The 444,978-nt window shown below is 61.9% G+C and carries 450 protein-coding genes, 4 tRNA genes, 1 other RNA gene, 4 pseudogenes, 1 riboswitch and 1 other annotated feature (2 of these 461 running past the window's edge); of the genes and pseudogenes, 258 read left to right on the forward strand and 201 right to left on the reverse strand.

Features of this window, described 5'->3' with window-relative positions:
- The 16 genes from NITMOv2_RS02430 to secA form a co-directional block, all read right to left on the reverse strand.
- Positions 1 to 332, reverse strand: partial view of a YihY/virulence factor BrkB family protein gene (locus tag NITMOv2_RS02430; protein ID WP_053378378.1) — the beginning only. Its footprint begins 523 nt before the window's first position; the window shows 332 of its 855 coding nt (coding positions 1-332); the start codon lies at positions 330 to 332; its stop codon lies beyond the left edge, outside the window.
- 63 nt (positions 333 to 395) lie between these two features.
- Positions 396 to 1,868: an NADH-quinone oxidoreductase subunit N gene (locus tag NITMOv2_RS02435; protein ID WP_053378379.1), complete on the reverse strand. Its 1,473-nt coding sequence runs from the start codon at positions 1,866 to 1,868 to the stop codon at positions 396 to 398.
- Positions 1,865 to 3,415, reverse strand: coding sequence for an NADH-quinone oxidoreductase subunit M (locus NITMOv2_RS02440; protein WP_053378380.1), 1,551 nt, complete (start codon positions 3,413 to 3,415; stop codon positions 1,865 to 1,867). The genes NITMOv2_RS02435 and NITMOv2_RS02440 overlap by 4 nt, the downstream gene beginning before the upstream one ends.
- An 83-nt stretch (positions 3,416 to 3,498) precedes the next feature.
- Positions 3,499 to 5,391: an NADH-quinone oxidoreductase subunit L gene (gene nuoL / locus NITMOv2_RS02445; protein WP_053378381.1), complete on the reverse strand. Its 1,893-nt coding sequence runs from the start codon at positions 5,389 to 5,391 to the stop codon at positions 3,499 to 3,501.
- Positions 5,392 to 5,482: 91 nt separating this feature from the next.
- Positions 5,483 to 5,788 carry an NADH-quinone oxidoreductase subunit NuoK gene (gene nuoK / locus NITMOv2_RS02450; protein ID WP_053378382.1) on the reverse strand — a complete coding sequence of 102 codons (306 nt, stop codon included), beginning with the start codon at positions 5,786 to 5,788 and terminating at the stop codon, positions 5,483 to 5,485.
- An 82-nt stretch (positions 5,789 to 5,870) separates the two neighbouring features.
- Positions 5,871 to 6,386 (reverse strand): NADH-quinone oxidoreductase subunit J, encoded by a 516-nt coding sequence (locus NITMOv2_RS02455; RefSeq protein ID WP_053378383.1) that lies wholly within the window; start codon positions 6,384 to 6,386, stop codon positions 5,871 to 5,873.
- Positions 6,387 to 6,422: 36 nt separating this feature from the next.
- Entirely contained in the window at positions 6,423 to 6,971 is a 549-nt protein-coding gene (nuoI, locus tag NITMOv2_RS02460; RefSeq protein ID WP_238590440.1) for an NADH-quinone oxidoreductase subunit NuoI, read from the reverse strand.
- A 31-nt stretch (positions 6,972 to 7,002) separates the two neighbouring features.
- A complete protein-coding gene (gene nuoH, locus NITMOv2_RS02465) occupies positions 7,003 to 8,079 on the reverse strand; it encodes an NADH-quinone oxidoreductase subunit NuoH (protein ID WP_083447694.1) in 1,077 nt (358 codons plus the stop codon).
- Between the two features lie 43 nt (positions 8,080 to 8,122).
- Positions 8,123 to 10,786, reverse strand: coding sequence for an NADH-quinone oxidoreductase subunit NuoG (gene nuoG / locus NITMOv2_RS02470; protein ID WP_053378385.1), 2,664 nt, complete (start codon positions 10,784 to 10,786; stop codon positions 8,123 to 8,125).
- Positions 10,787 to 10,808: 22 nt separating this feature from the next.
- A complete protein-coding gene (gene nuoF / locus NITMOv2_RS02475) occupies positions 10,809 to 12,116 on the reverse strand; it encodes an NADH-quinone oxidoreductase subunit NuoF (RefSeq protein WP_053378386.1) in 1,308 nt (435 codons plus the stop codon).
- Positions 12,117 to 12,160: 44 nt separating this feature from the next.
- A complete protein-coding gene (gene nuoE / locus NITMOv2_RS02480; RefSeq protein ID WP_238590441.1) occupies positions 12,161 to 12,754 on the reverse strand; it encodes an NADH-quinone oxidoreductase subunit NuoE in 594 nt (197 codons plus the stop codon).
- Positions 12,755 to 12,832: 78 nt separating this feature from the next.
- Entirely contained in the window at positions 12,833 to 14,584 is a 1,752-nt protein-coding gene (gene nuoD / locus NITMOv2_RS02485) for an NADH dehydrogenase (quinone) subunit D (protein ID WP_083447695.1), read from the reverse strand.
- A 72-nt stretch (positions 14,585 to 14,656) separates the two neighbouring features.
- The gene (locus NITMOv2_RS02490) at positions 14,657 to 15,136 is read right to left on the reverse strand and encodes an NADH-quinone oxidoreductase subunit B (RefSeq protein ID WP_053378388.1); all 480 of its coding nucleotides are present in this window, start codon (positions 15,134 to 15,136) and stop codon (positions 14,657 to 14,659) included.
- A 137-nt stretch (positions 15,137 to 15,273) separates the two neighbouring features.
- Positions 15,274 to 15,645 (reverse strand): NADH-quinone oxidoreductase subunit A, encoded by a 372-nt coding sequence (locus tag NITMOv2_RS02495; RefSeq protein WP_053378389.1) that lies wholly within the window; start codon positions 15,643 to 15,645, stop codon positions 15,274 to 15,276.
- A gap of 77 nt (positions 15,646 to 15,722) precedes the next feature.
- A complete protein-coding gene (locus NITMOv2_RS02500) occupies positions 15,723 to 16,892 on the reverse strand; it encodes a class I SAM-dependent methyltransferase (protein WP_053378390.1) in 1,170 nt (389 codons plus the stop codon).
- Between the two features lie 546 nt (positions 16,893 to 17,438).
- Positions 17,439 to 20,162: a preprotein translocase subunit SecA gene (gene secA / locus NITMOv2_RS02505; protein WP_053378391.1), complete on the reverse strand. Its 2,724-nt coding sequence runs from the start codon at positions 20,160 to 20,162 to the stop codon at positions 17,439 to 17,441.
- Between the two features lie 172 nt (positions 20,163 to 20,334).
- Here secA and NITMOv2_RS02510 point away from each other — a divergent pair, with 172 nt between their 5' ends.
- The 7 genes from NITMOv2_RS02510 to NITMOv2_RS02540 all read left to right on the forward strand — a co-directional run bounded on the left by NITMOv2_RS02510 (position 20,335) and on the right by NITMOv2_RS02540 (position 27,571).
- Positions 20,335 to 20,646, forward strand: a complete 312-nt coding sequence (locus tag NITMOv2_RS02510; RefSeq protein WP_053378392.1) for a hypothetical protein — start codon at positions 20,335 to 20,337, stop codon at positions 20,644 to 20,646.
- 115 nt (positions 20,647 to 20,761) lie between these two features.
- A complete protein-coding gene (locus NITMOv2_RS02515) occupies positions 20,762 to 21,850 on the forward strand; it encodes an energy transducer TonB (RefSeq protein WP_053378393.1) in 1,089 nt (362 codons plus the stop codon).
- A gap of 7 nt (positions 21,851 to 21,857) precedes the next feature.
- A complete protein-coding gene (locus NITMOv2_RS02520; RefSeq protein ID WP_053378394.1) occupies positions 21,858 to 23,135 on the forward strand; it encodes a sialidase family protein in 1,278 nt (425 codons plus the stop codon).
- A complete protein-coding gene (locus tag NITMOv2_RS02525; RefSeq protein WP_053378395.1) occupies positions 23,125 to 23,685 on the forward strand; it encodes a TlpA family protein disulfide reductase in 561 nt (186 codons plus the stop codon). The genes NITMOv2_RS02520 and NITMOv2_RS02525 overlap by 11 nt, the downstream gene beginning before the upstream one ends.
- Entirely contained in the window at positions 23,682 to 23,990 is a 309-nt protein-coding gene (locus NITMOv2_RS02530) for a hypothetical protein (RefSeq protein ID WP_053378396.1), read from the forward strand. Before NITMOv2_RS02525 ends, NITMOv2_RS02530 begins: the two co-directional genes overlap by 4 nt.
- A 99-nt stretch (positions 23,991 to 24,089) precedes the next feature.
- Positions 24,090 to 26,408: a TonB-dependent receptor family protein gene (locus tag NITMOv2_RS02535; protein ID WP_083447697.1), complete on the forward strand. Its 2,319-nt coding sequence runs from the start codon at positions 24,090 to 24,092 to the stop codon at positions 26,406 to 26,408.
- Positions 26,409 to 26,509: 101 nt separating this feature from the next.
- Entirely contained in the window at positions 26,510 to 27,571 is a 1,062-nt protein-coding gene (locus NITMOv2_RS02540) for a tetratricopeptide repeat protein (protein WP_053378398.1), read from the forward strand.
- Between the two features lie 88 nt (positions 27,572 to 27,659).
- Here the strand turns inward: NITMOv2_RS02540 and NITMOv2_RS02545 are convergent, their stop codons facing one another.
- Positions 27,660 to 28,190, reverse strand: a complete 531-nt coding sequence (locus NITMOv2_RS02545; RefSeq protein ID WP_053378399.1) for a Slp family lipoprotein — start codon at positions 28,188 to 28,190, stop codon at positions 27,660 to 27,662.
- Between the two features lie 82 nt (positions 28,191 to 28,272).
- Here NITMOv2_RS02545 and NITMOv2_RS02550 point away from each other — a divergent pair, with 82 nt between their 5' ends.
- Together NITMOv2_RS02550 and NITMOv2_RS02555 are read left to right on the forward strand one after the other, a co-directional pair.
- Complete coding sequence (locus NITMOv2_RS02550; RefSeq protein WP_053378400.1) at positions 28,273 to 28,926, forward strand: DsbA family protein; 654 nt, start codon at positions 28,273 to 28,275, stop codon at positions 28,924 to 28,926.
- 110 nt (positions 28,927 to 29,036) lie between these two features.
- Complete coding sequence (locus NITMOv2_RS02555) at positions 29,037 to 30,446, forward strand: Do family serine endopeptidase (RefSeq protein ID WP_145976142.1); 1,410 nt, start codon at positions 29,037 to 29,039, stop codon at positions 30,444 to 30,446.
- Positions 30,447 to 30,539: 93 nt separating this feature from the next.
- Here NITMOv2_RS02555 and NITMOv2_RS02560 read toward each other — a convergent pair whose 3' ends face one another.
- The 6 genes from NITMOv2_RS02560 to NITMOv2_RS02585 are packed head-to-tail and all read right to left on the reverse strand — an operon-like array spanning position 30,540 to position 37,228.
- On the reverse strand, positions 30,540 to 31,955 hold the full coding sequence (locus NITMOv2_RS02560) for an esterase/lipase family protein (RefSeq protein WP_145976143.1): 1,416 nt from the start codon (positions 31,953 to 31,955) through the stop codon (positions 30,540 to 30,542).
- A gap of 51 nt (positions 31,956 to 32,006) precedes the next feature.
- Positions 32,007 to 33,131, reverse strand: coding sequence for a HupE/UreJ family protein (locus NITMOv2_RS02565; protein WP_053378403.1), 1,125 nt, complete (start codon positions 33,129 to 33,131; stop codon positions 32,007 to 32,009).
- Entirely contained in the window at positions 33,128 to 34,306 is a 1,179-nt protein-coding gene (locus NITMOv2_RS02570; protein ID WP_053378404.1) for a tetratricopeptide repeat protein, read from the reverse strand. The genes NITMOv2_RS02565 and NITMOv2_RS02570 overlap by 4 nt, the downstream gene beginning before the upstream one ends.
- Before the next feature lie 12 nt (positions 34,307 to 34,318).
- Positions 34,319 to 35,428 carry a TonB family protein gene (locus tag NITMOv2_RS02575; RefSeq protein WP_053378405.1) on the reverse strand — a complete coding sequence of 370 codons (1,110 nt, stop codon included), beginning with the start codon at positions 35,426 to 35,428 and terminating at the stop codon, positions 34,319 to 34,321.
- Between the two features lie 57 nt (positions 35,429 to 35,485).
- Entirely contained in the window at positions 35,486 to 35,728 is a 243-nt protein-coding gene (locus tag NITMOv2_RS02580) for a hypothetical protein (protein ID WP_053378406.1), read from the reverse strand.
- A 9-nt stretch (positions 35,729 to 35,737) separates the two neighbouring features.
- Complete coding sequence (locus NITMOv2_RS02585; RefSeq protein ID WP_053378407.1) at positions 35,738 to 37,228, reverse strand: DUF4331 domain-containing protein; 1,491 nt, start codon at positions 37,226 to 37,228, stop codon at positions 35,738 to 35,740.
- Between the two features lie 401 nt (positions 37,229 to 37,629).
- Between NITMOv2_RS02585 and nikR the strand changes: the two genes are divergently transcribed.
- The 3 genes from nikR (at position 37,630) to NITMOv2_RS02600 (ending at position 40,907) form a co-directional block, all read left to right on the forward strand.
- Positions 37,630 to 38,046: a nickel-responsive transcriptional regulator NikR gene (gene nikR, locus NITMOv2_RS02590; protein ID WP_053378408.1), complete on the forward strand. Its 417-nt coding sequence runs from the start codon at positions 37,630 to 37,632 to the stop codon at positions 38,044 to 38,046.
- 1 nt (position 38,047) lies between these two features.
- The gene (locus tag NITMOv2_RS02595) at positions 38,048 to 40,105 is read left to right on the forward strand and encodes a TonB-dependent receptor (protein WP_053378409.1); all 2,058 of its coding nucleotides are present in this window, start codon (positions 38,048 to 38,050) and stop codon (positions 40,103 to 40,105) included.
- 241 nt (positions 40,106 to 40,346) lie between these two features.
- Entirely contained in the window at positions 40,347 to 40,907 is a 561-nt protein-coding gene (locus NITMOv2_RS02600; protein ID WP_238590442.1) for a DNA-3-methyladenine glycosylase, read from the forward strand.
- A 67-nt stretch (positions 40,908 to 40,974) separates the two neighbouring features.
- On the opposite strand, the gene NITMOv2_RS02605 is transcribed toward NITMOv2_RS02600, so the two are convergent.
- The 8 genes from NITMOv2_RS02605 to NITMOv2_RS02640 form a co-directional block, all read right to left on the reverse strand.
- On the reverse strand, positions 40,975 to 41,343 hold the full coding sequence (locus NITMOv2_RS02605; protein ID WP_053378411.1) for a hypothetical protein: 369 nt from the start codon (positions 41,341 to 41,343) through the stop codon (positions 40,975 to 40,977).
- Positions 41,344 to 41,529: 186 nt separating this feature from the next.
- Positions 41,530 to 43,350 (reverse strand): ATP-binding protein, encoded by a 1,821-nt coding sequence (locus tag NITMOv2_RS02610; RefSeq protein WP_187299347.1) that lies wholly within the window; start codon positions 43,348 to 43,350, stop codon positions 41,530 to 41,532.
- Between the two features lie 59 nt (positions 43,351 to 43,409).
- Positions 43,410 to 43,859 carry a phage holin family protein gene (locus tag NITMOv2_RS02615; RefSeq protein WP_202967300.1) on the reverse strand — a complete coding sequence of 150 codons (450 nt, stop codon included), beginning with the start codon at positions 43,857 to 43,859 and terminating at the stop codon, positions 43,410 to 43,412.
- Between the two features lie 17 nt (positions 43,860 to 43,876).
- Positions 43,877 to 44,209, reverse strand: coding sequence for a DUF5666 domain-containing protein (locus NITMOv2_RS02620; RefSeq protein WP_053378413.1), 333 nt, complete (start codon positions 44,207 to 44,209; stop codon positions 43,877 to 43,879).
- A 28-nt stretch (positions 44,210 to 44,237) separates the two neighbouring features.
- A complete protein-coding gene (locus NITMOv2_RS02625; RefSeq protein WP_053378414.1) occupies positions 44,238 to 44,858 on the reverse strand; it encodes a c-type cytochrome in 621 nt (206 codons plus the stop codon).
- 41 nt (positions 44,859 to 44,899) lie between these two features.
- Positions 44,900 to 45,709, reverse strand: coding sequence for a carotenoid biosynthesis protein (locus tag NITMOv2_RS02630; RefSeq protein WP_053378415.1), 810 nt, complete (start codon positions 45,707 to 45,709; stop codon positions 44,900 to 44,902).
- 87 nt (positions 45,710 to 45,796) lie between these two features.
- Positions 45,797 to 46,780 (reverse strand): hopanoid-associated sugar epimerase, encoded by a 984-nt coding sequence (gene hpnA / locus NITMOv2_RS02635; RefSeq protein WP_053378416.1) that lies wholly within the window; start codon positions 46,778 to 46,780, stop codon positions 45,797 to 45,799.
- A gap of 105 nt (positions 46,781 to 46,885) precedes the next feature.
- Positions 46,886 to 47,779 carry a polyprenyl synthetase family protein gene (locus tag NITMOv2_RS02640; protein WP_053378417.1) on the reverse strand — a complete coding sequence of 298 codons (894 nt, stop codon included), beginning with the start codon at positions 47,777 to 47,779 and terminating at the stop codon, positions 46,886 to 46,888.
- A gap of 60 nt (positions 47,780 to 47,839) precedes the next feature.
- Here NITMOv2_RS02640 and NITMOv2_RS02645 point away from each other — a divergent pair, with 60 nt between their 5' ends.
- The gene (locus NITMOv2_RS02645; protein WP_145976145.1) at positions 47,840 to 48,145 is read left to right on the forward strand and encodes a hypothetical protein; all 306 of its coding nucleotides are present in this window, start codon (positions 47,840 to 47,842) and stop codon (positions 48,143 to 48,145) included.
- A gap of 228 nt (positions 48,146 to 48,373) precedes the next feature.
- On the opposite strand, the gene NITMOv2_RS02650 is transcribed toward NITMOv2_RS02645, so the two are convergent.
- Together NITMOv2_RS02650 and NITMOv2_RS02655 are read right to left on the reverse strand one after the other, a co-directional pair.
- Positions 48,374 to 48,766: a HEPN domain-containing protein gene (locus NITMOv2_RS02650; RefSeq protein ID WP_053378419.1), complete on the reverse strand. Its 393-nt coding sequence runs from the start codon at positions 48,764 to 48,766 to the stop codon at positions 48,374 to 48,376.
- On the reverse strand, positions 48,763 to 49,092 hold the full coding sequence (locus NITMOv2_RS02655; protein ID WP_053378420.1) for a nucleotidyltransferase domain-containing protein: 330 nt from the start codon (positions 49,090 to 49,092) through the stop codon (positions 48,763 to 48,765). Before NITMOv2_RS02655 ends, NITMOv2_RS02650 begins: the two co-directional genes overlap by 4 nt.
- A 160-nt stretch (positions 49,093 to 49,252) precedes the next feature.
- On the opposite strand from NITMOv2_RS02655, the gene NITMOv2_RS02660 reads away from it, so the two are divergent.
- From NITMOv2_RS02660 to NITMOv2_RS02700, 9 genes are all read left to right on the forward strand, one after another.
- Positions 49,253 to 49,543, forward strand: coding sequence for a hypothetical protein (locus NITMOv2_RS02660; RefSeq protein WP_145976146.1), 291 nt, complete (start codon positions 49,253 to 49,255; stop codon positions 49,541 to 49,543).
- A complete protein-coding gene (locus NITMOv2_RS02665) occupies positions 49,540 to 49,875 on the forward strand; it encodes a hypothetical protein (RefSeq protein ID WP_053378422.1) in 336 nt (111 codons plus the stop codon). Before NITMOv2_RS02660 ends, NITMOv2_RS02665 begins: the two co-directional genes overlap by 4 nt.
- 18 nt (positions 49,876 to 49,893) lie before the next feature.
- Complete coding sequence (locus tag NITMOv2_RS02670; protein ID WP_053378423.1) at positions 49,894 to 50,265, forward strand: hypothetical protein; 372 nt, start codon at positions 49,894 to 49,896, stop codon at positions 50,263 to 50,265.
- 9 nt (positions 50,266 to 50,274) lie between these two features.
- Positions 50,275 to 50,901, forward strand: a complete 627-nt coding sequence (locus NITMOv2_RS02675) for a hypothetical protein (protein WP_053378424.1) — start codon at positions 50,275 to 50,277, stop codon at positions 50,899 to 50,901.
- A 96-nt stretch (positions 50,902 to 50,997) separates the two neighbouring features.
- Positions 50,998 to 51,636 (forward strand): YajG family lipoprotein, encoded by a 639-nt coding sequence (locus NITMOv2_RS02680; RefSeq protein ID WP_053378425.1) that lies wholly within the window; start codon positions 50,998 to 51,000, stop codon positions 51,634 to 51,636.
- Between the two features lie 120 nt (positions 51,637 to 51,756).
- Positions 51,757 to 52,818 (forward strand): hypothetical protein, encoded by a 1,062-nt coding sequence (locus NITMOv2_RS02685; RefSeq protein ID WP_053378426.1) that lies wholly within the window; start codon positions 51,757 to 51,759, stop codon positions 52,816 to 52,818.
- A gap of 59 nt (positions 52,819 to 52,877) precedes the next feature.
- Positions 52,878 to 53,987: a DUF2914 domain-containing protein gene (locus NITMOv2_RS02690; RefSeq protein ID WP_053378427.1), complete on the forward strand. Its 1,110-nt coding sequence runs from the start codon at positions 52,878 to 52,880 to the stop codon at positions 53,985 to 53,987.
- A gap of 101 nt (positions 53,988 to 54,088) precedes the next feature.
- Complete coding sequence (locus tag NITMOv2_RS02695) at positions 54,089 to 54,451, forward strand: DUF1499 domain-containing protein (RefSeq protein WP_053378428.1); 363 nt, start codon at positions 54,089 to 54,091, stop codon at positions 54,449 to 54,451.
- Positions 54,452 to 54,516: 65 nt separating this feature from the next.
- Positions 54,517 to 55,227: an FAD-binding oxidoreductase gene (locus NITMOv2_RS02700; protein WP_053378429.1), complete on the forward strand. Its 711-nt coding sequence runs from the start codon at positions 54,517 to 54,519 to the stop codon at positions 55,225 to 55,227.
- Positions 55,228 to 55,231: 4 nt separating this feature from the next.
- On the opposite strand, the gene NITMOv2_RS24170 is transcribed toward NITMOv2_RS02700, so the two are convergent.
- Positions 55,232 to 55,411 carry a hypothetical protein gene (locus NITMOv2_RS24170; protein WP_202967301.1) on the reverse strand — a complete coding sequence of 60 codons (180 nt, stop codon included), beginning with the start codon at positions 55,409 to 55,411 and terminating at the stop codon, positions 55,232 to 55,234.
- Between the two features lie 286 nt (positions 55,412 to 55,697).
- Here NITMOv2_RS24170 and speD point away from each other — a divergent pair.
- The 3 genes and pseudogenes from speD to NITMOv2_RS02720 all read left to right on the forward strand — a co-directional run.
- Positions 55,698 to 56,042, forward strand: a pseudogene (speD, locus tag NITMOv2_RS24175) (S-adenosylmethionine decarboxylase); the annotation flags it as partial.
- Positions 56,043 to 56,088: 46 nt separating this feature from the next.
- A complete protein-coding gene (locus NITMOv2_RS02715) occupies positions 56,089 to 56,454 on the forward strand; it encodes an SCP2 sterol-binding domain-containing protein (protein ID WP_083447700.1) in 366 nt (121 codons plus the stop codon).
- A gap of 411 nt (positions 56,455 to 56,865) precedes the next feature.
- A complete protein-coding gene (locus NITMOv2_RS02720; RefSeq protein WP_053378433.1) occupies positions 56,866 to 58,125 on the forward strand; it encodes a vanadium-dependent haloperoxidase in 1,260 nt (419 codons plus the stop codon).
- Between the two features lie 6 nt (positions 58,126 to 58,131).
- Here NITMOv2_RS02720 and NITMOv2_RS02725 read toward each other — a convergent pair whose 3' ends face one another.
- From NITMOv2_RS02725 to NITMOv2_RS02755, 7 genes are all read right to left on the reverse strand, one after another.
- Positions 58,132 to 61,320, reverse strand: coding sequence for an efflux RND transporter permease subunit (locus NITMOv2_RS02725; RefSeq protein ID WP_083447701.1), 3,189 nt, complete (start codon positions 61,318 to 61,320; stop codon positions 58,132 to 58,134).
- A gap of 77 nt (positions 61,321 to 61,397) precedes the next feature.
- Positions 61,398 to 62,585, reverse strand: coding sequence for an efflux RND transporter periplasmic adaptor subunit (locus NITMOv2_RS02730; protein ID WP_053378434.1), 1,188 nt, complete (start codon positions 62,583 to 62,585; stop codon positions 61,398 to 61,400).
- Positions 62,582 to 63,265, reverse strand: a complete 684-nt coding sequence (locus NITMOv2_RS02735) for a TetR/AcrR family transcriptional regulator (RefSeq protein ID WP_238590443.1) — start codon at positions 63,263 to 63,265, stop codon at positions 62,582 to 62,584. Before NITMOv2_RS02735 ends, NITMOv2_RS02730 begins: the two co-directional genes overlap by 4 nt.
- Positions 63,266 to 63,419: 154 nt before the next feature.
- Positions 63,420 to 63,797, reverse strand: coding sequence for a PilZ domain-containing protein (locus NITMOv2_RS02740; RefSeq protein WP_053378436.1), 378 nt, complete (start codon positions 63,795 to 63,797; stop codon positions 63,420 to 63,422).
- A 346-nt stretch (positions 63,798 to 64,143) separates the two neighbouring features.
- Positions 64,144 to 65,823, reverse strand: coding sequence for an isocitrate lyase/phosphoenolpyruvate mutase family protein (locus NITMOv2_RS02745; protein ID WP_053378437.1), 1,680 nt, complete (start codon positions 65,821 to 65,823; stop codon positions 64,144 to 64,146).
- Positions 65,824 to 65,905: 82 nt separating this feature from the next.
- Complete coding sequence (locus NITMOv2_RS02750; protein ID WP_053378438.1) at positions 65,906 to 66,394, reverse strand: hypothetical protein; 489 nt, start codon at positions 66,392 to 66,394, stop codon at positions 65,906 to 65,908.
- Positions 66,395 to 66,434: 40 nt separating this feature from the next.
- Positions 66,435 to 66,959 (reverse strand): hypothetical protein, encoded by a 525-nt coding sequence (locus tag NITMOv2_RS02755; protein WP_053378439.1) that lies wholly within the window; start codon positions 66,957 to 66,959, stop codon positions 66,435 to 66,437.
- 171 nt (positions 66,960 to 67,130) lie between these two features.
- Between NITMOv2_RS02755 and NITMOv2_RS02760 the strand changes: the two genes are divergently transcribed.
- The 7 genes from NITMOv2_RS02760 (at position 67,131) to NITMOv2_RS02790 (ending at position 73,233) form a co-directional block, all read left to right on the forward strand.
- Positions 67,131 to 67,628, forward strand: coding sequence for a thiamine pyrophosphate-binding protein (locus tag NITMOv2_RS02760; protein ID WP_053378440.1), 498 nt, complete (start codon positions 67,131 to 67,133; stop codon positions 67,626 to 67,628).
- On the forward strand, positions 67,625 to 68,203 hold the full coding sequence (locus NITMOv2_RS02765; RefSeq protein WP_053378441.1) for a thiamine pyrophosphate-dependent enzyme: 579 nt from the start codon (positions 67,625 to 67,627) through the stop codon (positions 68,201 to 68,203). The genes NITMOv2_RS02760 and NITMOv2_RS02765 overlap by 4 nt, the downstream gene beginning before the upstream one ends.
- An 84-nt stretch (positions 68,204 to 68,287) precedes the next feature.
- The gene (locus tag NITMOv2_RS02770; protein WP_053378442.1) at positions 68,288 to 69,370 is read left to right on the forward strand and encodes a pyridoxal-phosphate-dependent aminotransferase family protein; all 1,083 of its coding nucleotides are present in this window, start codon (positions 68,288 to 68,290) and stop codon (positions 69,368 to 69,370) included.
- Positions 69,367 to 70,086: a phosphocholine cytidylyltransferase family protein gene (locus NITMOv2_RS02775; protein ID WP_053378443.1), complete on the forward strand. Its 720-nt coding sequence runs from the start codon at positions 69,367 to 69,369 to the stop codon at positions 70,084 to 70,086. Before NITMOv2_RS02770 ends, NITMOv2_RS02775 begins: the two co-directional genes overlap by 4 nt.
- 43 nt (positions 70,087 to 70,129) lie before the next feature.
- The gene (locus NITMOv2_RS02780) at positions 70,130 to 71,566 is read left to right on the forward strand and encodes a CDP-alcohol phosphatidyltransferase family protein (protein WP_053378444.1); all 1,437 of its coding nucleotides are present in this window, start codon (positions 70,130 to 70,132) and stop codon (positions 71,564 to 71,566) included.
- A gap of 18 nt (positions 71,567 to 71,584) precedes the next feature.
- On the forward strand, positions 71,585 to 72,613 hold the full coding sequence (locus NITMOv2_RS02785) for a lysylphosphatidylglycerol synthase transmembrane domain-containing protein (RefSeq protein WP_053378445.1): 1,029 nt from the start codon (positions 71,585 to 71,587) through the stop codon (positions 72,611 to 72,613).
- A 179-nt stretch (positions 72,614 to 72,792) separates the two neighbouring features.
- Positions 72,793 to 73,233 (forward strand): Hsp20/alpha crystallin family protein, encoded by a 441-nt coding sequence (locus NITMOv2_RS02790; RefSeq protein ID WP_053378446.1) that lies wholly within the window; start codon positions 72,793 to 72,795, stop codon positions 73,231 to 73,233.
- 362 nt (positions 73,234 to 73,595) lie between these two features.
- Here NITMOv2_RS02790 and NITMOv2_RS02795 read toward each other — a convergent pair whose 3' ends face one another.
- Complete coding sequence (locus NITMOv2_RS02795) at positions 73,596 to 74,159, reverse strand: PilZ domain-containing protein (protein WP_053378447.1); 564 nt, start codon at positions 74,157 to 74,159, stop codon at positions 73,596 to 73,598.
- Between the two features lie 170 nt (positions 74,160 to 74,329).
- On the reverse strand, positions 74,330 to 74,596 hold the full coding sequence (locus NITMOv2_RS02800) for a hypothetical protein (protein ID WP_238590444.1): 267 nt from the start codon (positions 74,594 to 74,596) through the stop codon (positions 74,330 to 74,332).
- A gap of 83 nt (positions 74,597 to 74,679) precedes the next feature.
- Here NITMOv2_RS02800 and NITMOv2_RS02805 point away from each other — a divergent pair, with 83 nt between their 5' ends.
- Genes NITMOv2_RS02805 through NITMOv2_RS02815 form a run of 3 tightly spaced genes read left to right on the forward strand, consistent with a single transcriptional unit; the run spans position 74,680 to position 78,275 of the window.
- Positions 74,680 to 76,689, forward strand: a complete 2,010-nt coding sequence (locus tag NITMOv2_RS02805) for a carbon starvation CstA family protein (RefSeq protein ID WP_053378449.1) — start codon at positions 74,680 to 74,682, stop codon at positions 76,687 to 76,689.
- Between the two features lie 51 nt (positions 76,690 to 76,740).
- Entirely contained in the window at positions 76,741 to 77,238 is a 498-nt protein-coding gene (locus NITMOv2_RS02810) for a YajQ family cyclic di-GMP-binding protein (protein WP_053381963.1), read from the forward strand.
- Between the two features lie 20 nt (positions 77,239 to 77,258).
- Positions 77,259 to 78,275 carry a WD40/YVTN/BNR-like repeat-containing protein gene (locus tag NITMOv2_RS02815; protein WP_053378450.1) on the forward strand — a complete coding sequence of 339 codons (1,017 nt, stop codon included), beginning with the start codon at positions 77,259 to 77,261 and terminating at the stop codon, positions 78,273 to 78,275.
- A gap of 5 nt (positions 78,276 to 78,280) precedes the next feature.
- On the opposite strand, the gene NITMOv2_RS02820 is transcribed toward NITMOv2_RS02815, so the two are convergent.
- The gene (locus tag NITMOv2_RS02820) at positions 78,281 to 79,357 is read right to left on the reverse strand and encodes a hypothetical protein (protein WP_145976148.1); all 1,077 of its coding nucleotides are present in this window, start codon (positions 79,355 to 79,357) and stop codon (positions 78,281 to 78,283) included.
- 309 nt (positions 79,358 to 79,666) lie between these two features.
- Here NITMOv2_RS02820 and rsmH point away from each other — a divergent pair, with 309 nt between their 5' ends.
- The 21 genes from rsmH to NITMOv2_RS02925 all read left to right on the forward strand — a co-directional run bounded on the left by rsmH (position 79,667) and on the right by NITMOv2_RS02925 (position 101,858).
- Entirely contained in the window at positions 79,667 to 80,605 is a 939-nt protein-coding gene (rsmH, locus tag NITMOv2_RS02825) for a 16S rRNA (cytosine(1402)-N(4))-methyltransferase RsmH (RefSeq protein ID WP_274519497.1), read from the forward strand.
- Positions 80,602 to 80,934 (forward strand): cell division protein FtsL, encoded by a 333-nt coding sequence (gene ftsL / locus NITMOv2_RS02830; protein WP_053378453.1) that lies wholly within the window; start codon positions 80,602 to 80,604, stop codon positions 80,932 to 80,934. The genes rsmH and ftsL overlap by 4 nt, the downstream gene beginning before the upstream one ends.
- Positions 80,934 to 82,652, forward strand: coding sequence for a peptidoglycan D,D-transpeptidase FtsI family protein (locus tag NITMOv2_RS02835; protein ID WP_053378454.1), 1,719 nt, complete (start codon positions 80,934 to 80,936; stop codon positions 82,650 to 82,652). Before ftsL ends, NITMOv2_RS02835 begins: the two co-directional genes overlap by 1 nt.
- Before the next feature lie 15 nt (positions 82,653 to 82,667).
- On the forward strand, positions 82,668 to 84,170 hold the full coding sequence (locus NITMOv2_RS02840; protein ID WP_053378455.1) for a UDP-N-acetylmuramoyl-L-alanyl-D-glutamate--2,6-diaminopimelate ligase: 1,503 nt from the start codon (positions 82,668 to 82,670) through the stop codon (positions 84,168 to 84,170).
- A 49-nt stretch (positions 84,171 to 84,219) separates the two neighbouring features.
- A complete protein-coding gene (locus NITMOv2_RS02845) occupies positions 84,220 to 85,665 on the forward strand; it encodes a UDP-N-acetylmuramoyl-tripeptide--D-alanyl-D-alanine ligase (RefSeq protein WP_053378456.1) in 1,446 nt (481 codons plus the stop codon).
- A 49-nt stretch (positions 85,666 to 85,714) separates the two neighbouring features.
- The gene (gene mraY, locus NITMOv2_RS02850; RefSeq protein ID WP_053378457.1) at positions 85,715 to 86,791 is read left to right on the forward strand and encodes a phospho-N-acetylmuramoyl-pentapeptide-transferase; all 1,077 of its coding nucleotides are present in this window, start codon (positions 85,715 to 85,717) and stop codon (positions 86,789 to 86,791) included.
- A gap of 3 nt (positions 86,792 to 86,794) precedes the next feature.
- Positions 86,795 to 88,201 carry a UDP-N-acetylmuramoyl-L-alanine--D-glutamate ligase gene (gene murD, locus NITMOv2_RS02855; RefSeq protein WP_053378458.1) on the forward strand — a complete coding sequence of 469 codons (1,407 nt, stop codon included), beginning with the start codon at positions 86,795 to 86,797 and terminating at the stop codon, positions 88,199 to 88,201.
- A 103-nt stretch (positions 88,202 to 88,304) separates the two neighbouring features.
- Positions 88,305 to 89,510, forward strand: a complete 1,206-nt coding sequence (gene ftsW, locus NITMOv2_RS02860) for a putative lipid II flippase FtsW (RefSeq protein WP_053378459.1) — start codon at positions 88,305 to 88,307, stop codon at positions 89,508 to 89,510.
- Positions 89,507 to 90,634, forward strand: a complete 1,128-nt coding sequence (murG, locus tag NITMOv2_RS02865) for an undecaprenyldiphospho-muramoylpentapeptide beta-N-acetylglucosaminyltransferase (protein ID WP_053378460.1) — start codon at positions 89,507 to 89,509, stop codon at positions 90,632 to 90,634. Before ftsW ends, murG begins: the two co-directional genes overlap by 4 nt.
- A 70-nt stretch (positions 90,635 to 90,704) precedes the next feature.
- Positions 90,705 to 92,096 (forward strand): UDP-N-acetylmuramate--L-alanine ligase, encoded by a 1,392-nt coding sequence (gene murC / locus NITMOv2_RS02870; protein ID WP_053378461.1) that lies wholly within the window; start codon positions 90,705 to 90,707, stop codon positions 92,094 to 92,096.
- Between the two features lie 2 nt (positions 92,097 to 92,098).
- Complete coding sequence (gene murB / locus NITMOv2_RS02875; protein ID WP_053378462.1) at positions 92,099 to 93,043, forward strand: UDP-N-acetylmuramate dehydrogenase; 945 nt, start codon at positions 92,099 to 92,101, stop codon at positions 93,041 to 93,043.
- A gap of 98 nt (positions 93,044 to 93,141) precedes the next feature.
- A complete protein-coding gene (locus NITMOv2_RS02880) occupies positions 93,142 to 94,122 on the forward strand; it encodes a D-alanine--D-alanine ligase family protein (protein WP_053378463.1) in 981 nt (326 codons plus the stop codon).
- On the forward strand, positions 94,122 to 94,991 hold the full coding sequence (locus NITMOv2_RS02885) for a cell division protein FtsQ/DivIB (RefSeq protein ID WP_053378464.1): 870 nt from the start codon (positions 94,122 to 94,124) through the stop codon (positions 94,989 to 94,991). The genes NITMOv2_RS02880 and NITMOv2_RS02885 overlap by 1 nt, the downstream gene beginning before the upstream one ends.
- Positions 94,988 to 96,229 (forward strand): cell division protein FtsA, encoded by a 1,242-nt coding sequence (gene ftsA / locus NITMOv2_RS02890; RefSeq protein WP_145976149.1) that lies wholly within the window; start codon positions 94,988 to 94,990, stop codon positions 96,227 to 96,229. Before NITMOv2_RS02885 ends, ftsA begins: the two co-directional genes overlap by 4 nt.
- Positions 96,230 to 96,286: 57 nt before the next feature.
- Complete coding sequence (ftsZ, locus tag NITMOv2_RS02895) at positions 96,287 to 97,486, forward strand: cell division protein FtsZ (protein WP_053378465.1); 1,200 nt, start codon at positions 96,287 to 96,289, stop codon at positions 97,484 to 97,486.
- 14 nt (positions 97,487 to 97,500) lie between these two features.
- Positions 97,501 to 98,244 carry a peptidoglycan editing factor PgeF gene (pgeF, locus tag NITMOv2_RS02900; protein ID WP_053378466.1) on the forward strand — a complete coding sequence of 248 codons (744 nt, stop codon included), beginning with the start codon at positions 97,501 to 97,503 and terminating at the stop codon, positions 98,242 to 98,244.
- A 66-nt stretch (positions 98,245 to 98,310) separates the two neighbouring features.
- On the forward strand, positions 98,311 to 99,030 hold the full coding sequence (locus NITMOv2_RS02905) for a YggS family pyridoxal phosphate-dependent enzyme (protein WP_202967303.1): 720 nt from the start codon (positions 98,311 to 98,313) through the stop codon (positions 99,028 to 99,030).
- The gene (proC, locus tag NITMOv2_RS02910; protein ID WP_053378467.1) at positions 99,023 to 99,841 is read left to right on the forward strand and encodes a pyrroline-5-carboxylate reductase; all 819 of its coding nucleotides are present in this window, start codon (positions 99,023 to 99,025) and stop codon (positions 99,839 to 99,841) included. The genes NITMOv2_RS02905 and proC overlap by 8 nt, the downstream gene beginning before the upstream one ends.
- A complete protein-coding gene (locus tag NITMOv2_RS02915) occupies positions 99,841 to 100,137 on the forward strand; it encodes a YggT family protein (protein ID WP_053378468.1) in 297 nt (98 codons plus the stop codon). Before proC ends, NITMOv2_RS02915 begins: the two co-directional genes overlap by 1 nt.
- 9 nt (positions 100,138 to 100,146) lie before the next feature.
- A complete protein-coding gene (locus tag NITMOv2_RS02920) occupies positions 100,147 to 100,671 on the forward strand; it encodes a DivIVA domain-containing protein (RefSeq protein ID WP_053378469.1) in 525 nt (174 codons plus the stop codon).
- A gap of 35 nt (positions 100,672 to 100,706) precedes the next feature.
- Positions 100,707 to 101,858 (forward strand): serine hydrolase domain-containing protein, encoded by a 1,152-nt coding sequence (locus NITMOv2_RS02925; protein ID WP_053378470.1) that lies wholly within the window; start codon positions 100,707 to 100,709, stop codon positions 101,856 to 101,858.
- Here the strand turns inward: NITMOv2_RS02925 and NITMOv2_RS02930 are convergent.
- Complete coding sequence (locus NITMOv2_RS02930; protein WP_145976150.1) at positions 101,840 to 102,157, reverse strand: hypothetical protein; 318 nt, start codon at positions 102,155 to 102,157, stop codon at positions 101,840 to 101,842. The two genes, NITMOv2_RS02925 and NITMOv2_RS02930, sit on opposite strands and share 19 nt — an antisense overlap.
- Before the next feature lie 135 nt (positions 102,158 to 102,292).
- On the opposite strand from NITMOv2_RS02930, the gene NITMOv2_RS02935 reads away from it, so the two are divergent.
- The 9 genes from NITMOv2_RS02935 to ychF all read left to right on the forward strand — a co-directional run bounded on the left by NITMOv2_RS02935 (position 102,293) and on the right by ychF (position 111,953).
- Entirely contained in the window at positions 102,293 to 102,835 is a 543-nt protein-coding gene (locus NITMOv2_RS02935; protein WP_053378472.1) for a CDP-alcohol phosphatidyltransferase family protein, read from the forward strand.
- A gap of 133 nt (positions 102,836 to 102,968) precedes the next feature.
- Positions 102,969 to 104,183, forward strand: coding sequence for a type II secretion system F family protein (locus NITMOv2_RS02940; RefSeq protein WP_053378473.1), 1,215 nt, complete (start codon positions 102,969 to 102,971; stop codon positions 104,181 to 104,183).
- Positions 104,184 to 104,267: 84 nt separating this feature from the next.
- Positions 104,268 to 105,962 (forward strand): ATP-binding protein, encoded by a 1,695-nt coding sequence (locus NITMOv2_RS02945; RefSeq protein ID WP_053378474.1) that lies wholly within the window; start codon positions 104,268 to 104,270, stop codon positions 105,960 to 105,962.
- Positions 105,947 to 107,332: a sigma-54-dependent transcriptional regulator gene (locus tag NITMOv2_RS02950; RefSeq protein WP_083447704.1), complete on the forward strand. Its 1,386-nt coding sequence runs from the start codon at positions 105,947 to 105,949 to the stop codon at positions 107,330 to 107,332. The genes NITMOv2_RS02945 and NITMOv2_RS02950 overlap by 16 nt, the downstream gene beginning before the upstream one ends.
- Positions 107,325 to 108,236, forward strand: coding sequence for a 4-(cytidine 5'-diphospho)-2-C-methyl-D-erythritol kinase (ispE, locus tag NITMOv2_RS02955; RefSeq protein WP_053378475.1), 912 nt, complete (start codon positions 107,325 to 107,327; stop codon positions 108,234 to 108,236). The genes NITMOv2_RS02950 and ispE overlap by 8 nt, the downstream gene beginning before the upstream one ends.
- A 186-nt stretch (positions 108,237 to 108,422) precedes the next feature.
- Complete coding sequence (locus NITMOv2_RS02960) at positions 108,423 to 109,364, forward strand: ribose-phosphate diphosphokinase (protein ID WP_053378476.1); 942 nt, start codon at positions 108,423 to 108,425, stop codon at positions 109,362 to 109,364.
- Positions 109,365 to 109,415: 51 nt separating this feature from the next.
- Positions 109,416 to 110,198: a 50S ribosomal protein L25 gene (locus NITMOv2_RS02965; RefSeq protein ID WP_053378477.1), complete on the forward strand. Its 783-nt coding sequence runs from the start codon at positions 109,416 to 109,418 to the stop codon at positions 110,196 to 110,198.
- A gap of 2 nt (positions 110,199 to 110,200) precedes the next feature.
- On the forward strand, positions 110,201 to 110,782 hold the full coding sequence (gene pth / locus NITMOv2_RS02970) for an aminoacyl-tRNA hydrolase (protein ID WP_053378478.1): 582 nt from the start codon (positions 110,201 to 110,203) through the stop codon (positions 110,780 to 110,782).
- Positions 110,783 to 110,861: 79 nt separating this feature from the next.
- A complete protein-coding gene (gene ychF, locus NITMOv2_RS02975; RefSeq protein ID WP_053378479.1) occupies positions 110,862 to 111,953 on the forward strand; it encodes a redox-regulated ATPase YchF in 1,092 nt (363 codons plus the stop codon).
- Here the strand turns inward: ychF and NITMOv2_RS02980 are convergent.
- From NITMOv2_RS02980 to NITMOv2_RS23695, 4 genes are read right to left on the reverse strand one after another with little or no spacing between them, the layout of a single operon-like run.
- Positions 111,950 to 112,522, reverse strand: coding sequence for a cysteine hydrolase family protein (locus NITMOv2_RS02980; protein ID WP_053378480.1), 573 nt, complete (start codon positions 112,520 to 112,522; stop codon positions 111,950 to 111,952). The genes ychF and NITMOv2_RS02980 overlap by 4 nt on opposite strands.
- A gap of 4 nt (positions 112,523 to 112,526) precedes the next feature.
- On the reverse strand, positions 112,527 to 113,168 hold the full coding sequence (locus NITMOv2_RS02985; protein WP_053378481.1) for a UdgX family uracil-DNA binding protein: 642 nt from the start codon (positions 113,166 to 113,168) through the stop codon (positions 112,527 to 112,529).
- Positions 113,120 to 116,209 (reverse strand): DNA polymerase III subunit alpha, encoded by a 3,090-nt coding sequence (locus NITMOv2_RS02990; protein ID WP_083447705.1) that lies wholly within the window; start codon positions 116,207 to 116,209, stop codon positions 113,120 to 113,122. Before NITMOv2_RS02990 ends, NITMOv2_RS02985 begins: the two co-directional genes overlap by 49 nt.
- Entirely contained in the window at positions 116,206 to 116,691 is a 486-nt protein-coding gene (locus tag NITMOv2_RS23695; RefSeq protein ID WP_187299349.1) for a DinB/UmuC family translesion DNA polymerase, read from the reverse strand. Before NITMOv2_RS23695 ends, NITMOv2_RS02990 begins: the two co-directional genes overlap by 4 nt.
- Positions 116,692 to 116,727: 36 nt before the next feature.
- On the opposite strand from NITMOv2_RS23695, the gene NITMOv2_RS23700 reads away from it, so the two are divergent.
- Positions 116,728 to 116,805, forward strand: a tRNA-OTHER gene (locus NITMOv2_RS23700).
- Positions 116,806 to 116,937: 132 nt separating this feature from the next.
- On the opposite strand, the pseudogene NITMOv2_RS24860 reads toward NITMOv2_RS23700, so the two are convergent.
- Positions 116,938 to 117,387, reverse strand: a pseudogene (locus NITMOv2_RS24860) (Y-family DNA polymerase); the annotation flags it as partial.
- Positions 117,388 to 117,564: 177 nt separating this feature from the next.
- On the opposite strand from NITMOv2_RS24860, the gene NITMOv2_RS03000 reads away from it, so the two are divergent.
- The 16 genes from NITMOv2_RS03000 to NITMOv2_RS03070 all read left to right on the forward strand — a co-directional run bounded on the left by NITMOv2_RS03000 (position 117,565) and on the right by NITMOv2_RS03070 (position 128,078).
- A complete protein-coding gene (locus NITMOv2_RS03000) occupies positions 117,565 to 117,855 on the forward strand; it encodes a hypothetical protein (protein ID WP_053378483.1) in 291 nt (96 codons plus the stop codon).
- Positions 117,856 to 118,002: 147 nt separating this feature from the next.
- The gene (gene rpsF / locus NITMOv2_RS03005) at positions 118,003 to 118,350 is read left to right on the forward strand and encodes a 30S ribosomal protein S6 (protein WP_053378484.1); all 348 of its coding nucleotides are present in this window, start codon (positions 118,003 to 118,005) and stop codon (positions 118,348 to 118,350) included.
- Positions 118,337 to 118,747, forward strand: a complete 411-nt coding sequence (locus tag NITMOv2_RS03010; RefSeq protein WP_053378485.1) for a single-stranded DNA-binding protein — start codon at positions 118,337 to 118,339, stop codon at positions 118,745 to 118,747. The genes rpsF and NITMOv2_RS03010 overlap by 14 nt, the downstream gene beginning before the upstream one ends.
- A gap of 21 nt (positions 118,748 to 118,768) precedes the next feature.
- On the forward strand, positions 118,769 to 119,011 hold the full coding sequence (gene rpsR / locus NITMOv2_RS03015; protein ID WP_053378486.1) for a 30S ribosomal protein S18: 243 nt from the start codon (positions 118,769 to 118,771) through the stop codon (positions 119,009 to 119,011).
- Positions 119,012 to 119,015: 4 nt separating this feature from the next.
- Positions 119,016 to 119,654, forward strand: coding sequence for a YceD family protein (locus NITMOv2_RS03020; protein ID WP_053378487.1), 639 nt, complete (start codon positions 119,016 to 119,018; stop codon positions 119,652 to 119,654).
- Between the two features lie 45 nt (positions 119,655 to 119,699).
- Positions 119,700 to 119,885, forward strand: coding sequence for a 50S ribosomal protein L32 (rpmF, locus tag NITMOv2_RS03025; RefSeq protein WP_053378488.1), 186 nt, complete (start codon positions 119,700 to 119,702; stop codon positions 119,883 to 119,885).
- A 202-nt stretch (positions 119,886 to 120,087) separates the two neighbouring features.
- The gene (gene plsX / locus NITMOv2_RS03030; RefSeq protein WP_053378489.1) at positions 120,088 to 121,107 is read left to right on the forward strand and encodes a phosphate acyltransferase PlsX; all 1,020 of its coding nucleotides are present in this window, start codon (positions 120,088 to 120,090) and stop codon (positions 121,105 to 121,107) included.
- The gene (locus NITMOv2_RS03035) at positions 121,104 to 122,078 is read left to right on the forward strand and encodes a beta-ketoacyl-ACP synthase III (RefSeq protein WP_053378490.1); all 975 of its coding nucleotides are present in this window, start codon (positions 121,104 to 121,106) and stop codon (positions 122,076 to 122,078) included. Before plsX ends, NITMOv2_RS03035 begins: the two co-directional genes overlap by 4 nt.
- Positions 122,079 to 122,214: 136 nt before the next feature.
- Positions 122,215 to 123,165: an ACP S-malonyltransferase gene (gene fabD, locus NITMOv2_RS03040; protein WP_053378491.1), complete on the forward strand. Its 951-nt coding sequence runs from the start codon at positions 122,215 to 122,217 to the stop codon at positions 123,163 to 123,165.
- Between the two features lie 76 nt (positions 123,166 to 123,241).
- Positions 123,242 to 123,985, forward strand: a complete 744-nt coding sequence (gene fabG / locus NITMOv2_RS03045) for a 3-oxoacyl-[acyl-carrier-protein] reductase (RefSeq protein ID WP_053378492.1) — start codon at positions 123,242 to 123,244, stop codon at positions 123,983 to 123,985.
- Between the two features lie 86 nt (positions 123,986 to 124,071).
- Entirely contained in the window at positions 124,072 to 124,305 is a 234-nt protein-coding gene (acpP, locus tag NITMOv2_RS03050; RefSeq protein ID WP_053378493.1) for an acyl carrier protein, read from the forward strand.
- Positions 124,306 to 124,320: 15 nt separating this feature from the next.
- Positions 124,321 to 125,571 (forward strand): beta-ketoacyl-ACP synthase II, encoded by a 1,251-nt coding sequence (gene fabF, locus NITMOv2_RS03055; protein WP_053378494.1) that lies wholly within the window; start codon positions 124,321 to 124,323, stop codon positions 125,569 to 125,571.
- Positions 125,564 to 126,289 (forward strand): ribonuclease III, encoded by a 726-nt coding sequence (rnc, locus tag NITMOv2_RS03060; protein ID WP_238590447.1) that lies wholly within the window; start codon positions 125,564 to 125,566, stop codon positions 126,287 to 126,289. The genes fabF and rnc overlap by 8 nt, the downstream gene beginning before the upstream one ends.
- A 35-nt stretch (positions 126,290 to 126,324) precedes the next feature.
- Positions 126,325 to 126,918, forward strand: a complete 594-nt coding sequence (locus NITMOv2_RS03065; RefSeq protein ID WP_083448322.1) for a peptidylprolyl isomerase — start codon at positions 126,325 to 126,327, stop codon at positions 126,916 to 126,918.
- A gap of 285 nt (positions 126,919 to 127,203) precedes the next feature.
- Positions 127,204 to 127,614 carry a hypothetical protein gene (locus tag NITMOv2_RS23230; protein ID WP_145976151.1) on the forward strand — a complete coding sequence of 137 codons (411 nt, stop codon included), beginning with the start codon at positions 127,204 to 127,206 and terminating at the stop codon, positions 127,612 to 127,614.
- Positions 127,615 to 127,730: 116 nt separating this feature from the next.
- A complete protein-coding gene (locus tag NITMOv2_RS03070; protein WP_187299350.1) occupies positions 127,731 to 128,078 on the forward strand; it encodes a PilZ domain-containing protein in 348 nt (115 codons plus the stop codon).
- A 15-nt stretch (positions 128,079 to 128,093) separates the two neighbouring features.
- Here the strand turns inward: NITMOv2_RS03070 and NITMOv2_RS03075 are convergent, their stop codons facing one another.
- Together NITMOv2_RS03075 and NITMOv2_RS03080 are read right to left on the reverse strand one after the other, a co-directional pair.
- Positions 128,094 to 128,792 carry a hypothetical protein gene (locus tag NITMOv2_RS03075; RefSeq protein WP_053378497.1) on the reverse strand — a complete coding sequence of 233 codons (699 nt, stop codon included), beginning with the start codon at positions 128,790 to 128,792 and terminating at the stop codon, positions 128,094 to 128,096.
- Positions 128,789 to 129,802, reverse strand: a complete 1,014-nt coding sequence (locus NITMOv2_RS03080; RefSeq protein ID WP_145976152.1) for an NHL repeat-containing protein — start codon at positions 129,800 to 129,802, stop codon at positions 128,789 to 128,791. The genes NITMOv2_RS03075 and NITMOv2_RS03080 overlap by 4 nt, the downstream gene beginning before the upstream one ends.
- 289 nt (positions 129,803 to 130,091) lie before the next feature.
- Between NITMOv2_RS03080 and folD the strand changes: the two genes are divergently transcribed.
- Genes folD through panB form a run of 3 tightly spaced genes read left to right on the forward strand, consistent with a single transcriptional unit; the run spans position 130,092 to position 132,638 of the window.
- Positions 130,092 to 130,952: a bifunctional methylenetetrahydrofolate dehydrogenase/methenyltetrahydrofolate cyclohydrolase FolD gene (folD, locus tag NITMOv2_RS03085; protein ID WP_053378499.1), complete on the forward strand. Its 861-nt coding sequence runs from the start codon at positions 130,092 to 130,094 to the stop codon at positions 130,950 to 130,952.
- A 10-nt stretch (positions 130,953 to 130,962) separates the two neighbouring features.
- Positions 130,963 to 131,853 carry a methylenetetrahydrofolate reductase gene (locus NITMOv2_RS03090; protein WP_053378500.1) on the forward strand — a complete coding sequence of 297 codons (891 nt, stop codon included), beginning with the start codon at positions 130,963 to 130,965 and terminating at the stop codon, positions 131,851 to 131,853.
- The gene (gene panB / locus NITMOv2_RS03095; protein ID WP_053378501.1) at positions 131,853 to 132,638 is read left to right on the forward strand and encodes a 3-methyl-2-oxobutanoate hydroxymethyltransferase; all 786 of its coding nucleotides are present in this window, start codon (positions 131,853 to 131,855) and stop codon (positions 132,636 to 132,638) included. The genes NITMOv2_RS03090 and panB overlap by 1 nt, the downstream gene beginning before the upstream one ends.
- Here the strand turns inward: panB and NITMOv2_RS03100 are convergent.
- The 6 genes from NITMOv2_RS03100 to NITMOv2_RS03130 form a co-directional block, all read right to left on the reverse strand.
- Complete coding sequence (locus tag NITMOv2_RS03100; RefSeq protein ID WP_053378502.1) at positions 132,632 to 133,441, reverse strand: symmetrical bis(5'-nucleosyl)-tetraphosphatase; 810 nt, start codon at positions 133,439 to 133,441, stop codon at positions 132,632 to 132,634. The two genes, panB and NITMOv2_RS03100, sit on opposite strands and share 7 nt — an antisense overlap.
- A 58-nt stretch (positions 133,442 to 133,499) precedes the next feature.
- Positions 133,500 to 134,576: a putative bifunctional diguanylate cyclase/phosphodiesterase gene (locus NITMOv2_RS03105; RefSeq protein ID WP_053378503.1), complete on the reverse strand. Its 1,077-nt coding sequence runs from the start codon at positions 134,574 to 134,576 to the stop codon at positions 133,500 to 133,502.
- Positions 134,567 to 135,649 carry a response regulator gene (locus NITMOv2_RS03110; RefSeq protein ID WP_053378504.1) on the reverse strand — a complete coding sequence of 361 codons (1,083 nt, stop codon included), beginning with the start codon at positions 135,647 to 135,649 and terminating at the stop codon, positions 134,567 to 134,569. Before NITMOv2_RS03110 ends, NITMOv2_RS03105 begins: the two co-directional genes overlap by 10 nt.
- Before the next feature lie 5 nt (positions 135,650 to 135,654).
- Positions 135,655 to 136,197 carry an Hpt domain-containing protein gene (locus tag NITMOv2_RS03115; protein ID WP_053378505.1) on the reverse strand — a complete coding sequence of 181 codons (543 nt, stop codon included), beginning with the start codon at positions 136,195 to 136,197 and terminating at the stop codon, positions 135,655 to 135,657.
- Positions 136,198 to 136,545: 348 nt separating this feature from the next.
- Entirely contained in the window at positions 136,546 to 136,962 is a 417-nt protein-coding gene (gene queF / locus NITMOv2_RS03125; protein ID WP_202967304.1) for a preQ(1) synthase, read from the reverse strand.
- Between the two features lie 19 nt (positions 136,963 to 136,981).
- Positions 136,982 to 137,230 carry a methylenetetrahydrofolate reductase C-terminal domain-containing protein gene (locus NITMOv2_RS03130; protein WP_053378507.1) on the reverse strand — a complete coding sequence of 83 codons (249 nt, stop codon included), beginning with the start codon at positions 137,228 to 137,230 and terminating at the stop codon, positions 136,982 to 136,984.
- A gap of 371 nt (positions 137,231 to 137,601) precedes the next feature.
- On the opposite strand from NITMOv2_RS03130, the gene NITMOv2_RS03135 reads away from it, so the two are divergent.
- The 5 genes from NITMOv2_RS03135 to NITMOv2_RS03155 all read left to right on the forward strand — a co-directional run bounded on the left by NITMOv2_RS03135 (position 137,602) and on the right by NITMOv2_RS03155 (position 141,751).
- Positions 137,602 to 138,501: a thiamine pyrophosphate-dependent enzyme gene (locus NITMOv2_RS03135; RefSeq protein WP_053378508.1), complete on the forward strand. Its 900-nt coding sequence runs from the start codon at positions 137,602 to 137,604 to the stop codon at positions 138,499 to 138,501.
- Between the two features lie 24 nt (positions 138,502 to 138,525).
- Positions 138,526 to 139,245 carry a 2-oxoacid:acceptor oxidoreductase family protein gene (locus NITMOv2_RS03140; protein WP_053378509.1) on the forward strand — a complete coding sequence of 240 codons (720 nt, stop codon included), beginning with the start codon at positions 138,526 to 138,528 and terminating at the stop codon, positions 139,243 to 139,245.
- Positions 139,246 to 139,266: 21 nt separating this feature from the next.
- Complete coding sequence (locus NITMOv2_RS03145) at positions 139,267 to 139,590, forward strand: pyruvate ferredoxin oxidoreductase (protein ID WP_202967305.1); 324 nt, start codon at positions 139,267 to 139,269, stop codon at positions 139,588 to 139,590.
- Between the two features lie 18 nt (positions 139,591 to 139,608).
- Entirely contained in the window at positions 139,609 to 140,379 is a 771-nt protein-coding gene (locus tag NITMOv2_RS03150; RefSeq protein ID WP_083447707.1) for a carbon monoxide dehydrogenase beta subunit family protein, read from the forward strand.
- A gap of 166 nt (positions 140,380 to 140,545) precedes the next feature.
- Entirely contained in the window at positions 140,546 to 141,751 is a 1,206-nt protein-coding gene (locus NITMOv2_RS03155) for a transketolase C-terminal domain-containing protein (RefSeq protein WP_420799887.1), read from the forward strand.
- A 141-nt stretch (positions 141,752 to 141,892) separates the two neighbouring features.
- Here NITMOv2_RS03155 and NITMOv2_RS03160 read toward each other — a convergent pair whose 3' ends face one another.
- Positions 141,893 to 142,141: a hypothetical protein gene (locus NITMOv2_RS03160; protein WP_053378511.1), complete on the reverse strand. Its 249-nt coding sequence runs from the start codon at positions 142,139 to 142,141 to the stop codon at positions 141,893 to 141,895.
- Between the two features lie 37 nt (positions 142,142 to 142,178).
- Between NITMOv2_RS03160 and NITMOv2_RS03165 the strand changes: the two genes are divergently transcribed.
- The gene (locus NITMOv2_RS03165) at positions 142,179 to 143,366 is read left to right on the forward strand and encodes a small ribosomal subunit Rsm22 family protein (RefSeq protein ID WP_053378512.1); all 1,188 of its coding nucleotides are present in this window, start codon (positions 142,179 to 142,181) and stop codon (positions 143,364 to 143,366) included.
- A gap of 10 nt (positions 143,367 to 143,376) precedes the next feature.
- Here the strand turns inward: NITMOv2_RS03165 and NITMOv2_RS23750 are convergent, their stop codons facing one another.
- Both NITMOv2_RS23750 and NITMOv2_RS03175 read right to left on the reverse strand, forming a co-directional pair.
- Positions 143,377 to 143,550, reverse strand: a complete 174-nt coding sequence (locus NITMOv2_RS23750; protein WP_187299351.1) for a hypothetical protein — start codon at positions 143,548 to 143,550, stop codon at positions 143,377 to 143,379.
- 37 nt (positions 143,551 to 143,587) lie between these two features.
- A complete protein-coding gene (locus NITMOv2_RS03175; RefSeq protein WP_238590448.1) occupies positions 143,588 to 144,004 on the reverse strand; it encodes a hypothetical protein in 417 nt (138 codons plus the stop codon).
- Positions 144,005 to 144,074: 70 nt separating this feature from the next.
- On the opposite strand from NITMOv2_RS03175, the gene NITMOv2_RS03180 reads away from it, so the two are divergent.
- The 11 genes from NITMOv2_RS03180 (at position 144,075) to NITMOv2_RS03230 (ending at position 159,991) form a co-directional block, all read left to right on the forward strand.
- A complete protein-coding gene (locus NITMOv2_RS03180) occupies positions 144,075 to 144,533 on the forward strand; it encodes a dual specificity protein phosphatase family protein (protein ID WP_053378514.1) in 459 nt (152 codons plus the stop codon).
- Between the two features lie 99 nt (positions 144,534 to 144,632).
- The gene (gene mutM / locus NITMOv2_RS03185) at positions 144,633 to 145,472 is read left to right on the forward strand and encodes a bifunctional DNA-formamidopyrimidine glycosylase/DNA-(apurinic or apyrimidinic site) lyase (protein ID WP_187299352.1); all 840 of its coding nucleotides are present in this window, start codon (positions 144,633 to 144,635) and stop codon (positions 145,470 to 145,472) included.
- 205 nt (positions 145,473 to 145,677) lie between these two features.
- Positions 145,678 to 146,874, forward strand: a complete 1,197-nt coding sequence (locus NITMOv2_RS03190) for an ATP citrate lyase citrate-binding domain-containing protein (RefSeq protein WP_053378516.1) — start codon at positions 145,678 to 145,680, stop codon at positions 146,872 to 146,874.
- A gap of 91 nt (positions 146,875 to 146,965) precedes the next feature.
- Positions 146,966 to 148,786, forward strand: coding sequence for a citrate/2-methylcitrate synthase (locus tag NITMOv2_RS03195; protein ID WP_053378517.1), 1,821 nt, complete (start codon positions 146,966 to 146,968; stop codon positions 148,784 to 148,786).
- A gap of 51 nt (positions 148,787 to 148,837) precedes the next feature.
- A complete protein-coding gene (locus NITMOv2_RS03200; protein WP_053378518.1) occupies positions 148,838 to 151,084 on the forward strand; it encodes an aconitate hydratase in 2,247 nt (748 codons plus the stop codon).
- Between the two features lie 30 nt (positions 151,085 to 151,114).
- Entirely contained in the window at positions 151,115 to 153,346 is a 2,232-nt protein-coding gene (locus NITMOv2_RS03205; RefSeq protein ID WP_053378519.1) for an NADP-dependent isocitrate dehydrogenase, read from the forward strand.
- A gap of 79 nt (positions 153,347 to 153,425) precedes the next feature.
- Positions 153,426 to 154,139 carry a 2Fe-2S iron-sulfur cluster-binding protein gene (locus NITMOv2_RS03210; RefSeq protein WP_053378520.1) on the forward strand — a complete coding sequence of 238 codons (714 nt, stop codon included), beginning with the start codon at positions 153,426 to 153,428 and terminating at the stop codon, positions 154,137 to 154,139.
- An 83-nt stretch (positions 154,140 to 154,222) separates the two neighbouring features.
- A complete protein-coding gene (locus NITMOv2_RS03215; RefSeq protein ID WP_053378521.1) occupies positions 154,223 to 155,806 on the forward strand; it encodes an FAD-dependent oxidoreductase in 1,584 nt (527 codons plus the stop codon).
- A gap of 39 nt (positions 155,807 to 155,845) precedes the next feature.
- On the forward strand, positions 155,846 to 157,024 hold the full coding sequence (gene sucC, locus NITMOv2_RS03220) for an ADP-forming succinate--CoA ligase subunit beta (protein ID WP_053378522.1): 1,179 nt from the start codon (positions 155,846 to 155,848) through the stop codon (positions 157,022 to 157,024).
- A 191-nt stretch (positions 157,025 to 157,215) separates the two neighbouring features.
- A complete protein-coding gene (gene sucD / locus NITMOv2_RS03225; protein WP_053378523.1) occupies positions 157,216 to 158,088 on the forward strand; it encodes a succinate--CoA ligase subunit alpha in 873 nt (290 codons plus the stop codon).
- Between the two features lie 268 nt (positions 158,089 to 158,356).
- The gene (locus NITMOv2_RS03230; protein ID WP_053378524.1) at positions 158,357 to 159,991 is read left to right on the forward strand and encodes a B12-binding domain-containing radical SAM protein; all 1,635 of its coding nucleotides are present in this window, start codon (positions 158,357 to 158,359) and stop codon (positions 159,989 to 159,991) included.
- A gap of 28 nt (positions 159,992 to 160,019) precedes the next feature.
- On the opposite strand, the gene NITMOv2_RS03235 is transcribed toward NITMOv2_RS03230, so the two are convergent.
- From NITMOv2_RS03235 to metK, 6 genes are all read right to left on the reverse strand, one after another.
- Positions 160,020 to 160,742 carry a DUF72 domain-containing protein gene (locus NITMOv2_RS03235; RefSeq protein WP_053378525.1) on the reverse strand — a complete coding sequence of 241 codons (723 nt, stop codon included), beginning with the start codon at positions 160,740 to 160,742 and terminating at the stop codon, positions 160,020 to 160,022.
- Positions 160,743 to 160,771: 29 nt separating this feature from the next.
- Positions 160,772 to 161,737 (reverse strand): VIT1/CCC1 transporter family protein, encoded by a 966-nt coding sequence (locus NITMOv2_RS03240; protein ID WP_053378526.1) that lies wholly within the window; start codon positions 161,735 to 161,737, stop codon positions 160,772 to 160,774.
- Positions 161,738 to 161,814: 77 nt separating this feature from the next.
- Complete coding sequence (locus NITMOv2_RS24590; RefSeq protein WP_274519498.1) at positions 161,815 to 161,940, reverse strand: hypothetical protein; 126 nt, start codon at positions 161,938 to 161,940, stop codon at positions 161,815 to 161,817.
- 87 nt (positions 161,941 to 162,027) lie between these two features.
- Positions 162,028 to 163,236, reverse strand: coding sequence for a PrnB family protein (locus tag NITMOv2_RS03245; RefSeq protein ID WP_202967306.1), 1,209 nt, complete (start codon positions 163,234 to 163,236; stop codon positions 162,028 to 162,030).
- A gap of 128 nt (positions 163,237 to 163,364) precedes the next feature.
- Positions 163,365 to 164,621, reverse strand: coding sequence for an adenosylhomocysteinase (gene ahcY, locus NITMOv2_RS03250; RefSeq protein WP_053378527.1), 1,257 nt, complete (start codon positions 164,619 to 164,621; stop codon positions 163,365 to 163,367).
- Positions 164,622 to 164,725: 104 nt separating this feature from the next.
- Positions 164,726 to 165,874: a methionine adenosyltransferase gene (gene metK, locus NITMOv2_RS03255; RefSeq protein WP_053378528.1), complete on the reverse strand. Its 1,149-nt coding sequence runs from the start codon at positions 165,872 to 165,874 to the stop codon at positions 164,726 to 164,728.
- A 304-nt stretch (positions 165,875 to 166,178) separates the two neighbouring features.
- Here metK and resB point away from each other — a divergent pair, with 304 nt between their 5' ends.
- The 5 genes from resB (at position 166,179) to NITMOv2_RS03280 (ending at position 170,580) form a co-directional block, all read left to right on the forward strand.
- Complete coding sequence (gene resB / locus NITMOv2_RS03260; RefSeq protein WP_053378529.1) at positions 166,179 to 167,615, forward strand: cytochrome c biogenesis protein ResB; 1,437 nt, start codon at positions 166,179 to 166,181, stop codon at positions 167,613 to 167,615.
- 80 nt (positions 167,616 to 167,695) lie between these two features.
- Positions 167,696 to 168,610, forward strand: a complete 915-nt coding sequence (gene ccsB / locus NITMOv2_RS03265; RefSeq protein WP_053378530.1) for a c-type cytochrome biogenesis protein CcsB — start codon at positions 167,696 to 167,698, stop codon at positions 168,608 to 168,610.
- Between the two features lie 31 nt (positions 168,611 to 168,641).
- Positions 168,642 to 169,277, forward strand: coding sequence for a redoxin domain-containing protein (locus tag NITMOv2_RS03270; RefSeq protein ID WP_053378531.1), 636 nt, complete (start codon positions 168,642 to 168,644; stop codon positions 169,275 to 169,277).
- Complete coding sequence (locus NITMOv2_RS03275; protein WP_053378532.1) at positions 169,274 to 169,831, forward strand: peroxiredoxin family protein; 558 nt, start codon at positions 169,274 to 169,276, stop codon at positions 169,829 to 169,831. Before NITMOv2_RS03270 ends, NITMOv2_RS03275 begins: the two co-directional genes overlap by 4 nt.
- A gap of 2 nt (positions 169,832 to 169,833) precedes the next feature.
- Positions 169,834 to 170,580, forward strand: a complete 747-nt coding sequence (locus tag NITMOv2_RS03280; protein ID WP_053378533.1) for a cytochrome c biogenesis CcdA family protein — start codon at positions 169,834 to 169,836, stop codon at positions 170,578 to 170,580.
- A gap of 151 nt (positions 170,581 to 170,731) precedes the next feature.
- Here the strand turns inward: NITMOv2_RS03280 and NITMOv2_RS03285 are convergent, their stop codons facing one another.
- Positions 170,732 to 171,634: an outer membrane protein assembly factor BamD gene (locus tag NITMOv2_RS03285; RefSeq protein WP_053378534.1), complete on the reverse strand. Its 903-nt coding sequence runs from the start codon at positions 171,632 to 171,634 to the stop codon at positions 170,732 to 170,734.
- A 140-nt stretch (positions 171,635 to 171,774) separates the two neighbouring features.
- Between NITMOv2_RS03285 and NITMOv2_RS03290 the strand changes: the two genes are divergently transcribed.
- The 3 genes from NITMOv2_RS03290 (at position 171,775) to NITMOv2_RS03300 (ending at position 174,573) form a co-directional block, all read left to right on the forward strand.
- Entirely contained in the window at positions 171,775 to 172,767 is a 993-nt protein-coding gene (locus NITMOv2_RS03290) for a 3-oxoacyl-ACP synthase III family protein (protein WP_053378535.1), read from the forward strand.
- A gap of 76 nt (positions 172,768 to 172,843) precedes the next feature.
- Entirely contained in the window at positions 172,844 to 173,461 is a 618-nt protein-coding gene (locus NITMOv2_RS03295; RefSeq protein ID WP_053378536.1) for a DUF47 domain-containing protein, read from the forward strand.
- A 119-nt stretch (positions 173,462 to 173,580) separates the two neighbouring features.
- Positions 173,581 to 174,573, forward strand: coding sequence for an inorganic phosphate transporter (locus NITMOv2_RS03300; RefSeq protein ID WP_053378537.1), 993 nt, complete (start codon positions 173,581 to 173,583; stop codon positions 174,571 to 174,573).
- Here the strand turns inward: NITMOv2_RS03300 and pnpS are convergent.
- Together pnpS and NITMOv2_RS03310 are read right to left on the reverse strand one after the other, a co-directional pair.
- Entirely contained in the window at positions 174,546 to 176,402 is a 1,857-nt protein-coding gene (pnpS, locus tag NITMOv2_RS03305) for a two-component system histidine kinase PnpS (RefSeq protein WP_053378538.1), read from the reverse strand. The genes NITMOv2_RS03300 and pnpS overlap by 28 nt on opposite strands.
- Before the next feature lie 82 nt (positions 176,403 to 176,484).
- Entirely contained in the window at positions 176,485 to 177,195 is a 711-nt protein-coding gene (locus NITMOv2_RS03310) for a response regulator transcription factor (RefSeq protein WP_053378539.1), read from the reverse strand.
- A gap of 174 nt (positions 177,196 to 177,369) precedes the next feature.
- Between NITMOv2_RS03310 and ispH the strand changes: the two genes are divergently transcribed.
- The 26 genes from ispH to NITMOv2_RS03440 all read left to right on the forward strand — a co-directional run bounded on the left by ispH (position 177,370) and on the right by NITMOv2_RS03440 (position 206,919).
- Positions 177,370 to 178,311: a 4-hydroxy-3-methylbut-2-enyl diphosphate reductase gene (gene ispH / locus NITMOv2_RS03315; protein WP_083447710.1), complete on the forward strand. Its 942-nt coding sequence runs from the start codon at positions 177,370 to 177,372 to the stop codon at positions 178,309 to 178,311.
- A 142-nt stretch (positions 178,312 to 178,453) separates the two neighbouring features.
- On the forward strand, positions 178,454 to 182,140 hold the full coding sequence (smc, locus tag NITMOv2_RS03320; protein ID WP_053378541.1) for a chromosome segregation protein SMC: 3,687 nt from the start codon (positions 178,454 to 178,456) through the stop codon (positions 182,138 to 182,140).
- A gap of 235 nt (positions 182,141 to 182,375) precedes the next feature.
- Positions 182,376 to 184,553: a squalene--hopene cyclase gene (gene shc, locus NITMOv2_RS03325; RefSeq protein WP_053378542.1), complete on the forward strand. Its 2,178-nt coding sequence runs from the start codon at positions 182,376 to 182,378 to the stop codon at positions 184,551 to 184,553.
- A gap of 44 nt (positions 184,554 to 184,597) precedes the next feature.
- Entirely contained in the window at positions 184,598 to 185,389 is a 792-nt protein-coding gene (locus NITMOv2_RS03330; protein ID WP_053378543.1) for a 5'-methylthioadenosine/S-adenosylhomocysteine nucleosidase family protein, read from the forward strand.
- Entirely contained in the window at positions 185,386 to 186,156 is a 771-nt protein-coding gene (locus NITMOv2_RS03335; RefSeq protein ID WP_083447711.1) for an MlaE family ABC transporter permease, read from the forward strand. Before NITMOv2_RS03330 ends, NITMOv2_RS03335 begins: the two co-directional genes overlap by 4 nt.
- Positions 186,157 to 186,158: 2 nt before the next feature.
- Positions 186,159 to 186,917 carry an ABC transporter ATP-binding protein gene (locus NITMOv2_RS03340; RefSeq protein WP_053378544.1) on the forward strand — a complete coding sequence of 253 codons (759 nt, stop codon included), beginning with the start codon at positions 186,159 to 186,161 and terminating at the stop codon, positions 186,915 to 186,917.
- A 10-nt stretch (positions 186,918 to 186,927) separates the two neighbouring features.
- Positions 186,928 to 187,371 carry an outer membrane lipid asymmetry maintenance protein MlaD gene (gene mlaD / locus NITMOv2_RS03345; protein WP_053378545.1) on the forward strand — a complete coding sequence of 148 codons (444 nt, stop codon included), beginning with the start codon at positions 186,928 to 186,930 and terminating at the stop codon, positions 187,369 to 187,371.
- A 17-nt stretch (positions 187,372 to 187,388) separates the two neighbouring features.
- On the forward strand, positions 187,389 to 188,045 hold the full coding sequence (locus NITMOv2_RS03350) for an MlaC/ttg2D family ABC transporter substrate-binding protein (protein WP_238590449.1): 657 nt from the start codon (positions 187,389 to 187,391) through the stop codon (positions 188,043 to 188,045).
- 21 nt (positions 188,046 to 188,066) lie between these two features.
- A complete protein-coding gene (locus NITMOv2_RS03355) occupies positions 188,067 to 189,269 on the forward strand; it encodes a BamA/TamA family outer membrane protein (protein WP_053378546.1) in 1,203 nt (400 codons plus the stop codon).
- 187 nt (positions 189,270 to 189,456) lie between these two features.
- A complete protein-coding gene (gene dxs / locus NITMOv2_RS03360) occupies positions 189,457 to 191,403 on the forward strand; it encodes a 1-deoxy-D-xylulose-5-phosphate synthase (RefSeq protein ID WP_053378547.1) in 1,947 nt (648 codons plus the stop codon).
- Positions 191,404 to 191,490: 87 nt separating this feature from the next.
- A complete protein-coding gene (gene ispG / locus NITMOv2_RS03365; RefSeq protein ID WP_053378548.1) occupies positions 191,491 to 192,675 on the forward strand; it encodes a flavodoxin-dependent (E)-4-hydroxy-3-methylbut-2-enyl-diphosphate synthase in 1,185 nt (394 codons plus the stop codon).
- Between the two features lie 84 nt (positions 192,676 to 192,759).
- Positions 192,760 to 192,834 (forward strand) — tRNA-Cys (locus NITMOv2_RS03370).
- 333 nt (positions 192,835 to 193,167) lie between these two features.
- Entirely contained in the window at positions 193,168 to 194,184 is a 1,017-nt protein-coding gene (gene hpnH, locus NITMOv2_RS03375) for an adenosyl-hopene transferase HpnH (protein WP_053378549.1), read from the forward strand.
- Positions 194,185 to 194,188: 4 nt separating this feature from the next.
- Positions 194,189 to 194,584 (forward strand): hypothetical protein, encoded by a 396-nt coding sequence (locus tag NITMOv2_RS03380; protein WP_053378550.1) that lies wholly within the window; start codon positions 194,189 to 194,191, stop codon positions 194,582 to 194,584.
- Between the two features lie 263 nt (positions 194,585 to 194,847).
- On the forward strand, positions 194,848 to 195,372 hold the full coding sequence (locus NITMOv2_RS03385; RefSeq protein WP_053378551.1) for a carboxypeptidase-like regulatory domain-containing protein: 525 nt from the start codon (positions 194,848 to 194,850) through the stop codon (positions 195,370 to 195,372).
- Between the two features lie 227 nt (positions 195,373 to 195,599).
- Positions 195,600 to 196,148 (forward strand): c-type cytochrome, encoded by a 549-nt coding sequence (locus NITMOv2_RS03390; RefSeq protein ID WP_053378552.1) that lies wholly within the window; start codon positions 195,600 to 195,602, stop codon positions 196,146 to 196,148.
- A 36-nt stretch (positions 196,149 to 196,184) separates the two neighbouring features.
- Positions 196,185 to 197,888: a cytochrome ubiquinol oxidase subunit I gene (locus NITMOv2_RS03395; protein WP_053378553.1), complete on the forward strand. Its 1,704-nt coding sequence runs from the start codon at positions 196,185 to 196,187 to the stop codon at positions 197,886 to 197,888.
- A 27-nt stretch (positions 197,889 to 197,915) separates the two neighbouring features.
- Positions 197,916 to 198,722, forward strand: coding sequence for a c-type cytochrome (locus NITMOv2_RS03400; protein WP_053378554.1), 807 nt, complete (start codon positions 197,916 to 197,918; stop codon positions 198,720 to 198,722).
- Positions 198,723 to 198,724: 2 nt separating this feature from the next.
- Positions 198,725 to 199,657: a QcrA and Rieske domain-containing protein gene (locus NITMOv2_RS03405; RefSeq protein ID WP_053378555.1), complete on the forward strand. Its 933-nt coding sequence runs from the start codon at positions 198,725 to 198,727 to the stop codon at positions 199,655 to 199,657.
- A gap of 5 nt (positions 199,658 to 199,662) precedes the next feature.
- Positions 199,663 to 200,775 carry a cytochrome b gene (locus NITMOv2_RS03410; RefSeq protein WP_083448324.1) on the forward strand — a complete coding sequence of 371 codons (1,113 nt, stop codon included), beginning with the start codon at positions 199,663 to 199,665 and terminating at the stop codon, positions 200,773 to 200,775.
- 22 nt (positions 200,776 to 200,797) lie between these two features.
- On the forward strand, positions 200,798 to 201,769 hold the full coding sequence (locus NITMOv2_RS23755) for a hypothetical protein (RefSeq protein ID WP_053378557.1): 972 nt from the start codon (positions 200,798 to 200,800) through the stop codon (positions 201,767 to 201,769).
- A gap of 26 nt (positions 201,770 to 201,795) precedes the next feature.
- A complete protein-coding gene (locus tag NITMOv2_RS03420; RefSeq protein WP_238590450.1) occupies positions 201,796 to 203,631 on the forward strand; it encodes a cytochrome ubiquinol oxidase subunit I in 1,836 nt (611 codons plus the stop codon).
- A 66-nt stretch (positions 203,632 to 203,697) separates the two neighbouring features.
- Entirely contained in the window at positions 203,698 to 204,321 is a 624-nt protein-coding gene (locus tag NITMOv2_RS03425; RefSeq protein WP_053378559.1) for a c-type cytochrome, read from the forward strand.
- 9 nt (positions 204,322 to 204,330) lie between these two features.
- On the forward strand, positions 204,331 to 205,050 hold the full coding sequence (locus tag NITMOv2_RS03430; protein WP_053378560.1) for a c-type cytochrome: 720 nt from the start codon (positions 204,331 to 204,333) through the stop codon (positions 205,048 to 205,050).
- Between the two features lie 31 nt (positions 205,051 to 205,081).
- Entirely contained in the window at positions 205,082 to 205,921 is an 840-nt protein-coding gene (locus NITMOv2_RS03435; protein WP_053378561.1) for an ethylbenzene dehydrogenase-related protein, read from the forward strand.
- Positions 205,918 to 206,919: a c-type cytochrome gene (locus NITMOv2_RS03440; protein WP_053378562.1), complete on the forward strand. Its 1,002-nt coding sequence runs from the start codon at positions 205,918 to 205,920 to the stop codon at positions 206,917 to 206,919. The genes NITMOv2_RS03435 and NITMOv2_RS03440 overlap by 4 nt, the downstream gene beginning before the upstream one ends.
- A gap of 37 nt (positions 206,920 to 206,956) precedes the next feature.
- On the opposite strand, the gene ubiA is transcribed toward NITMOv2_RS03440, so the two are convergent.
- Positions 206,957 to 207,853 carry a 4-hydroxybenzoate octaprenyltransferase gene (ubiA, locus tag NITMOv2_RS03445; protein WP_053378563.1) on the reverse strand — a complete coding sequence of 299 codons (897 nt, stop codon included), beginning with the start codon at positions 207,851 to 207,853 and terminating at the stop codon, positions 206,957 to 206,959.
- 81 nt (positions 207,854 to 207,934) lie between these two features.
- Between ubiA and NITMOv2_RS03450 the strand changes: the two genes are divergently transcribed.
- The 3 genes from NITMOv2_RS03450 (at position 207,935) to NITMOv2_RS03460 (ending at position 214,347) form a co-directional block, all read left to right on the forward strand.
- Positions 207,935 to 209,965: a caspase family protein gene (locus tag NITMOv2_RS03450; protein WP_145976153.1), complete on the forward strand. Its 2,031-nt coding sequence runs from the start codon at positions 207,935 to 207,937 to the stop codon at positions 209,963 to 209,965.
- A gap of 115 nt (positions 209,966 to 210,080) precedes the next feature.
- Positions 210,081 to 210,156: transfer RNA gene (locus tag NITMOv2_RS03455), tRNA-Thr, on the forward strand.
- A gap of 126 nt (positions 210,157 to 210,282) precedes the next feature.
- Positions 210,283 to 214,347: a DEAD/DEAH box helicase gene (locus tag NITMOv2_RS03460; RefSeq protein WP_202967307.1), complete on the forward strand. Its 4,065-nt coding sequence runs from the start codon at positions 210,283 to 210,285 to the stop codon at positions 214,345 to 214,347.
- Positions 214,348 to 214,529: 182 nt separating this feature from the next.
- Here NITMOv2_RS03460 and NITMOv2_RS03465 read toward each other — a convergent pair whose 3' ends face one another.
- Positions 214,530 to 216,998 carry a P-loop NTPase gene (locus NITMOv2_RS03465; protein WP_145976154.1) on the reverse strand — a complete coding sequence of 823 codons (2,469 nt, stop codon included), beginning with the start codon at positions 216,996 to 216,998 and terminating at the stop codon, positions 214,530 to 214,532.
- A gap of 421 nt (positions 216,999 to 217,419) precedes the next feature.
- On the opposite strand from NITMOv2_RS03465, the pseudogene NITMOv2_RS22405 reads away from it, so the two are divergent.
- A pseudogene (locus NITMOv2_RS22405) lies at positions 217,420 to 217,668 on the forward strand (helix-turn-helix domain-containing protein); the annotation flags it as partial.
- Between the two features lie 111 nt (positions 217,669 to 217,779).
- Here the strand turns inward: NITMOv2_RS22405 and NITMOv2_RS24865 are convergent.
- From NITMOv2_RS24865 to NITMOv2_RS03480, 4 genes are all read right to left on the reverse strand, one after another.
- Positions 217,780 to 217,932 (reverse strand): helix-turn-helix transcriptional regulator, encoded by a 153-nt coding sequence (locus NITMOv2_RS24865; protein ID WP_420799888.1) that lies wholly within the window; start codon positions 217,930 to 217,932, stop codon positions 217,780 to 217,782.
- A 37-nt stretch (positions 217,933 to 217,969) separates the two neighbouring features.
- The gene (gene nadS, locus NITMOv2_RS03470; RefSeq protein WP_053378567.1) at positions 217,970 to 218,281 is read right to left on the reverse strand and encodes a NadS family protein; all 312 of its coding nucleotides are present in this window, start codon (positions 218,279 to 218,281) and stop codon (positions 217,970 to 217,972) included.
- A gap of 501 nt (positions 218,282 to 218,782) precedes the next feature.
- Positions 218,783 to 219,163 carry a response regulator gene (locus NITMOv2_RS03475; RefSeq protein WP_053378568.1) on the reverse strand — a complete coding sequence of 127 codons (381 nt, stop codon included), beginning with the start codon at positions 219,161 to 219,163 and terminating at the stop codon, positions 218,783 to 218,785.
- 5 nt (positions 219,164 to 219,168) lie between these two features.
- The gene (locus NITMOv2_RS03480; RefSeq protein ID WP_053378569.1) at positions 219,169 to 219,537 is read right to left on the reverse strand and encodes a PilZ domain-containing protein; all 369 of its coding nucleotides are present in this window, start codon (positions 219,535 to 219,537) and stop codon (positions 219,169 to 219,171) included.
- 186 nt (positions 219,538 to 219,723) lie between these two features.
- Between NITMOv2_RS03480 and NITMOv2_RS03485 the strand changes: the two genes are divergently transcribed.
- On the forward strand, positions 219,724 to 220,083 hold the full coding sequence (locus NITMOv2_RS03485) for a hypothetical protein (protein ID WP_053378570.1): 360 nt from the start codon (positions 219,724 to 219,726) through the stop codon (positions 220,081 to 220,083).
- On the forward strand, positions 220,080 to 220,424 hold the full coding sequence (locus NITMOv2_RS03490) for a response regulator (protein ID WP_238590451.1): 345 nt from the start codon (positions 220,080 to 220,082) through the stop codon (positions 220,422 to 220,424). Before NITMOv2_RS03485 ends, NITMOv2_RS03490 begins: the two co-directional genes overlap by 4 nt.
- 215 nt (positions 220,425 to 220,639) lie before the next feature.
- On the opposite strand, the gene NITMOv2_RS03495 is transcribed toward NITMOv2_RS03490, so the two are convergent.
- The 6 genes from NITMOv2_RS03495 to NITMOv2_RS03520 all read right to left on the reverse strand — a co-directional run bounded on the left by NITMOv2_RS03495 (position 220,640) and on the right by NITMOv2_RS03520 (position 224,785).
- Positions 220,640 to 220,939 carry a HigA family addiction module antitoxin gene (locus NITMOv2_RS03495; RefSeq protein WP_053378571.1) on the reverse strand — a complete coding sequence of 100 codons (300 nt, stop codon included), beginning with the start codon at positions 220,937 to 220,939 and terminating at the stop codon, positions 220,640 to 220,642.
- Positions 220,940 to 220,950: 11 nt separating this feature from the next.
- Positions 220,951 to 221,241, reverse strand: coding sequence for a type II toxin-antitoxin system RelE/ParE family toxin (locus NITMOv2_RS03500; protein ID WP_202967308.1), 291 nt, complete (start codon positions 221,239 to 221,241; stop codon positions 220,951 to 220,953).
- A gap of 44 nt (positions 221,242 to 221,285) precedes the next feature.
- Positions 221,286 to 222,659 (reverse strand): hypothetical protein, encoded by a 1,374-nt coding sequence (locus NITMOv2_RS03505; protein WP_053378572.1) that lies wholly within the window; start codon positions 222,657 to 222,659, stop codon positions 221,286 to 221,288.
- 176 nt (positions 222,660 to 222,835) lie between these two features.
- Positions 222,836 to 223,738, reverse strand: coding sequence for a hypothetical protein (locus NITMOv2_RS03510; protein ID WP_145976156.1), 903 nt, complete (start codon positions 223,736 to 223,738; stop codon positions 222,836 to 222,838).
- 162 nt (positions 223,739 to 223,900) lie between these two features.
- A complete protein-coding gene (locus NITMOv2_RS03515) occupies positions 223,901 to 224,203 on the reverse strand; it encodes an RNA recognition motif domain-containing protein (protein WP_053378574.1) in 303 nt (100 codons plus the stop codon).
- Positions 224,204 to 224,488: 285 nt separating this feature from the next.
- Entirely contained in the window at positions 224,489 to 224,785 is a 297-nt protein-coding gene (locus tag NITMOv2_RS03520) for a hypothetical protein (RefSeq protein WP_053378575.1), read from the reverse strand.
- Between the two features lie 324 nt (positions 224,786 to 225,109).
- Between NITMOv2_RS03520 and NITMOv2_RS03530 the strand changes: the two genes are divergently transcribed.
- From NITMOv2_RS03530 to NITMOv2_RS03540, 3 genes are all read left to right on the forward strand, one after another.
- Complete coding sequence (locus tag NITMOv2_RS03530) at positions 225,110 to 225,418, forward strand: hypothetical protein (protein WP_053378577.1); 309 nt, start codon at positions 225,110 to 225,112, stop codon at positions 225,416 to 225,418.
- Between the two features lie 555 nt (positions 225,419 to 225,973).
- Positions 225,974 to 226,369, forward strand: coding sequence for a hypothetical protein (locus tag NITMOv2_RS03535; RefSeq protein ID WP_053378578.1), 396 nt, complete (start codon positions 225,974 to 225,976; stop codon positions 226,367 to 226,369).
- 136 nt (positions 226,370 to 226,505) lie between these two features.
- Positions 226,506 to 227,468, forward strand: a complete 963-nt coding sequence (locus NITMOv2_RS03540) for a Kelch repeat-containing protein (RefSeq protein WP_053378579.1) — start codon at positions 226,506 to 226,508, stop codon at positions 227,466 to 227,468.
- A gap of 31 nt (positions 227,469 to 227,499) precedes the next feature.
- Here the strand turns inward: NITMOv2_RS03540 and NITMOv2_RS03545 are convergent, their stop codons facing one another.
- Entirely contained in the window at positions 227,500 to 227,775 is a 276-nt protein-coding gene (locus NITMOv2_RS03545; protein WP_145976157.1) for a hypothetical protein, read from the reverse strand.
- A 462-nt stretch (positions 227,776 to 228,237) separates the two neighbouring features.
- Between NITMOv2_RS03545 and NITMOv2_RS03550 the strand changes: the two genes are divergently transcribed.
- Together NITMOv2_RS03550 and NITMOv2_RS03555 are read left to right on the forward strand one after the other, a co-directional pair.
- Positions 228,238 to 228,462 (forward strand): hypothetical protein, encoded by a 225-nt coding sequence (locus tag NITMOv2_RS03550; RefSeq protein ID WP_053378581.1) that lies wholly within the window; start codon positions 228,238 to 228,240, stop codon positions 228,460 to 228,462.
- A gap of 158 nt (positions 228,463 to 228,620) precedes the next feature.
- Entirely contained in the window at positions 228,621 to 228,845 is a 225-nt protein-coding gene (locus NITMOv2_RS03555; protein WP_053378582.1) for a hypothetical protein, read from the forward strand.
- 44 nt (positions 228,846 to 228,889) lie between these two features.
- Here the strand turns inward: NITMOv2_RS03555 and NITMOv2_RS03560 are convergent, their stop codons facing one another.
- The 6 genes from NITMOv2_RS03560 to NITMOv2_RS23760 are packed head-to-tail and all read right to left on the reverse strand — an operon-like array spanning position 228,890 to position 233,213.
- On the reverse strand, positions 228,890 to 230,044 hold the full coding sequence (locus NITMOv2_RS03560; protein ID WP_053378583.1) for a PQQ-dependent sugar dehydrogenase: 1,155 nt from the start codon (positions 230,042 to 230,044) through the stop codon (positions 228,890 to 228,892).
- Positions 230,045 to 230,064: 20 nt separating this feature from the next.
- Entirely contained in the window at positions 230,065 to 231,147 is a 1,083-nt protein-coding gene (gene pqqE / locus NITMOv2_RS03565; RefSeq protein WP_053378584.1) for a pyrroloquinoline quinone biosynthesis protein PqqE, read from the reverse strand.
- Complete coding sequence (pqqD, locus tag NITMOv2_RS03570; protein WP_053378585.1) at positions 231,144 to 231,443, reverse strand: pyrroloquinoline quinone biosynthesis peptide chaperone PqqD; 300 nt, start codon at positions 231,441 to 231,443, stop codon at positions 231,144 to 231,146. The genes pqqE and pqqD overlap by 4 nt, the downstream gene beginning before the upstream one ends.
- Positions 231,364 to 232,137: a pyrroloquinoline-quinone synthase PqqC gene (pqqC, locus tag NITMOv2_RS03575; protein ID WP_083447716.1), complete on the reverse strand. Its 774-nt coding sequence runs from the start codon at positions 232,135 to 232,137 to the stop codon at positions 231,364 to 231,366. The genes pqqD and pqqC overlap by 80 nt, the downstream gene beginning before the upstream one ends.
- Complete coding sequence (gene pqqB / locus NITMOv2_RS03580) at positions 232,134 to 233,051, reverse strand: pyrroloquinoline quinone biosynthesis protein PqqB (RefSeq protein ID WP_053378586.1); 918 nt, start codon at positions 233,049 to 233,051, stop codon at positions 232,134 to 232,136. Before pqqB ends, pqqC begins: the two co-directional genes overlap by 4 nt.
- Positions 233,052 to 233,054: 3 nt before the next feature.
- Positions 233,055 to 233,213: a hypothetical protein gene (locus NITMOv2_RS23760; RefSeq protein WP_187299353.1), complete on the reverse strand. Its 159-nt coding sequence runs from the start codon at positions 233,211 to 233,213 to the stop codon at positions 233,055 to 233,057.
- 406 nt (positions 233,214 to 233,619) lie between these two features.
- Here NITMOv2_RS23760 and NITMOv2_RS03585 point away from each other — a divergent pair, with 406 nt between their 5' ends.
- A complete protein-coding gene (locus tag NITMOv2_RS03585; RefSeq protein WP_053378587.1) occupies positions 233,620 to 234,120 on the forward strand; it encodes a thermonuclease family protein in 501 nt (166 codons plus the stop codon).
- 99 nt (positions 234,121 to 234,219) lie between these two features.
- On the opposite strand, the gene NITMOv2_RS03590 is transcribed toward NITMOv2_RS03585, so the two are convergent.
- The gene (locus NITMOv2_RS03590) at positions 234,220 to 234,993 is read right to left on the reverse strand and encodes an OmpA family protein (RefSeq protein ID WP_053378588.1); all 774 of its coding nucleotides are present in this window, start codon (positions 234,991 to 234,993) and stop codon (positions 234,220 to 234,222) included.
- An 850-nt stretch (positions 234,994 to 235,843) separates the two neighbouring features.
- Here NITMOv2_RS03590 and NITMOv2_RS23235 point away from each other — a divergent pair.
- From NITMOv2_RS23235 to NITMOv2_RS03610, 4 genes are all read left to right on the forward strand, one after another.
- On the forward strand, positions 235,844 to 236,125 hold the full coding sequence (locus tag NITMOv2_RS23235) for a hypothetical protein (protein ID WP_145976158.1): 282 nt from the start codon (positions 235,844 to 235,846) through the stop codon (positions 236,123 to 236,125).
- Between the two features lie 31 nt (positions 236,126 to 236,156).
- Positions 236,157 to 237,653 carry an AAA family ATPase gene (locus tag NITMOv2_RS03600; protein ID WP_053378590.1) on the forward strand — a complete coding sequence of 499 codons (1,497 nt, stop codon included), beginning with the start codon at positions 236,157 to 236,159 and terminating at the stop codon, positions 237,651 to 237,653.
- A 30-nt stretch (positions 237,654 to 237,683) separates the two neighbouring features.
- Positions 237,684 to 238,064 (forward strand): hypothetical protein, encoded by a 381-nt coding sequence (locus NITMOv2_RS03605; RefSeq protein ID WP_053378591.1) that lies wholly within the window; start codon positions 237,684 to 237,686, stop codon positions 238,062 to 238,064.
- 244 nt (positions 238,065 to 238,308) lie between these two features.
- The gene (locus tag NITMOv2_RS03610) at positions 238,309 to 239,721 is read left to right on the forward strand and encodes a HEPN domain-containing protein (protein ID WP_053378592.1); all 1,413 of its coding nucleotides are present in this window, start codon (positions 238,309 to 238,311) and stop codon (positions 239,719 to 239,721) included.
- Positions 239,722 to 240,324: 603 nt separating this feature from the next.
- On the opposite strand, the gene istB is transcribed toward NITMOv2_RS03610, so the two are convergent.
- Both istB and istA read right to left on the reverse strand, forming a co-directional pair.
- On the reverse strand, positions 240,325 to 241,089 hold the full coding sequence (istB, locus tag NITMOv2_RS03620) for an IS21-like element helper ATPase IstB (protein ID WP_053378012.1): 765 nt from the start codon (positions 241,087 to 241,089) through the stop codon (positions 240,325 to 240,327).
- Positions 241,089 to 242,627, reverse strand: a complete 1,539-nt coding sequence (istA, locus tag NITMOv2_RS03625) for an IS21 family transposase (RefSeq protein WP_145976116.1) — start codon at positions 242,625 to 242,627, stop codon at positions 241,089 to 241,091. The genes istB and istA overlap by 1 nt, the downstream gene beginning before the upstream one ends.
- Positions 242,628 to 243,185: 558 nt before the next feature.
- Here istA and NITMOv2_RS03630 point away from each other — a divergent pair.
- The 5 genes from NITMOv2_RS03630 (at position 243,186) to NITMOv2_RS03650 (ending at position 246,263) form a co-directional block, all read left to right on the forward strand.
- Positions 243,186 to 244,169 (forward strand): hypothetical protein, encoded by a 984-nt coding sequence (locus tag NITMOv2_RS03630; RefSeq protein WP_053378594.1) that lies wholly within the window; start codon positions 243,186 to 243,188, stop codon positions 244,167 to 244,169.
- Between the two features lie 395 nt (positions 244,170 to 244,564).
- Positions 244,565 to 244,864: a helix-turn-helix domain-containing protein gene (locus NITMOv2_RS24180; protein WP_202967309.1), complete on the forward strand. Its 300-nt coding sequence runs from the start codon at positions 244,565 to 244,567 to the stop codon at positions 244,862 to 244,864.
- 170 nt (positions 244,865 to 245,034) lie between these two features.
- Positions 245,035 to 245,277 (forward strand): CopG family ribbon-helix-helix protein, encoded by a 243-nt coding sequence (locus NITMOv2_RS03640; protein ID WP_053378595.1) that lies wholly within the window; start codon positions 245,035 to 245,037, stop codon positions 245,275 to 245,277.
- Positions 245,262 to 245,600: a type II toxin-antitoxin system PemK/MazF family toxin gene (locus NITMOv2_RS03645; protein WP_053378596.1), complete on the forward strand. Its 339-nt coding sequence runs from the start codon at positions 245,262 to 245,264 to the stop codon at positions 245,598 to 245,600. Before NITMOv2_RS03640 ends, NITMOv2_RS03645 begins: the two co-directional genes overlap by 16 nt.
- Before the next feature lie 111 nt (positions 245,601 to 245,711).
- Positions 245,712 to 246,263 (forward strand): GNAT family N-acetyltransferase, encoded by a 552-nt coding sequence (locus NITMOv2_RS03650; RefSeq protein WP_053378597.1) that lies wholly within the window; start codon positions 245,712 to 245,714, stop codon positions 246,261 to 246,263.
- 59 nt (positions 246,264 to 246,322) lie between these two features.
- Here NITMOv2_RS03650 and NITMOv2_RS03655 read toward each other — a convergent pair whose 3' ends face one another.
- From NITMOv2_RS03655 to NITMOv2_RS03670, 4 genes are all read right to left on the reverse strand, one after another.
- Positions 246,323 to 248,863, reverse strand: a complete 2,541-nt coding sequence (locus NITMOv2_RS03655; RefSeq protein ID WP_053378598.1) for a sigma 54-interacting transcriptional regulator — start codon at positions 248,861 to 248,863, stop codon at positions 246,323 to 246,325.
- Positions 248,864 to 248,947: 84 nt separating this feature from the next.
- Complete coding sequence (locus NITMOv2_RS03660) at positions 248,948 to 250,186, reverse strand: tetratricopeptide repeat protein (protein WP_053378599.1); 1,239 nt, start codon at positions 250,184 to 250,186, stop codon at positions 248,948 to 248,950.
- A 77-nt stretch (positions 250,187 to 250,263) separates the two neighbouring features.
- Positions 250,264 to 250,692: an HIT family protein gene (locus NITMOv2_RS03665; protein WP_187299354.1), complete on the reverse strand. Its 429-nt coding sequence runs from the start codon at positions 250,690 to 250,692 to the stop codon at positions 250,264 to 250,266.
- Positions 250,689 to 251,327 carry a hypothetical protein gene (locus tag NITMOv2_RS03670; protein WP_145976159.1) on the reverse strand — a complete coding sequence of 213 codons (639 nt, stop codon included), beginning with the start codon at positions 251,325 to 251,327 and terminating at the stop codon, positions 250,689 to 250,691. The genes NITMOv2_RS03665 and NITMOv2_RS03670 overlap by 4 nt, the downstream gene beginning before the upstream one ends.
- Positions 251,328 to 251,487: 160 nt before the next feature.
- On the opposite strand from NITMOv2_RS03670, the gene NITMOv2_RS03675 reads away from it, so the two are divergent.
- The 10 genes from NITMOv2_RS03675 (at position 251,488) to NITMOv2_RS03720 (ending at position 261,201) form a co-directional block, all read left to right on the forward strand.
- On the forward strand, positions 251,488 to 252,363 hold the full coding sequence (locus tag NITMOv2_RS03675) for an HD-GYP domain-containing protein (protein WP_053378602.1): 876 nt from the start codon (positions 251,488 to 251,490) through the stop codon (positions 252,361 to 252,363).
- Complete coding sequence (locus NITMOv2_RS03680; protein ID WP_053378603.1) at positions 252,363 to 252,785, forward strand: secondary thiamine-phosphate synthase enzyme YjbQ; 423 nt, start codon at positions 252,363 to 252,365, stop codon at positions 252,783 to 252,785. The genes NITMOv2_RS03675 and NITMOv2_RS03680 overlap by 1 nt, the downstream gene beginning before the upstream one ends.
- 4 nt (positions 252,786 to 252,789) lie before the next feature.
- A complete protein-coding gene (locus tag NITMOv2_RS03685) occupies positions 252,790 to 253,896 on the forward strand; it encodes a S1C family serine protease (protein WP_053378604.1) in 1,107 nt (368 codons plus the stop codon).
- A gap of 112 nt (positions 253,897 to 254,008) precedes the next feature.
- Positions 254,009 to 255,757 (forward strand): AAA family ATPase, encoded by a 1,749-nt coding sequence (locus NITMOv2_RS03690; protein ID WP_053378605.1) that lies wholly within the window; start codon positions 254,009 to 254,011, stop codon positions 255,755 to 255,757.
- A 7-nt stretch (positions 255,758 to 255,764) separates the two neighbouring features.
- A complete protein-coding gene (locus tag NITMOv2_RS03695) occupies positions 255,765 to 257,285 on the forward strand; it encodes a proteasome accessory factor PafA2 family protein (protein ID WP_053378606.1) in 1,521 nt (506 codons plus the stop codon).
- 2 nt (positions 257,286 to 257,287) lie between these two features.
- Positions 257,288 to 257,482: a ubiquitin-like protein UBact gene (locus tag NITMOv2_RS03700; RefSeq protein WP_053378607.1), complete on the forward strand. Its 195-nt coding sequence runs from the start codon at positions 257,288 to 257,290 to the stop codon at positions 257,480 to 257,482.
- A gap of 90 nt (positions 257,483 to 257,572) precedes the next feature.
- Positions 257,573 to 258,346 carry a proteasome subunit alpha gene (locus tag NITMOv2_RS03705; protein ID WP_053378608.1) on the forward strand — a complete coding sequence of 258 codons (774 nt, stop codon included), beginning with the start codon at positions 257,573 to 257,575 and terminating at the stop codon, positions 258,344 to 258,346.
- Positions 258,339 to 259,157: a hypothetical protein gene (locus NITMOv2_RS03710; protein WP_053378609.1), complete on the forward strand. Its 819-nt coding sequence runs from the start codon at positions 258,339 to 258,341 to the stop codon at positions 259,155 to 259,157. Before NITMOv2_RS03705 ends, NITMOv2_RS03710 begins: the two co-directional genes overlap by 8 nt.
- A complete protein-coding gene (locus tag NITMOv2_RS03715) occupies positions 259,147 to 260,643 on the forward strand; it encodes a proteasome accessory factor PafA2 family protein (protein ID WP_238590452.1) in 1,497 nt (498 codons plus the stop codon). Before NITMOv2_RS03710 ends, NITMOv2_RS03715 begins: the two co-directional genes overlap by 11 nt.
- Positions 260,644 to 260,742: 99 nt before the next feature.
- Positions 260,743 to 261,201: a hypothetical protein gene (locus tag NITMOv2_RS03720; RefSeq protein WP_145976160.1), complete on the forward strand. Its 459-nt coding sequence runs from the start codon at positions 260,743 to 260,745 to the stop codon at positions 261,199 to 261,201.
- A gap of 40 nt (positions 261,202 to 261,241) precedes the next feature.
- On the opposite strand, the gene NITMOv2_RS03725 is transcribed toward NITMOv2_RS03720, so the two are convergent.
- Positions 261,242 to 262,219, reverse strand: a complete 978-nt coding sequence (locus tag NITMOv2_RS03725; protein ID WP_053378612.1) for a YheT family hydrolase — start codon at positions 262,217 to 262,219, stop codon at positions 261,242 to 261,244.
- 266 nt (positions 262,220 to 262,485) lie between these two features.
- Between NITMOv2_RS03725 and NITMOv2_RS03730 the strand changes: the two genes are divergently transcribed.
- A complete protein-coding gene (locus tag NITMOv2_RS03730; RefSeq protein ID WP_053378613.1) occupies positions 262,486 to 262,695 on the forward strand; it encodes an SPW repeat protein in 210 nt (69 codons plus the stop codon).
- A 522-nt stretch (positions 262,696 to 263,217) separates the two neighbouring features.
- Here the strand turns inward: NITMOv2_RS03730 and NITMOv2_RS03735 are convergent.
- The 9 genes from NITMOv2_RS03735 to NITMOv2_RS03775 all read right to left on the reverse strand — a co-directional run bounded on the left by NITMOv2_RS03735 (position 263,218) and on the right by NITMOv2_RS03775 (position 269,789).
- Positions 263,218 to 263,487, reverse strand: coding sequence for a hypothetical protein (locus NITMOv2_RS03735; protein WP_053378614.1), 270 nt, complete (start codon positions 263,485 to 263,487; stop codon positions 263,218 to 263,220).
- A 76-nt stretch (positions 263,488 to 263,563) separates the two neighbouring features.
- The gene (locus NITMOv2_RS03740) at positions 263,564 to 263,842 is read right to left on the reverse strand and encodes a hypothetical protein (RefSeq protein WP_053378615.1); all 279 of its coding nucleotides are present in this window, start codon (positions 263,840 to 263,842) and stop codon (positions 263,564 to 263,566) included.
- Positions 263,843 to 263,862: 20 nt separating this feature from the next.
- On the reverse strand, positions 263,863 to 264,570 hold the full coding sequence (locus NITMOv2_RS03745) for a 2-oxoacid:acceptor oxidoreductase family protein (protein ID WP_053378616.1): 708 nt from the start codon (positions 264,568 to 264,570) through the stop codon (positions 263,863 to 263,865).
- A gap of 16 nt (positions 264,571 to 264,586) precedes the next feature.
- Positions 264,587 to 265,495: a thiamine pyrophosphate-dependent enzyme gene (locus NITMOv2_RS03750; RefSeq protein WP_053378617.1), complete on the reverse strand. Its 909-nt coding sequence runs from the start codon at positions 265,493 to 265,495 to the stop codon at positions 264,587 to 264,589.
- A gap of 55 nt (positions 265,496 to 265,550) precedes the next feature.
- On the reverse strand, positions 265,551 to 266,762 hold the full coding sequence (locus tag NITMOv2_RS03755; RefSeq protein ID WP_053378618.1) for a transketolase C-terminal domain-containing protein: 1,212 nt from the start codon (positions 266,760 to 266,762) through the stop codon (positions 265,551 to 265,553).
- A 39-nt stretch (positions 266,763 to 266,801) separates the two neighbouring features.
- Positions 266,802 to 267,434, reverse strand: a complete 633-nt coding sequence (locus NITMOv2_RS03760) for a carbon monoxide dehydrogenase beta subunit family protein (RefSeq protein WP_053378619.1) — start codon at positions 267,432 to 267,434, stop codon at positions 266,802 to 266,804.
- A gap of 318 nt (positions 267,435 to 267,752) precedes the next feature.
- Positions 267,753 to 269,000, reverse strand: a complete 1,248-nt coding sequence (locus NITMOv2_RS03765) for a tetratricopeptide repeat protein (RefSeq protein WP_053378620.1) — start codon at positions 268,998 to 269,000, stop codon at positions 267,753 to 267,755.
- A gap of 80 nt (positions 269,001 to 269,080) precedes the next feature.
- Positions 269,081 to 269,359: a YciI family protein gene (locus NITMOv2_RS03770; RefSeq protein ID WP_053378621.1), complete on the reverse strand. Its 279-nt coding sequence runs from the start codon at positions 269,357 to 269,359 to the stop codon at positions 269,081 to 269,083.
- Positions 269,360 to 269,387: 28 nt separating this feature from the next.
- Entirely contained in the window at positions 269,388 to 269,789 is a 402-nt protein-coding gene (locus NITMOv2_RS03775; protein WP_053378622.1) for a DUF2203 domain-containing protein, read from the reverse strand.
- A gap of 488 nt (positions 269,790 to 270,277) precedes the next feature.
- Between NITMOv2_RS03775 and rho the strand changes: the two genes are divergently transcribed.
- The 12 genes from rho (at position 270,278) to NITMOv2_RS03825 (ending at position 280,619) form a co-directional block, all read left to right on the forward strand.
- Positions 270,278 to 271,525: a transcription termination factor Rho gene (gene rho, locus NITMOv2_RS03780; RefSeq protein ID WP_053378623.1), complete on the forward strand. Its 1,248-nt coding sequence runs from the start codon at positions 270,278 to 270,280 to the stop codon at positions 271,523 to 271,525.
- A gap of 89 nt (positions 271,526 to 271,614) precedes the next feature.
- Positions 271,615 to 271,821, forward strand: a complete 207-nt coding sequence (rpmE, locus tag NITMOv2_RS03785) for a 50S ribosomal protein L31 (RefSeq protein ID WP_053378624.1) — start codon at positions 271,615 to 271,617, stop codon at positions 271,819 to 271,821.
- Between the two features lie 94 nt (positions 271,822 to 271,915).
- On the forward strand, positions 271,916 to 272,995 hold the full coding sequence (prfA, locus tag NITMOv2_RS03790; protein WP_202967310.1) for a peptide chain release factor 1: 1,080 nt from the start codon (positions 271,916 to 271,918) through the stop codon (positions 272,993 to 272,995).
- A gap of 3 nt (positions 272,996 to 272,998) precedes the next feature.
- Entirely contained in the window at positions 272,999 to 273,886 is an 888-nt protein-coding gene (prmC, locus tag NITMOv2_RS03795; RefSeq protein ID WP_053378625.1) for a peptide chain release factor N(5)-glutamine methyltransferase, read from the forward strand.
- Positions 273,887 to 273,891: 5 nt separating this feature from the next.
- Positions 273,892 to 275,175 (forward strand): UDP-N-acetylglucosamine 1-carboxyvinyltransferase, encoded by a 1,284-nt coding sequence (murA, locus tag NITMOv2_RS03800; RefSeq protein WP_053378626.1) that lies wholly within the window; start codon positions 273,892 to 273,894, stop codon positions 275,173 to 275,175.
- An 8-nt stretch (positions 275,176 to 275,183) separates the two neighbouring features.
- Positions 275,184 to 275,882, forward strand: a complete 699-nt coding sequence (hisG, locus tag NITMOv2_RS03805) for an ATP phosphoribosyltransferase (protein WP_083447722.1) — start codon at positions 275,184 to 275,186, stop codon at positions 275,880 to 275,882.
- On the forward strand, positions 275,879 to 277,162 hold the full coding sequence (gene hisD, locus NITMOv2_RS03810) for a histidinol dehydrogenase (RefSeq protein ID WP_053378627.1): 1,284 nt from the start codon (positions 275,879 to 275,881) through the stop codon (positions 277,160 to 277,162). Before hisG ends, hisD begins: the two co-directional genes overlap by 4 nt.
- Complete coding sequence (gene hisB / locus NITMOv2_RS03815) at positions 277,159 to 277,764, forward strand: imidazoleglycerol-phosphate dehydratase HisB (protein ID WP_053378628.1); 606 nt, start codon at positions 277,159 to 277,161, stop codon at positions 277,762 to 277,764. The genes hisD and hisB overlap by 4 nt, the downstream gene beginning before the upstream one ends.
- A 359-nt stretch (positions 277,765 to 278,123) precedes the next feature.
- Entirely contained in the window at positions 278,124 to 278,297 is a 174-nt protein-coding gene (locus NITMOv2_RS24345) for a DUF4160 domain-containing protein (RefSeq protein WP_238590520.1), read from the forward strand.
- Positions 278,257 to 278,565: a DUF2442 domain-containing protein gene (locus NITMOv2_RS22420; protein WP_083447723.1), complete on the forward strand. Its 309-nt coding sequence runs from the start codon at positions 278,257 to 278,259 to the stop codon at positions 278,563 to 278,565. Before NITMOv2_RS24345 ends, NITMOv2_RS22420 begins: the two co-directional genes overlap by 41 nt.
- A gap of 241 nt (positions 278,566 to 278,806) precedes the next feature.
- Positions 278,807 to 279,412 carry a hypothetical protein gene (locus tag NITMOv2_RS03820; protein ID WP_053378629.1) on the forward strand — a complete coding sequence of 202 codons (606 nt, stop codon included), beginning with the start codon at positions 278,807 to 278,809 and terminating at the stop codon, positions 279,410 to 279,412.
- A 19-nt stretch (positions 279,413 to 279,431) separates the two neighbouring features.
- Positions 279,432 to 280,619 (forward strand): hypothetical protein, encoded by a 1,188-nt coding sequence (locus tag NITMOv2_RS03825; protein ID WP_145976161.1) that lies wholly within the window; start codon positions 279,432 to 279,434, stop codon positions 280,617 to 280,619.
- Positions 280,620 to 280,741: 122 nt separating this feature from the next.
- Here NITMOv2_RS03825 and NITMOv2_RS03830 read toward each other — a convergent pair whose 3' ends face one another.
- From NITMOv2_RS03830 to NITMOv2_RS03850, 6 genes and pseudogenes are all read right to left on the reverse strand, one after another.
- Positions 280,742 to 281,248: a hypothetical protein gene (locus tag NITMOv2_RS03830; protein ID WP_145976162.1), complete on the reverse strand. Its 507-nt coding sequence runs from the start codon at positions 281,246 to 281,248 to the stop codon at positions 280,742 to 280,744.
- 260 nt (positions 281,249 to 281,508) lie between these two features.
- Complete coding sequence (locus NITMOv2_RS23245; RefSeq protein ID WP_145976163.1) at positions 281,509 to 281,862, reverse strand: hypothetical protein; 354 nt, start codon at positions 281,860 to 281,862, stop codon at positions 281,509 to 281,511.
- A gap of 12 nt (positions 281,863 to 281,874) precedes the next feature.
- Positions 281,875 to 282,299 (reverse strand): annotated as a pseudogene (hepT, locus tag NITMOv2_RS24350) (type VII toxin-antitoxin system HepT family RNase toxin).
- Positions 282,292 to 282,687 (reverse strand): type VII toxin-antitoxin system MntA family adenylyltransferase antitoxin, encoded by a 396-nt coding sequence (mntA, locus tag NITMOv2_RS03840; RefSeq protein ID WP_053378632.1) that lies wholly within the window; start codon positions 282,685 to 282,687, stop codon positions 282,292 to 282,294. Before mntA ends, hepT begins: the two are co-directional and overlap by 8 nt.
- A gap of 104 nt (positions 282,688 to 282,791) precedes the next feature.
- A complete protein-coding gene (locus NITMOv2_RS03845) occupies positions 282,792 to 283,202 on the reverse strand; it encodes a nucleotidyltransferase (RefSeq protein WP_053378633.1) in 411 nt (136 codons plus the stop codon).
- A 122-nt stretch (positions 283,203 to 283,324) separates the two neighbouring features.
- Positions 283,325 to 283,540 (reverse strand): hypothetical protein, encoded by a 216-nt coding sequence (locus tag NITMOv2_RS03850; RefSeq protein ID WP_053378634.1) that lies wholly within the window; start codon positions 283,538 to 283,540, stop codon positions 283,325 to 283,327.
- A gap of 167 nt (positions 283,541 to 283,707) precedes the next feature.
- On the opposite strand from NITMOv2_RS03850, the gene hisH reads away from it, so the two are divergent.
- The 11 genes from hisH to NITMOv2_RS03905 all read left to right on the forward strand — a co-directional run bounded on the left by hisH (position 283,708) and on the right by NITMOv2_RS03905 (position 293,467).
- Positions 283,708 to 284,316, forward strand: a complete 609-nt coding sequence (gene hisH / locus NITMOv2_RS03855) for an imidazole glycerol phosphate synthase subunit HisH (protein ID WP_053378635.1) — start codon at positions 283,708 to 283,710, stop codon at positions 284,314 to 284,316.
- Complete coding sequence (locus NITMOv2_RS03860; RefSeq protein WP_053378636.1) at positions 284,313 to 285,047, forward strand: hypothetical protein; 735 nt, start codon at positions 284,313 to 284,315, stop codon at positions 285,045 to 285,047. Before hisH ends, NITMOv2_RS03860 begins: the two co-directional genes overlap by 4 nt.
- A 1-nt stretch (position 285,048) precedes the next feature.
- Positions 285,049 to 285,771: a 1-(5-phosphoribosyl)-5-[(5-phosphoribosylamino)methylideneamino]imidazole-4-carboxamide isomerase gene (gene hisA / locus NITMOv2_RS03865; RefSeq protein WP_053378637.1), complete on the forward strand. Its 723-nt coding sequence runs from the start codon at positions 285,049 to 285,051 to the stop codon at positions 285,769 to 285,771.
- A 52-nt stretch (positions 285,772 to 285,823) separates the two neighbouring features.
- Entirely contained in the window at positions 285,824 to 286,606 is a 783-nt protein-coding gene (hisF, locus tag NITMOv2_RS03870) for an imidazole glycerol phosphate synthase subunit HisF (protein ID WP_053378638.1), read from the forward strand.
- Between the two features lie 4 nt (positions 286,607 to 286,610).
- Positions 286,611 to 287,303, forward strand: a complete 693-nt coding sequence (gene hisIE, locus NITMOv2_RS03875) for a bifunctional phosphoribosyl-AMP cyclohydrolase/phosphoribosyl-ATP diphosphatase HisIE (protein ID WP_083447724.1) — start codon at positions 286,611 to 286,613, stop codon at positions 287,301 to 287,303.
- Positions 287,300 to 287,644, forward strand: a complete 345-nt coding sequence (locus tag NITMOv2_RS03880; protein ID WP_053378639.1) for a histidine triad nucleotide-binding protein — start codon at positions 287,300 to 287,302, stop codon at positions 287,642 to 287,644. The genes hisIE and NITMOv2_RS03880 overlap by 4 nt, the downstream gene beginning before the upstream one ends.
- Before the next feature lie 146 nt (positions 287,645 to 287,790).
- A complete protein-coding gene (gene dnaG / locus NITMOv2_RS03885) occupies positions 287,791 to 289,611 on the forward strand; it encodes a DNA primase (RefSeq protein WP_053378640.1) in 1,821 nt (606 codons plus the stop codon).
- Between the two features lie 2 nt (positions 289,612 to 289,613).
- Positions 289,614 to 291,431 (forward strand): RNA polymerase sigma factor RpoD, encoded by a 1,818-nt coding sequence (gene rpoD / locus NITMOv2_RS03890; RefSeq protein ID WP_053378641.1) that lies wholly within the window; start codon positions 289,614 to 289,616, stop codon positions 291,429 to 291,431.
- A gap of 69 nt (positions 291,432 to 291,500) precedes the next feature.
- Positions 291,501 to 291,577, forward strand: a tRNA-Ile gene (locus NITMOv2_RS03895).
- 89 nt (positions 291,578 to 291,666) lie between these two features.
- Positions 291,667 to 292,401, forward strand: a complete 735-nt coding sequence (locus tag NITMOv2_RS24595) for a zinc ribbon domain-containing protein (RefSeq protein WP_420799889.1) — start codon at positions 291,667 to 291,669, stop codon at positions 292,399 to 292,401.
- Between the two features lie 13 nt (positions 292,402 to 292,414).
- Complete coding sequence (locus NITMOv2_RS03905; RefSeq protein ID WP_083447726.1) at positions 292,415 to 293,467, forward strand: cytochrome-c peroxidase; 1,053 nt, start codon at positions 292,415 to 292,417, stop codon at positions 293,465 to 293,467.
- Positions 293,468 to 293,485: 18 nt separating this feature from the next.
- Here the strand turns inward: NITMOv2_RS03905 and rnhC are convergent, their stop codons facing one another.
- Positions 293,486 to 294,139: a ribonuclease HIII gene (gene rnhC / locus NITMOv2_RS03910; RefSeq protein ID WP_238590454.1), complete on the reverse strand. Its 654-nt coding sequence runs from the start codon at positions 294,137 to 294,139 to the stop codon at positions 293,486 to 293,488.
- 101 nt (positions 294,140 to 294,240) lie between these two features.
- Between rnhC and NITMOv2_RS03915 the strand changes: the two genes are divergently transcribed.
- The 15 genes from NITMOv2_RS03915 (at position 294,241) to queA (ending at position 308,948) form a co-directional block, all read left to right on the forward strand.
- Positions 294,241 to 295,110 carry a M48 family metallopeptidase gene (locus tag NITMOv2_RS03915; protein ID WP_053378643.1) on the forward strand — a complete coding sequence of 290 codons (870 nt, stop codon included), beginning with the start codon at positions 294,241 to 294,243 and terminating at the stop codon, positions 295,108 to 295,110.
- A gap of 55 nt (positions 295,111 to 295,165) precedes the next feature.
- An RNA gene (rnpB, locus tag NITMOv2_RS22310) (RNase P RNA component class A) lies at positions 295,166 to 295,586 on the forward strand.
- A 187-nt stretch (positions 295,587 to 295,773) separates the two neighbouring features.
- On the forward strand, positions 295,774 to 297,549 hold the full coding sequence (ilvB, locus tag NITMOv2_RS03920) for a biosynthetic-type acetolactate synthase large subunit (RefSeq protein ID WP_053378644.1): 1,776 nt from the start codon (positions 295,774 to 295,776) through the stop codon (positions 297,547 to 297,549).
- Between the two features lie 99 nt (positions 297,550 to 297,648).
- On the forward strand, positions 297,649 to 298,167 hold the full coding sequence (gene ilvN, locus NITMOv2_RS03925; RefSeq protein WP_053378645.1) for an acetolactate synthase small subunit: 519 nt from the start codon (positions 297,649 to 297,651) through the stop codon (positions 298,165 to 298,167).
- Between the two features lie 60 nt (positions 298,168 to 298,227).
- Positions 298,228 to 299,241: a ketol-acid reductoisomerase gene (gene ilvC, locus NITMOv2_RS03930; RefSeq protein ID WP_053378646.1), complete on the forward strand. Its 1,014-nt coding sequence runs from the start codon at positions 298,228 to 298,230 to the stop codon at positions 299,239 to 299,241.
- Positions 299,242 to 299,253: 12 nt separating this feature from the next.
- Complete coding sequence (locus NITMOv2_RS03935) at positions 299,254 to 299,904, forward strand: phosphatidylserine decarboxylase family protein (RefSeq protein WP_053378647.1); 651 nt, start codon at positions 299,254 to 299,256, stop codon at positions 299,902 to 299,904.
- On the forward strand, positions 299,901 to 300,707 hold the full coding sequence (pssA, locus tag NITMOv2_RS03940) for a CDP-diacylglycerol--serine O-phosphatidyltransferase (RefSeq protein WP_053378648.1): 807 nt from the start codon (positions 299,901 to 299,903) through the stop codon (positions 300,705 to 300,707). Before NITMOv2_RS03935 ends, pssA begins: the two co-directional genes overlap by 4 nt.
- Positions 300,707 to 300,942: a binding site (T-box leader), on the forward strand. It overlaps the preceding gene by 1 nt.
- Positions 300,943 to 301,114: 172 nt before the next feature.
- Positions 301,115 to 302,659, forward strand: a complete 1,545-nt coding sequence (locus NITMOv2_RS03945; protein ID WP_053378649.1) for a 2-isopropylmalate synthase — start codon at positions 301,115 to 301,117, stop codon at positions 302,657 to 302,659.
- Between the two features lie 46 nt (positions 302,660 to 302,705).
- The gene (locus tag NITMOv2_RS03950; protein WP_053378650.1) at positions 302,706 to 303,068 is read left to right on the forward strand and encodes a cupin domain-containing protein; all 363 of its coding nucleotides are present in this window, start codon (positions 302,706 to 302,708) and stop codon (positions 303,066 to 303,068) included.
- A gap of 21 nt (positions 303,069 to 303,089) precedes the next feature.
- Positions 303,090 to 304,163, forward strand: a complete 1,074-nt coding sequence (gene leuB / locus NITMOv2_RS03955; RefSeq protein ID WP_053378651.1) for a 3-isopropylmalate dehydrogenase — start codon at positions 303,090 to 303,092, stop codon at positions 304,161 to 304,163.
- 17 nt (positions 304,164 to 304,180) lie between these two features.
- Entirely contained in the window at positions 304,181 to 305,383 is a 1,203-nt protein-coding gene (locus tag NITMOv2_RS23765) for an NHL domain-containing protein (RefSeq protein ID WP_187299356.1), read from the forward strand.
- Between the two features lie 11 nt (positions 305,384 to 305,394).
- On the forward strand, positions 305,395 to 306,420 hold the full coding sequence (locus NITMOv2_RS03965; RefSeq protein ID WP_053378653.1) for an aspartate-semialdehyde dehydrogenase: 1,026 nt from the start codon (positions 305,395 to 305,397) through the stop codon (positions 306,418 to 306,420).
- 37 nt (positions 306,421 to 306,457) lie between these two features.
- Positions 306,458 to 306,712 carry a DUF2905 domain-containing protein gene (locus tag NITMOv2_RS03970; RefSeq protein WP_053378654.1) on the forward strand — a complete coding sequence of 85 codons (255 nt, stop codon included), beginning with the start codon at positions 306,458 to 306,460 and terminating at the stop codon, positions 306,710 to 306,712.
- Entirely contained in the window at positions 306,709 to 307,929 is a 1,221-nt protein-coding gene (locus NITMOv2_RS03975; RefSeq protein ID WP_053378655.1) for a SpoIID/LytB domain-containing protein, read from the forward strand. The genes NITMOv2_RS03970 and NITMOv2_RS03975 overlap by 4 nt, the downstream gene beginning before the upstream one ends.
- Positions 307,929 to 308,948, forward strand: coding sequence for a tRNA preQ1(34) S-adenosylmethionine ribosyltransferase-isomerase QueA (queA, locus tag NITMOv2_RS03980; RefSeq protein WP_053378656.1), 1,020 nt, complete (start codon positions 307,929 to 307,931; stop codon positions 308,946 to 308,948). Before NITMOv2_RS03975 ends, queA begins: the two co-directional genes overlap by 1 nt.
- A gap of 3 nt (positions 308,949 to 308,951) precedes the next feature.
- On the opposite strand, the gene NITMOv2_RS03985 is transcribed toward queA, so the two are convergent.
- Positions 308,952 to 309,650 carry a SurA N-terminal domain-containing protein gene (locus NITMOv2_RS03985; protein ID WP_053378657.1) on the reverse strand — a complete coding sequence of 233 codons (699 nt, stop codon included), beginning with the start codon at positions 309,648 to 309,650 and terminating at the stop codon, positions 308,952 to 308,954.
- Between the two features lie 243 nt (positions 309,651 to 309,893).
- Between NITMOv2_RS03985 and NITMOv2_RS03990 the strand changes: the two genes are divergently transcribed.
- The 11 genes from NITMOv2_RS03990 (at position 309,894) to bfr (NITMOv2_RS04040) (ending at position 322,290) form a co-directional block, all read left to right on the forward strand.
- Complete coding sequence (locus tag NITMOv2_RS03990; RefSeq protein WP_083447728.1) at positions 309,894 to 310,352, forward strand: RDD family protein; 459 nt, start codon at positions 309,894 to 309,896, stop codon at positions 310,350 to 310,352.
- A 58-nt stretch (positions 310,353 to 310,410) separates the two neighbouring features.
- On the forward strand, positions 310,411 to 311,460 hold the full coding sequence (locus NITMOv2_RS03995; protein WP_053378659.1) for a rod shape-determining protein: 1,050 nt from the start codon (positions 310,411 to 310,413) through the stop codon (positions 311,458 to 311,460).
- Positions 311,461 to 311,472: 12 nt separating this feature from the next.
- Positions 311,473 to 312,351, forward strand: coding sequence for a rod shape-determining protein MreC (gene mreC / locus NITMOv2_RS04000; RefSeq protein ID WP_053378660.1), 879 nt, complete (start codon positions 311,473 to 311,475; stop codon positions 312,349 to 312,351).
- Positions 312,348 to 312,848, forward strand: coding sequence for a hypothetical protein (locus NITMOv2_RS04005; RefSeq protein ID WP_053378661.1), 501 nt, complete (start codon positions 312,348 to 312,350; stop codon positions 312,846 to 312,848). The genes mreC and NITMOv2_RS04005 overlap by 4 nt, the downstream gene beginning before the upstream one ends.
- A 10-nt stretch (positions 312,849 to 312,858) precedes the next feature.
- Positions 312,859 to 314,727 (forward strand): penicillin-binding protein 2, encoded by a 1,869-nt coding sequence (mrdA, locus tag NITMOv2_RS04010; RefSeq protein ID WP_053378662.1) that lies wholly within the window; start codon positions 312,859 to 312,861, stop codon positions 314,725 to 314,727.
- The gene (rodA, locus tag NITMOv2_RS04015; RefSeq protein ID WP_053378663.1) at positions 314,724 to 315,845 is read left to right on the forward strand and encodes a rod shape-determining protein RodA; all 1,122 of its coding nucleotides are present in this window, start codon (positions 314,724 to 314,726) and stop codon (positions 315,843 to 315,845) included. Before mrdA ends, rodA begins: the two co-directional genes overlap by 4 nt.
- Before the next feature lie 151 nt (positions 315,846 to 315,996).
- Positions 315,997 to 317,505, forward strand: a complete 1,509-nt coding sequence (locus tag NITMOv2_RS04020; protein WP_053378664.1) for an Rne/Rng family ribonuclease — start codon at positions 315,997 to 315,999, stop codon at positions 317,503 to 317,505.
- A gap of 60 nt (positions 317,506 to 317,565) precedes the next feature.
- A complete protein-coding gene (gene dprA / locus NITMOv2_RS04025) occupies positions 317,566 to 318,684 on the forward strand; it encodes a DNA-processing protein DprA (protein ID WP_053378665.1) in 1,119 nt (372 codons plus the stop codon).
- A gap of 83 nt (positions 318,685 to 318,767) precedes the next feature.
- Positions 318,768 to 321,110 (forward strand): type I DNA topoisomerase, encoded by a 2,343-nt coding sequence (gene topA, locus NITMOv2_RS04030; RefSeq protein WP_053378666.1) that lies wholly within the window; start codon positions 318,768 to 318,770, stop codon positions 321,108 to 321,110.
- Between the two features lie 227 nt (positions 321,111 to 321,337).
- Positions 321,338 to 321,814, forward strand: coding sequence for a bacterioferritin (gene bfr / locus NITMOv2_RS04035; protein ID WP_053378667.1), 477 nt, complete (start codon positions 321,338 to 321,340; stop codon positions 321,812 to 321,814).
- Positions 321,815 to 321,819: 5 nt separating this feature from the next.
- Positions 321,820 to 322,290, forward strand: coding sequence for a bacterioferritin (gene bfr / locus NITMOv2_RS04040; protein ID WP_053378668.1), 471 nt, complete (start codon positions 321,820 to 321,822; stop codon positions 322,288 to 322,290).
- Between the two features lie 93 nt (positions 322,291 to 322,383).
- Here bfr (NITMOv2_RS04040) and NITMOv2_RS04045 read toward each other — a convergent pair whose 3' ends face one another.
- The 13 genes from NITMOv2_RS04045 to NITMOv2_RS04105 form a co-directional block, all read right to left on the reverse strand.
- The gene (locus NITMOv2_RS04045) at positions 322,384 to 322,686 is read right to left on the reverse strand and encodes a hypothetical protein (RefSeq protein WP_145976165.1); all 303 of its coding nucleotides are present in this window, start codon (positions 322,684 to 322,686) and stop codon (positions 322,384 to 322,386) included.
- Positions 322,687 to 322,732: 46 nt separating this feature from the next.
- A complete protein-coding gene (locus tag NITMOv2_RS04050; protein WP_053378670.1) occupies positions 322,733 to 323,119 on the reverse strand; it encodes a hypothetical protein in 387 nt (128 codons plus the stop codon).
- Between the two features lie 236 nt (positions 323,120 to 323,355).
- Entirely contained in the window at positions 323,356 to 323,520 is a 165-nt protein-coding gene (locus NITMOv2_RS23770) for a hypothetical protein (RefSeq protein WP_187299357.1), read from the reverse strand.
- Between the two features lie 196 nt (positions 323,521 to 323,716).
- Positions 323,717 to 324,031: a hypothetical protein gene (locus tag NITMOv2_RS04060; RefSeq protein WP_053378672.1), complete on the reverse strand. Its 315-nt coding sequence runs from the start codon at positions 324,029 to 324,031 to the stop codon at positions 323,717 to 323,719.
- A 180-nt stretch (positions 324,032 to 324,211) separates the two neighbouring features.
- Positions 324,212 to 327,316, reverse strand: coding sequence for an efflux RND transporter permease subunit (locus NITMOv2_RS04065; RefSeq protein ID WP_053378673.1), 3,105 nt, complete (start codon positions 327,314 to 327,316; stop codon positions 324,212 to 324,214).
- Positions 327,313 to 328,386 carry an efflux RND transporter periplasmic adaptor subunit gene (locus NITMOv2_RS04070; RefSeq protein WP_053378674.1) on the reverse strand — a complete coding sequence of 358 codons (1,074 nt, stop codon included), beginning with the start codon at positions 328,384 to 328,386 and terminating at the stop codon, positions 327,313 to 327,315. The genes NITMOv2_RS04065 and NITMOv2_RS04070 overlap by 4 nt, the downstream gene beginning before the upstream one ends.
- 17 nt (positions 328,387 to 328,403) lie before the next feature.
- Positions 328,404 to 329,633, reverse strand: a complete 1,230-nt coding sequence (locus NITMOv2_RS04075; RefSeq protein WP_053378675.1) for a PepSY-associated TM helix domain-containing protein — start codon at positions 329,631 to 329,633, stop codon at positions 328,404 to 328,406.
- A 165-nt stretch (positions 329,634 to 329,798) separates the two neighbouring features.
- Positions 329,799 to 332,276, reverse strand: coding sequence for a TonB-dependent siderophore receptor (locus tag NITMOv2_RS04080; protein ID WP_053378676.1), 2,478 nt, complete (start codon positions 332,274 to 332,276; stop codon positions 329,799 to 329,801).
- A 171-nt stretch (positions 332,277 to 332,447) separates the two neighbouring features.
- Entirely contained in the window at positions 332,448 to 333,422 is a 975-nt protein-coding gene (locus NITMOv2_RS04085) for a FecR family protein (protein ID WP_187299358.1), read from the reverse strand.
- Positions 333,423 to 333,470: 48 nt separating this feature from the next.
- A complete protein-coding gene (locus NITMOv2_RS04090) occupies positions 333,471 to 334,028 on the reverse strand; it encodes an RNA polymerase sigma factor (RefSeq protein ID WP_053378678.1) in 558 nt (185 codons plus the stop codon).
- A 261-nt stretch (positions 334,029 to 334,289) separates the two neighbouring features.
- A complete protein-coding gene (locus NITMOv2_RS04095) occupies positions 334,290 to 336,767 on the reverse strand; it encodes a TonB-dependent receptor (protein WP_053378679.1) in 2,478 nt (825 codons plus the stop codon).
- 134 nt (positions 336,768 to 336,901) lie between these two features.
- Positions 336,902 to 337,888, reverse strand: coding sequence for a FecR family protein (locus NITMOv2_RS04100; RefSeq protein WP_187299359.1), 987 nt, complete (start codon positions 337,886 to 337,888; stop codon positions 336,902 to 336,904).
- Positions 337,889 to 337,937: 49 nt separating this feature from the next.
- Positions 337,938 to 338,486, reverse strand: coding sequence for an RNA polymerase sigma factor (locus NITMOv2_RS04105; protein ID WP_053378681.1), 549 nt, complete (start codon positions 338,484 to 338,486; stop codon positions 337,938 to 337,940).
- A gap of 184 nt (positions 338,487 to 338,670) precedes the next feature.
- Here NITMOv2_RS04105 and NITMOv2_RS04110 point away from each other — a divergent pair, with 184 nt between their 5' ends.
- The gene (locus NITMOv2_RS04110; RefSeq protein WP_053378682.1) at positions 338,671 to 339,309 is read left to right on the forward strand and encodes a DUF4136 domain-containing protein; all 639 of its coding nucleotides are present in this window, start codon (positions 338,671 to 338,673) and stop codon (positions 339,307 to 339,309) included.
- 11 nt (positions 339,310 to 339,320) lie between these two features.
- Here NITMOv2_RS04110 and NITMOv2_RS24600 read toward each other — a convergent pair whose 3' ends face one another.
- From NITMOv2_RS24600 to NITMOv2_RS04120, 4 genes are read right to left on the reverse strand one after another with little or no spacing between them, the layout of a single operon-like run.
- Positions 339,321 to 339,452 carry a hypothetical protein gene (locus NITMOv2_RS24600; protein WP_274519499.1) on the reverse strand — a complete coding sequence of 44 codons (132 nt, stop codon included), beginning with the start codon at positions 339,450 to 339,452 and terminating at the stop codon, positions 339,321 to 339,323.
- A gap of 23 nt (positions 339,453 to 339,475) precedes the next feature.
- Positions 339,476 to 339,640 carry a hypothetical protein gene (locus NITMOv2_RS23775; protein ID WP_187299360.1) on the reverse strand — a complete coding sequence of 55 codons (165 nt, stop codon included), beginning with the start codon at positions 339,638 to 339,640 and terminating at the stop codon, positions 339,476 to 339,478.
- A 10-nt stretch (positions 339,641 to 339,650) separates the two neighbouring features.
- The gene (locus tag NITMOv2_RS04115) at positions 339,651 to 339,869 is read right to left on the reverse strand and encodes a hypothetical protein (protein WP_053378683.1); all 219 of its coding nucleotides are present in this window, start codon (positions 339,867 to 339,869) and stop codon (positions 339,651 to 339,653) included.
- Between the two features lie 42 nt (positions 339,870 to 339,911).
- On the reverse strand, positions 339,912 to 340,409 hold the full coding sequence (locus NITMOv2_RS04120; protein WP_053378684.1) for a hypothetical protein: 498 nt from the start codon (positions 340,407 to 340,409) through the stop codon (positions 339,912 to 339,914).
- Positions 340,410 to 340,864: 455 nt separating this feature from the next.
- Here NITMOv2_RS04120 and NITMOv2_RS04125 point away from each other — a divergent pair, with 455 nt between their 5' ends.
- Together NITMOv2_RS04125 and NITMOv2_RS04130 are read left to right on the forward strand one after the other, a co-directional pair.
- On the forward strand, positions 340,865 to 341,092 hold the full coding sequence (locus NITMOv2_RS04125) for an AbrB/MazE/SpoVT family DNA-binding domain-containing protein (protein WP_053378685.1): 228 nt from the start codon (positions 340,865 to 340,867) through the stop codon (positions 341,090 to 341,092).
- Positions 341,093 to 341,094: 2 nt separating this feature from the next.
- Entirely contained in the window at positions 341,095 to 341,523 is a 429-nt protein-coding gene (locus tag NITMOv2_RS04130; RefSeq protein ID WP_053378686.1) for a type II toxin-antitoxin system death-on-curing family toxin, read from the forward strand.
- On the opposite strand, the gene NITMOv2_RS04135 is transcribed toward NITMOv2_RS04130, so the two are convergent.
- The 17 genes from NITMOv2_RS04135 to NITMOv2_RS04210 all read right to left on the reverse strand — a co-directional run bounded on the left by NITMOv2_RS04135 (position 341,495) and on the right by NITMOv2_RS04210 (position 358,444).
- Positions 341,495 to 342,262, reverse strand: coding sequence for a ZIP family metal transporter (locus tag NITMOv2_RS04135; RefSeq protein ID WP_053378687.1), 768 nt, complete (start codon positions 342,260 to 342,262; stop codon positions 341,495 to 341,497). The two genes, NITMOv2_RS04130 and NITMOv2_RS04135, sit on opposite strands and share 29 nt — an antisense overlap.
- A gap of 102 nt (positions 342,263 to 342,364) precedes the next feature.
- Positions 342,365 to 344,821, reverse strand: coding sequence for a TonB-dependent siderophore receptor (locus NITMOv2_RS04140; protein ID WP_053378688.1), 2,457 nt, complete (start codon positions 344,819 to 344,821; stop codon positions 342,365 to 342,367).
- An 82-nt stretch (positions 344,822 to 344,903) separates the two neighbouring features.
- Positions 344,904 to 345,887 carry a FecR family protein gene (locus tag NITMOv2_RS04145; RefSeq protein ID WP_053378689.1) on the reverse strand — a complete coding sequence of 328 codons (984 nt, stop codon included), beginning with the start codon at positions 345,885 to 345,887 and terminating at the stop codon, positions 344,904 to 344,906.
- A 26-nt stretch (positions 345,888 to 345,913) separates the two neighbouring features.
- On the reverse strand, positions 345,914 to 346,429 hold the full coding sequence (locus NITMOv2_RS04150; protein ID WP_053378690.1) for an RNA polymerase sigma factor: 516 nt from the start codon (positions 346,427 to 346,429) through the stop codon (positions 345,914 to 345,916).
- A gap of 98 nt (positions 346,430 to 346,527) precedes the next feature.
- A complete protein-coding gene (locus tag NITMOv2_RS04155; protein WP_053378691.1) occupies positions 346,528 to 347,430 on the reverse strand; it encodes an energy transducer TonB in 903 nt (300 codons plus the stop codon).
- A complete protein-coding gene (locus NITMOv2_RS04160; protein ID WP_053378692.1) occupies positions 347,427 to 347,966 on the reverse strand; it encodes a helix-turn-helix domain-containing protein in 540 nt (179 codons plus the stop codon). The genes NITMOv2_RS04155 and NITMOv2_RS04160 overlap by 4 nt, the downstream gene beginning before the upstream one ends.
- A 143-nt stretch (positions 347,967 to 348,109) precedes the next feature.
- Positions 348,110 to 348,796, reverse strand: a complete 687-nt coding sequence (locus NITMOv2_RS04165; protein ID WP_053378693.1) for an HD-GYP domain-containing protein — start codon at positions 348,794 to 348,796, stop codon at positions 348,110 to 348,112.
- 94 nt (positions 348,797 to 348,890) lie between these two features.
- On the reverse strand, positions 348,891 to 349,070 hold the full coding sequence (locus NITMOv2_RS22425; protein ID WP_083447731.1) for a hypothetical protein: 180 nt from the start codon (positions 349,068 to 349,070) through the stop codon (positions 348,891 to 348,893).
- A gap of 54 nt (positions 349,071 to 349,124) precedes the next feature.
- Entirely contained in the window at positions 349,125 to 351,557 is a 2,433-nt protein-coding gene (locus NITMOv2_RS04170; RefSeq protein WP_083447732.1) for a TonB-dependent receptor family protein, read from the reverse strand.
- Positions 351,558 to 351,758: 201 nt separating this feature from the next.
- Positions 351,759 to 352,208 (reverse strand): hypothetical protein, encoded by a 450-nt coding sequence (locus NITMOv2_RS04175; protein ID WP_053378695.1) that lies wholly within the window; start codon positions 352,206 to 352,208, stop codon positions 351,759 to 351,761.
- A gap of 23 nt (positions 352,209 to 352,231) precedes the next feature.
- Positions 352,232 to 353,266, reverse strand: a complete 1,035-nt coding sequence (locus NITMOv2_RS24605) for an energy transducer TonB (RefSeq protein ID WP_053378696.1) — start codon at positions 353,264 to 353,266, stop codon at positions 352,232 to 352,234.
- A complete protein-coding gene (locus NITMOv2_RS04185; protein WP_053378697.1) occupies positions 353,263 to 353,637 on the reverse strand; it encodes an ExbD/TolR family protein in 375 nt (124 codons plus the stop codon). Before NITMOv2_RS04185 ends, NITMOv2_RS24605 begins: the two co-directional genes overlap by 4 nt.
- Positions 353,627 to 354,052: a TonB-system energizer ExbB gene (exbB, locus tag NITMOv2_RS04190; protein ID WP_053378698.1), complete on the reverse strand. Its 426-nt coding sequence runs from the start codon at positions 354,050 to 354,052 to the stop codon at positions 353,627 to 353,629. The genes NITMOv2_RS04185 and exbB overlap by 11 nt, the downstream gene beginning before the upstream one ends.
- Before the next feature lie 114 nt (positions 354,053 to 354,166).
- Positions 354,167 to 355,291, reverse strand: a complete 1,125-nt coding sequence (locus NITMOv2_RS04195; RefSeq protein WP_238590456.1) for an ABC transporter ATP-binding protein — start codon at positions 355,289 to 355,291, stop codon at positions 354,167 to 354,169.
- Between the two features lie 5 nt (positions 355,292 to 355,296).
- Positions 355,297 to 356,880 carry an ABC transporter permease gene (locus NITMOv2_RS04200; protein WP_053378699.1) on the reverse strand — a complete coding sequence of 528 codons (1,584 nt, stop codon included), beginning with the start codon at positions 356,878 to 356,880 and terminating at the stop codon, positions 355,297 to 355,299.
- A 15-nt stretch (positions 356,881 to 356,895) separates the two neighbouring features.
- Positions 356,896 to 357,945 carry an extracellular solute-binding protein gene (locus NITMOv2_RS04205; RefSeq protein ID WP_238590457.1) on the reverse strand — a complete coding sequence of 350 codons (1,050 nt, stop codon included), beginning with the start codon at positions 357,943 to 357,945 and terminating at the stop codon, positions 356,896 to 356,898.
- Between the two features lie 67 nt (positions 357,946 to 358,012).
- Positions 358,013 to 358,444: a Fur family transcriptional regulator gene (locus tag NITMOv2_RS04210; RefSeq protein WP_053378700.1), complete on the reverse strand. Its 432-nt coding sequence runs from the start codon at positions 358,442 to 358,444 to the stop codon at positions 358,013 to 358,015.
- Between the two features lie 147 nt (positions 358,445 to 358,591).
- Between NITMOv2_RS04210 and NITMOv2_RS04215 the strand changes: the two genes are divergently transcribed.
- On the forward strand, positions 358,592 to 359,188 hold the full coding sequence (locus tag NITMOv2_RS04215) for a Panacea domain-containing protein (RefSeq protein WP_053378701.1): 597 nt from the start codon (positions 358,592 to 358,594) through the stop codon (positions 359,186 to 359,188).
- Here NITMOv2_RS04215 and NITMOv2_RS04220 read toward each other — a convergent pair.
- Positions 359,176 to 360,708, reverse strand: a complete 1,533-nt coding sequence (locus NITMOv2_RS04220) for a carboxypeptidase M32 (RefSeq protein ID WP_053378702.1) — start codon at positions 360,706 to 360,708, stop codon at positions 359,176 to 359,178. The genes NITMOv2_RS04215 and NITMOv2_RS04220 overlap by 13 nt on opposite strands.
- Positions 360,709 to 360,778: 70 nt before the next feature.
- Here NITMOv2_RS04220 and NITMOv2_RS04225 point away from each other — a divergent pair, with 70 nt between their 5' ends.
- Positions 360,779 to 361,420, forward strand: a complete 642-nt coding sequence (locus NITMOv2_RS04225) for an O-methyltransferase (RefSeq protein ID WP_238590458.1) — start codon at positions 360,779 to 360,781, stop codon at positions 361,418 to 361,420.
- Positions 361,421 to 361,490: 70 nt separating this feature from the next.
- On the opposite strand, the gene NITMOv2_RS04230 is transcribed toward NITMOv2_RS04225, so the two are convergent.
- Positions 361,491 to 361,880: a hypothetical protein gene (locus NITMOv2_RS04230; RefSeq protein WP_053378704.1), complete on the reverse strand. Its 390-nt coding sequence runs from the start codon at positions 361,878 to 361,880 to the stop codon at positions 361,491 to 361,493.
- A 121-nt stretch (positions 361,881 to 362,001) separates the two neighbouring features.
- On the opposite strand from NITMOv2_RS04230, the gene NITMOv2_RS04235 reads away from it, so the two are divergent.
- Both NITMOv2_RS04235 and NITMOv2_RS04240 read left to right on the forward strand, forming a co-directional pair.
- Complete coding sequence (locus NITMOv2_RS04235; protein ID WP_238590459.1) at positions 362,002 to 362,907, forward strand: DMT family transporter; 906 nt, start codon at positions 362,002 to 362,004, stop codon at positions 362,905 to 362,907.
- A gap of 63 nt (positions 362,908 to 362,970) precedes the next feature.
- Positions 362,971 to 363,363 (forward strand): nuclear transport factor 2 family protein, encoded by a 393-nt coding sequence (locus tag NITMOv2_RS04240; protein WP_053378705.1) that lies wholly within the window; start codon positions 362,971 to 362,973, stop codon positions 363,361 to 363,363.
- Positions 363,364 to 363,834: 471 nt separating this feature from the next.
- On the opposite strand, the gene NITMOv2_RS04245 is transcribed toward NITMOv2_RS04240, so the two are convergent.
- The 3 genes from NITMOv2_RS04245 to NITMOv2_RS04255 form a co-directional block, all read right to left on the reverse strand.
- On the reverse strand, positions 363,835 to 364,125 hold the full coding sequence (locus NITMOv2_RS04245) for an addiction module antidote protein (RefSeq protein WP_053378706.1): 291 nt from the start codon (positions 364,123 to 364,125) through the stop codon (positions 363,835 to 363,837).
- Positions 364,125 to 364,454: a type II toxin-antitoxin system RelE/ParE family toxin gene (locus NITMOv2_RS04250; RefSeq protein WP_053381983.1), complete on the reverse strand. Its 330-nt coding sequence runs from the start codon at positions 364,452 to 364,454 to the stop codon at positions 364,125 to 364,127. Before NITMOv2_RS04250 ends, NITMOv2_RS04245 begins: the two co-directional genes overlap by 1 nt.
- Positions 364,455 to 364,571: 117 nt before the next feature.
- Positions 364,572 to 364,808 (reverse strand): hypothetical protein, encoded by a 237-nt coding sequence (locus tag NITMOv2_RS04255; protein WP_053378707.1) that lies wholly within the window; start codon positions 364,806 to 364,808, stop codon positions 364,572 to 364,574.
- A gap of 110 nt (positions 364,809 to 364,918) precedes the next feature.
- Between NITMOv2_RS04255 and NITMOv2_RS04260 the strand changes: the two genes are divergently transcribed.
- From NITMOv2_RS04260 to NITMOv2_RS04270, 3 genes are all read left to right on the forward strand, one after another.
- Positions 364,919 to 366,394 carry an alkaline phosphatase D family protein gene (locus tag NITMOv2_RS04260; RefSeq protein ID WP_053378708.1) on the forward strand — a complete coding sequence of 492 codons (1,476 nt, stop codon included), beginning with the start codon at positions 364,919 to 364,921 and terminating at the stop codon, positions 366,392 to 366,394.
- Between the two features lie 128 nt (positions 366,395 to 366,522).
- Positions 366,523 to 366,777, forward strand: coding sequence for a CBU_0592 family membrane protein (locus NITMOv2_RS04265; RefSeq protein ID WP_053378709.1), 255 nt, complete (start codon positions 366,523 to 366,525; stop codon positions 366,775 to 366,777).
- A gap of 36 nt (positions 366,778 to 366,813) precedes the next feature.
- Positions 366,814 to 367,296: a hypothetical protein gene (locus NITMOv2_RS04270; protein ID WP_053378710.1), complete on the forward strand. Its 483-nt coding sequence runs from the start codon at positions 366,814 to 366,816 to the stop codon at positions 367,294 to 367,296.
- A 210-nt stretch (positions 367,297 to 367,506) separates the two neighbouring features.
- Here NITMOv2_RS04270 and NITMOv2_RS04275 read toward each other — a convergent pair whose 3' ends face one another.
- The 3 genes from NITMOv2_RS04275 to NITMOv2_RS04285 form a co-directional block, all read right to left on the reverse strand.
- Positions 367,507 to 368,067, reverse strand: a complete 561-nt coding sequence (locus NITMOv2_RS04275; protein ID WP_053378711.1) for a dihydrofolate reductase family protein — start codon at positions 368,065 to 368,067, stop codon at positions 367,507 to 367,509.
- 55 nt (positions 368,068 to 368,122) lie between these two features.
- Positions 368,123 to 368,794, reverse strand: coding sequence for an outer membrane protein (locus NITMOv2_RS04280; protein WP_053378712.1), 672 nt, complete (start codon positions 368,792 to 368,794; stop codon positions 368,123 to 368,125).
- Positions 368,795 to 369,033: 239 nt separating this feature from the next.
- Positions 369,034 to 369,666, reverse strand: coding sequence for a hypothetical protein (locus tag NITMOv2_RS04285; protein ID WP_053378713.1), 633 nt, complete (start codon positions 369,664 to 369,666; stop codon positions 369,034 to 369,036).
- 120 nt (positions 369,667 to 369,786) lie between these two features.
- Here NITMOv2_RS04285 and NITMOv2_RS24870 point away from each other — a divergent pair, with 120 nt between their 5' ends.
- The 3 genes from NITMOv2_RS24870 to NITMOv2_RS04295 are packed head-to-tail and all read left to right on the forward strand — an operon-like array spanning position 369,787 to position 370,632.
- Complete coding sequence (locus tag NITMOv2_RS24870) at positions 369,787 to 370,077, forward strand: BrnT family toxin (RefSeq protein ID WP_083448330.1); 291 nt, start codon at positions 369,787 to 369,789, stop codon at positions 370,075 to 370,077.
- A complete protein-coding gene (locus NITMOv2_RS23255) occupies positions 369,995 to 370,288 on the forward strand; it encodes a BrnA antitoxin family protein (protein ID WP_053378714.1) in 294 nt (97 codons plus the stop codon). Before NITMOv2_RS24870 ends, NITMOv2_RS23255 begins: the two co-directional genes overlap by 83 nt.
- A 41-nt stretch (positions 370,289 to 370,329) precedes the next feature.
- On the forward strand, positions 370,330 to 370,632 hold the full coding sequence (locus NITMOv2_RS04295; protein ID WP_053378715.1) for a helix-turn-helix domain-containing protein: 303 nt from the start codon (positions 370,330 to 370,332) through the stop codon (positions 370,630 to 370,632).
- Here NITMOv2_RS04295 and NITMOv2_RS22440 read toward each other — a convergent pair.
- Positions 370,614 to 371,192: a GIY-YIG nuclease family protein gene (locus tag NITMOv2_RS22440; RefSeq protein ID WP_083448331.1), complete on the reverse strand. Its 579-nt coding sequence runs from the start codon at positions 371,190 to 371,192 to the stop codon at positions 370,614 to 370,616. The two genes, NITMOv2_RS04295 and NITMOv2_RS22440, sit on opposite strands and share 19 nt — an antisense overlap.
- Before the next feature lie 164 nt (positions 371,193 to 371,356).
- Here NITMOv2_RS22440 and NITMOv2_RS04300 point away from each other — a divergent pair, with 164 nt between their 5' ends.
- Positions 371,357 to 371,812, forward strand: coding sequence for a methyltransferase family protein (locus tag NITMOv2_RS04300; protein ID WP_053378716.1), 456 nt, complete (start codon positions 371,357 to 371,359; stop codon positions 371,810 to 371,812).
- 66 nt (positions 371,813 to 371,878) lie between these two features.
- On the opposite strand, the gene NITMOv2_RS04305 is transcribed toward NITMOv2_RS04300, so the two are convergent.
- Positions 371,879 to 372,304 carry a type II toxin-antitoxin system VapC family toxin gene (locus tag NITMOv2_RS04305; protein WP_053378717.1) on the reverse strand — a complete coding sequence of 142 codons (426 nt, stop codon included), beginning with the start codon at positions 372,302 to 372,304 and terminating at the stop codon, positions 371,879 to 371,881.
- Entirely contained in the window at positions 372,301 to 372,534 is a 234-nt protein-coding gene (locus NITMOv2_RS04310) for a hypothetical protein (RefSeq protein ID WP_145976167.1), read from the reverse strand. Before NITMOv2_RS04310 ends, NITMOv2_RS04305 begins: the two co-directional genes overlap by 4 nt.
- 264 nt (positions 372,535 to 372,798) lie before the next feature.
- Between NITMOv2_RS04310 and NITMOv2_RS04315 the strand changes: the two genes are divergently transcribed.
- Positions 372,799 to 373,002, forward strand: coding sequence for a hypothetical protein (locus NITMOv2_RS04315; protein WP_053378719.1), 204 nt, complete (start codon positions 372,799 to 372,801; stop codon positions 373,000 to 373,002).
- A 140-nt stretch (positions 373,003 to 373,142) separates the two neighbouring features.
- Here NITMOv2_RS04315 and NITMOv2_RS04320 read toward each other — a convergent pair whose 3' ends face one another.
- The 9 genes from NITMOv2_RS04320 to thiC all read right to left on the reverse strand — a co-directional run bounded on the left by NITMOv2_RS04320 (position 373,143) and on the right by thiC (position 380,696).
- Positions 373,143 to 373,553: a YciI family protein gene (locus NITMOv2_RS04320; protein WP_238590460.1), complete on the reverse strand. Its 411-nt coding sequence runs from the start codon at positions 373,551 to 373,553 to the stop codon at positions 373,143 to 373,145.
- 117 nt (positions 373,554 to 373,670) lie between these two features.
- A complete protein-coding gene (locus tag NITMOv2_RS04325; RefSeq protein WP_053378720.1) occupies positions 373,671 to 374,810 on the reverse strand; it encodes a hypothetical protein in 1,140 nt (379 codons plus the stop codon).
- Positions 374,811 to 374,911: 101 nt separating this feature from the next.
- Positions 374,912 to 375,217: a HepT-like ribonuclease domain-containing protein gene (locus tag NITMOv2_RS04330; RefSeq protein WP_238590461.1), complete on the reverse strand. Its 306-nt coding sequence runs from the start codon at positions 375,215 to 375,217 to the stop codon at positions 374,912 to 374,914.
- A gap of 20 nt (positions 375,218 to 375,237) precedes the next feature.
- Positions 375,238 to 375,537, reverse strand: coding sequence for a nucleotidyltransferase family protein (locus NITMOv2_RS04335; RefSeq protein WP_053378722.1), 300 nt, complete (start codon positions 375,535 to 375,537; stop codon positions 375,238 to 375,240).
- A 179-nt stretch (positions 375,538 to 375,716) separates the two neighbouring features.
- On the reverse strand, positions 375,717 to 376,796 hold the full coding sequence (gene ygfZ, locus NITMOv2_RS04340; protein WP_053378723.1) for a CAF17-like 4Fe-4S cluster assembly/insertion protein YgfZ: 1,080 nt from the start codon (positions 376,794 to 376,796) through the stop codon (positions 375,717 to 375,719).
- Between the two features lie 4 nt (positions 376,797 to 376,800).
- Positions 376,801 to 377,244, reverse strand: coding sequence for a response regulator (locus tag NITMOv2_RS04345; RefSeq protein WP_053378724.1), 444 nt, complete (start codon positions 377,242 to 377,244; stop codon positions 376,801 to 376,803).
- Positions 377,245 to 377,317: 73 nt separating this feature from the next.
- Positions 377,318 to 377,833: a tetratricopeptide repeat protein gene (locus tag NITMOv2_RS04350; RefSeq protein WP_083447734.1), complete on the reverse strand. Its 516-nt coding sequence runs from the start codon at positions 377,831 to 377,833 to the stop codon at positions 377,318 to 377,320.
- A 145-nt stretch (positions 377,834 to 377,978) separates the two neighbouring features.
- Positions 377,979 to 378,779 (reverse strand): sulfide-dependent adenosine diphosphate thiazole synthase, encoded by an 801-nt coding sequence (locus NITMOv2_RS04355; RefSeq protein WP_053378725.1) that lies wholly within the window; start codon positions 378,777 to 378,779, stop codon positions 377,979 to 377,981.
- Positions 378,780 to 378,788: 9 nt separating this feature from the next.
- The gene (gene thiC, locus NITMOv2_RS04360) at positions 378,789 to 380,696 is read right to left on the reverse strand and encodes a phosphomethylpyrimidine synthase ThiC (protein ID WP_083447735.1); all 1,908 of its coding nucleotides are present in this window, start codon (positions 380,694 to 380,696) and stop codon (positions 378,789 to 378,791) included.
- Positions 380,697 to 380,781: 85 nt separating this feature from the next.
- Positions 380,782 to 380,884, reverse strand: a riboswitch (TPP riboswitch).
- Between the two features lie 157 nt (positions 380,885 to 381,041).
- On the opposite strand from thiC, the gene nadA reads away from it, so the two are divergent.
- The 3 genes from nadA (at position 381,042) to lspA (ending at position 385,658) form a co-directional block, all read left to right on the forward strand.
- Positions 381,042 to 382,145 carry a quinolinate synthase NadA gene (gene nadA / locus NITMOv2_RS04365; RefSeq protein WP_053378726.1) on the forward strand — a complete coding sequence of 368 codons (1,104 nt, stop codon included), beginning with the start codon at positions 381,042 to 381,044 and terminating at the stop codon, positions 382,143 to 382,145.
- A gap of 166 nt (positions 382,146 to 382,311) precedes the next feature.
- Entirely contained in the window at positions 382,312 to 385,125 is a 2,814-nt protein-coding gene (gene ileS, locus NITMOv2_RS04370; RefSeq protein WP_053378727.1) for an isoleucine--tRNA ligase, read from the forward strand.
- Positions 385,122 to 385,658: a signal peptidase II gene (gene lspA / locus NITMOv2_RS04375; RefSeq protein WP_053378728.1), complete on the forward strand. Its 537-nt coding sequence runs from the start codon at positions 385,122 to 385,124 to the stop codon at positions 385,656 to 385,658. Before ileS ends, lspA begins: the two co-directional genes overlap by 4 nt.
- 189 nt (positions 385,659 to 385,847) lie before the next feature.
- Here lspA and NITMOv2_RS04380 read toward each other — a convergent pair whose 3' ends face one another.
- The gene (locus tag NITMOv2_RS04380; protein ID WP_053378729.1) at positions 385,848 to 386,723 is read right to left on the reverse strand and encodes an undecaprenyl-diphosphate phosphatase; all 876 of its coding nucleotides are present in this window, start codon (positions 386,721 to 386,723) and stop codon (positions 385,848 to 385,850) included.
- A 271-nt stretch (positions 386,724 to 386,994) separates the two neighbouring features.
- On the opposite strand from NITMOv2_RS04380, the gene NITMOv2_RS04385 reads away from it, so the two are divergent.
- The 5 genes from NITMOv2_RS04385 (at position 386,995) to NITMOv2_RS04405 (ending at position 392,339) form a co-directional block, all read left to right on the forward strand.
- Entirely contained in the window at positions 386,995 to 387,684 is a 690-nt protein-coding gene (locus NITMOv2_RS04385; RefSeq protein WP_145976168.1) for a helix-hairpin-helix domain-containing protein, read from the forward strand.
- Between the two features lie 154 nt (positions 387,685 to 387,838).
- Positions 387,839 to 389,086, forward strand: coding sequence for an efflux RND transporter periplasmic adaptor subunit (locus NITMOv2_RS04390; protein ID WP_053378731.1), 1,248 nt, complete (start codon positions 387,839 to 387,841; stop codon positions 389,084 to 389,086).
- Positions 389,087 to 389,129: 43 nt separating this feature from the next.
- The gene (locus tag NITMOv2_RS04395; RefSeq protein ID WP_053378732.1) at positions 389,130 to 389,840 is read left to right on the forward strand and encodes an ABC transporter ATP-binding protein; all 711 of its coding nucleotides are present in this window, start codon (positions 389,130 to 389,132) and stop codon (positions 389,838 to 389,840) included.
- On the forward strand, positions 389,840 to 391,075 hold the full coding sequence (locus tag NITMOv2_RS04400) for an ABC transporter permease (protein WP_053378733.1): 1,236 nt from the start codon (positions 389,840 to 389,842) through the stop codon (positions 391,073 to 391,075). Before NITMOv2_RS04395 ends, NITMOv2_RS04400 begins: the two co-directional genes overlap by 1 nt.
- 25 nt (positions 391,076 to 391,100) lie before the next feature.
- Positions 391,101 to 392,339 (forward strand): ABC transporter permease, encoded by a 1,239-nt coding sequence (locus NITMOv2_RS04405; protein ID WP_053378734.1) that lies wholly within the window; start codon positions 391,101 to 391,103, stop codon positions 392,337 to 392,339.
- Positions 392,340 to 392,358: 19 nt separating this feature from the next.
- On the opposite strand, the gene NITMOv2_RS04410 is transcribed toward NITMOv2_RS04405, so the two are convergent.
- The 6 genes from NITMOv2_RS04410 to NITMOv2_RS04435 all read right to left on the reverse strand — a co-directional run bounded on the left by NITMOv2_RS04410 (position 392,359) and on the right by NITMOv2_RS04435 (position 396,207).
- Positions 392,359 to 393,576, reverse strand: a complete 1,218-nt coding sequence (locus NITMOv2_RS04410; protein WP_053378735.1) for a cyclic di-GMP phosphodiesterase — start codon at positions 393,574 to 393,576, stop codon at positions 392,359 to 392,361.
- A 73-nt stretch (positions 393,577 to 393,649) separates the two neighbouring features.
- Positions 393,650 to 394,255 (reverse strand): RusA family crossover junction endodeoxyribonuclease, encoded by a 606-nt coding sequence (locus NITMOv2_RS04415; RefSeq protein ID WP_053378736.1) that lies wholly within the window; start codon positions 394,253 to 394,255, stop codon positions 393,650 to 393,652.
- Between the two features lie 7 nt (positions 394,256 to 394,262).
- A complete protein-coding gene (locus tag NITMOv2_RS04420; RefSeq protein ID WP_053378737.1) occupies positions 394,263 to 394,703 on the reverse strand; it encodes a division/cell wall cluster transcriptional repressor MraZ in 441 nt (146 codons plus the stop codon).
- A gap of 13 nt (positions 394,704 to 394,716) precedes the next feature.
- The gene (locus tag NITMOv2_RS04425; protein ID WP_053378738.1) at positions 394,717 to 394,923 is read right to left on the reverse strand and encodes a helix-turn-helix domain-containing protein; all 207 of its coding nucleotides are present in this window, start codon (positions 394,921 to 394,923) and stop codon (positions 394,717 to 394,719) included.
- 105 nt (positions 394,924 to 395,028) lie between these two features.
- Positions 395,029 to 395,382 (reverse strand): FmdB family zinc ribbon protein, encoded by a 354-nt coding sequence (locus tag NITMOv2_RS04430; RefSeq protein WP_053378739.1) that lies wholly within the window; start codon positions 395,380 to 395,382, stop codon positions 395,029 to 395,031.
- 3 nt (positions 395,383 to 395,385) lie between these two features.
- Positions 395,386 to 396,207: a ComF family protein gene (locus NITMOv2_RS04435; RefSeq protein WP_083447736.1), complete on the reverse strand. Its 822-nt coding sequence runs from the start codon at positions 396,205 to 396,207 to the stop codon at positions 395,386 to 395,388.
- A gap of 140 nt (positions 396,208 to 396,347) precedes the next feature.
- Here NITMOv2_RS04435 and NITMOv2_RS04440 point away from each other — a divergent pair, with 140 nt between their 5' ends.
- Complete coding sequence (locus tag NITMOv2_RS04440) at positions 396,348 to 397,046, forward strand: ABC transporter ATP-binding protein (protein ID WP_053378741.1); 699 nt, start codon at positions 396,348 to 396,350, stop codon at positions 397,044 to 397,046.
- The gene (locus NITMOv2_RS04445; protein ID WP_053378742.1) at positions 397,043 to 397,972 is read left to right on the forward strand and encodes a dihydroorotate oxidase; all 930 of its coding nucleotides are present in this window, start codon (positions 397,043 to 397,045) and stop codon (positions 397,970 to 397,972) included. Before NITMOv2_RS04440 ends, NITMOv2_RS04445 begins: the two co-directional genes overlap by 4 nt.
- A 2-nt stretch (positions 397,973 to 397,974) precedes the next feature.
- Here the strand turns inward: NITMOv2_RS04445 and NITMOv2_RS04450 are convergent, their stop codons facing one another.
- The gene (locus NITMOv2_RS04450; protein ID WP_053378743.1) at positions 397,975 to 398,244 is read right to left on the reverse strand and encodes a LuxR C-terminal-related transcriptional regulator; all 270 of its coding nucleotides are present in this window, start codon (positions 398,242 to 398,244) and stop codon (positions 397,975 to 397,977) included.
- A gap of 158 nt (positions 398,245 to 398,402) precedes the next feature.
- Here NITMOv2_RS04450 and NITMOv2_RS04455 point away from each other — a divergent pair, with 158 nt between their 5' ends.
- On the forward strand, positions 398,403 to 401,015 hold the full coding sequence (locus NITMOv2_RS04455) for an FtsX-like permease family protein (protein WP_053378744.1): 2,613 nt from the start codon (positions 398,403 to 398,405) through the stop codon (positions 401,013 to 401,015).
- A gap of 115 nt (positions 401,016 to 401,130) precedes the next feature.
- Here the strand turns inward: NITMOv2_RS04455 and bioB are convergent, their stop codons facing one another.
- The 8 genes from bioB to rplU all read right to left on the reverse strand — a co-directional run bounded on the left by bioB (position 401,131) and on the right by rplU (position 407,625).
- Positions 401,131 to 402,123, reverse strand: coding sequence for a biotin synthase BioB (bioB, locus tag NITMOv2_RS04460; protein WP_053378745.1), 993 nt, complete (start codon positions 402,121 to 402,123; stop codon positions 401,131 to 401,133).
- 88 nt (positions 402,124 to 402,211) lie between these two features.
- Positions 402,212 to 403,609 (reverse strand): tetratricopeptide repeat protein, encoded by a 1,398-nt coding sequence (locus tag NITMOv2_RS04465; protein ID WP_053378746.1) that lies wholly within the window; start codon positions 403,607 to 403,609, stop codon positions 402,212 to 402,214.
- 3 nt (positions 403,610 to 403,612) lie between these two features.
- The gene (gene rsfS / locus NITMOv2_RS04470) at positions 403,613 to 404,008 is read right to left on the reverse strand and encodes a ribosome silencing factor (RefSeq protein WP_202967311.1); all 396 of its coding nucleotides are present in this window, start codon (positions 404,006 to 404,008) and stop codon (positions 403,613 to 403,615) included.
- Positions 404,009 to 404,018: 10 nt separating this feature from the next.
- The gene (gene nadD / locus NITMOv2_RS04475) at positions 404,019 to 404,705 is read right to left on the reverse strand and encodes a nicotinate-nucleotide adenylyltransferase (RefSeq protein ID WP_053378747.1); all 687 of its coding nucleotides are present in this window, start codon (positions 404,703 to 404,705) and stop codon (positions 404,019 to 404,021) included.
- 70 nt (positions 404,706 to 404,775) lie between these two features.
- Positions 404,776 to 405,897 (reverse strand): glutamate 5-kinase, encoded by a 1,122-nt coding sequence (proB, locus tag NITMOv2_RS04480; RefSeq protein WP_053378748.1) that lies wholly within the window; start codon positions 405,895 to 405,897, stop codon positions 404,776 to 404,778.
- Positions 405,879 to 406,904, reverse strand: coding sequence for a GTPase ObgE (obgE, locus tag NITMOv2_RS04485; protein WP_053378749.1), 1,026 nt, complete (start codon positions 406,902 to 406,904; stop codon positions 405,879 to 405,881). The genes proB and obgE overlap by 19 nt, the downstream gene beginning before the upstream one ends.
- A gap of 121 nt (positions 406,905 to 407,025) precedes the next feature.
- The gene (gene rpmA / locus NITMOv2_RS04490; RefSeq protein ID WP_053378750.1) at positions 407,026 to 407,289 is read right to left on the reverse strand and encodes a 50S ribosomal protein L27; all 264 of its coding nucleotides are present in this window, start codon (positions 407,287 to 407,289) and stop codon (positions 407,026 to 407,028) included.
- Positions 407,290 to 407,310: 21 nt separating this feature from the next.
- Positions 407,311 to 407,625, reverse strand: coding sequence for a 50S ribosomal protein L21 (gene rplU / locus NITMOv2_RS04495; RefSeq protein WP_053378751.1), 315 nt, complete (start codon positions 407,623 to 407,625; stop codon positions 407,311 to 407,313).
- A 195-nt stretch (positions 407,626 to 407,820) separates the two neighbouring features.
- Here rplU and NITMOv2_RS04500 point away from each other — a divergent pair, with 195 nt between their 5' ends.
- Positions 407,821 to 408,165, forward strand: a complete 345-nt coding sequence (locus NITMOv2_RS04500; protein WP_053378752.1) for a PilZ domain-containing protein — start codon at positions 407,821 to 407,823, stop codon at positions 408,163 to 408,165.
- A 144-nt stretch (positions 408,166 to 408,309) separates the two neighbouring features.
- Positions 408,310 to 409,224 (forward strand): branched-chain amino acid transaminase, encoded by a 915-nt coding sequence (locus tag NITMOv2_RS04505; protein ID WP_053378753.1) that lies wholly within the window; start codon positions 408,310 to 408,312, stop codon positions 409,222 to 409,224.
- Between the two features lie 145 nt (positions 409,225 to 409,369).
- Here the strand turns inward: NITMOv2_RS04505 and secG are convergent, their stop codons facing one another.
- From secG to gap, 4 genes are all read right to left on the reverse strand, one after another.
- The gene (gene secG / locus NITMOv2_RS04510) at positions 409,370 to 409,723 is read right to left on the reverse strand and encodes a preprotein translocase subunit SecG (RefSeq protein WP_202967312.1); all 354 of its coding nucleotides are present in this window, start codon (positions 409,721 to 409,723) and stop codon (positions 409,370 to 409,372) included.
- Positions 409,723 to 410,499, reverse strand: a complete 777-nt coding sequence (tpiA, locus tag NITMOv2_RS04515; protein ID WP_053378754.1) for a triose-phosphate isomerase — start codon at positions 410,497 to 410,499, stop codon at positions 409,723 to 409,725. Before tpiA ends, secG begins: the two co-directional genes overlap by 1 nt.
- 139 nt (positions 410,500 to 410,638) lie before the next feature.
- Positions 410,639 to 411,838 carry a phosphoglycerate kinase gene (locus tag NITMOv2_RS04520; protein WP_053378755.1) on the reverse strand — a complete coding sequence of 400 codons (1,200 nt, stop codon included), beginning with the start codon at positions 411,836 to 411,838 and terminating at the stop codon, positions 410,639 to 410,641.
- A 71-nt stretch (positions 411,839 to 411,909) separates the two neighbouring features.
- On the reverse strand, positions 411,910 to 412,923 hold the full coding sequence (gene gap / locus NITMOv2_RS04525; RefSeq protein ID WP_053378756.1) for a type I glyceraldehyde-3-phosphate dehydrogenase: 1,014 nt from the start codon (positions 412,921 to 412,923) through the stop codon (positions 411,910 to 411,912).
- A gap of 225 nt (positions 412,924 to 413,148) precedes the next feature.
- On the opposite strand from gap, the gene NITMOv2_RS04530 reads away from it, so the two are divergent.
- On the forward strand, positions 413,149 to 415,578 hold the full coding sequence (locus NITMOv2_RS04530; protein ID WP_053378757.1) for an endonuclease MutS2: 2,430 nt from the start codon (positions 413,149 to 413,151) through the stop codon (positions 415,576 to 415,578).
- A gap of 2 nt (positions 415,579 to 415,580) precedes the next feature.
- On the opposite strand, the gene NITMOv2_RS04535 is transcribed toward NITMOv2_RS04530, so the two are convergent.
- The 4 genes from NITMOv2_RS04535 to NITMOv2_RS04550 form a co-directional block, all read right to left on the reverse strand.
- Positions 415,581 to 416,231, reverse strand: a complete 651-nt coding sequence (locus tag NITMOv2_RS04535; protein WP_053378758.1) for a S16 family serine protease — start codon at positions 416,229 to 416,231, stop codon at positions 415,581 to 415,583.
- A 205-nt stretch (positions 416,232 to 416,436) separates the two neighbouring features.
- Positions 416,437 to 417,777, reverse strand: coding sequence for a sigma-54-dependent transcriptional regulator (locus NITMOv2_RS04540; RefSeq protein ID WP_053378759.1), 1,341 nt, complete (start codon positions 417,775 to 417,777; stop codon positions 416,437 to 416,439).
- A gap of 53 nt (positions 417,778 to 417,830) precedes the next feature.
- Entirely contained in the window at positions 417,831 to 418,826 is a 996-nt protein-coding gene (queG, locus tag NITMOv2_RS04545) for a tRNA epoxyqueuosine(34) reductase QueG (RefSeq protein ID WP_053378760.1), read from the reverse strand.
- Positions 418,827 to 418,833: 7 nt separating this feature from the next.
- A complete protein-coding gene (locus tag NITMOv2_RS04550) occupies positions 418,834 to 419,208 on the reverse strand; it encodes a hypothetical protein (RefSeq protein ID WP_053378761.1) in 375 nt (124 codons plus the stop codon).
- A gap of 83 nt (positions 419,209 to 419,291) precedes the next feature.
- On the opposite strand from NITMOv2_RS04550, the gene NITMOv2_RS04555 reads away from it, so the two are divergent.
- Positions 419,292 to 419,846 carry an SRPBCC family protein gene (locus NITMOv2_RS04555; RefSeq protein WP_053378762.1) on the forward strand — a complete coding sequence of 185 codons (555 nt, stop codon included), beginning with the start codon at positions 419,292 to 419,294 and terminating at the stop codon, positions 419,844 to 419,846.
- Here the strand turns inward: NITMOv2_RS04555 and thiI are convergent.
- From thiI to coaE, 4 genes are read right to left on the reverse strand one after another with little or no spacing between them, the layout of a single operon-like run.
- Entirely contained in the window at positions 419,830 to 421,017 is a 1,188-nt protein-coding gene (gene thiI, locus NITMOv2_RS04560; RefSeq protein WP_053378763.1) for a tRNA uracil 4-sulfurtransferase ThiI, read from the reverse strand. The genes NITMOv2_RS04555 and thiI overlap by 17 nt on opposite strands.
- Positions 421,014 to 421,934 carry a thioredoxin-disulfide reductase gene (gene trxB, locus NITMOv2_RS04565; protein ID WP_053378764.1) on the reverse strand — a complete coding sequence of 307 codons (921 nt, stop codon included), beginning with the start codon at positions 421,932 to 421,934 and terminating at the stop codon, positions 421,014 to 421,016. Before trxB ends, thiI begins: the two co-directional genes overlap by 4 nt.
- Before the next feature lie 46 nt (positions 421,935 to 421,980).
- On the reverse strand, positions 421,981 to 422,328 hold the full coding sequence (locus NITMOv2_RS04570; protein ID WP_053378765.1) for a hypothetical protein: 348 nt from the start codon (positions 422,326 to 422,328) through the stop codon (positions 421,981 to 421,983).
- A gap of 29 nt (positions 422,329 to 422,357) precedes the next feature.
- Complete coding sequence (gene coaE, locus NITMOv2_RS04575) at positions 422,358 to 422,975, reverse strand: dephospho-CoA kinase (RefSeq protein WP_238590462.1); 618 nt, start codon at positions 422,973 to 422,975, stop codon at positions 422,358 to 422,360.
- 66 nt (positions 422,976 to 423,041) lie between these two features.
- On the opposite strand from coaE, the gene NITMOv2_RS04580 reads away from it, so the two are divergent.
- From NITMOv2_RS04580 to NITMOv2_RS04610, 7 genes are all read left to right on the forward strand, one after another.
- On the forward strand, positions 423,042 to 424,079 hold the full coding sequence (locus NITMOv2_RS04580; RefSeq protein ID WP_053378767.1) for a pectinesterase family protein: 1,038 nt from the start codon (positions 423,042 to 423,044) through the stop codon (positions 424,077 to 424,079).
- A 132-nt stretch (positions 424,080 to 424,211) separates the two neighbouring features.
- The gene (locus NITMOv2_RS04585; protein WP_053378768.1) at positions 424,212 to 424,397 is read left to right on the forward strand and encodes a hypothetical protein; all 186 of its coding nucleotides are present in this window, start codon (positions 424,212 to 424,214) and stop codon (positions 424,395 to 424,397) included.
- A 231-nt stretch (positions 424,398 to 424,628) separates the two neighbouring features.
- Complete coding sequence (locus NITMOv2_RS04590) at positions 424,629 to 427,307, forward strand: MGH1-like glycoside hydrolase domain-containing protein (protein WP_053378769.1); 2,679 nt, start codon at positions 424,629 to 424,631, stop codon at positions 427,305 to 427,307.
- Between the two features lie 19 nt (positions 427,308 to 427,326).
- A complete protein-coding gene (locus tag NITMOv2_RS04595) occupies positions 427,327 to 429,336 on the forward strand; it encodes an amylo-alpha-1,6-glucosidase (protein WP_053378770.1) in 2,010 nt (669 codons plus the stop codon).
- A gap of 70 nt (positions 429,337 to 429,406) precedes the next feature.
- Entirely contained in the window at positions 429,407 to 429,955 is a 549-nt protein-coding gene (locus tag NITMOv2_RS04600) for a GlcG/HbpS family heme-binding protein (protein ID WP_202967313.1), read from the forward strand.
- A complete protein-coding gene (locus NITMOv2_RS04605) occupies positions 429,952 to 430,407 on the forward strand; it encodes a hypothetical protein (RefSeq protein WP_053378772.1) in 456 nt (151 codons plus the stop codon). Before NITMOv2_RS04600 ends, NITMOv2_RS04605 begins: the two co-directional genes overlap by 4 nt.
- Before the next feature lie 19 nt (positions 430,408 to 430,426).
- Positions 430,427 to 430,621 (forward strand): DUF3565 domain-containing protein, encoded by a 195-nt coding sequence (locus NITMOv2_RS04610; protein WP_053378773.1) that lies wholly within the window; start codon positions 430,427 to 430,429, stop codon positions 430,619 to 430,621.
- Here the strand turns inward: NITMOv2_RS04610 and NITMOv2_RS04615 are convergent.
- From NITMOv2_RS04615 to NITMOv2_RS04630, 4 genes are read right to left on the reverse strand one after another with little or no spacing between them, the layout of a single operon-like run.
- Positions 430,618 to 431,724 (reverse strand): dipeptide epimerase, encoded by a 1,107-nt coding sequence (locus NITMOv2_RS04615; RefSeq protein ID WP_053378774.1) that lies wholly within the window; start codon positions 431,722 to 431,724, stop codon positions 430,618 to 430,620. The two genes, NITMOv2_RS04610 and NITMOv2_RS04615, sit on opposite strands and share 4 nt — an antisense overlap.
- A 9-nt stretch (positions 431,725 to 431,733) precedes the next feature.
- Positions 431,734 to 433,314: a tetratricopeptide repeat protein gene (locus NITMOv2_RS04620; protein ID WP_083447738.1), complete on the reverse strand. Its 1,581-nt coding sequence runs from the start codon at positions 433,312 to 433,314 to the stop codon at positions 431,734 to 431,736.
- A gap of 19 nt (positions 433,315 to 433,333) precedes the next feature.
- Positions 433,334 to 436,780 (reverse strand): glycosyl hydrolase family 8, encoded by a 3,447-nt coding sequence (locus NITMOv2_RS04625; protein WP_083447739.1) that lies wholly within the window; start codon positions 436,778 to 436,780, stop codon positions 433,334 to 433,336.
- On the reverse strand, positions 436,777 to 439,929 hold the full coding sequence (locus NITMOv2_RS04630; RefSeq protein ID WP_053378776.1) for a hypothetical protein: 3,153 nt from the start codon (positions 439,927 to 439,929) through the stop codon (positions 436,777 to 436,779). The genes NITMOv2_RS04625 and NITMOv2_RS04630 overlap by 4 nt, the downstream gene beginning before the upstream one ends.
- Before the next feature lie 174 nt (positions 439,930 to 440,103).
- Between NITMOv2_RS04630 and NITMOv2_RS04635 the strand changes: the two genes are divergently transcribed.
- From NITMOv2_RS04635 to NITMOv2_RS04645, 3 genes are all read left to right on the forward strand, one after another.
- The gene (locus tag NITMOv2_RS04635; RefSeq protein ID WP_083447740.1) at positions 440,104 to 442,905 is read left to right on the forward strand and encodes an intermembrane phospholipid transport YdbH family protein; all 2,802 of its coding nucleotides are present in this window, start codon (positions 440,104 to 440,106) and stop codon (positions 442,903 to 442,905) included.
- A 30-nt stretch (positions 442,906 to 442,935) separates the two neighbouring features.
- On the forward strand, positions 442,936 to 443,118 hold the full coding sequence (locus NITMOv2_RS04640) for a YnbE family lipoprotein (protein ID WP_145976170.1): 183 nt from the start codon (positions 442,936 to 442,938) through the stop codon (positions 443,116 to 443,118).
- Between the two features lie 136 nt (positions 443,119 to 443,254).
- A complete protein-coding gene (locus NITMOv2_RS04645) occupies positions 443,255 to 443,587 on the forward strand; it encodes a YdbL family probable chaperone protein (protein WP_053378779.1) in 333 nt (110 codons plus the stop codon).
- A gap of 132 nt (positions 443,588 to 443,719) precedes the next feature.
- Here NITMOv2_RS04645 and NITMOv2_RS04650 read toward each other — a convergent pair whose 3' ends face one another.
- Entirely contained in the window at positions 443,720 to 444,364 is a 645-nt protein-coding gene (locus NITMOv2_RS04650) for a sulfite oxidase-like oxidoreductase (RefSeq protein ID WP_053378780.1), read from the reverse strand.
- 158 nt (positions 444,365 to 444,522) lie between these two features.
- Between NITMOv2_RS04650 and NITMOv2_RS04655 the strand changes: the two genes are divergently transcribed.
- Positions 444,523 to 444,978: the 5' portion of an EF-hand domain-containing protein gene (locus NITMOv2_RS04655; RefSeq protein WP_053378781.1), read on the forward strand. Its footprint extends 78 nt past the window's final position; only the first 456 of its 534 coding nucleotides appear in the window; the start codon lies at positions 444,523 to 444,525; the stop codon falls past the right edge of the window.

The raw sequence follows: 444,978 nt of genomic DNA on the forward strand, positions 1-444,978 counted from the left end.
TTCAACGCATAGTCCAGCTCGTAGAAGACCAGCGCGCCGAACCAGAAGAAGGACAGGAAGACGAGCCACCGGACGCTTTCCAGGGCGCTGATGCGGTGCAATTCCTCGGCGAGCCGTTCCCCGAGCGACGGCATAAACCCTTGCAGGAAGCTCAGCATGAATTGTTCGCCGATCACGTCCTGGCTCACCAGGAAGCTGACCCCGTACAGCAGCAGGAAGACCAGCGGAAACAGGGACAGCAGCGAAAAAAAGGCCAGCGACGCGGCGAGGCTCGCGCAGCCGTGGCGTTGAAAGGCTTTCAGCACGTCGATGACGAAGCGAAGGCCGTCCATGAGGCTCCCCACAGGAGTAAGCCTAGCACGGTCTGTGCCGAGATGTGAAAAGAAAGACGAGGGTTACTTCAGGGGCAGCACGGCCTGGGCGGCGAAATTGACGATCGGATTCGGATAGAGTCCCAGCATCACCACGCCGGCCACCGCGCAGGCGAGCACGATGGACAGCGCGGGCGACATAACGAGGCGCGGCGCGGTGATCGACAGCGGCTCGGGCTCCCGCATATACATCACCATGACCAGGCGGAGATAGTAATAGGCCGATACCGCGGCGAAGATGAGCGCGACGACGGCGAGCCACGTCATGCCGGCCTGCACCGCCGCCATGAAGACGTAGAACTTGCCGATGAACCCGGCGGTCGGAGGAAGGCCGGCCAGCGAGACCATGAACACCAGCATGAGCAGGGCGGCCAAGGGATGGCGTTTCGAGAGGCCGGTGAAATCCTCGATCTCATCCCCTTCCAAACCGCCTTTCCGCAGCATCGCCACGATGGCGAAGGCGCCGAACGTCATGAAGGCGTAGAGGGCGATGTACAAGAGCACGCTCGCGACGCCATGGGCGCCGTCCGATCCCGTCCGTCCGGCGGCGACGACGCCGATCAACGCGTAGCCGGCATGCGCGATGCTGCTGTAGGCCAGCATCCGCTTGATGTTGGTCTGGACGAGCGCCACGACGTTGCCCAGCACGAGCGTCGCCAGGCAGAGCAGCAGGAAGATCGCCGACCAGTTGGCTTTCAGCCCTCCCAGCCCTTCAACAAAGACGCGGACGAAGGCGCCGAAGCTGGCGGCCTTCGACGCCACGGCCATGAACGCCGTGACGGACGTCGGGGCGCCCTGATAGACGTCCGGGGTCCACATGTGAAACGGCACCACCGCCAACTTGAAGGCGAACCCGACCGCCAGCAGGATGGTGGCGAACAGCAGCAGCGGATCGTCGATGCCCCGCCCCCCGATCGCCGCGGCGACGGCCGGCAGCCTGGTGCTGCCGGTGGCGCCGTATAACAGCGAAATGCCGTACAGCAGGATGCCGGACGAGAACGCGCCCAGCACGAAATATTTGGCCGAGGCCTCCAGCGAGCGCGGCTCGGTCCGCTTGAGTCCCGCCATGACGTACAACGACAGGGACATCAGCTCCGTGCCGAGATAAATGGTGAGCAAGTCGGCGGCCGACACCATCACCATCATGCCCGCCAGCGCGAGCAGCACGAAGCCGTAGTACTCGCCGAAGTGCAGGCGCTCTTCCTTGAGATAGGAATAGGACAAGAGCACGGTGAGGCCGGTCACGAAATAGAGCAGCAATTTCCAGAATCCGCCGTAGGCGTCGATCAGCACGATTCCGCTGAACGCCGTCGTGGTCTGGCCCATCTGAGACGCCGTGAGCCCCAGGCAGACCGCCAGTGTGCCCAAGCTGAGCCAGGCGAGGCCGTCTTTCTTCGATGCCGGGATCACCGGATCGAGCGCGAGCACCGCGCAGGCCGCCGCAATAACGAACAGCTCCGGCAGGATGAGAAACAAGTCGTGCGCCGAGAACGTCATGGACGGAGGACCTCCGCCGCGACCGGCATCGGATGCTGCTCCGCGGCCGCCGGGACGCGGCTGACGGCGGGAGCCGCACCAGGAAGCGCCGGCATGGAGCGGGCAATGACTTTTTCCACGCTCGCATGCATGCGGGTCAACAGGGGATTCGGGAAGAGTCCGATCCAAAACACCAGTACCGCCAGCGGTGTCAGCGTGAGCAGCTCGCGCCGGTTCAGGTCCCGGAGCCGGGGGAGAAACTGCGGCGAGGGGACGCCGAACGCCACCCGCTGGACCATCCAGAGCATGTAGGCGGCGGCGAGGATGATGCCGAGCGACGCCAAGGCCGTCGCGATCTTGCTCCACAGAAACGTCCCCGCCAAGACCAAAAACTCGCCCACGAAACTGTTGGTTCCCGGCAGGCCGAGCGACGACAGAGCAAAGATGACCAGCAGCGTCGCGTAGCGCGGCATCGGCTTGGTGAGGCCGACGTTATCGGCGATCTCCCGGCTATGGGTCCGTTCATAAATCACGCCGACGCAGAGGAACAGCGCGCCGGTGGTGATCCCATGGTTGACCATCTGCATCACCGCGCCTTCGATGCCCTGGATGTTGAACATGAACAAGCCCAACGTGACGAAGCCCATGTGGCTCACGCTCGAATAGGCGATCAGTTTTTTCAAGTCCGCCTGGGCCAGCGCCATGTAGGCGCCGTAAATGATTGCGACGATGGACAACACGACCATGAGAGGGGTGAAGGCCCGAGAGGCGTCGGGGAGCATCGGCAGGCTGAACCGGAGAAAGCCGTACGTCCCCATCTTGAGCAGCACGCTGGCCAGAATCACGCTGCCGGCGGTGGGCGCTTCCACGTGGGCGTCGGGCAGCCAGGTGTGGAAGGGGAACATCGGCACCTTGACGGCAAACGCGGCGAAGAAGGCCAGGAATAGCCAGAACTGCAGCGCGGTGGAATAGGCGCCGCGGCTCAACTGCACAATATCGAAGGTGTGCCCGCCCTGGACGTAGAGCACGAGAATGGCGACGAGCAGCAGCACGCTTCCGGCGAGCGTATAGAGAAAGAATTTGATCGCGGCATACAATCGATTCAGCCCGCCCCACACGCCGATGAGGAGGTACATCGGGATCAGCATGGCCTCCCAGAACACATAGAACAGGACGAAGTCCAGCGCGGCGAAGACGCCGATCATCGCCCCTTCCATGATCAGGAGCATGGCCATGAAGCTGCGCAGTCTCGTCTCGACGGACCGCCAGGAGATCAGCACGCAGAGCGGCATCAACACCGTCGTCATGAGGATGAGCGGCAGGCTGATGCCGTCGAGGCCCAGGCTGTAATGGATCGGCGGGGAGGCGATCCAGACGACCCGCTCGGTGAATTGCATGTCGGCCGACGAGCCGTCGAAGAGCCACCAGAGCGGGAGTGAAATCGCGAGATCGGCGAGCGTCACGCCGAGCGCCGCCATCCGGACGCTCGTTTCCTTCACGAAAAAGAGCGCGATCGCTCCGGCCAGGGGAACAAAGATCAATAATGTCAGCCAAGGAAAAGCAGTCATCGGAGTGACTCAATGAAAATTAAAAATGACAAATGCAAAAAACGGCGACCATTTTTAATTTTCACTTTTAAATTTTTCATTGCTTACAGCAGCAAATACGCCGTCAGAATCACGATCCCCAACGCCATCGCAAGGGCATAATGCTGCGTCTGTCCGCTTTGGATCAGCCGCAGCAGCCATCCGCCCCAGGCCACACCGCGCGCGACGCCGTTGACGGCGCCGTCGATCACGCTCATGTCGACCCGCTGCCACAGCTGCGCCGCGGCAGCGAAGGTCGGTCGTACAAACAGCGTGTCGTACGCTTCATCCACGTACCACTTGTTTAGTGAGCCGTGATACAGGGCGCGCCACTCGCGTGCGAGGCGGTCGGGCAACTGGGGATTCAAGACGTACACATAGTAGGCGGCGGCGATTCCCGCCAGGCCCATCAACGTTGCCATGAGCATGATTGCGAGTCCCGCCTCGCCGTGCCCGCCGGCTGGTTCGGCGCCCGAAAACACCGGCTCCAAGAAGCCGGGAATGCCCAGATAGCCGGTCAGCACACTCAGCACCGCCAATATAATCAACGGCGTCGTCATCGTGCGGGGCGGCTCATGAACATGATGCGCGTGATGCGGATCCACGTGTGATGGCCCCCAGAAGGCCACGAAGACGAGCCGGAAACTGTAGAAGGCGGTGAGCAGGGCGGTCAGCAATCCGAAGACCGTCAAGACTTGTCCGAGGGCGCCGGAGGACCAGGCCGAAACGAGGAGGTCGTCCTTGCTGAAGAACCCCGCCGTCAGTGGAAAGCCGGCCAGGGCCAGCGAGCCGACGACGAAGGTCCAATAGGTGATCGGCAGCTTGTCCTTCAGTCCTCCCATGCGGCGCATGTCCTGCTCGTGGTGTAGTGCGATGATGACCGAGCCGCATCCGAGAAACAGCAGGGCTTTGAACGCGCCGTGCGTGAGGAGGTGATACATGCCGGAGGCATAGGCGCCCAACCCGCAGGCCATCACCATGTAGCCCAGTTGGCTGACGGTGGAATAGGCGACGATGCGTTTGATGTCCGTCTGGGTGATGGCAATCGTGGCGCCCAAGATCATCGTCGCGCCGCCGACGATGGCGACGGCGTCCATCGCGACGGGAGACAGATTGTACAAGGGCGCAAGCCGCGCGACCAGAAAGACGCCGGCCGTCACCATCGTCGCCGCATGGATCAGCGCCGAGATCGGCGTGGGGCCTTCCATGGCGTCGGGGAGCCAGACATGCAGCGGGACCTGCGCCGATTTTCCGACGGCGCCCGTAAACAGCAACAGGCAGATCAGCGTAAAGACCGAAATCTCCCATGTCCCGCCGAAAGGGCCCAACACGTTCATCGTCAGCGCGCCCGCTTCGTGGGCGGCGGGAAATACGTCGAGATAGTTGAGTGAGCCGAAGCTGTACCAGACCAGCAGCAGCCCCAGCAGGAAGCCGAAGTCGCCCACCCGGTTGACGATGAAGGCCTTGGTCGCCGCGGCGCAGGCCGCCGCCCGTTCATACCAATGGCCGATCAAGAGGTAGGAGCAGAGGCCGACGGCTTCCCAGAAGACGAACAATTGAAGCAGGTTGTCGGCCAACACCAGCATGAGCATCGAAAACGTGAAGAGGGCGATGTAACTGAAGAACCGCGCGTAGCCCGCATCACCGTGCATGTAGCCGATGGTGTAGACGTGCACGAGCGAGCTCACGATCGTGACGAGCAGGAGCATCACGGCCGTCAGCCGGTCGATATAGAGGCCGATATGGATGTCCAGATGCCCTGAGACGAGCCAGGTATACAGCGGAACCGCGATCACGGAACCTTGCGCTACTTGCATGAAGGCGGCGATGGACAACGCGCAGGAGAGCAACACGGCGGGCACGGCCACCAGATGCGCGCGCTCTTTGAACCGTGATCCGGCCAGGCCCAGCACGAGAAAGGCGGCCAGCGGGAGCAAGGGAATAAGGGAATAGAGCATGGTTTAGAAAATGATGAAGGTTGAATGATGAAGGTTGAATGGCGACGGAACACTCAAAATGAAACACTCAACATTCAACATCGTTTCGGATCTACCATTTCAACAAGTTGAACTCTTCCACATTGATGCTGGCTTTGGAGCGATGGAGGGCGATGATGATCGCCAGGCCGACCGCCACTTCCGCCGCCGCGACGGTCAACGCGAAGAACACGAAAACTTGCCCGCCCAGATCTTGAAGATGCTCCGAGAAGGCGACGAAGTTGATGTTGGTGGCGTTCAACATCAGCTCGACGGAGAGCAAGATCGCGATGATGTTCCGGCGGATCAGCACGCCGATCACGCCGGTCAAAAAGACGACCGCGCTCAGGACGAGATAGTAGGAGATAGGAACGGTCATGAAATACTCGTGATGCGTGATGGGTGATGGGTGACGCGAAGGAAACACAGGGCCAAGCGCTTCGCGCGCAACGCTTCACGCTTCACGCTTCACGTCCTTCGATGTCCCGTTTCGCCAGCACGATGGCGCCGATCATGGCCACGAGCAGCACCAAGGAGGCCACTTCGAACGGAAAGAGATAGGTGGAGAACAGGATTTCGCCGATGGCCAGCGTATTGTCCGGCGGCAGAACGCGTCCTTCTCCGCCGCCGGCCGGTGCGGACGTCGCGGTGCCGCTTCCCGCCAACAGGACGATGAACTCCATCAAGAGCGGAACGGCCAGGAACGCCGCGACGCGCCATTGGCTGTGGTAACGATCGTCGCGCTTGACGTTCAACAGCATGACGACGAAGAGATACAGGACCAGGATCGCTCCCGCGTAGACGATGATCTGCACGGCCGCCAGGAATTCCGCATGCAGGGTGACGTAGAGGCCGGCGACGTGAAAGAACATCACCAGCAGCGAGAGGGCGCTGTAGATGGGATTTTTCAGCGCGACCACCAGAACGGCGGTCAGTGCGATGACAGCCGCAAAATAGCCGAAAAACACCTGCCCCACGATTCCGTCCTTGTTGTGCCCGTTCTCTGCGATCCGTCAGTTCGGCTTGTGCGGCACGTGCTTGAACGCGACGTTGAAGAATGCCACGTTCGGGTGTTGCAACTCCAGGCGCTTTTCCCGCACCGGGAACGCGCGGTCGCCGATCGCCAGCAATTGTTCCTTGTTCAGATGCAGCTGCCGTTTGTCGTACACCGCCCACTCGAATTCCCGTGTCATGCCCAAGGCATCCACCGGACAGGCGTCGACGCACATCCCGCAGAACAGGCAGCGCGTCATGTCCATGTAATATTCCTTGGAGTACCGTTTCGTCGGCTCGCCGGGCACCTCGGCGCTGACCACGCGTATGACTCGCGATGGGCAGGCCGCCTCACAGAGATCGCAGCCCACGCATTTCTCCGTCCCGTCGTCGTAGCGCAACAGCGCCAGCATGCCGCGATAATTGTCCGGCAGCGTGCGCTTCTCATGGGGATACTGCAGCGTGATGGGCTTGTAATGGAGCAAGTGGGAGAGGGTCGCCTTCATGCCCACGAGAATCTCGTAGAACGTGATGGTCTTGAGCCACTCACGCCAACTGAGCCGTTTCATTGCGGTTGCTTGTGCCATAGAGCGGCCGATGTCACTGCATGTGTTGGTAGATGTAGACGGCGATGGACGTCACCACGATGTTGCCCAGGGCGATCGGCAGCATGACTTTCCAGCCGAACTTCATCAGTTGGTCATAACGGAGCCGCGGCAGCGTCGCCCGCAGCCAGAAGAACAGGAAGAGGAAGAAGTACACCTTCACGGTAAACCAGGCCACCCCTTCGATCCATGCGAGCGATTCGAGCCCGAGATGGCCGAGGAGCGTGCCGGGATAGGGCGCGTTCCAGCCGCCCAGGAACAACGCCGCGGCGACGCAGGACACGAGGACCATGTTGGCGTACTCGGCAATGAAGAAAAACGCGAACCGCATGCCGCTGTATTCCGTGAAAAACCCCGCGACCAGCTCGCTCTCGGCCTCCGGCAGGTCGAACGGCACCCGGTTCGTCTCCGCGACGGCCGAAATGACATAGACCACGAAGGCGAAGATCTGCGGCGCGGGGAAGGCGAAGACGAACCAATGCCAGAATCCGCCGGCCTGCGCCTCCGTGATCTTCACCAGGCTGAGTGAGCCGGCCATGATGAGCACGCCCACGATGGCCAGCCCGACGTTCAGCTCATAGCTGATGATCTGCGCCGCCGATCGCAGGCCGCCTAAGAGCGAATATTTGCTGTTCGACGCCCACCCGCCGAGGATGATCCCGTAGGCGCCGATCGACGCGAAGGCCAGGATGTACAGGATCCCGATGTTGATGTCGCTGATGACGAAGGGCTTGACCGTAATGCCGAACACCTCGATCGTCCGGTCCGGTCCGAACGGGATGACGGCAAACCCGATCAGCGCCGGCACCATGGCGAGAATCGGCGCCAGGCTGAACATGAACTTGTTCGCGCCGGCCGGCACGATGTCTTCCTTGAAGAACAGTTTGAGCCCGTCCGCGATCGGCTGGAGGATGCCGTAAGGGCCGACTTCCATCGGGCCCATGCGGTCCTGCATCCACCCGAGCACCTTGCGTTCCGCCAGGGTCAGGATCATGACGGTCAACATCACAATGCCCATGACGGCGGCGATCTGGGCGAGCGAGACGGCCAGCCGGAGTCCTATTTCAGTCACGACAGCTCTCCTCCATTCACATGCGCATCCAGCGCGTTCTCTCTCAAGCCACCTTGATCATCGACACCGTCGTCGTCCGGTACGAAGGCACACGAGTGACCGGATCGATGGCGCAGTCGAACAATTGCGTCGCCTGCTGGCTGAAATGATCCGGAAACCAAGCTTGTCCTTCCGGCACCCGGCCCACGACCTTGATCTGTGTCGTCATCTCACCGCGCGTGTTGGACAACCGCACCCGGTCTCCGTCCGCCAGGGCGAAGCGGGCGGCGTCCCGAGGGCTGATGCGCAGCCGCGGGGCGCCCTCCACTTGGAGGAGGCCGGTCGATCGCGTGGAGAGCTTGCCGGAATGGAACAGGCTCTGCACCAGTTCCAACTGCACGGTGCCGTCGGGCCGCGACACCGGAGCTTCGATCGCATATCGCGCGGCCATATCGGTCTGAAATCCTTCCGCGAGATAGCGGTCTACCGCGGCGCGGTCGATCTTCGGCGGCGCCGGCGCGGGCCCGAGAGAGCCATACCCCGGAATCAGGCTTCGGATTTCCTTCAGGATGTCCTTGTTCTCCGCATAGTCGAGCGGCGAGTCCAACAGCACGGAAAGGGCCGCGAACACCTCCCAATCCGGCCGGCTGTAGCCGACCGGGTCGATCGCCGGGCGGACCGCCTGGACGTGGCCTTCGGTATTCGTGAAGGTGCCGCTCTTCTCCATGGACGATGCGGCCGGCAGCACGACATGCGCCAAGGCGGCCGTCTCGGTGAGGAACAGCTCTTGGCAGACCAGTAAATCCAGCGTGCGCAGCGACTCTTCCGCACGCACCTGCGCCGGAAGGCTGGCGACGGGATTCTCGCCCACGACGAACATGGCTTTCAGGATGCCGGCTCTGGCCCGGTCCAACATTTCTACCAGGGAGGCGCCTCCGTTCGGCGGCGGCTCGCCGCCCCAGAGCTTCACCACGCGATCCCGCCCCGCGCGGTCGGTGACGTCCACCGGACCCGGCAACAATTCCGCGGCGGCTCCCATTTCGACGGCGCCCTGATCGTTGTTTTCTTCCGCGAGCGGGGCGAACCCGCAACCCGGCTGGTCCAGTTTTCCGATCAGCAGCAACAGGTCGAGCAGATTCACGGAGGCGGTGTAACCCTGCTTCCCGCGCAGCAAACCTTGGCCTGTCAGGATGACGAGTCGCCGGCTGCCGGCGAGGAGCTTGGCCGCCTCCCTGTAAGCGGAGGGATCGTACCCTGTGGCGGCCTGCACTGCCGGCCAGCCGATCGCCTGCAACGCCTCCGTGACGCGCTTGATGAACGCCGGATGCCGCTGAGCGAGGTCCGGTTGGACCAACTGTTGCTCGACGACGGCGTTCAACAATCCCAGCACGGCCGAGCGGAGCTGAGTCGTCGGCACGGCGAAATGGTGCGAGGCAAGATTGGCGATGTTGCTGATCGTGTCGACGGCCGGCTCCAGGGCCTCGATGGTGACGAGCGTCGCGCCGCGCTTCTTGACCGCTTCCTTGACCTTCAAGCCGGTGATCGGATTGGTCTCCGTGATATTCGTGCCGACCAGCAGAAGCACGTCGGCGGCGGCGATGTCGTCGAAACTCACCGTCCAGCGGTGCGTGCCCTGCACGCGGCGCATGGCCTGTACTCCGTTCAGATGGCCGTACCGCGCGCTGCTGTCGAGGCTGTTCGTGCCGATGGCGACCCGCATGAATTTCTGGAAGAGATACAGATCTTCGTTGGTGCAGCGGCCCGAAATCAGCCCGCCGAAGCTCTGCCCGCCGTGGGTCGACTTGATGGCGCCGGCCTTGTCCGCGATGAATTCCAACGCTTCTTCCCAGGTGGCCGGGATGAGGGCGCCGCTCCGGCGGATCAGCGGCTGGGTCAGCCGCTCGGGATGGCTGCCGGCGCGGAAGCCGAAAAAGCCGCGCGCGCACAGATCGCCGTTGTTGCGGCCGGCTCCGTGCGCCGAGTTCACCTCGACGAGCTGCTGATCCTTCGTCTGCACGGTGAGCTGGCAGCCGTCGCCGCAATAGCCGCAGACGGTGTCGGCTCGCTTGAGCATCCAGGGTCGATACTCGTACATCGAGAGCCGGCTGGTGATGGCGCCGACCGGGCAGATCTGCACGCAGCCGCCGCAAAACTCGCAGTCGAGCGGATGGGCGCCGAAGTGCTTGATCTCCGTCATGGTGCCGCGGCCGACCGGCGCCAGCGCTTTGACGTCCATCACTTCGTCGCAATAGCGGACGCACCGCAGGCACTGCACGCAGCGGTTCATCTGTGTTTCGATGAGCGGGCTGAAGTAGTCCTTTTGGAAGATCCGCTTCGTTTCGACGAAGCGGCTGGTGGTGGCCGTGTACTGATGGGAAAAATCTTGCAGGTCGCAGCGGCCGCCCTGATCGCACACGGGACAGTCCAACGGATGGTTCGCCAGGATGAACTCGAGCACGGACTTGTGCGCATCGTTCACGACGGTCGTCGCGGTCCGCACGGACATGCCCTCGGCCACCGGCGTGCTGCAGGCCGTCTGAAGCTTCGGCATCTTCTCGACTTCCACCAAACACATGCGGCAATTGGCGTCGGGCTTCAGCTTGGGGTGATAGCAGAAATGCGGAATCATCACGCCGACGCGCCGCGCCGCTTCGATCACGAGCGTCCCTTTCGGGACGGTGACCGTCTGGCCGTCGATGGTGAGTCTGACCGTTTCTGTGGTCGGCATAGTTTTTAAAAGTACGAAAACGTTACTTTCTCATTCCCACTGCTTCCGGCCGGATCAGATTCGCCGCTTCGGCTTCGCGGATCAGGTCTACGTACTCCTGCCGCCAATATTTCAACGTGCTCATGATGGGCGATACTTCGGCGTCGCCGAAGGCGCAGACCGTGCGGCCGGCGATGTTCTTGCACAGATCGGTCAAGGTTTCAAGGTCCTCCATCCGGCCCCGCTTCGCCATGATGCGGCGCATCGTCTGCACCAGCCAGGAGCTGCCTTCGCGGCAGGGGCTGCACTTGCCGCAGGACTCGTGATAGAAAAACTCCATCAGGCGGAGCGCGGCCCAGACCATGCTCGTGCCTTCTTCCATCACCGTCACGCCGCCGGAGCCCAGCATCGAGCCGGCGGCGGCCACCGATTCGAAATCCATTTTCACGTCGAGATGGTCCGGTGTGAGAAACGGGGCCGACGCGCCGCCGGGGATAAAGGCCTTCAACGGCCTGTCCGCGCGCATCCCGCCGGCATGCTCGAAGATCAATTCCCGGAACGTGACGCCCATCGGGACTTCATAATTGCCCGGCCGCGTCACATGGCCGCTGACGCAGAAGATCCGCGTGCCCGTGCTCTTGGGCGGCGAGCCGATCGCGGCGAACCATTCCGCTCCGCGCGTCAGGATATGCGGCAGGTTCGCCAGCGTCTCGACGTTATTGACGACGGTGGGTTTGTTGTAAAGGCCATGGGTGGCGGGAAACGGCGGTTTGACGCGCGGCAGACCGCGTTTGCCCTCAAGCGATTCCAGCAACGCCGTTTCCTCTCCGCAGATGTAGGCCCCCGCGCCGCGATGCACCCAGACCTCGACGTCCACGCCGGTCCCGAAAATATTCTTCCCGACATAGCCGGCCGCCCGCGCTTCGCCGAGCGCCCGTTCAAGGATCTTGGAGCCGAGGACCATTTCGCCGCGTATATAAATGTAGGCGGATTCGGCGCCGATGGCGTAGCAGGCGAGCACGATTCCCTCCAGAACCTGGTGCGGATCGCGCTCCATCAACTGCCGGTCTTTGAACGTGCCGGGCTCGCTTTCGTCGGCGTTGCAGCAGAGATAGAGGGGGCCTCGGTAGTCTTTGGGGAGGAAGCCCCATTTCACGCCGGTCGGGAAGCCCGCGCCGCCGCGGCCGCGCAGGCCGGACTTCATCACCGTCGTGGTCACATCCGCCGGCGCCACCTTGCCGAGCGTCTTTCGCAGGGCTTGATAGCCGCCGGCTTTCTCGTAGTCGGCCAATGAGCCGGTATAGCCCGGCTGCGACATGTTCTTGAGGAGGATGAGTTCGTGCGGAGGCATAAATTAAAAATTCAAAATTAAAAATGCAAAATACCGCTTCATTTTCATTGCGGCTTGGCCGCCGGCTCCGGCCACATGTACGGCCCGCTCTTCAACGGACTATTGCCGGTCGTTTTCAAGTCGGCCAGAATGCGATCCACCTTTTCTTCCGTCAGCCGCTCATAATAGTCGTCGTTGATCTGCATCATGGGCCCCGTCCCGCAAGCCGCCAGGCATTCCACCACGCTCAAGGTGAACAGCCCGTCGGCCGTGGATTCTCCCGGCGCGATGCCGAGCTTCGTCTTGATCCAATCAATCACCGTGTCCGAGCCCACCAGCGCACACATCAACGATTTGCAGACCTGTATATGAAACCGGCCCACCTTCTTCAAATTCAACATCGTGTAAAAGGTGGCGGTTTCGTAGACCTGCGGCGGCGTCAGGCCGAGCAGCCGGGCGATCTCCTTCATCGCCGATTCCGTGACGTAGCCCTGATCCCGCTGCGCCAGGTACAAGAGCGGAATCAACGCGGACCGCTTGACCGGATAGCGGCTCAGGATTTCGTCGATCTCTTTTTGGTACTTTTCCTTCAGCATCTCACTCTTCCCACTCCACCCCAACATGGTGAGGGAGCGGAGGGTGCCCTCACCTGCGCGCATGCAACGAGCACCGCCCGCTATTTCCATTTGATCGGTCTTGGTGCGCGTTGCGCGAGCAAGAGGGCATCCTCCGCTTCCTCACCGATCACACTCCCCCATCACGATGTCGTACGTGCCGAAGATCGTGATGATGTCGGAGATCAAATAGCCGCGCGCCATGTGGTCGAACGCGCCCATGTGGACGAACGACGGGGAGCGGATCTTCAGCCGATAGGGGCGCGGGCTGCCGTCGCTGATGATGAAGAAGCCCAGCTCGCCTTTCGGCGCTTCGGTGGCGCAGTACGTTTCCCCCTTCGGAGGCTTGAATCCCTGCGTGAAGATAATGAAATGGTGGATCAGGCTCTCCATGTCCCGCATCACTTGCTGCTTCGGCGGCGGAATATACTGCGGCGCGTCGGCCATGATGGGCCCCGGCGGCAGCTGGTCCAGGCATTGCGCGATGATCCGCGCGCTTTGGCGCATCTCCTCCATCCGGACCCAATACCGGTCGTAGGTGTCCCCGTTCTTGCCGACCGGCACTTCCCAGTCCACCTTGTGATACACGCCGTAAGGTTCCAGCTTGCGGACGTCGTAGGCCACGCCGGAGCCGCGCAGGGTCGGTCCCGTGAGGCTGAAATTGATGGCGTCCTCGGCCGAGATCACCGCGACATGCTTCGTCCGGCCCAGCCAGATGCGATTGGCGGCGATCAGCGAATCGTACTCGCTCACTTTTTGGGGGAACGTCTCCAAGAAGGTCTTGAGACGCTGGACCAACTCGGGCGTGAAATCGCTGTCGACGCCGCCGATGCGGTAGTAGTTCAACGTCAGCCGCGCGCCGCAGAGCTTTTCGAACAGATCGAGCAGGATTTCCCGCTCGCGGAAGGTCCAGAAGAAGACCGTCATCGCGCCGATGTCGAGCGCCTGCGTGCCGAGCCAAAACAGATGGCCCACGATGCGCTGCATCTCCGCGACGATCGTACGAATGTACTCGGCGCGTTCCGGCACGGTGATGCCGAGGAGCTTCTCGACCGCGCGGACGTATGCATAGTTGTTCGCCATGGCGCAGACGTAGTCCAGGCGGTCGGTATGCGGAATCACCTGCATGTAGGCCAGGCCTTCGGCGAGCTTCTCGACGCCGCGATGGAGGTAGCCGAGATCCGGGGTGGCCTTGACGATCCGCTCGCCGTCCAATTCGAGCACGACCCGCAGCACGCCATGGGTGCTGGGATGCTGCGGACCCATGTTGAGCAACAGCTCCTCTTGCCGGCGTGTGCCGGATGTGCCTGTCCCTGCCAGGAACGGTTTCTTTTGCGCGTCCGGGATCTCGCCGTCGATCTGCTCGACCGGCAGCTCATCTAAGCGGGGAATGAAGTCGAACTGGCTGCGCCAGCCCTTGCCCTCCGTCGGGAAATCTTTTCGGAGCGGATAGCCTTCGGCATAGTCTTCCGGCAGGAGGATCCGGCGCAGATCCGGATGGCCGGCAAAGCGGATCCCCATCATGTCGTAGACTTCGCGCTCTAAAAACTCGGCGCCGCGCCACACGCTCGTGACGGAATCGATGACCGGATTGTCTTCCGGCACTCTGGCCTTGAGGCGAATTCGCCTGCCGTAGGGCAGCGACAGGAGATGATAGATGACTTCGAACCGTTCCTGGTCGGACGGATAGTCGGCCGAGCAAATATCGGTGAGGTGATCGAACGAAGCCTCCGGCGCATCGTGCAAGTAGCGGGCGACATCGAGGATGTTCGCCGCGCGCACCTGGACGGAGACTTCTCCGCGCGCGGTATCCACGTTCGCCGCCAGCGCGGCTTCGGGGAATTTCTTGAGCAGCGTTTCGATCAGGGTCTGCATGGGTCGCTCTTGCGAGACTGGCGCGCCGCGCGAGAGAAGCGAGACGCGCCCACCCTCCCGCCGGTCTCGCGCTTATCTCACGAACACCTTCTCGCGTTGGATCTTTTCCTGGAGCTTCAGCAGGCCGTCGAGCAGCGCTTCGGGGCGCGGCGGGCAGCCCGGCACGTACACATCGACCGGGACGATTTGATCCACGCCCTGCACGACGGCGTAACTGTTGTAGTGATTGCCCGACGTGGCGCAGGAGCCCATCGAAATGACATAGCGGGGCTCCGGCATCTGATCGTAGATGCGGCGAATCACGGGCGCCATCTTCCGCGTCACCGTGCCGGCCACGATCATGAGATCCGACTGGCGGGGCGACGCGCGAAACACGCCGGCGCCGAATCGATCCAGATCGTACCGCGACGACACGCTCGCAATCATCTCAATGGCGCAGCACGCCAGGCCGAACGTCATCGGCCACAGGGCCGACTTCCTCGCCCAATTCACCACGGCGTCCAGATTCGTCGTGATGATGTTCGCCTCGAACTGCCGCTCTAAAAAACTCATCGTTCTCTTTACCTTCCATTACGAGAATGGGACTGAGCGGGTGGCGCCGACCGGGCGCCCATTCGCCCGCAGCGGAAGGGACCCACTGGGGGATGGGTGGAGCGAGGACGAATGGGCTGGTCGGCGACAGGACCCGCTCAATCCCATTCGAGCGCCCCTTTCTTCCACGCGTACCAAAACCCGACGATCAAGATGCCGATGAACACCACCATTTCGACCAATCCCACCAACCCGAGCTTCTGAAAGGCCACGGCCCAGGGAAACATGAAGACGATTTCGATGTCGAAGATCACGAACAGCATTGCGATGATGTAGTACCGCATCGGGAACTGCACGCGCGCGTCCTGAAACAGCGGGCTGCCGCTTTCGTACGGAGCCAGCTTCGCCCGGTAGGGCCGGCTCGGCCGAACGACCCACCCGGCCAGCAGCGAGACGGCGCCGAAGGCGATCGCAATCCCGATAAAGACCAGAATCGGAACGTAGTTGGCTGGAACCGCGGCGTTACCCATACGGGCCTCGTGAAGCGTGACGCGTGACGCGTGAAGTGCGCGGGAACGGTCGTTTCATCCAGCAAGTCATTGAACCCTCAGGCTACGGAACTCACGGCCAGCGCTTCGCCGAAGAACGGCTTGAAACGCAGCCCGTCCAGTTCCGGCTTCTCGATGCCTTTATGTTGGATGAGCACTTTGAACGTCGTGCCCATGCCGTCGGGCCGCAACAGATGAATCGCCGCGCGAAACTCCGGACTCTCCGGGTCCAACTCGGCCATCATCTCCTCCACGCCGAGTCCCATCAAAAAGCTGAGCTGGTTCGTAAAGCCGGTGACATGGAGCCCGTGCTCCTCGCCGACCATGGCCAAGCTGGAGAAATCCACATGTGCCGTCATGTCCTGCTGCCCGACCCGCTCGTAGGGGTCTTCGGACGTCATCTGCGAGTAATAGCAGAGCAGCGTGCCATCCGAGCGATCGGCGCTATACAGATCCTGCATTGTGTGGCCGTAATCGATCGTGATCGCCACGCCACGCGTGAGGGCGGAGGCGACCTGCTCCATCCATGTCAAGGCATGCACATTCATCTCGGTGCGATAGCCGTCCGGCAGGGACAAGCTCAGCCGTTCGAGATGGCGGGGCAGTCGCGGATCGGACAGCGGCCTGAGGCATTCCGCGAATTTCCCGTCGCGATAGTCCACGAAGATTTCCTGCGCCCGCCCCTCCGCCATCTGAATGCGATGCACGGGAAAGGCGTCGGGCAGCTCATTGCTGAACATCAGGCCCTGCACATCGGCGAGGCTGTGCACGTCTTCAACCCAGGACATGAGCCCCGGCTCGCCGAGCCACTGTCCCAGGTTCGTTCGCTGCAATTCCCGCATGGCCGGGCTGCGTTCCACCAGCACATAGCGGAACCGCCGGCGGAACGAGTCGTCTTCTTTCAACAGGGCCGTAAGAATGTCGCGCGCGAGCAATCCCTTGCCGGCCCCCATCTCCACCACTGAGAACGGCTCCGGATAGCCGAGCAGCGCGTCGACCTGCCGGGCCTGCGTGGCGAGGGCCTGTCCCAGAATGGGATGCACGTCGGAACTCGTGTAGAAATCTCCGGACCATCCGATCCGCTCGCCGCCGGCTTCCGGCGGCCGCATGTAATACCCGTATTGGGGATGATAGAGCGCGAGCTCCATAAAGCGGACGAAGGGGATGGGACCCGAGGCGGCGATCTCGGCGGCGATGGCGGCAATCAGTGCGGGATGCCCGGTCGTCACAAGAAATCCGTTTCTTTTCAGACAAGGCGCGGAGTCAGAGACACCCATCCTTGACGGGTAGATTTCACCCGTCGGATCGGCAACCCAAAAGTGGCGTAGAGTATCGTTCGGAAGTGCGCTAAGTCAAGGCGGAATCAGCAAGAAACTGGGGGTGCCCGGTTTAGCGGGATGTCTGCCGCGGCCTTTATCACAAGGGGAGGAAGATGATTTGTCCGTGCCACTCCTCGCCTGGTAACGAACCGGCGTCACGCGTGAAGAGCCGCCTGAGATCGGCGAGTTGCGAGACGCTGTCGGAGGTCACCCAAGAAACCGGTGTGCCGTCTCTGTAAATCCTTCCCTTACGCGGGCCGTAGGGGGCTGGAGTTCAGCGATCGGCATAGCGCCGTCCATCTACCTCTGCACATACAGGGACCCTGCACGCCGTCATTGCGCCGCTTCGGCGCAGCTTTAAAGGCGTGGAGGGGGATAATAAATTGTGACAAGCGGCGGTGGCGGGTCGTCGCATTATGCCGGCGGCGAACTTCGCCCCCTGCGGCCCGAGCCTCCTCACGCCCCGTGGCACTTCTTATATTTCTTGCCGCTTCCGCAGGGGCAGGGATCGTTGCGACCGACTTTCTCGTCGCTGCGGTGGACGGTCTGCTGAGGGGCGGCCGGTTCTTCGCCGCGGTTCAACGTCAACTTGGGCTGCGGGCGGGAGATGACCGGCGGAGGCGGCGCGTCGGGCGCCGGGCCTTCGTGTCTGACGGCCTGTACGCGGAAGAGCCGCTCCAAGGCATCCGACTTGATCCGCTGCATCATGCCGGCGAACAGGTCGTACCCTTCCTTCTTATACTCGATCAGCGGATCTTTCTGGCCGTAGCCGCGCAGGCCGATGCCGTCACGGAGGTGGTCCATCGCCAGCAGGTGATCTTTCCAATGGTGGTCGATGACCTGCAGCATGAAGGTCTTTTCCAGGAAGCGCATCAAGTCGGAGCCGAGTTCCTGTTCCTTGCGCTCGTAGCCTTCATGCACGAGTTTTTTCAAATCGTCGGCCAGGGCGTCGCGGCCGAGATCCCGCAACGACGCCCCCTCGTCGTGTTTCCCCTGCGTGATGTCGAGGCCGAATTGGCCCTGCATCATCTCGACGAGGCCTTTCATGTCCCATTCTTCGGGGTACTGTTCGGCCGGGCAATAGACGGTCATGGCGGAGTCCACCATGTCGTCCATCATGTCGCGAATGTCGTCCTTGAGATTCTGGCCGGCCAAGACGGCATGGCGGTGCTGGTAGATCACCTCCCGCTGTTTGTTCATCACGTCGTCGTACTCGAGGAGCTGTTTGCGGATTTCGAAGTTGTGCGCCTCGACCTTCTTCTGCGCGTTGGCGATGGCGCGGGTGACCATGCCGTGTTCGATCGGCACGCCTTCTTCCATGCCGAGCTTCAGCATCAACTGCGAGACGCGCTCGGAGGCGAAGATCCGCATCAAATCGTCTTCCAGCGACAGATAGAAACGCGAGGAGCCGGGATCGCCTTGCCGGCCGGCGCGGCCGCGCAGCTGGTTGTCGATCCGGCGGCTTTCGTGCCGTTCGGTGCCGAGAATATGAAGCCCGCCGGCTGCGACCACTTCCTGCTTGTCCTTTTCGCACTCGGCCTTGATCTGTTCGTACACTTCGAGCTTGCGTTCTTCCGGCAGGCCGTCCTCGCGATAGAGGACTTGCTTGAACAGAAAGTCCGGATTGCCGCCCAGGAGAATGTCCGTGCCGCGGCCCGCCATGTTGGTCGCGATGGTGACGGCGCCTTTGCGGCCGGCTTGCGCCACGATCTCGGCTTCCTTCTCGTGGAATTTCGCGTTCAACACGTTGTGCTTCACGCCGGTGCGGCTCAACAGCCCCGACAGCCGCTCGGACTTTTCAATTGAGATCGTGCCGACCAGCACCGGCTGCCCGGTTTTGTTGCACTCCTTGATTTCTTCGACGATCGCCGCGAACTTTTCCTTCTCCGTCCGATACACCACGTCGGCGTAGTCGATCCGGATCATCTTACGGTTCGTCGGCACCACGTTCACGTCGAGGTTGTAGATCTTGGCGAACTCGCCCGCCTCGGTGTCGGCGGTGCCCGTCATGCCGGCGAGCTTTTTATACATCCGGAAATAGTTCTGGAAGGTCACGGAAGCGAGCGTCTGGTTTTCGTTCGCGATCTTGACGCCTTCCTTCGCCTCCACCGCCTGGTGCAACCCGTCGCTCCAGCGGCGGCCCGGCATGAGGCGGCCGGTGAATTCGTCGACGATGATGACTTCGCCGTCTTTCACCACGTAGTCCACGTCGCGCTTGTACAAGGCATGGGCCTGCAGGGCTTTGACGACGTGGTGCACCATGTCCATGTTCGCCGGATCGTACAGGTTATCCACGCCGAGGAGTTTCTCGACGCGGGCGTTGCCTTCTTCCGTGAGCGAGGCGGTCTTGGTCTTTTCCTCGATCGTGTAGTCCTGCTCCGGCTTGAGCTGCGGGATGATGGCGTTAATGCGGTAATAGAGGTCCGTCGTCTGGTCGGTGGGGCCCGAGATGATGAGCGGCGTGCGGGCCTCGTCGATCAAAATGCTGTCCACCTCATCGACGATGGCGTAGTTCAGCTCGCGCTGCACACACTGGCTGAGGTCGCTGACGATCAAATTGTCGCGCAGGTAGTCGAACCCGTATTCGTTGTTGGTGCCGTAGGTGATGTCGGCGCGGTAGGCCTCCTGCCGGGTGCAGGGGCGGAGCGACTGGAGCCGCTTGTCGGACGCGTCGTACGTCGGATCGAAGAGAAACGAGGCGTCGTGCTGGATGACGCCGACCGACAGACCGAGCGCATGGTACAACTGTCCCATCCATTGCGCGTCGCGTTTGGCCAGGTAGTCGTTCACGGTCACGAGGTGGGCGCCTTTGCCTTCCAGGGCGTTCAGGTACATGGGGAGCGTCGCGACGAGCGTTTTCCCTTCGCCCGTCTTCATTTCCGCGATGCGGCCTTTGTGGAGAATCATGCCGCCGATCAACTGCACGTCGAAGTGCCGCATGTTCAGCTTGCGGCGCGACATTTCCCGGCAGACCGCGAACGCTTCCGGCAAAATGTCGTCGAGCGTTTCGCCGGCCGCGAGGCGCTTCTTGAAATCCTGCGTCTTGTCGACGAGCGCTTGGTCGGACAGCGGCGTCAAGCTCGATTCCAAGGCGTTGATGCGCTCCACGATCGGCATCAACGCTTTGATTTCACGATCGTTCTTGCTGCCGAAGATGAGATTGAGAAGTTGTGTCAGCATGCCGGTTCCATGTGGCGAGTACTCGCGCGGTTCTGTGGAATATCGAGGAAGTATACAGCAAACTTTTCTTGAATCCTATCAGGAAGACAAGGGGTTCTGCACGGGGGCATCTTGACTCTTCGGCCGGCGCTCCAGTAGCATTCGCCCCTAAGTTTCCGTTGGTCCAAGACCGATGAATCACGCGCATTGCCGATCAGTCCTCGCTCTTCTGCTCGTGGTGTCCATTGTGATCGTCGGCGGCCTCGCCTCGGCCCAGGCGATCACCCACGAATCGCATCACGCGCATCATCAGAAAGCGACGCACGGCACCGTCCTCTGCTCCTGGATGTGCGCCGCCGGACAGGCGGTGGACGGCATCGCGGCGCCCCTGCTTGTGGCCCAATACCCGGTCGCTCCCTCTCAGCACATCACCGCTCTCTTTTTTCCGCAGGTCGCGCTCGATAGCGTCGCGACACGCGGTCCGCCGTTTCTTCCCGCGCGCTAACCCATCCTGATAATGGTGTTTGGGTCCTGTGCCGGCTGTGTCCGGTGGAGGACGTCCCCCGGCAGGATTTCCATAGTTCGATGTCAGCGTAAAGCGCGGCCGTGCGAGGGATGAAATGATCGACGCAATCCGACCGGAAGCCATTCATTCGAAACAGATGATGCAAGGGTGGAGTGTGTCCTTGCTCCTGCATCTGGGCCTGGTCTTCGTCGCCGCGACGATGCTTCCCAAAATGACGATCGTGCTGGAGCAAGAGCCGTTCCGATGGGACGTGGCGCTCGTCGAGCCGTCGCAGGAAGATGTACGGCAAGAGAGCCCCGCGCCGGCTTCCCCCGTGCCACCCACGCCCCAGCCGCGCGTGCAACCGGTCCGACCGGTCGAGCCGATCCATGAAACGGAGATGCCCAGAGTTGCCTCCCGGCAGAGCGTGGAGATGTCCCATCCGGTTATCGAGCCGCAGAAACGAGAGCCGGTTCAAGAGCCGGTTCATGAAATGGTTCAGGCGCAGGTGAAGCCGATTGAACCGCAAGAAGTCCAGAAGGCGGAGGTGAAAGAGCCGGAGCCCGTCCTTAAGGAAGTCGCCAAGCAAGAGGCCAAAGAGCCGGTTCGAGAAGTCGCACCGGTGGCTGAACCGGTTGCGCCGGCCTATACGTATCAGGCGCCTACCCCGGAACAGGAGCGATCGGCTGCTGTGGCGAGTGTCCCGCCCGCGCCGGTGGCAGAGCCGGCTCCGCCTGCTCCTGCTGCCGCTCCGGCGGTACCAGCACAGCCAGCTCAGAAAGCCATAGAGGAGTCACCTCTGCCCGTTGCTGCGCCCTCGGCGAATGCCACCGCCTCCGAGCCTCCCACTCAAATTGCCAAGCTGGCGCCGCAGGCGTCGCCCCCTGCTCACTCGCAGGCGGCGGAGCCCAAAGCCGATCACCGATGGGTGGGAGAATCACTCTGGCGGCGCGTGGCCGAGCTGAAACGCTATCCGACGTCCGCGCGATTGAACGGCCTCGAGGGACGCGTAGTGTTGAAAGCCGTCATTCGATCGGATGGGCAGTTGGCTGAAGTGACTGTGGTCAAAAGCTCAGGCCATGCGGTGCTCGATGCCGCGGCGATGGAGGCGGTGAAGTTGGCGTGCCCATTACACATGAAGCATCCGATCGGCCCGCCACAGATCGTCGTCAGTCTGCCGATCGTCTACAGCTTGGCAAACTAGGTGCCTGATGATCCATGGCCCGTCATCTCTCCTCGGTGCCGCGCTGCTCACCGTTCCCTTGGTGATCTCCACGGCGGCGGCGGAATCGCAGGTCGCTCTCGGCCAGAAATCCGTCACCACCCATCATGTGAAAAATGTGGTCGGTCCGTCTGTGCAAATCGACGAGCAGGGTTTCGTCTCCGCCGCCTGGGTGGAAGAGGACAAGGACACGCGCACGATCTTTTTCGCGCGGTCGGACACACCCGGTGGCCCGTTGGGCCGGTCCGTTCGGGTCAACGCCCCATCTGAGAACCCCTACTACCGCCAGGAAGCGCCGGCCCTGGTCGTGCGCGGGAATGATGTCTTCGTCACCTGGTCGCTCACCCATCCGAAGATGACACCCGATAAGCCGTTCTCCGGCGAGCTGCGGCTCAGCCGATCGAGCGACGGTGGACAGACGTTCGCGCCCTCCATCCTGGTCAACGACGACGAGCAAGTCATCCAACATACCTTCGATGCCATCAATCTGGCGACGGACGGTGTGCTGCACTTCGCCTGGATCGACGGACGCGAAGGGAAAAAAGAGCCGGGAACCTTCGTGGCGAAATCGACGGACCGTGGCCGTACGGTCACCAAGAACCTCAAGATCGATGACAACACCTGCGTCTGCTGCCGCACGTCATTGGCCACCTCGGCGGACGGCGTCGTCTACGTCGCCTGGCGAAAAATCTTCGAGGGCAACGTGCGCGAAACGGTCGTATCGCACTCGACGGACGGCGGGGCGACGTTTTCTCCTGCGACGATCGTGGGCCACGACCAGTGGGTGTACGCCGCCTGTCCGCACCGTCCCGCCTCGCTGGGTGTCGACCGGCAGGGGCGGTTGTACGTGGTGTGGTACACCGAGGGCGACGACGAGACGCCGGCGATCTATTTGGCCTACTCCGATGACCGGGGCAAGACCTTCTCCGGCAAAAAACAGCTGAACCGTTCGAAAGGCACCTTCCCCGACCATCCGCAGATGGCGGTCGATCCGGACGGACGCATCGTGGTGATCTGGGAGGAGCAATCACCGGTTCGACGCGAAGTGGTGATGAGCTATTCGTTGGATCGGGGCGGGTCGTTCATCAAGCCGGTGAAGCTCAACGAGAAGAATGGTCAGACTCCGACGGTGTCGGTGAATAGCCGCGGAACAGTCGCGCTGGGGTGGAAAGAACACGCGATGCCGGCCCATCGGCTCGTGCTGCAGACGATGCAATTTCCTTCGACCGACCTTGCCACGAAAGACGGTGGCTCGCATGTGCCCTGAGCGCTGGTTCCGACTCGTACAGACGGCCGTCATAGGAAGCGTCTGCTTTCTGGCGGTCGGCCTTGCGCATTCCGGCTCTCCACACAAGGACCTGTTTGCGGATCTCAAAATCAGCCGCACGACCGGCGCTCCATCTGCGCCGTTCGACTTGAAATCTCTCGACGGCGAAACCGTACGGTCAGAGGATCTCGCCGGCAAAGTCGTGCTCCTTAATTTTTGGGCGACGTGGTGCGGGCCCTGCAAAGATGAAATGCCCTCGCTCGCGCGGCTCCAACGGCGGCTCGATCCCGAGCGATTCCGTGTGGTGACCATTACGACCGATCTGTACCCGGAGGGGATCAAACAATTCCTCGCCCAACTCGGCATCGGCCTTCCCGTCCTGTTCGACGATGCGCAGGACGTCTCGCGCAGATTCATGGTGCGCGGATTGCCGACGACCGTGCTGCTCGCGCAAGACGGCACGCAGATCGGGCGCGCCGTCGGACCGCGGGCATGGGACAGCGATGAGGCCGTCGCTCTGATCCATCAAGTGCTAGAGGGAGTGAAGTGAGACGGCTCCTCACGCCTCTCGCCATCGGCATGGCGGCCCTCTATCTGGCCCTGGCGCTCGGTGCCGCCGGATGTCTCCTGTCGCATTCCCAAGAGGGGGCTCTTCCCCATCATCCCCATCAGTCGCATGTCGGCCATTCCGCCTTCTGCGCCTGGGCCTGCCAAGCCAATCCGGCCGTCGGTCTGCCGGTGCCGGCGCCGCCGGCTGTGGTGTTACAGCTTGTCGCGCTGATGGTCGTCGTACGCAGTTCCATGGTCGCGCGCGTCGCGGCGCGCGCGTTCCGCTCCCGCGCTCCTCCTCGCTGACTTTTCACGAACCGACACATTCACTCGATGCGGCGACTCCGCGGGGCGGCGGCGTTTCCGCGCGTCATCATCCGTCGTTATGTAAGGAGCAAGCAAATCATGGGGGCATGGAGATCTGTGTGGGCGCCTCACGTCGCCGCCGCGGCGCTGGTGGTAGGTCTAACGGGCACGGCCGGTCTGGCGCAAGACGTGACCGCACCGGCCGGCGAAGCGGCCACTCCGCGCGAGCGGGAACTACGGGATCAACTCAAGAATATTTTGCAGGAACTGGACGAGATCGGTCAGGCAAAGCAGCAGCGGAAGCCGGAAGCGGAACAGTCGCCGGTTGTAAGAGAAAAGGTCGAGCCGGCGGTCTCCGAGGCTCCGGAGGATATCCCGCACTACGAACTGGCCGACATGAGCATTGTCAGCAAGCGATTCCAAAAGCGGTCGGAGGGTGTCTCATTCGCCGCTACGGTCGCGGCTGAAACCGATTCCCAGCCGACGAGGACGTTGCGAGAGTCGATGGAATCGCTGCCGGGCGTCATTCTCCGGCAAGCCAACGGGCCCCGAGACTTCAGCATTTCAATCAGAGGATCAGGAGTCAAGACCACGTTTGCCGTGCGCGATGTGAAATTGTATGAGGACGGATTCATACAGACCCAATCCGATGGCTTGTCGAGGCTTGATATCCATGATCCCTGGTTCATGCGCAGTGTAGAGGTGATCAGAGGAGCCTCATCTTCGCTCTACGACAATTATGCACTGGGCGGCATGGTGCATTTCCGAACCAGACGTGGCAGCGACATCAATGGATTTGAAAGCTTTCTCAGCGGTGGCTCTTATGGGTACCAAAAATACGCGTTTGCTGTCGGTCAACAGTTCCAGAACATGGACATTTCGCTGTTCGCCAGCAACGTGGCAGAGGATGGTTTCATTCGCCACAGCGCGTATGATACGCAAACCTTGAACTTTAATTTTCGGACGACGATCGATGACCATCAAAGCTTCTATTTCAAGGCGATCACTAACTGGCTGGACGCGAAGGTGCCGACCCGTCTGACGTTGGCTCAATTTGCTGCGGATCACCGCCAAGCCGGCGGCATCAACAATGCGACGAACGCCATCCTCCTCGCGCAGCGCCGCCTGGATCGAAGGACCATCGTGGGGGGCATCTATGAGAACCAGTTGAACGCCAACACCGTCCTCACAATGGAAGCTGATTACGATGTGAAGGATATCAATCAATCCTTCACCCAGATCATCGACAACGTCAATCCGAACTACAAACATTACACCGATTTGCGGCACGACGGGCGTCTCGGCGACATGCCGCTGCGGAGCTACGTGGGATTCTTTGTGAACAATATGGAGCAAGAAGGGCAGACCTTCGCAAATCAGCAGGATTTCTTTGGCACGCGCGGCACGTTGCTGCAGAACAACCGTGGCACCATCAGAAATATCGGAGGGCGGTTTCGGGAGGAATTACAGTTCGTGCCCAAATGGACACTCGCGGCCGGTCTGGGATTTGAGCAATCACAAGTTAGTGTACAGACGATCAATTACACGGGCGGAGCAGTGAGTGGCCGGGTCAGCGCGGATCGCACGTTTTACAATTGGGCTCCTGAGATGTCACTGACGTGGAAGCCGACTGAAGAGCAGCGGCATTGGATCCGGGGGTCCACCGGTTATGCCATTCCCGGATTCGGCAATTTGACGACAAATCCATTCACCGGCCTAGCAGGGACGAACTTCGATTTGAAACCGCAAAAAAACCTGAACGTCGAGATCGGGACCGAATCAAAACTGCACAAGACCTTCATGGTCCAGTTGACCGGGTTCTGGGTATTCTTCAAGAACGAAATAATCACCCAAGTGGTATCGACAACCGGAGGAACGGCTTCCATCAATGCCGATAGCTCAGAGTATCGTGGCATCGAAGCGTTCTATGATTGGCGTCCTGGGGATGGATGGCGGCTCTCAGGTGCCTATACACATATCGATGCTCGTTACATCAATTTCACTGATCGATTCCTGGTTGGCGGCGTGCCGACTCCCTTCGTGCGCGATGGGAAAGCCGTTCCAAATGTGCCAACAGACGTCCTCAACGCGAAGGTGGAATACGAGCACTTTCCGACCGGTTGGGGAGGGTGGGCCGAAACCAGCTACTACAATAGTTACTTCTTGAATAACAATAACACCGTGGGCATCCCGGCCTACTGGATTGTGACGCTGAACCTCCACAAGAATGTCGAAGTTTCAAACAACAAATGGATCCGATTCGCAAAATTCTATGTCCAGATCGATAATCTTGCCGACAAGAAATATGCTGCGTCTGGGAACGTGGTGGCGGACAGTACGCCGGATGCACAAAAGACGCTCTTCTTCGCCGGCTACGGGCGGGCCATCTACGGCGGCGTGACGCTGGGATTGTTTTAAGGTAACGAAGCGGATGTGAGTGCGGCAGCGAGGGGCGCCGCATTGATTTTATTCTCCCTCGACGTTTATAGTCCGGGATCACGCCGTCATGGGGAGGATGGATGGAGAGGATCGGTTCCGCCCGAAACTTCAACATCGTCCCTTTGCTTGGCGTGATCGCCGGATGTGCCCTGGCCCTCTCCGTCCATGTCGCTGCCGCGACTCCGCCGGATCCTCTCGAACAAGGCGCGGCGCTGCTGCGGCAGGGAGACCTCAAGGGGGCTGAAGAGGCGGCGAAGAAGGCAATCCATCTCCGTCCCTCCTCGGCCGAAGCGCACCATCTACTCGGGGTGGTGCTCTTTCAAGCCCGCAAGCCGACTGAGGCGGCGGACGCCTTTCTCCACGCGCTCAAATTGAAGCCCGGGTATGCCGAGGCGCTGAACGATCTGGCCGAGGTCTATCTGGCGCAGGGCAAGTCGGTGGAGGCGGAGCAGACGCTGGCGCGGGCCATCGAGGCGGATCCCAAACAGGCCGACTCGTACCTCGATTTAGCGAAGCTTCGTCTCCAGCGGCGCGACGAGACGGGCGCGAAGAAGCTCTATCAAGATCTGCTCAAGGTGATGCCCGCGCAGCAGGACGCCCTCTTCGAGCTGGCGACGCTGTACGACAATCTCGGCGACATCAAAGCCGCGCGGGACACCCTCAACCGCCTGACCAAGGCCAACCCCAAGCATGCCAACGCCTGGTACTTGAACGGCCGGATCGCCGAGCGGAACAACGAATTGGCGGAAGCCGCCTATGCCTATAAGCAAGCGATCGCCGCCAAACCGGATCTCGTCGACGCGCATTACAACCTGGGGTTCCTCTACCGCAGCCAAAACAAACCGCACGAGGCCGAACGGGAATTCCTGGAAGTGCTCCGGTATCGGCCCGAGTACGCCGAAGCCCACATGAATTTGGGCGTCATCTACACCAGCTTGAGCCAACTGGAGGACGCCGAGCGCGCCTATGAACGGGCCGTCTCCCTGAAGCCGGATTACGCCGAGGCCCATTACAATCTGGGCGTGTTCTACGAGCTGCATCGCAAAGACATGCCGAAGGCCTTGGCGCAATACCGGAAATATCGAGAGCTGGGCGGGCGGGATGACCGGGTCGAGCGGATCGTGGGTTCGACGTTCAGATGAGGCGAGACGGGCGGGACATGCGAGAGCGGCGAGAGGCGTCCCAACTGACAACGAGTCTTGCTCGTCGCGCCTTTCTCGCCCGTCTCGCTCACCAATACGGATACGGTCGCCAGTACGGGCCCCAAAAGGGTCTCGGACCCATGTAGGGGTAGGGGGCCATCCGAACCGGCTGGTCTTCCCGCTGCCACACGCGCAGGTTCTTGATCTCCACCAGCGGATAGATATAGTCCGTCTCATCAAGCGGCAAGGTCACCGATCCCGTCAGGTCTCCGTGCACAGTGATCAGCGTCCCCGGTGGAATCGTGGCGGGATCGAGAAACTCCCGCTGCATCGCCACAAAACGGCCTTCCGACTCGCTCAGGTTCGGAATCGGCTGCAGGGACGACGCCAGCGGCAACTGCAATATTTCGATCCGCGTGCCGTCCTTCAGCCGGCGTGCCGCCAAGACCTGGCCACCGAACGTGACCGCTCGGCCTTGGAAGGCTTCGGGAGCGGCTTTGATCTGCGTGAAGCCGATTTGCGGAGCGGGCAACGCCGGTTGGTCCGCCTCGTCGGTGGAGGCGCAACCGCACAACATCAACAACGAAGAGGCCAACAGCAGCGGCCGGCGTCCGTGCATGGGGCGCATTATAGCAAAGGACGACAAGTCCGAGTATGTTATAGCGGACAACAGTTGTTCAGCCTTTGCAAAGGAGTGTGACATGACAGGGTTCTCTCTCGTTCGATGGGGGGCGATGGCTGCGGTAGTCGGCGCGTGTCTGTTCGGAGGGCTGAGAACGATCGACGTGGCCCGAGCGGAGCTCAAGGGCAAGTACGAGCTGCTCAAGGACGAGCCATCGACGCACCAGAAGGGCAAAGTCAAAATCGTCGAGTTCGCCGATTTCTATTGTCCGCACTGCCACCATTTCGAGGAAACCGGCGTTCCGCTGCTCGTCAAGGAATTCGGCAACAAGATCGAGATCACCATGGTCGGGTTCCCGGTCATCCGCGGCAAATTGCCGACGGCGTTCGATATGTACGAGCAGGCCAAGAGCATGGGCAAGGGCCACGAGATGAAGGCCGTGCTGTTCCGCACGATTCACAAAGACAAGATCGACGGCGTGCTCGACCGCTCCATTCGCGCCCTGCTGATCAAAGAAGTGGGGCTGGACGTGGCGGCTTTCGAAGCGGGGCTCGAAAGCGGCAAGCCGGCGAAAGCGTTCGAGGACGGTCGCCGGTGGGGCGAACGGGTCAAGCTCACGTCGACACCGTCGTTGCTGCTCGACGGCAACATCAAAGTGGATGGCGCCAATATGACGGCCGAGAACGTCATCACCGTGATCCGCAGCATCCTGGAGCAGGACGCGAAGAAGTAAGCACGGCGCGCGACGGCGTCGTATCGAATTATGAGTGCGCCATGCCGGCCCGCGTGATAGTCTGGCCGGCGTTATCGAGAAACCCCGAGACAACGTGAAGGAGTCGTGACGTGGCCGTGAAGAGACTGGTACGGATGCTGGTGGCGGGGCTGTTCCTCTGCGGCCTGTCGTCCCCCGATTCCAGCGTGGCGGCCGGCCATCTCTTGCCGGTGGCCAACGGCCACGATCTCCAAAGCCAAGTCAAATCCACCGCGACGAAGGTCATTCCTGCGGTCGTCAGCATCGCCTCCACGGTCATGGTGCGCGATCAGGCCTTCAGCGACGAGACCCTGCCCTTCGGTCTGTTCAAGGAGCCGCCGGCGCGGCGCCAGTACGGCCAGGGATCCGGGGTGATCGTGTCGTCCGACGGCTACATCGTCACGAACAATCACGTGGTGGCCGACGCGGTCGACGTCGAGGTGATCCTGGCCGACCGCCGGCAATACAAAGGCAAAGTGGTCGCCACGGATCCCAAGACCGACGTGGCGGTCGTGAAGATCAACGCGACGAATCTCCCGACCGTGCCGTGGGGCGATTCGAGCAATCTCGCCGTCGGGGATTTCGTTCTCGCCATCGGCAATCCGCTCGGGCTGAGCCGCACGGTCACCTTCGGCATCGTGAGCGCGGTCGGCCGCGCGGATGTGGGCGTGGCGGACTTCGAGGATTTCATCCAGACCGATGCGCCGATCAACCCCGGCAACTCCGGCGGGGCACTGGTGAATATCCATGGCGAGTTGGTCGGCATCAACACGGCGATTGCGAGTCCCACCGGCGGCAGCGTCGGCGTCGGGTTCGCGATTCCCAGCAACATGGCGCGCGCCGCCATGCAGAGTTTGATCAAGACGGGCCGTGTCGTGCGGGGATTCCTCGGCGCCTCCACGCAGGATGTGACTCCGCCATTGGGGAAAATTTTCCGGCTGCCCGACGTGAAGGGCGCCATCGTCACCGACGTCCAGGCGAAGGGATCCGCCGAACGAGCCGGTCTCAAGCGCGGCGATGTCGTCGTGCGGTTCGACGGCCGCGATGTGATGGACAGCGGGCAACTCCGCAATCTGGTCGCGCAGGCGGCCATCGGCAGCAAACACCGGCTCGATCTCATCCGCGACGGCAAGGCCTATCAAGCCGAGCTCGTCGTCCAGGAAGCGCCTCGCGAGCGGGTGAAGAAGGCGCAGGCGGCCGCCGCTGCAGCGACAGCCCATCCGCTGTCCGGTGTCGTCTTCGACGAAGTGACGCCTCCATTGGCGAGGCAAATGGATCTGGCGGTCAACAGCGGCGTCGTCGTCACCGATATCGAAGAGGGCAGCCTGGCGGAAGCGTCGGGTCTCCAGCCCGGCGACGTGGTCCTGGAATTGAACCGGCAGCCGATCAACAACTTCAACACCTTCCAACGCCTCGCCGATCCGCTCAAACCCACCGACCTCGCGCTCCTGCTGGTCAACCGGCAGGGGAACGTCCTCTACATTCCCGTTCAAGGGGAGTAAGCCGCTTCGCGGTCTGGGGCGTGATCGCCCTGCTGATCGCGGTCTTTCCGGCCAACATTCACATGGCCGTCTATCCGGAGCAGTTTCCCGGATCTAATGCCGCGCTGTTATGGGCTCGGCTCCCTGTCCAAGGGCTGCTGGTCGTCTGGGCGTACCGGTACACGCATGCTCGGACGTCAGGGCTGTGGCCACAAACTCCCGTATGTCTCGCCGGATCTCGCGATCGCTCACCAACGCGCTGTGCTCGGCCTCGTAGATTCGGCGCGTCACCGCAAATCGTTCGAGAAAGGCGGCGGGTACGGCGCTCGACGCGGCTGTGACGGTCCCATCGCCGTCTTGTGACACGCTTGCTCCTCTCTCCCGGACCGATGAGGGAAGCGCGTCTTCATTGAAACGGATGGACGCTGGCCCGGTCTGGCCTTCGTCGAAGTATCCGCTCGCCAAGGTGGCTTGTCCTCGGCCGGCCACCGACAGCAAAGGCGCCGTTGTGGGCTGCCCGCCGATCGAAGGAGCTTGCAACAGGTCGTGGAAGCGTCGAGCCCGCTTGAGCCATGTGTCGATGTAAGCCCATCGCCTGTCGGCAATACCGGGAGCGCGCGCGCCTTTCTCCCGCAGCAGGCCCCACCGATAGCGAGACCAATTCCGGCTGTCGCCGATCAACCCTCGCCGCTCGGTCCCGTCTTCCGCGAGCAACCGGTCGGAATCCGCGTAGGGGAGGATATAGTAGCTTGCCGGAAACGACGAGACGGCTTCGAAGTTCAGCAAGGTCTTGTTGAACCCGATCGGCCGGCCGTAGGTCATGTTGCGGAACGTGGTCATGGAGCCGCCGAAGGGCACGCCGGCCAGCACCGTCGCGGTCACGCGCGCGGCACCGGCCCACGTCTCCACCGCGCTGTCGGGATCCTGGACGCCGTAGCGCAGGTAATAGCTCGCGATGAGCCCGCCCATGCTGTGGGCGACCAGCGCGATGCGTTCGATGCCGGCGCGTTGTAATCCGGTGATAGCGTCGTGGAGGCGGGCCACCGGGACCATCAGGTCCCCGCGCCAATCGTAGTCCAACGCGACGGCGGTCAGTCCCGCTTCATGGAACGTGTTGAGGATCGTGTCGTAGGCTTCGATGTCATAGAGCCCCGGCAGGACGGAAATGCGGCGGAGAATGCCGTCCGGCCGGAGGCGTGATCCCTCCAAACCCAGATCGGCAAGGGGAAGAGTCAGCGGTTCACCGCCGCCGAACGCCTGTCCTGCCGACAGCCAGAGGAGCTTCCCGTCGGCGATGCGGATCAATCTGGTCCCGTAGTATCCCGGGATGAGGATCACGGCGGAACGGGTGGCGGTCTCCGGTTCGACCTGAGGAATGTCCCTCGCGCACCCATCGGCAGCCAAGACGACGAGGAGCAGAAGTCCGCATCGCCACTGGCAGCCCATGCCGTACCAACGAGGTCCGTCAGGCAGCGCGGCGCTTTCGCCGGGCCGCCTTGGCGGAAGACCTTTGAGACTCGCCTCGTTCATCAGCGACACCCACGGATTGTTCCGGTCCGTGAAGTTCGCCCCTCCATGCAGCTAAAGAATGCCCAGCCGCAGATCGAAGGCGCGTTCGAGAAACCAGATGAGGCTGATCGCCGCGATGACATAGGAGCCGGGCACGAGGATCAGCCGCGGGTAGCTCCACGAATGCCGCAACAAGAAGGCGGGAGGAATGACGAGGCCTACACAGGCCAGTTGGCCGAGTTCAACGCCGGCATTGAAGCTCACCAGACTGAGCAGCAGCGATCCCTGCGGCAACCCCAAATCGCTCAAGGCGCCGGCAAATCCAAATCCATGGACGAGTCCGAAGCCGAAGGCGACGAGCCAACGGCGGCTCAGGAGGCGTGGATACAGGTTGGCGAGCGCCGCCACTGCGACCGACAGCGCAATGACGGATTCGACGAGCCGCGACGGAACTTCAATCAGGCCCAATGCCGCCAGGGTCAGCGTAATGGAATGGGCGGCCGTGAACGCCGTCACGATGCCGACCACGTCCCAGAGGGCCGCTTGAAAGCCGGAGATCGCCTTCCACCCGGTCCCGTCGCGAGTCAACACGGAGGGAAGCAGCAACGCCAGTAGGAACAGCAGATGATCGTACCCCGTCCAGATATGCCACATCCCTTCCCTCGCATATTGACGGATCTGCCGCCAGCGCGAGCTTTGTCCGATCGTAAAGCGTTGTATGGGAGATTCCGAGCTGAAGATTGCAGCCTGAGTGCTCGCGGATTGCCTCAGCCGCAAGAGTCCTTTGTGTTGGGCATCCAGATCGAAGAGCAGCCGATAATCCGCCGTGAGTTCGGAGATGGCCTCCGCACAAACTGCAGTGAAGCGCAGGACCCCGTACGTGCCGTCGGTATGGTCGTCGATCAGGTGCTCGGTGGCTGTCGACGGGCAAACCACTCCGCCGGAGCGCAGGGTCAGTCGTGACAGGGCATAGGCGGCGATGTCCTGATGTTTCGCGCGCACTTCTCCCCAGGTCATCGATCCATCGTCGTCGGTGTCCAATCCGAGAGCCAGGTCCAAGTCGCGCAAGGCGATGTCCCACCGGCCCTCGATTCGATCGTCCTGCACGGTGATGGAGAGATAGCTGTCGCTGGGCTTGTGGGCCCAGGCCGGTACACCGATCAGAAGCAGTGCCAGAATCAGGCTCCCACGTTTCATGATGTCCATCCTGGAAACTTGGCCGCCAACAGTCTTAGCCGTTGATCTTCGATATGGTGGCGCTTCAGCCAGTCCAGCACCGGAGCGGCTTCGCGCAGCTTGCCCGAGGCCAGCGCGCTCGCGAGGAGCAGGCGGGCATCCCACGGTTCTCGTTGGATCGCCCAGTTGGCTTGAGCCAAGGCAAGCGCCCTGTCGGGCTCGCGGAGCAAGGCCAGCGTGAACCGCGCTTCTTCGCGCAGGTGCAGGCTCCCGCCTCGTTCCCGCGCCGCGGCGAATCGAGCGGCGAGCATGGTCCTATGGTCATTCTCAGCCGGCAGACCGAGCGAGTGCTCCGCCAGCGCCAGGCGCAAAAGTAAGCCGTCTGCACGGACCTCGTTCTGCAACAGCGCAAGCACTTCGCGCGGCCGATCGTGATCCAGCAGAAAGTCCGCATAGGCGCCGAGCACATAGTGATCTTTCCCGGCGAGACGCAGGGCTTCGGTGAAAAAACGCTCCGCTTCTGGAGCGGCTCCGGTCCGTTCGCTCATTTCCGCCAGAATGGTGAGCAGCCACACTCGTTCCGCGGCCGGGAGGCCGGGCCGGCTCAATGTACGTTTCAATGATTCCCGCGCGGCCTGGGATTGTCCGGTCAAGCCGGCGAGGTCCGCGGCGCAGGCCAGCGCAACATGGCGGGCCGCCAGTCGCACGAGAACCTGGCACGAGCGCCGCGCGTCGCCGTACCGGCCCTGGACTTGGAGAATGGTCGCTTTCGTGAGCCAGGCCTGGGCGTGAGCCGGTTGGCGCTGGATCAGCCGATCGAGGTCGGTCAGCGCCTGATCGAACTCATGCAGGCGTTGGCGGATCGTCGCGCGCAACAACAACACGGGCGGCGGCGGAAGCGGTTCGGGCCACCAGGGAGCCAGCGTCGCTTGGGCATGGCCCAGATAGCGGGGATCGCCGTCGGTGCGGCTCAGGTGAAGATAGATGGCGGCGAGTTGCACGGCTTTGGTCAGATCCCGTGGATCGGCCGCGAGCTCTTTGCGCAGGGCTCTCGTCTGCCGCGCAACCGGATCGGCGGCGTTCAGTCTGAGCCGTTCGAGGACGGTCGAGTCCTGCGCCGGGATATACGGTTCGGCCATCAGGGCGGTCTCGCCCACGATCAAACAGCCGAGCATCGCCACGAATGGGCGCCACATGAGGTGTCTCCGTCAGTCGCGAGAGTAGGTGATCGGGATGCGCATCACGATCTGCGGGCGATCCAAGGTCTGTTCGAGCGGCAATGGAAACGCCCGCTGCACCAGCAGCATGGCTTCCCGATCGATACGCTCCAGTCCGGAGCTGGTGACGATTTCCGCTTCCACCAAATCGCCGGCGCTGGAGACGACCGCCTTAACCAACACTTTGAGCTCGGCCTGGTTGAAGGACGGCCGCGACGACCGCTTGAGTTCCTCCAAACGGCGCGACAAGGTTCGTTGGAGCCAGCCGTAGTCCGCCGGCGCTTTCGATGATCCGACCGGCGCGGCCATGCGGGCGGTCGAATCAGAGGCGGATGGAAGGGCCGCCATCAAATCGGATACGCGGCTCGATTCAACAGGAACAGCGGTTCCCGGATCTGAGCTCGGCGCCGATGGTTCGGCCGGCGGAGGGGACGGCCGGCTGGACGGAGATTCACGAGCGACCAAGGGTTCATGCATGGCCGGAGCGGAAGGAGGCGCGGGTGCGGGAACAAGGGATTCCGCCGTCGCAGTCGGCGTGAAGATCTCAGCGGGCGGCGTGCCTTGGGAAATGTTGTGCGATGGAGGAACCGCCTGTGGCATGAGGCCAGGCGGAGCCGGCTGCAGTTCTTGCGGCACAGGAACGTTGTGTGCCACGGGCGGCGGCTCCTGGGCCGGTATGTGATGGACCGGCTCAGCCTCCGGAATCGCTTCCGGTGAGGGGGACAAGGTGGACGGGATGATCGGCTGCTCCGGCACCGGCGCATGAGTCGGGGTTGCCGCACGTGTCGCGGCGGTTGCGACAGCCGGTTGCGGCGTCTCTGCGGCTTCGTTGCGCGCCGGTGAGAACCCGGTTTGCCGGACGGAATGCGCCGCTTCCGCCGGCTGATCCTCCTCTGATGGCGTGGTGGCGGCTGAGAGGTCTGCGCCGATCGGCGACAGGCGGTCGACGAGCGTCACGTCCCAGCGGAAGGGTGTCGTGCCCATGGGAAGACGGGCCTGCAACGCGACATGCCACAGGCCGGCCAACAGCAACCCATGCCCCGCCAGCGAGCAGAGCCAGGCTTTCCACTCTCGTCCGCACGAGATACCGATCTGGGCCATGGGCCTTCGTTCCTGCAACCGGCGAGGGGGCAAGCAGAGCCCACCCCCTCGCCTCAGCTACAGATTGACCGGTTCCGTGTCTTCCGGCGTGGTCGGCGCCAGTTGCGCCAATTCCGTGGTCGGCTCGGCCGTCTCGGAGGCAGACGACGCCGCCTGCATGACGGAGCTGGTAAAGGAATCGGCTGCGCCGGTCGTGCCGGTCCCGCCGCCGTCGGCGGACCCGGTAGTGGTGTCATCGCTGCTGCAGCCGCCGATCAGGAGCACGAGTCCGATCAGTGTGATCCAATGTGAGCGTGTCATGGAACCTCCTTACTGCGGCGTCGCGCTCTGCGGTGAGCCGGGAATCGGCGTGGCCAAATACGGAAACTGTTCCGAGAATGAGGAAATGGGAATGCGTGTTTGGTCGGTAAAGGGCTGCTGTCCGGACGGCGACGAAGGCAAGAGGTAGCCCATGGCCACACGGAGTTCGATGTCAACGACATCGTCGATCGGCCGCCGGCCGTTCGGGAATCCGGCCGGGTCGCAACCGGGATTGTTCAGCGTCAGCGTCCCGTTCACGAAACAGAGCGCGGCACCCAATACGTTCTGTTGTGACGCCGGTGTTGCGGGGATGCTCGTATTGAGCCGCAACATTTCGCCCGGCGTCGGATTCGCCGTGATTTGGTTCACCCCCTGAACGCCGGTCAAAAAGACGGCGACCAAGTCGTTCCGGGGAAACGTATTGGGAGCCTGCACCGACGGAAACAGGGTTTGGATGAGTGCCGGCAGGGTGGGATTCGTCACATACGTGAGGAATTGCGCATCGTTTTCCGGCTTGGAAGCGTTGAATTTGTCCTTGTCCGGCAGGCCGATGACCACTTCATTCACCAGCGGCATGCCGAGGCGCGAGACTTGGGTCCAGGCTCCTCCTTCGACGGTCGGCCGGTCGAAGGTCGGCTGCGGGCGCAGCACGCGGGCCTGGCGCAGACTGGACGTCATCCATCCGCCGATGACCGGACTGTTCGCATCGCGCCGGAGGCAGGCGATCGGGACTTCCAAAATGAACGACGTGATGTTCTTGTCGTCGAGAATGTTCCGCTTGGCGTCCGGCGGGCCGAGCGGATCCAGATTGATCAAGTCAAAGATCTCTCCCAGATTGACGTAGAACGATTCTTTCCGTTGGCCGACGAAGACCCGGCCTTGTCCGGCATCGCATCCGGGCCAGTTCACGGTGTGGATCTGGGCGGTGGCAAAGGCGGCGTAGCCGGGAATCGACTTCTGTCCGATGTTGTCCGTCGGTTTCAGAAACCCATTCGGGCCGGGGGCGTTCACCCGTTGCCGCTGGCCTGTTCTTCTATTGCCGCGAACCACGTCGAGCGTATAGGTCTCTGTCATATTCAAATTCTGCAGGTTGCCGGCGGAAATGGGTCCGATGTTGATCAACGGGACCGGCACATTCTGCCCGCCCACCGGAACCGTGAGACCTCTGAGCGTATTCTGGAAGCGGAACTGGAACGTGATGTCTTCCTTCGCGTCGCCGGTGTTGTCGATGTGAATCTCGTACAGGGCGTCCGGATCGAGGAAGAAATAGTTCGGTCCGCCGTAGGCGTCTTGCAGCGGCAACCAGTTGGCGATGATGGTCACGAATCCGTCCCGCCCGGATTCATAGCTGCGGAACATGTAAAAATCCGTGCCGTCCACTTTCGGTAGTTCCGTAATCAGCGGCGCCTCGCGGTGGCTGGAGGCCCCGGCGGTGATCGGCGACCACGCCCACCAGGCCAGGCTTGCCGCGGCGCAGGCGGCGGCGAGCTTCGTGCCCATTGTCCATATTCGCCTTCGGTTCCCTCGACTGTTCATTCCATCCCTCCTTGGTCGGTCGTGCGGTGCTGTCTGCCGTATCGCCGTCAACTCCACTACGCAATGCACACCGGTTTGGATGTGCGCCCTCTCTCGCGCGAAGTCCCGGCATGAATCCATCCGTTGCCTCAGACTCGTAGCCCAGACACCTCCTTCTCACGATCGCGCATCGCGATCGTGTCGAGACATGAGAATTACACGTAGGCACTCTGCTGACTAGGATGGACACTAAAAGAGAACCCCGGCGATACGGACTAGGGAATCCCCTGGTCCGGTCCCAAAAAACACCTACCGACATAATGCTGTTGACCGCTTCAAATTGTGCGTGCTATCAAAACAAAAATCGTGCTACTGGAGGACGCGGTATGGCGCGCGTGGTCCGGTTCGGCGTGTCCCTCGACGAGCGGTTGCTGAAGGAGTTCGATCGGCATATCAAGCGCCGCAAGTACACCAGCCGCTCGGAGGCGCTCCGGGATTTGATCCGGGACAATCTCGTCGGGCGGGAATGGGATCAGGACAAAGAGACCGTCGGCACGATCACGTTCGTCTACGACCACCATGTGCGCGACCTCACCGGCAAGCTGACCCATCTTCAGCACGATTTCCAGGGCCACATCCTGGCCGGCATGCACGTGCATCTGGATCACGACCACTGCCTGGAGGTCCTGGTGGTCAAGGGGCGCGGGTCGGAAATACGGAAGATCGCCGACGCCCTGGTGAGCGTGAAAGGCGTCAAGCACGGCAAGCTCACCATGACGACGACGGGGAAGGACCTGCGCTAACGTGGCCGGTTGGAGAGGAATTGCGGCTGCGGCCGCCGGGCTGGCCCTCGTCTTCGTATGGGTCCGGGCTCCCGTCTTTGCACATGATCCCGATGCGCCGGAGGTCGATCTTCCCGAGGTGTCCGTCGTCGGCGAACGTCCCGTGGCGGCCTCCTCCCAACTATTCATTCCGGATCAGGAAATTCTCCTCCAGCCGCAAGGACGTCCGGCGCAGGTGCTTCGGCTGATTCCCGGCTTCATCGCCGTGGAACATTCCGGCGGCGCCGGCAAGGCGGATCAATATTTCCTGCGCGGGTTCGACGCCGACCACGGCACCGACGTCGCGTTCTTCAACGACGGGATGCCGATCAATCTGCGTTCGCATGCGCACGGGCAGGGCTATACCGACTTGAACTTCATCATTCCCGAGACGATCGAAGGGCTGGATGTGACCAAAGGAGCCTACCTGCCGGAAGTCGGCGACTTCGCCACGGCCGGCGCTGTGAATTTTCGAACGAGGCAGGTGGTCACGGAAGGCGTCGTCCAGGCCGCCGGAGGGCAATTCGATACCCAGCGGTACCTCCTCATGGTCTCGCCGACGAAAGAGAAAGTCCGCACGTTGTTCGCCGGCGAGGGATATTACACGAACGGGCCCTTTCAGAGCGACAATCGGTATTTCCGGGCGAATCTGCTCGCCAAGGCCACGACGAACCTGTCGCCGCGCGATGAGCTGAGCGTGACGGGGACCTTTCATAAGGCACAATGGAACGCGTCCGGAGAAATCCCCCTGCGGGCCGTCGCCGACGGATCGCTCGACCGCTTCGGCGCCATCGATCCGTCCGAGGGCGGGCGCACCCTGCGGACCACCGGGCGGTTGAACTACCATTACGATGCCGTCTCCGGCGGCGAATTTTTTGCGAATATCTACGGCCAGTATTACCGGCTGGACCTGTTCACCAACTTCACATTTTTTCTCAACGATCCGATCAATGGCGACGGCATCTACCAGTTCGACCGGCGCGTGATGTACGGAGGAGACGTCGGATACAAGCAGCGCGGCGACGTCCTTGGCCTGCCGAGCGCCGGCACGATTGGATTTCAAACCAGAGTGGACGACATCCGCACGCGGCTCGGCACACAAACTCGACGCGCGTTGACCGGCATCACGACGGCCAGCGATATCCTGGAAGCCTCTTATGCGCCCTTCGTCAAAGCCGAGGTGCAGCCGGCCTCGTGGCTGCGTCTGGCCGGGGGACTGCGTGCGGAGACCGTTACGTTCGACGTGCGGAATCTGTGCGACACCTGTCTGGAGCAGCCGGCCGGACACAGGAGCTCCACCATCGTCTTGCCGAAGGCCAATGTCATTCTCGGGCCCTGGTTCCGCACGGAGGTCTTCCTGAACTACGGGGAGGGCTATCATAGCAACGATGCACGGGCCGTGGTGACCCCCGCCTCATCGCCGTTCGCCCGCGCCAGGACCTATGAGGTCGGGTTGCGTTCCAAACCCTGGGGATCCGACGGTCTCGAACTGACGGCCACCGCGTGGGGCATCGACCTGCAATCCGAGTTGGTCTTTGTGGGCGACGAGGGCACGACCGAGATCCGGGGTCCGACCAGACGGCGCGGCGTAGAGGTGGCGGCGCGGGGCCAAGTCTGGGGGCCGCTCTATTTCAACGGCAGCGTTACCTGGACCCACGCCGAGTTTCGCAACGGCGATGCGATTCCGCTGGCGCCCGAATATACGGCATACGGCCAGTTGTTGCTCCACTGGCCGGAGGGCCTGCGCTCCCAATTGCAAGCGACGTATCTGGGTGTCCGGCCGTTGATTGAAGATCGCAGTGCCAAGGCGCCCTCCTGGCTCGACGTGGATCTGTCGGAGCGGTACCTCCTGCCCATCCAATTGCCGCACGGCCGGCTGGAAGCGTTTTTCTATATCCAGAATCTGCTCGATACCAAATGGGAGCAGGCGACGTTCTTCTTTGAATCGCGCCTGCGCAATGAAGCGGCCGGTGTCGGCGACATCCACTTCGTGCCGGGGAATCCGCGGACGTTCTTCGGCGGGCTGGCGTGGTACTTTTAGCGGCTGCTGAAAACGCCGTTCAACGGCGTTCTCGGTCGCGTGCCTCCCTGCGACGTACCCCATCGGGAAAGGAGCCGCCTTGGCGGCTCCGGGCGCGGCGGGTGAGAAGGGTACGCCTCAGTCGTCCCGCTTCCTGCGGCCTCGCCGGGAAGGACGCGTCTTGGCGCGCCGGGATGGGTGGGTGAGAAAGAGGACGTTTTGAGCAGCCGCTGCTAATCAGGTACATTGACGAGACATGTCCTTGTCTAAATCCGGAACCATTCTTTCTCGCGACTATTTTGAGCGCTCCACCCTGACGGTTGCGCGGTCGCTTGTCGGCAAGTATCTGGTGCGCGAGAACGGGACAGGGACGATGGCGGGGAAAATCGTCGAAACGGAAGCCTATATCGGACCGCATGATTTGGCCTGCCATGCGTCCAGGGGCAGGACGCAGCGCACCGACGTGCTGTTCGGACCTCCGGGGATTTCCTATGTCTATATGATTTACGGGATGTATTACTGTCTGAACGTCGTGACGGAACGGGAGCACTATCCGGCCGCCGTCTTGATCCGGGCCATCGAGGTGGACGGCACGCTCATCGACGGACCGGGACGCCTGTGCCGTACGCTCGCCATCGACCGCACGCTCAATCGGATCGACATGACGATCGGCCGACAGCTTTGGTTCGAAGACCGAGGGCCACGCGTCCCCTCGCGCCTGGTGGAGGCCCATCCGCGCATCGGCGTGGACTATGCGGGTGAATGGGCCCACAAGCCGTTCCGATTCCGCCTGCAGACTCGGGCGAAACGTTCCCGCCGCTGAAAACAACGAGGGGATGCGGCCGCGCGGCCGCATCCCCTCGTGTCGCCCGTTGATGAGATGCGAGGAACTAGTCGATCTTGCGATCGCCGGTGATCTTGGTCGCGGAGGTCACGGGCGGCGCGATCTGGATCTGCGGGCCCTGGACTTTCGGGAGCCGGCCCGCGCCCTCGCTCGCCGTGATGCGCTCATTGTCCATCTTCTTCAGATCCTGTTTGACGTGCTTGTCATCGAACGCCGCCGCCTTCAGCAGGGTGGATTCTCCGCGCGCATCCGACTGACCCGGGTCATTCGCCGTCGGCTGGCCGTTGACGGGGCTCCCGCTGTTCTTCATCGGATACCCTTCGTGCTTCGGGAGAAGCGCCGGGTTGGCCGAGGCCATCGACAGCATGAACAGCACACCGGACAATGTCGCAACCGTGCCGATTACAAGCTTCATACTCCTACTCCTTTGAAAATGGTGGCCGGAGAATGCGTTTAAGAAAACGATCAACGCCTGGGACAATCCCGAGTGGGCGGGATGATAGCCAGGGGGGGCCGTTTCTGTCAAGCGAAGAAAGAAGGGGGGCAGGCACCATTGTCGGAACGACCCGTAGGGCGCTGCGCGCAAATGGTGCCTGACCCCTTAATGGCGGCGTGGGGGCCGCCGGCCGCGTCCGCGATGGCGGAAGGCGGGGCCGCGGCTGACGCCGGGAAGCCGAATCGTGACGGTGGTGCCTTCCCCCGGCGCGCTGCCGATGGCGATCGATCCGCCATGCTCCTCGACGATCTTCTTGACCGTGGCGAGGCCCAGGCCGGTGCCCGAGCGCTTGGTGGTGAAAAACGGCTCGAAGACCTTGTCGAGGATCTCGGACGGGATCGGGGCGCCGTCGTTCTTGATCAGGATTTGGACTTCGATACCGCGGCCGGCGCGGTGCTGGGTGATCTGGATGTGGAGGTGGCCGCCCGGGGTCATGGCCTCACAGGCGTTTTTGAAGATGCTCAGAAACACCTGCTGCAGCTTCGCTTCGTCTGCGCGGACCGGGGCGATGACGTTGGCGTAGTCCTTGGTGACGTGGATGCGGGTGACTTCCAGGTCGGTGCCCACGACGACCAGCGCGCTTTCCAGCACCTCGGGGATGCGGCACAGCCGGCGATTAAGCTCCAACGGTTTGGCGAAATCGAGGATCTCGTTCAGGATCGCTTCGACGCGGATCAAGTCGCGCATGGCGTTTTCGACCCGCGTCTGCGGATCGAAATCGAGAATCCCCTCGCCGGTCACTTCCTCCAGCTGCGCGCGGATCGAGGCGAGCGGCTCACGGATCTCGGTGGCCAGGAAGGCGCTGAACTCGCCGATCGCCGCTTGGCGTTCCTGTTTGCGGATGATGGGTTCCGATGAGGCGGCCGTCACGGGCTGCGGCACGGCCGGATCCGTATCGCTCGCGGGGACAGGGGTCGGGGGTGGGGCGGCCGGCGCCTGCAACAGGTCCGCGAGCTTGAGAATGACGGGCTCGAGCGTCCGCGCATCCGTCGGCTGGTACCGCGCCGCCTCTTTCGATCCCAGGGTAAGCGTGCCGCCGACTTGACCGCGCACGAAAAAGGGGACGACCAGCGAGGACAAATACCGATCCTTATAGAGATGCTTGTGATCGAGGAAGCGGCCCTGGGTCGAGGCCAGGTCATGGTCGACGCGCGGTTTGCGATGGCGCACGGCCCAGCCCGCAGCGGAGCTGTCGAGCGCCAGCCGGAAACCCGGTTTCAGGTCCTTCTTATGGTCCTTCTGCTCGCTTTTCACGTCTCCGGCCATCCCGAGGACTTCCACGTTCCCTGCGAGCGGATCGTAGCAGCAGGCCCAGGCCCGGTCGTACGGCACGTACTGATTCGCCTCCGCGAGCACCGCTTCGATCTTGCTCTGCAGCTCGGGCGTACAGTGCGAGGCCGGAGCGGGAAAGATTTCCGCGCTGCTGGGCGGGGCGGGAACGGGCTCCTGCGACACATAGGACCGGCTCAAGACCGCGTTCGTGTCGAACAGTCCTTCGCGCTCGAGCGATTTGGTGATGGCGTCGCTCGCCTGCTCCATCATGGCCTTGTCTTTCTTGGCGAAGGTCGCCCCTTCTTTCCGGCCGATGACCAGATAACCGTAGGTGCGCTGACGATGGCGCAGCGGGACGCCCAAGAGCGATTTGGCGCCGGGGGTGATCAGCCGCAGCCGCATGGTGCGCCCGCCGTCCTGTTCCGGTCCGCCTGCCGCCAGGACGGCCGAGGATTGGGTGGAGAGGGTGCGAAGAATGGCTTGCACGTCCCGCGGCGTGAATCCCCGCGCGGTATGGCCGACCAGCGGCCCCTTTTCCTGGTGGAAAATCGCCGCCAGCGCGGCATCCATCGCCAGGTCATTGAGCGCGGAATTCAGCGTGCGTTGCAGATGGGTCTCGGGGGCGGCTTTCGGCTGAGTTGCTGAAGTGGTCATGAACGCCATCAATTGTCCGATCGGGGCCGCATTGTAGCAACCGCGGAAGGGCACTGCAATCAAGGATTGATGATTTTCGGAGGACGCCGGTCGACCTCGATGTGGTCGATCGGCCGGTCGATCAACCAACTGTTCAAAATCGTCGTGACCAGACTGATGACGAGCGCGCCGCCCGCTGCGGACCAGAAGCCGCCGACCGTAAAGCCTTTGACGAGGTAGGCGGTCAGCTCCAGCAGCAGCGCATTCAGCACGACGAGAAAGAGGCCCAGCGTGAACACGATCAAGGGGAGGGTCAAGACGAACAGGACGGGCCGGAGAACGAGGTTCAAAATAGTCAGGACCAGGACGGCCGCCAGACCTGCGCTGACGCTGTCCGTTTCGATGCCGGGGACGATGGCCACGGCCAAAAAGACGGCGACACCGGTGACCAGCACGCGCGTGATAATTCTCCGCGTCCCTCCGTGAAAGGGCGATTCGTGGACCATCCGGGCAAAGTGAATCTGCGGCATCCGTCCCTCTACTGCCCCTACTGCCCCGACGCCGCCGGCGCGCTCTTGGCGGCCGAGTAGTGCACGTCCGTCGCGATCAGCGTCTTCTTGTCCTTCTCGTCTTTCGTGGCCTCGATCACCACGCGGTCGCCGACCGACGGCGGCTCGGTGGATTTGGGATTCCCTTTGGCCTTGAAGCGCGTCTGCTTCGTGAGCGCCACCGAAACCGTGGCGCCTTTCGGCGTTTTGACCTCGATGTGCGTGGCGTCGATGGCGGTGACGGTGCCCAACACATGCTGGCCGCTGCCGTGGGCCGACGCCGTGGCGGCGGCGACGAGCAGCGTGAGCGCGATGATGGCGGATCGAACCATGATGGAACTCCGTTTTAAGATGAGGTTATCAGTGATGATGATCGGAAGCGGCCGGCGCACCGGCGGTCTCGTCGCCTTGGAGGAATCGGTCGAAGGAGGCCTCCTCGTCCAGCTGGTGCTTGGTCTTCGGATTCAAGGTCTTCATCAGTTCCAGCTCGTCGGCCGCCAGTTGCGGGAGATGCCGGATAAAGTGCACCAGCTTCCAGCTGTCGAGGTCTTGGTCGGGATCCCCTTCCCCCCACGCCGGCATCCCGGTAAAGCGGATCCCGTTGTGGATGACCCAGAAGAGCTCCCCGTCGGACATCGTCTGGGTCGCCGGTTCGCGCAGATCCGGCGCTTTGGGATAGACGTTCTTGCCGATGGGCGTCTGCCCGCTGCCGTCGTTGGCATGGCAGATGGCGCAGTGGTCGGCGAAATGCGCCAGCCCCTCCTGCGCGACCTCCGGCGTGAGCGGCACCGGGTTCGGCTTGTTGCGATCGGCCAGCGGGATGGCCAGATAGCGCAGTTTCCGGGCGATCCAGACTTCGAGCGCATGCGGTTCCGCCTTGGCGCTGAATCCCGTCGTAAACGTGAGATAGCCGAACCAGCCGAGAACCCCGACGATCGCGACCCCGACGATCACCAGCCCCGTGACGATCTTCGCCCGCATGCCCACCTCGCCACCACTATACAAACTCTGCCGGCCCAATGCTACTGACCCGCCGCGCCGTCCACCGGCAGAAGACGCGCCGCAAGCAGCGCCGTGATCGGCAGATACATCAACGTGCCGGTCGCGCCCAATAAGGATTCGCCGATCCAAAACGTGACGCCGAGATTGAACAGGAGCACGCCGTAATACAAGCCGACGCCGAGCAGCAGGCGCCGCGTGACGGAGGCGGAGGCCCGCGCCGGCAACGCGGACAGCCGGCGGTCCATCGAGAAATAGAGCGTCAGCGAAATGAACCCCACGACGGCCCAGCCGACGTAATTGGCGAGCGGCACGCCGAAATGGATGCCGGGGTCGGGATAATAATAAATCTTCCCGAGAAACCACCGGTCGCCGCGTAGCGCGACGGGATCGATCACCATGTCGATCCAGGCGAAGAACAGAGCGGTGAGCAGCAGAACCGGCCACCCGGTGCGAGCGGTCAGGTCGAATCGCAGCGGCAGCGGCCGCGCGGCCCCGCTCGGCGCTCGATCGGGCGGGAGCAGAAAACAGAGGGCGAGACAGTACGCCGCATAGAGCAGAAAGCTGAACGAGAGAGAATCCATGAACGGGATGTTTGCGATGTACAGCTCTTGTCCCACCGTCGAGCCGTTGTAGTGATACCAGCCGAAGGGAATGCCGGTGCGCGTGGAGGAGAATTCGCAGACGAAGGCCGTGAGCCAGCTGATCAGCCACAACCGCCAGGTCCTCGCCCAGCCGAGCAGTTGAACGGCGGCAACGAGAAACGCGGCGAGGAAGAGGAAGACGTAGGGGCGGAAGATGATCGTCTTGATCAGTAACGTGATGACGTCCATTGGCAGAAGTGATGGGTGAAGGGTGATGGGTGATGAGTGGCCCGACCGTTAAACTCGTCACGCATCACTCGTCACTCCGCACTGTTTCTAAGCGTAGCCGTGATCGCGGAACCAGCGCACCGCCTTTTCCAGCGCCACTTCCGGCGGCGTCTGGGGAATGCCGAGCTCGCGGATAGCTTTGCTGCAGTCGTAGTGCATTTTGTACTTCGCCATCTTCACGCCTTCGAGCGGGATGCGGGGCGGGATGCCGGTCATTTGCGCGAACGCGAGATTGGCGTACGCCAGCGGGAGGACGAATCCCCGGGGCAGTTTCACGGAGGGCGCTTTGACGCCCGTCAAGCGGCTCAGGATCTCGAAGACTTCGCGCAACGTGAGATTCTTCGTCCCCAGGATATACCGTTCCCCGATGCGGCCCTTCTCCATGGCGAGCAGATGGCCTGCCGCCACATCATCCACATCTACGATGTTCATGCCGGTGTCGATATACGCCCACATGCGGCCCTTCATGAAATCGACGATCACCTGGCCGGTCGGCGTCGGTCTCACGTCGCCCTTGCCGACCGGGGCGCTGGGGTTGACGATGACGACGGGCAGGCCGGCCTTGGCGAGCGTCAGCACGTCCTGTTCGGCCAGATATTTGGACCGCTTGTAATGGCCGGCCATCTGCGACAGGGACACGGGCGTATCTTCCGTGCCCGGTCCGCCGTCCGGCGGCAGTCCGATCGCGCCGATGGTGCTGCAATAGACGATCCGTTCCGTCCCGGCGTCGCGGGCCGCTTCCAGGATGTTTCTGGTGCCGGTGACGTTCACGTCGTAAAAAATCGACGGGTCCCGCGCCCACAGGGCATAGTGGGCGGCGACGTGGTAGAGGTGCCGGCAGCCGGACAAGGCCTTCTGGAGTGAATCCTTATCGCGCAGGTCGCCGTAGACACCGTCGATCTTGAACTGTTGAAGATTTGAAAAGTCGCTGTTCCGGCGGGCCAACACCCGTACGTCGACACCCGCCTTGATCAACGCGCGGACGACTGCCGCGCCGACAAACCCGGTGGCGCCTGTGACCAATGCTCTCATGGGGAAGTGACGAGTGATGAGTGATGAGTGATGAGTTGGGACGCGAGTCGAAGGCTACGACGCAGTGTTCTTATCACTGATCACCCATCACTGATCACTCATCACTTAGTTTTTGCGCGCCGTGATATACCACGCGAGCTTGCGCAGCGGATCGGCGGAGGGACCGAAGGAAGCCAGCCGGGCGATGGCGCGCGTGACGCAGTCGTCCGCCAGCTTCCGGGCGCCTTCGACGCCGTAGAAGGCCGGATAGGTCTTCTTGCCGCGCTCGGCATCCGTATTGGGATTTTTGCCCAGTTCTTCCCGCGTACCCGTCACGTTCAACACGTCGTCGGCGATCTGAAAAGCCAGCCCGATGTCCTCGGCGTAGCCCGTGAGGTCGTCCAATTGGCGATCCGTAGCCCCGGCGGCGATCGCGCCCATGCGGACGGCGGCGCGAATGAGCATGCCGGTTTTGTGCTTGTGGATGTTCTGCAGCGTCGGCAAATCGATGTCCTTGTTCTCGGCCTGAATGTCGAAGACCTGGCCGCCGACCATTCCCACATTCCCCGATCCATAGGCCAATTCCTGAATCAACCGCACCTGCCGCTGCGGTTCGCACCCCTTCATCAGGTCGGGCCGGCTGCACCAATCGAACGCCATGGTCAAGAGCGCGTCGCCGGCCAGGATCGCCATCGCCTCGCCGTAGACTTTATGGTTCGTCGGTTTGCCGCGGCGGAAATCGTCGTTGTCCATCGACGGCAGATCGTCGTGGATCAGCGAATAGGTATGGATCAATTCCAGCGAACAGGCCACGGCCATGATGCCGGGCGGCGTTGCGGCGCAGACCGACTCGGCGGCGGCGATGGCAAGAATGGGCCGCACCCGCTTCCCGCCCGCCATGAGGCTGTACCGCATACTCTCGTGCAACGTTGTCGGCGGCGTGTCGGCCCGCGGCGCGACTGCGTCAAGGAAGCGATCGACCTCGATGCGCTTTTGCTCCAGATAGTCCTTAATGTCCATGGAAGTGGTGCACTAGTTGTGACCGGTGCCGAACCGGCGCGGAGAGTAGCAAACGAGTGCATGGGAGTCAAACCGACAGAGGCATCAACCATGAGTGATTGGTCATCTGTCAAAACGGAGAGCCGGATGATTTCGATCAAAGAAACAGGTATCCTTCTGCGGCTGTTTCATAAATTGAAGGGCTCATGGGCAAAGGCCAAGGGGTCAGCAGAGTTCGCTGATAAACATGGGATGGATTTTGGGCGGCTTGTTATTGCACGCAAGAAAGATAAACTGTGGCAATCGGCCGATCTCAATGAAATGAAAACCCGGGCTAAGGCCCGCCGCATGCAGTCATCCAGCGATTTGGAAAGTTTATTTGTCTAGCTGAACGAGCGGTTGGGCGTAGCAGCTTCCAGCTTTTATAGCGGCTTCTGGTGCAAGCCAGGAGAAGAACCGCCCTCTGACAGGCAGTGGCAGAGGAAACAGCCTGTTGAAGACCTTCTGATTGGCGCCCTAGATTGGACTAAGAAATTGGTGTGATCAAAATTTGTGACCAGCTTGCAGTGGGGCGCAGCGTAAAAATCGAAGGTTCAGTGCTGGGTCAGACCCAGACTATCTTGCGAGATAATTTTTGATAGTCGCCAGGAACTCGCCGGCTTCGGACACACGTTTATCGACCCGCTCTCGTTCTGGATGGAACCAGGCATCGTAGTCAGCTAGAAAACGATCATCTTGTTCTTCAGCGAGAATCTTTGCCAGGCGAACGGCCAGCTTGCCTGGCTTGACCAGATGCAGACCGAACAGTCGACGGACGGAACGATGAGATGAGACCGTGACCCCTTCGGCAAGTAACGCCGCGCGGGCAGCGTGGAGAATGGCGTAATAGGCGCGCGAGAGAGCGTCTTCGAGAAAGTCCTTTGCGAGTAGGGATTCAGCGGCCTGGAGAGAACGTTGGGCTCGCAGGAACTCAGCCTGCACCTCCTCAGCACGGGAGGGTTGCGTCATACGGCTATGCCTTCACGCTCCACGTTGGCGAGGAATGTCGAGCCCGATGCTTTTCGTCCGTTGTACTGCTGTTGGCTCATGACTTGAGTAGAGAGGACGAGACCATGCTCGATTTCCAGTTCGTATCCGATATCCCGTATGTCGTCTCCCCGTCTCCAATCCTCCGACCGGATGACGGCCAGCAGATCGATGTCCGAGTCGGCAGTGGCCTCACCGCGTGCGTGCGAGCCGAACATGAGCAGCCGGACCAATTCTCCCGGAAACCGATGCTCGATCCGACGTTTAAACTCCTTGATGACCGGTTCTCCTCGCAGCCCCTTGTCCATAGGAGGTTCCTCTCGGTATTGTACGTGTGAAGCGTAGAGATTCGTCCGAGGTCTGTCAAGGTTCCTTGCCGATCTCTTCCGTGCCGATCCGCTGAGCCGTGAGATAACTGACCTCCGCTCCTTGTATTTCTTCCAACCGCTTCGCTATACTTCCTCTCCCATGAGCATCCGAAAGGCCGGCGGCGACTGGGAGCCGATGCTGCTCCCCATCGAGCCGCGCCATTGCAAGGTCTGCCAGCAAGGATTGTATCGGGACAAGACGATGTTCCGCGGCGGCTGGTCCCGCTGCACCGTGTGCGACGAATTCGTCCATTATAGTTGCCTCGCCAGCGGCAAAGTCTCGTTCCTGAAGGCCCGTCCGCGGATCTGCAAGGCGTGCCGCGCCGCTCAGGAAGGCATCTCCGCCCCTTCCCCGACGAAGGTCGACACGCCGGTCCCCGTCGGGTCGTGACGCCTCAACCCGGATCCGGTCCCCCTCGCGCGGCTCGCGACGGGCACAAGATTCTGGCCGAGACCATCAGGCTGGTCCTGGCGCCGGCGGTCTTGCTGTTCAGCGGATTTTTCACCGCCAATTTTCTGATCAGCGGCCAATACACCTGGCCGAGAACGAGCCGCGTCTTCGCGCTCACCCTCACGATCGCCATCCTGTCCTACGAATTCATTTACAAGGAGCAGCTGGCCCGGGGTGCGACGGTGGACGGCGCCAGACGCGTCGTGCTGTACTCGTGTATCATTCCCTACATGGCGGGCGTGCTGCTCATGGTCGCCTTGTGGAAACTCTGAGGAGTCGGAGCCCCGGCGATGACGCAGATCATTCGAAGCGGCGCGTTTCTCCAGCAATGTTGGTCGGTCCATCCCCTATGCGTGCAAATCAAACGAATGGCGGGTGACCGGACGCTCGTCCTTATCTGTACGTCCTGCAAATCCGCGCATCATCTCGCGCTCGGGATGGTGACGCCGCAGGAGTCGGCCGCGCAGGCTCCCACCGGATCGGCGGCCGGCGGCGCGGCCGATCGGGGAGCGGCGCTGTTGACCGACTGCGTCGCTCGGCACCAGGCGGCGCTGACGCTCCGCGACATGGACGTGTTTCAGGATCTGGTGCGTTTCCGCTGCGCCGAGTGCCGCCGTCACTACGAGGTGACGGTGTCGTCGTTCGAGACGCATCAACGCTGACGCGCCGCCATGCCCGCCGACCCGCCTTGCGTCTTGTCAGCCGACGAAACGGCTCTCCTGGCCGATGATCAGTTCTTCCGCAAGAAAGCCGCCATCGGCGCCAAGATCCGCGGCATGCTGGAGGCGACGGAGCAGGCGCTGAAACAGGAAGTGGCCGCTGCGCGGCTCTTGGCGCCGCCCGGCTTCGATATGCGCAATCGGCAGCTCGTCAAGGGCGAGCACCTCGAAGACTTTCCCTATCAGTATCTCGATTGCCCCAAGCACTTCGACGGAGTGGAGAAGTTCACCTTTCGCACGCTGGTCTGGTGGGGCCATCATGTCGCCTGCGCGATGTTGCTCGAAGGCGCGGGGCTCCGGCAGTACAAAAAGCATATCGTCGAGCGCTTCCATCAGCTCGCGGGGCGCGAGCTGGAGCTGTCGCTCGCCCCGACGCTGTGGGAATGGAAGCGCGGGGAAGGCTATACGCTGCCCATCACGCACGATCGGAAGGCCCAGATCGCCGCCGTGCTGGCTGAACGGTCGTTCGTGAAAATCATCCGATGCCTGCCGCTCACCGATCCACGGTTGCAAGGGGGCCAGTTGCCGCAGTTCAGCCGCGACACCTTCCGCGCCCTGCTCCCCATTGTGGCGGCCTGAGCCCGGTGCCCGCGTCCCGCACGATTGTCTCCGTTGAACAACTTGGGTAGACTGGCGCGCGTCGCCGTGCACTTGTCTACGTTGAGGAGGGATCACGTGAAACGATCGCATGTGTCAACCGCCTGTGTGCTCGTGTGGGTATCGCTCATGGCAGGGTGCGCCGGAAAAGGCGAGGTCCGGTATCTCGATCTCTCGATCAAGCCACCGTCGGCGCAAATGGCCGCGGCCGAACCGGTGAAGATCGTGATCGAGCCGTTCGAAGACCGCCGGTCGGAGAAAGGCCGTATCGGCATGCGCAGCCATCTCTGGGGCGGTGTGACCTATTTCGACATCGCCGGCGAGCGGCCGGGCGAATTCATCGCCCAGACGCTCGCCGATCGGCTGAAAACCCGCGGCTGGCACGAGCGGGCCTGGAACGCGCGCGTGGCGCCGGCCGGATCGGCGACCGACGCCGATATCGTCATCACCGGCGTGGTGCAGGATTTTTCCGCGAACGCCAAGAGCCGGGTGTTTTCCACCGTGATCAATACGAGCAGCAAGCTGACGATCCAAGCCAAGAATCAGGCGGACCGGAGCACCACGACGCGGAGCGTCGAGAACTCGCAGACGAAAACGGTCTTCTGGTTCAGCGAGGATGATGTGGAGGAGCTGCTGGCCGCCACCTTGAAAGATGGCATCGACCGCTTGATCGCTGATACGATGATTGAGCAGCGGAGCCTGAGGCCGGCGCACTAACCCCTTGTGGCGCGTCGCTCGTGAAGCGTCGCTCCTATGTGCTAAGCGGCCGAAGAGGCCGGGGGCCCCCCTTGCGCTTCACGCTTCACGAGTTCCGTGCGTTCTCTCCGAGGCGTATGTATGCGTGAGCGGCGGTGGGAAACGACGCAGCCCATGAGCTTCGCGCAGGCGCTGGCGGTCGGCGAGCGGCTGGCGGCCTTGGGGTTGAAACCCGCGGCCCCGGCCAACGACGTCATCTGCTACGTCGAAGAATGGACCGTTACGTCGCCTGAAGATTTCGACCACCTCGACCCCTGGGCGACGGAAGACGCGACGCTGGTCCACGTCCGGGAACACTGGCGCGGCGATTTTTTCCTCCTGGCCGGCGCCTACCACACGGTCTATCAACGGTATCAGGACGTCGGCACGTACTGTTCGGTCAGCCATCCGTGGCGGACGCGCGAGCCGCTGCGTCTCCATGAACCCAAACACATGTTGTGGCTCGGCTTTCGGCACGCGCATTCCTTCGTCCGCGTCCGGCTGCAGACCAGCCAGGTCATCACACCGGGCGAGACACGGGGGGATGCCGAGCGGGGCCGCTGGCTGGACGAACGGCGCGCGGCCTTCCTCGATGCCATCGCGGTGTTGGAGTTGCCGGTCGAAACCGCGGTCGAAAAAGACGCGGTCGTGTTGCGGCCGCACGATCAGTCGATTCCGTTCTTTTGCTCCTGGCCCGACGCATTCGGCCCCTGCCAGTTCGAGTACAATACCTCGGACGCGTTCGAATTCCTGGTGCCCGCGAGCAAGCTGGCGGCGACGCTCGCCCCGGAACCCGCCGGCGTCCGCGCTTATCTGACCGGGTTTTCGGAAGAAGCCCTTGCGGAGTTCCAATCCATCGAAGCGGGCGTCCGCTTCGCGTACCGCTGTTCGGTTCATTGCCCGCTCGACGACTTGCCGGAGGTGTTATCGGCCATTCACCCCGACGGCCGGCTCTATGCCACTCTCTGCGAATTCCAGACGCAGGAGCTCGTCCCGGAGGGCGAGGACGCGTCCGCCATCATCGGGATCGTCGGATTCAATGGATCGTTTCAAATCGAAGCCCGCCTGAATCGTGCGCCGCTCGCAGAAGAGGCGATGGCCGGGTGGCTGGAGCGGGTCATCGGTCATCCGGTCGTCTATGCGCCGCTGCCGGCTTTCGTGTAACGGCATACGAGAACCGATTTTTCATTGAAGAAACGTCCATCATTTCGCACAGTGGGGGCATGAGCCCGCTGGCGCAAGTGCGATCAGTCCTCTCCAAACCCTTCATGCCTGCGGTCTTTTTCCTGTCCGGCGTGACGTATGACACGCTCACACTCACGCGCATCGACCGCTTGCAAGACAACCTGCTGCTGCTCATCTATCTGCTGCTGCTGGGCGTGCTCATCGTCCTGACCGGCCGGCTCGGCATCGAGCCGGCGCCTGATCGGGAACAGCTGGCGACGCTGTCTCCGTTCGCCCGCTGGGCGCTCGCGAGCCGGCCGTACTATCCGATGGCGAGCCAGTTCCTCTTGGGCGGCCTCTTCAGCGCCTACGCGATCTTTTACTCCCGCAGCGCGACCTGGACGGGCACCGCCGTCTTTTTTGCGCTGCTGGTCGCGCTTCTCGTCGGCAATGAGTTCCTCCGCGACCGCCTGTCGAATCTCCGCCTCCTCGTCACACTCTACGCCGTGGTCTGTTTCGCGTTCTTCACGTTTTTTTTGCCGGTTATGACCGGCTATATGAATGCGGCCGTCTTTCTGACCGGCGCCGTCTTGAGCGGGGCCGTCACGTTCCGCGTGGTGCAGTTGATCTATCGCGACAATCCGGACCGCTCCAGGCGGGAAGCGGTCGGCGTGATGGCTCCGGCGTTGGCCGTGATCGGGCTGCTGGTCGGGTTTTACGTTCTCAATTGGATCCCCCCTGTGCCGCTCTCGCTCAAGTTCGGCGGCATCTATCATGAAGTGAAAAAGACCGGCGACCGGTTCGAGCTGTCGTTCGACAAGAAGTGGTATCAGATCTGGAAGCGCTCGGATACGACATTTCCAGCCGACGAGCCGATCTATTGCTTCACCGCCGTGTTTGCCCCGGTCGCGCTCAAGACCACCATTTATCACCACTGGTTCTATCGCCCGACCAGCGAGAAACCCTTCGCCCATGCCGATAAAATTCCCATCACCATCGCCGGCGGCCGCGAAGGCGGCTATCGGGCCTATACCTTCAAGCAGCGCCTCGACCCCGGCGACTGGCGGGTGGACGTCGAAACGGAAGATGGACGCATCGTCGGCCGCGTCTCGGTGCAGGTGGTGGCGCAGCGCGACGAGCCGCCGACGATCCGGACGGTGCTGTACTGACGAGCGTTCTAAAGGCGCCGGACTCTGATTTTTCCGGAAGCGGTCCTGATCTGCGAGATCTGGTTGCGGGCGGTCATACAAGGGCGTAAGGTTTCCACGTCATGACAGCGCGGACGTTGGCCCCATGCCCATCCAGCCCCAACTGCGTCTCGACGCAGGCCGCCGACGAACGCCATGCGATCGCGCCGTTCCGCTATCGGACCTCCAAGGCTGAGGCCAGGGAGCTGTTGAAAACAGTCGTCTGTTCGCTGCCTCGCGCCCAGCTCGTCGAAGAAGACGAGTCCTACCTCCACTACGAATTCACCAGCCTGCTGCTTCGCTTTGTCGACGACGTCGAGTTTCTCTTGGACGACGAGACAAAGACCGTGCACTTCCGGTCGGCCTCCCGCACCGGCTACGGCGATTTCGGCGTCAATCGGAAGCGGATGGAAGAGATCCGGGCCTTGGCGGAAGGCAAGCTCTAGCGCCTCATGGAGGCGGCCCATATGTTACGGTAAAGGGAGTCCGGAAATCCCGGAGCCACTCCCCCATGGCAGTCGATACCTACCACGCCCACGTCAGCCGCATTCGTGATCTCACACATGACGTCCGCGAGCTGGATCTGACGCTTGAGCATCCGCGCACCATGGCCTTCAAGGCCGGGCAATTCATCTCGTTCGAGGTCCCCAAAGAAGGCATGCCCGTTCCCGTCACGCGCCCCTATTCGATCGCCTCACCCCCGTCCATCAGCGATCGCATCACGCTGCTCTTCAATTTGGTCGAGGGCGGGCCTGGCTCGACGTACCTCTATCGTCTCAAGGAGCGAGACGCGGTGATCTTCAAGGGCCCGGCCGGCTCGTTCTTCCTCCGCGAGGATCCCGCCAAACACCTCCTGTTCGTCGCCACGGGAACGGGCATCGCGCCTTTTCGCTCGATGTTGCTCACGCAGTTCGAGCGTAAGACCGGCCAACCAGTGACCCTGTTTTGGGGACTCCGCTATGAGCGGGATCTCTACTATCAGGATGAATTGGCGGACTGGACCGCGCGCTATCCGGCCTTCAGCTTCGTGACCACCCTCTCTCAGCCGGGGTCCGAATGGCCGGGAGCCAAAGGGCGGGTGACCGCGCTGGTGGAGGAGCGGGTCACGTCGGTCCGGGATCTAGCCGTCTACCTTTGCGGCAACGGGGCAATGATCAAAGACGTGACGGCGCTCATTCAACGTAAAGGATTGTGTCCGATCTACCGAGAAAAGTATTACTGAGCCGTTAATGCTTCGCAGGAGCCGGCTTCGGTCCCAGCCTGGTCGTGTGCTGGAAGATGCACTTGGGGCAGGTGTAGTGGATGAACTGCCGGCCGCCGACCAGCCGCTTCTTCATGGGGACCTTGCACCAGGTGCAAAGCCGATCGGGGAGGGAATCGATCGCGGGGTCCGACGTACTCGTCATGGCGGGCATTTTCTCCGAGGCCGGTAAACCTTGTCAACCAAGCGGGGACGATGAAACGCCGCAGCCGGCGTGCTTCCGCGGCGTGAAATTTTTTTCGGGAGCGGGCCCCGTTTCAAAAAAATCGTGGTATAGTCCGTCGCAAGTCGGCAGTCGGTTCCTTCACCCTCTCACAGAAAGGCGCACCCACTCTATGAGCATCTCGGCTGGTTCCGAGTCCACCATCTTACCAACGAGCGCCCCAGGGGCCTCTTCGCTCCCCGTCCAAGACATGGTAGGGGAGGGAAAAGCCTGGGGACTTTGCACCGCCGTCGACCTTCAAGATTGCAATCCCGACCTGATCCGTGATGCCGACCATATCAAGCGCTATGTCGTCGAGCTCTGCGAGCTGATCGGCATGCACCGCTTCGGCGAGTGTCAGGTCGTCAATTTCGGCGAGGGGCGCGTCGCGGGCTACTCGATGGTCCAGCTGATTTCCACGTCATTGATCAGCGGCCATTTCGCCAACGACACCAACAACGCCTATCTCGATATCTTCAGCTGCAAAGGGTACGATCCCGCCGTCGTGGAATCCTTTTCAAAGAAATTCTTCGGCGCGCGGCGGAGCATGGCCACCGCCACGCTCCGGTATTAGCGGGTCCCGTCTTGCTTCTGCATGGGGACTGCGGGCAGTGGTCCCCATGCATCGACGCAGGTACGGGTCCCGCGCGACCATGACTCCCCCCGCCCTCAAAGCCTTCTTTCAGGCGCTCCCGCGCGCGCTCGACCGGGACGCGGCCGAGGATCTCGACGCCGTGTATCAATTCGATTTGAGCGGACCGCAGGGGGGGCAGTACGTAGTGAAGATTCAAGACGGCGCCTGTGTCGTTGAAGAAGGCCGTCACCCGGATCCGCATGTCACGCTGGCGATGGCGGGAGAGGACTGCATGAAGGTGCTGAACGGGCAACTGAGCGGCCCGTCCGTCCTGATGTCGGGCCGCCTGCGGATCACGGGCGACATCGGGCTCGCCATGCAGTTGAAGGCCCTCTTTCCGACCCTGACCTGACACCGTTCTCTCACTTTCCAAGCCAAAGCCTCTCCCCGAAAACCAGGGTCGAACCGGGCCTGCCTCAAGGGAATTTCCCAGTCCTGCACCCGCGGTGATCCACCTAGGGTATGGCTCAGCTGGTCAAACCCCTGACAAAGGAGACGCTCATCGTGGACCGATTGCCCGCTTTTCTGCTCTGTTTGGTTGTCCTGTCCTTGGTTTCCGGGACGGCCGCCCCCGGCCATGCGCGGGACACCAGGGTGGTGGTGTGGAATGGAATCGAATTGCAAGCGGTGCGCGACACCGGCATGGGACCTCCGATGACAGCTCGCGCACTGGCGATGATGCATACGGCGATGTTCGACGCCTGGGCGGTGTACGATCCGGTGGCCGTCGGCACGATTCTTGGGGAGCAGCCTGCGAAGGCCGGTGGAAGAGCGCACCGTCCTGAACAAGGAACAGGCGGTCTCGTATGCCGCCTATCGGGTGCTGCTGGATCTCTTCCCCTCGCAATCGGCGGTCTTCCAAGCCCGGATGGCCGAGCTCGGCTACGATCCGTTCGATACCTCGCAGGACCCTGCGACGCCGCAGGGGATCGGCAACCGCGCCGCCCGGGCCCTGCTTGAGTACCGCCATCAGGACGGCTCCAATCAACTGGGAGACCTCCACCCGGGCCCTTATTCGGACTACACCGGCTATGTGCCGGTGAACGTTCCCGACACGATCTTCGACCCGAATCGATGGCAGCCGCTCCGGGTCCCCGACGGCCGGGGCGGCTTTACGATGCAAGCGTTTCTGGCGCCCCATTGGGGGTTGGTTCTCCCGTTCGCGCTCAGCTCCGGCGGCCAATTCCGCCCGCGGCCGCCGGCCATCTATCCAACCGACGCGCAGGGCTATATCAGGCAAACCACAGAAAGCCTGGGGTACAGCGCGGAGCTCACCGACCGGCACAAAGCCATCGCCGAGTATTGGGCGGACGGACCCTCTTCCGAAACGCCGCCCGGCCATTGGGCCTTGTTCGCCCAGGTCATCTCTCGCCGCGATGGCCACGGCTTGGACGAAGATGTCGTCCTATTTTTCGCCCTGGCGAATGCCGTGCAGGATGCCGGCATCGCCGTGTGGGACGCGAAGCGCCATTACGATTATGTCCGGCCGATCACGGCCGTGCATTTTCTGTTTCACGATCGGTTGATCCGGGCATGGAAAGGTCCGTTTCAAGGGACTGGTTTGATCCTGGGCCAAGATTGGCGGCCGTACCAACCGGCTACCTTCGTGACGCCGCCGTTCCCCGAGTATGTGTCGGGTCACAGCGCGTTCAGCGCGGCCGCCGCGACCATCCTGCGGCTGTACACGAAGAGTCCGCGCTTCGGCCATTCAGCGACGATCCCGGCCGGCAGCAGCAAGATCGAGCCCGGCGCTGTGCCGGCCGCGGACGTGGTGCTGCGCTGGAAGACATTCAAGGAGACGGCCGACGAAGCCGGCCTTTCACGCCGGTATGGGGGGATTCATTTTGAGGATGGCGATCTGCGGGGCCGCCGCCTTGGACGGCAAGTCGCCAAGGAAGTCTGGCGGAAGGTGGCCGGGTATGTCCGCCGCAGCGGATGGGAGAAGCCGCGGGTGACGGATTGCGATGAAGATGACGCGGAGGACAGCCGGCAGTCGGAGGGCCGGATCGATTTCTGCCGATAGCACGGGTTAGAACGCGGTAGTAGCCGGTTCGGGCACGGGAGGTGCCGCCGGAGCGCCCTGTTCTTCCCCGAGGCTTCGCCGGAAGCGCTCCTCCAGGATGACGTACATCGTCGGAACGAGGAACAGCGTCAGCAACGTCGAGACGCTCAAGCCGCCTACCACGGCCCGGGCCAGGGGCGCATTCGTTTCGCCGCCGGTTCCCCAGCCGACCGCCATGGGCAGCAGACCGAACACGGTGGCGAGCGAGGTCATCAAGATAGGACGCAGTCTGGTCCTGGCCGCCGTGACGACCGCCTGGTGCAGCGGCTCGCCTCTGCGGCGCAGCACGTTGGTGTAGTCGACGAGCAACACGCCGTTCGACACCACGATCCCCAGCATCATGATGATGCCCATCATCGACGTGGTCGACAGGGTGGTGTCGGTCAGGAACAGGATCAGGATGACGCCGGGGAAGCCCATCGGCACGGAAAACATGATGATGAACGGATCGATCAGGGACTTAAACTGCGCCGCCATGACCATGTAAACCAGCACGAGCGCGAGGATCGTGGCGAATTGAAGCCCCTGGAAGGTCTCCCGCTGCTGCTGGATCTGGCCGGCCAGCTTGATGCTGAAGCCGGCCGGCAGGCGCAGGTCGGCGAAGGCCGCTTCCAAATCCTGGGCGATGGCGCCCAAATCCCGGTTCACCGGATTGGCCGTGATGTGCACGACCCGCTGGAAATACTTCCGGTCGATTTTCACCGGCCCGGCGTTGAGCTTGAGCGACGCGACGTTCTTTAAGAGGACGGGCTCACCGGCTTTGGTCGTCAACAAAATGTTCTCGAGATCGGTCAGGTCTTTCCGGTGCTCCTCCGCCAACCAGGCGCTGATGTAATATTCGTTGCCGTTCTGCGGATCGGTGTAGATGATCGGATCGGTCTGGCCGTTGCCGTTGAGCGAAAACAACACGGCGTTGGCCACGTCGGTTTCGCTGATGCCGAGCAGGGCGGCCTTTTCGCGGTCGACCACCACATTGATCTCGGGATAATTCTCTTCCCGGCTCACTTCGATGTCGGCCAGGCCCGGCGTCTTGTGCATGACCTCTTCCACCTGCCTGATCGCCTGCCGCGCCTTCTCGAAGTCATAGCCGTAGATCTCCACGTCGACCGCTTTCTGCGATCCGAAACTCGTGACCCGCTTCACCAGGCCGCCTGGATCGAAAAACATGGCGACGCCGGGAAACAGCTTGAGCACTTTCGGACGAACCTCGTTCATGATCTCGACTTGACTCCGTGTCCGCTTGTCCGGCGGAACCAAATACACGGAAATGAGAGAGCTGTGTGGGCCGCTATTCGGGTTGAACAGGGAGGAGCGCCCCTGTGACAGCACCCCGGTGCTGGAGACGATCGTTTCCAATTCGTGCGGCGGGATCTGCTCCCGCAACACCCGTTCCACTTCGGCTACCTGCTGTTCGGTCTTTTCCACTCGTTGGCCCACCGGCGCCCGCAGCACGATCCGGAACTGGCTCTCGTCCGAGACCGGAAGAAACTCCGTGCCGATCAGCGGCAGCAAGGCCAGTGAGCCGACAAAGAAGGCCAGCACGGCCACGATGAAGACCTTGCGGTGCCGCAACACCCAGCGCAACGACTCCTCATAGCTGCGGTCCACTCCCTCGTACCGCCGCCGGCTCCAGTCCATCACCCGCACGAACCAGTGCGGCATCGTGCGGTGCGCCTCCTGCTCGGGCTTGAGGAATTTGTAGCAGAGAGCCGGGGTGACCGTGCGGGAGACGAAAAAGGAGGTGAAGAGCGCGATCGCGATGGTGACCGTCAACGGAATCAGCAAGAGCCGGGCGATGCCCACGACGAAGAACATCGGCAGGAAGACGACGACGGTCGTGACGGTGGAGGCCAAGATCGGCATGGCGACTTCGCGCGCCGCGTCGAGAATGGCGGTCCAGCGGTTTCGATTCTGATTCAGGTGGCGCTGGATGTTTTCCAATTCGACGATCGAGTCGTCGACCAGGCGGCCGATGCCCAAGGCGAGGCCGCCGAGCGTAAAGACGTTCAGCGTCTGTCCGGAGAAATACAGCACGATGAAGGTGACCAGAATCGACAGCGGAATCGAGACGGAAATGATGAGCGTGCTGGTCAGATTGCGCAGAAAAATCAGGATGACCGCCGCGGCCAGGAGCGATCCGTGGAGCGCCTGCTCCACCAGATTCCTGATCGACTGCCGGATGTAGACCGACTGGTCGAACGAGATGCCGAGCTTCACGCCGGGCGGGATCCCGATCATGTTCGGCAGGGCCTTCCGCAAGGCGTCCACCACTTCCACGGTGTTGGCGATCGGCTGTTTGTTCACCCGAAGATAGACCGCCCGCGCGCCGTCGGTCCTCACGATGTTCGTCTGAATGTCGGAGGAGTCGGTGACGGTCCCGAGGTCCCGGACCCGGACCGGGTTGCCCTGCTGGTTCACCTTGACGATGACGTCCTGGATGGGCTCGACGCTTTTGAACTGATTGTTCGTGAAGACGTTGTAATCCAAATTGCCGGCTTTCAGGTCGCCGGACGGCAAGATGAGATTGGCCGCCTTGACGGCCCGCACGACATCCAGGATCGACAGCCCCCGCGCGTTCAGCAGCGCCGGATCCAGATTGATATTGATCTGCCGGATCTTGCCGCCTTCGACCGTCGCCGCGGCGACGTTGGCGATCTGCTCGATCTGCGGCGCGATGGTGTTATAGGCGAGATCGTACAGGGCCCGCTCGTCGAGATCGGCGCTGGAGACGGTCACGAAGGCGACCGGGATGTTGGAGACGTCGAACTTGACGATGAAGGGCTGCAGGATGCCGGGCGGCAGGCTGTTGAGAATCTGGGTGATCCGCTGCATCACCTCCATCTGCCCGACGTTGATGTCGGCGCCCCAATTGAACCAGATCTGCACCGCACCGAGGCCCTGCTTGGCGAACGACTCCACATGCTCGACGTTCGACGCGGAGCTGACGGCTTTTTCGATCGGATAGACGACGCTCTGCTCGATATCGAGGGGCGGCGCGCCTTTATAAATGACGCCGACGAAGGCTACCGGCACCTGAATATTGGGGAACAGATCGACCGGCAGGCGCTGGAGCGCGGTCACGCCCAGCACGACCATGGCGAGGGACAACATGAGAATGCCGATGCGATTGCGAAGGGCGAGGAGCGTCAGCCACATAACAGAACGTCACGAGTGACGAGTGACGAGTGACGAGTGGGGAGTGATAATAGAATGACGGAATCACCCATCACCCATCACCCATCACGCTTCACTGCATCCAACGGTTGTACCTGCACCGGCGTGCCGTCATGGACGAGGTCCTTACCGGAGACGACGACTTGCTCGTCGCCGTGGAGGCCCTTGGTAATCTCCACCCGGTTGTCGTCGCGCAGACCGATTTCCACGTCGATGCGCTGGGCCTTGCCGTCGCGGATGACGTAGACATATTGTGTGTCTTCCAGGCGGCTCACCGCGTCGATCGGGATTTGAATCGCGTTGCGATGGGTGCCGACCAGCGCTTCGACCCGCGCGAACATCCCGCCCTTCAGCAGCCGATCGTCGTTCGGCAGATCGATTTCCACGGTCATCGTGCGGGTCGCCCGGTTGAGCGCCTGAACGATGCGCGTGACGGTGCCTTCGAACACCCGATCCGGGTAGGCTTCGGCGCGCACCTCCGCCTTCTGGCCGATCTTCACGAGCGGAATGTCCTTTTCCACCACTTCGATGAGGATGCGGACCGTCTTGATGTCGTGCAGGCTGAGCATGCCGCGCGACATCGTGGAGGTGCTGGCGGTCGCGCTGGTGACATAGGCGCCCGGGTCCAAGTTGCGCTCGGCGACATAGCCGGCGAACGGCGCGCGGATATACGAGTAGGCCAAGTTCGTTTCCGCCTGCGCGAGGGCCACTTCCATCTGTTTCACCTGCGCCTGCAAAGATTCCCGCGCGGCGATCGCGCCGTCGAAATTCACCTGGGCATTGTCCAAGTCCTGCTGCGAGACGAACTGGTCCTTGATCAGCGCCTGCATGCGGTCGAGGGTCAGCTTGGCGTTCCGGACGGCCGCCTCCTGCTGCGCCACCTTGGCTTTGGCCGCCGCCAAATTGGCCTTGGCCTGATTGACGGCGTGTTGATAATCGGTGTGGTCGATTTCCACCAACAACTGATTCGCCTTCACGAAGTCGCCCTTGTCGACGTGAATCTTGGCGATATAGCCGTCCACGCGGGAAAAGAGGTTGACGACTTGATTGGGGATGATATCGGCCGTGTACGTCAGGCGGACCTCCATGTCTTGTTTCAGGGGGGTCACCGTGCCGACCGTGATGACCCGCGACTTTTTCTGGTCGGTCTTGGCGCCGCTGCTGAGGCGAAAGACCACCAGCGCCGTCACTGCGAAGAAGATGATCACCCCTAAAATGATGAGCGGGTGCTGCTTGAGCGGCTTCATTGCGGTCGCCTCGCGCGCGCAGCAGCCTTGGCTCGCCGGTGTCCATGGTCGACCACCAGCCCTTGGAGGAACAGGTCCACGTAGGTCGCCACCGTCTCTTCGTGCGACCGGTGCATTGGAACGCCGAAGATTTCGTGGAGCAGGCGATGATGCACCACCATGCCGATGAAGGCGCGCGCGGCCAAGAGGGGGTCCACCGCCCGGAAGGCGCCGTCTTCGATTCTGGTTCGGATGTACGCCGCGAGATGCTCGTAAAAGACTTTGTGATGCTTGCCGAAAAACATATCCGACAGCTCGTGCCCTTCCAGGGCGCTGAACAGGAGCAGGCGCAGGAGGGTGGAATCCACGCCGGGACGGATGCGATAGCCGGCAATGAGCGCGAACACCCGCCGGTCGTCCCGCTTACGCGCCGAGTCTTCGATCGCCTCCAGCAGCTCGTTGACGGTCACTTTCTCCGCAAGGATCGCCGCATAGAGGGCATGCTTCGTCGGGAAATGCTTGAAGACCAAGGCTTCGCTGACACCCGCCGCCTTCGCGATTTCCTTCGTCGTCGTTCCGTTGAAACCCTTGCGGGCGAAGAGCGACGCGGCGGCAGCGATGAGGCTGGCTTGCCGTTCCTGGCTGGACGTCCTGGTCGGTTTCGAGGCTGTTCGCATCACGGTGAGTAAGTGATTACTCACCGTGAAGGTAGCACGTCGATCGAGGCCAGCACAAGCGGATGGCTGAAAGGGTTCTTAGAGACAGAGGGCGACCGGCGGTCGAGCAGATGTTCCGGCGAAGGAGCGCGGTCGTCCTCCCGACCGCACGGTCTCCTGTTCCGGGCACGTCGTCTCGCTAGGCGCGTGTTTGCTGCTCCAGTAAGAAGTAGCGCAACCGGTTACGATCCTCCAGTTTGAGCGTGCGGACCGCCACGCCGAAGCGCCGCCCCCGGACCCAGGAGACTCGGGCTTCAGGCACGCAGAGGTGATCTTCCGAGTCCGGCAACTCGATGAACAGAGCCAGCTCCATCCCCGGTTTCAGCAATCGGTTCCCGCTGATGCCGACTCCTTCGTGCGACAGATCGGTAACCTGCCCGTCCCCCATGATGAGCTGCCCATCGTCAACGCCGGAGAACATCAGGCCGAAGCGGCCAGCCAAACGAGCACCTCGGCGACGGTTGAGCGAGAATTCCACTGCGGTTCCGGCCTGTCCATTCGGGGTCGTCGACTCCATGGTTCCAATGCCTCCCTTTGTTGGTACTGGCGCTCGATGCGCCTGACTTGGTTGAGCCTATCGCGGTGTAGCGTTTTTGCCTTCCCCCTAGGAGAGGGAGACAGGGACCCTCCTGAAGAGGGGCCTTACAACAACCGAGAAAGAAGGAGTCTTCCAGGAGGAGAAGGGGGCTAGACGAGCCGAAAGCGGGCCCGCCGATCGCTTACGGTGTCATGGGAGATGTTCCGGAACGGGACCGATTGGAGGCGCTTCCGCTGCTCGGGCGTCACTACCATGAATCGCACGGAAAACCGGCATCCAGATACGAGACCGCGGCTCGTTCGGAATGCCGGTCGAAGAGGCGCTGTTACTGGCGGATCTTGGCCCAGGCCTTCTGGTATTCCTCGAAGGAGTCGACTTCCATCCAGCCTTTGAAAATCGGGACGGCTTGGACCGTATGGCCCCGATTGATCATCTCCTGGATGAGATCGGTGAAGGAAGCTTTGCTGAGGCTCCGCGACTCGTGGAAGCCGGCCGAAGCCTGGCTTGCCTGCGCCGCCTTGTAACACTCGCGGAACGCCTGCGTCCCCTTTTCGGAAAACATCGCCATGCCGATGAACTCGCCATGGGCCTGCTCGCGGGGAAGCTGCTGGCCGATCCGAACGATGCGGTGCTCGCCTTCTGGGATGACGAACCGTGACAGGTAGCTCTTGCCCGGCGGCTCGGCGAGCGACACCAAGTCGGGATTCAGGTGAGTCGGCTGCGCTCCCCGCTGTTCCTGATCCAGCCAGGCTACATCGACCACCAGCGCGATGTCGGCGGGGCTCTTCAGCAGCTTTTCCAGAATCGCCGTGTCGAAGATGATGTCGCCGTAGAGGATCAGCGTGCGGCCTTTCAGCTCGTTTTCCGCGCAGAACAACGAATACAACTCGCCCGTGTCTTCGTACCGGTCGTTGTCGTAGTAACGGATATTCGGGAGGGCGATCGCCTCCTTCTTGTAGCCGCGGATCAGGGCGATGTCCTTGATGTTGCATTCGTTGAGGGCGCCGACGGCCCGTTCCAGGATGGTTTTACCCTTGATGTCGAGGAGGCACTTCGGCTTATCTTCGATCAGCGGGAGCAGCTGCTTTTCGAACCCGGCTGCGGCGATGATGGCGGTGATCTTCTCGCCGCCCACCGGCAGGAATTGCTTTTCGTCTTCTTCCATCCGGGGGACGCCGACGATGTCGTACACCTCGGGCAAGGTGACGATCCGGTCGTTTGCCGCGCCCGGGCGCGTGTCTTTCTTGATGATGTCCAACGTGTCGCGCATGGCGCGGATCGCGGCCCGGACCGGTTGATTGGCGTAGATGATGATCTTCGCGCCGGCCTCTTCCATTTCGGCCGCGGTCGTCTGATCGAAGATCGTGGGCACGACGACGAGCGGTACGCGGCCGGACCAGGCTTTGTACACGGCCTTCAGCTCGTCGAACTTTTTCGACTTCGAGTGGATCAGGACCGCGTCGGCGCCCGCCTCGGCGTAGGCCTCTGCCCGCTTCAAGGCTTCCTCCTGGCCCCAGCCCGCGATGAGCGCTTCGGTCCTGGCGATGACCACGAACTCGGGATAGATCTGCGCGGCCTTGGCCGCCTTGATTTTGCCGCAGTGCTCCTCGATCGGAATCAGCTCCCGGCGGACGCCCGCGTAGAAGCTGCACCGTTTGGGGTAGACGTTATCTTCGATGCAGATGGCGGCCACGCCGGCCCGCTCGCGATCGTTGACCGTCCGCATCACGTTCAGCGCATTGCCGTAGCCGGTGTCGCAGTCGGCGATGATCGGAATCGAGACCGCTTCGGCGATGTTCCGCTCGACTTCCAATTGCTCGCTGGAGGTGATGAAGCTCGCGTCCGGAATGCACTTGAGCGAGGCCGAGATGGCGAAGCCGCTGGCCCAGATGGCGTCGAAGCCGGCCCGTTCGATCAGACGCGCGCTCAGCGCGTCGTGCGCGCCGACGGCCTTGATGGCGCCGGGCCGCTTGAGCAGGGCTCGCAACTTCGCCGCGTTATTCATGGGGACGCATCATGCGAAAGCGGATAGCGGTTGTCAATGAAAAGTTTGGGATCAGGCCGGACGATACTAGACGATACTAATACTAATAGACCGTCGCGGAGTGGCCTTCCGACAATTTTTCGCGCAACGTCCGGCTCTCGAAAAAAATGATCCCGCGCGCGACCGGGGCCTCGTAGCGCAACGTCACTTCGGTGTCGAAGCCGTGCCAGGCGTAGACCCTGACCGGCCCCACGGCGATCTGTCCGGGCGTCCGGTCGAGCGGACCGTAGGTCCCCTGCAGATAGGTCAGAATCCGTTCATGGGTGTCTTTCCCCGTATAGCGGACCGTGACCCGGCCGAACTTTCCTTCAAACGTGGTAAAGCGCATGGAATCGACCGGCACAGGTCCCAGGGCCGGAGTGGTCCCTTTGATCTCATAGGTCTGCAGACGTCCGGCGTCCTCGACTTTGCCGAAGTGCTCGCCTTCGGAAAAGGCGGCGCCCCAGGGAATGCCCTCGAAGCCGTTGGGGTCGTTGACGATCGGGACCGCGAGGGCCGGGGCGCCGGCTAACAGCAGACAAGCCCATTCCAAGACGATGAGCGAACAGCGGGCGCCCCTCCGCCCGGAGGATCTACTCGGCCGAATCGGTGATGTGGTCATTGAACCTCGGCGCCAAGGTACGGCTGTCGATAAAAATGAAGCCCCGCTCCGTCCCGGCTTGGTAGGTCAGGTTGATTTCCGTTTCCGGCCCGCGCCACGTATATTGTTGATTGAGTCCCCGCGCCATTTGTCCGGGGATCCGTTCGAGGGGGCCGAATTGTGACTCCAGGTAGCGGAGCACGTGCTTGTGGGTCTGTTCCCCCTGATACCGGACGATCACCCTGGCGAATTGGTCGTCCACCGAGACGTAGGCGATACTGCTCATGTCCCGTCCGGCGAACGAAGGCCGTTCCGTTTTCAATCGATATTCGCTGATGTGGGGACCGGACCGCGTGGTTTCCAAGTCCTCCCGTCCGGCCAAGTCGGCTCCCCACGGAATGTCATGAAAGCCTTTGGGATCGTTGATCATCGGCACGGCGCGCGCCGCGTGCGCACAGAGCATCGTCGCGAGAATGATGAAGATCTGAAAAAGATGAGGGCCGGTGAGTCGCGTCATAATCGCCGAGACCGGTCACACGGAAGATCGAGCCAACGCATCAAACGCTACCACCGCCGACACGGCGAACGCAACCCGCCGATGTTTCTTGAGAATCCGCGAAGCCCTATCTTATAATGCGCCGTTTTTTCACGGCTCGAATGGTCCCGCGCGTGACAGAAGGATCGACGCATGATTGAGAGCGATGCCTTTGTGCAGGCCCTGCAGGACATGGGGGTGAATTTTTTCACCGGCGTGCCCGATTCGATCCTCGGCGGCATCATCGCCGAGCTCTTGGATCGGCGCCTCTATACCCCGGCCGTCCGCGAGGACGAGGCGGTCGCGATGGCGGCCGGCGCGTATATGGCGGGCAAGATTCCCGCCGTCCTGATGCAGAATTCCGGGCTGGGCACGTCGTTGAATACCCTCATCTCGCTGAACCTGATCTACCGGCAACCCTGCATCCTCATCGTGTCCTGGCGGGGGCAGGGCGGCAAGGATGCGCCGGAGCACCTCGTCATGGGAGAAGTGATGCCGCAGTTTCTCGATACGATGAAGATTCCGCATCGCACGCTGACCGAAAAAACGGCGGTCGAAGATTTCAAGTGGGTGGCCGAGACGTTCATGAAGCAGCGGATTCCGGTGGCACTGTTCATTACGAAGGGCGTGGTGAAAGGATTGCATCCATGAGGCCGGAACAGGGCACGCTCATCAGCCGGGCGCAGGCCATGGCCGCCTTGCTGGAGCTGATCACCGACCAGCCGCTGATCGTCTGCAACGGATTTCCGTCGCGCGAGGTGCAGAAGATCGCTGATCGGCCGCAAAATTTTTATATGATCGGCTCTATGGGCAATGCGCCGGCGATCGCCCTGGGCGTCGCGCTGGCAAAACCGACCAAGCAGGTCATCACGTTCGACGGCGACGGGAACGTGCTCATGGGAATGGGTACGTTGGCGACCGTCGGCGCGTTGAAGCCCAGGAATTTCATCCACGTGGTGTTCGATAACGAAGTGTATGGCACGACCGGGAATCAGCCGACGATTTCCAACGTCGTGCCCTTGGAAAAAGTCGCCAAGGCCGCCGGTTACGTCAACGTGGAGCGGGTCCTGGACCGTGAGGATCTCGTCTACGAGTTCAAAGACATGCTGAAGAAGGACGGCCCCAGCATGCTGCTGATCAAGGTGAATGAGTTCACCGAAGAAGCCGAGCGCATCGTCCTCGACCCGCCGGACGTGGCGAAGCGGTTCATGGACGCGATTAAGTGACAGGTGACGCGTGACTAGTGACAGGCTTCGGAGTGCAAATTTCGCTTCACGTGTCACGTGGCACGCGTCACAAGGCCTTCTCTCATGATCCTTCTCAATCCCGGGCCGGTGAACGTGAGCGAGCGGGTGCGGCAGGCGCTGCTGAAGGCGGACATCTGCCACCGCGAATCCGAGTTCACGGACTTGCTGCACGACATCCAGGCCAAATTGCTGAAGGCCTTTGTGCCGGGAGCCGAGGCCGAGTATGCGGCCGTGCTCATCACCGGGTCGGGCACCGCGGCCGTCGAGTCGGCCTTGATGTCGTCGATCCCGCACGGCAAGCGGATCCTCATCATCAACAACGGCGTGTACGGTGAGCGGCTGTCGGGCATGGTCGGACTGCACCGGCTCGGCGTCTCCGAACTCAAGTACGACTGGACGGCGAAGCCGGACCCCGAACGGCTGCGTCTGGCGTTGCGCCAACACCCCGAAGTGCACGGCGTCGCCATGGTGCACCACGAAACGACGACCGGCTTGCTCAACCCGGTGAAAGACATCGCGGAGGTGGTGGACAGCCAGAATCGGGTGTTCATCGTCGACGCGATCAGCGGGCTCGCCGGGGAAACCATCGATATCGCCGGCTCGCACATGTATATGGTGGCGGGGACGGCCGGGAAGTGTATCCAGGGATTTCCCGGCGTGTCGTTCGTGCTCGTGCGGAAAGGCTTTCTGGAGCGGATGCGGACCTACCCGAAGCGATCGTGGTATCTGCACCTCACCCACTATGTGGACGACCAGGGACGGGGCACGGTGCCCTTTACGCCGGCCGTGCAGGTGTATTACGCCTTCAACGAGGCGTTGGACGAGCTCTTGGAAGAAGGTGTCGCGAAGCGTATTCAACGCTATAAGAAAATGGCGGCGTTGATCCGTACCCGCATGGCTGCGCTCGGTATCAAACCGGTGCTCCCCCCGGACCGGCAGTCGAACAGTATTACCGCCTTCTATCTTCCGGAAGGGATCTCCTACGACACGCTGCACGACCGGTTAAAAGCCGCCGGCTATGTGATCTATGCCGGTCAGGGCAATCTGGAAAACAAAATCTTCCGCGTGGCCAACATGGGCGCATTGACCGAAGCGCAATTCACCGGCTTCCTGGACGCCTTCGAACAGGCCTGCAAGGCCGCATGAAAGCCGTCATCCTCGCAGCCGGCGTCGGCAAGCGTCTCTGGCAGATCACGCAGCATCGGCCCAAGTGTCTGATCACGATCGGCGGCCGGTCGCTGCTGCATCGGTATCTCGCCACGCTGACGAGCGTCGGCATCCGCCGGGCCGACATCGTGGTGGGATACAAGCAGGAGATGATCCGCGAGGCGGTCGCCGCCGAGTCTTACGGCGTCACAGTCAAGTTCCTCGTCAACGAGCACTTTCATCGGGGCAGTATTTCGTCGCTCTGGATCGCCCGGACGGCCTTGGACGACGACGTCGTCATCATGGACGCCGACGTGCTCTTTCACCGGGAGATCCTACGCCGGCTGGTGGAATCCCCGTATGAAAACGCGCTGCTCATGGACGAGACGGTGAAGCAAACGGGCGAAGAATGCATGGTCGTCGTCGAAGGCGGGCGGGTCATCGCGCTGACCAAGACCCTGCCGGTGCACTATGACTACGCGGGGGAAGGGGTGGGATTCCTGCGTGTGCGGCACGCCGATGCCCCGCATGTGGTCGCGTCGCTCCGCTCCTACATCGACAAGGGCGCCTGGAACATGGAATACGAGGACGCGTTGCGCGAATATTTCCGGGACGTGAAAGTGGGCCACGAAAAGATCGGCGGCCTCCCCTGGACGGAAATCGATTTTGTGGAGGACGTCCGAAAGGCCGAGGTGGAGATATTGCCGAGACTCTGAGGCAAGAGGCAGAATAGGTCCGAGCGAAGGGCGAATCCGATCCATGAGCGAGAGCCTGATTCAGAAGCGCGCCGAAGTTCAGGGCCTGGCGACGGCGATCCTGCTGCCTACGGTGAGCGTATTCGGCGGTCCGGTCGGACATCGGGCCGGGGAAGCGGGGCCGCTCACGAGCGTGGTCGGAATCGGCCTCTTTCAACGGGCCGTGCTGACGCTCCAGCGGGCCGGCATCCGCCAGTTGATCGTGCTGGCCGGTCCCGAAGAGGATCAGCTCAAGCAGGCCTTGAGCAAAGGCCCCCGCGTCACCATCCCGGTCCGTTGGATGCCGATCCGCGAATTTCCGCTCGACGATCCGCGCACGTGGGAATCGCTGGCGGCGGAAGTGCACGGGTTCGCGTTGATCGCGAGCGTCACCGGCGTCTTTTCCCGGGGACTTGTGGAGCATCTCCGGCGAAACGTCCAGGACGGCGAAGCCATCGTCGTGGCGCAGAACCCGGAAGCCAGGACGCCGGCGCGGGAGAGCCGCGGACCGCGCCTGCTGGTGCAGTCCGATCGGCTCGCGTCCTTCGCCCCCTCCCGCTTCGGCGACTCGGCTCCGCGGGCGGCCGAACTGGTCGTGCTGCCCGGGACTGTGATGAGCGCGGCGGGCGACACGATGACCGAGGGCGGCGCGCTGCCGATCCGCCGGTGGCTCGAGCGGGCGGCCGTCGACGGCCGGGTTCGCGTCATCCCGGCGGACGGCAAGAGCAGCCGCTGGTATCAGGACGTCCGGACGCCGGCCGACGTCCAGGCGGCCGAGAAGAAACTGTTCACCTCGCTGAAGAGCGAGTTCGAAGGATTCGTCGACCGCTACTTCAATCGCACCCTGTCCCGCCGCTTCACGCGGTTGTTCCTGGCCCTCGGCCTGTCCCCGAATGTCATCACCATGCTGGCGACGGGGATTGGTCTCGTCTCGGCGGCGCTGTTCGGCGTCGGCACGTACGGCGCCGGCGTCGCAGCCGCGCTGCTGTTCCAACTGGCGGCGGTGATCGATTGCTGCGACGGGGAAGTGGCCCGGCTCACGTTCACCGAGTCGCCGTTCGGCGCGTGGCTGGACATCGCGATGGACAACGTCGTCCACATGGCCATCTTTGCCGGCATCGCCGCCGGCCTGTACAACGCTCACGTCGGTCAGGACCATGCGTGGATCGCGTTGGCCCTTGGCGCGGCCGCGGTGCTGGGCAACGGCCTCTCCTTCCTGTTGGTGGAGCGGGCGCAAAAAATCAAAACCGCCGGGGCTTGGCGCACGCCGGTCGGCGCCGCCTGGTCCGATTTCATGCTGAAGAATGTGGCGAGCCGGGATTTCTCCGTCATCGTGCTGATCTTCGCGGTCTTTGGAAAGCTGGAGTGGTTCCTCTGGATCGCGGCGGGGGGATCGCTCGTGTTCGCCGGCCTCATGCTCTGGGTCATTCGCCCCTCCGCGGTGAAGCAGCCGCGCGCCTAGCCGGACAGGAAGGACAGCGTGCTGCGCTATCTCCTACTCGTCCTCGGCCTCCTCACGCTCGGGTTTCTCGTGTGGCACGTCGGGCCCGCGAACATCTACCGGACGGCGTCGCAGCTGGGACCTCTGGCGCTGCTTGTCATTCTGCTCCCCTCGCTGCTCATGTATCTGATCGAAGCCTACGGGTGGAAAGTCACGCTGGGGCCTGCGGCGCGGGCCGTCCCGTTTTGGCGGCTGCTCGCGATCAGAACTGCGGGCGAAGGGGTGAACATGACGACGCCGACGGCGTACGTCGGCGGGGAACCGCTCAAAGCCTATCTCCTCAAACGCCATCAGGTCCCGATCGTAGACGGGTTGGCTTCGGTCGTCATCGCCAAGACTACGATGACGATCGCGGAGGTGGTCTTCATTCTGGTCGGCATCGCGGTCGGTCTGTGGACGCTGGGGACCGACGGATCGTCCGGTCAAATGGTCGCGGCGGCGCTGCTCAGCGTCGGGCTGCTGATCTTCGGTACGGCCGGGTTCGTATTCGTGCAGCGACGAGGGATCTTCACCTGGTTCTTGGAAATCCTGCGGAAGCTCAGGCTGCGGATCGCCTTTCTCGAAACCCGGGAAGGCCGGCTCGCCGAGCTCGACCGGACGATTTTGAATTTTTACCGCCACCATCAAGCGGCCTTTTATGCGTCGACCGGCTTGTACTTTCTGGGCTGGATGACGGAGGCGCTGGAAGTGTATGTCATCGTGTCGTACCTCGGCGAGCCGGCCGATCCCCTGTCGGCCTTGGCCATCGGCTCCCTGTCCGTCTTTATCAAGGGAGGGACGTTTTTTATCCCCGGCAGTTTGGGCGCGCAGGACGCGGGAAACCTTGTGCTCTTGACCGCCTTCGGCTACAGCACGGTGACCGGCGTCACCTTCGCGCTGCTCCGGCGCTTTCGCGAGGTGGTCTGGATCGTCGCCGGGCTGGCCTGTCTGGCCGCCCTGGGAAGCCGGAAGCCCGTCCCCGCTGATACGACACAGATTGTTTCACCGGGCCCCCCGGACGCCTCTTGACTTTTTCTCCCCGGAAATTATCTGCCGGTCATTGCTGATACGACACCGGATGTCCGGGTGTCGGGCCCCGATCTGGGAAGTAGCGGCGGCAAGTCGGTGTCCCGGGTTTCCCACGCCTGACGCCCCATTCCGGCCAACGTCAAACCAGCGGACCTCGGTCAGAGGAGGAGGGATGAGTTATGACCAGCTATGTCCCGAGCGTGATGTCATCGCTCAATGAACAAACGTTCGATCGGCAGATTGACCGCATGTTCGACGAGGCGTTGCGTGCATTCAGTACCTCCACGAGTGAATGGGTACCGGCCTGCAACGTCTGGGATGACGCGAACGGCTTCTACGTCCAAGTGGCGCTCCCAGGCTGGGAAGCGAGCCACATCACGTTGGAAGTCAACAATCAAATCCTGACGGTGAAAGGTGAACGGAAAGAGGAAGAGCGTGCTGACGGCAGCCGCTATCACCTGGAAGAAATTGGAGGCGATCGCTTTGCCCGGATGTTTAGGCTTCCGTCCTTCGTGGACCATGAGAAAGCCTCCGCCACCCATAAGAACGGCATGTTGACCATTTCCTTCCCCAAGCGGGAAGAAGCCAAGTGCCGCCGCATTTTGATTGCGGCCGACTAACGGAGCGCCGGCCTCCTTCCGAGATGTCACAGGCCCTACCGGCGGTTTCCGTCGGTAGGGCCTCTTTCCCGACGGTCAAGGGAACCGAATTGCAAGCCGACTGTGGAGGGGGTCGAGGGGATAGTGTTGTCTGAGGAGCAACGCCATGCGATATCGAGATCTGTGGAAACGATGGCGAACCGACAAGGGGTCGCCTGAAGAGGAGCCGTCGGGCGAGCGACGGGGCTCCGCCCCATCGGGGTGGATGACATCCCTGCGGCGACGGCGGCCGCGGGAAGAACGACGGTGGGACAACGCAGCGAGCACGACGAGGGATCCGGCCAGCCCTTCGTGCCACGGTCTGTTCTGAAACCTGGAATAGATCAGGACGAAGTCAGCTGATGTGCGAGTGTCTGCAGGCGTTCCAGCATGCGATCCCAGACGAAGCCGTGCAGCCGGAGATCCGCGGTGCGCTCCAAGTGATGGAATTGAAGTCCGACCTGATTGTCCTTCACCCAACGGACTTCCGCGACGTCGATCGGCAGCGATTCTCGTTGATCCGGCAGGATCAGGCGCAGCAGCAGGCGCCGGTTCGTCGGCACCGCCTCGCGGCACTGGATCGTACAGCCGAAGACCGAGAGGTTCGTGACGATCCCTTCTCCGATGACCGCCTGATCGCAGAACATGGCCGGATATGAAACTGCCAAACGGTAGTGGGCGCGCGTGTAGGGACGAGCCGGTTCCATGCGGGCGAGTGTACGAGGCAAGGACTGGCTGCGGCTATTCCTCGTTGGAGGGGAAACTGCTCGACGAGGCGGCGTCTCGGTCACGATCTGCAACCCTTTTTCCGTCAGATCGTAAATCTCACAGACGGTCGTCTCGCCACGCCGCCGATCAGACCCCTTGCCGTGGATGCTGATGCGAAACAGTTCGCGTTGTTCCGTCATCGGAAGCTCATGCCTCCGTCGGTCCGAGCCTTACGAGCCGCACCCCACGCCGCTCCATCACTGTGATGGCGGCGAGCAACGGCATCGGCAGCATCGTCACAAACACACGTATGGTCGTGTATGGTCGTGCTGTTCGGCCATCACTGTGCTGCGATTTCCGTACGCAGCGATTAGGTGTAGGTTCCGTCCCAGAGGTGAGCGAGAAAGTCCTTGAGCGGGAGGATGGTTACATCGCCGACTTGCCGTCGGCGTGCTTTCAGGCTCACACAGAGATAGCGCTTGAGTCTTTGCTCTTCGGCCAGCGCCTTCAAGGATTTGAGATCATTGGCCGCGATGTTTTCGCTGGCCTTGAGCTTAGGTGTGGAATTCATGCCTGAAGACTGGCAGGTGTCGACCATGTCGTCAAATGGCATGATATATGACGACGGAGGCGTCATAGCAACTGACCCACTTCTCTTAGGCCTTTTGTCCAGATGGCTAAGAAGTCCGTCGCTGTGTCTCTTGTGATAGGATGCGCGGCATGCCGGCATCGACACGAGCCTTGTGGGGCCTCTTCGCTGTTCTCGGCGCAGTCGCGCTCGCCTTTGTCACCGGCCTGGTGAACCCGTACGAAAAAGTGAACGGCCTTTGGCTGGTGGTGGCAGCCGCCTGCATCTACGTCCTCGCCTATCGGTTCTATGGCCGCTGGTTGGCGAAGCGGGTGGTCGATCTGAACAATCAGCGAGTCACGCCTGCCGTCCGGTTGAACGACGGTGTGAATTTCCATCCCACGAACAAGGTCGTGCTGTTCGGCCATCATTTTGCGGCGATTGCGGGAGCGGGGCCGTTATTGGGCCCGGTGCTGGCGGCGCAGTTCGGATTCTTGCCCGGCTTTCTTTGGCTGGTGATCGGCGCGGTACTGGCCGGGGCAGTGCAGGATTTCATCATTCTAGTCGCCTCCATGCGGCGCAACGGGCGTTCCCTACCGGAGATCGCGCACGACGAGCTCGGCTCTGTTACGGGTACGGCGACGGCGGTGGCGGTGCTGTTTATCGTAGTCGTGGCGTTAGCCGGCCTGGGCTTCGCGGTGGTGAATGCGCTTTATCACAACGCCTGGGGCGCGTTCACGATCGCGATGACGATTCCCATCGGATTGATGATGGGCTTCTATCTTCAGAAGTTCCGGCCGGGCGCGGTCGGGGAAGTGTCAGCGCTCGGTGTGGTGCTGCTCCTTGCGGCGGTGTTGGTCGGTCGGGTGGTCGCTCAATCGTCTTATGCCTGGCTCTTTGAGTTCGACCGACCGACATTAGTCTGGCTGCTGGCCGGGTATGGGTACCTCGCCTCCGTGCTGCCCGGCTGGATGTTGTTGGTGCCGCGCGGGTACCTCTCCACATTCATGAAGCTCGGCGTGGTGTTTCTCCTCGGTTTCGGAGTGATTCTCATGGCGCCGACGATCGAAATGCCGCGGGTGACATCGTTCGCCCATGGCGGCGGGCCGATCATTCCCGGCACGCTCTTCCCGTTCCTCTTTATTACCATCGCCTGCGGCGCTGTCTCCGGCTTCCATTCGCTGGTCTCCTCGGGCACGACGCCGAAGATGATTGAGCAGGAGTCGCAGGCGGTGGTGGGCTATGCGGCGATGCTGCTGGAAAGCTTCGTCGGGGTGATGGCTCTCATTGCAGCGTCGGTGCTGATACCGGGCGATTATCTGGCGATCAATACGATGTTGAGCGCAGACGCATTGGCGGCCATGGGGTTTGCGCCGGCGCGAATCGCCGAGTTGTCCCGGTTGGTCGAAGTCGATGTGGCGGGGCGGCCGGGCGGGGCTGTGTCGCTGGCGGTCGGCATGGCGTCGATCTTTGCGGCGCTGCCGGGCATGTCGGGCTTAATGGCCTATTGGTATCAATTTGCGCTGGTGTTCGAGGCACTGTTCATCCTGACCACCATCGATACTGGGACCCGTGTCGCGCGTTATCTGATCCAGGAAATGACCGGGCGGGTGTACGCGCCTTTTCGCCGGATGAATTGGTGGCCCGGGGTGCTGCTGAGCAGCGGATTCGTCGTCGGAGCCTGGTCGTACTTGATCGGCACCGGCAGCATTTCGACGATCTGGCCGATGTTCGGAGCGGCGAACCAACTGCTCGGCACGCTGGCGCTTTGTATCGGCACGACGGTGCTGATCAAGATGTGGAAGTCGCCCTATCTCTGGGTGACGGCGGTGCCGATGGTGTTCGTGGGCTTGATTACATTGACCGGCTCCTATGAAATGTTCGTGATGTTCATCGCAAAGGCGGCGACCCTGGCGGCAGGGCCGGCGTTTGCGCTGTATCTCGATGCGGTGCTTGTCGCAGCGGTGGCGCTTCTCGGCCTGATCGTCCTGAGCGACAGCCTCAGGCAATGGTACGGCTATGTGATTTTGAAGAAGCCGTTCACGAGCAGCGAAGTAGTGGTGCTGGCGGGCGGCGGCTCAGCGGGGCGGGTGCAAACGGCAATCACGAGTAGCGAGGAGAAGCTGTGTTGCCGGCTACCGCACAACGGCGGCTGCTGCTAACAGTCGTTCACCAATGACCGCTGACCTTTGACCAATGACTTGGAGGCTCCCGTGGCTGATCAGTTTTCATTCGACGTGGTATCGGAAGTGAACATGCAGGAACTGAAGAACGCGCTGGATCAGGCGACCAAGGAAATCAAGCAGCGGTTCGACTTCAAGGATTCCAAGACCGAGATCACGCTGAAGGAGAAAGAGAAGGAACTCGTCGTCGTGTCGGACGACGAGTACAAGCTGAAGGCGGTGATCGAAATCATCAAGGCCAAATGCGTGAAGCGCGGCGTGTCGCTGAAGGCCTTCACGTACGGCGCCGTGGAACCGGCTCTGAGCGGGACCGTGCGGCAGGTGGCGAAGATTCAGAGCGGTTTGGCGTCCGAAAAAGCGAAAGACATTACGAAGGCCGTCAAGGATTCGAAATTGAAGGTGCAGGCCCAGATTCAAGGTGAGCAGGTGCGGGTGCTCAGCAAGAGCAAGGACGAGCTGCAAGGGGCGATCGCCCTGCTCAAAGGAAAAGATTTCGGTGTCGATCTGCAGTTCACGAACTATCGGTAGGATTGCCGCGCCCTCGTCCCATGAAGCGTTGTCTCTGCCTGTTTCTCCTCGCCTTCGCCCTGGCCGGCTGCAGCCGCAACGATCCCATCGTCGTCCTCCAACTCCATCCCAAGAATCCGGACATCATCTACGTCGCGACGAACGATTACATCTACAAGACGCGTGACGGCGGACAGACGTGGACGAATCTCTCCCATGGGATGAGCCATTCCCGCGTCATTTCCATGGCGATCGATCCGATCTATCCGGCCACGATCTACGCCGGCACGAAGGGCGACGCGGTGTACAAGAGCCATGACGGCGGGCAGCGGTGGACGTCGATGAGAACGGGCCTCGACGACGCGACGATTTCATCGGTCGTCAACCAGTTCGTCTTCGATCCGGCGGACAACAACCATCTCTTTCTCGCCACAACCATGGGGGTGTTTGAGACGAAGGACGGCGGCGAACATTGGACGAAGCGCATGGAGGGCATGAAGGAAGTGCTGATGGTCGTCACGCTCGGCATGGATCCGACGCGTCCGGCGATTCTCTACGCCGGCACCAGCGGCGGTGTCTACAAATCCATCGATCAGGCCGGTCATTGGGAAAAGGCCAACAACGGACTGGTGCCGCCCGAGATGGTGAAAACGTCGCGCGCGCTGAACGTCAGCGCGATTCTCGTCGATCCGCACCAGCCGGATACCGTCTATGCGGCGACGTTGAGCGGCTTGTACAAAACGACCGATGCGGCGGCGGCGTGGACGCGCATCGGTGAAACGCTGCCGGACCAAATGATCATTTCGATGATCCTCGACCGGGCGCGGCGGGACGTTCTTTATATAGTGGGACGCGACGGCGTGCACCGCAGCGAGGACGGGGGTGCGAGCTGGAAAGCGATCAATGCCGGCTTTGCCACGACGAATGTGCGCACCATTGCCCAAAGTCCGACCGACGCGAAGGTGTTTTATGCGGGCACCAACGGGAGCGGATTGTATCGCAGTATGGATGCAGGCGACACTTGGCACCCGATGCCGCGCATCGGAGGGAAAGAGTGAGCGAGCTATCGCCGCCTGCTGTTGAAATCCGAATCCCCGATGGAAGGTCCGATGCCCCTGTGCGGCACAGCGGTGGAGCCGTCCGGGTTTTGGGCGCGATCGATTTCGAACCCCGTGCTGTTCCGTATCGACGTATCCTGCGCCTCGGGTCCCGGCCGCGAGGGAATCTGACTGTCTTGAATGGCCTCGCCGCGTCTGGGGCGCAACGACTCCCCGACAGTGCTGTAGGGGGACACCGAGTAGCCAATATCGGCGCCAAAGTTAGAATTGAGTTTGGTGTCCTCTATGTCTCCGCCGATCCTCGGGCGGAGGGTCGTATCCTGGATTTCCATCCCGGTCGGTGCCGATGAGGGCGGCTTCTTGGCTTTGAACTGTTTCTTGATCGTCTCTTCCTCTTCTTGAATCTGCAGCCGCAACCGCCCGCTGGTTTCATAATCCGCTTGGCTCAGGCTTTGTTGCGCTTCATCCAACCGCTCCAATCTTTCTTTCAGGACGAATAAGTCGTCCCGCGCGCGCGCCACCGTGCCGACGATTTCGCTGAGCGTAAATTGGCGGGCAAACGTTCCCAGTTTCGGACTCTGCCCCGGCCCGCCGCCGAGTCCGCTGCTTCCGCTGCCGATCCCGAATCCGGCCGAGTTGAAGATGCCTTTCTGCTGAACGGCTTTCAGCACGTGATTCGCTTCGTCGATCAGATCGACAATTTCTCTCTTCGCATCGGAATCGGTGGCACAGCAGGACACAAAGGTTCGATAGCGGTCCGCGAATTTTGAGGCCGCGTTTTGCAGATCGACGATCTTGATGGGATCGCGGTCCGGAAGATCAATGCCCTGCTCCCGCGCGCGTTCACGAAATGATTCCTCGGCCCGCTCGTCATGCAGGGGTTGGCAGGTGGCCGATTTTTTTGTGGTGATCTGCTGGTCGGGAGTCTTCCCCGGACACCAATAGACACGGGCGGGCGCATTGAGAGGGTTATCGGGGTTGAAGTCTTTCGCCAGGGCATGAGTCAGAACGCCAAGCCATGGTCCAGCGGCGAGCAGAATCACGGCGGGCAAATATTGTGGGCAAGAACGGGAATGTCTCATGGCGGCATTCTGTTCTTCGATCCTATAGTTGTCAACGAATCGCAGATTTCAGCCAGGACTTCGGAGGAAGCCAGTTGAAGCCGGTGCGGTGTGAGAAGAAAGATGGGTCAAGACACAGATCGGCTGTCTGCCACCCAACCTGTGGATAACGGGGTCGCGGCGATGAATCATAGCGTCTCAGAGTGAAAAGCGAGCCGATTTCAGCGACAGTTTGGGCCCCATTTGTAAAATGTTCTAAGTGCATGAATTCTCTATTGACAACTCCTTGGACGAGAGTATACTTCGACCCTTGAGTGGGGAAAAGTGGATGTGAGTGGAAAGAAAAGTGGTGGACAGGTCTTTCATCACGCGCCTGTGATGGTGAAAGAGGTTGTCTCTTGGCTTCTCCACCGAGCGCCGAGCTGCGTGTGCGATGGGACGGTGGGATATGGTGGGCATGCCGAAGCGCTGTTGGCTGGTATGGCGGATGACGGCAAGTTGCTCGGCATCGACCGTGATGAGGAGGCGCTGGCGGTCTGCCGCGAGCGGTTGTCGCGATTTGGGGAGCGAGTGGCGCTGATCCAGGGCTCGTTTGTCGACATGCCGCTGCATGCGCGGCAAGCGGGAATCTCTGCGGCGGACGGCGTGCTGCTGGATCTCGGTGTGTCGTCCCGACAGTTGGACGATCCGGGGCGAGGATTCAGCTTTCAGACGGAGGGTCCCCTCGACATGCGGATGGATCGATCTTCCGGCGAGACGGCGGCCGATCTGGTGAATCGGTTGTCTGAGTCGGACTTAGCCGATCTGATCTACCGCTACGGCGAAGAGCGTTATTCCCGGCGAATCGCCCGAGCGATCGTTCGCGCGCGAGCAGCCGTACCTCTCCGCACCACGGAGGCTTTGGTGGCGGTCATCAAGAGCGCCGTTCCCGGTTCTTATCGACATGGACGCATTCATTGTGCAACGAGAACCTTTCAAGCCCTCCGCATTGCCGTGAATCGAGAGATCGAGATGTTGGAGCCGGCGCTGCGAAATGCGGTCGATGTTCTGAAGCCGGGCGGGCGTCTGGCCGTCATTTCCTTCCACTCGCTGGAAGACCGCATTGTGAAGCAGACGTTCCGCACCTTATCGCACGGGGACGATGCGCGCCTCACGGTGTTGACGAAGAAGCCGCAAGTGCCGACCGAAGAGGAGTGCCGGCTCAATCCGAGAGCCAGGAGCGCCAAGTTGCGCGTGGCGGAACGCAAACCATCGGAGGCTGCCGCATGAAGGTCTTGCTCGTCTGTGCGGGCCTGTGCCTGGTGTTCGTCTTTGTGTGGGAGCGGGTGGATATGGTGCGCGTCGGCTATCACATCGAGCGGCTCAAGCACGAGAAGGTGCTGCTGGAGCGCGAGCGCGACGAGCTGCGGGTGAAAGTCTCGGCGCTGACTGCGCCGGATCGGATCGCCAAAGTAGCCTCGGAAAAGCTCGGCATGGCGCCGCCGCAGCAAGGGCAAGTCATCATGGTCCAGGTGAAACCGGAGGAGTCGGCGCCGAATCATCCGTCGCCTTTAGTGGTCCGAGTGGCGAAAAACGAGCTTCCAGTCGGGAGACGATAATGGCTGGTCCTCTTTCCCGCGGCCGGCGGTACACCATTTTATTGCTGCTCTTGAGCGGGTTCGCCGTGGTCCTGTTCCGGCTGGTGAGCCTTCAAGTACTTCAAGCGGCCGAGCTCACGCTGAAGGCGGACCGGCAGCATCAGAAGACCGTGTCGGTGGAAGGAGCCCGCGGAACGATCGTGGATCGCCACGGAAAGGTCCTGGCGATGAATATGGAAGTGCCGTCGGTCTTCGGTGTGCCGACCGCCCTTGAGAGCCCGGCGCGGACTGCCAGGAATCTGTCGCCCGTGCTTCGTGTGAGCACCGGTGAGTTGGAGCGGAAGCTGCGGCAGGACCGCGGATTCGTCTGGCTGGCCAGAAAATTGGATCCCGAACAGGGCCGGCGTTTGGAGCGCATGGCGATGGACGGCATCGGTATGGTGATGGAGGGCCGCCGGTTCTATCCCAAGGGGCCGTTGCTGGCGCACGTGCTGGGCTTCTCGGGCATGGACGGGGAGGGGTTGGAAGGTCTTGAACGCCGCTACGAGTCGCATTTGCACGGGGAGAAGCGCGTGACCGTATTGCAGCGGGACGCCTTGGGACGGACGGTCTTCCCGAAAGGCTTGTCCGAGCAAGGTCCGGCGCCGGGGCATAGCCTGGTGCTGACGATCGACGAGGTGATTCAATACATCACGGAAAAAGAGCTGGACGAGGCGGTCACGCGGGCGCATGCCAAGTCCGGGACGATGATCGTGCTGGATCCGCAGACGGGCGCGCTGCTGGCGTTGGCGATCAGTCCGCGGTTCGATCCCAACAGCGTCGCCGCGATCGGACCGGATCGGTGGAGGAACCGCGCGCTGACGGACGCCTATGAACCGGGCTCGACCATGAAGGCCATTGTGGCGGCGGCGGCGATCGAAGAGAAAGTCATGAAGCCCGGCACGCTGGTCTTCGGTGAAAATGGCCGGATGACCATCGCGAACACCGTGATCCACGATCATGAAAAGCTCGGGTGGGTCACGTTCGCCCAGGTGATTCAGAAGTCCAGCAACATCGGCGCCGCGAAGACCGGCATGGCGCTGGGGGATCAACGGCTGTATCGCTATCTCCAAGCGTTCGGCTTCGGGCAGAAGACGGAAATCGATTTGCCGGGCGAGGCCGGCGGCCTCGTGAAACATCCGCGCGAGTGGGGCAGACGCTCGGTGGCGTCCATCTCGATGGGACAGGAGATCGGCGTGACGCCGATTCAAATGGTCTCGGCCGTCGCCGCCATTGCAAACGACGGGGTGCTGATGAAGCCCTACGTCGTGTCGGAAATTCGCGATACCCACGGACGCGTCCTGAAACAGATGCTGCCGCAAGTCAAGCGGCGGGTCATCGCTCCGGACACGGCGCGGACGGTGACGACGATTCTCGAAGGGGTCGTCACGGACGGCACGGGCGGCAAAGCCGCCATCCCAGGATTCCGCGTCGCCGGGAAAACCGGGACGGCGCAGAAGATTGATCCCCGCACCGGGACCTATTCGGCGACACAGTTCGTCGGGTCGTTTGTCGGGTTCGTCCCGGCCGAGGCCCCGCGTTTGGCGATGATCGTGGTGATCGACGAGCCGCAGGGTGACGCCTGGGGCGGCACCGTGGCCGCCCCGGTCTTCCGGCGGGTCGGTGAACAGGCCTTGAACTATCTGGGCGTCTCCCCCAACGAGCCGGTCAAGCTGGCGTTGGCGGCGGACAGGCCCTGACGGCGTAGGATAACGATGACGTTGGCGGAGTTGTTGCAAGGACTGGAAGGACAGGTCGCGGTGACGGAGCGGATCGGCGACATGGCCGTGCGGATCCACAGTGTGACGGACGATTCCCGCGCCGTCCGCCCTGGAAGCCTCTTTGTGGCGGTCAAAGGTGAACGGGTAGATGGACATGGATTCATACAGGCGGCGGTCAAAGCCGGCGCGGCGGCCGTCGTCCTGCAGCAGCCGGCCGGTTCCATGTCCATCCCTTTCGTCCGGGTGGCGGATTCCCGTAAAGCGCTGGGCCTGCTCGGCAGCCGGTTCCATGGCGATCCCTCCGCTCGGATTCGCATGATCGGCGTGACCGGTACCAATGGGAAGACGACGACGACGTATGTCTGCAAAGCCCTGCTGGAGGGGCTGGGCCGGCAAGTCGGATTAATCGGCACGGTGGCCTATCAGGTCGGATCGGAAACGATCCCCGCTTCCCATACGACGCCGGGCGCGTTGGAGCTGCAGCAACTGCTGGCCAAGATGGTCGAACGGGGCTGCCGCGCGGCGGTGATGGAAGTCTCCTCCCACGCGTTGGCCCAGGATCGGACCAGCGGATGCGAATATGACGTCGCGGTATTTTCTAATCTCACCCAAGACCATCTGGATTTCCATCAAACGATGGAAGAGTACTTCCAGGCCAAACTTCTGCTTTTTACGGAACTGACCGGGACCAAGAAGCCGAACAAGCGCGCGATCATCAACGGCGACGATCCCTACGGGCAACGGATCAAGGCGCTCTGCCCGGCGCCCGTCTGGACCTATGGCTTGAAAAGCGGGGCCGACCTCCTGGCGCAGCGTGTCAAGCTCTCGCTCGGCGGGACCAGCTTCACAGCGGCGACTCCGGCCGGGACGTTCCCCATCGAAAGCCATCTCGTCGGGGAGCACAACGTCTACAACGTATTGGCGGCGATCGGCGTGGCGCTGCACGAAGGGGCGACGCCGGACCAGGTCCGAGAGGCGGTCGGGAAGATCGCCAACGTGCCGGGCCGGTTCGAGCGCGTCTTGGCAGGGCAGCCGTTCACCGTGGTGGTGGACTATGCCCACACGGAAGATGCGCTGGTGCGGCTGCTGACCGCGGCCCAAGCCCTCAAGGCCGGGCGTATCATCACCGTCTTCGGCTGCGGAGGAGACCGCGATCGCGGAAAGCGGCCCAAGATGGGGCGGGCGGCCGTGCAGTACAGCGACGTCGTGATTCTGACCTCCGACAACCCGCGAACCGAAGATCCGCTCGCCATTCTGAGCGAAGTCGAAGCCGGTGTGACGGACGCGCTGCGCCAACGGCCGGCGGTGCAGTACCGGAAGATCGCCGATCGGCGGGAAGCCATCGGAGTCGCGGTGCGGGAAGCCAAGCCGGGCGACATGGTGCTGATCGCCGGCAAGGGCCACGAAGACTACCAGATCATCGGCACGAAGAAGTTCCATTTCGACGATCGGGAAGTGGCGCGTGAAGCAATTGTGCAGTTGTCGTCCTGCGCGTAGGCAGGACATACCTCCGGGTGCCGTGGCGGCGGTGCGGGCAAGGAAGACGATGGCTCTCTTTACCGTGGAAGAGTTACGCGAGGTCGTGAGCGTCAAGGTGCTGGCGGGAGAGACGCCGGGCTGGATGAAGCAGCGCATCCGGCACCTCAGTCTCGACAGCCGCTCCGTCAAGCCGGGCGATGTGTTCGTCGCCATCAAGGGCGATCGGTTCGACGGACACGATTTCGTGGCGGCGGCGCTGACGCGCGGGGCGGTCGGCGCCATCGTCCACGATGCGTTTCACATGGAGCCGTCGGCGCTCAAGAGCGGTCCCAGGAAAACGCAACCGTTCATCCTGGGCGCCCGTGATCCGTTGTTCGCCTATCAGCAACTCGCCACCCATCATCGCAGTCGATTCGAAATTCCCGTCGTCGCGGTGACCGGCAGCAACGGCAAAACGACGACGAAAGACATGGTCGCCAGCGTGATGGCCCATCGCTGGAAGATCCTCAAGACCGAAGGCAACCTGAACAATCGGATCGGTGTGCCGCAGACGCTGTTCCGCCTGAACGCGCGCCATGAAGGGGCGGTGATCGAGATGGGCGTGGACAACCTCGGCCAGACGACCAGGCTATGCGAGATCGTCCGTCCGACGATCGGCATCATCACGAACATCGGCCCCGATCATTTGGAATTCTTCGGCAGCATGGACGGATCGGCGCAGGCCAAGGCCGAATTGCTGGATCTGCTTCCGTCCGATGGAACGGCGGTGCTCAATCGCGACGATCCGTACTACGACTATCTCGCGTCCCGGGCGCGCTGCCGCGTCATCTCCTTCGGGTTTTCGTCGAGGGCCGACGTGCGGGCGACGGATGTGAAATCGGACGCGCGCGACGGCACGGTTTTTCGCCTGCTCCTGCCCGGGAAGGTTCGGCACATCATCGTGCATATCCGTGTGCAGGGCGCGCACAACGTCACCAATGCCCTGGCGGCGGCCGCAGTCGGCTCGGTCCTCGGCTTGCCCGGCGCCGTCATCGCTCAGGGATTGGCGCGCTTCCGGCCGGCCGCCATGCGATCGCAGATCGTCGTGAGCCAGGGCGTCAAGATCATCAACGATTGCTACAACGCGAACCCGGCCTCGATGAAGGCCGCCGTGCAGCTGTTGGCCCAAACAGAAGGCGCCGGCCGAAAAATCGCGGTGCTGGGCGATATGCTGGAGCTGGGACCGGGAGCCGCCACGATGCACGAGGAGGTCGGCGGATTCGCGGCTCGCCAGGGCATCGATCGAATCGTCGCCTGCGGACCGTTGGCGCGGAGCCTTGCCGAAGGCGCCCGACGGGCCGGCATGGACAAAGATCGCATCGTCGAAGTCCCGGACGCGGCCGGGGCCGCCGCCGTGAAAGATCTCATCAAGCCCGGCGACGTGGTGCTGGTGAAGGGGTCGCGCGGGATGAAGCTCGAACAGGTGGTGCAGGCGCTGCAAGCGCCGAAGCGCGCGGCGAAGCAGGCGTCGTAAGGAGTCGCGCAGGCTCGGTCGAGAGGCCGGGCGGTCGGTTGAAGAGACTATGCTGTACAATTGGCTCTATCCCCTCCACACCGAATTCTCCTTCCTCAACGTCTTTCGCTATCAAAGCTTCCGCATCATTTATGCCGCCGTGACGGCGTTTCTCATTGCGTTTGTCCTGGCGCCCTGGGTGATCCGGAAGCTGCAAGAGATCAAGCTGGGCCAACAGATCCGTGACGACGGACCCAAGCGGCATCTGGCAAAGAGCGGCACGCCCACGATGGGCGGCATCCTGATCATCTTCGCGGTCATTCTCTCGACGCTCCTCTGGGCCGACATTTCGAGGCCCTATGTCTGGCTCGTGCTCGCCGCCACACTGGGGTTCGGCGCCATCGGGTTCGCCGACGACTATCTGAAATTCATCAAGGCCCAATCGAAGGGCCTGTCGGCCGCGCAAAAGTTCATCGCCCAGATCGCCGTGGCCCTGGGCATCGCGCTCGTTCTCTACTTCTTGCCCGGCTACAGCACGAAGCTGAGCGTGCCGTTCTTCAAAAACTTCATGCCGGACCTCGGCTGGTTCTACATCGTGTTTGCCGTGCTCGTCATCGTCGGCAGCTCCAACGCCGTCAATCTCACCGACGGGCTGGACGGTCTGGCGATCGGGCCGGTCATGATTGCGGCGCTGGCTTATACGGTGGTCGCCTACGTGTCCGGCCATCGCCTCATGTCCGAGTATTTATTGATTCCGCACATCGACGGCGCCGGCGAGCTCGCCGTCTTCACCGCCGCGATTCTGGGATCGAGCCTCGGATTTCTTTGGTTCAACACCTACCCCGCGTCGGTCTTCATGGGCGACGTCGGCTCCTTGCCGCTCGGCGCCGCGCTGGGCACCGTCGCCGTGATCAGCAAGCACGAGCTGCTGCTGCTGATGGTGGGCGGCGTGTTCGTGATCGAAGCGGTCTCGGTGATCTTCCAAGTCGCGTCGTTCAAGTCGCGCGGGAAGCGGATCTTCCTCATGGCGCCGATCCACCATCACTTCGAAATGAAGGGGTGGGAGGAGCCGAAGGTCGTGGTGCGGCTCTGGATCATCGCCATCCTGTTGGCGCTGCTGAGTCTCAGCACGTTGAAGTTGCGGTGACCGATGGTGGTTGAAGACATGTTGGACGTGGCGGGTCGCAAGGTGACGGTCGTCGGCCTCGCCCGGAGCGGCGTGGCCGCCGCCCGCTTGCTCCATGAAGCCGGTGCGTCGGTCACGGTGGCGGATCGGAAGGAGCGCAGCGAATTGGCCGCCGTCCTGGACCAGGTGGATCAGTCCAAGATCAGCACCATGCTGGGGAGCGGCTACGAAGCGGCGCTGGATGCCGCCGACCTTGTCGTGATCAGCCCGGGCGTCCCCTACCGGATGGCGGCGCTGGACCGTGTCCGCCGGCGGGGTGTGAAAGTGGTGAGCGAATTGGAGTTGGCCTCCCGATTCCTCACGGCGCCGATCCTCGCCCTGACCGGCACCAACGGCAAAAGCACGACCGTGACATTGATCGGCACAATGCTCGAGCAACAGGGCAGGCGAGTCTTCGTCGGCGGCAATCTCGGCACCGCTCTCAGCCAGGCGGCGGAGCGCTGCTTGGCCGCCGGCAAGCAAGGCCGTCCTCGCCCGTACGACTTCTTGGTGGTGGAGGTATCCAGTTTTCAATTGGAGACGGTGGAGCAGTTTCATCCTTGGATCGCGGCGATCCTGAACGTCACGGTCGATCATCAAGACCGGTACGACTCCATCGACGACTATGTCGCGGCGAAGAACCGCATCTTCGAGAACCAGACGCCGGCCGACTACGCGCTGTTCAATCTCGACGATGCGCGGGTGGCGCCGCTGAGGCGTGCGGCGAAGGCGAAGGTCTTGGGATTCACGCGAAGCGGGTCGCTCCCCTCCGATGTCGCAGGGGGCACGTACCTCGACGGCGACCGAGTCATGACCACCGTGACCGGCACGGTCATGGAGGTCTGCCGGCGGAGCGACATCCGGATCATTGGTCATCACAACGTCGAAAATGTGATGGCGGCCGTCACCTATGCGCTGTTGAGCGGTTGCTCGCTCGACGTGGTGCGCCGTGTGTTGCGGGAGTTTCCGGGACTTGAACATGCGTTGGAAATCGTCCGCGAGCGCCGCGGCGTCCGGTACGTCAACGATTCCAAAGGCACCAACGTCGATGCGACGCTGAAGGCGCTGGAAAGCATCGAGCAGCCGATCTGGCTCATCGCCGGCGGACGCGACAAGGGCGGCGATTTTTCCCGGCTGGCGCCCGCAATCAGACAACGCGTCAAACGGTTGATCCTGATCGGCGAGGCGGCGCCGCTGATCGCGCGGGCCGTGCCCGACTATGGAGCCGTCGACCGGGCCGCCACGTTGCGCGACGCGGTGGAGCGGGCGGCGGCCGGCGCGGCGGCCGGTGACGTCGTCCTACTGTCACCCGCCTGCGCGAGTTTCGACATGTTCGCCGATTATCAAGATCGGGGCCGGCAGTTCAAGGCGCTGGTGAACGAACTGCGGTGAACAGTGATGGGTGATGGGTGACGAGTGATCGGAGAACTGCATGGTGCCCCTTCGCTCATCACTGATCACTCATCACGCATCACAGTGTTGCAGGGGATGATGCATGTCGCAGAGAACCGCGGGGACGTTGGCGCTGCCGTGGCCGACTTCCAATCCACGGGCCAAGAAGCGCGTGGCGATGGACCATACGTTGTTGATCGTCACGATGATCCTGGCCCTCGTGGGGCTGGTGATGGTCTTCAGTGCGAGCGCCGTCGTCGCGGGCAACAAGTTTCAGGACTCCGGCTACTTCCTGAAGCGGCAGCTCGCCTGGCTGACGTTCGGCTTCTTGCTGCTGCATCTCGCATCGCACATCGACTATGTCTGGTGGAAGCGATTGTCGATCCCGCTGTTGGGCATGATGGTGGTGCTGCTGGTGATGGTCTTGATCCCGTCGTTGGGCGTGGCGGCCAAAGGCGCGAGACGGTGGCTCCGGCTGGGACCGATTTCGATCCAGCCGGCCGAAATGGTGAAGCTCGTGTCCGTCATCTATCTGGCGGCCTATTTGACCAAAAAGGAAGACCGGATCACCGTCTTTTCCAACGGCCTGCTGCCGGTGTTGATCGTGATCGGCCTGCTGAGCGGACTGGTGTTGCTGGAGCCGGACCTCGGGACGGTCGTCGTGATCGGCCTGGTGACGGTCGGTCTCTTGTTTCTGGGTGGCGCGCGACTCTCGCATCTCGTCGGGTTGGGACTCTGCGCGGTGCCGGCTGTGGTGGTGCTCGTCCTCGGATCCAGCTATCGCCGACAGCGGTTGATGACGTTTCTCGCCCCATGGAAAGACGCGTCGGACGCGGGCTTTCAAATCACGCAATCCTTTTTAGCCTTCGGAAGCGGCGGTCCGTTCGGGGTGGGGTTGGGCGAAGGCAAGCAGAAGCTGTTCTTTTTGCCGGAGGCACATACGGATTTTGTGTTGGCCCTCGTCGGAGAGGAGCTGGGCTTAGTCGGGACGGGAGCGATCATCCTGCTGTTTGCGTTGTTTGTGGCGCGGGGCTTTCAGGTCGCGGCCCGCGCGCGCATGCCCTTCGGGCGGTATTTGGGCATGGGGATCACGCTGCTGATCGGCGTGCAGGCGTTGGTCAATGCGTGCGTGGTGACGGGCTTGGTGCCCACGAAGGGGCTCACGTTGCCCTTCGTCAGCTACGGCGGGTCGTCGCTGGTCGTCAGCCTTCTCGGCGTCGGGATCTTGCTCAATATCTCCCGCGACCGGCAGGCGGGCCGCGAGGAGCCGGACCAGCAGGGCGGCCGCGGGCGATCGAGGCGGCGATGACGGTCGTGATCGCCGCGGGAGGTACCGGCGGGCATCTGTATCCGGCGGTGGCATTGGCGCGGGAATTTCAGCGGCGCGATCCCGCCGTCAAGATCGTGTTCGTCGGCACGCGACGAGGGATCGAATCCAAGGTGCTGGCCCACGAGGGGTTTGAACTGGTGTTGATCAGCGCGAAGCCGGTCATGGGAAAGAGACTCATGGAAGTGCTGGCCGGATTGCTCTCGGTTCCCGCCGGATTGTGGCAATCGTGGCGATTGCTCCGCCGGCGCCGCGCCGACCTCGTCATCGGCGTCGGCGGCTATACCAGTCCGACCATGCTGGCCGCGGCGGCCTTGACCGGCATCCCGCGGGTGATCTTGGAACCGAACGCCTATCCGGGCATGGCGAACAAAGTCGTCGCACCCTTCGCGCAGCGGGTGTTTCTCGCGTTTGAATCGGCGGCTGCGCCGTTCAATCCCTCACAAGTGCGCATCGTCGGCACGCCGATCCGGCGCGAGTTTCTGGCTCAAGCGGCGGGAGAAGGTCCAGCGACGAAGTCATCCGGCGGTCCCCGGCTGCTGATTTTCGGCGGAAGCCAAGGGGCCAAGGCGATCAACAGCGCCGTGATCGAGGGGCTCGCGTCGCTGGCCGGGCGTCTGCCGGGGCTGGCGATCACCCATCAGACCGGCGAAGCCGACCATCAGCGGGTGAGCGACGCGTATCGACGAGCGGGCATCCAAGCCCGGGTCGTGCCCTTTCTCTACGACATGCCGGAGGCCATCGGCGCCGCCGACTTGGTGGTGGCGCGCGCCGGCGCGATGACGATTGCGGAGCTCACCGCCTGCGGGAAGCCGGTGATCCTGATTCCCTTGCCTACGGCGATCTACGACCACCAGATGAAAAATGCCCGCGCCATGGAAGCGGCCGGCGGCGCCGTCGTGTTGCCGCAGGCGGAACTCACCGGGGCGCGGCTCAGCGAAGCCGTCGTCGGCGTGCTCGGCGATCAAGAGCGGCTCGCGGCGATGCGGAAGGGGAGTGGGGGAATGAGGCGGACCGACGCGGCGGAAGTGATTGTCCGTGAATGCTACGACCTCATGGGGGTGACACATGACGGGAACCGGACTGTTGGAGCGACAGGAGCCTAACGGTGTTGGCGAACGCAGCCATGGAGCAGCATGGGCCACAACCGGATCGCAAGGGTTGAGACGCACGGCGATGTTTCGCAAGACGCAACATATCCATCTGGTGGGCATCGGCGGGGCCGGCATGAGCGGAATTGCCGAGGTGCTCCTGACGCTCGGCTACAAAGTGACCGGGTCGGATCTGCAGGCCTCGGAAACGACCCGCCGGTTGGAGGAATTGGGCGGAAGCATTTTCATCGGCCACCAGGAGTCGAACGTCGGCGAGGCGCAGGTCGTGGTGATCTCCTCGGCGGTTGCGGCGAGCAATCCCGAAGTGGTCGCCGCCAAGACGAGGCAGATCCCGGTGATTCCTCGCGCGGAAATGCTGGCCGAGCTGATGCGCTTGAAGTTCGGCGTGGCGATCGCCGGCGCACACGGCAAGACCACGACCACGTCGATGGTCGCCAATGTGCTGGCCCAAGGAGGCCTCGATCCCACCATGGTGATCGGCGGGAAGGTCAACGCGCTCGGGAGCCATGCACGGTTGGGCCGCGGCGATATCCTGGTCGCGGAGGCCGATGAAAGCGACGGGTCCTTCCTGCGCCTTTCCCCGACGGTCGTGGCCGTCACGAACCTCGATCGTGAACATCTCGATCATTACGGTTCCATGGAGCGGATCAACGACTCCTTCGTCGAGTTCATCAACAAGATTCCCTTCTATGGTCTGGCCGTCCTCTGCGCGGACGACGACCGGCTGAGCGCGCTCTTCCCGCGCATCGTCAAGCGCTACCAGACCTACGGATTGCGGGAACGGGACGGCATGGCGCCGGACTTCAAGGCCACCGACGTCGCGCTGAAACAGTGGGGAGCCGAATTCCGGGCGCACTTCCGCGGCAGAAACCTCGGGCCGTTCCGCCTGGCGGTCCCCGGCATCCACAACGTGTCGAATGCCCTGGCCGCGATCGCGATCGGCATCGAGTTGGATGTGCCGGTGGATCTCATCAGGAAGGGCCTCGCGGCTTTCACGGGAGTCGAGCGGCGGTTTCATCTGCGGGGGGAAACCGGCGGCGTCATGGTGGTGGACGATTATGGGCACCATCCGACGGAGGTGAAGGCCACGCTGGCCGCGGCGAAGCAAGGTTGGCCCGATCGGCGGCTGGTCGTCCTCTTCCAGCCACATCGGTACAGCCGGACAAGGGATTGCATCGACGATTTTGCGCGGGCCTTCGATCAGGCCGACGCACTGTTCGTGACGGAGATCTACCCGGCCGGCGAGCAACCCATTCCGGGCGTCTCGGGCTCCAAGCTCGCCCAGACGATCACCGCGGCGGGCCATCCCTCCGTCACCTTCATCGAACGGAAGGAGACGCTGCCCGAACAGGTCCAGCCGCAGTTGAAGCCCGGCGATCTGGTGCTCACCCTGGGAGCGGGCGATATCTGGAAGGCGGGGACAGGGATCCTGGCGAAGCTGTCGCAGACCGCTTAGTCATGGCGAGCCGGAGCGCAAGACGTGCGACGACGCGATCAAGCACGACGAGACGGAAGAATCTCCGCGCGGCGGTGGCCGGCCTGCGGGGCGCCGTCACGTTCAACGCGCCGCTCGGCCGGTACACCTCCTTTCGCATCGGCGGCCCGGCGGACGTGCTGGTTGAGCCGGCGGACATCGAGGATTTGGTCACGCTCGTCCGACAAGCGCGTGCGCGAAAGCTGCCGATCTTCGTGGTGGGCGGCACCAATCTGCTCGTCCGCGACAAAGGAATCAGAGGCATCGTGGTCAGCCTGTCGAAGCTGCGGCGCATCACGGAGGAGCCGGGATCGGTGCTGTACGCCGAAGGAGGCGTCGGCATGCCGACGTTGATCGGCTATGCCATCCGCCGGTCTCTGTCGGGATTGGAATGGGCTGCCGGTATTCCGGGCACCGTGGCGGGCTGCGTGGTGATGAACGCCGGGACTAGATTGGGCGAAATGAAGGATGCGGTGAAAGCGGTCCGCATCGTCACCCCGGAGGGGACCGTGACGGATTGCCCTGCGGAACAGATGGCCTTCAGCTATCGGCGGGCCCGGTTGCCGGCCGGCATCGTGGCCGGAGTCTGGCTCCAGCTCAAGCCCGGCGTGCAGGCGGACATCGAACAAGTGGTGAAGGACTATTTGCACTATCGGCGCGACACGCAGCCCCTGACGCTGCCCAGCGCCGGCTGCGTGTTCAAGAACCCGCCGCATGATTCCGCCGGTCGGGTCGTCGAAGCGGCGGGACTCAAGGGGGCGCGCGTCGGCGACGCGCAGGTGTCGGAGAAGCACGCAAACTTCATCGTGAACCGAGGGAAGGCCACGGCTAAGGACGTTTTGGCGCTCATCAGAAAAGTCCGCGCGCAGGTCGCGCGTAAGACCGGCGTGAAGCTGGAATTGGAGCTGAAACTCGTGGGGCAGGCATAGGGAAGTGACGAGTGATCAGTGACGGGTGACGAGCGAAGGAATCGCTCCTTCCTCCAACTCGTCACTTGTCACTCGTCACTGGAAGCATGATGGCACAGATGGGCCGGTTGACGAACTTAAGAATAGGCGTCCTCATGGGCGGGCGGTCGTCCGAGCGGGAGGTGTCGCTGCGCACCGGGCAGGCGGTGCATCAGTCGCTGCTGCGGCGGGGCTACGACGCCGTCGCCATCGACGTGGGCGATCGTCTCCCTCAGGATTTGATGGATCAGAAAGTGGCCATCGCGTTTCTCTCGCTGCACGGACCAGGCGGTGAAGACGGGACGATCCAAGGGTTCCTGGAGACCATCGGCATGCCCTACACCGGCTCTGGCGTGCAGGCCAGCGCGGTCGGGATGCATAAGGTTGTGACGAAGACCCTGTTGGCGGCACACGACATCCCTGTGCCCGCCGGCACCGTCGTGACGCGAGGGGACGCGCCGTCGCTGGCCCAGGTCCTGAAGCGGGCGAAGCTGAAGCTGCCGGTCGTCGTGAAGCCGGCCTCTCAAGGGTCGACGATCGGCGTCACGATCGTGCGCCGGGCCCTGGAGTGGAAGGAAGCCCTGGCCCTGGCCCATCGCTATGACTCTGACGCGATGGTTGAAGCCTATATCCCGGGCCATGAAGTCACCGTCTCTCTATTGGGCGCCGCCGCGCAGACTCCCAAAGTGCTGCCGGCCGTCGAGATCGTCGCGCCTGACGGCTTCTACGATTTCTCGGCCAAGTACCAGAAGGGCAAGACCCGCTATCTCTGCCCGGCGCCGTTGCCCGCCAAGATCTTGCGAGCGATCGGCTCGTTGGCTCAGCGGACCTATGAGGTGCTGGGCTGCGAAGGGGCGGCACGGGTGGATTTCCGCATCACGCCCAAGGGACGTTCCTTCGTGCTGGAGATCAATACGGTGCCCGGCATGACGGAAACCAGCCTGCTTCCCATGGCTGCCGCGCAGGCCGGGATGGATTACGACAGTCTCGTGGAATGGATTCTCCAGTCGGCGCTGGATCGGGCCGCTCGATGGGACGCCGCGAAAAAGGAAACGGCCTAATGCGTCTGCTCGCGAAGCGAAGCCGCACAAGAAAGACCGGACCGCGCCTGAACCAATGGCGCGGTCCCCGCGCCGGTGAAGCCGCCAGCCGACATGCGGAGGCCAGACGAGCCCAGGCGATCGCCGTCTGGAAGCGCCGCCTCCGATTGGCCGGACTCCTGGCCGGCGCAACCCTGTTCGGCTGGGGAGCGGTCACAGCCGTGAAATATTCGGGACCGACGGCGGCCCGTCTGCTCGAAATCCGGTCGATCACGGTGGAAGGCGCGCATCAAATCCAGAAGCAAGAGGTCATTGACCTCGTCGCGGTGAAACCCGGCACGGGGCTGCATCAGATCGTGACGGGCTCCATCAAGCGCCAAGTCGAGTCCCATCCGTGGGTGAAAGAGGCGGTGGTCACCCGCGTACCGTTTCATGAGCTCCGCATTTCCATCACGGAACGGAAGCCGGCGGCGATCGTCCGAATCGGGTCGGAGAATTTTCTCAGCGACGAGGGAGGCCACGTGCTCGCCCGGTTGGGGCAGGCGGACAACGAGGCTCTGCCGATGGTGACGGGCATCGATCTCAAGGGGTTCATCCAAGGCGACGGCGGCGTCCGCCAGACGATCGTCTCCGGCATCGAGCTCGCCAAACTCGTCGGCCACACGTATGACGGGCGGCTCCAAATCAACGCGGCGAATCCGTCCAATCTGGTGGCGTCGGTGCGAGGCGTGCAGTTCCAGTTCGGGGACGATCTGCTCGGCGAGCAGTGGGAGCGGTTCCAGCGCGTGAAGCCGGCCTTGAAGACGCTCAACTTCGACGGCCGCGGCCGGGGGGCCAACGAAGTGGATTTGCGCTACGACCATCGCATCATCGTTCGGGAAAGGGGGTGATCACGGTGCCGAAACGCGATCAAATCCTGGTCGGGCTCGACATCGGAACGACGAAGATCTGCGCCATCGTCGCCGAAGTGACGGACGCCGGAGCATTGAACGTGATCGGCGTCGGGACGAGCCCTTCGCGCGGCCTGCGCAAAGGCGTGGTGGTCGATATCGAGAGCACCGTGGAATCGATCAAGAAAGCCGTCGAGGAAGCGGAGTTGATGGCGGCGGTGCAGATCAACTCCGTCTACACCGGCATCGCGGGGAGCCACATCTCCGCGGAGAACTGCAAGGGCGTGGTGGCGCTGAAGCGCGCCGAGGTAACGCGGGAGGACATTCATCGCGCGATCGAAAGCGCGCGGACGTTGGCGGTGATTCCCCACGAGCGCCGCATCCTGCACGTGCTGCCGAGAGAATTCATGGTGGACGGCCAGGAAGGCGTCCGGGAGCCGCTCGGGCTCTCGGGCAACCGGTTGGAAGTGAACGTGCACGTGATCACGGGCGCCGTGACGTCGGCCCAGAACATCATCAAGAGCGTGAACCGGGCCGGACTCGACGTGGTCGACATCATCCTCCAGCCGCTGGCCTCGAGCGAAGCGGTGCTGAGCCAGGAAGAACGCGATTTGGGCGTCGCGATGGTGGACCTCGGCGGCGGGACGACGGATCTGGCGATCTTCCTCGACGGGAGCATCCGCCATTCCGCGGTGTTGCCGATCGGCGGGCAGAATTTGACGAAGGACCTCGCGATCGGGCTGCTCACCTCGCAAACCGAGGCGGAAAAAATCAAGACACTCCACGGGATCGCGCGGACAGAGTTGGTCACGGGCCACCAGACCGTCGAAGTGCCCTCGGTCGGGGACCGCCCCGCCCGCACCTTCTCGCGGCGCGACATCGCGGAAATCCTTGAGCCGCGCGTCGAAGAAATGTTCGAGCTGGTCCGGCGGGAAATCGCCCGCGCGGGCTACGAAGGCATGCTGGGTGCGGGGGTCGTCATCACGGGCGGCACGTCGTTGCTGGACGGCATGCCCGATGCGGCTGAAAAAGTGCTCAACCTGCCGGCGAGGCGGGGTGCGCCATCGGGCGTGGGCGGGCTGCGGGATATCGTCGGGCACCCGAGTCATGCCACCGGCGTGGGGCTCTTGCTCCATGCCCGCCGGCATGCCGACGACATGGAGACGGCGGGTCTTCGCAACGGCGGAGCCTGGGCCAAGATGTTCGGATGGACGAAGCGCGTGTTGGAGGTCTTTTAACCATAACCGTCGCAGGCGGCCGGGGCCGCCGGGCGATGACAGGTGAGGAGGTGCCGAATGTTTTCATTCCAGGAGGATGTGCTGTTGCCGGTTCGGATCAAAGTCATCGGCGTCGGCGGCGCCGGGTGCAACGCCGTCAACACGATGATCGGATCGGGCCTCGCGCGCGTGGATTTCATCGCCGCCAATACGGATCTACAGGCGCTGGATCGCTCGCTGGCGCCGTACAAAATTCAGTTAGGTCCGGAGCGGACGCGCGGGTTGGGCGCGGGCGCCAAGCCGGAAATCGGCAAAGACGCGGCGCTGGAAAGCAAGGACCACATTCGTGAATGCCTCGAAGGCGCGGACATGGTCTTCGTCACGGCCGGCATGGGCGGCGGAACCGGCACCGGCGCGGCGCCGATCGTCGCCAGCATCGCCCGCGAATTGGGCATCCTCACGGTGGGCGTCGTGACCAAGCCGTTCCAGTACGAAGGCCAGCGACGCCACAAACACGCCGAGGAAGGCATCCGGGATCTGCGCCGGCACGTCGATACGCTGCTCGTGATCCCCAATCAGCGGCTGCTGGGCATCGTGGACAAGGCCACGCCGCTGCTCGAAGCCTTCAAGGTGGCGGACGATGTCTTGCGCCAGGCGATTCAAGGCATCGCCGATGTCATCACCACGACGGGCCATGTGAACGTCGACTTCGCCGACGTGCGGACCATCATGTCGCACACGGGCCGGGCGGTGATGGGGATGGGCATCTCCCGCGGGACGAACCGCGCGATCGAGGCGGCGCAGAAAGCGATCTGCAGCCCGCTCCTCGAAGAGGGCAGCGTGGAAGGCGCCCGCGGCGTGCTGCTGAACATCACCGGCGGTCCCAACATGTCGTTGCACGAGATCGAAGAAGCCGCCTCCATCATCCAGCAGACGGCGGATCCGGAAGCCAACATCATCGTCGGACAGGTGATCAATCCGGATATGGGCGACGACCTCGTCGTGACGGTGATCGCGACCGGCTTCGACCACGAGGAAGAACCGGCGCCGATGGCGCTCGGAACCGACCGCTCGACCGCCCGAGCGCCGAAGCCGGCGCAACCCGTCCTGGCTACTGCCGGGGTGGCGGTGGCGGCGGCGGATCGGCCGTTGAAAGATCTGGATCGCCCGACGTTCCTGCGCCGCATGAGTGACGCCCGGGAATCCATCGATCGTGCGACACTGTCCGCGGAAGACGAATGGGACGTTCCCACGTTTCTTCGGAAACAGGCAGACTGACGGGTAGGAGACCGATGGAGCGGGGAGCGGTCATCACCGTGCCGGCCTTCGCGTCGGCTCGGAGCGGAGTGCGGCACTTCTTCGGCACCAGACATCATGCCGCAAGTCTGTCGGTGGAGGTCGGCACGCCCCTGCAGTCCCGGCAAGGCTCTTTGAGGTCGACGTGGCTCTTGTCCGTCAAGCAGGTGCACGGTACCGACGCCTTGGTCGTGGATCGGTCGTTGTCGGGAGATGATCGCTTTCACGGTGGATGGGACGCCCTGGTGACGGACCAGTCGGGCGTGATGGTGGCCGTCCGGACAGCCGACTGTGTGCCGGTGCTGGTGCACGATCCCAAACGGCGCGTCGTGGCGGCCATCCATGCCGGGTGGCGCGGCGCGGTGGCCGGCATCGTGCCGAAGACCATCGGATTGATGCAGTCCCGCTTTGGGTCCGATCCGGGTCAGTTGCGCGTGAGCATCGGTCCCTCCGCCGGAGTCTGTTGTTATGAAGTGGATGAGCCGGTGTTGGATCGGCTCCGCGAGGCGCTTCACGGATGGGAACAGGTGGTGCAGGACCGGCGCGGCGGCCGGGCCCATTTGAACTTGAAGCAGGTGATCCGGAAGCAGGCGCGGGAATCGGGCGCGCGGGAGGAGCACGTCACCGCCGTCAATCTCTGCACCATTTGTCACGACGATCTCTTTTTTTCGTACCGCCGCGAAGGGAAGGTGGTGGGCACGATGGTGAGCGCGATCGGGCTGACTCCTGCGAGGGGATGACGGATGGCCACTGCCAATTGCCGATGCCTTCCGTTACAATAGCCGCAGCCCGCCGGCGAGATTCCGATGGGCATGATAGAGCCGCCCCTGAGCGACAGGATTGCCGAGCGCGTGCGCGAGGTCCTCGCGAGGATGGGGGGGGCGGCCAGAAAGTCCGGCCGGTCTCCGGACAGCATCAAGCTGGTGGCGGCGACGAAGAGCGTCCCCGTCGATCGAATCGAAATGGGCCTCGACGCCGGGCTTACGATCTTGGGAGAGAACCGGGTTCAAGAAGCGCTCTCCAAAATCTGGGCCCTCCAGCATCGGAACATCAGCTGGCATTTCATCGGGCAGCTCCAGCGCCGCAAGGTCCGGTCGATCATCGGCCGGTTCGACCTGATTCATTCGGTGGACGGCGTGGAATTGGCCCGAGAGATCGATCGGCGGGCCGGTGAGGCGGGGAGACAGCAGGAGGTCCTGTTGGAGGTGAATATCGGCAACGAACCGACCAAGGCCGGATTTCGCGCCGACGATCTGATTCCGGCGTTGCCCGCGTTGGCCGCCTTGTCGCACCTGCGCATCAAAGGATTGATGGCGGTGCCGCCGCCCACGGCCGAGGCCGAGCAAGCCCGTCCCTATTTCGCGCAGCTTCGTACGTTGGCGGAACGCATCGCCGTCCTGAAGTATCCGTCGATTGCGATGCAGGACTTGTCCATGGGCATGTCGCATGACTATGAGGTCGCGATCGAAGAAGGCGCGACCTTCGTCCGGATCGGCACGGCGATTTTCGGAGCCCGCCATGTCTAACCAGGCGCTGACGCGCAAGATCGCCTTCATCGGTGGCGGGCAAATGGCCGAAGCGTTGATCGGCGGGCTGCTGGCCGCACAGCTCTGCCGGCCCGATCAGCTCTGGGCGACCGATCCGGTCCCAGCCCGTCTTGAACATCTGAAGCAACGCTACGGCATTCAGGTCGGTGGACAGAACCGCGAGGCGACCCTGTGGGCGGAGGTGGTGGTGCTCGCCGTCAAGCCGCAGACTTTGGACAGTGTCTTGAAAGAGATCGGTCCGGGTCTGAAAGACCGGTTGGCCGTTTCGGTCATTGCGGGCGCGCCGATCGCGCGGATCGCGGCCGGTTGCGGTGGGGCGACGCGGATCATCCGCACCATGCCGAATCAGCCCTCTGCAGTGCGCGAGGGGATGACGGCGGTGGCGGCGGGCGCCGGAGTCGCCGAAGACGATGTGGCGTGCGTTCGCCGCATGTTCGAGTCGATCGGCAAAGTCGTCCCGGTGGAGGAGCGTCTGATGGATGCGGTGACGGGTTTGAGCGGGAGCGGCCCCGCCTATGTCTTTCTCGCTATCGAAGCGCTGAGCGACGGCGGCGTGAAGATGGGGTTGTCACGGGAGACCGCCACGCTCCTGGCTGCGCAGACGGTGCTCGGCGCGGCGCGCATGGTCTTGGAGACCGGCCAGCACCCGGCGCGGCTGAAAGATCAGGTGACATCTCCGGGCGGCACGACGATCGCCGGCTTGCATCAACTGGAACAGGGCGGGTTGCGGGCGGCCTTGATCAACGCCGTCGAAGCGGCCGCGAAACGATCGCAGGAGCTGGGGCGCTGATGTTTGTCGCCGGGAACGTGTTGCTGGGCGTCGCGACGGTGCTGGATTATGCGCTGTGGTTTTATATGTGGATCATTATCGCGCGGGCGCTGATTTCGTGGGTCAACCCGGATCCCTGGAATCCGATCGTGCAGTTCCTGGATCGGGCGACGGAGCCGGTGTTGGCGCCGATTCGTCGGTGGTTAGGGTGGCGGATGGGCATCGATCTCTCGCCGCTCGTCGCCATCGTGGCAATTACGTTTCTTCAAATCGCGGTGGTCCAGTCGCTCAAAGACCTCGCGCTGCGGATGCACTGAGCTGAACCAATGGGGGACGTCATGAAAATCACGCCGCTCGACATTCAGCAGATGGTCTTCCGGGTCAAGCTTCGCGGGTACGATCGGGAAGAGGTGAATCGCTTTCTCGAAGAGGTGGCGCAAACGGTCGAATCCCTCAACCGCGACAACGGGGCGCTCCGCGAGCGGATCGCGTTTCTGGAGCAGCAGGTCTCCGAATTGAAGCGCACGGAATCGACCCTGTCGAACACGCTCGTGTCGGCGCAGTCCCTGGCCGATGACGTCAAGCGCAGCGCCCAGCGGGATGCCGAGCTGATCATCAAAGAGGCGGAATTGAAGGCCAGCGAATTGATCCGGCAAGCCCGGGTCGAGCTGGGCGACACGCAGCGCGACCTCTCGCATCTCCAAAAGCAGCGGCTGTTGATGGTGGAGCGCATGCGGGCCACGCTGCATACCTTCGAGCGCATGCTCGATGTGGAAGCGACCGAGGCCTATCAGGACAGCGGCGCGGTCTCCGAGGATAAATTGGCAGGGGAATCGAGCCCGGCTCGCTGAGCCCGTGCGTTGACCGTATCGCCTCCATCTCCCTCATGCCCCATTCTCATGCCATTCAAACGGCGCTCGATCGAGCCGTGTCCGACTGCGTGTTCCCCGGAGCTGTTCTCGGAGTGCGTCTTCGTAGCGCGCCTGCATCCTATTATTGCGCCGGGCGCCTGTCCACTCAACCGAGCGGGCCTCCCGTCACTTCCTCGACTCTCTACGATCTGGCATCGCTGACGAAACCGCTGGCGACCGTCACCGCTCTCGCTCTGCTGGTCCAGGAAGGCCGCTGCTGCGTGGACGACCGCGTAGACCTCCACCTCCCGGAATGCGTCGGCAGTCCCATCGGCAGCGCCACCCTCCGTCATCTGTTGACGCATTCATCCGGGTTGCCCGGCTGGCGCGCCTACTATGATCGGCTCAGTCCGGACGGAGCGATCCCTTCATCAATGGAGGAACGGAACCGTGCAAAGCAAGCCATGCTCGAATTGATTCGGGCCGAGGCGCCGGTGTATGAACGCGACGCGCGCAGTCTTTACAGCGATCTTGGATTCATCCTGCTCGGCCTGATCATCGAGCGGTGCTATCGACAGGATCTGGACCATGTATTTTACGATTACGTCACAGTGCCATTGGGCGGGCTGCGGATTGAATACGTTCTGGCAGAGCGGTTGAACGAATTCTTGGCGTGCGCGAACAACTATGACGGCGGTGTGGCGCCGACCGAAGTCGATCAGTGGCGGGGGCGTCTGTTATGCGGAGAAGTGCATGATCAGAATGCTGCGGCCTTGGGCGGCGAGGCGGGTCATGCCGGATTGTTCGGGACCGCCGATGCGGTGCTGGCCCTGACGGGCGAGTGGCTCCGAGCCTATCACGGACGGGCGTCCCTGCTGCATCACGAAGTGGCCCGCGAGTTCACCCGGCGGCAGGAGCAAGTTCCCCAATCAACCTGGGCGCTCGGATGGGACACGCCGTCGGTCCCGTCGTCGTCCGGTCGATGGTTTTCCCCCCGTTCATTCGGCCATCTAGGGTATACAGGCACGTCGGTGTGGATCGACCCGGACCGGGAACTGGAAGTGGTCTTGCTTTCGAACCGCGTGCATCCGACGAGCAAGAACGACGCAATCCGGGCGTTTCGTCCGGCGATTCACGATCTCGTTTACGAGGAATTTCTAGGGCGGGCTCAACCTTTGTCCGGGTAATCCACCCAGGTTTCTTTTTCGGCGAGGTAGCGGTTCCCTTTGAAGTTGGCCCGCGAGCGCATGCGGGTGAACCCGAGGCTCTGCAGTTTCTCCACCACTTCCTTCACGGCTGCCGCGATGGTCGAGTGGGACCCGCCCTCGACGGTCAGCGCTTCGTACATCACCTTGGCGGCATACCCGGCTGCCGTGCGGTTGACAAGCACGGCCCGACTGAAATACCGATCGCTCGGGTCCATACCCTCCAGCTGGTGTTTTTCGACCAAGCCCTGCTTTTTCAGCATCAATGGTAGCGTGCTCATCGACTCCTCCGATGGTCGGCGAAACCGATTATAGGAGCGTTCCCCGCCCGACTGCAACTGCGTTGACAAGGCGTGACTCGCTGACTATGATGCGTCCCCTTACCACGTCGGAGGCCCGGTGCTGTCGCCGCTTCCATGAACATCCCCAATAGTCTGACGATCCTCCGCATCCTGCTCATCCCCGTTTACATCGGATTCATGACATATGGGAAATACGGGCTCGCCTTGCTGGCGCTGCTCCTGGCCGGCGCGACCGACGCGATTGACGGGGCCCTCGCGCGCCGCATGAACCAGCGCACACAGCTGGGAGCGATCCTCGATCCGCTCGCCGACAAGCTGCTGCTGACATCGGGCTTTATTTCGCTGGCGGTACTCCATCTGGTGCCCTCGTGGCTGGTGATTCTGGTGGTCAGCCGCGACATCATTCTATTGTTGGGGACCGCCGTCGCCCATGTGACGAATGTGCCCATCGACATTACCCCGACCTTGTTGGGAAAGGGCACGACGTTGCTGCAATTGACCTACATCCTGCTGGTCGTTCTCATGAAATGGAAAGGCATGGCGCTCTCCCTGCTGACTCCACTGCTGATCACGATGGTGGTGTTCACCCTGGCCTCAGGACTGCATTATTTATATCGCGGGTATCGCCATACCAATGCGGCGCCCCCGCTCGCATAGCGCCGGTCTACCGCTTCCGCACGTCAGCAAATCTGTAAATGTTTTGACAGGTTTTCGGCCCACCAGTAGACTCGCTTCGTAGTCGAACCCTTTTTAGTCCACCGGCTCACCGAGCCACAACAGGACAAATCGTATGGCCACGTTTGCGTACGTCGGACGGAGCAAGTCAGGATCGGTCAAAAAAGGCGAGTTGAGCGCCAAGACCCGCGATGAGGCCGTCGAACAGCTCCGCAAGCAGAACGTGGTCGTCACGAGTCTGGAGGAAAAGCAGGCCGGCGGCGGATTCAAGCTCAGTTTCGGATCCGGGCTCAGCGACAAGGATCTGGTCGTGTTCACGCGCCAGTTCGGGACGATGATCAATGCCGGGCTGCCGCTCATTCAGTGTCTCGAAATCCTCTCGACGCAGTCCGAGAACGCCGCTCTTAGAAAGGCCGTGGGTGAAGTGAAGGTCCAAGTGGAGGGGGGCGCGACATTTTCAGATTCGCTGAAACGACATCCCAAGATCTTCGACGATCTCTACGTGAACATGGTGCATGCCGGAGAAGTGGGTGGATTGCTCGACACGATTCTAAGCCGTCTGTCGAAACACATCGAGAAGGCCATGAAGCTGAAGGGGCAGATTAAAAGCGCCATGGTCTATCCGGCCGCCATTTGCGGCATCGCCGTGATCGTGATCACTGTTCTGATGATTTGGGTCATCCCGGTGTTCGAAAAAATGTTCAAGGAGATGTCCGGCGGAAAAATGGCTCTGCCGGGACCGACGCAGCTCGTGATCGACATGAGCAACTTCGTTCAAGGAAACTGGTATCTCATTCTGGGGGCCATCGTCGGCCTGGTCATCGGCATCAAAAAATACTACGGCACGCCTCAAGGGCGGCTGGCCATCGATAAGTTCCTGCTCAAAGTGCCCGTGTTCGGCGATCTCATTCGAAAGGCGTCCGTCGCCAAGTTCACGAGAACCCTCGGCACGCTCATATCCAGCGGCGTCCCTCTGCTCGAAGCCTTGACGATCTGCGCCAAAACGTCCGGGAATAAAGTCGTCGAGGGCGCGTTGCTTGACGCCCGCGTCAGCATCAGCGGCGGGAAAACGATTTCCGAGCCGTTGGCCAAGAGCGGAACGTTCCCCAAAATGGTGACGCACATGATCGCGGTCGGCGAATCGACCGGCGCCCTCGACAATATGCTCGGTAAAATCGCCGATTTCTACGAAGAGGAAGTCGATCAGGCCGTCGCCTCCCTCACGGCGCTGCTCGAACCGATGATGATGGTGTTCCTGGGCGTGACCATCGGCTTCATCGTGATCGCGATGTATCTGCCGATCTTCACCATGGCGTCGGCCATCGGCTGATTGCCGCGCCCTCATTCGGCGCGGTGGGTCACATTCGGACTCAGTCTCTCCTCGTGCACTGCTTGATGAATCCGGCAGGCTTCTATGGGCACCATTAAGACCCGCATCCAATGGCTGATGGGCCTGCGGGTCCTGGTCGTTACCCTGCTCCTGGGATTATCCATCACGTTCCAGGTGACGAAGGGTGAGCCGACGGAGACCTTTTATGCGCTCATCGCTTTTACGTACGCCGTCACCATTCCGTATGCGTTGGTTCTGCGAAGGCTGACTTCGATCGAAGCGCTGACGAGATTTGCCTGGGTCCAAGTTGGAATCGATTTTCTCCTGGAAACCGTCCTCATCGCACGAACCGGGGGCATCGAAAGTCCGTTTGCCGTTCTCTACGTCATCTCGGTCACGGTGGCGAGTCTGGTGCCGCGCCGGCGGGTTGGGGTGCTGACCGCGAGTCTCTGCATCATCCTCTTCGGCGTTCTGACCAACGTACAACTGTACGGTCTTCTCGAGCCGTGGGGATGGCTTCCGAGAACCCGCTTGAGCGCGCCGGAGACTCTACAGACGTTCGGCGTGTATAGCCTGGCGTTTCTGGTGGTCGGCTTTCTCAGCGGCGCGTTGGCCGATCAACTGCGCCAAGCGGATCAGTCTCTGCGTGAAAAGGAACAAGGGCTGAGCCGCCTCCAGGCTTTTCACGAAAACATCGTCCACAGCATCAGCAGCGGCGTCTTCACCACCGACGACGTGGGGCGCATCACCTCGTTCAATCCCGCGGCGCAGGAAGCGACCGGGTACAGTCTGGAGCAAGTTCGAGGGCGGCCATGGCGGGAGGTCTTCAACTGGCATCCCGATCGATCGGCCGATGAACGCTTGCTGGACCAGACCGCCAATATGCGATTCGAGGTGGAATGTAAGCGCGCCGACGGCAATCGGCTCGTCCTGGGAATGACGCTCTCCCCCTTGCATGAACAGGGGAAGGAGACCGGGCTGGTAGGCGTCTTCAAAGACCTCACGCAGATTCGCGACCTCGAAGAGGAAATGCGGCGCAAAGAATGGCTGGCGAGCCTCGGCGAGATGTCGGCGGGCATGGCGCATGAGATTCGCAATCCACTCGGAGCGCTCGCCGGCGCCATGCAGATGTTGCGCAAGGATTTCCACGCGGACGACACGAGCGCGCGGCTCATGGACATCGCCGTGCGTGAAGCCACCAGGCTGGATGCGATCATCACCGAATTTCTCCAGTACGCCAGGCCGCCCGCGCTGGACCTGGCCGAGTACGATTTGAACAAAGTCCTTGCCGAGACTCTCGATCTGGTACAACATGAAGCACGAACGCGACAACACATCACGATCGTCACGTCTTTGGCGCAGGGCCCGCTGCCGGGGCACATCGATCAGGACCAGATGAAGCAAGTGTTCTGGAATCTGGCGACGAACGCGTTCGACGCCATGCCTCAGGGCGGGCAACTCGCCATTGCCACCGGGTGCCGCAGGATCGACGCGGGCGGTCGGAAAGCGGACGTGATCGAGATTGCGTTTCAGGACAGCGGCGAAGGGATTCCCAAAAAGAATTTGGAAAAAATTTTTCTCCCGTTTTTCACCACCAAAAAGCAAGGGTCCGGCTTGGGGCTCGCGGCGGTCCATCGTATCGTCGATCTTCACGGCGGATGGATCAAGGTGGACAGCCAGCCAGGGCAAGGCTCGCGGTTTGTCGTGTGCCTGCCCCGCACGGCCGATTCGAACGTGCGGCTCTGGCACGAAGGTAGGGAACCGTGGAAAAGATCCTAGTCGTCGACGATGAACAAAGCCTGCGCGAGGTCTTGAGCATCATGCTGAAGCGCGCCGGCTACGCGGTCACGTGCGCGTCGGACGGCGAAGAAGCCGTCGAGCAGCTCACGAAAGAAATCTTCGATCTCGTGATCACGGATTTGCGGATGCCCAAGGTCGATGGGATGGAAGTGCTGAAAGCCGTCAAATCCACATCCCCGGAGACGGTCGTGCTGGTGATTACAGCGTTCGCCACGGCCGATTCCGCGGTCGAGGCGATGAAACAGGGAGCCTACGACTATCTCACGAAGCCCTTCCAAGTCGACGAAGTGCAGCTCATCATTCGCAATGCGCTGGAGAAGCGGCGGCTCTCCACGGAAAACATGCTGCTCAAGCGGGAGATGGCGAGCCAGTCGTCGTTCGCTCAGCTGGTCGGGCAGAGCGACGCGATGCAGAAGGTGTTTGATCTGGTGCGCAAGGTCGCCGACTCGAAAAGCAACGTGTTGATCTGCGGCGAGAGCGGAACGGGCAAGGAATTGGTCGCGCGGGCGATTCACTATAACAGCGCACGGAGCACCGCGCCCTTCGTCGCGGTGAATTGCAGCGCCGTGCCGGAAACGTTGCTGGAGAGCGAGCTGTTCGGTCACATGAAGGGCTCCTTCACCGGGGCGATTTCGAACAAGGCCGGCCTGTTCGAGGTGGCGAACGGCGGTACGATCTTCCTGGACGAGATCGGCGACACGACGCCGACCATTCAAGTGAAGCTCTTGCGCGTCATTCAGGAGCGTGAGTTTCGCCGCGTGGGCGGCAATCAGGATATTAAAGTGGATGTGCGGGTGGTGGCTGCGACCAATAAAGATCTGGAAAAGGCCGTGGCTGACGGCTCGTTTCGCGAAGACCTGTACTATCGGCTCGACGTGATTCCCATCAAACTGCCGCCGCTCCGTTTACGGAGCGGCGACATCCCGCTATTGGTCAGCCATTTCCTGGACCGGTTCTCCAAAGAGAGCGGGAAGCCGACGCCCGTGTTGACGCCCGAGGCGATGCAGGTCCTCTTGGCGCATGAATGGCGCGGGAACGTCCGGGAGTTGGAAAATCTCATCGAGCGGGTGGTCGCCTTTTCGAGCGGCGAGTCGGTGACCGACATGGAAATCCGCGGCTGGCTCCACCGGCCTGTGGCACCTCAGCCGCAACAGGGTGTGCCCACCGATCTCCCGGACGAGGGTGTGGATCTCGAGGCGCTGATCAACGGCATTGAAAAAGATCTGTTGATGAAGGCGCTGGAGCGCACGAAGTGGGTCAAAAAGAAAGCCGCCAGGCTGCTGCGGCTCAATACGCGATCTTTCCGCTATCGGCTGGAGAAGTATGCTATAAAAGGAGGCCGTGACTAGCCCCGCGACTCCGACGACCGCCGTCTCCGTTCTCGCCCCCGCAAAAGTCAACCTCATCCTCAGAATCCTGGATCGACGTCCCGACGGATTTCACAACCTCTGGTCCCTGATGCAGACGGTGCGGCTCGAGGATACGGTGTCCGTCCGCCTCAGCGACGAGCATGAGGAGATCCGCCTGCACTGTGATGCGCCAGGCCTGGCCGTCGATCACACCAATTTGGTGTATCGGGCGGCGGCGGCCGCGCTCCGCCGCAGCGGGCGGAGTGTGGGGCTGACCATCGCCCTCGGCAAGCGCATCCCCATGGGCGCAGGGTTGGGCGGTGGGAGCAGTGATGCAGCCGCCACGATCCTGGCCTTGAATCAGTTGCTCAACTTGGGATGGACGGTCAAGGACATGATGGAGGTCGGGCAGGCGTTGGGCAGCGACGTGCCGTTTTTCTTCACGGCGCCGTCGGCGTTCGTCTCCGGCAGGGGAGAACAGGTGGCACCGGTACGTCTCGTCGGGAGCAAGTGGGTGGTCCTCGTGAATCCGGGATTTCCCGTCGAAACCAAATGGGCCTATCACAGGCTCTCCTCGACGCGGGCGGCGGTCCGACCCCTGTCTCCCGCGCAGGCCGCATTGGCGGGCGCCGCAGAAGTTTCCTGGAACACGGTTCTTCCGCTGATGGAAAACGACTTTGAGACCCCGGTGTTCGACGCCCATCCGATCTTGCGGCAAATCCGGACGCGGCTTCTGGCAGAAGGGGCGGAAGCGGCGCTGCTGTCGGGAAGCGGCGCGACGGTGTTCGGTCTCTTTGCCGACGAGGCAACGGCGGTGCGAGCCGCGGCGTCATTCCAATACGATACCGCGCTCACGGTCTTTGTCGTCCCGGTCGGATCCGGCCCGCTGGCGTGCCGTGTGTGATCTCTCGTCGGTTGACAAGCCGCTCGAATTTCCGATACAGTTTCAACCCTTGGTGGCTCTCAGCAGCTGGTAGGAACAGAGTAGGTGAGGCTCGCGAGAGTCTGCCGATGCCCGCCGTAGCACGAACCACTCGAGAATTCGGGTCTTCTCTTAGAGGTTGACGAGAGAACGGTTCGGGACGCTCCGATGAACAGAGAGCTGAAAATTTTTTCCGGCAACGCCAATCTTGCGCTTGCCCATGAGATTTCTGCCTATCTCGGGCAGAAGCTGGGCGAGGCGACCGTCGCGTCGTTCAGCGACGGCGAAATCCGCGTCAAAATCGAAGAAAATGTGCGGGGCGCGGACGTGTTCGTCGTGCAATCCTGCTGTCAACCCGTCAACGATTCCCTCATGGAGTTGTTGATCATCATCGATGCGTTGAAGCGCTCGTCGGCGAATCGCATCACCGCCGTGATCCCGTATTTCGGCTATGCCCGCCAGGATCGTAAAGATCAGCCCCGTGTGCCGATCACGGCCAAACTGGTGGCCGACTTGATCACGACGGCGGGGGCCGATCGTGTCCTGACCATGGATTTGCATGCCGGGCAGATTCAAGGCTTTTTCAATGTGCCGGTGGATCACTTGTACGCGCTGCCGGTGCTGCTGGATTACATCACGAAGAAGAAGATCGCGGATCTGGTGGTCGTCTCCCCCGACGCCGGCGGTGTGGAGCGGGCCCGGGCCTTTGCGAAGCGGCTCCAAGCCAACCTGGCGATCATCGACAAACGGCGCGAGGGGCCGAACCAAGCGCAAATCATGAACATCATCGGCGACGTGCAGGGGAAGAATGCCTTGCTGCTCGACGACATGATCGATACGGCGGGTACGATCGTCCAGGGCGCCCAGGCGTGCGCCGACCAAGGAGCCAGGGAGGTCTGGACGGCCTGCACCCACGCGGTGCTCTCCGGTCCGGCGCTCGACCGGCTGCAGCGGTCCTGCATCTCGCAGGTCGTCGTGACGAATACGATCCCGTTGCGCGGGAAAGAACAAGTTTGTCCGAAGTTACACGCCCTGTCGGTGGCGCCGTTGTTGGGCGAGGCCATCAGACGCATCCATGAAGACGAATCGGTCAGCTCATTATTCGCCTGAGGCGGCGCAGAGCCGTGTGCCGGCGAGCAGCAGGGAAGACGGAGGAGCATCATGAAATTCGAATTGACAGTCACGGTGAGAGAGCAGGCCGGCAAGGGAGCCGCCCGATCGATGCGGCGAAGCGGAAAAGTGCCCGCGGTCCTCTACGGCCAGGGGGAATGTTTGCTCTTGACCGTCGAACCCGAGGAACTGATCAAGATCCTCAAGTCGCAGGCCGGCAGCACAGCCCTGATCTCGCTGACCGTGGCGGGCGCCAAGTCGGCGCCCAACCGCACCGCGCTGCTGCGGGATTATCAAGTGGATCCGGTCACCGGCGCCGTGCTGCATGCGGACCTCTTTGAGATCTCCATGAGCAAGCCCATTCGGGTCAAAGTGCCGATCCACGTCGTCGGCGGCGTGCCGGCCGGTGTGAAGGAAGGCGGCGTGCTGCACCACAATTTGCGCGAGCTTCATATCGAATGTTTGCCGGCTGCCTTGCCGGACCATATCGAAGTCGACGCCTCCGCATTGAAGATCGGCGACGGCATCCATCTCAAAGAGATCACCAAGCGCGAGGGCATCCGGTATCTGGACGACCCGGACCAGATGGTCGTCAGCGTGGCGGCGCCCATGTCCGACGCCAAGCTGGAAGCCCTGTTGACCAGCGCGGCGGCAACGGCCGCCGAACCGGAAGTGGCGGCCAAGGGCAAGGAAGCGGCCGCGGCTGAGGGCGGCGAACCGGCGAAGGCGGGCGCAGCGGCGCCGGCGGCCGGTGAGGCCAAGGCCGGCGAGAAGAAGGAAGCCGGCAAGGAAGCGCCCAAGGCCGAGAAGAAAGAAGCCGACAAGAAGAAGTAGCGGTGCGCCTCATCGTCGGTCTGGGCAATCCCGGCAAGGCGTACGCCTGCACGCGCCACAACGTCGGCATGTGGGTGATCGAGCGAGCCGCGGCTCGCTGGTCGATCCGCCTTGCGCCGCGAGGCGCGGCGCAGCGGGGATCGGGGCGGCTGGGATCCGAGTTCATCGAGTTGGCCGGCCTGCTGGACTGGATGAACGTCAGCGGTCCTCCTCTCAAAGGTCTTCTGCGGGAATTGGCGCTCACCCCCGAGCATCTCATCCTCATTCACGACGATCTCGATCTGGAGCCGGGGCGGCTCAAGATCAAGCAGGCCGGCGGACACGGCGGACACAACGGCATCAAGTCCGTCATCGAGACGCTCGGGACGCCTCAGTTCGTCAGGATCAAAATCGGGATCGGCCGGCCTGCGCCGGGGCAGGACCCCGCCGATTACGTGCTGGAGCCGGTGTCTGCAGACGAGATGGCGGTGTTTGAACCTTGTCTGGAACGGGCCGTCGACGCGCTGGAATGTCTGATCCATCGCGGCACGGCCGTCGCGATGAATCAATTCAACGTGCGGGAACGGGAGGAAAGTGATCAGTGATGGGTGATGAGTGATCGGTGTAAAGCTGGGAAACGTTTTCGCTCACCACTCGTCACCCATCACTCACCACGGCTAAACCATGGCACTCTGTTGCGGCATGATCGGCTTGCCGAACGTCGGCAAGACGACGGTCTTCAACGCCCTGACGGGTGGCGGAGCCCTTGCAGCCAATTATCCCTTTGCCACCGTGGATCCGAACACGGGCATCGCCGTGGTGCCCGATCCTCGCCTGCTGACGCTCACCGACATCTTCAAATCGAAGAAAACCACCTACAGCACGCTGGAAGTCCGCGACATCGCCGGTCTCGTGGAAGGAGCGAGCAAAGGCGAGGGCCTGGGCAACCAATTCCTGGGGCACATCCGTGAAGTGGACGCGCTGCTCCACGTGGTCCGCTGCTTTCAAGGGACCGACGTCGTTCATGTCAGCGGCGGCGTCGACCCCCTCCGCGACATCGGCGTGATCGAAACCGAGCTCATGCTCGCGGATCTCGAGGCGCTGGATCGTCGCAAACAGAAGGCCGAGAAAAAAGTCCGGGCCGGCGATAAAAAAGCGGCCTTCGAAGTCGAGTTCCTGACGCGCCTGATCGGCCTCCTCGACAAAGGCGAATGGCTCGGCAATCTGTCCTATACCGCCGACGAGCGGGCGCTGCTGAACGAGTGCCAGCTGCTGTCGGCCAAGCCGGTGCTGTTCGTCGCCAACGTGTCGGAAGGCAAGAACGCGGACGAAGCGATGGTGAAAACCGTGCGCGACTTCGCCGAGAAGCGCGGCGCGCGCGTGGTGACGATCTGCGGCCAGCTCGAAGCGGAGTTGTCCTCGTTGCCGGAAAGCGAGCGGGCAGACTTCCTCACGGAGATGGGACTGACCGAATCGGGTCTTGTGCGCTTGACCAGGGAAGCCTACGCCCTGCTCAACCTCATTACCTTCTTCACCGCCGGCGAGACCGAATCCCGGGCTTGGCCCATTCCCCGTGGCACGAAGGCGCCGCAAGCCGCCGGCAGGATCCACTCCGACATGGAGCGCGGCTTCATCCGCGCCGAGGTCTATCACTACGACGATCTCCTGGCCTGCGGATCGGAGGCCAAGGTGAAGGAAAAAGGCCTCTTCAGACTGGAAGGCAAAGACTACGTCATCAAAGAGGCGGACATCGTCTACTTCCGGTTCAACGTCTAAGCGGCGAGTTGATCGATGATGTGTTTGGAAGGTTCCGTCTCGGCTTTCAGGGTCTTGCGCATCTGTTCGAGCGCCGCCGTATTCATGGCCGGATCGAGGGAGACGACGCAATCGGCCGGCACGACCACTTCGAATTCCCGCATGTAAGCGTCCGCGGCGGTGTAGAGGACGCAGTTGTCGCCGGCCATCCCGGTGATGATCAAGCGGCGTGCATGGAGAAAGCTCAGCAGCAGCTCGAGCGGCGTTGCGAAGAAGCCCGAGTGCTTGGGCTTCAGTACGAAGTAGTCGTCTTCATCCGGCTGTAGCAATTCCGCGATCCTTTTTCCCCGGCAGTTCGCTTCCAGGCAGCGCGCCACCAGATGTCTGAAATCCGATCGCCACCGGCCGAAATTGTCGTTGATGTACAGGACCGGCCATCCGGCTTGTTTCACGTTCCGCTTCAAGGCCGCAATGTTCCGCGCGGTCTGTTCGATGGTCGGGAGCAGTCGCTCCGCGCTGTCGAACGAAAGCTCGTTGATCATATCGATGATCAGCAGACAACTGCGAGCGTGATCGGGGTGTCGCGACATGGCGTCAGGCGGCCTCGGCTTGAAGGAATCGTCTGATCCGTTTCAAATCTTCGACGAAGCGCCGGTATTCCTCTTCCCGCTGAGCCGCTTCGGGATGCCGCAGGATGGCGGAGGGATGGGCGGTCACGAAGACCGTCTGCGCCATCGGCGTGCTCCAGGGCCGCCCTCTCAGTTCATTCACACGCACGACCTTGCCGAAGACGGATTGGGCGGCCGTGACGCCGAGGCAGACAACGACGCGCGGTTGCACCACCTGCACTTCCGCCTCGAGCCAGGGCCGGCAGGCGGCAATCTCGGCAGCGGAAGGCTTTTTGTGCTTGCGCCGCTTGCCTTGCGGCTCCCACTTGAAGTGCTTCACGGCGTTGGTGACGTAGACGTCGCGCCGCGCAATCCCGGCTTCGGTCAAGGCCTTGTCCAGGATCTTGCCCGCAGGGCCGACGAAGGGATGGCCCGCTTGGTCCTCTTGATCGCCGGGCTGCTCGCCGACGAAGACGACCGTGGCCTGGAACGCTCCTTCTCCGAAGACGGTTTGCGTGGCGCGCTGGTAGAGATCGCAACCGGTACAGGAAGCGGCGGCCTCCTGCAGATGGGGGATGGTCAGCGTGGCAGGAAAGAACTGGGCGGCTGATCGGGCCGGGCCTCGCATGCTTCACCATACCATGTTTCCGGATCAGCCACTGGGCGGTGCTCCTCCTCCTTCGCCGATTCCAGCATGCGGAGATCGAGCACCGCCAGCGTCACGACGCCGAACGATTCTTCCACCACCCCGCGGACCACATACGGCCGGTTCGGTGCTAGCAGGTGGCAGCAACGCCGATAGACGTCGGGGAACAGCGTCGCGTCGTAGAGGGCGGTGACATCTTCGAGCGTGATGAATTCCATCGCCTGCCCATGCGTGGTTTCCGCCGCTTTTTCCGTCACCAGCCAGCCGACCATCGTGATGCGGCGGCCGACGTACCGATGCATCTGCGAAGCCGGCACAGGCCGCAGCCGCTCAATCGGCTTGCGATAGAGGGTCAGGGGGTGGCGGCTGGCCAGAAAGCCGAAGGATTCGATCTCGTGAGCCCGCTTCTGGGCGGCGGTGTACTCGTCCGGTACAGGTAACGGACTCAGGCCGGCCTCCTTTCCCGCATACAGCCGCCAGAGCAGGGCCGGTCTCGTCAGCTCCCCGGCGATGGAATCGCAACAGCCGGCGCGGACCAAGGCTCTGGCCTGCGCCGGTTCCATCGCAACGCGCTGCAACAAGTCTTGGAATGATCGATAGGGGCCGTGCTCCGTTCGCTCTTTCACGATTTGTTTGCCGAGCGCTTCCGGGATCGTCTTCACCTGCATCAACCCCATGCGCAGCCGCTCCCCCTCCCCCCGGTAGGCCCAGTCGCTCTCGTTCACGTCGGGAAGCAGTATCGCAAGTCCCATCCGTCTTGCTTCCGACACATACGCGCAGGTCGAATAAAACCCGCCTTGATTGCTGATGACGGCGGCGATGAATTCCGCCGGGTAGTGCGTTCTAAGATAGGCGGACTTGAACGAGACCTGCGCGTAGCTGGCCGAATGGGGCTTGCAAAAGCTGTAGCCGGCGAAACTCATGATCATCTTCCACATGGCTTCGATGGTCTCGCGCGGCACGCCGTTCTCCGCCGCGCCCTGGAAGAATTGGATTCGATAATCCTGCAGCTGCTTGGCCTTGTGCTTTTTGCTCAGCACTTTTCGGAGCTGATCGGCGTCGTCGATGGAAAAGTCCGCCAGCGCCATCGCGACCTTCGAGACGTCCTCCTGGTACGTCATGATGCCGTGGGTTTCGTCCAAGATGCCCTTGAGCTTGTCATGCCACACAGGACAGGAGCCTTCCTGCGCCCGGCGGATAAACTCTTCGACGAAGGGATTGGTGGCGGGCCTGACCAGCGACGAGACCATCACGAGATACTCGAACACGTCGGCCACGGCGCGGCGGCGGGGCGGCATGCCGTTCCAGAGTTTTCTCAATAACAGCCTCGTCGCGGGCGATTCGATGTAGAAGCAGCCGATCGTGTCCCCGCGCCGGATGGATTCCTGCGTCGCGGGATCGTTCACTGGATCCCACATTTCGTAGTCGATGTTGCGGCCCGTGTGCCGGGCGATCGCGATCAACGCATCGCGGATTACCGCGAGCGAACGGTTGCCCAAAATGTCGATTTTCACGAGCCCCGCGTCTTCCGTCTGATCCTTTTCCCATTGGATGACCGGCAGGCCCTTCGCCGTGAATTCCACCGGCACGTAGCGCCGGATCTCCTCCGGCACGATGACGACCCCGCCGCAATGCATCGAAAGGTGGCGGAAGTGATTGTGCGCCCGCAGCGCTTGACCAAGAATCTCAGGCCACGGCGCTTTCAGCTTCAGCGTCTGCGAAAGCCGGCTCAGCCATTGGGCGTTGGTCGGCGGCGCGGAGAAGCCGAGGAGATCTTTTTGGCGCATGACGCGTGAGGACATCCTGCCGATGTCTTCGGCCGGCATCCCGTAGACCTTCGCCGTTTCGCGGATGGCCGCGCGGAAGCCCAGGGTATTGTGATTGGCCACCATCGCCGCCTGGCGCGCGCCGTATTGTTTGAAGACTCCGTCCAACACCTCGTCGCGTTCGTCCCAAGGAAAATCGATGTCGATGTCCGGCGGGTCTTTGCGGCCGGGATTCAAAAACCGCTCGAAGAACAAATGGTGCTTGATCGGGTCCACATGCGTGATCTTGAGGCAATAGGACACGATCGAGGCCGCGACCGAGCCGCGGCCGCAGGTCCGCGGCGCCCGGCGGACAATTTCCTCCACGACGAGAAAGTAGTGGGCGAAGCCTTTTTGCCGAATGATGGTGAGCTCTTTCTCGATCCGCTCACGGACCTCGTCCGACAAGGAGCCGTAACGAGACAGCGCCCCCTCATAGGTTTTCTCCTTGAGCCACGTGAAGGCCTCCTCTGCTCGGAGTTGACGAAAGGCGGGAAAGATCGTCTCGCCGAAGCGCCAGTCACCGTGGCAGGCTTCGGCGATGCACACCGTGTTCTCCAACGCGTCCGGGACATGAGGAAACCGGGCCTCCATGAGCGCGGGCGGCCGCAGCCATTGCGCGGGCGCGCAACAGGCTTCTTCCGGCAACCGTGACAGCGTCGTGTTGAGGGCGATCGCTCGCAGCAGACGATGGGTGGCGAAATCGTCGGCCCGTGAAAAGTACACGCGGTTGGTCGCGACGGGCGGCAGGCCGAGGCGGCGGCTGAACGACAGCGCCGGTTGCATGGCCGGCCCGGGTGTCAGTTCGACGTAGAGGTCTTGCCTGGACTCGTGCGCCCATGCCTGGAGAGCCGCGTCATCGTCGGTCAATATGATGAGTCCATCGCGATAGCGGGCCACGGTCTTCACAAAATCGAACGAGGGATCACAATGCCGCTCGGACAGTAGGCGACAGAGGTTGGCGTAGCCGTCCGATGTTTTGGCCAGCAAGACCGCCCGATGGTCGTCGGTGGTCAGTTCGGCGCCGAGAATCGGTTTGAGACCCTGCTGCTTCGCCTGCTCGATGAATCGGATCGCGCCATAGAGGCCGTTCGTATCGGTCAAGGCCAGCGCCGGCGCCCCGTGTCGTTTGGCCAACCGGCACAGCTCTTCGAGCGGCGCGACGCCGCGCATCGGCGAATGGTCCGAATGGACGTGCAGGTGCACGAACGGCATCATGGCCGCGTTTTCCCCCACAAGACGGCCCGCTCGCCGAATTTCGCACGGATCGCATCCAGCGCCAGAGACAACCGATGAGAGCGCGGGGGAGCTGCCGGTTCCGGCTCATCGAAGAGCGACAGTTGCTCCGCCGGCGGTTCCAGTTGTGTCACAGAGAGCGTCAGATGTGTGAGGCGCACCCGCCGACGGAAGCATCGGAAGAACAGGCGCGTCAGCACCGGCTCGAGGTCGGCTTCCCAGCAGGTGCTGTGCGGCAACGTCTGCTGCGCCGCCTCCTCGACATGGTCGCTGTGCCGGATCGTCAATACCAGGTGCCGGCAGACCCGCCGTTGTTGCCGCAGCGCCGTACAGAGGCGCTCCAGCAAACCATAAAGCCGGCCCAGCACGAATCGATCGTCCACTTCGTCGGGGTCCAACGTGAGCGACTGCGCTAACGATGGCTGCGCAACCGAGGAACGGACCGGCGAGGGATCGACGCCCAAAGCCCAGTCGTGCAAGAGGCGGGCGGGAGCGCCGAGGGCGGTTTCGAGCTGCGCCGGCGGGACGGAGGCGATCGCGCCGATCGTGCGGAGGTTCAAATCCTCCAGCCGCTGCCACATCTGCGACAGGTGGGTGCGGCGGAGGCCGGGAAGCCACAGGGCCGGCAAAGGGGCGAGAAACGGCTGTTCAGAACCGGGATGGATCGATAGGACTTGCGGCGGCTTGGTGAGCGTCGTCGCCGCGAGCTGCGCCACCAGCTTGTTGCCGGCTAATCCGATCACGCTGGACCAACCCTGTTTCTGGGTCAGCTTCCGGCCGATACGGGCCGCCGTGTCGATGCAGGGGCCGAAGAGCTTCGTCATGCCGGTGAGGTCCAGAAAGAGCGAGCCGAGCCTGATCGATTCCCAGGCCGGCGCAAACGGGCGGATGTGTTGCTCCAACTCGCCATGCGCCTCCTGCATCCGTGACAAGTCCGGAGGAATGACCCGCAGGCCGGGACAGAGCAGGCGTGCCGCCTCTACGGACATGCCCGGTTGGAGGCCTTCCCGGAAGGCTTCATCGGAGATCTCCCGGATCACTGCGCGCGGCGTATGGACTGGCGCCACAGCCACCGGTCTGTTCCGCAACGATGCGTCGCCAGCGCGGGCCAGCGCGACACCGAACGAGGGAATGTGCAAGCAGACGATCTGTCGGTCCATCAGTCATGCTCGTAGCCAATGGTTACAAATGAAAATGACCATGTCAATGGCGGGAAAGCCCTTACGAGTGGCGCAAAATATGATTGAACCGGGAAAGGACGCTCTTTATTCTTCATCAATGAGAGTGACCCTTACGATGGTGCAGGGTGCGTTCCACACCAACCAGGAGCGGGAGTCATGCGGAGACCGAAACTCAGCACCCTATCCAAGTCATTCGATGCGTTGTTGGCGGAAAAACGATCGCTGACGGAGAAGGAGCAGAGCTTGATCGTGCGGCTGAACAAGGTGCTTTCGCAGCTCGGCTATCGCGTGGAACGAAACACGCCGGCGCGGGCCGCCGCCTCCCGGAGACCGCGGCGGCGGGTGGATTCGCACGGCCAGCGCGTCGCGCTGAAATCGGCCGGTCATTCCAATGCGAACCAGGGCCCCCAGCGCCGCGGTCGTCCGCCGCTCAGAACAGTGGCTTGACCATTCGGCGCGAAGGACTTCTCGCCTCCGCCGCGATTGACAGGGTGAGAAATCCTGTGATACCGTCCACCGTTCGTTGCGCCTGATGAGGCGCCCTACACCTCGCTCCCGACCGGTTCGGGGGCCTTTGTCCAGGAGGATCGCTGCATGGAGCTCTACGAGTCTCTGTTTATTATTCGTCCGTCCGTCTCCGACGAGGAGACCGCCGCGCTCATCGAAAAAATGAAAGGCGTGGCCGACAAGACGGGCGCGCAGTTCATCAAGTCCGAAAACTGGGGCCGCAAAAAACTCGCGTATGAAGTGAGGCGGGAACGGAAAGGCACTTACGCGTATTTCTATTTCCGGGCGCCCAACAACACCGTCGGCGAATTGGAGCGAGCGTACCGTCTGGAAGACAACATCATCAAGTTCCTGACGATCCATCTCGAAAAGGAACTGGTGCCGCGACGGCCGGCGGAAGCCTCGGCGCAGGAGGCGGACGGTGGCCGGGTTTAACAAAGTCATCCTCATCGGCAATCTCACCCGCAATCCCGAACTGCGGTACACGCCCAGCGGCACGCCGGTGGCGAGCTTCGGCCTGGCGGTGAGCCGGCGGTTCAAGCAGGGGGATGAGCTGAAGGAAGAGGTCTGCTTCGTCGACATCGTGGTGTTCGGCAAGCAGGCCGAGCACTGCGGGCAATATTTGAGTAAAGGGAACGGGGCGATCATCGAAGGCCGGCTGCAGCAGCGCCGGTGGGAGACGGAAGACGGACAGAAGCGCAGCAAACACGAAGTCGTGGCGCAGACGGTGACGTTCATGCCGAAACGCCAGGAGGGGGGCGGCGGCGCCGTCGGCGCGGGGGACGCGCCGATTCCCGAGGAGCCCACGTATGAGTATGAGGACCATGGCTAGCGCGACAGCAAGGAGGCAGTGATGGAACGAGGAGAAGGCGGTGGCGGACGGTTGTTTCAGCGCAGACGTCCCTGCCGGTTTTGCCTGGACAAGGTGCCGATCGATTTCAAGGACGCCGGATTGCTCCGGAACTTTCTGACGGAGCGGGGCCGGATCGTTCCGCGCCGGATCTCGGGAAACTGCATGGGCCATCAACGCGAGCTGACGGTGGCGATCAAGCGGGCGCGGCACATCGCCTTGATCAGCTTCGCCGAAGAACGATAACGGCGTGGCGGGCAATCGGGATATGTACATGATGTGGGGCAGCGGCGACAGCCTGGAGACGACCATGGACCTGCTCACACCAAAGATTGCCGACATCACCGCCGAAGGGCTGTCCTTGTCAGGGGATGTGACGGCGGAAGAGCTGGGGCTCAGCGAGACCGATGCGGTCGTACAGGGACCGCTGGCCGTGGGGCTCGACCTTCGGAACGTGGAAGGCACCGTCTGCGTAACCGGCGTGGTGGAAGGCACGGCGGTCCGGCAGTGCGTCCGGTGTCTGCAGGAGTTCGAGGAGCCGATCGCCTTTTCTGTGCGCGTGGCCTATGAGCGCGAGGCGAAGCAGGCGCCGGCCGTGCCCAAGCGCGAGGATCACCGGAAGAAACAAGTCCCGCCAGCCGTCGATGCGGAGGCGGACGAGCGGAACGACGACACCTATTACTATGCCGGCGACCATCTCGATTTGGCGCCGATGGTCCGTGAGCAGATCATCCTGGCGGCGCCGATGCATCCTCTTTGCCGGCAGGAATGCCGGGGGCTGTGCCCGCGCTGCGGCAAGGACTTGAACGAAGGGTCGTGCCGGTGTCCCGCTGAATCGAGAGGCGGTCCATTTGACGTGCTGCGCACGCTCAGACCGAAGGCAGACTGAGCGGGGTTTCCGTGAACGCAGTGGCTGAACCAGAGAAGGAGTGCCATGCCAAATCCGAAACATAAACATTCCCGCGCCCGGCGCGATAAGCGACGCACACAGAAGCTGCGCATGACGCCGCCGGGCATGTCCGTGTGCCCGCAGTGTCACGAGCTGAAGCTGCCCCACTATACCTGCCTGAACTGCGGGACGTACAAGGGCAAGGCGGTCATTCAGGTCGAAGAGTCCTAAGCCGTATGGCGTGCCGTCGCATCGTCGCATGCGCCGATGCCGGTCCGTCCGAGGCACACTACGAGCGGCGCCGTCTGCAGGCGCCGGTTCTCGTTTCCCGGCATCCGTTGTGAAAATGGGTCCACTGCGCTAAGCTCTCGCCACGTTCGATCGGACCCCAGGTGCCACCCGTGTTCCATCGCCATCCGTGAGTACGCCGCGCATGAAGATCGCGCTCGATGCGGTCGGAGGAGACCATGGTCCCGCCCCCTGTATCGAGGGGGCGCTCCAGGCGGCCAAAGAGCTCGACGTCGAGGTGATCCTGGTCGGCGACGAGACACTCCTGACGCAGGAGTGCGCCCGCCTGGGATGCCGCGACCCGCGCCTGTCCATCCGCCATGCCGCGCAGGTCGTCGAAATGCACGAATCGCCGGCCGCGGTCGCCAGAAAGAAACGCGATTCCTCGATTTGGATCGCCACCGAGTTGGTGAAAGGCGGCGAAGCCCAGGCCGTCGTGAGCCCCGGCAACACGGGCGCCAGCATGGTGGCGTCGTTTTTCGTGCTCGGGCTGACGAAGGGTGTGGAGCGGCCGGCCATCGCCACGAGCCTGCCGACTCTGACCGGCGAAGCCATCATGCTCGACGTGGGCGCCAACGTGGACTGCACCGCCCAGCACCTGGAACAGTTCGCCCTCATGGGCAACGAATACGGGAAACATCTGTTCAAGAAATCGCATCCCCGCATCGGGCTCTTAAGCATCGGCGAAGAAGACAGCAAGGGCAACGAAGTCACCAAGGACGCTTTCAAACGGCTCAAAGCGAGCCCGCTCAACTTCATCGGCAACGTCGAGGGACGGGACGTCTACAGCGGGAGCGCCGACGTGGTCGTGTGCGACGGATTTATCGGCAACGTCGCGCTCAAGATTTCCGAAGGTGTCGCGGAGACGATCAAGAAACTCCTGCTCAGGGAAATTTCCGGGTCGTTTCTCGGACGATTGGCCTATCCCTTGATCGCGGCACCGCTGATGAACTTGAAGCGCAGGATCGATTACGCCGAGTTCGGCGGCGCGCCGCTGCTCGGGGTCAACGGCGTCACGATCATCTGCCACGGCCGCTCGTCGGCGAAGGCCATCAAGAATGCCATCCGGCGCGCCAAAGGCATGGCGGAGGGGCGCGTGCACGAATTGATTCAGCGCGATATCGAAGAGAGTCTGTCCCGCCCGCCGGGAGACATGGACGCATGAGCGCGCGCATCACCGGCACCGGCTCATACGCTCCGGCGAAGGTCCTCCGCAATGCCGACCTCGAACGGATGGTCGCGACCTCCGACGAATGGATCCGAGAGCGGACCGGCATCCGCGAGCGCCGCATCGCCGCATCGGGAGAGGCCTGTTCCGATCTGGCGGTGCAGGCCGGCCGGCGCGCCTTGGAAGCGGCGCGCCTCGCGGCGGCTGATCTCGACATGATTCTGCTGGCCACCTGCACCGGCGACTATCCCCTTCCCGCGACGGCTTGCTTGGTGCAGCATCAGCTCGGTGCCACGAAGGCCGCCGCCTGCGACCTGGGCGCGGCCTGCAGCGGGTTCGTGTACGCACTGTCGGTCGCCGACGCCTACGTCAAAACCGGCATGCGCCATGTGCTGGTGATCGGCGCCGAGGTCATGTCGGCCATGACGGATTGGACGGATCGCAACACGTGCGTGTTGTTCGGTGACGGGGCCGGAGCGGCCGTCGTCAGCGCGGCCGACGGGGAGGCGGGAATTCTCTCGACGCATCTTCGGTCGGACGGCAATCTGAGCGACCTGATCGCGGTGCCCGGCGGGGGCTCCCGCATGCCGCCGTCCGAAAAGGTGGTGGCCGAAAAGCTCCATTGCATCAAGATGAAGGGCAACGAAACCTTCAAGGTTGCCGTGCGGACGCTTGAGGACATCGCCCGGGAAACGTTGGAGGTGAACGGTCTCCGGGTGGAAGATCTGGACCTCTATGTCCCGCATCAGGCCAACGTGCGGATCCTGAAAGCGGTCGCCGAGCGCCTGGGCCTTCCGCTGGACAAAGTCATGCTGAACCTCGATCGCTACGGCAATACGTCGGCCGCCTCCATTCCCATTGCCCTCGACGAGGCGGTGCGGTCGGGACGGATCAGAGAAGGATCGCTGGTCATGCTGGGGGCGTTCGGAGCGGGATTGACGTGGGCTTCGGCGCTCATCAGGTGGTAGCTCGCGGCGCGTTCAGCCGTCAGCCGTCAGCCGACGAGCGGAATGTTCCTCCGATGGCAAAAGGCTGACGGCTGGCGGCTTTTCAAAACTTTTTCCCGTTGACATTGCACGGGATTTCTAAGATATCTAACCCCTTATGACACCTGGAATCGGCTTCGTGTTTCCCGGTCAGGGCTCCCAGTCCGTGGGAATGGGTCAGGCGCTGTACGAGGGGCATCCGGAACTGAAACAGCTTTACGACGAAGCCTCCTCCGTGCTCGGCTACGACGTGGCGGCGCTCTGTTTCGAAGGGCCCGCGGAGCGATTGAACCTCACCGAATACACCCAGCCGGCGTTGCTGGTCAGCAGCATCGCGGCGCTGACGACGTTGGCGCCGGCGCACGTGAAGCCCGTCGCCGTCGCCGGACACAGTTTGGGCGAATATTCGGCCCTCGTGGCGGCCGGCGGGCTGGCGTTTCGCGACGCGGTCGGCCTGGTGCAGAAGCGCGGGCGCTACATGGCGGAGGCGGTGCCGCCGGGCACGGGGCTGGTGGCGGCGCTGTTGGGGCTCACGGCGGACATCGTGAAAGACGTCTGCCGGGAGGCTTCCGCGGACGGCATCGTCGCGGCGGCGAACTTCAATTCGCCCGGCCAGGTCGTGATCGCGGGTGAGAAGGCGGCGGTCGAACGGGCGATCGAGCTCGCCAAGAACAAAGGCTGTAAGAAAGCCATCCCGCTGCCGGTCAGCGTGCCGGTCCATACGCCTCTCATGCAGCAGGCGGCGGACCGGCTGGCGAAGGATCTGGCCGCGGTGCAATGGGGGGATTTGACGGCGCCCGTCGTCAATAATGCGGAGGCGAAACCCATCACCAAGGCGGCGGAGATCCCGCCATCCTTGGTCCGGCAACTGCCGTCGTCGGTGTTATGGGAAGAGACGGTGCATACGATGGGAAAGATGGGCGTCACCACTTTCGTCGAAATCGGTCCAGGCACGGTCCTCACCGGCCTGATCAAACGGATTCTTCCGGATGCCGCGTTGCTCAACGTGCATGATCCGAAGTCGTTGGAGGCAACGCTCGCCGTGTTAGACGTAAAACGTAACGCGTGAAGCGTGTGAATGTGGATTCTTGGACCGGCCGTTCGCGTCACGCGTAACGGATTACGCATAACGAGGGACACACTACATGTCATTACACGGTAAAGTCGCCATCGTCACCGGAGCGGCGCAGGGGATCGGGCGGGCGATCGCGGAAAGCCTGGCCCAGGCGGGCGCCGATGTGGCGGTGGCGGATCTCGATCCCGGCCGGTCCAGCGAGACGGTGAAGGCGATCGAGGCGCTGGGGCGGAACGCGTTGAACGTCAAAGTGAACGTCGCCGACGCGAACGACACCAAAGCCATGGTGGAGCAGGTGCTGAAGGCCTGGGGCAAGGTCGATATCCTGGTCAACAACGCGGGCATCACGCGCGACGGCTTGCTGCTGCGGATGAAGGAAGAAGATTGGAATCTCGTGTTGCAAGTCAATCTCAACGGCACATTCAACTGCACCAAGGCCGCCTTGCAGCCGATGACGAAGCAGCGGTATGGTCGTATTGTGAACATTGCGTCGGTCGTCGGCGTCATGGGCAACGCGGGCCAAGCCAACTATGCGGCGTCCAAAGCGGCGGTGATCGGCTTTACCAAGACCGTGGGACGGGAGTATGCCAGCCGCAACATCACGGTGAACGCCGTCGCGCCGGGCTTCATCGACACGGCCATGACGCACGGGCTCTCAGCCGAGGTGAAAGAGACGTTGCAGAAACAGATTCCCATGGGCCGGCTGGGCACGCCGGCGGATATCGCCGCCGCCGTGCGGTTTCTGGTGTCCGAGGACGCGGCCTATATCACGGGCCATGTGCTCCACGTGAACGGCGGCATGCTGATGGTGTAGCAGGGCTACAGGAAACGAAGGGCTGTGGCAGATCCCCCTGTTACGGCGCGCAGGATATCCATGTGGGGAAGGAGGTAGGCAGATCGATGGCAACAGTGGAAGAGCGGGTCAAGAAGATCATCGCCGAACAACTCGGTGTGGAAGAGGATGAGGTGACGCCCGAGGCCTCCTTCGTGGAAGACCTCGGCGCCGATTCGCTCGACACCGTCGAGTTGGTGATGGCGCTCGAAGAAGAATTCGAGATCGAGATTCCCGACGAGGATGCGGAAAAGATCCTCACGGTCGGGAAGGCCATGGACTACATCAAGGAAAAGTCTTAAGCCCTCGGACTTCGCATGACCGATCGCAGCACACGACGGATCGTCGTGACCGGTCTGGGACTGGTCACTCCGCTCGGCACGGGTGTCGACAAAACCTGGACGGCGCTGTGCGCCGGGGAATCGGGCATCGGCCGGATCACGCGGTTCGACCCGACCGGGTACGATGCGCAAATCGCCGGCGAGGTGAAGGACTTCGATCCCGCCCGGTTCATCGAGAAGAAAGAAATCAAGAAGATGGATACGTTCATCCACTATGCCGTGGGCGCCGCCCAGATGGCCGTGGATGACGCCGGTCTGAAAGTGACGCCGGACGAAGCCCCGAAGGTCGGCGTCTATATCGGCTCCGGCATCGGGGGGCTCGGATCCATCGAGCATTACCATGACGTGCTCAAGGACAAGGGACCGGGGCGCGTGTCCCCCTTCTTCATTCCCATGACGATCATCAATTTGGCCTCCGGGCAAGTGGCGATCCGGATCGGGGCCAAGGGACCGAATTCCTGCGCCGTCACGGCCTGCGCGACGGGCAACCATTGCATCGGCGACGCGTTCCGTCTGATCCAACACGGCGATGCGGACGTGATGGTGGCGGGGGGCGCCGAGGCGGCGGTGACGCCGCTCGGGGTGGCGGGATTTGCTGCCGCGAAAGCCTTATCGTTCCGGAACGACGAGCCGGCGAGGGCCAGCCGGCCGTTTGACCGCGACCGGGACGGATTCGTTCTGGGGGAGGGAGCCGGCGTCGTGGTCTTGGAAGAACTGGAGCATGCGCGCCGCCGCGGCGCCAGGATCTACGCCGAGCTGATCGGGTACGGCATGAACAGCGACGCCTACCACATTACCGCGCCGCCCGAAGAAGGCGAAGGCGCAGTGCGCTGCATGGAGCTGGCGCTGAAAGACGCCGCCATCGGCAAAGACCAGATCGGCTACATCAACGCACATGGCACCTCGACCATGGCCGATGCAATTGAAACCCGCGCGATCAAGACCGTGTTCGGGGAGCAGGCCTATCGCATCCCGGTCAGCTCGACCAAGTCGATGACCGGTCACCTGCTCGGTGCGGCTGGCGGCATCGAAGCGATCTTCAGCGTCCTGGCGCTCTATCACGGCATCCTCCCGCCGACGATCAATCTTGAACAGGCGGACCCCGCCTGCGATCTGGATTACGTGCCCAATAAGGCCCGCGCGGCGGCCGTTCGCGCAGCCCTGTCCAACTCCTTCGGATTCGGCGGCGTCAACGCCTGCCTGATCTTCCGACGCGCGGATGCCTAGCACGCTCGCGATGACCATGCCGGCTTCCCGAGCCGATTCACCGCACTCCATCAAGTACGAATTTGCCAATCCCGCCCTCCTGACCGAAGCGCTGACGCACAAGTCGCACGTCAACGAGCACAAGAGCCAGGACCGCAAGCACAACGAGCGCCTCGAGTTTCTAGGCGACGCGGTCCTTTCATTGATCATCAGCGATCACCTGGCAAAGCTCTTCCCCCGGCTCAGTGAAGGGTCGCTGTCGAAACTGAAGGCCAAGCTGGTGAGCGAAACCTGTCTGGCGAATGCCGCCCGGCGGTTGGATCTCGGCGCGCGCCTGCAATTGGGGCGGGGGGAGGAGCTCTCCAGAGGGCGGGAAAAACCGTCGCTGCTGGCCGACGCGTTGGAAGCGGTGATTGCCGCGATTTATCTGGACGGGGGCCTCGAGGCCAGCCGGAATTTCACGCTCGACGTGTTGAGCGACGAATTGCGCGAGGTGGAATCCCAGCAAGCCAAGCCGGGAGGAGACGATTACAAGACGCGATTCCAGGAATGGTGCCAGCGCCGCTACGATATGCTGCCGCGCTATGTGACCGTGCGCGAATCGGGTCCCGACCATCAGAAGATGTTCGAGGTGGTCGTCCAAATAGACGGCAAGGTGGTCGGCGCCGGTCATGGGCACAGCAAGAAAGAGGCGGAGCAGCTGGCGGCCCAGCAGGCGTTGGAGCAGGTGGCGGGATGACGTTCGGGCTCGGCCAGGATAAAGGAGGGTTGACGATGCGGACAGGATTGCTGGTGATCACGGTGTTCGTCGGTACGATGCTTGGCCTGCCCGGCGGCGTGTCCTTGGCCGCCGACAAGGCTCCGAACTCCAAGGTCGAAGCTCCGAAGGGCCCCCGAGCCATCATCAAGACCAAGTTCGGCGACATTGAAATCAAGTTTTATCCGGACGTGGCGCCGAAACACGTCGAAAACTTCATCAAGCTCGCCAAAGAAGGATTCTACAACGGGACGATTTTCCACCGCGTCATTCCCGGGTTCATGATCCAGGGCGGCGATCCCAACACCAAGGATTCCCTCAAGAAAGAGACCTATGGGCAGGGCGGCCCCGGTTATACGGTGAAGGCGGAATTCAGCGATATTCCGCACAAGCGGGGCATCGTGTCGATGGCCCGGGCGTCTGATCCGGACACCGCCGGCTCGCAGTTTTTCATCGTGGTGGAGGATTCGAGGTTTTTGGACCGAAAGTACACGGTGTTCGGTGAGGTCACCAAGGGCATCGGTGTAGCGGATAAAATTGTGAACCTGCCGCGCGACGAACGCGACAACCCCAGAGAGCGCGTAGAAATGACCGTGACCATCGTAGAATAACGCCCCAGTCTACTCCTTAGGTTTCTGCTACTGAGGCCATGCTCCTATCGAGCTGTCGATCTGTAGGCTGCCGGCTGCACGTTCCATCCGTATGAAAATGCAGCGGTCCTCATAAAGTTCACGTCTCAAACCCCTGCACTCTGCTTCTTTCGAACCAGTTCGCCGGCCGGAGGCCGCTGAAAGCGGGCCGTTCCTTCACATTCCCTCGCCTTTTCTCGGGCACATCACTTGCGATCGCGCGGCGGCCAATAGACTGCGCCTACACAAGTTTATCGGAAGCGTTCCATGAATCGGAATTGGATGAAGGTGGCCGCGCTGGCAGTTCTCGTAGGGCCCGGCACTGTATGGGGCGCGACATTGCAGTGGGATGCGAACCGAGAAATGGATTTGGCCGGCTATCGTGTCTATCGCTGCAGCCAGCAGCCGTGCGGGCGTGCGTATGGAACCGCCTCCGTCCTCGCCACATTGGGCAATGTGACCAGCTTCGATATCGGCACTCCCTCCACGACTCAATATTACGTCATCACCGCGTTTGACACGGCGAACAACGAGTCAAGCGAGAGCAATGTCGCCAGTTATGTGCCGGCCGGTTCTCCTCCTTCTCCTCCGCCTCCACCCCTATCTTCTCCGCCTTCCCCGCCGCCTCTCGCTCCTCCGCCTATCCCCACGGGCCTCCGCTTCACGAGGGGGAACTGAAGGATTCTATGTCGCATCACCGAACCCCTCTTTGGAGGGGAAGCTTTTGAGGGATTCTATCGGCCTTGAGAGGCGGCTATCCTTGGTCAACGATGGGAGACCAAAGGGAGCCGTCCGTGACTTATCCTGCCACCCGCCGCATGTATCGCAGAGTGTCCACCGAGTATCAGACGTGTTATATGGCGGGCACGGCATTTCATGCCGGCGTGGTGCGGGACCTGTCGTTGAACGGGTTTCGAATTGCAGGCCGGTCGAACCCGACAAGGGGCGCCGTCCTCATGCTGCGCTTGTGGTTGCCGAACGGAGAAGGCAGCATCGATGTCGATCAGGCGGTGGTGCGCTGGACGACGCACCATGAGTTCGGCGTCCAGATCGTCGCCCTGTCCAACGAAGCGGACCTTCGATTGGCGCTCCACGTGGAACGGGCGCTGCAACGGGAAATCACTGAGAGGCTCGCTTCGTAGCCTCGGGTGGTCGGCTTAATGACGGTGCTCGCAGCCGGGTCCGTGGACATGCGGCTCATGAGCCGGGGGCGGCATGAAGGACTGGCCCGGGAGCACGATGTGGCCCGGCTCATGCTTCTTCTGCAGATGCTCCGCAATATGCGGATGGTAGGCCTTCACGTAGCCCACCAGACCGTTCAGAAAGCGCCGCGACTGAAAGTCCTTCCCTGAAAAGTCCGACACGAACTGAATCGCGCGATCCAGCACGTCCGGCGCCGCCGACATGTCGGCGATCTGTTCCGGATTCTGCTTCTTCATCGTCTCATACTCTTTCTTCAGGTGCTCGGCGAAGACGGGCATGGGACCCGAAGGGACGTGGAGAGGACTCAACGTTCGGCGGAGCGCTTGGATGGCGGCGATGATCTCGGCGTCCTGCCCATCCCGGCGGCCTTCGAAGTAGCTGAAGGTCACCACCTCGATCAGATTGAACAGGGCGACGGCCTTGCCGCCTCCCAGGTCGCCCAATTGGCGATAGAACTCCCGCCGCACCGGCATGAACTGATCCGCCAGTCGCTTTTGCTGGTAGTCGCTGCCGCTGTCGAGGTACAGGCAATCGCTGGGACAGGACACGCGCACGAGCCGGTGTTCGCCGCAACAGAGGCTGCAGATCAACCCGCCGAGGGCCGGACAGGGCCGCTTACCTTTGCGCTGTCGGCAATAGACGCACTGGCTCATTTTTTGGGGGGACCTTCCGGCGCCGGCTTCTGCGGCGGCGGCACGAAGCCATAGTCCGCCAATGTCCGCTTTTCCCCTTTGGGCTTCCCGTCCGATGGCGCTTCGAGGCCGTTCATCTCCGCGGCATGCGCATAGTGATAGGGAACCAGGATGAGATTGCTGGCCCGGTCGATGCTGATGTCGGCGGGCGTCGGCAGGTATTCCGCGATGACCTGGAACCGCTGGTCCCTGGTCATCCGCCAGATTTTGCCTTTGGTGAAATCGGACACGTACATATTGCCCCACCGGTCGAAATCGATCCCGCTCAGGTTTTGAAAACGGCCGGTAAAAAACCCATTCGAGACCAGTTCCGTGAGCCCGCCGTCCGGTGAGATGTCGAGAATCGTACCCTTGTTCCAACTCACCGCGATCACGTGATTCGTCTTGGGGTGGACCGCGATCCCGGCCGGGCCTGCCAGCCGGTCGTCCCGAATCAGGAGGCTCACCCGATGGTCGGCCGTCGCGTCGATGCGATAGATGCTGTTGCCGGCTTGATCGGATGCGTAGAGGAGCCCGTCCGGCCCGCTCGACACGTCCGTCAAGGATACCGGTCGTTGTGGAGAAGTCGCGGGAAACGTCACCGTGACGAGCAGCTTGCCGGTTTCTGTATCAAACCCTTTGAGCTGATCCAGATCGGCGACGTAGAGGGTCTTGCCGACGAGCGCCAGGCCCTTCGGTGCGTGCAGTAGCACATCGGCCACGCCGCCCTGGATGAATTTCAGCTGCGTGACTTTGCCGTCGGTGTCGAGTTTGGTGATGAAGCCGTTGTTGTCCCGGGCGTCCGGCTCGCCGTTGACGTTCGAAATGAAATATTCTTTTCCCTGCGGATCGCCGACGAAACTGTTGGGAGATTCCAAGCCCATGATTTGGATGGCCTGGCTCGCCGACGCCATGACGAGCGTGAGCGCCACAGCCAACGCCGTCCATCGCAACACACGCAGAGAAATGACGCAGAGAGGTGAGATGTTCAAGGGTGGATCGTTGTGCGAGATGGTGTCGGCCATCGTAGCCAACGCGAGAACGGACTGTCAAGGAAGGCGGGCAAGAGTCGAGGGGCAAGTGGCTAGAGGCGTGATCCCGGCCCGTTGCCACGGGCCTCTCGCCTCGCGCCGCTTCGGAGCGTTGACTTGCGCAAAATTGCCCTGCTAAGGTGCCCTGTTTTTCAAATCCAGTTAAGGTTTAGGCCAAGGTTGCGCGGAAGACGAGAGGGTCCTTAACCGGAAGCCTCGGCCTCAACCTCTAGCTTTGTAGGAGGACCCAGTGGCAGCTCGATTGATCGACGGCAAGGCGTTGGCGCAGCAAGTCCGCGAGCGGTTGGCGACGGAGTCGGCGGAACTATTCGAGAAGTCGGGTATACGTCCAGGACTTGCGACGATCCTGGTCGGCGACGACCCGGCTTCACACGTCTATGTGAAGAACAAGCAGAAGGCCTGCGAGTTGGCGGGCATTTACGTCGATGACCACAAACTGCCGGCCGCCACGACTCAATCGGAACTGTTGGCGCTGATCGAGAAGAAAAACGCCGATCCGAAGATCCACGGCATTCTGGTCCAGCTTCCGTTGCCGAAACACATCGACAGCAAGGTGATTCTCGAAGCCGTCTCGCCCCTCAAAGACGCCGACGGCTTTCATCCCTATAATTTCGGCCGGCTGGTGGAAGGCCATCCGGTGTTCGAAGCTTGTACGCCGAAGGGCGTCATCAAGATGATCGAATCGACGGGCGTGCCGATCGAGGGCAAGCGCGCGGTCGTGGTCGGGCGGAGCAATATCGTGGGCAAGCCGCTGGCGCTCATGCTGCTCCAGCGCAACGCGACGGTGACGATTTGTCATTCGAAGACGAAGGATCTGCCCGCGGTCTGCCGTGAAGCCGAGCTGCTGCTGGTCGCCATCGGCAAAGCTAAGTTCGTCACGGCCGACATGGTGCGGGAGGGTGCCGTCGTCATCGATGTGGGCACCAACAAGACCCCTGAAGGGAAACTGTGCGGCGACGTGGATTTCGAGCCGGTCAGCCGGTTGGCCGGATGGATCAGTCCGGTGCCGGGCGGCGTCGGCCCCATGACGATCGCCATGCTGTTGGAAAATACGGTCGAATCCGCCAAACGGACGGCCGGTTTGACTTAAGGAGCGTCGCGTGACCCGAGAACCGCAGCAACGGCTGAAGGACGCCCTCGAACGGGGCACGTTCGCCGTCACGATCGAGTACAACCCTCCCAAGGGAACGAACATCGCACCGGTCCTAGACAACGCCAAGCAGCTGGTGGGCCGCGTCCACGGCGTCAACGTGACCGACAATACGGCGGCGGTCGTGCGAGCCGGCTCCTTGCCCGTCTGCCGGCTGCTGTATGAGCTGGGGCACGATCCGGTCATGCAGCTGACCTGCCGCGATCGGAACCGTATCGCCATGCAATCCGATCTCATGGGCGCCCATATGCTGGGCATCCGCAACATCCTGTGCCTCACCGGCGACTATCCGACGGTGGGGGACCATAAGGAAGCGAAGCCGGTGTACGATCTCGATTCCGTTCAGGTCATGCAGCTGGTGCAGGGCCTCAATGCCGGACGCGATATGGCGGGCAACAAACTGGACGGCTCGACGGATTTTCTGATCGGCGCGGCGGTGACGCCGGAGGCCGATCCATTGGGACCGATGCTGGCGAAATTTGAAGTGAAGGTGAAAGCGGGGGCGCAGTTCTTCCAGACGCAGGCCGTCTACAATCCCGACCAGTTCGCCGGCTTCATGAAAGCGGTCCGTCCGTTCAAGGTGAAAGTGCTGGCCGGCATCCTCGTGCTGCGCAACGCCAAGATGGCCGAGTTTATGAACGCCAATATCCCCGGCGTCTCGGTGCCGCAAGAGATGATCGAGGAACTGAAAGCGGCGGGCGACAAAGCGGAGGAAGCCGGCGTCGAGATCGCCGTCCGTACGATCAAGGCGGTGCGGCCCCATTGCGACGGCGTCCATATCATGGCCATCAAGGCGACGCACCGGCTGGCGGACATCATCGCCAAAGCGGAACTCGGCTGATGACTGTCTCCGAATTCCAGCAGTGCAAACACAAGAAAAAGCTGACCGTGGTCACGGCCTATGACGCCCTCTTTGCGCGCATCGTGGAGCAGGCGGGGATCCCCGTCATTCTGGTCGGCGATTCGCTGGGCGTGGTGGTGCAAGGGAAGCCGAACACGCTGTCCGTGACGATGGACGACATGCTGTACCATACCAGGCTGGTCGCCGGCGCAGCGCGGCAGGCCCTCGTGATCGGGGATATGCCGTTTCTCTCTTACCAAGCGAGCACCGACGAGGCGCTGCGTAATGCCGGGCGGTTTCTTCAGGCGGGGGCCGCCGCGGTGAAGGTGGAAGGCGGCGCAGCCGTGGTGGAGCGCGTGAAGGCGATCAGCAGCATCGGCATCCCCGTGATGGGACATCTTGGCATGACGCCCCAATCGGTCCATGCCTTCGGCGGCTATAAAGTCCAAGGGAAAACCAAGGATCGGGCGGCGGCGTTGCTGGAAGACGCCCGGCTACTGGAAGCGGCGGGAGCCTTTGCGGTCGTGCTGGAGGCCATACCGGCCGAGCTGGCCCGCCGGATCACGGAGTCCTTGTCCATTCCGACAATCGGCATCGGAGCCGGCCCCCATTGCGATGGCCAGGTGCTCGTCCTCTACGATCTGTTGGGACTCTTCGACGAGTTCGTGCCGAAGTTCGTCAAACCCTACGCCCATCTCAAAGCCGACGCCCTGTCGGCGCTGCAGCGGTATAAAGAGGAAGTCGAGCAGGGAAAGTTTCCGTCCGAGTCCGAATCCTATCATTGATCGCCGTTGCACGGCACTTGAAAGACCTGCCGGTCTTCCAACCGGATGGCGGTCAGCTCGCGTCCCCACACGCAGCCGCTGTCGATGGCCAGGAGATTGTCTTGGCAATGGAGCCCCAGTGACGCCCAATGCCCGCAAATGATGGTGGCGTCCCGGTGTCGCCGTTCCTTGACGGCAAACCAGGGTTGAAACCCAGGCGGGATGCGCTCCGGCGGGCCGCTGTACGACGATTCCATCACGCCGTCCCGACTGCAGGCGCGTATCCGGGTCAGCACTTTGATGATCGCGGCCGGCCTGGCGGGGCCGGTCAGGCCGGGAGCCCATTGAAGATGTTGGCTCGGATAGAGCGCGCGCAGCGCCGCCTCGCGGTGAGCTCCCTGCAATGCGTCTTCGGCCTCGCGCGCCAGAGCCTCGGCCTCATCGAGCGACCACTGCGGCAGCAGGCCCGCATGGACGAGAACGAACGGCGGTTCGCGGTAGAGCAGGCGTTGCCGCCGCACCCATTCGAGCAAGTCATCCCGGTCGGGCGCGCTCAGGATCGCTTGGATCGTATCCTGAGGGCGGAGCGTCGCCACACCGGCGGAGACGGCCAGCAGAAACACGTCGTGATTACCGAGGACCACCGTCGCGGAGGGTCCGAGGCCTTTGATGAAGCGGAGGACGTGCAGGGAATCCGGTCCCCGATTCACCAGGTCGCCGACGAACCACAGCCGATCGCGGGACGGCTCGAAGCCGACACGATCGAGCAGGCGACGGAGATTGCTGTAACAGCCCTGCACGTCGCCGATCGCATACGTGGCCATGGGCGGAGGGTACCGCGGAGGTCGGGCAAATACAAGGCAACGCTACAGGGTCGCTCGTCTAGCTCGCGAGGAGAAACGAGTCCGGCGAAGATCCCGACGAACGCTGCCTGCGTCGATGGTTCACGATCAACTGCTCGATGAGCTCGGCGGGGAGTGGCTGGCTGAAGAAATAGCCTTGAATCGTATCGCATCGGTGCTCGCGCAGGATGTCCAGCTGGGCCTGGGTTTCCACCCCTTCTGCGAGCACGCGGAGTTTCAGGCCGTGCGCCATGGCGATGATGGCGATGGCGATGGCCGCATGCTCGGATTCGGAGGCGAGATCCTTGACGAAGGCGCGGTCGATCTTGACGGTGTCGATCGGAAAGCGTTTGAGATAGGCCAGGGAGGAATAGCCGGTGCCGAAATCGTCGATCGAGAGCCGGAAGCCCATCGCCTTCAGCTGGTGAAAAATCGTGACGGCGTTCTCGGCATGTTGCATCGCCGTGCTTTCGGTGAGCTCCAGCTCCAGCTTATGCGGATCGGCGCCGGTCTCCTGCAGCACCTCGGCGATGTGCGCCGTAAGCGACGGTTGCTGAAATTGCACGGCCGACAAATTGACGGCGATGGAGACATCGAGTCCCGTCGCCCTCCAAGCCACCTGCTGCCGGCAGGCGGTGCGCAGCACCCAGTCGCCGATGGCGCTGATGAGGCCCAACTCTTCGGCCAGCGGAATGAACGAGGCGGGGGACACCATGCCGCGCTCCGGATGCCGCCACCGGATCAAGGCCTCCACGCCGACGACGTCCCAGCGCCGGATATCGACTTGGGGCTGGTAGTAGAGGAGGAACTCGTCGCGCTCCAACGCTTTGCGAAGGTCGCTTTCCAGGCTCAACCGTTCGGCCAGCGCGACGTTCATCGATTGGGCGTAGAACTGGTAGGTGTTGCGGCCCTTGTCCTGCGCCGCGTGCATCGCCGCGTCGGCATTGCGCAGCACGGTGTTCACGTCCTGGCCGTCCGACCCGAGCAGCGCGATCCCGATGCTGGCCGTGATCACCACGGTGCGGTCCTGCACGACGTACGGCTCGCTCAAGGCCTTCAGGATGCGCTGCGCCACCTTGGCGGAATCTTGCGGCGAGGCCAGTTGCGTCAGCAGCACGTGAACTCGTCGCCGCCCAGCCGTGACAGGATGCTGGGATAGGGATCGTGCGGTCTCCCTACCGAGTCGCTCTTGCGAACGCAGTGGAGGAGTCGTTGCGCCACTTCTTTCAGGATGTCGTCTCCGGTGGATGGGCCGAGGGTGTCGTTGATCCGCTGAAAACGATCCAGATTGATCAGCAGCACCGCGCCGATGAATGAGTGCCGCTGGGCCAGCGCCAGCGCCTGCGTCACGCGGTCTTGAAACAGCAGCCGGTTGGGCAGCTGCGTGAGCTGGTCGTAGTACGAGAGGAAGTGAATCTGCGCTTCGGCCTGGCGGCGGTCGGTAATGTCCTGAATCGTGCCCACCACTTGCCCGGTGGTGCCGCCGGGCTCGCGAACCACTTTCGCCTGTTCGTGCACGATCCGATCGCCGTGCGCCGGATGTCGGACGCGATGGTCATGCTCGTAGGTCCCCATCTGCGCGAGCGTGAGTCGCAGGAGTTGCCGCCTCTGGTCCCGGTCCTCCGGATGAATCGCTTCGAGATACGCCTCCATGGTGTCGGGGAACGTGGTCCGATCCAGGCCCAGGATCCGGTACACTTCCTCGGACGCCGTGAAGCGGTCGGTCGCCAGGTCCCACTGCCAGTTGCCGATGTGAGCCATGCGCTGCGCCTCCGCGAGGCTGCGCTCCTTTTCGCGCAGGGTGTCGATCACCTGGCCCGCCCGGAGCATATACCGGACACGGTGACCGAGAATGAGAGCGTTCCACGGCTTGGTAATGAAGTCGGTGGCGCCGGCGTCGTAGGCTTGGGCGATCGACTCGACGTCGTCCAGTTCCGTCATGATCATGATCGGCACGTTTTCACCCTGCGGCAGGCGGCGGAGGGCGGCGCAGGCCGCAAAGCCGTCCATCTCGGGCATCATCACGTCCAGCAGCACGATGTGCGGTGTGTCCCGTTGAAACGCCTCGAGCGCTTCGCGGCCGGTGGCGGCATCTTCGACGCGGAGCCCGGCTTGTTCCAACGCCTCCCGCGCGAGGACACGGAGGGTGATGTCGTCGTCAGCCACGAGGGCGAGTGGTTTCTGCTCCATAGATTCTATGCGGCTCTCTTGGTCAGCTCTGCTTGAAAGGCCGAGCAGGTGTCAGCGAAGGCGGCCGTCAATAAGGGCAGGATCTGGTCGAGTCCGTCGAGCGATGCCGTCCGTCCCGCCTGCTCCAATTGTTGGCAGAGCCCCGCGAGCCGTCGGGCCCCTAACGTCGCGCTGCGCGATTTCAAGCTATGCGCCGCGTCTTTCAACGCCGCCGCATTCTTCTCGGCGATCGCCCGCGTGATGGTATCGGCTAACTGAGCGGAATACTTAAGGTACAGAGCCAGGATCTTGGCCAGCACGTCCGAGCGGTTCGGCCGAGAAGAGGTCGGCCACTCCGCGCGGGAACGCACCTCCTCGGGATCATAGAAGACCAGGGGCGTCTGCGTGCCGATCATTTCCTCGGCGCGGTAGCCGAGCAGCGCCTCGGCGGCGGGATTGAAGACTTGAATGATGCCGTCGGGATCGGTGGAAATGACGGCGTGGCCCGCATAGTCCAGGATCGCTTTCTGAAAAGCCGCGCTGCTTTCCAGTTGCCGCTGGGCCAGCATCGTGTCCCGCGTTTACAGGACCAGCGTGGTGAGATGGGCGACGGAGGCGGCGAACTGTTGTTCGTCCGCTTCTCAGGTCCGCGGCGCGCCGACGTGCTCATGGCAGACCACTCCCACCACGCGGCCTCTGAGCCGGATATGGGCGCCGAGCATCGAAGAAATCCCCAGCGGCTTGAGATATTGCTCAGCGCCCTCGGCCTTGCTGCGTGCGCTGTTGGCGGAGTCGGAGTTCATCGCGAAGGAAGACGCACGATTCACCGTGACGACAGAAGCGGCTGCTTCTTCATCGGAATGGAGGAAAGAAGACTTTACCCGAGAGGGAAGCAGTGCGGCGGAATGGATGGCGGCTTACGGATATTTGGCTTCGATGACACTGCGCAGGCCTCCACGGGCGGCGAAGGTGCCGGTGACTCTCGCCCACACGGGGCGGCAGGCTTTCACGACATCCTGGAGGATGCGATTCACGGCGTTCTCATAGAAGATACCGAGGTTGCGGTAGGCATGGATGTACATCTTGAGAGATTTGAGCTCGAGGCACTCTTGGTCCGGCATGTAGTGGACGGTCACGGTGCCGAAGTCCGGGAGATTGGTCTTGGGGCAGATGGCGGTATATTCGGGAATCTCGATCGTGATTTCATAGCCCTTGAACTGGTTGGGAAAGGTTTCGATGTCCGGCAACGGCGCAGTGATCCCGCTCCTGGCGTGGCGTTCATTGTACCCCAGCTTCGTCGTTCTCTGTTTTCTTCCGCTCGCTTCACGCTTCACGTTTTACGCCTCACGTCTTCTAGACTTGTTTCATCCACTCGGTCTGGCCGATCTTTTCCAACTCGATGAACAGCGTGACCCACGGGCATTTCATCTCCGGATAGACCTCGCAAAATCCGCCTTTTCGAACGCCGCCGCAAGGGCCGTGCGCCATAAACTTCGGGCATTCGGCTTTGAGCGAATTATCCGGTATCGGCGGGCGTTTGTGGACGCCGCCCACATGCGCGCCGGCATCGTCTTCGCCCGGTATGAGAACCCGTAACGGCATCCGCTCAGTGTAAACGGAATGGTTCTCCTCGGCAATCACTTCGGAGATGTCTTACCGATGATTTCGTCAACGTTGGGGCGAATGGCCTATCTCGTCCGCCATGCCTAGGCCTTCTTTCGGAGGCCGTGGGTCTTCTGAGAAGTTGAGTTAAGTATGAGGAAGTTATAGAATTTCCCATGGTTTGGAGCACTGCACTGAGCACTGAATATCAATTGACACTGTTTTTTCGGCTTTGCTAGGATGGCCGTCGGCGAAGGACCAGAGTCGATTTCGTCCATCCTCGTTGTCCCGCTGGTTCTCTTCGGTTCCTTGAGCTTGCTTTGAACAATCGGCAACGGTTCGCCGTTGCAGCGACATAAGGGAGGTGCCTGATGAGTCTCGATTATGTGAAGTTTTCAAACGGCTTTGAAAAGTTCATGCCGAAAGAATACCGGGACATGGTCGAACATGGCCCCTTCGGAAAGAAAGTCACCGTGTCGCAGATGGGCAGTTTCAAGGAAGTGCTCGAAGAGCATCCGATGTGCGCCGGTTGCGCGATGACCCTTTTTATCCGCCTCGCTATGATCGCCTTCCCGAACCCCGAAGACACGATTACCGTCGGCACCGCCGGCTGCGGCCGCTTGGCGATCTCCCAAGCCGCGATTCCCTTCGTGTACGGAAACTACGGCGACCAGAACGGCGTGGCGAGCGGCCTCTCCCGCGGTCTGCGGCTGCGCTTCGGCGACAAGCCGAAAGACGTGGTCGTGATGGCGGGCGACGGCGGCACCGCCGACATCGGCTTCCAGCAGGTGCTCCATTCCTGGTTCCGTAAGGAACGGTTCACGACGATCATGCTCGACAACGAGGTCTACGGGAACACCGGCGGCCAGGAAAGCGGCATGACGAACCGCGGCGCTGTGTTGAAGATGGCCCCCCTAGGCAAGAAGTTCGAAAAGATGGACATGGTGCAGATGGCGAAGGTTGCGGGTTGCGCCTACGTCGCCACGGTCGTGCCCAACAATCCGCGCCGCGTCGAAAGCGTCATCAAGAAAGCCGTGCTGATCGCCCGAGAAGTCGGCTCCACGTATATTCAGGCCTATACCTCTTGCAACATCGAGTACGCGATCCCCACCGACAAGGTGATGGAAGACGCGAAGAACGTCGAAAACGACCGCTATGCCTTCTCCGAGTACATCAGCGAAGAGGCCAAGCAATATCTGACCGAGCGGTACGGCTATAAGGAGTTTCTCCCCAAGCCGGCTGCTCCGGCCGGCGCTATTCCCAAGGCTTAACCGAATCGGGTAAGGAGGACCGCCATGGCAAAACGTTTCAACATTCGGATGGCCGGCGTCGGTGGACAAGGCGTCGTGACCGGCTCCCACATCCTGAGCACCGCAGTCATCAATGCCGGCGGCGAAAGCACGATCGTCCCGTTCTACGGATCGGAAAAGCGCATGGCGCCGGTCGAGAGCTACGTGCGGGTATCGGACGAAGCGATCTATGAGATCGGCGAGATCACGTTCCCGCACATCATCATCATCTTCCACCCGCAAGTCATCACGCACGGCAAGTCCTATACGATGCCGTTCTACTTCGGGTTGAAGGAAGACGGCATCGCCCTGATCAACAACGACGGCCCGATGAAGCTGCACAAGGATCAGGCCCGCGAGTTGGAAGAACGACGTGCGAAGCTCTATTACATCCCGGCCACCAAGATTTCGCTGGACGTCTCCGGCATGGACCTGGCGACGAACATGGCCTTGATGGGTGCGATCGGCGCGATCACCGGCTTGACCAACATGGCGGCGCTAGAGCAGGCCGTGAAGGACCGGTTCCTCGGCAAGGGCTTCGTGGTGTCCGGCGGCACGGCGGCGCTCGACAGCGTCGTCGAACGGAAGTTCAAGAAGAAGCAGGAGTTGATCGAGAAAAACGTGGCGGTCATGCGGGCCGCGTGGAATTACGCCGTCGACAAAGGCTGGGCCTCGAAGGACGTTAAGCGGGTGGATGAGCCGGTGGCGGCCGCCGCTACCGCGTGACGATGACATAAAGGAGTTTCCATGTACCTTGTTGCGGATATCAACGTCGAAATTTGCGCCGCGAAGAGCTGCAAGCTCTGCACGCAGTATTGCCCGGAGGCCAATACCATCCTCTATAGCGATGAGATGGGGAAGGACAAAGGATTCAAGTACGGCTCGGCCTATGTGGCCGTGGACCGTTGCAAGGGCTGCGCGCAGTGCGTGTGGGTGTGCGACAACATGGCGAAGAACAACGCGATCAAGATGATCATGATCGACCAGCTGCCGAAGGCGGCGTTGACGGAAAACGTGGCGTACGGAGAAAAAAGCACGACGGCCGTGTTGGCGAGTCCGGTCGTCGGCTAATCGGGAAAGAAAGGGGACATGGGCGTGGCAACCACTCAAGATACGAGAGAGAGAATCATCGTTCCGGGCCCGGCGGGCTTCCATCCGCCGTCCGCTGCGCAGCTGGGCGTCTCGCTGCCTGATCCCGGTCAGGGCCTCTTCTACGGCCTCCTTGAGCCAAACGAAGAGAAGGTGATCGAGGAGATGGCGCGGAAGATGCTGACCAGCCCGAACGCCACCATCTTCCCCGGGCCGCTGGTCCTCTGGGCGTGGAACGAGCATGCGGTCGAAAAGGCGAAGGCGACGTTGGAGATCGCAGCCCAGGTTCCCGACGTGATGATTATCCCCATGCCGGACTACCGGCCGAAGTATCCCAAGATCGATCCGGAAGAAGTCATCAACCCGAACCATCCGAACCTCACCATCTGGGGGAACAAAATCGAAGCCTGCATCTTCATCGGCGTCCACTGTCACTATGCGAATCTGACGCTCAAGATGATCCGGGCTGGGACGAATTGCTGCACCATGGCGATCTGCGCCGAACAAGGGCATGAAGACGCGATGCTGACGATCCGGGATTCCGATACCGCGAAACTGAAACGGGTCGCGCAGATCTTCAAGCGGGTGCGCGAAGAGATGGGTATCAAGCTTCCCGACAACGGCGAAAACGTCCGCTTCACGGGTACGCAGTCCAAAGTCCACGGCGGCAAAACTCACACCAATCCACTCTCCTTTATGCCTTCAGCGGCCGGTGTCGGCAGCGCGGCGGCGTTCGGCCACTCGGCCGAGCATATGAAGCGCGAAGGTTAAGAGAGGATCACGGGCGATATAGCCAAGAGGTGCAACGATGAGCGAAACCGAAGTCAAAACCAACCCCCAGGGTGATCCGATCACCAGCGTCGCGGTCCCCAAGTCGGACGGCAAGAAGGATCCGCATGCCGAGGCCAAGAAGCAGCGGGTGGTGACGCCTGAATATATGTTCCATGAAGCGCCGCGCACGAAGGAGTTCATTACGGGCAGCGAAGCGGCGAAGGAAGCCATCCGCCGGTCCAACGTCGACCTGGCCATCGCTTATCCGATCACCCCGCAGAGCGAAACGATGCAGCTCGTCGGCGTGCTCTATGGCGAAGGCTACGTGAAGGAGTATTACCGCGGCGAAGAAGAAGTGGGCGTCATGGCCGCCATTGCCGGCGGATCCCGCTCGGGTGTCCGTTGCTTCACCGCGACGGCCGGCCCCGGCACGCTCCGCGGATTGGAAGGCATTGCCTCCTGGCCGGGCCATCGGTTGCCCGTGGTGGCGATGTTCACCTGCCGTGTCGTGAATGCGCCTCTGGCGATCCAACCGGACAACATCGAAGTCGCCTATCTCATCAACTGCGGCATGATCGTGTTCCATGCCGAGAACCAGCAGGATATGTTTGATTTCATCATGGCCGGTTTTACTATCAGCGAGAAGAACGACGTGACCTTGCCGGTCGGCGTCTGCTGCGACGGCTTCTTCGTCACCCATGCGCGCGGCTATGTACGCATGCAGGATCGCGGCATCAAGCTGCCGCCCCGGGAAGCCTGGCGCGGCGCCGTCCCAGTGTTGGACGCCGAGAATCCGCCGGCCCGCTTGTCGCGCGACGCTCCGGTTCAGAAGTCCAACTTCATGGCCTACAACATCCATGCTGTCTGGCAGCAGGAAGTGTGGGCGGCGGTCGAACGGTCCCGCAAGTACATCAACAGGTACATGGGCGGCTTGCTCACCGCGGAGAATGTCGACGACGCGGAAGCCATCATCATCGCCTCGGGCAGCGCGGCGGCTCAGTCGCGCGAAGCGGTGCGCCTCTGCGCCGAGAAAGGTATCAAGGTCGGCCTGATCAAGATCCGCTCCCTGCGTCCCTTCCCGACGCAGGAACTGCGGGCGCTCTGCGGCAAGGCGAAACTGATCGTCGTGCCGGAGTTCAATTATGTCGGCTGGCTGGCCAAGGAAGTCGCGACGGCGATCTACGGCTACTCCAAAGCCAAGATCATCGGCGGCCCGCGCGTCTACGGCGGACAATCGATGCCGGTCGAATTGATCGTCGACGAAGTCGAATCCGGCCTGACCGGCAAGAAGTCCACAAACGTGGCGCTGTCGTCGATCATGGGCGGTCAGGTGAATCCCGACGAAGTCGCCCACTTCATGCGCAGCATCTAAACTAGTGTTGAAAAAGAAAGAGCCCGTCAAGAAGTAGATCTTGACGGGCTCTTTCTTTTTCCGGTCTATCTAGCCTGTCTTGTCTATCTGGTTCACCGACCAGACAGACCAGAGAACCAGATAGACCAAATAGACCGCTGGTTACCCTTGAATCTCGTCCCCGATCATTTCCTCGCTCGATGGCATGCCATAGGCCACATACTTAGCATAAGATAGATAGATCGCCGCACTGTCCGTCATGGCTTTCGACCCCGCAGTCATGCGGACGACCTTATCGGATCCCGGCGGCTCAATGTTCTGCAACATCGTGACGTGGTCATGCAAAAGCTTAATATAGCGCTCCACGGCCGATTCGACGTCCTTGTAGGCCTTCAGGATTTCATCCGTCATAATTGTCCTCCCTCACGCGATGAGCATACACTAGGTCATGCGCGTTCTTAAAGGCAAGCCGTCGGCCGCAACGTCGCCGCTCGTGCTTGGCGCCATCCGCCAGGTCCGTCCCTCACTCGAATCTGGCAGGCTCGCCCGGGCCGTCGAGGAATTGTCCCGCCTCTTTACGAAGGAACGACGGTCGCTGCCTTCCCGCTACCTGGACGATCCGGACCATGCCGCCGCCTATCTCAACTATTTCATGCCCGTGAATCTCTCCAAGGTCCAGGTGCTGCTCGACGAGCTTCCACTCGAAGGCAGAGGAGCGGAACAGCGTCTGCGGATTCTCGATGTGGGTTCCGGACCGGGTACAGGCGCCGTCGCTGTGCTGGATTGGCTTTATCGACGGAGCCCTGACTCGGCTCCCCGCCTTTCTGCCGTGGCTGTCGACTCATCACGGGAAGCGCTGCAGCTCGCCCGCGACATCTGGAAACGATACTCTCATGAAGCGGGAATTGCAGGACAAGAGCTCACCTTGTGTCACGGCAACCTTGAACACTCAACGAACGAGTCCTGGCGCAATCAGACCAAGGAACAGGATCCATACGACCTCATCATTCTGGCCAACTGCCTCAACGAGTTATTCGGTACGGTGCCCGACCCCATTGCGTCGCGGACACAGTTCGTGGCCGATCTGCTGCCGCTGCTCAAACCGCACGGCACGATGATGCTGGTGGAACCGGCCCTGAAGCAGACCTCGCGGGCACTCCATCAGGTTCGCGACCGGCTTGTACAGGAGAAGCGGTGCACGATCTATAGTCCGTGCCTGCACGAACGCGATTGTCCTGCCTTGACCCATCCCGACGACTGGTGCCATGAGGAGCGGGCATGGGAGCCGCCGGCTCATATCCGGGAGATTGACGAGCAGGTTGGCTTCATCAAAGACGCGCTGAAGTTTTCGTACCTGCTGCTGCGCAAGGATGGGCAGACAATCACGCAACGGAGTCCGGAGACATTTCGCCTCGTGAGCGAATTGCGCGTCATGAAGGGGGATAGAAGAGCGTGGTTATGCAACGAACTTGGGCGTTTGGAGGTAGGCAGGCTCGATAGGGCGACATCGGAAACCAACGCGGCATGGGACGACTGTCAGCGGGGGACGCTGGTGCGGATCGAGGGGTTGAAACGGAAGGAGGGGGCAACTCTGAGCAGAATTCAGGCGGAAAGCACCGTAGCGGTCATCGAGTGATGTGTGCGAGCTAGTCCGCTTCCGGTTCCGAGCTGCCATGCTGATGGGATACCCGATCTTCGTCGAACAGCTCGGCCATCTCCTCGGCGATCATGTCGCGGTCGTTCGGGACGGAGACGAGCGGAATCTCCTTTCGCTTCGGGGCGGGGGGCTCGGGGTCCGGTTGTTTGGGCGTGTCGTTCATGACGGCAGTATACACTACGCCGCGAAGAAAAAGGGCGCTACTCGAATGCTTCCAGCGAGGACTTTTCGGGGAACGTCCGTTTGCAGTTGGTGCAGGTCACGAAATAGATGGCTTCGCGGACGGACAGGGTGGCGCGAAAGTCCAGGCTCACACCGCGGTGGTCGCAGGCCGTACAGGAGATTTCCTTCAGTCGATAGGGCACATCCGGCTGGGTGCGGAGGTAAAACTCCATGTCGGTGTAGACCGGAAAACTGTAGAAGCACTTTTTGCAGACGCCCCGCCATTCTCCATCCGGCTGCATGAACCGCTGGTCGATCCCGAAGCTGGATCCCTTGCAAATGGCGCACTTGACGCTGCTCAGGCGCTGTTCGACTTGTTCGACGCTTAGGCGGCTCATGATCGTGGCGTCACTCCGATAATCCGCCCAGGAGTATACGGGGTCTCGAAATCTCATCGCAACCATCCATTCATTGACTTGAACTATCTGTTGACGGCCCGCCGGGCTCCACTATACTAGCGAGATCATGCACCTGATTACCGACTCACTCCTGGTGGGCAATCTCGATGATGCGCAGGATCCCTCTCCGGTGATCGGCGGGCTCCTGTTCGTGGCGGAGGAATATATCGTTCGCCCCCCGGACTGGATCGACTATGCCAAGATTCCGTTCAAGGAGTTTGCCGCGCCCAACCCGATGCTCTTGGCCAAGGCGGTGCAGTGGATCGAAGACCACTTGCCGAACAACCGAGTGCTGGTCTGTTGCCGTGCGGGGATGGGCCGATCGGTGTCCGTGGTCATCGCGTATCTATGCTGCGTACAGGGCATGCCATACGAGGACGCCGTCAAGCTCGTGAAAACGAGGCGGCCCGGCGCCATGCCATTGCCTGACCTGGAGGCTGCCATCACAGAAGTGCGCGCCCTACGGGCGGTCTCGTCCGGCAAGGGGCAATCCCCCATCCCCCTGTCCAAACCCCGTTGCGCCTGAGCCGGTCCCCGCTGCCAGTGCCATCCCTTGCCTTTCCCGCTTCTCGCATGGCGTAATCACCCATCCTCGGATACAGACCGAGTGGGGGTGAGGTGTGTTGTGCCGGAGTTACCTGAAGCCGAAGTCGCCGCTCGTCAATTGCGGGCGTGCCTCTCCGGAAAACGTGTCGCCGATATGTGGGTCGGGCGACCGGATATCATTCGGGAAGGGGGCGAAAGCATCGGATGGTATCGCGGAAGTCTGGTTCGGTCCGTCACCCGCCAAGGCAAGAGCGTCATCGTCGAGCTTGAAAAGGGCGCGCAGCAGCGGTATCTCGTCGCCGAGCTCGGCATGACGGGGCTCTTGCTCTTGCCGACCGCCACAATCAAGCATCCCCAGCATATCCATATGACCGTGACGTTTGATCGGCATCCGGACATCACGGTCCGATATTGGAATCCGCGGCGGTTCGGCCGCCTGTCGCTGTTGGATCGGGAGGGGCTCGACCGTTACATCGCGCGCCGTTTCGGCCATGATCCGCTGCTCATCGGTCAGGAAGAATTCGTCGGGCTCCTGCGCCGGCACCGCAGGCGCCTCAAGCCGCTCCTCATGCATCAACAAATCATTGCTGGGATCGGGAACATCTATGCCAACGAGATCCTGTTCAGGACGGCCCTTCATCCCAACGCCGTCGCCTCCCGGTTGAAGCGAACGACGGCGGAGCGATTGTATCGCACGATGCAGGCGGTCCTGCGCGAAGCGATCGCGCGCGGGGGGTCGAGCGTGAAGGATTTTTTCGCGCCGGACGGAACGGAGGGACGGTATAAAGAACGGCATCTCGTCTACGCTCAAGAGAATCGGCCTTGCCACAACGGTTGCGGCGCAGTGATTCGGCGACTGGTCAGTGAACGGAGCTCCTTCTACTGTCCTCTCTGTCAAAAGAACCGCCGCTGCCCGTGAGTTCCGTTGCAGCGGAGGCGGCATTCATCAAGAAAAACCGACGAATATCAGTGTCTTAGAGAATCAGCCAGGGCCGGTGGCCGCACTAGGCCTTTTGATCCCTTCGGGGTTAGGACCTCTGGTGTATTGTGTCACCGAACCGATTTGGCTAGAATCGCCCTTCCTATCCGTGTGTGTATTTGCGTCTTCTTAAGGGAGAACCGTCATGGCCAAGGTGCTGGAAGGCCCCGGAATGGGGCTGATGAAGAAGTGGGGCATTCATGTCCCCAACTATGTCGTCGTCACGTCCGCCGACGAGCTTGCCAAACTGGGGCAGGTCAATGATTGGATGAAAAGCTCCAAGCTCGTGGCAAAGGCGCATGAGGCGCTGGGCTCCCGCTTCAAGCTCGGTCTCGTGAAGGTCGGTCTCGATCTCAACGGAGCCGTGGCCGCCACGAAAGAGATGATCGGCCGTCAGGTCGGGAGCATCACGGTGTCCCAGGTGATCGTCTCCGAAATGATTCCCCACAAGGACGAATATTATTGCGCGGTCAAGTCGACGCGCGAAGGCAGCGAAATCCTCGTCGCCAATTGCGGCGGCATCGAAGTCGAGTCCAACTGGGATCGCGTGAAGCGCCTGACGTTGGATGTCGGCCAGCAGCCGACGCCGGAGGCGTTGGAGAAGCTCGCCAAGGACGCCGGATTCACCGGCCCGCTCATGAAGAAGATGGCCGATTTCGCCGGCAAGATGTTCACCTGCTTCGACAACGAAGACGCCCAATATCTCGAAGTGAATCCCGTCGTGACGCGCGAGAGCGACGGCGAATTGGTGGCGCTGGACGCGGTCACGTTGCTCGATGGCGACGCCAAGTTCCGCCACCCCGATTGGAACTTCACGTTCGCCGCCGAGTTCGGACGCGCCTATACCAAAGACGAGCTCGAAGTGATGGCCGTGGACAGCAAGATCAAGGGCTCGGTCAAGTTCATCGAAATCCCCGGCGGCGATACGGCGATGTTGCCGGCTGGCGGCGGCGCGAGCGTCTATTACTCGGACGCCGTGGTGGCGCGCGGAGGGAAGCTGGCCAACTACGCCGAATATTCCGGCGATCCGCCCGATTGGGCGGTCGAGGTGTTGACCGAAAAAGTGTGCTCGCTGCCCGGCATCAAGAACATCATCGTCGGCGGCGCGATCGCCAATTTCACCGACGTGAAAAAGACGTTCGGCGGCATCATCAACGGATTCCGCAAAGCCAAATCCGACGGTAAGCTCAAGGATGTGAAGATTTGGGTCCGCCGGGGCGGTCCGAGAGAAAAAGAAGGTCTCGACGCCATGCGCGCGCTGAAGGACGAGGGATTCGACATCCACGTCTTCGACCGTAATACCCCGCTCACCGACATCGTTGACAAAGCGCTGCAGAAATAGTGAACAGTGATCAGTGATGAGTGATGGGTGGAGGCCCCACCGATCACGGCTCACTCATCACACATCACTGTTTGAAGAAGAGGAGATCGCGATGAGTATTTTGGCAAACAAAGACACCCGGGTGGTGATACAGGGCGGCCAGGCCGGGGTGAATGCTGCGCGCCGCATGGCGGAGTTCTGCTATCTGATTAAGCGCCCGCTCAATGTCGAAGCCTTCGTCTATCCGCCGGACGCCGGCAAAACGAACGAGATTCCCTACGGCAGCGGTCTCATCGCCATCCCGGTCTACAAGACCATCGTCGAGGCCACCAAGAACCATCCGACGATCAACACCAGCCTGGTCTACATCGGCGCCGACCGTGCAATGAAGGGCGGCATGGAAGCGCTGGACGATCCGCACATCAAGCTGGTCTCCATGATCACCGAAGGCGTGCCGGAGAAGGACGCCAAGCTGTTGGGCGCTCATGCGCGCAAGCTGGGCAAAATCTTCAACGGGCCGTCCTCCATCGGCATCATCTCGGCCGGGTCTTGCCGACTCGGCGTGATCGGCGGCGCATTCGACAACTTGGTGCTCTCGAAGCTCTATCGGGAAGGGTCGTTCGGCGTCATCACCAAGTCGGGCGGCCTCTCGAACGAAATCATCTGGATCTGCTCGCAGTTTGCCGACGGTATCACGACGGCGATCGGCATCGGCGGCGACGCCTACCCGGGCACCGACTACGTCAGCTACCTCGAAATGTTCGAGAACGACCCGCAGACCAAAGCGGTCGTCATCGTCGGCGAGATGGGCGGCGATCTCGAAGAGCGGGCGGCCGAGTGGTACGGCGCGAAGAAGCGCCGGATCAAGCTCATCGGCGTCGTGTCCGGGTTCTGTCAAGAAAGTTTGCCGAAAGGCATGAAGTTCGGCCATGCCGGCGCCAAGGAAGGGATGAAAGGCGAAGGGTCGGCCCGCTCCAAGTCCGATGCGCTGAAGAAGGCCGGCGCCATCGTCCCCCCAACGTTCGGCGCGTTGGGGCCCGCGATCAAGGAAACCTATCAGGAATTACTGAAATCGGGTCAGGCGAAGGAGCCGGTGGAGCCGGCCGTGCTGCCGAAGCTGCCGAAGTCCGTCGAAGAAGCCATGAAGGCCGACGAAGTGATAGTGACACCGCTGATCCGCACCACGATCAGCGACGACCGCGGCGACGAACCCTGCTACGACGGCTATCCGGCCTCCGAGCTCATCAACAAGGGCTACGAAATTCCCCATGTCATCGGCTTGCTCTGGGATAAACGGCTCATCTCGAAACAGGAAGCGGAAATCATCAAGCGCATCATGATGCTGTCAGCCGATCACGGTCCTTGTGTGAGCGGCGCCTATGCGACGATCCTAGCAGCGTGTGCCGGCATCGGGATGTCCCAGGCGGTGGCGGCGGGCCTCATCATGATCGGCCCCCGGTTCGGCGGCGCCGTCACGGACGCCGGTCGCTGGTTCAAATACGCCGTCGACAACAAGATGAACGTGGACGAGTTCCTAGCCTACATGAAGAAGAACGTGGGCCCGGTGCCCGGCATCGGCCACCGCGTGAAGAGCCTGCGCAATCCCGACAAGCGGGTGAAAGAGCTGGTCGGGTACGTGAAGAGTCTGAACATCAAAACGCCGTGTTTGGATTTCGCGCTGGAGGTCGAAAAAATCACGGCGGCCAAGAAAGACAATCTCATTCTGAACGTGGACGGCACCATGGCGGCCGTGCTGGTCGATCTCGGGTTCCCGATCGACAGCCTGAACGGATTCTTCATTTTGTCTCGAACGATCGGGTTGATCGGCCATTGGGTCGATCAAAAGCGCCAGGACAGCCGCTTGATCCGGTTGTTCGATTACCTGGTCAACTACGCGGCGCCCAAACGACGCGAAGTGCCGCCGCTCAAGTAAGCTGACAGCTGATGGCGTCAGCCATCAGCAACATTAACGGAGATTAAGAACATGTCGATGGATCTAGCCAAAAAACTGTACGCCAAGATGCCGGACGTCTTTGTCAAGGCTCGGAAGAAATTCGGCCGCGGCTTGACGCTGGCGGAAAAGATACTCGTGTCGCATGCCGACAATTTCGACACCCAAACCTGGGAGCGCGGCAAGGCCATGCTGGCGTTGCGCCCGGACCGCGTGGCGATGCAGGATGCGACGGCTCAAATGGCCATGCTGCAGTTCATGCAGGCCGGCAAGAAGAAAGCCGCCGTGCCGAGCACGATCCACTGTGACCACTTGATCCGCGCCGAGATGGGCTCCGAGAAAGATCTCCTCCGCGCGATGGACGAGAACAAGGAGGTCTACAACTTCCTGGCCTCCGCCGCCAGGAAGTACGGCATCGGCTTCTGGAAGCCGGGCGCCGGGATCATTCACCAAGTCGTGCTGGAAAACTATGCCTTCCCGGGCGGCTTGATCATCGGCACCGATTCGCATACGCCCAACGGCGGCGGATTGGGGATGCTGGCGATCGGCGTCGGCGGGGCGGACGCGGGCGAAGTCATGGCCGGCCTGCCGTGGGAAGTGCTGCACCCCAAACTGATCGGCGTGCGGCTGACCGGCAAGTTGAGCGGCTGGGCCTCTCCCAAAGACGTCATTTTGTATCTCTGCGGCCTGCTCACCGTGAAGGGCGGGACCAACAAGATCGTCGAATACTTCGGTCCCGGCGCCGAGACAATCAGCGCGACCGGCAAGGGCACCATCTGCAACATGGGCGCGGAGCTCGGTGCGACGACCTCCGTGTTTCCCTTTGACCAGAAGATGGTCGCCTACATGAACATCACGGACCGGGCGGATCTCGCGAATCTGGCGCAGTCGCACAAGGAACTGCTCGCCGCCGATCCGGAGGTCTATCTGTCGCCCGAGAAATACTACGATCAGATCGTGGAGATCGATCTCTCGAAGCTGGAGCCGCACGTCGTCGGCCCGCACACGCCGGATTTGGCCCGACCGGTTTCCAAGCTCGCCGCGGAAGCGAAGGAAAAGGGCTATCCGGTCGAACTGAAAGCGGCGCTGATCGGCAGCTGCACGAATTCCTCGTACGAGGATATCAGCCGCTCGGCCCATGTGGCGCAGCAGGCGTTGAAGGCCGGCTTGAAGGCGAAGACCGCGTTCCTGATTTCACCGGGCTCAGAGCGGATCTACCATACGATGAAGCGGGACGGCTTCCTGGATACATTCGAGAAGCTCGGCGGCACGGTGCTCTCGAATTCTTGCGGGCCCTGCATCGGCCAGTGGAAACGAGCCGACGGCGTGAAGGGCAAAGCCGATTCAATCGTCAGTTCCTTCAACCGCAACTTCCCCGGCCGGAACGACGGCATCAACGAAACCCTGTCGTTCCTCGCCAGCCCGGAAGTCGTGACGGCCTATGCGGTCACCGGCGACCTGGGCTTCGATCCGGTCCATCAAACGGTCAAAGGCGCCGACGGCAAGGAATTCAAGTTCCAGCCGCCGGTGGGGGAAGAGCTTCCGGCCAAGGGGTTCGCCAAGGGTGAAGAAGGCTACGTGGCGCCGGCTGAGAACGGCGACGCCTTGACGGTCGATATTCCGCCGACCAGCGAACGGCTCCAATTGCTCCAGCCCTTTCCCCGCTGGGATGGGAAGGACTTCGAGAAGCTGCCGCTGCTGATCAAGACCAAAGGGAAGACCACGACCGATCACATCTCTCCGGCCGGACCCTGGCTCAAGTTCCGGGGCCACTTGGACAAGATCAGCGACAACATGTTCCTGGGGGCGAATAACGCGTTCTCATCCGAGCCCGGCAAAGGCACCGACGTGCTCACCGGCGAATCCGGGTTGACGATCGCGCAGATCGCCCGGCGCTACAAAGCGAAAGGCATCGGCTCGATCGTCGTCGGGGACGAAAACTACGGCGAGGGCAGCAGCCGCGAACATGCCGCGATGTCGCCGCGGTTCTTGAACGTGCGCGCGGTCATTGTGAAGAGTTTCGCCCGCATTCACGAGACGAATCTCAAGAAACAGGGCATCCTGCCGCTCACGTTCGCCGACCCCAAGGACTACGACAAGATCGAACAGCACGACCGGTTGAGCGCGATGGATCTTAACAATCTGGCGCCCGGCAAGCCGGTCACCGTCGTCGTCCACAAGCCGAACGGTGAGGAGATCAAGGTCCAAACCCATCACAGCATGACCGCGCAGCAGATTAGCTGGTTCAAGGCCGGTTCGGCGCTGAACGCGCTGAACTAAACTCTTAGGATAGTCAGGAAGGGACAAGCCATGGCGAAAGCAGACAAAATCATCTATACGAAGACCGACGAAGCCCCGATGCTGGCGACGTATTCGTTCCTCCCGATCATCAACGCCTTCTCGAAGGCGGCGGGTGTGACGGTGGAGTTGCGGGATATTTCACTCGCGGGCCGCGTCCTGGCCGTGTTCCCGGAATACCTGACGCCGGAGCAGAAGCAGCCAGACGCCCTGGCGGAGCTGGGCGAATTGGCCAAGACGCCGGAAGCGAACATCATCAAGCTGCCGAACATCAGCGCCTCGATTCCCCAATTGGTGGCGACGATCAAGGAGCTGCAGAGCCAGGGCTACAAGCTTCCGGACTATCCGGAGAATCCGAAGGACGACAAAGAGCGGGAGATCAAGGCGAGGTACGACAAGGTAAAGGGCAGTGCCGTCAACCCGGTGTTGCGCGAAGGCAACTCCGACCGCCGCGCCCCCTTGTCCGTGAAGAACTATGCGAAGAAACATCCGCACAAGATGTCGCCGTGGAGTCTGGACTCCAAGACCCACGTCGCCCATATGAAAGGCGGCGATTTCCGGTCCAACGAAAAGTCGCTGACCGTGCCGGCTGCGACCACCGCGAAGATCGAGTTCGTCGGCGCGGACGGCAAAACCACGGTGCTGAAGGACAAGATTGCGTTGCAGGCCGGGGAAGTCATCGACGCGACCTTCATGAGCAAGAATGCCTTGCGGAAGTTCCTCGAAGAGCAGATCGAGGAAGCCAAGAAGCAAGGGGTCTTGTTCTCGCTCCATATGAAGGCCACCATGATGAAGATTTCCGACCCCAAGATCTTCGGTCATGCCGTGACTGTATACTACAAGGACGTCTTCGAGAAGCACGGCGAGACGCTCAAGAAGCTCGGCGTCGATCCGGACAACGGCATCGGAGACTTGTACGCCAAGATCAAGTCCCTGCCCGAAGATCAGCGCAAGGCGATCGAAGCGGACATTCAAGAGGTCTACAAGAAGCGCCCCCCGATGGCGATGGTGAACTCCGACAAGGGGATCACGAATCTCCACGTGCCGAGCGACGTCATCATCGACGCATCGATGCCCCCCGTCATTCGCGACGGCGGCAAGATGTGGGGGCCGGACGGCAAGCTGGCCGATACCAAGTGTGTCATCCCCGACGCCAGCTATGCGCCGGTCTATCACGAAGTCGTCGAGTTCTGTAAGAAGCACGGTGCCTTCGATCCGCGCACGATGGGCAGCGTACCCAACGTCGGCCTGATGGCGCAGGCGGCGGAGGAATACGGTTCACACGACAAGACCTTCAAGGCATCGGGCAACGGAACCATTCGCGTCGTCGACGCGTCGGGCAAAACCTTGCTGGAACACAACGTGGAGGAAGGCGACATCTGGCGCATGTGCCAGGTGAAAGACGCCCCAATCCAAGACTGGGTCAAGCTGGCGGTGAACCGCGCCAAGGCGACCGGGGCGCCGGCGGTCTTCTGGCTGAACAAGGACCGCGCCCACGATGCCGAGTTGATCAAGAAGGTGAACGCCTATCTGCCGAAGCACGATACGACCGGCCTCGATATTCGGATCATGGCGCCGGCGGACGCCTGCCGGTTTTCGCTGGAGCGGATGAAGGAAGGCAAAGACACGATTTCCGTTACGGGGAACGTGCTGCGCGACTATCTCACGGATCTGTTCCCGATCCTTGAGATCGGTACCAGCGCCAAAATGCTCTCGATCGTGCCGCTCTTGAACGGCGGCGGCTTGTTCGAGACCGGCGCAGGAGGCTCGGCGCCGAAGCACGTCCAGCAGTTCCAGGAAGAAGGCTATCTACGCTGGGACTCGCTGGGCGAGTTCTTGGCGCTGGCTGCGTCGTTGGAGCATCTCGCGAAAGCGGGTAACAACCAGGTGGCGAAAATCCTGGCCGACACGCTGGATCAGGCGAACGCCAAGTTTTTGGAGAGCAACAAATCGCCCGCCCGGAAAGTCGGCGAGATCGACAACCGCGGCAGTCATTTCTATCTGGCGCTGTACTGGGCGCAGGCTCTGGCTCAGCAGACGCAGGATCCGAAGCTGGCGGAGCGCTTTAAGAAGATCGCCAAGGATCTGGCGGATAACGAAGCTCAGATCAACAGCGAGTTGCTGGCGGCGCAGGGCAAGCCGCAAGACATCGGCGGGTACTATCATCCGGACGATGCCAAGGCCTCCAAAGCCATGCGTCCCAGCGTGACGTTGAACAGGATCATTGATTCGATCGCGGCATAAAGACAGTGACGAGTGATGTGTGATGAGTGACGAGGGGACAGCGTTTGCTGATCACCCATCACCGACCACCATACGGAATATGGCAACTGACACGGCAGAGAATATCATCGACCAGCCTGAGGTGCTCAAGCCTCGGATGGTGACGATCGAGATCGCCGGCAAGAAGTACGAGGTGCCGGAGGGGATCACCGTCATCAAAGCCTTGTGGTACACGGGCCAGGAAGTGGTGCGCGGCGTCGGCTGCCTCGGCGGATTCTGCGGCGCCTGCGCGACGTACTATCGCACGAAGGACGATCCCAAAGTGAAGACCTGCCTCGCCTGCCAAACGGCGGTGCAGGACGGCATGTCCTTCACGATGATGCCGCCGTTTCCCGCCCGCAAAGCGCTCTACGACATCCAAAAGTTGCAAGACCCCAAGCAGGATCTCTTCAACCTCTATCCGGAAGCGCCGCTTTGCCGGAATTGCAACGCCTGTACGGAAGCCTGTCCGCAGAAAATCGATGTACGGGAAGGCGTCTGGAAGGCCGTGTTCGGCGACTTTAAGAGCGTGTCCGAGATGTTCATGGATTGCGTCATGTGCGGGATGTGCACGCCGGTCTGCATCGCCGACATCGCGCCGAATCTCGTGGCGCTCTACGTGAGCCGCGCGCAGGGCGCGCACTTCACCGACAAACCGTTGGGATTGGAAACCCGCATCAAAGAGATTCAAGAGGGGCGGTTCAACGACGAGTGGAACACAATCCTCAAGATGAACGACAAGGAGCTGGCCGAGCACTGCGCGACGGTGAAATAGCACGGGAAGCAGTCAGCCATCAGCTCTCAGCTTCTGAGAGATGCAGTCGCTGAATGCTGGACGCTGATAGCTGAAAGCTTGAAATGGACATCCACGCACTCCAACAAATCGTTCACAAGACGCGGGACGCCCGCCGTAAACAGACGATTCCGAAATTCCCTCCCGCCGAGCGCGACACGCTGATCAAGAAATATCATCCGGATTTTCGGGAGAGCGCCTACCGGCCGATCCGGTTCGGCCCGAACGAAGGCGATAAAACCGTCGTCGAGCTGGCGACGCTGCTCGAAGGAGACAGCCCCGTCCAGGACGACCTCGACCTCACGCCGCAGTATTCCACGGACGTGTTGGTCATCGGCGGCGGCGGTGCCGGTTGCGCCGCGGCGCTCCATGCCCACGGGGCCGGAGCCAAAGTGATTCTGGCCACCAAGCTGCGGCTGGGCGATTCCAACAGCGTGATGGCGCAGGGCGGTATGCAGATCTCCGTCGCACCGGAGGATTCGCCGGTCACGCATTTTCTCGACACGCTCAAGGGCGGCCACATGCAAAACGACCATGCCTTGCTGAAAGTCATGGTCGAAGACGGGCCGTCGATCGCCAAGTGGCTGATCGAGCTCGGTGTGCTGTTCGACCGCCAGGCGGACGGCAATCTTCATGTGAAGAAGGGCGGCGGCAGTTCCAAGCCTCGGCTCCTGACCTGCTCCGACTACACGGGTCTGGAGATCATGCGGGTGCTCAAGGACGAGGTCATCAATCAAAAGATTCAGTTGCTCGAATTCGCGGCCGCGGTCGAGCTGCTGAGCGACGACGATGGTCAGTGCACCGGCGCGATCTTCAAGGATCTGGACAATCACCGCTACGTCGTCGTGGCGGCCAAGTCTGTCATCCTCGCCACGGGAGGCATCGGCCGGCTGCATATCCAGGGATTTCCGACCAGCAATCACTACGGGGCCACCGGTGACGGGCTCTGCCTTTCCTACCGCATGGGCGCCAAACTGGCGCACATCGACACCTTCCAATACCACCCCTCGGGCGCGGTCTATCCCGAACAGTTGATCGGCGCGCTGGTCACGGAGGGAATTCGCTCCGAGGGCGGCCATCTCGTCAATGCGAAGGGCGAGCGGTTCGTGAACGAGCTCGATACCCGCGACGTGGTGTCCTCCTCGATCATCCGGGAGTGTGAGGAAGGCCGCGGTATCCGCACGATGTCGGGCCGCATCGGGGTGTGGCTCGACACGCCGCTGTTGGACGCTGAGCATGGACCGGGCACCGTCGAGAAGCACTTCCCGGCGATGGTGATGCAGTTTGAACGGTTCGGTATCGATATCAGCAAGGACCCGGTGCTGATCTATCCGACGCTGCACTATCAGAACGGCGGCGTGAAGATCGATGCCAATTCAGAAACCAACGTCCGGAACCTCTTCGTGGCGGGTGAAGCCTCCGGCGGACTGCATGGCCGCAACCGGTTGATGGGCAATTCACTGCTCGATCTGATGGTCTTCGGCAAACGATCCGGCTTGACCGCGGCCTCCCGCGCCGCCTCGATGAAACAGGGCAAGTTGACCCTGAAGCACCTGCAACGGTTCCGCGCCGAAGCGAAGAAGCACGGCAATAGCAGCGGCGTCATCTCGCCGATGATCCTGCCGGCGTATACGCGAAAGGTGGGATAGCGGGACGGGCGAGATGCGCGAGTCTCGCAAGGAGAAGGCATGAACGTTCACGAATTCCAGGCCAAGTCGTTATTTGCCCAGTTCGGTGTACCGGTTCCGCGCGGCAAGGAAATCACGTCTCCCGATGCCGCGACGGCCTGGGCCGATGAGCTGAACACGCCGGTGTTCGTCGTGAAGGCGCAGATCCATGCCGGTGGCCGCGGCAAAGCCGGCGGGGTCAAGATCACGAAAGACAAGGGCGCGGTTGCCGGCCTGGCGAAAGAATTGCTCGGCAAAACGCTCGTGACCCATCAGACCGGGCCGAAGGGCCGCAAGGTCCATCGTCTGTTGATGGAAGAAGGGGCCAACATCGCCAAGGAACTGTACCTCTCCATCCTCGTCGATCGCGACACCGGCTGGCCGACCTTTATCGCCAGCACCGAAGGCGGGATGGAAATCGAAGAGGTGGCGGAAAAAACGCCGGAAAAGATCATCAAAGAAGCCATCGACCCGGCCGTCGGCTTCCAGGGCCACAACGGCCGCAACGTCGCCTTCGCGCTGGGTTTGCAAAACATCGAACCGGCGGTGATCAACCCGTTCGTCCAGATGCTCGGCAACCTGTATCGCCTCTTCATGGAAAAGAACGCGGCGTTGGTCGAGATCAATCCACTCATCATCACGAAAGAGAAAACGCTGGTCGCGCTCGACGGCAAAGTCTCGTTCGACGACAACGGCCTCTTCAAGCACAAGGACGTGCAAGAGATGCGCGACTTGAACGAGGAGGAGCCGCTGGAAATCGAAGCCACAGCCAACACCCTCAATTACGTGAAGCTCGACGGCAACATCGGCTGCATGGTGAACGGCGCCGGGCTTGCCATGGCGACGATGGATGTGATCAAGCTGGCCGGCAGCGAGCCGGCGAACTTTTTGGACGTGGGCGGCGGCGCGACGAAAGAGACCGTGGCGGCCGGGTTTCGCATTCTTCTCAAAGATCCGAACGTGAAGGGCATCTTCATCAACATCTTCGGCGGCATCGTCCGCTGCGAGCGCATCGCCCACGGCGTCATCGAAGCGGCCAAGGAAGTGCACATCAATGTGCCCCTCGTGGTTCGCCTGCAAGGGACGAATGCGGAAGAAGGCCGAAAGCTGCTCGCCGACTCGGGTTTGAAGCTCGAAGTGGCCGATGATTTGTGGGAAGCCGCACAGAAAATTGTGAAGCTGACGGGTAAGGCGGCATAGGAGTGCGAGGCGGGGGAGCGGCCCGTGTGCTTGCCCACCGCGCGCAGAAGAGACGGGTCTGATCCCGTCGCCAAGATCAATCGAATGGGCTCCGGGTCGAACGAGTTCTGTTCGGCGGTGCTCGGTGGATGCGCGCAGTAAAGGGCCGCTCCCCGCCTGCGAATGGAAAAAGAAGGATAAAGGAGAACGCCGTGAGCATTCTCGTCAATAAGAATACGCGAGTGGTGGTGCAGGGGATCACGGGGAAGGAAGGCTCCTTCCATGCGACCCAGTGCAAGGCTTATGGCACGAAAGTCGTGGCGGGCGTCACGCCGGGCAAGGCCGGACAGGAAGTCGAGGGCATTCCGGTCTTCAATACGGTGGTCGATGCGGTCAAGAAGACCGAGTGCGATACCTCGCTGATTTTCGTCCCGCCGCCGTTTTGCGCCGATGCGATTCTGGAGGCGGCCGACGCCGGCATCAAGCTCATCATCTGCATCACGGAAGGCATTCCGGTCAATGACATGGTGAAGGTGAAGCGGGCGCTGCGCGGCCGGGACGCACGATTGATCGGCCCGAACTGCCCCGGCGTCATCACGGTCGATGAAGCGAAGATCGGCATCATGCCGGGCTTCATTCACAAGAAGGGCATCGTCGGGGTCGTGTCCCGCAGCGGCACCTTGACGTATGAGGCCGTCCATCAGCTGTCGACACTCGGATTGGGCGAAACCACCTGTGTCGGCATCGGCGGCGATCCGGTCAACGGGACCGGCTTCGTCGATGTGCTGCCGTTGTTCGAGAAGGACCCGGAAACTCAGGCGATCGTGATGATCGGTGAGATCGGCGGCGATGCCGAGGAAAAGGCGGCTGAGTACATCAAGAAGCACGTCAAGAAACCGGTGGTCAGCTTCATCGCCGGCATCACCGCGCCCCCGGGTCGTAGAATGGGCCATGCGGGCGCGATCATTGCGGGCGGCAAGGGCACGGCGGCCGAAAAGATGAAGGCCCTCGAAGCGGCCGGCGTGAAGGTCGTCAAGAATCCGGCTGAGATCGGCAGCGCAGTCAAGAAGGCGCTCGGCCGCTAAGCCGGCAGAGTCATCGTGAACGGGGTGGTGGACGATGTCCATCACCCCATTTTTTGCCCGTTGCGCTACCGCAGTGTTAAGGCAACGTAAAGCGGTGCGCTTGAGAAGCGTTCGAGTTTCTCCGCTGTCAGCCCTATTTCCTTCCCAATCAGCATCTATCGTGGTATGGTCCAGTCGCTGTTCAATCGGCTCGCCATTCGTTCCGTTCTCGTCCCGGCCGTCCTCAGCAGCGTGTTCAGTGACAGTCTAGATCGGGTAAGGAGCATGATTGCGAGTTTTTCTCATCCACGTCCGTGACCCCCAGTTCTACGCGCTTCCCGCCAAGACCCGCGCCAAAAACGGCAATGTCCGCGTCATGGGTTTTCCTCCCATCGGCATCATGTCCCTGTCCTCCGTCGTGAAACAAGCGGGACACGAGTGTGTCATGTTCGATCAGGCGAATCCAGAGACGCCGAACGACATCATTATCGAGCGTATCGATCGCGAGCAGCCGAACCTGGTCGGGCTCAGCTTTCTCAGCACGACGAGCTATCCCTACGCCAAGATCCTGGCCCGTCAGATCCGCGCCAAGAACCGGACGGTCAAGCTTGCGTTCGGCGGGGTCTTTGCGAGCCTCAACGCCGCGCTGATCAAGCTGCAATGTCCCGAGGTCGATTTCATCTGTCGCGGGGACGGCGAACAATTGTTGCTCGACCTGCTGGATCGGCTTCAGGATCCGGAGGACATTGCCGGCCTGACTTGGATGAAAGACGGGGCGGTCATGCAGAATCCGAGTCGTCCCATGGAGCGCCAGCTCGATCAATGGCCCTTCCCCGACCGGGAAAATCTCCAGTTGGATTTCGTGGAGTCCATGCCGCTGGACGTGCCCGCGGTGCTCTCGATGGAACGCTTCACGACGATGCAAACGTCGCGCGGCTGTCCCTGGCCCTGCGTGTTTTGCGACATTCCGATCTTCAACGAAGGCAAATGGCGGGCCCGCAGCGCGGCCCATGTGGTGGCCGAGCTGAAGCATCTCCAAGAGCTTGGCTATGGGGCCGTCTATTTCGTAGACGATCACTTCCTGCTGCAGCCGAAGCGTATCGAGGCCATTTGCAGCGGGATCAGGGAGGAGCGTCTCACGATCCAGTGGGGGATCGAAGGGCGTGTCGATTCGGTCGCGCAGCATTTGTTTCCAGCCATGGCCCAGGCCCATTGCCGAACGGTGATGTTCGGGATCGAAAGCGGGAGCCAGAAAATATTGGATCGACTCAAGAAGGAGCAGACGCTGGACGAAGTACGAACTGCGGTCACGAATGCGAAGCAAGCGGGCATCGAGATCGTCCATGGCTTCTTCACGGTGGGGAACCCTGATGAGACCGTCGACGATATGCGGGCGACGTTCGATTTCGCGTCGGCACTGCCGCTCGACACGTTCGGTTTCAACCGGCTCTGCGTCTATCGCGGCACGCCTCTCTGGCAGGAGTATGTGAAGCGCGGATTGGTGAATGAGATCGCCGACTGGTACAAGTATTTCAAATGTTCGGAGATCGATCCGACCTGCCTTCCCGGCGCGACAATCAACCGCGTCAGGCAGGAGGGCCTCAAGAAGCTCTTCTTATATAAACTCAGCCGGTATCCCATCCAGACGTTCAAGCTGCTGCGACGATTCCTGCGGTATATGCCGGTGCGCGACGTGGTCTATTTGATCATCAAGCCCTTTCTGGGGCAGAAGAAGGGCGCGACGAAGGCGGAGGTCCTGTCACGCGCCATCGAACATGCGGACATCAAAGACGCCGCGGCGCAGTTGACGCAGCTCACCGATGACATGCTGCACAACGTGCTTGAGTCGTCGCGCAAAGAACGGCTCCGTATTCAACAGGAAGCCGAGGGCAGACGTGAACTCCCCATGCTGCCGGCGCGCTGACCGGACCCTGCCGGCGCGGCGTGTACGCTCATCGTGAAAGCGGCTGCACCAGCTCATCCGCCCACAGCCACGGAGATCCTTCGTCTTCGTGCTTGCAATAAACGAAGCAGTCCTGGCCGTGCTGAGACGATTCCCGAAGCCGGTCCGCCCACCGACTGAGTTGCTGCTTGTCGTACGCGCTCTTGCGAAGCCGCGCATACCGAAAATCTGCCGTGTCCCGCTGCTCTGCCGCACGCTCGTCCGTTTCGACCGCGGCCCAGGCGACATTATGATCATGGAGGAGCCGCTCAATCTCGGCTGTGTGCCAGCTGTCATGGCGAAATTCCAGAGCCCATCGGTGGGTCGACGGCAGTGCGTCGAGGAAGGCTCCCAGCCGTGCGTCCTCGCGTTTCAACTGCGGGGGTAGCTGAAGCAGAATAGGGCCGAGCTTGCCGGCCTGACGGAGCGGTTCGAGCCGCTCCAGCATGGCCTTCAACGTGGGGAGCCCTTCCGGCTTGAGCCGGCGGATATGGGTGATCTCACGATGGGCTTTCGGAGCATAGATAAAATCTGCGGGCGTTTGATCGATCCAGGCCCGCACCGTCTTGTCGGTCGGGAGGCGGTACCAGACGCCGTCCAGTTCGACGGTCTGATACCTGCTTGCATAGTAACGTAGAAAACCGGCTTGCTTGATATCGGGCGGATAGAAGCGATCCGCTCCCTGCCAGGCTTTGTAGGAGTAGCCGGATAGGCCGATGTAGATGCGGGCCATACGCAACCAAGAGGAGAGTCGCTGCTTGATTATACCGAGATGCCCCAGAGCTGTTTGGCCAGGAGCCCGATCGCATAGGTGACGGTGACAGCGATGGCGATGATGACCAGATTCAACGTGATCCGGCGTTGGACGTCCATACCGGATAGAAACGAGAGAATCGTCGAGACGACGATGACCATGAATCCGGCCGTGAGGACTGAAAATAACGGGTCATCGGCTCCAAACAACACCGGCAGCACCGGCACGACGGCGCCGGCCAGATACGCGGAACCAACCACGAGGGCCGACGAGAGGGGTTGTTCTTCCATCGGGCTTGATTCGCTCTCTTCCTCGAGAAAAATTCGCTTGGCGACCTCGGTCGATTTCACTTCCTTCTCCGAATTCAATGCCAGGAACGCGCCAGCCCCCATGGACAGCGCGCCGGCCACGGCGGTGGTCGAGGCGGCGATGAGGACCGTGGTGGTACTGCCGAAGGCGCCGAAAAATCCGCTGACGGCTCCGAGAATCTCCACCAGACCGTCGTTCAGACCCAGAAAGATGTTCCGAATCTTCTCCGCGTTGATCTTCCGCTGCGTCAGCGCCGTGACCAGCACGTCCTCGTGTTTGAATTCGTCCATCAAAATGCCGCGCAACGCTTCCCCGAGCGGCTGGCGCTGATACTCCTTCCACAACGCCAGATACTTGCGGACACCGTGCACTTCGATCGCCTCCAGTACAAGGTGGATCCCTGTAGTGCCCAAGAGCCGGCAGGCGAGGAGCATGATCTGAAGCTTCAGGCGGCGACCCCAATCGAGCCGCTCCAGCTTGTAACCGAAGAACTTCTGCCAAAACGCGAGATGTTGGGTTTCGACTGTAATCAGCTCGTTGAGCGTCGCCTTGGACTCATCATCGCCGGAAATACCATGCAGAGCCCTGTACAACGAAAGGTCGAACAGTTCGTCCAGAATCAAGGCGCGGGCTAATGAGGCGTCGTATTGGTAGGATGCCGCCATCGACTGCTCGTGAAGGGCGCACAATATCGTCGACGAGCCGGGCTCGTCAGGGCTTCAACGACCGATCACCGCCGGGATCAGCCGAGTACGAAATACACGCTCAGGCCGACCGCTGCGAGCAAGGCGACGCCGAACATCACCTTCTCATGTCCGCATAGGCCTTCCTGCGCCTTGCAGGCGGCGAGCGAGCACATTACCGACATGGTCGCTCCTCCTCTATGCACAGTGAAAACGATACGCCGGTAGGGAGGACGAGTCAATGGCGGGGAGGCAGCGAGCCGTCGCGCACATCAATCTTGCTGTGAAAGCATCTGTCTCGTTTCATCCAAGTGCTTCTGTAGGTAGACCATGAACGGCGTGCCGCCGGTGCCGACCGCCGTCGGGTTGCTCGTATGGGTCTGATGCTGGCGGTGGATGTAGCTGTCCGCGTAGCCGATGTGGATTTCGCGGAACTGGGCCAACAAGTCGACGCACGCGCCATAGGCGGTCCAAAGCTCGGGGCGGTGGGACTTGCGGTCACGGACATAGCCGGAGAGCAACGGCCGGCCACGGTCATCGATCTGGCTCTCTAAGGCATGGAGAAACGCGCGGTGGCGCGGCGGCATGTACTCCCGCATCTCCTGCAGATAGACGGTCAAGGGATCGGGCGCGTGACTGATGCCGAGCCCTGCGTCGAGGCAGGGCACGATGGAGCTTTGTGCGCCGGTTTCGCCACGGAACTGCCGAGGTTGTCCGCCATGGGCGGCGACGCCTTCGTAGGTCAGGCCGTTGGGCAGCGACGGATTATTCTTCCAGCCATGGATGTACGGCCTCACCCGGGTGTAGTAGACATAGGGGTCGCAGCGTTCTTTCATGCGCCGCAATGTGTCGCGCATGGCGGCTTGAGCGGCAGCCAAGGCCTGCAAACCCTGCACAACCTCGTCGTCCTTCCCTTCCATCGCTCCGTTCATGGCCCGCCGTAAGCCTGCCAGACCGGGCCCCGCTTGCCGTTCGATCTGAATGTGAACCACGACGAACCACTCTTCGTCGAGTCCGCCGAGGAAGTTCTGCAGCAGGACGATGTTGTCGAGCTGAACCGGCTTGGTTCGATCGAGGCGACGCCAATTGTCGAGCGCATAAGAGGCGTAGGAGAGCACCGGCGGCCGGCCAAGCCGCTGTGCCACCTCATACCAGGGTCGCGCCAACTGCGGCGGCAGCGTGACGGCCGGTTGCTCCGGCACCTCCCACACATACGCATGGCCGGCGAACGACAAAATCCGCATCGCTGCGCGATAATCCTCATCTCGCCAGTCGCTTGGAACGGAAGGCAAGAGCGAGCGCTGCTCGTCGATGAACCGCCGGACCATGCGAGCGCTCAACAACTTCGGCAACTCGCGGCCCAACTGGTTCAGCGTGTCGCAGTCAGGGAGATGATCGCAAGGGTCCGGCGGAAGGAACCCGCGGTCGGGAGAAATGTCGTAATCGGCGAGCGACAGAGAATGGAAGGTGATCGATCTCACAGGAGCCTCCGGTATGAGCAACCCGGGCGCCTGTCGTTACTGTACCACTCCTCAGCTAGATTTCAATCGAACCTTCTTGGAAAGGCCGCTCAATAGCCGGCCTTTCCCTTTCTTGGGAAGAAACGCTCTTACGTTCCCATCTCCCAGCTCGCCAGATACTTCTCTTGTTCCTTCGTCAGCTTGTCGATGCTCACGCCCATGCCGGCGAGTTTGAGGCGGGCGATTTCTTTGTCGATGGCGGGCGGAACCGGGTAGACCTTCTTTTCGAGCATCTTGTAGTTCTTCACGATGTACTCGGCGCCGAGGGCCTGGTTGGCGAAGCTCATGTCCATGACGCTGGAAGGATGGCCTTCGGCCGTCGCGAGGTTCACCAGCCGGCCTTCGCCGAGCAGGCTCACCCGGTGGCCGTTCTTGAGGGTGAACTGTTCGACGCCGGTGCGGATGATCTTGCGCTTGCGGGCTAACTTCTCCAACGCCGGAATATCCAACTCGACGTTGAAGTGGCCGCTGTTGCAGACGATGGCGCCGTCTTTCATGGCCGCGAAATGCTCGCCGCGGATCACATGGATATTGCCGGTGACGGTCACGAAGAAGTCGCCCACCGGCGCCGCCTGTTCCATGGGCATGACGCGGAAGCCGTCCATGACCGCTTCCAGCCCTTTCAACGGATCGATTTCCGTCACGATCACGTCGGCGCCCATGCCCTTGGCCCGCATCGCGATGCCGCGGCCGCACCAGCCGTAACCCACGACGACGACGACCGAGCCGCAGACCAGGCGGTTGGTCGCCCGCACGATGCCGTCCATCGTGGATTGCCCGGTGCCGTACCGGTTGTCGAACATATGCTTGGTGTCCGCATCGTTGACCGAGATGACCGGGAACTTGAGGACTTTCTTTTCCGCCATGCTGCGCAGGCGGATGACACCGGTGGTGGTCTCTTCCGTGCCGCCGATCACGTTCCTCAATAGATCTTTCCGTTTGGAATGCAGATGCGAGACCACGTCCGCGCCATCGTCCATCGTGACATGCGGGCGATGGCCGATCGCCGATTCGATATGGCGATAGTAGGTCGTGTTGTCTTCTCCTTTGATCGCGAACGTCGGGATACCCTCGTGCTGGACCAACGCCGCGGCCACGTCGTCCTGCGTGCTGAGCGGATTCGACGCGCAGAGTCGGACGTCCGCCCCGCCGGCCTTGAGCGTGATCGCCAGATTCGCGGTTTCTGTGGTGACGTGGAGGCAGGCCGTGACGCGCACACCCTTGAGCGGCTGCTGCCGCTGAAAGCGCTTCCGGATCAGCCGCAGCACCGGCATGGTGGCTTCCGCCCATTCGATCTTCAATTTGCCCTGATCCGCTAGCTTAATGTCCCGCACGTCGTAATCCACGGAAACCTCCAGTGAAGTGATGAGTGACGAGTTGTCAGAAAAAAGGGGACGGGCTCTGTAGAATCCGTCCCCTTCTTCGTAGCTTCAATCTGAACCTGGCCGAATTACAGGCCTGCGTCTTTGCGCAACGCTCTCACCTTGTCGGTCTTTTCCCAGGTGAACTCCGGCTCGTTGCGCCCGAAGTGCCCGTACGCGGCCGTCTTGCGGAAAATCGGCCGGCGGAGCTTGAGATGCTCGATGATGCCGCGCGGCGTCATCGGGAAATGTTTGCGGACCAGCTTGTCGAGGTTGTCCACCGATACCTTCTCGGTGTTCTTGGTATCGACGAGCACGGAGACCGGATCGGCCACACCGATCGCATAGGCCAACTGTACCTCGCACTTATCCGCCAAGCCGGCGGCGACGATGTTCTTCGCGATATAGCGGGCCATGTACGACGCCGAACGGTCCACCTTCGTGGGATCCTTGCCCGAGAAGGCGCCGCCGCCATGGCTGCCGTGGCCGCCGTAGGTGTCCACGATGATCTTGCGGCCGGTGAGCCCGGTATCCCCCATCGGCCCGCCCACGACAAAGCGGCCGGTCGGGTTGATGTGGTGCTTCACGCCGGTCGGATCGTAAAGGCCCTTCGGCATGACGGGCTTGATCACCTGCTCCATGATGCCGCGCTCGATTTCCCGATTGGTGACGTCGGGGCTATGTTGCGTCGAGACGACGATGGTGTCGATGCGGAACGGTTTGCCGTTCTTGTATTCGACGGTAACTTGGGACTTGCCATCCGGTCGCACCCAAGGAAGGATTTTCCTCTTGCGGACTTCGGCCAGCCGGCGCGTCAGACGGTGAGCCAGCACGATGGGCATGGGCATCAGCTCGGCGGTCTCGTTGGTGGCATAGCCGAACATCAGCCCCTGGTCGCCGGCACCTCCCGAGTCGACCCCCATGGCGATATCGCCCGACTGCTGGTGAATCGAGGTCAGGACGGAGCAGGTATGGTAGTCAAATCCCCACGAGGCGTCGCAGTAGCCGACGTCTTTGATCACGTCCCGGATGATGTCGGGGATTTCCACATAGGCCTTGGTGGAGATTTCCCCCGCCACGAAGGCGATCCCGGTGGTGAGGATCGTTTCACAGGCGACGCGGGAGAACTTATCCTGCGCGATAATGGCGTCCAATATGCCGTCCGAGATCTGGTCCGCAATCTTGTCCGGATGGCCTTCGGTAACGGACTCGGAGGTAAACAGATAGTTGTTTCTCATTCCCGCTCTCGCTCCCTTTGGTTCGGGGTTTAACGCTGGCCGTCGCGGTTTGACCGGCAGTGAGAACCGGTCGACAGATACGGCATAGCAGACTGTTCGAAGTGTAGCGGAGTCGGTGAGCCCTTGTCTATTACTTCGATGGTAGGGGACGGCCCACCGTTTGCTTGACAGCGGTTTTCAGCCGCTTGTAAGATGACCAACTTTCCGCGCGGTTAGACTCCCCAGACAATCCAAACGCAAGTCCAGGGACGTAGAGTTTGGAGGTATCGACCGTGCGTAACCCATAAAGCGAGCGAAGAGCTTCATGAACGGTCAGCCAGACGCCCTACCGGAAGAGCCAGTCGCTCAGCAGACGTCGCCCCGCCTGGGATGGGAGGAATTCTCCCGCGAACTGGTGGAATTCTTTGCCTCGATCAAGTTAGCCATCTTCCTCTTTCTGTTCCTGGCCATTACCGCCACGATTGGCACGGTGATCCAGCAGGGTGAGCGGCCGGAAGTCTACGTCCAGGAGTACGGGGAAAACGCGTATCGGTGGTTCCTTCGGCTTGGATTGACCGATGTCTATCACACCTGGTGGTTCACCAGCCTGCTGGGTCTCCTCTGTATCAACTCCCTTACCTGCTTCTACAAGCGCTTTCCCGCCGTCTGGCGGTCGATGAAGCAGGACAAGGTGGGAGTGTCCCTCGCCTTCATCAAGAACATGAAGCAGCAGGCGGAGCTGTCCGTCCGGAACACCAAGGAGTCGGTCGCGCAGCGCCTTCTGGAGCATTTTGTATCCAAAGGCTATCGGGTCCTGGCCAAGAACGAACCGGGGGAGGTCACCGTCTACGCGACGAAGGGGGTCATGGGGCGGGTGGGGGCCCATATGGCGCACCTGAGCGCGACGGTCATCGTGTTCGGCGGCCTGCTCGGCACCTATTACGGCTTCCAGGAGTTCGGCGTCTGTCTGGAGGGCCAGACTTACCATATCCCGCGCGGCAACTTCGATTTGAAGGTCGAAAAGTTTTGGATCGATTATCATGACAACGGCTCCGTCAAGTCCTACAACAGCACGCTGACAGTCCTGGACGGCGGCCAGCCGACGGTCACCAAAACCATTACGGTGAACGATCCGCTCGTCTACAAGGGTATCTGGTTCTATCAGTCCAGCTACGGGGATTCGTGGGACCAGATAGAAATCGCCCGGGTGAACATCAAAGACAAGGCCTCCGACAAGGTGTTGAAGACGATCGATCTGGAGTGGCAGAAGGAACAGAGTCTGCCGGATCTGAATCTGAAGCTCGCCGTCACCGATTTCGTCGCCGACTTCGCGTTCAATTCCACCGAGAAGAAGGTCTTCTCAAAAACCGTCGAGCACGCGAATCCGGCCGTCAAGCTGGCCATCCATGAACGGGGGGCCGTGCAGGCCACGCCCTGGATCTTTCAGCAGTTTCCCGATTTGTTCGAAATCAAAGATTCGCAGTATCAATTTGAGCTGGTAGGCTACAAGCCCAAGAAGTTCACCGGCCTGCAGATCGCGAAGAATCCGGGGATCAATGTGGTATGGACCGGCTGCACGATGATCGTGGTGGGCATCACGCTCTCGTCGTTCATCTACCATCGCCGGCTGTGGGCGAAGATCATTCCCGGACAAGATGGGATCGTCACGGTCCATATCGGCGGGACGACGCATAAGAGTCAGATCGATTTCCAGAAGGAATTCCGGAAACTGACCGAAAAAATACAGACGTTTCATGCGTAAGACCGCCGACGCGCCCGGGTGGCTCTTGGGGTATGCTCTTGCGGTATGATAAGCAGCGGAGCGGATAGACGGAGGACGGTATGATGCGATCACTCTTCCTGTTCGATATGACCTTCTGGCTCTACTTGGCGGCGCTCGCCCTCTACATCGCCTATCTGTTCGCCCGTCGCCCCTCGATGGCGCTCGCGCCGGCCGGTCATCCGACCGAGGATTTTGACGAGCGCGACGGGGTGTGGGCCACTCAGCTGGGGCAGGTCGCCACGCTGGTGACCGTATTCGGCTGGATGATGAATACGGCGGCGTTGTTGACCCGGGCCTTCGAGCGTATGGAGTATAGCGGGACCTTCGCGCCCTGGTCCAACCAGTTCGAAGCCATGGCCTACGTCTCGTGGGCCATCATCCTCGGCTATGTCCTGTTGGAGCTGCGGTATAAGATCAAGGCCATCGGCGCCTTCGTCGTCGGCATCGGCTTCATCGCCATGGGAGCGGCCTCGTTGTTGCCCTACCGCTACCAGACCGCCGATCCGTTGGTGCCCGCCCTCAATAGCTACTGGATTTACATTCACGTCTCGGTCACGCTGACGAGTTATGCCGCGTTTGCGATGGCGGGTGGATTAGGGCTGATGTACCTGTTCAAAGAGCGGGCGGAGCAGCGGGGCAGTCAATCCCGTTTCTATGCGGCCTTTCCCGATTTGGAAACGATCGATGAGTTGGGATACAAGGCGATCATGATCGGGTTTCCGTTATTGGCCTTCGGGATCATCCTCGGCGCCATGTGGGCCAACTATGCCTGGGGCGGCTACTGGAGCTGGGATCCCAAAGAAACCTGGTCCTTGATCGTCTGGCTGATTTACGGCGCCTATATCCATGCGAGAATGACCAGAGGATGGGAGGGCCGGAAAGCGGCCATCTATGCCGTGTTCGGATTTCTGATGGTCATTTTCTGCTTCTGGGGCGTGAATTTCTTGCTGTCGGGTCTGCACGCCTACGCGTAAACCGCGTGACCTTGCGCTCAGAGGGGTCACCATGTCTGAACCGATCACGTCCACTTCAACAACGATCCACGAGCCGCCGAAAGGCGGCTCGCGCGCCGTGATCCTGGTCGTCGGGGCGTTGGTGCTGGCCCTCACATTCGTCATCGTCTGGCTGCAGAGCGCCAAGTACGAGCCGTTGGTGGTCGGCAAGGAGGCGCCCGATTTCGTCCTGACCGATCTAAACGAGAAAACCCACCGCCTGTCCGACTTCCGGGGCAAAGTGGTGTTCCTGAATTTCTGGGCCACCTGGTGCGCGCCCTGCCGCGAGGAAATGCCGTCGATGGAGGTGCTGTACAAGAATTTCGAGAAAGACGGCCTGGTCATGTTGGCCGTGAGCATCGACCGGGTGACGACCACCAAAGACATCCCGCCATTCGTGAAAAGCCTGAACCTGACGTTCCCTGTGCTCATCGATTCTTGGGGAAAGACGGACAAACCGTACAAGCGGAAGGGCGTGCCGGAAACGTTCATCATCGATCAGCAGGGCATCATCCGGGAGATCGTCATCGGGCCGAGGGATTGGACGAGGATCGATAATCTGAAAACACTGACGACGCTCCTCAACGTGACGCCCAAGACGGCCAAGTCCGTCGTCCCCGCCGTCGCTTCGATCAAGGATCCGTCATGAAACCCGCCCTGTACCTGTCACTGCTGCTCATGATGGTGGTCACGGACTGGAACTTGAGCGCCGGCTGGCTTCAGGCCCGGGCGGCGGAGAGGCAGGGATCGGCGGTGGCGGACCGCGGAGTCGTGAAGGTCGGTGACGAAGCGCCGAACTTTCAGTTGCGGGATCTCGCCGGAAATCTGGTCAGTCTGTCCCAATTGCGCGGGAAAATCGTCCTGCTGAATTTTTGGGCCACCTGGTGCGGCCCCTGCCGGGTCGAAATGCCGGCGATGGAGCAGCTCTACCGCGCGTTTCCGCGGAAAGAGTTTGAAATTCTCGCCGTCTCCACCGATCCGCAAGGCGCGGCCGTGACCCGGCCGTTTCAACAGAAGATGGGGTTCACGTTTCCGATCCTCCACGACTCGGAGTATCGCGTGGGCTTGGCCTATGGAGCGCGCACGCTGCCCATGACCTTCATGGTGGACCGCCAGGGCGTGATCCGCCAGAAGATTTTCGGGGCGCGCGATTGGGATTCCCCCGAAGCCCGCGAGCTCATCCAGACGCTGATGAAATCGTAGCCATGACGCAGTCGCTTCCGCAGATCTCACTCATTGCCGCCTTCTCGGCCGGGCTGCTGTCGTTCGTCTCGCCCTGCGTCCTGCCGTTGGTGCCCTCGTACATTTCGTATATCACCGGTCTGTCGGTGGAACAGCTCACCGATGAACGCGAACGAAGCAGGTTCAAGAAGGCGATCGTCTTGAACGCCCTGCTGTTCATCGCCGGATTTTCCTCCGTCTTCATCGCGTTCGGCGCGTCGGCCAGCTTTTTAGGCCAACTCCTCATCACCTACCAGGATCACATTCGCCGCCTCGGCGGAGTGCTCATCATCATCTTTGGTCTCTATCTGCTCGGGGTGCTGAATTTGAATTTTCTGAAGATGGAGCACCGCTACCAGTTTCGAAATCGTCCGGCCGGTTATGTCGGCTCGTTCCTCATCGGGGTCGCCTTCGCCGCCGGATGGACGCCCTGCGTCGGCCCCGTATTAGGATCGATTCTTCTCTATGCCAGCACCACCGATTCGCTCATGAGCGGGGTCGTGCTGCTGACGTTCTATTCACTGGGATTGGGCTTGCCGCTCTTCCTGACGGCCTTGGGAGTGGACCGGTTTCTCGCGTATTTCAGGGAAGTGCGCGCCTATCTCTGGGGCGTTTCAACCGTCAGCGGAGTGCTGCTCCTGGTCGTCGGCGTGATGATTTACGCGAACTCGCTCACCATGATCACCAGCTTCCTCGAACGCTATGGGATCGGCTGGTACCTCGGACAATAGCGCGCTGCTGAAAACGGCTCCCAACTGCGTTCTCGGCTCGCTACAATCCTCAACGTACCCCTGAGGGTACGCCTCCGGTTGCAGCTCGCCTCCGGCCTTGTTGGATAGCCATTTTGAGCAGCGCCATTCGGCGCCCTCTTACGAGGGGAACTCAGCACCACGCGCCGATGCGGCAAGGAGTAAACGCTTGGCCAAGGGCGTTCGCGGAAGGCAGACGGAGAGTCCCCGAAGGAGCGGAGACCACAGGCAAGTCTGCTAGTGAGGGACCGTTCCCGGCGCCGGCGGTCGGGCCGATGTCGGAAAAGGCGACGGACGCATCCGATTTTTTCGCCACCAGCACGCCCTTCTGGGCACCGCCGAGTTTTGCCAACAGGCTCGTGCTGTCCTTTTGAGCTTTGCTGCCGGGATATTTTTCCGCCAAGAGGAGCAAATTGTCCCGCGCCCAGTCGTCCGCTCCGAGCTCATGGTAGCTCATCGCCAGGTAATAGAGCGCGTCGGGCGCCACCGGCTTGTCGGGGTAGCTCTTCATGATCTGCTCGAACCGGTGGGCGGCGGCCAAATACGACCCGCGGCGATAATAGAATTGGCCGACGAAGAGATGGGCCTGCGCGAGCCAGTCGTGACATTCCTGAATCTTTTGCTGCGCCTGAGTCTCGTATCGGCTCCCGGGAAAATCCCGCCGCATCCGTTCCAAGGCGGCGATGGCCTTGTTCATGGGATCCGGATCGCGATCGATGCTTTTGGCCATCTTGAAATGGGTTTCCCCGATTCGGTAGGCCGCATAGGGGGCCAGGATATGGGTGCGGTGCAGATCCAGGAAGTGGTTGTACTCCACCAGGGCTTCGGCGTATTCCTCCTTCTCGAAGAAGGCTTCGCCCCGCTTCATGATGACGTTGGGGTCGTAATTCTTTTCGATCGTATCGCCCAGGAAGATCTGTTCGTCCGTTCCGCCGACGGCCTTTTTAGCGGTGGCCTGTTCTTTAGGCGTGCTGGAGCAGGCGACGGACACAACTAGGGTGGCGGCCAGGTACAAGCAGGTCTTGAGCAGGCGCATGCCTACGAGTGATAGCAAGATTCCCGCCCAAAAGCAACGTGGGGAAGACTTCGGTTGACCCGCCTGTCGGTGCTCCCTATAATCGCCGCGCATCTTTTTGCATGTTAAGAACGGTCGTAAGCTCGGATCGGCGCCGAACCATGATACGAAGCAGAATCCTGGGAACCGGCAGCTATTTGCCAGAGCGGGTGATCTCTAATGAGGAGGTCGCCCGCCCTCTGGGGCTTGCCCCGGATCGAATCCACCGGCTGACGGGCATCCATGAACGGCGCCGGGCCGCCCCCGATGAAGCTCCCTCCGATATGGCGGCGGCCGCCGGACTACGGGCGCTGCAAGCGGCCGAGTGCGGCGCATCCGCGATCGACGCCATCGTGCTCTCCACCACGTCGCCCGATATGGCCTTCCCCTCGACGGCCTGTCATGTGCAGCGGAGGTTGGGGTGTCGCGGGGTGGGGGCCTTCGACGTGGCCGCTTCTTGCTCGGGGTTTCTATATGCGCTTTCGATGGCGGACGCGATGATCCGCAGCGGACAGGCCGCCACCTGTCTGGTGGCGGCGGCGGAAGTCAAGTCCCGGTCTATGGATCCGACCGATGGCGCGACCGCCATGTTATTCGGCGATGGAGCGGGAGCGGTCGTGCTTCGTGGCGAGAAGGCCGACTCTCCACGGGCGTCCGGCATTCTGGGGATTCGATTGTACGCGGACGGGTCGCAACATGAACTCATCCGAGTCTCCGCCGGAGGCTCCCGGCGGCCGGCCAGCCAAGAGACCCTCGCCGCCGGCGCCCATGCGCTCCGCATGCAGGGCGCTCCCTTGTTCCGGGTCGCGATCCGACGGATTGAGCAGGCTGTGCACGACACGCTGAAGGAGTTCGGCGTGCGCCTCGAAGAGCTTGCGCAGGTGGTCCTGCATCAGGCCAACGGCCGTATCTTGGCTCAAGTCGCCGAACGCCTCGGCGTGCCGCCTGACCGGCTCGCGTCCGTGATCGATCGGTATGGCAATACCTCGTCGGCCTCGCTCCCCATCGCGCTGGATGCAGCGGTGCGCGGAGGCAAGGCGGCGGCCGGCGACCTGGTGCTGCTGGGCAGCTTCGGGGGAGGCCTGACCTGGGCGGCCGGGTTGGTGCGGTGGTAGGGGCGAGTCTGTAATCCGGCTGTAACACCGGCATGCGACAAGAGCGGCGGGTCCCGGCCAAGGAGTTTCGAGCGTGATGTTCGGCTTGATCCCGAAAGAGGAAGCGTTCTTCGAGCTGTTCAAAAAGGCGGCTCACAACATGATCGAAGGCAGCCGCCTGTTGAAGGACATGATGGAAGACTTCCGCGATCCGGCGGACAAGGCGAAACGGATCAAGGAGGTCGAGCATGTCGGAGACGGCATCACGCACGACATCGCGACCCGGTTGAATCAGACTTTCATCACGCCGATCGACCGCGAAGACATTCACGATCTGGCGAGCGCGCTCGACGACATTCTGGACGCGGTCGAGGCCGTCGCCGACCGGTTCGTGATCTACAAAATCACCAGGCCGACCGATTCGGCCATCCGGCTGGCCGATATTCTCTATCGCGCGTCGGTCGCCGTCGGCCGCGGCGTCGATCGCGTCAATCTCTCGCACGCCCAGATCAACGAATGCAGCGTCGAGGTGAACAGCCTGGAGAACGAGGCGGACCGCGTGTCGCGCGACGCGATCTCGGGGCTCTTTGAAAAAGAAACCGACCCCATCGCGGTGATCAAGTGGAAAGAGATCTACGAAACATTCGAGGCGGGCACCGACCGCTGCGAGGACGTCGCCAATATTCTGGAGCGCATCGTCCTGAAACACCACTGAACCCGCAGTGATGCGTGATGGGTGAACAGTGATGAGAGGAACCGAGTGCATGTCCGACACGCTTCCGAATTCCGCTTCATCACTCATCACGCATCACGCGTCACGCATCACACTATCCCATGCCTGACCTCGCCGGACTCCTTCTCCTCACGGTCGTGCTGGCGCTCCTGTTCGATTTCTCCAACGGGTGGCACGATTGCGCGAACGCGGTGGCGACGGTGGTTTCGACGCGCGTGCTGAGCCCGCTGGCCGCGGTCGTCCTGGCGGGCGCGCTCAACGTGGCGGGAGCCTTTTTCTCCACCGCCGTGGCCAAGATGATCGGCGGGGGGATCGTCTTCCCCGACGCCATTACCAATCACGTGGTCGCCTCCGCGCTGGCCGGCGCCATCTTGTGGAATCTCTTCACCCTGATCCTGGGGCTCCCCACCAGCTCCTCGCATGCTTTGATCGGCGGCTTGGTCGGCGCGGCCGTCGCGCACGGGGGCTGGTCGGTCGTGCAGTTCAAGGGGTTGCGCGCGATTCTGGAGGCCATGATTCTGTCGCCGCTGTTCGGCTTCGGCGTCGGCTTTCTCATCATGCTGGGCGTGAGTTGGGTGTTCTTCCGGGTGCCGCGGGGCATCGCGACCAAGATCTTCAGCCGCCTCCAATTGGTCTCCGCGAGTTTCATGGCCTTCAGTCACGGGGCCAACGACGCGCAAAAGGCCATGGGCATCATTACGCTGGCGCTCGTGGCATCCGGACAGCTGTCCACCGCCGAGGTGCCCACATGGGTCATTGTGGCCTGCGCGCTGGCGATGGGCCTGGGCACGGTCGTCGGCGGGTGGCGGATCATGCGCACGCTGGGCATGCGCATCGTGAAACTGGAGCCGGTGCACGGGTTTGCGGCGGAGACGGGGGCGGCGAGCGTCTTATTGTTCACGGCGCATTTCGGCCTGCCGGTGAGCACGACGCACACGATCACGTCGTCCATCCTGGGCGTCGGAGCGACGCAGCGGCTGTCGGCGGTGCGCTGGGGCGTGACGACGAAAATTCTGTCCGCCTGGATTTTTACCTTTCCGGGAGCCGGCTTGCTGGGAGCGGGGGTTTACGCGGTGTTGGTCTCGGTGAGTTGAGCGGCGAGGCGTGATGGATGTCGAAGCGGCAGCCGCACCACAAAGCGGCTGCCTTGCGGCTGCCGGCCTTCCACCCATACCTGCCCTCCGTGTCCCTCCACGATGTGCTTGACGATCGCGAGCCCCAGTCCCGTCCCGCCCAGCTCGCGCGAGCGGGCTTTGTCCACGCGATAGAAGCGTTCGAACACCCGCGGCCGGTCCTGCTCGGGAATGCCGATCCCGGTATCGCTGACGCTCAGCTCCAAGGCCCGATGCTCCGGTAAGGCCCGCGCCGGCTCAGGCACCAGGCGCGCCGCGACCGTGATCATCCCCCGCTCGGGCGTGTACTTCACGGCATTATCCAGCAGGTTCGTCAGCACTTGGACCAGCCGGTCTTCGTCGCCGGCGATCGGCGGCAGCCGGTCGTCCAACTCGGTCACCAGCCGATGCCCCTTCTTGTCGGCGATGGGCTTGATCATGGACAACGTGCGCTCGACCACGCTGCGAATGTCGAGGGGATCTTGCTTGAACGACACCCGGCCGGACTCGATTTTTGACAGCTCCAGCAAGTCTTCGAGAATGAGGTTCAGCCGGTCGCTTTGCTTGAGAATGATGTCCAGGAACTTGTTGAGCGCCTCGGGGTCGTCCTTCGCGCCGTCCAGGAGGGCTTCGACGTAGCCTTTGATCGATGTGAGCGGGGTGCGCAGCTCGTGCGACACGTTCGCGACGAAGTCTTTGCGGATTTTTTCCAGGCGGCGCAATTCCGTGATGTCGTGGAACACCAGCACGGCGAAGGCCTCGTTTTCGCGCTCGCCGCCGGCCACCGAGGCTTCGATGTGCAGGCAGCGGCCGCTGGGGGGCAGCAGGATTTCATCTTCGCGATTGGTGCGTGTCGCCAGAATCGCCGACACCAGCTCGTTCAATCGCTCGTGTGGAAACACCTCGGCGCAGGAACGCCCCCGCGCCTCCGCCCGGGTGACGCCAAACATCCGTTCGAGCGCCGGATTCACCTGCAGCACGTGGCCGCGATAGTCCAGGACCATCACGCCCTCCACCATGGACGTCAACATGGCGAGCAGCTGTGCCCGGTCTTCGGACAGTTCCGCGATCTTCGCATGGAGCTGGTCCGCCATGTCGTTCAAGGTGGCGGCGAGGAGGCCGACCTCGTCGTGCGCGTCGGTGGCGATGCGGATGGTCCGCTCGCCGGCGGCGAGCTGTTGCGCCGCCCGCGCGATGTTCGAAAGCGGACGCGTCAAGCTGCGTGCGAGCCACACGCTCAATGAGACCGCCACGCCGAACGCGGCACCCAATGCGAGGATGAGGTTTTGCTGCAGCTTGGCGACTTCCCGGTCCAACAGGGTCATCGGAAGACCGGCGCGTACAAAGACCGGCGGCGCCCCGGCCGGCCTGCTCATCGCGACCGCGCGATACATGGTCCGTTCGCCGGTGGTCTGGCTCGCCCTGATATCCTGCCCTTGTCCCGTCGCCGCCGCCTGCTGGATTTCCGGCCGCGAGAGATGGTTTTCCACGGCGGGGAGATCGGCCTCCCGCACCGCGCTGTCGGCCAGAACGGTCCCGTCGGCCGCTACGACGGTCACGCGCGCGGACGCCCGTTCGGCGAGCTCGCGCGCGACCGCTTGGAGCGTCGATCGTTCCGGCGGCGACGAGGCCTCGAACAGCGGCCGGAGCCCGAAGTCGACCAACTTGGTTCTTGCGTCGAGCACCTCACTGAGCTGAGCGATCTCCTGCTGCTGGAGCGATTGAATGGCGAGGATGCCGGCCAAGACCAGGCCGCAGGCCACCGCGACGAGTGTGGCGAGGGTGACTTTCCAGCGGATGGAGAGGGTCATGGATCAGTGATGGGTAATGGGTGATGAGTGATGAGGTGAAAAGTCGGTCGCCATCCGTCTCCGGTCAGCATCCCATCACTCATCACTGATCACTCATCACATCTTTTAATTTGTATCCCAGCGATTTGACCGACACGATGGCGTCCTCCAGTAGCGGGAGCTTTTGCTTGAGCCGGCGGATATGGACGTCGACCGTGCGGGTCGTTCCGTAATAGTCGTATCCCCAGACGGCGTTCAGAAGGACTTCGCGGGTGAGCACCCGCCCTTGATGTTTGAGCAGATGCTCGAGCAGGCCGAATTCCTTCGCCGTCAGCACCATCTCCTCCTTGCCGAGCCGAACCTCGTGGCGGGCCAGATTCATCGTCAGGGGACCGTAGTGGTACCGCGTCGTGTCGGCGGCGGGGGTCCGCTCCACCCGCCGGAGGAGGGCTTTGACCCGGGCCACCAGGGCCTTGGGGCTGAACGGCTTGGTGACATAGTCGTCCGCGCCGAGTTCCAGGCCGATGATCGTGTCCGATTCCTCGGCTTTGGCCGTCAACATGATGATCGGCAGCATGGCGGTGTCGGGGTGGGAACGGAGGCGCTTGCAGACTTCGAGGCCGTCCAGCTCGGGCAACATCAAATCCAGCACGACCAGATCCGGCCTCTCTCCTTTGACCTGCGCCAGCCCCTCCGCGCCGGTCATCGCCGTGACGGTTCGGAAGCCCTCTTTCTCCAAGTACAGTTTGACGAGTTGCAGGATGTCCTTCTCGTCTTCGACGATGAGGATTTTTTTGGGGCTGGAAGCCGACATGGATGGCGCACAGCGTACGGAGCAGGGGACAGCCTGTCAAGCGGACGCTACGGCTCATCGAATCGCCGTCAAGAGGCCAATTCTATTGACGGGGCCCGCCGCTCTCACGTAAGGTGAACCACGACGGCACTCGGGCGCGTGACCCGAGGGCTGCGTGAAGGAGCCATGACGACTATGAAGATCTATCTCGCCAATCCTCGGGGGTTTTGCGCCGGTGTGGACCGGGCGATCGATATCGTGGACCTCTCGTTAAAGAAGTACGGCGCGCCGATTTATGTGCGCCATGAAATCGTCCATAGCCGCCATGTGGTGAATTCCCTCCGCCAAAAAGGCGCAGTCTTCGTGGAGGAGCTCAGCGAAGTGCCCGAAGGATCAGTGGTGATCTTCAGCGCCCACGGAGTGGCCAAGTCGGTCTGGGAGGAAGCCCGGCAGCGACGGTTGCACGTGATCGATGCCACGTGCCCGCTGGTCATCAAGGTCCATAATGAAGTGAACCGGGACTATACCCAGGGGTACGAGTTGATCTTGATCGGCCATGCCGGCCACCCGGAGGTGATTGGCACGTTGGGCCAGATTCCCGACAAGTTCCACCTCGTCTCCTCCGTGGAGGATGTCGAGAAGCTGCATGTGGACAATACGCTGAATCTCTCCTACGTGACGCAGACTACGCTCAGCGTCGACGAATGCCGCGATATCGTGGGGGCGCTGCATCAGCGGTTCCCCAACATCAAAGGCCCCCATCAGGAAGACATCTGCTACGCGACGCAAAACCGCCAGAACGCCGTGAAGGAGTTGTCGCGCCTGGTGGATGTGATCCTCGTCATCGGCTCGCCGAACAGCTCCAATTCCAACCGCCTCCGTGAGTTGGGAGAGCAGTGCGGCATTCCCTCCTACCTGATCGACTCGGCCAACGATATCAATCCGGCCTGGCTGAAAGGCGCCAGGGCGGTCGGTATCGCAGCCGGCGCCTCGGCTCCTGAAGTCCTCGTCACCGAAGTGGTGGCCTCCCTGAAGGCCGCCGAGCCCTCGGACGTCGAAGAGCTGACGGTCATTGAAGAGGACGTGGAATTCCTCCTGCCGAAAGAGCTCGTCCAAATCGAGCCGGCTGTCCGGTAATCCCTACATCTAGTAGGGATTAGTCAAGCTGTCCCCCACATCCTGTATTTTCTTTTGATTTCTGTTTTTCGCTGTGCTACAAACCCGCCCAGCGTTTTTAGACGTCCTTCCATAGGCATAGCCGCGCAAAGAAGGTGAACTGATGTACCTGAAATCCTTGGACATGTTGGGCTTCAAGTCGTTTGCCGAGGCCAAGATCGAGTTCCCGCAAGGCGTGACCGCGATCGTCGGTCCCAACGGCAGCGGGAAGAGCAACGTGGTCGATGCCATCCTCTGGGTACTGGGCGAACAGAGCACGAAGACCCTCCGCAGCGAAAAGATGGAAGACGTCATTTTCAACGGCACCGAGCTTCGCAAGCCGCTCGGGATGGCGGAGGTCTCGTTGGTGATCGGGGGGCTGGATCAGGCGTCCATGAAACTGGAAGGCGGGGCGGGTTTGCCGAGTCAGCTCACGGAATTTCAGGAATTGATGATCACCCGCCGGCTCTATCGAAACGGCGACAGCGAATATCTCATCAACAAGACCGCCTGCCGGCTCAAAGACATCCGAAGTCTGCTGCTGGACACCCGCGCCGGGAGCAAAGGACACACGGTGATCGCGCAGGGCCAGATCGACCAGATCCTCAACGCCTCGCCGCAGGACCGCCGGGAACTGATCGAAGAAACCGCCGGCATCATCCGCTACAAGAAACAGAAGGCCGAAGCGCTTCGCAAGCTCGATGCGACCCAACAAAATCTGCTGCGAGTGCGCGACATCATCGCCGAGGTGAAGAAGCAGCTCAATTCGCTGGAACGCCAGGCGCGCCAGGCCCGCACGTACCAGACGCTGCAGCAAGAGGCGCGCGGCGTCGAGGTCGAGCTGCTCACGAGGGAGTTCCGGGCCTTGCGCCGGGCCCTGGCGGAAGTGGAGACTGAGGCGCTCACCTTGGATCAGCAGGAAGCCGGCAAGGCCGCCGATCAAGCGCGTCTCGCGACCGACCTCGAGCAGGTTCGGCTGAAAGCCATCGCCATGGGCGAGGCGATCGGCAAGATCCGCGATGCGCTGGCTGCGGTCGAGCAGCAGCAGGCTCACGCGCTGACCGCCGCGGAGGTCGAGCGGAACCGGAGCCAGCTGTTCGAGCAGCAGCAAATGCAAGAGTCGTCCGAGCTCGACGAATTGGTGCGTGCGCAGGACGAGTTGGCCGCCGGCCTGACGGCGATCGAAGCCACGCTCGGTTCGCTGGAAGAGGAGATGGAGGCGCGCGAACGGGTCCTCGGGGAATTGGATCGGGAGATGGAGCGGGTGCGGCATCAGCGGGCATCGGCCGTCGCGGAAGAAGAGCGCGGCCGGCAAGACATTCTGCAGCTCGCCGTGCTCGTGGCCAATACCGAGCAAGGCATCGCGCAGCTGGCGTCCAAAATCGCCGAGATCACTCAGCGGGGCGACCGCTTGTCCGCCGAGCAACGGGAGCTGGAGTCGCAACGGACCGGTGCTGTGGCCCGGCATGAGGCGTTGCGGGAGGAATACGGAGCGGCCGATCGGCTGGTCGGCAGCCTCCAAGCGCAAACCCGCTCGGTTCACGACGATGCGGCCCGTGCCGCCGCGGACCTGCAGTCGCTTGACCAGCTGATTCTGCGGCGATCGGAAGAATTGGCCGCTGTCGATTCCCGCTTGGGAGCGCTGCAAGGGGTCGTGCGGGAAGAAATGGGCTATGGCCGTGAGGGGGCGGATGAAGGCACCGCGCTCAAGTCCTGCGAGGGCGTGCGCGATGCGGTGGCGGAATGGCTCATCATCCCGCCGGGGATGGACCGTGCAGTGGAAGCAGTGCTTGGCGAGCGGGTGCGCGGATGGTTCGTGGACGATCCGGCGGTCGCCCATCGTGCCGTCGGATTGCTGGAGCAACAATCGCTCGGCCGGGGCACCTTCATCCCCCAGCATCCCCGCTGGGGCAGCGGGCGTTCGGCCGACTGGTGGGCGGCGCTCGCCGATCAGGGGGGAGTGATCGGCCGGGCGGTGGATTTGATCCAGACCGATGCCGCCCGCGTCGCGGCGCGGGATTGTCTGTTCGATCGGGTGGTGATCGTCGAATCGTTGGCTGATGCCATGCGGCTGTGGGAGCGGCAATCCTGGACCGCGCCGGACGGCCCCGTTCTCGTCACGCTGGCCGGCGAGGTGCTGGATCCCTCCGGTGTGCTGACCGGCGGGCAAATCCAGGGCGCGCAGGGATTGCTCGAACGGCGCCGGGAAGTGCTGGATTTGGAAGCCAAGCGGCAGGCGCTCACCGCGACGTTGGAGGACGAGAAGCGGCGGCGCGATATGTTGCAAGACCAGGTGCAAAGCCTGGCGCAGCAAGGACGTGAATTGGCCGAGTCGTTGCGCGCCGCCGAAATGCAGAACCTCTCGCTCCGCAAGGACGAAGAGAAGTTGCAGCAGCTGTTTGCGGATCTCGACTCGCGGCTGGGCGGTATCGGCGCGGACATTCAGACAGGGCTCGATGAAAGCCGGCGGCTGGGAGAGGAATCACAGTCGCTCCAGGGTCAGCTCGCCCAATGGATCGCCGAGAAGAACGGGCAGGAGGCGGCGCTGGGCCGCGTGAGGGAACGGCTTGGTCGCATCGATCAAGAGGTCCGGGCGCTCCAGGAGCGTGTCACCGAAGCCCGGCTGAGCGCGGAAGGGCTGCGCGCCAAACGCGAGCACGAACAGGCCAATCGCGCCCGGATCACACAGGAGGCGCACGACATGGACCAGCGCCGCCACTCGCTGCGCGAGCATCTGGCGGGATTGGGCCACTCTATCGAACAGAGCCGTGCCGAGCAGGCGCGGCAGGAGACGCTCTGCCAGGAACTCGGTGTGGAAGCGGGGCGCATCAAAGCCGAACTCGTCGCGGCGCAGGAGCAGCAGGCGCAGGAAATGGCGGCCGCCCAGACCGTGGAAGCCGCGTTGGAGGAATTACGCCGGGCCATCTCCGCGATTCGGGACGCCCGCATGGCGGTGGAAGTCCGCCGTGCCGAACTCCGCACGCAACTCGGCACCGTGGAAGGCACGCTGTCCGGCACTTACCAGCTCGATCCCTCCGCCTTGCTGCATGCGAACGGAGACGCGCCGCAGCTCTCGTTCGAGCAGCAGGCCGCGCCGGAGGATCAGGCGGAGCAGGCCGATCGGCGGTCGGATGCCGAATTGAAAGAGCAATTGCAGAAGCTGCGGGACCGGCTGGACCGCATGGGGCCCATCAATCTGGCCGCCATCAGCGAGCATCAGGAACTGGACGAGCGCCACAAGTTCCTCTCGGCCCAGGAGCAGGATCTGTCCAACTCCATCGCGTCGCTGAAGGAAATCATCCAGCGTATCAACCGGACGACGAAGGAGATGTTCGCGGCCACGTTCGATGAATTGCAGCAGAAGTTCACGGAAGTCTTCGGCCAGTTCTTTCCCGGCGGGCGGGCGGAGCTGCAGCTCGTCGAGGAGCCGCCTGTCGAGGGGGAGAGCGCGGGCAGCCAGGAACCCGGGATCGAGATCGTGGCGCAGCCGCCCGGGAAGCGGCTCAAAAGCATCACCATGCTGTCCGGCGGCGAAAAAACCCTTACGGCGATGGCGCTCTTGTTCGCCAGCTTCCTTATCCGGCCCACGCCCTTCTGTCTCCTCGACGAAATCGACGCTCCGCTGGACGAAGAAAACATCGGCCGCTTCACCGGCGTGCTGCGGGACCTGGCGCAGACCGCGCAGTTCCTGGTCATCACCCACAATAAGCGCACGATGGCCATCGCCGATTCGCTGTTCGGCGTGACGATGGAAGAGCCAGGCGTGTCCAAGCTCGTCTCCGTCCGGCTGGGCGACCTGCAGCCGGCGTGACGCATCCGGACGGAAGGGTCTCTACTTAACGGCCCCTCGAGATCCGGCATCGTGGGACGTGAAAATCCTGAATACTTCAGAGGGCTTCTCGGTGCCTTTGCTTGACTCACCTGGGAGGCTCTGTTATAAGCCGTCCGATGGGCAGCTCTCCGACCGTGCGATGATGTATCCGGCTCCTGCGGGTCTTCGTGGCACGCCAGTCAATTCGTCCATCTCATTCGCAGCTTAGGATCGCATGAAACTGATCAAGGCGTTGTTCAGCCGCCTGTCCGACAGCCTGCTTTCCAACGGCGCGGCCAAATTGAGCCCTGCGCCGGACTTTTCACCGACGCCGCCGCTCCGGCTCGTCTCCGACAAACCGACCATGCTGCCACCGCTTGACGCCGCCACGACCCGACGTCCTCCGACGCATGCCGTGAGCCAACCGGACGCGATCGACGACGCCATCCGGCGGAGCCAGTCCTGGTTCCTCGCCAGGCAGCATCCGGAGGGGCATTGGGTGGCCGAATTGGAAGCGGATACGACGCTGACGTCGGAATATCTGATGCTCCGCCGCTTCCTGGATTGCGTCGACCCCGAGCGCGAGAGAAAAGCGGTGCAGTATCTGAAGGCCATGCAGCTGCCCGACGGCGGCTGGCCGATTTATTACGGCGGGCCGGCGGAAATCAGCGCGTCGGTGAAAGCCTATTTCGCGCTGAAGCTGAGCGGCGTCTCGGCCGACGAGCCGTGCATGGTCCGCGCGAAAGACCGTATTCTCGCCATGGGCGGGGTGGTGCAGGCCAACGTCTTTACCAAGATCGCCTTGGCGCTCTTCGATCAGTACGACTGGGAAGGCATTCCCCATATGCCGGTCGAACTGATGCTGCTGCCGAAAAAATTTTATTTCAGCATCTACGCCATCTCTTACTGGTCCCGCGCGGTCCTGATTCCGTTGCTGATCGTCTTTGCGCACCAGCCGGTCTGCCGCATTCCACGGGAGCAGGGTATCGAAGAGCTCTATCCGATCCCGCGGCAGGAGATTCGCTATTGGCGGTTCCCGCCGTTCAACAAAGATCAGAACTGGTTTACCGCGCACAACTTCTTCGTCGCGCTCGACGCGCTGTTGAAGATCTACGACCGCATGCCGCTCACCATTCTACGGGAAAAGGCGTTGCACAAAGCGGCGACCTGGATGCTGGAACGGTTGAAGGGCGCCGGCGGCCTGGGCGCCATCTATCCCGCGATGGCGAACTCCATCGTGGCCCTGCGCTGTTTGGGCTACGACATGGACGATCCGCTCATCGTAAAGGCGCTGCGCGAGATCGAGGAGCTCGAAGTGTACGATTCGGCGTCCGTGGACGGGCAGCGCGTGCCGACGCTGCATCTGCAGCCCTGCTTCTCGCCGATTTGGGACACGGCCCTGCTCATCAACGCCCTCGTCGAAGGAGGCATGCCGGCGGATCATCCGGCCCTGCTGAAAGCCGGATCCTATCTGATGTCCCGCCAGACCAAGACCGTCGGGGATTGGAAGATCTCGTCGCCGAACGCGGAGCCGGGCGGCTGGTACTTCCAGTTCGAGAACGAATTTTATCCCGACGTCGACGATTCCGCCGTCGTGCTGATGGCCCTCTCCAAGCTGCGCATGCCCGAGCCGGCTCTGCACCGCGAAGCACTCCAGCGCGGCATGCAATGGGTGGTCGCCATGCAGGGCTCCGACGGCGGCTGGGGCGCTTACGACAAGGACAACAACCGCATCGTCTTCAACTACATTCCCTTTGCCGACCACAAGGCCCTGCTCGATCCGAGCACCTCCGACCTGACCGGACGCTGCCTCGAAATGCTGGCCGCGCTGGGCTACGACAAGTCTCATCCGGCGGTGAAGCCGGCGCTGGCCTTCTTGAAGAGGGAGCAGGAGGCGGACGGGAGCTGGTACGGGCGATGGGGGGTCAATTATATTTACGGCACCTGGTCGGTGCTCGCCGGCTTGCGCGCCATCGGAGAGGATCTGTCGGCGCCGTACATCCGCCGGGCCGTCACGTGGCTGGAGTCCAAGCAAAACCCCGACGGCGGTTGGGGTGAATCCTGCCTGTCCTATGCAGACGAGGCGTACAGCGGGAAGGGGGAGAGCGCTCCCTCCCAGACGGCCTGGGCACTGATGGCGCTGATGTCGGCCGGTGTCACCGATTCGTTCTGCGTGGCGCGCGGGGTGCAGTATCTCCTGCGTCACCAGTTGAAGGACGGGTCCTGGGAAGAAGTCCGCCATACCGGCACCGGATTCCCGCGCGTCTTCTATCTCCGTTATCATTGGTATTGTCAGTACTTTCCGCTCTGGGCCTTGGCGATGTACCGCAATCTCCGCTCCCGGGGGAAAATGCGGGCCGACGAAGTGCGCCAGCACGTGCAGGGAGCTGGATCGTACCGGTTTGACCGTTGACCGCCGTCACGTCTTCCCGAGTGGTTCCTGCCGACGTCTCAGACATGTCCTCATGCGCACGCATCGCGTTGTTCGCCGCCACGGTTTGGGAAGTCTCGGCCGTCCGCGCCGCCTTGCCGGACGCCGCGACACGGACGGTGGGCGGCCGGCGGGTTGTGGTGGGGTCGGCCGGCGAGCGGGAGTATTGGCTGGTGCGGACGGGGGTGGGGCATGAGCAGGCCGCTCAAGCGTCCGGCTGGTTGTTCCACCAACAACGGTTCCACCTGGCCGTCTCCACCGGCTTTGCCTGTGCGCTGGTGCCGGCGGAAATCGGTGGGCTTTTGGTGGGACACGAAGTCCTTTCGATGCCGGCAAACGGGGACGCCGGTCCCGAACCGCTCGGCGTGCCGGGGCCCGAGCGGGACTCGTTCCTGGCCTTCGCCTGCGGGCGGATAGCCGGAGCGCGTATCGGGCCGTTTCTTTCGGTGGATCGGATCGTCGGACGGGCGGCGGACAAACGGGAGTATGCCCGCGTGACGGGAGCGATGGGACTGGACATGGAAAGCGCCGCCTTGGCGCGCGAGTCACAGCGCGCACAGGTACCGTTCGTCATCGCGCGCACGGTCTCGGACCTGCTCGACGAAGACCTGCCGCTGGACTTCAATCTCTTTCTCACGGCCGCCGGCTGGCTCGCCGGCGCAGGGACGGTGCTGGCTGCCCCGTGGCGCCTGCGCGGGCTCGGCCGCCTGCGCCGCCAGAGCCGGCTGGCGGCGGATCGCCTGACCGAGTTTTTCCGCGGCTACATGACGGCCATGGCCGTCCATCACCGGCCTCACCGAACCACGGAGCTGGCGTGATCCATTTGATCGAGCGCATCGGCGCCTTTGTCCTCAAGTATGTCGGCGAGATGGGCCGCATGCTGATCTTCGTCCTTTCAGCGTTCGCGTGGCTCATCCGGCCGCCGCTCCGGTTCGCGCAAATCATGAAGCAGGTGCATTTCATCGGTTATAAATCCACGTTCGTCGTGGTGCTGACGGCGGGCTTCACCGGCATGGTGCTGGGGCTGCAGGGCTACTACACGCTGCGCAAGTTCGGATCGGAAGCGCTGCTGGGCTCGGCGGTCGCGCTGAGCATGATCCGCGAGCTGGGGCCGGTGCTGGCGGCGCTGATGGTGACGGCGCGGGCCGGCTCGGCGATGACGGCGGAGATCGGCATCATGCGCATCACGGAGCAGATCGACGCGCTCGATACGATGGCCGTCAATCCGCTCCAGTACCTCATCGCGCCCAAGCTCGTCGCCGGCTTGATCGGCGTGCCGCTGTTGGTGGCGATCTTCGACGTGGTCGGCATCTACGGCGGCTACCTCGTCGGAGTCGATCTGCTGGGCGTGAGCGCCGGCTCCTATTGGACCTCCATCGAATCGGCGGTCGAGTGGAAGGACGTCTACGGCGGCATTCTCAAGTCGGTCAGTTTCGGTCTGATCGTGAGCTGGGTGTGCTGCTACAAAGGCTTCTACACGCGCATGAGCGCGGAAGGCCTGGGGACGGCGACGACGGAAGCAGTGGTGCTCTCATCGGTGCTGATCCTGGTGTGGGATTATTTTTTGACGTCGGTCCTGTTGTAACGATGCTCAAGCTGGTCGGCGTGAAAAAACGGTTGGGCGGACAGCCGGTGCTGCAGGGCATCGATCTGACCATTCCTCCGGGGAAGCTCACCACGATCATCGGCCGGAGCGGAGAAGGCAAAAGCGTGCTGCTCAAACACATGATCGGCCTGCTGCAGCCGGATGAAGGACAGGTGTGGGTCGACGGCGTCGAAATTTCGCGGCTGCGCGGGCATGCGCTCAACGAAGTGCGCAAGCGGTTCGCGATGCTGTTCCAGGGCGCGGCCCTGTTCGATTCCATGACGGTGTTCGAGAACGTCGCCTTTCCCTTGCGGGAGAGGCTCCGCATGAAGGGCGCCGAGGTCACGAAGCGGGTGGACGAAAAGCTGGCTCAGGTGGGATTGGGGGGGATGGGCCATAAGTTTCCCGCCGAGCTGAGCGGCGGCATGCGCAAGCGGGCGGGGCTCGCGCGCGCGCTCGTGATGCAACCGGAGATCATCTTATTCGACGAGCCGACGACGGGGCTCGATCCGCTGATGGCAAAGTCCATCCATGACCTGATCACCAGCACGCAGCGGACGTTCGGTTTTACGGCCGTGATGGTCAGCCACGAAATTCCGGAGATCTTCGGCATTTCGGATTACGTGGCGATGTTGAAACAGGGGAAGATCGCCGCGATGGCGCCCCCCGCCGAGTTCCAACGCACGGCCGACCCCGAGATCACGGAATTCATTTCGGTGGGCGGGACGATGGCGCTCCCCGCCGCGCCGCCGAACCGGTAGAGGAGCAGGTATGGAGAAAACCAAGTTGGAATTGGCCGTCGGCGTCTTCGTGCTGGTCGGGGTGGTCTGTCTGGGATACCTCTCGATCAAGTTGGGCAAACTGGAAGTGATCGGCGGCAACCTGTACGAGGTGGACGCCCAGTTCAACACCGCTTCCGGGCTCAAACCGGGGGCCACGGTGGAGATCGCCGGGGTCGAGGTGGGACGGGTGAAATCCATCACGCTCAAGGACGATCGGGCCATGGTGCGGCTGGCGGTCGATAACGGCACGAGGCTCTACACCGACACGATCGCCTCGATCAAGACTCGCGGCATCATCGGAGAGAAATTCCTGGCCTTGTCCCCCGGCGGAGGCGGGGATCCGTTGAAGCCCGGCGACATGATCCGGGATACGGAATCGGGATTGGATCTCGAAGAATTGGTCAGTCAGTACGTCCACGGTAAAGTCAACTGAGAGGTAGGAGCATGATCGTGACACACGTTGCCCGACTCGGGATGTATCGGAACGCATCATTCACCGCGCGTCTCTGTCTGAACGCCACCGCGGTCATGCTGTGGCTCGGCTTGGTCGTCGTTCCGGCCTATGCCGGCGCGCCGACGGAGGCGATGAAGGCGACTATCGATGAAGTGTTGCACATCATTCGCGAGAAAGATTTGAAGCAGCCGGCGAAGGCGGATGAGCGGCGGCAGCAGCTTGAAAAAGTGGTCGGCGCCCGCTTCGACTATCAGGAGATGTCCCGGCGCGCGCTGGGGGCGCCCTGGAACCAGCTCTCCGAACAGGAGAGGCAGGAGTTCGTCTCGCTGTTCCGCACGTTGCTCACCAACTCCTATGCCGACAAGATCGAGACATACTCCGGCGAAGGCGTGCAGTACCTGAACGAACGAACCGAAAAAGAGTACGCCGAAGTCCGGACGAAGGTCCTGTCGGGGAAAACCGAGATTCCGCTCGACTACCGGTTGATCAACAAGGCGGAAGATTGGCGGGTGTACGACGTCGTGGTGGACGGCGTCAGCCTCGTGAACAACTACCGCGGGCAGTTTACGAAAATTCTCCGGGCCTCGTCCTATTCCGATCTCGTCGATCAGCTGCGCAAGAAATCCGATAAGCTGAAAGCGCCCTCGCCGTAAGGGGTGCTTTGTCGACTGGCTATGACCATCCTGCGCGGCCTCGCCGGTTGTCTTCTGTGCCTGCTCGCGGGACCGGCGATGGTCTGGACTGAGCCCGCCCGCGCCGAGGTCCAGGCGTTTCCGATTCCCTCCGTCTCGACGACGAGAAACGACGGCAGCGACGCCGGCCTGATCGTCCCCATCCTCATCACCGACCCCGACGGCGAGCTGAAGTATCTGATGGCCCCGATGGTGGTGCACAACTCGATCGTCGGGACGCGCGGCACGTTCAATCTGTTTCGGTACGATCCGGGCGGCCGGCAGATGCAGTTCATCGCCTCGCTGACGGAGCAAATCGAGCGCAAGCTGCTGTTCAACTATACGGACCCCGCCTTCAGCAACGGCCGGTATTTCCTGAACTTCGGCGGGACGTTCTTCAAAAACGCCACCGCGCGGTTTTGGGGGATCGGCCAGGGCACCGAAGAAGGCGACGAGACCAACTACACCGCCCGGGAGATCCGCGCCAACTGGCGGTTCGGGGTCTACGCCAACGAAGTCACGCTGGTCGCCGTATCCCAACGATTCCGCGACGTCCGGTTACAGCGCGGCGCCACCGATCTGCCGTTCACCGGGGAGGTGTTTTCCGACGTGCCCGGCGTCGGAGGGACCACCGTCATCATCGGCCACCGGGCCAGTTTTTTTTACGATACCCGGAACAGTCTCATCACGCCGACCGACGGTATGGCGGTCGGCGCCTACGCCGAACTCAATCAGAACGTCCGCAACGGCGACCATCCGGTCTATTCACGGTATGGGCTCGAGGTCAAAAAGCTCTTTCCCAGCGAATCGAAACGGGCCATCCTGGTGGTGCGGGCCGAATTGCAGGCGACCATCGGCAGCCAAGTCCCGTTTTTTGAGCAAAGCTCGTTGGGCGGTCAGGACAATTTGAGGGGCTTCGGGGCCGACCGGTTCATCGACAAACATTTGATCGCCGCCAGCGTGGAAGAGCGCATCCACCTGGTGAGGACAAGGATTGCCGGAGTCACCGCGGATTTTGAGGTCGCCCCGTTCCTGGACACGGGGCAAGTGTTCAGTGACTATAGGGACGTGAGTTTCAAGGACTACCGCATGACTCCCGGCATCGGCTTTCGGGGGATCGTCCGGCCCAATGTGGTGGGACGGATCGATTATGGGTTCAGCCGTGAGGGGGGGGCGGTCTTCGCCGGGCTGAATTTCCCCTATTAAACGGGAGCCGTCACAGCCGCGTTTTAGGGCTTTCGTTCCCATGCGGAAAGCCGGCGATTCTCCTAAGCGCTTGACACCATGGGGGTTGTATGTGAGACTCGGCTACTGCTCAACCGGTCCCTATCTGTGAGTCGCACCATAACGTACAAGCCGAATGAGTAGCGGGTTTAACGAAGGAGAGCATCCTATGTCGATCCTGAAGCGTATCCACAGTCCGGCCGATCTGAAGCGGCTGTCCCCCAGCCAGTTTCCCCCTCTCTGTCAGGAAATCAGGGAAGAGATCCTGGGGGCTGTGTCCAGCGTCGGGGGGCACTTGGCTTCCAATCTCGGCGTTGTGGAACTGACCGTCGCGCTCCACTACCTATTGGATACGCCGACCGACAAGATCGTCTGGGATACCAGCAATCAAGCCTATACCCACAAGCTCCTGACGGGCCGGCGCGAACAGTTCCACACCCTGCGGCAATACGGCGGGCTGAGCGGATTTTGCAAACGGGAAGAGAGCGTCTATGACACGTTCAACGCCGGCCATGCCGGAACGGGCGTATCGGCGGCGTTCGGCATGGTGGAAGCGCGGGAACAGTTGGGCCAGAGGCATAAAGTGGTCTGTGTCGTCGGAGATGGAGCCATGACGGCCGGGATGACGCTCGAGGGGCTGCACCATGCAGGCGGACTCGGCAAAGATTTCCTCGTGATCCTCAACGACAACCAGATGTCGATTTCCAAGAACGTGGGCGCCATTTCCGCCTATTTGAGCCGGACCATAACCGGTGAGTTCTACGGCAAGGTGCGGGAAGAAACCGGACAGTTGCTGCGGAAGATCCCCCATATCGGGCCGGACATGCAGAAGCTCGCGCGCCGGGCGGAAGAGCTGGCCAAGGGGGCCATCCTGCCCGGATTGTTGTTCGAAGAATTGGGCTTCCAGTACAGCGGCCCCATCGACGGGCACAACTTCGAGCATCTGCTGCCGACGCTCGAAAATGTGTTGAAGATGAAGGGACCGGTCCTGCTGCACGTGATCACGAAGAAGGGGCTGGGCTACGAGCCGGCGATGAAGAATCCGGTCTGGTTCCATGCGTGCCCTCCCTTCGTACGAGAGACCGGCGCACCGGCCAAGAAGGCCGCCCGGCCGTCGTACACCCAGTTCGCCATGGACACCCTGGTCAAACTCGCCCGGGAGGACAAGCGCGTGGTGGCGATTACGGCGGCGATGTGCGAGGGGACCGGGCTCACGGCGTTCGAAAAGGAATTCCCGGATCGGTTGTACGACGTCGGGATCGCCGAACAGCATGCCGTCACGTTTGCCGCCGGTCTGGCCACACAGGGCCTCAAGCCGGTGGTCGCCATGTATGCCACGTTCCTCCAGCGGGCCTACGATCAGGTGGTGCACGATGTCGCCACACAAAACCTGCCGGTCGTCTTTGCCATCGACCGCGGCGGACTCGTCGCGGAGGACGGCACGACGCACCACGGAGCGTTCGATTACGCCTACCTGCGGCATGTCCCCAATATGACGGTCATGGCGCCGAAGGATGAAAACGAGCTCCAGCACATGATGAAGACCGCCTTGCAGCACGAAGGGCCGATCTCGGTGCGCTATCCGCGGGGCGTCAGCCTCGGCGTCAAGATGGATCCGGTTCCCACGGCGTTGCCGATCGGCAAGGGCGAGCTGGTGAAGGACGGGACGGACGTGGCGATCATCGCGATCGGCGTGTCCGTGTGGCAGGCCGTGCAGGCCGCCGAGCGGCTGAGCCAGGAGGGGGTTTCGACCGCCGTGGTCAACGCCCGCTTCGCGAAGCCGCTGGACCAGGAACTGATCGTCGGTCTCGCCAGGCGGGTGCGTTACGTCGTGACCGTGGAAGAAGGGTGCAAGATGGGCGGCTTCGGGTCCGCGGTCCTGGAGGCCCTGTCCGATGCCGGCGTCACCGGCGCCACGACGAAGGTCTTGGGCTTGCCGGACTGGTACATTGAACAGGGGCCGCAAGACTTGCTGCGTGAACGGTACGGCCTGACGGCCGAAGGCATCTATCAGAGCGTCAAAGAACTGCTGGGCAAGGCGCCCGTGCAGGCAGACCGCTTCAACGACGGCCGGCTCGTGCACCATCTTCCCCATGGCGACGAGCAGGGAAGCTGATTGAAGACGTGAATCGTTAAACGGGAAGTGTTGTTCGGAAGAAAGATGTCTGGCGGTTCACGATTAACGAATAACGATTAACGAACCATGCACATCACCAGGCGTAAGACGCGGCAGATACAGGTCGGCACGGTCAAGATCGGGGGCGATGCACCCATATCGGTCCAATCGATGTGTTCGACCGATACCAGGGATACCAAGGCCACGATTGACCAGATCCGTCAGCTTGAAGCGGTCGGCTGCGAGCTGATCCGCGTGGCCGTGCCGGACGAAGAAGCGGCGGCGGCGTTGCCGGCGATCAAAGCGGCGATGACCGTTCCCCTGATCGCCGACATTCATTTCGATCACCGCTTGGCCTTGAAGGCCGCCCAAGTCGTCGACTGTGTGCGCATCAATCCCGGCAACATCGGCGCCTGGTGGAAAGTCGAAGAAGTGATCAAAGCGGTCAATGACCGCGGTATTCCGATTCGAGTCGGCGTGAACGGCGGATCGTTGGAACGGCCGTTGCTCGACAAGTACGGCTGGCCTTCTCCGGAGGCATTGGCGGAATCGGCCCTGAACGCAGTCCGCGCCCTCGAAGACGTCGGCTTCACCAACATGAAGGTCTCGCTCAAGGCGTCGGATGTCCATCACGCCATCGACGCCTATTGGCTCTTCTCGCGGCAATCCGACTATCCGCTGCACATCGGTATCACCGAAGCCGGCACCGCCATGACCGGCGCCGTCAAATCGTCCATCGGGCTCGGGTGGCTGTTATCGCAAGGAATCGGCGATACGTTGCGGGTGTCCTTGGCAGCCGACCCGGTGGAGGAAGTCAAAGTCGGGTTCGAAATCCTGAAGTCCCTCGAATTGCGCCATCGGGGGATCAACGTCATCGCCTGTCCGACGTGCGGTCGGGTGGAGATCGATGTCGTGCGGATGGCCAACGAGCTGGAAAAGAAGCTCGGCCATATCAAGACGCCGCTCAACGTATCGGTGCTCGGCTGCGTCGTGAACGGGATCGGCGAGGGGAAAGAGGCCGATATCGGGATCGCCGGCGGCGAGGGGAAGGGCATCCTCTTCAAGAAGGGCAAGTTGGTTCGCAAGGTGCCGATGGACCAGCTGATGGACACGCTGATTCAGGAGGTGGAGTTGCTGGCGAAGGAAAAAGAAGCCGAGGGCACCGCCGGTTCATCCCCGAACCATCCGGTCGACGGATGGGAGCCGCTCATGCCGGAGACCGAGCAGCCCTCGACTTTGGGTCGCCGCATCCCCGTCCTGCCAAATCGATAACTCGCCTCCCTTCTCGTTGGCCGCCCCGGCTGGCATTGTCTTGTTGAGATGGACCAGGAATGGCCGTTATAATGTCTCCCTTGTGGCGCCGTACCCAAGTGGTAAGGGAGCAGTCTGCAAAACTGTTATGCGGCGGTTCGAACCCGCCCGGCGCCTCCACACCAACCTTCGGTTGAGCCGCCGGCTCGTCGCCGTATCGACATGGTCCCCGGCGAATAGAACGCCTAGCTTCTCGTCGCTCGAAGTATCGCTTCTTTCAGCTGGCCAAGACCCCGGTGGTTTCCCTCATTAAGGCTTTCCGTACTCTTGCCGAGGCGATAATTTTCTCTAGTCCTCTCTCGGGACGTAGTTGTAGGTGGGAAAATTGACGACCGGAGACTGCGGTGTTAGAATCGCCGCAATTTCCCGGGCTTCAGACTCGGCTACGTTGCGTAGCCGCTTTTATATATTCAATATTCACCGCCTTACAGATCAGTCAGGAAGGAGAAGGGGATGGCCGTACCGCTTTCCCAGATGTATACAGTCACGAAGTACGTCCTCACGCAGAAGCTCAAGGGCGTGAAGCGCTATCCGCTGGTACTGATGCTCGAACCGTTGTTTCGCTGCAACCTGGCCTGCGCCGGCTGTGGCAAGATCCAATATCCCGATCACGTGCTCGACAGGCGGCTGACGCCGGAGCAGTGTTGGGCGGCGGCGGAGGAGTGCGGCGCGCCGATCGTCAGTATCCCGGGCGGCGAGCCCTTGATTCATCCCGAGATGGCGACGATCGTCAAAGGGCTCGTGGATCGCAAGAAATATGTCTATCTCTGCACCAATGCGATTCTGCTCGAGCGCAAGCTGGACGAGTACCGGCCCTCGAAGTATCTGACCTTCAGCGTTCACATGGACGGGCTGCGCGACGAGCACGACCTCGCCGTCTGTCGCGACGGTGTGTACGATGTGGCGGTAAAAGCGATCAAGGCCGCGCTCAAGCGGGGTCATCGCGTCACGACCAACACGACCCTCTTCGACGACGCGAATCCCGAGCGGGTCCGGAAATTCTTCGATGAGATGATGGCGCTCGGCGTCGAAGGCATGATGATTTCACCGGGCTACAGCTATCAGAAGGCCCCAGACCAGCAGCATTTTCTGAAACGGGCGCGGACGCGCGAGCTGTTCACCCGCATCCTGAGCAAGCCCAAGAAGGGCTGGCAGTTCAATCAGTCTCCGCTGTTCCTCGACTTCCTGATGGGGCGGCGGGACTATCAATGCACGCCGTGGGGGAATCCCACCTATAACGTCTTCGGCTGGCAGAAGCCCTGCTATTTGCTGCAGGACGGCTATGCTAAGACGTTCCGCGAGCTGATGGAGACCACCGAGTGGGACCATTACGGCACCAGCCGCAATGAAAAGTGCGCCGATTGCATGGTGCATTGCGGGTACGAAGCATCGGCCGTCGAAGACACCTTCGGAACGGTCTCCGGATTCAGCCGGACCGTCAAGCTGACGCTGCTGCCCACCTCCCGCTAGCGCCATGACCGACACGAAAAACCACACGACCGCCGCACCGAGCGGATCGCTCCACGGTCGCGTCTTCACCCCCCGGTCGCCGCAGGAGCTGATCGAAGCCATCGAGCTGGCCTTCGATTATCGCGGCGACGTCACCGTCGAGTTGAAAACCGGCGAAGCGGTGTTCGGGTATTTGTTCAATCGCGCCGCCCAGGACGGCCGTTGCTGGATGGACCTGTTCCCCGCCTCGAACGCCGGCGTCCGACGGATCTATTACGATGAAGTGGCCAGCATCGCGTTTTCCGGCGAGGACACCGCATCGGGAAAATCGTGGGAGCAGTGGGTCGCCAAGAAAGAGTCGGAGCGAAAGCTTGAGGCGGCCCGCATCGCCGCCGCCGCGCAGGCTCGCGGCCATCTGTAGAACATCCGGTTCCCCGGATCGCCGCCATTCCTCCTCTGTCCAGACCCTCCGCATTCCGGTGTCCTCTTTTCCGCTCATCGAGCCATGCACCGGGCGATATTCCCTGCTCTTTTGGCGCTGCGCTGATTGACAAAGGACAGGCGCTGTGCTAATTAGGTCGGCCTTAAAATCGGCATGGGCAGGCGTGGTCGATGTGAGCAGCTCAGAGCCTGTGCGACGCAATCGGGAATGGCCGGCGCTGAGTGAAGCGGAAACGAAGAAGGATGTGGGGCGCTCGACGGAATGCCCTCGCGGTCGCCGTTGCCGCGGGCGTTTCGCTTTCGAGCCCGGTCGTTCTGCTCGCCACCCATGAGGCCGATCATCGGTTTACCGTCGAAGGGTTTGTCTGCGGGGCGGACGGCAAAGGCAGGGCCAACGTCGACGTACTGATCAAGGACACGCGCATCTCCTACGGTCAAACGGTGAAGACCGACGGAGATGGGTACTATACGGCGACATTTCATCTCCATAACGACAATCTCGGCGATCCCTTATACGTGGAGGCCGGAGGGGAGCAGCAGCAGCACAAAGTCCAGTTCGATCCCAAAGACCTGGAGGCGGAACGGAAGATCCAGGTCAACTTTGGAACCGGTTGCATCCACGATCCCAACGCGCCCCCAATGTGGGTCTGGTCGGCGATGGGGGCGGTGGCCGTCGGAGTCGGCGGGTTCATGGGCGCCAAGATGTTCCGGTCACGGCGGAAGCAGGCGGCAAAACGCGAGAAGGGGCAAGGGAAGAAGAAAAAGTAAACACGGCGGTCCGTGGGGCAGGGCAGCCAAGCGCACCTCGCCGGATCCGTGAGTCGAGTGGTAGGCGTGGAGCGAGTCAGTGGCCTTGATGGACGAATCAAACTCGGCGCTTTTGCATAGAGGGGTGGCCTTCTAGCAAAAGCGTTTTTTTCTGCCTTCCGTCGGTGAGTACGGGGGCGATACAGAGCCGGTTTCCGGTTGTTCTGAGAAAGGACGGGAGAACTCTTATGAAGCGGACGAATCTGCGGACAGTGGTTTCGGCGTTGGGGATCGTGGGCATGGGGTGGATCCTCGCCGCATGCGGAGGTGAGGGCGGAGAGGGACCGATTGTGCCGCCGCCGCCGGCTCCCGCGGAATATGCCGACAAGCACATGCCGGCCGGATGGTGGACCGATGCGGCTAAGATGGAAGAAGGCCGCAAGCTGTTCATCGGTGAGACCAATCCGGATGTGAACTGTGCGAGCTGTCACGGGAAAGACGGCAAGCCGGTCAAGGCTGGCGCCCGCGATTTCCGCGTGGCCGATCGGATGAAGCTGTACTCCGACGCCGTCTGGTTCTGGCGCATCTCCGAAGGCGTGCCAAACACCAAGATGAAGGCCTGGAAGAGCAAGCTCTCCGAGGAGGATCGTTGGAAGCTCGTCCTCTTCGAGCGGAATTTCGGATTGCCCGGCAAGGGCTGGGATGAGGGCAAGAAGGCCTGGGTGGACGCGGGCGCCGTGTCGGCGGCTCCGGTCTCGGCGGCTCCCGCCTCGGCTCCGGCCGAAGCCGGCAAGTAGGCTGATCCAACTAGCGAGGAGGGGCGGCGAAACATCATGAAAACGTGGCAGCGCAGTCTCCTGGCACTCGGTGCGCTTCTCGCAGTCTTCGGAGGGGTCGCCTACGCGCAAGCGCCCGGCGCGCCTCCGGTGGAGTTTCCCTACACGGGCAACCGGACTGCGGTATGGATCGTCGCCCAACTGCACATCCTGTTCGCCGGGTTCATTCTCGGCGCCCCCATCTTCGTCGTCATCTCCGAGTGGCTGGGGTATCGGAAGCAGGATCCGCGCTACGACCGGCTGGCGAAGGAGGTCACTAAGGTCACCGTCATTCTTTATAGTATGACGGCGCTGACCGGCGGCCTCTTCATCTTTGTCCTGCTCGCCACGTATCCGCAGTTCACGACCTGGCTCATCAATCACTTCTTCCTGGTCTTCGCCGTCGTCTATCCCCTGCTGTTCATCGGGGAAACGATCGTCCTCTATATGTATTTCTATACGTGGGACGCCTGGAAGGGGAACAAAAAGGCGCGGCACATCGCCCTGGGGGTGCTGCTGAACCTCATCGGCACGGTCACGCTGTTCGTCATCGATGGGCCGACCTCGTTCATGAACACGCCGGTGAAGGCGGAGGGCGTCTCGCCGGCGGAATTCCTGGCGACCGCGACGCTCTGGGACAAGATCTTCAACTACAGCTGGATGCCGCTCAACCTGCACCGCCTCGTCGGCAACGTGACGTTCGGCGGGTTCGTCGCCGGACTCATCGCCGCCTACATGTACATGGGGGCGACCAAGGACGAAGAGCGGTCCTATTACGATTGGATGGGCTTCGTCGGCAACATGATCGGCGTGGGCGCGCTCCTGTTCCTGCCCTTCATGGGGTACCTGCTGGCCTACGAGCTCTGCGACTACGACGCCTCGATCTGTCCCTATATGATGGCGGACCAGCTGTCGATGTTCTTCGAAATGCAGGGCGCGATGATCGGGCTGATCTTCCTGGCCAGCAATTACTACATCTGGCTCAGCATGAAGCGCATCGAAGGCGTCGAGAAAGTCCGCATGACGATTCTCGCGCCGATCGTCATGGTGTTGCTGCCGGTCGTCATGACGAAAGTGCTCACCGACTATCCGGCGCCGGATCCAACGTCGCTGGTGTTCTTGCTCCCGATGCTGCTCGCGCCGGCCATTCTGGGCCGGTTCATCCCGGTCACCGTCTCGTCGCGCACCGTCATCAAGATCGGATTCTTGATGGTCGTCGTGGGCAATGCGATCTGGATGACCCCGCATGGGTTCGTGCCGACCGGGGCCAAGCTGGTGGCGGAGCTCGAATTGCCGTCCGACTGGAACTTCCTCGCGCTGATGCCCGCGAAGAACTCCGCGGCCTTTACGCTGGTGTTCGTGACGGTCGTGAATTACATCATCTACAACCGTGCGGTCACGCAGGGGACGATCGTCTGGGGCAAAATCGATTTCGCCTCACAGTTCGTCCTGATCTTCCTCGCGTTCAGCGCCATCTGGACCATGGGGTTGATGGGTGCCGTCCGGTCGCTGCTGCGGAAGTACTTCCACACGTACAACCTGCTGCCCGATTTCACGGCCGAATCCTTTACGCCGACGCTGGCCTACTCAGCCTGGTGGATTACGGCCATTACCGTCGTCTTCTATGCCGTCGTGAGTTTTGCGATCCTGGTGACGTTGCGCGCGGCCCAGCCCAAGGACCATGCGCCCGAGGGAAGTCCGGTGCCGGCGGGGGCGAAATAGATCGGTCGAAGAGCACAGAGGAGTGTCATGGGTAAAGCAATCCTAAAGATCGTCGTCGGGTTAGCCATCGGAGCAGGCCTGTGGGTCGCCACGATGGCCTTGGATTTTCCGCCGGTGTTCCGCTGGCTCTTCTTCGCCTATGCCATCCTGGGGACGGTCGTCTTCTTGATTCTTGATGCGCCGAGCATGAAACCGATGAGCGGCGTCAAGGCGCTGACCGCCTTGGTCGTCTTCTACGTCATCCTCTGCACGGTATACATCGCCGGCGCCTCCCTCTGGCCGCAGTACGATCCTGAAGACGAGAAGGGCAAGATCGAAAAGATCCTGGCGCCGAAGCGGAAGGCGACCGAGCAGGGCAAGGCCGAAGAGCTGTTGGCGCGGGCCAAGGCGTTGGATGAGCAGGCCAAGGCGCTGGCGGAGCGCATCAAGGCGCTCGGCGGCGATCAGGCTCCGGCGTCGCAGGCGGCCGGCGGCGCCGGCGCGCCTCCCGCCACGGCGACGGCGGCGGGCGGCGACATCCTGAAGCTCGGCGAGGACCAGTGGCAGCTCCAGGAGTGCTACAACTGCCACAAACTCAAAGGGGAAGGCGGCAAGAAGCGCGGGCCCGAGTTGGACAACATCGGCAACCTCCTCACCGTGGATGAGATCAAGGAGAAGATCCTGGATCCCAAAAGCTGGATGGCCGAGGGATTCGAGAAGGAATACGAGAAGGGCAAGATGCCGGATAAGTACAAGGATCTCATGGAGGAGAAGGACGTGGTGGCGCTGGCCTCCTGGTTGAGCACATTTAAAAACCCTTCGGTGAATACGCCGAAGCCGATTAAAAAGAAATGACGATGCAGCCCAAGTTGAAATCCAAGGTCCGCTGCAAGGACCGGGACATCGGCGAGGTGACAAGGGTCATTGTCGATCCGCTGTCGCACGAGATCAGCCACATCGTCGTGTCGATGAACGGCGACGGCGAGCGGCAGGTCCCGATGGGGCAGGTGGAGACGGTGACCGACAGCCTGATCGAGCTGCGGACTCTCTCGGCCGACCTCCTCGCCCTTCCTCCGTTTCAACGCGACAACTACGTCACCACCCACGAAGTGGAAATCGCGCATCTCGAAGAAAAGGTGCACGTCACCCCCGGGGAAGTCCTGGTGCCGTTCCCCGAACTGGAAAAGAGCGTCAAGCGCCGGACGTTCTTCATGAACCTCACGCACGTGATCGGCTTCCTCATCGGTCTGCCGATCGCCTTTCCGGTGTTGCGCTATCTCATGAAGCCGATGTACCAGCCATTCGACAACAGCTGGCTGAAGATCGGCAACGTCGGCAAGATCAAGCAGGAAGATATCGGCGTACAGTTCAAGTACAAGAAACACGTCAAGGAAGCCTACATGCCGGAGGCCGAAGTCGAGAAAAATGTGTGGATCCTCAAGGCCACGCCGGCCGTACTCGACAAGGTGTACCAGGGCAAAGACATGGAGTTCCGCGACGCGTCCGGCAAAACCGTCTGGACCAACAAGAAAGAGATCCCGTACGTCGCGTTTTCTGGCAAATGTCCGCACCTCGGCTGCGGCTACAAGTGGCGTCAGCATAAGGTCCTCGGTCAAGTGTTTCTCTGCCCCTGCCACCTGAGCATCTATGACGCGGCCGGAAAGGTTCTGGACGGCCCTGCCCCGCGCCCGCTCGACGCACTGCCCATCAAGGTCTCGGCGGGCGGCGACGTGGAAATCATCGACATGGAGTTCAAGGCGGGGACGAAAACCCAAATCAGGATTATTTGATCACCATGCAACAGGCTCCCTCGACCAGCTCCGCACCGACCGTCCTCGAAAAAGTCATCGCCTTCGTCGACGAGCGCGTGGGCCTCAAGACGATCCAGGCGAAGATGCTCAACGAGCCCGTGCCGGGCGGCTCGCGCTGGGCCTACATCTTCGGCTCCGTCCTGCTCTTCATCTTCATCATGCAGGCCGTGACCGGCATTCTCCTGATGTTCTATTACGTCCCGACCGCCGACCACGCCTATGCCAGCACGCAATACATCATCCACGAGGTCGACTACGGCTGGTTCCTCCTGAGCTACCATTTCTGGGGCTCGACCGCGATGGTGGTCTGCGTCTTCGCCCATATGTCGCAGGTCTTCTTATGGGGCGCCTACAAGAGCCCGCGGGAAATGATCTGGCTCGTCGGCTTGGCCCTGTTCGGCATCGTCATGGGGTTCGGCTTCACCGGCTATCTGCTCCCCTGGGACCAGCGGGCCTATTGGGCGACGACCGTGGGCGTGGAGATCATGGACAAGACGCCGCTGCTCGGCGACTTCATGGCCCGCTTCCTCAAGGGCGGACCGACGCCCGGGCAGATGACGTTGAGCCGCTTCTTCGTGATCCACGTCATGATTCTTCCGGCCGCCTTGATGGGCTTGGCCGGTCTGCACCTGTTCCTGTTCAGAACCGCCGGCCCGGCCGGCCCGTTCCGCGGCACCCCGGAAGAACTCAAGGCGAAGACCGATTATTTCTTCCCGCGCCAGGTCTGGAAAGACATCGTGGGCATGGTGACGGTGTTCCTCACCATCTGCGCGTTGGCCTTTTGGGAGCCGGTCGTCTTGTTGGAAGAGGCGACGCCGGATCCGGGCGACTACCATCCCGAACCCGAGTGGTACTTCCTCTTCCTGTTCCAGCTGCTGCGCCTCAAGATTTTCTCCGGCGAGTTCGGCCAGTTTTTGGGCGCCATCGCGCTGCCCGGGGCCTTCATGGCGTTGCTGGCCGCGCTGCCGTTTATCGATCGCGACCCGGAGCGCAACATCTTCAAGCGTCCCGTGGCGTTGATCGGCTGGATCGTCGTCATGACGACGATCCTCATCTTTACCGTATCCGCCATTATCAACCGGGAATTTTTGGATTAGCGGCGGTCGCCGCGACGACATCATGACGGATCGCCAATCGCTCTCTCCGCTCAAGCTCGGCCTCAGTATTCTGTGGTCCACCTTCTGGACCGGATTTCCGATCAAGCTGGCCTTCGCGCTCCTGTTTCTGGCCTTCGGCATGATCCATTTCGAAGCCCGCCTGGGGCTGGGCTTCTTGATGATTTTGGCCAGTCCGGTGACGGTCTTCGCCGCGCCGATTCTCATGATGGCGCTCGGCTCCCATTTCGGCGAAGGGGCGGGCCTCGCTCTGCTCTTTCTGCTCTGCATTCCCATCGACATCTGGGCGTTCGGTGTGGTGAGCAAAACCCTGTTCCTGGAGCATCTCCACCTCGAACCGCCGGACGGCCTCGGAGTCTCGCTCTGGTGGAAGAGCGCGGTGACTGGCGCCCTGTACCTGCCGATCCTCTGGCTCGTCGTCGGCACCGTGACAGAAACCGCCATCGCGGTGAGTCACTCGATTTTTGAGATGGAGATGCTCAAGGGGATTCCAGTCGCCGAGAAGATCAGCATCGAGCTGACGCTGTGGGGCAGCGTGTCGGCGGCCGTCCTGATCGTCCTGTTGTTGGGCGGAGTGTGGCTGATCGGCCGCATCGTCCGGAGCGCCGCCGCCGGCGCTTCCCCGGCCGGTGAAAATTATCAGCGCTTGGTGGCGCGGTGGGATCTTATGCGGGTGCCGGCCGATCAAGGCTTGATGCTCACCTCGATCACCGGTGTGGGCATCTTGCTGTCGATCCTGTTTTGGACGGCCTTGCCGGTCAGCACACCGCATCCGCACGAATGCTGCAAAAAGCCGGACGCGAAGCCGCAGCCGCCGTTCAAGCCGATCGATGCCCTCAATCGCGGCGAGCGGACGCTGGCGCAGCTGGCGGCCCAGCTGGAAGCCATCGAAAAGCAACGAGCCGAAGAAGAGGCCGCCAAGGAAAAGGACAAGGGCAAGGCCGGCAAGGCGAAGCCCGCCGCGCCCAAACCCTAAGACCGGGCAACGAAGGGGTGAGATCCATGACGCACCAACATATTCTCCGCAGGGTCGGGAGGTCGCCGGTGGCACTGCTGGGGCTGGCCGCCGCGGCGCTGGCGAGCTTGCCTGCGCTGGGGCTCGCCGCCGAGTCCGGAGGCACCGCCGTCACCACCGCCTATCGCGACATTCCGGGCATCGGCAGCCGCAATCTGGTCTGGATCATCGCGCAGTTGCACCTCTTGCTCGCCGGCTTCGTCTTGGGCGTGCCGATTTTCGCCTGGCTCTGCGAAGTGGTCGGATGGAAGTCGGGGGAGAAACGCTACGACAAGCTGGCCAAAGAGTTCACCAAGCTGCTCACGTCCTCCTATGCGACGACGGCGCTTTTCGGGGGCATTCTGCTGTTTCTCTTGATCGGCTTCTATCCGAAGCTGATGGCCTATTTGACCGATATCTTCTTTCCGTCGTTCCTGGTCTACTGCCTCCTGTTTCTTCTGGAGACCGCTACCCTCTATCTCTATTGGTACGGCTGGGACGCGATGCAGGAGGGCGGCAAGAAGACGTTTCACATTTTCCTCGGCTTTCTGCTGAACGTCTTCGCCTTCTTCATCATGATCGTGCCCAACTCCTGGGCCACGTTCCAGGCGAGCCCCGTCGTGATCGCCGAGGGATCCGATATCGCGCGCGCCTGGGCCGCGACATGGAATCCGACCTGGTGGCCGGTGAACATCCATCGGCTGATCGCCAACGTCGTGCTCGGCGGTTACATCTGCGGGGCCTATGCCGGCATCCGGTATCTGGCCGCGCGGGGGGCCGAAGAGCGCGAGCACTACGATTGGATGGGCTATGTCGGCAATTTCATCGGCGTGTTCGGGCTCTTGCCGCTGCCCTTCGCCGGGTACTGGCTCATGCGGGAAATTTATCAGTACAACCAGCAGATGGGCATTACGCTGATGGGCGGCTTCCTGTCCTGGCTGTTCATCCTGCAGGCCATGTTGATCGGGGTGCTGTTCCTCGGCTCGAACTATTATTTCTGGCTCGGGATTACCTATCGCATCCCGGGGTCGGAGATGCAGTACCGGAAGCCGATCCTGTCGATGCTCGTCATTCTGCTGCTGTGCCTCGGCGTCTGGATGACGCCGCACTCGCTCGTCGCGAGCCTGGAGGAAGCGCGGAAGATGGGCGGCACGCACCATCCGCTGCTCGGTGTCTTCGGCGTTATGTCGGCCAAAATGACCGTGGCGAATCTGATGATTCTCGTCACCTTCATGAGCTTCATCATGTATTGGCGGGCGGGCAAGCAGGAAATGGCGACCTGGGCCAAAGTCGCCAAGTCGGTGATGGGCGCCGTCCTCGTCCTCGCGGGGATCGCGGTCATCGTTCTCGGCGTCTGGGGCTATTTCGTGCCGGCCATCGTGCGCATCAACTATTTCTCCACGTCGCAAGTCCTGATCGTGCTCTTCGTCATGCTGACGATCACCCCGCTGACCGCGCTGTTGCTGAAGAGCGCGCGGACGACGACGGAAATGGTCTGGGGGCGGATGCCGCCGCGCGCGGGCTACGCGCTCGTGTTGAACTCCGTGATGGTGATCCTGCTTATGACCCTGATGGGCTACGCGCGGTCCTCGTCGCGCGTCCACTGGCACGTGTACGGTGTCATGCGGGACTCGTCGCAGTACGCCTATTCGCCGGCGCTGGGCTACGCCGCGGCCTTCATGGCCCTCAATACGTTCCTGTTCTGTCTGTTGGTCGCGTTCATCTTCTGGGTCGCCACGATGGGAGACAAGGCCAAAGCCGGCCACAGCGCGCCGGCCAAGGGCGATTTGGCGCCCGGCGCCATTCCGGCCATGGCGGGGGGATCGCCGGGCAAAGACAGCTGATAGCCATCAGCCTTCAGCCATCAGCCGACTGCTGAGAGCTGACGGCCTCTTAGCTCTAGGGGGCATATGAGTGAAGTCGTCCAACTGCAGTTGATCGGCCTGTCGGTCGTCGGAATCGGGATCGTCATCCTCCTGTTCATCCGCGCCCAGTTCGTCCGCGTCATCGGCTTCGTCGCGATCGTGCTGGGGCTCTTCTCGCTGGTCGCGCTGGCGGTGCCGCAGATGGCCTCCCTCCCGCCGGCCGAGGAAAGCATCGACATCGCGAGCATCAAAACGCCGGCGGACATGGCGGCCATCGGCCAGAAAATTTTCTTCAGCAAGGGCCAATGCGCCCTGTGCCATTCCATCGGCCCGAGCGAATCGGCCCGCTGCCCGGATTTGAAGGGCATCGGCGCGAAGCTGCGGCGGGAATTCATTTACGAGAGCCTGACCCAGCCGCAGGCGTACGTCTATCTGGACTATCGTCACGAAGGGCCGCCGAAGGAATATCCGGCGCGGATGCCCTACATCAACAAGAATCCGATCGGCCTCTCCAAGAACGAAATCCTGTCCGTCATCGCCTTCCTGCAACAGATGAGCGGAGAGCCGATTTCCGTGAGTCCGTCCGAATTGGAAATGCCGTCGCAAACGCCGAGCGCACCGGTGAAGGCCGCCGAGGCGGGTCCGGTCGCCGTAGCGCACGCGCGCTGAGGAGGAACTATGGGTGGGCCGTTGGTCAAGCCGGTCATTTTGATCGCCGCCGTTTATTTGATCCTGAAGTTCGTCGTGCCCAACATCCCGGGGTCGGCCCCGCTGCCGTCCAGCCTGATTTTCCTCTACTTGATCCTGACGGCGACAGGGATCGTCATTTTCGGGACGTTGAGCGGAGAATCGAAGGAGGCCTTTTGGGGCCCCATCCAACGGTTCCTGACCGGGGAAGGCATCGGGGCCTTGCAGGCCGCGCGTTATGCGGTGCTGCTGCTCTTTCCGCTGCTCGTGGGTTGGCAGACGTTCGGCAGCACGGCGCCCAGCGATCAGCCGCCGGCGGAGAATCGGACGATCCATCCGGCGCCCCCCGGCGAATACACCGGTCTGTCCAATCCGGTCCCCAAGACACCCGAGAACATCATGCAGGGCAAGGGGTTCTACGCCGCGTTCTGCTCGCCTTGCCACGGCGGCAACTTCGACGGCAAGGGCCCGGCCGCGCGGGGGTTCAATCCGCCTCCGGCGAACTTTTCGGATCCGACGACGATCGCGATGCTGCAGGAGAGCTATCTCTTCTGGCGCATCAAGAAAGGCGGCGTCGGGCTGCCGATCGAAGGCATGCCCTGGAAGTCCGCGATGCCGCGGTGGGAAGTCGAGTTGCCGGATGAGTGGATCTGGAAAATCATCATGGGCGAATACGACGGCGCGCACCAGTCGCCGAGGACCTGGGAATAAGGGCGAGGGGCCGCGGCTAGGGAGGGACAAGGTGACACAGCCTGAGCGATTCAAGGGATTCGGAAGAGTGGTGATCCTGTCACTGGCTGGATTCGTACCGCTGGCCTCGGGCCTCGCGCCGCTCGCCTCCGCGCAGGAAAGCGTCGCCGTGCGGGCCGGCCTGGCGAAGGGCGCCTTGCCGGTCGACGATCCCAACGCCGCCGCCTGGAGTCAGGTCCAGCCGTCCCAGTTCCCGCTGTCTCCGCAAGTGCACTGGCAGAACCGCATTCAAGAAGCGACGGTGAAAGACGTGAAGGTGCGCGCACTGCACGACGGCCAGCAGGTCGCCATTCTCCTGGAATATGAGGATCCGACGGAAGACCCCGACGACGCCGCGGCGCTGGAGTTCATGGTGGGGGATAAGAAAGCGCACTTCGCCCACGGGCAGCCGATGCTCCAGGTCGAAGGCGGTCCGGTGAACATCTGGTTCTGGAAAAACAAAGAGAACAAGGCCGTCGACATGAACGCGCAGGGCTTCGGCACCTTGAAAGTGCAGGAGCATCAGGACGTCAAGGCCAAGGGCGCCTATTCCAACGGCACCTGGAAAGTGGTCTTCTCCCGTCCGCTCACGACCGACCATCCGGAGGCCGACACGCAGGTGAAGCCGGGCGAGTTCATCAACATCGCGTTCGCCGTCTGGGACGGCAAGAAGGACGCGAGCGGCGAGCTGCGCGAAAAGGGGTCGCAGAAGGCGGTGTCGTCCTGGTGGTATTTCCGCGCCGAACCGCCGCCGGACTATTCGCCCTATCTCTATGCCGTGTTGGCCGTGGGCGTAGCGGCGGGATTTCAGTTCGTGTTGATTCGCAAGCTGAAGAAAGGGCAGACAGCATGAAGGCGGCAAGGCTGCAGGTATGGGGCGCCGTCACCGGCCTGATCGGCGTGTGGGCCATGGCGGCCGGCGGCTGCGCGAACGAGCAGCAGCGGAAGGGCCAGGAGCTCTACGCGCACTATTGCATGCATTGTCACGGCGAAAACGGCCGGCAGAACGAAGGCTTCAACTGGGCGTCGATGTCCGATCCCAAGCCCAAGGACCTGTCGAACAAGTCCGAAATGAGCACCTTCAAGGACGAGGATATTTTCAATACGATTTCGCGCGACATGAAGGATACCAGCCCGGACGGCGATAAGATCGGCGACGACGAGTTCGCCGTGCCCACCATGCCGACCTTCAAGTACACGCTGTCGGAGGAAGAGATCTGGGCTATCGTCGCCCACGTCCGGAGCCTGCACGGGATGAAGCTGGAGTTCAAGGTCGAAGAGCGGAAGAAGGAGCTGGAAGAAGCCCAGCGCACCGCGCAGCAGAAGTACGAGGAGGCCAAGCAGGCCTACGAGGCGGCCGAGAAGAAGGCCAGCGAAGAGGCGGACAAGAAAGGCGTGGAGGTCGACGAATCGGTCTACGCCAAAGAACAGGCCGCCATGGCCGCTGCGAAGAAGGAGCTCGACGCCGCGCAGGTCGCGCTCAACAATTTCTCGTCGAGGCCCGGAAAAGGTGTGAACGTGCAGCGGCCCGATCTCACCGTGCCGCCGGACCAAGCCGTGAAATTGGCCGAGCTGGGCAAGAAGCTGTACACCAACAAGTACGGCTGCAACGGCTGTCACAGCATCGGGGAAGAGGGCGGGAAAGTCGGTCCGGCGTTGGACCGCGCCGGATTCCGCTTGAACGGCACCTGGGTCTACCGCTGGATCAAGAATCCGCAGGCCATGAAGCCGGAAACCCGCATGCCGGCATTGGGCTTGAGCGACGCCGATGCCAAGGCGGTGACCTTGTACTTGAGCACGTTGCGCGCACCGAAGATAGAAGAAGTGGCCGCCGACAAGCCGGCAAGCTAGCGTCCGGCCTCCCCGCATCCGTGTCGTGCGCGGCGCCCTACGCGAGAAGAAATCCCGCCAACAGCCCTGCAAGGACGGCGACGCCGCACCACACGTGCGCCCGGAACATCGCAAACGCGTGCGATGGGTCGACGGGCCTCCGCAGCCGCAGGCTCTGAGCGGCGAAGAAAAGCGCCGTCCCCGATAACGCGACGTAGTACGGCCAGCCGATATCGGACAGCCGTCCGGCCGCGCCGAGGAAAAGCAGCATCACCGCGAGCGCGATCCCGACCGCCAGCCACGTGGATGAGCCGAACAGGAGGGCGGCGGACTTCACGCCGATGCGGCGATCATCGTCGCAATCTTGGAGCCCGTAGATCGTATCGTAGGCCACCGCCCAGGCGACCGTGGCCCCGAACAAGAGCCAGGCCGGCGTCTCAAGCCGGCCCCGGGCCGCCGCCCACGCCATCACGGCGCCCCAACCGAATGCCACGCCGAGCATCGCTTGGGGAATGTGCAGCCAGCGCTTGGAAAAAGGATAGAAGGCGGCCAGCGCCAGCGCGACCGGAGCGAGGCGCAGCACCAGCGGGTCCAAGAGCAGCACGAGACCTGCGGCCGCCGTCAGCAGCAGCAGCAGGAGCGCGGCGGCTTGCCGCACCGACAGCTCGCCCGACGCGAGCGGACGCGTCCTGGTCCTGGCTACTTCCCGATCGAACGACCGATCGGCGAGATCGTTGAGAATGACGCCGGCGCTCCGCATCACAAACGACCCTGCGACGAAAATCGCGGTCAGATACAGCGAGGGCAGTCCCCGCTCGGCGAGGACGAGCGCCCACAGGGTCGGCAGCAACAGCAGGGAGGTGCCGGTTTGATTGTGCAGGCGGATCAATCGGGCGAGAGCCCTCCATGGCACGCCGAAGGGCGGGGAGGTCGTCAGCGCAGGAGGCGTCGCCATGGCGCAAAACCTTAGCGGAGGGTTGGAGGCCTGTCAATCGCGGGGCGGCGGTTGTGCTGTCTGTCGGGAGTTCGGTATAACGTGAACGTGCGAGGCCTGGCTTCACGGGACATGCGAGTCAGCGCGCGGCGCGCCGCCCTCTGCGCAGTAGCGGCGGCGGCGATCCTCTGCGCCGGCTGTTCCTGGTATCAACGCGTCATGCGGGGCGACGGCCTGGCCGGCGTCACGCCGGTTCCCCTCGCACCCGTGCTCCGCTTCTCGCCGACGGTACCGGCCGCCGCCATCCCCTACCAGAACGCGTGCGGAGAGCCGGCGTCCCTTCCCATTGCCTCGCAATTGACCGAGGTGATCCCCCAAAAACTGGGGCGGGTGTTCACGGGCCTGGCCGCCGACCCCGGTCCGGGCCGGCCGGCCGGCTCCGACGGCGTGATCGAGATCGGACTGGGCCTGAAGCAGATCGACGTGGCCGTTCTTCGCCCGATGAGGGCGGGGTATCCCGTGACGGTCACGATCGGCTTGGACGCGACCTTTCTCGCCGATGACGGCACCGTCCTCTTCACGAAGAAATTACAGAGCGCCGGACAGGGCGAGGTGAAGGTCAGGGAACAATCATGCGACATCGCCGGATTGGAACCGGTCGTGCGTGAGGCGGTCGAGCTGGCGGGTGAAGGCATCGCCCGGCAAGCGGCCGAATCGATCCGGATTCGCGAGTTCGCCGATCGGCGGAAAGCCGACCGGCCGGCGGTGGCTGCGGTCCCTGCGGGTGCTCCGGCCGCAGCGGAAACGATAGCAGAGAACCCGACACCAGCCATCCGGAACGTCGAACAGCAAACCGCAGAATCGGCCCCGGTGCAGCCGGTCGCCCTCACCTTCCGGGCGATCTTGCGGGACGAAAATCGGGACCAACTGCTTCATCACGAAGAATCGCTCACCGTCGAAATCGAGGTGAAAAACGACGGAGCGGTGGAGGCCAAGGGGATCGAGGTGGTGCTGAGCGGGACCCCCGCCCTCCTCGCCGCATTTCCGCCGACCTTCTCCATCGGAGATCTGCAGCCGGGAGAGATGAAGAGGACGGCCGGCACGGGGCGCGTCCTCGCGCCGAAGGAGCCGCTCCAAGCCGAGCTGGTGTTGAGCCTGCGGAGCGCGACGCCGGTGGAGGCGGTGCCGCTCGACAAGAAGTTCACCGTGCTGATCAAGCCGGAGCCCGCGGCGGCCGGCGAGGCCGTCGCCGACGTGGACCAGCCGCCGAAGCCCGCGGCCGCGCTGAAACAGCCGAAGGCCGTCATCGTGGCGATCGGGGTGGGGCGGTACCGGGACGAGCAGGTGGCGTCCGTCAAATACGCCGGGCGTGACGCGGAGGTCATGGCCGGCTATCTGCGTGCGCTCGCCAACGTGCCGGAAGACCGGGTCCGTGTCCTCGTCGATACCCATGCACTCAAACAGGATCTCGCCGAAACCTTCGATGAATGGCTGCCGAAGCGGGTCGATCCGTCGACCGTCGTCTATGTCTTTTTCTCGGGTCGCGCGCTGGTGGACGGCGTGACCGGAGCGGTCTCCCTCGTTCCCTTCGACGGCACCACCTCGGCGATCCATCGGCTCTATTCCGTGCGCCGTCTCCAGGAAAGCCTGGCCCGCGCGTCGATCCACAAGGCCATTTTGATGTTCGATGTGTCACTGGAGCCGGCCCCCGGCGTCGATCCCGCAACCGTTCCTCAACCGGTCTGGGACGCCGAGGGCGGCGAGCGCAAGGACCAGATGATGTGGATGGTGGCTCATAAAGGGCTGCAAGAAGCCCACGGCTATGAACCAGCCAGGCACGGGCTGTTCACGTACCACCTCCTGCGCGGCCTGCAAGGCTTGGCCGACGTGGATCACGACGGCACGGTCGTAGCCGGCGAGCTCTGCACCTACGCGCGCAGCCATACCAACCGCATCGCGAGAGAGCAATTCGGAAACGAGCAGGATCCCCTCTGTTTGCCGCCGCCCGGACAAGGCGCGATGGTCCGGATTCACCCGATGGCGAAGGGCAACAACCCTAAGCCGGCGAAGAAAGAAGAGGCGGCGCCGGCCGCCCAGAACTCCAAGCCGGGCCCGGTCGGTCCCACTCCGTAATCCCCTCCGGAACGTGCTTCATTGACAGCCCGCACAGCGGCCGCTATCATGCACATCTGGTGCGTTGAGGCCCGCCACGAAGGCCCCGACACTCCCCCTCACATAGCTCAAGGATGCCGGCGTAGCTCAGTTGGTAGAGCAGCGGTTTCGTAAACCGCAGGTCGCCCGTTCAATCCGGGTCGCCGGCTCCATATCTCGCTCGTGTGGCCAGCCGACGATTCATTTTCCCTAACTCCTACTTTCGGGTTATTAACTCTTGAGTCTACGGTGGACTAGCATGCATCCTCTCGCCAAGGCTCATGCCTAGGCATGGCTAAGTGCAGGTCTCGCTCATGCATGCTATTAACTTGCAGGCTAAGACCCTCCATAAGGCCTCCACGCCTCTTGAGTATCAAATATATAGGGCTGGACTCGAGTGGGACCTGTTAGATCCAATTGTCATTGAGAAGCGCGACGATCTCAAATCAGAGTCGCGTTGGCGCAATCGTGTGGAGCCCTATCATCACCAAGTCACAAATCTCATAACATTTTGCCGCCGCCTCCCTGTTACGCTACTCGCCGATGATGTTGGCCTTGGAAAAACAATTAGTGCCGGTTTGATTGTTAGCGAACTCATTGCTCGCTCCCGTCTTTCAAAACTCCTCGTCGTCTGTCCCAAACTATTAGGTCCTCAGTGGAAAGAAGAACTTGCCTCTAAATTTGACATACCTTCAACGATTGCGACTGGTAGAGATCTGATCCACGAAGAGCCGGAAGAGCACGGCGCGATCATTACGACCTATAACTCAGCCCGTCTATACCTGGATAACATTCCACGAGACCGTTTTGAGATGCTGATCCTTGATGAGGCTCATAAGTTAAGGAATTTGTACGGCGTCGATCCAGCTCCACAGGTTGCCCGCCGATTCCGGGCGGCGCTTGAGGATCGCCGATTTCGCTATGTCCTCATGTTAACGGCCACGCCGATCCAAAATCGGCTGTGGGATTTGTATTCTCTGGTAGACCTCCTGACAGTTGCGAGGGGACACCAGAACCCTTTTGGCGGGGAGGGAATCTTTACTCGAAAATTTATTGCTGACAGTCGTGAAAAGGCGCGCCAGTTACGTCCGGAGGCAAGGGAAGAGTTTCGATCAATCGTATATGGGTACATGTCCAGAATTCGACGTGGAGACGCCAAGCTCTACTTCCCTGATCGCAAAGTTCAGATGCATAAGGTTAAACCCACGCCGGGTGAACTGGAGCTCATCCAAACGATTGCTAAGCCAATCCAAAAAATGAACCGGTTGGCTCAGATCTCTATATTGCAGGCCCTGACGAGCAGCCCTGAAGCTCTAAAGGCTCAGCTAGAGAACATGGCCCGAAATGGAACAGCTCCACGTGAATTGTCTCAGGCCGTGAGTGCGCTCGTCATGCGTATGCCACTAACGGCAAAGCTTCAAGGGTTAGGAGCATTAATTGAGAGACTGCAAAAAGAAAACCCAGAGCGCTGGCGCCTCGTCGTCTTCACGGGCCGACGGGAAACCCAAACTACCATTCAAACGTTTTTAGAACAGAAGGGGCTGAAAGTCGGCATTATCAACGGGTCCTCGGGCCTTCGCAACCAGCAGACGCTTGCCGGCTTCAGGAAGACGCCACCGGCCTGCCACGTCATTGTCTCAACTGAAGCTGGATCCGAAGGCATTAATCTCCAAGTCGCAAACGTGTTGGTCAATTATGATCTGCCGTGGAACCCAATGATTGTGGAGCAACGCATTGGTCGAGTCCAACGTCTGGCGTCTGACCATGCCAGTGTTGCCATCTTCAACATCATTTTGAGCGGGACATTTGAGGAATACATAGTCGGACGGCTCATGGAAAAACTCCAACTAGCGTCACACGCTATTGGAGATATCGAGGCACTGCTTGAAGCATCCGGTATTGGCGAGGGAGATGACGAAGGAGCCTCGGGATTCGACGAAAAGATTCGACAACTGGTTATCGCCGCGCTGGCTGGAAAAGATTTTGAGGAGGCGACTCGGAAAGCGGAGCAAAGCATTGAGGATGCGAAGCAAACCTTGGCGCGTGAGGAAGAAAACATTAACTCTATGCTAGGTGGAATGGATGGTGCGACATACACCGGCCCGAGAGCCCCGAGGCTACCAGCGGTTCAGCGATCAATGGAGGCGCGTGAATTCACGATCGGAGCGTTTGGCTTGCTTGGTGGGAAGGTTACTGAGCTCGAAAACGGGTTGGTGCTGGTTGAAGAGGACGGCGGTCGCCAATACATCCGGTTTGATGAGCAAGCTGAGCAGGAACACCGAAGCGTTTTGTATAAGCCGGGCACGGGTGTCTTCCTCGACCTCGTACATCGGGTTGTGGCTTCCGGGATGCATAGTATTGAAGATCTCGATGAGCAGCCAGCCCGTCAGTGTCGAGAAATTGCGTCTACCTGGATACGATCGTTTAATGCCTCAGTGGCTGGCATAGACGTACAGACAGTTAGCCAATGCTTTGACGGAAAGGCAGTCGTTCGTGTCCGGGTTACAGTCGCGCACGACAGCTATGAAAGGCTTGTATCCGTAAAGTGTTCAGGGCCCGAGCACATGACTCCCTTTGTCCATAGAAGGCTGGATCCAATACCAGAGCTAATCCAGTATCCCCGAGACCTCGGACTTAACCTGGAAAGTGTAGTCAGGGACGCTCAGAATGATGCTGGCATTTCAGAGTTCTGCCGCTTTTACCTGGAGCGGCGTGAAGAGGAAGTCAAATCCGCAGGAGACGATCGGCGAAAGGTCAAGAAGCTAGAAGACGAATTTACCCCGCGGCTTGAGATGAGCCTCGTTGGCTTAGAAGGGAAAGTGTATCGGAGGGCTGAAGTTCAAGTTCGCTTCAAGCTTGAAGGAGAGCAAGAATACGCGAGCACACTAACTCTCGTCCCCCATGACCCTACTGTAGTCGATGCTCCCAAACTGCTCACATGCACCAAGAGCGGCAGGAGTGCTCCCCCAGTCTGTTTTAAGCAATGTGAAGTCTCTGGCAAAACGGTGCTTGAGGAGCTGCTGGGTCGCTCAGAGACATCTGGTAGATATGCGTTGCCAGAGTTCATGGTGACATGCACGTCTACAGGTCAACGACTTTTGCAGGATGAGGTCGAACGATCTGCCGTGACGGGGCAACTTGTTGCCAAGAGGCTTTTGAAGACCTCGGCCATGAGCGGAAAGAAAGCAGAGCCCGTCCATTTTTCTAGGTGTGAGTTTACTGGTGCGGACCTGCTTCTTTCTGAGACTGCAATCAGTGATGCATCCGGGAAGCGTTATCGGTCTGATGAAGTTGAGCGATCATCTTGTTCCGGAAAATGTGGCCATAGATCCGAATTTGTAAGCTGCGCAGTTAGTGGCCAGCGTCTGCTGGCCTCTGAAATAGAACGATGCGAAGTGACCGGCACCTCTGTGGGTCCCGGTATCCTTCAGACCTGTTCGCTATCTGGGAAGAGAGTTTTACCCGCTGAGCTGGAGGTTTCTGCAATCAGCGGTCGCCCCGTCAGGAGATGCTTGCTTAGACAGTCCTCTATCAGCGGCAAGCGTGCGGAGCCAGAGCATTTCGGACGGTGCGAGTTTACCGGTGCTGAAGTGCTGAAGTCCGAGCTTGCGAAGAGTGAGATTTCTGAAAAGTATTATCGAGGCGATGAAAGTGCGCAATCAGTGGTATCAGGCAAATCCGGCCATGTTTCCGAGTTTATTGAATGCCATGAAACGAGGCAGCGCTTAGCGCCTATTGAAGCTGAACAATGTCAGGTTACAGGGCATCATGTCCGGCCAGGCATATTACAAGCATGCGAGGTCAGCGAGAAACGCGTGCTGCCAAACCAATTGGAGCGATGCGCGTCTAGTGGCAAGAAGGCTCTTAAGTCGTTCATGGTGACCAGCAGCGTATCTGATGCGCGTGTTTTGGAAGCTCTCGCGGTTAGGTCTAGCGCTGGAAACTACTGTCTACCAACCGAAGCCCAAATTTGCAGTTGGAGTGGCGAACAAGTCCATCCGGATGACATTCGGACGTGTGAGCTCACAGGCCTGTCAATCCATAGCCGCTTCGCCGGCAATACAGTCCATCCTCGGTTACAAGTGCTGACCGCTCTTCTTGATGGGACCAGACGATCGGCAGACGCACAACAATCATGGGATTCGATTTGCCAGCACCTCAAATCAATTGTCGGTTGGGGGCGATGCACCATTGAGGCGGCCGTCCTCTCTCCTGATAAAAGGCACTTGGCGGTATGCTGTGCCGACTGGCAGGTACTAAGAACAAGATATGTCGGCGCTCTCTACACTGTTGACGAACAAGTCGTGGAGGGCCGCATCGCCATTGGCAAACGGACAACGCAAGGCTGGTCGCCTGTTCACTAGTAAACCGCAGGTCGCCCGTTCAATCCGGGCCGCCGGCTCCATACTTCTCAACAGCTTAATGAGCCCTTCACCGCCTACACGGAACCACTCTGGTACTGTTTCAATCACGGTACGATCGTGGAGGAAAGTCGCTGATTGTCGATACTTATGAAGTCTGTGGGTAAGACGGGAGAACAGGTGTATTAGGACCTTGGAGGAGATAGTGCCAATGACAGATACTCACGCATAAGATCTTCTTTTAGTTTCCGCAGCTCGTTGTTCTTCGGATAGCGAGCTACTCCACTATCCACAACAGTCCTAAGCCCGTTGAGATACCTCGCTTTCTCCTCGTCAGACGGTATCCCCACTCTTGACCATGCTAATCCCTGGCTCCCGAGAACATGATAAGGGTACGGACCGGCTTTTGGATTCTGAATAATTGCCTCTATAGTGCTTGTTGCCTCTGCAACGTAATCGGTTGCCGCCGTAGACCTAGGATTCTGATGAGCCTTCTTGAAGAGCAAATAGGCCCATTCATTATCAATGTATAGATCGCGCGGTGAAAGTCCACGCGCTTGATTGAGAAAATTCTCAGCGATCCGTATGTCACCAAATTCAACCTCAAGGCTGCCACGCTGAAGCCAATAATGAGCATCGTCTGCCAAAAGGTCCTCTAAGTTTTGGTAAAGAAGTTGTGCTCGTGGGAGATCTAAATTGCGGTAGAGAAAGTCGTGATTTGTTAGGGATCTAAGTAATCCATTTGCTCTATGACGTCTTGAAACCCCCGAGTGTTTGTGGGTCGCTGCCATAAATGCCAAGCCAAATATGGGGTCGGCTATTTGCCCTCTTTTTAGCAACTCATCTCTTATCATCTCTGCGATGACCCGATGTCGTGCTTGGATAGAACCACCTGTCGTCTCAGCTACAATGTGCCTTCGCACGAGGGTATCAATGTCGTTCAAGGCTTCATTTGTGCTGTCATTCAATGCCAATAAGATTTCCTGACGAGTTAAACGATATCTAAGTGTTGTGGACAGGCAAATAACTGCATAGACACGCTGAAGACCATGAGGCAGGTCGAAGAACTCGCTTGGGGCTTTGTCCTGCAACTTCTCTCCAGATGTGGCGCTAAACATAGCGACCAAAAGTTGTCGGCCTGCGTATTCTCGGAATTTGGCACATTGTTGATCTCGCGACTTGCCCTTTAGTGCCCCAAGGCGGTTTTCACGGTCTAGTACATCTAGGAGTGATTCAATGTCTCCATCTGTAAGATGCGGTACATTAATTTCCCCGATGTTCACCCCTTTTAAGAGAAGAGAATCGATGACGCGGTCGATAACTCCGGATCGCAATGCGATCATCACTAACGGCTTCCGGTCTTCGGTCGCTATATCGTAAAGCATCGGAGAGAGAGATGTTCCGAATATATCTGCATCGTCAATGGCTAAGACAGAAGGACCCTTTTCTTCTCTCATTGCGGAAATGATGTCACGAGGTGAAAGCTCGTTGTCCCGGTCCACCCATCCAACGTGGTCACCCTGAGCAGCAGCTCGTAGGGCAAGCCTCATCAGGCAGGTACTTTTCCCTGCCCCTGCTGTACCGGCTATCATGAGGATCCGCGGTTTGTCTTTTTCTGCCCGTAACCTTGTGAAAGTTTCTGAGAATTCCTTATCGCAAGCTCGCTCGATTGCCCTATTGGACTGAATATCGGCCCATATGGGTTCCTGTCCCAAGAGGAATTCCGAGTGACGATGCGGGTCCGTCGCAAGTGTTCCAACTTCAGCAAGCTGAGGAGCATGGCCTGATTCATCTCTTCCGCTTTTGAACAACTTGAGTCCGGCATCCCTCGCATCAGTGAGCTCTTTCAATACCTTTTCAGAAAATTCCTCAGCCGTCATCTGCAGCCATGTGATATTGAATTCTGATAACCGAGACGCTCTTGCACGATCCAATACAGGAGATACGAGATAAGAGCCTGGTCGCATCTCTCGGATGTCGCGAGTCCCTCTTGCCTTCCGAATTTCCACATGCTGCCAAAGCGATGGCTCATCCAGTTTGGTACCAATAAACACAACGGGCCGGCTGACGATATCGGCTACAAGTTCCAAATAAAGATGGTCGGGGAATGCAAGCCTTTTGGCGTACTGAGTCGCTGCAAAGGTTATCTTGTCAGGCCCATCACTCATTAATCCGTTGAGGTGAATGACGGGAAGTGCCTGGAAAGCGCTGCGCCTATCGTCGTTAGTACCGACATTCGAAAGAGAAACAGTGGCGAGGGGACGAGGCAACGTAAATCCGCGGCTTACCGCGTCTGGCAAATTATCGACGTTTAATGTGTAGATGCGATGCCATGGAAAGGTGAAATATCTTACGATCCTTTCATCTACTGATGCCGGATCGACAGTAAGTTGCCGTGATAAAGTTTCCTTCAAGGCTCTGGGATCTTTAGATAGGGCAGCCTCGTAAATGTCCTGAAGAGAAGCACCATCGTCAAATGGTTCGGATGGAAAGCAGATGCTCCATAAAGTCTTGGCAAGTGTAGTGCCTACCGGAAGATTATCGCCTGATACACTTTTGCACGTAGACGAAAATCCCGCACCTGTAAAAAGGATCGGACGGCCTCGCTCGAACTGACTTCGTAGATGCGCCTTTACCTGTTCGATATCTTTCAAGGAGCTTGCTCCTATCAGGTTGTTTGGCTGGTATCCTGCCATTCTCGGTCGAATCGAGCAATCGTTTTGTTCTGCCCTAGTTGCCTTGCGCTGTCTTATCGCATAGGGGCTGTCTATTCAGTTTTCTGAGTGCCCATTAGAGCATGGGGTCAATTTGAGGCGGCCCCTTGCTCACGCTTGCTCAAGTGCTGGTGAGCATAGAAGTGTTTAATCCTCACAAAAGTGTGAAACAAAAGGTTTTATTGGGACACCAGACGTCCGACCTGTGAGGGGAGAACACGATGTCGCTCAGACTTCCTAAACCAGTCACCAACTATCTCGCCGCGGTCGAAACAAGGACATGATATGCTGTCCCATTGCTTCCGATGATGCACGTGATGGTGTTGGTCGTGGAAGTGACCGCTCACGATTATCGGAGACAATGATGGAGCGCGGAAACGTTCGTCCCGCGAGAAAACGAGTTGATGTCTCGGTTGGTGAATCCGTTCGTATCATCCGCGAGTTGCAAGGATTGACTCAAAGCGAGCTGGCTCGACTGGCTGGAATTCCGCAGTCCACCATTTCTGCTATTGAAAACGACACTATCAATCTGGGTGTGGAACGAGCCAAAGCCCTTGCCCGAGCGCTCAAGTGCCACCCGGCTGTCTTAGTCTTTCCCGGCTGGGAGATAAGCCAAAGACTCCGCAGCCTGAAGATCGCTACCTGCCTCACCTGTCCATTCGCTCGGTCGCTTGTCTGCTCGCCCAGTACCCTCTCCTGCACTATGTGAAATGGTTCGGGGTCAGTTTCGCGGTGTTACTTTGACGCGCCGGACCTTGATCTTTCCAGCATGTTTCTCCACCTGTGTGAGATCGTAGGCAGCCTGCAGTCGTAGCCAAGTCTCCGCGCCACCGCCAAAAGCCTTCTCTAGGCGTATAGCCATCTCGGTGGAAATGCCTGCCTTGCCGCTCTATCGTACCGGCACGCCCAGCTTACGCCGCTCCTTTCCGCGATTCACTATGGAGCGCTTCGGCCACTGCACGCGGGTTTCGCGCCGCTACGCGGAGGAGTGCCAAGGCCGGGCCGTCTGGCGTCCGTCTTCCCTGCTCCCAATTGCGCAAGGTGGCCACGCTGACGCCGATCATAAGCGCAAACTCTGTTTGCGACGCGTTGAGTTTCTCGCGCACGCTCTTCACATCGGCAGGTCGGAACGTGGTGACCCGCGCCGCCTTCGCCTTGCCGCGCCGAATCCGTCCCGCTTGTCTGATACTGGTGAGCAGTTCTTTGAACGCCGCGTCCTTCATCCGAATTCCTCCCGAACGAGCTTGGCCAAGACTTTGAGTTGTGCCGACGTCAAGTCGCCCTGCTCATTCTTCGCGTAGAGATACAGCATATAAAACGTGTGACTTCCCCGTCCCAATGATAGATGAGACGGACGCCGCCTCGCTTGCCTCGGCCCTGAGCGCCCCAGCGAAGCTTGCGCAACCCGCCTCCGCCCGGAATGATGGGGCCTTGTGCGGGACGGAGCAAAAGTGCCAACTGGAGCCCTCGATACGTTTCATCATCCATGTGCCGCCGAAGTGCAGCCGTAAACACCGGGGTCTCGACGAACCGCATGCGGGATCCTACGTCATTGGCGTACAGCGGAGCAAGAGGCTGTCTCGGAGGGGGCGATCAGCACATTAGTTGTCAGACCGAGATTGCCGGCCGGAAAGCCGTTTCTGCCGAAATCCTTCCTTGCTCGTGGTCACGGCCCGCGGAACAGGGTCAGGTTGAGGTGGCCCTGATTTGACAGACACCTCTGTCTATTTCGGTTTATTCGTAGCAGGCGAGGGCAGGACCTCCTGCAGGGCCGGCCCGAGTTTATCTTGCGAAAATGCCTTTTGAATAAACGCCGTGGCGCCTTGGTTCAGCAGCTCTTCCTCCACCTCTTCGGCGCTGCGTCCGCTAAACACGACGACTGGGAGGGACGGGTGTAGCGTCCGCAATTGCCGCAGGAGGCTCCGGCCGTCGATGCCGGGCATGTCGAGGTCCAACACAACCGCATCGGGAACTCCCCGGTGACATAACGTCAACCCGGTTCGGCCATTTTCCGCCGAAGTCACCTGATACCCTCTTTCTTCCAAAACGGCAGCGAGGAGCTCCCGGTCTCGCGCATCGTCGTCTATGACCAGAATTTTTGCCATACACGCTACTCTCCCTTACTGTTCATGATGAGCGCTCGGAGCCGCTCTCGTTGAGCCAACCGGATGGAGGTAAACTCTAGTCCATAGCGTCCCTCTTTGGCCCACCGCACGACGACCTCGTCAACCCGCATGGGCCAATTGTGGTCCGGGAGGAAGATCGAGAGTTTCAACAATGCACCGACCGCGATCGTTTCAGATGTAGCAATCTGACATCCGCCGGTTGAGACATCAACCAAAACGGCTTCTCCTTCGAAGTCGTCTTGACCAAAAAAGAACACCCGACAGGAGAGCGCCAGGCGCCGGCCGCGACGCTCCCGATCACTCGCCACCGCCGAGGACCGCAGAGCCGATTTGATATGCCGTGGTGTGACCATTTATGCCGTTCCTCCGTTGAGACAAGCCTAGCGCCTGTCATCCTGTCCGGCATTCCCTGCTTGAGGGCCACCGAAAGGGGGAGGCTCTGCGTTGCCTCTTTGGGGTTACACCGTGCAGGGGATTTCGTACCGGTCGCCGTTCAACTAACCCTTGCGAGCACTCGGAAGACTGACAGAGGAGGCAGCATGCAATTTGTTAGAATCGGCGGCAAAGCGATCAACATGGAGAACGTGCTCTACGTGGAGGAGCAACACTGGCATGACACCACCACGATGAATCTGTATTTCGTGGGCCAGGCCAACAGCCCTTGGTTCTCACCGACGAAGATGGACAAGAACTGTCAGGATATCTCTAGTATGCGGCCGAACGGCCGGCGGCGGTTGACTAGCACCGCTTGGAGTGGTCCGGTTGCCTTCCTGGAGGACACTCGCCACGCGCCGGCGTCTTGTCCCTATTCACGATGCGAGAAAGAAGTTGGCGCACTCGGTGAGGTTGTGTATCGTGGGATCGTTTCACGAGGGGGCAGCATGGCGCAATCCTGGTGATCGACGATCAAGCAGCCATTCGGATGTTGCTTCGCACCGTGTTGGAAAATGCCGGCTACACGGTGCGTGAGGCGGCTAGCGGGCAGATGGCGCTGGCTCTCTACCGGGAGCAGCGACCGGATTTGGTGATTACTGACCTCGTCATGCCGGAAATGACGGGGCTCGATCTGATTCTCGAAATGACGCGAGAGTTTCTCGATGCGAAGGTGATTGCCATGACGGGGGAGATAAGTGAGGAGGGCCTGCAGACCGCCAAACTGCTCGGCGCTCGCCATACTTTCCACAAGCCGTTCAGCATGGACAAACTCCTCACCGCAATTCGTTACGAGCTGGCCCACTGAGCCATACACCGATGCAGCAATTTGGCTCCGCCAATCAGTCAAGCGGCGCCTCTACCGGGTTCCTCTTGTAATCGTGCCGGCGTGGGGCCATCAGGCTAGACGAAAGGCTCCCAGTGAAGGGCGGCGGCCTGCCGCAACATTGGAGGACGTTGAGGGCTTGGCAATGAACCGAGCGGCCAGAAAGGGAGTCAGGTCTTGCGTTACTCCATCTGCTATCAAGCCGGAATCACCGAGTCCTTCACGCGCCGGACTTTGATCCTTCCCGCGTGTTTCTCCGCCTGCGCCAGATCGTAGGCAGCCTGCAGCCGCAGCCAGGTCTCCGCGCCACCGCCAAAAGCCTTCTCCAGGCGGATGGCCATCTCGGCGGAAATGCCGGCCTTGCCGGTGACCAGGTTGTTCATGGCCTGCCGTGTGACCCCGAGCACTTTCGCTCCTTCCGCTACGGAAAGCCCCAGCGGTTCGAGGCAATCATGGCGCACCGATAAGCCTGGATGGGGCGGATTTTTCATACGCATTGCTGATCTCCTCAGTGATAATCGATCAGATCGACATCGTGGGCGCTGCCATTCTCGAATCGGAAAGTGATCCGCCAATTACCCGATACGCTCACAGCCCATAACCCTGCCAATTCTCCCTTTAACGGATGTAGCCGATAGCCTGGCAGTCCCATGTCTTGCACGACCACTGCCTCGTTCAACCGAGCCAGGATACGGGCAATCTTGTCGGCCTGTGATGCAGGGACCTTTCGGCGGTCATCGTCTTCGAACAACTTAGCGAGCTTGTGCCTAAAGCTTTCGATCACCTGCTGATCCTGCACGCCCTCGGCGTATCTGTCAAGTCATGCTTTACGCTCAGAGAAAGTTAGGGCCGCTGGTTGAGCGCCAAGTCGACGATCAGCATTGGCGGGGCGGACTCTCCGGGGGCGGCGGCATAGATGGCATGCTCTGCCGGTCCGCCTGGAGCTGGCTCTAGGCGCTCCATCAGCGGCGGTCTGGGTGTCTGGGACGGCAGGTCTTTCGGGCCTGGCGGCCGGCGGGCGAAGGTCAGGCGCAGATGGAGGGTGGGATTGGCCGCCGGGTCGGTGATCAGCCCGGCCAAGGGAAACAGCGTCGTCGTGCGCGCGCGGACGGGCTTGGCCGCCGTTCTCGGAGTGATGGTTATCTCCGAAGTCGAAGGCATGTCGATGACCGACAAGTACCCATCCTGATTGGTTTGCACAGCCAGGCGTGGACGATCTGAGACGCTTACAGGCGCCTCGGGGTCCACTTCGCGATCTGTGCCGTCCGGGCCTGCAATGACAAGACTGTAACGGATCGCGAGCGGCGCCGAGGGCGTCGAGTGAATCAGCGGTTCATGTTCCGTCAGCCCTCCGGTTTGGTCGCTCCCGGACGAATGTAGCGCAGCCGGCGCGGCGGGGTTCGCCTCGCTGTAAAACAATGTCCGCGCACTGCTCGGTTGCGGCGGTGCGGCCTGCGGATCTTCGGGCGCTGAGCGCGCGGCCTGTTGCGGAGCCGGTGAAGGAGGCTCGGCGGGCTGCGGTGGCACGGCGTCGTCATCCACCGTGGGCGGCTCATTCCGTGCCGGCTCATGATCCGCGGGGGGCTTGGCCATGGATCGTGCAGACGAGTCGGTTCTCTTGGATGCCTTTTGGGACTCTTGTCTGCGAAGCGCTCCGGTCGGTGTCCTGATTTCATCATCGCGCACGCGCTCCTCGACGATCGGCTCAGGGAACGGATGCACTGGTGTCCGTCGCGTCACGGGGCGATCCGCGGCCGGCTCGGTGGAGATGGCCGGAGGCGAGGTGGCCTCGTCATGTGGTGCCGGCGCCGCCTGATTGGACGTGGGGGCGGGAGCCGGCAATGCTTCCGATGTCGGCGGGCTGTTCTCGCGCTCAACCGCCGGCAGCTGCCCGCCGGTACGATCGTCATACAGCTGCGTGCCGATGAGAATGGCGACCGCAGCCGTTACGGTACTGCCGATGGAGGCCCACATCCATGGATGCCGCCACCACCGCGTCCTCGTTCGCCGAGCTTCGCTGCCAGTTTGCAGCTCGAACAACAGGCGTGCGCGGAGCGCCGGATCTTGTAGCACCTCTTTCAGGGCTTGCTGGTCAGCCAGGGCGCTGAGGAGGCGTGGGTCGCGCAGAGCGGCGGCTTGGAGCTGCGTCCGTTCCGTGGGCGTCAGCCGGTCGGCGGCAAAGGCCTCTAACAGATATTCAAGTTGGTCCTGCGCCATCGCATGCGTTCCAGGTGCCGTCCGGACCGGGTGCTGCTCGGCACGAGGATCCCGAGGTACCAATCACGTCGATGCTAATAGTCGCATGGCCGAGCTGATCTTATAAGCTGGGGTTCTTACTAGGCGTCGATCGATGGAAGTGCAAGGAAGCTCTGTCAAGCCTCGGCAGCGTACGATCAGGTGACGGAGGCCTCCTCGATGAGGTCGAGCTCGAAGCTGTCCCGGCGCACTTCGCCTCCGCTTCTCGTGCGATAGACCAGCTCATCCGTGTCGAGGTCATATTCGGGGATGTCGGTGTCGTTCCACCGCTGCTGGAAGTAATGCGCATAGAGGGTGTACAGGCCATGGTCCTTGCGGTTGTGGCGTAACACGTACTCGGGCATGGTCTGAATGTCGAGATCGGCATGGTAATGCTGGAGCCAGAGATAATCCCCCAGGATGACCATTTTGACCAACGGCGGGTCCGCATAGAGCTTCAGTTTGACGGCTTTTCCCATGGCTCTCAGGCGTTTCAGCAGAGTGATGCTCTGCCGGACCTCTTCTCTGAATCCCGCGAGGGTGTGCTCCGGATGGCCGATGGCTTCGATGCGGGCGCGCGCTTCCGCGCTGGAGGGATTGACGAGAAGAATATGAGCGCCGAGGCATTTGTCGAGGACGGACGACAGATCGCCGACTTGATCGACAAAGGTGCTGTAGCCGCTCGACCCGATCACCATGATGGTACGGCCGGTCCCTTGCTCTTCCTTCAGCCGCTTGATGCGTCGTTGGGCGTCTGGCGCTCGCCGGGGATAGAACGAGACGAGCCCGGCGCCGCTCGCCGCGGCGGCGAGCGTGCGGTCCCGGAGGCTCCGGTGGACGTAGCTCAGGACCATGATGAGCAGCACGGCGACGGTCATTTCGACGGCGATCAGCGCGGATGTATTATGCTCGATGCGTGACCACCAGGAGAGAAACTGGCGGGCGCTCACCGGCAGCATGAGCGCGATGACGGCGCTGAGCGTGACGATGAGGATATGATATAGGCTGCCGGCCGCATTGCGCAGCAACCGGTGAATAGCCGTCCATGAATGACGTAACAAGAAGGCACCTCTTTCTGGTGGATGAGCGGTTGAATTCGTGAGCTGAAGCGGGGCGCCGCGTGCGCGAGGATGGCGGTCGGATGGGCGCCGTGGATCGATGTGCCGCCCGGGGGTTGTTGCGCTAAATGAGGGGCGCCTCAGAGAGGCGCCCCCGGCGCAGCGTTAGAACCGGCTGCGCTTGTCACCACCGCCGAACCGCCCGCCGCCGGAACGTGATTCCTGCGGCTTGGCTTCGTTCACGGTCAACGAACGGCCGTCCATCTGGGAGCCGTTCAGCGCGGTGATCGCGGCCTTGGCTTCCTCGGGCGTGGCCATTTCGACGAAGCCGAAGCCTCGCGACTGCCCCGTGAATTTGTCCGCGATGACACGGGCCGATTCCACGGTGCCGTGTGCGCTGAACAAGGTAGTGAGTTGCGATTCGGTTGCCGCAAACGGCAACCCGCCGACATACAGTTTTGAACCCATGGGGGTTCCTCCTTCTGAAAGTGATATTGTCTGAGACGCGAGATCAGGACAGGAGAGGAAGGACGAACGGATAAGAGCTTCGTTCAGGGCTTCCGATCAGATTCTGCTCGGTGAGAACAACATCGGTGATGGGCCGTTTGCATCGGATTTCACGCGAGGCCCTCCACGTGAAACACAGCGATCATAGCACGTCCGTATCCGAATAGCGAATCGGGCCTCCTCCGCTCTTCGAGTCGTCGCGAAGCCGCGCTGTCTGGAACCAACCATTCGGCCGGACTGTCCGGTTTACTGAAGGCTCGTCGAACGGGGTCCAGGCCAAATCAGGTAAGGGGGCTTCTTCAGTTGGGCACCGGCGCTCGGGTACAAGCGAAGCGCATAACTATACGCATGTTCCTGAGCGATCAGGCAGGTTGTGGCGGCGAGATGGTTGGAAATGATCTGAAACGCCGCCCCGTCGTCCGCCTTCACCAGGACCCGGTACAGGGCACAGGAGAAGTCTCCCTCTTTCAAGCATTGGGTGCTCACGACCAGATGGGACCCGTCCGGAAACGTCAGGAGTGGATCCAAGTTGATTCGACTCATCAATGCTCCTTTCCTGGCGCCCGGCCAACGCTTTCGTCGTCGCCCTCAACGAACGAACGTTCGAGATGGAATTATGCCGAAAGGTCGGCTCGATAGCCGACCGGACGGAGGCACAGCAGAAACGGACCTATGATCGCGCAGAACGGGATGGAAGGAAGAGGCGCGAACCCCCGGCATGCTTCCCGAACGAGATGGCAGGCTAACACATTCCATGCGTCGATAGCGAACAATAAGATCGTGTCCTGTGATTCGCGGTTATAACTGATCAGCGAGCCAGTGTACGAAGATGGATCTTTGTTGATCCTCCCTCCACAGGAGAGCACTATGCCGGCGCCAACCGCTGAAGTCATAATGGTCCATATGAAGAAGAAGGGAGGGCTCATGATTGCGTACTGCCTTTTAATGGCGGCTTGTGCGGGGCTGGCCGGCGCGGATTGGGAGGGCCGGATCGGACAGTTCTCCTTGAATGACGCGCAGCGTGAGCTTGGTCAGCCGGAAAGCTGCGTCGGCTTGGATCAGGGCGGCACGGCTTGCTCCTGGATGATGGGAAAGGGGAAGGACTGGATGGATAAACTCGTGCTGACCTTTGACGCCAACGGTCAATTGACCACCGTCAACCGCGTGCATTTCTAGGCGACGCCTCGTCGCGATCGCCCACTTCCCTTGGCCTCCTGGCCATTTTCTCCCCACTCCATCGATGATCCTGTCCATCATGTCGGACAGCCTATCTCTGCAACAGTGCGGGTCTGCTGTCTTCCTTCGAGAAAGAGTGACGCAATTCTCCTCCGTGTGCGAATGAGCCGCCTGTCCGGCGAACTCTATCTCCGCGGGATTCTTACCCCGGATGTGCCAAGCTGCGCGCATGCATCTTGTACCTCTTCAAACCGTGCAGTCTGATCCGCACGTCGAGGGTTGTCTGGTGCTAGAAGAAAGGAGGATTTATGCCAAGGCCAGAAACCCATAGGATGCTCATGGCAGTCCTCCTCGGGGCGGGCCTGTTTCTCGTGCCCGTTACCACATGGGGAGGCGAAGCGGTCTGGATTGACGAAATCACGGCGTTAGTCACGGATCACCAAGAATGGGCCAGATCCGAAGCGCGGGACGGCGCGTATTACCCGTACCTGGCTCAGCTGATGGCGGTTCGGCTTGCGGCCTCTTCCACCGTGAGACGGAAAGGAGGGATGAACGATGCGGCGGCTCGTGAATCCGATCTTCGTGTTCGCCCTCGTCGTTTGTGGATTGCCGGTCCTAGTGTCCTCTCCTGCGCAGGCCGCGGCAGATGAATGGCTCAATGCCCTCACCGCGATGGTCGAGCAGCACCGGTACTTCGCCGCAGTGGAAGGGCGGGGAGCGGCGTACGAGCCGTATCTGGCCCAGCTCCAGACGGCTCGCCTGGCGCTGAGCCAGGGGGATACGGAAGCGGTCTACGTCGCGATGAATCGCTTCATGGACATGCTGCAGCAGGCGCCTGAAGCGGCGGGGATTCCGCTCTGGTCGGCGAAAGCGCTGTTTAATTTCTGCGGGGAAGTGACGCCGCCCATGTACCACGACCTGTCACGGCATGCGGTTCATGAGGCGGTCTAGGGAAACCGGTGCCGGGCCGGATGGTCGTTCGGTGAGGCGCTGGTATAATGCCTTTCATGCAGCGACCCATCAGCCTCATTCGGCCTCGTGGAACGGTGATGGTTCCCTGGGCGTTCCTCCCGCTGTTCATCAGCCTGTGTCTCGCGGCGCCAGCCGCTCCGAATCAGGGCAGCCGGCGCCGGACCAAGGCCTGTGGCGAACGGCCGCGCCGGCGCCGACGAAGCGGACGGAAGTGGCCGCCGCGACGTTGCGCGACAAGATCTACGTCGTGGGCGGGTTCGAGCAGCCGGGCCTGAGCAATGTGATGAATCTCGCGATTACCGCAGCGGTCGAGGAATACGATCCCTCCACCGACCGATGGGCCGCCAAAGCTTCCATGCCGGCCGGTCTGCATCATGTGGGCATCGGCGCGGTAGGCGGGCGACTCTACGTCATTGGCGGGTATCAGCAGTCGGGACTCAGCGTCTGGCATCCCGTCGCCACCGTCTACGCCTACGATCCGGCGGCGGATACCTGGTCGGAGCGCGCGCCCATGCCGACTCCTCGGGGCGCCTTGGCGGTCGCGGAGCATGAAGGGAAGCTGTATGCGATCGGCGGCTACGACCGCAAAGCCAACAGCGCCGCCGTCGAAGTGTACGATCCGGAGCGAGACACATGGATTTCACGCGCGGCGCTCCCCACCCCGCGCGATCATCTGGCCGCCGCGACGCTGGGTGGGAAGATCTATGCGATCGGCGGCCGCTTGAACGGCGACTATCGCCGGAATCTTTCCGTGACGGAGGTGTACGATCCTCTCACCGACCGCTGGAGCCGCGGCCCGGATCTTCCGACCGCCCGCAGCGGCATCACCGCCTCAGTGGTCGGTGGGAGAGTGCACGTGTTCGGCGGCGAGAGCGGCGAGGGAACGTTCCGGGAGAACGAAGCGTACGATCCGACAGCTGGCGCCTGGCGGACCATGGCGCCGATGCCGAGCGGGCGGCACGGCCTCGGATCGGCGGTGCTCCAGGGCCGCATCCACGTCATCAGCGGCGGGCCGACCCCCGGCGGCTCCTTTAGCGACCTGCACGAAGTCTTTATTCCGCCGGGTCGTGACCGCTAAGGCGCTCGGCCCTCGTGCTCTCCGGACCGTCTTAGCCGTTCCACCACCATTGCCAACAGTCGCCGCGATTGATCGCTTCGCTGCAGCAGTCCATCAGGATCACCAGCCCCAACTCGAACTGAAAGCGATCGCCCTCGGCGAAGCCGCGGTCCAGCATGTCCAGCGCATGGTGGTACGCTTCCTGTCCCGTCACCACCGCCGGCGCTCCGTCGATTCGGCGCATCGCGAGTTCCCAGGCGCGCTCCCACTCATGAACCGCCCACACCGTCCGCTTTTTCGTCGTCCGCTCCCGTCTCCTCCTCGCCATTCCCCCTCGATTCGAACGGATCCATGAAAAGAAACGGGGAGACGTTACCACAGGGGGTGCGCCGGCTTGTTATTAGTCCACGAAGCCTAGGTAAAATCGGGCGAGGCGCAAGGTAAAGATCCGGCGAGGCGCCGTACAAAATCAGGCGGTGAAGAAGCTCCGCTCCGGTCGTAGAATGGTGGTGCCATGGAAAAGGACGCATCTCCCGTCATGTGCCGTGGCTGCGAGGCGGTCTGCCGGCGGTCGATCCGACACGGGTGGTGGGATTGGCTGATCAGCTGGCTGGGATGGTATCCCTGGCGGTGCCCGCAGTGCGGGATCCGCTTTCATGTGCGCGTCCGGTCATAGAGAGGACACCACGGCCCATGAAAGTTGCACCGGGTGTTGCACAAAAATCAAACGTCCGGCCAGGGGACGTGCTAGGTCGGGAAGCGGCGGGACTGCCCTACACTGAATGGGACTATGAACGACGTGTGCAGCCTCCAAGAGTTCATCGAAGGCGCGATCCGCGATGTCATTGAGCGGAACGCGGATTCCCATATCGTAAAGGTCGATGACTCGGGCGAGACGCAGGGCTACGAGCACGCGACCGCGCCGGGAGAGTGCTGCCGATGCGACCCGATGGTGCTCTACACCGACTGTGTCACCGGCTGTAAAGTGTACCTCCACCGGACACTGGAGGCGTGACGGGCCCGGAGAATACACTCATTTTCCCGACATGCCATAGGGCCTCTTTTGGCCTCTCGGACTAGGGGTATACCTAGCTGACCAATGCTAGGGCAACCCCTAGACTGCGCACTGCTTCCGAACCTCGGCGTCCACGTTTCAGCAGAGGAGGTGTGCTGATGTCGCCCAAGACCGTCACGCTTCACGTGCCCTATGCCGACAACGAACAGCAGTTTCTTACGCAAGCCGTGCAGGCCGCCCTCCGGGCTTTTCGAGAGCGCAATCGGTCATGCGCCGGTCAGCAGCCCATACAGCCTGCGCCGACGTCGGCGCCCGAAGGCCTATCGTCTTCCGCTTTCAGAGAACCACAGCCATGCGAGGCCGAGTTGGCGCTGGCGACGTGATGGTTACGAGCCGGCATCCACTACCGGCGTGCTCCGTCGGCCTTTCATGACTTGGCCGGCGAGATCCGAAGAATCCTTCCGTCGTCGCTGTCCGTGAGCAGGTAGAGCAAGCCGTCCGGCCCTTGGCGCACGTCCCGGATGCGCTCGCGGAGCTGGGCGAGATAGCGTTCTTCTTGCGCCACCGTGCCGTCCTTCAGCGTCAGCCGGACGAGCAAGCCGGGCTTGAGCGAGCCGATCAGGACGGAGCCTTTCCACGCAGGAAACACGTCACCGGTATAGAAGGTCATACCCGAGGGGGCGATGACCGGGTCCCAATAGTAGACCGGTTGCTCCATGCCGGCCTTGGCGGTGCCTTCGCCGATCTTCGTCCCGTCGTAATCCACGCCGTAGGTGATGACCGGCCAGCCGTAGTTCTTGCCCGCTTCGGGATGGTTCAATTCGTCGCCGCCGCGGGCCCCATGCTCGACGGTCCACAGTTGCCCCGTCTCCGGATGCAGCGCCGCCGCCTGCACATTCCGGTGCCCATAGGACCAGATCTCCGGCCGCGCGCTGTCCCGGCCGACAAACGGATTGTCGCGCGGCACGGCTCCGTCCGGATGGATGCGCACGATCTTGCCGATCCCGCTCGACAGATCCTGCGCCTGCTCCCGGTAGTCATAACGGTCGCCCTGGGTGACGAACAGTGTGCCGTCCCGTGCGAATACCAGCCGGGAGCCGAAATGGATGGGGCCTTTGACTTTCGGCTGCTGCCGATAGACGACCTGGACGTCTTCCAAGCGATTGTCGGCGAGTCGACCGCGGGCCACGGCCGTGCCGGCGGTGCCCTTTTCCCCCGGTTCGGCATAGGAGAAGTAGACCAGGCGATTGTCGGCAAAGCGCGGATCGAGCACCACGTCCAGCAGACCCCCTTGGCTCGTACCCAATACCGGGGGGACGCCGGCCAACGGCTCGGAGAGTCGCCCCTGCCGGTCGACGAGGCGGAGCCGGCCGGGCCGCTCGGTGACGAGCATGCGACCGTCCGGCAGAAACGCGAGCCCCCAGGGATGCTCCAGACCGCGCGCGACGGTGTCCACCGTCACGACGCCTTCACGGGATGGAGGAGTCGGCGACTGCGGCGCTTGCGCGCGGACCCAGTTCGGCGGCGCACTGCAGGCCAGGAAGGCCGCCGCTGTCCAGAAGATGACGATGTGCGTTCTCATGGTGTCCTCCGCTGCAGACTTTACGAGACGTTCTTCAGCAATCGCGGTTGGATCAACGGCTCGGATGCAAGACGATCGGCGTCGAGGCGGGCCTGTTGCACGAGCGAATGGGCGGGCGACCAGCGACAGGCGGGGTCGGTGGCCGCGAGATCGCCCGTGAGGTGAAAAGCCTGGCAGCGGCAACCGCCGTAGTCGATCGCCCGCCGCTCGCAGGTACGGCAGGGCGACGGCATCCACTCCTCGCCGCGAAAGAGGTTGAACAGCTCAGAGTGCTCCCAAATGTCCGTCAGCGACCGGCTCGTCGCATAGTCGAGCGGCAGGCCGGGAATCGTCTGGGCTGCATGACACGGCAGGACGGCGCCGTCCGGAGCCACGACGATGAAGCGGCGTCCCCACCCGTCCATGCAGGGACGCGGCACGTCCGCATACCAGTCCGGCGTGACGAAGAGGATGTCCATCCTCCCGCCGAGCCGGCTGCGAGCCGCTTCCGCCGCCGCCCGCGCACGATCCAGCTGTTCCCTGGTCGGCAGCAATGCGAGGCGGTTCACCAGCGCCCAGCCGGCATATTGGACGTTCGCCAGTTCAAGCCGGTGGGCGCCCAGCGTTTCGGCCAGGCTGATCATCTCATTGACGCGATGGAGGTTGCGCCGATGCAGCACCACGTTGAGCGTCAACAGCAATCCCGATTCCACGATCCATTGCGCCGCGGCGAGCTTCCGGTCATAGACCGCCATGCCGGCCAGCTCGTTGCATTCGTCTGGATCGGTGGATTGCCACGACAGTTGTACGGCATCCAAACCGGCGTCACGCAACCGCGCGACGCGATTGCGGTCGAGCGGAATGCCGCTGGTAATCAGATTCACATACAAATCAACACGTCGCGCTTCGGTGATGAGGGGGGCCAGATCGTCCCGTAACAGCGGCTCCCCGCCGGTCAGATTGAGTTGGACGATGCCGAGTTCCTCGGCTTCACGAAAGATCCGCCGCCAGGCGGCTGTGTCGAGCGGCGTCCGTCCTCCATAGTCGACAGGATTCGAGCAATAGCCGCAGGCGAGCGGGCAGCGATAGGTGAGCTCGGCGATGAGCGTGTAGGGGCGATTCACGTGTCGAGCAATCCCTTCGCCGAAAGGTCGTCGAGCAAGCGCAGCACGTCGGCTTGAACAGCTTCCCGCCGGTCCTCCCCATGCCGTCCGGCCAGCCGGTCGACGATCGCGGCGACGGTCAGCCGGCCGGTGCACAGCCGGAGCGTTTCCCCGGCCGTCCGGTTCAGGAGCAGCCCCTGTTCCGGATAGAGCAGCCACAGCCGGCCGTCGCGGCGGTCAACGCGCAGGCGCGCTTTCGCAGCCAGCTTCGGACGGCTCAGCTCGGTGATCGGCGTCCTGCCGTTCAGGTACGACATAGGTGTTGTACAGACAGTCGAGCAGATGGCGCAGGATCTCCGTCTTGCGCGTCAAGGCGTCCAGGCACTGCTGCTGCTGCTCGCGCGTCGCGGCCTGAGCGGCGACGAATTCCAACGCTTCGCCGGCGTCCCGCGTCGCGCGCGGCACCCGGCTGCGGAAATAGTCCAAGGCCTGCCGGTCCACCCAGGGGTAATGCCGCTCCCAGGCCGCGATCCGTTTCGCCATCAGGTCGGGCGCGAACAGCTCGGTCAATGAGGAAGCCACGGCCTCGAGCAAGCTCGCCTCCCGTACAAAGGACACATACCCGTCGCAGGCGAACCGCACGCCCGGCAAGACGGCCTGGAAACTGGTCAGAAGCGCGCTGTCTACACCGACCGCCGCTGCCAGGCGCTGCCACTGGGACAGGCCTCCGTCGTCAGGACCATGGCCGTCGTGATCGTGGAGGCGGTGGATCCAGGTCCGGCGAAACGCCGGGTCTTCCGATTTGGCGAGGATCAAGGCGTCTTTGATCGGTATGCGGGTTTGATAGTAGTAGCGATTCACGACCCATTGTTGCAATTGATGCGGGCTCAGCCGGCCTTCGTGCATCAGCACATGGAAGGGATGCTCATGGTGATACCGTTGGAGCCCTTCCTGTCGCAGGCGCTCGACGAAGACGTCGGCGGGCAGCGGCGCGTGAAGGTCGCTCGTCATAGTTCGACCTCCATGCCGTCGTACGCGACGTCAACGCCGGCGGCTTCGACTTCGCGCCGCTCCGCCGTATCGTCCCGCAGGAGCGGATTGCTGTTGTTGAGGTGGATGAGAATCTTGCGTCGGGCTCGCGCTTTTTCCAGCGCCGCGAGACTGCCGTTCGGTCCTCCGACCGGCCAATGCGCCATGTCCCGTGCGGTTTTTCTTCCAAGCCCTTGCACGGGCAGCTCGTCCTCCGCCCAAAAGGTCCCGTCAAAGAACAGGCAGTCGGCTTCACCCAAGAGCCGGTCCACCGCCGGGTCGTGCGCTCCGACGCAGGGCGCGTAGCCCAGGGTGCGCCCGTTTGCCGGGTCGCGAATCAGCAGCGCGATATTCATGTCCGGCTGCGGCGTCGCGATCGATTCCAAGTACAGCGGCACCTTGCCCGGTACAGCGAGGGCGGTCGCCCAGAGGGAGGGCCGGCCATCGCCGCCGAGCAGCGGCTGGCTCACATCCAGTTTCAACTCGTGCCAGGTGACGTGCCCGGGCATCCGGTCGAATGCCCGGGAGAAGACATTGCCGTCCCTGACGGCGCGGCGGACCGAATCCGTCGCATAGAGGTGCAACGGTTGCCCTTCGCGGAGCGAGAAGAGACCGAGCGTTTGGTCCAGATCCCCGTTGGTGAGGAGCAGGCCGGCGAGCGGGGTGTCACGCAGCGTGCGCGGATGAAGGGCGGGAAGCGCGGCCAGCTGAGCGCGGATATCCGGCGAGGCATGGATGAGGAACCAGCTTCCCTCCGCGCCTTGCACGGCCACCGAGCTTTGTGTCCGCGCCGTGGCTTGGATCGTACCGTTCCGGACGCCGCGGCAATTGAGGCAGGCGCAGTTCCACTGCGGGAAGCCGCCTCCCGCCGCGGACCCGAGCACATGGACGAGCACGGCTCAACCCTCGCGGCCGGTGAGGTGGCGGCCGGGCTGTTGAGCGGTCTCGCGCAAAGCGGCGTCGCCCGGCAAGGGGACGCGCTCCTCGAAATCGTCCTGATACGCGCCGATCTCCGAGCTCATATTGACTTCAACATAGGACGGAGTTTCCCAGCTCATGTGCGACCTCCTGGTCGAGTTGAAGACGGGAGCAATTCGTGCGCCATCAGCAGGGTGGCACAAACGTAAGAAATCTGTAAAGACGCCCATGCTCGGGGACAACATGCGCGGGCTTGAGGACAAATTGTCCCCACGCGCCGGTGGAAAGGGAAGGTGTGCAGTCATATCCATTAAAGAGTAAACCCTAATATTCCGATACGTCATGCAGCGGGCAGTATCGCGAACGACAACCAGCTTTTGAGGCCAACTTTCATGGTGGGGAACCCGGCTCCGGCTGCTCACCGGGTCCGGGCTTGCCTCTCTGCCTCGGGAGGACCCCACCTCCAACCCCATGCCGCCGGGCGCCGATACGGCAGGAATCCGGAGAAGTGCTTGGCCATCCGGCGGCTCCGCGCTAGCATAGGGCATGCTGTGTAAAGCTCTATCGATCCAGGCGGTCGTGGCGGCATTGGTCCTCTGGCCCGCTCTCTCGTCGGCTGAATTCATGGCGCGGGTCGTGGCGGTCCATGAAGGCGACCGGGTGACCATCTACCACAAGGGCCGCCATCACATCGTCTCGCTCAAAGACATCGATTGCCCCGAGCTCAAGCAGCCCTACGGCCGGCAGGCCAAGCATGCGACCGCGGCCTATATCGGCGGCCGGGAAGTCGTCGTGCGGGCTCTCCAGAAAGATTCGAAGGGACGGCTCACGGCCGAGGTCTTTCTGCAAGACGGCCGCAACGTGAGCCTGGAGTTGGTGAAAGAGGGACTGGCCTGGTGGCGCCCATCGAAGTCGGGGGACCGCAGCCTCGGCGACCTGGAAGAATTGGCGCGCGCCGAAGGCAAAGGGCTCTGGTCCGACCCGCATCCGGTCCCGCCCTGGAAGTGGAAAGCCGCGAAGAAGACCGGCCGGAAATTCTCCAATTAACTTCTCCTCCATTCTCCCTTCCCTTCTATCCGTTCGTAACACTATCCGGGCGGCCCTGGAGAAGCCGACGGCTCCGTCCAGGGCCCGGTGTCGAGATCGCTAGCTGCCGGTGGGTGGTTCGGCCGGACCAGCCGGCCGATCAGAAGGAACGAGGCCTTCGGTGCTGGAGCCGATCTCTTCGGTCTTTGCCGGCTCGGTGGCGGTCGCGCCGACGGCCGGCGCCGCCATGTGTTCCAGGCCAATCTTGCGAATATCGAGATGCACCCGGCGGTTCATGTGGCGGCAGATATCGCTGTTGTCCACGCACAGCACGCCCTCTTCACCCAGGCTCACGGTTTTGATGCGATGTTCGGCGATGCCGGCGTTGACCAGTTCGGCTTTCACGGTCTCCGCGCGCTTGAGGCCCAGCGTCATGTTGTAGCTCGCCGACCCCTGCTGGTCGGTGTAGCCCTGGATCAGCACGCCGTAGTCCTCATGCTGCTTTAGCATGGCCGCCTGGGCAGCGAGCTGCGCCTTGGCCTCATCCGTCAATCCCCTCCGGCCCACTTCGAAGTACACATCGGCATGGATGATATCCGCCGGCGAGACCACGGGGGCCGTAACCGGGGTGGGCTGAGTGGTAGAAGCCTCGGCCTGGTTCAGCACGCTGGCCTTCTTGAGGAGATCCGAGACGTTGGCGTTCTCGGCCCGGTCCGTAACCGGGGTCATCTTCACCGGTTCGGCCAGTTGCCCGTAATACCACGCCGCTGCGATCAGCCCTCCGAGAAACAGCACGAGCCCAGCCAGAAGCATGACTTCCTTCGTCTCCTTCTGAGGCCCCAGAACGGTGGGGGCGATGTTCCCTGACGACACCTGCGATGGACCTTTCTGCATGATGGCACTCCTCCTTGTCGTGAAATTCAAAATTAAACATTCAACATTCAAAATTGAGGACCGCGGTTGCGGCTTGCTCCATCCTCACCCCCTTTCCAGCCGTTGGTTCAATGCGCCGACAGAGGACTGTTTGAGCAACCGGAGTGCCGGTGTGGTAAAGCGAGTGAAGCGAAGAAACCGTGAGGAAAATTCAGAGGTTCAGCGGACGAAGCGAATTAATTAAGGATGCGGGGAAGCGGCCTCCATCATGGGATGCGGGGATGGACCCGCATAAGGGGTCCGATGGAGCGGTGGATTAGTATGGGATTTTGCAGTAAGCTCGCCCCCGCGACAGATTTCCGAGAGCGCTTTTGTTGCAAGGATAAATTGAACAAAGTACCTAAAAGATCTCGGGGGTCGAGGGATGCAAATTATAGGATTTTTGGTTTTCCTCTTGGTTAGTCACCTTATTTTGATGCAGATTTTCTTATTGACGACTTACCATGCGTATTTCTTGAGGGCTCTCCCCTCTGCTCGTCTGTTACAGCATGCTTGTCGGATGGCTGCTCTATGCCTTGGACTTTCACGCCTTTTTTCTTTGGCAGATTGTTCTCGTTTCAGGATGGTTGTTTGTGATCAGCAAGAAGCAACAGAAGGAATTTGAAGCGATGCTCGCGCTTGCTGGCAACGACGCTATCACCGTTCGCTTCACGGCCTCCTCGGTATCTAAGACACGCCAGTATTACGCATACAGTTCTTTCATATACATCGTTACATACTTATGGCTGATCAATAGGTGACGAGGCACAAACCCATGAGCCTCGTAACAGTATGAGCTCGGAATCCATAGCACCTTCCCGATGAAGAAATCATGAAGCAGTCAATTTCGATGAGTGCAATCGTCTTAATCATCTTTCAGGGTTGTGCATCGACGGATACTGGTATTGTTGAAATCGCCCCAGATACGTACATGTATTCGAAGCAAGATTGGATGGCGTATTCTGGCGGAGTCATAAAAGCTGAGCTATTTCGAGAAGCAAATGCGTTCTGTGCAAGTAAGGGGAAAACGCTAGTCCCGCTAAATTCCACCGCGCAAGATTATGCGCCACTGCAATCCTCTGCATCAGCAGAAATACAGTTTGCTTGTAAATGAGGATAGCCTTATAGGCGGTTCAGGCGGCTTTATGCTCAACGAAAAGACTGGTTCCATGATCATTCGTTTTCTTGGCACTCCCCTCCTGTTGTTCTGCTTTAGTATGTCTGGAGCGTTCGCTGAAACAAAGACTCTGACTACCGAAGGCACATACATAATGGGAGATGGGGAGACACCTGATTTTGCAGAGACCAGGGCGCTCCAGAAAGCGAAGCAGGCAGCGTTGGAGGAGGCGGGCACGTACGTGCAGAGTTATACCAAAGTGCAGAACCTTGATTTGACGACTGAGGAAATCCAGACCGTCACTGGCGGGTTGCTCCAGGTGGAGGTTCTGGAGAAAACTCGAAGTCTTGTCGACGATGGACTCCGTTTCCATACGAAGATCAAGGCGAGGGTCACCACAGACAAGATGGAGGAGCTGGCACAGCGCATCAAGGGGAACAATGTGGTGGCGGAGTACACTCAGCTCCAGGCTGAATATACGAGGCTGAGCCGCGAGCTGGAGGGCTGGAAACAACGTGCAGCGAAGGCTCCGCAAGGGCCAGCGCGTGACGCAATGTTGAGTCAAATTCGTGATGAAGCGAAAGTATTTGCCCGAGTCCAGCAGCGAGAGGCGGATCTCTTGAAGCGCTTGGTTTCCGGCGAGCAGTTGGTCGAATCAGTCAGCCGCGACAAGGACATCATCGACGACTTACTGAAGACTATTGAAGATCGCGGACTTCTTGTGAAAGTCGGAGACATCAAAGCAGTGGCGGTTTCCGGACAAAAAGATGTCGTAGCCGTCAAGGTGCCGATTAGCATTCAAGTATCTGAGACGCTCTACGAGACAGTGTTTCACGTAGCACAGAAGTTAGAGGGCACCGTGCGTTTTGATGTGAGGGTGTGGTTTCCGCACGGCCCCAGTGATCAACAATCATTGCGCATCGGCGAGCGCATGAGTTCTGAGGCAACCGTAACTTTGGTGCGATTGGGTAGGTATCTAGAAACCGCCCAATCTTTTCAAGACAAGGTTGCGAATCTTGCTTTTCTGGTGACATTTGAGGGGACTAGAGTCCCTACAGAAGAAATGGTGCCTCGACGAGGCACGGAGCCATTTCAATGCTATTTGGGTGGAAAGGCTACTTGGGAAGGTCGAGATTCATTTCAGAGCTTTCTGTATGGGTATTTCGACGACGATTGGTTCCCACTGAGACGGATATTCCCGGTTGGCGAGGTCTTTGGCGAACCACCGCTATACAAATATCCTAGGATTGACAATGGTTGGTATGACAAGGCCCGTGCATGCAAAGAAGCAAGAGTAATGGGCGTGTCATGCAGATTCTGGCAGGAACCTCCGGTTGTGAAGCAAGGCATGCCAGATGTTCCGGGCCGGGATGGGTACGTGGCTATCGTTCGAGACGAAACCAACTTCGTTGCGACGATGCAGCTTCATCAAGACTTCGTCAAGGAGATGACCGGGATCAGTGTTCGGGTCGTTTCAGATGAGTACCTGCCTCGTAACTCGCCTCATTGCGGCATCGCACAGTAATTGTGCTTCTAGGCTTGATCGGAGAATCTCATGAAACAAAGGTTGGCAGTAGGGTTGTTCTTGGGGATTCTTATGCTGGTATGTCCGGTTTTGGCGGAGATGGATGGCAATACATGGCTGAAACAATCCGAGGAATTCAAACGAGGGTATGCCGCAGGTCACTTGGAAGCGGAAACAGTCTGGGGAACGTCTCTTCTTGCTGGTGGGGCCCTTTCTGAAGAAAGGGCCCGTACTCTTGAAGTAATCAGTTCAGTGACACGCTATATCGCAGTGTGCGTTCGAAAAAGCAACGTCACCTCCGACCAGCTCAAGGCATTGACGGATGACTATCTTCGTCAACACCCTACCAAAGCAAAGGAACTCCTCTTCATTACCATGGGGAATGCACTCGGTCAGGTCTGCCCGCGATAATACGATAACCTCTCTGGTCTGGCATGGCTATTGACCTATTTTGTTTGATAGCTAGAACCTCAGCGATTGGACAGCTCCGCCTGACACATTGGCTGCTCGCTACATCGTGCTCACGCGGAGGATGGTTGCTCTGGGGCCAAATCTTGGCAACCATCATACTAAAGCCTTCGGTGCAGGGTTGTTTGAATTGTTAGAGACAAAGGGGTCAGACCCTTTGTTCCTCTCGGGACGAACAAAACACCGCATGACTACGCAACCACAGACTGGCGCACATCCGGGACCGATCAGCACTCAGACTGAGCGCGTCCTTCGTGACTTCGTGCGCGATGCGGTATCGCATCTCTCCGAGGCACTGAAGGATTCGGCACCAGAATTTGAGGATGGCGCCCGATGGGAGCGTGGGACCGATGGCCACTTCCGCGAGCGAAAAAAGCGTTTGCGGACGTTGTGGCCGATGCTAAGTGACGAGTGGCTCCGCTCGCTGCCTGGTTATCAAACGTGCGTTGAGTGCCTGAAATCCGATGTGGTTGTCGGGCCGCATCTGGATCGTTTGGTAGGCACCAGCATGTCATCCTCCCGCCTTGAGGCAAACAACATCCTGAAGTCCCTCATGTATGCGGCCCTCGACGACGAAGGACGTCTTGCGTTCACCGACGAGCGATTCCATGGTAAGTGGCGGGAATTGGCAAGCTTTTTTGGAGCAAGTCAGATTGCTTCCAAGATGGTTGCGCCGCTTCCACGTCTAGTTATCCCGGCGTTTCCACTCCGGCTGAACAACGAGCTAGTCCTCGACCGCCTAACTGACGATGAGGTGACTCGCTGTTATCAGGTTGGTGTGATTCGGCCTGATTCGCTGCGGTCTCCGCTTATCTACGGCGATGTCGCCGTGGGAATTCGGAGGACAACGTTCTTGCCTAAACTGATTCGGCGAGATGACGAACCACATAAGCCGCCAGAGGCGGTGGATGAGGGTAGCTTCGGCAATCGTCCTCTTTTTCGAGACGATCTCGTAATAGATGATGTTCTTTCGGCATTGCGACTCCTTAAGCACACCCAGATTCGTGCCGCAGGTTGCGCGAGTTGGACCGATTCCCATTGGTTGAAAGACGGAACATCATTTCGAGTGCTCGGGCAGTGGCCGTACTGGGGAAAGTTCGAGTTATCGGAAGGTGAAGTCCCGCAGTTTCTCGAACTGTGGCGTCTGCTAGAGGAAGGAGCTAAGCGGTTCGGCTTCAGTATTCACCGCTTCAACCTAGCCTTCGACCGCGGCCTCCTTGCCGACCGGATCGTCGATTTCGTTATTGCAGCGGAGTCGCTGTTCTTGGGTGATCTCAACATACAGGACCGTGGGGAGTTGCGTTTCCGCTTCGCGCTACGCGCTGCCAAATTCATAGAACACCCGAACTACGGTGAGCATGACGTCTTTCGCATAATGCGCCAAGCCTATGACGCCAGGAGCTCGATCGTGCACGGTGGTTCGCCGAAGGAGACCCGCCTGCCCGACAACCAGTCCACCAAGTTGTCGACCTTCATTGACGCCATTGAAGAGCTTGTGCGGATCGGGCTGCGCAAGGCGCTTTCGATGAAGGAAGACGGGAAGAAGATGCGCCAAGCCGAGTATTGGGACACGCTCGTGTTCTCGAATCCCAACCCGTAAATGAGCACCATGGCGGTAAATAGATAAAGGTTCCGGTAAAAAGATAGGTTTGAATTGGAAAAAGGTAAAGGTTCCAAAAGATAAAGGTTCCAGGAACCATTTGAGTCGGCCTAACAACCAGTTCCGGCGGTCCGTTGCGCGCCCCGCCGCTGAACAGAAGTTAGTGGCCAAGCGAGTTGAGGCACTATGACGGAGAAAGATCTTGAACGCCGACTGTGCGTAATGCTCTGAGCTGGAATGACACTCGTGGATATGCCTGCACAATTCTCCATTCATAATTCCACTTCCGACGCGAAGAATTTGTTCGATCTAATCGGTCACAAGACTTATGAGGTAATCGAAGACGACAGCCGATGGAACCTACATCCAAAGTTCATGCTTGAAATCATTGGCGGGATGACGCCCGATATCGTACTTCGATCCAAAGCTTCCAACGAAAATCGAATCTATATTGAAGTCAAGAAGACGCAACCATCGCTGCCCCCATAGATCACGATGCCTGGACGTACTTCCTAGAGATGTATTCTGATGTGTATTCCGCTGAATCCGGCCACCGATTCCGAGCGAATCCGGCCACCCCTCGGAGCCCCGCGACGCAGGGCCTCAGTGGTCTGTCTTCAGTGGCCGACTTCCGTCCGATTTTGCCAGCCGTTTGCGCATCGATTCTCCTTTGAGCGTGATCTTATAGGCGTTGTGCACGAGCCGGTCAAGAATGGCATCGGCCAGCGTCGGCTCCCCGATCGCCGTATGCCAGTGATCGATCGGGAGTTGACTGGCCACGAGGGTGGCCCGCCGCCCGTGGCGATCATCAAGGAGTTCCAACAGATCGCGGCGCTGTTCGTCAGTTAAGGGAGCCAGCCCCCAATCATCGAGGACCACGAGGTCCGTCTTCGCGAGACTCCGGAGCAGGCGCCCATAGCGGCCATCGCCTTTGGCCACCGCCAGCTCCCGGAAGAACCGCGGCAGTCGCAAATACAAGGCGGAGCAGCCCAGCCGGCAAGCCATCTGGGCCAACGCACAGGCCAGATACGTCTTGCCCGCGCCGGTGGGCCCCACAATCAACACATTGTCATGCTGACGAATCCACTGCCCCGTAGCCAGGGACGCGATGACGCTTTTCTCCAGCCCCCGCGGATGGCGATAATCGAGATCTTCCAAGGTGGCACTGCCGGGGAACCGGGCCTGGGCCAGCCGCCGCGCCAACCGGTGATTGTCCCGGACCGTGCACTCGCGATCGACGAGCAGCCCCAGTCGTTCCTCGAAGCTGAGCCGCTGCACCTCAGGCATCTCCAGTTGTTCCGCCAAAGCGGTGGCCATGCCGGTGAGCTTCATCGCCTCCAGCGCCGTGAGTGTGGGATGACGTAACATCAGAACCCTCCTTCCTGTTGATAATAGGTGGTGCCGCGCAGATGGTCGTGCGCATGCGGGAGTGGGACCGTCGGAACCGGCTCGGGGAGCGGCTGCTGGTCGAGGCCGGTCTGTAAAATGGACTGCACGCTCTTATAGGTGAACGCCTCCAGCACCTGCGCCCGCCGACAGGCGGCCTCCAACCGCGCTGCGCTGTACGTCCGCTCCAGGCGGAGAATCCCCAGACAGGAGCGATAGCCTTGTTCGGGATGCGGCCGCCGCGCCAGGAGTTCGGCCACGACGGTGCCGGTCGCGGGCCCGACGGTCTCCGCCCACTGGATCAGCCGGGAGGGCGACCACGCCAGATAGCGTTGGTGCGCCGAGGGGAGATGCGCGGTGACCGTGGTGTGGCGGCCGCGCTCGGCACTCCGCATATGGCTGGCCACCCGCTGCCCCTTGTAGAAACACTCGATGGTGGCCGCCGTGAGCCGGACATCCAGGGCCTGATGGACCAAGGCGGAGGGGACGCTGTAGTAGTGGCCCTCGACCTCAAGATGCGAATCGATATTCACTCGGGCGATCCGCCACTCGGCATAGACGTAGGGCTCGGTCGGCAGCGGCTGCAAGGCCGGCCGATCCACGGCCTCGAACTGGGACTGCCGACAGCCAGGGAGCTTTTTGAAGGGCCGGCGATTCAGCCGGTCCAAACAGGCGGCGATGGCCGTATTGAGCTCCGCCAGACTGAAGAAGGGGTGATGCCGCAGGCAGGCCAGGATCCAGCGTTCGACGAGCAGCACGCCCGCTTCGACCTTGGCCTTGTCCCGCGGTTTGCGCACCCGCGCCGGGATTACCGCGACGCCGTAGTGCCGGGCCAGATCGGCGTAGGTGGGGTTCAGCTCCGGTTCATACCGGCAGGCCTTGGTGACGCCGCTGCGTAAATTATCGGGCACGAGGATTTCCGGCACACCGCCCAAGAAGGCGAAGGCCCGGACATGCGAGCCGGTCCAATCGGGGAGCGTTTGGGTCCAGGTCGCCTCGGCATAGGTGTAGCTCGATGCACCAAGAACCGCGACAAAGATCTGGGCCTGTCGAATCGTCCCGGTCTGCCGATCCTGGACCGGCACGGTCTGGCCGGCATAATCGACGAAGAGTTTCTCGCCCGCCCGATGCTCCTGCCGCAGACACCGATCCAGGGTGGCGCGCCAGGCCCCGTAGAGATCACAAAAGCGGCTGTACTGATAGCCGTCGGGGTGCTGCGCTTTGTATTCCTGCCACAGCAGCGCCAGGGTCACGCCCTTGCGCGTCAATTCCTGATGCACCGTGGCCCAGTCCGGCATGGCCCGCGGCGGGCTGGTCGGCGAGGGGGCCGCCGGATACAGCCGGGTTTCCAGCTGCGCGTCATCCAGCTCTTCCGGCAACGGCCAGGACAGCCCAGCCGCCGTGGCGCGATAGAGCGTTTCCGCCACCGTGCTGCGCGCCACCCCACAACTGGCCGCGACTTGTCGGTTGCTGAGCCCGCAAGCCCATTTGAGTCGCAATAGGTCTTTGATTTTTCGCATGGTCACTCGCTCCGCTGGCATCAGTCCCTCCCCCCTAGTAAATGGAGGGGACACGATACCCAGGTTGAGGAGGACCTGTGTCGCGGGCGGCTCCGACAGGAGCCCGTGGCGGATCGCCGGCTTATTCCGAGGGATGTCGGCCACCGATTCCGAGGAGACTCGAAACAGTGGCCGACTTCCGGTCGGAATCAGTGGCCGCGTTCCGTCGGAATGGGTGGCCGACTTGCGTCGGAATCAGTGGCCGGCTTGGGTCGGAATACGCATTCTGAGCTGGCTTCGTGTTTTGAAGTGACTTTAGGGGAATTGCATCTATCGGAACAGGTCGTCTAACAAACGCAAAGAGCCGCCCGCCAACGTGCTTTATCCATGGCGGTTCCCTCGTGCGATCATCGGTGGCGGCTCATGCGCTCGTTGGGCGCGATCTCTTTGGTGGTCAATTCGAAAACAGACGTAGACCACACAGATGCTGGCGCCCGGACGAACCTCCCTACTAGGTTGAAACTTCACAATAATCTTGGTTCGACGCCAACGCCATTACGCCGGGGAGGCAACCGGACGGTGACATATCGGCTTAGGTTTCCGTTCCGTTCAACACACGAGATCACGAACTTTGCTAGTTCCATCGCGCTTAGCCCGTCTGGAATCCAGGCATTCCTGGAGCCACACCTGCCGTACGTAGTTCTGAACCTAGAGGGTTTCGAGTCTGAATCAGCCGCTGCCGAGGCGCTCCCATTCGCGTGGGGCGCTGTAATGCTCGCGTCAGTTCTTTCGGGCTGGGGCTTCAAGGCCGAAACTACTTTGGACAGGGTGACATACGCAGACGATCCGGAGCGCGCCGCACAGAAGCTCCACGAGAACTTCGGCCTTCCGATTTCGGGCCCCGTTCACGGGCTGGTTAACGGGAACCTGCCAGCGGCGGTTCCGGTCGACAAGAATATTCGCTATGTAACCGCCGGAGACGTTACCGTTCACCAGTCGATTCCCGCAAGCAGGATTGCGCCCTACTTGGAGCGTGCCCTGTCCCACCGCGACGTAGGCCGTGTTTTTGAGGACAAGAGGCTTAAGCTCGCACTGGAACTCTGGTCAGACTACCATAGAGAACATAGCCTTCAAGCGAAGTTTCTCACCCTCGTGATGGTCCTAGAGGTCTTGGCGCCGCCAACCACCAAGCACGGTGTCGCTCAAGCCATAATTGACCGTTGGGATACGGAACTGACCTCGGAGCTTCGGCACTACGCCGAGGACTCGGAAGAGTGCGAAGCCATCGAATCGCTGCGCAGAGAGGTCTTATTCCGCAAGGAGCGATCTATTAGAAGCCGTATTCGCCAGCATATTCTTGAGATCGTGGGTGCTGTCAGCTGTGACGACGCTCATCCGACCGCTCAAATGGCTGTGCGCGCCTATGACTTGCGGGGAAGTCTTCTCCACACTGGTACCCTTGCTCCAACGGAGCTCAGTGATGGTCATGGCGCTGCCCTCAAGGCGTTGCGCACCGTTCTGCTCGCCAGTTTCGGTGTATCGGAACGATGGGTTGGAAAATAAATTAGGGTCATTGATCTTGCACCTCGGTGAAACGGCGGAAGGAATTGGAAGTTATTGTCCTGTTTCGTTAACGGAAGCAATAGCATCGTTGCCTATGGCTCTTCCTTTCCCCATCATCGCAAATCTCCGCTTAAGGCGCTCTATCGCGCGGTAGCCGGGGGAGGGAACTCGTATTCACATGACCGATTCTCGGATCACGAAAAGTTCATGGACTATTGGTTTCGTCACAAAGTGACGGTGGCAGTCTACGTGCCGGATCGAGAGCAGGCGGCCGGGATGGCGGGCGCGTTTTATCTCAAGCCGAACTGACCTGGGCGGGCAAAGCATGTGGCGAATGCGGGCTTCAGCGTCGCGACGGAGTGACGGAACAGAGGTTCTGCTGGCTCTTGGGTACAATGATGCTGGATTACGCCAAGCAACTCGGCTATCGAAGCGTGATCTTCAACCTGGTCTTCTCGGAAAATCTCATCGCGCAACTTATCAACAAGTTCGTGAAGAGGTGGAACGCCTCGGAGCGCATCCTCGATGCGCTGCTCAGGGCACAGGCCCAGGTCGCTGAACGCATGGGAACCCAAGCGCCAGCCGTCGCGAGGCTTGAGCGCGCATTGGCAACGGGCAGGCATTCTCCGTCTGTGGCAACGCTCCGCAAGTACGTCAAGGCTTGCGGCAAACGCCTGGTGTTGAGAGTCGCATGAGGGACTAACCCGCGGACTGTTAGGGTGGTTGCGGAGTTCTTAAGTGTGAAAGCTAGAACTTAATCTGACAGTCAGCTAGAGTCCTCCCTCTTCACGAAAGTGGCCGGGGTACGTGCCGGGGACTTGACCAGGATACGGGTATGACATATGGTCATACCTGGAGGTGTTACATGCCTAGAGCAAAAGTTGCGATATCTCTCGATGAGGCTACCTTGGAACGCCTCGATAAGCTGGTGGAGAAAGCTGCCTTTCCCAGCCGGAGTCAGGCAATTCAGGAAGCCGTGGAGGAAAAACTCACACGTATGGAGCAAAGCCGCTTGGCCAGGGAGTGTGCGAAGCTCGATCCGACATTCGAAAAAGCCCTCGCCGAGGAAGGCCTGTCTGAGGATGTTTTGGAATGGCCCGAATACTGAGGGGAGAGATTTATTGGGCGGATCTCAACCCGATCCGTGGCAAGGAGCAAGCGGGGCGGCGACCAGTGCTGATTCTCAGTCACGATGTGTTCAATGAACGCTCCGGCACGGTGATTGCGGTAGCGCTCACGAGCCAACCTCAACGAGCCGGTTTCCCGCTCACTCTTGAACTTCAGTCGAAGGGCTTGCCGAAGAAGTCATGGGTTAAGATCAGCCAGATTCGCACACTGGCGGTTGAAAGGATCGGCCAGCGACTCGGAAAGGTGCGCGTTGAGGAACTGGCTCAGGTCGTCGACGGCCTGAATGAAATCATCGGCGCGTAACACCGCGCTTCAGCCGACGCCGCAGAAAATGTACCGAAAGTCTTTTCTCCGGCACCGTCTCGTGATCCCGACTGGCCGCTGTCATCTCTGCGGCCACAAGGCCTAGTCCCCGTGAGCCCGACCTTTCCCATTCACGCGGCACTCCAAGACGGCTCGCCGGTCACGCTGGTGCTCGCAGATCAGCGGGACATTGAGCCGCTCAAGGCGCTGTATCGCGTGATCGTCGAAGAGGGCACGTCTTACCCACACGACCGGTTTCCGGATCATGGCGAGTTCCTAGACTATTGGTTTCGCGGCAAGCAGACCGTCGTCGCCTCTGTGCCGGATCGGAACCGGGCTGCCGGGATGGCGGGTGCATTCTATCTGAAGCCGAATTGGCCGGGGCGGGCCGGACATGTGGCCAACGCCGGTTTCATCGTGGCGCCGGAATGGCGCAGCAAGGGCCTGGGCCGGCTCTTGGGTACAACCATGCTGGATTACGCGAGGCAGCTCGGCTATCGGAGCGTGATCTTCAATCTCGTTTTTTCGGAGAATGTCGTCGCTCGTCGACTATGGGAGCAGCTCGGCTTCAGACCGATCGGTGTCATTCCCGGCGCAGTGCGGAAGAACGATACAACCTATCAGAATGCGATCATCATGTTTCGGTCGCTGGTCGAGGAGTAAGGTTATCGCGAAGGCAAACTGCCCCCTGCACGTGCCGAGCTGGCGATTGCCGGGAGAATTCACTTGGCCAGATGCCGCCGCACCAAGGCGTCGACCGATGCGAAGTGCCGGTCGGGCAGGTTCTTGAAGCGCCGTCTGCATTCTGCGATGGCTTCGTCGGCCGACTTGAACGGATCGATGACCGATACGAGATGGCCGTAGTAGTCCATCAGCTTCAATTCGACTGTGCGCAGATGGCTGGCATCGCCGGCGATGGCCAGCGCCGCTTTGGCGTGATCGCCGTTGCATTCGACGAGGGCCTGGAAGCAGAGGCCCTTGAGCCGCTGCGTGACCGTGCTGCGGTCCCATCCCAGCGCCTTGGCCGTCGCCTGCATGTCGAATTCATGTTGCCGCAGGCAATCCAACACGGCGGCGTCGCCGGCCGGTTCGGGCAGTAACGGAGAGGCCTTGGGCCGGTCGCCCGCCGTGAGGCGGTCTCCGGTCAGCCGCAAGGCCTCCTTGCCGAGCAGCAGAGTCTCGTTCAGCGCGACGGCCTGTTCCAAACACTGCCGCAGCTCCCGCACGTTCCCTTTCCACTCCTGCGCCTCTAAGAACTGCATGGCATCGTTCGACAGCTTCGGCGCCGGCCTTCCCATCTCGGCGGCGATGTCGGCCAGGAACCGTTCCACAAGGACCGGGATGTCGCCGGTGCGCTCGCGCAGCGGCGGCAGCCGGAAGACCAGGCCGGACAAGCGGAAGTACAGGTCCTCGCGGAACCAGCCTTCGGAGACGCCCCGTTGCAGATCGCGATTCGTGGCGGCGACGATGCGCACGTCCACGGTGGTGGGAACGGTCGCGCCGACCCGATAGAACGATTTTTCCTGCAGCACCCGCAGCAGCTTGCTCTGATGATCCAATCGCAGGTCTCCGATCTCGTCCAGAAAGATCGTGCCATGATTGGCGAGCTCAAAGTAGCCTCGGCGGTCGGCCGTCGCTCCGGTGAAGCTGCCCTTCGTATGGCCGAACAATTCGCTCTCAAATAATTCGGGAGAGACGGCGGCCATATTCACGGCAATAAACGTCTTTCCCGATCGGGGACTCAGCCGGTGCACCGCGCGGGCGAACAGCTCCTTTCCGGTGCCCGGTTCGCCGAGCAACAGCACGGTGAGCGGAGCGCGGGCGCCTTTCTTCATGTCGCGGTACAGCCGCAAGAGGCCGGTGTCCTGCGTGACGATGCCGAGCTGCCGGCATTCGTCCTGTAGCCGGTCGAGCTCGATGTCGTTCAGTCTTGCAGGTTCGATAACCGCGGCTCGCAGACTCTGTAATTGGCGTTCCAGCTCCGTCAACCGGCCGCGCGCCTCTTCCTCTTGTGCCTGCACGTCGGTCAGTTGTCGGCGCAGCGCGTCCGCGGTCTTCATCAACTCGTCCTGTTCCTCGGCGGACTGGGCCGCGGCGGCACGCGCGGCCTGGAGATCCTCCTGCAACGTATCGGCGCGCGTCTCGCGGAGCACCAAGGCTTCGCGGACGGCGGCCGCTTCCTGTTGGAGACGGAGCATGTCCTGCTCCATCAGACGCACGCGTTCATGGCTCGTGAGTTGATTCCACAGAGCTGTGCCGAGCATCACCACGAGTGCGGCTGACAGGGGGACGGCGAGCGGCAGCACGAGATGCGCGGCGGCCAGTACGCCCAATGCGAGGCTGCCATAGGCCAAGAGGCCGGCCATTGCAATGAACCATCCGAGCGGTCCGCGCGCGAGAAGTAATGTCCAAGCGATCAATCCCGTGAAGGCGAAGGAGATGAGGGCACGGCTGACCATCCCAAGTGAGCAGACGCGACTATCGGTGAGCAGCATGTTGAGGAGGTGCAGATGCACGGTGAGAGGCGCCGCCGCTTGCCCGGCCGGCAGGAGCGCCGGCATCGCGACAGGCGGTTGGGGAACGATGACGACGATCTTATCTTTGAACCACTCGGTGAGCCGCTCGCCGTCGTGCGCCTCAACGGCGGCCCACACGGAGGAGAGAGGCAAGGGAGACAGGGCCTGCAACGATCCATCGCCGGCATAATCGACGAGCACGGTATCCGGTGTCGCCGGCGGCGCGCCGGACCGGCGGGCGAGCCGGTACAGCGCAAGCCCGAACGGAGGAACAGCCGCCAATCCGTTTTCTTCCGCCGGCACCGCTCGCACGACGTGATCGGCATCCGTGCTGATTCTCAAGTGGCCGAGCTGGACCGCCTCCGACAGGAGCGGCTGGTCGGCGGTACTCTGCGTGAGGACCAGAGCGGGCTGGTTCTTGATGGTCTCGATGAACAGCGCGTCGCTGGCCGCCCCGCCCGATTGAGCCGGGCTGGCGTGATCCAGCCGATGGTCGAGGCCAATGACCGCCGCTCCGGCTTCATCGATCGCCGTGATCAAGCGGGCCAGCAGGGCCCGGTCCAAAGCTTCCACGCCGAACAGTTCGTCGCTCGCTGGATCACGCGCCATGATCACGAGAGAGGAACTGACGGGGCGAGGCGCGCGATGAGTGAGCCAGAAATCGTACGCGGCATGGTCGAGCGCCGTGAACGTCACCGGCGCCCATGTCCACAGTGCGGCGGCGAGCGTCACGGCGAGCAGCGCCATCGCTGAAGCCTGGAGCCAGGAGGAACCGAGGAAACGTCGCCAAATCTGTGACGGTGTCAAAGGGCTCATGTGCAGGATCGTGGCCTATGGCGTCGCCATCTCATCGAGGATCGGTTTCACGTCTTGCTTGGGGAGTCCCTTCAGGAGGTCTTTGGCTTTGTGGAGATTGCGAGGGACGCCGAGCCCTTTGCCGTAGATTCGCGCCAGCGTTTTCTTTGCGGGCATGAAGCCGTCCGTCGCAGTCGTTTCCAGACATCTGAGGATGCGGCGATCGAACGGCACGAGGCCATAGTCGCCGCCGCTTTCATACAGCCGCGCCAAGCGCTCGTGCGCCGGTTCGCTCAACGCGTAGGCTTCACTGAGCAAGCGGCCGAGGCCATGGATCCATCGGCTTTCTTTCAACAGCACGGTTTCCAGCGGCTCATCGGCACGGTGTCGGATAGCGTCTTCATCATCGCCCGCGATGGCTTCGCGGTAACGTTGAAACGCCTCACGGGCTTGGATCGCGCGCCGGTCCCGCTGGTCGGAGCTGAGGGCCTTCCGACGCAATTGCGACAGGGCCTCCGCAGCGCGCGCTTCACCTAATGCCGCCGCTTTCGTCCACCAGGCAATCGCCTTGACGAGATCCTTCTCCACGCCCCGGCCTTGTCGATAGGCTTGTCCGATGAAGAACTGCGCCTGCGCCACTCCGCCCTCGGCGGCTTCCTCCATCAGGCGCGCCGCTTCCTGGTGTTGGGCCGTCACCTGTAAGACCAAAGCCAAGCGGTAGCGGGCGTCCGGGAACGAGGACTGCAGTGCCAGTGCGCGCCGGTAGGCTTCGACGGCGGCTTTGGGATTGCCGAGAGAGTATTGCACCGTTCCCAAATTGTAGTGTGCTTGGGCCAGTTCAGGATCCAACCGCACCGCCTCCTTCAAGGCGGCGGCGGCATGGCGCCAATCCTGCTTGGTCATCAAGATGACCCCCAGTTGGACGTGGCCCTTCGCCGATTCAGGGGCCAACCGGAGCGCGGCGCGGCATTCGTCCAGTGCGGCGTCGACATCTCCGATTTGAAAGAGCACCTGCGCCAGTTTCAGGCGATCGTCCGCGCGGTCCGGCGACGTTCTCACTGCGCCGCGGAGCTCGCCGAGGAGCATCACGGGATCAACTTGTTCCTCGGGCAAGAAGTCCGGCAGGACCTGTTCTCGGACGTGCGGCGCCGGTATCTCGGTCTCTGGTTCGTCACGAGGGGCCGGCGGTTCTTCTTGCGCGGTAAGGTACGGCGGGAAGGCGGGCGCCGAGAAGATCGCGAAAGCCAGAGATAGGACCATCAGCGGGCGCCGCATGCCCATTCCTGCCCCCATTGAAGAAAACCGGCGGAATTATACCACCCGGATGGAGAAGGGGATGGGTGGATGGACGGTCAGCGCACCTGTTGAAGGGCCAGCGCGAGCCGGTCGATCTGCTCGCGGAGCGGCGTCCCGGACAGCCGCACCGGCTCGTGCGGCACCCGCCAGACCGGTTCCAGCGGTGCCGGATCGTCGGCGAGCCGGGGGATCAGGTGCCAATGGATGTGGGGGAGCTGATTGCCCAGCAGTTCGTAATTGATTTTCTTCGCCTGAAAGATTTCGGAAAGGGTTTTGGCCACCCGGTTGACTTCTTCTATCAGCTGAAACCGTTCAGTCGGCGCGAGCTGGAACAGCTCCGCCGCGTGGCGCTGGAGCACCACGACGGTCCAGCCGGGAAAAAATTGATCGTCGTGCAGGTAGACCTTGGAGAGCCCTAGGTCGGCGACGAAATGATCTGCTCGCGGCCACGTGCCTCGGCAGGCTTTGCAGGCGGGATCCGTCACGGCTGATTCGCCTTGCGCCATTCCTCTTCGGTCAAGACGCCCTTCTTGATGAGCAGCTGAATCAGCTTGTCGATCTGGCTCCGTGTCGCCGTGGTAGAGGGACTGGGCGGGGGCGGTGGGGCGGGAGCCGCGTCGGCGTGCCGCGGCTCGGCCGGCGGCTGCCGTTTCAGTCCATAGACTTTGAAGGCCGGCGTGAAGACGGCCAGATAATCCTTGTTCCTGATCCGCACGCTGGCGGGCCGGCTCTCCGTCTGCGGCGGCAGATCCGGTCCGTTGCCGGCAGGAACGCGGAAAAACGCCTTCCCGTCGTCGGTCTCACCGTCCTGTCCCAGCACTTCGAAACGGGTGAGAAGGGATTCGCTCTTCAGCGACTCGCGCTCCTCCCCGGCCAGATTCGTAATCTTGTCCAACACGACGACGATGGAGTCGCCCACGATGGTATCCGGCGAGACGTTGCGCACGGAGATGTCATAGCGGTATTCGCTGGTGAAGTTGTCGCGCCCTTTGAGGGTCACGATCGGCTGGACTTTTCCGGTGAGATCCGTCAGGTGGTCCAGCGAGCCGGCCAAGAGGACGGCCGGCGCGGAGACGGCGATCACGGCGATGAGGCCGCTGATTCTGATCAAGGCCATCATAGAATCATGAGCAGAGGAATCACCTCAACGAGACGCAGCATAGCAAAGTCGGGGGCATTCGGCGAGCACGCGATGCCTCGTCGCCTTGACACTTCGTTTCGCGCAACGATATTCTGCGCGCCGATCTGAGTCACGCAGTAATCTCCCGGTGATGCCTGCTATGCCTGCGCACCGTCCATCGGCGCCGCTTCTCATCCCCCGCCCGCTCGTCAGCGCCCTGATGAAATTGTACGACTATCCGCATCCCACGCGCCCGGGACGAACGATCCGCGGCTATGATCGGCCGCATGCGGTGCGGACGGCCCGGATGTGCGCCGCCGTGGCGGCCCGGTTGGGCCACCCGGATGACCGCGTGCGGGCCTATCAGATCGCCTGTCTTCTGCATGACCTGGGCCGTGCCGGCTTGGACCGGCAACTCTTCGGAATGATTTGGTCCTGGGCCAAGCAGCGGGGTATCCCGACGAGACCGCGTGAATGGCGGGCCATTCATCCCGAGACCGCCTACGGTCGGGAGACCGAAGCCTTCGTCTCGTTGTATCGCCGCGATTTGATCGCCGCCGGCGTGCCGATGGACCGCTGGGCCGTCGAGCAGATCGAAATGCGGCTCGGCTATGCGCGCCGTCTCGCGCGTCGATTGCGCGCCGTCAAACCGGCAGTGGCGAAACTCCGCGTCCGATGGCGGCCCTGGATGCAGCGGGTCATGCTTTATTACTATTATCCGGAACGGCTCGCCGCCGCGACGCCCTGGGTGAAGCAACTGGCGGAGATCCTCGTCGCCTGCGAGCAGTTTGAAGCCTACAGCAACCAGCAACGCGGCCGGGATTATTATGTGCGGAAGAAGGAGACGCTGTCCGACGCCTTCGCCTACCTCGATAAGCTGCAGCAGGACGGCATCCTGAGCATCGAGGTCATGAATGCCTTGCGGGGGCTCGCTGGCGAAGGGGCGTTCGACTCCATCCTGGAAGAAGCACGGGGCGGTCCGTTGAGCCGGACGGAGCGCCGCTTTTTGCGAAGTCTTGTCGGTGGGAGGGCCTGATGCCGGTGCAGACGGTTCCGCTCTCGGTCCGCATGGCGGGTGGCACGGACATCGACAACATTACGAAATCGGTCGCTGACGCCGTCGCTCAATCCGGGCTCCAGGCCGGCCTCGTGACCGTTTTCGTAAAACATACCACGGCTTCGATCATGATCATCGAAGATGAGCCGGGCATTCGCGCCGACACGAAGACATTTTGGGATCGCATCGTGCCGCCTGATCCGCGGTGGCAGCACAATACGAGAAACCCCGGCGAGGACAACGGCCACAGCCACCTGCGCGGGCAGTTGCAAGGGCCTTCCGTGACGATTCCCTTTTCCGGCGGCGCACTGCTGTTGGGCACCTGGCAGCAGATCGTGCTGGTCGATTTCGATACCCGCTCGCGGACTCGTGAACTCATCGTGCAGGTCCTGGGTGAGTAACCACGTGAGGCTCGCGGTTCTGTTTCTCCTCGCCGCAGTCCTGTCGTCTCCCGTCGCCGCATTGGAATGGGGAAAACCCTTCGGCGCCGCGTATGACGGCCCCGAAGGCAAGCCGCGGCCCGTGACGCCGCCGCCCGCCGAGCTCAGCGCGGATGAACGGGCGACGATCGTCGTCTTCGAACGGGCGACCAAGTCCGTCGTCTTTATCGCCAATACGGCCATTCAGCGGGACATCTGGTCGCTCAACGTCATGGAGGTGCCGCAGGGATCCGGTTCCGGCTTCGTGTGGAACAAGCAGGGCCACATCGTCACCAATTTCCACGTCATCTATGGCGCCGACGCGATCAAGGTGACCCTCGCCGACCGCAGCGAACACCAGGCCCGGCTCGTCGGCGCCGATCCGGACCACGACCTCGCGGTGCTGCAAATCCAAGTGCCGGAATCGCAGCTGGAGCCCTTGGCGATCGGGTCATCGAATGATTTGCGGGTGGGGCAGAAAGTGTTGGCCATCGGCAATCCGTTCGGGCTCGACCATTCGTTGACGACCGGCGTGGTGAGCGCGTTGGGGCGAACGATCAAATCCATGTCGAACCGGACGATCGAAGGCGTGATTCAAACAGACGCCGCCATCAATCCGGGGAATTCGGGCGGGCCGTTGCTCGACAGCAGCGGCCGGCTGATCGGCGTCAATACGCAGATCGTGAGCCCCAGCGGAGCCTATGCCGGCATCGGCTTCGCCGTGCCGGTGGACACGGTCAATCGGATCGTGCCCGAGCTGATCAAATATGGAAAGTTAATCAGGCCCGGCTTGGGCGTGTCGCTGGTTCCCGACTCGATGGCCCGGCGGTGGGGCATCAAGGGTCTCATCATCGGCAAGGTCGCGCGGGGCGGCAGCGCCGATCGGGCCGGCTTGCGCGGCGCCCGGGAGACGGCCACCGGCCGCATCGAGCTGGGAGACATCATCCTCGCCGTGGACGGGAAGGCGGTCGACACGGTGGATGAATTGATGGACATCATGGAAAAACATCGCGTCGGCGATCGGGTCACCGTGGAGGTCCTGCGAAACAACAAACGGCAGACAATCGAGGTGGTGCTCCAAGCGGTCAATTGAGTCCCTCCACGGCTTCTGTCGGCCGCAGCCCCGGGCAGAGCGGAAAGACTCTGTGCTAAGATGCCTGAGTTGTTCAACCCTCCGTCGTGCCGCACGGCCAGAAGGACAAGCCATGAGCGATCATCGCCGCGCCGACAGCAGCCCCCCGAACCAGCCTAACGGCCCAGAGGCCGCGAAGCGTGACGGCCAAACCGGCACCGATCCGCTGGAACTCATCGAGCAATGTCTGGCGGCGTTTGCCGACGACGATCCCCGCCGCAAGATCGTCTATAAGCTTCGCCATGCCGTGATGCTGACCGCGGCGGCCTCGCAGCAGCGTGAGGCGGAATTCAAGAAGATGGGCGACGTCGTGGCGAAGCTCACCGCGCCGGCCAATCGGATCGGCACATTGCTGGATATCCCGGGCGAGGGGCTCGCGCGTATTGTGGTCGGCGGGGCGGAGTACTACGCCAACGTCGATCCGCGCGTGCCCGCGGCCGACTTGAAAATCGGCACGCAGGTCCTCGTGAACGAGGCCTACGCGGTCATCAAGACGTTGGGCTACGACCTCAATGGACCGATCCTCAAAGTCGCCGAAGCGCTGCCGGACGGGCGCTTGCGGTTCGAGCAGGAAATGGGCCGGCAATCCTTGATCCTCCAGCGCTCGAGCGATTTGGCAGGGATGGAATTGAAAGCCGGTGACGAAGTCCGCATCGATCCCAGCCATCGGATCGCCATCGAAAAATTGCAAGACCGCAAGGCGAGCAAGCATGTGCTCGACGAAGTGCCGAAGGTCACGTGGGAGCAGATCGGCGGGCAAGGCCAGGCCATCGCCGCAATCCGCAAGGCGATCGAATATCCGCTGCTCCATAGCGAGACGTTTCAACAGTTCAAATTTTCCCAACCCAAGGGCTTCCTGCTCTACGGTCCGCCCGGGTGCGGCAAGACGTTGATCGGCCAGGCCGCCGCCGGCAGCCTGTCGAAATTGGTCAGCGAGTCCAAGCAGGACGGCCAATCCGGGCCGGCCGGGCGTCCACCGGTGACGAGCGGCGCGTTTCTCCATGTGAAAGGCCCGGAGATTTTGAACATGTGGCTGGGCGAATCCGAGCGGATGGTCCGTGACCTCTTCGCGCAGGCCCGGTCCCGACGAAAAGAGGGAGCGCTGCCGTTCATCTTCATCGATGAAGCCGAGTCGATCCTGGGGACGCGCCGCGCCATGCGGTCGTTCAATATTTCCAACACACTCGTCCCGATGTTTTGCAGCGAGATGGACGGCATCGAATCGCTGCGCGATGTGGTCATTATCCTAGCCTCGAATCGCCCCGACTTAATCGACCCCGCCGTGCTCCGGCCCGGCCGCATCGATCGCAAGATCAAAGTCAGCCGTCCCGATCGGGCGGCGGCGGCCGAGATTGTACGGGTGTATCTGAATGAGGAGTTGCCGCTCAATACGGAGATGGTGGCCGAATGTGACGGGGACAAGACCGCGGCGTTTTCTTTTCTAGTCGAACAAGTAGTGAATGCGATCTTTGCCCGCACGGATGAAAACCGTCTGCTGTCGATCCGGCTCCGCAGCGGCCAAAGCAAGGTGCTGTACCGGGGCGATCTGGTCAGCGGAGCCATTCTCTCCTCCATCGTTCAGCGGGCGAAAGAGAAGGCGATCGACCGGACGATCCAATCCGGGACGCCGGCCGGATTGTCGGCCAAGGACCTGTTGGATGCGGTCTCGGAAGAGTTTCGCGAGGGTGAAATGCTGCCGCCGGACGATGCGGCGGAAGAGTGGCTGAAGCTCCTGGATCACCATCCCGAACAGGTCGTCGGTATATCCTCGTTCCGCCGCGGTCGCCAGACCGAAGAGCGGCTGGTGAACCCGATCATCTAGCAAACTTATGCGCCTCTTTGGGATTGAAACCGAGTACGGCATCACGCGGGACGATCTGAGCGAGGTCGATCCGGTGGTGGAGTCCATGGAACTGGTGCGGGCTCATCTCACGGCGTCGTTCGAGCGCCGCTGGGACTACGCCGGCGAAGATCCGCACGAGGATGCACGGGGCTTTCGGGTTTCCGGCCTGGCGCAGGATAAGGAGGAGGACGAGTTCGCGAAGGCCGACGCTCATCGGCCCTTTTCATTCCACGAGATGAAAAGCGACTTGGTCCTGCCGAACGGGGCGCGTTTCTACAACGACCACACCCATCCGGAATACTCCACGCCGGAATGCCGGACCCTCCGGGATCTGCTGGCCCACGACCGGGCCGGAGAACGGATCGTCCAGCGGGCGGCGGCGCGCCGCAATCAGCAGCTCGGCGGGCCGCATGTGCAGTTGTACAAGAACAACACGGATTTCCACGGCCACAGCTATGGCTGCCACGACAATTACCTCGTGCGGCGCTCGATTCCGTTCGAGCGGGTGATCGCGGGGCTGCTGCCCTTTCTCGCCAGCCGACAGGTCATCGCCGGGGCCGGCAAGGTCGGCATCGAAGCGCAGGAATCCGGTCATGTGCCGGGCGTCTATCAACTCTCGCAGCGGGCCGATTTTATGGAAACCGAGTTGGGCGTCGATACGATGCACAACCGGCCGATTCTCAACACGCGCGACGAGCCGCATGCCGTTCGGGAGAAGTATCGGCGGCTGCATCTGATCATCGGCGACGCGAATATGTGCGAGTACGCGACGGCGCTGAAGGTGGGAACGACGCAGCTCGTGCTGGACTTGATCGAAGAAGGGGCCGCTCCGCACATCGAGTTGGCCCAGCCGGTTACGGCGGTGAAACAATTGGCCCGCGATATCGACCTGAAGGCATCGGTGCGGCAGCGGAACGGTCCGGCTCTGTCGGCGTTGGATATCCAGGAGCAGTATTTCGAGGCTGCGAGCCGCACGTTGAGGGGACGTGATGCGGACACCCAATGGATTATCCGCGAATGGGGGGAAACGCTGCGGCTTCTCACCGAAGATCGATCGCAGCTCGTCGGCAAGCTCGACTGGGTGACCAAACTCTGGCTGCTGGAGATCTTCATGCGCGAAGAGCGGATCGGCTGGGACGACCCCTGGCTGGCAAGTTTGGACTTGGAATATCACAATGTGAGCGCCGAGCGAGGGCTCTATCTCGGCCTCGAGGCAGAAGGCAAAGTCTGGCGCATGACCACCGAGGCTGATGTGGAGCAGGCTTTGTCCGCCGGACCCCTCGACACGCGCGGTGGCCTTCGCGGGCTCTGCGTGCGGCGGTTTCCCGACCAGATCCAGTCCATGCAATGGGAGCGCATCCAGTTTTCGGGCGGGCTGATGCCTAAGACGTTGGAGATGGGGGATCTGTTTCACCCTGACGATGTGAAGACCTGCGCAGCGATCTTCGAAACGGCGGCGTCGCCGGCGGATGCCCTCGCTGCCTGGAAAAACAGAAAGGATACATGAACATGAGATATACGCTCATGCCCGAGCGCCGCGAAGGGCCGGTCGATCCGATGCCCCAGTCACCGTCGCCGTCGGACGAAGGCGGCGGACCCAGGAGGCCGGAGACCGGGTCGCCGGATAAAGACAATTTGCTGAAGCGGATGCGGAAGGTGGATCCGAAACAAGCTGAGCGGTATCGGCAGAGGACGGGGGAGTAGCGTTACTCGTGAATCGTTCATCGTGAAACGTTGCGAGAGCTTTCGTTTCCCACGTTTACGAATAACGATTCACGAATCACGGAGAGAACTATGGGCATGCAGGGCGATTTCTATCAACTCCTGAAGGAACAGGGCTACACACTCGGAAGTCCTGCGCAGGTTGGAACCGGCCAGGAGCTGACCACGGCCACGACGATCCTAGCCTTCAAGTATCGCGACGGCGTGCTGGTGGCGGGCGATCGGCGGGCAACGGCCGGCAACATGGTGATGTACGACCGGACCGATAAGGTCTTGGAGATCGATCGCCATAGCGTGATGGCCATCGCCGGGGTGCCGGCCACCGCCTATGAAATGGTGCGAGTGCTGGAGCATTCCTTCAAATACTACCGGCGGACGCAGCTGCAAGAGCTCAGCTTCGAAGGCAAGCTGCGGGCAGTATCCAAGCTGCTGAAGGAAAACGTCGCGGCGGCGCTTGCCGGCACCGGAGCCGTGGCCCCGATTTTCGCCGGCTACGACGCCGAACAGGATGCAGCAAAAATCTATTTCTACGATATCCTCGGCGCCGAGTTCGAAGGTGTGGAGTATGCCGTGTCCGGGTCCGGGTCACCGACCATCCGCGGCATCCTGCACTACGTGAACACCTGGGGCGAACAGCCTCTGGCAGGCTTGTCCGAAGAGCAGGCGACCGTGCAGGCCTTGCGCTTGCTTACGAGCGCGGCGGAGTTCGACTCGGCCACCGGCGGCGTCAACCGGGAAGCGAGCCTCTATCCCGTCGTAAAGCTGATCACGCAAGCAGGCGTGCAGACCGTCCCGGATGAACAGCTGAAACCTCTCTTCGAATCGCAGGTCATCCGTCATGTATGAAGAGCCCTATCGGTGGGTCGAAGCGGTCGGCAATCGCCGGACCTATCTCGACGAACAATTCAAGCAGGGCAGTCCTGTCGTCGGCCTGACGTACGAGGGCGGGTTGGCCCTTGTCACGCTGAGCAAAGGCACCCCCAAGTTGTACGAGATCTACGATCGCATCGCCCTGGGCGGCATGGGACATCCGGCCGATCTGGAAAAGCTGCGGTTCACGCTGTTGGAGATGGCGCATACGGAAGGCTTCAACCGCTCTCCATCCGATGTCACCGGCGCGCGGTTGGTCAAGTACGGCGTGGCGCCGGTCGTCAAACAGGCTTTTGAAGAGGTCTACAAGGCGCCGTTCATCCTGAAAGTTCTCCTGGCCGAGCTGGGCCACAAACCGTCAAGAGATGCGCTCCTCACAATCAACTATGACGGCACATTCGAGGAAACAACCGGTTGCGCGGTGCTGGCGGCGACGCCGGCGGTGCAGAACGAGATGACGGCCTATCTCCGCCAAAACCTTTCTTCGTCCCAGTCGCTCGGCCACGCGCTCGGGTTGGCCCTGCGCGCCTGGGCCCTGGGGGATCGTGCCCAGCGGCGTCTCGATGAAGACAAGGAGTCGGAGAGCGGCAAGGACGCGGCTGCCCAGCAGGACGCCAGGGATCCCGCTGGGTTGGCGGCTCATCTGCGGGACAATCTCTCGGAGAAGAGCGTGGAGTGCGCGGTGCTGGACCGCCAGCAAACCGGATCGTCCAAGTATCGGGCGTTGACGGCGGATGAATGGCAGCGTCTTCTGCCGCCGGAGATGAACGCCGCGCTTGCTCGCTGACATGCTGAACCGTATTTTTGGATTGGAAACGGAATACGGCCTTCTCGTCCAGCAAGATCGGCCCGACCATTCGCCTACCTGGTTCGCTCACAAGCTTCGGGATCACATTTTCCACGTCCAGCGCCGCGGCGTGCTGGATCTGCACCATCGTGGGCACGACGAACCGCCGGGAAACGGCGGCTTTCTGACCAATGCCGGGCGTATCTATCTGGACATGGGGCATCTGGAGTACGCCTCGCCGGAATGTGAAAGCCTGGTCGATGCGGTGGCATCCGATCGGGCCGGCGACCAGATCCTTCAGCAAGCCATCGATGAATTAGGCTGGAGCGAGACGGTTTCGCTGATCAAGAACAACATCGACCATGAGACCGACGCGACCTTCGGCTCGCATGAAAACTATCTGGTCACGAGACGATTTCCATTCAGCCGGCGCGGGCTTGGGCCGCTGGTTACCTTCCTGGTCACCAGGCAGATTTTCACCGGCGCGGGTCGCATCGGCGCGGCCAGCCCTCAGGATGCCTGGATCCAGATGGACCGCTTGATTGTTCCGCGCGCCGCCATTGGGCACGGCCCGGACGTGAGTCAAATGCCGTTTCAACTCTCCCAGCGGGCCGATCACATCGTCAATGATTTTTTTGAATGGGTGCAGCAGAATCGCGCCATCGTGAACACGAGAGACGAACCGCTGGCCGACCCGAATCAATACCGCCGCATTCATCTCTTGCTGGGGGATTCGAACATGGCCGAGTTTGCCACCGCGCTCAAGCTCGGGACGACCGGACTCGTTCTGCAGCTCATTGAAGAGGGCCATGCCCCGCATGGTCTCGAGGTCGACGAACCGGTCGAGACGCTGCAGGAAATATCCCAGGACCAGGATCGCGAATGGATCGTGCGCCTGCAGTCGGGGCGGACCATGTCGGCGATCGATATCCAGGAGCAGTTTCTCACGGCGGCCCAGGCCCATTGCCGCGGACAGGATGAGGAAACCGACTGGGTGCTGGCGCAGTGGGAGGCGGTGCTTCGGGATTTGCGGGGCGATTATACGATGCTCGTCGGGCGGGTCGATTGGGCGTCGAAACTGTGGCTCTTGGAAACATATCGGGAGGCGGAGCAAGCCGATTGGCGCGATCCGATGCTGAAGAGCCTGGACCTCGAATATCACAATCTGCATCCGGGCAGAAGCCTCTATCACGGATTACTGCAGGAAGGGCGGGTCCCCCGTCTGACGACCGACACGGCGATCCATCTCGCCATGACCCAGCCGCCCAAGAACACACGAGCCTACGGCCGAAGCGAAGTGGTCAAACATCTGCTGGCCTGCGGCGGCGCTCCGGAGACCGATCACGCCGCAGCGGATGAGCGGTTCTTCCCGGCCTACGTGATCAATTGGTCTATTTTTCAACTGCGTGGCCGCACCCCCTTCCCGATGCCCGACCCCTTTAAGACCTACGCGCAGGACGTGCGTGCGCATCTCCACACCGCCTGAGTCCAGACCGCTTCCACTAACTTGTTATTAGTTCAGGATAAACCGGGCGGATGCTATGCTTCTGTACGGACGCGGCGATGATGCCGCTCAGGAGGGGTTATGAAAGCACGGAAGTGGGCAATGGAGTATGGAGTGGCCATCGGATTTACGGTCCTTCTTTCTGCGGTCCTGGGACAAATTCCGTTATTCCGGTCGTCGTCTATCGGGAAGTTGCAGGCGTCCGATCTCGTGCAGTTTCTCGGCTATGGCGCCGCAGTCGCCATTGCCTGGTTGAGCGCCCGGCGACTGGCGAACGATCTGCCGGAGGAATGGAAATGGCTGGCGCCGTTTCGCCCGCTGATCCAACCGGCGGCGACGCTCGTCACGATTGCGTTGGCCTACAGCGTGGTGCTGTTGGTCTGCGGGCCGTTCCTCGGCAAGACGGCGAGAGGCGTGTATAACTGGGTCTTCATCGCGGGGATCGTCGGTTCAGCGGCCTGGTTGGTCTTCAGCTGGATCACCAAGTGTGCGCCTCTGATGGAGTCTGCCGAAGGGCGCAAGTTGCGCAAGGCCGCCTAGATTTCAGTTCCACCGGCTGCGCCGTTCGGCGCAGCCGGGCTCATCGGTTCCGTACAAACTCGACAATGCGATTCTCGGCCCAGTAGGGATCCTCGCCGTTCCGGCTCCACTGAAAGAATCCGCAATGGCCGCCATGGCGGGGTGCGATCAGCCTGACGTGATCGTGGCGGTGTACTGCCGGAGTGGTGAACATGGCATAGGGAATAAAGGGGTCATCTTGAGCCGTAATGATGAGCGTAGGGACGCCGATCGATCCGAGGACATGGCGCGCGCCGGCTCTGTCGTAGTAGTCGGCGCCGCTGCGATACCCCCCGTCCGGCGCCGTGTACCGGTCGTCGAAGTCGCTGATTCGAGCGATGCCCTCCAGTCCGCTGAGATCCCATTTTCCGGGAAACAACGCGGCCTTTCGGCGCAGGCGAGCCTTCAGTCCCCCTAAGAAATGTCGATGGTAGAGCCAGTTGCGCGGCGCTTCCAGCGCCGCAACGCATTGGGTCGGATCGATGTTGGGACAGACCGCGACGGCTCCCGCCAGCGCCGCTAGGGATCCGCCGAGCTCCCCGGCGGCCTTGAGGATCAAATTCCCGCCCATCGAATAGCCGATCAACCAGATCCGGCCGAGGCCGTCCCGCTCGGCCAACTCTCGCACGATGGCGCGATAGTCGCCGCTCAAGCCGCTGTTGTACAAGGTCGGCGTCAGGTGCTCTGTTCCGCCGCAAGTGCGCTGATTCATCCTGATCACGTTGCAGCCGGCGCGGTAAGCTTTCGCCGCAATCCCGCGCATGTAGTGCGACTCGCTGCAGCCTTCCAAGCCATGGACGAGGACGACTGTCGGGCAGGTTGCCCGAGCCGGCTGCCAATGGCAGATGCCCCGCAGCTGCGTCCCCGGTTCAATGGTGAATAGTCGGCATTCCTGCGGGACGGCTCTTAAGAGGCTGTTCCGCGGCCAGTACCGAGGCGCCAGCGTCATGAGGTGCGGATTGCGAAAAAGCGGGTGCGGAAAAAATTGATCGGTGATCATGGACCGATTCTACCCGAAACCGGCTCAAGTCCCCTAGGTGCTGGCCCTCTTGACCGGAGGCAAAGCAGGATTATTTATCGCTGCATCCGACAGGCTGGACTGGATGTAGGGGTGGGGTCACCATCCGGAACAGCTGCCATAGCCCTGCCCTTCCTTTCCAGCTTCCACGCCGCCAGAGCCTTGAGCCATCGAAGTGGCATCACCTGTACTCTTGCGGTGCCAACGATGTAGCGTCAGGGCTTGTCGGAAAAAGGAGGTGAGCTGGTATGAAATACTCGTACATGCCGTGGGTCATTGCCATCGTCGCGCTCTGGCTCATCGCGGCGCCGTTTGTCCTCGGCTACGCGGATACCCAGATCGCGATGAACAACGACATCGCTGTCGGTGTCGTCATGTTGCTTGGTTCGCTGTTCTGGGGAATTGCAGAAGTTCGGCACCATGGTTGGGGGACCGGCATGCAGGCCCAACATCGATAAGCAGACTCGAAGGGTGGCCTTCGCCGGCTTGTGCGGTGAACAGGGAAGATCAGACGCAGGAGGCCAGTGATGAAGAAAGCCCACAGGGCACTCGACGGGAGGAGAGAGTGCCCTGTGGCGATAGATTGGCTCCCCGGGCAGGACTCGAACCTGCGACCAGCCGGTTACAAGGACCCCCGTCTTTCGACTGGGCTTGGACTATCTCTTCACCCGCCTGAATTGCCAGGGGAGGGTGTCGGGCGCTAGCGAGGCCTTATTGGATCGGCTCCTCAGCCTCTAGTCTCTGCACGTTCCTACCTACACCATCTGTCGATGGACCGTTCGGCAGGCTTCGCTCAGGATTACCGTTCCGCACGGCGGGGACGGCTTCCCTGAATTCACCCGAAGTTTCAACCACAGTTTCCTGTGGAAGCTGCAACGTTTACAGCCGGCTGCTCTACCAACTGAGCTACCGGGGAACAAGGTTTCACTTGGAAGAGCGCTGCATTCTAGCAAAAGTCAGTGTGGAAGGGGAGTGCTTTTTTACACGTCGAAGTCTTCGGTCTCGTCCTCGTCGGAGGACGCGTCGGTGTTGCCTTCCGCCATGGCGGCGTAGTGCTTGGCCCAGGTGAGGTAGAGGTTCCCGCTGTCGCGCATCGTATCCGCCGCCTTCACGAGTTTTTGCACCAGCTCGGGGTCCTTGCCGGTGGCTTGAATGGCCGCGGCGCGGCGCTCGATGGCTTTGGGATATTCATTGATGAGGCCGGCAATCTCGTGCAGGAGTTCGTTCAGTACATTGTCTTCGCTTTCCATGGCCCACCTCTCATGACTGCAACAAAAAACCCCATAGCGGCGGCGCTATGGGGTTTTGAGGCCGATACCAATCGGCTTACCCTTGATAGGCTTGGCCCAGCGCGGCGGATTCGCCTTTCTTTGACATCAGTTGGCCGGTCGCGCTGACCGCCTGCATGACGATGGCCTCGTGCTTGGCCGCGTTGCAGACGACGACGCAGAGCTCGCAGCCCTTGCAGCGGTCGATATTGACCTCGGCCACCATCTTTGTGGAGTTGAGGTCCAAGCAGTTGGCCTCGGGACAATACATGATGCAGAGCCGGCAGCCCTTCTTGGCCGTGCACTTCTCGTCGATGACTTGCGCAACGTTATACATGCAACGTGGTTCCTTTATACTTACGCCGCGACGGCCGGGTTGCCGACTCGCAGCTCGACCTTGTTCTTTTCGGCCCATTCGCTGGCGATTTCATACGCCCGCTTCACGGTCGCCAGATTCTTCGCCAGCAGCATTTCCTTCTTGGCGAATTTTTTCTTGATGGCTTCGTCCAACGAGGCCGTCCCGCCTGACGCCACGAATTTCTTGCCGAATCGTTCCTGCAACGCGCTGTCGAGCGCCTCCATCGACACGCACTTCGTAATGCCGGCGACCGACCCGATCATCGTCATGTTGGTGGACAGCTCGGTCCCGGCGATCTCGATGGCGAGCTCGGTACCTGCGATGTAAAACGTCGCGACGTTCAAATCTTTGAGGCGCTGGACGTCTTCTTCGGACAGTAACGGCTGGCCGGAATTGATGATCACGACTCCGCCTTCCTTGATGCCCGAGTAGAACGGCATCGTGTAGCTCTTGCCCATCGTGATCACCTGGGGGTGGAACACTTCGATCACGTCGGGAAACACGAGCTCGCCGCGGTCGTAGATCCGCTCGATGCCGATGCGGCAATAGCTCTCGGCCGGCGCCATCCGCTTCTCCGCGCCGAAGAAGGGATTCGAAATGGAAAACTTCCCGTCCTTGTTGGCGGCCATGGCCATGACGTGGGCCGCCGTCACGGCGCCTTGCCCGCCCAAGCCCGACATCCGGATGTTGAGTCGCTTCTTGATCATGATGAACCTCCGGTGATTAGGCTTGCGCCTGCCCCGCCAACTGCTTCGCCGCCGCCTTCCGTTCCTTGTCCTTCGCCGCCAGCTCGGCCAACAATTGTTTGGCCGGTTCGCTGACATATTCCTTGTAGGCGAACCGCTCGGTCGGCTTCTCCGAATCGCGCATTTCCTGGAGGCCTTCCATGCTGTTCTTACCGATCTCCAGGATGCAGGGCGTATAGAGCTGGAGATAGGTCGGGCCGATCTCCCGCGCGATGTGCACCGCGTTGCGAATCACTTTCTCCACCAAGGACGGCTTGCTCACGGTGCAATTCACGACATAGTGGCAGCCGGACTCGCGGGCGATCTCCGGCAACCGGACTTTGTCGAACAGTTTGCCGACCGGGGCCATCTTGGCCACGAAGCCCTTCTGCATCAGGCCGCTCTCCTGTCCGCCGGTGTTGGCGTAGAGCTCGTTGTCGAAGCAGATGGTGGTGAACTTCTCCTGACGGAACCAGGCCTGGAGCGTCATGTCCAGCCCGATGTCGACGGTGGCGCCGTCGCCGGCGAGGACGACGACGTCCTTGACCCGGCCGGGGAATCGGACGCTCAAGGCGCGCTTCAGTCCGGAGGCGATGGCGTTTTGATTGCCGAACAGCGAGTGAATGTTATGGACGGCCACCATCGGGAACACGAGGCTGGTGCAGCCGGTGGAGCCCACCATGACCGTGTCTTCCGGATTGGGCAGCGACGCGAGGATGTAGCGGAACGCCATCGACTCCGGGCAGCCGGCGCAGAGCGAATGTTGCTCGATCAGCTCCTTGGTGTTGCCGATGTCCTTCCATCCGCGGTCTTCCTTGCCGTACGTCGCGCTCTTGACGAGATCTTGATAATCCGAGGGCATGATGTCGTAGAGCGCCTCGGAGATTTGAATTCGTTCTTTACTCATGTATGCCTCCTCAGATCCGCCCGTAGGGAGCGAACTGGCGTTGGATGTGGACTGCTCAGCTTCCGCGACCGGCCAGGGAGAAGGTCTTCATCCCCAGAGCCGTCTTGATCTCCGATACGATGATTTCCGGCGGCATCGTCATGCCTCCGCAGACGTGCGGTCCGGCATGGACGCGATGATGGTTCGGAATCGTGGCCCGGATTTCCTTCGCCAGCCAGCCGGTGACATTGAACTCCGGCACGAAGATATGTTTTGCGTTCTTCGTGGCTTCCCGGATTTCTTCCTCCGGCCAGGGGCGCAGCGTCTTGACCTTCACGAGACCACAGCGAACCCCTTCATCCTCCAACATGCGAATCGCTTCGCGCCCCTGCGACACCGCGGTGCCTGACGCCACAATCATGATGTCGGCATCGGTGTTCTCCGTATCGATCAATCCGTTCAGCCAATAGATCGAGTGTTTGCGGGATCGTTCGATGGCGGCCCAAATTTCCTGCTGCCAGCTCGCGTGGGTGGCGTAGCTGATGTAGTTGCTCTTCATCACGAAGGGATCGCGCATCATGCGCACCGGCGGGCATTCCATGTCCATGCAGGGGACCGGCGACCGATAGGGATCGTACGGCGGCAGACACATATCCGCCGGCGTCAGGTTGACGACGTCCTTGGTATGCGTGACGAAGAAGCCATCGCAGCACAGCGCGAGCGGCAGATGCACGTCCGGCTCTTCGGACACCATGTAGCCCTTGAGAATCCAGTCGAAGAAGTCCTGGGCCGTCTCGGCGTGCCAGACCAGCATGCCGGTGTTGAGCAGGTACGAAATTTCGAGCGTATCGGGCTGGATGGACAGCGGCGAATTGATCCCCCGGCAGGTGACGATCATCTGAATCGGCAGCCGGGCGCCAGCCCACATCGGGAAGTTCTCCATCGCGCGCATCGTGCCGGGTCCCGCCGTCGTGGTGAACACCCGGGCGCCTCCGAAGGCGGCGCCGGCGCACTGCGACATCACGGCGAATTCGCTTTCACCGCGGAAGTAATCGCCGATATAGCCTTCGGCGAAGAGCTCGCCGATCAGAGCCGCGGCTTCGCTCTGCGGGGTGATCGGATAGGCGATCATCACGTCGCAGCTGGCGCGACGGATCGCTTCCTTGATCACTTCACTGCCGGTAAAGAACGACGGGGTCCTGGGCGCCTCGTGCAGCATTTTCCAGGGGTCGGTAAACGTCTGGCCCTTCTTATTTTGCGTCCCGATGAGGGATTTGACTTCCGCCATGGCTCCAGCCTCCTTTCGCGGCTCAGGATTCCCAAACGGCTAGTTTGTGGCTCCGTTCTTACGTGCTATTCTCGGTTGGACGGTTCCTTTTAGCTTTTTCACCCAATCCGCCAGCGTCATGATCTTCTCCACCGAGGCGTCTCGGAACGACAACATCGCGTCTTCATGGCCGGCCTGGGCGCACATGGCGATCGTGTAGCACGAGGTGCCGCCGCGGATGATCTTCAGCGACAGGTTGGCCTGATGGCAGTGGACGCCGATGAACATGCAGCAGTCGATCTTGTTGTGCCAGATGGTGAGATTGGGGTGATTGGGATTGATTTCGACTTCGGGATTGATCTTGGGATACTTGGGCCGGTAATCCGGCATCGGAATCAGCATGGGCTTCTGGCCCGGCTGTACGCATTCCTTCAGCGTGTTGTAGAGATGCCGGACGGCCGTGGCTTTCTTCGCGGCCTTTTCGTTCCAGGCCCAGAGGACGAGCGGGCCCGGAAAAATCGTCGGCACGCTGGCCATGAGGAATTGTTTGGCGGCTTCTTCGTAGGCCTTCTCCTCGGGGACGATGACGCCGTTGATGTGAGCTTCCCCGGGATTGGGCAACCGAATGCCCATGCTGGCGGCGGCTGGCGGGAGGAAATGTTCGGGACCCGGGAGCACACGATAATCACTCATCACGGCTTCACTCCGAGTAAAAGGTTGAGATCGCCCAAGATCAACGGTTTTTCACAGGCTTGGTTTCTTTACACTGTAAGCTTTTTCCCCTCCGTTCCGCAACCTCGCAGAAGGCCCACCTAAGGGAGCTTTTGGGCTACCGAGCGGAATGGGTTTAGGCCTTTGGAACTAACGCGTCGCTTCAGTCTGAGCGCGGATCGAACACCGGTGCGGAGGCCGCATTATAGGTGTCCAACTTTTCGGTTGTCAAACCGCGTCTCTCGGAACTCCTGACGGGGCCGGCGGCCGAAAATGGCCGAAGACCGGCAAGTTATGGAGTCACGGCAGCTGCTCGCATGCTTGCGTCGCCCCCAGCAGGCACGCATGCTCGAAGTCATCCTTCGCAGGCCGGCCCTGCAACAGTTCGCGATAGAGGTTGCCGCGGGCCAGCAAGGCGGCGGCGTTCGACGGGTCGGCCTGGAGGACCAGCGTAAGATCTTCGACGGCCTCCGTCGGCTGATGGAGCTTGTGGTACAGCTGGCTTCTCAGAAGTAAGGCCTCCTTCAGGTAGGGAGTCCAGCTTTCCGCCGGTGTCTGCTGCAGGAGCCGGTTCAACACCGCCAGAGCGGCGGACCAGTGCTTGGTCGCCATGAGCTTGCGCGCGCTCGTCGTCGAGAGAGCAATGAGCCGCTGCCGCGCCACGTCGAAAAACGGATCGAGTTGAAGCGCCCGTTCGTACGACGCGGCGGCGGCGTCCGGCCGGTCGAGCCAGGTGTGGACATCCCCTTGTCCGAGCAGCGCCCAGATGTTCTTCGGGTCCGCCCGCAACGCCCGATCGAAATCCATGCGGGCCTCGTCGATGTAGCGCGCGTACTCGCTGGGTTTCGATTGATTGGAATAGGCTATGGAAACCAGCCGAAGCAGCGTCTGGCCCCGCACGATGAGGGGGTCGGGCGAGTCCGGGTCCAACGCCGCCGCCTGCGAGGTGAGCTCCAGCTTCTGCCGGAGGTTATGCGACTCGACTGCGCGGTCCAGCAGACTCTTGGCTTGGACGCTGTTGTGCGGGGCCGGGTCGATGATGAGCATGCCGACTCCCGGCGGGCGAGCTTGCAGCTCTCTCAATTGCGCCTTGAGCTCAGCGTTCTCTTTTTGCAGTTGGCGGAAATGTTCCGCGAGCTGTCGCTCGGATTTCCATCGGTTGATCGCGTCCTGGAGATGGTCGAGATTCACGACGGCTCGGATCCGCACGAAAAAACGGGGACGGTCGTTCTCGATAGATCGGCGGGACTCCAGAATGTCCGTCTTCGTCACGGCGGCGGCGATGGTGCGAATCTCCAAGGCGCTGATCTGAGTGCTCCGGCCGTGGATACTTTGTTCCACATCGTGGAAGGTGGACTCCAGGTAAACGCCCGCTTCTTCCACCGCACGCCGTTTCGCCCGCTGCAGCACCCGCTCTTCGGCCGTCGCCAGAGTGTCCCCGTCGGCCATCACGTAATGGCCTTCCGCAATGATCGTGGTCTCAGCGGCGAGCGCGGTTCCGGTGAGGAGCAGACTCGCATCCAGGATGGCGACAAGCAGCGCGAACATGCTCCAACTATACCGCTCGGCTCCCAGGGCGACAATGCACCGGAGGTATGGGTAGAAAGGCGGCGGGCAGAGAAGGGGCGCTATGCTTCCTTGGGGAGCACCTGCAGAAACGGATGGATTTCCACCCGTTCGAACACGCCATGCAGGGTGTAGGGGTCGGTTCGGGCGAACAGTTCCGCTTCTTCCCTGGTGTCGAAGTCGAGCACCAGTAAGCTGCCGGCCTTGTCGGTCAAGGGACCGGCGAGGATGACCCGCCCCGCCTTGTCCAATGGCTCGAGATTCGCCAGGTGGGCGGGACGATGAATTTTGCGTCGAGCCTCGCCGTCAGGGCCATCGTATCCGATGATCACGAACTTCATGTCCGGTATGTGAGGTGGGCAGCGGCGCCTAAAGCGGACAGCGGTCTCTGTATCCCGTACTGGTCTCGTGCCACCAGCCGATTTCCTTTTCCCCGATCTTCCAGCAGAGATACACGACTCGTCCGTCGCGGACGTGAGGGAAGTCACAGAGCCCCATATCGATGTCCTTCACCAGGACGCCCAACTCTTGGATCGCCTGAAGATTGGCGCTGACGCTTTGGAGGCTTTTGACATAGTGGGCTCCGACCGACGTCCCGCCGCCGAGGCTGGCCTGAGCGGACGCTTTCCGCACCTCGTCCCGGGTTCGGAGCAGCACGGACTTTCCCCGTTGCACCTGCGAGAGGTGCGATTGAAGCTGCGGAATCAGCTGATTGGCCTCGAACAGCGAAAAGACCCGTTCGGGGCCGCTCTCCTCATCATCCTGTGCCATGGATGGTGGTGTAGCACAGTCCAAATCCGGGGATCAACCCGGCGCCGACCCCACCGTCGGAAACGGAGGGAGAATCCAAGCCGGCGAAGAAATGATCGGCAAAAGAAGAGATGGAGTTGACAAGCGGATGACCCCGTGGGTATCATCCACCGTAGCATTCCCGGTTAGGCGATACTCTCCCAAAAAAAATCAACTCCGGAACCTGTCTCGAACTAAATCTCGCAAGCGCGTGACTGTAGGAACGGCAGACCGGCAGGAGGTTTCGTTCTCGTCCTATTCCCGGGTCGTCATAATCGATCACATCTCAGCCTGCACGACTAACACGGCGCGGGCCCTTCACAGGGTTCTATCCAGATACACCATCGTCAATCGCAGCATCGATACTTAAACCGCAGTTCGTATGGACCAGTCAGATCGAGGGCGTGTTCGACATTCAAGTGAGCCGGAGGCTCGAGAGGAGTCGTATGTCAGTTGCTAAGGGGGAAGTCATGCATCTTGCGGAGCTCAAACAGAAGTCCATTGCCGACCTCAACGATGTGGCGCGCGATCTCAAGATCGAAGGGGCGGCCAATCTGAGGAAGCAGGAGCTGATTTTTGCGATCCTGCAAGCTCAGACCGAGAAGAACGGCGTAGTATTCGGGGAGGGCGTGCTGGAAACCCTGCCGGACGGGTTCGGCTTTCTCCGGGCTCCGGACTCCAATTACCTTCCCGGCCCGGATGACATTTATATCTCCCCCTCGCAGATCCGACGATTCAATCTCCGCACCGGCGACATCGTCTCCGGCCAGATCCGGCCGCCGAAGGAAAGCGAGCGCTACTTCGCGCTGCTGAAGGTCGAGAAGGTCAACTACGAGGATCCGGAAGTCGCGCGGGACAAGATCCTCTTCGACAACCTCACGCCGCTCTATCCGGAAGAACGGCTCAATCTGGAGTTCGACCGCGAGGAGTACTGCACGCGGGTGATGGACCTCACGACGCCCATCGGGAAGGGCCAGCGCGGCTTGATCGTCGCGGCGCCCCGCACCGGGAAGACGATGTTGCTGCAAGCCATCGCGCGCGCGATTTTGAAAAACCACAAGGAGGTGACTCTGATCGTGCTGCTCATCGACGAGCGGCCCGAAGAAGTCACCGACTGGCAGCGGCAGGTCAAGGCCGAAGTCATCAGCTCGACCTTCGACGAACCGGCCCAGCGTCATGCGCAGGTGGCCGAGATGGTTTTGGAAAAGGCCAAGCGGCTGGTCGAGCACAAGAAAGACGTGGTCATCTTGTTGGACAGCATCACGCGTCTCGCGCGAGCGTACAATACGATCGCCCCGCCCAGCGGCAAGGTCCTGTCGGGCGGTCTCGATTCCAACGCGCTGCAGCGGCCCAAACGGTTCTTCGGCGCGGCGCGCAATATCGAAAACGGCGGCAGCCTGACCATCATGGCGACGGCGCTCGTCGATACGGGGAGCCGCATGGACGACGTGATCTTCGAAGAGTTCAAAGGGACCGGCAACATGGAAGTGCATTTGGATCGGCGGTTGGCCGACAAGCGCATCTTCCCGGCCATCGACATCAGTCAGTCCGGCACCCGCAAGGAAGAGCTGCTGGTGGATCGCGACCGACTCAACAAGATGTGGATCCTCCGGAAGGTGCTCAGCCCGTTGGGAACCATGGAAGCCATGGAGTTCCTCATGGACAAAATCCAGGGCACCAAGACGAACCAGGAGTTCTTGCAGTCCATGAACCGATAAGAGGCGCTTGTTTCTTGCCGCGCGCTTCGGTAAAGTGTGCCGCGCTTGGCGTGGGGCCAAGGCACTCAGGGAGTAAGGAGTCGCAGGTCATGCAGAAGGGCATCCATCCCGTCTATCGGGAAGCCACAGTCCATTGCGCCTGTGGGAATTCGTTCAAGACACGCACCACCATCGGCGACGTCAGCGTCGACATCTGCTCCAACTGCCACCCGTTTTTTACCGGCACGCAGAAGATCGTGGATACCGAAGGGCGTGTCGAACGGTTCAAGAAAAAGTACGCGAAGAAGGGCAAGTAGCTCCCCCGACGGTCATAAGAAGAGACCCTGCTTCGCGTCCGGAGCAGGGTCTTTTTCTTTTTGCGCTCGGCGTGTGTGAACGAGACAGGAGGGTATGGAAGCGGCGTTGTTGAAGAAGTGGGAAGCGTTGGCCGCCCGGTTTCATGAGCTGACCGATCAGCTCATGGATCCGTCCGTCGTCAGCCAGCCGGAGCAGCTTCGGAAATTGAGCAAAGAACGCACCGAGCTGGAACCGGTCGCCGTCCTGTTCGAGCGCTATCAAAGCTATGCCAAGCAGGCGGAGGAAGCGGCGCAGATCCTGTCGGACCCGTCCGCCGGCGCCGAGCTGCATACGATGGCGGCGGAGGAAACGGCGGCGCTGGAGCGGCAACGCGTCGAATTGGAAGAGCAGGCCAGGCCGTATCTGATTCCCAAAGATCCCCGCGATGAAAAAAGTTTGGTGCTGGAAATCCGCGCCGGCACCGGCGGCGACGAAGCGGCGCTGTTCGCCGGCGAACTGTTCCGCCTGTACACGAAATACGCGGAGAAAAAAGGGCTCAAGGTCGATACGGTCGAAGCCAGCGAAACCGGCATCGGAGGCTACAAGAATATCGTCGCCTTGATCGAAGGCAAAGGGGCATACGGCTATTTCAAGTACGAAGCCGGCGTGCATCGCGTCCAGCGGGTGCCGGTGACCGAGGCCAGCGGCCGCATCCACACCTCCACCGTCACGGTGGCGGTCATGCCGGAAGTCGACGAAGTCGAGGTCCATATCGATCCGAAAGATCTCCGCATCGACACCTTCTGTTCGTCGGGCGCGGGCGGACAGAGCGTGAACACGACCTATTCGGCCGTCCGGATCACCCACATTCCGACCGGCGTGGTGGTGAGCTGCCAAGACGAACGCTCGCAGCTCAAGAACCGCAACAAAGCCATGCGGACCCTGCGGGCCCGCATCGTCGAGGCGGAGCGGGAAAAACAGGAAGCCGAGATCGCTCAGAACCGTAAAGCGCAGGTCGGCACCGGCGAGCGCAGCGAGAAAGTCCGGACGTACAACTTTCCGCAGAATCGCGTGACGGATCACCGGGTCGGTGTCACCCTGCATAAGTTGGAACTGGTGATGGAGGGGGATCTGGACGAGATCGTCGAGGCGTTGAAGGCGCAACAGCAGCAGGCGGAAACCGCCAAGGTCTGAGCGATGAGCGCGCGGGCCCCAGCAGATGCCAAGACGGTCGGGAGTCTGGCCGGCTGGGCACGGACCGTCCTGTGGGACGCGGGCATTGAGAACGCTGTGCAAGAGGCCCAGTGGCTCCTGGCGCAGGCGCTGGGCCTCCGGAGCCATGAACTGGCGACGGGAGCGGAACGGCCGCTTTCCTCCGCTGAGTGGAGCCGCGCCCGGTCGTTGATTGCCCGGCGCGCCGCCCGGGAGCCGCTGCAATACCTCCTCGGGATGCAGGAATTTTGCGGCCTGGATTTCCAGGTGACCCCGGCGGTGTTGATCCCGCGGCTGGAAACGGAACTGCTGGTCCAGGAGGTGATCCGCCTGGGCACGTTGAGACCAGGCTCGATCGTCGTGGATGTCGGCACCGGCTCCGGCTGCGTGGCCGTGACGGTGGCCACGATTCTGCCCGACGTCCGAATCGTCGCCGTCGATCGATCGCCGGCCGCGCTTGCCGTCGCGCGGGCCAATGCGGCCAAACACGGGGTCGCCGACAAGATCGAATGGCTCGAAGGAGATCTATTGGCGCCCTTATCGGAGAAGGGAATCGGCCGGGTCGATGTCATCGTCTCGAATCCGCCGTATATCGCCGAAGCCGACTGGGCCGGTTTGCAACCGGAAATCCGGCTGTTTGAGCCCCGCATGGCGCTGGTCAGCGGACCGCAGGGTACGGAGCTCCATGAACGGCTGTTGCGGGAAGCGCAGCCGTTCTTGCTTGCCGGCGGGTTGCTGATGATGGAAGCGGGGCAGGGGCAAGCGTCCGTTGTCCGCCGGATCGCTGAACGGGCCGGAGGATACGGTCCGCTGCGTACAGTCGAAGACGCAGCCGGCATCGAACGGATCCTGATCGCGCCACGTCTCGGATAGCCGCCATGGACGAAATCATTATTACGGGCGGAGAGCGGTTGAAGGGCGAGGTCCGGATCAGCGGAGCCAAAAACTCCGCGCTTCCGATCCTTGCTTCGACCATTCTCGGCGGCGGGGAATGTGTCATTACCAACGTGCCCCGCGTCGTCGACGTCCTGACCATGGGCAAGCTGCTCGGCATGTTGGGCGCGTCGGTCTCGCATGAGGACAATCGGGCGGTCATTCGGGCCGACGTCATTCACTCCACCGAGGCTCCCTACGATCTCGTGAAGACCATGCGGGCTTCGGTCTTGGTCCTGGGGCCGCTGGTCGCCCGTTGGGGCGAAGCCAAAGTGTCGCTCCCCGGGGGCTGCGCCATCGGATCCCGCCCAGTCAACCTCCATTTGGCGGGGTTGGCGAAATTAGGGGCTGACATTTCCATCGAGCACGGGTATATCACCGCCAAAGCCAAGCGGCTGAAAGGCGCGCGGATCTATTGCGATACGCCGACGGTCACCGGGACGGAGAATTTGATGATGGCCGCCTGCTTGGCCGAGGGCACCACGGTGCTGGAAAACGCCGCCAAGGAACCGGAGATCGGCGACCTCGCCGACTTTTTGACCAAGCGCGGCGCCCGGATCGCGGGGGCCGGCACGGATGTGATCGCGATCGAAGGTGTGCGGGAGCTCAAGGGCGCAGACCACGAGGTGATTCCCGACCGCATCGAAGCGGGGACGTACTTGGCTGCCGCGGCCATGACCAGGGGCGACGTCACGATTACCCATTGCCGGCCCGGCCATATGGAAGCCGTACTGATGAAGCTCCGCGAAGCAGGCGCCGAGGTGCAGGAGGACAAAGACCGCATCCGCCTGACGGTGCCGAGCAAGCTGAAGGGAACCGATGCCAAGACCTTGCCCTTTCCCGGGTTTCCGACCGACATGCAGGCCCAAATGGTCGCATTGATGACCTTGGCGGAAGGCACCAGTGTGATTACGGAAACGGTCTTCGAAAGCCGGTTCATGCACGTCGAGGAATTATGGCGCATGGGGGCCGATATCCGTATCGAAGGAAACCGGGTCGTCGTGACCGGCCGGCAAGGGTTGACCGGCGCCCCCGTTATGGCGTCGGATCTGCGCGCCAGTGCCGGCTTGATCGTCGCCGGCCTGGCGGCTGAAGGAGTCACGGAAGTGCAGCGGGTCTACCACCTCGACCGGGGCTATGAGCGGATTGAGGAGAAGCTGCGGGCGGTGGGGGGCCTCGTGGAACGCCGGAAGGGCGGGAAGGCGGCGTCGGGGGCACAGGCAGGTTGAAGGACGGTATGCTCACCATCGCCCTCTCCAAGGGAAAACTCATCGAATCGGCCCTGGACCTCTTCCGCCGGGCCGGCTATACCGGCGCGGGATTGTCCAGCGAGAGCCGCCGGCTCATCTTTCCCTGCCCGGAGATCGACACGACCTTTCTGATCGTCCGGCCGAGCGACGTTCCCACCTACGTGGAATACGGGGGGGCGGATGCCGGCATCGTCGGGAAAGACGTGCTTTTGGAGCAGGAGAGCGACGTCTATGAGCCATTGGATTTAGGCTTCGGAGCGTGTAGAATCTCCGTCGCCGCGCTCAGGGGAGAGGGATCGCGCGATCGATTGTCGTCCAAGATCCGCGTCGCCACCAAATACCCCAGGATTACCGAGCGCTTTTTCAATCAGCGAGGCATTCCGGTCGAGATCATCAAGCTGTACGGCTCGATCGAGTTGGCGCCCGTCGTGGGCCTGGCCGATCGCATCGTCGACTTGGTCGAGACCGGCGGCACGCTGAAGGCTCACGACCTCGTCGAAGTGGAGGTGATCGCGCACTCGACAGCGCGGTTCATCGTCAATCGGGCGAGCCTCCGATTGAAGCACCACCCGCTCATGGAGCTGATCCGCAGGCTCCGAGCGGCGACCGACACCAAGGTCCCGGTATCCGGCAACGGTCGCCGGCCGCCAGGCCGCAAAGTCAAATCACGCCAGGCGCGCGTATGAAGATCGTCACCCAAGCAGACCGCAGCTTCATCCCCAGCCTCAAGAAGGCGTCGTTGCGGGGCCGGGCGGCCGGCGCGGCGGTGGAAAAGACGGTCCGTACCATTCTCCAGGCCGTCGAACGCGGCGGTGACAAGGCCGTTCTCCGCTACACCAAGCAATTCGACAAGGTAAGCCTCAAGCCCGAGGACCTCCGTGTCACGCCGGAGGAAATCAAGAACGCCTACTTCCACATCCGCAAAGACGAAGGCGACGCCCTGCGGCTCGCCGCCCAACGCATTACCGCCTTCCACGAACGGCAGCGCACCAAGACCTGGATGTACCAGGACAACGATGCGACGCTCGGACAAGTCGTCACACCGGTGGACGCCGTCGGCATCTATGTGCCGGGCGGGAAGGCGGTCTATCCGTCCTCCGTGCTGATGTGCGCGATTCCGGCCAAAGTGGCCGGCGTGCCGCGCATCGTGATGGTGACGCCGCCGCAGAAAGGGGGCATCAATCCGTACCTGCTGGTCGCGGCCGACATTGCCGGCGTGACGGAGATCTATCGGCTCGGCGGCGTGCAAGCGGTCGCCGCATTGGCCTACGGAACCAACACGATTGCCAAAGTCGATAAGATCGTCGGGCCGGGGAATATCTACGTCGCGACCGCCAAACGGCTGCTGTACGGCACGACGGGCATCGATATGGTGGCCGGTCCCAGCGAGTTACTGGTGGTGGCGGATGACGAGGCCAAGCCGGCGCATGTCGCGGCCGACCTGCTTTGCGAGGCCGAGCATGATGAGGACGCCCAGGTCTTTTTGGTGACGACCTCCGAACGGCTCGCCAAGGATGTCGGGAAGTTGATCGAAGCCCAGTTGAAAGGGTTGCAGCGGGAGAAAATCGCGTCGAAGTCCATCGCCCGCCATGCGGTCGCCTTCGTCGTCGGCACGATGGATGAAGCGATCGAGGTCGCGAACGACATCGCGCCCGAGCACCTCACCCTGTCGGTGGACAATCCCTTCGACTACCTCGAAAAGATCCGCCATGCCGGCGCGCTGTTCCTCGGCCGCTATACGCCGCCCTCCGTGGCCGATTACATCGCCGGGCCGAATCACGTGTTGCCGACCGGCGGGACGGCCCGCTTCTTTTCGCCGCTCTCGGTGAACGACTATGTCAAGGTCAGCAATATCGTCCACTATACGAAGCAGGAACTGGCCAAGGTGAAGGATCCATTGGTCCGCCTGGCGAACATCGAAGGGTTCGACGCTCACGCGAAATCGGCCCAGAGCAGGTTTTCATGAAGAAGAACGGCGCGCCGCGCTATGCGTCCCTCCATCGCGCGACCAAAGAAACCGACATCCGGGTCGAATGGAATCTCGACGGCAGCGGTCAGGGGACGATCGAGACCTCCATCCGCTTCTTCGACCACATGCTGGAGTTGCTCGCCAAGCACGGCTTCTTCGACGTCACCGTGATGGCGAAGGGCGATATCGACATCGACGAGCACCACACAGTGGAGGATGTCGGCATCGTGATGGGCAAGGCGCTGCACCAGGCGCTGGGCGAGAAAGCGGGGATCAAACGGTTCGGCTTTGCGTCGGCGCCGCTCGATGAGACCCTCGCCCAGGTGACCGTGGATTTGAGCGGGCGGCCCTTTCTCGTCTACAACGTCAATTTGCCGGACCGGAAAATCAAGTCGTTCGACTTGGGCCTGTTCGAAGACTTCTTCCAGGCCTTCGTCACGCACGGCGGCCTGAACCTGCACGTGAATCTCATGTACGGCCGCAATCCGCACCATATTATGGAAGCCATCTTTAAGGCGTTCGCCAAGGCTTTGGACCAGGCCACGATGGTGGAAGAGCGGCTCGCGGGGAAAGTGCTGTCGACGAAGGGGATGCTGTAGGCGGTCGCGGGTCCTCTTACCGATCAGCCCAGCCGTCCTCGCACCCCGCCCGGTGTAGGGACCCGCTGCGGGTGGCTGGCGCCGATCGGTGCCACCCGCAACAATCAACAATGGATACAGATAGTGAGATGCGGACGACCGCTCTCAGATTATGAGCCGAATGCGTACCGTCCGCCGATTCGTCCTGTGCATGAGGAATGACGATTCCTTCCATGTACGCTGACGGGATTCGCGCCTCGTCCGCCCTGCAGCTCAACGTGAGGCGGCAAGCATGGCCTGAGTGGAGGGACAGTCTGAGCCCGACGGTTTTACGAGCTGGAGGGTTTCGCTTTTATTTCTTCTCCCGTGAAGAAACACGAATGCATGTCCACGTGTATTGCGAACGAGGCGAAGCGAAGTTCTGGCTGGAACCGGCAATTGAACTGGCGCACAATTCAGGTCTGACCGCCCGCCAAATTCGGCTCGTAAACGCGCTCATCGAGGAGCACGAGAATGAAATCCGCAACGCTTGGCAAACGCACTTCGGACGCTGAGGTAACAAATATTTCACGGCATGGATTCTGGCTGCTCCTGGCTGACGAAGAGCTCTTTATTCCGTTCAAGGAATTTCCCTGGTTCAAGGATGCATCAGTGTCAGAAATTCTGAAGGTTGAGTGGCCGCATCCGGATCACCTGTATTGGCCTGATCTTGATGTCGATGTCGCCGTGGAATCCATCAGGCATCCAGAGAAGTTCCCCCTGCTCTCGAAACAGCCGCGTCGGACGAAGCGTTCAGCTAGTCGAGGAAGATCGCGATGCTGATGAATTGGAAGGGCGCGATCGGAAAAGCTATCAGCGTAACGGAGCGCCGAAGTCCTCGATCAAGTGATGATGGTGGAAGACCGGCTGATGGGGAAAGGCCCTGTCGAGGAAGGGACGTTGTAGCCAGAAAAAGCAAAATACACTGATTTACACGTCACATTATTTTTCTTAATGGTGGAAATGGAGGAACGCACATAGCTTATAATTCCGCAATTCTTAAGGCACGTCGCAAAGGTGCCACATGCCCCTCGATTATCGCCTCTCGCCAGACAGCCCCTTGCTCCGCGACGGAGTATTTCATCGCATAACATCCAAGTCTCTGCGGGGAGACCGCTTCGATCCTGCTGAGATCGAGCTGATCCGCAACGGCTTCGATTCTCTTCTCAGGCTAGACGATCCGGGAGGGCACGCGCCCTTTTCACTGATGCAGGTCGATGAGTTCCTGGCGCTTCTGAGCTTTCCAGGAATCACGTGGTTTGTCTCCAACAAGGCTCGATTAAATTCGAGGCAGGCTGCGTTGACCATTCTGGCCGGTATGCCGTGGCCGCTGTGGGATGGCCAAGAGCGGCAGGACATTTTGCTGAGGGTGTCGATGGCACAAGCCACCTTCCTCAAGAAGATGTTTACGTCGACAAACCGCCTGATCCCAATCCTTTTGAGTCTCCCTCCTGCTACTCCTTACTCCCCACGATCCAATGTCCATAACATTTGGCGAGGAATCTCCCGTATGTCGAGCCAGGACGTGACGCTGATCCGGCATGTCGCCAAAGCGTTGCGGATATATCTCCACTGTCTCGGCGGCTACTTGCTGCAGTGCGCGTTCAGTGAAATGAAGGGGCGCTACTGAGCTGGCGAATACCAAAGCGATGATCCATCATTGGCATCCGGTAAAGATTGTCCTCCTTTGGATTCTAGACATTGCGCTTCTGGTTGTTCTCTGGAAGCCCTGTGATACCGACTATATTTTTGGTTTTTCGATGAACGAGTGCTTTTATAGTCACAACATACTTCTCTGGTTAGCCCTGTCTTTCCCAGTATTCGTCATCACATGGAGATGGGCAAGCAGCCGAGAGAGGCAGCCATCTCGTGACGCCATTGACAAAGCGGATGCTTTGCAATCTGCGAGTAGTGAACCGGCAGGGTCGAGGACAACTGATCCAATAGCACCTTCCCTAATTGAGGCATCACCAGATTTAGCACGAGCAGTCGTTTTGCAATCACATAAAGACCGCAAGGTCTTAAGAATCAAAATTTTCGATGGAAGGGAAATGGATGTTGCGGTCAGGTACGAGATGCATCCATTCCACTCGGAGCACCTAGGGCCTTCCTTTATGGCTGTCAGATATCCCACGGAGAAGGGCAAAAGGTGGGTATGGGAGCGGATCAAATATAGTGACATTGCTGCCCTGGGGATCAGAGATCAGAAATATGATTTTCGCCTTCGCCTGGAGGATCACTATAAGCGCATCACAGAGAGTAAGATTTATAAGCAATTAGGGCTAATGATGGCAGGAGCATTGCTAGTTGTGCTCTGTAGTGGCTTTGCTGCAATGCTTCTAGCCATCCTTGTCAGCGATCATTTGCAGGTAGCCTCGTACAAGACAGCGTTCTGGTGGCTAGCTGGAACCATCGCAGCGTTCTTCTTTCTCTGGATGCTTAGACCAGGCGGAATACTGTTAGAGCCTGATGCACCTATGGAAGGTGAGGCAAGAGCTTTTATTGGAAGTCTATTCTACGGAGGCATCCTCGGTTCAGGCTATCTTTTTGTATTCGGTCTATTTTTGTTCCGACACACAATCCAGACGTTGGGCTGGACTGTTGTTCTCATGATGGCAATAGCCGCCTATCTTTCAGTTCCCAAAAATATTCAGGATAGATTTTTCGCTGCTTGGAGAAAAGCTATCTCGACGGGCTTGGGAAAGATGTCAATATTATTGCTGGCTGGCCTCTTTATTTTTTTCTTTGGGCACTACTTGAACGATCTCGGAGAACGGTATAACCACGTTTTGCGAACAATGGTCAATCTGCCTGTCCAAGACAATTCCAGTAAATAGCGGGCTACAAAACTTTGACTCAAACATACTCGTCCTTTGCGTGCCGTTGTACATCTGCACTGTGAATCTGAACATCCTGATTATCCTGGTGGAGTAGATCCTCGTCTGCGCGAGGGTGGCTCCTAGGGGCCTTCCAATGCCTCCCTTTCGAGCAGGGCAACTGCCTCTCCGTAACTCCTATTGGCGAGCCAATCTGGATTTTGTTCTTTGATCCTACTCCAAATGAGACCGTCATCCGGTGTTCGGATACCATGCCGCACATTCTCAAAAAAGTAGCGTTCATATCCGTTGTTCTGTTTTAGCCATGCTTCAGCGACATCCTCTACACTCGGACACTGTTTCTCTGCCTTCGTGGCAGTAGCAAGAATTAAGTCCGCGGCCGCTGGTGCACCGTCAAGCGTCGTCGTTGGCCACGGGATTTGAAGGAGACCGTTCCTGTCCACAGGCGTAATAGCGGCGGATGTCTTCGCGTCAAAGTGGTCAGCCCAGGGCTGCAGCCAGCCTGCAAGCTCGGCCCCTGCGCGGAACGACACTCCAACGCAGCCCCATGAACTTCCAATCTGCCCAGGAGAAGCTTTACACCACTCTGCCTTCCACAGCGCCTCTGCCTCAGCTATAAGCGCGGCCACATCCGCAATAGGCGCCTTGCAAGGGATCAAGATTGCCCGTCCTGCTGAGCCATTGGGTGATAAGGTCATTGTGAAGGTTCTCCCCCACGAGCTTGAGCGCCGACCGTAACGGATCGGTGCTCGCACAAAGACCTTCTTCTCAGTAGAGAGGCGTGACGTGCGCCAATCTCCTCTTTTTCCGTTATCCCAGAGAAGAGATCCAATGATCAATATCGAACCGTTCATTTTCTTAAGGTCATAAGACCATTTTTTTCAGAACCTTAATACCTGATCGTTGTTCTCTGCGGACCGATTAGGATGGAGAAAGTCGATCCGTCGTCTAGTTTCCCTTCTCCGGCCCATGATTCAGCATTTCCGTTAGCAATGAAATGACCTTTTCGTTTGTCATTACAGACGATGGTGCCTTCCGTGTTGGCCGCAGAAAACGGGACAAACATTTTCCCCTCGCACGACAACCCGTCAATATTTCTAACGGCAATCTCTGCATCGCTTCCCAAACTTCCGCTCGCAGACCCTCGTAGGATTTCATTGCTTTGTAACTTGATCGTCGCGGGAACTGTTGCAGAACAAGAAGCGAGTGAGAGGCTGCTAAAGAGAATGAGGGCTTTGCTCATGCTTGCTCCAAGTCAGGATGACAATGAGGAACACGTCTTCACGATCGTCGAGGAAAACGCCCGGAAGTCGTCCAGTTGCTCGGTGATAATGGCGTGAACCACATCCAGATTTAGGCGGGCGTATTCGTGCACGGCAATGTTGCAGAAGCCGACCATATGCTGCATACGGTTGGCGAGGTCGGTTGGAATGATGCCGGATGTCTGCAACAGCGTAAGGCATCGCGGCTGTCTTGTGGAACGCCCAGCTTCCGTTGACTCACGACATACATGGCGAGGTCGATGGCCGTTTCGCAGGCGCGCTGCAGATTCAGGATGATGGCATCTTGCTTGGTTTGGTTCGCAACGAGGTTCCGTTGATCGCCCGCGTATTCCTCCTCGATGCGACGAAGACATCGTTCGATGCTGGCGGCCTTGCTGAGAATGACGTCGTCAGCCATACACGAGCCCACGCTTGACGATCCCCTTGATGATAGCCCGCCGTTCCTCATTCAACCGGGCGTAGTCTGAATACGCGTACATTTCGAATTCGCGTCGCGCTTGTTGGTCCTGGGAAGCCAAGCATTCTCCGGTCGAGACGACCTGCATCCGCATCAGGGTTGAGGCGGTGCGCAGGTCTACAAGATCGACGTCGCGATGGAGTCGTACCGCCAGCTCCTGAGCCAATTCAAACCGCCGCAGGTTCGGAATCGGTGTGTGCGCCAACACGGCGAGATCCACATCGCTGTCGGGACGAGCGGTGCCCTTTGCGTGCGAGCCAAAACGATAGAGGGCGATGAGGTCTGGAACCGACTGCCTGATGTGCTCAATTAGCGCGTGGTCATCCATGCCGGACACCCTGTGTCGTGCGGCTCAGGCTACTGGTTCACTCTAGTCCTGTCAATCTGCCTGTGTTGGTCCTCGGCATGTTGAGAGGCTTCCCGCCGGCTGCGCTATTGGAGGCTCTTGACCAGGGTTTCGAACTGCTTGACAAGCGGCTGGCTCGTTGCCGCGGCGAACTCCACGAGCCAGTGGCGGACGTAGGCGAGATCGAGGTGTGGCTGTTTCAGTAAGATGCCTGTCACGTCTTCATGGTCGCGGGGGCGTGCGGCCAACATTTTGTGAACGATCAAGTCTTCGGGTGTGGCGAAGCGCACTTGGGCGTGGCTGATCGAGATGCGTGCGGCCCGATCGATGGCCTGGCGTTCATACGGAGTGAACGAGAAAATGAAATCAATTCGGATGCCGGTGGCCGGGTCCAAGCAAAGCAGCACCATCGTGTCTCTGGTGAAAGATTGAGGATCGACCAGCGGCGTGATCCGAAGGCTCGTCGCGACGGCGAGCAGGTCGGCCTGACGATCCACGTCGACTCCCGAGGGTGATGTCGATGTCGCGGGTCAATCGCATGTCGCCATTGAGCAAGACGGCCTGGCCGCCGATCACCATGTAGGGGAGATGCGCCTGGTCGAGCGCGCCTGCGAGACGCTCAAGGAGTTCGGCGAACATTGAGGGCTCGGAGGGCTCGTGCGAGGCGGATGTCTGTCTCGATTCCGACAAGGGCGTCGGCTGGTGGCCAGGCTCCCATGAGGCGCGCCTCTTCGTACAGGGCTTCCACGATCCGGAGGTTGGCCTCATGGTCGGCCGGCGTTCGGCGAGTGAAGTCGTGCTCGAAGGCTCGGACCAGGTCAGCGTTGGTGATCATACGGCGAAGGCTCCTCGTCGTTAGCACCGTAGGCTGAAGTATACCGGATTTGTGGGTGGAAATCCGTTGTGCAGGCTGCCATGCCATGAGTGTGTCTCCCAAGATTCACAGTGGCAGGATCGAGTCGGTTGCGGTATTGTTACCCTTCTTAGATATGGAAGGCTCCCATGATCGCGATCATCGACTACGGGATGGGCAATTTGCGCAGTGTCTCCAAAGCCTTCGAGGCGGTCGGGCATCAGGCCGTGGTGACGCGTGACGCGCGGGTCATCGGCAATGCGGGTCATGTCGTCCTACCGGGTGTCGGCGCGTTCGGCGACTGCATGGCGAACATCGAACAGTTTGGTTTGGTTGAACCGATCCGGGCGGCCGTCCAATCGGGCAAACCCTTTCTCGGGATCTGCCTGGGGCTGCAAGTCTTGTTCACCGAAAGCGAAGAGTTTGGCGTCCACAAGGGCCTCGATCTAATTTCTGGAACGGTGAAGCGATTCGGCATCGATCCTTCGTTGAAAGTCCCTCATATGGGATGGAACGAAGTCCGCTATGAGCGGAGGTGTCCGTTGTTTGACGGCATTGCCGACGGCGCCCATTGGTATTTTGTCCATTCGTATTATGTTCAGCCGACCGATCGCTCGCTGGCGGCCGCGACGACGACCTATGGAACGACGTTCGTGTCGGCCGTCTGGCGGGACAACGTCGTGGCGTGCCAGTTCCACCCGGAGAAGAGCCAGGCGGTGGGATTGCGATTGATCAAGAATTTCGGGGCCTGGAAGTGACCGGCGGCGTCATATATCGGGCGATAAGCTGGCTCGGCTGTTTCGCCGTCCTCGTTGGGATCGGAGCGGGGTGCAGCGGGTCGAAGGTCACGACGAGAGCGTCCGCCGAACTGCCCCGCTATACGATCAAGACAATCGCCGTCGTGCCGTTCAATTCGATCGCGACGCCGCAGGTTCAGGACCAGGGAGAATCCTACTTGTCGGCTCCGCCCAGTGTCCGGCGGTCCGATATTTCGGTGTCCGTCCCGTCGAATACCGAGCCGTTACGCCGGCAGACCGTGACCGTGCCGCCTTATGCGGCGGAGAAAATCACGCAGCTTTTCTGGGCCAAGCTTCAGAAGAAGGAGGGGTTGCGCGTGCTCGCAGGCGGCGAGGCTGCCAGGACGGTTGCCTCGGAAGCAACGACGCCTGAGTCAGTGGGCGCGGCGGCCGCCCAGCGATTGAAGGCCGATGCCGCGTTGATCGGCCAGGTGCGCGTCTATCAAGAGCGGGTTGGAAGCCGCTTGGGGGCAAGCCCGCCGGCGACGGTCGGGTTCGGAGTGAAGGTCGTCGCGGCGGACGGGCAAGTGCTCTGGGTCGGCAACTACTACGAACGTCAGCGGCCCATCACCGAAGATTTTATGGGCGCACTCCATCGCTGGGGCGCCTTCGTGGCGGCGGACGAGTTGGCGCAATATGGCGTCGATGAGCTGCTGAAGGAATTTCCGTTCGGAACGGAAGGAGCGCGGTAGCGTGCTTGTGATCCCAGCCATCGATCTGAAGGACGGGCGCTGCGTCCGCCTGCGGCAAGGCGACATGGCGGCCGAGACGGTCTATTCCGACGATGTGCCGGCGGTCGCACGAACGTGGCAGGAGCGCGGCGCCGCTCTCATCCATGTGGTGGACTTGAACGGGGCGGTGGAGGGCGAGCCGCGCAACCTGCCGCAGATCGAAGCCGTGATGAACAGCGTGCGCGTCAAGGTGCAGGTGGGCGGAGGGATCAGAACGATCGGGACTGTTCGACGGTATCTCCATGCCGGCGTGTCGCGGGTGGTGCTCGGCACGGCGGCGCTGACGGATCGAGCGTTTCTGGAGCAAGCCTGCCGGGAATTCCCGGGCCGCATTCTGCTCGGCCTCGACGCGCGTGACGGCAAGGTGGCGGTGAAGGGCTGGACGGCGGTGTCGGAAACGAGAGCCATCGATTTTTTGAAGGAAGTGTCCGGGTTGGCGATCGGCGCGGTCATCTATACCGACATCGCGCGAGACGGCATGCTGGGCGGACCGAATCTCCCGGCATTGCAAGAAGTCGTCGAACGTTCGCCTTTTCCGGTGATCGCATCCGGCGGGATCACCCGCGTCGAAGACGTGCTCGCCATACGCTCCCTGGGCCCTCGCATCGAAGGCGCCATCGTCGGCAAAGCGCTCTACGACGGCAAGCTGGACTATCGAGCGGCAGTCGAGGCCCTGAAGGTATGAGTGGAAGACCGGCTCCGCGTCACGCATCACTCGTCACACGTCACGGGGTACCATGCTGACGAAACGCATCATCCCCTGCTTGGACGTCAAGGACGGCCGGGTCGTCAAAGGGGTCAGCTTCGTGAATCTGCGCGATGCCGGCGATCCGGTTGAAGTCGCGGCCGTCTATGACCGCGAAGGGGCGGACGAACTGTGCTTCCTCGATATCACGGCCTCGCACGAGAACCGGAAGACGATCATCGATGTGGTGGAACAGACCGCCGCGCGCGTGTTCATGCCGGTGACGGTGGGCGGGGGCGTGCGGTCCCTCGATGACATCCGCGCGTTGCTCAATGCCGGCGCCGACAAGGTGAGCATCAACACCGCCGCCGTGCAGCGGCCCGAGTTCGTGAAGGAAGCGGCTCAGCGGTTCGGCACGCAGTGCATCGTCGTGGCGATCGATGCCAAACGGAGCGCGTCCCCCGGGCGATGGGAAGTGTTTACCCACGGCGGTCGGCGCGGCACGGGCCTGGACGCGATTGCCTGGGCCAAGCAGATGGAAGCGTACGGGGCGGGAGAAATTCTCCTGACCAGTATGGATCAAGACGGCCGGCAAAGCGGCTACGATTTGGGGCTTACGGCGGCGGTATCCGGGGCCGTCTCGGTGCCGGTCATTGCGAGCGGCGGAGCCGGGACGCTGGAACATCTGTATGACGGGTTTGCCACGGGAAGGGCGGATGCCGTCTTGGCCGCCTCGATTTTCCACTTTCGCACCTATACGATTCCTCAGGCCAAGGCCTATCTCCGCGAGCGAGGCATTCCCGTCCGGCTGGAATCGACAGCAGCGGCGGCGTGATTCGATGGGCGAAACGATGGGCAACGGATTGAAGTTCGACGCGCAGGGGCTGCTCCCGGCCGTGGTGCAGGATTGGCTGGACGGAACGGTCCTCATGGTGGGCTACATGAACGAGGAAGCTCTCGCCAAGACGCGGACGACCAAGTCCGTTCACTTTTGGAGCCGCTCCCGGCAGACGCTGTGGGAAAAAGGCGAGACCTCGGGTCACAAGCTGCACGTCAAGGAACTGTTCGTGGATTGCGATCGCGACACGATTCTCGTCAAAGCGCAGCCCGTGGGACCCACCTGCCACACCGGAGCACGCGCCTGTTTTTTTTCGAAAGTGGACGGGCCGGGGGAGGCCGAACGAGAGAAGACCGACGAAGCGTGGGGCGGCATCCTGGAAGCCGTGCTCCGGACGATTCACCGGCGGCGCGCGCAGCCGCAAGCCGGTTCCTACACCGCCAAGCTTTTCGAAGGCGGCCACGACAAAATCCTGAAAAAAGTAGCGGAAGAAGCCGGTGAAGTCCTGCTGGCGTCCAAGGGCGGCAAGAAGGACGAGATCGTGTACGAAGTCGCCGATTTGTTGTTCCACACCCTCATGGTTTTGGGCTATCACGACGTGCCGTTGCGGGACGTCTACGAGGAATTGGGCAAGCGGTTCGGCAAGGCGGGGCTCAGAACGGACAAGGGTGAAGTGAACAGGAGGACGCCGTGAACGACTGTATCTTCTGCCGCATCGTGCAGGGCCATATCCCGGCGAAGGTCATCTATCAGGACGAGCACACCCTCGCGTTCGACGATATTAACCCCCAGGCGCCGGTCCATTCGTTGATTATTCCGAAGCGGCATGTCGATTCGGTCCATGAGCTCCAAGAGTCCGATCAGGCTTTGCTGGGGCGCTTATTGCTGACCTGCAACCGGGTAGCCCGGGACAAGGGGCTTTCCGAGCGAGGCTTCCGCCTGGTGGCGAACACCGGTCGCGACGGAGGGCAGACGGTGGCGCACCTCCATTTTCATGTGTTGGGGGGGCGGCATCTTGGCTGGCCGCCCGGCTAGCGATGGTCGTGTGATCCCGGCTAAGGGATTCCCTCGTGTTTGACAGGCTTCGAAAAGGTCTGTTACCCTGAACGGTCAATTTTCCCAATACTTAGCAACCGACCCGCCCGGTCGTGTTCGGTGGGTATACAGGAGCTACGACTCTCGTGGGCCGAGGCTTGATTGCGGACGATATCATCAGCCAGATTAGAGACCGGGTTGATATCGCCGATATCGTCGGGCACCACGTCGCCTTAACCAAGGCCGGGCAGAATCTCAAGGGCTTGTGCCCCTTCCACCACGAAAAAAGTCCCTCCTTTACGGTCAGTCCCTCGCGGCAGATTTTTCACTGTTTCGGGTGCGGCGCAGGCGGCAACGTGTTCACCTTCCTGACCCGCATCACCGGCGCCAGTTTTCCTGAAGTGGTTCGAGACCTCGGCCGGAAGGTCGGTGTCGAAGTCCCGGAGTCCTCGACCCATGCCAAACAGTCGGCGCATGCGAATCGGCTGGAACAGCTGAATCAGGCGGCCGCGGCCTGGTTTCAGCGGAATCTTCTGGACGACCGTGCCGGGGGCGGGGCCCGTGACTATTTGGCCGGCCGCGGGATTGAACCGGAGACCATCAGTCGGTTCGGGATCGGCGTTGCGCCCGCCGAATGGGATGCGTTGCTCAAGGCGCTTACCCAGCAGGGGTTCACGCAGCAGGAACTGCTCGTCGCCGGCCTGATTACCGCCCGGGAAAGCGGCAGCGGCTATTTCGACAAATTCCGCGGCCGCGTCATGTTTACGATCACGGATCTTCGCAAACGTGTGGTCGGCTTCGGCGGCCGAGTGCTCGGTGACGGTCTGCCCAAATATCTCAATTCGCCGGACACGCCATTGTTTAAGAAAGGCCAAACGTTGTTCGCCTTCGATCAGGCCCGGGAAGCGATCGGCCGAACCAAAACCGTGGTCGTGGTCGAAGGTTATTTCGACGCGATCGCCCTCCATCAGGCCGGATTGACTCATACGGTGGCGACCCTCGGGACGGCGCTGACGCCCGAACACATCCATACGATCCGGCGCTTCGCCAGTCACGTCGTCCTCTTGTTCGATCCCGATGCGGCGGGTGTCCGCGCGGCCCTGAGAGGACTGGATTTGTTCGTGAACAGCGGGCTCGGCGTGAAGGTGATCACGCTGCCGGCGGGGGACGACCCCGATACGTTCATCCGAAAAGCGGGGCCGGAGGCCTTCGCCGGTCTGGAAGCGGGTGCGCCCAGTTTGCTGGACTACGCCCTCGAGCACAGTGTGAAGCAGGCGGCGGCCGGTTCGTTGGAAGGGCGCATCCGGAGCGTGGACGAGATCTTGCGCATCCTGCAAAAAAGCGAACATCCGATCGAACGCGAAGAGCGGCTCCGTGTCGTGGCGGAGCGGCTCGGCATCAGCCAGCAGCGGCTGATCGAGCGGTATCCGGCCCTGCTGTCCGGAACGAAGCGGGACAGCGGCCACCAGCCTGTCGCGCCGCGTCCTCCCGCGGCTGTGCCGCTTTTCAAGGGATCGCCCGAGGAACGGGATTTGGCGCTGTTGCTGCTCCAGGGCAAACTCACGGCGGCCGATGTGCGCCGGCTGCGTCCCGATGCCTTTACCGTGGCGGCCTGCCGGAAATTGGTCGAACTGGCGCTCGCCAATGTGGAGCGGGACGGACGCGTCGGCGTCCGGGCGCTGCTCGATGTCGCGGTCGACGATCCGGACTGCGGCGCCCTCGCGACCGAGCTGTCGCTGCGCGAGGAACATTTCGACGATGTCGCCGCGCATATCAAGGCCTGCTTCGACCGTCTCGATCTGAAGGGGGCGGAGCAGGTGCTGCGCGAGCTGATCGCCCGGCTCAAAGTCGCCGAACGCGAGGGACGTTGGGACGACGCGCGCCAGCTCAACGTCCAAGTGAACGAATTGCGGATGCGGAAAGCCGGCACGCCGACCGCCGGTGTCGTTTCATTGGTGAAGGAGTAGTTATGCCGAAACAAGAGTTGCTCGGTGAGGTGAAGAAGCTGATTTCGATCGGGAAGGAAAAGGGATTCCTGACCTATGACGAGTTGAACAACACCTTGCCGGCGGAAGTGGTGTCCTCGGACCAGTTCGGCAGCATCATGACGATGTTCGGAGAAATGGACATCGAAATCGTGGATGCGCCGGACGGCGAGCGGACGTCCAAGCGGTCCGAGAACGGCGATGCCGGCGACGACGGCGACGAGGCCGACGTCGACGCCGACGACGAGAATGAAAAGGCCATCGATCTGACCCCCGGCGCACTGAGCCGCACCGACGATCCGGTCCGCCTGTATCTCAAAGAAATGGGCAGCGTCGCGCTGCTGAGCCGCGAAGGCGAGATCGAAATCGCCAAGCGGATCGAAGAAGGCAAGAAGGACATCGCCGCCGTCATCTATAGCATGCCGATGACGATCGAGTTCGTCCTGGCGCTCCGCGACCAATTGAAAAATCAGAAGATCGACGTCCGTGAAATCGTGCCGGTGCAGGAGACGGAGGAGGACTTCGAGGAGGATCAGCAGCCGGTCGAGCGCGACTATGAAGAGCTGCGCGTCAAGACGCTCGACGCGCTCAACGCCGTCCGCAAAGTGTCGCTGGCGCTCAAAGCGTTGGCCGAGAAGGGCAAGCATGTCGGCAGCGACCCGGTAAAGCAGAAGAAGTTCAAGAAGCAGTTCGAACTCGTCCGCCAGCAGGTCGTGGACAAGATCGAATCGGTGAATCTGCACGGCGTACTCAAAGACCGGATGGTGCAGCGGGTCCGCGATCTGAACGTCCAGATCCGGGCGGCCGAACGCGAAGTGATCAGCTGCCAGCGGAAGATCGGGGTGCCGGGCGAGGCGGGCGCCGAGTTGCTCAAAAAAATGTGCCGGACGCGGCAGGATTTTTTGGCCGTCAAGCGCAAGACCGGCGTCTCCGAAGAGGCTCTGCAGGAAATCAAAAAGGTCTATCTGGCCGCCAAGGCGAAGATCCGCCAGCTGGAGACCGAGGAAGCGCTCGTCCCGGCGGAGGAGATCAAGGATGCCGTCAAGCATCTCGACGTGGCCGAGGAAAAGGTCAAGCGCGGCAAGGCTGAGCTGGTCGAGGCGAACTTGCGCCTCGTCGTCAGCATCGCCAAAAAATATACGAACCGCGGGCTCCAGTTTCTCGATTTGATCCAGGAAGGCAACATCGGCTTGATGAAGGCCGTCGACAAGTTCGAGTACAAGCGCGGGTATAAATTCAGCACGTACGCCACCTGGTGGATCCGCCAAGCCATCACCCGGGCGATCGCCGACCAGGCGCGGACGATCCGCATCCCGGTCCATATGATCGAAACCATCAACAAGTTGATCAGGACGTCCCGGCATTTGGTGCAGAAGCTCGGCCGCGAGCCGCTGCCGGAGGAAATCGCCGAGCGGATGGATCTGCCGTTGGACAAAGTCCGGAAGATTCTGAAGATCGCCCGCGAGCCGATCTCGCTCGAAACGCCGATCGGCGAGGAGGAAGACAGCCACCTGGGCGACTTCATCGAAGACAAGAAGGCCATTTCTCCGCTGGAGGCCGCGATCCGGTACGATTTGCAGCGGCAGATCAACAGCGCGTTGGAGACGCTCACGCCGCGCGAAGAAAAAGTCCTCCGCAAACGGTTCGGCATCGGCGAGGCCACGGACCATACGCTGGAGGAAGTCGGCCAGGACTTCGAGGTCACCCGCGAACGCATCCGGCAGATCGAAGCGAAAGCCCTGCGGAAATTACGGCATCCGAGCCGCAGTAAGAAGCTGAGAAGTTTCGTCGAGAGCCTCTAGCGGGCGGGTTTGACTCACGTGGCCGCGCGACCTAGAATCGACGACAGCGCAGGCCGAACTTCGCTGACCGGGCCCATAGCTCAGGTGGTTAGAGCGGCTGACTCATAATCAGCTGGTCCTAGGTTCAAGTCCTAGTGGGCCCACCAGGCGGGAACGTCTCGTCTCGGGAACGGGTTGCCGTCGTAGAAAGAGTCCGTTGAACCAGAAGCTCACACCCCTAGTCGCATTGCAGAAGGTGGACCTCCGGATCATGGAGGTCACCGACCTCCGCCGCAGGATCCCCGACCGCCTGCAGGCCGCCGAAGCCCCGTTGCGCGAAGCCGCGCAGGCCTTGCAGCAATCCACCGCCCAGATGGACGCGCTGGTCAAAGAGCGGCGCTCGCATGAAAAGGATCTGGACGCGCACGAGGCGCAGACGGAAAAGATGCGGTCGCGGCTCTCCGAGCTCAAGACGAACAAGGAATACCAAGCCCATCTGTTTGAAATCGAATTGGCCAACAAGAAGCGCGGCGATTTCGAGGAAAAGATCCTCGTCTGCATGGAGCAGATCGACCAGCTGCAACGCCGTGTGAAAGAGATGCAGGAACAGGTGAAGGCGCTGGAAGCGGCGTTCGCGCGGGAAAAGACGGCGCTCGAAGAACAGGACCGGGCGCTGGCCGAGGAGCTGGCGGGATTGGAGGCGCAGCAGCGGGAAGCCGCCGCCGGCGTCGAGAAGCCTCTGCTGGAGCGGTACAACCAGATCAAGGCGGCGAGAAAGGACCAGGCCCTCGCGGCGGTGCGCGACGGCATCTGCGCCGGCTGCCGCCTGCAGATCCCGCCCCAACTGATCGCCCAGGTGAAACGATCCGAGGATCTGCACGTGTGTCCCTATTGCCGGCGGATGCTCTATTGGGAAGGAGAGCCGGTGACGGGAGGCGGGCCGAGTGCGGGCGGCAGACCGGCCGATCTGGAGATGGGAGAGTCGGTCTAAGGAGGGAGGGCTCATGGTGAGATGGATAAAGCCGGGCATTTGTTGCGCAGTCGCCTGCGGGCTGCTGAGCATGTCGCCGATGGTTCATGCGGACGACGGCATGAACGGCATGGTGGTAGTGGAGGGAATCTCCGTGCCGGACATCGCACCCTTGCCCGCGTATGTTCCGACTCCACCCACGAATCTGAGTTACGTCCAGAAGGTCGAACTGGGAAAACAACTGTACTTCGACACGAGATTATCGAAGAACAATTCCGTGTCATGCGCCTTCTGTCACAACCCCGGCACCGGGTTCGCGGATGCGCGCCAGTTCTCGATCGGGGCGTTCGGCACGGCCGGCGGGCGGCAGGCGCCGACCGTCTACAACACCGGCTTTCTGCCGTTGCAGTTCTGGGACGGCCGCGCCGGGTCGTTGGAAGAGCAGGCCATCGGTCCCATCCACAATCCGATCGAGATGGCGGAGACACACGAGACGGTCGTGCCGAAGATCGCCAAGATTCCCGGCTATCAAAAACAATTCCAATTGGTCTTCGGCGGCGGCGCGAGCCTGCAACATATCGCGGAAGCGATCGCGGCCTTCGAGCGGACGATCGTGTCGCAGAACAGCGCCTTCGACAAGTACGTGCTCGGCGATCAGAAGGCCATGGACGAGGCGGCCGTGCGCGGCATGGCGCTCTTCAAAGGCAAGGCCCGCTGTATCCTCTGCCATAACGGGCCGAACTTCACCGACAACCAATTCCATAACCTCGGTGTGCCCCAGGCGGGGCCGCTCAAGGAGGACTTGGGTCGCTTCTTGGTGTCCCGCCGAGAGCACGATAAGGGCGCGTTCAAAACACCGACACTCCGCAGCATTGTCGAAACGGCGCCCTACATGCACGACGGCGTGTTCAAGACGCTGGAAGAGGTCATCGAATTCAAGAACACCGGCGGGCGTGCCAATCCGAATCTCAGCCCGCTGATGAAGCCGCTCAATCTGACGGCGGAGGAAAAGGCGGATCTCATCGCGTTCTTGAGGGCCCTGACCGGCGAGCCGCTAAAAATCACGATGCCGAAGCTGCCCAAATAGCGTACGGCGGATAGGCCCTTACGTCTGGGAGGGTTCGCTCAGCACGGCCTGCGTGGTTTTGAAATGCAGCTTGGCGACGGTCGCCAACCGCTCACGGCCGTGTTTCTTCACGATCATGCGGGCCGCCAACTCGACGGCCGGGGAGGCGCCTTTGGGGAGCGTCGTGCCGACTTCATCGGACAAGCGTTTGAGTCTGACCAAAAACTCCGCCCGGGCCAGGATTGAGGCGGCCGCGACGGCCAAGTCCGATTCCGCTTTGGTCCGCTGCTCCAGAACGATCTTCCGTCCCTTTTCCTGAAGCGCGTTCAGGATGAGCCGCTCGTCGCCGAACTGGTCCGAAATCGCCCGCTCGCAAGCGATGCCCCGCTCCAGTAAGTTCTCCAATGCCTTGGCATGGCCCCAGGCGAGGAGGCGATTCAAATTGTTGATCTTCGCGTAAAGCTCGTTGTACTTCTGCGGGCCGATCGCGATGACGCTGTGCGGGCAGATCGTCTTGATATCCGGCGCCATCTCCAAGATCCGTCCGTCCGAAATCTTCTTGCTGTCCCGCACCTGCATCAACGCCAGCTCGCTCTGCGTGGTCGCATCGACAAAGACCGCCGCGATGACCAGCGGGCCGAAGTAGTCCCCCTTGCCCGATTCGTCGATCCCGATGCGCTCAATCGCCGCCACGTGACGAGCCTCCCGGTGGAAAATGCGGATGGGGCGCGGTAATCTACCGGATCGTTTCGGATCGGTCAATTTGTCGCGTGTCGAATCGGGGGGAAGAGACTATGCGGACATCGGCATGGAGAAAGGGCCTGCTGGCCGCGCTCGTCGTGGCGGTCATGGCGCCGGGGCTCTTCGGATGTGAGACCAATCCCTATACGGGGCGGCGCCAGCTCCTCATGACGTCGGTCTCGGATGAAATGCAGATGGGGGCGCAAGCGTACGACCAGATCAAGAACGATCCGAAAATGAAGCTCTCGCAGGATCCACGGGAGATCGAACCGGTCAAACGTGTCGCCGCCCGGATCGTCGAGGCCGCGAAGCGATCGAAGTATGCCGAGATGGCGCAGCAGTTCCAGTGGGAAGTGTCGGTGATCAAGGACGATAAGACGGCCAACGCCTTCGCGCTCCCCGGCGGCAAGATGGCGGTCTATACGGGGATCTTTCCGGTGGCGAAAACTGAAGCGGGGCTGGCCGCCGTGATGGGCCATGAGGTGGTACATGCCCTCGCGCGGCACGGGGCGGAACGTATGAGCCAAGGGCAACTGACCAATGCCGCTCTCCAAGTCGCCGGAGCGGCAGCGGGGGCGAGCGGCGGAGGAGGGCTCGTGTCCCAGGCCGCCATGGCAGCGCTCGGAGTCGGCGCGCAAGTCGGCGTCCTGCTGCCGTTCAGCCGGAAGCATGAATCCGAGGCCGACTACATCGGCATCCTGTTGGCGGCGGATGCCGGCTACGATCCGCGCGAGTCGGTGCAGCTATGGGAGCGGATGCAGCAACTGTCCGCGGGCGGCGGGCCGGCGGAGTTTTTGTCGACCCATCCGGGGCACGGCACGAGGATTCAGCAGCTCAAAGAATGGATGCCCGAGGCGATGGCCATTTATCAAAAGCGGACTCCCATGCCGCCGGCCGAGTTGCCGCCTGTGGCCGGACGCTGACGCAGCCGGTTCTTGTCAGGAGCCTCCGTCGTCCTTATACTAAGTCCTGCGCGGGTGCGAAGACCGGGTGATCGCTCGATACTCCGGTATCGGGAGGAAAGTCCGGACTCCATGGGCAGGGCGCTGGGTAACTCCCAGGCGGAGCAATCCGACACCGGCACCACAGAAAACAAACCGCCGATGGCCAAGGCGACGGGATCCCATCTGGTCGCTGCGGCTCAGGTAAGGGTGAAACGGCGGGGTAAGAGCCCACCGCGGCGGTGGTGACATCGCCGGCACGGTAAGCGTCGCCCGGTGCAAGGCCAAATAGGAAGACACCTGGCCGCTCGCAAGAGTGGCACAGAACGGCCGGCCCGGCCGAGTCTTCGGGTAGGTCGCTTGAGGTTCGGGGCAACTCGAATCCCAGAGAAATGATCATCCATGCAGCGGCGCAAGCCGCCGCAGGACAGAATCCGGCTTATAGGTCTTCGCCCCGCGCACTATACACTTTTCCTCGGAATGCGGACGGTCCTATTGACGCTTCACCGTGAGGATGGTAGGATCGGCCGTCCTTTCCCCTTGATTTTCACAAAGTTGTAAGCTGCGAAGGCGTCGTGTCACCTGGAGAGTCGAACTGTTCCCTCTGCTGGGTATCTACCGGTAGACCGGGAGGGAGGTAGTGATATGAAGCTGAATGGAGCGGAAATCCTGCTGGAAAGTCTCAGGCGCGAGGGCGTCAAGACTCTCTTCGCGCTGCCCGGCGGCGTGGTCCTTAAGATTTTCGATATGCTGCACCAGCAGAAGGATATTCAAGTCATTTTGACCAGGCATGAGCAGGGGGCCGGTCACATGGCGGAGGGCTATGCGAAAGCCACCGGCAAAGCCGGCGTCGCGCTGGTTACCTCGGGTCCCGGCATGACGAACGTGATTACAGCCCTCGCCGACGCGTACATGGATTCCGTGCCATTGGTCTGCATCAGCGGGCAGGTCCCGACCAGCCTGATCGGCAACGATGCGTTCCAGGAAGCGGATAACGTCGGTCTCAGCCGTCCCTGCACGAAGTACAACTTCCTCGTCAAGGATGTGAATGACCTGGCACAGACCATCAAAGAAGCGTTTTATATCGCGACAACCGGACGTCCGGGCCCCGTGCTGGTCGACATTCCCAAAGACGTGTCGATGAACAAGGCCGACTTCGTCTATCCCAGTTCGGTCTCTATCCGCGGCTACAACCCGACGTACGAAGGCAACAAGTGGCAGATCAAGCAGGCGGCCGAGGCCATCATGAAGGCCAAGAAGCCGATCCTCTACGTGGGCGGCGGCGTGGTCTTCTCGGGCGCCTCGCAAGAGTTGTTGGAATTGGCCGAGATGACGCAGATTCCCGTCGATATGACGCTGATGGGATTGGGCGCGTTTCCCGGCGAACACCCGCTGTCACTCGGCATGCTGGGCATGCACGGGACCTATCAGGCCAACATGGCGATGCACTATTCCGATCTCGTCATCGCGATCGGCGCGCGCTTCGACGACCGCGTGACCGGCAAGGTCTCCGAGTTTTGCCCCTACGCCAAGATCATCCATGTCGATATCGATCCGACGTCGATCCGCAAGAACATCCATGTCGACATTCCGATCGTCGGCGATTGCAAGACTGTGTTGCGTGAGTTGAACCAGCTCCTGCGTGCGACGGTGAACGGCGAGCAGAAAGATCTGCGCAAGCCCTGGTGGGACCAGATCCGCGAATGGGAACGGGCGCACCCCCTGACCTATCAGCAGGACCCGGACGGGGCGATCAAGCCGCAGCACGTCGTGAAACGCCTCTATGAATTGACCAAGGACCGCGACCCGATCGTCTCCACCGACGTGGGGCAGCATCAAATGTGGGCGGCGCAGTACTTCAAGCTGGCCAAGCCGAACCGCTGGCTCACGTCCGGAGGACTCGGCACGATGGGATTCGGCTTCCCGGCCGCCATGGGGGCTCAGGCGGCGTTTCCAGGACGGCTCGTCCTGTGCATCGCAGGCGACGGCAGCATTCAGATGAACATGCAGGAAATGGCCACCGCGGTCGTGAGCAAGCTGCCGGTGAAGATCATCATCCTGAATAACCGGTTCCACGGCATGGTTCGGCAATGGCAGGACCTGTTCTATGAGGGCCGCTATGCTTCCAGCTATCTCGACACGACTCCGGACTTCGTCAAACTGGCGGATGCTTATGGGGCCGTCGGTTTGCGAGCGAGCAAGGTGAGCGACCTGGACGGTGTGCTGAAAGAGGCGATCGCCGTCGATCGGCCGGTCATCGTGGATGTGCCGACGTATCAATTCGAGAACTGCTATCCGATGATCCCGGCCGGGGGCTGCAACCACGAAATGATTCTCGAAGATCCGCCGGAGCTGAAAAAGAAGCAGACCGGTGCCCACAAGGTCACGCCGGAAGATAAAGATACCGTGCTAACGGCATAGGAACGGGAGCGTATAGCGTATAGCCGATGACAGAGAGGGGGGGCCGATCACCCTCGTTACGAGCCATAAGCCATCGGCCATAAGCTCTTCGAGTCAACCATGGAGCACATCATTTCAGTCACGGTGGAAAACAAGTTCGGCGTGCTATCGCGCGTGGCCGGACTATTCAGTGGGCGGGGATTCAACATCGAGAGTCTCTCCGTCGCGCCGACGCTCGACCCCTCGATGTCGCAGATGACGATCGTGACGTCCGGCGACGAGCGGATCATCGAGCAGATCGTGAAGCAGTTGAACAAGCTCATCGACGTGATCAAGGTCGTCGATCTGAACGAAACCGAATTCGTCTCCCGCGAAACGGCGCTCATCAAAGTCCACACCAGGCCGGAGGACCGGGCCGAGGCCCTGCGGATCGTCGACATTTTCCGGGCGAACGTCATCGATTCCACCCCGGGGACGTACACCATCGAAGTCACCGGCGACCCGAAAAAGATCGAAGCGATCATCAATCTCTTGCAGCCGCTCGGCATCAAGGAATTGATCCGCACCGGCCGGGTCGCGGTGGCCCGCGAGCCGGTCCGCCCGGCGGTGACGCAGGGCAAGAAGATCGCGCGCGAATAGCTCCGCCGAATCGTCACGTCGGCCCTAGCCTCAAGGAACATGTCGTAGAAGGAGCACAGCATGAACATCTATTACGATAAGGACGCAGACATTCAACAGATCCGCAACAAAAAGGTGGCGGTCATCGGCTACGGCAGCCAGGGCCACGCGCATGCCCTCAACATGAAAGAGAGCGGCGTCTCGGTCGTGATCGGTCTCCGGGAAGGGGCATCGTGGAAAAAGGCCGAGCAGAGCGGGCTCAAAGTCATGCCGGTGGCGGATGCGGTGAAGACCGCGGACGTCATCATGATTCTGGCGCCGGACGAGGCGCAGGCGGCGATCTATCGGCAGGAAATTGCGCCGAATCTCAAGCCCGGTTCCTACTTGGCCTTCGGCCATGGCTTCAACATCCATTTCGGGCAAATCGTTCCGCCGGCCTCCGTCAACGTCTTCATGGTGGCGCCGAAGGGGCCGGGCCATCTCGTGCGGTCCGAGTACACGAAGGGCAGCGGAGTGCCCTGTCTCCTCGCCGTTCACCAGGACCCCAGCGGCAATACGAAGCAGGTCGGCCTGGCCTACGCCAGTGCGATCGGCGGCGGGCGAGCCGGCGTCATTGAAACGAACTTCCGCGAAGAAACCGAGACCGACTTGTTCGGCGAACAGGCCGTGCTTTGCGGCGGCCTCACGTCGTTGATCCAGGCCGGCTACGAAACGCTGGTGGAGGCCGGCTACTCGCCCGAGATGGCCTATTTCGAGTGTCTGCATGAAGTGAAGCTCATCGTCGATCTCATTTATCAAGGCGGCATCGCCAACATGCGGTACTCCATCAGCACGACGGCGAAGTACGGCGACGTCACGCGCGGGCCGCGGGTGGTGACCGAGCAGACCAAGCAGGAAATGAAGAAGATCCTGACCGAGATCCAGACCGGCCAGTTCGCGAAAGAATGGGTGCTCGAGAACCAAGCCAATCGGCCGGTGTATAATGCTTTGTTGGCCAAAGGCGAAGCGCATCCCATCGAAGCGGTCGGAGCCAAGCTGCGGGCGATGATGCCGTGGCTCAAGAAAGACCAGCTCGTCGATAAGACGAAGAATTGAGGACCATCGCCAGTGGCGGATCGTGCCGTCGGCGTCCCCTTTGCCAAAGAAGGATTTCCCTTCATCGGTATCGCTGCCGGCGTTACACTGTCGGCAGCGTGGGTCGGGTGGACGGCGCTCGCGGCGGGCGCGGCGCTGCTCACGCTGTTCGTCGCCTGGTTCTTCCGCAATCCGGCCCGTACCGTTCCTCAGGAACCGAACCTGGTCGTGGCCCCCGGTGACGGCAAAGTTATCGCGATCGAAGAAGAGTTCGAGCCTCGGTTCTTGAAAGATCGCAGCATCCGGCTCACGATTTTTCTGAACGTGTTCGACGTGCACATCAATCGGGTTCCCTGCGAGGGGACCGTTCAGGACGTCCAGTATCAACCGGGGTTGTTCTTGGTGGCGAGCCGGCCGGATGCGACCATCAAGAACGAACAGAACGCGTTGATGCTCACCACGCCGGCGGGCGTGAACGTGTTGTGCGTACAGGTGGCGGGTTTGATCGCGCGGCGCATCGTCTGCTGGGTGAAGGCCGGCGATCGGGTGCAGCGGGGCGAACGCTACGGGTTGATCCGGTTCGGTTCGCGGATGGATACGTTTCTTCCGATAGGGACGGCCCTCAGAGTGGCGGTGGGGGATCGAGTCAAGGGGGGCGAAACCATTCTCGGAGAGTTACGATGAAAACGACCGCCTTTCGTCAGTCGTTCGGGAAAGACAGCAAGCGGCGGAAAGCCGCCATGCACTTGATTCCCAATCTGTTCACCACCGGCAACTTGTTCTGCGGCGTCTTTGCGATCCTGTCGGTGTTCAACGCCAATTACATGGCGGCGGCCATCGCGATCCTCGTCGCCATGGTTTTTGACGTGCTGGACGGCAAGTCGGCCCGCTTGACCAACAGCACGAGCCACTTCGGGCTGGAATACGACTCGCTCTCCGATGTCGTGTCGTTCGGCGTGGCGCCGGGGCTCTTGATCTATTCCTGGGCATTGAGCGGCCAAGGGACGTTCGGTGTGGCGGTGATGTTCGCCTACGTCGCCATGGGCGCCGTGCGGCTGGCCCGCTTCAATTCGATGGCGGCTTCATCGGACAGCAAGTACTTCACCGGGTTGGCTATTCCGGCCGCCGCCGGCGTGGTGGCCTCGCTGGTGGTGTTCGACCACCACATCGTCCGGATGGGGGCGGAAGTGAAGCCCATGCTGGTGTTGATCATCACGCTGTCCTTGTCTTTCCTCATGGTCAGCACGATCAAGTACCGGAGCTTCAAGGACCTCAAATTCAAGGGGCGGCAGCAGATCACCTATCTGGTGTGGGGCATCCTGGCGCTGATGCTGGTGGCGGCCTGGCCCCAAGTTATGTTATTCGTAGTCTTCGCCAGCTATGCGCTGCTGGGTCCGGTAGAGCGCGTGTTCTGGTTGACGGTGCGGGCATTCGGCAAGAAGGGCGTGGGAAAAGCCGAGCCGCCGCCGGTGGAATCGAAGGTGTAACAACGGCTGTGACGAGGAGTAGTAGGCGGACGATATAGTCAGAGAGAGCTGGTGGGTGGTGCGAACCAGCCTATATCCCGCTGAACTCGCCTCCGAGCCGAATCCCTGAACGACGAGTAGGGGATTCCGTCTCGCCCCCGTGATCGGGCCAATGAAGGGTGATGAACGGTTCACGGCCGTTCTTCACTGAACCAGGGTGGTACCACGGAGCTTTACAAAAGCCTCCGTCCCTGAACGATGGGACGGAGGCTTTTGTTTTTTTACAGGCTGCTGAAAACGGCCGTCAGCTTCGTTCTCGGCGTGAAGCCATCCTCAACGTACCCGGAGGGTACGCCTGCGGTGGCTTCGGCGCCTGCGGCCTTGCTGAGCGACCGTTTTGAGCAGCCTTGAACCAGCAGAGGTGAAAGATGACGCGGATGATCAGAATCTTTGATACGACCTTACGCGACGGCGAGCAGTCGCCCGGCGCCAGCATGAATGTGGAAGAAAAGGTCATGGTCGCCAAGCAGCTGGCCCGGCTGGGAGTGGATATCATCGAAGCGGGGTTCGCCTACAGTTCACCCGGCGATTTCGAAGCCGTGCGGCGGATTGCCCAGGAAGTCGAAGGGCCCACCATCTGCAGCCTGGCGCGTGCGCGTCCGGAGGATATCGATCGCGCGTGGGAAGCTTTGAAAGGCGCGCCGAAGGTCCGCATCCATACGTTCCTCTCGACCTCCGACATCCATTTGAAGCATCAGTTCCGCATGACGCGCGAGGAAGCAAAAAGGCGGGCGGTGGAGATGGTACAGCGGGCGCGGAGCTATGTCGACGACGTGGAATTCTCGCCGATGGATGCAAGCCGGTCCGACCCGGCCTATCTCTACGAGGTCATCGAAGCGGTGATTGCAGCCGGCGCCGGGACGGTGAACATCCCGGACACGGTCGGCTATGCGGTGCCGCAGGAATTCGGCGCGTTGATCAAAGGCATCTGCGACAAGGTCCCCAACGCCAAGCAGGCGGTGATTTCCGTCCATTGTCACAATGACTTGGGCGTGGCCGTGGCGAACAGTCTGGCGGCGGTGATGAACGGGGCCGGCCAGGTGGAATGCACCATCAACGGCATCGGCGAGCGGGCCGGCAATACGTCGCTCGAAGAAATCGTCATGGGGCTTCGTACGAGAAAAGATTTCTACCAGGCCGATACGCAAGTCCGGACCGAAGAAATCGCCAAGACGAGCCGCCTCGTGAGCAAGATCACCGGCATGGTCGTGCAGCCCAACAAGGCGATCGTGGGCGCCAATGCGTTCGCCCACACCTCTGGCATCCATCAGGACGGTCTTCTGAAAGACAAGACGACGTACGAGATCATGCGGCCGGAATCGATCGGCCTGGTCGAGAGCAAGATGGTCATGGGGAAGCTCTCCGGCCGGCATGCGTTCCGGCAGCGGTTGGAAGAGCTGGGTTATCAATTGACGGACGAGGAATTGAACCATGCCTTTGAACGGTTCAAGAAGCTCGCCGACCAGAAGAAAGAGATTTACGAAGAGGACCTCGAAGTCATCGTGTCCGAGGAACTCGCCAAGATGTCGGAACGGATCCTACTGAAGTCGTTCCACGTCGAAAGCGGAACGGACCGCGTGCCGACCGCGACGGTCGAGTTGGAAATCGACGGGCAGGCCGTGAAACAGTCGGGGTCCGGCGACGGGCCGGTGGACGCGATCTATCGGACGATCGCGGCCATGACCAAGACCAAGAGCAAACTGCTGATGTTCGGCGTCAATGCGATCACCGGCGGCACCGATGCCCAGGGCGAAGTCTCCGTTCGTCTCGAGGAAGACGGGCGAACGGTCTCGGGTCACGGCGCCGACACGGACATCATCACGGCGGCGGCCCGAGCCTACCTCAACGCCCTGAATCGTCTGGCGTACATGGCTTCCAAACAGGCCGAGTCGCAGAAGGTTCGCTTGATTTGACCGTTCCTGCCGCGCTAGAGTGACGGGCTTTGGCTGGCGCGTCGGTATGCTCACACGAACCCTGTCGGATTGTGAGGAGTTTGTGGCGGGGGACCATACGGTCCTCCGGGAGCTGCTCCATCCCGACAAGCAGGCGGCCAAGGTCGGCTATAGCCTCGCCCATGGGAAACTCGCCGCCGGCCGCCGGTCCAAGTGGCACGTCCTCAAGTCCTCCGAGGTGTATTACTTCATCGCAGGAGAGGGGACGTTCGCCATCGATGGCGAACGTTGTTCGGTTACAGCCGGCTCGATGGTCTACGTGCCGCCCGGGGCGAAACAGTCATTGGAGAATACGGGAACTGGCGACGTGGAGTTTCTCTGCCTGGTCGATCCGGCCTGGCGAATGGAAGATGAATCGATATTGGAGTAGGGACGGAAAGCGAGGGGTGACGTGAACGCGAAGATTGCGGTGTTGGCCGGAGACGGCGTCGGACGGGAAATCGTCCCGGAAGCGGTGAAGATCCTCAAAGCCGTGGCGCAGAAATATCACCATACGTTTGAATTTGTGCCGGGAGATATCGGCGGGCAGGCCATCGACAAAGTAGGCGTCCCCCTTCCGCAGGAAACGCTTGCCCTGGCGAAACAGAGCGATGCGGTGCTGCTCGGCGCGGTCGGCGGGCCGAAATGGGAAGGGTTGGAGTACAGCTTGCGGCCGGAGCGGGCGCTGCTCGGCATCCGGGAAGCGTTGGGGCTCTATGCCAACCTCCGCCCCGCCAAGGTGTACGCCAATCTGGTGGACGCGTCGACACTGAAGCGCGAGGTCGTCGAAGGCATCGACGTGCTCGTGGTCCGGGAACTGACCGGCGGCATTTATTTCGGCAAACCGAAAGGCATCGAGAAGCTGCCGAACGGCGAAGAGCGCGGCGTGAACACGGAGGTCTATACCACGGATGAAGTGCGGCGTATCGCCAAGGTGGCGTTCGAGGCGGCCCGCAAGCGGCGTAAGAAGGTCACGTCGGTGGATAAGGCCAATGTGCTTGAATCTTCGGAACTGTGGCGGAAGGTGGTCATCGACGCGCACAAGTCCTATCCGGATGTCGAGCTGAGCCATATCTATGTCGACAACGCGGCGATGCAGCTGGTCCGGAACCCCCGGCAATTCGATGTCCTGCTCTGCAACAATATGTTCGGGGATATTTTGAGCGACGAGGCGGCGATGCTGACCGGGTCGATCGGTATGTTGCCGTCCGCGAGTATCGGAGCCAAGGTGGGCCTGTTCGAGCCCATCCATGGCAGCGCGCCGGACATCGCCGGCAAGAACATCGCGAATCCCATCGCCACGATCGCCTCAGCCGCCATGATGCTCTCCTATGCCTTCCAACTGGACAAAGAAGCGGAAGCGATCGAGCAGGCTATCGTGAAGACCTTAGACCTCGGCTATCGCACCAAGGATATTCAAAGCCCGGGGGCCCGGATTGTCGGCACCACGGAAATGGGCGACGCGATTCTACGCAACCTCAATTGATCGATGGCGTGACGACCATGACGATCGCACTGCGATCCTGGACCATCCACACGCTCGCCGGTACCGGTGAGCCGGGGTACGCCGGCGACGGCGGACCGGCCGAGCGGGCTGCGCTCAATGAGCCCAAAGGCCTCGCCGTCGACCGGCACGGCCACATGTATATCGCCGATTCCGAGAACCACGTCATCCGCAAGATCGACCGAAACACCGGCATCATGACGACGACGGCAGGGTCGGGGAACAGCCAGTCGCAGCAGAGATCCCAAGACACAAAGGCCTCTCCGGCGGAATCCGACGAGGACCCCTTTGCCGAGCCGACACAAGCGGCCGCGCAGAAGTATACGCAGCAGGCGGATTTAAGCGGAACGGTCCGGTATCTCATCAACGGCGCGGCCGTTCCGAAGCGCTTCGGCGGCGACGGCGGACCGGCTTGTGCGGCACAGTTGAATTTTCCCACAGCAGTCGCGGTCGATGAGCACGGTACCCTGTACATTGCCGATACGATGAACCATCGTGTCCGGCGCGTGGATGCGGCCACAGGAATCATCACGACTGTAGCAGGCACGGGACAGGCGCGCTTTTTGGGCGACGGAGGTCCCGCCGACCAGGCCGGGCTCAACGAGCCGGCTGCCCTGGCGTTGGACGGTCAGGGCCGGCTCTTTATCGCCGATCAGAGCAACAATCGAGTCCGGGTAGTCGATTTCGCGTCGGGGCTGATCGGCACCTTTGCCGGGACCGGCTCCGCCGTCTACGATGGCGATGGAGTTCCGGCAATCAGCGCCAGCCTCGCCGGGCCGAGCGGGCTCGCGCTGCATCAAGGGATGCTCTACATCGCGGATACCTTCAACGGCAGAGTCAGGGCCGTCGATCTTTCCACCGGACTCATCGCGACGGCAGTGGGCGACGGGGGCGAGTATCGTTTTCAGTCTGCGGCTGAACCTCCGTCAACCAGTCTTTCCCGGCCGTCGGGCATTTGCGTGGATGCACACGGCCGCTTGTTTCTGACGGATTCCGACAGCCATCTGATCCGCTGGTGGGATCCCGACAAGAAGCTGGTCTTTCGGCTGGCCGGGTCCGGTACCGCCTCCTATGGAGGAGACGGCGGATCGGCGCTGGAGGCCGGCCTGAGGTATCCCTTCGGGATTGCTGTCGATCGGGAAGGGGCATTGCTGGTCGCGGACACGTTTAACCATCGCATCCGCCGACTGTCGCTGGAGTAGGAACGATCTCCATGATCAAGAAGAAGCCGGCCTATACGGTCGCCATCCTCGGCGCGACCGGCGCCGTGGGAAAAGAAACGTTGGAAATTTTGGAGGAGCGGAACTTTCCGCTCAGCGGACTGCGCCTCTTTGCCTCCAAGCGGTCGGCCGGCGAAGTGCTGTCCTGTCAGGACAAGGAATGGAAGGTCGAAGAACTGACGTCCGCGTCGTCGTTTGCCGGCGTCGATATCGCCTTGATCTCCGCGACGGACGACATCAGCCGCGAGTACGGCCGGCGGCTGGGCTCGTCCGGCGTCGTGGTCATCGACGACAGCGGCGTGTTTCGCATGGAGCCCGACGTGCCGTTGGTCGTGCCGGAAGTGAATGCCGGGGCGCTGGCTTCCATGCCGCGCGGGATCGTGGCTATCCCGAATTGCACGACCACGCCGCTCGTGATGGCGCTGAAGCCCCTGCAGGATGCGGTGGGCGTGAAGCGCGTCGTCGTCACCACCTTTCAATCGGTTTCCGGAACGGGGGCGGCCGCGATGGATGAGTTGATGACGCAGACGAAAGACCTGCTTGCGTTCCGCGATGCGAAGGTCGAGGCTTATCCCTATCAAATCGCGTTCAATCTGCTGCCTCATATCGGGTCGTTCAACGAGGGCGGCGACTGTTCCGAGGAAGTGAAGATTGCCCGAGAGACGAGGAAGATTCTCGGCGCTCCGTCGCTGCGTTTGACGGCGACGACCGTGCGGGTGCCGGTGTTGCGCTGCCATTCCGAAGCGGTCAATGTGGAACTGGAGCGGCCGCTGAAGGCGAACGAGGCGCGTGCGGCCTTGGCCGGCATGCCGGGCGTGATCGTGTACGACGATCCGGCGAAAAAGCTCTATCCCATGCCGTTGGACGCGACCGGAAAGGATGAGGTTTATGTCGGCCGGATCCGAGAAGACGAATCGGTCCCCAACGGGCTCAACCTGTGGGTCGTCTCCGACAACCTGCGCAAGGGCGCCGCGTTGAATGCGGTGCAGATCGCCGAATGCCTCATTGCGGCGCAATGACGGCCGGGAGCCGCTGAGTGACCGGTAGGAATCCGCCATGCCCGAATGGACTTCTTTTGGAAAGGTCTTGGTCGGGATCGGGGCCGCCATCGTGGTGCTCGGCCTTCTGTTCATGGGGGCGGATCGCTTCCCCGGCATCGGCGGCCTGTTCGGGTGGATCGGGAAACTTCCCGGTGACATCTCCTATAAGCGCGACAATTTCAGCGTTTACTTTCCCATCGCGACCAGTCTGGTCCTCAGTATCCTCCTCAGTCTGCTATTCTTTCTCCTAGGATGGCTCTTCCGCCGATGACGATCCGAGCATTCTTCCGCGGCATCCTCGCCGCGGCTGTCGGATTGCTGTGCAGTCTTCCGGACTTTTCCGACGCCGCTCAGTCCATCCGAGTCCTGCTGGCCTCGGATGTTCAACGGTTGGACATCCGCGCCGACAAGACCATCTGGGTGACGGACGCCGAGGACCGCGGGCACTTCTTCCGGTCGTCGCTGCGCGTCGAAGTGCGCGGCCCGGCCTTGCTGCTGAACGGCACGCGCGTGATAGGCGATCAGATCACGTTACGGGCGGGCGACCGGGATTTGAAGCTATTGTTGCCGCGGGCGAACGGCAACGGCAACGGAGCGGCGGCGCAGCTGAATGACGAGAAGTCCGCCTTGCAAGTGAGCGGGCTGATCCAGTTGCTTCGGCGCGGAAAAGGGCTGATGGTCGTCAATCAGGTCGACCTGGAAGAATATGTGAAGGGCGTCGTGCCGGCCGAAGTCAATTCCGCCTGGCACCCTGAGATGCTCAAAGTCCAAGCCGTCGCGGCTAGAACGTACGCGCTGTACCAGCACATGCTGAGCGCGGGGCGGGACTATGACGTCGCGGCCAGCATTCAAGACCAGGTCTACCGAGGGAGGCAAGGGATTGATGCCCGCGTGATCGAAGCCGTGGAATCGACCAGAGGATTGGTCGTCACGCACCAAGGCGCGCCGATCTACGCGGCCTTTTCCTCGACTGCGGCGGGGATCACCGAGGATGCGGTGGTCGTCTGGGCGAAGGATCTGCCGTACTTGAAAGGTGTCGAGTGCCCGTTCGACATCGAATCGCCCTATTACCAGTGGAAAGCGTCCTTCAAACTGGAGACGTTGGAGAAAAATCTCCGGCTGCTCGGCTTTCAGGTCGGCACAATCGCGACGATCACGCCGCTCACTTTTAGCCGCGCCGGGCGGGTCGCCACCCTACGGATTCTCCATTCCAAGGGCGAATTGATCTTGCGGGGCGAAGAGCTCCGCAAGGCCGTCGGCTATACCGTCGTCCCGAGCACCCAGTTTACGATCGAATCGGTGGGCGCCGAGGTGGTGCTCGCCGGCTACGGAGCGGGCCATGCGGTCGGGTTGTGTCAGTGGGGCGCGAAAGAGTTGGCCGAGCTGGGGTATTCGTTTTCCGCCATCCTGCGTTATTACTACCCTGGGACGGACCTGCAGAACGCGTCGTTGACGAAGGCACCTCCGGTTCCTATTTCCGGCTCCTGATGCAGCTCTCCGACTTCGACTTCCCCTTCGATCCCAACTTAGTGGCCGCGCAGCCGGTGGAACCCCGGGACCGGGCTCGTTTGCTCGTGCTCGAGCGGTCCACCGGCGCGCTGATGCATCGCCATGTCGCCGATCTCCCCGCGCTGCTCCACCCAGGCGACTTGCTGGTCCTCAACGACACCAAGGTCGTGCCGGCACGCATCACCGGCATCACACACCCAACCGGCAAGCCGGTAGAGATCTTGTTCGTCAAGGATCTCGGCGGAGACTGCTGGGAGGTGATGGCCAAAGGGAACCTACGGGTTGGGCAGATCCTCGACTTCGGCCCCGGCGCGCGAGCGACGATTGTGCAGCGCGATGCGGCCGGGACTCGGGTGAAAGTCCAGAGCCGGATCCCCGTGAGAGACATCCTCTATGCGCAGGGTTCCATGCCGCTGCCTCCGTACATCAAACGCCCCGCCACGGACGAGGATCGGCGTTGGTATCAAACCGTCTTCGCGAAGCATGAGGGCGCGATTGCCGCGCCGACCGCCGGGCTGCACTTTACACCCGAGGTGCTGGCAGAGTTGGAGCGATGGGGCATCGGTCGCACGATGGTCACGCTGCACGTCGGGCCGGGTACCTTCAAACCCGTGACGACCGAACGGATCGAGGACCATCGGATGGGCGCGGAAGCCTTCGAAATCGGCGAAGAGACGGCGAGAGCCGTCGAGCGGACGAAACACGCGGGCCGGCGGGTCGTGGCGGTCGGCACGACCGTCGTGCGGGCACTCGAAACGGCGGCTGCGGCGCAGGGTCGCGTCGTGCCGATGGCCGGTGACAGCACGCTCTTTATCACGCCCGGTTTCCGGTTTCAGGCCATCGACGCGCTGATGACGAACTTCCACCTGCCGAAGACGACGCTGCTGATGCTCGTCTCCGCCCTCGCCGGTCTGGATCTGGTGCGCAAGGCCTATGAGGAAGCGGTGCGCGAACGCTACCGCTTTTATAGCTACGGCGACGCGATGCTGATTCTGTGAACGTTACAACAGCTCGCGGTGGATCTTGATGGGCACCCTCGCTTTGAGGGATTCCTGGTAGGCCATCAAGGCGCGCTGTTGTTTCTGGAAGAGCATGTCTTGCAGGACGCGGTCCTTCGCGCTCGCCGCTTTGGCGGGATCGCCGTCCTGAGGCCTGGCCATCAAGGCTTGGCCCTCGGCGATCTCCGACGGGGTGAGGGCGACGGAATCGCGGACGACCATGCGCGCCTTGTTGCCCAGGATTTCCTTCGCCTGCGCCGCTTCAAAAATCGCGGGCGTCAGATGGTTGGCGGCGAGGAGGCGCTGATACAGGTCGGTGTCGAACGCACCGTTTTTTTGGAACTCCGGGATCTGCACGATCATCTCGCGCAGGTCGGCGTCGGACACCGTGATGCCCATATCCTTCGCGGCGATCAACCAGAGCCGGTTGTCGACCAACTGCTCGATGACGTATTGCTTGATCGTTTCGTCTTTGAACTCTCCGGGCACCTTTTCCTTGTAGAATCGGTACATGTTTTCATAGGCGCGCCGGAACTCGTCTCGGGACACGGTCAGCTCGCCGACGCTCGCGACCGCGTTGCCGGCCTGCTCGCCGAATCCCCACCAGCCCATCGTGATGACGAAGGCGACGGCCAGGATGCCCATGATCGATTTGAGCAGCCAGGGATGGTTGTGTGACGCATTCCGCATGGTCTTGATCATATGAGTCTCTCCCGCCTCAGTGTGGTGAGATTGTACTTTCCGTAAGTTCCGAAGGCAAGATCATGCATACGCGCCGATGACCGTGCCGGCGATCAGGATGGACTAGGAGTGAGGGCTCGGGAGGAGACGGATCGGACGTTGCGCCGCCATCGTTCCACGGAGGGGCGAGAAAAAAGAATGGTCTTTGTTTGTGCAAGATGTTTGGTTTTGTTATACTTTGGCCCGAAATTATAAGGAGTTGGCTTGACAGGAGAAGGGCCAGCCTCGCATGTGCTCGAGAGGACGGTGTATCCGAAGGCCCATGTCCTGAATCGGTTCATTGCGAAGCTCATCGATCTTTTTATAGTCGTCGCCGCGGGCGAAATTGCACCTCCGGTTGGATTTCTTTCCGGTTTGGCCTACATCTTGATAGCAGACGGATTCGCAGGCGGGCGAAGTGTTGGAAAGCGACTGGTCGGTCTCCAGACCCTGCGGGTCGATGGGCGGGAGGCGGCCGGATTTCGCGAATCCATCATTCGCAACCTTCCGTTAGGAGCCGCGCAGATTGCCTACGCGGTGCCGTATGTCGGTTGGCTGGTATCGATCGCCATCCTGGCGTTTGAAAGTTTGTTGATTGTGGGGAACGAGCAGGGGCGGCGGCTGGGCGACGAAGTCGCCAGGACGCAGGTCTTGGACGCGGGCCAACTCGCCGTTTCCGATTGAGAAGTGAAGCGTACGGGCCCGTCGCCGAGCGCCGGGCCAAGATGAAGGGAGAGATGCCGTGGGGTTCGCGGGAGATGTGTTCGGGTGGTTCTCCAATGACCTGGCGATCGATTTAGGCACGGCCACGACCCTAGTCTATGTCCATGGAAAAGGGATCGTCCTGAACGAGCCGTCCGTCGTCGCGGTCGAAAAGAAGAGCGAAAAGGTGCTGGCGGTCGGCGCCGACGCCAAAAAGATGCTGGGCCGCACGCCCGGCAACATCGTCGCCGTCCGGCCGATGAAGGAAGGCGTGATCGCCGACTTCGAGATGGCCGAGCAGATGCTCAAGCATTTCATCCGCAAGGCGCACAACCGCAGCGCCTTCGTCCGCCCCCGCATCATCATCGGCGTACCCTCGCGCATCACCCAGGTGGAGCAGCGGGCGGTGCGGGATTCGGCCGAATTGGCCGGCGCGCGCGAAGTCTATCTGATCGAAGAACCCGTGGCGGCGGCCATCGGGGCCGGCCTGCCCATCACCGAACCGTCCGGCAACATGGTGGTCGACGTCGGCGGCGGCACCACCGACATCGCGGTGATCTCGCTGGGCGGCATCGTCTACAGCGAGTCCGTGAAGGTGGCGGGCGACCGGATGGACGAAGCCATCATGAACTACATCAAGAAGAAATATAATCTGCTCATCGGCGAGCACATGGCGGAGCGGATCAAGTTCGAAATCGGCTCGGCCTATCCGTTCGAAGAGCGGAAGACGATGATGATCAAGGGGCGCGATCTGATTTCCGGCATCCCGCGCACCCTGGTGGTGGACGACGCGGAAATCCGCGAGGCGTTGCAGGAGCCGATCGGCACGATCGTGAATGCCATCAAAGTCGCCTTGGAAAACACCCCGCCCGAGCTGGCGGGGGATATTATCGACCGCGGGATCGTGTTGACCGGCGGAGGCTCTCTCCTGAAAGGGATGGACACGCGATTCCGGGAAGAAACGAACCTGCCGATCATCACCGTGGACGATCCGCTCACGTCCGTCGTGCTGGGCGTGGGCAAGATTTTGGACGAGTTGGATCTGCTGCGGAAGGTCTCGGTCATGTCCCAGGCCAACAGCCTCCGGTAAGGGTCCATCCCGATGTGGATGGTGAATTTGCGCGCCCCCTACAATGCGAGGCGACTGGCCCTCGTCATCGCCGTCGTCCTGGTGCTCGGCTTCTTCCTGCTGCCCAACCAGACTCAAAGCCTGTTTCAGCAGCTCGGTGGGCCGATCGGATGGATCGTGAGCTGGCCGCTGCGCGCGCTCAGCGGTGTGCACGACGGGATCGGCGACCTGTGGGACCATTATGTCGCCCTGCAGGGCGTCGAGGAAGAGAACCGGCAGCTGCGCAAGGAGGTGGAGTATCTGCAGGAACAGAACAGTCAACTCCGGGAAGCCGCCGCGGCGACCGAGCGGTTGACGGCGCTGCTGGAATTCAAGGCGCAGGCGCTGCCCACCATGATCGCGGCGCAGGTCATCGGGCGGGACACCGGCAACTGGTACCGCACGCTCATTCTGAACAAAGGCCGGGCGGACGGCATCGAACCCGACATGGGGGTCATCACCTCGGCCGGCGTGGTGGGGCGCATCGTCAAGACGACGGCCGCCACCTCCGTGGTGCTGCTGGTGACCGATCCCAATAACGCGATCGCCGGATTGATCCAACGCACGCGGGATGAAGGCATTGTCGAAGGGACCACGCAGGGCATGGCCCGGTTGAAATACATTCCCTTGTTGTCGAGCGTGCGGGCCGGCGATCGTGTCGTTACCTCCGGCCTCGTGGGCGGCTTCCCCCGCGGCCTGGCGATCGGGACGATCACCACCATCGACAAGGAAGAAGGCGCGTTGTTTCAATCCGCCGAGCTGACGCCCGAAGTGGACGCCAACCGCGTGGAAGAAGTGTTGGTGATCCAATCGCCCTATGTGCCGACCGAAGGGGAGCGGTTGGGACCGCCGGCGGCCAAACCGAAGTCATGAAAGTCCTCTGGTACACCCTGCTGATCATCCTCTTGGTGCCGGTTCAAGCGATCCTGTTGCCCCATGTCAGCGTGTGGAACGTCAAGCCGGATCTCGGCTTGATCGCCGTCTGCCTGATCGGCTTCCTTGCCGGAGAGCTGGACGGTCTTCTCGTCGGCCTGGCCTTGGGATGGATCATGAGCCTGTTTTCCGCCGAAGATCTGGGGTATAGCATGGTGACCAAGGGGGGGATCGGCCTGCTGGCGGGCGTGGCCGGCCGTCAAGTGGCGCATGTGACGCCCGCCGTGCTCGTGGTCGCACTGCTGATTGCCTCCGGCGCAGCGGGATTGGCGATGGCGACGGCTCTGCGCCCGAACGATCAATTGGGTGTGTGGTGGGCGCTGCGGACCGTGGTGCTGCCGCAGGCGTGTTACGATGCGGCGGTGGGAGGCGCGCTCTATTGGCTGGCATGGAGCCGGCTGACCATCGACCGACTGACGCTGGACCAGCGGATCTGAGCGAGGGGCTATGGCGGCGGGACTCTATCCGGAAGCGGAGCTCGGCGAATTGCAACGGCGGCTCGCGATCCTCCGCGTGGGGCTGTTGCTCGTCGTCGCGCTGCTGGGCCTTCGCCTGTGGCACCTGCAGATCCGTGAAGGACCCTATTACCGCGACCTCTCGGAGAACAATCGGACCAGACTGGTCTTGCTGGAACCGGCCCGCGGCCTGATCTATGACCGGCACGGCGTCCTGCTGGCGAACAACGTGCCGAGCTTCAGTTTGTACGTCACGTTGGAAGACGTGAAGGATCGCGAGGCGTTGATCCAGCAGCTGACCGACTTGCTGGGATTGGATCCGGCGCTGATCCGGAAAAAGCTCGGCGGCAAAGGCAGCAAGCTGCTGCCGCGCAAGATCAAGGACCGGCTCACGTTGCGCGACGCCACGGTGATCGAATCGCATCGGCTGGATTTGCCGGGCGTCATGATTCAGGTCGAGTCGCAGCGCAATTACCCCGGCGGCGTGACGGCGGCGCATCTTCTCGGCTATGTGGGGGAAATTTCGGCCGAGCAGTTGGAAAAGCCGGAGTTCGCCGACCTGCACCAGGGCAGCATCGTCGGGCAATACGGAGTCGAAAAGTCGTTCGACCGGCACGTTCGCGGCCAGGCCGGCCAGAAGAGCGTCGAGGTCGATGCGCTCGGTCATGAGAAGAAAGCGGCGGTGGTGGAAAAGCCGCAGGCGGGGAACGATCTGTACCTCACGATCGACGTGCGGCTCCAGAAAGTTGCGGAGGACTTGCTCGGCGACGAGTCGGGCGCCATCGTGGCCCTGGATCCGACGAACGGCGATATCCTCGCGATGGCCAGCCGTCCCGCCTTCGATCCGAACGTCCTGTCGCGGGAGCTGACGGCGAAGCAGTGGGTGGAAATCGTCCAGGACGAAGGCCGGCCGCTGAATAACCGGGCGTCACAGGGGCAGTATCCGCCGGGCTCGACGTTCAAAGTGCCGATGGCGGTGGCGGCTCTGGAAAGCAAGACCATGTCGCCCTCGAGCACCGTGCACTGTAACGGCGGCTACCAATTCGGCAAACGCCTCTATCACGACTGGAAAGCCGGCGGGCATGGTTCGGTGGATCTCCATACGGCGCTGGTGCACTCGTGCGACGTGTACTTTTACACCGTCGGGCAGCGGATGGGGATCGACGTGATGGCCGAATTCGGCAAGGAATTCGGGCTCGGCCAGGTGACCGGCATCGAGCTGCCGTCGGAGCGACAAGGCATCATGCCGTCCTCCGCTTGGAAGCAAAAAGCCAGGAACGAGCCGTGGTTGCCCGGTGAAACGATCTCGGCGGCGATCGGGCAGGGCTACGTCACGGTGACGCCGCTGCAAATGGCGAGTATGATCGGCACCGTAGCCAACGACGGGGTCAATTATCGGCCGCGCCTCGTGCAGGCGATCATGGACCGGACGACCGGAAATCTTCAAGAATTGCCGGCGGTGCCGCGCGGGAAAGTCAGCGCCAAACCCGAGACGTTCCGGCTGATCAAGGAAGCCTTGGCGGACGTCGTCAAGGTCGGGACGGCCACGAGGGCGAAATCCTCCCTGGTCACGATCGCCGGGAAAACCGGCACGGCCCAGACGGCGGCGCTGCGGACCGGTCCGGAGAAGGACATCCCGAAGAAGTTTCGCGATCATGCCTGGTTTGTGGCGTTTGCGCCGGTTGACACGCCGAAGATCGCCGTGGCCGTACTGGCCGAGCACATGGGGCATGGCGGCTCCGCGGCGGCGCCGCTGGCGAAAGAAGTGATCGAAACCTATATCAGGCTTGCGCCGCAAGTCCCGATGGTGATTTCGGATTCGTCGTCCGCCGCGCCGCCGCGCCCTTCGGGACAGTCATGATCGACCGGCTCATCGACAATCGCGGGCTCGACAACTTCGATGTGCGCTATCTGGCGCTGATCGTTGCGATCCTTGGCATCGGGGTCCTGTCGATCCACAGCGTCACCCACGCGCAGCAAGGCGGGGTGGCGCCGTACTATCTCAAGCAGTTGGTCTGGATCGGGTTCGGTGCGCTGGCGTTCGTTGTCATGCTGGTGTCCGACTACCATCGCATCGCCCGGCTCGCCTATCCGGCCTACGCGATCGTGTTGCTCATGCTGGCGTATGTCCTCGTGGAGGGTCGGACGAGCAAGGGGGCGCAGCGGTGGATCGCCTTGGGGCCGTTCAGCTTCCAGCCGTCCGAGTTTGCGAAGCTGGTGCTGATCCTCGTGCTGGCGCACTATTATTCGAAGGCGCCGCGGATCGGCTGGCTGCAGCGCGTGATCTTGCCGGGACTCCTGATGCTGCCGGGCCTGGTTCTGATTCTCAAACAGCCGGACCTCGGAAGCGCTTTGAGCTTCATGGCCGTCTACGCCGCTATGTTATTAATGGTAGGGGTTCGGTCCCAGGCTCTCGGGGTCATCCTGTTGTTTTCGGTCATGCTGTTCCCCTTCGCCTGGGAGGGGCTCTGGGGGTCCTTGCATGATTATCAGCGACAGCGCATTATGGCGTTCGTCGATCCGGAGTATGATCCGGGGGGAAAGGGCTATCACGCGTTGCAGTCCCGCATCGCGATCGGCTCGGGGGAGCTGATGGGCAAGGGCTTGTACGGCGGGACGCAAAGCCAGCTGAAGTTTTTGCCAGAAGGGCATACGGATTTCGTCTTCGCGGTGTTCGCGGAAGAATGGGGCTTCCTCGGCGTGCTGCTGCTGCTGGTCCTGTTTGTGGCGCTCATCTGGCTCTCGCTGGAGATCGCCGCGAAGGCGAAGGATCAATTGGGCGCTCTGCTGGCCGCGGGGATCGTCGCCATGCTCTGCTTCTGCGTCGTCGTCAACATCGGCATGACGGCCGGGATGTTCCCGATCGTCGGGATTCCGCTGCCGCTGATGAGCTACGGCGGGAGCGCGACCGTGATGACGATGGCGTCGCTGGGTTTGCTGTTGAATGTCAAACGCCGTCGGTTGAGTTTGTTTTATTGAGTGCAATCCGCGCAGGCCGGAGGCGTGCGCGAAGAAGAATCGTGAGCGGCCGGAGGAGCCGGCCGGTGAGCGGATGGTCGGACCTGGGCGGTTACGCCTGCGTCCAGCGCTCACCGCGCCGCCTCGGCGCTCGAAGACAGAAGGAGTGAATATGGGAGTTGAGATTGCGATTACAGTCTCGCGGGAGGAAACCCGCGTGGCGGTGTTGGATAACGGCGTGGTCACCGACCTGTTCGGGGACCGGGCCAAACACAAGGACTTCGTCGGCAACATCTATAAGGGCAAGGTGGCGAAGGTGCTGCCGGGCATGCAGGCGGCATTCGTCGACATCGGCCTGGAGAAGGCGGCCTTCATGCACGTGTCGGACCTTTCGGTGGATGCCGAGCCGGGCGACATGCTGGTCGATGCCGAGGAAGACGAGAAGGATTCGGATGTGCTCCGCCCGAAACGGCAGAGCGCCAAGCCGATCGAACAGCTCCTCACCGAAGGGCAGGAGCTGATGGTGCAGATTTCCAAAGGCCCCATCGGCACGAAAGGGCCGCGAGTGACGACCTATGTGTCGCTGCCCGGCCGCTATCTCGTCTTCATGCCGAACGTCGAGCATATCGGCGTGTCGCGACGGATCGCGCGCGATGAGGAGCGGGCCCGGCTCAAAGACATCATGCGCCGCGTGCGGCGCCCGGGCTGCGGGTACATCGTGCGGACGGTCAGCGAGGGCGTGAAGGAGGACGAGCTGAAGTCCGACGTGGACTTCCTGCACGTCCTCTGGCAGGACATTCTGAACAATCGGGACACGTTGCCGCCGCCGGCGCTGCTGCACAGCGATCTGAGTCTGAGCTTCCGCGTCGTGCGCGATTTGTTCGGCAAGAAGGTGGATCGGTTGTGGATCGATTCGCGCGAAGAGTACGAAGCGATCCGTGACTTCGTGCAGCGGTTCTCTCCCGAGCAGACGTCCCGCATTCATTTCTACGACAAGGACGAGCCCTTGTTCGACTACATGGGCGTGGAGCAGGAAATCACCCGCGCCATGAGCCGGAAGGTGTGGCTCAAGTCCGGCGGCTACCTGGTGATCGACCATACGGAAGCCATGACGGTGATCGACGTCAACACCGGACGGTTCGTCGGCAAGCGCGACCAGGAGGAGACCATTCTCCGGAACAACCTGGAAGCCGCCAAGGAGGTCGCCTATCAGATCAAGCTCCGCGGGATCGGCGGCATCATCATCGTGGACTTCATCGACATGGAGCGGGAGAAAAATCGCGACAAGGTCTATCACGCTCTGGTCGACGCGATGGCGTCCGACAAGGCGCGGACCCGCATCTCCCGCATCTCCGATCTCGGGCTGATCGAAATCTCCCGCGAGCGGGTGCGCGAAGATCTGCTGCGCTCGCTTTCGGAGCCCTGCCGGTACTGCGAGGGGCGCGGCTATACGAAGTCTCCGACGACGGTGGCGTATGAAATTTTCCGGGAGATTCGACGCATCGGGCAGTCGGTGGATCACCAGCGGATCGTCATCGGCGCGCATCCCACCGTGGCCGAGCTCCTGCAGGACGAAGAGCGCCAGGGCGTCGAAACGCTGGAGCGGGAATGCTCGGCGAAAATCATCGTGACCCCCGACGACAAGCTGCACTTGGAGCAATACGATCTCGTCACGTTCTAAGTCCGTCGGCATCTCATGCGGGTGACCCGCCCTCGATCTCTGTGTGTGTGATCGGCGTCTATGGATCCCGTTCAACTGGTGTCGTGGCTGTCGCTGCAGGCGATCGAAGGGATCGGCGACCGAACGCTCGTCAGGCTGGTGCAGGCGTTCGGCGATCCGCAGGCGGTGTCGGCGGCGCCGGCCGGAGAGCTCCTGCGAGCGGGCTGCAGCGCCGAGCTGGCCGAACGCATCAGGCGCGGGCCGGATGCCACGGTCCGTCAGCAGATCGATCGGCAAGTCAGGGCGGTCGAACGGTCGAAGATCGACGTTCTGACGATCTTCGATCCCCGGTATCCCGGACGTTTGCGGGCGATTCCCGATCCGCCGCCGCTCCTGTACGTGTCCGGTTCGTTGGAAAAGCAGGACGACGCGGCGGTGGCGATCGTCGGAGGACGGCGGGCCACGCACACCGGACGCCTCGTCACCGAAGACATCGCCCGGGACCTCGCCGCAGCGGGCGTGACGATCGTCAGCGGGCTTGCCCGGGGCATCGATGCCGCCGCGCACCGGGGGGCGCTCGCCGGCAAGGGGCGGACCATCGCCGTGCTGGGCTGCGGCATCGACCGGACCTATCCGCCCGAACATCACGCGCTCCGTCGCAGCATCGAAGCGCACGGAGCGGTGCTGTCCGAATTGCCGATCGGCGCTTCGCCGCAGAGCCATCACTTTCCGCGGCGCAATCGGATCATCAGCGGGCTGGCGTTGGGCGTGCTGGTGGGCGAGGCGGCGGTGGACAGCGGATCGCTCATCACCGCCAAGTTGGCGCTCGATCAGGGGCGGGAGGTGTTCGCCGTGCCCGGTTCGGTGAAAGAAGCGGCCTGCCGAGGATCGAACGGTCTGATCAAGGAGGGCGCGAAGCTCGTCGAGCGCGCGCAGGACATTCTGGACGAAATCCTGCCGCAGCTCGACGCGCGCATGCGGGCGGCTCTGTCGACCGGTGTGGCGCCCGTCGTGAACGCGCCGCCGTCGGGAAAAGAGGCCACGCTCGTCTATGAGTTGCTGTCCTCCGACGCGCAGTCGGTGGACGCCGTGATCGCACGCACCGGATTGAGCGCGGCGCAAGTCGCCGCCGTCCTGCTCTCATTGGAGTTGAGCGGCCACGTTCGGCAGCTGCCCGGGCAGCACTACATCCGCGCGTAAGTGGGTCGAGTCCAGCATTCTAGTTGCAGGATTGTCGGATATTTGGTACGGATGATACAGTTTGTCACCGAGATGGAGTCGACATGGCGAAATCGCTGATCATCGTTGAGTCGCCGACCAAGGCGAAGACGATCACCAAATATCTGGGACGCGGCTACACGGTCATGGCGTCGGTCGGGCACGTGAAGGATCTGCCGACGAGCAAGCTCGGCGTCGATCTGGAGAACGACTTCGAGCCGCAGTACGTCACGATCAAGGGGAAATCCAAAGTTCTGGCGGAGATCAAGAAGAAAGCCGAGGACGCCGACAAAGTGTTCCTCGCGCCGGACCCCGACCGCGAAGGCGAGGCGATTGCCTGGCACATCGCGCAGGAGCTGAACGGGAAGGCGAAGAAACGGAAGAAGGACGGCAAGGTCTTCCGGGTGCTGTTCAACGAGATCACGGAATCGGCGATCAAGCGCGCGCTGCAATCTCCGGGCGAAATCGACATGAAGCTGGTCAACGCGCAGCAGGCGCGCCGGGTGCTGGACCGCATCGTCGGCTATCAAGGCAGCCAGCTGCTCTGGAACAAGGTCCGGCGCGGTTTGAGCATGGGGCGGGTCCAATCGGTGGCTGTGCGCTTGATCTGCGAGCGGGAAGCGGAGCGCGAGGCGTTCCGGCCGGAAGAATATTGGTCGATCACGGCGCTGCTGGCGGGCGCGAATCCGCCGTCGTTCGACGCCAAGCTGCACAGCATCAACGGGGAAGAGGCCTCCATCGAGAACGGCGAGCAGGCGGCCCGCATCGTCCAGGCGGTCGACGGAAAGACCTTCGTGGTCGAATCGATCGAGCGCCGGGAAAAGAAGCGGAATCCGGTCGCGCCGTTCATCACCAGCCGGCTCCAGCAGGAGGCGGCGCGCAAGCTGCATTTTTCGCCGAAGAAGACGATGACGCTGGCGCAGCAACTCTACGAAGGCGTCGAAATCGGGACGGAAGGTCCGACCGGTCTTATCACCTACATGCGAACCGACTCCCCCCGCATCTCGAACGAAGCGATGGCGGAAGCCAGGGACGTGATTCAAGCCCGGTTCGGCGCGGACTATCTCCCGGCCACGCCGAACGTCTACAAGACCTCCAAGGCCGCGCAAGAAGCGCACGAAGCCGTCCGCCCGACCTCGGCCGCGCGGGACCCTGAATCCATCCGGCAGTACTTGGAGCCGGACCAATACAATTTGTACAAGCTGATCTGGAACCGCTTCATCGCCTCGCAGATGGTGCCCGCCATTCTGGACGTGACCCGGATCGACTCCACGCCGGTCGGCACCAAAGACAAGTACATCTTCCGGTCCACCGGCACGGTCGTGAAGTTCCCCGGCCATACCGCGGTCTATATGGAAGGCGTCGACAAGGAAGCGCCGACCCACAAGCCGAAGGCCGACCAGGAGGCCGAGGACGACAACGAGCGCCAGTTGCCGACCTTGTCGGAAGGCGAGCACCTCCGCCTGGTGGCGCAAGAAGGACAGACCGTTCCCGGGCTGACATCCAAACAGCACTTCACCCAGCCTCCGCCGCGCTATAACGAAGCGCTGTTGATCAAGGAACTGGAGGAGAAGGGGATCGGGCGTCCGTCCACCTATGCGGCGATCATTTCGACCATCCAGGACCGGAAGTACGTCGAAAAAATCGAAGGACGCTTGGTCCCGACGGAAACCGGGAAGACGGTCAACGACTTCCTGCTGAAGGGCTTTCCAGAATTGATCAATGTCGATTTCACGTCGCATCTTGAAGAGCAGCTCGATGAAGTCGAGGAAGGCACGAAGCCGTGGGTGGATGCGGTGCGGGATTTCTACAATCCCTTCACGCGGGAGATGGAGCGGGCCAAGACCATTCCGGGCCCGAAAGACACGGTCGAACCGCCGACCGACATTCCATGCGAAAAATGCGGCCGGATGATGGAGATCAAGTGGGGCCGGAACGGCAAATTCCTGGCCTGTCCCGGCTACAAAGCCGATCCTCCCTGCAAGAACACGCAGAACTTCGAAAAACTGCCGGACGGCACCATCAAGATCGTGCCCAAGCAGGAACTGACGACCGACCAAAAATGCGAGAAGTGCGGCAGTCCGATGGTGGTGAAGTCCGGACGCTTTGGAAAGTTCATCGCCTGCTCCGCCTATCCGGAGTGCAAGACCACCAAACCGCTCGCCCTCGGCGTGAAGTGTCCGCAGCCCGGCTGCGGCGGCGATTTGGTCCAGAAGCGCACCAGAAAAGGCCGCTCGTTCTACGCCTGCAGCCGGTACCCGCAATGCGAATTCGCCTTGTGGGATCGTCCCGTCGCCAAGAGCTGCCCGACCTGCCAGGCGCCGTTCCTCATCGAGAAGGTCAGCAAACAGGCCGGCCGCAGCGTGCAGTGTCGCAATGAAGACTGCGGCTATCGCGAAGCCGGCTGAGCGGGCTTGCCGCGCCACGCACCTCTCCATCTCATCCTCATCGATCTCCTCTCCTTTTTAGACGGCACGTCGCGTGCGTCCACGGAGCCGCCAGTTGAAATTGAGATTTCATGTCGTCGAAATTGAGAAGCCTAATCAAAAATACGTAAATTCAATGTTGACGGCATCGCACGCAGCTTGGATAATGAACCTATCAATCTCTTATTCTCCGCGCGAAAGGAGGCCGCATGAAAGCCAAAGAAGGCGTTATTAACCTGTTGAACAAGATCCTCACGGCGGATCTTACCGCCATCAATCAATACTTCGTGCATGCCAAGATGTGCGACAACTGGGGCTATGAGCGGCTCCACCATAAAGTCCGCGAGCGCAGCATCGACGAGATGAAGGATGCCGATGAGCTGATCGGCCACATCCTGTACCTGGAAGGGGTGCCGAACGTCCAACGCATGAACACAGTCCATGTCGGCGAAACGGTCCCCGAGCAATTCAAGCTCGATCTCAAGGCCGAACAAGAAATGCTCGCTCTGCTGAGCGATGGCGTCGTGCACTGCACCAAGGTCGGGGATTTCACGACCCGGCATATGTTGGAAGATATGGCCAAGGACGTGGACGAGCACATCGATTGGATCGAGACGCAGCTCGAAACCATCAAGCAGGTCGGGCTGGAGAACTACCTGGCCGAACAGATCAAGAAAGAGAGCTGACGCCGATGAAAGCCAAAGAAGGGGTCGTCGAGTATCTCAATCAGGTGCTGAAGGCCGAGTTGACCGCGGTGCACCAGTACCTGCTGCATGCGGCGATGTGCAAGAACTGGGGCTATGCACGGCTGCACGAGCACTTCGAGCATCTCGCGCAGGAAGAAGTCGGCCATTCGTCGGGCTTGATCGACCACATCCTCTACTTGGAAGGGACGCCGGACGTCGATCACCTGGACGCGGTGAGCCGAGGCAGGACCGTCGCCGAGCTCTTCACCAGCGACCTCAATTTCGAACGTGACGATGTCGAGCTCTTGCGGAAAGCCATCGCGCATTGCGCGAAAGTCATGGACTTCACCACCAGGCACAAGCTGGAGGACATGGTGAAAGATTCCGAAGAGCACGTGGATTATTTCGAGACGCAGCTCCGGACCATCGAGCAAGTCGGGCTGGACAAATACCTCTCGGAGCAGATCAAAAAGTAGCGCAGGGGAGTGGCGGGCTGGCTACCTTACCTACGAGCAGCCCGCCGTTGCGCAGCGGCAAAAGGCGTCCCATCACCGGCGACCCGTATATTGCTACCGCCGCGCTGTTCTCGCCTGTTCGTCCGCCAGTGAATCGGCCAATGCTTCCACGGCCGTATCCAAATTGATCCAGAGCTGGCGCTCCTTCTTCTTCCGCTCGTCCTCGGGCAACTGCTCGAGGAGCTTCCAGGTGTAGATCGCCACCTCCACGTCTTGCCATATCGGATAGCCATCCCTCGTTTCGTACGCACGAGCTTCGACTCGAACCGGACGCAAGGCGATACCGAAGAGATATCCGCCACCGAACCAGACCGGCGCACTCGTCAAGACGTCCCAGCCGACACCGGCGGAGAGCACCACCGGGTTCCAGGCGGTCGCCAATCCAGAAGGATGTTATCGACCGTCATATCCGCCAACATGCCGGCCAGCAGCCATTGCCAGCGGACCTTTCCATAATCCTCAATGGTGGCCCGAGCAACCAGATCCGCTCCCAGTTCGCTTCCGAGCTCAACGATTGGTCGGCAGTGGGCGCTTCTCCCGGTCTCATCCCGATAAGCTCCAGAGCGGCATCGGTTCGTTCGGAAGGTACAAACTGGAAGAGATGCCGTACGGCCAGTCGACTCTCAAAGATCCATCGCGCTTCTGCTTTCGCCGGTTCCAGTGTTGCCGCCAGCTCGGCATCCTCGTCCTCCGACGAGCGCTCTTGCTCAACGGTTTTGACCGAGGAAAGCGAACGGATATCAATGCCCAGCGGAATCGGCAGGATAGCGATGCGCAGGTGCTGAGTCATACTGGTGTACTCTGCCGATGGTGCAACCGTCCATGAACAGCTCAGGGACATGACCGATGAGGCGAGACGCCACTCGAAGCGGTCATCGGCTCTTCCTCTCTTGGGATACAACAAAGCCCGTGATCGCGTCGCGCTGTCCAACGGGGAAGCGCGGGCGAACGCAGCTGTGGGCTCCGGATGCGGGATCCGTTGGCCTCACCGAGAAAGACGTGTGATGAGAGGTGCCGCGTTGCGCGCTACGCGGTGGGCGGTTTGCCTTTGATGGCGCTATAGGGGATGGTGACCACCCGGCCGCACCGGCCGCATTTAATCGCAATGCCGCCGTCTTCCCATCGCGCGACGAGCTTGCCGCATTCGCAGCGGATGTCCCGCTCGGCCTCTCGCGAGGGCGTCCTAGGCATTGCCGCACCCGCGCCGACCGGCAGACTGTGCGGAGGACCAATCACCGACTCCCGTCTCATCACACCGGATGAGACGCACGAGCCCCGGCGACCCTGACTGGGGAGAGAGGAATGGGAACGGGTACAGGCACCCTGGCGGGAGCCAGTCCCCTTCAGTCCGCTGCGGTAGGAAGAAGAGCATAGGCGCAAGTCCGTCTTACTTGAAGGTGAGGCGCTTCAGCTCAGCCACCGGCAGGTCGACCTCGCCGAAATCGGATTGGCCCTTGAAGCTGCCGGCCAGCGCCAGTGGAAATTCGCGGCGTTTGCCGTCGGCGAGGGTGATCGTGACGGTGGGCAAGGCCACGTGCCTGACCTCCATCTCGACGCCTTTGGCATCGACGGTGAGGGCATGGAACGGCTTGTCGGTCTTGCCCTCAGCCCATGCCGAACCGGCAGTCGGCAAGAGCACGGCCACGCAGAGAGCCGGAGGAAGCCGAAGCCGTCTGGTGCGGACTACTGCTGGTGAATGCATGCTGATACTCCTCAAGAAAAAGGGTAGACAAAGCCTTCGGGCACATCGATCATCCGGCGCCCTATGACTATGACGTTTGAGCGGCACGAAACCCTACCTCAAGAGGCGCTGGGGTGTGAATTCAACCGGTCCGTTGCGCGGCCGCCGGTTCAATGGAGAGAGGCCGGGAGGGGGCGCAGATCAGCGGAGGTCGGCGACCGAAGACACCGCGTCAGCAGCCGGCGGCACGGCCGGTTCATACCTCACCGGCGCCTCACGGTGGACCCGGCGCGCGAGCAGCCGGTACACGGCCGGGACCAGAAAGAGGGTCAGTGCTGTCGAGAGCATCAGTCCCCCGATGACCACGACGCCGATCTGCCGCCGGCCCGCCGCCCCCGCGCCGGTGGCGAGCGCCAGCGGCAGCGCGCCGAGTAGGGTGGCGAGCGTGGTCATCAGAATGGGACGCAGCCGCCGCGCCGCGGCTTCCACCACCGCGGTGTCGAGCGCTGCGCCGCGTGCACGGAGCTGATTGGTGAATTCGACGATGAGGATGGCGTTCTTGCTGACCAGGCCGATCAGCATCACCAGACCAATCTGGCTGTAGATGTTCAGGGTGCCTCCGGTCGCTTTCAGCGCCACGACGGCGCCGACCACGGCCGGCGGCACCGACAGCAAAATGATCACCGGATGCAGGAAGCTCTCAAATTGCGCGGCCAGCACGAGATAGATCACCGCCAGAGCCAGGAGAAACGTGACGGTCAACCGGCCATGGGACTCCTTGAGTTCTTGCGTCTGGCCGGTGTAGCGAATCGTGGCACCCGGCGGGAGATGGGTCCGCACGATCCGTTCGAGCTCGTCCAGGGCCTCGCCCAATGAAAATCCGGGCGCGATGCCGGCGCTGACGGTCACCGAACGGAGCTTGCCGTAGTGATTCAGTTGTTTCGGCGAGACCGATTCCGTCACGGTGACGAGGTTGGCCAAGGGGATGAGCGCGCCGGTTTGCGCGCCCACATACAGATTCTCGATATCGGCCGGCCGGGCGCGCCGTTCATCGGCAATCTTGACGATCACCGGATACTCCTTGCCGTCTCGTATGAACGTCGTGACCTTGAGGCCTCCCAGAAGAGTTTCCAATGTGCGGGCGACGGTGCCGATCGGCACGCCCAGGTCCGCGGCCTTCTCGCGGTTCACGGCCACGACCAGCTCCGGTTTGTTCATGTCGAGGTCCGAATCGAAGGTGGTCAGAACCATGGAACGTGCCGTCGCGTCTTTGATCCGCTGCGCGGCCACATCGAGCGCCTCGTAGGATGCGCCGCCGATGACCAGTTGGGCCGGCGGTTTGTCGGCGTCTTGATTGAACGGCGGCGGGCTGACCGCGAAGGCGTTCACGCCGGTGATCGCCGACAAGCGTGGTTCCAGCTCCTGGAGAATGGCCGCCTGCGTGCGAGTGCGGGTGTCCCAGTCCTTCAGCATCGTCCAACTCGCCGCGCGGTTCACTTGAGTCGGTCGTGAGCCTCTCGCCACCACGGTGTACGTGGATTCGATTTCCGCAATGGGGGCGTACAGCTGTTCCATCTGACGGGTATAGTCGTCGGTATACCGCATCGTGGCCCCTTCCGGAGCGGTGAGGTGCACGACGAACCACCCCGTGTCTTCGAACGGGGCCAGCTCAGAGGGGAGCGTCAGGATCAAGGCAAGGCCTAGCGCCATCGCGACGACGCCGGACGCAAGCACGGTCCCCTGCGCATGCAGGAAGGCCCGCAAGAGATGCCGGTAAGCCTGTACGGCGGCGGCCATGAGCCCGCCCGCCCGGCCGTGGGCCGACTCTCCCCGAGAGCGGAGCAGCCTCGCGCACATCGCGGGTGTCAGCGTCAAGGCAATGAACCCCGAGATCAGTACGGAGCCGGCCACCGCGACGGCGAGTTCGGCGAACAGGCGGCCCGTGGCGCCGGGCAGGAAGACGATCGGCAGGAAGACCGCGACCAACGCGAGCGTCGTGGCCATGACGGCGAAGCCGATCTCCCGGATGCCGGCGCGCGCGGCCTCCAGCGGCCGTTCGCCGCTCTCGATGCGCCGGTAGATGTTCTCGAGCACGACGATCGCGTCGTCCACCACCAGGCCGATGGTCAGCACGAACCCCAGCAGCGTCAGCATGTTGATGGAAAAACCCAGGGCATACATGAGCACGAACGTGCCCAAAATCGCCGCCGGAATCACCACGGCGGGAATCAGCGTGGCGCGCAGGTGTCCTAGAAAGACAAAGATGATCGCCACGACCAGCAAGAGGGAGAGCCCCATCGCGCGGAAGACTTCGCGGATGGAGTGTTCGATGGCGATCGAGCTGTCCCAGGGCGTCAGCAGCGCCATGCCGTCCGGCAAGAGCGCGCGGAGCGCGGTCGTCTCACGATTCACCGCGCGCGCGACCTCCAGCGTATTGGCCTGCGCGTGCTTGACCACCCCGAGTCCGATGGCCCGCCGGCCGTTGACCCGGACGGCCTTGCGGTCGTCCTCCGCGCCCAGCTCTGCGCGCCCGATTTCCTCAAGGCGCACGGGGTAGCCGTCGCGGTAGGCGACGATCAGCCGGTTGAATTGCTCGGCCGTGCGGAGAGTCCCCTCCGTGCGCACGCTGAACTCCCGGCGGTCGCTCTCGACGCGGCCGGACGGGAGGGTGACGTTTTGTCCCGTCAACGCCAGTTCGACGTCCTCCACGGCCAAGCGCCGAGCCGCCAGGCGGTCGGGGTCCAGCCACAGGCGCATGGCATAGCGGCGCTCGCCGTCCAGATACACGCTGGAGACGCCGGGCAGCGCCGCCAGCCGGTCCTTGATGTGGCGATCGGCGAAGTCGGTGATCTCCAGCTCGCTGTGGCGGTCGCTCAGGAGCGCCAGGAACAGGATCTCGTTGGCGTCGCCGTCCTCTTTCGCGATGAGGGGATCTTCGATGCCCTTCGGCAGCAGCCGGCGGACGCGGGCGACGCGGTCCCGCGCGTCGTTGGCGGCGGCGTCGATATTCCGCGACAGGTGGAACTCCAAGGTGATCGACGAGACTTCTTCACGGCTGGAAGACCGGATGGTCTTGAGCCCTTCGATCCCGCTGAGGGAGTCCTCCAGGATCGTGGTGACTTCGGTTTCCATGATGCCGGCGTCCGCGCCGGGATAGACCGTGCGGACCGCCACGATGGGCGGCTCGATGGCCGGATACTCGCGCACGGGCAGTTCCATGAACGCCAGCGCGCCGAACAGCGCGAGCAGCAGCGTCATCACCGTCGCGAGCACCGGCCGGCGGATGGAGAGGTCGGAGAGAGTCATGGGGCGGCCACCCGCATGCCGTCTTTCAGTTTCTGGTGGCCGGCGCGGACGACGGTGTCTCCCGGGTGGAGGCCCGAGAGGACCTGCACCCGGCCCCGCTCGCGCCGGCCGAGCGCAACCTCCGTTAAGCGCGCCGTCTCGTTCACCACTCGATGGACGAAGGTTTGTCCCCGCTGGTACACGACGGCTTCCTCGGGAATCAGGAGGGCGTCGGTCCGGCCTGTGAGCAGCAGCGTCGCGGTCGCGAACAGGCCGGGACGCAGGTGTCCGTCTCCATTCGGCAGGCGCGCACGGACGTGCACGGCTCGATTGGTCGCGTCCACCCGTGGGTCGACAGCGTAGACTTCTCCCGTGAATGTCCTGTCCGGATAGGCGTCGGTCGAGAGGATCACCTGTTGGCCGATCGCCACACGGCTCAGATAGGCTTCCGGCACTTTGAAATCGATCTTCACCGCGGCGAGATCTTCCAAATTGACGAGGTCCTGTCCCGGCTGGACGTAGTCGCCCGGCGAGACGCGGCGCAAGCCGACCGTCCCGCCGAACGGGGCGCGGAGCTTCGTCTTCTTCAGCCTGGTCTGGTACAGCGCGCGGTTCGCTTCGGCCGCCTGCAACAGCCCCTTGGCTTCATCCAGTTGCTGAGCGGGAACGATCGTGGTCTGGTTGGCCCGCAGGCGGATGAGCCGCTCGTAGGTCAGGTGCGCGATCCGCTCTTGCGCGGCCGCCTGTGCCGCGGCGGCTTGAAATTCCGAATCGTCCAGCTCGAGGAGGACCGCGCCCGCCTCGACGGACTGCCCCTCTTGGAAGTGAATGCGGGTGACGAGGCCGGCCAGCTCCGGGCGGATCAGGACCGACTCATTGGCTTCGAGGCTGCCCACCGCGCTCACCGTCTCCGCCATCGGCTCGACCTGCACGGCGGCCGTTTCCACCGGGGTCGCCGGCTCCACCTGGGCGGCGGAGGGAGGTTCGCCGATCGCGCGCTCACTGCGCAGGGTGACGGCGACCGTCGCAAGCGCGACGAGCGCCAGCACGAGCGCTAGAGGTCCGATCCATCGACGCGCCGGCCATGACATGCGAATCCTTGGGGCAATCACGCCGCTGCGCGCGCCTGTTGCCGCCGGTGCGCGGCGCGCTTCAGCCACCACATACGCAGCGCCGTGACATAGAGGATGAGCGGGACAAACCCGCTGACGAACACGATCCACCGTCCCGCCAGCCCGAGGGCTTCGCCGTTGTGCAGCGGAAAGAGCCAGGAGAGGAACGTTTCGCCGGCCGTAAAGGTCCGCCAATCGTGCGTGAGCAGCGGCGCGCCGCTGTATTGGTCCAGCCAGATCCTGCTCTGGCCGCCCGACTCCCGGACCTCGTCCGGCTGGCGCACAGTGATGCGATAGACGCCCGTGTCGTCGTGGGGCACGCTGATGGATGTGAGGGCGCCTTCGGGAAACACCATCCGCGCACGGTCGACGGCTTCCTCGACAGTCAGCGGTCTGCGGCCCGGAGAGGGAGTGGACCGCACCTCACGCTCCTTGGGGAACTCCCGGACAGGCGAGATCAACCGGACGATCGGCACGACGTACTGGGAAAACTCCAGATAGACGCCCGTGAACGCGAGCACGAAGAGGATCAGCGCGCTATAGAAGCCGCTGAGCTTGTGCCAGTCGTAGTGGCGCCGAACGGCGCTGGCGCCGGCGCTGAACGTAAATGCTTGGCGGATTCTGCCCGGGCGGGGCCACCAGAGATAGACGCCGCTTCCGACCGAGACCAAGAGAAACAGCGCGATGAAGCCCACGATCGTCTGGCCGAGTTTCTCCATCAGCAGCGATTCATGCAGCTCGTAGATGAACGACATCAGATAGCCGCCCCATTCGCGGTCCTTGGCCAGCACGGCGCCCGTGTAGGGATCGATCGTGACCTGGAACCACCGGAATTCGTCGGCTGTATCGGTCGGCACCTTGTGCCAGGCGAGATATGTGCCGCGGTCGTGCTGTGGGACATGGAGACTGTCCAAATAGCCTCCGGGTGGGCCGGCCGCTTGTGCGGCCGCCGCGATCTCGTTCAACGAGCGATAGGGGCCCGAGCCGCTGGTGGTCGCCAGCTCCGGATTGAGCCATTCGTCGATGGCCTTATAGAACACGAGCAGACTGCCGGTGAGGCTGATCAAGACGAAGAAGGCGCCGCCGAAGAGCCCAAGGTAGAGGTGCGTGCGCAGCCAAAACCGGCGCAACGGATGCCGCACAAGCGTGGATGCGGGAAATGATGAGACCGGGGGCTCCACCGAGGGAGCCAGCGGACCTTCAACAACGACGGGAGAACCGGCCATGATCTCGTCCCTCCTCCATTCCGAGAATGGGCTCCGGGATTCGAGACCCTCCGGCCGCTTCGAGCAGGCTGATGGAGGTAGATCGTAGACCAAGCTGAGAGCGGTTTTCAATATCAACGTACCGGGCCGGCTGCTTCAACGTTGCCACGGTGCCTGCCGTGCAGCTCACCATCGATACGCGACGCTTCCGACCACCGTCCGCTGTTCGCCATAGGCGCAAAAATTCGTGCCGCCGCGGTCGAAGCAGGAGAACGCGTCATGATTGAAAATGTTGGTGACGTTGAGGGCAAATCGGTACTGACGCCACGTATAGTCCAGCATGGCGTCGCCCACGACGAACCCCGGCACCTTGAAGGTGTTGGCTTCATCAGCATACGTGTTGCCGGTATACCTGGCTCCGGCGCCGAATCCCAAGCCCTTCAGGCTTCCCTGCAGCACGGTGTACCGGCCCCACAGCGATCCAAATTGCGCCGGCGTCTGTGTGAGGCGGTTACCCTTTTCGACGGGATTGCTCGTCTCGCGTACGTCGTTGTCCAGCAGAGTATAGGCGGCGATCAGATCGACGCCGGAGTCAAAGCTCGCGACGCCTTCCAATTCTAGACCACGGGAGCGGACCTTCCCCCGTTGCACCCGCAGGTTGGTGCTGGGATCCAACTGCACCAGGTTTTCCCGCGTCAGATCGAACACCGCCACGGTCACGAAGCTTCTGGACCCGGGAGCTTGGTACTTGACGCCCGCTTCATACTGGCGGCCGGTTTCCGGCTTGAAGGCATTGCCGCTCGCGTCAAGTACTATCGAGGGAAGGAAGAACGTCGAATAACTGATGTACGGCGCCAGACCGATGTCGAACACGTAGGTCAACGCGGCGCGCCCCGTCGATTTGCTGTCGTCCTGGGGGCTTCTGATTCCCGTGAGATTATCCGTCGTTTCGTTCCGGGCCCAATCATGTCGGCCGCCGAGCGTGAGCAACCAGCGGTCATACTTGACCTGGTCCTGGACGTACACGCCCGTCTGCAACTGGGTGGTCTCTTGGTTGAGGCTCAGAAACGGCAAGGGGATGGTCCCCAGGGCGCCGTAATCATAGCGCTCGAACACGTTGATGGACGACGCCAACGCGAAGTCCTGCCTGGAACGGATGTGGAGGCGCTGAAAATCGACGCCGGTCAACAGCAGATGGTGAAGGGGACCGGTCGCAAAGGCACCGGTGAGTTGATTGTCAAGGGTCACGGCATTCAACTTGCCGAACACCGCCTGCTGCGCTCGATCCAGCGTGGGCAAGGCCGAGCCTTGAGGGAACCCGAACGTGGAGACGTCGTCCAGCTCGGTGGAGTTGTAGCGGAATTTCTGAAGGAACCGCCAACTGTCGGTGAAGGAATGGCTCAGTTCGTACCCGACCGAGTGCTCCCGGCGGTTGTACTTGTCGGTGCTGGGTTGCCCCGCAAAGCGGTGCGGCGACACGGTGCCGAACGGAGTCGTCCGCAGCGTGCCTTCGAACGGGAACGCTTGGGAAAATCCCAAACGGTCTTTTTGATAGACCGCGAAGAACGTCGCCGCGGTGCTGGGGGCGATCCGCCAGGTCAGAGCCGGGGCGATGTACACGCGGTCGTTGGGTACGTTGTCGATTTGCGTCCCGCTCTCGCGGAAGAGCCCCGTCAGGCGATACGAGAACAGGTCGCTGTCGTTGAGGCGTCCGCCGAAATCAAACCGGCCTTCGTGCCGGCCGAAGCTGCCGGTCAAGAACTGCAGCTCATGCAAGGAGTGCTGCGTCGGACGCTTCGAGATGTAGTTCAAGAGACCGCCGGGGCTGCCCTGTCCGTACAAGAAGGAGGCGGGGCCGCGCAGCACGTCGATCTGTTCGGCGCCGTATGGTTCCAAGTTGTAGCTCACGGCAAACCCGGGGTTGCGCAGCTGGAGCCCGTCTTTGAACAGGCCTTGCTCCGTGGCATCGAACCCGCGAAAGCGGAGGAAGGTGAACCGCGGCTCGAACCCCACCGGTTCCGCCTGCACGCCCGGCATATAGCGCAAGGCTTCCGCCAGCGTGTTCACCTCCTGATCGATCATCCGCTTCCGCGTCACGACGCTGATGGATTGCGGCGTCTCGACCAACGGAATGTCCGTTTTCGTCGCCGTGCGCGTATCGGGCGCGACGTACGATGTGGCGGTATCCCGCTCCCGCGCCTCCTTGATGAGGATCTCCTGCACTTTGATGGGCTTATCGGCCGATGTGGTGGCGGGGTCCGGCACGGTTTGAGTCGCGTCCGTAGCGGCCGTTGGCGCTACGAGGTTTTCCTTCCGGATCAAGGTCACGGAACGAGGACCCGTCATCCGGTAGTCCACTGCGGTGCCGGCCAGCAGCAGCCGCAGCCCTTCTTCAGGCGTGTAGCGGCCGGACAGGCCCGCTGTGCGGCGGTCCTCGGTCGTCTCGGCGCTGTAGAACAATTGCCATCCGCTGGCTTCGGCGAACGCCGTCAGCGCGGTTTGCAAGTCTTGCGGGGGAATCTCGAAGGCCACCGTGTCGGCCTGCGCCACGCGGGTCGGCGGACGGTCGGCATGTTCGGCGGCCTCGGCGAATGCACTGGAGACCGTGGTGATCAGGATAAATGCTGCGAGGTTGTATCTCAGTCGGCACGAGAATGTCGGCATCGTTCTGCTCCTTACGGGTCCGGATAAGACAGGCGGGGCCTTCTCCTAGGACACGTTTGAGCGGAGCAAAACCGGACGGGGATCCACCCTCACCCTTCCCTCTCCCTCCAGGGAGAGGAAAAGCGAAACCGGAAGGACCACAAAAAACAAAAGTGGAAGGGGAGCCTACGGCTAGAGCAAGAAGACCCAGCGACCGCCGAGGCTGACGGCCTTGAGGCGCAGCGTGCGTTGAATGGCCATGAGGGCTTCGTCCAGGCGATCCAGATCAAAGACGCCGCTGACGGGCAGCGTCGTGAGATCGTGACGCAACACCCAGACGCGTCCGGGACGATACCGATTGATTTCGTCGAGCACGGTGGAGAGCGGCGCTGCTTCGAAGATCAGTTTGCCTCGCCGCCAGGCGGCTTCGAGGCGCAGATCCACCGGTTCCACGGAGCCCAGTCCGCTGTCCGGACTGTACGCCACCCGCTGGGCCGCATGCAGCGGGACGGCGGCCTCGCCCTGCGGAGATGTGTCCGTGTACGAGACGCGGGTGGTTCCTTCGAGCATGGTGACGGTCACCCTGCGGCCGTTCCGCCGGACGACAAAGTCGGTTCCCACGGCTTCGATCGTGCCGCCTCCGGCGTCTACAAGGAAGGGTCTCGACGGATCCTTGGCGACCACAAAATCCGCCTCGCCGGCCAGCAGCGCGACACGCCGGACGCCGGCGTCGTAGTGGACGGAGAGCGCGGTGTCCGTGTTCAGATGCGCGACCGTGCCGTCGGCAAGATGCAGTGTCTGCTGTTGGCCGGTTCCGGTGCGGTGGTCGGCCAGCCAGACGGTGAACGTTGCTGTCCGATCGAGCACCGCCAGCATGACGAGCGCCAGCATGGCGGCGGCCGCGCCCCAGCGAAACGCCGTCCTCCTTGGCCACAAGACCCGCTCCTTGTCTTTGAGCGCATGCACACGGCCGCGTAGCGGCTCCATTCCGCGCCACAGTCGCTCCGCGTCTTGGAACGCCTGCTCGTGGGCCGGGCTGCGCGCCCGCCAGGCCCGGGCTTCCGCTTCCTCTTCCTCCGTGGTTTCGCCGGAGGTCAGGCGCACCAGCCACGTGACCGCTTCGCGATCGAGCTGATCCCGTGTCTCGGGCTCTCCGGGACGGTTCATGCCGTGCTTGCTCATCGGCCAACAGAGATACGACACCGGGTCACCTTTTCAATCATCCTCTCTATGAAAGAGACGAATCAATCGGCGACACCCGGACGGCGGGCGGCGCTCCGGGTCCTCCAATCGTTCCCGGCAATGGTTCAGCGCGCGGGCGATATTCTTCTCCACCGTGCTTTTGCAGACGCCCAAGCGGGCCGCGATGACGCCGTGCGGCAAGCCTTCGAACCGGTTCAAGAAAAAAATGCGGCGACAGAGCGGCGACAATTCGTGCAGGGCTTCCTCCACCAGCCGAAGTTCTTCCTTGGCCAGCAGGGCTTGCTCCGGGGACGCCGCGCGATCAGGGACCGCCAGCCAGTCGGCTTCGTCGTTGACCAGCGCGGCGCGGCGCTGCCGGGCGCGTTCGTGATCGGTCGCGAGATTGGCGGCGATGCGAAACAGATAGCTTCGGAGATCGGCAATCAGATGCGGCTGGTCGATCCGCGCCAGGCGCAGGTAGATCTCCTGCGTCAGGTCGGCCGCCATCTGCTCGCAGCGGACACGGCCGGTGAAGAACCGGCGGAGGTCGGCCGCGCAGGCTTGAAAGGCTTGAAGCAGTTCGCCGTGCATCGATGCGTTCCCGTCCAAACGCCGGAAGGCCCGGCATTTGGACGGAGAAGCCTATGAGAATTTCAGCGGGATGGGAATGTTCAACCGCCGGGTCCGTGAGTAATCCTTCCCGCGTCACCACCGGTATGCGACGGTGCCCACCACAGTGCGGCGCTCGCCGAACACGCAGAAGTTGGTGCCGCTGCGGTCGAAGCACGAAAAGGCGTCATGATTGAAGATGTTGTAACCTTTCGTGCGGCAAGTCCCCTCTGCGGCGCCCGGTCAATAGGTGACACTGTACCCGAGGCTCACGAGCATGCCGCGCGCGGCCGTATAGGCACTGTCGACGCTCTGTAACTGCGACACCACCGGGAAGTACCGGTTGTTGAGCAAATTCTGCACGCCGAATCGCAGCGTGCCGGGCCCCGCCTTGATGCTGCTGAGCAGATCCACCACGGCGTAGCCTTCAACCGGCAAGCGGCCGAACGCCGTGCTGTTGCTGAAGCGATCCCGCCATCCGGCAAACAGGACTTGCACCCGGTTCCGCCAGTGGTATTCGGGCCAGGTCTCGTGCTCGATATAGCCGGTGACTTTCATCGGCGGAATCCGAAACCCGTCCAGCCAGGTATAGTTGCCGTTATTGTTGAGATCGAGCTTGCCTTCGACATAGCTCACCGTGCCGCCCAGGCGCCATCGGTCGTCCGGCTGCACGTCGAGCGTGCCCTCGACGCCTTCCGTCCATTCCGGCGCGAATTGGATGGAGAGGTCGGGCGCGAAACTCGCGTTGAGCTTGGATCGCGTGTAGAAATAAGCGAGCGAGGTCTGTAGACGGCTCCACTGTCCCCGTACTCCGGCTTCATAATTGTTCACCGTCTGCGGCCGGAAGCCCGCCGTTTCAAAGACGGTCCCCGCGCCGGCCGTCCGGAGCACGCGGCTGATATCCGGAATGGAGAATCCTTGCGAGAAGCTTCCATAAAGACTGACGGCCTTCGTGACAGTCAGCACCCCACCCGCGTTGAAGACCGTCTTGTTGAACTCCTTGTCGCCGCCGACGATGGCATTGCCGGCGATGGTCCTGAAGTCGTCGAGGTGGACGCCCACCCGCTCATGCCTGGCGCCCGCGCGCACCAACAGGCGCTCCAGAACCTGCCACTCGAACTGCGCGAACAAGCCGAGGTTCCGCATCGTGATCGGCGGGGTCCACGGCCGCTCGCCGGTTGTGTTGAACACCAGCCCGCCGCTGTTCGTGAAGGCGGTCGCATCCATGATGCTGACGGGCTGATCGGTCCGCTCGTGATTGAAGTCCAGCCCCCACAAGACCAGCGGGGCGCGGGCGCCGGCGGGAATCGGAAGCGGCGTCTCGATCTCCAGGCGGGTCCCGGCCCGTTCCGACGCGATATGGGACTGTATGATGCTGTTACCGAAGCTCGAAAACGCGCGGCCGTCGAAAGGAAAGAAGCGGGTGAAGAAGTGGCGGTAGTAGACTTGCGCGTGGATGCGGCTGCCGAAGAAATCCCGGTGGTGGTAATCCATGTTCACGACGGTATTCACCGAGCCCTGGTCCTGATCCAATTGCAGACCCTTCAGGGCCCGGGCCGGCTGCCGTCCGGGGGTCGTATTGACGATGGGATCGGTGGTGTAATCGGTGTTCTGAAAGATGCGGTAGTGATTGGCCGTCAATTGCAGCCGCTGGGCCCCGAAGTTTTTGCCGAGCTTCACAAACAGATTGCCGGCGTTCGAGTCCGCCAGTCCGCCTTGACTGTTGGGATCAGGCGGAACGCGGCTTCCATCGGCGTCAAAGAACCCGCCGAAGCGCTCGTAGGAACCGCTGACCGAGTAGTCGAACCCGCCGTGCTGACCCGACGCGGATTGGTAAAACCGGCCGCCGATGCTCGCCGTCGGATTGGTCGGTTGGCTCGTCACGACGCTTTCCGTCGTGAACGACGGTTTCCCTTCACCGGCTTGCTTGGTGATGATGTTGATGATGCCGCCCGTGGCGCCGTCGCCGTAGATCGCCGTGGCGCCCCGCACCACTTCGATACGCTCGACGGCATAAGGGTCAATGGCCATCAGCTCCCGAAAGCTCTGGCGGGAGGTGCCTTGCGGCACTCCGTCGATGAGCACCAGGACATTGCGGCCGCGGATGCCTTGGCCGAAGTTGCTCAAGGATTGCGTGGACGGCGCCATGCCCGGCACCAGCTGCGCCAGAATATCGACCAGCCCGCGCGAAACGTACCGTTGCTCCTCGATTTGCTCTTTCGTCACCACTGTAACGGCCTGAGGAATCGCTGCCAAGGAGCGTTCGGTGCGTGTCGCCGTCACCGCCACTTCCGGCACGAGGACCGGCTTCTCCCCCTCGGGGGCTCCGGACGGCGGCGGACTGTGGCGCAGCGACGCCGGGGCCGGTTGCGCGACGGCGGCGGCACGATCCAGCGTGATGGTCCTGCGGTCGATGAATCGGTAGGACAGCCCCGTTCCGTCGAGCAGCCGCCGGAGCGCATCGGTCGGGGTCAGTACGCCCGTGACGCCTGGACTCCGCACGCCGTGAGCGATTGGACCTTCGTACACAACGTGGAGCTTGGTGCGGGCCGAGAAAGCGACGAGCGCCTCGGGCAGCGGCTGCGGAGGAATGTCGAACGTCACCGCGTCGTCCGCCTCAGGCGGCTCTGAATCCGCGGCAAAACCGGAGCCGGTGAAGACCGCGATGGCGAGCAGGGCGGCGGACAGCGGAGCGACAAGCCGTAGTCTCTCTATGCGCATCGGTGACTGCCTCCATTCGTTCGGGTTGGTAGTCGGCCGCCGGCACAGCCGGGCGGTCTCTCGTAACGACGAACGAACGGCGCCGCACCCCTAGTCGAGGAAAGGGAAAAAATGGCGGTGGGAAACGCAGGCGGTTAATACAGCACGATGAGTCGGTCGCCCCAAGACACGGAACGGATGTGCAGCGTGCGGGTGATGGCGCGGATTGCCTGCGCGGGATCGTCGAGGGTGAAGACCCCGCTGACGATGCGGGTGCGCAAGGCCGGATCCGCCACCACCACGACTCCGTGGTGATAACGGTTCAGTTCCTCGATGACCGCTTCCAGTGGGTCAAGCGTAAAGACCAGTTGTCCTCTCTGCCAGGCAAGCGTTTTGAGGAGGTCGGCGGTCATCACGGGGCCGATGCCGTCCGCCCCATAGGAGACTTCCTGACCAGCCTCGACCCGCACCGATTCGGCGGTCGCGTCGGCTCCCACGGTGACGGTGCCTTCGCTCACCGTGACGGTGACCCGATCGGAGCGGTGGCGGACCGTGAATGCCGTCCCGACCACCCGGATCGTTCCGGCTTGCGCCGTCACGATGAACGGTTTCGTCGGGTCGGACGCGACCGAAAAGGAGGCTTCTCCCTTCAGCAGTGTGACGCGGCGGTTGGTCTGCCACGGAGGAATCGCGACCGCGCTGTCGGTGTTGAGGAGGACGGTCGAGCCGTCTTCCAAGGCGACCTGCCGCCGCTCGCCAGCGGCCGTGGCGTAGTCGCTCCGCCAAAACTCCAGCGCGCCGGGCAGCCACAAGGCCGCCCCGATGACCAACCCGGCGACCGCGGCCGCGAGTCGCAGGCTGCGCCCGAAGCCGACCGCGCGCGGTCGCGACAACCGTCGGGTCGTAGGCAGGTCGCCCTGCATACGCTTGAACAGGGCTTGGCTGGGCCCTTCCAGCGTCTCCCACAGCGCGCAGATCGACTCATATGCCCGGCGGTGCTCGGCGCTTTGCGCCTGCCAGCGGGCAAAGGCGGCTTGGTCTCGGGGTGTGGCCGTCTCTGCGCGGAGGCGTGCAAACCAGTCGGAGGCTTCCTGTACCAGTTGAGCGGAGGGTTCAGAGCCGGAGTGCGGTGCCTGCGTCATCAGCACCTCGGAGAGTTCGCGCCTATCATGGCAGATGTCCTCCCGGCTGTCAGCCTGCGTATGGCTGTTGGTGACCGTGCGTCGCCGCGCGTTCCCGGCCCGCATGCTCCAGCCGTTGCCGGCAGTGGGCCAACGCCTTGCTGATATGTTTCTCCACCGTGCTGGCCGCGATGTCGAGCCGGGCGGCGATGTCGCCGTAACTCAGGTGCTGCACGCGATGCAACAGGAACGCCGCTCGGCATTTCGGCGGCAGATCGGCGATGGCCTTCTGGAGGAGGGACCATTCCTGTCGAGCCTCCAACTCACGGTCGGGGGTCGGCAGGGTGGAGACCAGCTCGGGCGACGGCGCTCCGGCATAACGTTGATGCAAGCGGACGCGGGACCGGAGGTGATCGATGGCCAGGTTGTCGGCGATTTTGAACAGGAAGGCGCGGCCGTTTCGAACCGATGCCACCTGGTCGAGCCCGGCCACCCGCAGATAGGTCTCCTGCACAAGATCCGCGGCGGTGTCCTCGCACTGCACGCGCTTGGCGAGAAACCGTCGCAGATCGAGCAGGCAGGCTTGGAAGACTTCGATGAGATCGCCCCGCTGGATCATTGATCCTCCCGCACATCGACGCAGCCGCACGGAGCCGCTGTCCGGGGCGGGAGTCTAGTCCACCGGCGGGCAAAAGAGGATGTTCAGATTCCAGGCAGATGGCCGATGATCCGGAGATTCGACATCCCTTTTTGGGTCCACATGAGGTAGGATTTCCGCGGGTCATTGATGAGGAGGTGACACGATGAACCAGGCGCTGCGGTTCGCATGGGCCTTGGCGGTTCTGCTCTGCCTTAGCTCCGGATGTACGTCCACGATGACGGTCGAGGCGAATGGATCACGAAAGACCGACCAACCGCTGCCGCCGCACGTCACCTTTGCGGTGTTCCCGACCACCGAGGTGGAGAAGGACCTGGCGTTTCCGGCCTATGCGCGCTTGGTCGCGCGCAAGCTGACGGAGCAGGATTACAAAGAGACGGAGCCGACCGTTGCCAAACTCGGTGTCTATCTCGCGTATGGAGTGAGGGAACAAGCGGCCGACGTTCAGACTTCAGTCGCGCAATCGCCTTCGAGCTATACGAGCGGGTCGGGCGGCACGGGCGGGTATGGGACGACCGCCTCGTCCGCGCCCGCGGCGGGATTTCGCCGTTACGTCAGCCAGGTCGTGGTCGTGGTCGCAGACTTGCCACAGTCCCGCGCGGCGGGTTCCGTCGTGGAACTGTGGCGCGGCCAGGCGCAGACCGCCGGCCCGATCAAGGATCTGTCGGCTCTGGCACCGCTCTTGATCGAAGCGGCGTTTCGGCATTTCGGCGACGAGACGCCCCACACCGTGCGACATACGTTCTCCGAAGAGGAGATCAGCAAACTGCGGGAGAGCCCATAGTGCCGGCCGTCTCACGGCCGCGGCGGCTCAGGAAGGCCCGCCAGCCAGATGACGACGATGGTCGCGATAATCGCGCTCAGCGCCATAGCCAAGCTGGCCAGCACCATGAGATCGTCATAGTCGCGCGGTCGCGGCCATCGCATCGGTGCCCCCTTCCCGGCCGTCTTCATCCCGAGGATTCCGGCGGCCGGTTCGCGCGGCGCAGAGCCCGTCGTTCATCGATCAGCAGGGCGCTCTCCGTGATGGCGTAGCGACAGACGCTGCAGGTCCAGAAGGCCCCGTTCGAATAGAGACTGTGTCGATGGCAGCGTGGACACGATCGGAACGTCATGGCTCCTCCGTTAATGACAGACCCCGGTGTAAGGTTCCGGCGCACCCGTAACGGCGGCCTGTCCTGAGGGGTGCGCGGCGACCGCCGCCAGGCGGCGCACCGACTCGGCGAACACGACAAACTCGTCCCGCGTGAAATGAAGCGTCACCGGGCCGCAGGTCAGGTGCAGTCGTCCGCATCCGCACAACGCCAGTTTCATCGGTTTCTCGGCCCGCATTGTCTCCTCCATGTCGGTGGTCTCCTTGTCGTAGAAGGCGGCGCCCGTGTATCGCTACGCGGGCAAGCATGCCGCGCCGGTTCGAGGGGAATCGGCGTCGGCCGCGAATCGGTGCGCCGCGTCGATGGTCTCGCGCAGCACCGCCAGGTCGTGCTCGACAAAATCATGGCTCACCCTGAGCCGCAGGACGCCGGTCCGATCGACGACGATCGTATGACAGCGCAAGGCGGGCTCGACGATCGCCACCCTCAAGGCCCGATGGAGCCGTCCGCCGACGTCCCCGAGGACGGGCGCGCGGGGTTTGTCTCCGCGCGCGGCCCACAAACGGTGCAACGGGCGGGCGCCGGAGGCCACGATCAGTAACGCGGTGTCGATCTCGTCAAATTCCCGCGCCTGGCGATCGATCATCTCCACCGGCAAAAGTCCCGGGTAGGGCAGAAAACAGAGGGCGACCGCTCGCTCCGCATAGCGGACGCCGCGCAGATACGTGAGGGCGCCTTCGACCAAGGCCGGGCCGTCCAAGTCCGCCGCGCGAAGATGAGTTCGTGTCATGGCAGTTCTCCTTTCGCCGAAACCTTCATTTGTACGGGCCGCGAAACGTCGCACAGGTTGTCATTCGACCTTCGTGCGCGACGGCGCCACCGTTGGCCTGAGCGGTGGTACAGCCGGCGCCGGTTTCAACGGCGCACAATAAAAAAAGCCCACGGTGCCTTCGGCACCCTGGGCTCCGGCCGTCAAGACCGCTGGCCTCACGACAAACGCGACACGCCGACGTTACTGTTCTAAACGCAAAGCGTGTAATTGATACTTACTCTCAATATCATTACTGGTGGACGCCTGTCAACCTCCTACTTTTTTTAATTGGGGCAGCGTCCCACGCCGGCTGAGCTGAGGAGTCGCCTCGACCGAGGGCGGGGGAATGTTCATCCGCCGGTTCTGTTTATGTCGAATTGGGGCGTGACAGGCGACGTGGCATGTTGTAACATCGTGCTAACGGAGGTGCGGGAATGATCAAAACTCTTCAGAAGCACGGCAACAGCATGGCGTTGGTCATCGAGAAGCCGGTGATGGAAGCGATCGGCATCAAGGAAAATACCCCTCTGCAAATCACGGTCAACGGCAACGCGCTGGTGATCACGCCGGCCAACGTCGGGGTCGGGCAAGAGAAGGTGGAGGCGTCGCTCAAGAAGATGCGGTTACGTTACGGGCCGATGCTGAAGCGGTTGGCGAACTGATTGTGAAAGAGGTCATCTTTTTGAGTGTGGAGGACGTGGTCGTCATTCACGCCAGCGCTATCGAACAGGAAGGCGGCATGGCCGGTGTGAGAGACCACGGCCTTCTCGATGCCGCGGTCGCCATGCCTCGGCAACAGTTCGGCGGCGTCTATTTACACGAGGATGTAGCGGCGATGGCCGCCGCGTATCTGTTTCACATCGCGCAGAACCACCCGTTGTACGATGGGAACAAGAGAGCCGCCGTGATGTCGGCTTTTGTGTTTCTCGATCAGAACGGCATTGAACTGACCAGCGATCCCACCGATCTCGAAGCCGTCACCCGCCAAGTGGCGGCCGGTCAGATGGCCAAAGACGCACTCATCCGCTGGATGCGCAAGCAGATAGGCGGCAAGCGGCGGCCACTCAAGACCGGACGCCGCCGACCAGCGTGAGCACCATGGCGGTGAGGAACATGGCGGCGATGCCGGCGAAGATGCCGAGCGAGACCTGAAGACGGCGCGTGGCCGTGTAGGCGATGGCGGTGAGGGCCAAGATCACGTAGAGGAGCGATCCGGCGCCCAGCGTATAGCAGACGATCGTAAAGTAGGGGGAGGGGTCATAGCCGCTGATCACCGTGCCCAAACAGGTCGGCGCCCCGGCAATGAGGCCCAACAGCCCGGCATCCTTCCAGGAGATGGGCGTCCGGCCGGCCGCGCTGATGATGCCGAATCCCTCCGTGCCGTTGTGCAAGGCGAACCCGACCAGCAGCAGCACGCTCAGGTCCCAGGCGCCTTGCGCGTAGCTCGCGCCTAATGAAAGCCCTTCTCCCAGATTGTGCAGCCCCATTCCAAGCGCGATCCAATAGGGCAAGGACAGCGGCATGGAGGCGGGCCGATATCGGTTCTGCTGGAGCTGCTCCAGCACCACCAGCCCGACCAGCCCGACGAACAAACTTCCCAGAAAGACGAGCCAAGAAAGGGGATCGCGGGCACCGGTCAGTTCGACCGCCTCGTGCGTGAGATCGAAGAACAGGTAAGCCAGCACGCCGATGGCGGTGCCGACGAAGAAGCCTTCCCATTCCCTCGACACCCAGCGGGTGGTCCCCACCGCCAGGCCGATTCCGAGATACACGGGAACGACACCGGCCACGATGCCGAGTCCGATGAGCGTGATGAAAGAGGGACTATCCATTACTAAGAGCGGCTCCCGAAATATCGCGAGCCGCCCATACTATAGACGAACGAAGACCGGGAAACATGACCATTTTTGCGCGATCTTTTTGCAGGAGGGCTTCTAGTAAAACTCCAGCTTGATCGCGCCGAGGACGGTGAGCGGCGCGCCGGGAATGACCGACGTCCGCGACTCCTGCGTCCCTTCGAAGTAGCGCTGGTCGAGCAGGTTTCTGAAGTTGAGCGACGCGATCAGATTGGTGCGCGGCAAGATCTCTTGCTTCCGGTAATACAGCGCGGCGTCGAGCCGCACGAACCCTGGAATTTGGAAGGTATTATCGATGTCACCCTGGCGCCGGCCGGCGGCATAGAAGCCGCCGCCGAAGCCGAATCCTTCCAGCATGCCCGATTGGAACGTGTACACGCTCCAGAGACTGCCGCTGTGGAGCGGGGCATTGGGCAGCGTGTTGCCCTCGCGCGCGACGGCGTCTCCTCGGCTGATCTCCGCGTCGATGTAGGCATAGGTCGCGATGACATCCCACCCGGGAAGCACCCGCCCGGTCACATCCAGCTCCATGCCGCGGCTGCGCTCCTCGCCGGTCTGGATGATGTCGCCGAACGCCGGCGCGACGCCGGTGAAAAGGAACCGCTGGACGTTTTCCTTCTCGATGTTGAAATAGGCCGCGTTGGCGTAGAGCTTGCCCTCGATCAGCTCCGTTTTGATCCCGGCTTCGTACTGCCGCGCCGTTTCCGGGGTCGGCAACGTGCCCGCCGGTGTCATGGCCCGGAAGACGCTGAAGTTGTCCAATTGCCGGGCCGACTTGCTGTAGTTCGCATAGAGCGAGACCGGCTTGATGGGCTGATAGACCAAGCCGACCATCGGATTGAAGAAGGTGTCCGTCTGCTTGGTCTCCGTGGCCGCGAGTCGGTCGTCAAAGCGCTGGTCGAAAATGTCAAATCGCGCGCCGAACGTGAGTTTGAGGTCCTTCCTCAGCTCGATCATGTCGGAGGCATAGATGCCGATGATGTTGTTGGTCAGCGTCCCGTCGAAAAACGTGTTGAACGGATCGACGTTGAAGGAATAGACCGGATTGAAGATGTTCTGCGTCGTCGTCACATTGGCGAAGTCCACGCGGGTGTTGTGCGTTTCACGCCCCAACTCGATGCCCGTGAGCAGGCGGTGGCCGATCGGTCCGGTCTCAAACTTGCCGATCACCTCGTTCTGCAGATAATGGCTTTGGACCAGCTGAGGGATGCGGAAGCCGGCCAGAAAGAGGGTCTGGTTGTCGGTGTCGAGGAAGCTCGGCTCGATGCTGTTGTAATCTTCGCTGGCCACTGCCGCCCGGAAGGCGGACCGCCAGGCCCAGGTCTCGGAGAATTCATGGCGCAGAATCAGCGTCCCTTTGCCCTGATTGTAGCGGTTCCGACGCGACGGATCTCCGAGAAACCGGCTGACGGGGATGTCGGCCACGCCGGTGCCGACCGCGAGCAGGCCGCGGTCGATGGGCCTGGTGTCGTACAGGAATTCGCCTTCGAACAGCAGACTGGTGCGGGTGCCCAGCTGCCAGAGGAAGGTCGGCGCGGCGAAGAAGCGCTCGCTGACCACCAGATCTCTGAAGCTGTGGGCGTGCTCATAGGCGCCGTTGAAGCGGTACAAGAGGGACTTGTCTCTTGTCAACGGTCCGGAAAAGTCGACAGTCGGCCGGTACAGGTTGTAGCTGCCGAAGATCATTTCGCCCGCATAATAGGGCGAGCTCAGAGGAGCCTTCGTGATCAGGTTGATGATGCCGCCCGGATCCGTGCGGCCGTACAGGAAGGAGGCCGGCCCCTTGAGGACCTCGATGCGTTGGAGGTTGGCGACTTCGCGCTGCGTGCGGGACGAAAAGGTGCTGTCGTCGCGAAAGCCGTTCTTGAAGATGTTCACGTCGGTCGTAAATCCGCGGATGTTGAAACGCTCGGCCCGCCCTCCCGCGCCGTGCGGAATCGATGTCCCGCTCACGTTGCGGATCACGTCCTCGATCCGCACGGCCTTCCGATCGTCCATCAGCTTGCGGGTGATGATATCGATCGAGAGCGGGGTGTCGCGGAGCGGCGCCGGCAGGCGGGTGGCCGACGACGCCTCGTCCGCCGCGTAGGTCGTGGCGTCGTCGCGTTCGCGCGCTTCACGGATCAGCACTTCCCGGACCTTGATGGGCTTCTCCGACGCTGCGGCTCCCCCGCCGGCATCGCCGCTCGTCGCGTCGTCGTCGGTCCGGCTGCTGCGGACCTGCGACCGCTCCAGCGTGGCGGTGTTGACGCCGATCGATTGCCACGAGATGCCGGTGCCCTTGAGCAGGATGTCCAGGGCTTCCTTGGGCGGATACACGCCGGTGACTGCGGTGGAGGTGAGGCCTTCGACGGTCTCGATTTTGTAGAGCATCTGCATGCCGCTCTGTGTCGCAAAGGCGTCGAGCGCGCGCGCAAGCGGCTGGGCCGGTATGTCGAAGGGTTTGGCATCGTCCTGCGCGAGCGCGGGCAGGATGAGCAGGGTCTGGCACACCAACAGCAACGCTCCGAATCCGATAGAGATAGGCCTCCGCATGGCATCTCCAAGGTTGTGAATGAGTCGCATTCTCAATGTGGAAGACGGCCATGGGGCCGTTGTCCCAACCCCCGGCGCGCAGCTATTTTCGGCTGATGATGATCTGCCCCGGGCGCCGGGTAATCTCTACGGGCACGATGGTGGGGAGAGCGAGGAAGAATTCATCGAGGTTGGCGAGAGCGAAGATTCCCTTCACACGCGTGTCACCCAGGGCGGGATCGGCGAGGGTGATGCGGTCGGAACGGTAGCGATTCAGCTCCTGGATCGCTTGTGTCAGGGTGATGCCGTCGAACAGGACGGCGCCGGTGCGCCACGACGCGATCAAATCGGGAGCGATCGGTTCCACAGGCCCCCACGTGCCCTGCCGAGTCCACGAGACACGATATCCCCGCTCGACGAACTTTGACGCCGCACGGGGAGGCTCGACTCGAACTGCGCCGGACGCGACCGCGACGGTCAGCCCATCCGGCTCCCGCCGAACGAGAAACTCGGTTCCGATGTCTTGGATGCGCGTGTCGTCGACCGTCACGTCGAACGGCCGGCCGGAATCGGACGCGACGGTGAAAAACGCTTCGCCTCGTTCCAGAACGATGTGACGCCCGCTCCACGACAGCCGGGCGGTTCCGGCCGTGTCGGTGTTGACGTCGATGATCGTTCCGTCGGGAAGCGTGATCGTACGCTGCTCGCCCTTTGCCGTCTGGAACGAGACGGCGGTCACACGCCAGCCTTCCCACCACCAGGCCGCCGCCAGCGCCAGCACCAGCAGGGCGGTGACCAGCCCGGCAGCGCGCCGTACGCCGGACCGGGCCTTGCGCGACGTCCGGCGCCGCGGACCTGGGGCGGATCCGCCGCCGGTTTGGCGAGGACGGCGCGTCTCCGCCGGCTCCAGGCGATCCCACAGCGCCTCCATGATCCGGTACTCCCGCCGATGCAGGGCGTCACGGTTGAGCCATTCCTCAAACATTCGCTTCTCTTCGGGAGAACAGGCGGGCTCCCGAAGCCGGAGGAACCATCGGATGGCCTCGTTGGAGGCGGTCTGGCGCTCAATCTGTGAACGAGTCGGCATGCGCGTCATCCGTACTATCGGCACGATTACAAAAACGGTTCGAGCCGCTCCCGGCAGTGCGCCATGGCTTTGCTGAGATGCCGCTCCACCATGGTGGTTGAAATACCGATCCGCTCGGCGATATCCGCCTGCGTCAGCTGCTCGTAGCGATACAGGACAAATACTTCCCGCCGCCGCGGGGGCATCGTCGCAATCAGATCTCGCAGCGCGCAGGAGAGTTGCTCGCGCTCCAGTTTCTGATCGGGACGCGGTTGCGGCGACGGGGTATCGACGGCGTCCGTCAACTCCGTGAGATGCCGGGCCCGCACCTGCCGGCGGCGGACGGAATCCACCGCGAGATTCTTGGCGATCCGGTACAGGAAAGCGCGCGGCTGTCTCACCGCGTGCGAGTCTTTTGTCGCGAGCAGCCGGACGAAACTATCCTGCGCAACATCCGCCGCGTCATGGGGACAGCGCAGCAGACCGGTCAAGAACGAGAGAAGCTCGCGATAATAGTTGGTGAAGGCCCCAAGAGGCCACTCTGCCGAACTCGATGGCGTCATACGGTCGGACAACGGTCCTATGGGGAAGACGGGCGTGCGGCCCGATTCCCCAACCTTCGTTTGGAGAAAAAAATGACGCTGTCGATCTACTGTGACCCCTAGTCCAGCCGGTACAGGATGGGGATATGGAGGGTCACGTCGCTCCGTTCCAACGGATGAGCCAGTTTGACCGGCGCGCAGCGGCGCAGCGTCTCGACGGCGTCCTCGTCGAGGATCGCACGGCCCGAGCTTTCGAGGACGGCGACATGCGCGAGATCTCCGGTGCTCCGGACGACGACCTGGAGCACCACGGTGCCCTCCCACCGGTTCATGCGCGCGAGGTAGGGGTATCGCTTCAACTGCTCGACCCGGTCCCACAACGACTGCGCCAGCCAGCCGTAGTCGGGCTGGAGCGCGCGGCTGCGCAAGGCCCGCTCGACGGCCTGGGGACGTTGCACGACCCGCCGAAGCTCCTCCTCGACCACGTCCTGCGCGAGCGGGGAGGGTTCCATGGGCTCGATTTCGGGAGGCGGCAGCGCGGCCGGGCCCGAGGCGCCGAGCGGCGTCGCCTCGCGCTGGGGCGGCATGCCGGCAGCCGCCGAGTGTCCGGACGCCGCGTCGCGCCGGGCCGGCGTCCCCTGGTGCGCCACGTTCGTGTTCGCGGGAAGGGCGCCTTCCTGTAAGGCATCGCGGACGAGCGGCGGCGCCTGGTCCAGGTCGTCGAACGAGGCGCGTGGCTGCGAGTGCAACGCCTCCATTTCAGCGGGCGACAGGTGATCGAGCGGCGAGTCCGCGACAACGTCGGCGGACGCGAGTGGAGAGGGGACGTCGGCGGCCAGCGGCTCGGGCGGGGGCGTCCGGCGGACCGCCACGTCCCACCGGAACGTGTCCTGCCGCGGCGGCAGCGTAACGTCCAGCAGCAACGGCGCGGCAGTGCCGAGCGCCAGCGTGTGGAGGGCGGCCGACACCACCCAACTCCACAGTGAGTCCTGGCTGGACCGCATCGGCGGCACGCGATTCATCCGCGTTCCTCCCGGCGGTCGAGGCAGCCCCGCCGGATGGGGCCCGACAGACAACGCGCCGCCGGCCGGCGGGGCGCTCGGCCCGTCCCTTGCCGAAACAGATGCGGCGAGACGCCGGTCGCCTTCTTGAAGAAGTGGCTGAACGCGTACTGATCATGGAATCCCAAGGTTTCGGCGATGTCGGCCAGGCGCCCGGGCGAGGACAGCAGCCGGGTGGCCCGTTCCAGGCGGAGGCGCTTCATATAGCTGGAAAACGGCTCGCCCATGCGAGCGAGGAACCATTCGGAGCAGTATTTCTCCGAATAACCGACGAACCGCGAGAGGTCTTTCAACGTCACCCGTCGATGCAGGTTGGCGGCGAGAAAGCTGTGCATCCGGTCCTGCAACGACGGCTCCGGCGGCAGCCGCGCGAACAGGTCGTCGCGCAGGCGCTCGACGGCGGATCTCAGCCTCTCCCAGGTCTCCATGTCCCAGGCCCGTTCGTCCGGCTGTCTGGTATCGGCCCGCTGCGGTGGTGTCGAAAGCGATGTCGCCATGGTGTTCTCCCCGTCATGTCGAAGCACAAGCTGAAAAAGGCGGCGGGGGGCCTCAGGAGGAAGTGAGGGCCCCCGCCGGGCGAAGTGGGGTGGCACGGCCCCACTCCGATGCCGGCGCTTGACGCGACCGGCTGACACGTCGATCACAGTAAACTGAGGTCGCCCACTTCGCGCCCCGCGCCGAGCAGGCGGTATAAGAGCTGGACCAGCGCCGGATCGAACTGGCTCCCGGAGGCGACCATCACGATGCGTGCCGCCACCGTATTCCGCCGCTCACGCGATGACACGTCGGGAACCTCGATGGCGTCGAACGCATCCGCGATCGCCAAGATTCTGGCCCCGAGCGGAATAAACTCGCCCCGAATACCGTAGGGGTAGCCGGTGCCGTCCCACCGTTCATGGTGGTGGGCGATGAGAATCGATGCCTCGCGCAAGAACGAAAAGGGTTCGAGCAGATTCGCGCCCAGGCGGGAATGGTTCTGCACGGTCACGTAGGCCTCCGGTTCCAGCGGTTCGATGGTCCTGCTGAGCCGCGGCGGGAGCATGAGCAGGCCGATATCGTGGAGCAGCGCCGCCAGCTTGATGTCGTGCAACTCGCCCGCAGCAAGGCCCGCCGCCTGTCCCAGCTTGACGGCGATCCCCGCCGTCCGCCGGCCGTGACCCGCTTGCCAGGGGAGGGCGCGGTCGATCTCTTTGCCGGCTTGGCGGACCAAGATGCTCTCGACATCGCGGCGCGATGCGGCCGGCAGAGTCAGACGATCGATCTTTGCCAACAGGGCTTGGATTCTGAGGACGGTCGGATGGACGCGAGGACTGACGGTCGATGGCATGATGTCGCCTCCCAAAAAAGAAAAAGCCCAAGACCACGGTGGTGATCTTGGGCTCTGGGTGAAGAACCGCTGGCCTCAGGGACGTTCGGCTGACTTAATTCGCGTGAACGGGCCACCCTCCGATGCTGGCAAACGGAATAACGAGCAAGCGCCGGCAGCGCTTGCACTTGAGCTCCAACCCGCCTTCGACGATCCGCGCCACCAGTTGCCCGCAGTGACAGCGGACTTCTTCCGAGCAGTGGACTTGTGGAGATGTGTTGCTCTTAGTGGTCATAGAATCTTGTTCGCAGGAGGAGGCGACACGAAGTCGCCTCCTCCGCCAGGCACCTTAGAAATTCCAGCGCGCGCCGGCCTGCACCATCAAGGGCAGCCCTGCGTAAATGCCGCGCGACCGATCGACGATGAACGTCTGGTCCAGCAGGTTTTTCCCAGTGACGAAGAACGTCGTGTTGATGCTCTTCACGTACTGGTTGGCCGCTGCATTGAGGACGCACCAACCCTTGATGACGCCGCGCTGGCCGTTCGGCGTCGGATTCACGGTATTGCGGTCATCCGAGAACATGTCACTGATGCACTGCGTTTCCAGACGGGTATTGAAGCCCCAATCCGCATTGGCATAGCCGATGCCCGCTGTGAGCATGTGTTTCGGCGCATAGGTGAGGCGGTTGCCAGAAATGCTGACAGTCGAGGCTTCACCGGGGAGGAGTGAGATCGCCGAGAGGCTGCTGTTCCGAGTTCCGGTGAACTCGGCTTCCGCCAGCCAGGTGTAGCTCAAATCCACGAAGAAGTCCTGGCGCGGATCTGCGACACCCTTCATCAAATCCAACAGATCAGCCTTGCCGGCGAATTCAATGCCCTGATGGCGTGTCTCTCCGGCGTTCGTCAGTGTCGCGCCGGTTCCACCGGCGGCCGACTGTGAAATGATCTGATTATCGAAGTCCATACGGAACAGGGTCGCTTGTGCACCTAACCAATAAAGGGGAGTGCTTCGCACGCCGACTTCATAGATCCAGGCCAACTCAGCCTCCAGGTCCACCACCGCGTTATTCAGCTGAATTGCATCAGAGATTTGCGGCGGAGCAAACCCACGATGGACGCCGGCAAAGAATGTGTAGTCCTTATTGGGCGAATAGGTGGCGCCGATGCCGGGCAACGGCTGAATAAACTCGATATCGTTGAAAGCTCCTGTTCCACTTGTGCCGGGAGCCTGTCGGTTTTGCTGAGAATACTTGAAGTATTCTAGCCGTACCCCAGGGGTGACGGTGAATTTTCCGAATGTCAACCGCTCTTGCAGAAACGCAGCATAGGCGTTCGTCTTTCGTAGGTTATCTTCACCGAGACAGGATTGAGCGTTGGCTCCTCCAAAGCAGCTTTGTCCAATACCGGATACGAGGTTTCTGAACTGTTGCCGATTGGACTCCTCATACATATAGCGGACGCCGAAGTCAGCGACGGCATCGACCCCGAAGAGACGATGGACATAGTTGAACCGCGGCTCGACTCCATACACCCAGTATTCACGGGCATTGATGAAACGGCCTGCCGTGGGTAGCGCTCTCGTGGCAGTTGCCGCAATTGCATTACCGGTATTGAAGGTTGCATTTGCGGTCGTGGGGTCGCCATCCAAATCGGTACTCTGCCTCGACCAGTCACGTTGAATGTAGTGACCGAAGAAGTTGGTCGTCGATGTCAGATTGGCCGTGAACATGTGGTTGACCGCGACGTGAAATCCGATCCGCCTGAAATCAAAATTGTCGTTTGTAAAGGGAGTTGTTCGAGGATCGCTGCTGTATTCGCTTTCCGTCAACCCCTGATAGCCGATTCCCGAGTCCTCACGGTAGTAGTTGAACTTGGCGAGGATCTGGGTGCGCTCGCTCAACTCCTGCACCGTCTTGAACGTCAAGTCGTCCACCTTAGCCCGGATGTTCGTGAAGCGGGGCGTGTCGGACTGATAGTGGAAGTAGTCGACCATGTAGCCGCTCTTGCCCCACGTCCCGCCGTAATTAAAGTGCGTGTTATAGAAATTCAGATTGCCGCCGAAGAACTGGAAGAAGCCTCCCGGCGTGGCCGGCGGCATGCGGGTAATCAAGTTCAAGACGCCGCCGACGTTGCTCGGCCCGTACAGCAACTGCCCGCTGCCCTTCAGCAGCTCGATGCGGTCGAAGCGGAAGATCGGCGGAAAGTAATAGGACGACGGATCGCCGTACGGCATGAGCATGATCGGCACGCCGTCTTCCATGATATGGACCTTCCGGCTGCGTGTCGGGTCCAGACCGCGAATGGCGATATTGGGGCGGATGCCGAGCCCTTCTTCGTCTCTCACGACGACGCCGGGAATGGGCCGCAGCGCTTCATTGATGGTGAGGCGGTGGTTGTTGAAGATGCTCTCCTGTGTGACCACATGGCCGGAGCCGGGAATGTGCTCCAGCGCATCGGGCGCGGTGCCGATGATTTCCGTCAGGGGAATGTTGATCGGCCGCTCGGGCTGAACAGGGGCTTCCGTCGGGCCGGCCGGAGCCTTGCCCGTTCCACCGGGAACCAGAGCGCCCCGACTTTCCTCCGATTGCGCCGGCTCTTCGGCATACAGGGCCGAGGGAATTGCCGGCGTCAAGGAGCCAGCAAAGATCAGTAACGATGCGGTGCGTAGCGCCATCGTCCGCCAAGTACGCGGCGGACGGGAGAGCCCGCCGCCTCGCCGTAATAGATAATGTAAATAAGAACTATTCTCAAAATCAAGACCGGATTGATCGCTGCTGCCCATAACCCTCCCTCCTGTCGTTACCGGATGATTAAAGAAGAGACTGTGGCGCGGCCCACCCGCGCCCACGATGAGGCGAGAAGAACGCCGACGAGACGGTACGGCACACTCGAGTCCATCATTCCCCACTCACACCAGGGAGACGCGCAATCCGAACTAGGGGTCGCCCTAGTCCAGGCGGTCAAATTTTTTTGCCCTGTCTCCCTACTTGAACACGACCTTCTTCAAACCACCGACGGGCAAATCCACCTCACCGAAGTCCGACTCGCCCTTGAAGCTGCCTTTGATCGCCAGGCCGAATTCGCCCGTCTTGCCGTTGGTCAACGTGATCGCCAGGGTTGGCAGCGAGCCGTCGGCCGCCGGCTTCACGTCGATCTGCTTGATGTTGTCGAACTTGACGTTCACGGTGGCCGTGCCCTTCTTCACTGGGACATGGCGCAGTTCATGGGGCACGAAGGCGGTCTCGCTGACCTTTTCTTCCCAGTAGAACATCACGTTCTTGATCTCGGTTTCGACGCCCTGAGCGTCCGTCGCCGTGGCCTGGAATTGCCGCTCGTTCTTCGGCTGGGCCAAGGCCGTGGTCAGGAGCGAAGCCGAGAAGACGAGGACTGTGGCTGCGATACCGGCGAGTTGAACGAGTCGGCGAAACGTCACGGTACACCCCTCCTGTTCTGTCATCAGCGCAGCGAGTATCCGACCGGAACCAACAGCGCCACCTGGCTCTTGCCCAACGGATGCTTCAGTTGAATGGGCGACACCTGCCGGATGAGCTCCATGGCGTCATTGTCGAGGACCGAGTGGCCCGAGCTCTCGGCGATCTGCAGGCTCACGACATGCCCGTCGTCGCGCACCACCGCTTTGACGATCACCTTGCCCTCCCAGCGATTCAGGCGGGCGGTGTAGGGATACCGTTTGGACCGCTCCAGCCGGGCCAGCAACTCTTGGGTGAGCCACGAATAGTCCACCTTCGTCTGAGCCGTCACCACCGCCGGGCGTTCCACGGCCTGGGGCTGGGCGGGGGCCGCGTGGACGATCTGCTGGACGGGCGCGGGCGCTTCCACGGCGTCCACCGCCGATTGCTCGACGACCGCCTGTCGAACGGGCGCGGGGGCTTGCCCCACCACCGGTTGCGATGTCATGACCGGGGAGGGGCGCTCACTCGTCACTTCGGAGACGATCGGGGCGGGTTCGGCCTGCACGGTGTGGGTGACCGGGGCCGGCGTCGACACGGCGGCCACCGGCGTGGTCTCGACGGTCTCCACCTTCTGGACGGCTTCGCTCCGCTGGACCGCCTGTTGCGTCTGCTGGATCGGCTCCGCATGCTGGGCGATCGTTTCCACCACGGGGGTGACGTGATTTTGCACCGCCACCTGTTCCTGCCGGACGATGCGCTGGACGCGCTCGACCGTTTGCACGGTCTGCACGCGCTGGACGACCGGTTGCGCTTCCACCGGCTTCGGCGGAGCGGGCGGCGGCTGGACTGCAGGCTTGGGCTTGGGCGGCGCGGGAGTGGGCTGCGCCTCCGGAGCCGGCGGTGTCACGTGCGCGAGCGCAATGTCCCACCGAAACGGCTCGGGCTGAGGCGCCGGCTTCAATTCCGCGAACAGGAACAGGGACACGGCCAGCGCCAGCATATGAACCATCAGAGAGGCCATCCAGCCGTGGGGCTGGTGTGTCGACTGTCCCATCTGCGCGATGGCCGCCGCCGTCATGACCGCACGACCTCCAGGCTCACTTGATGGAATCCCAGCCCCCGCACGTCGTCCACCACGTTCACGAAGCGTTCGAGCACCGTGACGCGGTCCGCGCGCACCAGCACCAACGATTCGCGCGGATGGGCGGTCAACTGGACCTTCAAGGCGTCCTGCGTCACGGCCTGGTCGTTCAAGAACAAACCGCCGTCGGCCGCCAGCGTGATGACCAGCGGGACGTCCTTCCGATCGCCGGCCTCCTTGGCCTTCGCCAAGTCGACCGGGATATGGCCGGTCGTGATGAACGTGGCCGTCGTCAGGACGATGACCAGCAGGACGAGCATCACGTCCACCAACGGAATGACGTTGATCTGATCGAGCTCACGTTCCATGTTGCACTTTGTACAGGGTCAACAGTTCCGACACGCGCCGGCGCAGGACGTTGTTCATCACCACGCAGGGGATCGCGACGAGCAGGCCGACGGCCGTGGCCTTCAGCGCGAGGCTCAAGCCGATCATGATGGTATTGACCGCCATCTGGCCGGTGGTGCCCATCGTGTGGAACGTCAGCATGATGCCCAGCACGGTGCCCAGCAGGCCGATATAGGGCGCGTTGGCCGCCACGGTGCCGATGACGACCAACCGGCGCGTCAGCGCGATTTCAAACACTTGTTGGTTGGGGAATTCTTTGAGATTGACGCGGCGATAGTACAGCCAGCGCTCGACGGCGATGGCGACGCACCACACACTCAGCGCAAAAAGAAGCCCGATGACGCCGTAATCGACGGCGTGTTTGAGAGAATCCATGGTTCAAACCCTTGCCGTTCGCGTTAAATGAATTTGAAAATAGTTCTCAACTTCTGCAGGTCGAAGGTAACAAAGCCGGTCCGCCGGTGTCAACATGAAATTCGTGCGGGCGGGCTAGGCGGGCGGTGCTTCCCGGAAGATGACGGTATGGGTCGCCGACACGCGCAGCTCCACCGCGGCGCCTTCCTGGTAGACGCTGGTCGAGCTTTCGCTGCTGTGCACCAGTTGTCCGGACGGAAGCCGGATCGTGTAGAGGTTTTCGGAGCCCCGGAATTGGCGCGCGACGATTCTGGACCCGGCCGATCGGTCCGGCACCGCGTGAATGTCGTCGGGACGGATCATCACCACGACCGAAGCCCCCTCCGCGCTCTGCAGCGTGTCCGGGAACTCGCCCAGTTCCGTATGCACCGTGCCGCTCCGGACTTGACCCGGGATAAAGTCGGCCTGGCCGACGAAGTCCGCGACGAAGGGCGTGGCGGGGACGTGGTAAATCTGCTCGGGCGTATCCATCTGTTCAAGCGCACCCTTGTTCAGCACGGCGATGCGGTCCGCCATGGCGAAGGCTTCGTCGTGATCATGCGTCACCAGAATCGTGGTGGTCTTCATGCGCCGCAGCAGCACGTGGAGCTCCTGGCGCATGCGGCTCGCCATGTCGGGGTCGAGGTTGCTGAAGGGTTCGTCCAATAAAAGCACGACGGGATTCTGCACCAGCGCCCGCGAGAGGGCCACCCGCTGCTGCTGCCCCCCGGACAGCTCATGCGGATAGCGCCGCTCGAAGCCCTCCAGGCCGGTCAAACACAGCATCTCCTGCACGCGGTTCCTGCGTTCTCCCTTGGACAAATGGCGAAGCCCGAAGGCGATGTTGTCCGCCACGCGGAGATGCGGGAACAGCGCGTATTCCTGGAAGACCATGCCGACGTGCCGCTCTTCAGTCGGGATGGTGTGGCCGGAGGAAGACACCAACCGGCCGGAGAGAAAGATCTCTCCCGAACGCACCGGCTCGAAACCGGCGATCGCGCGCAGAATCGTCGTCTTGCCGCAGCCGGACGGGCCCAGCAGGCAGAGGATCTCCCCTTCGCGCGCCAGGAACGAAATGTCGTGAACGGCCGGTCTGGCGGGCTCGTAGGCGCAGGAGACGGAGCGCAGCTCCAGAATCGATGAGGCGGGTCTGTAGAGGTCCGCTTGGGCCTGCGTGTTGCCGGCGCCGGCTCTGTTGGTCCGTGCGTCCGTCGTCATCATTGTCCTCAGGCGGCCCGCCAATCGCGCGACAGCAGCAGCGCCAGCGCGGGAAGGCCGACCACCACGATGAGCAGGGCGGAGGGCGCGGCCAGTTGATAATATTCCTCGCTCGCTTCGAGCCAGACGCGGATGGCCAGCGTATCGAAGCCGACGGGGCGTAACAGCAACGTGGCCGGCAGCTCCTTCATCGTCTGCAAAAACATCAGCACCCAGGCGACGATGAACCCGTTGCGCACCAGCGGCAGCGTGACGCGCCGCCAGGTCTCCCGGACGCCGAGCCCCAACGTGCGGGCCACCTCTTCCAGGTTGGGCGTGATCTGTTGCAGCGACGGTTCGAGCGACTGCAGGCCCGCCGGCAAGAAGTGGATGACGTAGGCGACGACGAGCACGATCGCCGTCCCGTAGAACACGGGCAGTACTTGGAGAAACAGGATCAGCACGGCGAGAGCTGCGACCGGCCCCGGGAGGACATAGCCGGCATAGGCGGCCTGCAAGCACCCCAGATTCAAGAGGGTCGGTTTGCGGCTCGCCAGATAAGCGAGCGGGAGGCCGATGACCACACCGATGGAAGCGGCCGAAGCGGAGAGGAGGGCGGTGTTCCAGACGAAACTGAAGAAGCGGCTATCGAGGATCGCTTGCGCGTCGGGGGACAAAGTCCATTGGACCAACAGATAGGCCGGCACGCCGAAGGAGGCGGCGACGATGGCGCCGAGATACGCCGTCAGTCCCAGGCTCTGGAGCCATCCGCTCCGGAATCGTTGCGGCGCACGATACCGTCCCGTGGTCTGGTAAAAGCGGCTCTTATGCCGGAACCATCGTTCCGTCACCAAAAACGTCAGCGCCAGGACGACCAGCAGGATGCTCAGAATGCTGGCGGCCTGCGTATCGGAGCGCCCGGTCATCTGCTGGAACACGGCATAGGTCAAGGTCTGATAGCGCAACAGGGAGACGGCGCCGAAATCCGAGACGACGTACAAAATCACCAGCGCCAGGCCGGCCACGATGGAGGGGCGCAGGAGCGGCAACGTCACGCGCCACATGGTCGCAAGGCGCGAGGCTCCGCACGTCCGCGCCACTTCCTCGAACGAGACGTTCAGGGTCAAAAGCGCGCTGCGCGTCAACAGATAGACGAAGGGAAACGTGTCGAGCGCCATCACCACCGTGGCGCCCCAAAAACTTTGCGGCGAAAAGAGCCGCGCCTGGGGTCCGGCGATCGACTGCCACAGGTGCTCCACCGGTCCGCCGAACCCGAGGAGATAGTTGTAGACATAGGCCAACACGTAGGTCGGCATGGCGAGCGGCAACACCAGGGCCACTTCCCAAAAAGGACGTCCGGGAAAGTCGAAGCGGGTCACGATCCAGGCGGTCGAGACACCCAGAATCAGCGTGAGCACAGAGACCATGGCGGCCAACGACACGGTGTTGCGCAGCAGCTCGGGAATGCGCGTCGCCCACAGCCGCTGCCAGACGGCCGGATCCGCCGACAAGGCCAGGGTCGTCACATAGCCGAGCGGGAGGAGAATCAAGGCGGCGCTCGCCAGCGCGACCCACTGAAGCGGCGAGGCGAGCTGTTGGCGCAGGCTGGTCACCGGTGGGCTTTCCGATTATCGGAGACCGACTTGTTCGATCAGGGTGAGCGTGGGCTCGCGCAATTCGGCGAGTTTCGTCAAGGGCACCAGCGCCGCGCGAAAGCTCTTCCGCTCGGCGAGCGCCGGGTCGGCGTTCACGTCCGGATGCAGCGGGTATTCCTTATCCAGGTCGGCGAACATCTTCTGGCCGGCCTGCGCGACCAAAAATTCGACCAGGAGCTTGGCGTTGTCGAGGTGCGCCGTATGCTTCAGGATGCCGACCCCGGCGACATTCATGATCGCCCCCATGCCGCCGTCCTGCTGGTCGGGCATGAGGACGGCGATCGGCGCGGACGGCTGAGCCGCCAGATGCCGGTAGACATAATAGTGGTTCACGATGCCCATCGCGACCTGCCCCTTGGCGACCGCGTCCACGATCTGGGAGCTCTTTTGATAGACCTGCGTCCCGGCGTTGTCTTTGAGCCCTTGGAGGAACTTCTTGGTCCGCTCGTCGCCGACCGAGGCGCGGATGACCGACACGCCGGCCTGCAAATATTCGCTGCCGGAATTGGGAATCGCAATCTTGTCTTTCCACCGGGGGTCGGCCAGGTCGAGCAGCGACTTGACCTGATCGGGTTTCACCATGGTGGTGTTGTAGACGATGATCCAGAAGCGGCCCGACAACCCGATCCAACTGTTGTCCGCCGCCCGATACTGCGGCGGGATGGCACGCTCCACTTCGCGCATGTTCAGCGGGCGCAGCAGGCCGGCCGCGCGCGCCAGTTCCAGACTGCCGGCGTCGTTCGTAATCAGCAGATCGGCTTGCGTGCGATCACCTTCCGCCTTCAGGCGGTTGACCAACTCGGTGGTGCCGGACGACAGGAGTTCGACTTGGATGCCGGTCTTGGCCGTAAAGGCGTCGAGCACCGGCTTGATGAGCCGTTCCGCCCGGCCCGAATACACGACCAACTTGTCGGCTGCGGAAGCCGTGACAGGAGCGGCCAACGAGGCGAGCGCCACGACGACGCCCATGGCGGCGGTGAGGGAAAGGAGAAGAGACGCGCGCAGTCCATGGGCATACCGCATAAGCCGGTCCTCGCTTATTGAAATTGATAAATTGTCTCAAAAAGATACCAAAACCAAGCGGCGGGGGTCAATGACGGCAGCGCGAACAGAGGCCGTAGAGCTCCAGTCGATGGGTCTGGATGACGAAGCCGTTCTTGGTGGCGACTTCTTCCTGCAAGCGCTCGATGTCACAGTTTTCAAACTCGACGATTTTTTGGCAACTGGTGCAGATCAGATGATCGTGGTGGCCTTTGTGCGAGACGTTGTCGTACTGGGTCTGCGTGCCGAAATGGCGCGCCTGGGCCAGGCCGGCTTCGCAAAACAGGTTCAGCGTGCGGTAGATGGTCGCCAATCCCAGGTGGGGATCTTTCTTCGCCAGCTGGTGGTACATCTCTTCGGCCGTAATGTGTTCCTGCTTGAGAAAGGCGTCGAGGATCAGCTCGCGTTGGCGGGTGAACTTCAATTGGTGCTTGCCCAGGTGCTCTTTCAGTGTCTCCATTTCTTTCGCGTGCTTTGCCATAACCTCCGCTCCCATCTTGAGAAGACATTAAAGACCAATGGCCTGCACAGGGTCAAGAGGCGTGAGGGCGGGTTGCCGGTGCGGTTTGACGATCCTTCCGCCGCTTGTTTATAGTGCGGCTCGCGGCGGCACCGGCGGAGTCACAGGATGCGAAAACCGAATCACATCACGGTCGATCGCGCCTTGCTGCTCTACGCGCTCCATCTGGCGGAGCCGTACGGACTGCTGAGCGATGTGAAGCTCCAACAACTCTGCTTCCTCTGCGAGTTGCAGCTGTTCGGCAAGGGCTTCAAAGGATTTCATTTCGAGTTTTTCCGGTTCGCCTACGGCGCCTTCAGCAAAGACCTCGACAACGATTTGACTTCGTTGCGGCGCAAGGAGCGGGTGGAGAACTTTACCCTCTCGGATCAAGCCAAGGAGGAGGTCATTCCGCTGGTGCTTCAGGGCGTCGAAGGTATCGAAACCAACGAGAAGGTGAAGGAGATCATCGACGCCGTGGTGGCGACGTATGGGCCTCAGGACAGCGGCACCATCACGAAATCCGTGGAAGCCGTCGAGCTCAGCACGCCGCAGCAGCCGGAGTTCAAAATCCCCATCCGGGACATCGTCTTCCACACGACGCTGCTCGTGCCGCACCGGATCGAGGTCCAGGCCGAATTCGCCTTTTCGCCCGCCATGCTGGCGCGGGTCAACGCCGCCATGGGGTACGACGGGACGGCGGGCCTCGGTGCTCACAGTTGGTAGAGCTCGCCGTATTTCTTCTCCAAATAGGCGAGAAACGGCTCCGGACTGACGCTCGATCCCGTCACGCGCTGCGCCAGGTGATCGGGCGTGAACATGCGGCCCCAGCGGTGGATCTTCTGTTCCAGCCAGCGGCGCAGGACCATGAGCCGTCCCGCGGCGATCTCATCTTCCAGGTGCGGCATTTCCCGCTTGGCCTGCTCGAAGAATTGCACCGAGTAGAGGTTGCCGAGCGTATAGGTCGGAAAATAGCCGAAAGATCCCAGCGACCAATGCACATCCTGCAGCACGCCGTCGGCGTCCTTTGGAGGCGTGATGGCGAGATATTCCTCCATCTTGCGGTTCCACATGCCGGGTAACTCGTCCGGCTGCGTCCGGCCTTCGATCAAATCCTGTTCGATCTCAAACCGCAGCATGATGTGCAAATTATACGTCAGCTCGTCCGCCTCCACGCGGATGAAGGAGGGTTGCACGCGATTGATGGCGGCATAGAACTGTTCCCTGTCCACCCCGCGCAACTGATGCGGGAACGTCTGCTGCAGGATCGGATAGAAGAAACGCCAAAAAGCACGGGAGCGGCCGACGCAGTTCTCCCACAGGCGCGATTGACTTTCGTGAATGCCGAGCGACACCGAGTCCCCCAACGGCGTGCCGTAGTACCGCTGGTCGAGTCCCTGATCGTACAGGCCGTGCCCGCCCTCATGAATGCAGCTGAACAGACAGGACTGCAACTCGTGCTCGAACACGCGCGTCGTCACCCGGACGTCGGTTGGATGGAACGAGGTCGTGAACGGATGGGCGGAGAGGTCCAGCCGCCCTCGTTCGAAATCGTAGCCCATCGCGATGAGGACCAGGCGGCCGAATTCGAGTTGCCGCGCTTGATCGTAAGAGTAGCGCAGCATGCTGTCGTCGATCCGGACCGTGCTGTCCATCACGCGCTTGAGCAATGGGACGAGGCGGGCTTTCAGTTGCGCGAACAGCGGCCGAAGTGACGCCACGGTGGAACCCGGTTCGTACACATCCAACAGGGCGTCGTAGGGCGACTCTTTGTAGCCGAGGTACTGCGCTTCTTCGCGCTTGAGTGAAAGAATCGTACGGAGGTTGGGCAGGAACATCGCGAACTTGTCTTGTTTCCTGGCCTCCGCCCAGACCTGTTGGGCGAGCGACGTTTCGCGACTGAGCGTCATGACGAACTGGGACGGCAGTTTCTTCGCCCGGCTGAAGTCGCGCCACACCTCGCGCAAGAGCGACCGAGCGGGCTCGTCCCATCCATCGCCCGGCTGCTCCAGCGCTCGACCGGTCGCCGGGTCGATCCATTGCGACAGCAGTTGCTCGATCTCCGGCGAGACCAGCTTTTGGTGGGCCAGCCCCTGCAGCACGGCGATCTGCTCCGCCCGCGCCTCGCCCCCGCCCGCCGGCATGTACGTTTCCTGATCCCATGAGAGAAGCGAGGCGGCGCTGTTGATCCGCTGGATTTCCAGCAGTCGCGTAGTAAGGGGTTCCAGGGTGGCGATGGTCTTCACGCGGGCCTCCTTGTGCTACAGTGGAGTCTACGCAACCACGCCGTTGTTTTTCAAACGAGGAGCTGTGCCGATGAAAGAGCTGGTGCCTGCCGATCTTGAAGCCTACGCCGAGACCCATTCGATGTCCGAATCAGCGATCCGCCGGGCGTTGCGGGAAGAGACCGAGCGGACGATGGAGCTGCCCCAGATGCTGGTGGGGCCGCTGGAAGGGGCCTTTCTCCAGATGATGACCAAGCTCGTGGGCGCGAAGCGGGTGTTGGAGATCGGGATGTTCACCGGGTACAGCGCGCTCTGTTTCGCCGAGGCGCTGCCGGAGGATGGAACGGTCGTCACCTGCGACGTGGACGAGGAGTCGGCCGCCGTCGCGCGGCGCTATTTTGCCCAGGCGCCGGTGGGCAAAAAGATCGACGTCCGGATGGGACCGGCCCTGGAGACGATGCGGGACCTCACCGGTCCGTTCGACGTCATTTTCATCGACGCGGACAAAACCAACTATCTTAATTATTACCGCCGGGCGCTGGATCTCTTGGCTCCGGCCGGCGTCATTCTGATCGACAACGTCCTCTGGAACGGCGACGTGCTGAAGCAGCCGCCGCCGGACGAGAAGACGGCGGCCATTCAAGAGTTGAATCGCGCCGTGGCCGGCGACCCCGGTGTGGACGCCGTCCTGGTCACGATCCGGGACGGCGTGCTGGTGGTTAGAAAAAAGTGACGAGTGATGGGTGATGAGCTGACGAATGGCCGCCACTCTTCACTGATCACGCATCACTGATCACTCATCACTAGATCTTTAAATCCGCCTCCCACGACACACTGGCGGGACACCACTGCCAGATGCCGAGGCTGATGATCCGCGTCAGACCGGCCGGGATGCAGGCCAGGCGGTTCACTTCCACATGGCGGTTGATGAGCTTCGTCGGCTCCCCGCAGCGCCTCAGATAATCGTCGGCTTTGATGTCGTGCAAATTCCAGTGGGGGACGAAGAAGGCCACCACGGGAATCGGCAGGACGGCCAACGAGGAATCGTCCACGCTTTCCGAGCCCGAGCAATGGGCGCCGGTTTGCGCATACTTCACGTCGTCGTGCACCAAGGCTTTGGTGCAGCCGCCCAAGACTAGGAGCAGCGATACCGATACCGATAAGAAGCGAAACGTCCCTACGAAGCGTCCCATAGTCTCCCCTCCCTGGACCGGCCTGCTGAGTTAGACGAAAACTAATGCAGTTCGTAAACGGCGTCAACCGTGAGTAGCTGCGACAATCTCCTTGACGGCGGCGCGAAACGACGGTATCCCCATGTCCATGCAGCCCTCCTCCACGCTCGCCTATGGGTCGGTGGTGCTGGCCGCCGTCCTCTGGGGCGGGTCGATCGTGGCGCAAAAACTCGCTCTGGGGTCCTTCTCGCCGGTCGAAGCCTCAGTGTTGCGCGATCTCGGCGGCCTGGCCATTCTCATGGCGACCTGGTGGTGGCAGGAAGGCACCCTCGGCACAGTGACCCGCGCCGATCTGCGCGATCTGGGCTTCCTGGGGCTCGGCGTGCTGGGCAATCATCTGCTGATTTTGATCGGGTTGAAATACGTGAGCGGGGCGGTGGCGGGCGTGATCATCGGATCGAGCCCCGTGGTTACGGCGCTCTTGTCGGCCATGCTGATACAAGACGTGCCGCTGCGGGCCGTCTGGGCGGGGGCGCTCTTGTCGTTCGCCGGTGTGGCGCTGGTGTCGGTCGCGGGCTTTCAGGCGGCCGGCGAACAGCCGCTCCTGGGCAGCTTGCTCGTCTTTCTGGGCGTCGTGAGCTGGGCGCTGTACAGTATCGGCAGCCGCGCCGTGATGGACCGGCTCTCTGCGCTCACCGTCAATTGGACGACTCTGTTGGTCGCGACGGTGTTGCAGATTCCACTGTTGTGGACCGATCGCAAAATGCTGGATGCGGGCGCCGCCTCGGTGAGCGGCGGAGACTGGCTCGCGCTGGGGTATTTGGTCGTCTTCGCGACAGCGGTGGCGCAGCAAGCGTGGCTGTACGGGGTGAAAGGCATCGGCCCGTCGCGCGCGTCCGTCTTGGGCAATCTTACGCCGGTGGCGGCGGTCGCGCTCTCGGCGCTCATCCTCCATGAGCACGTGGGTCCGGCTGAGATCATTGGCATCGCCCTGATTCTCGCCGGCGTCTGGTTGGTAAACCGACAGACGGCCCATCTGTCCGCCTGATTTCTCCCTCGCCGCCGTCTTCCTGATTGCAGTATGATACGGCTCTTTCGCTAGGGAGCCCTCATGCTGGAACAACGCATCGACGAAGTCACGAAAGCCAATCAACGGTTTTACGAGGCCTTTGAAAGCCTCGACATCACTCGGATGGACGAGGTGTGGGCCCACCTGGAATACGTCACCTGCATCCATCCCGGCTGGACGCTCCGTTCCGGCTGGCCGGAAGTGCGCGACTCCTGGGTGCTGATCTTCAACAACACCTTTTCCATGAAATTCGAGCTGACCGACGTGACGATCCAGGTCGCCGGCGACGTGGCGTGGGTCATCTGCACGGAGAACATCACCAGCCAGCAATCCGAAGAGCCGCAGCAAGCCAAAGTGCTCGCCACGAACCTGTACGAACGCATCGGCGACGAGTGGCTGATGATCCATCATCACGGGTCTGCGGTGATGGGCTAGGGGAGACGCGGGCGGCCTGGTGGTCTCCTATGCTCGCCCAACGCGCGGCCTCGGAAGGCCCTCGTTGGACGCGCGCAGTAAGGAGATCACCAGGTCGCCCGCTAAGAAGGGAAGAAGAAAGAGTTGGGTATGCTCGCTGCATGCGCGCAGTGAGAGACACCCCCACTCGTCAGCCCTGTGTTGGGAGGGTAGGAAGAGGGAAAGAGGAGGTTGGATATAAGAGGAGGCGCATTTGAAGAAACAACAGAGAGTGAAGCTGGTTCGTGAAGGTCGTTACCTTGCGGAGGTCAGCGTTGAATCGTTAACCACCGACGATGAGTGGTTTCCCTATCTCTCGGCCGGAGGACGCCTGCAAGCTCGATGACGTGCGGGAGGCTTTGAAGCAAGGAGATACAGCTGCAGCGGCACGGTATGGTCGCGTCTACACTCTCACGCCAATTGCTGTGTAGCCGTACGCCGGGAACGATGACCCTATGCGGCCGTAACAGCGAGGCGGAATCCCAGCGCATGGAGAAGCGCGTCGAGGCTGCGCAGTTCAGGATTCCCGTGGGCCGACAGCATTTTGTACAGGCTTTCCCGGTTCAGCTTGGCACGTTCCGCCAACTGCGCCATTCCGCCGTGGGCTTCGGCCACATTTCGCAACGCGAGGAGAAACACCTCGTGATCGTTTTCCTCCAACGCCGCGTTGAGATACGCCATCGCCTCTTCAGGATCGCGAAGAGACTCCACGAGTTCTTTCCGGTAGGGTTTGCTTTTCGCCATTATCGCCTCCCGTAATCCTGCCAGTACGATTTCGCTGTCTGGATATCCCGCGCTTGAGAGGCCTTGTCGCCGCCACACAGCAGAAGGATCAGCGTTGTGTTGACTTGCCCAAAGTAGATTCGATACCCGGGGCCATAGTCGATTCGCAATTCTTGAACGCCATCTCCCACACCTCGGCAGTCACCAAAGTTGCCTAGCTCAAGACGATCGAGCCTCGTCCGGATTTTCGCTCTTCCACGGACATCTCGTAAACTTCCGAGCCATTCGCTGAAGGGAGCAACTCCGTCCTCCCGAACATAGATCTGAATCTCTCTCGGAAAGGCCTCCACAGCCACAAGAGTAGCTTATAAGCTACTCTTGTGGCAAGCCATAACTCGAGGCGGGCCCCGCCATCACCCAAGATGATTTGAGAGAGACGAATATTCCCCTGTTCTGCCGGTAGGAGATCAGGTCTTTGGCGAGTTGGACGGCACTTCGTCGACGCGGATGGTCTTGGCCCATTCGGCGGCGATGGCGTCGCGCTCTTCCATCGTCATCGCGGCGTACTTCACGAACATCTGCGGCCCTCTGCGGCGGCGCCAGGTGAGGAAGTTCAGGAAATGATCTTTGCACACCGATTGCGTGCCGGCGGGCGCGTAGGGATTGGCTTGGCAATTGGGAACGAAGCAACGGATATCGTGCATGGTGCGCCTCTGGTGATGTCCGTCAGTATGCCGGTCGGCTCATTGGATTTTCAAGCCGCCGGCCCGTCTCCAACCTTGACCTCGTCTCCGCTATACGATAGGACTGCGGCATGCGATGGGCCAGTCCGTTGGCTGCCTGCGTGGCGGCGGTGACCGTGCTCGGTTGTGTCTCGCCGTCCCGTGAAGGGCTGCCGCCCGATAGTCCGTTTCGCGAACCAGCCGTTCGTGCTGCTGATCTGCTCCCCCAAGGTATCACCGTGGGCGACGTGACGCCGACGAGCGCGTTGCTCTGGGTGCGAACCGACGGTCCGGCCCTGGTACAAGTGGAATATGCCCCGCCATCCGTCTGGGACCAGGCCTCGAGAATGGCCACCGTTGTCTCGCCCGTCGCCAGGACCAGCCGCATGGCGACCTCGCCCGAGTCCGATTACACCGTTTCGATCCCGCTTTTACGATTGGTTCCCGGGACCACCTATCACTATCACATCTTAGTCGGCCGTCCGGTGGACGGGCTCCATCACATCGAAGCCAAGCTGGCGGCCCGAGGAGAGTTCAGGACGCTGCCGGACCCGTCCACTTCCGTCCCGGTGCGATTCGCTTGGAGCGGCGACTTGGGTGGACAGGGTCATTGCCGGCAGGGGCCGGCCGGCTATCCCATTTTCGATGTGATGCGCCGCCAGGATCTCGACTTTTTCATCTTTCTGGGCGATACCATCTACAGCGACAACGCCTGTCCGTCGCCGCCGAACGAGCCGGGCGCCGACTTTATCGCCTCCACCCTGCCGGAATACCGAGCTCGGCATCGTTACCAGCGGGGCGCCGAGTCCCTCCGGCGGTTTTTAGAAACGGTCCCCGTCTATGTTGCCTGGGACGACCATGAGGTGCGGAACAATTTTGCCGGACCGGTCGATGCTCAGATGCCGGCGGGCCGCCAGGCCTTGCGGGAGTATTGGCCGATTGCCTCGCCACCGGACGATCCGCACCGCCTGTATCGCTCCGTCCGTTACGGCAAAGACCTGGAACTGTTCATTTTGGATACGCGGCAGTATCGCAGCCGCAACGCAGATCCGGACGGGCCGGCCAAAACGATGCTGGGACAGACTCAACTGAAGTGGCTGCTCGACGGGCTCGGTGATTCCACGGCCTCGTGGAAGGTCATCGTCTCGTCGGTGCCTCTTTCGATTCCAAAAGGCGGAGGGACGGCGGTTCCGGGAAACGACGGCTGGGCGGGCGGGCCGGACGGGACCGGATTCGAGCGGGAGCGGCAGGTGATCGTCGATACGATTCTTCAACAGCGGCTGAAGAACGTCGTCTGGCTTGGGGCGGACGTGCACTTCGTCGAGGCCAGCGCCTACGATCCCGACGGCGACGGCAACCCGGACTTTCATGAGTTCATCGCAGGTCCGCTGTCCGCCGCCACGGGCCGCCTGCCCGAACAAAGCCGAAGCTTACGGCCTACCACGCTCATCCATGAGGCCGGCTATCTCAATTTTGGGCTGGTCACGGTGGCGGCCGAGTCGTTTGACGTCCAGGCCGTCGATGGCGAAGGCCGCGTCCGATTTTCCTATCATCTGCCGAGACGATAATCCGCGCCGGCGGAGCAGCCTCAAACCGGCATCCGTCGAGGCATGCGGAGAATCCCCTTGCATTCTCGCCGGGTCGCCAGTTACGGTACCGGGTCATTTTTGTCGTTCTGTCGCGGAGCGGTTCTCGGATGTTTCTGCAGGTGTTGTCGGTCGTGGGCGCGCTCATGGTGCTCGGCGCCTATGCGATGATTCAGAGTGGCCTCTGGCGGGAACTGGATGCGGGATATCTGGCGTTGAACATCATCGGCTCGCTGATGTTGGGCGTCGTCGCCATCGCCGATCAGCGGGTCGGATTCATTCTCTTGGAATTTTCCTGGGCCGCAATGGGGTTGGTCGGCGTCGCGCGGGCCATCCGGGCACGGAAATCAGCAACCGCATCGTAGAACGAAAGACATACGAGCAACAAAGGGGGAACAGTCATGCCAGGGTTGATGTCTGCCGATGAGATTTTTTCGAAAGCCGAAGCGGCCGCCGTCGCAGCGACGGGGCCGGATGAAAAGGCGCTGCAGATCGATTATCCCGCGCTGAAGGACAAGATCCGCGCCGCGTTGGGCGATCGAAAGGTGGCGCTATGCCACATCAATAAATTCCTGCCGGAAGGTTATGAGGACCAGGGCCGCTTCAACCTGGTGCTGCTGACGGCGGGCAACGTCGTCTTCGACATGGTGATCGGCGATTCCTATTTCCGGTACGACGTGGTGTCGGTCGGCCAGCTGGACAAGGTCCAAGTCATCGACGCCATGTGGGACAACAAGGAAAAACGGCGGGAAGAGCCGTTCCTGAGCCTCCGCCTCATGCATGGGGAAGAAGCGCACCTCTTGCTGGCGCTGGACGATGAAGAGCGGGCGAGCCTGCTCAAGTTCGCGTCGGCCGTAACGGCCGCCAGGAACCCGGAAAGGTAGCTGGTTCGCATCGAAGGGCCAGGGTTCTCTCCTTGGTTGACACGGGTCTTTCCCGGGTTCTGGCCGAACCAGAAGCGTTGTACAGTTGGAATCACAAAAGGGATCGCGAAAGACCGATTGCGAAACACGGCGGAAACGTCGTGAAGCGCAAAAAGGGACATCGCGAGAACTAGCGTAGGAGGCCCGACGCCGAAAGACGCCGGGCCTTTTTTATTGCTGCCGGCCGCGCGGGACGTCGTACCGGAGCTCGGCGAACCCTGGGCCGATGGCTCTAGCGGAGGTCAATGTGAGCGGGGGAAAGGCGATGCGGCGGGGCAGCAGCGGCTTGCCGGACCCGAGCGTGACCGACCCGACCTGCACGATGATCTCGTCCAGCAAGCCTGCGTCATAGAACTGACCGACCAGGTCGCCGCCGCCGACCAGCCAAATGTTTTTCTCTCCCGCCGCCCGGCGCATCTGCTCGTGCACCGGCCGCACATCGCCGCGCACGAAGTGCAACAGCGCGCCGGGGACAGCCGGCAGCGCACGCGATGAAAACACCCACGTCGGCTGCGCATAGGGCCAGTCGGTTCCACCGGCATCGGGCTTCACCACATGCCGCAGCATCCATTCATAGGTGGACGAGCCCATGGCGAGTGCGCCCACCTCTTTGATGAACTCCGGATAGCTCGTGTCGTTGATGTCGCCAAGCTGGAAAAGCCACTCCAGCGAATGATCCTCCGTCGCGATAAAGCCGTCGAGACTGCAGGCGGTGTAGTACTGGGTTTTCATGCGGTCAATCCTATGAAGAGTGGCCGCGCGACCGCAAGACATGACCGCCGCGGACCTAGAATCGATAGGAGAATCCAAACACATACTGCTGTGTAGTATTGGTGTAGTCCAGACGGTCTTGCGTGCCCACCCCGAAGAAGCCGGCCCGGCGGAAGGCGACCCGTTCCTGAGAGAGGCGCCATTCACTGAACAAGGCTACATGCTGCGACAGGGAAACCGCGAGCCCCGCGCGAGCGGTCCACCCGACGGCCGGTGACCAGCCGTCCATCGCGATCGAAGAGCCCGGCCGGAAGTCGGCCGCCACATGATGCAACACCAGCGTAGGACCGAGGCCAAGATAGGGTTGCAGCAAGCCGGACCGCTGCTCGGCTGTGCTCCAGAACGGCAGCCGCAGGAGCGGCGTGACGGCCAGCATGACGGAATCCAACTCAACCGGCGGCGAGGTGGAGCGGGAGTAAGTCAGATCACCAGCGATACCGAACCAAGACTGTGTCGCGAACCAGTACCCGCCCCGCACACCGCCCGCCGCGCCGGAGTGGAATGATACCGACTGATGCGTCCGCGCTGTGCCGGTGCAGCCGACGACGAAGCAGCTCTGCTGCGAGGCCGACACATCGGTCGCCTTCGCCTTGCTCCACCCGCCATAGAGGTCGACAAACGGCTCGCCCCAGACGCTCGGCGCAGCAGCCAGCCAAAGGCACAGAGCGAGAAAACACGAGACTCGCATCGGCCCTCCTCAGGATCGGGCGGTGTTCGTGTCGATGCCTAGGCAAAGGCCCTGCCAGTTCGGCGGCCGGCGGGATGAAGAGCAACGATCACAAGCGGCTATCGCGCGAGGGACAAGAGGCTCTCATCGCGTGGCGCCGGCGCCACAGCGGCGTGCCGGATTCGAATCACTTGCGGGATTCGTACGACAGGGGGTGTGGCGGAGGAAGTGACAGCTGCCAGCCAGTGAGGGGCAGCGCGCTAGCGGATCGGCGGCCGCTCGGTCTGGCCGGCGGTACACGAGAGAGTCGATGGAATCTCCAGTTGCCCCGACGGCCGGTAGCCCCACGCGGTGGCCAATGCCTGGCACGTCAGGCTCCGAAGCGTCTGGTCGGTGAGCGCCACACAGTGCGGGTAATGGGCGTTCCCTTTCAATGCCGTGTCGCCGCCCTCTCCCCACAGGCCTCGTACATCGACATTCACATTGAAGAGAGGGCCGCAATGCGGCTCGATCAGCGCCCCTTCCTTACTCTCCTCGTGTTCAAGAAACAACACCAAGTCGGCATTCATCTCCTTGGCGACCGCCAACGCTGTCTCGCGGTCGGAGAATCTGTGCGACACCTGCATGCGCTGAAAAGGACCTTGCTCGGGCAAGAGCACGTCCGCGTACTGATGGGATTTGAGCCAGTCTAGGGCCACGTCGGTCAGGGGAGGATCGGCCCAGAGCAGGATGCGTCGTTCCGCGGTCGGCAAGGCGGTATGGATGCCGGACGTGATCGGATAGCGGACACCGGACGGCGGAGGTTGCGAGATGCAGCCTGGGACAAGAAGTGCGAGGGAGGCAAGACCAAGTGCCGAGAAGGTCTGAATGGTACGGTGGCGTAAGGAACGCATGAGAAGATTGTAAGCTTCGTTCCGCTCGGTATCTAGGTATGCACGCAACAGAGTCCGCACATTTCTGCTGCCGAGCCCGGTGAATTGCAAGGGGGCGCGCGTTACTGTATATACACTGGCGTGTTTTCGTGGGATGCCCGAAAGGCTATCGCAAATTTCGAAAAGCATCGTATTTCATTTGAAGAAGCCGCGACCATATTCGGCGATGCCAATGCGTTGGATGGGAGCGATGAGGAGCACTCAGCGGACGAACATCGGCGCCAACGTATCGGCCGATCGGTTGCAGGAAGAATCGTATACGTCGTCTACACAGTGAGGAGAGTAGATCATGAAAAAGAAACGATCCGTATCATCAGCGCCCGGCAAGCGAGCCGGCGAGAGCGTGCGGCATATTCCCGACTCTCAGATTGATTTTTCCGATATCCCTGAAGCGACTGAGCCGCAACTGCGGCGGATGCGGCGCGTCGGGAGGCCGTCGAGCGGCATGGCCAAACAGCTCATCGCGATCCGCCTCTCGCCGCGGCTGTTGAGCCAATTACGCAAAATGGCGGCGAAGCAGCATAAGCCATATCAAACGCTCATTCACGAACTGTTGGAGAAAGCAGCTTCTCGGGCGGCATGAGGGGTTTGGCCCGACATGCGATCCATTCGAGACTGTGATCAGTGAAACTCAACGTCACACCGTCCACCGGGAACGTATTCCGCGATCTCGGGTTTCGCCGCGAGGAAGCTGAACATCTGCTGGTCCGAGCCGACCTCATGATCCAGGTGCAGAAACTCATCGCGTCCCGCCGTCTCACGCAGAAAGCCGCGGCCAAGATGCTCGGCGTCACGCAACCCCGTGTGAGCGATCTCCTCCGTGGACGAATCGATTTGTTCAGCACGGATGCCCTGATCGATATCCTGGCGAGGCTTGGAGCGGAGGTGCGTCTCACTGTGTTCGGGTTTTATGATTCTGCTACATGACAGGGGGAAGCACCATCTCGGCGCTTAATTCTACCCTCTCGCAGCAGCAATCCTAATACGCTGTACGACAGATAATCCTTTTGCCGTCCGAGGTAGTCACTCCGAAGACCTAGGAGGCTTGCGACGTCGGAATTCGAGATTCCCTGCGGATTTGCCTTAGCCAGTTGAAGTACCGCGGTCTTCAAGAATTCAAGTCCGAGTTGAGCTCGTTCTACAGCGCCTTGTGGCACCACTATGTGCTTTCGTTTCTTGCCTCCGAGCCTTGCAGGTACTACTGCATTTGTTAAAAGGCCACCTGTCTCCTCTGTTCCGAAAGCTGCAATTAACTCGGCCTCAAGGCGAAGTGCCTGGGCCTCCGTCAAATCCTCGATAAGAATGTCAACCATCGGCTTTGCGCCACCAGCTAGGATCTCTTTGATGCGAGTGTATTTCCTCGTCGTGTCTGGCACAACGAGGTGATCGTAGGCACGGCTGCCTGTGCCTTTTCCAACGTAGAACGGTCTGGCCGGTGAGGAGCGGGGGTCCTTGAGTGCGTACACGTAATAGAAGTTCGTCGTCATTCTTTGGCTTGAGAGAAGTATCAATCCCTGTGAAGGTTGCAGCAATATCTTCCCCTGCATTTTTTGTCAAGACGCTACTGCTGGGATCTAGCTGATAAGAGGGAGAGAGGGCAGGTCGTGACCGTCCTTTTGCTTCCGGGCTCGGCGAAGCGTAGGCTTGGCGTATGCTCGAGCTCAAGATTCCGCCGGTGATCGTCGGGTTGGTGACGGCCGGGTTGATGTGGCTCGTGGCTCACGCCATGCCGGGATACGGATTCGACATCCCTCAGCGGAGGCTAGTTGCCCAGGTCGTGGCCGCTGCCGGGTTCGTCGTCGCGGTCTGGGGCGTGGTGGCGTTTCGGCGGGCCGGCACGACGGTCAATCCTATGAAGCCGGAGTCTTCGTCGAGTTTGGTGGTGACCGGCATCTATGCGTTCACGCGTAATCCGATGTACCTCGGCCTGCTGCTCGTCTTAGTCGCCTGGGCGATCGACCTCGCTCACCCTGCCGCGTTTCTGGTGCTCCCGCTCTTTGTCCTCTACATGAACCGATTCCAGATCCAGCCGGAGGAGCGGGCACTCGCTTCTCGCTTTGGGCCTTCCTTTACGGCGTATGCGTCACGCGTACGCCGCTGGATTTGAATTTTGCCGTCTCGTCGGGCTGATCCCGGGTAGCGCAGCCGCGCTTCTAAAGGCGGGCCTGCGGTCTCACGGTCCTTTCCACTCAGCCAACAGGACCACGTGCCCTCTTCGTTTGGCCCGACTGACGTAGGCTCTATCGGCGGTCAGATATAAGCCTTTGGTCCGCAACGCCAATACATGGTAGGCCGCATCGTAGAAGGTGATTCCCTTCACATCCTGCATGTGTTCCAAAACTTCAATGGCATACTCAGCCCTGAGCGGAATTTCTTCGAGCTCATAAGCCAGCAGCGCACTCATCAACTCGGTCGCCATCTTTGGCTGTTTGATTCCCAGCACATTGCCGGCCTCGTATCGCCAGAGTGTCGGCACTCGAATCTCTACCTGGTCCGCCAAGAGCGCCTCTTCGAGCCGGGACGCCTGGATATGATCCGGTTCGTCCTCTTTCTCCAGGACCCACTTCAAAATGACGGAGGCGTCGGGCACGACAATCATCGCTCGGTTCTCGTGCGATCCCGGCGCACTGCTTCCACGATCTCTTGACCGCTCAGAGTCGCGCTGTTCTTCCTCAGACGACGCACCACCTCAGCGGCATGCCGGCGTTTGCGCCGGAGCAGTTCGTTCCGCAATGCTTCATTCACGACCTGGCTTCGCCGGCGGGGTGGAACGAGCTTGAACAGTTCGTCCCTGAGTCGATCGTCGATGGACACATTGAGCTTGGCCATGGCTTCCATCCTTCCAGTGCAAGATATCCTTACGGATGCCTATAAGATGCGCCTAGATTAGGCGCACAGTCAAGGCGCCATGCCGGTCTGTGAACACGTTCTTTTCGGATCACCCAACGAGCATCTCTGAGCGGCGCCGTTGTTTCGAGCCGCCTCTCGCGGGCGTGAGATGGGTTCGATTGTGCAGAGAAACAATGGGGACATTCTGAATTTTCAGAGCCGTGCAGGAAGCTGACGTATTGACTGTGTATATTTGATCTATCGATGAACGCCGCACGGGTTCTCATCACGATCGTCGGCCTCGTGACTGCCGTCGTGACCTTCTGCCTTCTGCGCTTTCCGCACGCACGGCGTCCGCAATTTCGACAATACGGGGCGTTCTCTCTTGCCACGTCGCTTTTGGGCGCCGCTGTCGTTCTCGCTTTCTGTCTGCTGCTCGCCTACCTCCAGGGCATCTGGAGTCGTTGAGCCGGACCGGGGAGACGTATTTCGCGATCTCGAGTTTCGCCGCGAGGAGGCTGAACATCTGCTGGTCCGTGCCGGCCTTATGGTGCAGAAACTCATCACGTCCCGCCGCCTCACCCATCCCCACAACTCACCATTTATCGTCACGATGCCACTGTGACCGGCCGCACCTCCATGGTTCCGAACTGCGCCGACGGAAACTTCGAGGCCACCTGGATCGCCTCGTCCAGATCCCGGGCGCTGATCAAGAAAAAGCCGCCGAGTTGCTCCTTCGTTTCAGCAAAAGGACCGTCGGTCACGGCGAGCTTGCCGTTTCGGACTTTTACACTCCTGGCCGACTGTATGGGTTCGAGTTGCTCCGCCGCAAGGAGGTGACCGCTCTTCTTCAGTTCCTCACAGTAGGCCCTGGTCTCCTCCATAACGGCATCGCACTCGCTCTTGGACATGGAGTCCCACTTCCTCTCTTCGTGGCAACATAGGAGCATAAATTTCATGGCTTCGACCTCCAATATATGAGGGTGAAACGCTGTCCTTGACAGATAGTCGTTCGACATACCCCAAATCGACATCGAATAGCGGCGTCCGACAGGGATCGGAAAGCCAAGATCCAGCAGATCCATCCAAGACAGACTTGCCGGCTAGACTGTTCTTAAGCGGGCAGCGGGTCGGACTCAACGACCTTGCCCGCCGGTGTGGCTATAGAACTGGCTCGTCGAGGGAATCTGTGTGAGCGAGCCGTGCGGGACGCCGAGGGGTTGGATTTGGGGAAAAGCCGGTTTGGCCGATGGGGCTACTGGGGATGAGAGCGAGGGAGTCTGACTGAGCGAACCATGGGGCACGCCGAGGGGTTGGATTTGCGGAAAGGCCGGGATGAGGGGCTGGGTGGGGAGTGTCACGGCTTCTCTGAGCCTGTTCCGAGATGCGGCGGAGGGAAAGTCGCCAGGCTGCGGAGAGGATGGCGAACCGGCTCGCAGCCCTTGGTCAACGCCGAGAATTGGGATTGGCGGGACGGTCGGTTGGAAAATCAGCCCACCGATCATCGCAGGAATGGTCTGCCCCGCAGAGATTCCAGTGGTCCGGGATTCCGAGGCCATGGACTTCACGTGTAACTGGTCCAGTAGCTGCTGGCGCTCGGCCAGGAGCGCCTGAATCTGCTCTTGCGACTGCGCCGTTGCCAGCGCCTGGTTCGCCGCGTCGAGCTGCTGCCGTAATCGGTCAGTCTCGATCCGCAAGGACGCCAACTCGTGTTTGGCGCTGTCATTGTCTCGCAGCGCGGCGATCGCCTGAACGGCTTCCTTGCGATCGACCTGCGCGGTGAGGTCTACGTGGATGACGACCGCGCCGTTGTCCGCCCGCGCCGAGGTCTGCTGATCGAGCACGATGATGCTGCCGGCGCTGTACGCGCGCAGCTCATCGCGAGTGACATCCAGATTCTTGATCTCCGTCACACTCTCCAGATAGGTCGCAGCTTGCTCAAGCGCCTGTCGCTTTGCGGACTGGATGGCCATGCGCACCGCCGCCGCATGGGTGTCGTATGCGCCCATGCGATAGTCGCTGCTCACGGTGACGACGTGGGTCGTAGGTTCCTGATGGCCTTGGGTTGGAACGGGCACGGTGGATCCGGCCTGTGATGTCATCTCCGAATACAGCGGTACGGCGAGGCGACGGTAGGGCTCGGGGATCGACTGCAGATCGTTGGTGAACCTCGGCGTGCCGGCAGCATCCGTGTAGCGATAAATCTGCGATGTCGCGAGCAAGGAAGTGACGCTGAATAGGAGGGAGCACGCGATGAGGGGAGAGACAAACCGCATGACGGCACCGCACCTTTCGATCCGTCACTCGCGCGTGTATCACTATAACAGATGGGGGTATCGTGCGGAGATGGGAAGAACTATTTAGATGAAGAAAGTCTTCATTCGAGCTCTCTGAGCAATCGCTGTACGGCTGTTTCGAGGCTGGGGAGCTTGTGCTGCACGATGTCCCACACAATCTCGCCATCGATGCCGAAGTACTCGTGGATTAAGATATCTCTGAGCCCCGCGATCTTTTTCCACTCCACGCCCGGCGCCTTGGCGCGAATAGAGTCGGGGACGCTCTTAGCCGCCTCCCCGATAATTTCCAGATTACGGACGACGGCGTCGAAAGTTTTGTCGTCTTGGATGAATGCCGCTTTGGCAAGACCTGCTGTATATGACCGCACCTTGTGGACGGCGTCCAAAATATCCTCGAGGGTAAATCCTACAGTCCCGAGGCATACACCGTTTCGCGCTGGATGATCGGGCGGAGCCGCGGCTTAATCGTATCGGCCAGGACGAGATCGACGCGGCATCCAAAGAGGTCTTCCAGGTAGGCTTTCAGGTCCATATAGGCGTCGAAAGACTTCTCGGCAAGGTCCACGACAAAGTCCAGATCGCTGTTGGAGGTCGCTTCACCCCGAGCAGAGGATCCGAACAGCCCAAGGCGACGTACGCCGAACTTCTTGAGTGTGTCTCGGTTTTGTTCGATGAGCCCGAGGATTTGTTCTCGGCTTTTTAACATAAGACCGAACGTATTCTCTGGCCTGTTTGACTGTGGATATCGTCAGCCGACCATCTCAACCTTCTCCACAGTAATGCTTTTCCTTTTGGCCTGCAAGCGGAAGCTGTGGCTTGGGCACCTGCGACTTACTTCATGCAGCCACATAGGAGGAGCGTTTGCGTCCTTCGCTTATTGCAGCGCTAGAACGGAAGCGGGTGTACTTTCGCGTCGAGCTTCTTGCCTTCGACTTCGACGGTCAGTTCGGTGCCGGGTTTGCTGAAGTCGCGGAGGGGAAAGCCGAGCGCGATGATCTGTCCCAGCTTGGGCGAGCGCACGGCGCTGCTGATCCAGCCGACCTCGCGGTCTCCGCTGAAGAGCTTCGCTTTGGGCGGCGGGATCGTAGAGTCCTTGAGGACGAGCCCGACTAGATGGCGGCGGACGTTGCCGTAGGTATCCATGCGGGCGACGACTTCCTGACCGGGGTAGCAGCCCTTGGTGAGGCTGAAGGCCTTGCTTTCCAGATTGGCTTCAGGCGGGACGATTTCTTCGTTCAGCTCAGGCCCGGCTTTCGGAATCCCGGCTTCGATGCGGAGCGCTTCTCGGGCTTGGCTGCCGATCGGCTCGATGCCGTAGGGTTTGCCTGCGTCCATCAACCGTTCCCAGGCGACCACGAGTCCGTCGGCCGGGATCATCACTTCATAGTCCTGCTCGCCGGTCTCTTCCGTCCGGATGATCAGCGCGGTTTGGCCGCCGATCGTGGCCGAGATGAAATTGATCGGCTTCAGATCGGCGACGTCGCTTCCGAAGGCGGCCTTGATTACGTCGGCGGCTTTCGGTCCGCTGACGAGGAGGAGGCCCCGACTCTCGACGCAATTTTCCATTTTCGCCTTCGTGCCGTAGAGAAGGAACTTCCTGAGCGCTTGGTAGGTCGTCTCGCCGATTTCGCCCACGTCTTCCAGCATGACCGCGTCGGCCTGCATATAGACCCGGAAGTAGGTGAGCATCTTGCCTTTGTGCGTAAGGAAGCTGGAGTAGCGGCCCTGGCCCGGCTGAAGCGGCAGGATGTCGTTGCTGATGACGCTTTGCAGCCATTTGACGCGATCGTCCCCCGTCACGCGGATCTTCCCGCGGTGGGACAGATCGGCCAGGCCCACGGCCTCCCGCACGGCCCGATACTCGGCTGCTACGTCGCCGTAGTGGGCGGGCATCTCCCAGCCGGTCGCCTCTTCGAACGTGGCGCCGAGTTGGGCGTGGCTGCTATGCAATCGCGATTGTTTCATCTGTTTAATTTTGAATTGAGGATGTTGAGTCCAATTCAACATTCAACAGTATCTCTTTAATCAGCTCTTTCGTCCGCGCCGAGAATTCATTGCGCGACACGATCTTTGTCACGCCGAGCGCTTTGGCGCGGGTCCACGTCTCCACTTCTTCATGGTTGGCGAAGGCCAGGACCGGCAGCTGCTTCGAGGCCGGGTCGGCTCGGAGCGCTTCGAGCGCCTTCAAGCCGTCGACCGACGGATCGTTCATGTTCAGCACGGCCGCCGCCGGCTTGAGCGCCGAGGCTTTCTCCTGTACTTCGTCCTGCGCCCGAGCCCGCTCCAACGTGTAGCCCTGCGGCTTCAGCGCATCGCGCAGCTTCGTGTAGAAGAAGATATCGTTGACGGCGACGAGAATGGTCTTCTGGTCTATGCGGTCTGTCTTGTCTATCTGGTCGATGTTTGTATTCATGCAGATCCTCTTGTGCTAGCGATTCACCACACTAGATAGACCAGATAGACGAAATAGACCAGACAGACCGGTTTCAATTCAGCGAACTGATCAACCGTCCCAGCGCTCGTTTGGCCAACGCGTAGTTCGGGTTCAGCGTCAGCGCTTTCTTGTACGACTCGATGGCTTCGGTCCATTGGCCCTTGCGCTCGTAGACGCGCCCCAGGTTCAGATGAGGGAAGGCGGGACTTTCGTATCGCTTGGCCTGCATGGCTTTCTGGAACCAGGGGATCGCCTCGTCGAACTCGCCTTTCTCGATCAGATAGGCTCCGATGTCGTTGTAGGGATTCCCGAAGTCGGGATCCTGGCGGATCGCGTTGTGGCACTCTTCGATCGCCTCATCCAGCCGGCCCATGAAGCTGTAGGTCCAGCCCAAAAACGTATAGGCCTCGGCCGTCGGGTGGATGTTCAGAGACTTCTTGTAGAGGTTGACCGCCTCTTCCAACTCGCCCTTCATCTGGCGTTCGTAGGCCTGCTGGAACAGCTGCCAGGCTTCGCGCTTGTCTTCTTCGCGGCCTTCGCCTTGGATTAGAAAGTCCTGTACGTCCATGATGCGGCTTCTGAAAAAGGCCCCCGGCGTCGTTCTCAGTCGTCCGAACTCCTCGACGTACTCAGCACAGTACGCCTCCGGGTTCGTCCTCCCTGCGGCCTAGCCGGACGGCCTTTTTGAGAAGCCGCAGGAAAGGGAGAGAGAATTACTCGTTTTTCAGCTTCTTCTTAATCAACTCGGCGCCGTATCGGCCGGACAGTAGCATCGAGCCAAAGGCTGGACCCATGCGGGGCGTCCCATGGACAGCAGCCACTGCCAGGCCGATGACGAAGCAGTTTGGATACACTTCGCCGGTCCGGTCCATCACTTCTTCTTCGGAGCGCGACACCCACATGGCGCCGTTGCCCGGGACCGGCTTGTAGAGATTGCGCTTGTGCAGCAACTCCACCACGACGGCGTCGTGTCCCGTGGCATCGACGACGATCTTGCTTTCGAGCGCGATTGGATCGACGTGGATGATATCATGCCCCGCCATCTCGGCCGTCGTGTTGTTCACCACGACGCCTTCCAGCACGCCGTCCCGCCGTAGAATTAAATCCACGACGCGGGTCAGATTCAAGACCTTCGCGCCGCCCCGGTAGGCGGCGGCCACCAAGGCTCCAGTCGCGTGCGGCGGATCGACCATGTACATCCCGTCGCAGTCCTTGATCTTCTTGCAAGGCACGCCGATTTCTTCCAAGATTTCGTTCGCCGGTTCGCAGATCGTCGCCTTGTTCATTAAATAGCCGCCGTGCCAGAACCCGCCGCCCAAGGCCAGGCTTTGTTCGACAATCAACGTCCGGAAGCCCATCTTCGCCAAGTCGTGCGCGCAAATGAGCCCCGAAGGCCCGGCACCGACGATGATGACGTCGCTCTCGATGAGTTGATCGAACTCCTTATAGTATTCGCGAGCGATCTGTCTCGTGATATCGCGCTCGCGCAGAGGAGCTGGTTTTGGCTTTGCCATATAGACTCCTTACCGGTAGATCTCTGAGCCGGCCTTTTTGAACTCCTCGGCCTTTTCCTTCATCCCGATTTGGATCGCCTGTTGCTCGTCCAAGTGTTTTTGCGCGGCGTAGTCGCGCACGTCTTGGGTGATCTTCATCGAGCAGAAGTGCGGCCCGCACATGCTGCAGAAGTGCGAGACCTTCGCGGCGTTGTCCGGCAAGGTTGCATCGTGGAACTGCTTGGCCGTTTCGGGATCGAGCGAGAGGTGGAATTGGTCTTCCCACCGGAACTCGAACCGCGCTTTCGACAGCGCATTGTCGCGGATCTGCGCGCCGGGATGGCCTTTCGCCAAATCGGCCGCATGAGCCGCGATCTTATAGGCGATCACGCCGGCTTTGACGTCTTCCCGATCCGGCAATCCTAAATGCTCTTTCGGCGTCACGTAGCAGAGCATCGCGCAGCCGTACCAGCCGATCATGGCGGCGCCGATGCCCGAGGTGATGTGGTCGTACCCCGGCGCGATGTCGGTCGTGAGCGGCCCCAGCGTATAGAACGGCGCCTCATGGCAGGCCTTGAGCTGCTTTTCCATGTTGACCTGGATCATGTGCATCGGCACGTGGCCCGGGCCCTCGATCATCACCTGCACGTCGTGCCGCCAGGCGATCTTCGTGAGCTCGCCCAACGTCTCCAGCTCGGCGAACTGCGCCTCGTCGTTGGCGTCGGCGATGGAGCCCGGCCGCAAGCCGTCGCCCAAGCTGAAGGCGACGTCGTAGGCCTTCATGATCTCGCAGATCTCTTCGAAATGGGTGTAGGCGAAGTTTTCCTGATGATGCGCCAGGCACCACTTGGCATGAATCGACCCGCCGCGGGAGACGATTCCCGTCATCCGCTTCGCCGTCATCGGGACGTACGCGAGTTTTACGCCGGCGTGGATGGTGAAGTAATCGACGCCCTGTTCCGCCTGCTCGATCAACGTGTCGCGGAAGATCTCCCAGGTCAGCTCCTCCGCCTTCCCGCCGACTTTCTCCAGCGCCTGATAGATCGGCACCGTGCCGATGGGCACCGGGGCGTTGCGGATGATCCATTCGCGCGTCTCATGGATGTTCTTGCCGGTGGAGAGGTCCATCACCGTATCGGAGCCCCACCGGATGGACCAGATCATTTTCTCCACTTCTTCTTCGATGGACGAGGCGACGGCCGAGTTGCCGATGTTGGCGTTGATCTTCACCAGGAAGTTGCGCCCGATGATCATGGGCTCGCTTTCGGGATGATTAATGTTGGATGGGATGATGGCCCGGCCCCGGGCCACTTCATCGCGCACGAATTCGGGCGTAATCGCCGCCGGGATGGCCGCGCCCCACGAAAATCCGGGATGCTGCGCCGTGCCGCCGCCGTGGCCGTTGCGCGAGGCCAGCTCGCGGGCGACTTCGCGCGATTGATTTTCGCGGATGGCGATGAACTCCATCTCCGGGGTGATGATGCCCTTCCGCGCATAGTGCAGCTGCGTAACGTTCCTGCCGGGCTTGGCGCGCAACGGCTTCCGGATGTGCTGGAACCGCAGCTCGGCCAGCTTCGGGTCGGCGGCCCGCATCCGTCCGTAGGCCGACGTGACGGAGGGCAGCTCATCCACATCCTGCCGGTCCAGGACCCATTGCCGGCGCAACGGCGGCAACCCGGCCCGTACGTCGATGGAGACGGCGGGATCGGTGTACGGTCCCGATGTATCGTACACGGTGATCGGCTCATTTGGGGTCACCGTGCCATTCATGGACTTCGTCGGCGTCAAACTGATTTCTCTCATCGGCACGCGGACGCCCGGCTGCTGGCCGCTCACATAGATCTTGCGCGAGGCGGGAAACGGCGTGGTCGAGAGTGTCGACGTCGGCACGCCATGCCCGTTGCCGTTCGCCGAACCGTTGCTCGTATGGTCACCCATGGTGGGTCCTTTCGCTCGGATGTTGGAAGCGGCATAAAAAAAGCCGCACTGCTTACAGAAGGAGTGCGGCCGAATGCTCACAATACCGCTCTGGAACCGGCTTCCCTACGCTGGTATTACCCAGGTCAGGTTGTGAGGGTCGTCCGACCTTTCGGACTCTCAGCCTCGAGGCACCCCTAGCTATATAGGTCGAATCGTATGCTTCATCCCGGAGCGAAGTCAATTGCCTCTTAGGCCTAGCATCAACCACACGAATGGTCCGTTGCTAGGGCTTCTTTCCGCTCGGTGATTCGTTGATTGTGGGGAATGCCTGTCGTAGAATCACTCACTTGCAGAGGGGCCTGCATGAATACTGTCGCCACCATACCAAGACCCATCGCCGACTATCAGTCTCTGTCCGCGGAAGAATTATGCGAGCGGACCAGGGCGGCCAAGCGGGCGCTCGGCGAGCGCGTCATGATCCTCGGCCACAACTATCAACGCGATGAAGTCATCCAGCATGCGGACTTCCGCGGAGATTCGTTGTTGCTCGCCAAGCTGGCGGCCGAGCGGTCGGAGCGGCCATATATCGTATTCTGCGGCGTGCATTTCATGGCGGAGACGGCCGACATCCTGAGCCGGTCCAACCAGACCGTCATTCTGCCCGACATGGCCGCCGGCTGTTCCATGGCCGACATGGCCGCCATCGAGCAGGTCGATCAATGTTGGGAGCAACTTGGCCGCGTGGTCCCCGTCGAAGAAGCGGTGATGCCGGCCGTCTATGTGAATTCAGCCGCGGTGCTCAAGGCCTTCTGCGGCGAGCACGGCGGGATCACCTGCACGTCCTCCAACGCCAAGGCGGTCATCGAATGGTGCTGGGCGCGGCGCGAAAAGATTTTGTTTTTCCCGGACGAGCACCTCGGCCGCAACACGGCCAACAAGATGGGCGTGCCGCCCGACCAGATGATTGTCTGGGATCCCTACCAGCCCTACGGCGGCAACGGCAAAGAGGCGATCAAGCGCGCCAGGCTGATTCTCTGGAAAGGCCACTGCAGCGTGCACCAGATGTTTCAGCCGGCGCACGTCGATCATTTTCGCAAGCAGTATCCGGAGGGCAAGGTCATCGTCCACCCGGAATGCCATGAGGATGTCGTCAACAAGGCGGACTTGATCGGCTCCACGGAGTTCATCATCCGCACCGTCACGGCGGCGCCGGCCGGCACCGTATGGGCGGTGGGCACGGAATTGAACCTGGTCAATCGCCTGAAGCAGGAGCTGCCCGACAAGAAAGTGTTCTTCCTCTCCTCGACGATCTGCCAGTGCGCCACCATGTTCCGCATCGATGCGCCGCACCTCTGTTGGGCCGTGGAAAACCTCGCCGACGGCCACGTCGTCAATCACATCGTCGTCCCGGACGATGAGAAGCGGTGGGCCAGAGTCGCGCTGGACCGCATGATGGCGATCAGTTAGCCGCCTTCAGCCATCAGCGGTCAGCTATCAGCGAATGAATGAAAGGGGCTGGTGCCCCCACCCTCCGTTCCGGTATATTCCTCGCAAGCTACGCCAAAGCCTCCACACCGTTGCTTTTCCCATGCTGCGCTGATTGCTGAAGGCTGACAGCTTTAAGCTGGAAATCATGGACTACAAGGCCACACTCAACCTGCCCAAAACAGATTTCCCGATGAAGGCCAATTTGCCGCAGCGGGAGCCGGAGATGCTCGCCTGGTGGGAGCAGCAGCAGCTATATGAGCAGATCCAGCAGGCCGGGCAGGGGCGGCCGCGCTATGTCTTGCACGACGGACCTCCGTACGCCAACGGCCGCATCCACATCGGCCATGCGCTGAACAAAATCCTGAAAGACATCATCGTGAAGTCGAAGACGATGGCCGGCTTCCATGCGCCCTACGTGCCGGGCTGGGACTGCCATGGCCTGCCGATCGAACATCAAGTGATGAAGGAATTGGGCGAGAAGAAAAAGGACTTGGATGCGACGGCGATCCGGAAGCTCTGCCGCGACTACGCGGACAAGTACGTCAATATCCAACTGGACGAGTTTAAGCGGCTCGGCGTCTTCGGCGAGTGGCAGCATCCATACTTGACCATGACGCCGTCCTACGAAGCCACGATCATCCGCGAATTCGGCAAGTTCGTCGAGCGGGGCGGCGTCTATAAAGGGCTCAAGCCGGTGTTGTGGTGCACTCAGGACCAGACGGCATTGGCCGAGGCCGAGGTCGAATACGACGATCACACCTCGCCGTCCATCTACGTCCGTTTTCCGGTCGTCAGTTCACCGCCGGTGCTGGCCAAAACCTTTCCGGGCGTCTCGTTCCCGGAAGGCGCCAAGCTCGTGTCCATCATCATCTGGACGACGACTCCTTGGACATTGCCCGCCAATCAAGCGGTCTGTCTCCATCCGGAGATCGACTATGCCTTCGTCCAGGCCGGCGACGAAGTCCTGATCATCGCGGAGAAATTGTTGGACAACGTCGCCCAAGCCTGCAAGCTGGACAACTACCGCATTGTCGGCGTGAAAAAGGGGAAAGAAGGATTCGAGGGCCTCGAAACTCAGCGCCCGCTTTCGACCGGATTGTCGCCGATTCTGTTGGGCGATTTTGTGACGCTCGACCAGGGCACCGGCTGTGTCCACATTGCGCCGGGGCACGGGATGGAAGACTACGTGCTGGTGCTGAACCATAACGCGCAGGCCTCGGCCGGCGAGAAGCTGGAAATTCTGGCCCCGGTGGACAACGCCGGCCGGTTCACCGAGACGGTGAAAGAATTTGCCGGCCTGCATGTCTTCAAGGCCAACCCGAAGATCGTCGACTTTCTGCAGGGGAACGGCCGCCTGCTGGGCCATGGCTCGCTGAGCCATTCGTATCCTCACTGTTGGCGCTGCAAGAGCCCGGTCATCTTTCGCGCGACGGAACAGTGGTTCGTCTCGATGGAGACGAACGATCTGCGGAAGGACGCGCTGGCGGAAATCGACCGGGTGCGCTGGATCCCGGCCTACGGGCGGGATCGCATCACGGGCATGATCGAGAACCGCCCCGACTGGTGTCTCTCACGCCAGCGCGTCTGGGGCGTGCCGATTCCGGGTTTCACGTGCGGGAGCTGCCATACGGTCATGGCGGACCCGAACGTGATCGAGCACATCGCCACGCTGATGGAATCCAAGGGCGCCGACGTGTGGTTCGAGCGGACGGCGGCGGAGTTGCTTCCCGCCGGGACCACCTGCCGCCAGTGCGGCGGGACGGCGTTCGAAAAAGAGCACGACATTCTCGATGTGTGGTTCGAGTCCGGCGTGAGCTATGCGGCTGTGTTGAAGCCGCGCAAATGGTGGCCGGCCGATCTCTATCTCGAAGGCTCCGATCAGCACCGCGGCTGGTTTCACAGCGCCTTACTGGCGGGGGTGACGACCGACCGGCGCGCGCCCTACACGGCCGTGCTGACGCACGGTTTCGTGGTGGACGGGCAGGGCAAGAAAATGTCCAAGTCGGCCGGCAACGTCGTGGCGCCGCAGGACGTCATCACGCAGTCGGGAGCGGAAATCCTCCGGCTCTGGGTGGCGGCGCAGGACTATCGCGAAGACCTCCGCATCTCGCAGGAGATCCTGAATCATCTGATCGAAGCGTACCGCAAGATCCGGAATACCGGGCGGTTCTTGCTGAGCAATCTGTATGATTTCGATCCGGCCAAGGATCGTGTGCCCTACGACCGGTTGCCCGAGTTGGATCGCTGGGCGCTCGCGCAGTTAGGCGAGCTGATCCGCCGTGTGCGCCAGGCCTATGACGAGTATGAGTTCCACGCGATCTTCCACGCGCTCAACAATTTCTGCTCGGTGGACATGAGCGCGATTTATCTCGATATTCTGAAGGACCGGCTCTATACCTTCCGGCCCGATTCACCCCTGCGCCGGGGATCGCAGACCGTGCTCTACGAGATTCTCCTGGCAATGACAAAGCTCATGGCGCCGATCTTGAGCTTCACGGCCGAGGAGCTCTGGCGGACGCTGGCAGCCCAGGTGCCGGGCGGGCTGGGAACCCCGAGCGTCCATATGGCGCCTTTTCCTCAAGCCGAATCGGTATGGCAGGACGGCGAGCTCGCCAATCGCTGGAACAAGCTGCTGACCTACCGGAGTCAGGTGCAAGGCGTATTGGAAGCCAGCCGGCGCGAGAAGGTCATCGGCTCGTCGTTGGAAGCCCACGTTCGAGTGCAGGCCGATGCGGACACGTACCGGTTTCTGCAGCCGTATGAGAAGGACCTGAGCACGGTTTTCATCGTGTCGAAGGTGACACTGACCACAGGATCGGGTGGCGAGGAGCCGCTCCGTGTCACGGTGGAAAAATCAACGGCCGGCAAATGCGAACGTTGCTGGAATTACCGCGAGGCGGTCGGCGCGAACGCGGCGCATCCCACGCTCTGTGATCGCTGCGTGGAGGCGATCCGGTGAAGGGCCCGGCGGTGCGTAATCTGTTGCTCGCATCCGTGACGGGGCTGGTGATCTTCTTCGATCAGCTGACCAAGCTGCACATCATGCAGACGATGCGGCTGCATGAGTCGATTCCGATCGTCCCGAATCTCTTCAGTCTCACGTACATCCGCAACCCCGGCGCCGCCTTCGGCCTGTTGGCCGGCAGCAGCAATGCGTTTCGGATGGTGTTCTTCGGCCTCACGTCGATTTTCGCCTTGGTGCTGCTCTGTACGATTCTGTATCGCATGCCGGAGCGGGATTGGGTCGGGCGCATCAGCGTGGCGGCGATTCTGGGAGGCGCGATCGGGAATCTGATCGATCGCCTGCGCTACGGAGAAGTGATCGATTTTCTCGACGTGTATGTCGAAAACTACCACTGGCCGGCGTTCAATGTGGCGGATTCCGCCATCACGGTCGGCGTCATTTTTCTGATCGTCCACTTTGCCTTCGAGAAGAAGCAACACCCGCCCGCCGCTCCTGAGAATACCTCGTCCTCCGTCTCGACCGCCTAACCCCGGCATCCAGAGAGACGCGTTCGCCGGGCGTCGTTCTCATGCCGGTCCAAGACCAGGCATCATGGCGGTGATCAGTCGACCACGCGGAATTCGATGGCCGTATCGATATGGGGATAGCTCAGAGGCGGGTCTTCTTCAAGTCTCGTGGACGGCCGCGGGCCGTCACGCGATCGGCCGTGGGTTGGATCAGCGGAACACGAAGAAGACCATCAGACCGAGCGCGATGCGGTAATAGGCGAACACCCGCAAGGTGTGGCGCTGCACGTAGGCCAGGAAGGCGGCGATCACCGCCCAGGCCACGAGAAACGACACGACCATGCCGATGCCAAGAGCAAGAAAATCCTGGTCGCTGAAGGTCGCCCGGGCCTTGTAGGTCTCGTAGACGGTGGCCGCGATGATCGTGGGGAGCGCGAGGAAGAAGGAGTATTCCGTCGCCACTTTGCGATCGAGCCCCGCCAGCAGCCCTCCGATGATCGTGGAGCCGGATCGCGACATGCCGGGAATGAGGGAGGCGCACTGCGCCACTCCGATCCAGACGGCTTCAGCGAGGGAGACCTGATCCAGAGTCATCGTGCGGCCCGGACGCGGCCTGGCTTCCACGAGCAGGATGATGAAGCCCCCGAGAATCGACGTGGCGGCCACCGTGCGCGGGGTGAACAAGTGCGACGTGATCCAGCCGTGGGCCAGCAGTCCCACGGCGGCGGCGGGGAGAAACGCCACGCCGAGGCCGATCATGAACCAGAGACTGGGATGAGCTTTCATGGATGTGTTCAACAGAGACCGCCAGCTCTCCCCGCGGCTCTCCGTCACCAGGCGGCGAAGATCGCCCTGTTCCTGCCAGGTTCCCGACAGGAGCCGGCCGATCTTCTCGCGCTCGAATACGATCACCGCCAGGATGGCGCCCAACTGGATCGAAATCTCGGCGTTCGCAGCGACGTCGCCGGTGAAGCCGAGCGCATGCCCGACCAGAATCAAGTGACCGGTCGAGGAGACGGGCAAGAACTCCGTCAGCCCTTCGACGATGCCCAGGATGACGGCGAGCGCCGCGCCCCATTCAGCCATGCCGGTGTCCCTTCCACCCGTCAGATGAGAGTCGCCGGGCGATCATCACAGAGCGCCGGTGATCCGTCAAGCCGGAGATCGGAGTCCGTCACTCTAACGTAAGGGGACCTACGTGCAAAGGGCGCTCAAATGTATTGACAAAGGCCATGGCTTGGCATACACACCAAGAGAAACGCGAGAAGGCTGGCGCGGCTCGCACGGCCGGAGTAGAATCAAGCCCTATCGGACTCGGCCCGAGGATCATTCGCAACCGGAGGAACGGGAGGACCGCATGAGACGGCAGTGGATTGCAGTCATGATCGCCGGCGCCATGTTGACGGCCGGCTGTGTCTCCACCAAGAAGTACGAAGAGGCGTTGAGCGATGCCGAAAACGCCAAGATGGAGCTGGAGAAAACGCGCCAGCAGAAGACGGCCATGGAGCAGCAGGTGCGCACGCTCAAGGAGCTGAATCTCAAGTTCGGCAATGAAGCCCAGGCGGCGCGGGACGAGCTGCAGCGCATCGAACATGGCCGCGACAAGGAACGCGGGACGATCGAGGCGCGCACCAAAGAATTGGAAGATAAGGTCAAAGCCCTGTCCGCTCAGAATCGCAACGTGCGGCAGGAGTTCGAGGACGTCAAACGGCATAATGAGACCCTCAAGTCGCTGGTCGCGCGCTATCAAAAGGAGCTGAAGGACCGCTCGCATGCGGCGGGCGGCATGACGCCCCCCGCCGCGCTCACGCCGAGCCATGCGCCGTCCGTGCCGGCCCCCTCGGCGCCGGCGGCCGGCTCCGCCGCGATGAACATCAACAAGGTTTCCGCGAGCGATCTGGTGCTGTTCCTGGGCCTCAAAAAAGACGAAGCCGACCGCATCGTGAGCAACCGGCCCTATAAAGTGAAGGGCGAGCTGGTGGCCAAGAACGTTGTCCCGAAGGAAACGTTCGACATGATCAAGGATCGGATTTCAGTCAGTCCGTAGCGCCCTCCAACGAGCGCCCGCATTCTGAACGGCCGTTTCTTCCACGGGAAGAACGGCCGTTCTGCTTTTCCGAGCCGCGCCGGCCGGCACGGGTGATTCCGACAGGGCTTCCTGCTAGAATGATCCGCATTCCAACCATAGCTCGGGAAGGCGCATGCGACGTCTGGGGTTGATTCTCGCGGTGGCGGCGATCGGCTTGGCGATCGGTGGCTACGTCTTTTTCAACGGGGAACGGAAGGCTCCGATCAGGTACCGGACGGCCCCGGTGGACCGCGGGTCGGTCGTGTCCATCGTCAGCGCCACCGGCACGATCAATCCGGTCGTCTCGGTGCAGGTCGGCACCCAGGTGTCGGGTATGATCAAAAGCCTCCATGCCGACTTCAACTCGCGCGTCAAGGCGGGCGACACGGTGGCCGTCATCGACCCGGAGCCGTTCCGCGCGCGGCGGGACCAGGCCGCGAGCAACCTCGAAATGGCGCGATCCAACGTGGCGCGGGCCAAAGTGGATTTGGCCCAGCGGAAGCGCGAGCTGGACCGCGTCCAGTCCCTCATCGCCCAGCAATTCGTCTCGCAAAACGACGTCGATGTGGCGCTCACGAACCAGCAGAGCGCCGAGGCGCAGCTGCGCGTCGCCGAGGCGCAGGTGAAACAGGCCGAAGCGGCGTTGAATTCGGCCGAGCTGGACTTGAAATACACCGTCATCCGCTCGCCCGTGGACGGCATCGTCGTCGCGCGGAACGTGGAAGTCGGCCAGACGGTGGCGGCGAGCTTCGCCACGCCGAATCTGTTCCTCATCGCGCTCGATTTGACCAAGATGCAGGTGGATACGAACGTCAGCGAATCGGACATCGGCGGCATCAGCGAAGGCAAGGAAGCCGCCTTCACGGTGGACGCCTACCCCGGCGTCCGGTTCGCCGGCACGATTCGCCAAGTTCGGCTGGCGCCGATCAACGTGCAGAACGTCGTGACCTATAACGTCGTCGTGGCGGTGGACAATCAGGATCTTCGCCTGAAGCCCGGCATGACGGCCAACGTGTCGATCATCGTGGCGCAGCGGGACCAGGCGCTCAGGGTGCCGAGCGCGGCCCTGCGGTTTACCCCGCCCGCGGGCGAGGGCAAGGCCGTGAAAGCCGACGGTCAACAAGCCGGCCGGCCGGCGGAGGCGCATGCGAACGGGCACCGGAAGACGATCTGGAAAGTCGGCCAGGGTGGAGACCTCGAGCCGATCCTGGTTCAGACCGGCATATCGGACGGCGTCTCGACGGAAGTGGTCGCCGGCCCGATTGCCGAAGGGGATCAGGTCGTGGTGGGTATTGAAACGCCGCGGGGGGAACGGCGAGCCGGGGACCTCCCGCCGGGGTTCGGCAGCGGCCAGCGGCGCGGTCGTGATCGCGGGCTGTAGCGCACCGGCGAACAGAAGACCATTCGATCCAAGAAAGACTGCCATGGCGCCGCTCATCCGTTGTGAACAGCTCTGGAAGATTTATCGGCTGGGCGATGTCGAGGTGCAGGCCCTTCGCGGCCTCGATCTCACGATCGAGCCCGGTGAATTCGTCGCGGTGATGGGCTCGTCGGGATCGGGCAAATCCACGCTGATGAACATCATCGGCTGCCTGGATCAACCGACGAGGGGCCGGTATTGGCTCAACGGCACGGATGTCGCCGCGCTCAAGCCCGATCAACTCGCCGAGATCAGAAATCAGCAGATCGGCTTCGTCTTTCAAAGCTTCAACCTCATCCCGCGCACCAGCGCCCTTGAAAATGCGCAGCTGCCGCTCTTCTACCGCGGGATGCCGCTGCGGGAGCAGCGCGCGCTCGCCGCCGCCGCCTTGGCTCGAGTCGGCTTGCAGGGCCGCGAGCATCATTACCCGACGCAGTTGTCCGGCGGTCAGCAGCAGCGGGTGGCGATCGCGCGCGCGTTGGTCACCGCTCCCTCGCTGCTCCTCGCGGACGAGCCGACGGGGAATCTGGACACGGAATCGAGCCGGGACATCATGGCGATCCTGGAGGGGTTGAACAAGGAACAGGGGATCACGATCATCCTCGTCACGCATGAACCGGATATCGCCGCGTATGCGTCGCGCGAGATCATCATCAAAGACGGCCGGGTCCTGACCGACCGCGGGGCCGCCGCTCTTCAGCCGGCGGAGGCGTGATGCCGGCCTTTCTCCTCTTGACGGTCCTCACCGCGGTGCGCATCCTCGGCCGCAATCGGCTGAGAGCGGGTCTTACCATGCTGGGCATCGTCATCGGCGTGGGCGCGGTCATCGCGATGGTGAGCATCGGCGAAGGCGCAAAAGCCGCGGTGTCGCAGCGGGTCGCGAGCATGGGAACCAACGTGATCATCGTCCTCCCCGGGGCGACGACGGCCGGCGGGGTGCGCGGCGGCCAGGGCGGCGCCGTGACGCTGACGGTTGCCGACGCCATGGATCTCAAGAAACGCGTGCCGCTGTTGCGCGAGACCGGCTGGGCCAAACGGGACGTCATGCAGATCGTCAACGGCAACCGGAATTGGAACGGTCCGGTCAACGGGATCTCGCCCAGCTATTTGACGATACGGGACTGGTCGTTCACGAGCGGCGGCCCTTTCACGCAGGCGGATGTCGACGCGGCCGCGCGCGTGGCGCTCGTGGGCCAGACCGTCGTGGAGAACCTCTTCGATCCGGGGGAAGAGCCGGTCGGGGCGATCATCCGGATCAAGAACGTGCCGTTTCGGGTGATCGGCGTGCTGGCGCCCAAGGGCCAGTCGGCGCAGGGCTCGGACCAGGACGACATCATTTTCATTCCGTTCAGCACGGCGGAGCGCAAGGTCTTCGGCACGCTGTTTCTGGGATCGGTCGGCGCCGTCTTCGCCTCCACCGAGCGGGTGGAGGACCTGAGCCCGGCGGTGGTCCAGATGCGGGAGACGCTGCGGCTGCGCCATCGGCTGCAGCCGGACCAGGACGACGACTTTACGATCCGCACGCAGGTGGACATCGGGAAAGTGCAGGAAGGCACGAGCGAGACGCTGACCATCATGCTGTTCGCCATCGCGTCCGTGTCGCTGCTGGTGGGGGGCATCGGCATCATGAACATTCTATTGGTGTCGGTGACCGAACGGACGAGGGAGATCGGCGTGCGGATGGCCGTGGGCGCCAAGCGGCGGCACATCTTGGTGCAATTCCTCATCGAAGCGATGACGTTGAGCCTGGTCGGCGGCTGTATCGGCATCCTGTTCGGCGTGCTGGGCGCCCGGTTGACGACGGTGATCGCCGGCTGGCCCACGATCATCTCCGGCAACACGATCGCCGCGGCATTCGTCTTTTCCGTGGCCGTCGGGCTGTTTTTCGGCCTGTACCCGGCGAACAAAGCCTCGCGGCTGAATCCGATCGACGCCTTGCGCTACGAATAACTCCGACGGGAGACCGGAGGCCTCCATGGCGCTACGGTTCTTCTTCCAAAGCCTGCGCGCCGTGCTCGCCCTCATCGGCCGCAACCGGCTCTCCACCGGTCTCAGCATCCTCGGCATCACCGTCAGTGTGGCGTTGATCGTCGCCCTCGTCAGCATCGGACAGGGTGCGCAATGGGCGGTCGAGCAGCAGGTGGCGACCATGGGCGACAACGTCGCCGTCGTCATGCCGGCCCCCCAACGTGCCGGATCTGTCCGGCAGTCGCAAGGCAGCGCGGTGACGCTGACCATCGGCGACGCGATCGCGTTGCAACGAGGGAGCCGGCTGGTGCGCGACGTCTGTTGGGGGCGGAGGGATCCGACGCAGGTCATCCACAGAAACCGGAATTGGCGGCTGCCGGTCGTCGGCATCAATCCGGGATGTTTTTCAGTCCGCGGCTGGACGCCGACCAGCGGCGAGCTGTTTACCGAGACTGAGATGGAGCGGAATGCCACGGTGGCGGTCCTCGGTCAGATGGCGGCGGAGCGGCTGTTCGCGGACGACGAGGACCCCGTGGGAACCATCGTCATGATCAAGCACGTCCCCTTTCGGGTCATCGGCGTGTTGAGCCCGAAAGGCGCGGCTCCCGCCGGGAGTGATCAGGACGACATCATTTTTGTTCCCTTTTCCACGGCTCAGCGCAAAGTTCACGGGGCCAAATTTTACGATTCGGTCGAAGCCATCTCGGTCTCGACTTATCGGAGAGAGGACCTCCCCGCCGTGGCTGAGGAGATGAGGCAGGCGTTGCGCGAGCGCCATAAACTTCGGGAGGGCGATCCCGATGACTTCGCGATCCGCACGCAGCTCGACCTTGCCTCGGTGTATGAAGGCGCCAGCCGGACGCTCGTTCGGTTTCTGATTGCCCTCGCGCTCATCGCCCTGCTCGTGGGCGGCATCGGCATCATGAACGTGCTTCTCGTGTCGGTGACCGAGCGGACGAGGGAGATCGGCCTGCGCATGGCGGTGGGCGCCAAGCGGCGCCACATCCTGACCCAGTTTCTCCTCGAAGCTATGACGCTCAGTCTGGCCGGCGGCTGCATCGGCGTCGTCCTCGGGATCGGCGGGGCGCGCCTGGCGTCGGTCCTCGCCGGATGGCCCACGATCGTCTCGGCCGATACGGTGGCGGTGGCCTGTGTTTTTTCCGTGGCGGTGGGGCTCTTCTTCGGCCTCTATCCGGCGAACAAAGCCGCACGACTGAATCCCATCGACGCGCTACGCTACGAGTAGCCCTCGTCGCGCGGCCAGGCTACGCCGCGCGGGAAGGCTCGAGAACCGTCTCAATGCTGCGGGTCTGCGGCTGTCCTTCCTGATGTGCCAGATCAACGACCAGCGGCGTGGAGTACCCGGCGCCGCTGGTGTCATGCGTGATGGCGACCACCGGTTGGTGCAAGGCCGTCGGATTCAAGTCGACGACGACGGCCAGTTCTTGCGTATTCAACCGCACCCGGCTGTGCACCGGGTAGATGCCTACGATCTTGATCAGGCGCGAGAGCACGTCTTGATCGAGGAGGCCGTCTTGCGCTTCTTGGTAGAGACGCTGGAGCGCCTGATGGGGGGCGAGCGGCGACGCGCCGCCGAAGCCCGTGATGAGCTCGTCATACCGATCGGTGATCATGAGGATGCGGGTCCGGATGGACGTAAACTCGCCGCGGGTCTCCGGCGGATACCCGCTCCCGTCGAGATAGGCGTGGTGCTCCCCGATCATGTGCAGGACCGGCGTCTCGAATCCTCCTCGCCGCTCAAGCATGAGAATGCTTTGGCGGGGATGCGTCTGAAACCGGCGCCGGTCCGCCTCCGAGAGGGGCGAAGAGGTGACGTGCGAGCGCCGGACGATGGCGGGCGGCAGTTGCAGCAGCCCGATATCGTGAAGGAGGCCGGCGGTCGCCAGCTCGTGGAGCTCCAAGGGATTCAACTGCACGGCCTGTCCCAGCATGAGCGAGAGGGTGCAGGTGGTCAGCGCATGCCGGCTCAGACTGGAATCGCCGGCCCGATGTTGGCTCAAGGCCATGAGGATGGCCGAGTTCGGCAAGGTGCGGGCCGCGATCATGATTTCCTGGATCGCTTCCGTCGTCTGGACGCGGGTGATCGTTCCGTGTTGTCGAACGGCGGCAAAGATCGAATGGACGGCCTGTTCGAGCTGCGCCCGTGCCAGCTTGGCCTGGGCATACTCTTCATTGAGTTGGGCCAGCGATTTCCGGCCCTCGACGGAAGGAGGCACGACCGGCGTAGGCGACGAGCCGTCGTCGGATGCCGGTTCAACGAGAGGGGCGCCGTTCAAGTCCCGCCCACGATCGGGATCGATATAGACGGTCTTGACGCCGGCGCGGACCAATCGCTCGATCTGCGCCGGCTCCTCCACGAGAAACGAGTGGCGGAGGAACGGCGAGCGCAGCCAGGAGAGATCCAACTTCGCGACGTACATCCCCACGTGCAGCTCGTACACCGGAATCTGTTTGCTCGGCATAGGACGGCGCTCCTGCGCGAACGCGGGTTCTCGGAACGATATCGGCTGGCCTGGTAAAAAACTGTAGGGGCTGCTAACGCGGGAAGTGCGGCTGCGCCGCCGCGGACAGCGACACTTCGATGCGGGGATTGGCGGTGTCGAGATCCTTGAACAGGTGCGTTTCGACGATGCGGTTGTCGTTGAGATTCAAGCCTTCGCACAACGCGTCCTGCGCGATTTTCAGGCCGCCGTCGACGTCGCGTCGCAGCGCCGAGGTGAAAAAGAACCGGATGGATAGGGCCAGCGGGCTGGAATGCAGCCGGCGGAGGAGCTCGCCGCGTGAGGGGGATTGCGCGAGGGCCAGCCAGACCTGTTCGCTGACGCACGTCTTATACGCGCGGCCGGCGGACGAGAGGAGCCGGCGGCCGTTCACCGTGGCATATTGGTGATTCACGCTCGGAGGAACCGGCAGCGTAATGGCCAGACGGTCTTCGGTGACGGTCGCGGGGAGCGAGGTGGGTGTTTTGAGGAGCGATGCCCGCCTCGGCGTCTTCGCCTGTTTCAGAATCGCGGCACGGTCGAGCGGCGATCCGCTGGCCGGCGTCGCGGCGCGGGACGGAGGGGCTGCCGCCCGATACGAGGTGACCCGAACGGCATGAGCGGAAGCGCGGGAGGTTCTACGTCCTAGGCGACGCGGCATGGACCGGCTAGAGAAGATTCAGAATCTTCGCCATGTTCTGCTCGTACCGGTCTTCGGCGCGGGCGAGGTAACGCCGCCACTCGCTGGGATTCCAGATTTCCATGCGGTGGTACAGGCCGACCAGGATGATTTCCTGATCTTCGTCGACCGGCACCAGCTTCCGCAGGCGGCCCGGAATGAGAATGCGTCCGGTCTTGTCGATGTCCGACGTGCCGGCCTCGGAGACGATGTGGTGCATGAACAGGCGGCTTTGATCCTCGTCCAGCGACGTTCTCGCCCGGTCGAGGACCTTTTCCCATTCTTTGGTCGAATAGATGAGCAGCGACTGCTCCGGCCCTTTCAAAAAGACGACCGCTTGTCCGTCGGCTTCGAGCTGCTCGCGAATCGGCGAGGGGACGATGAACCGCCCCTTTTCGTCGACCTTGCAGAGATATTCGCCGGCAAACATCGAGCCCCCGGTTCTATTCAGTTGAAGAGGACACGGCGCTTCGCGTGCGGTCGCGGATCCACTGCTCCAGGTCCGAACGCACGAACCGCCATTCTTTTCCAAGCTTGAAAGCGGGAATCTGCCGGCTGCGGAGATAGCGATAGAGCGTGCGGGGGGTGATCTTGAGATAGCGGCACGTCTCCGCCACCGTCATCAATTCGCTCTTCGGGGCCGTCCCCATCACTGTACCCGTGATTGTCCCGATGAAGGATCATATGGCTCCGACTCTGGCGGTATTCTAGGGATCAGCCGGAAAATGTCAAGTGAAAGTGTATGACAATGGCTGTCATAGACCGTCAGTGCCTGCTGTTCTCTCTCCATCCTCGGCGCCGTCTCCGGCTTGCTCCATCATCGCCTCCATGTCGTCGCCGAGGTCTTCTCCCATCTCGTCGCCCATCTTTTTCATGAACCGGGCGACGCTGTGGGGATCGTTCTCATCGATGTCGCCGATATGGCTGGGATCGGCCAAGGATTCCAGCCGCGCCTCTTCCGATTTGGGAGCCGCAAAACGGGACATCAGCCGTTCCATCTTCTGGCTCCCGCAATGGCGGCAGGCCGCCACCGACGCGTTGCGGTGGCTGATCACCAGGATGGCGCTGCGCTTCCTGCAGTCCTGGCACAGGTATTCGTAGATCGGCATACATTACCCTCCAAGCAATCCCGATTCCCGCCTGGCCCGCTGTGCCAGGATGCGATCCGGAACGAGATGGGCCTCCATCGTCCGGGCCAAGGTCAAGCCCAACACGTCTCCGGAGCCGGCCTGCCGCAAGACCGCGGCGCACTCGTCCATCGTGGTGCCGGTCGTAAAGACATCGTCGATCAGCAAAATGCGCTTGCCTGCAATCCGCTCCGGATGGCGCAGGGCAAAGGCGCCGCGCAGGTTCTTCAGCCGCTCCTTTCGGGTCAGGGTCGTCTGCGGCGGTGCGGCGGCGATGCGGATCAGATTGGTGAACGAAAGCGGCACGCGGAGGTGCCGTGCGATCCGGTCGGCCAGGAGCAAGGACTGGTTGAATTCCCGCTCACGAAGCCGTTCAGCATGGAGTGGCACGGGCATGATGTGGTCGATGGCTTCGAGCGGAGGGAGCCGATCGATTATGAGACGAGCCAATGCCGGAACCATGGCCACCTTCCCTCGGTACTTCAACAAGCAGATGGCGTCTTGAAGGGGAGGCAGATAGGGATACAGGGTCCAGGCTCTGGTATAGGCCGGCGGTTCCTCCTCGCAGGTCTGGCAGAGGCGGTCCGGGCTATGGATCGTGGCGACCGGCGAGGCAAACGGATGATCGCAGCGCGGGCATGACGAGCCCGTCAGCGGAGCGATCGTCGCCCAGCAACTTCGGCAGAACAGCGGAATGGGGTCGTCACTGAGCGGGGCCTCGCACGTTGCGCAATGGATCGGCAGGAGAAACCGAAGGGCCCGGCGGAACAAGGGAGGAACCGTTGGGGGAGTCGTGAGAGTCATCATGAAATCTACGCGCAGTCGGCCTGGGATCTTTTATGGCGAAGGGCCCGGCTGGTGTCAAGGTTGTCGGGTTGCGAATGGTTGTGTTATACGAGAGACTGTGTCGACGGCGCGTCGGTGCTGCGCGAGTTTTCCAACCCTCCATGGTCACACTGATTCACCTGTCCAAGATCTACCCGCGCGGCGATGCAACGGTGGCCGCCTTGCAGGACGTAAGCCTGGACGTCCAACGCGGGGAGTTCTGCGCGTTTATCGGGCCGAGCGGGTGCGGGAAGAGCACGTTGCTGAATCTCATCGCCGGGCTGGATCGGCCCACGTCGGGAGACATCGTGCTGGCGGGGCGATCCACGAAAGAGTGGTCGAGCGTCGAGTGGACGGCGATCCGGCGCGAGACGATCGGGATCGTCTTTCAAGCCTTTCACCTGGTGCACGGCCTTACCGCGGAGGAGAACGTGGCGCTGCCGCTCCTGTTGCGCGGCGACGACCGCCGTGTCATCGCGGCCCGCGTGGAGGAAGTTTTGGAGATGGTCGGGATGCGCGGGCGCCGGCGCCACCGGCCCGGCGAATTGTCCGGCGGCGAGCAACAGCGGGTCGCCATCGCCCGGGCGCTCGTGCACCGCCCGCGCGTGCTCTTGGCCGACGAACCGACGGGGAACCTGGACTCGCATCAAGGGGCGGACATCATGGCGCTCATTCGAGCCTTGGCCAAGGCGGGAGACCAAACGGTGCTGCTGGTGACGCATAGCGCGCATGCCGCCGGCTACGCCGACTACACGTGGCGCATGCAGGACGGCCGGCTGGTGGCCCGTACCGAGCGGGCGGCCGAACTGGTGGCCTCGTGATCGGTCTCTCGACGACGATCGCGGGGGTCAAATTCCCCGGCTGTTTCATGAACGCCGCCGGTGCGCTGTGCGTGACCCGTGACGAGTTGCTGGCGCTCGGGCGATCGAAAGCCGGCGCCATCGTCACCAAATCTATGACGATGGAGCCGCGTCACGGCAATCCGGAACCCCGCTACTATGGGTTCCCGGGCGGATCGATCAATTCGATGGGCCTGCCCAATCTCGGGTATCGGGCCTATGCCGACTTGATCCCGGAGTTGAAGCGCTGCGGTAAGCCGGTGATCGCCAGCGTCGCCGGGCTCTGCGAAGACGACTTTCCGACGATCGCCGAGGCGATCAACGCGGCGCAGCCCGATCTCATCGAAGTGAACTTGTCCTGTCCGAATATTCCCGGCAAACCGCAGATCGGCTACGACGCCGAGGCCTCGGAGCGGCTGCTGAAGCGCGTGCGCAGGGTCATCACGGTGCCGATGGGCGTGAAACTGCCGCCCTATTTCGATCCGGCGCATCATGACGCGATGGGGAAGGTCATCGGCCGGTGCGATGTGGATTTCCTTAACCTCATCAACTCGGTAGGCAACGGCTTGGTCGTCGATCCGGAGCGGGAAGCGGTCGTCATCAAGCCCAAAGGCGGATTCGGGGGGCTCGGCGGCACGCTCATCAAGCCGGTCGCGCTCGCCAACGTCCGTGCATTCTACAAGATCTTTCAGGGCCGGATTCCCATCATCGGCACCGGAGGCATCGTCGACGGGGTCGACGCCTTCGAGCATTTCTTATGCGGCGCCTCGGCCGTCCAGATCGGCACGGTGTTGGTGGAAGAGGGGCTGGAAGTCTTCGGCCGGCTGGAAACCGAGTTGGCGGCCCTACTGGAGAAAAAAGGCTACCGCGCGATCGAAGACTGCCGGGGGAAGCTGAAAGAATTGTAAGGTTATTTCGCGCCGAAGTTGCGGGGCAGGAGTCCCTGCTGGAGAGCTTGGCGGAGCAGTTGGGCGACGTTGCGCACATTCAGCCGGCGCATGAGGTTGAACCGATGCACTTCGACCGTGCGGACGCTGATCGCCAAGGCGTCGCCGATCTCCCGGTTGGTATGGCCCATCGCCACCATTTTGAGAATTTCCCGCTGCCGGGGCGTAATGTGCAGCGCCGGTTTGTGGTTGCGATCCAACTGAAGCGCGGTGTTGCCTCTGCTTCGCGGCATGCGGTGCTCCTCTTCGACGTTCGGAGAGAGTCTAGCAAAGGAAGGAAAGTGTGTAAACGAAAGTACCAATATGCGCAGGAGGCCGGAGGAAGAATCCCGCTGCAGCCCGGTCCTGCGCCGGTTCCCCCGCGTGCAGTGTACTGATCCCTCGACCGTTCATGCGCTCCCAGTTCAGAGTCCTATGGCTCCTCTTCACCGCGCACGTCAGCCAGCGGCCGTTCCGCACGCTCCTGACCGTCATCGGCGTCGCGCTCGGCGTGGCGGCCTCGGTGGCGGTGCGGACGGCGAATCTTGACGTCCTGCGGTCGTTCGAACAGGCCGTGCTGACGGTCGCCGGTCCGACGACACTGGAAATTTCCGGGGGCGATCCCGGTGTGGATGAACAACTCATTCCCTCCATTCGAACGGTGCCCGGCGTCACCTCAGCCGCTCCGGTGATCCTTCAGACAGCGGTCAGGGTGGGCAATGGATCGTCTGAACCGGCGGTGCAGGTCCTCGGCCTGGATCTGTTGGCCGAGATCGATCATCGGGGCTTTCGTCTGAAGGACCGAGCAGACCGCTCTCTCGAGTCCTTGCTCGATCCCGAGAGCGTCTTTCTCGGAAAGCGGCTCGCCGCCGAATGGAATGTGGCGATCGGCGATCGAATCCCGGTGCAGGCGGGGCCCCGCCGGGTTGCGGTTCGAGTGGCCGGGATTCTGGAAGAGGCCTCGGGGCGGGCGTCCTCCTGGGATCGCCTGGCGGTCATGGATATCGCCTCGGCGCAAGTCATGTTCGGCCTGATCGGCCGGGTCGACCGGATCGACGTGGTCACGAGTTCGGAGGCAGACGTCGCCGAGGTCGCGCAAGCCATTGGGGCGCTCCTGCCATCGCATCTCACTGTTGAACGGCCGTCGAGCCGCAGCCGGCACGTCGAGCAGATGGTCAGCGCGTTTCGTCTCAATCTCACGGTTCTCAGTTGGGTGGGACTCTTGGTCGGCATGTTTCTCATCTACAACACGATGGCGTTTGCGGTGGCCCAGCGCCGGCGTGAGATCGGCGTGTTCCGGGCCGTCGGCATGACCGAAGCCCGTGTGGCGCTGTTTGTGCTGGCGGAGGCCGCCCTGCTCGGTGTGCTCGGAGGTCTGGTGGGGAGCGCCGGCGGCGTCCTGCTGGCGCAGCAGCTCATCCAGGTGGTCAGCCGCACGATATCGGACTTGTATGTCCCGATCGGCACGGAAGAGGGATGGGGGTGGGGAACCAGCCGGTCTTGGGCGCTTTCGGTGGAAGGCGTCGTGATCGGATGTGCCGTCGCCATGCTCGGTGCGCTGGGGCCGAGTCTGGATGCGGCCCGCACGGTCACCGTCCGCGCGTTGGCGCCCGGTGACTATGAGACCACTCAGCAAGCGCGAGTCGGCCTCCTCAGCCTTGCAGGGGGCGCCCTGCTTGTGCTGGCCGGACTCTTGAGTTTGGTCGGCCCCGTCCGCGGCGTGCCCCTCTTCGGCTATGTCGCGACTTTTTGCGTCTTGGCCGGACTTTCCTGTCTCGCGCCGATCTGCGTCCGAAGTTGGAGCCGGGCGGCGCGTCAAGGATCCGGCGGGATGTCCGCTCGAGGAGCAATGCGGGAGATTGCCGTGGATCATGCCGCGCGGAATCCCGGGCGCAGCGGGGTGACGGTCTCGGCTCTGATGGTCGGGCTGGCGATCATGATCGGCGTCCTCATCATGGTGCGGAGTTTCCGGCATACGGTCGAGTTGTGGATCAACGACACGGTGATCGCCGACATCGTGGTGGCGCCGTCGAGTTGGTTGCGAGGGGCGGAAGCGGGGAGCGTCGGACGAAGCTTGCCGGCGGTCTGGCTTCCGGTGCTGGCCGCTCTTCCCGGCGTAGATGCGGTGGACAGTTATCGCGATGCGCGGGTCGAAGTGAACGGACAGCGGATCGCGCTGGTCTCCCGCGACCTGCGGCTGCATGCCCGGCGCAGCCGGTATCTGGTGCGCAACGGCGATTCCGGTGAAGCGTTGAACCGGGCCGTGGACAGCGGCGGTGTGCTGGTTTCCGAAGTGCTGGCGAATCGTCTCGGACTCCGGGAAGGGCAGACTCTGGAGATCAAGAGCCCCGCGGGGATGCAAGCCGTGCCCATCGTGGCCGTCTTCTATGACTACGCCACCGACGGGGGAAAACTGGTGATGGACCGGGCCCTATATCAATCCCTCTGGCGCGATCAATCGGTGACGGTCTATCCGGTCTATTTGAAAGGCGGCGCGGACCTCGATCGGGCCCGTGACGCGATCGCCGCGGCGTTGAAGCGCGCCTATCCCGACGCCCAAGAGCCGCTGCTGATCAGCAACGCGGAGCTGCGCAAAGAGATTCTCGAGATCTTCGATCGAACGTTTCTCCTGACCTATGTCCTGGAAGCCATCGCCGTCATCATCGCCATGCTGGGCATCGTCAACACGCTGGTGACCTCCGTGTGGGAGCGGCGGCGGGAATTGGCCACGCTGCGCGCGATCGGAGGCAGCGAAGGGCAGATCAAACAGTTGGTCCTCTGGGAGGCGGCTTATCTGGGGATCGTCGGCATCACGCTGGGACTCATCGGCGGGGGGCTGCTCTCCGTCCTCCTGATCAAAGTGATCAACAAGCAATCGTTCGGCTGGACGATTCAAATGATCGTGCCGGTGGGCTCGCTGCTGCAGGCCGTCGGCTTGGCCGCGGCGGCAACTCTGATTGCCGGCTACTTTCCCGCCCGCTGGGCCGCGCAGCAGCCGGTGGTGGAGGGGTTGAGAGAGGAGTGAAAAATCTCAGGGCTTCTTCGGCGTGCCGTGCATGCGGGCCGAAGTGCGTCCCCGGCGGCTCGTGGAAAGGCACTGGAGGGTGGTTACTTAGCACGAGGCATAACCCTCCTTCTCGTCAGTTGGCCACCGGCTGCTGGTAGTCCACTTCGATCGTGAAGCCGAGATCTTCGATCATGCCCCATACTTCCGGCGCCGGCGCGCCGGGTGTAGTCAGGTAGCCGTTCACGAAGACGGAGTCGGCGGGATAGAGGGCGAGCGGCTGGAGGCTTCGGAGGTTGTGCTCCCGGCCGCCCGCGATCCGGATCTCTGTGCGGGGATGGAGGAAGCGGAAGAGGCACAATACTTTCAAGCACCGTCGCGGTGTGAGGGCGTCGCACTTCTCCAGCGGCGTGCCGGCGACCGGATGAAGCGTATTCAGGGGAATGGAATCGGGCTTGACGTCGCGCAGGGCTGTCGCCAGATCAATGACATCCTCGTCTTTCTCGCCCATGCCGACGATGCCGCCGGAGCAGATTTCCAATCCTGCCGCCCGGGCGTTTTTAATGGTCGTCAGGCGATCCTGGAACGTATGGGTGGTGCAGATCGACGCGTGATAGGCCTCGCTGGTGTTGAGGTTGTGGTTGACGCGATCCACGCCGGCGGCTTTCAACCGCTTGGCCTGGTGCTCGTTCATCAAGCCGAGCGAGCAGCAGATCTGAATCGGAATCTCCTGCTTGATGGCGCGGACGGCGCCGGCGATCTCGTCGATCTCCCGATCCAGCGGGCCGCGGCCGCTGATGACGATGCAGTAGCGTTGCGCTTTCGACGCGGCGGCTTGGCGCGCCCCCTCGATCATCTGTCGCTGCGGCAGCAAGTTGTAGCGCTCGATCGGCGCGGTGGAGACGGCGGACTGCGAACAGTAGTGGCAATCTTCCTGGCAGGCGCCGCTCTTGGCGTTTTGCAGCATCTGGAGGCGAACCGTGCGGCCGAAATACTTGGACCGGACCTGAAAGGCGGCGTGCAATAAGGCGAGAAGATCCTCGTCCGGCGTGTCGAGCACTGATTGCGATTCGACCCTGGTGAGAGCTTCATCCCGCAGAGCTTTGTCTGCCAAGACCATGTAGTCCATGCGAGCCTCAGTGTAGGGCAACCTGCGAAGTGGTATCCGGCACTTCACGAAATCGCCAAATCACACAATCAACAAATGTGTTGGGAAATTACACGGTTTCAAACGGAGAAGCAATGCCTTGATACGGAACGGCGCGCACGGAAGCAGGAATGCCGGCCGCAGGAGCGGCCTGGCCCGCTTCGAGCCAGGGGAGCGCCGTCAGGGTGTTCCATCTCGCGCAACGCCGGCAGCGGCCGGACCATTCCACCGACTCCTGCTGGCACTGCGTACAGATGTAGGGCACCACGACGCGTTTCTTGAAGCTGAGCGCTTTCTTGAGCTCGACGATCGCCTGCTCGAAGTGCTGCTTGCGCAGGAACAGATTCGCCATGATCTTGTGGTAGTCCAGCAGGTAATCTTGCGGCCCTTCGATGGTGGAGAGGACGTCGAAGGCTTCGTCCACCATTTCGAGCCGATAGTAGAGCTTGCCCAGATAGAACTGGAGCACGGGGTTCTGCGGGTCCTGCTGCAGCGCTTCCTGGTAGACGCGGATGATTTCGCCGGGTTCTCCCTGCTCCAGAAACAGCTCTTCCAGCCGATGGAGAATGATCACGCTGTGCGTGCGTGTATAGACTTTCTTGAGAATTTCGACCGCATCTTTCGTTTTGCCCTCGTGGATGAGAATCTCCCCCAGACCGATGTAGGCCGGGAGAAAGCTGCGATCCTTTTTGATCGCGCCCCGGAAATACCGCCGCGCCTTGTCGGGGTGCCCGCGTTCCAAGAGTTGGCGCCCCACCTCATACATGCATCCGACGAGGAGGGCCGCTTCCGCCTGTTTTTCGGTCTCGGGCAGATTGGCCTTCAGCAACCGGTGCTGGATTTCCAGCGCGTCGCTCCACTTTTCCAAGCGGATATTGAGATCCCGCTTCCTGATGAGCGCGGTCAGGTTGTCCGGCTCGATCCGCAGGATCTTCTGCAATGTCTGCAGCGCTTCTTCGTACCGCTTGGCGCTTTCCAAATCCTTGGCCAGCTCCAGCAGGACCTCGATGTCGCGATCGTCCACGCGGTGCGCGTGCTGGTGCAACCGGATGGCCTCGGCGTAGTTCTGCTCCGACCGGTAGATGTTGCCCAGCCAGAGCAGCGAATCCACGCGATTGGGGTCGATGGCCAGGGCCTTTTCGAACAGGCCGATCGCTTCGACGGTGCGTTTGGACATGAAGGCATGGGTGCCTTCCCGGTGCAGCGCGTCCACCTTCTCCTTGCGGCGGACGAGACGGTTGCTGCGCCAGTTGAGGATCACGTGCGCGGTCTGCTGTAAGCCCACGACGAATGTGACGATCACCGCGCCGATCGCCATGGAAATCAAGACCAGCGTCACGGGGCTCAGCTCGAATTCCGCCGAGGAGCTCGTCCGGATCGTGACCATGCCGGGGTTCAGCTCACGGAAATAGCTGTAGATGAAGACGCCGGCGCTGACCAGGAAAATGGTGGTAAGCAGTCTGAGCATGGCCTAACCCGACCGTCGCGCTTTGGCTCGCCGCACGACGATCCGCTTTTTAGGCGTCGCGGCCGGAGCGGGCGCCCCATCGGGAATCTTGACCCGCTTGGCATCGCTCCACAATCGCTCGAGCGCGTAATGGGCGCGCGTGTCTTGGCGGAAGATATGGGCGACGACATCCCCGAAGTCGAGCAGGACCCACTGTCCCGAGGCCGTGCCTTCGATGCTCAGGGGCCGTTCACCGGTTCGAGACAAGACCCAGTCGATATGGTCGGCAATAGCACGGGTCTGGCGATCCGATTCCGCCGACCCCAGCACGAGATAATCGGCCACCGAGGTGAGCGGCGCGACGTGGAGGACCTCGACATCAAGGGCTTTCTTGTCGAGCATCGCCCGGCCGATGGCCAAGGCGGTCGCCTTAGATGTGTGTGTGATCGGGATCCTCCTGATACAGACGATGATGAAGTATATAAGATTCGACCGGGGGCGGCAACCAGTTTGCCAGCGGCTCGCCGTCCCGGATCCGGCGGCGGATATCGGAAGCGGAGATCGGGCAGGGGGGAAGCGGCAGGCAAATGACGCCGAGGCCCGACGGCAGCGGAATGTCGAGCCGGTCGACTTCTCGGGAGTCGAGCCGTGCCAGGACATCAGACGCAAGCGGGGGAAGCATCGGCAGGCCGGCCAGCGATCGGTACGATTGTCCGGGGCGCGAGATCACGACGAACCGGCACGCGCGGAGCAGGGCGTCCGGTTCCCGCCACGTCGGAAAATCAAGAAAGGCGTCGAGCCCGATGAGGAAGTAGAGGTCGGCGGACGAGCCATAGTGCTGGTACAGTTCGCGGACCGTGTCGATGGAGTAGGACTTGCCGCCTCGCCGCAGCTCAACGTCGGAGAGATCGAAGGAGTCGGTTCCGGCGATCGCCAGCCGGACCATTTCGTAGCGGTCTTTAGCCGGCGCGAGTTCCTTGTCTTGCTTATGAGGGGGTGTTCCGGAGGGAATGAAGAGGACGCGGTCCAGTCCGAGCTTCTCCCGGGCGTCCTGTGCGATACCGAGATGACCAAAATGGATCGGATTGAAGCTGCCGCCCAGCAAGCCGAGACGCATTGCCGATGTTGAATGTTTAATGATGATGCGCTCCATTCAACACGAAACGTCGAGCGTTAAACATTTCCTGTCAGAGAATCACCAAATTGTCCCGGTGGATCACTTCCTCATATTCCTGCGGGCCGAGTTGCTGCTGGATGTCCTGCGTCTTGAGCCCTTTCACCCGGTTGAGGGCGTCCGAGGAAAAGTTTACGAGGCCTTTGGCGAATTCTTTTCCGTCGGGGTCCAGACAGACGACCGGGTCGCCGGCTTCGAAGTGTCCCGTGACGCCGGTGATGCCGGAGGCCAGCAGGCTCTTGCCGCGCTGCGCGAGCGCGTCCACGGCACCTTGATCGAGATGGACTTGTCCGCGGGGCCGGAGCGTGAAGGCGATCCAATGTTTGCGGCTGGTCAGGCGCCGCTCTCGCGCGAGAAAGAGGCTCCCGCCCGGCTCGCCCGCGAGCACGGCCGGCAGCAGCCCGGCCCGCTCCCCGTTGACGATCAAGGTCGGGACGCCGTATTCGCCGACTTTCTTCGCCGCCCGGACTTTGGTCGCCATGCCCCCGGTGCCTTCAAACGTGCTGGACGCGCCGGCTCGGTGTTCGATGTTTCCCGTGATCTCCGGAATGACCGGAATGAGGGTGGCGGCCGGATTCTTCCGCGGATCTTCCGTATAGAGGCCGTCGACGTCGGATAAGATGACCAGCAAATCGGCGTCCACGAGATGGGCGACTTCGCCGGCCAGTGTGTCGTTGTCGCCCACTCGGATTTCATCCACTGCGACCGTGTCATTTTCGTTGATGATCGGCAGGACACCGAAGCCGATGAGCGCAGCGAGGGTGTAGCGGGCGTTCAGGAACCGCCGCCGGTCTGCGAGGTCCTGATGCGTCAGCAGGATTTGGGCGACCTGAATGCCGAGCCGCTCGAACGCCTTTTCATAGGCCCACATGAGCCGGCTCTGTCCCACCGCCGCGGCTGCCTGCTTCACCGGCAGGGTCTTCGGGTAGTCTTTGAGCCCAAGTTTCTTAATGCCGGAGACGATGGCCCCGGAGGAGACGATCAACACTTCGCGGCCGCCGGCGCGGAGGGCGCCGATTTCTCCGGCCAGGCGCTCGATCTGGTCCGGCCGCAAGCCGCTGGCGCGGGAGGCGATCAGGCTGCTGCCGATCTTGACGACGATCCGCTTGGCCTGCGTCAGGATTTGGTCTCGCATGGCGCCTTCCGCAGCATCTCCACCTGTTTTCCGACGACGTCGATCAGCGCATCCAGCCCTTCCCGCGTAGCCGCCGAGACGGGGAAGCAGCGGTACTTGCGGCGCCGGCAGTAGGACTGGAGCTCCGCAAGCCGGTCGCTCTTGCCGCTGATATCGATTTTGGTGGCGACAATGGCGAAGGGGCGCCGGGTCAGCGCCTCGTCATAGGCCGCAAGCTCCTGCCGCATGATCTCAAAGCTGACCACCGGCTCTTCGGTCGCCCATTCCGAGACGTCGATCAGGTGCAGCAGGAACGCCGTGCGCTCGATGTGACGAAGGAACTGAATGCCCAACCCCTTTCCCTCGTGGGCCCCTTCGATCAGCCCAGGGATATCGGCGACGACAAAGCTGCGATGAGATCCCCACCGGACGACGCCGAGGTTCGGAATCAGCGTCGTGAAGGGATAGTCCGCAATTTTCGGCCGGGCCGCGGACATCGCGGCGATCAGGGTCGACTTGCCGGCGTTGGGAAACCCGACCAGCCCGACGTCGGCCAGCAGCTTGAGCTCAAGCCGCAACCGCCGCTCCTCGCCCTCCGTTCCAGACTCACACCGGGTCGGCACGCGATTCGTCGAGGTTGCGAAATGGCTGTTGCCGCGCCCGCCTCGTCCCCCCCGCGCGATGACCACGGTGTCGCCGTCCGCGACCAGATCGGCGAGCTCTTCTCCCGTGTCATCGTCGTAGATCACCGTCCCCACGGGCAACGTGACGGTCACATCTTTGCCCCGCCGTCCGGTACAGTTCGACCCGCCGCCCGGCCGGCCATCCTCCGCTTCATAGTGTTTTTGGTAGCGGAGGTCGAGCAGTGTCGTGAAACGGTGCGAGGCGGTGAAGACCACATTGCCGCCGTTCCCGCCGTCGCCGCCGTCGGGGCCGCCCCGCGGCACAAACATCTCCCGCCGGAAACTGCATATGCCGTCTCCGCCTCGACCGGCCTTCACCGTGATGCGTACTTCGTCGACAAACATATTGTTATGCCTTGCGCAGCGGAGCCGCGCCAGGCCAGGAGTATATCCTACCCGCCCTCCGGAGAGGGAGGGTAGAAATACACTCGAGTCGATGTCGGGGATGAGCGAGGAACGAAGACAGTCAGGACTGGGAGGGGGCGGGGTAGACGCTGACTTTTCGTCTGGCTCGCCCACCCTCGAACTTCACCACGCCGGCGATACGCGCGAACAAGGTGTGATCCCGGCCGAGGTCCACGTTGAATCCGGGGAAAAACTTCGTTCCGCGTTGACGGACGATGATGCTGCCGGCCTTGACCGTTTCGCCGCCGTAGGCTTTGACACCCAAATACTGGGGATTACTGTCGCGACCGTTCCGTGACGATCCGCCGCCTTTATTGGTTGCCATGGTTTGTAGTCCTCTTGTCTGCTATGCCGTTGCGATGCCCGTCACGCGGAGCTGGGTGAAGCCCTGACGATGGCCTCGCGTCCGACGGTAGTTCTTTCGGCGCTTTTTCTTGAACACCGTGATGGACCTGGTGCGGCCGTGCCGCACAATCTCCGCCGTGACCTTCGCGCCTGGGACGAGGGGCTGGCCGATCAGGAGCCCGCTGTCTCCATGCACCAGCCGCACGTGATCCAATTGAATCGTCCCCCCCACATCTCCGGGGAGGCTTGGGACTTGAATGGTCGAGCCGTTTTCGACTCGATACTGCTTTCCGCCTGTCTCGATGATCGCGTACATGTCCGGTTCCCTCCAACGGAACGGCTCATTTAACATGCCGTTCGGCGGAGTGTCAAGCCAACAGCCTCATCGAGGCCGATCAAATTAAGGCCACGTCCCCCCTTTTGGGGGCTAGGACCGGACACTTTCAACCACGTATGGTAGCCGGCACAGTGCGGTCGCCGCCATTCACGGGAACGCGGAGCGAGGACGTCCATGGGTCATGCGAGCAAATTTGTGATTCGTACCTACCATCGGATTCCGGTCCGGTGTGCGCTGTACTACATGGGTGGAGAGTTTCTCGGCAAGGGGACGGTGATGAATCTGTCCCGCAACGGCTTTCGCGTGCTCGGCGACCATCAGGTGGTGCCGGGCATGCAGCTCGTTGTCCGACTCTCGCTTCCCGACAAAGATGAGCCGGTGGAGATCCAGCGCGTCGTGGTGCGCTGGGTCCGTGGGTTGCTGTTCGGCGCGAAGGTGGTGACCATGAGTCCGGAGGGCGAGGACCGCATCGGCAATTTTTTGAGCTCCCGCCTCCGGGCCTACTGCGCGTCCACATAATGAAGTCGAGTCGTTTCGTCCGCATTCGCCTCGTTCATCTCTCCTAAGAGAGCGCTTAGAGCGTTGCTTGACGCCTCTCCAGCCTCACGGTTATAGTTCGAAAATCTTCTACAACTCTCTGAAGCAACGAGGAGTTTGACCCGCATGTTGGAACCGGTCGACAAGATCTGGATGGACGGTAAGTTTGTGCCCTGGGCTGACGCCAACGTCCATATTTTGACCCATTCGCTCCATTACGGATTGGCCGCTTTCGAGGGCATCCGATGCTACAAGGGTAAAACCGGCTCCGCCATCTTCCGGTTGCGGGAACACGTCGATCGTCTGTTCGAGTCCGCCCATATCGGCATGATGGAGATGCCGTTCGATCGCAAGCAGATCGCTGGCGCCATCCTCGACACCGTCCGGGTCAACCGCCTCGATGCCTGCTATATCCGGCCGCTGGTCTACATCGGATACGGCGCGATGGGCGTGCACCCCGGCAACAATCCGATCCGTGTGGCCATCGCCGCCTGGAAGTGGGGGGCCTATCTCGGCGAGGATGCGCTGGTGAACGGCATGCGGGCGCGGGTGTCATCGTTCACCCGCCACCACGTCAACGTGTCGATGACCAGAGGCAAAATTTCCGGGTACTACGTCAATTCGATTCTCGCCAAGCGGGAAGCCAAGGCCGACGGCTATGACGAGGCCATCCTGCTCGACCCCGAAGGCTATGTGTCCGAAGGCACGGGCGAGAATATCTTCATCGTACGCCGCGGCGTGCTCAAGACGACTCCGTTGACGTCGATCTTGGAAGGGATCACCAGGAACTCCGTGATCGAGCTCGCCAAAGAGCGAAAAATCCCGGTGGCTGAGGAACGGTTCACACGCGATGAAATGTATGTGGCCGATGAAGTCTTCGTCACCGGTACGGCGGCGGAGCTGACGCCGGTCCGCGAAATCGACAATCGAAAAATCGGAGCCGGCAAGCCGGGTCCGATCACGCTCGCCTTACAGAAAGCTTTCTTTGCCATCGTGCACGGAGAAGATCCGGCGCACGAGGGGTGGCTTACGCCCGTCTAGCGTACCAGGCTGCTGAAAACGGTCGCCAGCGTCGTTCTCCGTCGCGCAAACTCCTCAACGTACCCCAGAGAGTACGCCTCCGGGTTTGCGCTCCGTGCGGCCTAGCTGGACGACCGTTTTGAGCAGCCTGCTGCTTATTTAAGTCTCAGTGACCGGCTGAGGAAGATTCGCCCGAAGGATGAGAGTCGGTCTTCGGCTGATCCGTGGCGGGGGCGGGAGCAGCCGGTGCGTTTTTCTGCTTGAGATCAATGACCGTGGAGGAGAAGTTCCGTTCCTTTGCGAGAATGGCCAGGCTGAACGAGGTCAACATGAACACGGCCGCCACCCCGACCGTGAACTTGCTCAAGAAGTTGGCCGGACCGCGGCTCCCGAAGACGGTCTGGCTGGACCCCCCAAACGCCGCCCCGATTTCCGCACCTTTCCCGGATTGAAGCAGGATCGCCCCGATCATCAGGAAGCAGACGAACACGTGCAGGATGACGACCAAGGTGTACAGCATCAGCGGTTCACTCCAATGGATTGAGCAACGGCGGCGATCTTAACAAACGAATCGATCCGGAGACAAGCCCCGCCGATCAATGCCCCGTCGATCTGGTCGGACTTCAACAAGCCTTCGACGTTCTCAGGCGTCACGCTGCCGCCGTACAGGATCCTTGCCCGGTCTGCAACATCGGCCGTCCATGTCGCGGAAAGGAATCGTCGGATCGTGCAGTGGGCGGCAATGGCCTGGTCGACGGTCGCGGCTCGCCCGGTCCCGATCGCCCACACCGGTTCATAGGCGATCGAAAGCGTCGTGAGCTCTTCGGCCCGGAACCCACCGAGCCCGCCTTGGAGTTGCCCCGTCAGCACTTCGTCGGTGGTGCCGCGTTCCCGTTGCGCCAAGGATTCGCCGATACAGAGGATCGCTTGGAGTCCGTGTTTGAGAGCCGCGCGGATCTTCTTGTGGATCGCATCGTCCTGCTCGCCGAAGAGCGTCCGCCGCTCGGAATGGCCCAGAATCACGAAGCGGCAGCCGAGATCGCGCAGCATCGGAGCCGAGATTTCTCCCGTATAGGCGCCCTGATCTTCCCAAAACATGTTTTGCGCGCCGAGTTGAATAAATGCGGAAGCGCCGAGCGCGGCGCGGACGGACTCCAGGGCGGTGAAGGGCGGCGCAATGCCGAAATCGACCGACGGAGAGGCGGGCAGCGCCTTGATGAGATCGCGTACGAACGCGGCCGCCTCCGACGCGGTCTTGTTCATCTTCCAATTGCCGACGATCAGGATTCTCCGCACGATGATTATCGCCGTCTCAAAGAGGAGAATGTTAGCAGGCTGCCGAGAAAGGCCGTCCAGCAACGCCGCAGCAAGCGAAGAGGCGAAGCATACTTTGTTGAGCCTCCTGAACGCCGCTGGCGGCCTTTCTCAACAGCTGCTAGGCGGCTCGATCGGGTAACGCGGCCAGCCCCGGCAGCTGTTTGCCTTCGAGCAACTCCAGAGCGGCCCCGCCGCCCGTCGAGATGAAGGAAATATTGTCGGATTCTCCCGCCCGGTGGACGGCGAGCGCCGTTTCACCGCCGCCGACGATCGTGAGCGCATAGGCATTCGCGATGGAGTGAGCGATGGACAGAGTGCCGCGGGCAAAGGCGTCGACCTCGAACATACCCATCGGGCCGTTCCAGAGGATCGTCTTGGCGTCCTGCAGCGCTTCGCTGAAGAGCTTCACCGACGCGGGCCCGATGTCCAGCCCGTACCAGCCCTTCGGAATTTCCTGGACGGGCAGGATCTTCGTTTCCGCACCCGGCTCGCGGCTCGCCGCCACGACGCAATCGACGGGCAGATAAAATTTCACGCCTCTGGACAGCGCGTGATCCTCGACGCCGCGGGCGAAGTCCAGCATGTCTTTCTCGACCAGTGAGTTCCCGATCTCCAGTCCCTTGGCCTTGAGGAAGGTAAAGGCCATCCCGCCTCCGATGATGACCTTGTCCACCCGCTTGCCCAGGTTTTCAATCACGCCGATTTTGCCCGACACCTTCGCGCCGCCCAGGATGGCGACGAAAGGCCGGACGGGATTTTCCACCGCCCCTTCGAGATACTCAATTTCCTTTTTCAGCAGTGCGCCGGCGGCCGCGTCCTTGATGAACTTGGTAATGCCCACGGTGGAGGCATGCGCCCGGTGGGCGGCGCCGAAGGCATCGTTGATGAAGACGTCGCCCAGCGAGGCGAGGGCCTTCGAGAAAGTCTCGTCGTTTTTCTCTTCGCCGGGATGGAAGCGGAGATTCTCCAGCAGCAGGACGTCGCCCGGCTGCATTTTGGCGACCAGCTTGTCGACCGCCGGGCCGATGCAATCCGGCGCAAACACCACTTCCTTGCCCAGGAGCCGCCCCAGGCGTTTCGCGACCGGCGCGAGGCTGTACTTGGGATCAAACGTGCCTTTCGGCCGTCCTAAATGCGAGCAGAGGATGACCTTCGCGCCTTCGTCCACCACGCGATTGATCGTCGGCAACGTGGATCGGATGCGGGTATCGTCGGTGATCTGCAGCGATTCGTCGAGCGGGACGTTGAAATCGGCGCGGATGATGACCCGCTTCCCGCGGAGTGGCACGTCGTCGATGGTCTTTTTGCGCAGATTCATGGACGCTCCTTCACACCATACCGGCTGCCCGGCGAATCGCGCGTGGAATGCTCAGCCGCGGCGCCGGCTTGTCACCGGCCCGCCGCCTTCTTCGCCAGCACCTTGATGAGATCGCGCACGCGGCAGGAATAGCCCCACTCGTTGTCGTACCAGGCGGTCACTTTCACCATGCGCTTATCGATCACGCTGGTCAGCGGGGCGTCGACGGTCGCCGAATGGTCGTCGCCCTTTTGGTCGATGGAGACGATCGGCTCTTCGGAATATTGGAGAATGCCCTTGAGCGGGCCCGCCGCCGCCTTTTTGAACGCGGCGTTGACCGATGCGACATCGCAATCCTTTTCCGTCTCGACGGTGAGGTCCACCAGCGAGACGTTCGGGGTGGGGACGCGGATCGCCAACCCGTCCATCTTGCCCTTCAGTTGGGGCAGGACGAGGTGCAAGGCCTTCGCGGCGCCGGTGCTGGTCGGAATCATCGACATGCCGGCGGCCCGCGCCCGGCGGAGGTCTTTGTGGGGCAGATCGAGCAGCTGCTGGTCGTTCGTATAGGAATGGATCGTCGTCATGACGCCGTGTTTGATCCCGAAATTTTCGAGCAGCACCTTGGCCACCGGCGCCAGACAGTTCGTGGTGCAGGAGGCATTGGAGACGATGTGGTGGGTCTTCGGATCGATCTGGTCTTCATTGACCCCCAGGACGACCGTGACGTCGGGATCCTTGGCCGGGGCCGAGATGATGACCTGTTTGGCGCCGGCGGACAGATGTTTGCCCGCGCCTTCGCGGTCGGTGAAGCGTCCCGTCGATTCGATCACGACCTCGACGTTGAGCGCCTTCCACGGCAGCTCTTTCGGGTCTTTGACGGCCAAGACTTTGATCGGCTTGCCGTCGACCAGAATCTGGTCCTCTTTCGCTTCGACGTTCGCCTTGAGCGTGCCGTGCACCGAGTCGTACTTCAATAGGTACGCGAGCGTCTTGGCGTCCGTGAGGTCGTTGATCGCCACAAACTCCAACTCCGGGTCCCCCATCGACGCCCGCAGCACGTTCCGCCCGATCCGTCCAAATCCGTTGATCCCGATCCGAATGCTCATAAGCTCCTGATCCCCTACAGAAAAAACAAGCCGGTTGACACCCAACCGGCAACATAGAACGCGATAGTATCGACGCCCTATTTCCTTGTCAAGGCATACGAATGAGGAAAAAACGGATATTGTCTTGCCGCTCAATAGGTTATGCAAAATGTCCCGCCCTGCACAAGACGTTGTGCGACACAGGGAGCCTTGCGTCGTCTTACGGGGGTTGGCTAGAGTCGGTCGATGGAAGCGCAGGCACACAAAGGCGACGCATTGTCGGACAAGGCCGCGCAGGCGCTGGAGTGGCCCCGGTTGCTGGAAGCCTTGGCGCAGCACGCCCGGTCCGCGATCGGCGCGGCGCGCTGCCGGGCGCTTCCTTTGGCCGACGATCTGGCCGCCGCTCGCGCTCGTCAGCAAGAAACCACCGACATGGCCGGTCTGTTGGAAAGCGGCGAGGTGTTTCCGGCCGGCGCGTTTCCCGACATTCGTGAGCATGTGACACGGGCCGCGAAGGGCGGCACGCTGGAAGCACATGAATTGCGGGACAGCGCGCTCGTCATGGCGGCGATGGATGAGCTGCGCCGGTACATGGCCGTCCGGAAGCTTCAGGCGCCGGCTTTGGCTGAGATTGCCGAGCCGCTCCACGCGATGACGGGCCTTCAGACGTTGAAGCTGGCCATCGAGGCCGCCATACAGCCTGACGGATCCATCAAGGAATCGGCGACACCGGAATTGCGGCGGCTCACCCAGCAGGCGCAGGATCTCAAGCAGGAGATGCGGCAGCGTCTTGAGCACATGCTGCATTCACGGCGGTATGAAGACGTGCTGCAGGAATTCTATTTTGCCGAACGGGAAGGTCGATACGTGTTGCCGGTGAAGGCCGACATGCGTGGGCGCCTTCCGGGCATCGTGCACGACGTGAGCGCGAGCGGCGCCACCGTCTTTCTCGAACCGCGTGAGTTGGTGGACTTGAATAATTCGATCAAGGTCGCCGACCGCGAAGTCGAGCGGGAGGTCAGGCGGATTTTGCGGGAACTGAGCGGGCGACTTGCCGCGAAATCCGGAGAACTCCTGATGGGCCTGGAGGTGCTGGCTGAGATCGACTGTGTCCATGCGAAAGCCCTCCTGAGCCGGCAGCTAAGAGCGGGCCCGGTTGCGCTGAACGATCGCGGGCGTATCCTGTTGAAGCAGGCGCGCCATCCCCTGCTGGTGCTCACCAAGCCCGATGTCGTGCCGAACGACATCCTGATGGACGAACGGACGTCCGTGCTGATCATCTCCGGGCCCAACACCGGTGGAAAAACCGTAACTCTCAAGATTGTGGGGTTGTGTGCGCTGATGGTCCGGGCCGGCCTACATGTCCCATGTGCGCCGGAGTCCGAAATGGGGTTGTTTACCGAGCTATACGCGGATATCGGCGACGCGCAGGATTTGAGCCGAGATTTGTCCAGCTTCTCGGCGCACATGGTCCAACTCGTCCGGCTTCTTTCGGAATCAGCCGCGCGGAAACCCGCCGCCGAATCGACTTCCCCCCAATCGCTGGTTTTGTTGGATGAGCCGGTCACCTCCACGGACCCGCGCGAAGGCGCGGCGCTGGCGGAAGCCCTGCTGTGCCGGCTGGCGTCGCTCAATATGAAAGTCGTTGCAACGACGCACTATGGCCCGTTGAAGGAATTGGCCCAGACGACACCGGGGTTCGCGAACGCCAGCGTGGAGTTCGACGTATCCCGCCTGGCACCGACCTATCGCCTCTTCCTGGGCATACCCGGCGGGTCATCGGCCTTGGACATCGCCGCGCGCCTCGGCATGGAGGAGGAGATTTTGAGCGATGCGCGAGCCCGGCTGCGGCAAGACGATCACCGGCTGGACGACGTCATGGCGGATCTGCAGGCCATGCAGCGCCGGCTGGCGGACGACGCGGAGCAGGCCCGGCAAGCCAAGGTCCAGGCGGAACAAGCGGCACGAGAGGTGGAAGCGTTGCGCGCCCAATTGGAGGACATCGAGCGGGAGGCACGGAAAGGGATCAAAAAGAAACTCGGCGAACAGTTTCAACGCGCGCGGGCGGAAGTGCAGGCCACGGTGGATGCCTTGAAACACGACCAGAAGCTCGTCAAGGCGAAAGAGACGAAGCAACGGCTCGCTGAGTTGGAACAGGCGACGAGGGCACAACTGGCTCCCCCGCAGGAGACGATTCCCGTCGACCGGCTCACCGCCGGCTCTTCCGTCGAGATCGCCGGACTCGGCATGACCGGTGTGCTCTTGGAGCCGCCGCAAGGCAAGAAGCGCGTGCGGGTGAGAGTCGGCGAAGGGGAAGTGGTGGCGACGGTGGCCAACCTGATCGGGCTCGCGCATGCAGCTGAAGAGGCGCGGTCGCCATCAACCCAGGGGCCAACCGGTATTCGGCGGGGCAGCACGTCGGTTGAAACCGAGGAGCAGACGGTCATCGATGTGCGCGGGCAGGCGGCGGACGAGGCGCTTGACCAGGTGGTGGCCGCTCTCGATCGAGCTGCGCTCAGTGGCGCGCCGCTGCTGCGGATCATTCACGGACATGGCACCGGCCGCCTCAAGCAAGTCTTGCGGGAGTATTTACGCGAGTCGCCCTATGTCCAAGAGTTCCGGCCCGGCGATCGGGGGGAAGGCGGAGATGGGGTCACGATTGTCCGGCTGCGTTAAGTCTATCGGGGTGCCGATGAATCCGTGAGGGCTTCATACGCCTCCGGAACGGACCGGACAGGAGACACCTGCGTGGTGAAGCGGGTCGGTTCGACGCTGTCGGCTGGTTCTTCCGGTGAAGGCTGATTCGGCACCAGCACGCGCCGCAATTGAGCTGCGCGGGCGGCCTGGACTTTCAACGGAATCGATCCCACCGGTCCGATATCCCCTTCCGCAGTCACCGTGCCGGTCAACACATATCCGGCCGGAACGGTTTTCCCTTGCGCCATAGCGGCCACGGTGAGTCCCACCATCGCCGACAGACTGTCGCCGAAGAGGGTCACCCCCTCATGGGGAATCCGGAGATCCACTGTCCACGAATCGGTCGAGAGGCCCAGCGATCGGGCGGTGCGGACAATGGCCTGTTCAGCGGATGTCTGCGCCATCCGCGAAAACTTTCCCGGCTTGTCATGAAAGCGGATCTGTAAGCCGTGATGGTCTCCGCGCTCTTCGAATGTGAGGTGGATATAGGCGACGGACCCTTGCGGCTCGCGGCCGTGTGCCGTGCCGAGAATCGGGATCACTTGTTCGCGCGGCGCGGCCTCGCAGTCGGAGAGCAGTCCGAGAAGGGAGAGCAGCACCGCCGCACCGACTGGACAAACGAGACCGCGCATGGTCCTCATGAGACGTTTCCAAGGCAGAAGGAAGAGTCGTGTCCATGTCGGTGAAATAGGAAGGGACTTGAGACGTGCGCAGGAGTGAAAGAGGACGAACCATAGCGGGCGAGAACGGTCTACAACGCCCGCAAATCGGCCAATGGAGCCGACTAGCCAATGATCGCAAGTCAGCGTCGATGGTGGGCGTTAGTGGCCGGACGCCTCAGGCAAGGTGGTACTTGGCCATGCGATACCGCAACGTGTTCCGCGTCATCTTGAGCAGCCGGCTGGCCTCCGAAACATTGCCCGACGCTTTCTTGAGCGCTTCCTCCAGCATCTTCTTCTCCATTTCCTGAAACGAGAGACCGAAGGCCAGCAAGGAAGGTTTCAGCTCCCCGTCGGGAGCCGCGGCGGCGGGGACGGTTTTGACGGATGCCGGCAGATGGTGCGGCTGAATGAGCTCTTCCTTACAGGTGATCGTCAGCCACTCGGCGAGATTGTGAAGTTCGCGCACGTTGCCCGGCCAATCATGGCGGCGCAGCAGGGTGAGGGCGCCCGGCGCGAGGGCTTTGATTCGGCAGCCGCGCTCCCGCCTCGCGCGCGCCAAAAAACTCTCAAAGATGGGCTCGATGTCTTCACTGCGTTCCCGCAACGGTGGGATGCGGAGTTGATACACGTTGAGGCGATAGTACAGGTCCAATCGGAATCGGCCGGCTTTGATATGCGCCAACAAATCCTCGTTCGTCGCGGCGATGACGCGGATATTGACCCGGTGCGTCCGCGTGTCGCCCAGCGGATCGACCGTATGGGTCTCGAGCACCCGCAGCAGTTTCGCTTGCGCAGCCGCGCTCATTTCGCCGATCTCGTCCAAAAACAGCGTGCCGCCTTCGGCCAATTGGAACCGGCCCGGCTTGGTTTGCTTGGCGTCTGTAAAGGCGCCTTGGTGGTAGCCGAAGAGCTCCGCTTCGAGCAGGTTTTCCGGGATGCCGGCGCAGTTGAGCGCGATGAGCGGGCCGGCTGCTCTGGGACTGGTCGCGTGGATGGCTTGGGCGAAGAGCTCCTTGCCGGTGCCGCTCTCGCCGGTGATCAGGACAGTCGCGTCCGTCGCCGCCACTTCGCGGGCGAGCTGCTTCATCAACGCCATTTGCGAAGAAAGGCTGACGATTTGCACGAAGGGATCGCCGGATACTACCGTCGGCGGTGAAACGCGCTGCTCCCCCAACAGGCGGGCCAGCGAGGCGCGCAGATCCGGCGCGTGAACCGGTCTCGGCAGAAAATCTGCGGCGCCCGCCCGCATGATGTCCACGGCGTCCTTGACGGAATGGCCTTCTCCCATGGCAATCACCGGTGTCATCGCACCTTGCCTGGCGTAGTCCAACAACGCCTTCATTTGCTGGGGAGTGCCGTCGCAGATCACTACATCGGGGGAACGGTCTTTCCAGACCTTCAGTCCATCAGTCACGGAATGGCTGCTGAGGATCGTGGCGCCTGCAGGTGCGGCTGCTTTGAGAAGGGTCTGCGTGTCGGGATGCTTGGAGACCAGTAGAACGATCGGAAGGTTCATCGGAGAACTCCTGGTTGAGGGCTCCTGCCGAACCACCGGGTACTGTGTATACCCTACTCCTCTCTGTCCTTGGAAGGAAAGGGGGCGCTGGCGCCGACCGGCGACGGCTGATTGCGCCTCGCGATGTCAATGTTCCGCTGCAGTCCCGCGTGCTTGGATCGCTTGATGGGGCTGTGTTGGAACAATGTGGCAAAGGCGGCTTCATTCATGCCAGCCAAGTCATCGAGGCGCGGGGTCAGGGTCAGGGCCGTCGGCTGAAAGGCCGGCTCGCCGGTTGGCTCGGCTCGCAGATTGAACGGACAGACATCCAAGCAATCGTCGCAGCCGAAAATCTTGTTCCCCATGCGACGCCGAGTGTCGTCGGGAATTGCCGCATGCTCCCCCCGGAGCTCGATCGTCAGGTAGGAGATACAACGAGTGGCGTCCACGATATAGGGTTCCACGATGGCCTGCGTTGGGCAGGCCTGAATGCAGAGAGTACAGCTTCCGCAGAGATCCGTGGCCGGCTCGTCCGGCTCCAACTCCAGCGTGGTGAGGATTTCGCCCAACAGCAGCCAGGAGCCGAACTGGGAGGACACGAGATTGGAATGTTTGCCGATCCAGCCCAATCCGGCCTGTTCCGCCCAGGCCTTTTCCATGACGGGGCCCGTATCGACATACGAGCGAGTCACTGCGCCCGGCGACAACTCTCGGATGCGCCGTTCCAGCTGGCGCAAACGGTCGCCCAAGACTGTGTGATAGTCCTTCCCCCAGGCATAGCGGGCGATGCGGCCATGGCCCGGCCGTTCGTCGGCTCGCTGGTCCGTCAGATAATTCATGCCGACGGAAATGATCGACCGGCAGCCCGGCAGCGCCTGTGCCGGATCGGCGCGCCGTTCAGGCGTCCGGGCCATCCAAGCCATCGTGCCGTGATAGCCGCGCTCCAGCCACTGTGTGAGCCGCGCGAGCAAGGTCTGCGCGTGGGTGTCCGGGACCGTTGAGCGGGCGATACCCACCGCGTCGAATCCCAGCGCGCGTGCCTCTTCTTTGATCGCCCTGGAAAGGGCCATGGGGTATTTATTGTAGAGGTGAGCAGTCAAAGCGCACACTGAACTGTGCCGAGCAATGGCCGGATTGGCAGCGGCCGCAGGCGCCGGTGATTTTGCTTTTCCAATCGGTTCGTTTCTCGTCGAACCGGCACATCAGGCGTCCTGCTTTCGAAATGGTCGCCCAAGGATTGCTCGAGCCCGGCGCCTGGGCCACACGGCAGCCGGCAGGAAACGGCACGGCGCAGCTGTGCGACGGTTCTCCCTTTCCCATGCCGAAGCTGCACGAGTGTTCGGTGGTGGCATGGGATTCATCCGTCGGCTGCGCCGCTGCGCGATCTGCGAGCACCAGCCACGAGGCGCCTGCCATGATGACGGCGAAAAAAACGACACGATCACGAAGCATGGCGCATCGTAGCATAGGGCGGCGCGGGCAGGTCAACGCGTTTCCGGTCGCCGGTTCCGGAAGAGCCGGATATAATCGCCGCCATGTTGCGTTGGTTGTTGTCCGTCCTTCTTCTCGGAACACTGAGCGCCACGCAGGCCTGGACCAAGGACCTCTCGGCGCTGCACGTCGAAGTCGTGCCGACCGGGGGCGTGCGCGCCACAGCGACCATTCTCTTTCCCGTTGAGCCGGCCTTCATTCAGCGGCTGCTGACCGATTACCGCCATTGGCCGGAGTTATTTGAGGTTCGCATGCGAGTGGCGGAACTGCGCGAGCAGGACGGCAAGGCCTTCACCGACCTGCGGATCGACCATTCGTTGCTGCCGGGCGAACGGCGATTGCTCTGTGAATCACGGACCTTGGCTGGCGGCGGCTTGCTGACGGAACTCCGGGGCGGTGATTTCAAACAATACCGGCGTCTCTGGACACTCACGCCGGCGGAACATGGCCGCCAGACCAAAGCCGAGTTTGAACTGCTGGTGGAGATCGACACCATTGTGCCGGACTGGATGGTCGCCATCGCGATGAGGCAGGAGTTGGAAGCACACTTTCGAATCGTACGGGAGAAGGCGCTGGCGGCGGCTATATCGGGAAAGTGAATTCGGACCGTTCCGCTTTGTCGAGACCCTGCTTGACCAGGGCGGTGATGTCGAGCGCCCGCTCCGCTTTTCGCAGTTCGTCGAATCTCGTTTTCGTGCTGGGGTGAGCCGGCGTAAAAAGCTTGCAGCAATCCTGGTCCGGTTCGATGGACGTCTCATAGGTGCCGAGGCGGCGCGCTTCGTCGACGATTTCCACCTTGTCCATGCCGATCAGCGGGCGGAGAATCGGCAGTTCCGCCGCTTCTTCGACAACGGAGAGATTTTCGGGGGTTTGGCTCGCGACTTGACCCAAGCTGTCGCCGGTGACCAATCCCCAGCAGCCCTCCCGCCGCGCCAGCTCTTCGGCGATGCGAACCATCATGCGGCGGTAGAGGACGACTCGGAACGGCGCAGGCGTGTTCAGCACGATCTCCCGCTGGATTTCGCCGAAAGGAATCACGTAGAGCCGAGCGCCGTATAGATAGGCGGTGAGGGTCTGCACCAGCTCACGGACTTTGTCCTCGGAGGCGCGGCTCACGAGCGGGCGGCCGGAAAAATGGACGAAGGCGGCGCGGCAGCCCCGCTTGATCATCCGATACGCCGCAACGGGGGAATCGATGCCGCCGGAGATGAGGCAGGCGACCGTGCCGCTGACCCCCACCGGCATGCCGCCGGGGCCTGGGATCTTCTCCACGGAGAAGTACGCCTCCTTCGTCAGCAGCTCGACATAGACCGTCAAATCAGGATCTTTGAGGCTCACACGCTTGCCGGTTCCGACACAGACGGCCGCGCCGACGGCCCGCTCCACGTCCATCGAATTGAAGGGGAATCGTTTGTCGGCGCGCCGCGCTGTGACGCGGAACGTTGAACATGATGTGGCCCGCAGCTCCTCGACGACGGCTGCGCTGAGTTGGTCGAGGCCGGGATGTGAGAGATCGAGCGGCACAGCGTGAGCCAGGGAGAAGTTCGCAATGCCGCACACCCGTTTGAGGCGGTCCGTGACGGCCGCTGTATCGGCTTGCGGGGGCAACACGACCCGAATGCGACTGCGGAGATTGTCGATCTGCTTGATGCCGAGGCCCTTGAGAGCCAACCGAATGTTGCCGACCAACTGCTGTTCGAACGAATCTCGGTTGCGGCCTTTCAGCGCCAGTTCATGGTAATGAACGATGACGGTGTTGACGCCGCTCATCCCGCCGTGCCTTCCAAGAACCGCTCCGCATCCATCGCGGCCATGCAGCCGGAGCCGGCGGCGGTAATGGCCTGACGGTAGTGGGCGTCTTGGACGTCCCCTGCGGCGAAGACGCCCGGGACGCTCGTAGTCGTGACGTGGGCGGTCACAATGTAGCCGGCGGCGTCCATTTCGATTTGACCAGAGAAGAGCGCGGTGTTGGGGCGATGACCGATCGCGAGAAACATGCCGGCGCATGGCAGATCCCAAACTTTACCGGTCACGATGTTTCGGAGCCGGACGCCGGTCACGACGTCTTGACCGAGCACGTCTTCGACGATGCTGTTCCAGATAAAGGCGATCTTCTCGTTCTTCATCGCCCGGTCCTGCATGATCTTGGAGGCCCGGAGTTTATCTCGGCGATGAATCACCGACACTTTTGTGGCGAACTTGGTGAGAAAGATGGCTTCTTCCATCGCGCTGTCCCCGCCCCCCACCACGACCAACTCTTTCCCTTTGAAGAAAAAGCCGTCGCAGGTGGCGCAACTGGAAACCCCATGTCCCCAGAGCCGCCCTTCGTTGGGAAGGCCGAGGGTAATCGGCGACGCGCCGGTGGCGATGATGAGGGTCTTCGTCTTGGCGGTCTCCTCGCCGTCTATGGTGAGGGTAAAGGGGCGGGATTTCAGATCGACGGCGGTCACGTCGCCCGTTCGGAACTGCGTGCCGAAGCGCTCCGCCTGTGCGCGCATTTCCTTCATCAGCTCCGGGCCCATGATGCCCTTGGCGAAGCCGGGATAGTTTTCGACCTCCGTCGTGGTCGTGAGCTGACCGCCCGACTGCCAACCCTCCACGAGCAGGGGAGCCAGATTGGCACGCGCGGTATAGATGGCAGCGGTCAGGCCGGCCGGGCCCGAGCCGATGATGATAACGTTGTGCATATGCGGAGACTCTAACACAGCGGAGGAAGCGGACGGTAGGAGGCCGTTACGGCTTGGCCGAGATCAGCACGTAGTGCAACTCACTCTGCAAGCCCAGCCGCTCGGCCCAGGACCAGAGATAGTCGAGATCGAGGCAAATCTGACTGTTATCAACGATTGCCATGGCATCATCGAAATCGCCTGGCCTGCCGGCGGCCAGCTTGAGGAGGATCACATCTTCAGGTGACCGCGATTCGTTGAAGGTTTTCGAGATTGCGAGCGCCGCGTCCGACAACCGGCACACTCGGAGAATGCCCTCTTCGGGAGTTGAGGCGTAATCGCTTGAACTGAGCTGCGCCGCGGTCACGTGGAGCTTGCGCAGCCAGATCGGTGGATCATCGGGATCAATCGGCATGGGGACATGATAGCCTAGGAGCAGGGGTCTTAGGTGGACCGTAGCTCTGCAAGAATCTTAGACACCTCTTCGGCCAGCCGTTTTCGGTCGGCTGTGCCGTCCAAGACATAATCGGCCCGGCGGCGCTTGTGGCTCAGCGGCATCTGGCTTTTGATCCGCCGGAGCGCGTCGGTGCGAGTCAGCCCATTGCGTTTCTTCAGACGAGCAATTTGCGTGTCACGGTCTGCGGTAACGACGGCGATCTTGTCGACTCGCTTGTCGATGCCCGCCTCGAAGAGGAGTGGCACGTCATAGACGACCACGGCCTTGGGATTGCTTCGACTCGCCTGCCTTGTCAGCCTTTCCTGCTCCCGTGCGACTCGCGGGTGGATGATGCCTTCGAGCCGGCGGAGCTTCTTCTTGTCATGGAAGACGATCGCGCCGAGAGCGTGGCGGTTGATCGTCCGATCGGGATTCAGGATCTGACGCCCGAATGTCCGGACGATCTGCCGCCAGGCCGGCTTGCCGGGCTTCACGACCTCCCGCGCCAGTTCGTCGGCGTCGATCACCACCGCGCCGTAGCGCCGGAACATGGTTGCCACAGTCGTTTTCCCCGTTGCGACCCCGCCGGTGACCCCCACGAGAATCATGGCGGCGGAGCTTATCATGCGAGGTGTCACCCCACAACAAACCTGATTGACATCTGTCGGCAGCCGCCTGTAAGACGTTACGCCATGCGGGTTCGCGTGTCCCTCCTGTCGGTGCTCTCACTGCTGCTGATTGTTCCATCGATCAACGCGGAACAGGGTGCCACGCAGGCGCCCAGAACGATCGTCGTCGCTCTTGACGGGTCCGGCGATTTCACGTCGATTCAAGAGGCCGTCGATCATGCCAAGAAGGGCGATACGGTGTTTGTGAAGCCCGGCGCATATCCCCAGGATCTCACCGTCCATAGTAAGGAAAAGATCAAGCTGGTCGGCGCGGGGGTGGATCAAGTCACGATGTTGGGGCGCGACGATGTCGTGGGCGTGTTGCACGTCGGCAAGTGGCCGTACGGCGCGACGGACATTGAAATCAGCGGCCTCACGATCAACGAGCATGGCGGCCATGCCTTGGGCATCTTCAACGGCAAGGGCATCACGCTCCGCAACCTTCGCGTCAAGGGCATGCTGTTCGGGCAGCAGGTGCAGGACGTGCGTATTGAAGATTGCGTGATCGGCGGGAGCGAGACGACCGGGGTCCAGTTCGCGGATTCGCAGGCCACGCTGGTCGGGAATTTCATCCACGATAACGATCATGGGGTGAACGTGGCCGGGAAGTCCGAGGTCCGGCTCGAACGCAATATCATTACCCGGAGCCTGTTCGAAGCCGTCGTCGTGACCGACAAAGCCAAGGCCGTCCTGGTCAGCAATACCCTCGTGAAGAACGGCGGGGGAGCCGCATTTCTCGGATCCTCCCAAAGTGAAGTGTCCGGAAACGTCGTCGGCCTCAATAAGGTCGGCTTTCTGTTTGCCGGTTCAGGCCGGGCGGCCATGTCCTATAACGCCCTCTACAATAGCGAAGCCGACTACGTCAGAGCCGGCTCGCCGAACACCCCGGCTCCCGACCTGGGATCCGCCTCCGATATCGTCGCCGACCCCCGGTTCGTCGATGCCGAGCATGATGACTTCCGCCTACGTGCCGATACCACGCTGCTCAATAAGGGGCAGTTTCCTTATCTCGGTGCGCTGCCTCCTCTCTCGCCGGCCTCAGCCAATCACCAGAAAAAGTAGCTGTTTAACAAGGACATAGCCGCCTTCGGTGACAGCGGGGATGCGTGTGGTATGCTTTCTGTACGAGACAGCCCCTTCCGACTCAAGAAACACGTTCAACGGGCCGAGAAGGATTCAACAAGGAGGTCGCCCTTGGCTAGCTTCCGCAAGGATCTGGAAAAACTCCCCGGAGACGGCATTCCTTCCTTGGAAGATATGGAATCAGGCAAACTGGTCGGCGCCGTCCTGCCGATGTCCGAGCAGGCGCAGAAGCAGATGCGCAACAGCATCGAAGTGATCGATTATCTCCTCAATCAGGAACGGGTGATCTGGAGCTGATCGCTCGCTCCCTCCGGCCTCCCCGGTCTCAGTCGAATCTTCCTTTCATATCTGGTTCGTTGTAAGGCTTGCCACCCTCTCTCGACCCACAGGCGAGTGCTTGTGGGTCATCAATAATCGACCGAAAAGAAAAGGGGATGACCGAGTCCCAGGGACTTGCCCTGACGCTTGAAATGCTTGGGCGATCGGCGCATCGTAACCGTGAGTCCGCAGACCGGTAGGAAAAGCCGTATGGCGAAGACAAGACCATCCCCATCAGCGCCTCCACCCGTCCAAGCCGAGCAGCAGCGGCTGCAGGAAGACGCGAGGCGCGAGAAACACTGGAAGCGCTGGGGCCCGTACCTGAGCGAGCGCGCCTGGGGCACCGTTCGGGAAGATTACAGCTCCTACGGCACCGCCTGGGAATACTTTCCGCACGACCATGCCCGTTCCCGGGCCTACCGCTGGAATGAAGACGGGCTCGCCGGCATCTCCGACCGGCACCAATTCGTCTGCTTCGCGATCGCCCTCTGGAACGGCCGGGATCCCATCCTGAAAGAACGGCTCTTCGGCCTGACAGGCAACGAGGGCAACCACGGCGAAGACGTGAAAGAGTATTACTACTACCTCGACTCCACGCCGACGCATTCCTATATGAAGTACCTCTACAAGTACCCGCAGGGTGAATTTCCTTATAACCGGCTGGTGGAAGAAAACCGGCGGCGCGGGCGGCGCGATCTGGAATTCGAGCTGATCGACACGGGCGTGTTTGACGAAGACCGGTATTTCGATGTGGTGGTCGAGTATGCCAAGGCCTCCCCGGAGGATCTTTTGATCCGCATCCAGGTCTGTAATCGCGGGCCTGACTTGGCGGAGCTCACCCTCCTGCCGACGCTCTGGTTCCGCAACACCTGGTCCTGGGGATTGGACGTCCGCCGGCCGCGCATCAAGGCAGTCGAGGCTGCCCAAGACCTGAGCGCCGTGGAGTTCATCCACGACTATTACGGCCGCCGGCGACTGCTCTTCGGCGGACACCCGACCCTGTTGTTCACCGAGAATGAGACGAACACGCGCCGGCTGTACGGGGATGCGCACGGCGCGCGTTATGTCAAAGACAGCATCAACGATTACATCGTGCGCGGCGACAAGGAGGCGGTCAATCCCGAGCAAATCGGATCAAAAGTCGCCGCGCAATATGTCTTGTCTCTTGAACCGGGGGCGACCGAGACGGTGTCTCTCCGCTTAACCAACGACGGGGAGGCGGCTCGTTGCGGGGGGGGCGCATTCAACGATGTGTTCACGCAGCGGCTGTGGGAGGCGAATGAGTTCTACGATGCCTTGGCTCCGGCCGATCTTTCGAGCGATGCTCGGCTGGTGCAGCGGCAGGCCTTTGCCGGACTACTCTGGAGCAAGCAGTTCTATCACTACGATATCTCACGCTGGCTCAAGGGTGACCCGGCCGGCCCCGAGCCGCCACGGGAACGGCTGAAGGGCCGCAATGCGGACTGGACGCACCTCTACAACGCGGATGTCGTCTCGATGCCCGATAAATGGGAATACCCCTGGTATGCGGCCTGGGACCTGGCGTTCCACTGCATTCCATTGGCCGTCGTCGATCCGACCTTCGCCAAGGAGCAGCTTATCCTCATGCTCCGAGAATGGTACATGCATCCCAACGGCCAGATCCCGGCCTATGAATGGGCCTTCGGCGACGTGAACCCGCCGGTGCATGCTTGGGCGGCTTGGCGCGTCTACAAGATCGAAAAAAAGCGAAAGGGGGCGGGGGATCGCGTCTTCTTGGAACGGGTGTTCCACAAGCTGCTGCTCAACTTTACGTGGTGGGTGAATCGCAAGGACGCCGAAGGCAAAAACATCTTCCAGGGCGGATTTCTCGGGCTCGACAACATCGGCGTCTTCGACCGAAGCGCGCCGCTTCCCACGGGGGGCCACATCGAGCAATCGGACGCGACCAGTTGGATGGGCATGTACTGCCTGAACATGCTCTCCATCGCGCTGGAGCTGGCCCGTGGGAACCGCGCCTACGAGGACGTCGCGAGCAAGTTCTTCGAACATTTCGTCTACATCTGCCGGGCGATGAACAACATCGGCGGCGAGCAGATCGAGCTGTGGGACCGGGAGGACGGCTTCTTCTACGACGTGCTGCATTTGCCGGACGGCAAGACCTGCCATATGAAGGTGCGGTCGATGGTCGGCCTGATCCCCCTGTTCGCGGTGGAAACCCTCGATTCTGATTTGGTGGACAGCCTGCCGCGGTTCAAGCACCGGATGCAGTGGTTCATCGAGAACAAGCCCGATTTCAGCGCGCACGTGGAGACGCAAAGCCACGACGGGGGCGTGCGGCGCTTTCTCTCCCTCGTCGACCGCCATCGGCTGCGGTCCGTACTGCGCTATATGTTGGACGAGCAGGAATTCCTCTCGCCCTACGGCATTCGCGCCCTCTCCCGCTACCACAAGGACCACCCGTATGTGCTCTCGGTGATGGGCCGCGAGCATCGCGTCGATTATGAGCCGGCCGAATCCGGCACCGGTTTGTTCGGCGGCAATAGCAACTGGCGGGGGCCCATCTGGTTCCCGGTGAACTATCTGTTGATCGAATCGCTGCAGAAGTTTCACTATTTTCTCGGCGACGGCTATACGGTGGAGTACCCGACGGGGTCGGGCCGGGCCATCCCCCTCAATCAGGTTGCCGCAGAGCTCTCGCGCCGGCTGACGCATCTCTTCCTGTTGGATCGGCAAGGGCGGCGGCCGGTGTTCGGTGGCGCCAAAAAATTCCACGCTGATCCGCTCTGGCGCGATGCGATTCCCTTCCACGAATATTTTCACGGCGACAACGGAGCCGGCATCGGCGCCAGCCACCAAACCGGGTGGACGGGATTGGTGGCGAAGCTCATCCAACAAAGCGGCGAGTGAAGCATCCTTAGGGCGCAGGATGAAAATCGCAGAACCAGAGTGCCAGAACCTCGATCATGCTCTGAGCTTGGAATGGCTCGAAACGAATGGCCGGGGCGGCTTTGCGTCCGGGACGGTGGCGGGAGCCAATACCCGCCGCTACCATGCGTTGCTGCTCGTCGCGCGAAAGCCGCCGAGCGAGCGGATCGTCCTGGTCAATCACCTCGAGGAATGGCTCGAGATCGGTGAGCAGGCGTTCCCGCTCACGACCAATCTCTATCCGGGTGCGATTCACCCCGCGGGCTATATTCACTGCACGTCGTTCGAATTGAATCCCTGGCCGACGTGGGCATACCGCATCGGCGGAATCACGGTCCAACGAGAAATTCTCTGCGTGCGGGGCCGCGATCTGATCCTGCTTCGATGGTCCCTGAAGGGGAAGACGAAGAAGCCGATCCGGCTCCGTCTCCGTCCGAAGCTGACCGGTCGCGACTATCATGCGCTGCATCGCGAGAATGAAGTCTTGAAGAACGAAGCGCGGGTTCAGAAGAGGGGCGTCGAATGGCAGCCGTATCAGGATCTGCCCGCCGTGCGGGCGTTTCATGCCGGAATCTATCGGCACGCGCCCGAATGGTATCGACGCATCGAATTGCCGATGGAGCGGCAGCGGGGACTCGACTATGAGGAAGATTGGTGGTCGCCCGGTGAATTCATCGCCGATCTGTCGTCCGCTACTCCGGCCTTTCTCGCGTTGACCAGCGAGCCGATGGCGCCGGTCGACGTGGACTCGCTCGTCCGTTCGGAAAAAGCCAGGCGCCGGAAGGTACAGGCCGCCATCCCAACCAAAGACGATCTGGCTCAGCGGCTCTGGCTCGCCACCGAGGCCTATCTCTGCGAGCGGGGCTCCGGACAGACCGTCGTCGCCGGCTATCCGTGGTTCACCGATTGGGGGCGCGACACCTTCATGTCGCTGCCGGGTCTCTGTCTGGTGACCGGACGGTACGATGTCGCCCGGCAGATCATCGAGTCCTTCGCGGCTCACGTTTCCGAGGGCATGATCCCGAATCGATTCCCCGATGTGGGGGAGCAGCCGGAGTACAATACGATCGATGCATCCCTCTGGTTCATCCAGGCCGTGGATCGCTATCTCGCGTATTCAAAAGATATGCACCATGTGCGAAAGACGGCATGGCCGGCGGTCAAACACATCCTCGACGGCTATCGGACCGGCACGCGCTACGGGATTCGGATGGACCACGATGGCCTCATCACCGGCGGCGTGCCGGGGGCGAACTTGACGTGGATGGACGCCAAAGTCGTCGACTGGGTCGTCACGCCGCGCCACGGCAAGCCGGTGGAGATCCAGGCCCTCTGGATCCGGGCCTTGGAGGTCGGCGCGCGCCTGGCGAGGCGGTTTCGGGAAGCGGAGTTGGCCGAGCGATGCGCCATCGATCGGCGTATGGCTGTGACCTCGTTTCAGCGCCGATTCTGGTATCAGGCCGGCGGCTATCTCTACGACGTGGTGGACGGTCCGGAAGGCGACGATCCGTCGTTGCGCCCGAATCAGCTGTACGTGCTGGCGCTGTGTCCCGATCTGCTGACGAAGGAACAGGGGGAACAAGTGCTGCGCGCGGTCGAGGATCATCTGGTGACGCCGGTCGGGCTGCGCACCCTGTCGCCGAAAGACGAGCGCTACCGCGGCCGGTACAACGGCGCCCCGGCGGAGCGCGATGCGGCCTATCATCAGGGCATCGTGTGGCCGTTTCTACTGGGCGTATTTATAACGGCTTATATGAATGTGCACGGCAGGACGGCTAGACACAAGGCGCAGGCCAGGAAGTTTTTGGTAGGACTGCAGCGGCATCTTGACGACACCTGCCTTGGCCAGGTCTCCGAGCTCTTCGAGGGAGAGGCTCCGCATGAGCCTCGCGGTTGCCCCGCGCAGGCCTGGTCGGTGGCCGAGCCGCTCCGGGCGTTGATCGAAGACGCCGGGATCACGAAGCAGGCTGAACGGTCAGCAGGCTCCGTTCGTGCCGCCCGCCGCCGCTGACCTTGACACCGTCATCGAGCCCTTCGTACCTTCATCTGGATCATCAGTCTCCATTTAACCAGGAGGGACCATGAAGGGCGTGAAGGGGCAGACTGTTGGAAGAAAGTGCATGGCAGGGGGTGTGATCGTGGCCGTCGTTGCCGCGCTGTGCGGAGCGGCGAACGGCGCTGCGGAAGATCTCCCGAAAGAATCCGTCTTGCCGCTTCAGATGGCGACGCGTGCCGCGCAGACGGCCATCGAGTCCTGCAAGAAGGACGGGTATCGCGTCAGCGCTTCCGTCGTGGACCGCGCCGGCATCCTGCGTGCGATGGGACGGGCCGACGGAGCGGGACCCCACACGGTGGACAGCAGCAGGAAAAAAGCCTACACGGCGGCGAGCCTTCGGCGGCCGACGACCGAACTGGCCGAGATGCTCGCCAAGGTGCCGGCGCTCCAGGCGCTGCGGGACATGAACAACGATATTCTGATGCTCGGCGGTGGGTTGCCGATCGAAATCGGCGGCGACGTGGTCGGCGCCATCGGCGTCGGCGGCGCGCCTGGCGCGCATCTGGACGACGCCTGCGCCCAGGCCGGGCTCGATGCCATCGGCGCGGCCCCCAAGGTCTCCGCGCCCAAGTGAGACGGACGTTCCTGGCGGCCCTGTTCGCAGGGGCAGGGCTGCTTGGCGCCGCCTGCAACAGCGGCGCCCCGGAGCCGGCGTCGGTCGAAATCCCGTCCACAGGGCTCCGGTTGACGATCGTGCGCATCGCGACGGATCCGTTCCTCCCTCGCCACAATCTGACCTTGTCGATCCAGGGCCCGGGAGGCTGCGTTGCCTCCGCTGACCTCTTTCCTGACACCGGCTATGCGGGGCGGCGGAATATCTATCTTGCCGGCCGCGGACAGGTCTATGTGGTCGGCCAATTCGATGCGCGGGTGATCGAGCCGGCGAGTTGCCGCATCACGCTCTCCGAATTTCGCCATCTCGACCGCGAGGTCGTCTTCATCGGCAGTTTCGATGAAAACGAGGAGAAGCGGTGGACCTATTTCCCGGCCGCTTTGCGCCCGGAGCAGCCATTGGCTTCCCGGTAAGACAGCCCGCGTGACAGCCATGGAACAGCCGATTGTCGGCTATCACCAAGACGAGCACGGCGATTGGGTCGCGGATCTGGCCTGCGGGCACGGCCAGCATGTGCGGCATCAACCGCCGTTCACCAGCCGGCCCTGGGTGCTCACGGAAGCGGGCCGCGTGCAACACCTAGGCACCAAATTGAACTGCAAGAAATGTGAGGAGGGGGGCGGTTAGCTGATCGTGACGGCTGCCTGACCGACCGGCGTACTCATGTCGAGTCCCGGTTCGTGCCAAGGCTTGAGCAGCGGTCCCTCGTAACGATACCCACCTTCGACCAGATCCTGCGCGAGCAAGAGCGGCGTGTCGAGGTCCAAGACGTCAAAGCCTGCCATCCCGAGCACCAGGCTGAACGAGCACCCCATCGCAATTCGGGTCTCGACCATCCCGCCGATCATGAGTTTGAGCCCAGCGCGGAGCGCGAACGCGGCGATCTCCGCCGCCTCCAGCACGCCGGTCTTCATGATTTTGATGTTGATGTAATCGGCCGCTTGGGCCTCGACGACTCGCCGGGCGTCGGCGATCGACCGGACCGATTCATCGGCTGCGACCGGGATGCCGGTCTCCCGCCGGATTGCGGCGAGGCTGTCCAGATCCTCCCGCACGACCGGCTGCTCCAATAGAACCAGCCTGCCTCCAAAACCAGTCACGCCGCGCGCGAAGTGGAGGCAGTCAACTCGGCTGAATCCCTGGTTGCCGTCGCCGATGAATGAGACATCCGGCAACTTGCTGTGAACAGCCTTGAGGCGGCAGATATCAAGATCGACATCCTGGCCGACCTTCATCTTGAACAGGCGGAACCCGCGCTTATACCAGCCTTGCGCCAGTCGAACGGTGTCGTCCAGGCTGGCAATCGGGATCGTGATGTCGGTTTCCCGCTCCCGCACATCCGCGCCACCCCAGAGCCGCCACAGCGGCATGCCCTTCGCGCGGCAGAAGGCATCGAGCAGCGCGGTTTCCAGCGCGCAGCGAGCGGCCGGCTGGGTCGGCGCCGACTCAGCCATCTCCTCTGCGAGAGGGCGGTAATCGCCGATCGGCCGGCCGATCAATGTCGGCGACAGTCGAGACAGGCTGCTCAGACAAGACGCCCGGTCTTCGCCGCCCACTTCGGGAAAGGGCGCCGCTTCTCCGTAGCCTATGGTTCCGTCGCCGAGTGTGATCTGCGCGAAGACATTCTCCGCCACCACGCGCGCGCCCGTCGCCACGACGAACGGGTCGGTGATCGGAATGTCGATCGGCCAGAAGGTCACGTGCGTGATGGTATGGGCAAGACGGCTCATGCGCGTCGGTCAGTAGAACGTATACACCAGCAAGGCATTGCACTGAAACCGCATGTACACGCTGGCGATTTGCGTGTAATCGGCCATGATCTTCAGCAGCCAGGGCTTGGAGAGCCGCGCCGTGTAGGCGGCATGGGCGTCGCCGCCGATGCGGAAGACCGAAGCCTGTGTGGCTTCGTCGATGTACTGAAGGGCCGGACCGGCGGCGAACGACAGATCCTGCTTCTCGTCGATCGTGTAGGTCGCGGCGAGCCGGGGAATCTGGTTCACGAAGACTTGCGGGCTGAAGTAGCCGCCCGGCAGCGGCTCGGCGGCGCCGGGCCGGAAGCCGCCCTGATTCTCCCCGTAGTGGGTGAGGTAGAAGACATACTCGGCGGCGAAATCCCAGTCGCCCGCCTGCGTGAGCGGCATCGATGCGTTCGCCGTCAGGCCCACTTGATCGTTGCTGCTGAGCGATTCCGCCGTGACCCATCCGACGAACGGCATCACGTCGAGATGGACGGACCCGACATCGAACGCCACGTCGGTGTAGAAGAGCGTCGACCGCGCCAAGCCGAGCAGCTGCCCGCTCGCGCGCGATCCCACCAGCGAGGTAAAGGAATCGTATCGAAACTCCCGCCTGACGCCGGGACGAATCGAAACCGCGGGGCCGTCATACACGTACTCGAACTTGTAGGCCAGCCCGTCGCCGCGCGGCGCGTCATGGTACTCGAGCAGGAGATCGAATCGGTGCGCCGGATTAAACCGCAATTGATTGCCGAACGACAGGTAGCCGCCGGCGCGGTTCTCCGACGAGTTCCAGAAATGCTCGGCCCCGACCTCGAGCGTCGTAGTCGTAAAAGGGCTGAGGTCCATCTTGCCGCGCGAGCCCAGGCGCAGGCCATACAGCTCGAACGGCTTCTCCGGCTGAGCCAATACCGACAACAGGCCTTCGACGGCCGGCTCCCGCCCTTTGAGCATGTCGCGGCGCAACGCCGTCATGTCACCGGGCTCGCGCCGGGACGCCTGCCGCGCCAGATTGGCATGGTACAGGGCCAGGTCGTTTTGCCCGAGCCAGGCATAGGCCTTGGCCAACCCTTGATGCGCCTGGGGGTTGCGCGGTTGGGCCGCCAACACCTTGTCGTACTGTCCGATCGCTTCCTGCGCCGTCTCTTTGCGGCCGGCCAAGTGCGCGGCGTACTTCAACCGCATCGTGGCGTCGTCTTTCCGCTTCAGTCCCATGCGGTAATACTTCAGCATGTCCTTTTCGCGATACGCGTAGCGCGACCATTCGAGCGCCTGCGCCTGTTTGAACGCGATCTCCGGATCGTCGTCGTACTGCGCGAGATAGCGGTCGAACGTGTCGATGGATTTGTCCTTCAATCCCTGCCGCTCGTAGGCGAGGCCGAGGCTCCGCAACGCTTCCCGGTGCGCCGGATTGTGCTCGACGACCTTTTCAAACGCTTCGATGGCGGCCTTGTAGTTCTGGATTTCCATGTTGGCTCGGCCGCGGGACAGATACCAGGATTCCATGAAATCCACGGCGGACGATGCAGCGGGAGCCGCGGCGCTATACAGAACCAGACACAATCCTACGATTCGGAGGTACATCGGTGGTGAAGCCTTTCGGTTACGTTTGGTCAGTGGCCGAGGCGGCAAGCTGAGGAGGCGTCTCGGCAATAAGGACGGACGGTCGGGCGCCGTAGCGCCAGACAAAGGGAACAAGCCGGGTGCGGTAGCAGACCGTGTAGGAAGCGAGCGAGCCGTCCGGGCTTGTCACGGTCCAGCACTGATCGGCGGGAAGGGGCCGGCCCATCACGATGAGGCCGATCCCGCTGGCCGAGTGGTCTCGGACGATGGCCAGTCGCTGCATGGTTCCCGTGCCGATCGTGGTGCGGCGGATGGCGGTGGTCCGCGGAGTCCTCCGGCGACTCCGGCGGGCTGCGACAAGGCGTTTCAGAAGTCCGGCGATCAGGTGGGCCGCCATGACCAGGTTGTTTCTGACTCTGGCGTTGTGGCCGCCGGCCCATGTGGATGGGTCGGAGAAAATCGTGAGTACCATGCGTCGATGAAATTCTCGGTCCGTCTCGATCCAGCGCAAGCCGCACCGGGCGCCGGTTCGGGAAAGCCGCTCATGATAGACGACCTGCGCCCGGCAGGTGAAGGGGGGATCGGTGAGAAAAGTCAGAGACACTTCCGAAGGCAGCGCCTCGGTCGTCTTGGTCGTAAAGGAACAGCCGGCCGGGCTGATCTCATCGGTGCGGCCCTCGAATGAACGGCTCTCGGCCTCCAGCCGGAAAGGGATCGGCTTTCGTATCCGTTCCTCGGCTCGCCGCTGCGGCCGTTCCCAGGCCATCAGCAGACCGGCCGACAGGCCCACCAGGTTGATGCCGGCCCAACTCAGGTTGAAGAAGTAGGCGTCCTTCTCGATGCCGAAGTACCAGAATTCCCACAGGCCCTTCGCCATCGCGCCGAGGGTCAGGGCGGTCGCCGCCACCAAACTGAAACTGGACCGCCAGTCGAACCTGTGGCGATGGCTCACCAGGCCTTTCGGCGTCACGCTGAAGCCGAGGCGCTTCGGCAGAAACAGGTCGAACATCGAGCGGAACAGCGGAAAGCACACCGTGCTCTCGTACACCGTGGACCAAAGGAGGCGCGGCCAACCGGGCAGCAGGGCGGACGACATCATCGGAAGCAGCAGGAGGAACGGCAGCAGGTAGGCCATCAGGACGGAGACGTCCGAAAAAATGGGATGCAGATGGAACAGGAGGAAGTACAGCGGGGTGATCCAGAAGACGACCCGCGCCGCCGGAAAGAAGAAGTAGTAGAGCGAGGCGAAATAGCCCAGCCGGTGCCGGAGCGAGAGCCCCCGGCACAACAGCGGATTGTCTTTGAAAAAGATTTGCAGGCAGCCGAGCATCCAGCGCCGGCGCTGGATGAGGTAGGATCCCAGCGTTTCCGCTGTCAGGCCCACAGCCAGATCCTTGTCGAGGAACACCGAGCGCCAGCCCCGCGCATGAAGGTGCTGGCTGGTATGGATGTCCTCCGTAATGCTCAGCAGCTTGAAACCGCCCAGGTCCATGATGGCCGCCCGGCGGAAGACCGCGCCGCTGCCGACGAAGAACGATCCGCCCCAGGAATGTCGTCCGCCCTGGATCGCGTGGTTGAACATATCCTGCTCGTTCGGAATGCCGGGGCCCGTACGGAGCGCGCGCTGAAAAATGTCCTGATTGTAAAAATGGTGCGGCGTCTGGACGAAACCGACGCGGGGATCGGCAAAGAAGGGGACGGTCTCGCGAAGGAAGGTCGTGACCGGAATATGATCCGTGTCGAAGACGACGACCAACTCTCCCGCTGTCTGAGCCAGCGCCCGGTTCAGGTTGCCCGCTTTGGCATGGCGGCGAGGCCCCTGCAGATACTGCGCGCCGTAGCGATGGGCCAGCTCGCGCACCTCGTCCCGGTGGCTGTCGTCGAGGACGTAGATCCGTTTCGGCTCATACGCCATCGCCGCGGCGCCGATGAGCGTGCGCTCCAAGATGGCGCAGGACTCCGAATAGATCGGGATGAGGACGTCAACCGAGGGGGTGAAGTCGGGACTCGGTGTCGCCGCAGGGGAAGGCCGATGCCCGGATCGCACGCCGACTTGGACCAGCAGCAGCAGGATGGTGGAGAAGGCATAGCATTCCGCGATCCACAGCGAGAGGCTGATGAACAGGCCGCCCGGCTCGATGACGTTCAGGGTGTTGAATAAGCGCCACCAGAGATAGCGCAGGCAGAGCGCGCCGGCGCAAACGAGAAAGGCGATGTTCAGCAGCGGGTGCCGGCGGGCGAGGAAGAAGAGAACCAGCGCGACGGCGAAGGGCTCCAGCGGGAAGTGCGCGAGGAAACCCGTCACGTCGAACGGGCGGAGAAAGCCCAGGAACTCGTCGTAATGGCGCGCCTGCTGGAGGGCGCTCGCTTCGCTGAACCACAGCCAGTTGTGCAGATAATACGGCGTCGCTTTGCCCGCCAAGGCTTGGCGTTGGAGCGCCGTCAATTTGCGTTCGCGGATCCGGCGCGCCAGATCCGGGTCCGTCTCGAGCGCCAAGGCCTGGACGGTCGCATACAGCGGTAACGCTTCCAGTGACGACCGGGGCGTGCCGTCCACTTGGTACCGGTCCAGAAAACGGCCCTGTGCCTTCCATTCCCGTTCGAAGAAGGCCAGCATCGCCTGCCTGAGCGGGCCTTCCGCTCGGCCAAACCACCGCACGTCCTGGGCGACCCGCCAGAAAATCGGAAAGGCATCATAGCTGAAGTCGGCTATCCGGCCGCTCTTTGGATGGCGCAGCGACAGTCGCTGAGTGGTCTTATTCCAATAGACGAGTTCAGGAGGAAGGGCGACACGTTCCTCGTCGTAAAGCCAGTGCAGGAGGGCGTAGCTATCCGCGATCACCTGCCGCCATGGATGGCCGGGATCGACCGACGCAAACACCTCATAGGCGTAGGGAGCCAGATAGGCCACATGAATGACGGGCGCCTCTTCGTGCCGCGCCCAGTTGCCGGCCGTCACATAGACATGACCGTCGACATGGAGCAGGTCCACATCCCAGATCGACGTCAGAATGGCAAGCGCCTCGCGCTCGTAGGGCTGATGGTCAAACCGCCGGGCGGCGAGGATCAAGGCCAGCGCGATGTCGGTGTCCGCATCGGTGGCCGAGTTGGCGGAGACGACCTGGTCTTTCCATTTCCAGGCGAACAGCTTGTCTTGTCTGATTTGCAGATGCTGGTTCGTCCATGTCCAGACGCGATCGAACGTCGCGCGGTCGCCGGACCAGACGGCGCGCAGCATCGCATAGCCCTGACCCTCCGACGTGGTGATGCCCTGCTCGTCCCAACTCACGACCCGTCCATCGACGATGTACCGCTGTTTGTAGTAGCTCCAGAGCGCCGAGAGGTCGTCCAACTGGCGGATGTAGCGGTCGCTGGATCGTTCGGCGGAGGGCAGGGACCCGACCGCCGGGGTGGTTCCGAACAGGAACGCCAGACTGAGCAGGCAGGCGGAAAGCCCGGCCCGGGATACGGCAGAGCCGGGTCTCATTGCGTGAGGAAATAATCCAAGAGGGCGAGCGCGCTGAACCCGCCCGAGGGCAAGAGCAGCGCCTGGAACACGGGATGTTGTGACCAGTGAGCGAAGGCGCCTTGCCGGACTCCTTCGATATCCCGCAGCATCTGGTCGATCTGCGCGATCTGCTGGGTGCACCGTTCGCCTTGTCCCGGCTCCTGCGCCTTCGCGCGGAGGAAATAGATCTGGTCGCGCAGGCGCTTCACGGCGCTGCCGCGCGCTTTTTCCGCGGCGAAGCTGAGCAGCACGGCGCAGGCCAGGATGTAGGCGGCGGTGACGGCGAAGATCACCAAGAGGCCGGGCGGATAGGACCAGTCGTCGAAGATCCGATTGCGGGCCGCGACGATGAGAAACAGCGCGATGAGCGGATAGTGAATCAGCGAGCCGACGACCTTGGTGCGTTCCGCGATGAACGTAATGTCGAGCCACTCGCCGATCAAGTCGGCCGGCAGCTTGCGCTGCTCGCTGAGCGGCGTGATGATCTCCGCCGGCCACTGCGTTTGCTCCAGCGCGAATTGATGGATGAACCCCGTGCAGACCCGGATGGCATCCACCACATAGAAGACGAGCAAGCCCAGCGTCGCGGTGGACAGGACCCACACGACCGCGTTCACCCACCAGGCGACGGAGCCGCGGGCCGGGGTATGGGGCATGCCGAAGAGGATCAAGAGCAAGCCGCCGAGCATGCCGAGCACGGTTGTTTGCGGAACGATGCGGTGCCACTGCGTGCGAGCGTAGGCATCGTGCTCCCGCCACAGCGCGGCCAGATGCTTGGCGCTGCCGCTGAACGAGACGGCCCAGGACGCCGGATGAAGCCGGGTAAGCCACTGGGCCGCTGTGGAAGGGGTGGACCGCTCATAGGCTTCCGATTCGGTCAATCCGTATCGGGATGTCAAGGCCGCCTGGTTGGCCGCGAGCAGCCCGTGCCCCAGGCGGAAGAAGGCGATGCAAAGAATGGCGGTGAGCAGGCGGATGAGCTCCGTGGGCCAGATGCTCACCCCTTCGAGCCAGAACAGCGGTTCGCCGTTCGGCTGCGCCGCCGCCCAGGCAAAGCCCAGCACCGCGACCACCGCGGCCAGCGCCAAGCCGACGCCGGCTTGCAAGATGAACTGCGCCGTCTCCCGCGAGAGGATTTCTTCGGGGATCGAGCGGAGGACGGGCACGATCAAACAAAAGGTGAAGAAGATGGTCATGGCGATGGGCAGCCAGCGGGAGGTCGCCAGTCGCCGGGCCCAATGCACGTCCGGCGCGCGCGGCGCGGCGGGCGCCGGCCCGCGCGTCATCATCGTCGTCGCCGGATTGAGAGCCTGCATGGTGCTGCCGAGAGGAACCAGCAGCGTCCGGCCCACTTCATACACAGCCGGAACCGCCGCGATGTCGAGCGCGGCCGAATCCGCCCCTTTGATCTCATAGGGACAGGCGGGGCAGGTCCGATAGACGTGGCCGAGCGCCTGCAGGACGGCGAAGAAGGTCGAGCTTTGATAGTTGTTGCGGAAGGGCGGACTCTCCTGCTGCAGGCGCGGATGCAACTCCAGCCCGAAGTGCGACGCGATCAGGAGATTGTGCGTCCATTCATATTGGCTCGGATGCAGCAGCCGGGCGTCGAGATCGGTCGTGAAGAACAGCGTGTCGGGAAAACGCTTCCTGAGCGCTTGCAAGATCAGCAGCTTGTCGTAGACGTCGCTGCCGAGGATGCCAATGGCCTTGAACCGCCGCCCGTCCGAATCTTCCTCCATCCGATCGGCCAAGCGCCGCACGTAATCGAGCTGGCTCTCCCCCTCCGGCCGTTCCAGCTCGTCCAACGACCGGTCCGTCTCTTTCCCATCCTTCCTGGCCTTCCTGGGAGCCGCGCCTCCGGATTCCCCGCCGGGCAACTCGCCGTCCAGCCCGCGCAAGTAGGTGTAGTGATGAATCCAGGGCACGGTCTCGCGCTGGACTTGCGGGTTCGCGAGGAGACGCAAGCCTTGCAAGTGCGAGCTGCAGCGGGACGCCGGCCCGCCGCGATGGTCGTTCAGACAGGCGGCGACGGAAAACTCCAGCGGCAGGTTGCGTCCGTAGAACGTGTCCCATTCCGCGATGATGGCGATCGGGTCTCCTTCCCGGACTCGGCGGAGATGCAGTTCGTTCAGCAGCGTCTGCGCGAGCGCAAAATCAGTCGGGGGACGATAGACGAGGTCGAGGCCCGCACGCCGTAGTTGATCGCGGACCCACTGGTCCGGGTCCACTTCTTCGCGGGCGCGGGCTCCTTCGATGCTCTGATAGATGATGGAAGACGAGACTGAGGCCCAGGGCGAATAGAGAGGAACCAGCCCATCGGTGTCGTCTTGATGCGTCGCCGGCCAGCTCAGTGCTGGCCGATTCTCTTTGGCTTCGCTCACCATGCTGCGCAACATGGCCGATCCAGGAGGACCGACAATCCGGAAGGCCACCCGCGCCATGGGTTTCACGCCCGGAGCCATTGGCGACTCCTCGACCAGCCGGGTCAGCTGGTTCGCCAGGGCGGCGAGATCGTGCAACGGCCGGTCGCCGAACAGTTCATCGCTTAGCCACAACACCAGCACGTCGCTGAAGAGGGTGGAAGCCGGCGCGCCTGGATCACAATCCCGCAGCTTGCGCGGCCGATACCATTCGAAGGGAATGGAGGACGGAGGATCGGACCGGTTCCACATGACGTACCCGACGTGGTCGCCGTCTTCCGGCACATAACAGGCGGCGCCCAGTGCGGCGCCCACGGCATAGCGATCGCGGATGCGCTGCTCCGTGCCTTCGACGTAAGGGCTGCCGTCGGTCATGACGAGCAGTACCGACAGAAGCGGCGCCGACGACGGCTTGGCGATGAGCTTGCCGGCGATTTCTTCGGCCAGCTCGGCCCAGCCGCGCGCCACCGACCCGGCGCCCCGCGCCTTTTGCGTTTTCAGATGCGCGTCGACTGCGGCGAGCGGGTCCTGCCAGAGCCGGGCGAGCGCTCGTTGTTCGATCACCGCCTCGTGCCGCTCCAGTCCGGGATTGGCCGGCCGCGAGCTCTTGAGCGGCGCCTGCGACCAGAGGTAGCCGCCCAGAGCCGCCACGAGGATGACGGCGCCGGAGAGCGCCAGGGTGGACAGATCTTTGTCGTTCGTGCTCATCGCGTACCTTGCAGGCTGCGCAAGGCGCGCCTATGTTAGCGAGAACGACGGCGCGATACCACAGCAAACGTCCGGTCTGCGCCTCGCTCGTGCAGCACGGTCGGCTTGACAGGACCGGGGCAGGTAGTCGACAACGGTCCACGATGCGTCCGGCCCGGCTCGGGCGGGATACGTATGGCACGACGGATGGTTCGATATCGGCGACTTCTGTTGGTCGGCCTGACGGCGGCGGCGATTCTCTATCTGGTGTTGCCGCTCGCAGCATCCTACGTCCTCGCGCGGGAACTGCGCGCCCAAGGCTATCAACAGGTCATCATCCAACTCGGCTACCCCGGTTGGCGCAGGATGCACATTCCCGTCGTGTCCTTCCAACAGGATGTCGGGCAGGAACGCGTGATGGTTTCCCTCACCGACGCCGAGGTGGATTATCGGCCGATCCAGCTCTTGAAGGGACACGTGAATCGGGTGTCGCTGCCCGAAGTAGCGGTGCAGATTCTGCACACGAAACCCGGTGGAATCGATGAGTCGGGGGGAGGACCCAAATCCGACGAAGAGGGATCGCCGTGGGCGCTGCTGACCGCCGGGGATCTGTTGCGCCGGCTGCCCATCCTGCCCTTCGATGAGCTGCGGCTGGATCGGCTGACGTTGTTTCGCGAGCAGGCCACGGGGCCGCTTCGGAAAGTGACGATCTCCGGCGTGCTGATCCAGCAGGAGGGCGAGCTGGGCGGGCATCTCTCATTTCAAGGCCAACATACCGCTCCCTATGGTCTGACGGTGGCGGGTCATTCGGCCAGCACCTGGTCGGCGACCTTGGCCTCGCAGCGGCCCCAGGCGGCTCCAATCATTTCGTGGCAGTCCTCCGCCCATCCCAGCGGCACTCAGATCAAGATGGAAGGTCGGTTGGAGGTCAACGTGCGGGAGCTCGCGCCCTTTATCGCCCTGCTGGTTCCGATCGGCCCCGAATTGGGAAAGGTCACGGGACAGGTCGTGATGAGCTGGACCGGGATGGCTGCGGCCGACGCCAGCTTGCTGTCGATCTGGGAAGATCCGCGGACGCAAATGGACGGCCAGGTGCGGGCTGCAATGACGTTGCCTGCGCTGCAGGGTATGGCGAAAGACATCGCCCTGTCCTGGGAGGGGCGGTTCTCCGCCACGGCCAGCCAGGTGGCCTGGACGCTCGATCCGGGCGTCCTGCTGACGGCGACGGTGAACATGCCGCCGCAACGGATTCCCGAGGCGGTCCGGGCGCTCTTGCCTCGCGGCGACCAGCCGCTGCGTATCGAGCAGAAGCAGCCGGTTCAGGGCCGGTTGATGTGGGCCGAGTCGCCGTTGCGCATGGTGGCCGAGGGGCCGGTGCACGTCACCTATGGACGGACGCCGGGACCGCTCGTCGTGGAATTCGAGGCGGCCCGCGCGGAAAGCGTGGGACAGGAGTTGGTCGGAGCCGAGGGGACGTTTCGCGTCGAGGGCGAGCTCTCCAAAACGGTGACCGATCAGTTGGCCGCGAAGGAAGCGATGGGAGGCTTTCACGGCGCGCTGTCCCTTGCCGGCAGCCAGCTCCAGGGGAAGCTGTTTCCGTCTTCCCTGGTCACGGTCAAATATGTGGAGCACGGGACGGTGTCGATCCCGCGCGCGACGCTGCAATTGGTGGATCCCTTGCCGCTGCACTGCGATGTCGGTGCGCGCCGCTGCCGGGTTGGCTCCGCTTCCGTCGCGGTTCGTGTGCCGGCCGTGCATGTCGCGGGACGGGACGTACGGATCGCCCAAGGCATCCTGACGATCCAGCAAGGGGAGACGGCCGGCGCGTCGTGGAACCTCCGTGCGACGCTCGACGCGGGGGGCGTGACCGTCGATCTGCCGTACGGCGGAGTCGCGGCCGGCGACTGGTCCGTCAAACTTGCGGCGAACGAAGCGGGGCTCAAGGCCGAGCTCCGCGCCGATGCGCCGGCCCACGAGGAATGGCTGACCGCCGGCCTCGAGCAGCCGTTGGGAGCCGGACGGGGAATACTCCACGGCAGACTGGACCTCCTGTTCGATGCCGGCCTGCGGCGGCTCAGCCGGTTCATGGCCCTGCCGGTGCCGATGGACCTCACCGACGGCCGATTGACTGTCGCGGTGGACGCCTCCTGGTTTGGCATGCCGGGGCGGGGATTCGACATGACAAGCGGCTCCGCGACGGTTACGGCGGAGAAGCTCTCCGGCCGCTATCTCGACTATGAGATGAAGGGGCTGAGCACCACGATGGTGCTCCGCAGCGGGGGGCTGCACTCCATCGAGATGGCGGAGCCCGCGACCGTGACGGTAGCCTCCGTTCAGACGGGCGTCGAGCTGACGAATCTCGGGATGGCCGTACAGGGATCCTGGAACGCGTCGGAGACGTTCCCCGTGATCGACATTAAAGATATCCAGTGTGATCTGTTCGGGGGAGCCGCCACCAGCCCCGGCACCCATATCGATTGGACGAAGCCGCCTGCGCGCATGACGTTTTCCCTGCGGAAGCTCGATTTGGCGAGAGTCTTACGCGTCGAGCAGCAGAAAGGTCTCCAGGGCAGCGGGATCCTCAACGGCACGCTGCCGGTCAGCCTGACGGCCGCCGGCGTCTCGGTCGATGACGGGGCGCTGGAAGCGGAATCTCCCGGCGGCGTCATTCGCTACGGGTCGATGCCGGAGTCCTCGAAGGTGATCACCGAAGCGGACAGCCACCTCCATCTCGTCGCCCAAGCGCTCAACAATTTCCACTATACGGTCCTGCGCGTCGGCGTCGACTATGCCGACAGCGGGCTGTTGAATCTCAACATCCGCTTGGAAGGCAAAAACCCCGACCTGAAAAAAAGCCCGCCGATCCACTTCAATCTCGCCGTGCAGGAACATGTGCCGACTCTTCTCAAGAGTCTTCGTCTGGTCCGGGATCTTGAGGACTCGATCCAGAAGAAGTATAAAGGCTCGGATTCGACGAGGACCGGCCGCGGTACGTGAGGGGGAATGAGGGCAGGAAGCGCAGGACACATGTTGGGAGGAGCGATCGCCGTGCTGCTGTCCGGTCTGGCGGCCTGTACGCCGCGTGTCGAAGTGGCGGCGCCGGACAAGCCGATCACGATCAATCTCAACGTGAAAATCGACCATGAGATCAAAGTGAAGGTCGACAAGGATTTGGATCAGGTGCTGTCCAAAGACAGCGGCTTGTTTTAGCGGGATGCTGAAAAAGGCCTCTCTCTCACCCACCCGCCCCCGCGCGCCGAGACGCGCTTTTCACCGAGGCGTTCTCGCCTCGTCAACATCCTCAGCATCCCCGAAGCTCCTGATTTGAGGGAAGGAGAAAGTACGTATGCGCTTCATTGGCTACACAATAACCGTCATCATCTTCTTGGTTTCATTGGCGGCCGTCCCGCTCTGGGCGCTGTCGCTGGAGGAAGCCAAGGCCAAGGGGCTGGTCGGCGAGCGGGCGAACGGGTATCTCGGAGTCGTGAATGCCGCCGATCGGGAAGCGCAGGCGCTGGCCCAGGAGATCAACCAGAAACGCCGGCAGGCTTACGAAGAGATCGCCAAGAAGAACGGGACGCAGTTGAACGCGGTCGAGACCCTGGCAGGCGAGAAAGCGATTCAGAATACCAGACCCGGCCAGTTCGTCGAAGGCCCGGGCGGGTGGGTGAAGAAGTAATTCTTACGCGGACGCTCAAAAACTTTTCCAGCAAGGCCGCAGGTGAGTCAAAACCGGAGGCGTACCCTCTGGGGTATGTTGAGGATTTTGACGAGCCGAGAACTGCGCTGGAAAGGTTGTTCAGCGTCCGTTTTAGCCATACCGGTCGTTTTGCCATGGCAGCGCCGTATTGGAATACCCGCGCACTTCCCAGAACCCCTTCACGTCCCGGTCGGAAAACGTGATCTCTTTGATCCACTTCGCCCCTTTCCAGGCATAGCGCTTTGGGACGATCACGCGGACCGGCCCTCCATGCTCCTTGGTCAGCGGCTTCCCGTTCCACTTGTGGGCCAACAGCACGTCGGCGTCATCGCAGGCGTCGAGCGGCAAGTTCGTCGTGTACTCGTCATAGGACTTGAACAGGACGAATTTTGCGAGCGTCAACGGCTGCACCACCGAGAGGAGATGCGTGAAGCTCACGCCTTCCCATTCGTTGTCATACCGGCTCCACGATGTGACGCAGTGAAAATCCGAGATGTCCCGAAACGGCGGTTGCGCCATGAAATCCTCCCAGGTCCAGGTGAGGGGATTGGTGACGAAGCCGCCGACGGTGAGCCGCCATTCTGCCAAGGGGATGTCGGGTTTGAACCCCAGATCGAGCACGGGGAAGGTTTCGACAAGATGCTGTCCCGGCGGCAGGCGGTGGTCGCCTTCGAAAAAGACCTCCCGTTCCTCACCTCCGCGCCGAGCCTTGGCCCACTGTTCTTTGGTCTTGATCAACCGCTCGTTCTGTTCCATCTCAGGGCCTCCAAGAAGAGAGAGTACGGGACTCGCGGTTCCGTGGCAAGTGAGTTCTAGCTATGTCCGGCCGGCGTGCCGTTTCTGACACAAAACGATTTATCGTGAAGAATCATGGACCTACAACACGTGCCGGCGCCTGCTACACTTAAAAAGCCATGCGTACCCTAACGAACATCACGCTCTTTTCGCTGGCCGTCGTGTTGGGGGGCGGCCTTGTTGCCATCAAACCGATTGAGGCGGCCGGTCTTCCGAAGCCCGGTCCCGATCAAAAGCCGGCCGTCGCGGCAGCCGATGGCAGTCGGTCTCGGCGGGCTTCGGTTACGCCTCGAACGGTCAAGCCGGCGGGCCCCATGGCGGCCGGTGTTTCGCCAGACCGACTGTCCAGGAAGCCGGCTGAATCGCATCCGCGCAAAACCAGCCGGCACAGGCGCGCGATGAAGAAAGCCCAGGCCAAGCTTCAGGCCAAGCCCGATCTTTCCTATCACGGGATCTTGCATCAGCCCCAGCGCTACGACCCGAGCCAAGGCCGTCGCGGGAGCGGGGGAGCGCCCAATCCCCATGCCGTCGAGCTGTTGCACGACCATTTCCAGGAATTGGATAAAAACCGCGAT

The sequence above is a fragment of the Nitrospira moscoviensis genome (assembly GCF_001273775.1).
Classification (GTDB): Bacteria; Nitrospirota; Nitrospiria; order Nitrospirales; family Nitrospiraceae; genus Nitrospira_D; species Nitrospira_D moscoviensis.

What these genes read in the sequence shown, in the direction of transcription:
- NITMOv2_RS02435 (WP_053378379.1), bottom strand. Translation starts at nt 1,868, where the DNA reads ATGACGTTCTCGGCGCACGACTTGTTTCTCATCCTGCCGGAGCTGTTC.
- NITMOv2_RS02440 (WP_053378380.1), bottom strand. Translation starts at nt 3,415, where the DNA reads ATGACTGCTTTTCCTTGGCTGACATTATTGATCTTTGTTCCCCTGGCC.
- nuoL (WP_053378381.1), bottom strand. Translation starts at nt 5,391, where the DNA reads ATGCTCTATTCCCTTATTCCCTTGCTCCCGCTGGCCGCCTTTCTCGTG.
- nuoK (WP_053378382.1), bottom strand. Translation starts at nt 5,788, where the DNA reads ATGACCGTTCCTATCTCCTACTATCTCGTCCTGAGCGCGGTCGTCTTT.
- nuoI (WP_238590440.1), bottom strand. Translation starts at nt 6,971, where the DNA reads ATGAAACGGCTCAGTTGGCGTGAGTGGCTCAAGACCATCACGTTCTAC.
- nuoG (WP_053378385.1), bottom strand. Translation starts at nt 10,786, where the DNA reads ATGCCGACCACAGAAACGGTCAGACTCACCATCGACGGCCAGACGGTC.
- nuoF (WP_053378386.1), bottom strand. Translation starts at nt 12,116, where the DNA reads ATGCCTCCGCACGAACTCATCCTCCTCAAGAACATGTCGCAGCCGGGC.
- nuoE (WP_238590441.1), bottom strand. Translation starts at nt 12,754, where the DNA reads ATGCGCGCAGGTGAGGGCACCCTCCGCTCCCTCACCATGTTGGGGTGG.
- nuoD (WP_083447695.1), bottom strand. Translation starts at nt 14,584, where the DNA reads ATGCAGACCCTGATCGAAACGCTGCTCAAGAAATTCCCCGAAGCCGCG.
- NITMOv2_RS02490 (WP_053378388.1), bottom strand. Translation starts at nt 15,136, where the DNA reads ATGAGTTTTTTAGAGCGGCAGTTCGAGGCGAACATCATCACGACGAAT.
- NITMOv2_RS02495 (WP_053378389.1), bottom strand. Translation starts at nt 15,645, where the DNA reads ATGGGTAACGCCGCGGTTCCAGCCAACTACGTTCCGATTCTGGTCTTT.
- secA (WP_053378391.1), bottom strand. Translation starts at nt 20,162, where the DNA reads ATGCTGACACAACTTCTCAATCTCATCTTCGGCAGCAAGAACGATCGT.
- NITMOv2_RS02510 (WP_053378392.1), top strand. Translation starts at nt 20,335, where the DNA reads ATGAATCACGCGCATTGCCGATCAGTCCTCGCTCTTCTGCTCGTGGTG.
- NITMOv2_RS02515 (WP_053378393.1), top strand. Translation starts at nt 20,762, where the DNA reads ATGATCGACGCAATCCGACCGGAAGCCATTCATTCGAAACAGATGATG.
- NITMOv2_RS02520 (WP_053378394.1), top strand. Translation starts at nt 21,858, where the DNA reads ATGATCCATGGCCCGTCATCTCTCCTCGGTGCCGCGCTGCTCACCGTT.
- NITMOv2_RS02525 (WP_053378395.1), top strand. Translation starts at nt 23,125, where the DNA reads ATGTGCCCTGAGCGCTGGTTCCGACTCGTACAGACGGCCGTCATAGGA.
- NITMOv2_RS02535 (WP_083447697.1), top strand. Translation starts at nt 24,090, where the DNA reads ATGGGGGCATGGAGATCTGTGTGGGCGCCTCACGTCGCCGCCGCGGCG.
- NITMOv2_RS02540 (WP_053378398.1), top strand. Translation starts at nt 26,510, where the DNA reads ATGGAGAGGATCGGTTCCGCCCGAAACTTCAACATCGTCCCTTTGCTT.
- NITMOv2_RS02545 (WP_053378399.1), bottom strand. Translation starts at nt 28,190, where the DNA reads ATGCACGGACGCCGGCCGCTGCTGTTGGCCTCTTCGTTGTTGATGTTG.
- NITMOv2_RS02550 (WP_053378400.1), top strand. Translation starts at nt 28,273, where the DNA reads ATGACAGGGTTCTCTCTCGTTCGATGGGGGGCGATGGCTGCGGTAGTC.
- NITMOv2_RS02560 (WP_145976143.1), bottom strand. Translation starts at nt 31,955, where the DNA reads ATGAACGAGGCGAGTCTCAAAGGTCTTCCGCCAAGGCGGCCCGGCGAA.
- NITMOv2_RS02565 (WP_053378403.1), bottom strand. Translation starts at nt 33,131, where the DNA reads ATGAAACGTGGGAGCCTGATTCTGGCACTGCTTCTGATCGGTGTACCG.
- NITMOv2_RS02570 (WP_053378404.1), bottom strand. Translation starts at nt 34,306, where the DNA reads ATGTGGCGCCCATTCGTGGCGATGCTCGGCTGTTTGATCGTGGGCGAG.
- NITMOv2_RS02575 (WP_053378405.1), bottom strand. Translation starts at nt 35,428, where the DNA reads ATGGCCCAGATCGGTATCTCGTGCGGACGAGAGTGGAAAGCCTGGCTC.
- NITMOv2_RS02580 (WP_053378406.1), bottom strand. Translation starts at nt 35,728, where the DNA reads ATGACACGCTCACATTGGATCACACTGATCGGACTCGTGCTCCTGATC.
- NITMOv2_RS02585 (WP_053378407.1), bottom strand. Translation starts at nt 37,228, where the DNA reads ATGGGCACGAAGCTCGCCGCCGCCTGCGCCGCGGCAAGCCTGGCCTGG.
- nikR (WP_053378408.1), top strand. Translation starts at nt 37,630, where the DNA reads ATGGCGCGCGTGGTCCGGTTCGGCGTGTCCCTCGACGAGCGGTTGCTG.
- NITMOv2_RS02605 (WP_053378411.1), bottom strand. Translation starts at nt 41,343, where the DNA reads ATGAAGCTTGTAATCGGCACGGTTGCGACATTGTCCGGTGTGCTGTTC.
- NITMOv2_RS02610 (WP_187299347.1), bottom strand. Translation starts at nt 43,350, where the DNA reads ATGACCACTTCAGCAACTCAGCCGAAAGCCGCCCCCGAGACCCATCTG.
- NITMOv2_RS02615 (WP_202967300.1), bottom strand. Translation starts at nt 43,859, where the DNA reads ATGCCGCAGATTCACTTTGCCCGGATGGTCCACGAATCGCCCTTTCAC.
- NITMOv2_RS02620 (WP_053378413.1), bottom strand. Translation starts at nt 44,209, where the DNA reads ATGGTTCGATCCGCCATCATCGCGCTCACGCTGCTCGTCGCCGCCGCC.
- NITMOv2_RS02625 (WP_053378414.1), bottom strand. Translation starts at nt 44,858, where the DNA reads ATGCGGGCGAAGATCGTCACGGGGCTGGTGATCGTCGGGGTCGCGATC.
- NITMOv2_RS02630 (WP_053378415.1), bottom strand. Translation starts at nt 45,709, where the DNA reads ATGGACGTCATCACGTTACTGATCAAGACGATCATCTTCCGCCCCTAC.
- hpnA (WP_053378416.1), bottom strand. Translation starts at nt 46,780, where the DNA reads ATGAGAGCATTGGTCACAGGCGCCACCGGGTTTGTCGGCGCGGCAGTC.
- NITMOv2_RS02640 (WP_053378417.1), bottom strand. Translation starts at nt 47,779, where the DNA reads ATGGACATTAAGGACTATCTGGAGCAAAAGCGCATCGAGGTCGATCGC.
- NITMOv2_RS02645 (WP_145976145.1), top strand. Translation starts at nt 47,840, where the DNA reads ATGGGAGTCAAACCGACAGAGGCATCAACCATGAGTGATTGGTCATCT.
- NITMOv2_RS02650 (WP_053378419.1), bottom strand. Translation starts at nt 48,766, where the DNA reads ATGACGCAACCCTCCCGTGCTGAGGAGGTGCAGGCTGAGTTCCTGCGA.
- NITMOv2_RS02655 (WP_053378420.1), bottom strand. Translation starts at nt 49,092, where the DNA reads ATGGACAAGGGGCTGCGAGGAGAACCGGTCATCAAGGAGTTTAAACGT.
- NITMOv2_RS02660 (WP_145976146.1), top strand. Translation starts at nt 49,253, where the DNA reads ATGAGCATCCGAAAGGCCGGCGGCGACTGGGAGCCGATGCTGCTCCCC.
- NITMOv2_RS02670 (WP_053378423.1), top strand. Translation starts at nt 49,894, where the DNA reads ATGACGCAGATCATTCGAAGCGGCGCGTTTCTCCAGCAATGTTGGTCG.
- NITMOv2_RS02675 (WP_053378424.1), top strand. Translation starts at nt 50,275, where the DNA reads ATGCCCGCCGACCCGCCTTGCGTCTTGTCAGCCGACGAAACGGCTCTC.
- NITMOv2_RS02685 (WP_053378426.1), top strand. Translation starts at nt 51,757, where the DNA reads ATGCGTGAGCGGCGGTGGGAAACGACGCAGCCCATGAGCTTCGCGCAG.
- NITMOv2_RS02690 (WP_053378427.1), top strand. Translation starts at nt 52,878, where the DNA reads ATGAGCCCGCTGGCGCAAGTGCGATCAGTCCTCTCCAAACCCTTCATG.
- NITMOv2_RS02695 (WP_053378428.1), top strand. Translation starts at nt 54,089, where the DNA reads ATGACAGCGCGGACGTTGGCCCCATGCCCATCCAGCCCCAACTGCGTC.
- NITMOv2_RS02700 (WP_053378429.1), top strand. Translation starts at nt 54,517, where the DNA reads ATGGCAGTCGATACCTACCACGCCCACGTCAGCCGCATTCGTGATCTC.
- NITMOv2_RS24170 (WP_202967301.1), bottom strand. Translation starts at nt 55,411, where the DNA reads ATGACGAGTACGTCGGACCCCGCGATCGATTCCCTCCCCGATCGGCTT.
- NITMOv2_RS02715 (WP_083447700.1), top strand. Translation starts at nt 56,089, where the DNA reads ATGCATCGACGCAGGTACGGGTCCCGCGCGACCATGACTCCCCCCGCC.
- NITMOv2_RS02725 (WP_083447701.1), bottom strand. Translation starts at nt 61,320, where the DNA reads ATGTGGCTGACGCTCCTCGCCCTTCGCAATCGCATCGGCATTCTCATG.
- NITMOv2_RS02730 (WP_053378434.1), bottom strand. Translation starts at nt 62,585, where the DNA reads ATGAAGCCGCTCAAGCAGCACCCGCTCATCATTTTAGGGGTGATCATC.
- NITMOv2_RS02740 (WP_053378436.1), bottom strand. Translation starts at nt 63,797, where the DNA reads ATGGAGTCGACGACCCCGAATGGACAGGCCGGAACCGCAGTGGAATTC.
- NITMOv2_RS02745 (WP_053378437.1), bottom strand. Translation starts at nt 65,823, where the DNA reads ATGAATAACGCGGCGAAGTTGCGAGCCCTGCTCAAGCGGCCCGGCGCC.
- NITMOv2_RS02755 (WP_053378439.1), bottom strand. Translation starts at nt 66,959, where the DNA reads ATGACGCGACTCACCGGCCCTCATCTTTTTCAGATCTTCATCATTCTC.
- NITMOv2_RS02760 (WP_053378440.1), top strand. Translation starts at nt 67,131, where the DNA reads ATGATTGAGAGCGATGCCTTTGTGCAGGCCCTGCAGGACATGGGGGTG.
- NITMOv2_RS02765 (WP_053378441.1), top strand. Translation starts at nt 67,625, where the DNA reads ATGAGGCCGGAACAGGGCACGCTCATCAGCCGGGCGCAGGCCATGGCC.
- NITMOv2_RS02770 (WP_053378442.1), top strand. Translation starts at nt 68,288, where the DNA reads ATGATCCTTCTCAATCCCGGGCCGGTGAACGTGAGCGAGCGGGTGCGG.
- NITMOv2_RS02775 (WP_053378443.1), top strand. Translation starts at nt 69,367, where the DNA reads ATGAAAGCCGTCATCCTCGCAGCCGGCGTCGGCAAGCGTCTCTGGCAG.
- NITMOv2_RS02780 (WP_053378444.1), top strand. Translation starts at nt 70,130, where the DNA reads ATGAGCGAGAGCCTGATTCAGAAGCGCGCCGAAGTTCAGGGCCTGGCG.
- NITMOv2_RS02790 (WP_053378446.1), top strand. Translation starts at nt 72,793, where the DNA reads ATGACCAGCTATGTCCCGAGCGTGATGTCATCGCTCAATGAACAAACG.
- NITMOv2_RS02795 (WP_053378447.1), bottom strand. Translation starts at nt 74,159, where the DNA reads ATGACGGAACAACGCGAACTGTTTCGCATCAGCATCCACGGCAAGGGG.
- NITMOv2_RS02800 (WP_238590444.1), bottom strand. Translation starts at nt 74,596, where the DNA reads ATGACGCCTCCGTCGTCATATATCATGCCATTTGACGACATGGTCGAC.
- NITMOv2_RS02805 (WP_053378449.1), top strand. Translation starts at nt 74,680, where the DNA reads ATGCCGGCATCGACACGAGCCTTGTGGGGCCTCTTCGCTGTTCTCGGC.
- NITMOv2_RS02815 (WP_053378450.1), top strand. Translation starts at nt 77,259, where the DNA reads ATGAAGCGTTGTCTCTGCCTGTTTCTCCTCGCCTTCGCCCTGGCCGGC.
- NITMOv2_RS02820 (WP_145976148.1), bottom strand. Translation starts at nt 79,357, where the DNA reads ATGAGACATTCCCGTTCTTGCCCACAATATTTGCCCGCCGTGATTCTG.
- ftsL (WP_053378453.1), top strand. Translation starts at nt 80,602, where the DNA reads ATGAAGGTCTTGCTCGTCTGTGCGGGCCTGTGCCTGGTGTTCGTCTTT.
- NITMOv2_RS02835 (WP_053378454.1), top strand. Translation starts at nt 80,934, where the DNA reads ATGGCTGGTCCTCTTTCCCGCGGCCGGCGGTACACCATTTTATTGCTG.
- NITMOv2_RS02840 (WP_053378455.1), top strand. Translation starts at nt 82,668, where the DNA reads ATGACGTTGGCGGAGTTGTTGCAAGGACTGGAAGGACAGGTCGCGGTG.
- NITMOv2_RS02845 (WP_053378456.1), top strand. Translation starts at nt 84,220, where the DNA reads ATGGCTCTCTTTACCGTGGAAGAGTTACGCGAGGTCGTGAGCGTCAAG.
- mraY (WP_053378457.1), top strand. Translation starts at nt 85,715, where the DNA reads ATGCTGTACAATTGGCTCTATCCCCTCCACACCGAATTCTCCTTCCTC.
- murD (WP_053378458.1), top strand. Translation starts at nt 86,795, where the DNA reads ATGGTGGTTGAAGACATGTTGGACGTGGCGGGTCGCAAGGTGACGGTC.
- ftsW (WP_053378459.1), top strand. Translation starts at nt 88,305, where the DNA reads ATGTCGCAGAGAACCGCGGGGACGTTGGCGCTGCCGTGGCCGACTTCC.
- murG (WP_053378460.1), top strand. Translation starts at nt 89,507, where the DNA reads ATGACGGTCGTGATCGCCGCGGGAGGTACCGGCGGGCATCTGTATCCG.
- murC (WP_053378461.1), top strand. Translation starts at nt 90,705, where the DNA reads ATGTTTCGCAAGACGCAACATATCCATCTGGTGGGCATCGGCGGGGCC.
- murB (WP_053378462.1), top strand. Translation starts at nt 92,099, where the DNA reads ATGGCGAGCCGGAGCGCAAGACGTGCGACGACGCGATCAAGCACGACG.
- NITMOv2_RS02880 (WP_053378463.1), top strand. Translation starts at nt 93,142, where the DNA reads ATGGGCCGGTTGACGAACTTAAGAATAGGCGTCCTCATGGGCGGGCGG.
- NITMOv2_RS02885 (WP_053378464.1), top strand. Translation starts at nt 94,122, where the DNA reads ATGCGTCTGCTCGCGAAGCGAAGCCGCACAAGAAAGACCGGACCGCGC.
- ftsZ (WP_053378465.1), top strand. Translation starts at nt 96,287, where the DNA reads ATGTTTTCATTCCAGGAGGATGTGCTGTTGCCGGTTCGGATCAAAGTC.
- pgeF (WP_053378466.1), top strand. Translation starts at nt 97,501, where the DNA reads ATGGAGCGGGGAGCGGTCATCACCGTGCCGGCCTTCGCGTCGGCTCGG.
- NITMOv2_RS02905 (WP_202967303.1), top strand. Translation starts at nt 98,311, where the DNA reads ATGGGCATGATAGAGCCGCCCCTGAGCGACAGGATTGCCGAGCGCGTG.
- proC (WP_053378467.1), top strand. Translation starts at nt 99,023, where the DNA reads ATGTCTAACCAGGCGCTGACGCGCAAGATCGCCTTCATCGGTGGCGGG.
- NITMOv2_RS02915 (WP_053378468.1), top strand. Translation starts at nt 99,841, where the DNA reads ATGTTTGTCGCCGGGAACGTGTTGCTGGGCGTCGCGACGGTGCTGGAT.
- NITMOv2_RS02920 (WP_053378469.1), top strand. Translation starts at nt 100,147, where the DNA reads ATGGGGGACGTCATGAAAATCACGCCGCTCGACATTCAGCAGATGGTC.
- NITMOv2_RS02925 (WP_053378470.1), top strand. Translation starts at nt 100,707, where the DNA reads ATGCCCCATTCTCATGCCATTCAAACGGCGCTCGATCGAGCCGTGTCC.
- NITMOv2_RS02930 (WP_145976150.1), bottom strand. Translation starts at nt 102,157, where the DNA reads ATGAGCACGCTACCATTGATGCTGAAAAAGCAGGGCTTGGTCGAAAAA.
- NITMOv2_RS02935 (WP_053378472.1), top strand. Translation starts at nt 102,293, where the DNA reads ATGAACATCCCCAATAGTCTGACGATCCTCCGCATCCTGCTCATCCCC.
- NITMOv2_RS02940 (WP_053378473.1), top strand. Translation starts at nt 102,969, where the DNA reads ATGGCCACGTTTGCGTACGTCGGACGGAGCAAGTCAGGATCGGTCAAA.
- NITMOv2_RS02945 (WP_053378474.1), top strand. Translation starts at nt 104,268, where the DNA reads ATGGGCACCATTAAGACCCGCATCCAATGGCTGATGGGCCTGCGGGTC.
- NITMOv2_RS02960 (WP_053378476.1), top strand. Translation starts at nt 108,423, where the DNA reads ATGAACAGAGAGCTGAAAATTTTTTCCGGCAACGCCAATCTTGCGCTT.
- NITMOv2_RS02965 (WP_053378477.1), top strand. Translation starts at nt 109,416, where the DNA reads ATGAAATTCGAATTGACAGTCACGGTGAGAGAGCAGGCCGGCAAGGGA.
- ychF (WP_053378479.1), top strand. Translation starts at nt 110,862, where the DNA reads ATGGCACTCTGTTGCGGCATGATCGGCTTGCCGAACGTCGGCAAGACG.
- NITMOv2_RS02980 (WP_053378480.1), bottom strand. Translation starts at nt 112,522, where the DNA reads ATGTCGCGACACCCCGATCACGCTCGCAGTTGTCTGCTGATCATCGAT.
- NITMOv2_RS02985 (WP_053378481.1), bottom strand. Translation starts at nt 113,168, where the DNA reads ATGCGAGGCCCGGCCCGATCAGCCGCCCAGTTCTTTCCTGCCACGCTG.
- NITMOv2_RS02990 (WP_083447705.1), bottom strand. Translation starts at nt 116,209, where the DNA reads ATGATGCCGTTCGTGCACCTGCACGTCCATTCGGACCATTCGCCGATG.
- NITMOv2_RS03000 (WP_053378483.1), top strand. Translation starts at nt 117,565, where the DNA reads ATGCGGAGACCGAAACTCAGCACCCTATCCAAGTCATTCGATGCGTTG.
- rpsF (WP_053378484.1), top strand. Translation starts at nt 118,003, where the DNA reads ATGGAGCTCTACGAGTCTCTGTTTATTATTCGTCCGTCCGTCTCCGAC.
- rpsR (WP_053378486.1), top strand. Translation starts at nt 118,769, where the DNA reads ATGGAACGAGGAGAAGGCGGTGGCGGACGGTTGTTTCAGCGCAGACGT.
- rpmF (WP_053378488.1), top strand. Translation starts at nt 119,700, where the DNA reads ATGCCAAATCCGAAACATAAACATTCCCGCGCCCGGCGCGATAAGCGA.
- plsX (WP_053378489.1), top strand. Translation starts at nt 120,088, where the DNA reads ATGAAGATCGCGCTCGATGCGGTCGGAGGAGACCATGGTCCCGCCCCC.
- NITMOv2_RS03035 (WP_053378490.1), top strand. Translation starts at nt 121,104, where the DNA reads ATGAGCGCGCGCATCACCGGCACCGGCTCATACGCTCCGGCGAAGGTC.
- fabD (WP_053378491.1), top strand. Translation starts at nt 122,215, where the DNA reads ATGACACCTGGAATCGGCTTCGTGTTTCCCGGTCAGGGCTCCCAGTCC.
- fabG (WP_053378492.1), top strand. Translation starts at nt 123,242, where the DNA reads ATGTCATTACACGGTAAAGTCGCCATCGTCACCGGAGCGGCGCAGGGG.
- acpP (WP_053378493.1), top strand. Translation starts at nt 124,072, where the DNA reads ATGGCAACAGTGGAAGAGCGGGTCAAGAAGATCATCGCCGAACAACTC.
- fabF (WP_053378494.1), top strand. Translation starts at nt 124,321, where the DNA reads ATGACCGATCGCAGCACACGACGGATCGTCGTGACCGGTCTGGGACTG.
- rnc (WP_238590447.1), top strand. Translation starts at nt 125,564, where the DNA reads ATGCCTAGCACGCTCGCGATGACCATGCCGGCTTCCCGAGCCGATTCA.
- NITMOv2_RS03065 (WP_083448322.1), top strand. Translation starts at nt 126,325, where the DNA reads ATGCGGACAGGATTGCTGGTGATCACGGTGTTCGTCGGTACGATGCTT.
- NITMOv2_RS23230 (WP_145976151.1), top strand. Translation starts at nt 127,204, where the DNA reads ATGAATCGGAATTGGATGAAGGTGGCCGCGCTGGCAGTTCTCGTAGGG.
- NITMOv2_RS03075 (WP_053378497.1), bottom strand. Translation starts at nt 128,792, where the DNA reads ATGAGCCAGTGCGTCTATTGCCGACAGCGCAAAGGTAAGCGGCCCTGT.
- panB (WP_053378501.1), top strand. Translation starts at nt 131,853, where the DNA reads ATGACTGTCTCCGAATTCCAGCAGTGCAAACACAAGAAAAAGCTGACC.
- NITMOv2_RS03100 (WP_053378502.1), bottom strand. Translation starts at nt 133,441, where the DNA reads ATGGCCACGTATGCGATCGGCGACGTGCAGGGCTGTTACAGCAATCTC.
- NITMOv2_RS03110 (WP_053378504.1), bottom strand. Translation starts at nt 135,649, where the DNA reads ATGGAGCAGAAACCACTCGCCCTCGTGGCTGACGACGACATCACCCTC.
- NITMOv2_RS03115 (WP_053378505.1), bottom strand. Translation starts at nt 136,197, where the DNA reads ATGCTGGCCCAGCGGCAACTGGAAAGCAGCGCGGCTTTTCAGAAAGCG.
- NITMOv2_RS03130 (WP_053378507.1), bottom strand. Translation starts at nt 137,230, where the DNA reads ATGCCGTTACGGGTTCTCATACCGGGCGAAGACGATGCCGGCGCGCAT.
- NITMOv2_RS03135 (WP_053378508.1), top strand. Translation starts at nt 137,602, where the DNA reads ATGAGTCTCGATTATGTGAAGTTTTCAAACGGCTTTGAAAAGTTCATG.
- NITMOv2_RS03140 (WP_053378509.1), top strand. Translation starts at nt 138,526, where the DNA reads ATGGCAAAACGTTTCAACATTCGGATGGCCGGCGTCGGTGGACAAGGC.
- NITMOv2_RS03145 (WP_202967305.1), top strand. Translation starts at nt 139,267, where the DNA reads ATGTACCTTGTTGCGGATATCAACGTCGAAATTTGCGCCGCGAAGAGC.
- NITMOv2_RS03150 (WP_083447707.1), top strand. Translation starts at nt 139,609, where the DNA reads ATGGGCGTGGCAACCACTCAAGATACGAGAGAGAGAATCATCGTTCCG.
- NITMOv2_RS03155 (WP_420799887.1), top strand. Translation starts at nt 140,546, where the DNA reads ATGTTCCATGAAGCGCCGCGCACGAAGGAGTTCATTACGGGCAGCGAA.
- NITMOv2_RS03160 (WP_053378511.1), bottom strand. Translation starts at nt 142,141, where the DNA reads ATGACGGATGAAATCCTGAAGGCCTACAAGGACGTCGAATCGGCCGTG.
- NITMOv2_RS03165 (WP_053378512.1), top strand. Translation starts at nt 142,179, where the DNA reads ATGCGCGTTCTTAAAGGCAAGCCGTCGGCCGCAACGTCGCCGCTCGTG.
- NITMOv2_RS23750 (WP_187299351.1), bottom strand. Translation starts at nt 143,550, where the DNA reads ATGAACGACACGCCCAAACAACCGGACCCCGAGCCCCCCGCCCCGAAG.
- NITMOv2_RS03175 (WP_238590448.1), bottom strand. Translation starts at nt 144,004, where the DNA reads ATGAGATTTCGAGACCCCGTATACTCCTGGGCGGATTATCGGAGTGAC.
- NITMOv2_RS03180 (WP_053378514.1), top strand. Translation starts at nt 144,075, where the DNA reads ATGCACCTGATTACCGACTCACTCCTGGTGGGCAATCTCGATGATGCG.
- NITMOv2_RS03190 (WP_053378516.1), top strand. Translation starts at nt 145,678, where the DNA reads ATGGCCAAGGTGCTGGAAGGCCCCGGAATGGGGCTGATGAAGAAGTGG.
- NITMOv2_RS03195 (WP_053378517.1), top strand. Translation starts at nt 146,966, where the DNA reads ATGAGTATTTTGGCAAACAAAGACACCCGGGTGGTGATACAGGGCGGC.
- NITMOv2_RS03200 (WP_053378518.1), top strand. Translation starts at nt 148,838, where the DNA reads ATGTCGATGGATCTAGCCAAAAAACTGTACGCCAAGATGCCGGACGTC.
- NITMOv2_RS03205 (WP_053378519.1), top strand. Translation starts at nt 151,115, where the DNA reads ATGGCGAAAGCAGACAAAATCATCTATACGAAGACCGACGAAGCCCCG.
- NITMOv2_RS03210 (WP_053378520.1), top strand. Translation starts at nt 153,426, where the DNA reads ATGGCAACTGACACGGCAGAGAATATCATCGACCAGCCTGAGGTGCTC.
- NITMOv2_RS03215 (WP_053378521.1), top strand. Translation starts at nt 154,223, where the DNA reads ATGGACATCCACGCACTCCAACAAATCGTTCACAAGACGCGGGACGCC.
- sucC (WP_053378522.1), top strand. Translation starts at nt 155,846, where the DNA reads ATGAACGTTCACGAATTCCAGGCCAAGTCGTTATTTGCCCAGTTCGGT.
- NITMOv2_RS03235 (WP_053378525.1), bottom strand. Translation starts at nt 160,742, where the DNA reads ATGGCCCGCATCTACATCGGCCTATCCGGCTACTCCTACAAAGCCTGG.
- NITMOv2_RS03240 (WP_053378526.1), bottom strand. Translation starts at nt 161,737, where the DNA reads ATGGCGGCATCCTACCAATACGACGCCTCATTAGCCCGCGCCTTGATT.
- NITMOv2_RS24590 (WP_274519498.1), bottom strand. Translation starts at nt 161,940, where the DNA reads ATGTCGGTAATGTGCTCGCTCGCCGCCTGCAAGGCGCAGGAAGGCCTA.
- metK (WP_053378528.1), bottom strand. Translation starts at nt 165,874, where the DNA reads ATGAGAAACAACTATCTGTTTACCTCCGAGTCCGTTACCGAAGGCCAT.
- resB (WP_053378529.1), top strand. Translation starts at nt 166,179, where the DNA reads ATGAACGGTCAGCCAGACGCCCTACCGGAAGAGCCAGTCGCTCAGCAG.
- ccsB (WP_053378530.1), top strand. Translation starts at nt 167,696, where the DNA reads ATGATGCGATCACTCTTCCTGTTCGATATGACCTTCTGGCTCTACTTG.
- NITMOv2_RS03270 (WP_053378531.1), top strand. Translation starts at nt 168,642, where the DNA reads ATGTCTGAACCGATCACGTCCACTTCAACAACGATCCACGAGCCGCCG.
- NITMOv2_RS03275 (WP_053378532.1), top strand. Translation starts at nt 169,274, where the DNA reads ATGAAACCCGCCCTGTACCTGTCACTGCTGCTCATGATGGTGGTCACG.
- NITMOv2_RS03280 (WP_053378533.1), top strand. Translation starts at nt 169,834, where the DNA reads ATGACGCAGTCGCTTCCGCAGATCTCACTCATTGCCGCCTTCTCGGCC.
- NITMOv2_RS03285 (WP_053378534.1), bottom strand. Translation starts at nt 171,634, where the DNA reads ATGCGCCTGCTCAAGACCTGCTTGTACCTGGCCGCCACCCTAGTTGTG.
- NITMOv2_RS03290 (WP_053378535.1), top strand. Translation starts at nt 171,775, where the DNA reads ATGATACGAAGCAGAATCCTGGGAACCGGCAGCTATTTGCCAGAGCGG.
- NITMOv2_RS03295 (WP_053378536.1), top strand. Translation starts at nt 172,844, where the DNA reads ATGTTCGGCTTGATCCCGAAAGAGGAAGCGTTCTTCGAGCTGTTCAAA.
- NITMOv2_RS03300 (WP_053378537.1), top strand. Translation starts at nt 173,581, where the DNA reads ATGCCTGACCTCGCCGGACTCCTTCTCCTCACGGTCGTGCTGGCGCTC.
- pnpS (WP_053378538.1), bottom strand. Translation starts at nt 176,402, where the DNA reads ATGACCCTCTCCATCCGCTGGAAAGTCACCCTCGCCACACTCGTCGCG.
- NITMOv2_RS03310 (WP_053378539.1), bottom strand. Translation starts at nt 177,195, where the DNA reads ATGTCGGCTTCCAGCCCCAAAAAAATCCTCATCGTCGAAGACGAGAAG.
- ispH (WP_083447710.1), top strand. Translation starts at nt 177,370, where the DNA reads ATGAAGATCTATCTCGCCAATCCTCGGGGGTTTTGCGCCGGTGTGGAC.
- smc (WP_053378541.1), top strand. Translation starts at nt 178,454, where the DNA reads ATGTACCTGAAATCCTTGGACATGTTGGGCTTCAAGTCGTTTGCCGAG.
- shc (WP_053378542.1), top strand. Translation starts at nt 182,376, where the DNA reads ATGAAACTGATCAAGGCGTTGTTCAGCCGCCTGTCCGACAGCCTGCTT.
- NITMOv2_RS03330 (WP_053378543.1), top strand. Translation starts at nt 184,598, where the DNA reads ATGTCCTCATGCGCACGCATCGCGTTGTTCGCCGCCACGGTTTGGGAA.
- NITMOv2_RS03340 (WP_053378544.1), top strand. Translation starts at nt 186,159, where the DNA reads ATGCTCAAGCTGGTCGGCGTGAAAAAACGGTTGGGCGGACAGCCGGTG.
- mlaD (WP_053378545.1), top strand. Translation starts at nt 186,928, where the DNA reads ATGGAGAAAACCAAGTTGGAATTGGCCGTCGGCGTCTTCGTGCTGGTC.
- NITMOv2_RS03355 (WP_053378546.1), top strand. Translation starts at nt 188,067, where the DNA reads ATGACCATCCTGCGCGGCCTCGCCGGTTGTCTTCTGTGCCTGCTCGCG.
- dxs (WP_053378547.1), top strand. Translation starts at nt 189,457, where the DNA reads ATGTCGATCCTGAAGCGTATCCACAGTCCGGCCGATCTGAAGCGGCTG.
- ispG (WP_053378548.1), top strand. Translation starts at nt 191,491, where the DNA reads ATGCACATCACCAGGCGTAAGACGCGGCAGATACAGGTCGGCACGGTC.
- hpnH (WP_053378549.1), top strand. Translation starts at nt 193,168, where the DNA reads ATGGCCGTACCGCTTTCCCAGATGTATACAGTCACGAAGTACGTCCTC.
- NITMOv2_RS03380 (WP_053378550.1), top strand. Translation starts at nt 194,189, where the DNA reads ATGACCGACACGAAAAACCACACGACCGCCGCACCGAGCGGATCGCTC.
- NITMOv2_RS03385 (WP_053378551.1), top strand. Translation starts at nt 194,848, where the DNA reads ATGTGGGGCGCTCGACGGAATGCCCTCGCGGTCGCCGTTGCCGCGGGC.
- NITMOv2_RS03390 (WP_053378552.1), top strand. Translation starts at nt 195,600, where the DNA reads ATGAAGCGGACGAATCTGCGGACAGTGGTTTCGGCGTTGGGGATCGTG.
- NITMOv2_RS03395 (WP_053378553.1), top strand. Translation starts at nt 196,185, where the DNA reads ATGAAAACGTGGCAGCGCAGTCTCCTGGCACTCGGTGCGCTTCTCGCA.
- NITMOv2_RS03400 (WP_053378554.1), top strand. Translation starts at nt 197,916, where the DNA reads ATGGGTAAAGCAATCCTAAAGATCGTCGTCGGGTTAGCCATCGGAGCA.
- NITMOv2_RS03405 (WP_053378555.1), top strand. Translation starts at nt 198,725, where the DNA reads ATGCAGCCCAAGTTGAAATCCAAGGTCCGCTGCAAGGACCGGGACATC.
- NITMOv2_RS03410 (WP_083448324.1), top strand. Translation starts at nt 199,663, where the DNA reads ATGCAACAGGCTCCCTCGACCAGCTCCGCACCGACCGTCCTCGAAAAA.
- NITMOv2_RS23755 (WP_053378557.1), top strand. Translation starts at nt 200,798, where the DNA reads ATGACGGATCGCCAATCGCTCTCTCCGCTCAAGCTCGGCCTCAGTATT.
- NITMOv2_RS03420 (WP_238590450.1), top strand. Translation starts at nt 201,796, where the DNA reads ATGACGCACCAACATATTCTCCGCAGGGTCGGGAGGTCGCCGGTGGCA.
- NITMOv2_RS03425 (WP_053378559.1), top strand. Translation starts at nt 203,698, where the DNA reads ATGAGTGAAGTCGTCCAACTGCAGTTGATCGGCCTGTCGGTCGTCGGA.
- NITMOv2_RS03430 (WP_053378560.1), top strand. Translation starts at nt 204,331, where the DNA reads ATGGGTGGGCCGTTGGTCAAGCCGGTCATTTTGATCGCCGCCGTTTAT.
- NITMOv2_RS03440 (WP_053378562.1), top strand. Translation starts at nt 205,918, where the DNA reads ATGAAGGCGGCAAGGCTGCAGGTATGGGGCGCCGTCACCGGCCTGATC.
- ubiA (WP_053378563.1), bottom strand. Translation starts at nt 207,853, where the DNA reads ATGGCGACGCCTCCTGCGCTGACGACCTCCCCGCCCTTCGGCGTGCCA.
- nadS (WP_053378567.1), bottom strand. Translation starts at nt 218,281, where the DNA reads ATGAAGGACGCGGCGTTCAAAGAACTGCTCACCAGTATCAGACAAGCG.
- NITMOv2_RS03475 (WP_053378568.1), bottom strand. Translation starts at nt 219,163, where the DNA reads ATGGCAAAAATTCTGGTCATAGACGACGATGCGCGAGACCGGGAGCTC.
- NITMOv2_RS03480 (WP_053378569.1), bottom strand. Translation starts at nt 219,537, where the DNA reads ATGGTCACACCACGGCATATCAAATCGGCTCTGCGGTCCTCGGCGGTG.
- NITMOv2_RS03485 (WP_053378570.1), top strand. Translation starts at nt 219,724, where the DNA reads ATGCAATTTGTTAGAATCGGCGGCAAAGCGATCAACATGGAGAACGTG.
- NITMOv2_RS03495 (WP_053378571.1), bottom strand. Translation starts at nt 220,939, where the DNA reads ATGCGTATGAAAAATCCGCCCCATCCAGGCTTATCGGTGCGCCATGAT.
- NITMOv2_RS03505 (WP_053378572.1), bottom strand. Translation starts at nt 222,659, where the DNA reads ATGGCGCAGGACCAACTTGAATATCTGTTAGAGGCCTTTGCCGCCGAC.
- NITMOv2_RS03515 (WP_053378574.1), bottom strand. Translation starts at nt 224,203, where the DNA reads ATGGGTTCAAAACTGTATGTCGGCGGGTTGCCGTTTGCGGCAACCGAA.
- NITMOv2_RS03520 (WP_053378575.1), bottom strand. Translation starts at nt 224,785, where the DNA reads ATGAGTCGAATCAACTTGGATCCACTCCTGACGTTTCCGGACGGGTCC.
- NITMOv2_RS03530 (WP_053378577.1), top strand. Translation starts at nt 225,110, where the DNA reads ATGCCGGCGCCAACCGCTGAAGTCATAATGGTCCATATGAAGAAGAAG.
- NITMOv2_RS03535 (WP_053378578.1), top strand. Translation starts at nt 225,974, where the DNA reads ATGCGGCGGCTCGTGAATCCGATCTTCGTGTTCGCCCTCGTCGTTTGT.
- NITMOv2_RS03545 (WP_145976157.1), bottom strand. Translation starts at nt 227,775, where the DNA reads ATGGCGAGGAGGAGACGGGAGCGGACGACGAAAAAGCGGACGGTGTGG.
- NITMOv2_RS03550 (WP_053378581.1), top strand. Translation starts at nt 228,238, where the DNA reads ATGAACGACGTGTGCAGCCTCCAAGAGTTCATCGAAGGCGCGATCCGC.
- NITMOv2_RS03555 (WP_053378582.1), top strand. Translation starts at nt 228,621, where the DNA reads ATGTCGCCCAAGACCGTCACGCTTCACGTGCCCTATGCCGACAACGAA.
- NITMOv2_RS03560 (WP_053378583.1), bottom strand. Translation starts at nt 230,044, where the DNA reads ATGAGAACGCACATCGTCATCTTCTGGACAGCGGCGGCCTTCCTGGCC.
- pqqD (WP_053378585.1), bottom strand. Translation starts at nt 231,443, where the DNA reads ATGTCGTACCTGAACGGCAGGACGCCGATCACCGAGCTGAGCCGTCCG.
- pqqC (WP_083447716.1), bottom strand. Translation starts at nt 232,137, where the DNA reads ATGACGAGCGACCTTCACGCGCCGCTGCCCGCCGACGTCTTCGTCGAG.
- NITMOv2_RS23760 (WP_187299353.1), bottom strand. Translation starts at nt 233,213, where the DNA reads ATGAGCTGGGAAACTCCGTCCTATGTTGAAGTCAATATGAGCTCGGAG.
- NITMOv2_RS03585 (WP_053378587.1), top strand. Translation starts at nt 233,620, where the DNA reads ATGCTGTGTAAAGCTCTATCGATCCAGGCGGTCGTGGCGGCATTGGTC.
- NITMOv2_RS03590 (WP_053378588.1), bottom strand. Translation starts at nt 234,993, where the DNA reads ATGCAGAAAGGTCCATCGCAGGTGTCGTCAGGGAACATCGCCCCCACC.
- NITMOv2_RS23235 (WP_145976158.1), top strand. Translation starts at nt 235,844, where the DNA reads ATGAAGCAGTCAATTTCGATGAGTGCAATCGTCTTAATCATCTTTCAG.
- NITMOv2_RS03600 (WP_053378590.1), top strand. Translation starts at nt 236,157, where the DNA reads ATGCTCAACGAAAAGACTGGTTCCATGATCATTCGTTTTCTTGGCACT.
- NITMOv2_RS03605 (WP_053378591.1), top strand. Translation starts at nt 237,684, where the DNA reads ATGAAACAAAGGTTGGCAGTAGGGTTGTTCTTGGGGATTCTTATGCTG.
- NITMOv2_RS03610 (WP_053378592.1), top strand. Translation starts at nt 238,309, where the DNA reads ATGACTACGCAACCACAGACTGGCGCACATCCGGGACCGATCAGCACT.
- istB (WP_053378012.1), bottom strand. Translation starts at nt 241,089, where the DNA reads ATGTTACGTCATCCCACACTCACGGCGCTGGAGGCGATGAAGCTCACC.
- istA (WP_145976116.1), bottom strand. Translation starts at nt 242,627, where the DNA reads ATGCGAAAAATCAAAGACCTATTGCGACTCAAATGGGCTTGCGGGCTC.
- NITMOv2_RS24180 (WP_202967309.1), top strand. Translation starts at nt 244,565, where the DNA reads ATGATGCTGGATTACGCCAAGCAACTCGGCTATCGAAGCGTGATCTTC.
- NITMOv2_RS03640 (WP_053378595.1), top strand. Translation starts at nt 245,035, where the DNA reads ATGCCTAGAGCAAAAGTTGCGATATCTCTCGATGAGGCTACCTTGGAA.
- NITMOv2_RS03645 (WP_053378596.1), top strand. Translation starts at nt 245,262, where the DNA reads ATGGCCCGAATACTGAGGGGAGAGATTTATTGGGCGGATCTCAACCCG.
- NITMOv2_RS03655 (WP_053378598.1), bottom strand. Translation starts at nt 248,863, where the DNA reads ATGGCGCTGCTCGCCGTGACGCTCGCCGCCGCACTGTGGACATGGGCG.
- NITMOv2_RS03660 (WP_053378599.1), bottom strand. Translation starts at nt 250,186, where the DNA reads ATGCGGCGCCCGCTGATGGTCCTATCTCTGGCTTTCGCGATCTTCTCG.
- NITMOv2_RS03670 (WP_145976159.1), bottom strand. Translation starts at nt 251,327, where the DNA reads ATGATGGCCTTGATCAGAATCAGCGGCCTCATCGCCGTGATCGCCGTC.
- NITMOv2_RS03675 (WP_053378602.1), top strand. Translation starts at nt 251,488, where the DNA reads ATGCCTGCGCACCGTCCATCGGCGCCGCTTCTCATCCCCCGCCCGCTC.
- NITMOv2_RS03680 (WP_053378603.1), top strand. Translation starts at nt 252,363, where the DNA reads ATGCCGGTGCAGACGGTTCCGCTCTCGGTCCGCATGGCGGGTGGCACG.
- NITMOv2_RS03690 (WP_053378605.1), top strand. Translation starts at nt 254,009, where the DNA reads ATGAGCGATCATCGCCGCGCCGACAGCAGCCCCCCGAACCAGCCTAAC.
- NITMOv2_RS03695 (WP_053378606.1), top strand. Translation starts at nt 255,765, where the DNA reads ATGCGCCTCTTTGGGATTGAAACCGAGTACGGCATCACGCGGGACGAT.
- NITMOv2_RS03700 (WP_053378607.1), top strand. Translation starts at nt 257,288, where the DNA reads ATGAGATATACGCTCATGCCCGAGCGCCGCGAAGGGCCGGTCGATCCG.
- NITMOv2_RS03705 (WP_053378608.1), top strand. Translation starts at nt 257,573, where the DNA reads ATGGGCATGCAGGGCGATTTCTATCAACTCCTGAAGGAACAGGGCTAC.
- NITMOv2_RS03710 (WP_053378609.1), top strand. Translation starts at nt 258,339, where the DNA reads ATGTATGAAGAGCCCTATCGGTGGGTCGAAGCGGTCGGCAATCGCCGG.
- NITMOv2_RS03720 (WP_145976160.1), top strand. Translation starts at nt 260,743, where the DNA reads ATGAAAGCACGGAAGTGGGCAATGGAGTATGGAGTGGCCATCGGATTT.
- NITMOv2_RS03725 (WP_053378612.1), bottom strand. Translation starts at nt 262,219, where the DNA reads ATGATCACCGATCAATTTTTTCCGCACCCGCTTTTTCGCAATCCGCAC.
- NITMOv2_RS03730 (WP_053378613.1), top strand. Translation starts at nt 262,486, where the DNA reads ATGAAATACTCGTACATGCCGTGGGTCATTGCCATCGTCGCGCTCTGG.
- NITMOv2_RS03735 (WP_053378614.1), bottom strand. Translation starts at nt 263,487, where the DNA reads ATGGAAAGCGAAGACAATGTACTGAACGAACTCCTGCACGAGATTGCC.
- NITMOv2_RS03740 (WP_053378615.1), bottom strand. Translation starts at nt 263,842, where the DNA reads ATGTATAACGTTGCGCAAGTCATCGACGAGAAGTGCACGGCCAAGAAG.
- NITMOv2_RS03745 (WP_053378616.1), bottom strand. Translation starts at nt 264,570, where the DNA reads ATGATCAAGAAGCGACTCAACATCCGGATGTCGGGCTTGGGCGGGCAA.
- NITMOv2_RS03750 (WP_053378617.1), bottom strand. Translation starts at nt 265,495, where the DNA reads ATGAGTAAAGAACGAATTCAAATCTCCGAGGCGCTCTACGACATCATG.
- NITMOv2_RS03755 (WP_053378618.1), bottom strand. Translation starts at nt 266,762, where the DNA reads ATGGCGGAAGTCAAATCCCTCATCGGGACGCAAAATAAGAAGGGCCAG.
- NITMOv2_RS03760 (WP_053378619.1), bottom strand. Translation starts at nt 267,434, where the DNA reads ATGAGTGATTATCGTGTGCTCCCGGGTCCCGAACATTTCCTCCCGCCA.
- NITMOv2_RS03765 (WP_053378620.1), bottom strand. Translation starts at nt 269,000, where the DNA reads ATGTTCGCGCTGCTTGTCGCCATCCTGGATGCGAGTCTGCTCCTCACC.
- NITMOv2_RS03770 (WP_053378621.1), bottom strand. Translation starts at nt 269,359, where the DNA reads ATGAAGTTCGTGATCATCGGATACGATGGCCCTGACGGCGAGGCTCGA.
- NITMOv2_RS03775 (WP_053378622.1), bottom strand. Translation starts at nt 269,789, where the DNA reads ATGGCACAGGATGATGAGGAGAGCGGCCCCGAACGGGTCTTTTCGCTG.
- rho (WP_053378623.1), top strand. Translation starts at nt 270,278, where the DNA reads ATGCATCTTGCGGAGCTCAAACAGAAGTCCATTGCCGACCTCAACGAT.
- rpmE (WP_053378624.1), top strand. Translation starts at nt 271,615, where the DNA reads ATGCAGAAGGGCATCCATCCCGTCTATCGGGAAGCCACAGTCCATTGC.
- prfA (WP_202967310.1), top strand. Translation starts at nt 271,916, where the DNA reads ATGGAAGCGGCGTTGTTGAAGAAGTGGGAAGCGTTGGCCGCCCGGTTT.
- prmC (WP_053378625.1), top strand. Translation starts at nt 272,999, where the DNA reads ATGAGCGCGCGGGCCCCAGCAGATGCCAAGACGGTCGGGAGTCTGGCC.
- murA (WP_053378626.1), top strand. Translation starts at nt 273,892, where the DNA reads ATGGACGAAATCATTATTACGGGCGGAGAGCGGTTGAAGGGCGAGGTC.
- hisG (WP_083447722.1), top strand. Translation starts at nt 275,184, where the DNA reads ATGCTCACCATCGCCCTCTCCAAGGGAAAACTCATCGAATCGGCCCTG.
- hisD (WP_053378627.1), top strand. Translation starts at nt 275,879, where the DNA reads ATGAAGATCGTCACCCAAGCAGACCGCAGCTTCATCCCCAGCCTCAAG.
- hisB (WP_053378628.1), top strand. Translation starts at nt 277,159, where the DNA reads ATGAAGAAGAACGGCGCGCCGCGCTATGCGTCCCTCCATCGCGCGACC.
- NITMOv2_RS24345 (WP_238590520.1), top strand. Translation starts at nt 278,124, where the DNA reads ATGCATGTCCACGTGTATTGCGAACGAGGCGAAGCGAAGTTCTGGCTG.
- NITMOv2_RS22420 (WP_083447723.1), top strand. Translation starts at nt 278,257, where the DNA reads ATGAAATCCGCAACGCTTGGCAAACGCACTTCGGACGCTGAGGTAACA.
- NITMOv2_RS03820 (WP_053378629.1), top strand. Translation starts at nt 278,807, where the DNA reads ATGCCCCTCGATTATCGCCTCTCGCCAGACAGCCCCTTGCTCCGCGAC.
- NITMOv2_RS03825 (WP_145976161.1), top strand. Translation starts at nt 279,432, where the DNA reads ATGATCCATCATTGGCATCCGGTAAAGATTGTCCTCCTTTGGATTCTA.
- NITMOv2_RS23245 (WP_145976163.1), bottom strand. Translation starts at nt 281,862, where the DNA reads ATGAGCAAAGCCCTCATTCTCTTTAGCAGCCTCTCACTCGCTTCTTGT.
- mntA (WP_053378632.1), bottom strand. Translation starts at nt 282,687, where the DNA reads ATGGATGACCACGCGCTAATTGAGCACATCAGGCAGTCGGTTCCAGAC.
- NITMOv2_RS03850 (WP_053378634.1), bottom strand. Translation starts at nt 283,540, where the DNA reads ATGATCACCAACGCTGACCTGGTCCGAGCCTTCGAGCACGACTTCACT.
- hisH (WP_053378635.1), top strand. Translation starts at nt 283,708, where the DNA reads ATGATCGCGATCATCGACTACGGGATGGGCAATTTGCGCAGTGTCTCC.
- hisF (WP_053378638.1), top strand. Translation starts at nt 285,824, where the DNA reads ATGCTGACGAAACGCATCATCCCCTGCTTGGACGTCAAGGACGGCCGG.
- hisIE (WP_083447724.1), top strand. Translation starts at nt 286,611, where the DNA reads ATGGGCGAAACGATGGGCAACGGATTGAAGTTCGACGCGCAGGGGCTG.
- rpoD (WP_053378641.1), top strand. Translation starts at nt 289,614, where the DNA reads ATGCCGAAACAAGAGTTGCTCGGTGAGGTGAAGAAGCTGATTTCGATC.
- NITMOv2_RS03905 (WP_083447726.1), top strand. Translation starts at nt 292,415, where the DNA reads ATGGTGAGATGGATAAAGCCGGGCATTTGTTGCGCAGTCGCCTGCGGG.
- NITMOv2_RS03915 (WP_053378643.1), top strand. Translation starts at nt 294,241, where the DNA reads ATGCGGACATCGGCATGGAGAAAGGGCCTGCTGGCCGCGCTCGTCGTG.
- ilvB (WP_053378644.1), top strand. Translation starts at nt 295,774, where the DNA reads ATGAAGCTGAATGGAGCGGAAATCCTGCTGGAAAGTCTCAGGCGCGAG.
- ilvN (WP_053378645.1), top strand. Translation starts at nt 297,649, where the DNA reads ATGGAGCACATCATTTCAGTCACGGTGGAAAACAAGTTCGGCGTGCTA.
- ilvC (WP_053378646.1), top strand. Translation starts at nt 298,228, where the DNA reads ATGAACATCTATTACGATAAGGACGCAGACATTCAACAGATCCGCAAC.
- pssA (WP_053378648.1), top strand. Translation starts at nt 299,901, where the DNA reads ATGAAAACGACCGCCTTTCGTCAGTCGTTCGGGAAAGACAGCAAGCGG.
- NITMOv2_RS03945 (WP_053378649.1), top strand. Translation starts at nt 301,115, where the DNA reads ATGACGCGGATGATCAGAATCTTTGATACGACCTTACGCGACGGCGAG.
- NITMOv2_RS03950 (WP_053378650.1), top strand. Translation starts at nt 302,706, where the DNA reads ATGCTCACACGAACCCTGTCGGATTGTGAGGAGTTTGTGGCGGGGGAC.
- NITMOv2_RS23765 (WP_187299356.1), top strand. Translation starts at nt 304,181, where the DNA reads ATGACGATCGCACTGCGATCCTGGACCATCCACACGCTCGCCGGTACC.
- NITMOv2_RS03965 (WP_053378653.1), top strand. Translation starts at nt 305,395, where the DNA reads ATGATCAAGAAGAAGCCGGCCTATACGGTCGCCATCCTCGGCGCGACC.
- NITMOv2_RS03970 (WP_053378654.1), top strand. Translation starts at nt 306,458, where the DNA reads ATGCCCGAATGGACTTCTTTTGGAAAGGTCTTGGTCGGGATCGGGGCC.
- NITMOv2_RS03975 (WP_053378655.1), top strand. Translation starts at nt 306,709, where the DNA reads ATGACGATCCGAGCATTCTTCCGCGGCATCCTCGCCGCGGCTGTCGGA.
- queA (WP_053378656.1), top strand. Translation starts at nt 307,929, where the DNA reads ATGCAGCTCTCCGACTTCGACTTCCCCTTCGATCCCAACTTAGTGGCC.
- NITMOv2_RS03985 (WP_053378657.1), bottom strand. Translation starts at nt 309,650, where the DNA reads ATGATCAAGACCATGCGGAATGCGTCACACAACCATCCCTGGCTGCTC.
- mreC (WP_053378660.1), top strand. Translation starts at nt 311,473, where the DNA reads ATGTGGATGGTGAATTTGCGCGCCCCCTACAATGCGAGGCGACTGGCC.
- NITMOv2_RS04005 (WP_053378661.1), top strand. Translation starts at nt 312,348, where the DNA reads ATGAAAGTCCTCTGGTACACCCTGCTGATCATCCTCTTGGTGCCGGTT.
- mrdA (WP_053378662.1), top strand. Translation starts at nt 312,859, where the DNA reads ATGGCGGCGGGACTCTATCCGGAAGCGGAGCTCGGCGAATTGCAACGG.
- rodA (WP_053378663.1), top strand. Translation starts at nt 314,724, where the DNA reads ATGATCGACCGGCTCATCGACAATCGCGGGCTCGACAACTTCGATGTG.
- NITMOv2_RS04020 (WP_053378664.1), top strand. Translation starts at nt 315,997, where the DNA reads ATGGGAGTTGAGATTGCGATTACAGTCTCGCGGGAGGAAACCCGCGTG.
- dprA (WP_053378665.1), top strand. Translation starts at nt 317,566, where the DNA reads ATGGATCCCGTTCAACTGGTGTCGTGGCTGTCGCTGCAGGCGATCGAA.
- topA (WP_053378666.1), top strand. Translation starts at nt 318,768, where the DNA reads ATGGCGAAATCGCTGATCATCGTTGAGTCGCCGACCAAGGCGAAGACG.
- bfr (WP_053378667.1), top strand. Translation starts at nt 321,338, where the DNA reads ATGAAAGCCAAAGAAGGCGTTATTAACCTGTTGAACAAGATCCTCACG.
- bfr (WP_053378668.1), top strand. Translation starts at nt 321,820, where the DNA reads ATGAAAGCCAAAGAAGGGGTCGTCGAGTATCTCAATCAGGTGCTGAAG.
- NITMOv2_RS04050 (WP_053378670.1), bottom strand. Translation starts at nt 323,119, where the DNA reads ATGACTCAGCACCTGCGCATCGCTATCCTGCCGATTCCGCTGGGCATT.
- NITMOv2_RS23770 (WP_187299357.1), bottom strand. Translation starts at nt 323,520, where the DNA reads ATGCCTAGGACGCCCTCGCGAGAGGCCGAGCGGGACATCCGCTGCGAA.
- NITMOv2_RS04060 (WP_053378672.1), bottom strand. Translation starts at nt 324,031, where the DNA reads ATGCATTCACCAGCAGTAGTCCGCACCAGACGGCTTCGGCTTCCTCCG.
- NITMOv2_RS04065 (WP_053378673.1), bottom strand. Translation starts at nt 327,316, where the DNA reads ATGACTCTCTCCGACCTCTCCATCCGCCGGCCGGTGCTCGCGACGGTG.
- NITMOv2_RS04070 (WP_053378674.1), bottom strand. Translation starts at nt 328,386, where the DNA reads ATGTCATGGCCGGCGCGTCGATGGATCGGACCTCTAGCGCTCGTGCTG.
- NITMOv2_RS04075 (WP_053378675.1), bottom strand. Translation starts at nt 329,633, where the DNA reads ATGGCCGGTTCTCCCGTCGTTGTTGAAGGTCCGCTGGCTCCCTCGGTG.
- NITMOv2_RS04080 (WP_053378676.1), bottom strand. Translation starts at nt 332,276, where the DNA reads ATGCCGACATTCTCGTGCCGACTGAGATACAACCTCGCAGCATTTATC.
- NITMOv2_RS04085 (WP_187299358.1), bottom strand. Translation starts at nt 333,422, where the DNA reads ATGAACCGTCCCGGAGAGCCCGAGACACGGGATCAGCTCGATCGCGAA.
- NITMOv2_RS04090 (WP_053378678.1), bottom strand. Translation starts at nt 334,028, where the DNA reads ATGCACGGCGAACTGCTTCAAGCCTTTCAAGCCTGCGCGGCCGACCTC.
- NITMOv2_RS04095 (WP_053378679.1), bottom strand. Translation starts at nt 336,767, where the DNA reads ATGCGCATAGAGAGACTACGGCTTGTCGCTCCGCTGTCCGCCGCCCTG.
- NITMOv2_RS04100 (WP_187299359.1), bottom strand. Translation starts at nt 337,888, where the DNA reads ATGACGCAGGCACCGCACTCCGGCTCTGAACCCTCCGCTCAACTGGTA.
- NITMOv2_RS04105 (WP_053378681.1), bottom strand. Translation starts at nt 338,486, where the DNA reads ATGATCCAGCGGGGCGATCTCATCGAAGTCTTCCAAGCCTGCCTGCTC.
- NITMOv2_RS04110 (WP_053378682.1), top strand. Translation starts at nt 338,671, where the DNA reads ATGAACCAGGCGCTGCGGTTCGCATGGGCCTTGGCGGTTCTGCTCTGC.
- NITMOv2_RS24600 (WP_274519499.1), bottom strand. Translation starts at nt 339,452, where the DNA reads ATGCGATGGCCGCGACCGCGCGACTATGACGATCTCATGGTGCTGGCC.
- NITMOv2_RS23775 (WP_187299360.1), bottom strand. Translation starts at nt 339,640, where the DNA reads ATGACGTTCCGATCGTGTCCACGCTGCCATCGACACAGTCTCTATTCG.
- NITMOv2_RS04115 (WP_053378683.1), bottom strand. Translation starts at nt 339,869, where the DNA reads ATGGAGGAGACAATGCGGGCCGAGAAACCGATGAAACTGGCGTTGTGC.
- NITMOv2_RS04120 (WP_053378684.1), bottom strand. Translation starts at nt 340,409, where the DNA reads ATGACACGAACTCATCTTCGCGCGGCGGACTTGGACGGCCCGGCCTTG.
- NITMOv2_RS04125 (WP_053378685.1), top strand. Translation starts at nt 340,865, where the DNA reads ATGATCAAAACTCTTCAGAAGCACGGCAACAGCATGGCGTTGGTCATC.
- NITMOv2_RS04135 (WP_053378687.1), bottom strand. Translation starts at nt 342,262, where the DNA reads ATGGATAGTCCCTCTTTCATCACGCTCATCGGACTCGGCATCGTGGCC.
- NITMOv2_RS04140 (WP_053378688.1), bottom strand. Translation starts at nt 344,821, where the DNA reads ATGCGGAGGCCTATCTCTATCGGATTCGGAGCGTTGCTGTTGGTGTGC.
- NITMOv2_RS04145 (WP_053378689.1), bottom strand. Translation starts at nt 345,887, where the DNA reads ATGCCGACTCGTTCACAGATTGAGCGCCAGACCGCCTCCAACGAGGCC.
- NITMOv2_RS04150 (WP_053378690.1), bottom strand. Translation starts at nt 346,429, where the DNA reads ATGACGCCATCGAGTTCGGCAGAGTGGCCTCTTGGGGCCTTCACCAAC.
- NITMOv2_RS04155 (WP_053378691.1), bottom strand. Translation starts at nt 347,430, where the DNA reads ATGAATCGCGTGCCGCCGATGCGGTCCAGCCAGGACTCACTGTGGAGT.
- NITMOv2_RS04160 (WP_053378692.1), bottom strand. Translation starts at nt 347,966, where the DNA reads ATGGCGACATCGCTTTCGACACCACCGCAGCGGGCCGATACCAGACAG.
- NITMOv2_RS04165 (WP_053378693.1), bottom strand. Translation starts at nt 348,796, where the DNA reads ATGCCATCGACCGTCAGTCCTCGCGTCCATCCGACCGTCCTCAGAATC.
- NITMOv2_RS22425 (WP_083447731.1), bottom strand. Translation starts at nt 349,070, where the DNA reads ATGACCACTAAGAGCAACACATCTCCACAAGTCCACTGCTCGGAAGAA.
- NITMOv2_RS04170 (WP_083447732.1), bottom strand. Translation starts at nt 351,557, where the DNA reads ATGGGCAGCAGCGATCAATCCGGTCTTGATTTTGAGAATAGTTCTTAT.
- NITMOv2_RS24605 (WP_053378696.1), bottom strand. Translation starts at nt 353,266, where the DNA reads ATGACGGCGGCGGCCATCGCGCAGATGGGACAGTCGACACACCAGCCC.
- NITMOv2_RS04185 (WP_053378697.1), bottom strand. Translation starts at nt 353,637, where the DNA reads ATGGAACGTGAGCTCGATCAGATCAACGTCATTCCGTTGGTGGACGTG.
- exbB (WP_053378698.1), bottom strand. Translation starts at nt 354,052, where the DNA reads ATGGATTCTCTCAAACACGCCGTCGATTACGGCGTCATCGGGCTTCTT.
- NITMOv2_RS04195 (WP_238590456.1), bottom strand. Translation starts at nt 355,291, where the DNA reads ATGATGACGACGGACGCACGGACCAACAGAGCCGGCGCCGGCAACACG.
- NITMOv2_RS04205 (WP_238590457.1), bottom strand. Translation starts at nt 357,945, where the DNA reads ATGCGGTATGCCCATGGACTGCGCGCGTCTCTTCTCCTTTCCCTCACC.
- NITMOv2_RS04210 (WP_053378700.1), bottom strand. Translation starts at nt 358,444, where the DNA reads ATGGCAAAGCACGCGAAAGAAATGGAGACACTGAAAGAGCACCTGGGC.
- NITMOv2_RS04215 (WP_053378701.1), top strand. Translation starts at nt 358,592, where the DNA reads ATGCGAAAACCGAATCACATCACGGTCGATCGCGCCTTGCTGCTCTAC.
- NITMOv2_RS04225 (WP_238590458.1), top strand. Translation starts at nt 360,779, where the DNA reads ATGAAAGAGCTGGTGCCTGCCGATCTTGAAGCCTACGCCGAGACCCAT.
- NITMOv2_RS04230 (WP_053378704.1), bottom strand. Translation starts at nt 361,880, where the DNA reads ATGGGACGCTTCGTAGGGACGTTTCGCTTCTTATCGGTATCGGTATCG.
- NITMOv2_RS04235 (WP_238590459.1), top strand. Translation starts at nt 362,002, where the DNA reads ATGTCCATGCAGCCCTCCTCCACGCTCGCCTATGGGTCGGTGGTGCTG.
- NITMOv2_RS04240 (WP_053378705.1), top strand. Translation starts at nt 362,971, where the DNA reads ATGCTGGAACAACGCATCGACGAAGTCACGAAAGCCAATCAACGGTTT.
- NITMOv2_RS04245 (WP_053378706.1), bottom strand. Translation starts at nt 364,125, where the DNA reads ATGGCGAAAAGCAAACCCTACCGGAAAGAACTCGTGGAGTCTCTTCGC.
- NITMOv2_RS04255 (WP_053378707.1), bottom strand. Translation starts at nt 364,808, where the DNA reads ATGCACGATATCCGTTGCTTCGTTCCCAATTGCCAAGCCAATCCCTAC.
- NITMOv2_RS04260 (WP_053378708.1), top strand. Translation starts at nt 364,919, where the DNA reads ATGCGATGGGCCAGTCCGTTGGCTGCCTGCGTGGCGGCGGTGACCGTG.
- NITMOv2_RS04265 (WP_053378709.1), top strand. Translation starts at nt 366,523, where the DNA reads ATGTTTCTGCAGGTGTTGTCGGTCGTGGGCGCGCTCATGGTGCTCGGC.
- NITMOv2_RS04270 (WP_053378710.1), top strand. Translation starts at nt 366,814, where the DNA reads ATGCCAGGGTTGATGTCTGCCGATGAGATTTTTTCGAAAGCCGAAGCG.
- NITMOv2_RS04275 (WP_053378711.1), bottom strand. Translation starts at nt 368,067, where the DNA reads ATGAAAACCCAGTACTACACCGCCTGCAGTCTCGACGGCTTTATCGCG.
- NITMOv2_RS04280 (WP_053378712.1), bottom strand. Translation starts at nt 368,794, where the DNA reads ATGCGAGTCTCGTGTTTTCTCGCTCTGTGCCTTTGGCTGGCTGCTGCG.
- NITMOv2_RS04285 (WP_053378713.1), bottom strand. Translation starts at nt 369,666, where the DNA reads ATGCGTTCCTTACGCCACCGTACCATTCAGACCTTCTCGGCACTTGGT.
- NITMOv2_RS23255 (WP_053378714.1), top strand. Translation starts at nt 369,995, where the DNA reads ATGAAAAAGAAACGATCCGTATCATCAGCGCCCGGCAAGCGAGCCGGC.
- NITMOv2_RS22440 (WP_083448331.1), bottom strand. Translation starts at nt 371,192, where the DNA reads ATGACGACGAACTTCTATTACGTGTACGCACTCAAGGACCCCCGCTCC.
- NITMOv2_RS04300 (WP_053378716.1), top strand. Translation starts at nt 371,357, where the DNA reads ATGCTCGAGCTCAAGATTCCGCCGGTGATCGTCGGGTTGGTGACGGCC.
- NITMOv2_RS04305 (WP_053378717.1), bottom strand. Translation starts at nt 372,304, where the DNA reads ATGATTGTCGTGCCCGACGCCTCCGTCATTTTGAAGTGGGTCCTGGAG.
- NITMOv2_RS04310 (WP_145976167.1), bottom strand. Translation starts at nt 372,534, where the DNA reads ATGGCCAAGCTCAATGTGTCCATCGACGATCGACTCAGGGACGAACTG.
- NITMOv2_RS04315 (WP_053378719.1), top strand. Translation starts at nt 372,799, where the DNA reads ATGAACGCCGCACGGGTTCTCATCACGATCGTCGGCCTCGTGACTGCC.
- NITMOv2_RS04320 (WP_238590460.1), bottom strand. Translation starts at nt 373,553, where the DNA reads ATGTCGAACGACTATCTGTCAAGGACAGCGTTTCACCCTCATATATTG.
- NITMOv2_RS04325 (WP_053378720.1), bottom strand. Translation starts at nt 374,810, where the DNA reads ATGCGGTTTGTCTCTCCCCTCATCGCGTGCTCCCTCCTATTCAGCGTC.
- NITMOv2_RS04335 (WP_053378722.1), bottom strand. Translation starts at nt 375,537, where the DNA reads ATGTTAAAAAGCCGAGAACAAATCCTCGGGCTCATCGAACAAAACCGA.
- ygfZ (WP_053378723.1), bottom strand. Translation starts at nt 376,796, where the DNA reads ATGAAACAATCGCGATTGCATAGCAGCCACGCCCAACTCGGCGCCACG.
- NITMOv2_RS04345 (WP_053378724.1), bottom strand. Translation starts at nt 377,244, where the DNA reads ATGAATACAAACATCGACCAGATAGACAAGACAGACCGCATAGACCAG.
- NITMOv2_RS04350 (WP_083447734.1), bottom strand. Translation starts at nt 377,833, where the DNA reads ATGGACGTACAGGACTTTCTAATCCAAGGCGAAGGCCGCGAAGAAGAC.
- NITMOv2_RS04355 (WP_053378725.1), bottom strand. Translation starts at nt 378,779, where the DNA reads ATGGCAAAGCCAAAACCAGCTCCTCTGCGCGAGCGCGATATCACGAGA.
- thiC (WP_083447735.1), bottom strand. Translation starts at nt 380,696, where the DNA reads ATGGGTGACCATACGAGCAACGGTTCGGCGAACGGCAACGGGCATGGC.
- nadA (WP_053378726.1), top strand. Translation starts at nt 381,042, where the DNA reads ATGAATACTGTCGCCACCATACCAAGACCCATCGCCGACTATCAGTCT.
- ileS (WP_053378727.1), top strand. Translation starts at nt 382,312, where the DNA reads ATGGACTACAAGGCCACACTCAACCTGCCCAAAACAGATTTCCCGATG.
- NITMOv2_RS04380 (WP_053378729.1), bottom strand. Translation starts at nt 386,723, where the DNA reads ATGGCTGAATGGGGCGCGGCGCTCGCCGTCATCCTGGGCATCGTCGAA.
- NITMOv2_RS04385 (WP_145976168.1), top strand. Translation starts at nt 386,995, where the DNA reads ATGAGACGGCAGTGGATTGCAGTCATGATCGCCGGCGCCATGTTGACG.
- NITMOv2_RS04390 (WP_053378731.1), top strand. Translation starts at nt 387,839, where the DNA reads ATGCGACGTCTGGGGTTGATTCTCGCGGTGGCGGCGATCGGCTTGGCG.
- NITMOv2_RS04395 (WP_053378732.1), top strand. Translation starts at nt 389,130, where the DNA reads ATGGCGCCGCTCATCCGTTGTGAACAGCTCTGGAAGATTTATCGGCTG.
- NITMOv2_RS04400 (WP_053378733.1), top strand. Translation starts at nt 389,840, where the DNA reads ATGCCGGCCTTTCTCCTCTTGACGGTCCTCACCGCGGTGCGCATCCTC.
- NITMOv2_RS04405 (WP_053378734.1), top strand. Translation starts at nt 391,101, where the DNA reads ATGGCGCTACGGTTCTTCTTCCAAAGCCTGCGCGCCGTGCTCGCCCTC.
- NITMOv2_RS04410 (WP_053378735.1), bottom strand. Translation starts at nt 393,576, where the DNA reads ATGCCGAGCAAACAGATTCCGGTGTACGAGCTGCACGTGGGGATGTAC.
- NITMOv2_RS04415 (WP_053378736.1), bottom strand. Translation starts at nt 394,255, where the DNA reads ATGCCGCGTCGCCTAGGACGTAGAACCTCCCGCGCTTCCGCTCATGCC.
- NITMOv2_RS04420 (WP_053378737.1), bottom strand. Translation starts at nt 394,703, where the DNA reads ATGTTTGCCGGCGAATATCTCTGCAAGGTCGACGAAAAGGGGCGGTTC.
- NITMOv2_RS04425 (WP_053378738.1), bottom strand. Translation starts at nt 394,923, where the DNA reads ATGGGGACGGCCCCGAAGAGCGAATTGATGACGGTGGCGGAGACGTGC.
- NITMOv2_RS04430 (WP_053378739.1), bottom strand. Translation starts at nt 395,382, where the DNA reads ATGCCGATCTACGAATACCTGTGCCAGGACTGCAGGAAGCGCAGCGCC.
- NITMOv2_RS04435 (WP_083447736.1), bottom strand. Translation starts at nt 396,207, where the DNA reads ATGATGACTCTCACGACTCCCCCAACGGTTCCTCCCTTGTTCCGCCGG.
- NITMOv2_RS04440 (WP_053378741.1), top strand. Translation starts at nt 396,348, where the DNA reads ATGGTCACACTGATTCACCTGTCCAAGATCTACCCGCGCGGCGATGCA.
- NITMOv2_RS04450 (WP_053378743.1), bottom strand. Translation starts at nt 398,244, where the DNA reads ATGCCGCGAAGCAGAGGCAACACCGCGCTTCAGTTGGATCGCAACCAC.
- NITMOv2_RS04455 (WP_053378744.1), top strand. Translation starts at nt 398,403, where the DNA reads ATGCGCTCCCAGTTCAGAGTCCTATGGCTCCTCTTCACCGCGCACGTC.
- bioB (WP_053378745.1), bottom strand. Translation starts at nt 402,123, where the DNA reads ATGGACTACATGGTCTTGGCAGACAAAGCTCTGCGGGATGAAGCTCTC.
- NITMOv2_RS04465 (WP_053378746.1), bottom strand. Translation starts at nt 403,609, where the DNA reads ATGCTCAGACTGCTTACCACCATTTTCCTGGTCAGCGCCGGCGTCTTC.
- nadD (WP_053378747.1), bottom strand. Translation starts at nt 404,705, where the DNA reads ATGCGTCTCGGCTTGCTGGGCGGCAGCTTCAATCCGATCCATTTTGGT.
- proB (WP_053378748.1), bottom strand. Translation starts at nt 405,897, where the DNA reads ATGCGAGACCAAATCCTGACGCAGGCCAAGCGGATCGTCGTCAAGATC.
- obgE (WP_053378749.1), bottom strand. Translation starts at nt 406,904, where the DNA reads ATGTTTGTCGACGAAGTACGCATCACGGTGAAGGCCGGTCGAGGCGGA.
- rpmA (WP_053378750.1), bottom strand. Translation starts at nt 407,289, where the DNA reads ATGGCAACCAATAAAGGCGGCGGATCGTCACGGAACGGTCGCGACAGT.
- rplU (WP_053378751.1), bottom strand. Translation starts at nt 407,625, where the DNA reads ATGTACGCGATCATCGAGACAGGCGGAAAGCAGTATCGAGTCGAAAAC.
- NITMOv2_RS04500 (WP_053378752.1), top strand. Translation starts at nt 407,821, where the DNA reads ATGGGTCATGCGAGCAAATTTGTGATTCGTACCTACCATCGGATTCCG.
- NITMOv2_RS04505 (WP_053378753.1), top strand. Translation starts at nt 408,310, where the DNA reads ATGTTGGAACCGGTCGACAAGATCTGGATGGACGGTAAGTTTGTGCCC.
- secG (WP_202967312.1), bottom strand. Translation starts at nt 409,723, where the DNA reads ATGCTGTACACCTTGGTCGTCATCCTGCACGTGTTCGTCTGCTTCCTG.
- NITMOv2_RS04520 (WP_053378755.1), bottom strand. Translation starts at nt 411,838, where the DNA reads ATGAATCTGCGCAAAAAGACCATCGACGACGTGCCACTCCGCGGGAAG.
- gap (WP_053378756.1), bottom strand. Translation starts at nt 412,923, where the DNA reads ATGAGCATTCGGATCGGGATCAACGGATTTGGACGGATCGGGCGGAAC.
- NITMOv2_RS04530 (WP_053378757.1), top strand. Translation starts at nt 413,149, where the DNA reads ATGGAAGCGCAGGCACACAAAGGCGACGCATTGTCGGACAAGGCCGCG.
- NITMOv2_RS04535 (WP_053378758.1), bottom strand. Translation starts at nt 416,231, where the DNA reads ATGCGCGGTCTCGTTTGTCCAGTCGGTGCGGCGGTGCTGCTCTCCCTT.
- NITMOv2_RS04540 (WP_053378759.1), bottom strand. Translation starts at nt 417,777, where the DNA reads ATGAACCTTCCGATCGTTCTACTGGTCTCCAAGCATCCCGACACGCAG.
- queG (WP_053378760.1), bottom strand. Translation starts at nt 418,826, where the DNA reads ATGGCCCTTTCCAGGGCGATCAAAGAAGAGGCACGCGCGCTGGGATTC.
- NITMOv2_RS04550 (WP_053378761.1), bottom strand. Translation starts at nt 419,208, where the DNA reads ATGCTTCGTGATCGTGTCGTTTTTTTCGCCGTCATCATGGCAGGCGCC.
- NITMOv2_RS04555 (WP_053378762.1), top strand. Translation starts at nt 419,292, where the DNA reads ATGTTGCGTTGGTTGTTGTCCGTCCTTCTTCTCGGAACACTGAGCGCC.
- thiI (WP_053378763.1), bottom strand. Translation starts at nt 421,017, where the DNA reads ATGAGCGGCGTCAACACCGTCATCGTTCATTACCATGAACTGGCGCTG.
- trxB (WP_053378764.1), bottom strand. Translation starts at nt 421,934, where the DNA reads ATGCACAACGTTATCATCATCGGCTCGGGCCCGGCCGGCCTGACCGCT.
- NITMOv2_RS04570 (WP_053378765.1), bottom strand. Translation starts at nt 422,328, where the DNA reads ATGCCGATTGATCCCGATGATCCACCGATCTGGCTGCGCAAGCTCCAC.
- coaE (WP_238590462.1), bottom strand. Translation starts at nt 422,975, where the DNA reads ATGATAAGCTCCGCCGCCATGATTCTCGTGGGGGTCACCGGCGGGGTC.
- NITMOv2_RS04580 (WP_053378767.1), top strand. Translation starts at nt 423,042, where the DNA reads ATGCGGGTTCGCGTGTCCCTCCTGTCGGTGCTCTCACTGCTGCTGATT.
- NITMOv2_RS04590 (WP_053378769.1), top strand. Translation starts at nt 424,629, where the DNA reads ATGGCGAAGACAAGACCATCCCCATCAGCGCCTCCACCCGTCCAAGCC.
- NITMOv2_RS04595 (WP_053378770.1), top strand. Translation starts at nt 427,327, where the DNA reads ATGAAAATCGCAGAACCAGAGTGCCAGAACCTCGATCATGCTCTGAGC.
- NITMOv2_RS04600 (WP_202967313.1), top strand. Translation starts at nt 429,407, where the DNA reads ATGAAGGGCGTGAAGGGGCAGACTGTTGGAAGAAAGTGCATGGCAGGG.
- NITMOv2_RS04610 (WP_053378773.1), top strand. Translation starts at nt 430,427, where the DNA reads ATGGAACAGCCGATTGTCGGCTATCACCAAGACGAGCACGGCGATTGG.
- NITMOv2_RS04615 (WP_053378774.1), bottom strand. Translation starts at nt 431,724, where the DNA reads ATGAGCCGTCTTGCCCATACCATCACGCACGTGACCTTCTGGCCGATC.
- NITMOv2_RS04620 (WP_083447738.1), bottom strand. Translation starts at nt 433,314, where the DNA reads ATGTACCTCCGAATCGTAGGATTGTGTCTGGTTCTGTATAGCGCCGCG.
- NITMOv2_RS04625 (WP_083447739.1), bottom strand. Translation starts at nt 436,780, where the DNA reads ATGAGACCCGGCTCTGCCGTATCCCGGGCCGGGCTTTCCGCCTGCCTG.
- NITMOv2_RS04630 (WP_053378776.1), bottom strand. Translation starts at nt 439,929, where the DNA reads ATGAGCACGAACGACAAAGATCTGTCCACCCTGGCGCTCTCCGGCGCC.
- NITMOv2_RS04635 (WP_083447740.1), top strand. Translation starts at nt 440,104, where the DNA reads ATGGCACGACGGATGGTTCGATATCGGCGACTTCTGTTGGTCGGCCTG.
- NITMOv2_RS04640 (WP_145976170.1), top strand. Translation starts at nt 442,936, where the DNA reads ATGTTGGGAGGAGCGATCGCCGTGCTGCTGTCCGGTCTGGCGGCCTGT.
- NITMOv2_RS04645 (WP_053378779.1), top strand. Translation starts at nt 443,255, where the DNA reads ATGCGCTTCATTGGCTACACAATAACCGTCATCATCTTCTTGGTTTCA.
- NITMOv2_RS04650 (WP_053378780.1), bottom strand. Translation starts at nt 444,364, where the DNA reads ATGGAACAGAACGAGCGGTTGATCAAGACCAAAGAACAGTGGGCCAAG.